This window comes from Janthinobacterium sp. B9-8 (assembly GCF_000969645.2).
In the GTDB taxonomy this organism is placed as follows: Bacteria; Pseudomonadota; Gammaproteobacteria; order Burkholderiales; family Chitinibacteraceae; genus Iodobacter.
Window position 1 is genome coordinate 749,730 of the sequence record NZ_CP014222.1, and the last position, 461,373, is coordinate 1,211,102.

The 461,373-nt window shown below is 48.4% G+C and carries 396 protein-coding genes, 6 tRNA genes, 3 rRNA genes and 7 pseudogenes (1 of these 412 cut by a window edge); 221 read left to right on the forward strand and 191 right to left on the reverse strand.

Annotation, left to right across the window (positions count from 1 at the left end):
- Window positions 1-257, forward strand: partial view of an MFS transporter gene (locus VN23_RS03300; RefSeq protein ID WP_046353229.1) — the 3' portion only. 877 nt of this gene lie to the left of the window's left edge; only the last 257 of its 1,134 coding nucleotides appear in the window; the start codon falls outside the window, past its left edge; the stop codon is at window positions 255-257.
- A gap of 263 nt (window positions 258-520) precedes the next feature.
- On the opposite strand, the gene VN23_RS03305 is transcribed toward VN23_RS03300, so the two are convergent.
- Complete coding sequence (locus tag VN23_RS03305) at window positions 521-1,879, reverse strand: sodium-dependent transporter (protein ID WP_046353228.1); 1,359 nt, start codon at window positions 1,877-1,879, stop codon at window positions 521-523.
- Window positions 1,880-2,016: 137 nt separating this feature from the next.
- Here VN23_RS03305 and cysM point away from each other — a divergent pair, with 137 nt between their 5' ends.
- The 6 genes from cysM to VN23_RS03335 all read left to right on the forward strand — a co-directional run bounded on the left by cysM (window position 2,017) and on the right by VN23_RS03335 (window position 7,059).
- A complete protein-coding gene (gene cysM / locus VN23_RS03310; RefSeq protein WP_062654808.1) occupies window positions 2,017-2,895 on the forward strand; it encodes a cysteine synthase CysM in 879 nt (292 codons plus the stop codon).
- A gap of 261 nt (window positions 2,896-3,156) precedes the next feature.
- Window positions 3,157-4,026, forward strand: coding sequence for a 3',5'-nucleoside bisphosphate phosphatase (locus VN23_RS03315; protein ID WP_046353226.1), 870 nt, complete (start codon window positions 3,157-3,159; stop codon window positions 4,024-4,026).
- Between the two features lie 3 nt (window positions 4,027-4,029).
- Window positions 4,030-4,653, forward strand: a complete 624-nt coding sequence (locus tag VN23_RS03320) for an L-threonylcarbamoyladenylate synthase (RefSeq protein ID WP_046353225.1) — start codon at window positions 4,030-4,032, stop codon at window positions 4,651-4,653.
- 123 nt (window positions 4,654-4,776) lie between these two features.
- Entirely contained in the window at window positions 4,777-5,418 is a 642-nt protein-coding gene (locus VN23_RS03325; RefSeq protein ID WP_046353224.1) for a site-2 protease family protein, read from the forward strand.
- A 56-nt stretch (window positions 5,419-5,474) separates the two neighbouring features.
- Window positions 5,475-6,677 (forward strand): tryptophan--tRNA ligase, encoded by a 1,203-nt coding sequence (locus VN23_RS03330; protein WP_046353223.1) that lies wholly within the window; start codon window positions 5,475-5,477, stop codon window positions 6,675-6,677.
- Between the two features lie 40 nt (window positions 6,678-6,717).
- Entirely contained in the window at window positions 6,718-7,059 is a 342-nt protein-coding gene (locus VN23_RS03335; protein ID WP_046353222.1) for a hypothetical protein, read from the forward strand.
- A gap of 38 nt (window positions 7,060-7,097) precedes the next feature.
- Here the strand turns inward: VN23_RS03335 and VN23_RS03340 are convergent, their stop codons facing one another.
- The gene (locus tag VN23_RS03340; RefSeq protein WP_046353221.1) at window positions 7,098-7,379 is read right to left on the reverse strand and encodes a GIY-YIG nuclease family protein; all 282 of its coding nucleotides are present in this window, start codon (window positions 7,377-7,379) and stop codon (window positions 7,098-7,100) included.
- 6 nt (window positions 7,380-7,385) lie between these two features.
- Here VN23_RS03340 and VN23_RS03345 point away from each other — a divergent pair, with 6 nt between their 5' ends.
- The 3 genes from VN23_RS03345 to VN23_RS03355 all read left to right on the forward strand — a co-directional run bounded on the left by VN23_RS03345 (window position 7,386) and on the right by VN23_RS03355 (window position 8,928).
- Window positions 7,386-8,132 carry a hypothetical protein gene (locus tag VN23_RS03345; RefSeq protein WP_046353220.1) on the forward strand — a complete coding sequence of 249 codons (747 nt, stop codon included), beginning with the start codon at window positions 7,386-7,388 and terminating at the stop codon, window positions 8,130-8,132.
- An 87-nt stretch (window positions 8,133-8,219) separates the two neighbouring features.
- Window positions 8,220-8,450, forward strand: a complete 231-nt coding sequence (locus VN23_RS03350; RefSeq protein ID WP_046353219.1) for an RNA-binding S4 domain-containing protein — start codon at window positions 8,220-8,222, stop codon at window positions 8,448-8,450.
- A gap of 4 nt (window positions 8,451-8,454) precedes the next feature.
- Entirely contained in the window at window positions 8,455-8,928 is a 474-nt protein-coding gene (locus tag VN23_RS03355; RefSeq protein ID WP_046353218.1) for a WbuC family cupin fold metalloprotein, read from the forward strand.
- Window positions 8,929-9,017: 89 nt separating this feature from the next.
- Here VN23_RS03355 and VN23_RS03360 read toward each other — a convergent pair whose 3' ends face one another.
- Complete coding sequence (locus tag VN23_RS03360; protein ID WP_046353217.1) at window positions 9,018-9,713, reverse strand: crotonase/enoyl-CoA hydratase family protein; 696 nt, start codon at window positions 9,711-9,713, stop codon at window positions 9,018-9,020.
- Between the two features lie 794 nt (window positions 9,714-10,507).
- Between VN23_RS03360 and VN23_RS03365 the strand changes: the two genes are divergently transcribed.
- From VN23_RS03365 to VN23_RS03440, 16 genes are all read left to right on the forward strand, one after another.
- Complete coding sequence (locus tag VN23_RS03365) at window positions 10,508-12,982, forward strand: TonB-dependent receptor (protein ID WP_046353216.1); 2,475 nt, start codon at window positions 10,508-10,510, stop codon at window positions 12,980-12,982.
- Between the two features lie 392 nt (window positions 12,983-13,374).
- Window positions 13,375-14,037, forward strand: a complete 663-nt coding sequence (locus VN23_RS03370) for a hypothetical protein (protein WP_197433010.1) — start codon at window positions 13,375-13,377, stop codon at window positions 14,035-14,037.
- Window positions 14,038-14,073: 36 nt separating this feature from the next.
- Window positions 14,074-14,811, forward strand: coding sequence for a MotA/TolQ/ExbB proton channel family protein (locus VN23_RS03375; protein WP_046353214.1), 738 nt, complete (start codon window positions 14,074-14,076; stop codon window positions 14,809-14,811).
- A gap of 5 nt (window positions 14,812-14,816) precedes the next feature.
- On the forward strand, window positions 14,817-15,251 hold the full coding sequence (locus VN23_RS03380; RefSeq protein WP_046353213.1) for an ExbD/TolR family protein: 435 nt from the start codon (window positions 14,817-14,819) through the stop codon (window positions 15,249-15,251).
- 97 nt (window positions 15,252-15,348) lie between these two features.
- Entirely contained in the window at window positions 15,349-15,768 is a 420-nt protein-coding gene (locus tag VN23_RS03385) for an ExbD/TolR family protein (RefSeq protein ID WP_046353212.1), read from the forward strand.
- Window positions 15,769-15,924: 156 nt separating this feature from the next.
- Window positions 15,925-17,925, forward strand: coding sequence for a M3 family metallopeptidase (locus VN23_RS03390; RefSeq protein WP_156455106.1), 2,001 nt, complete (start codon window positions 15,925-15,927; stop codon window positions 17,923-17,925).
- Window positions 17,926-18,024: 99 nt separating this feature from the next.
- Window positions 18,025-19,800 carry an ABC transporter substrate-binding protein gene (locus tag VN23_RS03395; protein WP_046353210.1) on the forward strand — a complete coding sequence of 592 codons (1,776 nt, stop codon included), beginning with the start codon at window positions 18,025-18,027 and terminating at the stop codon, window positions 19,798-19,800.
- 37 nt (window positions 19,801-19,837) lie between these two features.
- Window positions 19,838-20,776 (forward strand): ABC transporter permease, encoded by a 939-nt coding sequence (locus tag VN23_RS03400; protein ID WP_046353209.1) that lies wholly within the window; start codon window positions 19,838-19,840, stop codon window positions 20,774-20,776.
- Between the two features lie 15 nt (window positions 20,777-20,791).
- Window positions 20,792-21,850 (forward strand): ABC transporter permease, encoded by a 1,059-nt coding sequence (locus VN23_RS03405; protein WP_046353208.1) that lies wholly within the window; start codon window positions 20,792-20,794, stop codon window positions 21,848-21,850.
- A 12-nt stretch (window positions 21,851-21,862) separates the two neighbouring features.
- A complete protein-coding gene (locus VN23_RS03410; protein ID WP_046353207.1) occupies window positions 21,863-23,596 on the forward strand; it encodes an ABC transporter ATP-binding protein in 1,734 nt (577 codons plus the stop codon).
- A 149-nt stretch (window positions 23,597-23,745) separates the two neighbouring features.
- Window positions 23,746-24,633, forward strand: a complete 888-nt coding sequence (locus VN23_RS03415) for an ABC transporter substrate-binding protein (RefSeq protein WP_197433011.1) — start codon at window positions 23,746-23,748, stop codon at window positions 24,631-24,633.
- 102 nt (window positions 24,634-24,735) lie between these two features.
- Window positions 24,736-26,973: an alkaline phosphatase D family protein gene (locus VN23_RS03420; protein ID WP_046353206.1), complete on the forward strand. Its 2,238-nt coding sequence runs from the start codon at window positions 24,736-24,738 to the stop codon at window positions 26,971-26,973.
- Between the two features lie 205 nt (window positions 26,974-27,178).
- Window positions 27,179-27,610 carry a c-type cytochrome gene (locus VN23_RS03425; protein ID WP_052746750.1) on the forward strand — a complete coding sequence of 144 codons (432 nt, stop codon included), beginning with the start codon at window positions 27,179-27,181 and terminating at the stop codon, window positions 27,608-27,610.
- Window positions 27,611-27,739: 129 nt separating this feature from the next.
- Window positions 27,740-31,105 carry a response regulator gene (locus VN23_RS03430; RefSeq protein ID WP_052746749.1) on the forward strand — a complete coding sequence of 1,122 codons (3,366 nt, stop codon included), beginning with the start codon at window positions 27,740-27,742 and terminating at the stop codon, window positions 31,103-31,105.
- 189 nt (window positions 31,106-31,294) lie between these two features.
- Entirely contained in the window at window positions 31,295-32,515 is a 1,221-nt protein-coding gene (locus VN23_RS03435) for an MFS transporter (protein ID WP_046353205.1), read from the forward strand.
- A 120-nt stretch (window positions 32,516-32,635) separates the two neighbouring features.
- Window positions 32,636-34,006, forward strand: coding sequence for a class II fumarate hydratase (locus VN23_RS03440; RefSeq protein WP_046353204.1), 1,371 nt, complete (start codon window positions 32,636-32,638; stop codon window positions 34,004-34,006).
- A 373-nt stretch (window positions 34,007-34,379) separates the two neighbouring features.
- Here the strand turns inward: VN23_RS03440 and VN23_RS03445 are convergent, their stop codons facing one another.
- A complete protein-coding gene (locus VN23_RS03445) occupies window positions 34,380-35,510 on the reverse strand; it encodes a GNAT family N-acetyltransferase (protein WP_046353203.1) in 1,131 nt (376 codons plus the stop codon).
- A gap of 229 nt (window positions 35,511-35,739) precedes the next feature.
- On the opposite strand from VN23_RS03445, the gene VN23_RS03450 reads away from it, so the two are divergent.
- The 10 genes from VN23_RS03450 (at window position 35,740) to nagA (ending at window position 45,147) form a co-directional block, all read left to right on the forward strand.
- Complete coding sequence (locus tag VN23_RS03450; protein ID WP_046353202.1) at window positions 35,740-36,792, forward strand: oxidoreductase; 1,053 nt, start codon at window positions 35,740-35,742, stop codon at window positions 36,790-36,792.
- Window positions 36,785-37,249, forward strand: coding sequence for a CreA family protein (locus VN23_RS03455; RefSeq protein WP_046353201.1), 465 nt, complete (start codon window positions 36,785-36,787; stop codon window positions 37,247-37,249). The genes VN23_RS03450 and VN23_RS03455 overlap by 8 nt, the downstream gene beginning before the upstream one ends.
- Before the next feature lie 463 nt (window positions 37,250-37,712).
- Complete coding sequence (gene agaR / locus VN23_RS03460) at window positions 37,713-38,495, forward strand: transcriptional repressor AgaR (RefSeq protein WP_046353200.1); 783 nt, start codon at window positions 37,713-37,715, stop codon at window positions 38,493-38,495.
- Window positions 38,496-38,519: 24 nt separating this feature from the next.
- Window positions 38,520-39,803, forward strand: a complete 1,284-nt coding sequence (locus VN23_RS03465) for a D-tagatose-bisphosphate aldolase, class II, non-catalytic subunit (protein ID WP_046353199.1) — start codon at window positions 38,520-38,522, stop codon at window positions 39,801-39,803.
- A complete protein-coding gene (locus tag VN23_RS03470) occupies window positions 39,800-40,960 on the forward strand; it encodes an SIS domain-containing protein (RefSeq protein WP_046353198.1) in 1,161 nt (386 codons plus the stop codon). The genes VN23_RS03465 and VN23_RS03470 overlap by 4 nt, the downstream gene beginning before the upstream one ends.
- 428 nt (window positions 40,961-41,388) lie before the next feature.
- Complete coding sequence (gene agaV / locus VN23_RS03475) at window positions 41,389-41,868, forward strand: PTS N-acetylgalactosamine transporter subunit IIB (protein ID WP_046353197.1); 480 nt, start codon at window positions 41,389-41,391, stop codon at window positions 41,866-41,868.
- An 11-nt stretch (window positions 41,869-41,879) separates the two neighbouring features.
- Entirely contained in the window at window positions 41,880-42,647 is a 768-nt protein-coding gene (agaW, locus tag VN23_RS03480; protein ID WP_046353196.1) for a PTS N-acetylgalactosamine transporter subunit IIC, read from the forward strand.
- On the forward strand, window positions 42,634-43,530 hold the full coding sequence (locus tag VN23_RS03485) for a PTS system mannose/fructose/sorbose family transporter subunit IID (RefSeq protein ID WP_231743334.1): 897 nt from the start codon (window positions 42,634-42,636) through the stop codon (window positions 43,528-43,530). The genes agaW and VN23_RS03485 overlap by 14 nt, the downstream gene beginning before the upstream one ends.
- Window positions 43,531-43,583: 53 nt before the next feature.
- Window positions 43,584-44,015: a PTS galactosamine/N-acetylgalactosamine transporter subunit IIA gene (agaF, locus tag VN23_RS03490; protein WP_046353194.1), complete on the forward strand. Its 432-nt coding sequence runs from the start codon at window positions 43,584-43,586 to the stop codon at window positions 44,013-44,015.
- A complete protein-coding gene (gene nagA, locus VN23_RS03495; RefSeq protein WP_046353193.1) occupies window positions 44,005-45,147 on the forward strand; it encodes an N-acetylglucosamine-6-phosphate deacetylase in 1,143 nt (380 codons plus the stop codon). Before agaF ends, nagA begins: the two co-directional genes overlap by 11 nt.
- A 594-nt stretch (window positions 45,148-45,741) precedes the next feature.
- Here nagA and VN23_RS03500 read toward each other — a convergent pair.
- From VN23_RS03500 to dapA, 4 genes are all read right to left on the reverse strand, one after another.
- Complete coding sequence (locus VN23_RS03500; protein ID WP_046353192.1) at window positions 45,742-46,722, reverse strand: serine/threonine protein kinase; 981 nt, start codon at window positions 46,720-46,722, stop codon at window positions 45,742-45,744.
- 296 nt (window positions 46,723-47,018) lie between these two features.
- Entirely contained in the window at window positions 47,019-47,234 is a 216-nt protein-coding gene (locus VN23_RS03505) for a Lar family restriction alleviation protein (protein WP_046353191.1), read from the reverse strand.
- Window positions 47,235-47,460: 226 nt separating this feature from the next.
- The gene (gene bamC, locus VN23_RS03510) at window positions 47,461-48,606 is read right to left on the reverse strand and encodes an outer membrane protein assembly factor BamC (RefSeq protein ID WP_082752570.1); all 1,146 of its coding nucleotides are present in this window, start codon (window positions 48,604-48,606) and stop codon (window positions 47,461-47,463) included.
- Between the two features lie 10 nt (window positions 48,607-48,616).
- A complete protein-coding gene (dapA, locus tag VN23_RS03515) occupies window positions 48,617-49,495 on the reverse strand; it encodes a 4-hydroxy-tetrahydrodipicolinate synthase (RefSeq protein ID WP_046353189.1) in 879 nt (292 codons plus the stop codon).
- A 443-nt stretch (window positions 49,496-49,938) separates the two neighbouring features.
- Here dapA and VN23_RS03520 point away from each other — a divergent pair, with 443 nt between their 5' ends.
- Complete coding sequence (locus VN23_RS03520) at window positions 49,939-52,665, forward strand: PAS domain S-box protein (RefSeq protein ID WP_052746748.1); 2,727 nt, start codon at window positions 49,939-49,941, stop codon at window positions 52,663-52,665.
- A 111-nt stretch (window positions 52,666-52,776) separates the two neighbouring features.
- Here VN23_RS03520 and VN23_RS03525 read toward each other — a convergent pair whose 3' ends face one another.
- Window positions 52,777-53,400 carry a LysE/ArgO family amino acid transporter gene (locus VN23_RS03525; protein ID WP_046353496.1) on the reverse strand — a complete coding sequence of 208 codons (624 nt, stop codon included), beginning with the start codon at window positions 53,398-53,400 and terminating at the stop codon, window positions 52,777-52,779.
- Window positions 53,401-53,738: 338 nt separating this feature from the next.
- Between VN23_RS03525 and VN23_RS03530 the strand changes: the two genes are divergently transcribed.
- From VN23_RS03530 to VN23_RS03570, 9 genes and pseudogenes are all read left to right on the forward strand, one after another.
- Entirely contained in the window at window positions 53,739-54,410 is a 672-nt protein-coding gene (locus VN23_RS03530) for an energy transducer TonB (RefSeq protein WP_052746747.1), read from the forward strand.
- A gap of 12 nt (window positions 54,411-54,422) precedes the next feature.
- Complete coding sequence (locus VN23_RS03535; protein ID WP_046353188.1) at window positions 54,423-55,100, forward strand: MotA/TolQ/ExbB proton channel family protein; 678 nt, start codon at window positions 54,423-54,425, stop codon at window positions 55,098-55,100.
- A gap of 2 nt (window positions 55,101-55,102) precedes the next feature.
- The gene (locus VN23_RS03540) at window positions 55,103-55,519 is read left to right on the forward strand and encodes an ExbD/TolR family protein (RefSeq protein WP_046353187.1); all 417 of its coding nucleotides are present in this window, start codon (window positions 55,103-55,105) and stop codon (window positions 55,517-55,519) included.
- Between the two features lie 82 nt (window positions 55,520-55,601).
- The gene (locus VN23_RS03545) at window positions 55,602-57,842 is read left to right on the forward strand and encodes a TonB-dependent receptor (protein WP_156455107.1); all 2,241 of its coding nucleotides are present in this window, start codon (window positions 55,602-55,604) and stop codon (window positions 57,840-57,842) included.
- 122 nt (window positions 57,843-57,964) lie between these two features.
- On the forward strand, window positions 57,965-58,645 hold the full coding sequence (locus VN23_RS03550) for a Fe2+-dependent dioxygenase (RefSeq protein WP_046353186.1): 681 nt from the start codon (window positions 57,965-57,967) through the stop codon (window positions 58,643-58,645).
- Window positions 58,646-58,766: 121 nt separating this feature from the next.
- A pseudogene (locus VN23_RS03555) lies at window positions 58,767-58,964 on the forward strand (FmdB family zinc ribbon protein); the annotation flags it as partial.
- A gap of 29 nt (window positions 58,965-58,993) precedes the next feature.
- Complete coding sequence (locus VN23_RS03560; protein WP_082752892.1) at window positions 58,994-59,638, forward strand: DUF502 domain-containing protein; 645 nt, start codon at window positions 58,994-58,996, stop codon at window positions 59,636-59,638.
- Window positions 59,639-59,805: 167 nt separating this feature from the next.
- Window positions 59,806-61,611: an aspartate--tRNA ligase gene (gene aspS / locus VN23_RS03565; protein ID WP_046353183.1), complete on the forward strand. Its 1,806-nt coding sequence runs from the start codon at window positions 59,806-59,808 to the stop codon at window positions 61,609-61,611.
- Window positions 61,612-61,723: 112 nt separating this feature from the next.
- Complete coding sequence (locus VN23_RS03570; RefSeq protein WP_046353182.1) at window positions 61,724-62,185, forward strand: hypothetical protein; 462 nt, start codon at window positions 61,724-61,726, stop codon at window positions 62,183-62,185.
- Window positions 62,186-62,244: 59 nt separating this feature from the next.
- Here VN23_RS03570 and glnE read toward each other — a convergent pair whose 3' ends face one another.
- Window positions 62,245-64,929: a bifunctional [glutamate--ammonia ligase]-adenylyl-L-tyrosine phosphorylase/[glutamate--ammonia-ligase] adenylyltransferase gene (gene glnE, locus VN23_RS03575; RefSeq protein ID WP_046353493.1), complete on the reverse strand. Its 2,685-nt coding sequence runs from the start codon at window positions 64,927-64,929 to the stop codon at window positions 62,245-62,247.
- A gap of 134 nt (window positions 64,930-65,063) precedes the next feature.
- Between glnE and VN23_RS03580 the strand changes: the two genes are divergently transcribed.
- The 12 genes from VN23_RS03580 (at window position 65,064) to VN23_RS03635 (ending at window position 81,731) form a co-directional block, all read left to right on the forward strand.
- Window positions 65,064-68,852 (forward strand): YhdP family protein, encoded by a 3,789-nt coding sequence (locus VN23_RS03580; protein ID WP_046353181.1) that lies wholly within the window; start codon window positions 65,064-65,066, stop codon window positions 68,850-68,852.
- Between the two features lie 11 nt (window positions 68,853-68,863).
- Window positions 68,864-69,667, forward strand: coding sequence for a carbon-nitrogen hydrolase family protein (locus VN23_RS03585; RefSeq protein ID WP_046353180.1), 804 nt, complete (start codon window positions 68,864-68,866; stop codon window positions 69,665-69,667).
- Window positions 69,668-69,894: 227 nt separating this feature from the next.
- Complete coding sequence (gene tldD, locus VN23_RS03590) at window positions 69,895-71,334, forward strand: metalloprotease TldD (RefSeq protein WP_046353179.1); 1,440 nt, start codon at window positions 69,895-69,897, stop codon at window positions 71,332-71,334.
- Between the two features lie 267 nt (window positions 71,335-71,601).
- Entirely contained in the window at window positions 71,602-72,669 is a 1,068-nt protein-coding gene (locus tag VN23_RS03595) for an enoyl-CoA hydratase/isomerase family protein (RefSeq protein ID WP_046353178.1), read from the forward strand.
- A 68-nt stretch (window positions 72,670-72,737) separates the two neighbouring features.
- Complete coding sequence (locus tag VN23_RS03600; RefSeq protein WP_046353177.1) at window positions 72,738-73,418, forward strand: Bax inhibitor-1/YccA family protein; 681 nt, start codon at window positions 72,738-72,740, stop codon at window positions 73,416-73,418.
- 354 nt (window positions 73,419-73,772) lie between these two features.
- Window positions 73,773-76,043, forward strand: a complete 2,271-nt coding sequence (locus VN23_RS03605) for a PAS domain-containing sensor histidine kinase (RefSeq protein WP_046353176.1) — start codon at window positions 73,773-73,775, stop codon at window positions 76,041-76,043.
- A 112-nt stretch (window positions 76,044-76,155) separates the two neighbouring features.
- The gene (locus VN23_RS03610; protein WP_046353492.1) at window positions 76,156-76,764 is read left to right on the forward strand and encodes a response regulator transcription factor; all 609 of its coding nucleotides are present in this window, start codon (window positions 76,156-76,158) and stop codon (window positions 76,762-76,764) included.
- A gap of 161 nt (window positions 76,765-76,925) precedes the next feature.
- On the forward strand, window positions 76,926-78,170 hold the full coding sequence (locus VN23_RS03615; protein WP_046353175.1) for an ABC transporter substrate-binding protein: 1,245 nt from the start codon (window positions 76,926-76,928) through the stop codon (window positions 78,168-78,170).
- Window positions 78,171-78,342: 172 nt separating this feature from the next.
- Window positions 78,343-79,245 carry a carbohydrate ABC transporter permease gene (locus VN23_RS03620; RefSeq protein ID WP_046353174.1) on the forward strand — a complete coding sequence of 301 codons (903 nt, stop codon included), beginning with the start codon at window positions 78,343-78,345 and terminating at the stop codon, window positions 79,243-79,245.
- Window positions 79,235-80,086, forward strand: coding sequence for a carbohydrate ABC transporter permease (locus tag VN23_RS03625; protein ID WP_046353173.1), 852 nt, complete (start codon window positions 79,235-79,237; stop codon window positions 80,084-80,086). The genes VN23_RS03620 and VN23_RS03625 overlap by 11 nt, the downstream gene beginning before the upstream one ends.
- A 132-nt stretch (window positions 80,087-80,218) precedes the next feature.
- Complete coding sequence (locus tag VN23_RS03630; RefSeq protein ID WP_046353172.1) at window positions 80,219-81,310, forward strand: ABC transporter ATP-binding protein; 1,092 nt, start codon at window positions 80,219-80,221, stop codon at window positions 81,308-81,310.
- A gap of 88 nt (window positions 81,311-81,398) precedes the next feature.
- Window positions 81,399-81,731 (forward strand): DMT family transporter, encoded by a 333-nt coding sequence (locus VN23_RS03635; RefSeq protein WP_046353171.1) that lies wholly within the window; start codon window positions 81,399-81,401, stop codon window positions 81,729-81,731.
- Window positions 81,732-81,946: 215 nt separating this feature from the next.
- Here the strand turns inward: VN23_RS03635 and recR are convergent, their stop codons facing one another.
- The 3 genes from recR to dnaX all read right to left on the reverse strand — a co-directional run bounded on the left by recR (window position 81,947) and on the right by dnaX (window position 84,718).
- Window positions 81,947-82,543 (reverse strand): recombination mediator RecR, encoded by a 597-nt coding sequence (gene recR, locus VN23_RS03640; protein ID WP_046353170.1) that lies wholly within the window; start codon window positions 82,541-82,543, stop codon window positions 81,947-81,949.
- A 119-nt stretch (window positions 82,544-82,662) separates the two neighbouring features.
- Window positions 82,663-82,992, reverse strand: a complete 330-nt coding sequence (locus tag VN23_RS03645) for a YbaB/EbfC family nucleoid-associated protein (RefSeq protein ID WP_046353169.1) — start codon at window positions 82,990-82,992, stop codon at window positions 82,663-82,665.
- A 16-nt stretch (window positions 82,993-83,008) separates the two neighbouring features.
- The gene (dnaX, locus tag VN23_RS03650; RefSeq protein ID WP_046353168.1) at window positions 83,009-84,718 is read right to left on the reverse strand and encodes a DNA polymerase III subunit gamma/tau; all 1,710 of its coding nucleotides are present in this window, start codon (window positions 84,716-84,718) and stop codon (window positions 83,009-83,011) included.
- Between the two features lie 16 nt (window positions 84,719-84,734).
- On the opposite strand from dnaX, the gene VN23_RS03655 reads away from it, so the two are divergent.
- The 4 genes from VN23_RS03655 (at window position 84,735) to VN23_RS03670 (ending at window position 89,742) form a co-directional block, all read left to right on the forward strand.
- Entirely contained in the window at window positions 84,735-84,932 is a 198-nt protein-coding gene (locus VN23_RS03655; RefSeq protein ID WP_052746745.1) for an oxidoreductase-like domain-containing protein, read from the forward strand.
- Complete coding sequence (gene dacB / locus VN23_RS03660) at window positions 84,929-86,347, forward strand: D-alanyl-D-alanine carboxypeptidase/D-alanyl-D-alanine endopeptidase (RefSeq protein WP_052746744.1); 1,419 nt, start codon at window positions 84,929-84,931, stop codon at window positions 86,345-86,347. Before VN23_RS03655 ends, dacB begins: the two co-directional genes overlap by 4 nt.
- Window positions 86,348-86,712: 365 nt before the next feature.
- Entirely contained in the window at window positions 86,713-87,798 is a 1,086-nt protein-coding gene (locus VN23_RS03665) for an extracellular catalytic domain type 2 short-chain-length polyhydroxyalkanoate depolymerase (RefSeq protein WP_046353167.1), read from the forward strand.
- Between the two features lie 369 nt (window positions 87,799-88,167).
- Window positions 88,168-89,742, forward strand: a complete 1,575-nt coding sequence (locus VN23_RS03670) for an oleate hydratase (RefSeq protein ID WP_046353166.1) — start codon at window positions 88,168-88,170, stop codon at window positions 89,740-89,742.
- A gap of 99 nt (window positions 89,743-89,841) precedes the next feature.
- On the opposite strand, the gene VN23_RS03675 is transcribed toward VN23_RS03670, so the two are convergent.
- Window positions 89,842-90,270: a GNAT family N-acetyltransferase gene (locus VN23_RS03675; RefSeq protein WP_046353165.1), complete on the reverse strand. Its 429-nt coding sequence runs from the start codon at window positions 90,268-90,270 to the stop codon at window positions 89,842-89,844.
- A 203-nt stretch (window positions 90,271-90,473) separates the two neighbouring features.
- Here VN23_RS03675 and guaA point away from each other — a divergent pair, with 203 nt between their 5' ends.
- Window positions 90,474-92,051 (forward strand): glutamine-hydrolyzing GMP synthase, encoded by a 1,578-nt coding sequence (gene guaA / locus VN23_RS03680; RefSeq protein ID WP_046353164.1) that lies wholly within the window; start codon window positions 90,474-90,476, stop codon window positions 92,049-92,051.
- Window positions 92,052-92,240: 189 nt separating this feature from the next.
- Here guaA and VN23_RS03685 read toward each other — a convergent pair whose 3' ends face one another.
- From VN23_RS03685 to VN23_RS22355, 4 genes are all read right to left on the reverse strand, one after another.
- Entirely contained in the window at window positions 92,241-93,188 is a 948-nt protein-coding gene (locus VN23_RS03685; protein WP_046353163.1) for a DUF4435 domain-containing protein, read from the reverse strand.
- Window positions 93,188-94,507 carry an AAA family ATPase gene (locus VN23_RS03690; protein ID WP_046353162.1) on the reverse strand — a complete coding sequence of 440 codons (1,320 nt, stop codon included), beginning with the start codon at window positions 94,505-94,507 and terminating at the stop codon, window positions 93,188-93,190. Before VN23_RS03690 ends, VN23_RS03685 begins: the two co-directional genes overlap by 1 nt.
- A gap of 193 nt (window positions 94,508-94,700) precedes the next feature.
- Window positions 94,701-95,654 (reverse strand): Shedu anti-phage system protein SduA domain-containing protein, encoded by a 954-nt coding sequence (locus VN23_RS03695; protein WP_046353161.1) that lies wholly within the window; start codon window positions 95,652-95,654, stop codon window positions 94,701-94,703.
- Between the two features lie 621 nt (window positions 95,655-96,275).
- Window positions 96,276-96,626: a hypothetical protein gene (locus VN23_RS22355; protein ID WP_046353160.1), complete on the reverse strand. Its 351-nt coding sequence runs from the start codon at window positions 96,624-96,626 to the stop codon at window positions 96,276-96,278.
- 74 nt (window positions 96,627-96,700) lie between these two features.
- On the opposite strand from VN23_RS22355, the gene VN23_RS03710 reads away from it, so the two are divergent.
- Window positions 96,701-97,788, forward strand: a protein-coding gene (locus VN23_RS03710; RefSeq protein ID WP_156455110.1) for an IS3 family transposase whose coding sequence is annotated in 2 segments (ribosomal slippage) — window positions 96,701-96,953 and window positions 96,953-97,788 — 1,089 coding nt in all. Because the reading frame shifts where the segments join, the coding sequence is not laid out codon by codon here.
- A 244-nt stretch (window positions 97,789-98,032) separates the two neighbouring features.
- On the opposite strand, the gene VN23_RS03715 is transcribed toward VN23_RS03710, so the two are convergent.
- Window positions 98,033-100,039, reverse strand: coding sequence for an exotoxin A binding domain-containing protein (locus tag VN23_RS03715; protein WP_052746743.1), 2,007 nt, complete (start codon window positions 100,037-100,039; stop codon window positions 98,033-98,035).
- A gap of 1,188 nt (window positions 100,040-101,227) precedes the next feature.
- On the opposite strand from VN23_RS03715, the gene VN23_RS03720 reads away from it, so the two are divergent.
- On the forward strand, window positions 101,228-103,150 hold the full coding sequence (locus VN23_RS03720; RefSeq protein ID WP_052746742.1) for a lamin tail domain-containing protein: 1,923 nt from the start codon (window positions 101,228-101,230) through the stop codon (window positions 103,148-103,150).
- Complete coding sequence (locus tag VN23_RS03725) at window positions 103,140-103,700, forward strand: hypothetical protein (protein ID WP_046353157.1); 561 nt, start codon at window positions 103,140-103,142, stop codon at window positions 103,698-103,700. Before VN23_RS03720 ends, VN23_RS03725 begins: the two co-directional genes overlap by 11 nt.
- A gap of 146 nt (window positions 103,701-103,846) precedes the next feature.
- Here VN23_RS03725 and serB read toward each other — a convergent pair whose 3' ends face one another.
- From serB to mfd, 6 genes are all read right to left on the reverse strand, one after another.
- Window positions 103,847-104,686 carry a phosphoserine phosphatase SerB gene (gene serB / locus VN23_RS03730; protein WP_046353156.1) on the reverse strand — a complete coding sequence of 280 codons (840 nt, stop codon included), beginning with the start codon at window positions 104,684-104,686 and terminating at the stop codon, window positions 103,847-103,849.
- A gap of 98 nt (window positions 104,687-104,784) precedes the next feature.
- Entirely contained in the window at window positions 104,785-105,534 is a 750-nt protein-coding gene (locus tag VN23_RS03735; RefSeq protein WP_046353155.1) for a substrate-binding periplasmic protein, read from the reverse strand.
- Between the two features lie 71 nt (window positions 105,535-105,605).
- On the reverse strand, window positions 105,606-106,301 hold the full coding sequence (locus VN23_RS03740) for a YecA/YgfB family protein (RefSeq protein WP_046353154.1): 696 nt from the start codon (window positions 106,299-106,301) through the stop codon (window positions 105,606-105,608).
- 303 nt (window positions 106,302-106,604) lie between these two features.
- On the reverse strand, window positions 106,605-110,669 hold the full coding sequence (locus VN23_RS03745; RefSeq protein WP_046353153.1) for a DEAD/DEAH box helicase: 4,065 nt from the start codon (window positions 110,667-110,669) through the stop codon (window positions 106,605-106,607).
- Window positions 110,670-110,699: 30 nt separating this feature from the next.
- Entirely contained in the window at window positions 110,700-110,897 is a 198-nt protein-coding gene (locus VN23_RS03750; protein ID WP_046353152.1) for a DUF1737 domain-containing protein, read from the reverse strand.
- A gap of 198 nt (window positions 110,898-111,095) precedes the next feature.
- Window positions 111,096-114,497: a transcription-repair coupling factor gene (gene mfd, locus VN23_RS03755; protein WP_046353487.1), complete on the reverse strand. Its 3,402-nt coding sequence runs from the start codon at window positions 114,495-114,497 to the stop codon at window positions 111,096-111,098.
- Between the two features lie 393 nt (window positions 114,498-114,890).
- Between mfd and VN23_RS03760 the strand changes: the two genes are divergently transcribed.
- From VN23_RS03760 to VN23_RS03775, 5 genes are all read left to right on the forward strand, one after another.
- On the forward strand, window positions 114,891-117,395 hold the full coding sequence (locus VN23_RS03760) for a bifunctional diguanylate cyclase/phosphodiesterase (protein ID WP_062654810.1): 2,505 nt from the start codon (window positions 114,891-114,893) through the stop codon (window positions 117,393-117,395).
- A gap of 82 nt (window positions 117,396-117,477) precedes the next feature.
- Window positions 117,478-118,218 (forward strand): 23S rRNA (guanosine(2251)-2'-O)-methyltransferase RlmB, encoded by a 741-nt coding sequence (rlmB, locus tag VN23_RS03765; RefSeq protein ID WP_046353151.1) that lies wholly within the window; start codon window positions 117,478-117,480, stop codon window positions 118,216-118,218.
- 305 nt (window positions 118,219-118,523) lie between these two features.
- Entirely contained in the window at window positions 118,524-118,694 is a 171-nt protein-coding gene (locus VN23_RS21685) for a hypothetical protein (protein WP_156455111.1), read from the forward strand.
- A gap of 74 nt (window positions 118,695-118,768) precedes the next feature.
- On the forward strand, window positions 118,769-119,035 hold the full coding sequence (locus tag VN23_RS21690; RefSeq protein ID WP_156455112.1) for a hypothetical protein: 267 nt from the start codon (window positions 118,769-118,771) through the stop codon (window positions 119,033-119,035).
- An 89-nt stretch (window positions 119,036-119,124) separates the two neighbouring features.
- Window positions 119,125-119,904, forward strand: a complete 780-nt coding sequence (locus tag VN23_RS03775) for a substrate-binding periplasmic protein (RefSeq protein ID WP_046353149.1) — start codon at window positions 119,125-119,127, stop codon at window positions 119,902-119,904.
- A 165-nt stretch (window positions 119,905-120,069) separates the two neighbouring features.
- On the opposite strand, the gene VN23_RS03780 is transcribed toward VN23_RS03775, so the two are convergent.
- The 8 genes from VN23_RS03780 to VN23_RS03815 all read right to left on the reverse strand — a co-directional run bounded on the left by VN23_RS03780 (window position 120,070) and on the right by VN23_RS03815 (window position 128,762).
- Window positions 120,070-120,870: an amino acid ABC transporter permease gene (locus tag VN23_RS03780; protein WP_082752573.1), complete on the reverse strand. Its 801-nt coding sequence runs from the start codon at window positions 120,868-120,870 to the stop codon at window positions 120,070-120,072.
- Window positions 120,871-120,960: 90 nt separating this feature from the next.
- The gene (locus VN23_RS03785; RefSeq protein WP_082752574.1) at window positions 120,961-121,707 is read right to left on the reverse strand and encodes a basic amino acid ABC transporter substrate-binding protein; all 747 of its coding nucleotides are present in this window, start codon (window positions 121,705-121,707) and stop codon (window positions 120,961-120,963) included.
- A gap of 299 nt (window positions 121,708-122,006) precedes the next feature.
- Window positions 122,007-122,834, reverse strand: coding sequence for an HDOD domain-containing protein (locus VN23_RS03790; protein ID WP_046353148.1), 828 nt, complete (start codon window positions 122,832-122,834; stop codon window positions 122,007-122,009).
- Between the two features lie 149 nt (window positions 122,835-122,983).
- Window positions 122,984-124,192 (reverse strand): branched-chain amino acid ABC transporter substrate-binding protein, encoded by a 1,209-nt coding sequence (locus VN23_RS03795; RefSeq protein ID WP_046353147.1) that lies wholly within the window; start codon window positions 124,190-124,192, stop codon window positions 122,984-122,986.
- Between the two features lie 168 nt (window positions 124,193-124,360).
- Complete coding sequence (locus VN23_RS03800; RefSeq protein WP_052746740.1) at window positions 124,361-125,338, reverse strand: hypothetical protein; 978 nt, start codon at window positions 125,336-125,338, stop codon at window positions 124,361-124,363.
- A 50-nt stretch (window positions 125,339-125,388) separates the two neighbouring features.
- Complete coding sequence (gene radC, locus VN23_RS03805; RefSeq protein ID WP_046353146.1) at window positions 125,389-126,063, reverse strand: RadC family protein; 675 nt, start codon at window positions 126,061-126,063, stop codon at window positions 125,389-125,391.
- A gap of 410 nt (window positions 126,064-126,473) precedes the next feature.
- The gene (locus VN23_RS03810) at window positions 126,474-127,640 is read right to left on the reverse strand and encodes an AlbA family DNA-binding domain-containing protein (protein ID WP_046353145.1); all 1,167 of its coding nucleotides are present in this window, start codon (window positions 127,638-127,640) and stop codon (window positions 126,474-126,476) included.
- A 234-nt stretch (window positions 127,641-127,874) separates the two neighbouring features.
- Window positions 127,875-128,762 (reverse strand): LysR family transcriptional regulator, encoded by an 888-nt coding sequence (locus tag VN23_RS03815; RefSeq protein ID WP_046353144.1) that lies wholly within the window; start codon window positions 128,760-128,762, stop codon window positions 127,875-127,877.
- Between the two features lie 178 nt (window positions 128,763-128,940).
- Here VN23_RS03815 and VN23_RS03820 point away from each other — a divergent pair, with 178 nt between their 5' ends.
- The 3 genes from VN23_RS03820 (at window position 128,941) to dut (ending at window position 131,864) form a co-directional block, all read left to right on the forward strand.
- Window positions 128,941-129,999 (forward strand): agmatine deiminase family protein, encoded by a 1,059-nt coding sequence (locus tag VN23_RS03820; RefSeq protein ID WP_231743336.1) that lies wholly within the window; start codon window positions 128,941-128,943, stop codon window positions 129,997-129,999.
- Window positions 130,000-130,228: 229 nt separating this feature from the next.
- On the forward strand, window positions 130,229-131,410 hold the full coding sequence (gene coaBC, locus VN23_RS03825) for a bifunctional phosphopantothenoylcysteine decarboxylase/phosphopantothenate--cysteine ligase CoaBC (RefSeq protein ID WP_046353142.1): 1,182 nt from the start codon (window positions 130,229-130,231) through the stop codon (window positions 131,408-131,410).
- A 4-nt stretch (window positions 131,411-131,414) separates the two neighbouring features.
- Window positions 131,415-131,864: a dUTP diphosphatase gene (dut, locus tag VN23_RS03830; protein ID WP_046353141.1), complete on the forward strand. Its 450-nt coding sequence runs from the start codon at window positions 131,415-131,417 to the stop codon at window positions 131,862-131,864.
- Window positions 131,865-131,978: 114 nt separating this feature from the next.
- On the opposite strand, the gene bfr (VN23_RS03835) is transcribed toward dut, so the two are convergent.
- Both bfr (VN23_RS03835) and bfr (VN23_RS03840) read right to left on the reverse strand, forming a co-directional pair.
- Window positions 131,979-132,446 (reverse strand): bacterioferritin, encoded by a 468-nt coding sequence (gene bfr, locus VN23_RS03835; RefSeq protein WP_046353140.1) that lies wholly within the window; start codon window positions 132,444-132,446, stop codon window positions 131,979-131,981.
- Window positions 132,447-132,457: 11 nt separating this feature from the next.
- Complete coding sequence (gene bfr / locus VN23_RS03840; protein WP_046353139.1) at window positions 132,458-132,928, reverse strand: bacterioferritin; 471 nt, start codon at window positions 132,926-132,928, stop codon at window positions 132,458-132,460.
- A gap of 347 nt (window positions 132,929-133,275) precedes the next feature.
- Between bfr (VN23_RS03840) and hisN the strand changes: the two genes are divergently transcribed.
- Together hisN and VN23_RS03850 are read left to right on the forward strand one after the other, a co-directional pair.
- Window positions 133,276-134,052 carry a histidinol-phosphatase gene (gene hisN, locus VN23_RS03845; RefSeq protein ID WP_046353138.1) on the forward strand — a complete coding sequence of 259 codons (777 nt, stop codon included), beginning with the start codon at window positions 133,276-133,278 and terminating at the stop codon, window positions 134,050-134,052.
- A 33-nt stretch (window positions 134,053-134,085) separates the two neighbouring features.
- Window positions 134,086-134,283: a DUF3460 family protein gene (locus VN23_RS03850; protein WP_380187020.1), complete on the forward strand. Its 198-nt coding sequence runs from the start codon at window positions 134,086-134,088 to the stop codon at window positions 134,281-134,283.
- Between the two features lie 59 nt (window positions 134,284-134,342).
- Here the strand turns inward: VN23_RS03850 and VN23_RS03855 are convergent, their stop codons facing one another.
- The 3 genes from VN23_RS03855 to purT all read right to left on the reverse strand — a co-directional run bounded on the left by VN23_RS03855 (window position 134,343) and on the right by purT (window position 137,774).
- Window positions 134,343-135,974: a methyl-accepting chemotaxis protein gene (locus VN23_RS03855; protein WP_046353136.1), complete on the reverse strand. Its 1,632-nt coding sequence runs from the start codon at window positions 135,972-135,974 to the stop codon at window positions 134,343-134,345.
- Window positions 135,975-136,184: 210 nt separating this feature from the next.
- Window positions 136,185-136,574 carry a group II truncated hemoglobin gene (locus VN23_RS03860; RefSeq protein ID WP_046353135.1) on the reverse strand — a complete coding sequence of 130 codons (390 nt, stop codon included), beginning with the start codon at window positions 136,572-136,574 and terminating at the stop codon, window positions 136,185-136,187.
- Window positions 136,575-136,577: 3 nt separating this feature from the next.
- Window positions 136,578-137,774, reverse strand: coding sequence for a formate-dependent phosphoribosylglycinamide formyltransferase (purT, locus tag VN23_RS03865; protein ID WP_046353134.1), 1,197 nt, complete (start codon window positions 137,772-137,774; stop codon window positions 136,578-136,580).
- A gap of 485 nt (window positions 137,775-138,259) precedes the next feature.
- Here purT and VN23_RS03870 point away from each other — a divergent pair, with 485 nt between their 5' ends.
- Window positions 138,260-139,057 (forward strand): outer membrane protein OmpK, encoded by a 798-nt coding sequence (locus tag VN23_RS03870; protein ID WP_046353133.1) that lies wholly within the window; start codon window positions 138,260-138,262, stop codon window positions 139,055-139,057.
- 546 nt (window positions 139,058-139,603) lie between these two features.
- Complete coding sequence (locus tag VN23_RS03875) at window positions 139,604-140,023, forward strand: hypothetical protein (protein ID WP_046353132.1); 420 nt, start codon at window positions 139,604-139,606, stop codon at window positions 140,021-140,023.
- Between the two features lie 82 nt (window positions 140,024-140,105).
- Here the strand turns inward: VN23_RS03875 and VN23_RS03880 are convergent, their stop codons facing one another.
- A complete protein-coding gene (locus tag VN23_RS03880) occupies window positions 140,106-140,321 on the reverse strand; it encodes a DUF1653 domain-containing protein (protein ID WP_046353131.1) in 216 nt (71 codons plus the stop codon).
- A gap of 264 nt (window positions 140,322-140,585) precedes the next feature.
- On the opposite strand from VN23_RS03880, the gene leuB reads away from it, so the two are divergent.
- The 15 genes from leuB (at window position 140,586) to VN23_RS03955 (ending at window position 158,461) form a co-directional block, all read left to right on the forward strand.
- Window positions 140,586-141,650: a 3-isopropylmalate dehydrogenase gene (leuB, locus tag VN23_RS03885; protein WP_046353130.1), complete on the forward strand. Its 1,065-nt coding sequence runs from the start codon at window positions 140,586-140,588 to the stop codon at window positions 141,648-141,650.
- Window positions 141,651-141,893: 243 nt separating this feature from the next.
- Window positions 141,894-142,856, forward strand: a complete 963-nt coding sequence (locus VN23_RS03890) for an Asd/ArgC dimerization domain-containing protein (protein ID WP_046353129.1) — start codon at window positions 141,894-141,896, stop codon at window positions 142,854-142,856.
- Window positions 142,857-143,228: 372 nt separating this feature from the next.
- Window positions 143,229-144,762, forward strand: a 16S ribosomal RNA gene (locus VN23_RS03895).
- 83 nt (window positions 144,763-144,845) lie between these two features.
- Window positions 144,846-144,922, forward strand: a tRNA-Ile gene (locus tag VN23_RS03900).
- Window positions 144,923-145,079: 157 nt separating this feature from the next.
- Window positions 145,080-145,155 (forward strand) — tRNA-Ala (locus VN23_RS03905).
- Window positions 145,156-145,470: 315 nt separating this feature from the next.
- Window positions 145,471-148,361, forward strand: a 23S ribosomal RNA gene (locus VN23_RS03910).
- A 131-nt stretch (window positions 148,362-148,492) separates the two neighbouring features.
- Window positions 148,493-148,606, forward strand: a 5S ribosomal RNA gene (gene rrf / locus VN23_RS03915).
- Together the 16S, 23S and 5S rRNA genes with 2 tRNA genes alongside form the textbook arrangement of a ribosomal RNA operon.
- A gap of 274 nt (window positions 148,607-148,880) precedes the next feature.
- Entirely contained in the window at window positions 148,881-149,981 is a 1,101-nt protein-coding gene (gene aroC / locus VN23_RS03920) for a chorismate synthase (protein WP_046349773.1), read from the forward strand.
- A 2-nt stretch (window positions 149,982-149,983) separates the two neighbouring features.
- Complete coding sequence (locus tag VN23_RS03925; RefSeq protein WP_046349774.1) at window positions 149,984-150,616, forward strand: DUF4136 domain-containing protein; 633 nt, start codon at window positions 149,984-149,986, stop codon at window positions 150,614-150,616.
- Window positions 150,617-150,707: 91 nt separating this feature from the next.
- Window positions 150,708-151,544 carry a presqualene diphosphate synthase HpnD gene (gene hpnD / locus VN23_RS03930; protein WP_046349775.1) on the forward strand — a complete coding sequence of 279 codons (837 nt, stop codon included), beginning with the start codon at window positions 150,708-150,710 and terminating at the stop codon, window positions 151,542-151,544.
- On the forward strand, window positions 151,532-152,845 hold the full coding sequence (hpnE, locus tag VN23_RS03935) for a hydroxysqualene dehydroxylase HpnE (RefSeq protein WP_269465460.1): 1,314 nt from the start codon (window positions 151,532-151,534) through the stop codon (window positions 152,843-152,845). The genes hpnD and hpnE overlap by 13 nt, the downstream gene beginning before the upstream one ends.
- A gap of 35 nt (window positions 152,846-152,880) precedes the next feature.
- Window positions 152,881-153,690 carry an SDR family NAD(P)-dependent oxidoreductase gene (locus VN23_RS03940; protein WP_046349777.1) on the forward strand — a complete coding sequence of 270 codons (810 nt, stop codon included), beginning with the start codon at window positions 152,881-152,883 and terminating at the stop codon, window positions 153,688-153,690.
- Between the two features lie 144 nt (window positions 153,691-153,834).
- Window positions 153,835-155,811: an ATP-dependent DNA helicase gene (locus VN23_RS03945; protein WP_046349778.1), complete on the forward strand. Its 1,977-nt coding sequence runs from the start codon at window positions 153,835-153,837 to the stop codon at window positions 155,809-155,811.
- Between the two features lie 201 nt (window positions 155,812-156,012).
- The gene (gene mltG / locus VN23_RS03950; protein WP_046349779.1) at window positions 156,013-157,035 is read left to right on the forward strand and encodes an endolytic transglycosylase MltG; all 1,023 of its coding nucleotides are present in this window, start codon (window positions 156,013-156,015) and stop codon (window positions 157,033-157,035) included.
- 190 nt (window positions 157,036-157,225) lie between these two features.
- Window positions 157,226-158,461 carry a hypothetical protein gene (locus VN23_RS03955; protein ID WP_046349780.1) on the forward strand — a complete coding sequence of 412 codons (1,236 nt, stop codon included), beginning with the start codon at window positions 157,226-157,228 and terminating at the stop codon, window positions 158,459-158,461.
- A 103-nt stretch (window positions 158,462-158,564) separates the two neighbouring features.
- Here the strand turns inward: VN23_RS03955 and VN23_RS03960 are convergent, their stop codons facing one another.
- The 5 genes from VN23_RS03960 to VN23_RS03980 all read right to left on the reverse strand — a co-directional run bounded on the left by VN23_RS03960 (window position 158,565) and on the right by VN23_RS03980 (window position 163,135).
- Window positions 158,565-159,734 carry a porin gene (locus VN23_RS03960; RefSeq protein ID WP_046349781.1) on the reverse strand — a complete coding sequence of 390 codons (1,170 nt, stop codon included), beginning with the start codon at window positions 159,732-159,734 and terminating at the stop codon, window positions 158,565-158,567.
- A 282-nt stretch (window positions 159,735-160,016) separates the two neighbouring features.
- Window positions 160,017-160,832 carry an indole-3-glycerol phosphate synthase TrpC gene (gene trpC / locus VN23_RS03965; RefSeq protein ID WP_046349782.1) on the reverse strand — a complete coding sequence of 272 codons (816 nt, stop codon included), beginning with the start codon at window positions 160,830-160,832 and terminating at the stop codon, window positions 160,017-160,019.
- Window positions 160,833-160,940: 108 nt separating this feature from the next.
- On the reverse strand, window positions 160,941-161,963 hold the full coding sequence (gene trpD, locus VN23_RS03970; protein WP_046349783.1) for an anthranilate phosphoribosyltransferase: 1,023 nt from the start codon (window positions 161,961-161,963) through the stop codon (window positions 160,941-160,943).
- 54 nt (window positions 161,964-162,017) lie between these two features.
- The gene (locus tag VN23_RS03975; RefSeq protein WP_052746332.1) at window positions 162,018-162,413 is read right to left on the reverse strand and encodes a lysozyme inhibitor LprI family protein; all 396 of its coding nucleotides are present in this window, start codon (window positions 162,411-162,413) and stop codon (window positions 162,018-162,020) included.
- Between the two features lie 152 nt (window positions 162,414-162,565).
- Complete coding sequence (locus VN23_RS03980; protein ID WP_046349784.1) at window positions 162,566-163,135, reverse strand: aminodeoxychorismate/anthranilate synthase component II; 570 nt, start codon at window positions 163,133-163,135, stop codon at window positions 162,566-162,568.
- Between the two features lie 261 nt (window positions 163,136-163,396).
- On the opposite strand from VN23_RS03980, the pseudogene VN23_RS22060 reads away from it, so the two are divergent.
- From VN23_RS22060 to VN23_RS03995, 4 genes and pseudogenes are all read left to right on the forward strand, one after another.
- Window positions 163,397-163,514, forward strand: a pseudogene (locus tag VN23_RS22060) (IS3 family transposase); the annotation flags it as partial.
- A 52-nt stretch (window positions 163,515-163,566) separates the two neighbouring features.
- Entirely contained in the window at window positions 163,567-163,968 is a 402-nt protein-coding gene (locus tag VN23_RS03985) for an STY0301 family protein (RefSeq protein WP_046349785.1), read from the forward strand.
- 239 nt (window positions 163,969-164,207) lie between these two features.
- Window positions 164,208-164,429, forward strand: coding sequence for a hypothetical protein (locus VN23_RS03990; RefSeq protein WP_046349786.1), 222 nt, complete (start codon window positions 164,208-164,210; stop codon window positions 164,427-164,429).
- 151 nt (window positions 164,430-164,580) lie between these two features.
- Window positions 164,581-164,829, forward strand: coding sequence for a hypothetical protein (locus tag VN23_RS03995; protein ID WP_156455113.1), 249 nt, complete (start codon window positions 164,581-164,583; stop codon window positions 164,827-164,829).
- Window positions 164,830-164,926: 97 nt separating this feature from the next.
- On the opposite strand, the gene VN23_RS04000 is transcribed toward VN23_RS03995, so the two are convergent.
- The 7 genes from VN23_RS04000 to trpE form a co-directional block, all read right to left on the reverse strand.
- A complete protein-coding gene (locus VN23_RS04000) occupies window positions 164,927-165,709 on the reverse strand; it encodes a substrate-binding periplasmic protein (protein WP_197433012.1) in 783 nt (260 codons plus the stop codon).
- Between the two features lie 307 nt (window positions 165,710-166,016).
- A complete protein-coding gene (locus VN23_RS04005; RefSeq protein ID WP_046349788.1) occupies window positions 166,017-166,571 on the reverse strand; it encodes a hypothetical protein in 555 nt (184 codons plus the stop codon).
- A gap of 74 nt (window positions 166,572-166,645) precedes the next feature.
- A complete protein-coding gene (locus tag VN23_RS22375) occupies window positions 166,646-167,077 on the reverse strand; it encodes a phage integrase central domain-containing protein (protein WP_197433013.1) in 432 nt (143 codons plus the stop codon).
- Window positions 167,078-167,258: 181 nt separating this feature from the next.
- Window positions 167,259-167,942 carry a TIGR02117 family protein gene (locus VN23_RS04015; protein WP_052746334.1) on the reverse strand — a complete coding sequence of 228 codons (684 nt, stop codon included), beginning with the start codon at window positions 167,940-167,942 and terminating at the stop codon, window positions 167,259-167,261.
- 154 nt (window positions 167,943-168,096) lie between these two features.
- Window positions 168,097-168,606 carry a superoxide dismutase family protein gene (sodC, locus tag VN23_RS04020; protein ID WP_046349790.1) on the reverse strand — a complete coding sequence of 170 codons (510 nt, stop codon included), beginning with the start codon at window positions 168,604-168,606 and terminating at the stop codon, window positions 168,097-168,099.
- 134 nt (window positions 168,607-168,740) lie between these two features.
- Window positions 168,741-169,391 carry a glycine-rich domain-containing protein gene (locus VN23_RS04025; protein ID WP_062654811.1) on the reverse strand — a complete coding sequence of 217 codons (651 nt, stop codon included), beginning with the start codon at window positions 169,389-169,391 and terminating at the stop codon, window positions 168,741-168,743.
- Window positions 169,392-169,462: 71 nt separating this feature from the next.
- The gene (trpE, locus tag VN23_RS04030; protein WP_046349791.1) at window positions 169,463-170,932 is read right to left on the reverse strand and encodes an anthranilate synthase component I; all 1,470 of its coding nucleotides are present in this window, start codon (window positions 170,930-170,932) and stop codon (window positions 169,463-169,465) included.
- 432 nt (window positions 170,933-171,364) lie between these two features.
- Here trpE and VN23_RS04035 point away from each other — a divergent pair, with 432 nt between their 5' ends.
- The 15 genes from VN23_RS04035 (at window position 171,365) to VN23_RS04105 (ending at window position 186,335) form a co-directional block, all read left to right on the forward strand.
- Complete coding sequence (locus VN23_RS04035; RefSeq protein WP_046349792.1) at window positions 171,365-172,084, forward strand: ABC transporter ATP-binding protein; 720 nt, start codon at window positions 171,365-171,367, stop codon at window positions 172,082-172,084.
- On the forward strand, window positions 172,081-173,457 hold the full coding sequence (locus VN23_RS04040) for an ABC transporter permease (RefSeq protein ID WP_046349793.1): 1,377 nt from the start codon (window positions 172,081-172,083) through the stop codon (window positions 173,455-173,457). The genes VN23_RS04035 and VN23_RS04040 overlap by 4 nt, the downstream gene beginning before the upstream one ends.
- A gap of 10 nt (window positions 173,458-173,467) precedes the next feature.
- Window positions 173,468-173,836: a DUF2306 domain-containing protein gene (locus VN23_RS04045; protein WP_052746336.1), complete on the forward strand. Its 369-nt coding sequence runs from the start codon at window positions 173,468-173,470 to the stop codon at window positions 173,834-173,836.
- Between the two features lie 15 nt (window positions 173,837-173,851).
- Window positions 173,852-174,607: an outer membrane lipoprotein-sorting protein gene (locus VN23_RS04050; RefSeq protein WP_046349795.1), complete on the forward strand. Its 756-nt coding sequence runs from the start codon at window positions 173,852-173,854 to the stop codon at window positions 174,605-174,607.
- Window positions 174,608-174,610: 3 nt separating this feature from the next.
- A complete protein-coding gene (locus VN23_RS04055) occupies window positions 174,611-175,789 on the forward strand; it encodes a hypothetical protein (RefSeq protein WP_062654813.1) in 1,179 nt (392 codons plus the stop codon).
- A 48-nt stretch (window positions 175,790-175,837) separates the two neighbouring features.
- Entirely contained in the window at window positions 175,838-176,878 is a 1,041-nt protein-coding gene (locus VN23_RS04060) for a sensor histidine kinase (protein WP_046349797.1), read from the forward strand.
- 14 nt (window positions 176,879-176,892) lie between these two features.
- The gene (locus tag VN23_RS04065; protein ID WP_046349798.1) at window positions 176,893-177,621 is read left to right on the forward strand and encodes a LytR/AlgR family response regulator transcription factor; all 729 of its coding nucleotides are present in this window, start codon (window positions 176,893-176,895) and stop codon (window positions 177,619-177,621) included.
- A 345-nt stretch (window positions 177,622-177,966) separates the two neighbouring features.
- Window positions 177,967-179,583, forward strand: coding sequence for a methyl-accepting chemotaxis protein (locus VN23_RS04070; protein WP_052746337.1), 1,617 nt, complete (start codon window positions 177,967-177,969; stop codon window positions 179,581-179,583).
- 69 nt (window positions 179,584-179,652) lie between these two features.
- Entirely contained in the window at window positions 179,653-180,543 is an 891-nt protein-coding gene (locus VN23_RS04075; RefSeq protein WP_197433014.1) for a DMT family transporter, read from the forward strand.
- Window positions 180,544-180,618: 75 nt separating this feature from the next.
- Window positions 180,619-181,362 (forward strand): 5'/3'-nucleotidase SurE, encoded by a 744-nt coding sequence (gene surE / locus VN23_RS04080; RefSeq protein ID WP_046349799.1) that lies wholly within the window; start codon window positions 180,619-180,621, stop codon window positions 181,360-181,362.
- The gene (locus VN23_RS04085) at window positions 181,347-182,018 is read left to right on the forward strand and encodes a protein-L-isoaspartate(D-aspartate) O-methyltransferase (RefSeq protein WP_046349800.1); all 672 of its coding nucleotides are present in this window, start codon (window positions 181,347-181,349) and stop codon (window positions 182,016-182,018) included. The genes surE and VN23_RS04085 overlap by 16 nt, the downstream gene beginning before the upstream one ends.
- A gap of 118 nt (window positions 182,019-182,136) precedes the next feature.
- Window positions 182,137-183,144, forward strand: coding sequence for a peptidoglycan DD-metalloendopeptidase family protein (locus tag VN23_RS04090; RefSeq protein WP_046349801.1), 1,008 nt, complete (start codon window positions 182,137-182,139; stop codon window positions 183,142-183,144).
- The gene (gene rpoS / locus VN23_RS04095; protein ID WP_046349802.1) at window positions 183,141-184,106 is read left to right on the forward strand and encodes an RNA polymerase sigma factor RpoS; all 966 of its coding nucleotides are present in this window, start codon (window positions 183,141-183,143) and stop codon (window positions 184,104-184,106) included. Before VN23_RS04090 ends, rpoS begins: the two co-directional genes overlap by 4 nt.
- A 210-nt stretch (window positions 184,107-184,316) precedes the next feature.
- Entirely contained in the window at window positions 184,317-184,775 is a 459-nt protein-coding gene (locus tag VN23_RS04100) for a cache domain-containing protein (protein ID WP_052746338.1), read from the forward strand.
- A gap of 30 nt (window positions 184,776-184,805) precedes the next feature.
- A complete protein-coding gene (locus tag VN23_RS04105; RefSeq protein WP_046349803.1) occupies window positions 184,806-186,335 on the forward strand; it encodes a methyl-accepting chemotaxis protein in 1,530 nt (509 codons plus the stop codon).
- 113 nt (window positions 186,336-186,448) lie between these two features.
- Here VN23_RS04105 and VN23_RS04110 read toward each other — a convergent pair whose 3' ends face one another.
- The 7 genes from VN23_RS04110 to VN23_RS04140 form a co-directional block, all read right to left on the reverse strand.
- Complete coding sequence (locus VN23_RS04110; protein WP_046349804.1) at window positions 186,449-186,892, reverse strand: GNAT family N-acetyltransferase; 444 nt, start codon at window positions 186,890-186,892, stop codon at window positions 186,449-186,451.
- An 11-nt stretch (window positions 186,893-186,903) separates the two neighbouring features.
- Window positions 186,904-187,374, reverse strand: a complete 471-nt coding sequence (locus VN23_RS04115; RefSeq protein WP_046349805.1) for a GNAT family N-acetyltransferase — start codon at window positions 187,372-187,374, stop codon at window positions 186,904-186,906.
- Between the two features lie 223 nt (window positions 187,375-187,597).
- On the reverse strand, window positions 187,598-188,419 hold the full coding sequence (dapD, locus tag VN23_RS04120) for a 2,3,4,5-tetrahydropyridine-2,6-dicarboxylate N-succinyltransferase (RefSeq protein WP_046349806.1): 822 nt from the start codon (window positions 188,417-188,419) through the stop codon (window positions 187,598-187,600).
- A gap of 195 nt (window positions 188,420-188,614) precedes the next feature.
- Window positions 188,615-189,820, reverse strand: a complete 1,206-nt coding sequence (gene dapC / locus VN23_RS04125) for a succinyldiaminopimelate transaminase (RefSeq protein WP_046349807.1) — start codon at window positions 189,818-189,820, stop codon at window positions 188,615-188,617.
- A gap of 287 nt (window positions 189,821-190,107) precedes the next feature.
- Complete coding sequence (gene msrA, locus VN23_RS04130) at window positions 190,108-190,632, reverse strand: peptide-methionine (S)-S-oxide reductase MsrA (protein ID WP_046349808.1); 525 nt, start codon at window positions 190,630-190,632, stop codon at window positions 190,108-190,110.
- Window positions 190,633-190,780: 148 nt separating this feature from the next.
- Window positions 190,781-191,608, reverse strand: a complete 828-nt coding sequence (gene queF / locus VN23_RS04135) for an NADPH-dependent 7-cyano-7-deazaguanine reductase QueF (protein WP_046349809.1) — start codon at window positions 191,606-191,608, stop codon at window positions 190,781-190,783.
- Between the two features lie 172 nt (window positions 191,609-191,780).
- Window positions 191,781-192,368, reverse strand: coding sequence for a LexA family protein (locus tag VN23_RS04140; protein ID WP_046349810.1), 588 nt, complete (start codon window positions 192,366-192,368; stop codon window positions 191,781-191,783).
- Window positions 192,369-192,559: 191 nt separating this feature from the next.
- Here VN23_RS04140 and VN23_RS04145 point away from each other — a divergent pair, with 191 nt between their 5' ends.
- Complete coding sequence (locus tag VN23_RS04145; protein ID WP_052746339.1) at window positions 192,560-193,504, forward strand: tRNA dihydrouridine synthase; 945 nt, start codon at window positions 192,560-192,562, stop codon at window positions 193,502-193,504.
- Between the two features lie 2 nt (window positions 193,505-193,506).
- Entirely contained in the window at window positions 193,507-194,388 is an 882-nt protein-coding gene (locus VN23_RS04150; RefSeq protein ID WP_052746340.1) for a mechanosensitive ion channel family protein, read from the forward strand.
- 116 nt (window positions 194,389-194,504) lie between these two features.
- Here the strand turns inward: VN23_RS04150 and VN23_RS04155 are convergent, their stop codons facing one another.
- Window positions 194,505-195,275, reverse strand: a complete 771-nt coding sequence (locus VN23_RS04155) for a substrate-binding periplasmic protein (protein WP_046349812.1) — start codon at window positions 195,273-195,275, stop codon at window positions 194,505-194,507.
- A gap of 263 nt (window positions 195,276-195,538) precedes the next feature.
- Between VN23_RS04155 and VN23_RS21695 the strand changes: the two genes are divergently transcribed.
- On the forward strand, window positions 195,539-195,694 hold the full coding sequence (locus VN23_RS21695; protein ID WP_156455114.1) for a hypothetical protein: 156 nt from the start codon (window positions 195,539-195,541) through the stop codon (window positions 195,692-195,694).
- 56 nt (window positions 195,695-195,750) lie between these two features.
- On the opposite strand, the gene VN23_RS04160 is transcribed toward VN23_RS21695, so the two are convergent.
- The 9 genes from VN23_RS04160 to VN23_RS04200 all read right to left on the reverse strand — a co-directional run bounded on the left by VN23_RS04160 (window position 195,751) and on the right by VN23_RS04200 (window position 209,302).
- Window positions 195,751-196,575: a substrate-binding periplasmic protein gene (locus VN23_RS04160; RefSeq protein ID WP_052746341.1), complete on the reverse strand. Its 825-nt coding sequence runs from the start codon at window positions 196,573-196,575 to the stop codon at window positions 195,751-195,753.
- A gap of 174 nt (window positions 196,576-196,749) precedes the next feature.
- The gene (gene lolD / locus VN23_RS04165; protein WP_046349813.1) at window positions 196,750-197,442 is read right to left on the reverse strand and encodes a lipoprotein-releasing ABC transporter ATP-binding protein LolD; all 693 of its coding nucleotides are present in this window, start codon (window positions 197,440-197,442) and stop codon (window positions 196,750-196,752) included.
- Entirely contained in the window at window positions 197,435-198,673 is a 1,239-nt protein-coding gene (locus VN23_RS04170) for a lipoprotein-releasing ABC transporter permease subunit (protein ID WP_046349814.1), read from the reverse strand. Before VN23_RS04170 ends, lolD begins: the two co-directional genes overlap by 8 nt.
- Before the next feature lie 241 nt (window positions 198,674-198,914).
- On the reverse strand, window positions 198,915-199,700 hold the full coding sequence (pflA, locus tag VN23_RS04175; RefSeq protein WP_156455115.1) for a pyruvate formate-lyase-activating protein: 786 nt from the start codon (window positions 199,698-199,700) through the stop codon (window positions 198,915-198,917).
- A gap of 168 nt (window positions 199,701-199,868) precedes the next feature.
- Window positions 199,869-200,120: a glycine radical domain-containing protein gene (locus VN23_RS04180; RefSeq protein ID WP_257722041.1), complete on the reverse strand. Its 252-nt coding sequence runs from the start codon at window positions 200,118-200,120 to the stop codon at window positions 199,869-199,871.
- A gap of 25 nt (window positions 200,121-200,145) precedes the next feature.
- Entirely contained in the window at window positions 200,146-202,458 is a 2,313-nt protein-coding gene (pflB, locus tag VN23_RS04185; RefSeq protein ID WP_046349815.1) for a formate C-acetyltransferase, read from the reverse strand.
- Between the two features lie 258 nt (window positions 202,459-202,716).
- Entirely contained in the window at window positions 202,717-204,306 is a 1,590-nt protein-coding gene (locus tag VN23_RS04190; RefSeq protein WP_046349816.1) for a peptide chain release factor 3, read from the reverse strand.
- A 103-nt stretch (window positions 204,307-204,409) separates the two neighbouring features.
- Entirely contained in the window at window positions 204,410-207,301 is a 2,892-nt protein-coding gene (locus tag VN23_RS04195) for a PAS domain S-box protein (protein WP_052746342.1), read from the reverse strand.
- Between the two features lie 99 nt (window positions 207,302-207,400).
- The gene (locus VN23_RS04200) at window positions 207,401-209,302 is read right to left on the reverse strand and encodes an ATP-binding cassette domain-containing protein (protein WP_046349817.1); all 1,902 of its coding nucleotides are present in this window, start codon (window positions 209,300-209,302) and stop codon (window positions 207,401-207,403) included.
- A 365-nt stretch (window positions 209,303-209,667) separates the two neighbouring features.
- On the opposite strand from VN23_RS04200, the gene VN23_RS04205 reads away from it, so the two are divergent.
- From VN23_RS04205 to VN23_RS04220, 4 genes are all read left to right on the forward strand, one after another.
- Window positions 209,668-211,071: a transglycosylase SLT domain-containing protein gene (locus VN23_RS04205; RefSeq protein WP_082752581.1), complete on the forward strand. Its 1,404-nt coding sequence runs from the start codon at window positions 209,668-209,670 to the stop codon at window positions 211,069-211,071.
- 172 nt (window positions 211,072-211,243) lie between these two features.
- A complete protein-coding gene (locus VN23_RS04210) occupies window positions 211,244-211,675 on the forward strand; it encodes a hypothetical protein (RefSeq protein ID WP_046349819.1) in 432 nt (143 codons plus the stop codon).
- A gap of 40 nt (window positions 211,676-211,715) precedes the next feature.
- A complete protein-coding gene (locus VN23_RS04215) occupies window positions 211,716-212,876 on the forward strand; it encodes a sensor histidine kinase (RefSeq protein ID WP_052746343.1) in 1,161 nt (386 codons plus the stop codon).
- Window positions 212,877-212,915: 39 nt separating this feature from the next.
- On the forward strand, window positions 212,916-213,662 hold the full coding sequence (locus VN23_RS04220; RefSeq protein ID WP_046349820.1) for a LytR/AlgR family response regulator transcription factor: 747 nt from the start codon (window positions 212,916-212,918) through the stop codon (window positions 213,660-213,662).
- Window positions 213,663-213,886: 224 nt separating this feature from the next.
- Here the strand turns inward: VN23_RS04220 and VN23_RS04225 are convergent, their stop codons facing one another.
- The gene (locus VN23_RS04225; RefSeq protein WP_046349821.1) at window positions 213,887-214,429 is read right to left on the reverse strand and encodes a hypothetical protein; all 543 of its coding nucleotides are present in this window, start codon (window positions 214,427-214,429) and stop codon (window positions 213,887-213,889) included.
- A 288-nt stretch (window positions 214,430-214,717) separates the two neighbouring features.
- Between VN23_RS04225 and VN23_RS04230 the strand changes: the two genes are divergently transcribed.
- Both VN23_RS04230 and VN23_RS04235 read left to right on the forward strand, forming a co-directional pair.
- The gene (locus VN23_RS04230; RefSeq protein WP_046349822.1) at window positions 214,718-215,560 is read left to right on the forward strand and encodes a phosphate/phosphite/phosphonate ABC transporter substrate-binding protein; all 843 of its coding nucleotides are present in this window, start codon (window positions 214,718-214,720) and stop codon (window positions 215,558-215,560) included.
- Window positions 215,561-218,989, forward strand: coding sequence for a hybrid sensor histidine kinase/response regulator (locus VN23_RS04235; protein WP_052746344.1), 3,429 nt, complete (start codon window positions 215,561-215,563; stop codon window positions 218,987-218,989).
- Window positions 218,990-219,031: 42 nt separating this feature from the next.
- On the opposite strand, the gene VN23_RS04240 is transcribed toward VN23_RS04235, so the two are convergent.
- The 5 genes from VN23_RS04240 to VN23_RS04260 form a co-directional block, all read right to left on the reverse strand.
- Complete coding sequence (locus VN23_RS04240) at window positions 219,032-221,599, reverse strand: [protein-PII] uridylyltransferase (protein ID WP_046349823.1); 2,568 nt, start codon at window positions 221,597-221,599, stop codon at window positions 219,032-219,034.
- Window positions 221,600-221,929: 330 nt separating this feature from the next.
- Window positions 221,930-223,204, reverse strand: coding sequence for a serine--tRNA ligase (serS, locus tag VN23_RS04245; protein ID WP_046349824.1), 1,275 nt, complete (start codon window positions 223,202-223,204; stop codon window positions 221,930-221,932).
- A 347-nt stretch (window positions 223,205-223,551) separates the two neighbouring features.
- Window positions 223,552-224,862 carry a replication-associated recombination protein A gene (locus VN23_RS04250; RefSeq protein WP_046349825.1) on the reverse strand — a complete coding sequence of 437 codons (1,311 nt, stop codon included), beginning with the start codon at window positions 224,860-224,862 and terminating at the stop codon, window positions 223,552-223,554.
- Between the two features lie 45 nt (window positions 224,863-224,907).
- Window positions 224,908-225,516 (reverse strand): outer membrane lipoprotein chaperone LolA, encoded by a 609-nt coding sequence (gene lolA / locus VN23_RS04255; RefSeq protein ID WP_046349826.1) that lies wholly within the window; start codon window positions 225,514-225,516, stop codon window positions 224,908-224,910.
- A gap of 65 nt (window positions 225,517-225,581) precedes the next feature.
- Complete coding sequence (locus VN23_RS04260; protein ID WP_046349827.1) at window positions 225,582-226,271, reverse strand: OmpA family protein; 690 nt, start codon at window positions 226,269-226,271, stop codon at window positions 225,582-225,584.
- 359 nt (window positions 226,272-226,630) lie between these two features.
- On the opposite strand from VN23_RS04260, the gene gyrA reads away from it, so the two are divergent.
- From gyrA to hisC, 7 genes are all read left to right on the forward strand, one after another.
- On the forward strand, window positions 226,631-229,303 hold the full coding sequence (gene gyrA, locus VN23_RS04265; protein WP_046349828.1) for a DNA gyrase subunit A: 2,673 nt from the start codon (window positions 226,631-226,633) through the stop codon (window positions 229,301-229,303).
- Window positions 229,304-229,423: 120 nt separating this feature from the next.
- The gene (locus VN23_RS04270) at window positions 229,424-229,879 is read left to right on the forward strand and encodes a PaaI family thioesterase (RefSeq protein ID WP_046349829.1); all 456 of its coding nucleotides are present in this window, start codon (window positions 229,424-229,426) and stop codon (window positions 229,877-229,879) included.
- Window positions 229,876-230,292 (forward strand): PaaI family thioesterase, encoded by a 417-nt coding sequence (locus tag VN23_RS04275; RefSeq protein ID WP_046349830.1) that lies wholly within the window; start codon window positions 229,876-229,878, stop codon window positions 230,290-230,292. The genes VN23_RS04270 and VN23_RS04275 overlap by 4 nt, the downstream gene beginning before the upstream one ends.
- Window positions 230,293-230,306: 14 nt before the next feature.
- A complete protein-coding gene (gene serC, locus VN23_RS04280) occupies window positions 230,307-231,389 on the forward strand; it encodes a 3-phosphoserine/phosphohydroxythreonine transaminase (protein ID WP_046349831.1) in 1,083 nt (360 codons plus the stop codon).
- A 202-nt stretch (window positions 231,390-231,591) separates the two neighbouring features.
- Window positions 231,592-232,665 carry a prephenate dehydratase gene (pheA, locus tag VN23_RS04285; protein ID WP_046349832.1) on the forward strand — a complete coding sequence of 358 codons (1,074 nt, stop codon included), beginning with the start codon at window positions 231,592-231,594 and terminating at the stop codon, window positions 232,663-232,665.
- 436 nt (window positions 232,666-233,101) lie between these two features.
- The gene (locus VN23_RS04290) at window positions 233,102-233,674 is read left to right on the forward strand and encodes a TIGR00730 family Rossman fold protein (RefSeq protein ID WP_046349833.1); all 573 of its coding nucleotides are present in this window, start codon (window positions 233,102-233,104) and stop codon (window positions 233,672-233,674) included.
- 141 nt (window positions 233,675-233,815) lie between these two features.
- The gene (hisC, locus tag VN23_RS04295; RefSeq protein WP_046349834.1) at window positions 233,816-234,916 is read left to right on the forward strand and encodes a histidinol-phosphate transaminase; all 1,101 of its coding nucleotides are present in this window, start codon (window positions 233,816-233,818) and stop codon (window positions 234,914-234,916) included.
- A gap of 92 nt (window positions 234,917-235,008) precedes the next feature.
- Here the strand turns inward: hisC and VN23_RS04300 are convergent, their stop codons facing one another.
- The 11 genes from VN23_RS04300 to VN23_RS04355 form a co-directional block, all read right to left on the reverse strand.
- On the reverse strand, window positions 235,009-235,356 hold the full coding sequence (locus VN23_RS04300; protein WP_046349835.1) for a hypothetical protein: 348 nt from the start codon (window positions 235,354-235,356) through the stop codon (window positions 235,009-235,011).
- A gap of 64 nt (window positions 235,357-235,420) precedes the next feature.
- On the reverse strand, window positions 235,421-235,714 hold the full coding sequence (locus VN23_RS04305) for a hypothetical protein (protein WP_046349836.1): 294 nt from the start codon (window positions 235,712-235,714) through the stop codon (window positions 235,421-235,423).
- Between the two features lie 75 nt (window positions 235,715-235,789).
- Entirely contained in the window at window positions 235,790-236,314 is a 525-nt protein-coding gene (locus tag VN23_RS04310; RefSeq protein WP_052746345.1) for a hypothetical protein, read from the reverse strand.
- A gap of 281 nt (window positions 236,315-236,595) precedes the next feature.
- Window positions 236,596-237,027, reverse strand: coding sequence for a hypothetical protein (locus VN23_RS04315; protein WP_046350160.1), 432 nt, complete (start codon window positions 237,025-237,027; stop codon window positions 236,596-236,598).
- A 175-nt stretch (window positions 237,028-237,202) separates the two neighbouring features.
- A complete protein-coding gene (locus tag VN23_RS04320; RefSeq protein WP_046349837.1) occupies window positions 237,203-237,742 on the reverse strand; it encodes a DUF2867 domain-containing protein in 540 nt (179 codons plus the stop codon).
- Window positions 237,743-238,012: 270 nt separating this feature from the next.
- Complete coding sequence (locus tag VN23_RS04325) at window positions 238,013-238,432, reverse strand: DUF3224 domain-containing protein (RefSeq protein WP_046349838.1); 420 nt, start codon at window positions 238,430-238,432, stop codon at window positions 238,013-238,015.
- A gap of 73 nt (window positions 238,433-238,505) precedes the next feature.
- Window positions 238,506-239,375 carry a toll/interleukin-1 receptor domain-containing protein gene (locus VN23_RS04330; protein WP_046349839.1) on the reverse strand — a complete coding sequence of 290 codons (870 nt, stop codon included), beginning with the start codon at window positions 239,373-239,375 and terminating at the stop codon, window positions 238,506-238,508.
- A 219-nt stretch (window positions 239,376-239,594) separates the two neighbouring features.
- Window positions 239,595-240,089, reverse strand: coding sequence for a DUF7000 family protein (locus tag VN23_RS04340; RefSeq protein ID WP_197433016.1), 495 nt, complete (start codon window positions 240,087-240,089; stop codon window positions 239,595-239,597).
- An 820-nt stretch (window positions 240,090-240,909) separates the two neighbouring features.
- Window positions 240,910-241,209: a hypothetical protein gene (locus VN23_RS04345; RefSeq protein ID WP_046349841.1), complete on the reverse strand. Its 300-nt coding sequence runs from the start codon at window positions 241,207-241,209 to the stop codon at window positions 240,910-240,912.
- Between the two features lie 152 nt (window positions 241,210-241,361).
- Window positions 241,362-241,739 carry a hypothetical protein gene (locus VN23_RS04350; RefSeq protein WP_046349842.1) on the reverse strand — a complete coding sequence of 126 codons (378 nt, stop codon included), beginning with the start codon at window positions 241,737-241,739 and terminating at the stop codon, window positions 241,362-241,364.
- 357 nt (window positions 241,740-242,096) lie between these two features.
- Entirely contained in the window at window positions 242,097-243,494 is a 1,398-nt protein-coding gene (locus VN23_RS04355) for a hypothetical protein (protein WP_046349843.1), read from the reverse strand.
- 325 nt (window positions 243,495-243,819) lie between these two features.
- Here VN23_RS04355 and VN23_RS04360 point away from each other — a divergent pair, with 325 nt between their 5' ends.
- Entirely contained in the window at window positions 243,820-244,038 is a 219-nt protein-coding gene (locus VN23_RS04360; protein WP_046349844.1) for a (2Fe-2S)-binding protein, read from the forward strand.
- A gap of 24 nt (window positions 244,039-244,062) precedes the next feature.
- Here VN23_RS04360 and VN23_RS04365 read toward each other — a convergent pair whose 3' ends face one another.
- Window positions 244,063-245,376, reverse strand: coding sequence for an ATP-binding protein (locus tag VN23_RS04365; protein WP_046349845.1), 1,314 nt, complete (start codon window positions 245,374-245,376; stop codon window positions 244,063-244,065).
- Window positions 245,377-245,381: 5 nt separating this feature from the next.
- The gene (locus tag VN23_RS04370; RefSeq protein WP_046349846.1) at window positions 245,382-246,068 is read right to left on the reverse strand and encodes a response regulator; all 687 of its coding nucleotides are present in this window, start codon (window positions 246,066-246,068) and stop codon (window positions 245,382-245,384) included.
- A gap of 183 nt (window positions 246,069-246,251) precedes the next feature.
- Between VN23_RS04370 and VN23_RS04375 the strand changes: the two genes are divergently transcribed.
- The gene (locus VN23_RS04375) at window positions 246,252-247,055 is read left to right on the forward strand and encodes a MipA/OmpV family protein (RefSeq protein ID WP_082752582.1); all 804 of its coding nucleotides are present in this window, start codon (window positions 246,252-246,254) and stop codon (window positions 247,053-247,055) included.
- A gap of 30 nt (window positions 247,056-247,085) precedes the next feature.
- Window positions 247,086-248,150, forward strand: coding sequence for a DUF418 domain-containing protein (locus VN23_RS04380; protein ID WP_046349848.1), 1,065 nt, complete (start codon window positions 247,086-247,088; stop codon window positions 248,148-248,150).
- Window positions 248,151-248,438: 288 nt separating this feature from the next.
- Here VN23_RS04380 and dapE read toward each other — a convergent pair whose 3' ends face one another.
- The 4 genes from dapE to VN23_RS04400 all read right to left on the reverse strand — a co-directional run bounded on the left by dapE (window position 248,439) and on the right by VN23_RS04400 (window position 252,850).
- Window positions 248,439-249,569, reverse strand: coding sequence for a succinyl-diaminopimelate desuccinylase (dapE, locus tag VN23_RS04385; RefSeq protein WP_046349849.1), 1,131 nt, complete (start codon window positions 249,567-249,569; stop codon window positions 248,439-248,441).
- 10 nt (window positions 249,570-249,579) lie between these two features.
- Window positions 249,580-249,927 (reverse strand): ArsC family reductase, encoded by a 348-nt coding sequence (locus VN23_RS04390; protein WP_046349850.1) that lies wholly within the window; start codon window positions 249,925-249,927, stop codon window positions 249,580-249,582.
- A 105-nt stretch (window positions 249,928-250,032) separates the two neighbouring features.
- Window positions 250,033-251,178, reverse strand: coding sequence for a PilT/PilU family type 4a pilus ATPase (locus tag VN23_RS04395; RefSeq protein WP_046349851.1), 1,146 nt, complete (start codon window positions 251,176-251,178; stop codon window positions 250,033-250,035).
- A 7-nt stretch (window positions 251,179-251,185) separates the two neighbouring features.
- Window positions 251,186-252,850: an AMP-binding protein gene (locus VN23_RS04400; RefSeq protein WP_046349852.1), complete on the reverse strand. Its 1,665-nt coding sequence runs from the start codon at window positions 252,848-252,850 to the stop codon at window positions 251,186-251,188.
- A 307-nt stretch (window positions 252,851-253,157) separates the two neighbouring features.
- On the opposite strand from VN23_RS04400, the gene rimP reads away from it, so the two are divergent.
- The 7 genes from rimP (at window position 253,158) to pnp (ending at window position 262,289) form a co-directional block, all read left to right on the forward strand.
- Window positions 253,158-253,592 carry a ribosome maturation factor RimP gene (rimP, locus tag VN23_RS04405; protein WP_046349853.1) on the forward strand — a complete coding sequence of 145 codons (435 nt, stop codon included), beginning with the start codon at window positions 253,158-253,160 and terminating at the stop codon, window positions 253,590-253,592.
- 49 nt (window positions 253,593-253,641) lie between these two features.
- Window positions 253,642-255,114, forward strand: coding sequence for a transcription termination factor NusA (nusA, locus tag VN23_RS04410; protein ID WP_046349854.1), 1,473 nt, complete (start codon window positions 253,642-253,644; stop codon window positions 255,112-255,114).
- A gap of 18 nt (window positions 255,115-255,132) precedes the next feature.
- On the forward strand, window positions 255,133-257,973 hold the full coding sequence (gene infB / locus VN23_RS04415) for a translation initiation factor IF-2 (protein WP_046349855.1): 2,841 nt from the start codon (window positions 255,133-255,135) through the stop codon (window positions 257,971-257,973).
- A gap of 106 nt (window positions 257,974-258,079) precedes the next feature.
- Complete coding sequence (gene rbfA, locus VN23_RS04420; protein ID WP_335339390.1) at window positions 258,080-258,550, forward strand: 30S ribosome-binding factor RbfA; 471 nt, start codon at window positions 258,080-258,082, stop codon at window positions 258,548-258,550.
- Window positions 258,550-259,467: a tRNA pseudouridine(55) synthase TruB gene (gene truB, locus VN23_RS04425; protein WP_046349857.1), complete on the forward strand. Its 918-nt coding sequence runs from the start codon at window positions 258,550-258,552 to the stop codon at window positions 259,465-259,467. The genes rbfA and truB overlap by 1 nt, the downstream gene beginning before the upstream one ends.
- Window positions 259,468-259,588: 121 nt before the next feature.
- Complete coding sequence (gene rpsO / locus VN23_RS04430) at window positions 259,589-259,858, forward strand: 30S ribosomal protein S15 (protein ID WP_046349858.1); 270 nt, start codon at window positions 259,589-259,591, stop codon at window positions 259,856-259,858.
- Window positions 259,859-260,141: 283 nt separating this feature from the next.
- Window positions 260,142-262,289: a polyribonucleotide nucleotidyltransferase gene (gene pnp / locus VN23_RS04435; protein ID WP_046349859.1), complete on the forward strand. Its 2,148-nt coding sequence runs from the start codon at window positions 260,142-260,144 to the stop codon at window positions 262,287-262,289.
- Window positions 262,290-262,391: 102 nt separating this feature from the next.
- Here the strand turns inward: pnp and VN23_RS04440 are convergent, their stop codons facing one another.
- The gene (locus VN23_RS04440) at window positions 262,392-263,033 is read right to left on the reverse strand and encodes a ParA family protein (RefSeq protein ID WP_046349860.1); all 642 of its coding nucleotides are present in this window, start codon (window positions 263,031-263,033) and stop codon (window positions 262,392-262,394) included.
- A gap of 80 nt (window positions 263,034-263,113) precedes the next feature.
- Here VN23_RS04440 and VN23_RS04445 point away from each other — a divergent pair, with 80 nt between their 5' ends.
- The gene (locus tag VN23_RS04445; protein ID WP_052746346.1) at window positions 263,114-263,554 is read left to right on the forward strand and encodes a hypothetical protein; all 441 of its coding nucleotides are present in this window, start codon (window positions 263,114-263,116) and stop codon (window positions 263,552-263,554) included.
- A 138-nt stretch (window positions 263,555-263,692) separates the two neighbouring features.
- Here VN23_RS04445 and VN23_RS04450 read toward each other — a convergent pair whose 3' ends face one another.
- Together VN23_RS04450 and VN23_RS04455 are read right to left on the reverse strand one after the other, a co-directional pair.
- The gene (locus VN23_RS04450; protein WP_046349862.1) at window positions 263,693-264,106 is read right to left on the reverse strand and encodes a hypothetical protein; all 414 of its coding nucleotides are present in this window, start codon (window positions 264,104-264,106) and stop codon (window positions 263,693-263,695) included.
- The gene (locus VN23_RS04455; RefSeq protein WP_046349863.1) at window positions 264,084-264,548 is read right to left on the reverse strand and encodes an acyl-CoA thioesterase; all 465 of its coding nucleotides are present in this window, start codon (window positions 264,546-264,548) and stop codon (window positions 264,084-264,086) included. The genes VN23_RS04450 and VN23_RS04455 overlap by 23 nt, the downstream gene beginning before the upstream one ends.
- A gap of 119 nt (window positions 264,549-264,667) precedes the next feature.
- On the opposite strand from VN23_RS04455, the gene VN23_RS04460 reads away from it, so the two are divergent.
- Together VN23_RS04460 and VN23_RS04465 are read left to right on the forward strand one after the other, a co-directional pair.
- Window positions 264,668-265,123 (forward strand): universal stress protein, encoded by a 456-nt coding sequence (locus VN23_RS04460; protein ID WP_046349864.1) that lies wholly within the window; start codon window positions 264,668-264,670, stop codon window positions 265,121-265,123.
- The gene (locus tag VN23_RS04465; protein WP_046349865.1) at window positions 265,113-265,976 is read left to right on the forward strand and encodes a radical SAM protein; all 864 of its coding nucleotides are present in this window, start codon (window positions 265,113-265,115) and stop codon (window positions 265,974-265,976) included. The genes VN23_RS04460 and VN23_RS04465 overlap by 11 nt, the downstream gene beginning before the upstream one ends.
- Here the strand turns inward: VN23_RS04465 and VN23_RS04470 are convergent.
- Complete coding sequence (locus VN23_RS04470; protein ID WP_046349866.1) at window positions 265,965-266,294, reverse strand: helix-turn-helix domain-containing protein; 330 nt, start codon at window positions 266,292-266,294, stop codon at window positions 265,965-265,967. The genes VN23_RS04465 and VN23_RS04470 overlap by 12 nt on opposite strands.
- A gap of 370 nt (window positions 266,295-266,664) precedes the next feature.
- Here VN23_RS04470 and VN23_RS04475 point away from each other — a divergent pair, with 370 nt between their 5' ends.
- On the forward strand, window positions 266,665-266,892 hold the full coding sequence (locus tag VN23_RS04475; RefSeq protein WP_046349867.1) for a hypothetical protein: 228 nt from the start codon (window positions 266,665-266,667) through the stop codon (window positions 266,890-266,892).
- Between the two features lie 608 nt (window positions 266,893-267,500).
- On the opposite strand, the gene VN23_RS04485 is transcribed toward VN23_RS04475, so the two are convergent.
- Window positions 267,501-268,190 (reverse strand): ComF family protein, encoded by a 690-nt coding sequence (locus tag VN23_RS04485; RefSeq protein ID WP_046350162.1) that lies wholly within the window; start codon window positions 268,188-268,190, stop codon window positions 267,501-267,503.
- 108 nt (window positions 268,191-268,298) lie between these two features.
- Between VN23_RS04485 and bioB the strand changes: the two genes are divergently transcribed.
- On the forward strand, window positions 268,299-269,288 hold the full coding sequence (gene bioB / locus VN23_RS04490; protein ID WP_046350163.1) for a biotin synthase BioB: 990 nt from the start codon (window positions 268,299-268,301) through the stop codon (window positions 269,286-269,288).
- 199 nt (window positions 269,289-269,487) lie between these two features.
- On the opposite strand, the gene ggt is transcribed toward bioB, so the two are convergent.
- From ggt to VN23_RS04510, 4 genes are all read right to left on the reverse strand, one after another.
- Window positions 269,488-271,221, reverse strand: coding sequence for a gamma-glutamyltransferase (gene ggt, locus VN23_RS04495; RefSeq protein ID WP_046349869.1), 1,734 nt, complete (start codon window positions 271,219-271,221; stop codon window positions 269,488-269,490).
- A gap of 175 nt (window positions 271,222-271,396) precedes the next feature.
- Entirely contained in the window at window positions 271,397-271,816 is a 420-nt protein-coding gene (fosX, locus tag VN23_RS04500; RefSeq protein WP_046349870.1) for a FosX/FosE/FosI family fosfomycin resistance hydrolase, read from the reverse strand.
- A 3-nt stretch (window positions 271,817-271,819) separates the two neighbouring features.
- Window positions 271,820-275,665 (reverse strand): EAL domain-containing protein, encoded by a 3,846-nt coding sequence (locus VN23_RS04505; protein ID WP_052746347.1) that lies wholly within the window; start codon window positions 275,663-275,665, stop codon window positions 271,820-271,822.
- Window positions 275,666-276,167: 502 nt separating this feature from the next.
- Window positions 276,168-278,747, reverse strand: coding sequence for a TonB-dependent receptor (locus VN23_RS04510; RefSeq protein ID WP_046349871.1), 2,580 nt, complete (start codon window positions 278,745-278,747; stop codon window positions 276,168-276,170).
- A gap of 487 nt (window positions 278,748-279,234) precedes the next feature.
- Between VN23_RS04510 and VN23_RS04515 the strand changes: the two are divergent.
- Both VN23_RS04515 and VN23_RS04530 read left to right on the forward strand, forming a co-directional pair.
- A pseudogene (locus VN23_RS04515) lies at window positions 279,235-279,651 on the forward strand (phage portal protein); the annotation flags it as partial.
- Between the two features lie 814 nt (window positions 279,652-280,465).
- A pseudogene (locus VN23_RS04530) lies at window positions 280,466-281,394 on the forward strand (IS3 family transposase); the annotation flags it as partial.
- A gap of 692 nt (window positions 281,395-282,086) precedes the next feature.
- On the opposite strand, the gene VN23_RS04535 reads toward VN23_RS04530, so the two are convergent.
- The 7 genes from VN23_RS04535 to VN23_RS22070 all read right to left on the reverse strand — a co-directional run bounded on the left by VN23_RS04535 (window position 282,087) and on the right by VN23_RS22070 (window position 286,816).
- Complete coding sequence (locus VN23_RS04535; protein ID WP_046349875.1) at window positions 282,087-282,476, reverse strand: hypothetical protein; 390 nt, start codon at window positions 282,474-282,476, stop codon at window positions 282,087-282,089.
- A gap of 424 nt (window positions 282,477-282,900) precedes the next feature.
- Entirely contained in the window at window positions 282,901-283,809 is a 909-nt protein-coding gene (locus VN23_RS04540) for a recombination-associated protein RdgC (RefSeq protein ID WP_046349876.1), read from the reverse strand.
- 232 nt (window positions 283,810-284,041) lie between these two features.
- Window positions 284,042-284,860, reverse strand: a complete 819-nt coding sequence (locus tag VN23_RS04545) for an anti-sigma factor family protein (RefSeq protein ID WP_062654815.1) — start codon at window positions 284,858-284,860, stop codon at window positions 284,042-284,044.
- A 7-nt stretch (window positions 284,861-284,867) separates the two neighbouring features.
- Entirely contained in the window at window positions 284,868-285,374 is a 507-nt protein-coding gene (locus VN23_RS04550) for an RNA polymerase sigma factor (RefSeq protein ID WP_046349878.1), read from the reverse strand.
- A 9-nt stretch (window positions 285,375-285,383) separates the two neighbouring features.
- Entirely contained in the window at window positions 285,384-285,803 is a 420-nt protein-coding gene (locus tag VN23_RS04555) for a nuclear transport factor 2 family protein (RefSeq protein WP_046349879.1), read from the reverse strand.
- Between the two features lie 97 nt (window positions 285,804-285,900).
- The gene (locus VN23_RS22065) at window positions 285,901-286,413 is read right to left on the reverse strand and encodes a YncE family protein (RefSeq protein ID WP_231743343.1); all 513 of its coding nucleotides are present in this window, start codon (window positions 286,411-286,413) and stop codon (window positions 285,901-285,903) included.
- The gene (locus VN23_RS22070; protein WP_231743345.1) at window positions 286,337-286,816 is read right to left on the reverse strand and encodes a YncE family protein; all 480 of its coding nucleotides are present in this window, start codon (window positions 286,814-286,816) and stop codon (window positions 286,337-286,339) included. The genes VN23_RS22065 and VN23_RS22070 overlap by 77 nt, the downstream gene beginning before the upstream one ends.
- 488 nt (window positions 286,817-287,304) lie before the next feature.
- On the opposite strand from VN23_RS22070, the gene VN23_RS04570 reads away from it, so the two are divergent.
- The 5 genes from VN23_RS04570 to VN23_RS04590 all read left to right on the forward strand — a co-directional run bounded on the left by VN23_RS04570 (window position 287,305) and on the right by VN23_RS04590 (window position 292,342).
- Window positions 287,305-288,291, forward strand: a complete 987-nt coding sequence (locus VN23_RS04570; protein WP_046349881.1) for an extracellular solute-binding protein — start codon at window positions 287,305-287,307, stop codon at window positions 288,289-288,291.
- A 245-nt stretch (window positions 288,292-288,536) separates the two neighbouring features.
- Window positions 288,537-290,129, forward strand: a complete 1,593-nt coding sequence (locus tag VN23_RS04575) for an ABC transporter permease (RefSeq protein ID WP_046349882.1) — start codon at window positions 288,537-288,539, stop codon at window positions 290,127-290,129.
- A 184-nt stretch (window positions 290,130-290,313) separates the two neighbouring features.
- Window positions 290,314-291,351 carry an ABC transporter ATP-binding protein gene (locus tag VN23_RS04580; protein ID WP_046349883.1) on the forward strand — a complete coding sequence of 346 codons (1,038 nt, stop codon included), beginning with the start codon at window positions 290,314-290,316 and terminating at the stop codon, window positions 291,349-291,351.
- Window positions 291,352-291,595: 244 nt separating this feature from the next.
- The gene (locus VN23_RS04585; protein WP_052746349.1) at window positions 291,596-291,862 is read left to right on the forward strand and encodes a GNAT family N-acetyltransferase; all 267 of its coding nucleotides are present in this window, start codon (window positions 291,596-291,598) and stop codon (window positions 291,860-291,862) included.
- 15 nt (window positions 291,863-291,877) lie between these two features.
- Window positions 291,878-292,342, forward strand: a complete 465-nt coding sequence (locus VN23_RS04590; protein ID WP_046349884.1) for a GNAT family N-acetyltransferase — start codon at window positions 291,878-291,880, stop codon at window positions 292,340-292,342.
- 31 nt (window positions 292,343-292,373) lie between these two features.
- Here VN23_RS04590 and VN23_RS04595 read toward each other — a convergent pair whose 3' ends face one another.
- Together VN23_RS04595 and VN23_RS04600 are read right to left on the reverse strand one after the other, a co-directional pair.
- On the reverse strand, window positions 292,374-292,808 hold the full coding sequence (locus VN23_RS04595; RefSeq protein ID WP_046349885.1) for a GNAT family N-acetyltransferase: 435 nt from the start codon (window positions 292,806-292,808) through the stop codon (window positions 292,374-292,376).
- 23 nt (window positions 292,809-292,831) lie between these two features.
- Window positions 292,832-293,581 carry an SPOR domain-containing protein gene (locus VN23_RS04600; protein ID WP_046349886.1) on the reverse strand — a complete coding sequence of 250 codons (750 nt, stop codon included), beginning with the start codon at window positions 293,579-293,581 and terminating at the stop codon, window positions 292,832-292,834.
- Between the two features lie 526 nt (window positions 293,582-294,107).
- Between VN23_RS04600 and ndk the strand changes: the two genes are divergently transcribed.
- The 22 genes and pseudogenes from ndk (at window position 294,108) to oppF (ending at window position 317,559) form a co-directional block, all read left to right on the forward strand.
- A complete protein-coding gene (gene ndk, locus VN23_RS04605; RefSeq protein WP_046349887.1) occupies window positions 294,108-294,533 on the forward strand; it encodes a nucleoside-diphosphate kinase in 426 nt (141 codons plus the stop codon).
- A gap of 143 nt (window positions 294,534-294,676) precedes the next feature.
- Complete coding sequence (gene rlmN / locus VN23_RS04610) at window positions 294,677-295,837, forward strand: 23S rRNA (adenine(2503)-C(2))-methyltransferase RlmN (RefSeq protein ID WP_046349888.1); 1,161 nt, start codon at window positions 294,677-294,679, stop codon at window positions 295,835-295,837.
- Between the two features lie 17 nt (window positions 295,838-295,854).
- Window positions 295,855-296,571: a type IV pilus biogenesis/stability protein PilW gene (gene pilW / locus VN23_RS04615; protein WP_197433018.1), complete on the forward strand. Its 717-nt coding sequence runs from the start codon at window positions 295,855-295,857 to the stop codon at window positions 296,569-296,571.
- 13 nt (window positions 296,572-296,584) lie between these two features.
- The gene (locus tag VN23_RS04620; RefSeq protein ID WP_046349889.1) at window positions 296,585-297,469 is read left to right on the forward strand and encodes a RodZ domain-containing protein; all 885 of its coding nucleotides are present in this window, start codon (window positions 296,585-296,587) and stop codon (window positions 297,467-297,469) included.
- A 3-nt stretch (window positions 297,470-297,472) separates the two neighbouring features.
- Window positions 297,473-298,750 carry a flavodoxin-dependent (E)-4-hydroxy-3-methylbut-2-enyl-diphosphate synthase gene (gene ispG / locus VN23_RS04625; RefSeq protein WP_046349890.1) on the forward strand — a complete coding sequence of 426 codons (1,278 nt, stop codon included), beginning with the start codon at window positions 297,473-297,475 and terminating at the stop codon, window positions 298,748-298,750.
- Between the two features lie 185 nt (window positions 298,751-298,935).
- Complete coding sequence (gene hisS, locus VN23_RS04630) at window positions 298,936-300,216, forward strand: histidine--tRNA ligase (RefSeq protein WP_046349891.1); 1,281 nt, start codon at window positions 298,936-298,938, stop codon at window positions 300,214-300,216.
- A gap of 4 nt (window positions 300,217-300,220) precedes the next feature.
- Window positions 300,221-300,853, forward strand: a complete 633-nt coding sequence (locus VN23_RS04635) for a YfgM family protein (protein ID WP_046349892.1) — start codon at window positions 300,221-300,223, stop codon at window positions 300,851-300,853.
- Window positions 300,853-301,983, forward strand: a complete 1,131-nt coding sequence (gene bamB, locus VN23_RS04640; RefSeq protein WP_046349893.1) for an outer membrane protein assembly factor BamB — start codon at window positions 300,853-300,855, stop codon at window positions 301,981-301,983. Before VN23_RS04635 ends, bamB begins: the two co-directional genes overlap by 1 nt.
- Window positions 301,984-303,303, forward strand: a pseudogene (gene der / locus VN23_RS04645) (ribosome biogenesis GTPase Der); the annotation flags it as partial.
- A gap of 331 nt (window positions 303,304-303,634) precedes the next feature.
- Complete coding sequence (hfq, locus tag VN23_RS04650; RefSeq protein WP_046349895.1) at window positions 303,635-303,904, forward strand: RNA chaperone Hfq; 270 nt, start codon at window positions 303,635-303,637, stop codon at window positions 303,902-303,904.
- A gap of 140 nt (window positions 303,905-304,044) precedes the next feature.
- Complete coding sequence (gene hflX, locus VN23_RS04655; RefSeq protein WP_046349896.1) at window positions 304,045-305,169, forward strand: GTPase HflX; 1,125 nt, start codon at window positions 304,045-304,047, stop codon at window positions 305,167-305,169.
- Window positions 305,156-306,325: an FtsH protease activity modulator HflK gene (gene hflK / locus VN23_RS04660; protein WP_046349897.1), complete on the forward strand. Its 1,170-nt coding sequence runs from the start codon at window positions 305,156-305,158 to the stop codon at window positions 306,323-306,325. Before hflX ends, hflK begins: the two co-directional genes overlap by 14 nt.
- Before the next feature lie 12 nt (window positions 306,326-306,337).
- Window positions 306,338-307,207, forward strand: coding sequence for a protease modulator HflC (gene hflC, locus VN23_RS04665; RefSeq protein WP_046349898.1), 870 nt, complete (start codon window positions 306,338-306,340; stop codon window positions 307,205-307,207).
- The gene (locus tag VN23_RS04670) at window positions 307,204-307,389 is read left to right on the forward strand and encodes a DUF2065 domain-containing protein (protein ID WP_046349899.1); all 186 of its coding nucleotides are present in this window, start codon (window positions 307,204-307,206) and stop codon (window positions 307,387-307,389) included. The genes hflC and VN23_RS04670 overlap by 4 nt, the downstream gene beginning before the upstream one ends.
- Before the next feature lie 90 nt (window positions 307,390-307,479).
- Window positions 307,480-308,634 (forward strand): ATP phosphoribosyltransferase regulatory subunit, encoded by a 1,155-nt coding sequence (locus tag VN23_RS04675; protein WP_046350167.1) that lies wholly within the window; start codon window positions 307,480-307,482, stop codon window positions 308,632-308,634.
- Between the two features lie 111 nt (window positions 308,635-308,745).
- Window positions 308,746-310,041 (forward strand): adenylosuccinate synthase, encoded by a 1,296-nt coding sequence (locus VN23_RS04680; protein ID WP_046349900.1) that lies wholly within the window; start codon window positions 308,746-308,748, stop codon window positions 310,039-310,041.
- Between the two features lie 809 nt (window positions 310,042-310,850).
- A complete protein-coding gene (locus VN23_RS04685; protein WP_046349901.1) occupies window positions 310,851-311,870 on the forward strand; it encodes a porin in 1,020 nt (339 codons plus the stop codon).
- A gap of 122 nt (window positions 311,871-311,992) precedes the next feature.
- Window positions 311,993-313,600, forward strand: coding sequence for a peptide ABC transporter substrate-binding protein (locus VN23_RS04690; RefSeq protein WP_046349902.1), 1,608 nt, complete (start codon window positions 311,993-311,995; stop codon window positions 313,598-313,600).
- A 134-nt stretch (window positions 313,601-313,734) separates the two neighbouring features.
- Window positions 313,735-314,655, forward strand: a complete 921-nt coding sequence (oppB, locus tag VN23_RS04695; protein WP_046349903.1) for an oligopeptide ABC transporter permease OppB — start codon at window positions 313,735-313,737, stop codon at window positions 314,653-314,655.
- A 14-nt stretch (window positions 314,656-314,669) separates the two neighbouring features.
- Complete coding sequence (locus VN23_RS04700; protein WP_046349904.1) at window positions 314,670-315,569, forward strand: ABC transporter permease subunit; 900 nt, start codon at window positions 314,670-314,672, stop codon at window positions 315,567-315,569.
- Window positions 315,570-315,584: 15 nt separating this feature from the next.
- Complete coding sequence (locus tag VN23_RS04705; protein WP_046349905.1) at window positions 315,585-316,577, forward strand: oligopeptide/dipeptide ABC transporter ATP-binding protein; 993 nt, start codon at window positions 315,585-315,587, stop codon at window positions 316,575-316,577.
- Window positions 316,570-317,559 (forward strand): murein tripeptide/oligopeptide ABC transporter ATP binding protein OppF, encoded by a 990-nt coding sequence (oppF, locus tag VN23_RS04710; RefSeq protein WP_046349906.1) that lies wholly within the window; start codon window positions 316,570-316,572, stop codon window positions 317,557-317,559. Before VN23_RS04705 ends, oppF begins: the two co-directional genes overlap by 8 nt.
- A gap of 141 nt (window positions 317,560-317,700) precedes the next feature.
- On the opposite strand, the gene trmL is transcribed toward oppF, so the two are convergent.
- Window positions 317,701-318,165, reverse strand: a complete 465-nt coding sequence (gene trmL, locus VN23_RS04715; RefSeq protein WP_046350168.1) for a tRNA (uridine(34)/cytosine(34)/5-carboxymethylaminomethyluridine(34)-2'-O)-methyltransferase TrmL — start codon at window positions 318,163-318,165, stop codon at window positions 317,701-317,703.
- A 220-nt stretch (window positions 318,166-318,385) separates the two neighbouring features.
- Between trmL and purU the strand changes: the two genes are divergently transcribed.
- The 9 genes from purU (at window position 318,386) to gspK (ending at window position 324,016) form a co-directional block, all read left to right on the forward strand.
- Window positions 318,386-319,237 (forward strand): formyltetrahydrofolate deformylase, encoded by an 852-nt coding sequence (purU, locus tag VN23_RS04720; protein WP_046349907.1) that lies wholly within the window; start codon window positions 318,386-318,388, stop codon window positions 319,235-319,237.
- Window positions 319,238-319,351: 114 nt separating this feature from the next.
- Entirely contained in the window at window positions 319,352-320,548 is a 1,197-nt protein-coding gene (gene gspF / locus VN23_RS04725) for a type II secretion system inner membrane protein GspF (RefSeq protein ID WP_046349908.1), read from the forward strand.
- Window positions 320,549-320,776: 228 nt separating this feature from the next.
- A complete protein-coding gene (gspG, locus tag VN23_RS04730) occupies window positions 320,777-321,202 on the forward strand; it encodes a type II secretion system major pseudopilin GspG (RefSeq protein WP_046349909.1) in 426 nt (141 codons plus the stop codon).
- 34 nt (window positions 321,203-321,236) lie between these two features.
- Window positions 321,237-321,743, forward strand: coding sequence for a GspH/FimT family pseudopilin (locus tag VN23_RS04735; protein WP_052746353.1), 507 nt, complete (start codon window positions 321,237-321,239; stop codon window positions 321,741-321,743).
- A complete protein-coding gene (gene gspI, locus VN23_RS04740) occupies window positions 321,736-322,107 on the forward strand; it encodes a type II secretion system minor pseudopilin GspI (RefSeq protein WP_046349910.1) in 372 nt (123 codons plus the stop codon). Before VN23_RS04735 ends, gspI begins: the two co-directional genes overlap by 8 nt.
- Complete coding sequence (gene gspJ, locus VN23_RS04745) at window positions 322,094-322,693, forward strand: type II secretion system minor pseudopilin GspJ (protein WP_046349911.1); 600 nt, start codon at window positions 322,094-322,096, stop codon at window positions 322,691-322,693. The genes gspI and gspJ overlap by 14 nt, the downstream gene beginning before the upstream one ends.
- The gene (locus VN23_RS04750) at window positions 322,690-322,896 is read left to right on the forward strand and encodes a hypothetical protein (RefSeq protein ID WP_046349912.1); all 207 of its coding nucleotides are present in this window, start codon (window positions 322,690-322,692) and stop codon (window positions 322,894-322,896) included. The genes gspJ and VN23_RS04750 overlap by 4 nt, the downstream gene beginning before the upstream one ends.
- Complete coding sequence (locus VN23_RS04755; protein ID WP_046349913.1) at window positions 322,893-323,099, forward strand: hypothetical protein; 207 nt, start codon at window positions 322,893-322,895, stop codon at window positions 323,097-323,099. Before VN23_RS04750 ends, VN23_RS04755 begins: the two co-directional genes overlap by 4 nt.
- On the forward strand, window positions 323,096-324,016 hold the full coding sequence (gene gspK, locus VN23_RS04760) for a type II secretion system minor pseudopilin GspK (protein ID WP_052746354.1): 921 nt from the start codon (window positions 323,096-323,098) through the stop codon (window positions 324,014-324,016). The genes VN23_RS04755 and gspK overlap by 4 nt, the downstream gene beginning before the upstream one ends.
- Before the next feature lie 68 nt (window positions 324,017-324,084).
- Here the strand turns inward: gspK and VN23_RS04765 are convergent, their stop codons facing one another.
- The 6 genes from VN23_RS04765 to VN23_RS04790 all read right to left on the reverse strand — a co-directional run bounded on the left by VN23_RS04765 (window position 324,085) and on the right by VN23_RS04790 (window position 331,371).
- Window positions 324,085-325,410 carry a sensor histidine kinase gene (locus VN23_RS04765; protein WP_231743347.1) on the reverse strand — a complete coding sequence of 442 codons (1,326 nt, stop codon included), beginning with the start codon at window positions 325,408-325,410 and terminating at the stop codon, window positions 324,085-324,087.
- Window positions 325,411-325,459: 49 nt separating this feature from the next.
- Window positions 325,460-326,158, reverse strand: coding sequence for a response regulator transcription factor (locus VN23_RS04770; RefSeq protein ID WP_046350171.1), 699 nt, complete (start codon window positions 326,156-326,158; stop codon window positions 325,460-325,462).
- 67 nt (window positions 326,159-326,225) lie between these two features.
- A complete protein-coding gene (gene hemH / locus VN23_RS04775) occupies window positions 326,226-327,371 on the reverse strand; it encodes a ferrochelatase (RefSeq protein ID WP_335339391.1) in 1,146 nt (381 codons plus the stop codon).
- A gap of 70 nt (window positions 327,372-327,441) precedes the next feature.
- Window positions 327,442-329,358 (reverse strand): transglutaminase TgpA family protein, encoded by a 1,917-nt coding sequence (locus tag VN23_RS04780; RefSeq protein ID WP_046349915.1) that lies wholly within the window; start codon window positions 329,356-329,358, stop codon window positions 327,442-327,444.
- 146 nt (window positions 329,359-329,504) lie between these two features.
- The gene (locus VN23_RS04785) at window positions 329,505-330,446 is read right to left on the reverse strand and encodes a DUF58 domain-containing protein (protein WP_052746356.1); all 942 of its coding nucleotides are present in this window, start codon (window positions 330,444-330,446) and stop codon (window positions 329,505-329,507) included.
- A gap of 13 nt (window positions 330,447-330,459) precedes the next feature.
- Window positions 330,460-331,371: an AAA family ATPase gene (locus VN23_RS04790; protein ID WP_046349916.1), complete on the reverse strand. Its 912-nt coding sequence runs from the start codon at window positions 331,369-331,371 to the stop codon at window positions 330,460-330,462.
- Between the two features lie 251 nt (window positions 331,372-331,622).
- Between VN23_RS04790 and VN23_RS04795 the strand changes: the two genes are divergently transcribed.
- Window positions 331,623-332,507 carry a histone deacetylase family protein gene (locus VN23_RS04795; RefSeq protein ID WP_046349917.1) on the forward strand — a complete coding sequence of 295 codons (885 nt, stop codon included), beginning with the start codon at window positions 331,623-331,625 and terminating at the stop codon, window positions 332,505-332,507.
- A 101-nt stretch (window positions 332,508-332,608) separates the two neighbouring features.
- Window positions 332,609-334,639 (forward strand): hypothetical protein, encoded by a 2,031-nt coding sequence (locus VN23_RS04800; protein ID WP_046349918.1) that lies wholly within the window; start codon window positions 332,609-332,611, stop codon window positions 334,637-334,639.
- Between the two features lie 54 nt (window positions 334,640-334,693).
- Here the strand turns inward: VN23_RS04800 and VN23_RS04805 are convergent, their stop codons facing one another.
- Both VN23_RS04805 and VN23_RS04810 read right to left on the reverse strand, forming a co-directional pair.
- Complete coding sequence (locus VN23_RS04805; protein WP_046349919.1) at window positions 334,694-336,160, reverse strand: inorganic phosphate transporter; 1,467 nt, start codon at window positions 336,158-336,160, stop codon at window positions 334,694-334,696.
- Between the two features lie 109 nt (window positions 336,161-336,269).
- The gene (locus tag VN23_RS04810) at window positions 336,270-337,715 is read right to left on the reverse strand and encodes a protein adenylyltransferase SelO (RefSeq protein ID WP_046349920.1); all 1,446 of its coding nucleotides are present in this window, start codon (window positions 337,713-337,715) and stop codon (window positions 336,270-336,272) included.
- Between the two features lie 66 nt (window positions 337,716-337,781).
- Here VN23_RS04810 and ybaK point away from each other — a divergent pair, with 66 nt between their 5' ends.
- Window positions 337,782-338,294: a Cys-tRNA(Pro) deacylase gene (ybaK, locus tag VN23_RS04815; protein ID WP_046349921.1), complete on the forward strand. Its 513-nt coding sequence runs from the start codon at window positions 337,782-337,784 to the stop codon at window positions 338,292-338,294.
- 14 nt (window positions 338,295-338,308) lie between these two features.
- Here the strand turns inward: ybaK and VN23_RS04820 are convergent, their stop codons facing one another.
- The 7 genes from VN23_RS04820 to VN23_RS04850 all read right to left on the reverse strand — a co-directional run bounded on the left by VN23_RS04820 (window position 338,309) and on the right by VN23_RS04850 (window position 344,941).
- A complete protein-coding gene (locus VN23_RS04820; RefSeq protein ID WP_046349922.1) occupies window positions 338,309-339,916 on the reverse strand; it encodes a methyl-accepting chemotaxis protein in 1,608 nt (535 codons plus the stop codon).
- 637 nt (window positions 339,917-340,553) lie between these two features.
- Window positions 340,554-341,822, reverse strand: coding sequence for a trypsin-like serine protease (locus VN23_RS04825; RefSeq protein WP_052746357.1), 1,269 nt, complete (start codon window positions 341,820-341,822; stop codon window positions 340,554-340,556).
- Between the two features lie 587 nt (window positions 341,823-342,409).
- Window positions 342,410-344,068, reverse strand: a complete 1,659-nt coding sequence (locus VN23_RS04830; RefSeq protein WP_046349923.1) for a response regulator — start codon at window positions 344,066-344,068, stop codon at window positions 342,410-342,412.
- A 295-nt stretch (window positions 344,069-344,363) separates the two neighbouring features.
- A tRNA-Leu gene (locus VN23_RS04835) sits at window positions 344,364-344,448 on the reverse strand.
- 77 nt (window positions 344,449-344,525) lie between these two features.
- Window positions 344,526-344,610 (reverse strand) — tRNA-Leu (locus VN23_RS04840).
- Between the two features lie 77 nt (window positions 344,611-344,687).
- Window positions 344,688-344,772: transfer RNA gene (locus VN23_RS04845), tRNA-Leu, on the reverse strand.
- 84 nt (window positions 344,773-344,856) lie between these two features.
- Window positions 344,857-344,941: transfer RNA gene (locus VN23_RS04850), tRNA-Leu, on the reverse strand.
- Window positions 344,942-345,076: 135 nt separating this feature from the next.
- On the opposite strand from VN23_RS04850, the gene rnr reads away from it, so the two are divergent.
- On the forward strand, window positions 345,077-347,842 hold the full coding sequence (gene rnr / locus VN23_RS04855) for a ribonuclease R (protein ID WP_082752593.1): 2,766 nt from the start codon (window positions 345,077-345,079) through the stop codon (window positions 347,840-347,842).
- 72 nt (window positions 347,843-347,914) lie between these two features.
- Here the strand turns inward: rnr and VN23_RS04860 are convergent, their stop codons facing one another.
- On the reverse strand, window positions 347,915-348,250 hold the full coding sequence (locus VN23_RS04860; protein WP_046349924.1) for a hypothetical protein: 336 nt from the start codon (window positions 348,248-348,250) through the stop codon (window positions 347,915-347,917).
- 121 nt (window positions 348,251-348,371) lie between these two features.
- Between VN23_RS04860 and VN23_RS04865 the strand changes: the two genes are divergently transcribed.
- The 5 genes from VN23_RS04865 (at window position 348,372) to VN23_RS04885 (ending at window position 353,654) form a co-directional block, all read left to right on the forward strand.
- Window positions 348,372-348,731 (forward strand): hypothetical protein, encoded by a 360-nt coding sequence (locus VN23_RS04865; protein ID WP_046349925.1) that lies wholly within the window; start codon window positions 348,372-348,374, stop codon window positions 348,729-348,731.
- Between the two features lie 329 nt (window positions 348,732-349,060).
- On the forward strand, window positions 349,061-349,771 hold the full coding sequence (locus tag VN23_RS04870) for an SIMPL domain-containing protein (protein ID WP_046349926.1): 711 nt from the start codon (window positions 349,061-349,063) through the stop codon (window positions 349,769-349,771).
- Window positions 349,768-350,187: a protein YgfX gene (locus VN23_RS04875; protein ID WP_062654824.1), complete on the forward strand. Its 420-nt coding sequence runs from the start codon at window positions 349,768-349,770 to the stop codon at window positions 350,185-350,187. Before VN23_RS04870 ends, VN23_RS04875 begins: the two co-directional genes overlap by 4 nt.
- A gap of 202 nt (window positions 350,188-350,389) precedes the next feature.
- On the forward strand, window positions 350,390-352,387 hold the full coding sequence (locus tag VN23_RS04880) for a TonB-dependent receptor plug domain-containing protein (RefSeq protein ID WP_231743349.1): 1,998 nt from the start codon (window positions 350,390-350,392) through the stop codon (window positions 352,385-352,387).
- A 16-nt stretch (window positions 352,388-352,403) separates the two neighbouring features.
- Window positions 352,404-353,654, forward strand: coding sequence for an HmuY family protein (locus VN23_RS04885; protein ID WP_052746358.1), 1,251 nt, complete (start codon window positions 352,404-352,406; stop codon window positions 353,652-353,654).
- 1,278 nt (window positions 353,655-354,932) lie between these two features.
- Here the strand turns inward: VN23_RS04885 and nadB are convergent.
- Complete coding sequence (gene nadB / locus VN23_RS04895; protein WP_046349929.1) at window positions 354,933-356,516, reverse strand: L-aspartate oxidase; 1,584 nt, start codon at window positions 356,514-356,516, stop codon at window positions 354,933-354,935.
- Entirely contained in the window at window positions 356,503-356,667 is a 165-nt protein-coding gene (locus VN23_RS21700; RefSeq protein WP_156455118.1) for a hypothetical protein, read from the reverse strand. Before VN23_RS21700 ends, nadB begins: the two co-directional genes overlap by 14 nt.
- 5 nt (window positions 356,668-356,672) lie before the next feature.
- On the opposite strand from VN23_RS21700, the gene rpoE reads away from it, so the two are divergent.
- From rpoE to VN23_RS04965, 14 genes are all read left to right on the forward strand, one after another.
- Window positions 356,673-357,281, forward strand: a complete 609-nt coding sequence (gene rpoE, locus VN23_RS04900) for an RNA polymerase sigma factor RpoE (protein WP_046350178.1) — start codon at window positions 356,673-356,675, stop codon at window positions 357,279-357,281.
- Window positions 357,282-357,309: 28 nt separating this feature from the next.
- Window positions 357,310-357,792, forward strand: coding sequence for a sigma-E factor negative regulatory protein (locus VN23_RS04905; RefSeq protein WP_052746359.1), 483 nt, complete (start codon window positions 357,310-357,312; stop codon window positions 357,790-357,792).
- Window positions 357,793-358,767, forward strand: a complete 975-nt coding sequence (locus VN23_RS04910) for a MucB/RseB C-terminal domain-containing protein (protein ID WP_046349930.1) — start codon at window positions 357,793-357,795, stop codon at window positions 358,765-358,767. It abuts the gene before it with no gap.
- Between the two features lie 6 nt (window positions 358,768-358,773).
- A complete protein-coding gene (locus VN23_RS04915; protein ID WP_046349931.1) occupies window positions 358,774-359,253 on the forward strand; it encodes a SoxR reducing system RseC family protein in 480 nt (159 codons plus the stop codon).
- A complete protein-coding gene (locus VN23_RS04920; RefSeq protein ID WP_197433019.1) occupies window positions 359,250-360,653 on the forward strand; it encodes a DegQ family serine endoprotease in 1,404 nt (467 codons plus the stop codon). Before VN23_RS04915 ends, VN23_RS04920 begins: the two co-directional genes overlap by 4 nt.
- Window positions 360,650-360,895, forward strand: coding sequence for a glutaredoxin family protein (locus tag VN23_RS04925; protein ID WP_197433020.1), 246 nt, complete (start codon window positions 360,650-360,652; stop codon window positions 360,893-360,895). The genes VN23_RS04920 and VN23_RS04925 overlap by 4 nt, the downstream gene beginning before the upstream one ends.
- Before the next feature lie 67 nt (window positions 360,896-360,962).
- Complete coding sequence (gene lepA / locus VN23_RS04930) at window positions 360,963-362,756, forward strand: translation elongation factor 4 (RefSeq protein ID WP_046349932.1); 1,794 nt, start codon at window positions 360,963-360,965, stop codon at window positions 362,754-362,756.
- A 189-nt stretch (window positions 362,757-362,945) separates the two neighbouring features.
- Window positions 362,946-363,740: a signal peptidase I gene (gene lepB, locus VN23_RS04935; protein ID WP_442905447.1), complete on the forward strand. Its 795-nt coding sequence runs from the start codon at window positions 362,946-362,948 to the stop codon at window positions 363,738-363,740.
- A gap of 12 nt (window positions 363,741-363,752) precedes the next feature.
- Window positions 363,753-364,127 carry a DUF4845 domain-containing protein gene (locus VN23_RS04940; protein WP_046349933.1) on the forward strand — a complete coding sequence of 125 codons (375 nt, stop codon included), beginning with the start codon at window positions 363,753-363,755 and terminating at the stop codon, window positions 364,125-364,127.
- Between the two features lie 2 nt (window positions 364,128-364,129).
- The gene (rnc, locus tag VN23_RS04945) at window positions 364,130-364,867 is read left to right on the forward strand and encodes a ribonuclease III (protein ID WP_046349934.1); all 738 of its coding nucleotides are present in this window, start codon (window positions 364,130-364,132) and stop codon (window positions 364,865-364,867) included.
- Window positions 364,864-365,790 carry a GTPase Era gene (gene era / locus VN23_RS04950; protein ID WP_046349935.1) on the forward strand — a complete coding sequence of 309 codons (927 nt, stop codon included), beginning with the start codon at window positions 364,864-364,866 and terminating at the stop codon, window positions 365,788-365,790. The genes rnc and era overlap by 4 nt, the downstream gene beginning before the upstream one ends.
- A 5-nt stretch (window positions 365,791-365,795) precedes the next feature.
- Complete coding sequence (recO, locus tag VN23_RS04955; protein ID WP_046349936.1) at window positions 365,796-366,512, forward strand: DNA repair protein RecO; 717 nt, start codon at window positions 365,796-365,798, stop codon at window positions 366,510-366,512.
- A 308-nt stretch (window positions 366,513-366,820) separates the two neighbouring features.
- Window positions 366,821-367,189, forward strand: coding sequence for an STAS/SEC14 domain-containing protein (locus tag VN23_RS04960; RefSeq protein WP_046349937.1), 369 nt, complete (start codon window positions 366,821-366,823; stop codon window positions 367,187-367,189).
- Between the two features lie 18 nt (window positions 367,190-367,207).
- Window positions 367,208-368,914, forward strand: a complete 1,707-nt coding sequence (locus tag VN23_RS04965; RefSeq protein ID WP_046349938.1) for a hypothetical protein — start codon at window positions 367,208-367,210, stop codon at window positions 368,912-368,914.
- Window positions 368,915-368,967: 53 nt separating this feature from the next.
- Here VN23_RS04965 and VN23_RS04970 read toward each other — a convergent pair whose 3' ends face one another.
- The 20 genes from VN23_RS04970 to flgA all read right to left on the reverse strand — a co-directional run bounded on the left by VN23_RS04970 (window position 368,968) and on the right by flgA (window position 393,324).
- A complete protein-coding gene (locus VN23_RS04970; protein WP_046349939.1) occupies window positions 368,968-370,848 on the reverse strand; it encodes an MFS transporter in 1,881 nt (626 codons plus the stop codon).
- Window positions 370,849-371,081: 233 nt separating this feature from the next.
- The gene (locus VN23_RS04975; protein ID WP_257722042.1) at window positions 371,082-372,176 is read right to left on the reverse strand and encodes an anhydro-N-acetylmuramic acid kinase; all 1,095 of its coding nucleotides are present in this window, start codon (window positions 372,174-372,176) and stop codon (window positions 371,082-371,084) included.
- A 46-nt stretch (window positions 372,177-372,222) separates the two neighbouring features.
- Window positions 372,223-373,515, reverse strand: coding sequence for a M23 family metallopeptidase (locus VN23_RS04980; RefSeq protein ID WP_046350184.1), 1,293 nt, complete (start codon window positions 373,513-373,515; stop codon window positions 372,223-372,225).
- Window positions 373,516-373,890: 375 nt separating this feature from the next.
- Window positions 373,891-374,763: a DUF6999 family protein gene (locus VN23_RS04985; RefSeq protein WP_046349940.1), complete on the reverse strand. Its 873-nt coding sequence runs from the start codon at window positions 374,761-374,763 to the stop codon at window positions 373,891-373,893.
- A gap of 410 nt (window positions 374,764-375,173) precedes the next feature.
- Window positions 375,174-377,042 carry a StlD/DarB family beta-ketosynthase gene (locus VN23_RS04990; RefSeq protein WP_046349941.1) on the reverse strand — a complete coding sequence of 623 codons (1,869 nt, stop codon included), beginning with the start codon at window positions 377,040-377,042 and terminating at the stop codon, window positions 375,174-375,176.
- Window positions 377,042-377,911, reverse strand: a complete 870-nt coding sequence (locus VN23_RS04995; protein ID WP_156455119.1) for a fatty acid desaturase — start codon at window positions 377,909-377,911, stop codon at window positions 377,042-377,044. Before VN23_RS04995 ends, VN23_RS04990 begins: the two co-directional genes overlap by 1 nt.
- Window positions 377,904-378,617 (reverse strand): sterol desaturase family protein, encoded by a 714-nt coding sequence (locus VN23_RS05000; RefSeq protein WP_046350185.1) that lies wholly within the window; start codon window positions 378,615-378,617, stop codon window positions 377,904-377,906. The genes VN23_RS04995 and VN23_RS05000 overlap by 8 nt, the downstream gene beginning before the upstream one ends.
- A gap of 186 nt (window positions 378,618-378,803) precedes the next feature.
- Window positions 378,804-379,301, reverse strand: a complete 498-nt coding sequence (locus VN23_RS05005) for a FixH family protein (RefSeq protein WP_046349943.1) — start codon at window positions 379,299-379,301, stop codon at window positions 378,804-378,806.
- Window position 379,302: 1 nt separating this feature from the next.
- Window positions 379,303-380,739: a cytochrome c oxidase accessory protein CcoG gene (gene ccoG, locus VN23_RS05010; protein ID WP_046349944.1), complete on the reverse strand. Its 1,437-nt coding sequence runs from the start codon at window positions 380,737-380,739 to the stop codon at window positions 379,303-379,305.
- Window positions 380,740-380,873: 134 nt separating this feature from the next.
- Window positions 380,874-381,782 carry a cytochrome-c oxidase, cbb3-type subunit III gene (gene ccoP / locus VN23_RS05015; protein WP_046349945.1) on the reverse strand — a complete coding sequence of 303 codons (909 nt, stop codon included), beginning with the start codon at window positions 381,780-381,782 and terminating at the stop codon, window positions 380,874-380,876.
- A gap of 19 nt (window positions 381,783-381,801) precedes the next feature.
- A complete protein-coding gene (locus VN23_RS21260) occupies window positions 381,802-381,969 on the reverse strand; it encodes a cbb3-type cytochrome oxidase subunit 3 (protein ID WP_082752597.1) in 168 nt (55 codons plus the stop codon).
- 6 nt (window positions 381,970-381,975) lie between these two features.
- A complete protein-coding gene (gene ccoO / locus VN23_RS05020; RefSeq protein WP_231743359.1) occupies window positions 381,976-382,602 on the reverse strand; it encodes a cytochrome-c oxidase, cbb3-type subunit II in 627 nt (208 codons plus the stop codon).
- Window positions 382,603-382,620: 18 nt separating this feature from the next.
- Complete coding sequence (ccoN, locus tag VN23_RS05025; RefSeq protein ID WP_046349946.1) at window positions 382,621-384,042, reverse strand: cytochrome-c oxidase, cbb3-type subunit I; 1,422 nt, start codon at window positions 384,040-384,042, stop codon at window positions 382,621-382,623.
- Between the two features lie 209 nt (window positions 384,043-384,251).
- Window positions 384,252-384,458 carry a cbb3-type cytochrome oxidase assembly protein CcoS gene (gene ccoS / locus VN23_RS05030; RefSeq protein WP_046349947.1) on the reverse strand — a complete coding sequence of 69 codons (207 nt, stop codon included), beginning with the start codon at window positions 384,456-384,458 and terminating at the stop codon, window positions 384,252-384,254.
- The gene (locus VN23_RS05035; RefSeq protein ID WP_046349948.1) at window positions 384,459-386,861 is read right to left on the reverse strand and encodes a heavy metal translocating P-type ATPase; all 2,403 of its coding nucleotides are present in this window, start codon (window positions 386,859-386,861) and stop codon (window positions 384,459-384,461) included.
- 236 nt (window positions 386,862-387,097) lie between these two features.
- Window positions 387,098-388,021, reverse strand: a complete 924-nt coding sequence (ispH, locus tag VN23_RS05040) for a 4-hydroxy-3-methylbut-2-enyl diphosphate reductase (RefSeq protein ID WP_197433021.1) — start codon at window positions 388,019-388,021, stop codon at window positions 387,098-387,100.
- Window positions 388,018-388,512, reverse strand: a complete 495-nt coding sequence (gene lspA, locus VN23_RS05045; protein WP_046349949.1) for a signal peptidase II — start codon at window positions 388,510-388,512, stop codon at window positions 388,018-388,020. Before lspA ends, ispH begins: the two co-directional genes overlap by 4 nt.
- The gene (gene ileS / locus VN23_RS05050; RefSeq protein ID WP_046349950.1) at window positions 388,505-391,372 is read right to left on the reverse strand and encodes an isoleucine--tRNA ligase; all 2,868 of its coding nucleotides are present in this window, start codon (window positions 391,370-391,372) and stop codon (window positions 388,505-388,507) included. Before ileS ends, lspA begins: the two co-directional genes overlap by 8 nt.
- A gap of 191 nt (window positions 391,373-391,563) precedes the next feature.
- The gene (locus tag VN23_RS05055) at window positions 391,564-392,484 is read right to left on the reverse strand and encodes a bifunctional riboflavin kinase/FAD synthetase (RefSeq protein ID WP_046349951.1); all 921 of its coding nucleotides are present in this window, start codon (window positions 392,482-392,484) and stop codon (window positions 391,564-391,566) included.
- Window positions 392,485-392,655: 171 nt separating this feature from the next.
- Complete coding sequence (gene flgA / locus VN23_RS05060; RefSeq protein WP_052746363.1) at window positions 392,656-393,324, reverse strand: flagellar basal body P-ring formation chaperone FlgA; 669 nt, start codon at window positions 393,322-393,324, stop codon at window positions 392,656-392,658.
- A gap of 68 nt (window positions 393,325-393,392) precedes the next feature.
- Here flgA and rmuC point away from each other — a divergent pair, with 68 nt between their 5' ends.
- The gene (rmuC, locus tag VN23_RS05065; protein WP_046349952.1) at window positions 393,393-394,865 is read left to right on the forward strand and encodes a DNA recombination protein RmuC; all 1,473 of its coding nucleotides are present in this window, start codon (window positions 393,393-393,395) and stop codon (window positions 394,863-394,865) included.
- Window positions 394,866-394,913: 48 nt separating this feature from the next.
- Here rmuC and VN23_RS05070 read toward each other — a convergent pair whose 3' ends face one another.
- The 9 genes and pseudogenes from VN23_RS05070 to VN23_RS05105 all read right to left on the reverse strand — a co-directional run bounded on the left by VN23_RS05070 (window position 394,914) and on the right by VN23_RS05105 (window position 402,809).
- Entirely contained in the window at window positions 394,914-396,128 is a 1,215-nt protein-coding gene (locus VN23_RS05070) for an EAL domain-containing response regulator (RefSeq protein ID WP_046349953.1), read from the reverse strand.
- Between the two features lie 5 nt (window positions 396,129-396,133).
- A complete protein-coding gene (locus VN23_RS05075) occupies window positions 396,134-397,282 on the reverse strand; it encodes a protein-glutamate methylesterase/protein-glutamine glutaminase (RefSeq protein WP_046349954.1) in 1,149 nt (382 codons plus the stop codon).
- Between the two features lie 133 nt (window positions 397,283-397,415).
- Window positions 397,416-397,895 carry a chemotaxis protein CheD gene (locus VN23_RS05080; RefSeq protein WP_052746364.1) on the reverse strand — a complete coding sequence of 160 codons (480 nt, stop codon included), beginning with the start codon at window positions 397,893-397,895 and terminating at the stop codon, window positions 397,416-397,418.
- Entirely contained in the window at window positions 397,885-398,451 is a 567-nt protein-coding gene (locus VN23_RS05085; RefSeq protein WP_046349955.1) for a chemotaxis protein CheW, read from the reverse strand. The genes VN23_RS05080 and VN23_RS05085 overlap by 11 nt, the downstream gene beginning before the upstream one ends.
- A 41-nt stretch (window positions 398,452-398,492) precedes the next feature.
- Window positions 398,493-399,089: pseudogene (locus VN23_RS22380) on the reverse strand (methyl-accepting chemotaxis protein); the annotation flags it as partial.
- A 438-nt stretch (window positions 399,090-399,527) separates the two neighbouring features.
- Window positions 399,528-400,070 (reverse strand): annotated as a pseudogene (locus tag VN23_RS22385) (MCP four helix bundle domain-containing protein); the annotation flags it as partial.
- A 4-nt stretch (window positions 400,071-400,074) separates the two neighbouring features.
- Window positions 400,075-402,279 carry a chemotaxis protein CheA gene (locus tag VN23_RS05095; protein ID WP_046349957.1) on the reverse strand — a complete coding sequence of 735 codons (2,205 nt, stop codon included), beginning with the start codon at window positions 402,277-402,279 and terminating at the stop codon, window positions 400,075-400,077.
- 9 nt (window positions 402,280-402,288) lie between these two features.
- Window positions 402,289-402,606: an STAS domain-containing protein gene (locus tag VN23_RS05100; RefSeq protein ID WP_046349958.1), complete on the reverse strand. Its 318-nt coding sequence runs from the start codon at window positions 402,604-402,606 to the stop codon at window positions 402,289-402,291.
- Window positions 402,597-402,809, reverse strand: a complete 213-nt coding sequence (locus tag VN23_RS05105; RefSeq protein ID WP_046349959.1) for a hypothetical protein — start codon at window positions 402,807-402,809, stop codon at window positions 402,597-402,599. Before VN23_RS05105 ends, VN23_RS05100 begins: the two co-directional genes overlap by 10 nt.
- 510 nt (window positions 402,810-403,319) lie before the next feature.
- Here VN23_RS05105 and astA point away from each other — a divergent pair.
- From astA to VN23_RS05130, 5 genes are all read left to right on the forward strand, one after another.
- Complete coding sequence (gene astA / locus VN23_RS05110; protein WP_046349960.1) at window positions 403,320-404,339, forward strand: arginine N-succinyltransferase; 1,020 nt, start codon at window positions 403,320-403,322, stop codon at window positions 404,337-404,339.
- A 3-nt stretch (window positions 404,340-404,342) separates the two neighbouring features.
- Window positions 404,343-405,809 carry a succinylglutamate-semialdehyde dehydrogenase gene (astD, locus tag VN23_RS05115; protein ID WP_046349961.1) on the forward strand — a complete coding sequence of 489 codons (1,467 nt, stop codon included), beginning with the start codon at window positions 404,343-404,345 and terminating at the stop codon, window positions 405,807-405,809.
- A 116-nt stretch (window positions 405,810-405,925) separates the two neighbouring features.
- The gene (astB, locus tag VN23_RS05120) at window positions 405,926-407,263 is read left to right on the forward strand and encodes an N-succinylarginine dihydrolase (RefSeq protein WP_046349962.1); all 1,338 of its coding nucleotides are present in this window, start codon (window positions 405,926-405,928) and stop codon (window positions 407,261-407,263) included.
- Between the two features lie 152 nt (window positions 407,264-407,415).
- Window positions 407,416-408,438 carry a succinylglutamate desuccinylase gene (astE, locus tag VN23_RS05125; RefSeq protein WP_046349963.1) on the forward strand — a complete coding sequence of 341 codons (1,023 nt, stop codon included), beginning with the start codon at window positions 407,416-407,418 and terminating at the stop codon, window positions 408,436-408,438.
- 151 nt (window positions 408,439-408,589) lie between these two features.
- A complete protein-coding gene (locus VN23_RS05130; protein WP_082752605.1) occupies window positions 408,590-409,912 on the forward strand; it encodes an SGNH/GDSL hydrolase family protein in 1,323 nt (440 codons plus the stop codon).
- Between the two features lie 452 nt (window positions 409,913-410,364).
- Here the strand turns inward: VN23_RS05130 and VN23_RS05135 are convergent, their stop codons facing one another.
- The 9 genes from VN23_RS05135 to VN23_RS05190 all read right to left on the reverse strand — a co-directional run bounded on the left by VN23_RS05135 (window position 410,365) and on the right by VN23_RS05190 (window position 421,813).
- Complete coding sequence (locus VN23_RS05135) at window positions 410,365-411,225, reverse strand: hypothetical protein (RefSeq protein ID WP_046349964.1); 861 nt, start codon at window positions 411,223-411,225, stop codon at window positions 410,365-410,367.
- Window positions 411,226-411,888: 663 nt separating this feature from the next.
- Window positions 411,889-412,956: a type II asparaginase gene (locus VN23_RS05140; protein ID WP_046349965.1), complete on the reverse strand. Its 1,068-nt coding sequence runs from the start codon at window positions 412,954-412,956 to the stop codon at window positions 411,889-411,891.
- 151 nt (window positions 412,957-413,107) lie between these two features.
- Window positions 413,108-414,040: a dihydroorotate oxidase gene (locus VN23_RS05145; protein ID WP_046349966.1), complete on the reverse strand. Its 933-nt coding sequence runs from the start codon at window positions 414,038-414,040 to the stop codon at window positions 413,108-413,110.
- Window positions 414,041-414,502: 462 nt separating this feature from the next.
- Window positions 414,503-415,576 (reverse strand): diguanylate cyclase domain-containing protein, encoded by a 1,074-nt coding sequence (locus VN23_RS05150; protein ID WP_046349967.1) that lies wholly within the window; start codon window positions 415,574-415,576, stop codon window positions 414,503-414,505.
- 332 nt (window positions 415,577-415,908) lie between these two features.
- Window positions 415,909-416,160 carry a flagellin gene (locus VN23_RS05155; protein WP_046349968.1) on the reverse strand — a complete coding sequence of 84 codons (252 nt, stop codon included), beginning with the start codon at window positions 416,158-416,160 and terminating at the stop codon, window positions 415,909-415,911.
- 188 nt (window positions 416,161-416,348) lie between these two features.
- Window positions 416,349-417,659 (reverse strand): hypothetical protein, encoded by a 1,311-nt coding sequence (locus tag VN23_RS21930; protein ID WP_197433023.1) that lies wholly within the window; start codon window positions 417,657-417,659, stop codon window positions 416,349-416,351.
- Between the two features lie 492 nt (window positions 417,660-418,151).
- Window positions 418,152-419,291, reverse strand: coding sequence for a YbdK family carboxylate-amine ligase (locus VN23_RS05175; RefSeq protein ID WP_046349972.1), 1,140 nt, complete (start codon window positions 419,289-419,291; stop codon window positions 418,152-418,154).
- Window positions 419,292-419,296: 5 nt separating this feature from the next.
- On the reverse strand, window positions 419,297-420,481 hold the full coding sequence (locus VN23_RS05180; RefSeq protein WP_046349973.1) for a cation:proton antiporter: 1,185 nt from the start codon (window positions 420,479-420,481) through the stop codon (window positions 419,297-419,299).
- Between the two features lie 516 nt (window positions 420,482-420,997).
- Window positions 420,998-421,813: an arylamine N-acetyltransferase family protein gene (locus VN23_RS05190; RefSeq protein ID WP_046349975.1), complete on the reverse strand. Its 816-nt coding sequence runs from the start codon at window positions 421,811-421,813 to the stop codon at window positions 420,998-421,000.
- Window positions 421,814-422,176: 363 nt separating this feature from the next.
- Here VN23_RS05190 and VN23_RS05195 point away from each other — a divergent pair, with 363 nt between their 5' ends.
- Window positions 422,177-423,316, forward strand: a complete 1,140-nt coding sequence (locus VN23_RS05195; protein ID WP_046349976.1) for a pyridoxal-phosphate-dependent aminotransferase family protein — start codon at window positions 422,177-422,179, stop codon at window positions 423,314-423,316.
- Between the two features lie 86 nt (window positions 423,317-423,402).
- Here VN23_RS05195 and VN23_RS05200 read toward each other — a convergent pair whose 3' ends face one another.
- The gene (locus VN23_RS05200) at window positions 423,403-424,869 is read right to left on the reverse strand and encodes an alanine/glycine:cation symporter family protein (protein WP_046349977.1); all 1,467 of its coding nucleotides are present in this window, start codon (window positions 424,867-424,869) and stop codon (window positions 423,403-423,405) included.
- A gap of 438 nt (window positions 424,870-425,307) precedes the next feature.
- Here VN23_RS05200 and VN23_RS05205 point away from each other — a divergent pair, with 438 nt between their 5' ends.
- Both VN23_RS05205 and VN23_RS05210 read left to right on the forward strand, forming a co-directional pair.
- Window positions 425,308-426,105: a 2OG-Fe(II) oxygenase gene (locus tag VN23_RS05205; protein WP_046349978.1), complete on the forward strand. Its 798-nt coding sequence runs from the start codon at window positions 425,308-425,310 to the stop codon at window positions 426,103-426,105.
- Between the two features lie 10 nt (window positions 426,106-426,115).
- Entirely contained in the window at window positions 426,116-427,510 is a 1,395-nt protein-coding gene (locus tag VN23_RS05210; RefSeq protein WP_046349979.1) for a pyridoxal phosphate-dependent decarboxylase family protein, read from the forward strand.
- A gap of 33 nt (window positions 427,511-427,543) precedes the next feature.
- On the opposite strand, the gene VN23_RS05215 is transcribed toward VN23_RS05210, so the two are convergent.
- The 4 genes from VN23_RS05215 to VN23_RS05220 all read right to left on the reverse strand — a co-directional run bounded on the left by VN23_RS05215 (window position 427,544) and on the right by VN23_RS05220 (window position 429,799).
- On the reverse strand, window positions 427,544-428,293 hold the full coding sequence (locus VN23_RS05215) for a substrate-binding periplasmic protein (RefSeq protein WP_046349980.1): 750 nt from the start codon (window positions 428,291-428,293) through the stop codon (window positions 427,544-427,546).
- Between the two features lie 320 nt (window positions 428,294-428,613).
- Entirely contained in the window at window positions 428,614-428,736 is a 123-nt protein-coding gene (locus VN23_RS22270) for a hypothetical protein (protein WP_257722043.1), read from the reverse strand.
- Window positions 428,737-428,823: 87 nt separating this feature from the next.
- Complete coding sequence (locus VN23_RS22390; protein WP_442905449.1) at window positions 428,824-428,967, reverse strand: HNH endonuclease; 144 nt, start codon at window positions 428,965-428,967, stop codon at window positions 428,824-428,826.
- A gap of 250 nt (window positions 428,968-429,217) precedes the next feature.
- Window positions 429,218-429,799 (reverse strand): hypothetical protein, encoded by a 582-nt coding sequence (locus tag VN23_RS05220; RefSeq protein ID WP_046349981.1) that lies wholly within the window; start codon window positions 429,797-429,799, stop codon window positions 429,218-429,220.
- 625 nt (window positions 429,800-430,424) lie between these two features.
- Between VN23_RS05220 and VN23_RS05225 the strand changes: the two genes are divergently transcribed.
- Window positions 430,425-431,174: an endonuclease/exonuclease/phosphatase family protein gene (locus VN23_RS05225; protein WP_442905416.1), complete on the forward strand. Its 750-nt coding sequence runs from the start codon at window positions 430,425-430,427 to the stop codon at window positions 431,172-431,174.
- Window positions 431,175-431,503: 329 nt separating this feature from the next.
- Window positions 431,504-432,667 carry a cardiolipin synthase ClsB gene (gene clsB, locus VN23_RS05230; protein WP_046349982.1) on the forward strand — a complete coding sequence of 388 codons (1,164 nt, stop codon included), beginning with the start codon at window positions 431,504-431,506 and terminating at the stop codon, window positions 432,665-432,667.
- Window positions 432,668-432,763: 96 nt separating this feature from the next.
- Here clsB and VN23_RS05235 read toward each other — a convergent pair whose 3' ends face one another.
- Window positions 432,764-432,988 (reverse strand): hypothetical protein, encoded by a 225-nt coding sequence (locus tag VN23_RS05235; protein WP_046349983.1) that lies wholly within the window; start codon window positions 432,986-432,988, stop codon window positions 432,764-432,766.
- Between the two features lie 313 nt (window positions 432,989-433,301).
- Between VN23_RS05235 and cysS the strand changes: the two genes are divergently transcribed.
- The 3 genes from cysS (at window position 433,302) to glsA (ending at window position 436,662) form a co-directional block, all read left to right on the forward strand.
- Window positions 433,302-434,687 carry a cysteine--tRNA ligase gene (cysS, locus tag VN23_RS05240; protein WP_046350192.1) on the forward strand — a complete coding sequence of 462 codons (1,386 nt, stop codon included), beginning with the start codon at window positions 433,302-433,304 and terminating at the stop codon, window positions 434,685-434,687.
- Between the two features lie 179 nt (window positions 434,688-434,866).
- A complete protein-coding gene (locus VN23_RS05245) occupies window positions 434,867-435,355 on the forward strand; it encodes a DUF2726 domain-containing protein (protein ID WP_046349984.1) in 489 nt (162 codons plus the stop codon).
- 293 nt (window positions 435,356-435,648) lie between these two features.
- On the forward strand, window positions 435,649-436,662 hold the full coding sequence (gene glsA / locus VN23_RS05250; RefSeq protein WP_046349985.1) for a glutaminase A: 1,014 nt from the start codon (window positions 435,649-435,651) through the stop codon (window positions 436,660-436,662).
- Window positions 436,663-436,881: 219 nt separating this feature from the next.
- On the opposite strand, the gene VN23_RS05255 is transcribed toward glsA, so the two are convergent.
- The 15 genes from VN23_RS05255 to VN23_RS05325 all read right to left on the reverse strand — a co-directional run bounded on the left by VN23_RS05255 (window position 436,882) and on the right by VN23_RS05325 (window position 453,950).
- A complete protein-coding gene (locus VN23_RS05255; RefSeq protein ID WP_046349986.1) occupies window positions 436,882-437,841 on the reverse strand; it encodes an alpha/beta hydrolase in 960 nt (319 codons plus the stop codon).
- A gap of 48 nt (window positions 437,842-437,889) precedes the next feature.
- A complete protein-coding gene (locus VN23_RS05260) occupies window positions 437,890-438,669 on the reverse strand; it encodes a 3-hydroxybutyrate dehydrogenase (RefSeq protein WP_062654826.1) in 780 nt (259 codons plus the stop codon).
- 50 nt (window positions 438,670-438,719) lie between these two features.
- Window positions 438,720-440,819: a 3-hydroxybutyrate oligomer hydrolase family protein gene (locus VN23_RS05265; RefSeq protein WP_046349988.1), complete on the reverse strand. Its 2,100-nt coding sequence runs from the start codon at window positions 440,817-440,819 to the stop codon at window positions 438,720-438,722.
- 280 nt (window positions 440,820-441,099) lie between these two features.
- Window positions 441,100-442,098: a branched-chain amino acid ABC transporter permease gene (locus VN23_RS05270; RefSeq protein WP_156455120.1), complete on the reverse strand. Its 999-nt coding sequence runs from the start codon at window positions 442,096-442,098 to the stop codon at window positions 441,100-441,102.
- Window positions 442,095-443,000 carry a branched-chain amino acid ABC transporter permease gene (locus tag VN23_RS05275; protein WP_046349989.1) on the reverse strand — a complete coding sequence of 302 codons (906 nt, stop codon included), beginning with the start codon at window positions 442,998-443,000 and terminating at the stop codon, window positions 442,095-442,097. The genes VN23_RS05270 and VN23_RS05275 overlap by 4 nt, the downstream gene beginning before the upstream one ends.
- 192 nt (window positions 443,001-443,192) lie before the next feature.
- Window positions 443,193-444,392, reverse strand: a complete 1,200-nt coding sequence (locus tag VN23_RS05280) for an ABC transporter substrate-binding protein (RefSeq protein ID WP_046349990.1) — start codon at window positions 444,390-444,392, stop codon at window positions 443,193-443,195.
- Between the two features lie 352 nt (window positions 444,393-444,744).
- Window positions 444,745-445,467 (reverse strand): ABC transporter ATP-binding protein, encoded by a 723-nt coding sequence (locus VN23_RS05285; protein ID WP_046349991.1) that lies wholly within the window; start codon window positions 445,465-445,467, stop codon window positions 444,745-444,747.
- Window positions 445,460-446,248: an ABC transporter ATP-binding protein gene (locus VN23_RS05290; RefSeq protein ID WP_046349992.1), complete on the reverse strand. Its 789-nt coding sequence runs from the start codon at window positions 446,246-446,248 to the stop codon at window positions 445,460-445,462. The genes VN23_RS05285 and VN23_RS05290 overlap by 8 nt, the downstream gene beginning before the upstream one ends.
- A 450-nt stretch (window positions 446,249-446,698) precedes the next feature.
- The gene (locus VN23_RS05295) at window positions 446,699-448,105 is read right to left on the reverse strand and encodes a sigma-54 interaction domain-containing protein (protein ID WP_046349993.1); all 1,407 of its coding nucleotides are present in this window, start codon (window positions 448,103-448,105) and stop codon (window positions 446,699-446,701) included.
- A 100-nt stretch (window positions 448,106-448,205) separates the two neighbouring features.
- On the reverse strand, window positions 448,206-448,619 hold the full coding sequence (locus VN23_RS05300; RefSeq protein WP_046349994.1) for a hypothetical protein: 414 nt from the start codon (window positions 448,617-448,619) through the stop codon (window positions 448,206-448,208).
- Window positions 448,616-449,935, reverse strand: a complete 1,320-nt coding sequence (locus VN23_RS05305) for a phosphatase PAP2/dual specificity phosphatase family protein (RefSeq protein WP_046349995.1) — start codon at window positions 449,933-449,935, stop codon at window positions 448,616-448,618. Before VN23_RS05305 ends, VN23_RS05300 begins: the two co-directional genes overlap by 4 nt.
- On the reverse strand, window positions 449,932-451,677 hold the full coding sequence (locus tag VN23_RS05310; RefSeq protein WP_046349996.1) for a bifunctional alpha/beta hydrolase/class I SAM-dependent methyltransferase: 1,746 nt from the start codon (window positions 451,675-451,677) through the stop codon (window positions 449,932-449,934). Before VN23_RS05310 ends, VN23_RS05305 begins: the two co-directional genes overlap by 4 nt.
- Window positions 451,678-451,737: 60 nt before the next feature.
- Entirely contained in the window at window positions 451,738-452,391 is a 654-nt protein-coding gene (locus tag VN23_RS05315) for a lysophospholipid acyltransferase family protein (RefSeq protein ID WP_197433026.1), read from the reverse strand.
- Between the two features lie 12 nt (window positions 452,392-452,403).
- On the reverse strand, window positions 452,404-453,351 hold the full coding sequence (locus VN23_RS05320) for a phosphatidate cytidylyltransferase (protein WP_046349997.1): 948 nt from the start codon (window positions 453,349-453,351) through the stop codon (window positions 452,404-452,406).
- On the reverse strand, window positions 453,348-453,950 hold the full coding sequence (locus VN23_RS05325; RefSeq protein ID WP_046349998.1) for a CDP-alcohol phosphatidyltransferase family protein: 603 nt from the start codon (window positions 453,948-453,950) through the stop codon (window positions 453,348-453,350). Before VN23_RS05325 ends, VN23_RS05320 begins: the two co-directional genes overlap by 4 nt.
- A gap of 406 nt (window positions 453,951-454,356) precedes the next feature.
- Between VN23_RS05325 and VN23_RS05330 the strand changes: the two genes are divergently transcribed.
- The gene (locus VN23_RS05330) at window positions 454,357-456,513 is read left to right on the forward strand and encodes a heavy metal translocating P-type ATPase (protein ID WP_082752614.1); all 2,157 of its coding nucleotides are present in this window, start codon (window positions 454,357-454,359) and stop codon (window positions 456,511-456,513) included.
- A gap of 213 nt (window positions 456,514-456,726) precedes the next feature.
- On the opposite strand, the gene VN23_RS05335 is transcribed toward VN23_RS05330, so the two are convergent.
- Entirely contained in the window at window positions 456,727-457,878 is a 1,152-nt protein-coding gene (locus tag VN23_RS05335; protein WP_046349999.1) for an NAD(P)H-dependent flavin oxidoreductase, read from the reverse strand.
- A gap of 177 nt (window positions 457,879-458,055) precedes the next feature.
- Here VN23_RS05335 and VN23_RS05340 point away from each other — a divergent pair, with 177 nt between their 5' ends.
- Window positions 458,056-458,634, forward strand: coding sequence for an ATP-dependent Clp protease proteolytic subunit (locus VN23_RS05340; protein WP_046350000.1), 579 nt, complete (start codon window positions 458,056-458,058; stop codon window positions 458,632-458,634).
- Window positions 458,635-458,684: 50 nt separating this feature from the next.
- Here VN23_RS05340 and VN23_RS05345 read toward each other — a convergent pair whose 3' ends face one another.
- The gene (locus tag VN23_RS05345; protein ID WP_046350001.1) at window positions 458,685-458,999 is read right to left on the reverse strand and encodes a DUF2325 domain-containing protein; all 315 of its coding nucleotides are present in this window, start codon (window positions 458,997-458,999) and stop codon (window positions 458,685-458,687) included.
- Window positions 459,000-459,191: 192 nt separating this feature from the next.
- Here VN23_RS05345 and VN23_RS05350 point away from each other — a divergent pair, with 192 nt between their 5' ends.
- The gene (locus tag VN23_RS05350; RefSeq protein ID WP_197433027.1) at window positions 459,192-459,674 is read left to right on the forward strand and encodes a GNAT family N-acetyltransferase; all 483 of its coding nucleotides are present in this window, start codon (window positions 459,192-459,194) and stop codon (window positions 459,672-459,674) included.
- 18 nt (window positions 459,675-459,692) lie between these two features.
- Here VN23_RS05350 and VN23_RS05355 read toward each other — a convergent pair whose 3' ends face one another.
- Complete coding sequence (locus VN23_RS05355) at window positions 459,693-460,124, reverse strand: DUF3299 domain-containing protein (RefSeq protein WP_197433028.1); 432 nt, start codon at window positions 460,122-460,124, stop codon at window positions 459,693-459,695.
- A gap of 88 nt (window positions 460,125-460,212) precedes the next feature.
- Window positions 460,213-461,094 (reverse strand): metal ABC transporter solute-binding protein, Zn/Mn family, encoded by an 882-nt coding sequence (locus tag VN23_RS05360; protein WP_046350003.1) that lies wholly within the window; start codon window positions 461,092-461,094, stop codon window positions 460,213-460,215.
- Between the last annotated feature and the right edge of the window lie 279 nt (window positions 461,095-461,373).

The following is a 461,373-nucleotide window of genomic DNA, read 5'->3' on the forward strand; positions in this document are numbered from 1 at the left end:
TTCCCGCGTTGATTGCTTTTGCTTTGGTGGGCTTAGGTGTGGCTGCCGTATCGCCGTGTGTTTATATGGCAGCAGCAAGACAGGGCGCTGTGGCCTTGGCTGCGGTAACGACGATGGGATCGATTGGTGCTTTGATGGGGCCACCGATGATTGGCTTTATCGCACATATCAGCAGCCTGACTTGGGGTTTGGCTTTGGTGGCGCTGGGCGCGCTGATGATTGCTATGTTAGTTAGAAAAATAGCTTGGCCAGCTTAGAAGTATCGTGGGCTTGATTTTAATCCTGTCAACGTAAGGGAATTTATAGGTTGGGTTAGCCGTCTGCGTCTGAGGTTTACCAAGCTCAGATATATCGCGTAACCCAACATCTTTTGCGCCTAAATGTTGGGTTACGCTGGCTTATCCGCCCCAATCGGCGAATAAACCAGCTAACCCAAGCTACAAAAGCATGATGTCCCGCGGATTTTCTTGGGTTGATAGGCTTGGGCAGGATCTGCTCACGATGCTTTTTTGAATGGCGTTTAAATTAAACCAAAGCCATTTAATAAAATAATGCCGATTAAAAGCGGTGCAATATAGCGCAGCAAAACAAACAGTACTTTAATCAGCGTTGGATTATTTATAGTTCCGCCATTAGATAGCGCATCTTTTAGCTTAGGCAATCCATAAGACCAGCCCACAAACAGGCAAATTAAAATACCACCTACCGGCATCAGAATATTTGAGCTGATATAGTCAAATAAATCAAAAGCATTGAGGCCAAATAATTTCCAGTTGGCGGTAAGAGATTGTGATAGCGCAGCAGGCAGGCCAAAGAGAACAATCGTCAACAGGCTGATTGCGGTGGCTTTTTTTCGGCTCCAATTGCAGCGCTCAATCAGCATGGCAACGGGCACTTCTAAAATAGAAAGAATCGCGCCAGTGGCTGCAATGGCCGTTAGGATAAAAAACAGCGCCATAAAGATGCTGCCGCCAGGCATACTGTGAAATACCGCTGGAATCGTAATAAACACGAGCGATGGGCCGGCTGCAGGTTCAAAGCCAAAAGCAAATACAGCAGGGAAAATAGCAATCCCAGCGAGCAATGAAACAGTTAGATCGGCAAACATCACACGAGTGGCGGTGAGTGGAATATTTTGCTCAGCACGGAAATAGCTGCCGTAAGTCAGCATCGTTCCCATGCCGATAGATAGCTTGAAAAAAGCCAGCCCGACTGCGGTCAAAATAACACCCGCATTGATTTTGCTAAAGTCGGGGGTAAATAAAAATTCAAGGCCACGCATTGCACCGGGTAAAGTCAGGCTGCGGATACAAAGCGCAATGAGCAGTAAAAACAATACCGGCATCAGTTTTTTGCTAACGGCCTCAATGCCTTTGGATACGCCACACATAATAATGGCACCGGTAAAGGCCAGTACAATCCATTGCCAAATCAAAGCCGATTGTGGATTGGCAACCAATTCGCCAAATACAGCTTTGGTGTGGGCGGGGTCGGTAGAGCCGAGTTGCCCGGAAAGCGCTTTAAAAATATAGGCAAAAACCCAGCCGGCTACTTCGGTGTAAAAGGCCAGAATAAGCACTGCAGCAGCCACGCCCATATAGCCAATCAATTTCCATGCGCCTTGGCCTTTTGGAGCTAGCTTTTCAAAGGTAGTGATCGCATTAGCTCGGGATGCCCGGCCTAGCATGATTTCTGTAATCATGACGGGTAAGCCAACTAAAAGCGTAGCAATGATATAAACCAATAGAAAGCTCGCACCACCATTCGTGCCTGTCAGGTAAGGAAATTTCCAGATATTACCAAGGCCGACGGCAGAGCCCAAGGTGGCAACCAGCACACCAAAGGTAGAGGTGAAGCCGTCGCGGGATGAACTGCTCATAATATATTTCCTGTTCTTGAAAGCAAATTAACGATGTTTAAGTCTTTAATACGGTCTTAAACGCTCAGCTTAGCTTACTTGTTGAGTGCTAGTCGGGCAGGCACGGGTATAATCGGCCTAAGATTATGGAGCCCTGCATGTTTAAGTATCTAGAAGATTTTGTCGGCCATACGCCTTTAGTGCGTTTGAAACGGATGCCTGGCAACACCAGCAATATTATTTTAGTAAAGCTTGAAGGTAATAACCCCGCTGGATCTGTTAAAGACCGGCCCGCATTATCCATGATTCGGCACGCAGCGCTACGGGGAGATATAAAAACAGGCGATACTTTGATCGAAGCGACTTCGGGAAATACAGGTATTGCCTTGGCGATGGCCGCTGCCGTGATGGGGTATCGAATGGTTTTAATCATGCCTAAGAGTGCCAGTATCGAACGCGTGCAAAGCATGAAAGCCTACGGTGCGGAAGTAATTTTGGAAGAAAGCATGGAAAGCGCGCGTGATTTGGCGCAAACAATGGTGGAAAAAGGGCAGGGCATCGTGCTGGATCAATTTGCCAATAACGATAATCCGCTAGCGCATTTTGAAAGCACAGGGCCAGAAATCTGGCAGGATACTCAGGGTTTGATTACCCACTTTGTTTCCAGCATGGGGACGACCGGTACGATTATGGGTACGGGCCGCTACTTAAAGCAGCAGAATTCAGCCGTGCAAGTGGTGGGTGTGCAGCCTTGCGATGGCGCGCAAATTCCGGGGATTCGCAAATGGCCCGTGGAATATGTTCCTGCTATTTGTGATTTTTCTCAATTAGATCGCATGATGGAAGTTAATCAGGCCATTGCCGAAGAAACCACGCGTCGCCTAGCGAGAGAAGAAGGCATTTTTGCAGGGATTTCATCGGGTGGTGCTTTGGCCGCCGCCTTGCAATTGTCGCAAGAAGTAGAAAACGCAGTGATTGTTTCCATTGTATGTGATCGCGGGGACCGCTATCTTTCGACCGGCGTATTTCCTGCGTGATGGGTTTGCCTTCCCCCGTGCGAGGCTAACGCCTCCTGATCAGTAAGATTATTTAGCCTTGATAGAGAGCTAAACCTTGAACCACAGGGTAAAACGAGGACGCAAAGCTTCACAGAGAAAGGCATTAAATCGTTAGTTTCTTTGTGAAACTCTGTGCTCTCTGTGGTTCGATATTTTGCCCTCTCAGCTTTAAGCTGAAGTATCTTTATAATCAGGAGATACTTTGAAGTCATCATTTAGCTGTATTAGCAAGGAAAAAGCATGACCCCCGTCGATCTACATTGCCATTCAAACCATTCCGATGGCCTGCTTCCTGCGCGTGAAGTGGTGCGTAAAGCATTTGATCGCGGATGCCAATTATTTGCACTCACCGATCATGATGAAACGCGTGGCCTTGCCGAGGCAGAAGACGAAGCCCAGCAATTAGGGATGAAGTTTATTAATGGCGTAGAAATATCAGTGAGCTGGGGCAAGCATATTTTGCATATCGTTGGCCTTGGCTTTGATCGCAATAATGAAGCGCTGTTGGCGGGGCTGGCTAGCGTGCGTTCTGGCCGTGGTGAGCGAGCCGAGCGTATGGCGGCCGAGCTGGATAAGGTGGGCATTCATGGCACCTTAGAAGGCGCTCGTCAGTATGCAGATAATCCAGCAATCCTGAGCCGTGCGCACTTTGCCCGCCATTTAGTTAAAACCGGTGTGTGTAAAGATATGGGCACGGTGTTTAAGCGCTATCTGGTGCGTGGCAAACCCGGCTTTGTTGAGCACGAATGGGCTAGATTGCACGAGGCGATTGAATGGATTACTGGCGCGGGCGGTGTTGCTGTACTGGCCCACCCTGCGCGTTATGAAATGGGTAATGAAACACTCAGAGTGTTGCTCACCGAATATAAACGCCTTGGTGGCGAAGCCATTGAAGTGGTTTCAGGCTGCCACGGCATCCCCGATGCGGCGCGATTTGGCAGATTAGCGCAAGAATTTGGCTTTTTGGCCTCTTGTGGTACGGATTATCACGCAACCGGCGAAGGTGCGCGTGAGCCGGGCCTAAATCCTGATCTGCCTATGGATTGTGCGCCCGTTTGGCATCGCTGGTTACCCCCAGAGACGATGTCCTCTTCAATTTCAGCAGGTTAAATAATGTCTCAGTTTTTTTCTATTCATGCAGAAAACCCGCAAGCACGCTTAATTAAACAAGCGGTGGATATTATTCGTAAGGGCGGCGTGGTGGTTTACCCAACGGATTCCTGTTACGCCATCGGCTGTAAGCTTGATTCCAAAGATGCTTTAGAGCGAATCAAACGTATTCGCCAGCTAGATGACAAGCATCACTTTACCTTGGTTTGTAGCGATTTATCCCAGCTAGGCACTTACGCCAAAGTAGATAACCGCGTTTACCGTATTCTGAAAGCCACTACCCCTGGTAGCTATACTTTCATTCTCGAAGCCACCAAAGAAGTACCACGCCGCATCTGGCATCCTAAAAAATCCACAATTGGTTTGCGTGTGCCCGATCATCCGATTGCTTTAGCAATGCTGGAAGAATTAGGCGAGCCGATTTTATCGTCTACTTTGATTTTGCCAGGTGATGAAGACCCTTTAACTGATGCCTGGGAAATTCGAGATCGCCTAGAACATGATGTTGATCTGGTGATTGAAGGCGGCTATTGCGGTTTGGAGCCAACGACTGTCGTGGATTTATCGGGTGATGAAAGCGAGCTATTACGCACCGGAAAAGGCAGCTTAACCCCCTTGGGTTTATAAAAAGAGTGAGTAAACTTTTTGGCGAGCCATTGGGCATGAATGTGGTTCGATCAAGGACCAAAGTTGCTGTTGATGACGTAAGGCGCATTGCCTTGCAGCATCTCTAATAAATAAGGGCATTTAATGGAATTGAATCTGATTCAAAAAATTGCCGTCATGGCATTGCCGGTTTTGTTTGCGATTACGGCGCATGAAGCGGCGCATGCCTATGCTGCCAAAAGATTAGGCGATCCAACGGCTTATTTATTAGGCCGTGTGACGTTTAATCCTCTAAAGCATATTGATCCAATTGGTACGATCTTACTGCCCTTGATTTTTCTTATGCTGCCAGGTGGTTTTTTGTTTGGTTGGGCCAAACCTGTGCCGGTGGATTTTGGGCGTTTAAACCATCCTAAGCGGGATATGTTGTGGGTGGCTGCTGCAGGGCCTGCTGCTAATTTTATGATGGCGATTATCTGGGGGCTTTTCTTTAAACTGGCAGAAGGTATGGATGGCAGCTCTTTTCAATTGCCCTTAGCCTATATGTCACAAGCAGGGATCAGCATTAATGTGGTGCTGATGGTGCTGAATTTAATCCCTGTGCCACCGCTGGATGGTGGACGCATGTTGATGTCAGTATTGCCTGATCATTTGGCTGCTAAGCTCGCTTTGGTAGAGCCTTATGGCTTATTTGTATTAATTGGCCTGATGGCAACGGGGCTGCTGAACGGCATTATGTCGCCGTTTATTGCTTTGGCTTATCGCCTGATTCATTTTATTGTCTGACTAAGTAAAGTGGATGCGTGTTTATAAACCACCTGCTCTGCGGCTAAGGATTTGCAATGTTTCCCGATCGTGTTCTTTCTGGTATGCGCCCTACAGGCAAGCTGCATCTGGGCCATTATCATGGTGTGTTAAAGAATTGGGTGCAGCTGCAAAGCGAGTACCCATGCTTATTTATGGTGGCTGACTGGCATGCACTGACCACAAATTATGATGATGTGGCGGTGATTGAAAAAAATGTCTGGGATATGGTGATTGATTGGATTGCCGCGGGTGTTGATCCCGCACAAGCCACTATTTTTATTCAAAGTCGCGTGCCAGAACATGCGGAGCTTCAACTTTTATTATCAATGATTACTCCGCTTTCCTGGCTGGAGCGAGCACCCAGTTATAAAGATCAAATTGAAAAGTTAAGTCATAAAGATTTGGATACCTTTGGTTTCTTGGGCTATCCCATGCTGCAAGCGGCAGATATCTTGCTTTACCGCAGTAATTTGGTGCCTGTGGGTGAAGACCAGGTGCCGCATATCGAAATTACGCGGGAAGTGGCGCGCCGCTTTAATCATGTATTTGGCAAAGAATTAGGTTTTGTAGAGAAAGCCGAAGCGGCCGTTAAGAAAATTGGCGGGAAAAAAGGCAAGCTATACGATGGTCTACGTACCCGGTATCAGCAGGATGGCGATGTTGAGGCCTTGGAAGCCGCTCGTTCCCTATTGCAAGAAACGCAAAATCTAAGCCATGGTGACAGAGAGCGCTTATTTGGTTATCTGGAAGGCGGCGGCAAAATGATTTTGCCAGAGGCTCAGCCGTTGCTGACGGATGCACCGCGTTTAGCCGGCTTAGACGGGCAGAAAATGTCTAAATCGTATGGCAACACCATTAATTTGCGTGAAACGGCTGATTCGGTGGTGAAAAAGATTAAGCAAATGCCGACTGATCCGGCTCGCGCCCGCCGTGCTGATGCAGGGGATCCAGAGCGCTGCCCGGTGTGGAAGCTGCATCAGGTTTACTCGGATGCTCCTCTTCAGAAGTGGGTGGTGGAAGGCTGTAAGAGCGCAGGTATCGGCTGCCTTGAATGTAAACAGCCGGTAATTGATGGCATATTGGCAGAACAAAAACCCATGCTGGAGCGTGCCCAGCCTTATTTGGAAGATCTCACATTAGTAAAAAGTATTGTGGCCGATGGCTGTGAGCGCGCCAGAGATTTGGCTCGCGACACGATGCGGGATGTGCGGGAAGCAATGGGCCTGGCGTATAGCTAAGGCGTTGTTAAGTGATGGGCTTAAATAAAGGTTGGGGCTTATGTTGGAAAAAAAACGGAGTGCGGTATTGCCCATTGTTTTAATTGCCATTGGTGGCGGCTGGTTGGTGAACGAGCTGCAGCTGATGCCGCAAATAAGTACTTTGATTATTCTGGGCTTAATTGGGGCAGGGATTGCGGTGCTGGCTGTTGAGGGGCTTAATAAATCAAGCGTGGTGACCGCCCCGATGTTGATTGCTACGGGCTTTGCTATTTATTTGAAAGACTATCATGCTATTGGATTGAAGCTTTCTATCCCTGCGCTGATGGTTTTAGCAGGCATCTTGATGCTGTTAGCCAGATCCCGGCATATTGCGGAGCGGATTGAGCCAGAGCAGGATTAAACAGTAGGGCAAAATCCTAGCTTGTTTGTAAATACAGATTAAACAATAGGATGTTTGCTGGCAAATTCGCGTTTTTGCAATGGTGTCCATTGTTTGATGGTGTATTCGGTGCTGGCTGCGCTTGCGCGGTCGCTAAATTCAATAACGGCTAATAATTTAAGTGGTGGGCGGATTCGCGTATAGCGTGCACCTTTTCCTTTTACATGTGCAGCATAGCGTTTTTCCACATTTACGGTAATGCCTGTATAGATTGAATTATCCTGACATTCGATCAGGTATAAAAACCATAGTTTGTGGGGGCTTGCTCGTTCTTTAGGCATATTGCAATGACCTTTTCTGAATCTCTTGAAAAATCACTCTATCTTACTGTGGAAGATGGCTGTAAATCCTTGCGCTTTGATAGCCATTCAATACAAAGCGCAATGAATTTAGATGATCCCTATTCACTGGCTTTAGGTTATTCACAAACCATGATGGGCTTTTTGTTGTTTAGCCCAGAGCCAAAGCATGTGTTGATTGTGGGGCTGGGCGGGGGATCTTTGCCCAAGTATTGCTATCGCTACCTGCCTGATTGCAAAGTAAGCACATTAGAAATCAATGAAGACGTGATTGCGCTTCGTGATGAGTTTTTAATCCCTCGTGATAATGAACGATTTACAATTATTCAAACCGATGCCGTAGATTATATCACTCAGGGTTTGGCTGAAGCAGATGTGATTATGCTCGATGCTTATGATGAAGAAGGCTTGCCCGCAGTATTGGCCACTGAGTCTTATTACGATCACTGCCGTATGGCTTTATCTGAGCAAGGTGTCTTGGTGATTAATTTGTGGGGTACTGATCCAAAGCTCAATATTTATATAGAGCGATTAAAGCGGGTATTTAATGGCCAAGTATGGTTTTGCCGTGCATTTCATAGCTATAACGTGATTGTATTTGCCAGTAACGATGAAAATTTTAAAATAAACTGGATCAAATTATTGTTTTTAGCTTCTAGGTTAGAATCTCAGCACCATGTGGATTTACAAGGTATTGTGCGGCGTTTACGTGCAGGCTTGCCTTATTCGCTGTAAATCGTCGGGTTATCCGGCTGATTTTTCGCCTTGCCAATAAGCTGGTATGATCCCGCCTTTATTGAAGTATTAACAAGAGATAAAGCAATGCAAGAATTTGAAGTTGAACTCAGTAATGAATTTATCGAGTTGCATAACCTGCTGAAAATTACCCAAGTAGCGACTTCTGGCGGTGAAGGCAAGCAAATTGTGGCCTCAGGTGCTGTGCAGGTGGATGGACAGCAAGAGCTGCGTAAAGCATGCAAGATCCGCGCCGGACAAGTGGTGCAGGTGGGTGATGCGGTGCTGATCCGTGTTGTGGCTGTAGCTGCAGAATAATGATATGAAGCAAATCTCTTCACTTGATATCAAGCAATTAGCAGGGCAGGCCCATACTTCGCCACGCCGCCGTGCAAATTTTAATGTACACGGCGAATTAAGCGATCCGATTCAGCGGCTGGCTATAGCAATGGAGCCGGATACACTGGTTTGTCCACACCGCCATCCGCATACATGGGAGCTGCTTTATCCCTTGGCAGGGCGGTTTGTGGTGCTGAATTTTGATGAAGCAGGCTATGTGATTGAGCGCCGTATCTTGGGAGAAGAGAGCGCCGTGCTGGAAACAGCCGCTGGCGTGTGGCATGCAGTGCTTTCTCTTGATGCAGGCGGGGTGATCTTTGAAGTAAAGCATGGCCCGTATAGGCCGATTGCCGAGGAAGACTTCGCACCATGGGGCCCCCAAGAGGGCGAGGCACGTGTTGCTGATTTACTGGCCTGGTATGCCAATGCTCAAGTGGGTGAGCGCTGGCCTGGTTGATAGGCAATATGGGCTTACAGAAGACCTGCAACAAGATAGTCTGCAGGTCGTGAAGTCTTGTTTCGTAAGCTGTAATGATTAGGCAGGCTTTAATCTAAGCTGAGCGTTGTTTTATCTAGCTCTATCGCTGCATCCAGTGAGGCAAGCAGCTCTTTGCGCACTTTAAGCTTGGTATTTCTGTGCGCTTTCATACTTATTTTTTTGAGTGATTCTGCGACGGCCTGCGCACTGCTGGCCAGAGCTTCCGGTTCTACTAGTAAGTCTAAAAATCCGGCAGCCAAAGCGTTTTCCGGATTAAACATCTCCCCATTGACCACCGAGCGTTGAAATGCCGCCGGGCTTAAGCGATTGCGTGCGATCTCTATGCCCGTGTAAGGCATGGTCATGCCAATTTTCACCTCATTTAATCCAATACTAAACGGCCCTGCTACCCCTATGCGGTAATCCGCAGAGAGCAAAAGAAATGCGCCTTTTGCAATAGCATGGCCCGGGCATGCCACGATCACCGGATAGGGGTGTGACAATAGTCGGCGGCTAAGCGTGGAGCCAGCGGTGACGAGCGGAATAGCATGATCTAAGCCCGAAGTCATTACCTTCAAATCGTAACCTGCAGATAAAACGCCCGCGGCTGCGGTGATTAAAACCACCGCCTGATCTTGCTCGGCCTGATCTAAAGCTTGGTTAAAAGCATCAATAACAGCCATAGAAATAGCATTAACTTTGCCATTGGCCAGCGTTAAAGTGGCAATGCCATCGTTATATTGGTAATTAACAAATGAATTCATAATTTAGCTCTGCAAAAAGGAATGGACTAGACCTTAACGATTCCATCTGAGCCGGTAAAGTAGGGCTAGCCCGCTTGCATCAGCCCATCGTTTGATTTCGGCGTACTTTATGCTGCTGCACAAAGTGATTACCTGAGTATTTCATATTTCTTTTATGGTGCGGTGCACTATGTAAATAGTGTGGTAGATATCACTCATTTGTAATGTTAAGCAGGTAATGGCAGATAAATAAATTGTGGCTGAAAACTACAAATTTTTGAGTATTTTCACCCCGTTTTTATTGGGGAAAACGTATTAATAGTACAAGCTAGAGCATAAAGAAAGCATAAAAATGCTTGTAATTTCTTTCAATTATAGAGCTTCACTCACTTATTGATAAGTGGTTGCTGCTTGTTTTGCTTACAAACAATTTTGATGCAATGCTTAATTGTCATTGGTTTTATGGTGGGTTGATTGCTATCTTGTTGATTTAATTAAAATAAGTATTTTATCTTATTGCTATTTTTCTTGTAAAAAATAGTTCAAAAACGGAAATTTATCTGTAAGCGACTCAAGTTAGGAGTATCCCTAGCTTGCCGATCATTTCTTGATTTGCATCAAAACAGAACAAAAAACCAACATTTAAAACTAAAGCCACCTGCCCCTTGTTTTGGTTACATACCGTTACATTTACAACATTCACCTATGGTAATTTTTACTTAGCGAAAGCCGCGGACACAAAGACAGCGGCAAGCAGAGCGAGGAATCTCACTTTTACGGTGAGTATTTGTAAGTCTAAAAATCAGGGGGCTTTCATGCGGATGAAACAATTAGCGGTTGCGATCGCTTTAATCGGTGCCGGTGCGGCAATCAGTGCTCAGGCAGAAGAAAAAGTTAATAAAGTTGAGCGCGTTGAAGTAACTGGGTCGAGTATTAAGCGGATTAAGAAAGAAGGCTCTACACCAGTTGAAACGGTTTCTCGCAAGCAGATTGAAAAAATCGCGGCGACTTCTGTTAATGAATTACTTAAAAATTTAGCCTCCATGGACATCATGGATCAAGGTGAATTAACCAGTAATGCACCTTCTGCTTCAGGTAGTTCTACGATTAAAATGCGTGGCTTGGGGGCGGGTGATGTCCTTGTTTTGCTGAATGGTCGCCGCCTACCTACAAGCGCTATTGGTGATACATCTTCTCCGTCTGGTGTTGACGTAAATATGATTCCCGTGGCGGCAATTGAGCGTGTGGAAATCTTGAAGGATGGTGGCTCAGCGATTTATGGTGCGGATGCGGTCGGTGGGGTAGTCAACTTTATTACCAAGAAGAACTATCAAGGTGGCGAAATTCGTACAAACTTTGGTCAGTCAAGTCGCGGAGATGGCACTGAAAAAAGTTTTGGTTTGAGTGGGGGTTATGGTGATTTAGGCGAGCAGGGTTTTAATGTGTTTGCTAGTTTTGATGTCTTTAAGCGCGACCCGATTATGCGTAAAGACCGTGATTTGACAAAATCTGCAGATTTCCGCCATTTTGGTGGTGGTGATCAGCGCAGTACCTATGCGCCAACAGGAAATTTAAACGGTAAGCCATACAAGCCGTGCCCTACAACAGATGCTATTAATTCAGCGGGTTCATGTGTTTTTGATTTTAACACTGAGCTTTTAACCGCGTATAACGGTGCGGATCGTAAGACGGGAATGTTGTTGGCGAATATAGCCCTGACAGACGATATTCGAGCTTTTGCTAGTGGTTTTTATTCGAAGAGTGACGATCATTTTGAGGCGCACCCTGCGCCAGGTGTTCTACCTGTTCCTGGAACAAAAGATACTTACAAAGGACGTTTCTTACAGGGCGGTCCACGGATTACAGATCGTGAGGCTTCCCTCTATCAGGTTGTGTTGGGTTTAGATGGTGCTTTCAAAGGATTTGATTGGAGTGTTTCAGCGGGGCATGGCGTAAGTAAACAGACAAACAGTGATAGTAACTATCTTGATATTGAAAAGTTTTATGACGCTTTAAACACTGGCAAGATTGATGGCACATCAACTACAAACGATCAGGCTATTGTTGATTCGCTTAAGGTAACGCCACGTCGCGAAGGAGAGAATACTCTTTCATTTATTGATGCAAAGATTAGCGGTGAAACAGGTATTAGCTTGCCAGGCGGTGCTTTAGCATTCGCGGTAGGCGCGTCTTTTACTCGTGAAGCATTAAAAGATACGCCTGATGCGCTATCGCAAGCTGGCGGCGTATTTGGAAGTATTCAGCAAGCTGCAGTAGATGCGTCCCGTAATGCAAAGGCCGTCTTTGCCGAGTTATCTATTCCGCTGGATAAAACGCTCGAGTTACAAGCTGCGTTACGATACGACAGCTATGATACTGATTCAAAAGCATCGCCTCGTATTGCTGCACGTTACCAGCCAATCCCAGAGCTATTGTTCCGAGGCTCGTATACTGCTAGTTTCCGCATGCCCACCCTTAAGCAATTAAAGGGTGGGGTGGATGAAGGGGCTTACACTGTTAAGCTGAAAGAAGAGTGTAGAGCTTTGAACCTTGGCGATAATTGTAAGGTAGAAGGGTATTACCTTAATGGCAGTAATGCTAAATTAAAGCCTGAAAGTGGCGAATCATTCAATATCGGTGTTGTGGTTGAGAATGGTCCATTTAGTGGCTCAATGGATTGGTGGAAAACTAAAAAAACCGATTTGATTGATGTGCCAACACAGCTGCAAGCCATTCAAAAAGGCGAATATAAGTACGAAACTCGAGGCATTGTTATTAACACTGGCTTGATGAACATGAATGGCTTGACTGTTGAGGGTATTGATACAGAGCTTAAATTCCGTATTCCAACGTCAATTGCCACATTTATTATTGGTAATACCAATTCATTTTATCTAATGAATGAAAAGGTAAATGGCGATAATCAAAAAGAAGATTGGAAAAATATATTTAATAACCCAACTTGGCGGAACACTTTCCGTGTTGAAGCTGAGACAGCGGGTTGGATCGGCGTAGTTTCTGTTAAGACAACGGCAGGATTCGTGAACCGTAAGGATCCAGTGACTAACACTGATCCAGTAACGGATGAGCGTGAAGTGCCAAGCCATTCAGAAACAGACTTAACAGTTAGCTACACTGGTTTTAAGAACTTTAAAATTGATGCTGCTGTGAAGAATGTATTTGATCGCATGCCACCGTTCACGGATGTGGGTACAAGCACTATGGGCTTTGCTGATATATACGGCGTTCGTGGTCGTTTCTTCTCATTAGGTGGTAAGTACTCTTTCTAATATAAGAGTTGCCTGCAGGGTCTGTGGACTCTGCAGGTTTTTATTCGCCAATATATGATTTTTATATGAAGAATAAAGATATAACTTTTCATTTTTTGACTCGTTACTATTTTTGTTTATGATGCGTATGAGTTGTGCTTGTTTGGATGTTTTTCCCAAGAACTCATTTATTTGTGTCTAAAAATTAAAAAGCCAACTGGATGGTTTTTTCTATTCACTAATATTTATTAATTGCCCCATCAAGTATTTATTCTTGCTGGTTTTGCTGAAATTATATTGGTTGAATTAGAGTAAACCCTAGTAAAAAAATTTAAATGACTAGCGTATCTTAGTCATGTAGCCGCTTAATTATTTGATTAAGTCATTTCGTAAATTATTTAAAGGAGAGCATCGTGGAAGCTTTTGGCCAGAACGCACGTGATCGTCGTGCCGTGGGCTTGGCTGGAGTGGCTGCCTTGCATGTGCTCGTAGCCTATGCGCTTCTTACCGGCTTGGGCAAAAACTTGGTAAAAGTCATTCAGCAAAAAGTTGAAGTGGCTGTGATCAGTGAGCCGCCACCACCGCCGCCGCCACCGCCAAAAATTGAAAAAGTGGTGAAGGAAACTGCACCTCCACCGCCACAACAACAGCCTGCTTATGTTCCGCCTCCTATTGTTGCACCGACTACCCAGTCGACAAATACGGTTCAGGCAACTTCGGAAGTTAAAGCACCCTCTGCTCCGGCTGTGCCTCAGCCCGTTGCAACGCCAGCACCAGCGCCTGCAGGCCCAATATCTGCAACAGGGAATTGTTCTAAGTTAGGGCAGCCAGAGTACCCAAGAAAGGCTAATGCTGATCAGATTGGTGGGGACGTTACAGTTTGGTTTAAGGTGAATTCCGAAGGGAAGCTCAGTGATATAACCAATATTAAATACGCGTCTAGTATCCCTCCTACATATCGAAGCCAGTTTCAATCTGCAATTAAGCAGGCTCTGAAAGAGCATGTTTGTAAGGCCGCTTCAAACGAAGCAACTCTTGAGCAAACGTTTGGCTTTACCGCCGGCACTGAAGAATAACTAAGCCCCTCACTTTTTTTATGGAGTATCTAAATCATGGCCAAGTTCTCCCGCCAATTCTTTATGCTTGCAGCCGCGGCTGCAGCATGTGCTCTGCCAGTATTGGCGAATTCCACTGTTGCAGTTGCAAACCCATATGGGCTTGAAGCACTGTGGGCTCAGGGCGACATCGTTGCTAAAGGTACTTTAGTTATTTTGCTGACGATGTCTGCTGCAACTTGGTATGTAGCGATCGTTAAAATTCTGGATCAGCGCCGCCTGATTAAATTAGGCCGTGAGTTGCTCAAAGAGCGCGGTCCTGAGCTGCTGGCAAAAACTAAAGTTTTGAAAGACGATGGTATTTACAGCTCCGTGGCTCATGCTGGCGCTAATGCTGCAAGCGAGCATCACGGTGAATTAAGTAAAAACGTTGATCTGAATACTTGGGTTTCAATGGCAACTTACGATGCGGCTGCTAATGCAAGCAGCCAGATGCAAGCAGGTATGTCGGTGATTGCAACTGTGGGCTCTACTGCACCTTTCGTGGGTCTGTTTGGTACTGTTTGGGGTATTTACCACGCGCTGACAGCGATTGGTATTTCTGGCCAGGCATCGATCGATAAAGTGGCTGGCCCAGTGGGTGAGTCGCTGATTATGACGGCAATTGGTCTGGCTGTAGCTGTACCTGCGGTGCTGGGTTACAACTGGCTGGTGCGTCGTAACAAGTTGGTAGTAGAAATGGTTCACACCGTAGCTGCTCGCTTGCACACCAATTTGCTTAGCACACCTAAGTAATCATTATGAGCTACTTGCGGCCAGGACAAAGGGCATCTAGCCAAGAGGATGATGTGATCTCAGCGATCAATACCACACCATTAGTGGATGTGATGTTGGTTCTGCTTATTATCTTTTTGATCACTATTCCAGTTGTAACGCAAACGATTCAATTAACACTGCCAAAAGAAGTCAATCTTCCGACGCAAACCAAGCCTGAGAATATTATTTTGGGCGTGGATGATAAGAGTAATATTTTTTGGAATATCAGCCAGGTGAAGTCAGATGAAGAATTACTGGCTCGCTTGGTGAAAGTTGCAAAAATGGATCCGCAACCGGAAGTCCATATTCGCGGTGATATGTCTTCTAAATACAGCTCAGTAGGGCGGATTGTTTTGGCAGTACAAAGGGCGGGAATTGTAAAAATCGCTTTTATTACCGAGCCTCCCGCTAGAAATTAATAGCTGTGTGTAAGGGTTGGGCCAGGGTTTATTTCACTGAAATCGCTGGCCCGATTCACTGACTCTTTAGACAGCAAATGCGCTGTGGAGAACGATTATGGGAATGCAAGTTGGTGGTAATGACGATGATATGATGATGGAAATCAATACCACGCCATTGATTGACGTGATGTTGGTTTTGTTGATTATGCTGATTATCACCATCCCAATTCAAACGCATGCCGTAAAATTGGATATGCCTGTTAATTCGCCTTCTAAAGCAACTGAAAAGCCGGAAGTAGTTCAGATTGATATTGGCAGCAATAATGTCATTTCTTGGGCTGGTGCTCCTTTGGCTGATCGTGCTGCATTAGAAAAAAACTTATCTGAGGCTTCACAAAGAGCGGTGCAGCCTGAGTTTCATATTCGCCCTGATAAAGACGCAAATTATGAAGCGGTTGCAATGGTCTTAGCCAGCTCGCAGCGGCTGGGTGTAAAGAAGATCGGTATTGTGGGTCACGAGCAATTTATGCAGTAATTTAAAGCTGGGCGGTTTCGCCCAGCTATCCTGTTTTACTCAAAAAAATAGATAAAACTGAATGGCAGCAGGCGTTTGCGTGTGCCAGTTTTGCTACGTCTGCCGATTAAAAATACTTGCTAATAAACATCCAATTAACCTTTGCTGGGGAATAAATTGAACAAAATAGCCATGAGCCTCGCCGTATTGTTTTCTTCTGCTCCGCTATTTGCAGCGCAGGGTGGCGCATTGCTTTTGCCTGATGCTGCCGATATAGCGCGCCAGTGTCAGCAAACGATTTCCCAAGCAAAAATAAAAATTGCTGCATTAGAAAAATTGCCACTGGCTAAAGTAAATGCAGTAAATACACTGGGTGAATGGAATAGAATTAATCAGGATCTGGATCACTTTGGGGGACCCGCAGGTTTGCTCTCTGAAGTGAGCCCATCTACGCCAGTGCGTACGGCAGCAGATGCATGCAATTTAAAAATGTCTGCACTCATCAGTGATGTTTTGCAAAGCGAAGCTTTGTATAGCCGGTTTAAAGCTTTAAAGCCAAAAGATGCCATTGATGCTGAGGCACGTGCTGATTTACTGAGTAATTTTGAAGATCGCGGTGTTAACTTACCTAAAGAAAAACGTACAGAATTAGCGGCTATTTTTAATAAAATAGAAAAGCTACAACAAGATTTCTCCCGCAATATGCGGGATAACCAAGCCAGAATGAGTTTTACTGCCGCAGAATTAAAAGGCGTTTCTGCTAGCTTTTTAGCCACAGCCAAAAAAGATGCAGCAGGTCTCTATGTGTTGGGATTTGATTATCCCGAAATTGATGCTGTAATGGGCTATGCAGAAAATGAAGTCACGCGTGAGCGCTATTACACCGGTAGAATGAAGATTGGCGGTGCGGCCAATTTGCAAATTTTAAAAGAAGTGGTTGAATTAAGAAAACAAATTGCCCAACTCACCGGCTACCCAAGTTATGCCGCGTTTGCTATTCGCAATAAAATGGCCGCTACGCCAGAAGCAGTCAATACCTTCCTCGCCGATGTGCAAGCCCGTGTTGCCACTTTAGAAAAATCAGATATCGAAGAGCTGCGCCAGGAAAAAGCCCGCTTTACCGGCAAGGCTGATAGCGTGTTAAAGCGCTGGGATGTGCAGTTTTATGAAGAGCAGCTCAAAGCCAGCCGCTATCAACTTGATCAAAAGCAAGTGCGTGAGCAATTCCCTACCGAGCCGACCATTGCCTGGATGATGAATGTCACTGGCACACTCTATGGTGTTGATTTTCGTCCGAATGCCAAATTAAAAACATGGCACAAAGACGTACGCGCTTACGATGTATTTGATCGCACAAGCAAAAAATACCTCTCTAGTTTTTACCTCGATCTTTTCCCGCGTGATGGCAAATACAAGCATGCGGCGGCTTTCCCTGTTAGAGGCGTAAGCACTTTAAGTGGGCAAACACCGGTTAGCGTTTTAGTCACTAATTTTAGCCGCGAAGGTTTTAATCAGGATGAGTTAGAAACGCTCTACCACGAATTTGGCCACATCATGCACGGCGTGTTGTCGAAAACACGTTACACCATGCAGGCGGGTACCTCGGTGAAGCGTGATTTTGTGGAAGCACCGTCGCAAATGTTTGAAGAATGGGCGCGTCGCCCTGAAGCAGGAGCGTTGTTTAACGATACGTGTTCAAGCTGCAAGCCGATTGATCCTAAGCTGGTCGCTAAAATGGATGACGCCCGCCGCTTTGGCCGTGGCCTCAAATACGCCCGTCAAGGCCTGTACTCCGCTTACGATATGGCTTTAGCCGCAGCGGATGCGGGAGACCCTCAGGCAGTATGGCAGACCATGGAAGGTAAAACGCCGCTGGGTTACGTAGCGGGTACAGAATTCCCCGGCACCTTCGGCCATATTGTGGGAGGCTATGCGGCAGGGTATTACGGCTATATGTGGTCTGAAGTCTTAGCGCTGGATATGTTGTCGGCTTACGGTAGTAATGTGATGGATGTAAAGCAGGGCAAGCGTTATCGCGAACTGATTTTAGAAAATGGTGGTCAGCGCCCGGCGATGGAATTAGTTGAAGAATTTATTGGCCGCAAGCCTAATTCCGATGCTTTCTTTCAAGAAATTACTGGTCAGCGTGGCGTACCTACCAAGACGGCTAAGCAATAATATCCATCTGGCTATTTATTTAGATAAGGGTGAATGTTTCTATTCAAAAGATGGATCGATTCGCCATTGTATTGTTAAAGAGATGAAGAGGAGACGGTGATGAAAAAACTATTAAGCATCGCCATAGCGGGGGCGCTATTTAGCCAGCCAGCATTAGCTGCGGATATGAATAAAGTGTTGCGGGTGGCTTTTGTTGCACCTGAGACGGGTTTCGATCCAGCCAAAGTATCAGACGTTTATTCAAGCTCTATTACGGAAAACGTTTACGATCCAATGCTTACCTACGATTTTATGGTAAGGCCGTCAAAGCTTATCCCTAATACCTTAACTGAAATGCCAAAAGTCAGTGTCGATGGTAAGACATTAACTTTTAATGTTAAACCCGGTATTTATTTTTCGCCTGACCCAGTTTTTAAAGGGAAAAAACGTGAATTAACAGCCGCAGACTATGTTTATTCGCTAAAACGTCTTGTTGATCCTATTACCAACTCACCTAATGGTTTTTTAATTAGTGGCAAATTTGTCGGCTTAGATGAGTGGGTTAAATCTGCTAAAAATGGCAAGCTTGATTATGATCAGACGGTTGAAGGCATCAAGGTTATTGATCGTTATACTTTGCAATTAACTTTAATTGAGCCATATCCATCTTTGCAATATGTGCTGGCCATGCCGCATCTGGGGGCTGTTGCCCGTGAAGTGATTGAGGCTTATTCGGACAATACGAATGCGCATCCAGTAGGCACCGGCCCATATATGGTGACTAACTGGAAGCCCGGTACTTCAATATCCTTAGCGGCAAATCCAAATTTTCGTAAAGTCGTTATAAATTATAAGCCAAGTGATAACCCCGCTGATCAGTTGCTGGCTAAACAAATGAATGGAAAAACCATTCCAGAAATTGGCAGGGTAGAAGTTTCCATTATTCAGGAAGATCAGCCAAGATGGCTGTCTTTTAGAAATGGTGATTTAGATTCTCTGGATGGAATTCCTCAGCCACTGGTTCGTGGCTCGCTTATTCTTGATCCAAAAGATCCGTGGCGTGTGGAATTAAAAGCTGATTTAAAGAAAAAAGGGATACAGCTACATCGTGGCTTACAGCAGGAAATTACATACAATACATTTAATATGCAAGATCCTGTGGTGGGTGGTTTTAGTAAGGAAAAAATTGCTTTACGCCGCGCTATTGCTATGTCTTTTAATCGGGCAGAAACTATTTTAAATATTCGCCGAAATCAGGCCATTCAAGTTCAGTATGTGATTCCGCCTGAAGTTGCTGGGCATAATCCCAACTTCAAAGCAGCAGTAGAATATAATCCTGCACTGGCCAATGCGCTGCTTGATGAATTTGGTTATAAAATTGATTCAAATGGTAAGCGAATGCTGCCAAATGGACAGCCTTTAGTTATTGATTTTATTACTGGTACTACAGCAACAGATAAGCAGTGGAATGAGTATTGGCAAAAAACATTTAATACCTTAAAGATTGCAGTGAATTTCCGTTCCATGCAATGGAATGAGCAGATTAAATCTTTACGGACTTGCACATACGGTATGGCAGGTGCGGCATGGCTTGCTGATTACCCAGATGGTGATAATTTCAGCATGTTGCTCTATGGCAAGAACACTGGAAGTTCGAATAATGCGTGCTATAAATCTCCTCGTTTTGATCGTTTGTATGAAACAACTCAAACAATGGTTGATAGCCCAGAAAGAAATGCACTTTATGATCAGATGCATAAAATTGTGATGAGTGACACGCCTTGGGTGATGGGTGATACACGCTTTAAGAATTATGTGGCGCATTCCTGGGTAAAGGGTGTGAAGTCTCATCCACAATTTAATACATTGTGGCGTTATCTGGATCTTAAAAAATGATGTTAACTTTTGACTTTCTTGTGGCCGGGGAAAAATAATGCTCGCTTATTTGGTTCGCCGTATTCTGCAAATGATCCCCACGATGCTGGGGGTGATGTTACTGGTATTTACTTTATTTTCGGTTGTTGGTGGTGATCCAAGCCTGATTTTGGCTGGTAAAAACTTAACCGATGAAGTATTGAATAATATCCGGGAGCAATTGGGTTTAAATAAATCACTGCCCGAGCAATTCTTTATTTTTGTGAAGCAGGTGTTAACACTCAATTTTGGTACTTCATGGTCTACACAGCAGCCCGTATCTGATTTGATTGCCAGCCGTATTGGCCCTTCATTAACACTGACTGGTTCATTGTTAGTGGTTAGTTTGCTGGTATCGATTCCTTTAGCTGCGCTAGTGGCGTATTTCCGTGGTGGGCTCACAGACCGCGTTGTAACTATTGCGTGTACAGTTGCAATGTCGATTAGTGCCTTGGTTTATATTATTGTTGGCCAATTTTATCTGGGCTATGAGCTGGCATTATTTCCGGTTCGGGGTTGGGGGAATTCATTAATTACCAACTTATTAGTTTATGTGCCTTTACCATTATTAATGGGTTTGCTGGTTTCCGTTGGCCCGGATATTCGTTTTTATCGCAGCTTTTTTATTGAAGAAATGAATAATGATTATGTTCGTACTGCGCGAGCTAAAGGCTTGTCCGAGCACAAGATCATGCTCAAGCATGTATTGCGGAATGCCATGATTCCGGTGGTGACCACGGTGATGATGTCGCTGCCATTTTTAATGATGGGTGCGCTGATTCTGGAAAGCTTTTTTGGTATTCCGGGCATGGGTAATGAAGTGTTACTGGCCGTGAATAAAAGTGACTTTCCTGTGATTAAAGCAGTAACAATTTATATTGCTATGGCAACGATGGCTTTTAATTTGTTGGCCGATCTGGTTTACAAATTGATTGATCCACGCGTTCAGCTTAAATAAACCCGGAGTATGGAAATGAATGCAATTGTTGAAGCAATGCCGGGTCTGCAAACAGAAACGGCTTCAAAAAGTTTGTGGGCATTAGGCTGGCAGCGGCTTAAGCGCAATAAAGTAGGCTTTATTGCGCTGTGGGTGGTGGTGGTTTATCTGTTGATCGCCGTAGGTGGCTGGTTAAATGTCGTGGGCGGTCATTGGACCGATGAAGTGGCGGTGTCTTATGCTCCGCCTTCATGGGTAAAGCAGGACTTGGAAGTCCATTTAGCCACCGATAAAAATGCGGCTACTAAAGTAGCGCAGCCCATCCAGACTTTATTACTTTCGGAAGATCCGATTGCTAAAGAGCTGGCTGCAGCTAGCAAAAACACAGCTAAGTACGTTGATAACAGCCCTCCAAAGTTGGCAACTATGCCTTTTGGCGCTGATTTGCGTGGCCGTGATGTGATCGACAAAACCTTGAAAGGGGTTTCTACTTCGATTCTGGTTGGTATTTTAGGCGCGGTGCTGGCATTAACTATTGGCTCTGTGCTGGGTGCGGTGTCCGGGTATTTTGGTGGCAAAGTCGATGATTTCTTAACCTGGTTTTACAGTATCTTTACTTCTGTTCCAGATATGCTTTTGCTGCTGTCGTTTGCTGCGGTTTCTGGTCGTGGGATTAGCACGATTATTATGGTGATGGCATTAACAAGCTGGACAGGAACTTATCGTTTAGTACGCGCCGAGTATATGAAGCTGAAAAACCGCGAGTATGTACAAGCTGCCGATGCGATTGGTGCTTCTCATTCGCGCCGTATGTTTGTGCATATCTTGCCCAATATCAGCCATTTACTGTTGGTGCAGTTCTCTTTAATGACGGTTGCGCTGATTAAGTACGAAGCGATTCTGTCTTTCTTGGGTTTTGGCGTGGGTGTCACTCAAGTTAGTCTTGGGTCGATGCTGGCGGAAGCGCCTGCAGAGTTGGTGCAGGGTTTCTGGTGGCAAATGGTAGCGGTAACGATTGCGATGTCGGTCTTAGTGACGGCGTTTAGCCTGTTGGTGGATGCATTGCGCGATGCGCTTGATCCAAAAGTGAAATAAGGAGAACGCGACATGTCCCAAAATACTGAAACACTGCTATCCGTTCGTAACTTAGTGGTCAATTTCCGTCAGGAAGACGGCGAGCGTTTTAACGCCATCAAAGGCGTGAGCTTCGATATTCCCAAGCATCGCACCGTGGCCCTAGTGGGTGAATCGGGCTCGGGTAAATCTGTGACTTCGATGGCGATTATGCAATTGCTGCCACCGAACAACACCGAAGTGAGCAAAGATAGCCAAATTCTGTTTGAAGGCCGCAATTTGCTGGGCTTAAGCGGCAGTGAATTACGTAAAATGCGCGGTAAAGATATTGCCATGATTTTCCAAGAGCCAATGAGCTCTTTAAACCCTGTGTTTACCGTGGGCGATCAGGTCGCTGAAACTTTGATGCTGCACGCAGGCTTAGGTCGTCGTGATGCCGCCAAACGCGCGGTGGAGTTGCTGACTGAAGTGGGCTTGCCTGATCCAGAGAAAAAAGCGAAAAATTATCCGCATGAATTGTCTGGTGGTCAGCAGCAGCGCGTGATGATCGCTATGGCGATTGCTTGCGAGCCAAAGCTTTTGATTGCGGATGAGCCCACTACGGCGCTGGATGTCACTATCCAAAAGCAAATTTTGCAATTGATTGCCGATTTGCAAAAAAAGCACGGCATGTCGGTGTTGTTTATTACTCATGATTTGGGTTTGGTGGGTGAGTTTGCTCATGATGTGGTGGTGATGCGTCATGGTGAAATCCGCGAAACAGGCACGGTAGAGCAGATTTTCGATTCGCCCCAAGATAGTTATACCAAGGCGCTGCTGGCTTGCCGTCCGCACTTGGATCGCCGTCCAGAACGCCTTGCTGTGATTGACGATTTCCTAAAGCCAGGCGGTTATGCCGAGCCTGCAAATCGTGAGCGTGGCTATAAGGCGGATGACGAGATTGTGCTGGAGGTGAAAGGCCTAGGTAAATCGTTTGAATCGCGTGAAGGCTTGTTTGGTAAGCGCATCTTCCACGCGGCTAAAGATGTGTCGTTTAAATTAGCGCGTGGTAAGACGCTGGGTATTGTGGGCGAGTCGGGATCGGGTAAAACCACGGTAGGTTTAACGCTTGTGCGCTTGCATCAGGCGACTAGCGGCCAGGCGCTTTTTAATGGCAAAGATTTATTTGCCATGAGCCCGCGTGAGTTTAGTGAATATAAACGCCGTATTCAGATTATTTTCCAGAATCCTTATGCATCTTTAAACCCGCGCTTTACTGTTGAGCAAATTCTGACCGAGCCGATGAAATTGCATGGCATTGGTGCAAATGATAGCGAGCGAATTAAGCTAGCGCGTGATCTGCTCAATAAAGTGTGCCTGCCGTGGAATTCACTTGCTAAATATCCGCATGAATTCTCGGGTGGTCAGCGTCAACGAATTGCGATTGCGCGTTGCCTGACTATGAAGCCAGAAATTCTGATTTGTGATGAATCGGTATCGGCCTTGGATGTATCGGTGCAAGCGCAGGTATTGAATCTGCTGCAAGATTTGCAAGATGAATTCAAAATGTCTTACTTGTTTATTTCACATGATTTGGCTGTGGTTAAGCATATTTCAGATCAGGTGATGGTGATGAATAAGGGCGAAGTGGTTGAGCAGGCTGATGCGGATGCTATTTATCTTAATCCTACTGCTGATTACACCCGCAAACTTCTTTCGTCTATTCCGCAAGGTCGTGGCCGTGTTCAGAATCAGCAGTATCTAAATAGTGATTTAGTTACTTTATAAGCTGATTTTTAAGTATCAGCCGTTCAGACATAAAGTCTGGACGGCTTTTTTTTTGCAGAAGGAAGTGGGGCGAGTTGAATAGTGTCATGGGTGAGAGGGCGGATATAGTCTAAGTTAAATAGAGTGCAATTAGCCCTTAGGTGCATGTGATGATACGTATTTTGCTTTGTTGCTGCTTATGGCTGATGCCTGCGTCGGCGCATGCACTGAAAATTGCGATGGTGCTGTGGCGCGGTGAAACGGCCGCGGAGCAGGGGTTTCGGGATGAATTAAAGAAACTGGGTTTAAAACCAGTGATGACGGTTTTTAATGCGAACCAAGATCGCACCGCCTTAGCAACGATGCTGCGTACAAAGTTAGAGCCTCACTTAGCATCGTATGATTATGTGTATAGCTTTGGCACAACGGCGACTTTAATGAGTAAAAGCCTTTTATTAGGGCGCAAGCCATTGATCTTTAATGCGGTGTATGACCCGATTGGAGCGGGTATTGTGTCGGTAAATAAAGAAGACAATAAAATGGTGGCAGGGGTGAGTAATATGGTTTTTCTGCCACTACAGATGAGTAATGCCCGCAAATATTTGCCTAAAGGCAGCAAAATGCTGCTACCGGTTAATCCACGGGAGCGAAATACGCAATTGATTGCTGAACAGTTAAAGTCTGTAGCCGCTGATTATCAATGGGCATTAGAAACATGGCGAATTAATCCTGATAAAGCATTACTTAAAACAGAATTACTGCGTTTACAACAAGATGCTAAAGAGAGTGTGGTTTTTATCCCGGCGGATAGTTATTTAATTTCAGTTGCGCCAGAGTTAATGCGGGCACTTAATGAGGTACGTATTGCAAGTATTTGTAGTATTGAAGCTTTTATTCTTTATCACTGCACCGTAGGCACGGTAAGCGACTATCGTGTGCAAGGTATGCTGGCTGCGCGGATCATTGCAATGCATCAAAAAGGGACGGCATTGCAGGATATACCCGTGCAATATGATCCTAACCCTCGGCTTATTGCTGGGAATGTCAATAGGCCCTAATTGCTTGGGCTTAGTGTTTGCTTAGCAAGTGAAACAATTGTTTTAATTTGTTTGTCATGTTTTTCGGATAAGTTGCCCTCCTTACTCCTTTGGATGCGCAGCATGAATCGTCGTCAGTTTTTAAAGTGGACCGGCTTTGTTACTGTTTCTACTGTAGGCCCCACATTGTTAGTGGGCTGTAATAGTAGCGATGATGATGCTGTCTTAGCACTTACCCCATCGCTTCCTTGTAAATTCCCACAAAGTATTGCCTCAGGTGATCCGGCTGCCAATAGTATTATGCTGTGGACTCGCGTTGTGCCTAGCGATGCCGATGATGTGATCTCGGCTAAGGCTGCGGATATTGCGGTGCGTTTGGTGATTAGTAGCAGCGATCAATCGGGCCTTTTAGGTAGTAATAAGCCATTGGCTGGGGTGATGACGCATGAAGTATTGCTGAGTGCAAAAGCCGATTGGGATCACACAATTCGCCATAAGGTTGAAGGCTTAAACCCTGCAACTACCTATTTCTACCAGTTTATTGCGGGCAATAGCACCAGCCGTGTAGGGCGCTTTAAGACCGCTCCTGCGCTGGATGCCGATGTCAATAAGCTGCGTTTTGCTTACTTATCTTGCCAAGACTGGAGTATTAATCATTGGGCAGGTTTTACCGCATTGGCGAGCGAAGAGTTAGATTTTGTGGTGCATTTGGGTGACTATATTTACGAAACTGTGGGTGAGGATTTCCAGAAAGGTGCAGTAGAGGCCGCTCACACCGCCATCAAATTGCCCGATGGCCCATTTAAAAATGGCAAAGACGGTGCACGCTTTGCCAATACCACTGGCGATTACCGTACCCTTTATAAGCAGTACCGCTCGGATGCTCGCTTGCAAGCGGTGCACGAGCGCTTTGCCATGATCGCCATTTGGGATGATCATGAATTCTCTGATGATTGCTGGGGCGATTCTACCACTTACGATAATGGCAGCTTTGATGCCAAAACGGGCAAGGCCGATAATAAGCACGAAACCGAGCGCCGGCGCAGTGCCAATCAGGCGTGGTTTGAATTTATGCCTGCCGATGTGAAGTTTGATATCACAGACAAAGGTTTCCAGAACATTCGTCTTTACCGAGATTTTCGCTTTGGTAAGTTGCTGCATCTGGTGATGACCGATCAGCGCCTTTACCGCGCCGATCATGTGATTCCTGAAGCCGCAGCGGGCAGCTCGGTGGGATCGCGCTATATGGTGCCAACTGCCGTATTGGCGGGTGCTGAGGCGCAAAAAATGGCCGCAGCTAAGCCATCAGGTGATGAGCTGGCCTTGGTATCTATCCTCGGCAAAACCCAGCGTGATTGGTGGCAAAACACCATGAAGGCCTCGACCGCTACTTGGAAGTTGTGGGGCAATGAAGTCTCGCTGCTTAAAATGTGCGTAAACGGCAAATCACTCACCGCTGCTCCTAAAGATTTCCAGACCGAAATCATCCTGAACGCCGATCAGTGGGATGGCTATAACGCCGAGCGCAAAGCCTTGATGCAGTTTTTGAGCAGCAATCAAATCAAAAACGTGGTGGCGATTACCGGCGATATCCATTCTTTTTACGCTGGGCAAGTCTATGACGATTACGCTAGCGGCAAGCCGGTGATGATCGATTTAGTCACAGCGGGCATCAGCAGCGATTCTTTCTATAGCTACTTTGTAAAAGCCGTAAGTGATAAGAGCTTTGCTGCGGTGCAGCCCTTGGTATTTACATCTGAAGCCGCAGCAGAAGGTATCGCCATTCAAATGATATCGGCAGGCGTGGCGATGCAAGCAGGGATTATTGATTTAACAAATACCGCTGCCATTGCTGCTGCAGTGAAGGGCGCAATTGCGTCGGGCAAATTGCCAGCGGCAGCGGTCACTCCAACGGCGAGCTTGTCAGTGACGGCAGTGAATACCTTTAATGAAACGCTGGCTGGCAATATGGGCACGCTGATTGGTGGACAAATTGCCGCGCTTGCCGCAGCAGGGCGCTCGGTGGCGGCACAAACCTTGTACGGCATGATTGCCCAGCAATTAGCCAGCGCAATGGGTATCACAACGGCGCAAGTGCCTGCTGCTGAAGTGGTGAAGCGCTTGAACCCGTTTTCAAATCAAACCGCAGGCACAGCGCCTGCGGTGAATAATCCTTGGATTAAATACGCTGATACCGATGCACAGGGCTTTACCGTGGTTGAGCTGACATCCGCAGGGATGAAGGCTGAGTTTAGAAAAATCGCGCCATTGCAAGGTAGTGTTGCCCCGCAAAAAGTCGTGAGCAGTATTAAAACAATTACGGTAAAAGCGGGGAGCCTGGATTTAACGATTACGGATTAAAGTTTGGTTTTGTACTAGGGTGTGCAAGCCGATTTGCTTGCGCACCGGTTCTCGGTGCTCAGCGACTTCGCCGTGGTACACCCTACCTATAAAGGCTGGGTTAATTCGTGCAGTTATTTTGAGCCAAATTCTAAGGTGTTTTGTTGAGGGTATCTAAAAAGGGGGCGTATCATGCTCCCCTTTTGCTATTGATGATTTGGCGACTATGCAACGATTTACCCTGATTTTAATCACGTTCTTGGCTTTAACAGCTTGCCAGCGTAGCGATCCTAATTCTCCTGTTTCTCTTAGAAAAGCCACTTTCAAAGAAATGCTTAAATCACGTGAAGCGATTAATGTCATGCTGACGGGGGCAAATTCTTATCAGGCCGATAGCCTGCTGCAAGAGGCGATTAAGCTGCAAGAAAAATCAACAAAACCTTGGGCTTATTTTGCTGAATTTGCCGTAAACAATCAGTCTGATGCAAAGCAAAAATCCGATTCTGCCGATTTTCATGCCGCAGCAGACAATATGCAGCAGCAGAGCAGCGCTTTAAAAGAGGCAGCACAAGCCGGGCAGGAGGATCGGATTCGTGCATCTTACAAAGCAGTAGAAGACGCTTGTATTCGCTGCCATCAGCAGTTTCGGCCGGGCTAGTTTTGCGGGTTTTCGGGTAGGTAAGCCTTTGATCGACGTGGCACTTTTCGTGCTGGCGGTCTACTTTGATAGGGTAACTTAGCGCTTGCCTTGTCAGATACTTTCAAATCTATCCGGAAAAGATTTCAGATGCTGCAACGATTTTTCCAATCCTCTCTGGGAAAGCGCATTGCTATGCAGCTCTGTAGTGTCTTGATTATCTGCATCTTTGGCGCAATCCTTTATTTCGCATCTGATATCACATTGCAAATTTTGTCGGGCTTGCTGATTTTAGCTTTTGCAGCTTTGTTTTTCTTGTTGGCAGAGCAATCGAAATCGGCAAAGAGCGAGCTGCAAGCCGTGATTGATCATGCCCGTCGCGATGCTCAGATTGTTCGCCAGCAAGTGATCGGTATTTCTAATGCGCTGCCGCTGGTGGTTTTTCAAATGCAGACCAGCAGTCAGGGGGTGCATCGCTATAACGTCATTAATGATCGGATTAAAGAGGTATTGGGTGTCAGCGCAGAAGTGCTGCGGCTTGATCCAGAGCAGCGCTGGCGCAATGTGCACCCTGATGATAAAGCGTATGCACAGCAAGCATTGCGTGCGGCATCTATTGCCTTTCGTGAAGGCGGATCATCGCAAGCGGTTGAAATGATTGTTCGCTTTTATTTTGATGATACCTTGCACTGGATATTATTCAGCGGTACGCCGTCTTCTGTTGAGGCCGATGATTCGGTGATCTGGAATGGGTTTTATCAGGATATTAGTGAGCGTAAGCGAGCGGAAGATGAGCTGAGGGATAGTGAAGCTTATAATAAAATGCTATTTCAAGAATCGCATCGCCCTATTGTGATTCATGATCCTGAAGGCGGGGGCTATATTGATTGCAATCCTGCCGCTATTAAAATTAATGGCCTTACTTGCCGTGAAGAATTACTAGGAAAATCACCCATCGATTTTTCTGCGCCATTCCAATACGACGGCACCGATAGTAATACTGCTATTGCACAGCAGGATCATCCTGCATTAGAGCAAGGAATTGAAACCTTTGAATGGCGTTGCCAAAGGGCGAATGGTGAGATTTGGGATGCCATGGTCAATTTAATGCTGTTTAATTATCGTGGAAAAAAACTATTGCAAATTAATTTGGATGATATCACTGAGCGTAAGCGAATTGAGAAGAATAATTTATTTAACCGGTATGTAGTAGAAAATGCTGGCCCGATGATCTGGATGGATACCGAGACGGCAAAAATAACTTATGCCAATAAAGCTGCGCTTGAGCACTTTGGCTATTCATATGAGCAGTGCTTGGGGATGTTTGTCTCTGATTTTGATCCTGATTTCGATATGGAAAACTTTCCGCGCAATTTAAAGTTTTTGCGTGAAACAGGCAAACCGGTTAATTTTGAAAGCCGCCATCGGCGCGCTAATGGTGAAATGCTTAATGTAGATATCACAATCTTTCTGGCAGAGGATGATGAAAGAGTACAAATTATCACTACCGTAAAAGATATCACGGCGCAAAAAATTGCAGAAGCTGAAATGATTCGGGCAAAAGAAATTGCAGAAGACGCGGCCCGGATGAAGTCGGATTTTTTAGCCAATATGAGCCATGAAATCCGCACCCCCATGAATGCCATTCTGGGGTTGAGTTATTTGGCGCTTAAAACAGATTTGGATGACCGGCAAAATGATTATTTGCAAAAAATTCAACAATCTGGCCAGCATTTGCTGGGGATTATTAATGATGTGCTGGATTTTTCTAAAATTGAAGCAGGCAAGCTCAGTGTAGAGAAATGTGAATTTGATTTAGAAGCCTTGCTGGATAATGTGGCTAATCTTATTTCAGAAAAAGCCAGTGGTAAAGGATTAGAGTTAATTTTTGATTCTGGCCTCGATGTACCTAATTACTTGGTGGGTGATTCGCTGCGACTAAGTCAGATTTTGATTAATTACGCCAATAATGCGATTAAATTTACTGAGTATGGCGAAATAGAAGTCATGATTCGCGTGCGTGAGCGCTACGAGACCGAAGCCCTGCTTTATTTTTCGGTACGAGATACGGGAATTGGCCTGAGCCGCGAGCAGATTGGCCGTTTGTTTCAGAGCTTTCAACAGGCGGACACCTCTACTTCACGTAAATATGGCGGTACAGGTTTGGGCCTGGCGATTTCTAAAAAGCTGGCCGAACTGATGGGGGGAGAGGTGGGCGTGGAGAGCGAATATGGCCGTGGCTCAACCTTCTGGTTTACCGCTAAGCTGGGGCTTAGCACGCACACCCGGCCCGCTCATTTGCCCCGTCTTAATTTACGGGGGAGGCATATTTTGGTGGTGGATGATAATCAAAGTGCCCGTATGGTGCTGGCCGAAATGTTATCCAGTATGAGCTTTATTGTTGAGCAAGCCAGCTCTGGCCTAGAAGCGATAGACGCGGTTCAGCAAGCCGCTCATCCTTTTGATGTGGTGCTACTAGATTGGCAAATGCCGGGCATTACCGGCGTTGAAACGGCAAGGCGTATTCAGGCGTTGAAGCTTGTTATCCCGCCTCAGATGGCCATTATTACGGCGTATGGGCGGGATGATGTATTGCCTGAGTGCAAAGAGATTGGGATCGAATATATTCTGAATAAGCCGGTGAATGCTTCCATTATGTTTGATTCCTTAATGCATCTTTTGGGTTCGGCCAAGGCGGAGCTGGCAGCGCGGCCGCTGCGAAACTTTGAAGGCGCAGCTTATCTGCAAGGAGTGAGGGTTTTGCTGGCAGAAGACAACTTGCTCAATCAAATGGTGGCATCAGAAATGTTAAGCGGCCTGGGTTTGAGTGTTGATGTGGCTGACAATGGGCTTTGTGCTTTGGAAATGGCACAGGCTTACCCCTATGAGCTGGTGCTGATGGATATGCAAATGCCAGAAATGGATGGCTTAGAAGCCACTCGCCGTATCCGGGCCTTGCCTTCGCTGGCCCAGTTGCCCATTGTGGCCATGACGGCCAATGCCATGCAGGTTGATAGGGATCGCTGTATGGAAGCCGGCATGGATGATTTTGTGACCAAACCTATTGAGCCAGATGAGCTGTATAAAACTTTATTACGCTGGATTAAACCGCGCGCAGAGGAAGAGGCCGCAGCCCTGTCTATCGTATTGCCTTTGCCAGAAAAAATTACCGGACTAGATCGGGAGAAAGGCTTGCGAAGCGCTGGTGGGGAGGTGTCTCGTTACCTTGCTATGTTGCATGGTTTTTCTAATTATCAAACGGTGGTGGATGAGATTCGCGCTGCGCTGGCGGCAAATGATCAGGCTAAAGCAGCTCGTTTGGCCAATGCCTTCAAGGGCGAGGCCGGCAGTATTGGGGCAAGCAGCTTGCATCGTGTGGCTGTGGCGGTGGAACAGGGTATTCAAACAGCCACGCTGCGAGAAGAAACATTATCGGTATTGCATGCCTCGCTGATCAAGCAAATTGCTGTAATCCACGCCGCCTTGTCGGCTATTCCACATGATGAGCTGCACTGAGCTTGCTACGAAATAGTAGCGTGCTGGTGTTTATGTATTCGTTAAAATCACTCTGTTTAATCAGAGTGCTATTTTTTAGTAAGCATATTTTTGTTTGTTGTAATTTAAGTGCACTATTGTTTTTTTAGGAGAAATTAAATGTGATGAAACGCTAGTTTAGTATCAGCCTTTATCAAAAAGGAAAGAGAAATGAATAAGATCAATAGCTATGAAAATAGATTGGTGATTATTCTTTGTGGTTGCTTTGGCTTGGTTTTTTTTGATCGGCTAGCCATGTCGTTTTTATTTCCTTTTGTGGCCCAAGAGCTTCAGCTTAATAACACCCATTTAGGCCTGTTGTCTTCTACGCTGGCATTAACCTGGGCTTTGTCTGGTATTTTACTGGGCGCATATGCAGATCGTGCGCCCTCTAAAAAAGCACTGCTGATTGTGATGGTGCTGGCGTTTTCTATTTTATCTGCCTTGTCGGGGGCGGTGACTTCATTTATCAGCCTGCTGATTTACCGCGCCTTAATGGGCGTAGCAGAAGGCGCTGTCTTGCCGATTTCTCAATCGCTTTTGGCTGCTGAATCCACGCCGCATCGGCGAGGTTTAAATATGGGCTTGGTGAATGCAACGGCACCGGGTTTATTAGGCTCCGTGATTGCACCTCCCTTGTTGATTGCGATTGCCACCAGCTATGGCTGGCGTAATGCTTTTTATGTGACGATTATCCCCGGGCTGATCATGGCTTTGCTGGTGTGGTTCTATATTAAAAACTGTCCCACGGCCAATATTCCTAAGGCAGAGCGGGTTTATAAAGTGCCTGTGAAATACAAAGATTTACTTAAAAATAGAAATATCCTTATTTGCATGCTGATTTCTTGTTTTTATATTTCATGGTTTATCACCATTATTTCGTTTACCCCTACTTTTTTAATTACAGTAAAGCATTTTCCACCAGAAACCATGGGTAAGGTAATGAGTGTGTTCGGGATTGCCTCTGTGTTCTGGGGCTTTGTGGTGTCGGCTATTTCGGATCAGATTGGCCGCAAGCCTGCTGTGATTTTTTTCTCCATCATTGCCACTTTTTGCCCGCTGACCCTGCTTTATGCCGATACGCCGGAATCAATGATGTTGCTGGTGTTTTTTAGCTATACGGGACTAGGCTGTTTTACCTTATTTATGGCAACAATACCCGCTGAAACCGTAGCTGCTAGCTTGGTGGCCACTTCGCTGGGTCTGATTATGGGAGTGGGGGAGGTGTTTGGTGGTTTTGTTACTCCGACGATTGCCGGGATTGCTGCAGATCGTTATGGCTTGTCGATTGTGATGTGGATTGCGGCAGGCGGATCGCTGATCGCAACAATATTAAGCTGTTTTTTAATTGAAACCGCACCCATAAAGCTTGCTGTGCTCAGAAAGGCCTGAAAGTGCCATGGGGTTGGTTTTAAAGCAGGCTGGCTGACGGCTGTGCTGTGTATTATTGGATATTCGTCTCCGTTTGGCTCACACCGAGCTGCCCCCCCTTTTGCAGTAAGGATTATTGATATGAGCAATCGATTAGAGCGCGATAGTATGGGTGAAATGGCCGTGCCCGCTGATGCTTTATATGGCGCGCAAACTCAGCGTGCCGTGCTTAATTTTCCCGTGAGTGGCCAGCGTCTGCCCGAGGGTTTTATTACCGCCTTGATTATGCTAAAGCAGGCGGCCGCCCGTGCTAATTTGGGCTTGGGATTACTGTCCGCCCCGATTGCTCAAGCCATTGATAAAGCGGCTCAGCAATTGCTGGAAAGTGATTTTATGTCGCATTTTCCATTGGATGTTTTCCAAACAGGATCGGGCACCAGCAGCAATATGAACGCCAATGAAGTGCTGGCTACGCTGGCGAGCCGCAGTGGCGTGGCCGTGAGCGCCAACGATCATGTGAATTATGGCCAGAGTAGCAATGATGCGATCCCCAGCGCGATTCATATTGCGGCCAGCCTTGCCCTGCATCAGCAACTCCTACCCGCTTTAGAGCATTTAACGGCCACGCTGCAAAAGAAAACTGAGCAAGTGGGCCATCATGTCAAAACCGGTCGTACGCATTTAATGGATGCAATGCCAGTGCGATTAGGACAGGTGCTCGATGGCTGGCAAGCACAAATCAGGGCGCAAATTGCCCAGTTGCAAAGTCTGCAGCTACGAATACAGGGCTTGGCGCAGGGCGGCACGGCAGTAGGGACGGGGATTAATGCGCACCCTGATTTCTCGCAGGCTTTTTGTGATGAGCTGAGCGAGCGCTGCAATCTTCGCTTTACACCTGCGCCTGATTTCTTTGCCGCGCTTGGCTCGCAAGATGCGGCTGTGGCGCTGTCGGGTGCTTTACGCGGGCTGGCGATTAGCCTGATGAAAATAGCCAACGACTTACGCTGGATGAATTCTGGCCCCTTAGCCGGCCTTGCCGAGATCGAGCTTGAAGCCTTGCAACCCGGCTCATCCATTATGCCGGGTAAGGTGAATCCGGTGATTCCTGAATCGGTAGCCATGGTGGCGGCGCAGGTGATCGGCAATGATGCCGCCATTACCATTGCCGGGCAGTCAGGTAATTTTGAGCTGAATGTGATGTTGCCGCTGGTGGCGCGCAATTTATTAGAAAGCCTGAGCTTACTCAGCAATGCCAGCCGCTTATTGGCCGATAAAGCCATTGCCAGCTTTAAAGTCAATGAAGATCAGCTACAGCATGCCTTGGCACGTAATCCTATCCTGGTGACCGCGCTTAACCCCTTAATTGGTTATGCCAAAGCTGCTGATATTGCCAAGCAGGCCTACACAGAAAAACGTCCGGTTATTGATGTCGCCATAGAGCAAACCGATTTATCACGCGATGAATTATTGAGCTTGCTTGATCCGGCTAAATTGGCGGATGGCGGCTTGTAGTTGAGGTGAGGCGGGGGTAAAGCTCAATGCAATCAACTTAAGCAAACCCCGCCGGAGTGGTGCTACCGTAGCTTGGATTAGCGGGTTTGTTCTCTGGTTTTTGGAGGAAAAATCAGCGTAATCCAACTGTTAGGTGTTAAATAATGCCCTGCTTAGCAAGCTTCTTCAGTTTGCTTTGTAGAGAGCTAAATCTTGAACCACAGAGAGCACAGAGTTTCACAGAGGAAACGATAGATTCGATTGCTTTCTCTGTGGACTCTGTGTCCTCGTTTTACTCTGTGGTTCAAGATTTAGCTTTCTTGGCTTAAAGCTGAAGCATCTTTAGGGTTACGCGATAAGGCTTGCTAACCCAAGCTACGGCTTCTTTTTTGTCTTAGTTTGGTTTAAACGGCTTATGTTGTTCCAGTTCGCTCTGCCAGTTCGCCACGGCGGCGCGCTCTCTGTTTAAATGCTGATCGATGGCATCACTAAAGCCGGGGTGGGCCAGCCAGTGGGCAGATTGGGTGGCGACGGGCACGAAGCCTCTTGCTAGTTTATGCGCGCCCTGTGCTCCACCTTCAAAAGCATCTAAGCCTGCCTCCAATGCAAATTCGATGCCCTGATAAAAACATAGCTCAAAATGCAGATTGGCCACATAGCCTGCTGGCCCCCAAACCGCGCCCCAATAGCGGCCGTACAAGCGATCTGGGCCGATGATATTGAGTGCTGCGGCAATGGGCCGCCCGTCTTGATAGGCGAGAATGAGCAGGCAGGATTGCGGCATGGCGCTGGCGATTTGTAAAAAGAACGCCAAGCTTAAATAGGGTGTAGAGCGGTGCTCCAGATAAGTATTGCTATAGCAGCGGTAGAAAAACACCCAATCGGCCTCGCTAATCTCGCTGCCCCGCTTACGAATAATGCGTACCCCCGCATCGCTGACCTTACGTCGCTCCTGGCGTAGTTTTTTACGCTTGTCCCGAGTGAGCGCGTCGCTAAAATCGGCGTAATCACGCCAATCGCCGCGTAGCCAATGAAACTGTACATCGTGGCGGCTAAGTAGGCCGCTATCTTGCGCTAAGGTGGCCTCGGTGCCGGGCGGAAATAAAAGGTGAAACGATGAATCGCCTGATTCTTGCGCAATGGCTACGGCAGCGGCCAGTAAGCGTTGGCGCGTGGCGTCTGTTTTAGCCAGTAATCTTGGCCCCGTGATTGGCGTAAAGGGAATCGCGCTAATCAGCTTGGGGTAGTAATCCAGCCCATGGCGCAGGTAAGCCTCTGCCCATGCCCAGTCAAACACATACTCACCATAGGAATGTGTCTTTCGATAGAGCGGCATTGCGCCGATTAACTGATGATTCGCATCTCTGATCGCTAAATGGCAGGGCGTCCAGCCGCTGTGCTCACCTACCGCGCCGGTGTTTTCAAGTGCCGCAAGATAAGCGTGGCGAATAAAAGGCTGAGTGCCTGCGAGCGCATCCCAATCTGCTGCGGCAATGTCATCGATATGCGAGTGAAGGCTGATCATGCGTTTCCATTAGGTTTATGGCTTGCTGGGAGCGGATCATTGTTAATGATTTCTTATGCTCTGTCTCCTCGCTTTACTCTGTGGTTCAGGGTTTAGCTTTCTATCAAGGCAACTAAGCCTCTTTATTATTAGCTAAAGTTATGTGCATATTGTTGTGCCGTCGTGAAAGATTGCATTTTTATTCTGTATTCCTAGGGTAAGCTTAGCCATCGGTTTGGAGGTGAAAAAGATGCAAAAGAATTTAGCGGTCGGTTTGGTGGGGTTTGGTTATGCAGGGCAAACGTTTCATGCACCCTTGATTGCTGCCACGGCAGGTTTGGATTTACGCTTTGTGGCGTCGAGTCAGCCTCAGTTAGTGACAGATCGATATCCAGATGCCGCTGTGCTGCCTAATCCCATGGCGCTGATTAATGATCCTAAGGTCGATTTGGTGGTGCTGGCCACGCCCAATGCCAGCCATTATCCCTTGGCGTGTGAGGCTTTGGATGCAGGCAAACATGTGGTGGTGGATAAGCCGTTCACTTTAACGGCGGCTCAGGCCCAAGAGCTGGCGCTGCGTGCGCAAGCGTCAGGCAAAGTATTGTCTATTTTCCATAATCGCCGCTGGGATGCCGATTTTCTAGGCTTAAAAGCGCTGCTGGCCAGCGGTCGCCTTGGCAAGGTTGCCCAGTTTGAAAGCCAGTTTGATCGCTATCGCCCGCAAACCAGAGATCGCTGGCGTGAAAGTGCTGAGCTTGGCAGCGGACTATGGTTTGATCTGGGCCCGCATTTGATCGATCAAACTTTGCAGCTATTCGGCCCGCCGCAAGCGGTATTTGCCGATTTACAAATGCGCCGCACTGGCGCACAAGCGGTGGATGATTTTCATGTCTTGCTGCGCTACCCAACGATGCGGGTAAAGCTGTCTGCCAGCTGTTTAGTCAGCGGTGGCACGCCGCGCTATGTATTGCACGGCAGCTTGGCAAGCTTTAGCAAGCAGGGTTTGGATGTGCAAGAAACGCAGCTTAAAGCCGGGCTGTTGCCAGATGCAGCAGGCTTTGGTCTTGATCCCGTGCCGGGTTATTTGCATCACAGCGTGAATGATCAAACCCAAAGTGAAGAGATTGTCATGCCGTTGGGGCAATATAAGGCTTATTACGCCGGAGTACGTGATGCGGTGCTGGGCGTTGGCAAAAATCCGGTCACGCCTTTTGAAGGCGTGATGATTATGCAGCTGCTGGAAGCGGCTCAACAGAGTGCCAAAATCGGTACTTGGGTAGAAATGGAGACATTTAATGGGTAAATGGGCGCTGTGTTTTTTAGGCTTAATGATCAGCGGTATAAGCTTGGCCGAAGAAGTGGGCTCGGTAACAACGGCTTTTAAGTTGATAGGCCGCAATCACCGTGTGCAAGTCGATGCCTTTGATGATCCTAAAGTAGCAGGGGTAACTTGCTATATATCGCGGGCTAAAACAGGGGGTGTGAAAGGCTCGCTTGGTTTGGCGGAAGATAAAGCAGAGTTTTCGATTGCTTGTCGCCAGACGGCTAAATTAGTTTTTAAAAATCCTTTGGCTAAGCAAGAAGAAGTGTTTTCTGAATCGGCTTCTATCTTTTTTAAATCGGTGCAAGTGGTGCGTATGGTGGATGTTAAGCGCAATACGCTGATTTACCTGACCTACTCAGACAAGCTGATTGAGGGCAGCCCGCAAAATAGTGTGACAGCGGTGCCAGCAGGGGATGTAAAAATCCCGACGAAGTAAATATTCAGTGCTTCGCTATTTTTAATCTTTGGAAATAAATCAATTTAAACGCGGCCTAGCCGCGTTTTTTTGATTTATTTTTGCAAAAAAGCAGTGTTTTTTTAGCCTTAAACGAAAGTGATTAAAATGTAGTGCTTTCGATTTACTTTCATTGTGATGGTCTGGTTTTTTAGGGCGATGTTTTTGTTTGTTACGTAGTATTATTTCACCGATTGCGGTTTGTACTGTTTAAGCCCAGCAATTTAGGGTTTTTTCTCTGATTTCATATTTATATTTCACGTATTAATACTACATATCCCCATTTTTCATCACTATCGACCAGCGCTTAAGTCGAAAATTTAGCTGTTTTAAGTCGAAAATTAATGCGTTGACACCCTTTGCTCTGTAGGAATAAATTCGAGTCACTTCCTTGTTGTCCTCAGGTTTTTTTACAAGCAGTGAATGAATAAATGCAGAGGTTGCCATGCCTAATAGCCATTTAAAAAACATGCATAAACGGCATGAAAAAATTGTTGATTTATTGCGCCAATATGAAAGTTGTAATGTCAGTGTTTTAGCTCAGGAATTAGGTGTTTCTACCGTCACCATCCGGCATGATTTAGATGAATTAGAGCAAAGCGGTTGTATTCGCCGCTCTTATGGCCGCGCCACGCTTTCGCAAAATTTTTCTTTTGAATTGGAATTCAGAGAAAAAGAAAATATCCGCTCAGAATCAAAACAATTAATTGCCCGTAGGGCTGCAGATTTAGTTGAAAACGGCGATTCAATTATTGTGGATTCAGGCTCTACCGTTGCTTTATTGGCTCGATATATTGCAAGCAATAAAAAAATAACTTTAATGACCAATGCACTTAATTTAGCCAGCGAATTAGTCGCCGATCCGCGCTTTACCGTGATGATGACCGGCGGTACTTTGCGCGCTGATTCTTATTCCCTATGCGGGCCAGAAGCTGAGCAGGCCGTTAGATTACATCATTTTAATAAATTATTTATTGGTGCGGATGGGATTGATTTATTGGCTGGCGTGAGCACCACTAATGCGCAGGATGCTCAGCTTAATCGCGCCATGTTGGCTGCTTGCGATCAGATTATTTTACTGTCTGATTCCAGCAAATTTGGCAAACGCAGTTTTTGTGTAATTTGCAAAATGCCGCAGGTCGATATTCTGGTAACAGATAGCGGAATTAGCGATGAATATCGGCAAGCGTTAACGCAAATGGGCGTAACCGTGATTGTGGCGGAATAAAGTTTTTTAAAGGAGTAAGCCTTTATGTCTTATTTAATAGAAATGATCGCGCAGCATAAAGCAGGGCAAGCTAATGGTATTTATTCAATTTGCTCTGCCCATCCGCTGGTTTTAGAGGCGGCATTGCAGCAGGGCCTGCAAGACGATAGTTATATTTTAATTGAAGCCACTTCTAACCAAGTCAATCAGTTTGGTGGCTATACCGGCATGAAGCCGGCCGATTTTAAAAACTATGTATTTGCAATTGCCGATAAAGTGGGATTTGCAAAGGCGCGCATTATTTTAGGCGGAGATCATTTAGGCCCAAATGCCTGGCAAAAAGAGCCAGCAGCTCAGGCCATGGCCAAGGCCGCCGAAATGGTCAGCGCCTATGTATTGGCAGGCTTTCGCAAAATTCATTTAGATTGCTCGATGTCGTGCGCAGGCGACCCTGTGCCGCTGAGCGATGCCACGGTGGCCAAACGCGCCGCGGCTTTGTGTCAGGTGGCCGAAGGCGCTTGGCATACCGCAGGAGGGGAAGCGCCTGTGTATGTGATCGGCACCGAAGTGCCGGTGCCGGGCGGTGCGCAAGAATCACTGGATGCTGTGGAAGTCACCTCGGCAGAGGCCGCAGCGCAAACCTTGGCCGTGCATCAGCAGGTATTTGCCGAGGCAGGCTGCGCGGCAGCTTGGCCTCGGGTGATTGCGATGGTGGTGCAGCCGGGTGTTGAGTTTGATCATCATAAGGTGGTGCGTTATCAGCGTGATAAGGCCACCGCGCTGAGTGAATTTATTGCCAAAGAAGCTCTGGTGTTTGAGGCGCACTCCACCGATTACCAAACAGAAGCCTCGCTTCGGGCGCTGGTGCAAGATCACTTTGCCATTTTAAAAGTCGGCCCGGGCTTAACGTTTGCCCTGCGTGAGGCGATGTTTGCGCTGGATGCGATTGAGCGTGAAGCCATAGGTGAATTTGCCGCTTCGCATTTAAAAGACACGCTTACTCAGGTGATGAAAGAAGAGCCGGATTACTGGCTGGCTTATTACGATCAGGCCGGGCATCAGCAGTATCTGGATCGCAATTACAGCTTGTCTGACCGGATTCGTTACTACTGGCCGCATCCTGAAGTGAGCGCGGCAGCAGCAAAACTCTTTGATAATTTACGCCGCCAGCCGCCGCTGCCTACCTTAATCAGCCAATACCTGCCTGAGCAGGCCAAAAAGATCAGCGCAGGCCTGTTGCCTGCCGAGCCTGAAGCATGGGTGGTGGATAAAATCATGGAAGTTACCCAGCTCTACGCTCGTGCTTGCGGCATGGAGGCACAATCATGAACTATCTCAACTATGAGCAAAGTGTGCTCGCCGACCGTGGTGCTGTGCATACCGCCCGTGAAATCAGCCAGCAACCCAGGCTTTGGCGCGAGCTGATGACGGGGCTGATCCAGGACAAATTAGCGTGGAAGGCATGGATGCTGGATGTGCTGTCCACGCCTAATTTACGGATTATCCTGTGCGGCGCGGGTACATCTGCCTTTGCGGGGCGCACTTTAGAGCCATGGTTACGTGCCTCTTTTGGCCTTGCTGCAGAAGCGATTTCGACCACTGATATTGTCAGCCAGCCGCTCGCTTATCTAGATCCATCGCGCCCCACCTTGATGGTGTCTTTTGCCCGCTCAGGTAATAGCCCAGAAAGCGTGGCCGCGGTTAATCTGGCCAATCAGCTTTTGCCTTACTGCCGCCATTTAGTGCTGACGTGTAATCCAGAAGGCGAGCTGGCGAAATACAGCCAGGATAATCCCCTTGCCTATTGCGTGCTGATGCCTGAAGGCGCAAACGATCAAAGCTTTGCCATGACGTCCAGCTTTAGCTGCATGTTTGTGGCCGCGGCCATGATGCTGACGCCGGGCATTTTATTAAGCCGGGCCAAAGAGCAGGTTGAGACCGTGGCGGCCTTTTGCGAATCGCAGCTGGAGAGCTGGGCGTCCCAAGCCAAGATGCTGGCAGGCAAGGGCTTTAAACGTGTGATTTATCTGGGCAGTGGCGAAATGGCGGGGCTGGCAGAAGAAGCCGCCTTAAAAATGCTGGAGCTGAGTGCTGGGAAAATCGCCACGCGTTTTGATTCCACCTTGGGTGTGCGCCATGGCCCCAAATTTATGATCGATAGCCAAAGCTGCGTCGTGATGTTTATGGCCGCGGCGGATTCTTATACCCGCAGCTACGACAATGATCTGCAAGCGGAAGTGATCGCCAATGGCATTGCTCAGCAAGTGGTGGCCCTAGGGCCAAAAAGCAGCGCCGCTTTGCCCCTGATTGAAATAGCCATTGAGGGCGTGGATGAGCTGTATTTATCGCTACCTTATCTGCTATTTGCCCAGCTCTTTGCCTTTGAAAGTTCTTTAGCACTGGGCCTAGCTCCCGATAACCCCTGCCCAACTGGCGAAGTAAACCGCGTGGTGCAAGGCGTAAAAATTTATCCCTATTCGGCTTAATTAACTGATGGTATGCCGCGAAAACCTAAATCTTGAACCACAGAGGACACGGAGTTTCACGGAGGAAATCAAGGCTTGAATTGAGTTGTTTTTGAGTTTTTGAATGTTTTCAAGCCTAGTGGTCTCTCGCTTATCTCCACGTGGCATGGGGCTTAAATCTCCCCTTGAAGCACGCCGAAGCGAGGAATAAGCGGGGCGGGGTAGTCGTCAATTCGTGTTTGAGCGAAGCGAGTTGAATTGACGCCGCCTCGATTATCCGCAGTGAGGGGCCTTCGTGCTGGTCGGGGTCGCCTTCTTTGCTTACTTTCTTGGCGAAGCAAGAAAGTGAGTCCCCGCGGGGATGCCGCACTTAAATCAACGTGCCGAAGGCACAGAAAAAAATGGTCGTTGAGTCACTTTAAATTAATTAAAAAAACAAGGAGCACGTCATGGCTGGGCCAAATATTTTACTTACCCGTATCGATAATCGCCTCGTGCATGGTCAGGTGGGTGTGACTTGGGTGGGTAGCCTTGGGGCGAATCTGGTGCTGGTGGCCAATGACGCCGCTGCTGCCGATCCGGTGCAGCAAAACTTAATGGATATGGTGGTCAGCGATGGCGTGCAAACGCGCTATTTCACCCTGCAAAAAACCATCGATGTGATTCATAAAGCGGCGGCGCATCAAAAGATTTTACTGGTGTGCAAAACCCCGCAGGATGTGCTGACGCTGGTGAAAGGTGGCGTGCCGATTCATGCCGTGAATGTGGGCAATATGCATTTTGCCGAAGGAAAGCGGCAAATTCATAAAACAGTGTCGGTGGATGATGCCGATGTGCAAGCTTTTCGCGAGCTGGCTGAACTTAAGGTGGTTTGCGAAATTCGTCGAGTGCCCGATGAATCGGGTGATCTTGTTTCTAAACTGCTGTAAGGATTGAAATCATGCTATTTGAAGCCTTATTGATTGCGCTGTTGGCAGGTGTGGCGGGGGTCGATTTATTTGACGGCCTAACGCATATGCACCGGCCCGTGGTGATTGGCCCTTTGGTAGGGCTGATTTTAGGTGATGTGCAAACCGGCTTGCTGGTGGGCGGCACTTTAGAGCTGGTTTGGATGGGCATGGTGCCGCTGGCTGGGGCGCAGCCGCCCAATGTGGTGATAGGCGGGATTATCGGCACGTCTTTTGCCATTTTGACCAAGGCCGAGCCTACGGTGGCGATTGGCGTAGCGGTGCCGTTTTCGATTGCGGTGCAAGGCTGCATTACCCTGCTCTTTACCGCGTTTTCGCCGATGATGCACAAGTGTGACGAGATGGTGAAGCGAGGTAATTGGCGTGGCATCGAGTGGGTGAATTACCTTGGCATGATCACGCTGTTTGTCTTTTACTTTGTGATGGCTTTTTTGCCTATTTATTTTGGGGCCGAAGCGGCGGGTGCTGCGGTGCAAAAAGCGCCGAAATGGGTGTTGGATGGCTTGAGCGTAGCAGGTGGCATGATGCCGGCGATTGGTTTTGCGCTGCTGATGAAAATCATGCTTAAAACCAATTACATCGCTTATTTCATTATGGGTTTTGTGGCGGTCACTTATCTAAAACTGCCGATTCTAGCAGTGGCATTGGGCGCTTTAGCGATTGCAATGGCCGATTACTTTAATCAAAACCGCGCACAGCCTCAAGCTGCCCGCAATGTGGAGGTGGATGATGGGATTTAATGATACTGAAGCCGCAAATGCGGCCAAAGCCGAGCTGCGTATGCAGCAAGCCCTCGCCACCAGCCATGTTGAGCGCGATGACTATATCGATGCCACGCCCGCCGAACCGCTCACTAAGAGAGACATTAACCGCATGGCTTGGCGCTCTTTAGCACTGCAAGCTTCGTTTAACTATGAGCGGATGCAGGCGGGGGGCTGGTTGTATACGATTTTGCCTGCACTGCGCAAAATCCATAAAAACCCAGAAGACTTAAAAAATTCCGCGCAAATGCATATGGAATTTATTAACGTCCACCCCTTTGATGTGACTTTTCTATCTGGCCTTGTGCTGGCAATGGAGCAGAGCAAGGAAAAAATCTCCACCATACGCGCCGTCAAAGTGGCGCTGATGGGGCCTTTGGGCGGGATTGGCGACGCGATGTTCTGGCTGACTTGGCTGCCGATTTGCGCGGGGATTGGTGCTGCGCTGGCGCTGGAAGGCAGCTTGTTTGGGCCGATTGTGTTTCTGCTGCTATTTAATTCACTGCACTTTGGTCTGCGCTTCGGTTTGGCGCATTATGGCTACAGGGCTGGGCTGGGGGCGATTAGCGCTTTAAAAGCCAATACCAAGAAAATATCGCATGCCGCATCGATTGTGGGGATGACGGTGATTGGTGCGCTGGTGGCGTCTTATGTCAGGCTGTCTACGCCGCTGGAAATTCATGCTGGTAAAGCCAAAATTGCGCTACAGGCCGATGTGCTCGATAAGCTGATGCCTAATCTCTTGCCGCTGCTGTTCACTTTTTTGATGTTTGCCTTGATGAAAAAAGGCTATTCACCAGTGAAGCTGATTGGCGTGACGGTGTTGTTTGGTCTGGCTGGAAAATTATTGGGTTTCTTGTAATCACCGCTGCAGCACGTGTTTTGGCAGGCGCTGTAGCTTTAAAGGATTAAAAAATGATTGCCTTAATTTTGACAGGTCATGGCCGCATCGCCAGCGGCACTTATGAAGCGATTGTGCAGGTGTTTGGTGAGCAGGCGCAGCTGATTGCGGTGGATTTCCCTGAAGGCAACAGCACGGCGGTGCTCGATGCTTCTTTAAGGCAGGCGCTGACCGCGGTGGATCAGGGGGCGGGCGTGGTGTTTGTGTGCGATTTATTGGGCGGATCGCCTTTCAGGATGGCGGCGACCATAGCCCAAGAGCGTAGCGATATTGAAGTGGTGGCAGGGCTGAATTTGCAAATGTTTGCCGAGATGTTGTTCGAGCGTGATGAAGTCAGCGACGTGGCCGAGTTTCGCCAGCGGCTAGTTGCAGCAGGCAAAAGCGGTGTGGTCAGCCTTGCCGAACGCCTTGCCCGCAAGCGTGTGGAGTCTGCTGATGCCTTGTAAACCGCTACGCCTGCGTGCTGCACGGGTCTTGGCGGAGCAGGGCTGGCTGGAGCATGCGGTGGTCGAGATCGATGCTGCAGGCCTGATTGCCGCCATCGTGCCTCAGGGCGAATTTGATCTTGATCTGGGGCCGGTTTGGCTGATGCCTGCTTTGATCGATAGCCATGTGCATGGCGCGGCAGGTTTTGACACCATGGATGCTAGCAGCGAGGCGCTTGATCAGATCTCGATGCACTTTGCCCGCTTTGGCGTAGGGGCTTTTTTAGCCACCACCGTAACCGCGCCGCTGCCTGCGATTGAAGCAGCGCTGCGTGAGGTAAAAGCCAGCCGAGAGCGGGGTTTGCCAGGGGCCGAGTTAATCGGCAGCTATCTGGAAGGCCCGTATTTTACCGCCAAATGCTGCGGCGCACATCCCATTCAGTGGATGCGCCCTTTAGATATCGCCGAGCTGCAGCACTGGCTGGATATTGCAGGGGACTCTTTGCATACCGTGGCGCTTGCGCCTGAGTTAGCAGGCTCAGATGAGGCCATTGCCTGGCTGCGCCGTAAGGGCATCCGCGTGCTGATCGGCCATAGTGATGCGAGCTATGATCAAACGCGGCAAGCCTTGCATGCGGGTGCTCAGGGGATTGTGCATTGCTATAACGGCATGCGCGGTCTGCATCACCGCGATCCGGGCGTGGTGGGAGCCGGGCTAACATCACCATGTGATATCGAAATGATCGCCGACGGCCACCATGTTCATCCTGCCGCTGTGCAAATTGCTTTATCTTGCTGTGGTGAAGAGCGCTTAGTGCTGATCACCGACGCCATGCGCGCAACCGGCATGGCCGATGGCCCTTACGAGCTGGGCGAGATGCATGTGACCATGCAAAACGGCGTGGTGCGCACCGAGGCTGGCGGTTTAGCGGGCAGCACGCTGCATCTGATTGATGCAGTTCGCCACGCAAAAGAATGGCTGGGCCTGCCACTGGAGCGGGCATGGGCGCTCGCCAGTCGTAATCCGGCCAGATCAATGGGATTGACTGATTTAGGCCGTATTGCGATTGGCAAAAAGGCGAGCTTTACGGTGATCACACCCGAGCTGGAAGTGGTGGAAACTTGGGTGAAGGGTGTGAGGATTGTTTGCTAGGGGGGGGGAGGTCTTTATGCAAATTTTAATGGGCTGTTTCGCTGCCGTGATGCGTGGATACATAAAGCAATATGACCTATGTGCATCAAGTTAGGCGGTGAATGTTTTGTAGGGCGGGTGCAACCCGCGAGCAATGCTGAAAAAGACGCGGATTGCATCCTAGATGCGCTAAGCAAAGTCAAAAAGATAGTGCCTTCGGCACGTTGATTTAGGTGCGGGCGTCCCGCTGGACCTTCCTTTCTTGTGTGGCCAAGAAACGAAGCCAAAGAAGGCCACCCCGACCAGCACGAAGGCCCCTCAGCTGCGGACAATCGAGCGGCGGCTGCGGAACTCGCTTCGCTCAAATAGTCCTCGCCGAAATCCCGCCCGCTTGTTCCTCGCTTCGGCGTGCTTCAAGGGGACTTTAAAAAGCCCAGTGCAAAGAGCGTGGTCAATGCGTTTTGCTCTGTTTGCTAATGAAAAAAAATTGGTTAGCGCATATGGGGTGAAACCCGCCGATTTAGTCGGATTTTATGCCGAAGTCCGGCGGGTTTCACCCGCCCTACAAAAGATGCGCTGCCTGCGCATAAAGAATGCACCCGCATTGCAAGGCCTTTAAACCACTAGCGGTGGCTCATCCATTAAGGCGATTTGTTCGCGTAATTCTAAGATGCGGTCTTGCCAGTAATGCTCGGTATTAAACCAGGGGAACGCAGCAGGGAAGGCCGGATCATGCCAGCGGCGGGCCAGCCAGCCTGAGTAGTGAATGAGGCGCAAGGTGCGCAGCGCTTCTATTAAATGCAGCTCACGCGGGTCAAAATCGCAGAAGTCTTCGTAGCCGATCAGCACATCGACTAGCTGGCGGCTCATTTCTTGTCTGTCGCCTGACAGCAGCATCCATAAATCCTGTACGGCAGGCGCGCTGCGGCTGTCGTCAAAGTCTACAAAGTGCGGGCCAGCGTCGGTCCACAGCACATTGCCAATATGGCAATCGCCATGCACCCGGATATGGGCCACATCACCCGCTCGATCAAAGCTGTGGCGCACGCCATCCAACGCAAGGGCAACAGCGCTTTCCCATGCGGGTTTGAGCGAGGCGGGGATAAAGTCATGGCTGAGCAGAAAATCACGCGGGCCGGTGCCAAAGGTTTCGATATTGAGCGCAGGGCGATGAACAAAGGGGGCGAGTGCGCCCACGGCATGAATCCGGCCAATAAAGCGCCCCATCCATTCTAAAGTCGACGCCGATTCCAGCTCGGGTGCGCGGCCACCGTGCTTATTAAAAATCGCAAATTGAAAGCCTTCAAAGCTGTGTAGTGTATTGCCCTGATGAATAATGGGCGGCACAACCGGCAGCTCGCGCTCAAATAGCTCAAGCGTAAAAGCGTGCTCTTCGAGGATGGCTTCACGGCTCCAGCGTTCTGGCCGATAAAACTTAGCCACCAGCGGCGGGCCATCGTCTTGGCCCACTTGATACACACGGTTTTCATAGCTATTAAGCGCAAGCAGCCTGCCGTCGCAAGGCAGGCCAAGGCTGTCGATGGCGTTCATCACGCAATCGGGCGTGAGATTGGCAAATGGAGGGATAGTATTCATGGGGAGATTGTACGGCTAAAGCGGGAGGCGGGGGAGTTTTGGCGGGGTAAAGAAAGGGATGGAAAGGCTGGAGTATGTTGGTTTATGCGATAAGGCTACTTATGCGCATCAAGTTAAGACGAATACATAGCAAAAAGCTGTTTTTCATAGGGTGTGCAAGTTGTTTTTCTTGCGCACCGTTTTCTGCGCTCCGACTGCGTCGTTGTACACCCTATAAAAACCGATTTGCTCCATGATGAAATCTTAACTTGATGCATATAGGGCTACGGGATAGGGCTGCTAACCCAAGCTATTTTTTATTTCAGCTTATTCCACAAAGCAATGGCTTCTTTTTTGGTGGTGCCTTGCTGGGAGATGGCGCTGCAATTGCCGTTTTTGCCAAATTTAGAGCATTGCACCCAGCAGCGGTTTGATCCGGCTTTGGTGACTTCAGGCTTGGAGCCGCACTTTGGGCAAGCTTGAGGATCGCCTTCGGCGGTGGTGATTTTTGGGACGGGTCTTGAATTAAGCATGGCGGGTGTTGCCTTAAGGTAAAGCCAGAAAAAGAAAAATGCCCGCAGTAGCGGGCATTGGTTCAGCGGAGTGAGCAGCCTGTCAGTCAGCTACAAAATCACCTAATCAGCCCATATTTCACCGTATTATTGACCAATAACCTGTTATTGGCACTGTAAATCCGGCGAAAGTGGGGCTCGATTATGCGATTTTTTTCGAGCAGCCTAAGTCCGAGGCTGTTGGGTTTTATTTCAATTCACTCAGTAGGGCAGAAAGAATTTTGCCGTTGTCATCGCTCTTGTTTTTAGAAGTGACGGTTAACTTGGTTTGGTTGATCCCTTCCACCAAGCGCACTTCGTATTCATTGGCTTGTTTTTGTTCTGGTGTGGCGTCTTTTTTCCAGAAAGCCAGTTTGCTGAAGAAGCTGCTATTGTCTTCGCCGCCGATATCAGTATCCGCACGTCGAATCATATAGACGCCCTTGCTGCGATCGCGGTCGTAAACCACATAGCCTGAGCGATCCAGCGCCAAGCCAACACGTCGCCATGCGCGATCAAAATTGTCAGCAATGGTCAGGGCTTTGCCGTTGTCGATCAGGCTAGCGGCGGCTGGAGCCTGATAGGGCTTAGTCACTACCGCTTGTGCCGTGGCTTGATCGAGGCCAAAGCGTTGCAGCAGCAGGGACAACATTTCGACTTCCATTTCCGGATCAGGCTTTTTAGGCGTCCAGATGGTTTTATTATTGTCGCTGTTTTTGCTAAGGCTGGTGGCGGCATCGCTGCTGCCATCCTTGCTATAAACCTCCATCATGCCGCGGTGCGAGATATAGATCTCGCTCGTGCCCGGCTCGCTGCCACGCTCTACGCGGGTGCGGTAGCGATCAAGCTCGCCTGTCGACAAAATGCGATCAGAGATTTTAGAAATCATCCGTGTCATTAAGTCTTTTGGCAGCTTGGCACGGTTTTCCAGCCAGTCTGTTTCCATAATGCCGATGGCTGGATTATCCAGCGTCAGCAAAAAGCCGTTATCCAGCCAGAACTCATGGATTTCCGGCCATAGTTTTTCAGGATCGCCCTTCACGACTAACCAGCGCTGATTACCCGCCTGAACAATCTTGGCGCGGCTGCCAGCGGCTAAAACCGCTTGAGTAGCGCTTGCATTAGCCGGAGCTACGCTGCTGAGTACGGTGCTTTGCTGCACATTAAAGTGATTGTTGCTGGCTGGCGTGGTGAGCTCGGGTGGAAGCTCTAAATTATTTTTGCCGATATTGTCACTGCCGCTACGGTAATCCACTTTTTTTTGCAGCAAGAGTTGATCTGTGGTGCAGCCTGCCATTGCAATACACAGGCCGATGGCGATAAGTCGTGAGGATGTTTTTATCTGGAGCATCATAGGCTTCTTATCAGTGAGTCAGTCCGGCGGCGGTCATGGCTTCAGAAACCACGGCTTGTGCACCTTGTGAAAGAGGAGTGAGGGGCAAGCGAATGCCAGCCTGAATGAAACCAAGCTGCTCTAAAGCCCATTTCACAGGAATAGGATTTGCTTCAATAAATAAATGCTTATGCAAATCTTGCAGCGGATCGTTCATTTCACGCGCACCGGCTGCATCGCCTTCAATGGCTTTTTTGCAGAGCAAATGCATTTGTTTGGGGGCGATATTACCTGTAACTGTAATGACACCGTGGCCGCCAATCAGCATAAAGGCCATGGCCGAGGCATCGTCGCCAGTGTAAAGGGCGAAGTCTTTAGGTGCACGTTTAACTAAATCGGCAGCACGCTCCAGATTGCCGGTCGCATCTTTAATACCGACGATAAAGGGCAATTCTGCGAGACGTAAGGCGGTATCGTTGGATAGATCAGCGACTGTACGGCCGGGCACATTATAAAGAATGGTCGGCAGCTCGCTTTGTTCTGTGATGGCTTTAAAGTGCTGGTACATCCCTTCTTGCGTTGGGCGGTTGTAGTAAGGCACAACGGAAAGACCATAATCTGCACCGGCCGCTTTGGCTCGTAGTGACAGATTAATCGCTTCACGGGTTGAATTAGCCCCTGTACCTGCAATCACCGGTACGCGGCCTGCGGCTTGTTCAACTACAACACGAACAATTTCAATGTGCTCATCTACATCAACCGTTGGCGACTCTCCCGTGGTCCCTACGGCAACAATGCCGTCGGTACCTTGTTCGATATGCCAGTCGACGAGTTTTCTAAGGCTCGCGAAATCGAGGCTTCCGTCCTCGAACATGGGGGTGACAATCGCCACCAGACTACCTGTCAGCATGAGCCTGTAATCCAGTCATAAACACAAAGTCCTATTCTAACCGAACGATGAAGCAGCGGGAAACCTGTGATGGGGAGCTTTATGCCGGATAGCTGAAGCCCCATGGCACCCTTTTGGCGAGAGTAAAGTACACCTTTCCTTAAAATTCAAGGCTTAGCTGCTCATTTTTATCCTTTTTTGCTCCGAATAAAGTCTTGGTTTTTCACACAAAATGCCAGCATTTCAGTGCGGGTTTTATTGGATATGCCTAATGTAAACTCAAAATCTTACAAAAAAACACTTAAAAATGAAGGTAAACACCATGTAAAGCGATTTAGATTTACTTATCTATACTGACTTTAGCCCCTGCTTATGCTGTCTTAATGTGGATGTTTGCTTAAAGTGGTTTGAATAGGTGGCTTTAATCTGATTGCGTCGTATTGGGGTTTCGATAAGGGGGAAGAGTGCCATTTGCTAAGGGCTTTGAATGGATGAGCAGATTGGGGTGGCGAGAAGGTTTGGGATTCCTCGCGCTCTCGCTGCTGCTTGCCTTCAATCAGCTGCAATGGCCGGTTTATCTCTTACTCTGCGTCATGTTTTTTATTTTACGATGGCAAAGAAGGCCTGTTTGTAATACGGCAATGTTTGATTCTTCGCCTTTTGCGGTGTTATTGGCAGATCGCAATGGGCAGTGCTGTTATGTCAATGAAAAATGGTGCTTGTTATTTGGCGTACTGCGGCAGGACGCACTGGGGGATGGCTGGCTGGCGGCGATTCATCCTGAAGATCAAGCCCGTGTGCTTGCCATGCAAGCTGCCGTGCAGCAAGGTCGCCTTGTAGTTTTAGAATACCGCCTGTTACGCAGCGATGGCCTGCTGGTTTGGATTTCTTCTTCGATGGTGCCCATGCCTGCTTACGCGAATGTAGCGTACCAGGAGCAGATTATTGATTTGAGTGATGCCAAGCGTCAGGATGCCGAGCGGGCCACCTTGCTGCTTGAGCAAAAACAGCTGAGAGAAGAGTTAGAAAGTATTTTGGGTAGCTCTAATGATCCGATTGTTGCTATTGATATGGAGTTTCGCTTCAGCGTATTTAATCAAAGCTATGCCAGTCTGTTCTACCTTTTATATGGCGTTGAGGTGGCACGCCGTGATTGTTTATTGCAATACGAATTAAGCTCGGAGGAAGACCGCTCTAATCTGATTACTTTCTGGGGGCGTGTTTTGCAAGGCGAGTCTTTTGTGGTTCGGCGTGCATTGCATGGCTGCGATCAAAGACTACGTGTGTTTGATTTGTCGTTTAGTCCGCAATTAAACTCTGCAGGGGAACAAATTGGCGCAATTAATGTTTTACATGATGTGACACTGTCAGCGCAAACCGAGCATGCTTTACAAAGAAGCGAAGAATTATTTAAAGCGGCTACACAATCTAGTGTGGATGCTATTTATGTTTTAGAAGTGATTAAAGACGAGAGCTGGCATATCAGAGATTTTGAAATTGCTGTAGTTAATCCGAATGGGTTTGATTTTTTGAATTTACATCAGCAGGGTGAGGTTGATTTTCATTTAAGGCAGGCGTTATCAAAGATAAATTGTAGTTACCTTTTTGATATTTGCTACGAAGTTTTTATTACTAAAAATAAATATATTTCTGAAGAAAAATCTTTGAACGCAGATGTAGAAAATGAGTGGCTATTGTTTAGTGTAGTAGCTATCACAAATGGTGTGGTTTTAACTGTGAGTGATATTAGCCAGCGAAAAAAATCGGAGCTGTCTTTGGCGGAATTCAGTGATTTGCAACAGGCTATTCTGGATTCTGCTGGTTCAGCCATTATTGTGACTGATTTATCTAATACAATTCGTTTATTTAACCAAGCGGCAGAAAAAATGTTGGGTTATCAGGCTGATGAACTGATTGCTAAAGAAACGCCTGCGCTTTTCCATCAGGCCGCAGCAGCATCTCATTTAATTAATGAATTTAAAAAAGAAGTAGGCGAGGACGCTTTCGATGATGGCGATGTTTTTACCATGCAAGCCAAGCGGTATATTCAAAGTGACTGGATTTATCAGCACAAAGATGGCCGTGCATTTTCAGTTGAATTAACGATGAATGTAGTGCGTAATCAGCAAGGTGAAATTACCGGTTATATGGGAATTGCTAATGATATTAGCGTGCGTAAACAGGCGGAATTAAAAATACAGCAAAATGAATCACGCACTTCGGCCATATTAAACAGCTTGCATGATTGTGTATTGTCTGTAGGGATGGATGGAGTGATTCTGGAGGCCAATCCAGCGGCTTTAAAAGTATTTGCTTATGAGTGCTTAAGTGGTAAACCATTAAGCATTCTGTTTCCTCATGGGGGTAATGCGCAGTGGCAAGATGGCTCGGCTGAGGCCTTGTTTGCACGTCTGGGAGTTGATACACAGGGCATGCGCGAAGTGGTGGCTATAAATAGCGAGGGGGTAGAGGTTTTAATGGACATGGCGCTGGCGGTGGTTGAGGTGGAGGGTGAGCGCGTTTATATAGCTACCTTGCACGATTTGACTCAGCACAAGCTGGATGAGCAAAAAATGCAGGAAACCATTGAAGAACTGGAGGCGGTGCAAGCGAGTTTAAGCGGCAGCCATGAGCAGCTGTCTTTGGCTAATCAAGAATTATCTAGGCTTGCGCATATGGATGGCTTAACAGGGATTGCTAACCGGCGCTTATTTGATCAAATTCTGGTGCAAGAGTGGGCGCGGGCGGCTCGAAGCGGAGAATGTCTTGCACTGGTGATGCTGGATGTGGATTATTTCAAGCGTTATAACGATTATTTTGGTCATCAGGCTGGCGATGAATGCTTGAAGCGCGTGGCAGCGGCAATTGCATTGGCCTTGCATCGGCCAGGTGATTTTGTGGCGCGCTACGGGGGTGAGGAGTTTGTTCTGGTTTTACCCGGAACCGATCAAGAAGGGGCCGTTCAGGTGGTAGAGATGGTACTAAACAAGGTGCGTGATTTGGCCATCGAGCATCACACCTCCGATGTGGCTTGTGTGGTGACGATGAGTGCGGGCATTGCCGTGATGCTGCCTTTGCAGGGCGTCGATGCCTGTTGTCTGGTACAAGCGGCAGATCAGGCGCTTTATCAGGCTAAAAATCTGGGCAGAAACCGTTATTTTGTGGCGGGTGCAAATCGCCACACAGAATAAGGGGATAGCAAGGTGTGTGAATTGTGGATAAGTCATGTAAGGTCTTGATCTTGCTGCAGACGAACGGCACTGCTTATTTTTTAATCAGCAGCGCCGCCCTTACCTTGTTTTTTAGAAAAACCTTGTCATTTTGATGAGTGAGTAAGCAATCACCATCATCATTAAGCCAATTAAAATATCCAGAATTCGCCAAGCAAGCGGCTTGTTAAATAGATGGCTTAGTTTGCTTGAGCCATAGGCCAATGAAAAAAACCAGATAAATGAAAAGCCTACTGCGCCTATGACAAAAAATGGCCGCTCGGCTGGGGCCTGCTGCGCGCCAATCGAGCCGACCAAAACCACGGTATCCAAGAGAGCGTGCGGATTAAGTAAGGAAAACGCCAGCCCCGCCATAATCACCTTGCTGGGCGTGCCAAAGGCGCGCTCCCGGTGATCTTCACCGAGTACATCAGGGTGAAGCGCTTTTTTAAAGGCGTTGAACCCGTACCAAAGTACAAACACCGTGCCAAAAACAGCCATCCAGCGTTGCAGGTCAGGCATGGTGTTTAAAGCGTGTCCCATACCTGCCACGCCGATGGACATCAAAACTAAATCACAGAGTGAGCAAATGAGCGCAGTTAAAAAGACATGCTGTTTGGTTAGCCCTTGGCGTAAAACAAATGTGTTCTGTGCGCCAATCGCCATGATGAGGCTGGCGGAGAGTGCGGCACCGTTAGCAATGGTTGAAAAAGACATGGGGTAGGGCATTGGAAAAGGCCTAGGAGAGTGCGTAATGTGCTTACTGTAAGGTTTTTGCCATAAAAACACACCTAGTTTAAAACCCTGAGTCCTCATTTTTTGAAGGGAAGTACATCCTGTTTGAAGGCTTATGATCTGAGTGTGTGATGATTCTTTTACCTGATAAATCAAGGGCTATGCAGGTTTTTTTCTAAAGCGATGAAGTTGATTTACCCATTGTTTGCACATGAATGTTGTCGTTTTAATGCGGCTTAATTGTAATTATGACAATTGTACGCTCGGCGCCTTGTCAGATAGTACTTGTAAGAAGAATTGTTCTCGTTTAACCTATGAGAATGATTATCAATAGAATACTCACTGTTGCTGTGGCGCTGCTCGGCCACTCTGCGCTGCTTTACGGTTTGACGACCATGTCGATTCAGCCTGAGAAGCCAAAGCAGGTGGTGATGCTGCTTGCCCCTACCCCAATGCCGATGGGGGAGGAGGTGCCTAAACAGCTGGAAAGCAAGCCTCAGCCTCAGCCTAAACCGGTGCTTAAACCTGTGCCGGTGAAACCCGCTTTGGCTAAGGCGGTGAGTAAAGCACCTGAAACGGCCAAAGTGCCTGAGCAGTCAGCAGAGGGCCAAATGGCTGCTGCTGCGCCGACGGCTGCTCCGGCAGAAGCGGCACCTGCTGCCCCAACGGCAGGAAGCAAGACCAGTAAGCTGGCATCTGATGATGTGCCAGTAGAAACGCTGCCGCTATTTAATACCAGCTACCTTGCTAATCCTCGTCCTCCTTACCCTCCCCAGTCGATGGCTTTAGGTGAGAAAGGCCGCGTGATGCTAAGGGTGAAAGTCAGTGAGTCAGGTTTGCCTCTTGAGGTTGAATTGGCGCGTAGCAGTGGCTATCGCCGCTTGGATGATGCTGCGAAGAGGGCTGTGGAGCGTTGGAAGTTTGTGCCGGGCCGTCGTGGTGATGTGGCGGTTGTGATGAATGCTATGGTGCCGGTTGATTTTGTTATTTAAAAGAGGTTTGTAATGGATTTAGCATTGATTTGGAATTCTGGTGATCCTGTTTTGGTATCGGTGTTTGGCTTGTTGTTGCTGATGTCGGTTGTAAGCTGGTGTTTGATTTTATTACGCAGTAGCTTGTTGCTCAGAATTAAGCGTGGGCAGAAACGCTTTCTGGCTAGTTTCTGGACCGCCTCTGATTGGGATGAGGCGACTGGCCTTGCTGCTCATGCTATTGTACCTGAAGCTAAGCTGGCACGCGCAGGCTGGGAAGGCTTAAGCCATTACCGCAGCAATGCGGGCAAAGGCCTTGGTTTAGCGGTGTCTTTGGATGATTACTTGGTGCGTACTCTACGTACCCGTTTAAGCCAGGAAAATGCCCGCTTAGAGCTGGGTTTGTCTTGGCTAGCCACGGTGGGGTCGATTTCTCCTTTTGTAGGCTTATTCGGCACAGTTTGGGGTATTTATCACGCGCTGGTGGCGATTGCAACTAAGGGTGATGCCTCGCTGGCTACCGTTGCTGGCCCGATTGGTGAGGCTTTGGTGGCGACCGCTGCGGGTTTGGCTGTAGCGATCCCCGCCGTTGTGGCATACAACGCTTTTGTGCGTGCTAATCGCGTGATTGCTCAGGGCTTGGATGGTTTTGCTCATGATTTACATGCACAGCTACTGACCGCTGCTGCCGTAGAAAAAGAAGGTAAATAAGCATGGCTTTTGGTGGTTTTGATCAAAACGATAATGCTCCTATGTCAGAAATCAATACCACACCGTTGGTTGATGTGATGTTGGTGCTGCTGGTGGTGTTTATTGTAACTGCGCCCGTAATGACGCATTCGATTCGTGTTGATTTACCCAAAGCAAAAGCTGAGGTGACACAAATCCCGCCTGCAGTACTGCGCGTTACGCTGACCGCAACAGGGCAGGTTGAGTGGGAAAAGACCCCCATCAAAGTGGAAGAACTGCCGATTCGTTTTGCAACTGCCATGGCTAAAGATGCTCAGACTGAATTGCATTTATTGGCAGATAAAGAAGTTCGCTACGAGTTGATTGCACAAACGATGTCGGCAGCAAGGCAGGCGGGTTTAACTAAAATTGGTTTGCTTACAGATGGAAACGGCAGCTGATCAGGCTGTATAGCTGTTGTTTGTAGTGGGCGGTGGCGAAAGATCACCGCTTTTTTTTGGCTTTAAAAAAAGAAGATATACCATGAGAGAGATACACAAGCCTAAATCGGCGATTCGCCACTTGGCTAAATTGCCTGTTGCTGCGGCACTGTTTGGTGCGATGAATGCAAGCGCTGCACCGGTTGCTGAAGTGAAATTAGCACCGGTTGAAGTAAAAGCAGATGTGCAAAACACCAAAGACACGGATAAAACATACAACGCACCGGTGACCCGCGTAGGACGCACGCCACAGGCGGCGCGTGATATTCCGCAATCCACCACCAGCATTACCAAAATGCTGATGGCCGATCAGGATAGTAACTCTCTGAAAGAAGCGCTGCGTAATGCTGTAGGGATTACTTTTAATGCTTCCGAAGGTGGTAGCAGCGGCGATGGCGTTCGCGTGCGCGGCTTTGGTGCGTCTAACGATCTCTATTTAGATAACTTCCGCGATGCGGCACAATACAACCGCGACACATTTAATACCGATACGGTTGAAGTATTGCGTGGCCCGGCGTCGATGATTTATGGCCGAGGATCAACGGGCGGCATTATCAATCAAGTCAGCAAAACGCCATTTCGTGGCGATTTGAATCAATTTACTGCCAGCGTAGGCACCGCAAATTACTACCGTGCCGAAGCCGATTTAAACCGTAGCTTGGATGATAACGCGGCTTTTCGCGTAAACGTGATGGGCCAAAAAGCCGGTAGTACCCGTGAAGGTGCTGAAATGAATCGCTGGGGTTTTGCGCCATCCGTGGCATTTGGCTTGGGCGAGCAAACAGAAGTGACACTGTCTTATATGCATTACCAAGAAGACAATGTGCCGGATTATGGTGTGCCTTATTACAGGCCTCTTGGTGCTGGTAAGCGTGAAGAGATCAAAGGGATGAAAGGCTATTATCGCGATAGCATTGGCGGTAATAATCTACCTATCTCTCATGCGGATAAGTTTTACGGTTTAAAAGATTTTGATTCAGAGGTCACTAAAACGGATGTATTTAGTTTTAATTTACAACACCGTCTAAATGCCAATATGTTGCTGAAAAATTCAACGCGCATGGGTTTGTATGAGCTAGATCTGCGTGCAAGCGCTCCAAGTTTAGCCTTCTTGGAAAATGAAGTGTTAAATGACAATACGATCATTACTCGTGGTCGTAAATTGCGCATGCGTGAGCAAGCGATTTATTCCAATGTGACTGACCTGTTGTGGGATTTTGAAACCGGCACTGTGCGTCACAATGTTTTAGCTGGAGTAGAGCTAACCCGTGAAAGTTTGTTGGGCACAGGGCGCACTCAGCTTGATGCAAAGGGTGGAAATTGTTTACCGTCCACCACGGTTGGAAATCCTACTTCTGGCAGTCATGCGGCTTGTCTAGCTCCGGTTAAAATTGCTACTGCGGATTCTACAGCGGATACGATGGCATTTTATGCGCAAGATTTGATTGAGCTTACGCCGCAATGGAAGGTGCTGGCTGGTGCTCGTTTTGATCACTTTAAAGCGCAGACAGAGAATAAATCATTCACCGCAGCAACCGCATCTCCTGATGCAGGCCGTACGGACAATATCTGGAGCTGGCGTACAGGTGTGATTTATCAGCCAACAGCTAATCAATCTTATTATGCCTCTTATGGCACTTCATTTAATCCGTCTGCTGAAGCCTATTCAACAGATCCAAAGAATGAAAATCTTGATCCAGAAAAAAACCGCAATATGGAAGTCGGTGCCAAGTGGACATTGCTGGAAGGTGATTTAAGTCTGCGCACAGCGATTTTCCGTACAGAAAAAACCAATGAGCGTCAGACTGATATCGAAGTTGGCGTGAATAAGCCAAATGTATTATCTGGCCGTCGCCATACCGATGGCATTGAGCTTGAAGGTGCAGGGCGCATCACCGCAGATTGGCAAGTTTTTGCTGGCATTGCATTGATGAACCCACGCATTGATGAGGTGACTAAGCCTAAAACCGTAGAAGGCAATTACGCAGAAAATGCGCCGCGTTATACTGGTAATCTGTGGTCCACTTACCAGCTCAATAGCAATTGGAAAGTAGGTGGTGGTTTTAATGCGATGGATAAGCGTTATACCAGCAATACCAATACGGTAAATCTGCCTGCTTATATCCGCTGGGATGCGATGGCTGAATGGCGTCTGCGTGATTACAGCGTGCAGTTGAATGTGAATAATCTGTTTGATACCGATCACTTTGAAAGTCTATATGCAGGCTTTGCTGTGCCAGGTACAGGCCGTACTGCGCGTTTATCAGCGAGCTACCGCTTCTAATTGCTTGATCTGTGTTTTGCAAGCCAGCTCAGGTTGAGGTTTAATCTGAGCTGTTAACAACCGCCACGGTGTATTTGTGGCGGTTTTTTTGCGTTTTATTAAGGTTTAAAGGGGTTGGACTGATGCTATTACATATTCCGCAGCTGCTTGATGCCAAGACACTTGCGTATTGCCGTGAGCGCTTGTCTGCTGCCCAGTGGGAAGATGGCAAAATCACATCGGGTAGTTTGTCGGCATCGATCAAGCGTAATCAGCAGTTGGCGAAAGATAGTCCTGTCGCAAAAGAGCTGGGGGCGATTGTTCTGCAAGCTTTGAATGCCAATGAGATGTTCTTTTCGGCCGCTTTGCCCAGCTATGTCATGCCGCCGCAATTTAATCGCTACGAAAACAGTATGGATTTGGGCAACCATATTGATAATGCGGTGCAGGGTATTTTGGGCACACAAGAGCGCATCCGTGCCGATGTATCCGCAACTTTGTTTTTTGCCGAACCAGAAGAGTATGAAGGCGGAGAGCTGATGATTGAAGACACCTATGGCGTGCATGAAGTGAAGCTGGCGGCAGGCGATTTGATTTTGTACCCATCGACCAGCTTGCACCGGGTAGAGCCGGTTACGCGTGGTGTGCGCCTTGCTTCTTTCTTTTGGGTGCAAAGCATGGTGCGCGATGTGGGCGAGCGTGCGGTGTTGTTTGATCTGGATACCTCGATCCGGCAAATTCGGCAGCAAGCACAATCACATGATATTGCCACCCAGCTGACGGGCACTTACCACAATTTATTACGTCGCTGGGCCGATGTTTAAGGTGCGCAGCTGAGGATGAATCGCATTTGGTGAAAATTTTTATGCCCACACCGTGCATGCGGGTTCGATCAGTTTGCCTATACGCGGTATAATCCATGTTTTTTGTGCGAGCTTACACGTAATGCCTATTTATGCTTATCGCTGTGCTGCTTGCGGTCATTCTGACGAGCATATTCAGAAGATGTCGGATGATGCGCTGAGCGCCTGTCCGGTGTGTCATGCGCCTTCCTATGAAAAGCAGCTCACTGCAGCAGGCTTTCAGTTGAAAGGTAATGGCTGGTATGTGACCGATTTTAAAGGCGGATCCTCAGCCAAATCACCTTCAGGTGACCATTGAACACTATGCTTATGACGCATTTTAAAAAATATTTACTGACAGGTTTATTAGTGTGGGTGCCTTTGGCAATCACCCTGTGGGTCTTGCAGTTGATTATTGGCACGATGGATCAGATCAGTGCTTTGCTGCCCGCGTCCCTGCGCCCTGATTCATGGCTATTACAGGCTTTAGAAGGCCCTTTCCCCTTTTTGGAGGGCTCGCACCGTATTCCGGGCTTTGGGGTTATTCTGACCGTTGTTGTTTTGCTGCTGACGGGTATCTTTGCGACAAATGTGCTTGGCTTACGCTTACTGCTGATTGGTGAGAAAATACTCAATCGAATTCCGATTGTCCGTTCTATCTATAGCAGCGTGAAGCAAGTATCAGACACCTTGTTTTCTGATTCAGGCCAGGCGTTTCGTCAGGCACTACTTGTGCGCTTTCCTCATGGCGATGCGTGGACCATTGCTTTTATGACCGGAACGCCGGGTGGGGAAGTGGCTGCCGTGCTGGAGGGGGATTATGTCAGTGTGTATGTGCCTACTACGCCTAATCCAACCTCGGGTTACTTTATTATGGTTAAAAAGGCCGACGTGATTGAGCTGGATATGAGCGTTGATGAGGCCTTGAAGTATGTTATTTCTATGGGTGTGGTTACACCCGGCAAGATATTGTAAAGCGGCTACGACAAGCCAATGGCAGCATTAAAAAACGGCCGGAACTCTTTATTTACAGTACGTACTTTCTGAGTTTTACCGCTTATTTTCTGCCCTTTGCTTTTCCGCTCTGCTTTTCAATCACTTGTCAGCATCATAAACATTGATTAAATCTAAGAGAAAACTAAATGCGTACAGATTACTGTGGTCTTATTGATAGCCGCTACCTCGGACAAACCGTCACGATCAAAGGTTGGGCGCATCGTCGTCGCGATCACGGTGGGGTAATCTTTATTGATTTGCGCGATCGTGAAGGCTTGGTGCAAGTTGTTATCAATCCAGACACCGCTGAAGCCTTTACTACGGCTGATTCTTCACGTAATGAATACGTATTAGAAATCACCGGTTTGGTGCGTACCCGCCCAGAAGGCGCGGCGAACAAAAACCTGATCTCGGGTGAAATTGAAATTGTCGCGAGCGACATCAAAATTCTGAATACCGCGGTCACACCACCGTTCCAGATCGACGATGAAAATCTCTCTGAAAACGTGCGCCTGCAAAACCGTGTGATTGATTTGCGTCGCCCTGTCATGCAAAAGAATCTGCGTCTGCGTTATCGCATCGCCATGCTGATCCGTAATTACCTCGATGGCTTGGGCTTTATCGACATCGAAACACCAATGTTGACTCGCTCCACACCAGAGGGCGCGCGCGATTACCTTGTGCCTAGCCGTGTGCACGATGGTCAATTCTTTGCCTTGCCACAATCACCACAACTCTTCAAACAATTGTTGATGGTGGCGGGTTTTGATCGTTACTACCAAATCGTTAAGTGCTTCCGTGATGAAGATTTGCGTGCAGATCGTCAGCCGGAATTCACCCAGATCGATATCGAGACATCGTTTCTGAATGAACACGAAATCATGGACATCACCGAATCGATGGCCAAGCATGTGTTTAAAGAAGGGATTAACGTTGAATTAAGCGATTTCCCACGCATGACTTATGCAGATGCGATGCGTTTATACGGTTCAGACAAGCCAGATTTGCGGGTTACTCTGCAATTCGTTGAGCTGACTGACATGATGAAGAACGAAGAATTCAAAGTGTTCCGTGCTGCTGCTGATATGGATAACGGCCGCGTGGTTGCGCTGTGCGTACCGGGTGGCGCTGCGATCAGCCGTAAAGAAATCGACGAATACACCAAGTTTGTTGCGATCTACGGTGCTAAGGGTTTGGCTTACATCAAAGTAAACGATGTCACTAAGCTAACAAACACTGAAGATTCGGGCTTGCAATCGCCAATCGTGAAGCATTTGTCCGAGGCAGGTCTGAAAGAAATCATTGCCCGCACAGGTGCAAAAGACGGCGATCTGATTTTCTTTGGAGCGGACAAAGCCAAGGTGGTGAACGAAGCCATCGGTGCATTGCGTATCAAGATTGGCCACGAGAAGGGCGAGGCGGGTGGTTACTTTGCTCAAGGCTGGAAACCAATGTGGGTGATCGATTTCCCAATGTTCGAGCATGACGAAGAAGCGGATCGCTGGACTGCATGTCATCATCCGTTTACTGCTCCGCAAGATGGTCACGAAGATATGCTCGATACCAACCCGGGTGCATGTATCGCTAAAGCCTACGATATGGTGTTGAACGGCTCTGAAATTGGTGGCGGTTCGATCCGTATTTACCGTGAAGAAATGCAATCCAAAGTATTCCGTGCGTTGAAAATTGATGCGGAAGAAGCACAGAACAAGTTTGGCTTCTTGCTAGAAAACTTACAATTTGGTGCGCCTCCGCATGGTGGTTTAGCGTTTGGTCTGGATCGTTTGGTGACATTAATGGTAGGTGCAGAATCCATCCGTGATGTGATCGCCTTCCCTAAAACACAACGTGCCCAGTGCTTGCTAACTGATGCGCCAAATAGCGTGGATGAAAAACAACTACGTGAGCTGCATATTCGCTTACGTCAGAAGGCTGAGGTAGCGGCTAGTTGATTTCAAGCCAGTCGTAAAAAAAGCACCTGCGAATGTAGGTGCTTTTTTTTTGCCTGAGCGCTAGTATATGACAATAAACCTAAGCTAATAGTATGCAAGGGAAAGGTCGGGGATGGATTCGTATCATAGTTGTGGGCATCAAGTCTTACCCATCGCTGATCTTTATGCGGATGAGAGCGAGTATGCTCCGCGTTCTGGTTTTTTTTGTTCACACTGCATGCAGTCGGTGCAAGCACCGTTTAACACCCGTATTTATGTCAACTTACAGCAGGTTGCGCCAGGAATGGCGGCTTTTGTTTTGGAAGTGAGCGATAGCGGGCCAGAGTTTGCAGATTTTCTTGCCGCACTTGGTTTTGCATTTCGTCAGGCATCGTTAAGCGAGCTGGAGCCGGGGGGGGAGGTGGGCTTGCAGCCGGTATGGCGCAAAGAATTCTGGTTTGACGTGAATATCCAGCCCGCTCATGTGGTTGCGCTGATGGATAGAATTCGCGAAGAAGCACTTTTGCTGGCGGATTACCTGCCCAATGGTGCGGCGGCTGTGAGCTTTGCTGCCTTTCCTGATCCAAACCCCTGAGTTGAAAATGGATTGTCTTAAATACGGGAATGGCCTCGGATGCGAGGCCATTCTTTATTTTATGCGCTTGTTTCTCCGAATAAAGTGTTCCAGAGCAGCTTTACTGCCGCCAGCTGTGGCTGGATAGGCAGGAGCATCTTAGGCGTGAGTTCGGTGCCATTCAGGCGGCTGCTGTGTTGCAGGCGGCGTAATTCTCGGTAGCCGTCGGCGGCAAGATGAGCGGCTTCGGGCGGGATAAGGCCTTGTTGTGCTGCGGTGGCTAAGAGCGCGATATTGCCGCGGTTTAAACAAAATTCCTTATGGGTCTTGGCATGGGCAAGGATAAGGTATTGCATGATAAATTCAATATCAACAATGCCGCCACGCACATGTTTTACATCCTCAGGCCGTGCCGGATGCGTTTCCAGCATGCGCTCGCGCATGGTGCGTACTTCATCTCGCAATTTGGGTAAATCACGTGGCGCGCGCAGGATATCTTCACGAATGGCTTCAAAAGCATTGCCCACGATGCGATCCCCAGCGCAATAGCGGGCACGGGTGAGGGCTTGGTGTTCCCATACCCATGCCGATTCTCGCTGGTATTGGGCGAAGGTGCCGATGCTGGAAACCAGTAAGCCCGATGTGCCATTTGGGCGCAGGCGTAAATCAATATCGTAAAGATGCCCGGCCGGGGTGAGTGCGGTCAGCCAGTTGACGATGCGTTTGGCGTATTTGGCATAGACTTCGGTGGCATTGGGGTGATCGTCGTCAAAGAGATAAACAATATCTAAATCAGAGGCAAAGCCCAGCTCTTTGCCGCCGAGTTTGCCATAGCCAATCACAGCAAATTGTGGATTGCTTCGGTGCTTATTGGGTAAATCTTGCCAGACCTGCTCCAAAGTCACGGTGAGCATTAAATCGGCCAAATCAGATAAATGATCCGATACCGTTTCTAACACCAGTAAGCCGTCTAAATCCTGACAAACCAGTCTAAATACTTGTGCGTGCTGAAAATGGCGCAGGCAATCCATTTTGGCTTCGGTGTCATCGTCTAAATCTTTTAATTCCTGGCGTAAAATTTTGCCGAGCTTAGGCCAATCAGGCAGTTCTTCAAGCAGGCGAAAATCGAGCAGCTCATCTAGTAAAATAGGATGGCGGGTTAAATATTGTGACACCCAGGGGCTGGCGCTATACAGGCTGGCGAGGCGCTTTAAGGTGCGTGGGTGTTCGGCGAGCAGGGCAAGGTAGGATTCGCGGCGGCTAATCGCCTCGAGCAAATCGAGGATGCGGGTGAAAGTAGCGTCAGGATTATGAAAACTAGCAGCGACTTCAATTAAAGGCGGCAGAATACTGTCGATGCGTTTGCGGCAGCGATCGGGCATTTGCTGGTAGCGGCTGCTGCTTTGCATTGAGGACAAGCGGCGGTTGATCTCATTGGGGTTTTCAAAGCCTAGTGCGGCTAGATCAGTGCTGTCGCCATCCTGTGCACTCAGCCAAATAGCCGCTTGTGGGTGGTCTTCACCTTCGTCGGGCGGTAGCACAAACACATGCTCGAAGTGTTGGTTGACTCGGCCTCGGTAAATGGTCAGCTGTTCAGTAAATTGATGCCAGTCAGTAAACCCCATGCTGAGCGCAATGCGGGCTTGGTCTTCATCATTGAGTGGTAACATCTGGGTTTGTGTATCGTCCAGATACATTAAGCGATGCTCGGTATTGCGTAAGAATGAGTAAGCTTCTTGTAGCTCGGCTACGGCAGCGTGAGTCAGGGTGCCTTGCTGGGCTAGCTCATCCAAAATGGCTTGTGTTGGCCGCTGTTGCAGGATTTTATTGCGCCCACCGCGAATCAATTGAAAAACTTGACCGATAAATTCGATCTCACGAATCCCGCCTGGCCCGAGCTTGATGTTGTCGACTTTGTCTTTGCGTGCCACTTCACGGCGAATTTGGCTGTGAAGCTCGCGCATGGATTGATAAGCGCCGTAATCGAGGTATTTACGATAAACAAAGGGCGTGACCATTTGCATCAGCCCCGCTTCATCGCCACAGAGTGCACGGGCTTTGATCCAGGCATAGCGCTCCCATTCGCGGCCTTGCGTGAGCAAATAACCTTCTAGTGCGGCAAAGCTACAAGCTAGCGGCCCCACATCGCCAAAAGGGCGCAGCCGCATATCTACTCTGAATACAAAGCCTTCATCGGTAATTTCACCGATGAGGCTGATGAGTCGTTTACCGATCAGGGCAAAGTATTCGGAGTTGCTGATTTTACGCGGGCCGGTGGTTTGGCCGTCTTCAGGAAAAATAAAAATTAAATCGATATCAGAAGATACATTCAGCTCGCGCCCCCCTAATTTACCCATGCCCACAATAATCAGCTCTTGCACCTGCCCGGATTCTTCGCCTATGGGCTGGCCATAGCGTGCATCTGGCTGGGACACCCATGCTAAAGCCGCAGCCAGAGTGATTTCGGCCAAGTCGCTGATGGTGTGCATGACTTCGGTGAGATCCGATAAACCTGCTAATTCTCTGCTGATTAGCCTCGCCATGACGGCTTGGCGTAAGCGCCGTAAAGACTGTTTTAAGCTGTTGTCATCTAGCACAGGCTGGCTAAGCTGCTGCTCCATATTGGCACGCGAGTAAGGCTGAGAGAGCTGCTCTAGGGTTTCTTGCGCTAAATTGGGATGACGAATAAATAATTGCTGCAGGTATCGGCTATGCGCCAGAGCCGGGGCAAGTAAGGATTTGGAGTTTTGCGTCAGATCAGTCATAGGTGGTGGCTCAAAAACGGTTAAAATCACATATCCCCTAACCTAGGGCGCTGTTTGACACTGGGCTTACCGCCAGAGTGTCGGCAAAGCCTAACACAGCACCGCCTTGTTTTGGCATGCTCGAGCCATACTGAATGCCCGTTTTTTCTAAGCTATTGCAGCGCTGTTCTCTTTTTTTTCGTTGGCACTATCGTGCCTTGCTCCGGCTGCTGGTCGGGCTTTGCTTTGCTTTGTTTGCTGTGATGATGGCCTGGCAGTTTTATGTGCTGCCCCGTCTGGATAGTTATCGTCCCTGGCTGGTGCAAAAGCTGGCCACGGCCACAGCCAGCCAGATCGAGATAGGGCGTTTATCGGGGGGGTGGCGAGGTATTCATCCCTTTGTGCGGGTGGATGATTTTAAGGTACATACGGCTCAGCAACCCGGCTTGCAGCTGGCCTCTGTAGAGGCTGATTTATCATGGTGGACGCTGCTTCGCGGCGAGTTGTTGTTTAGCCGTCTTGCCACGGAAGCGCCTCATTTAACGCTGCGCAGAAATACTGCGGGCGATGTGTTTGTGGCTGGTTTTCAGTTGAAAGCAGGTGCAGATAATAAAGACAATCGTTTTATGAACTGGCTGCTGGCCCAGGGTGAGCTGAATATTCGTGATGGCCAGCTAAGCTGGCTGGATGAGCAAGGCCGTGCGGGCGTGCAGGTTTTTTCTGGTCTGGATGTAGAAATCAAACAGCGCTTTGGCCGGCATCGTTTTGATATCTCGTTTTTACCGCCGCCCGCTTTGGCTGGCGCCGTGGTTTTATCAGGCCATTGGCGGGGTAATGATGTAGGCGAGTGGCGAGCTTGGTCGGGGCAATTAAAGCTGGATTTGCCACGTGTGGATTTAAAACAACTATCCGCCAGTCTGCCGCAAGAGGCGCAATGGTTTACTTATTTAGCGGGTGTGGGGGGCGTGCGAGCCACGCTGAGCTTTGCACAAGCCACCATTCAGAAAGTAGATGCCCAGTTAAAGCTAAGCCAAGTCAGTGCAGTCTGGCCGAATGCGCCGCAGGCTTTGCTCTTGCCTGTGTTTGATGGCGGCTTTATCTGGAAGGATGATCAAGGCCAGCAGTCTTTGCGTTTAAAGGCCGCACGCATTGCAAGCTCGGGCGGGGATTTGTGCCGAGGTTGCCAGGCGGAGTATCAGCGGGATGCCTCAGGCAAACAAAGCCTGGAGGGTAGCGCTTTAAGACTGGATGGACTGGGTGCTTTATCTGCGTGGTTGCCTGCTTCTTTTCAGGATGCGGGGTTTAAGGGGCAGATCGATAAATTCTCTGCCAGCTGGCAAGGGCCTTGGCAAAAGGCCAGCCAGTATAGCTTGCAAATTGCTGCAAAAGATCTTGAGCTGGCTTTACCTCAACTGGGTTTGCCGCAGTTAAGTGGCGTCGATTTGAATGCAAAGCTGAATCAGACTTCGGGCAAAGCTTCGTTTTCCAGCCGTGATTTGTCGCTGACTATTCCCTCGCAGTTTTTAGAGCCGCTGCATTTTAATCGCGCCGCCTTTGCGGCATCGTGGCAGCGGGCAGCTAAGGGCTGGATGGTAGAAATTCCACAGGCAGAGCTGGCGAATGCGGATACTGATTTACGCGCAAAAGCCCAGTATCGCTGGCCGGGGCACGGTTTGGGCTACCTTAATTTAAAAGGGGATATTCGTGAGCTACAAGCCAAACGCGCCTATCTCTATTTGCCTCGTGCTGTGGGCGATGAAACGCTGGCCTGGCTGAAAACGTCGCTACTTAGCGGGAAGGCGATGAAGGGGCAGGCAGAAGTGCGTGGCAACCTTGAGCAGTTTCCTTTCCGCCATCCTAAAGAGGGCTTGTTTAGAATTACGGCAGACGCAAAAGATGTTGCGCTTTTCTACGCTGATGGCTGGCCAAGCATTGAGCATATTGATGCTGCGCTCGATTTTCATGGCGCAGGGATGAATATCCGGGCCAGTAAAGGCAAAATATTTGCTGCAGATTTACGCCAGGTCGATGTATCTATTGCTGATATGGATGTGGCCGCTCCTTTATTAAAAGTGAAGGGCAACGCCGCAGGCGCTACCAGTGACTTTTTGCACTTTATTCGCCAAAGTCCTGTGCGTGAAAGTGCGGCGGGCTTTATTGATGACTTAAGCGCCGAGGGTAAGGGCGATTTGGCTTTGCAGCTGGCTTTGCCGCTTGACGGGCCAGAGAGCAGCAAGCTGGCGGGTGAGTATCATTTTGCCGGCAATAAACTGGATTTTGGCGTTGCTGTGCCTCTGCTGACCAAGGCTGAAGGACGGATTGCGTTTACCGAGCATTCAGTCACGATTAAAGACGCGCAGGCACAGGGGCTGGGCGGGCTGGTTAAGCTCTCTGGTGCAAGCAATGCGCAAGGAATTTTGTCGTTGAATATGAACGGGCAGGCGGAGATGCAAGATGTGGCAGAGCGCTACACGCTGCCATTTAAATCCCGCTTACGCGGCAAAGTGCCTTATCAAGCTACTTTAAATGCGGGGCAGCAGCAGTATACGCTTAGCCTTCAGTCATCTTTGCAGGGGGTAGAGATTGATTTACCTGCGCCTCTGGCAAAAAGCAGCCATGAAATCAGGGTGATGAGATTGCGCTTAAGCGGTGGCTCGCAAATGCCAGCACAGCTGGAATGGGCTTATGAGCGGCTTGTACAAGCTCAGCTGCAGCTGGGGAGTGGGCTACATGGGCAAATTGTGCTGGGGGCAGGGGCTTTGCCGGCGATGCCTAAAGCGGGCTTGAGTGTGACGGGCGGCTTGCCCGAGCTGAATTTGCAAAATTGGCTGGATTTGCGGGATGAGCTCAAAATCAATCAAAGCAATACTTCTGCGACCCCTATGACTATTGATTTGCGCTTCGCCCGTTTGGCGGCCTGGGGCAAGCGGTTGAATGATGTGCGTATTCGTGCGCAAGGGCAAAGTGATAGTCAGTGGAAGGGATCGCTGGATAGCCAGGAGCTTGCAGGGCAGTTTGATTGGCTGGGGCAGGATAAAGGTAAATTAAAAAGCCGACTGAGCAAGCTATGGTTGCCTTTTCAGACCTCTGGCGCCACTGCGCCTAGCTCGCCTTTGCAGTACTTACCTGCACTTGATCTGGAAGTCAGCGATTTTCGCTATAAAAACATTCAGCTGGGTAAGTTAGATGTTGACGCTGTGCAGCAAGGGGATAACTGGCGTTTAAATGGTGTAAATATCAGTAATCCGGATGGTAGGCTCAATATGAACGGTATTTGGGGCAAAGCGCCGGGCCGGATTAGCGGCCATTTTGCCATTGAAACCGAAAACCTTGGCAAATTACTCACTCGCTTGGGAGTGCCGGATACCATGCGCCGAGCGCCCGCCAAGCTCAGTGGTGATGTGGCTTGGGATGGTGAGTTGTTCCCCCCGGACTTATCCACTTTGCAAGGTAAATTGCGTGTTGATGTGGAGGCAGGGCAGTTTGCCAAAATTGATCCGGGCGTCGGGCGTTTATTGTCCATTCTTAGCCTGCAATCCTTGGCGCGCCGTGTGCAGCTTGATTTCAGGGATGTATTTTCTGAAGGTTTTGAGTTTGATTCAATCCGGGGAGACAGCGTGATTGATCGGGGCGTGGCGCGGACCGATAATCTGGTGATTGCAGGGCCTGCCGCACAAGTTTTATTTAGAGGGGATGCTAACTTTATGGCGGCCACACAAAATATGCGCGTACGGATTGTGCCAGTGATCGGCGATAGTGTAGCGGTGGCAACCACCATTATTAATCCTGTGATTGGCGTGGCTACATTTTTATTGCAACGGGTGTTTAAAGACCCGCTTGGCCAGTTAGTGGCTTATGAGTATGACATTACCGGCAGTATGCTCGATCCCCAAATTAAAAGCGTGAGCAGCCCTTTGTCACGTCTGCCCTTTACGAAAAAGTAATCGAGAAGATCATGAATAGTCTGGTTGCAGCAGCGATTCAAATGGTGTCCGGGCCTGAAGTCGCACACAACTTAGCCACCGCCGCACGTCTGGTTAAAGAGGCCGCGATGGCGGGGGCTCAGTTAATTGTATTGCCGGAATACTTTGCCATTATGGGCAAAAATGATAGCGATAAAGTAGCGGTTAAAGAAACGTTTGGTCATGGCCCTATCCAGGATTTTTTGGCCGCCTTGGCCAAAGAGCATGCGGTGTGGCTGGTTGGCGGCACGGTGCCTTTGGTTTGCCCCGATGAAACGCGGGTTAATAATAGCTGCCTTGCTTATTCGCCAGCGGGGGAGTGCGTGGCGCGTTACGACAAAATGCACTTGTTCGGCTTTGATAACGGCGTGGAGTGCTTTAGCGAGGCCAATACCATTTTGGCGGGGCTGCAGCCGGTGGCATTTGATACGCCCTTTGGCCGGGTGGGTTTATCGGTTTGTTACGATCTGCGCTTCCCCGAATTTTTTCGTGCCATGTTGCCGGTTGATTTCATTATTTTGCCTGCTGCGTTTACCCAGACTACCGGCGAGGCACACTGGGAAGTATTGCTTCGCGCTCGCGCGATCGAAAATCAATGCTATGTGATTGCCTCAGGGCAAGGCGGCGAGCACATCACTGGTCGCCATACCTTTGGCCACAGCATGCTGATCGATCCCTGGGGCAAGGTTTTGGCCTGCCAAGCCAGCGGCGAAGGCGTGGTTATGGCCGAATTAAAAGCCAGCCAAATGGACAGAGTAAGACGCATCCTGCCTGCCTTAACGCACCGCTTACTGTAGTGGGCGTGAATGGTTTAAAAAGGTCTGTAGACACAGAGTACTCAGAGATCACGGAGATCACGGAGAAAACCAAAGATAGCTCGAGCATTTCTCTGTGATCTCTGTGTGCTCATTTATCCTCTGTGTCTACAGACCTTTTTGCCTTAAGGGGATTTCTCGCCTTCCCTGTGCCTTAAAGATAGTGTGTAATACCTTTCAATAATCTGATTCACACAAGCGACAAAACAATGACTCATTTAGAAACTGCCCGCCAAACGTTGCTGACACCATTTAATCTTGACGATGCCAAGCTCGATCAAGTGTTTGGGCAGATGCTGACGCACGATATTGATTACGCTGATCTGTATTTTCAATACAGCCGTAGCGAGGCATGGAGTCTGGACGAAGGCATTGTGAAGTCAGGTAGCTTTAATATTGATACCGGCGTTGGAGTTCGTGCTGTGTCGGGCGAGAAAACGGCTTTTGCTTATTCAGATGACATCAGCCTGACGGCGCTGACTCAAGCCGCATCCGCAACGCGGGCGATTGGTCGCCAGGGTGGGCAAAATACCGTGGCTTTAAACCGCGATATTGTTGGCCATTCGCTTTATCAGCCAGTTGATCCGCTGGCTAGCTTAGACGAGCTAGCCAAGGTGGCGTTGTTGGAAAAGCTAGAGCGTACCGCCCGCAGCTTAGATAAGCGCGTGGTGCAAGTGATGGCTAGTCTCGCTTCCGAGTTTGAAGTGGTTTATGTGGCACGTCACGATGGTCATCGGGCCGCAGATGTGCGTCCACTGTGCCGTTTGTCTATCCAAGTGATTGTGGAAGAAAACGGCCTGCGTGAGCAGGGCAGTGCAGGCGGTGGTGGCCGATTTGCTTACGGCTATTTTGATGATGCCGTGGTGCTGGATTACGCGAAAAAAGCCGTGGATCAAGCCGTGCTGAATTTACACGCCCGCCCAGCGCCTGCCGGTGAAATGACCGTAGTGTTGGGCTCGGGCTGGCCGGGTATTTTATTACACGAAGCGATTGGTCATGGTTTAGAAGGTGATTTTAACCGTAAGGGCTCTTCTGCATTCAGTGGAAAAATGGGCCAGCAGGTTGCGGCTAAGGGTGTGACTGTGGTGGATGACGGCACGATTGTTGATCGCCGTGGCTCGCTCAATATTGATGATGAAGGCAATCCAACTCAGCGCACCGTGCTGATCGAAGACGGTATTTTAAAAGGCTATTTGCAAGACAGCCTGAATGCCCGCCTGATGAATATGCCGCTGACTGGCAATGGCCGCCGCGAGAGCTTTGCCCATCTGCCTATGCCACGCATGACCAATACCCTGATGCTGGGTGGTAGCGCGGAGCCTGAAGAAATCATCGGCTCGATCAAGCGTGGCTTGTACGCGGCTAACTTTGGTGGTGGTCAGGTTGATATCACTAGTGGCAAATTTGTATTCTCTGCCGCCGAAGCATGGTGGGTAGAAGACGGCAAATTGATGTATCCGGTAAAAGGCGCAACCCTGATCGGTAACGGCCCCGATGTGCTGACGCGTGTATCGATGATCGGTAATGATATGACGCTTGATCCGGGCGTGGGCACCTGTGGCAAAGAAGGCCAGAGTGTACCCGTTGGCGTGGGCCAGCCTACCTTACGTATTGATGGTGGCCTGACGGTGGGTGGTACGGGAGGCTGACATGTTCTGCAGGGCGTAGTACACCATAATTAGCCTCTAGCCAAAACCCAAATCTTGAAACACAGAGGGCACAGAGAGCACGGAGTTTTACGGAGAAAGCCTTGCTTCCCTATGTTTTTTTTCCGTGACCCTCCGTGTTCTCCTTTTTCTCCGTGGTTTAAGATTTGGGCTTTATGTTTGGGTGGTGTTTTCGCTGTTATGTAACACTCGTCCCTCGTATTAATCAATATTCGCAGCACTCCCCTTGTTTTAAAGAGAGATATAAAGATGGTGCATTTTCAGCAGATTGCGCTGAGTAATGGTTTGTTTTTGGGTGAAATTTTATTAGCCTCCAGCAGGCTAAATGCGCAAAGCTTGCCTATGGTTTTGAAAATTCGTGAGCAAATTGAGGCTTGGCGGCATGAGCCATCGCTGGTGGCGGTGTTAGTGCGTGGAGAGGGTGAGCGGGCTTTTTGTGCGGGCGGTGATATTCGTGCGCTTTACCATGCCATGAGCAAGCCAGAATTCTTGCATGAAGGCGATGATTTTTTTCGTCATGAGTATGATCTGTGCCGGGAATTGCATCGCTATCCCAAGCCGGTGATTGCTTGGGGTAATGGCATTGTAATGGGCGGCGGCTGGGGGATTTTTGCGGCGGCCAGCCATCGAATCGTCACTGAATCCAGTGTGCTCGCTATGCCTGAAGTGAGCATTGGCCTGTTTCCCGATGTAGGGGCCAGCTTTTGGCTGCAACAGCTAGAAGGAAAAATAGGTCGTTTATTGGCACTCACGGGCAGCCGCCTGAATGCGGCAGATGCACTGGCTTTTGGCGCGGCTGAATTTGCTTTATCGGGCAACAGCTTTGAATCCTTGCTCTGTGTGCTGCAAGAGTTACCGTGGAGTGGCATTGGCGTGCGCGATGCGGAGCTGGCCTCTGGCGCATTAGCTGCGCTATCAGCGGCTTGGCCTTGCCCTTTGCCTGAATCGGTGTGGTTGCCTCTGGCGGATGAAGTGGAGGCCATCTGCGCGGGGGATGATCTGCTCGCCATTTGCGAGCGTATTCAAAATTATCAGGGCGATGCGCCTGCTTTGCGTTTGGCGGCGGAGCTGCAAGCGGCGGGCTCGCCGACTTCTATTTACTTAACGTGGGAAATGGCACTGCGGGCTCAGTCGCTTTCTTACGATGAGGTGGTGGAAATGGAATGGCTGGGCGCAAGAAATTGTTTGCGTCATGGTGATTTTCATGAGGGTGTGCGTGCTAAACTCATTGACAGAGACGATCAGCCACGGTGGTCGCCCAAAGAATTAGCCTTAGTAACATTTGCAGATATTGAATGTTTTTTTAAGCCCGCTTGAAACTTTTTTAGATAGCACCCATCTATCTGACATACACGGCAAGTCCGTGAGAATGGAGAGACACGATAATGCAATTAAATACCACAGCTTATGGCAGCTCAGCGCTGTCGACCGAGCGTAATCGCGTATTACGCAACACATACTTTATGTTGGCGCTCACCATGGTGCCAACAGCAATCGGCGCTTTCTTAGGCGTTGCGATGCAGTTCCGCATGTCGCCTTTGATCGGCTTTATTGTCTTTATGGCGATTAGCTTTGGCTCTTTCTATGCCATTGAAAAAACCAAAGAAAGCGCAGCAGGCGTGTTTATTTTGCTGGGCTACACCGGTTTTATGGGCTTGTGGCTGTCACAAATGCTGCAAATGGCTTTAAGCTTTAGCAATGGTGCTGAAATGATCGCGATGGCGGCTATTGGTACCGGGGCGATTTTCTTTACCCTAGCGACCATTGCTACCGTCACAAAGAGAGATTTTTCCTTTATGGGGAAATTCTTGATGATTGGTTTGGTCGTGATTATTTTGGCGGCACTGGCTAATATTTTCTTCCAAATCCCGGCGCTGTCCCTGACGATTTCTGCGGTAGCCGTCATGATCTTTTCGGGCTTTATTTTGTATGATGTAAGCCGTATCGTAAACGGTGGCGAAACCAATTACGTCAGCGCTACGCTTAGCCTTTACCTTAACGTTTACAATTTATTTACTAGCCTGCTGCATTTGATTATGGCTTTTACCGGTAATAGCCGCGATTAATCTTATGATATACGCGTATTATTGTTTTTCTTGTTATGATTAAGTACTTGTTTTAAAAATGAAATATGCAATGTGGACGTTTTTTTAAGTCCGTGTAAATAAAAAATGCCGGAGCGAATCGCTCCGGCATTTTTTTTAATTAGGGTTTTACCATATGTGGAGTAGCCACAATGCACCCTATCCTCCACGCATGAATTGTTTATTAAATACATCGAGCCAGTGGCTCACTATTATTTTTTGATGCACTAAGTTAAGCCAATATGATTACTTTTCAGCTGTATCAAGCTAAGCCTTCTTATTTGTTGTACTAAACTGGCCACCTCTGTGTTTTTTCCTCATGCTCCGCATCGGCCAATGATTACCTCTTCTCTAATGCGTCGAATCGGCCAACATTGGTTATGGTGGCTCGCCTATATCGCGATCAGCCTTGTGCTTTTGGCGCTGACCAGCTTTGTCTGGCTGGATTATCGTCAGGCCCGCAATGCTCAGGATACGGTGCTGTCACAGGATTTACTCTGGCAGGAGCAAGGGCTGCGCTTGCATTTACAGACAAATCAGAATGCCATTGAAAACCTAGCATATGGCATTGCTGCAAATGCCTTGCGTGAAGAAGATTTCAGGGCCAGATCAGATAGCCTGTTACGCGCGTCTCCGGAAATGCTGTCGGTTGATTATGTTAATTCATCGGGCAACCGCGTATGGGGTTTGCCTGCTTATAGCTCGCGCCCGCAAAGCCTGGTGCCGCTGGATGATCCTTTTTTGCTAGAGGTGCTCGATGGCGCGGCAACCTTAGGCTATGTCTTGTATTCCAATGTAATCATGGCGGGTGAGCCTAAAGTAGCGCAGGTTGTTTTGGTTGTGCCTATTTTCAAAGGTACGGTTTATCTGGGCTCGGTGCTGGCCGCTTACGCGCTACCCGCTATTTTGCAGCAGCGGGTGCCTTGGTGGATGGTGCAGCGTTATGATTTATCCCTGCTGGATGGTAAGGGCAATGTGCTGGCACCGCATGATGCCATGCAAAACCCTAGTGGGATCAGCAGGTCGGTTGGGTTCGAGCCACTCGGGCATGGTCTTAAGCTACGCGCCAGTGTGCGGCATGAAAAAACATCGGTCACTCAGCTCTGGCTGCTGGGCGTGGTGTTTGTTTTACTAGTGGCTTTGCTATGGGCTTTAAGCTTGCTGAGAAAGCGTATGCAGCAGCGTCAACATGCAGAAGGCGCGTTACGGGATGAAATGCGCTTTCGCGCCGCAATGGAGGATTCACTGACCACTGGTTTGCTGGCGATCAATACATCAGGCCATTTGATTTACGCTAATTTGGCTTTTTGCAGCATGGTGGGCAGAACACAGGCCGAATTGCTGGGTAAATCCTCTCCTATGCCTTATTGGGCCCCTGAGGAGCTGAGTGTCTGTGCCGCAGCCTGGAATTCGCTGCTGTCAGGAGAATGCCCTGTGAGTGGTTTTGCGCTGCGCTTTATGCGCCGCGACGGTGAGCGTTTCGATGTGCGGCTTTATTCATCGCGCTTAGTCGATGGGCGTGGTGAGCATCGGGGCTGGATGGCGTCTTTATATGATGTGACCGAGCTTAAAAGCGAGCGTGAAGCATTAGCTGAATCGCGTAAGCAGCTGCTCACGGTATTAGAAGGCTTGGATGCTGCTGTTTCTGTGTTTGATGTGGATAACGGTGTGGTGCGCTATCGCAATCGTCATCACAGCTATACTTTTCCCATGCTGGCCGATGGCGAGTGCTGTATGTGGCCGCTCTTACCCTTGGGCGAGGCGACAGTTGAACGGCAGGACCCGATTAGCGGGCGTTGGTTTTTAGTACAGCGTCGCCGTATTCAGTGGGTGGATGGGCATGTGGTTTGGTTAGAGATCGCAGCAGATATCACGGAAAGGCGGCAAAAGGCCGAAGAAGATCGTAGCCGCGAGGCAAAGCTGCAGCATACCGCCAGATTGGTGAGTATGGGCGAGCTGGCTTCCAGCCTTGCACACGAGCTGAATCAGCCACTGGCCGCGATTGCGGGCTATGCTGCAGCGGGCGAGGAGATTTTATCGCGCGATGAAAAAAGCTCGGTAAGGCATATTCTTTCCAAAATGGGCGAACAGGCCCGCCGCGCAGGGCAGATTATCAGCGGGATTCGCAATTTCTCATCCCGCCGGGCATCGCGCAGCGAGCCCTGTGATTTTGCTGAGCTATTGGCTGTGCCGATGCAATTGCTCGAGCCTATGGCCAGAAAATATCAAAGCCGCATTGTGCTGGATTTAGTGCAGCCACTGCCTAAAGTAATGGGGGATGGTGTCATGCTGGAGCAAGTGCTGTTTAACCTGATAAAAAATGGCATGGAAGCAATGATTGATACCCCTGTTGAGCAAAGGGAAATCAAAGTAACGGCATATGAGAGCAAAGATTGTTTAGAAGTGTGTGTGGCCGATCGTGGCTCGGGGATTGAAAATCCTGCTTTATTGTTCCAATCTTTTTATACCAGTAAGCCCGAGGGGATGGGGATAGGTTTGAATATTTGTCGCTCTGTGATTGAACAGCATCAGGGGCATTTAAAAATTCAGGCCAATCCTGAAGGCGGCAGCTGTTTTGTTTTTCGCCTCCCAATTGTTTTATCTTAAATAAGGATTTAGCCATTTAAAGCATACGGATGAAATCATTGCTGCTGTATTGGGAATGAATCACCGTGTTTTCTTTGGCCTCCTGAGTATTACTATCTTGAAAGGTAATTGTATGCGCCCTATCGCTGTAATTGATGATGACTCCGCTGTTCGTGATGCCCTGCAAATTTTGTTTGAAGCGCATCAATGGCCGGTATTTGGCTTTGAATCGGCAGAACATTTTTTAAAAGAATCCGATGCCGCAGAGTATAGCTGCCTGATTATTGATGTTCGTATGACGGGCATGAGTGGTTTAGAGCTTTATGCTGAATTAAAAACATCTTTTTATTTGCCGCCGGTTATTTTCTTAACGGGGCACGCCGATGTGCCAATGGCCGTTGCTGCAGTTAAAGATGGCGTGATGGATTTCTTAGAAAAACCATGCGATTACGGCCTGCTGGTTTCCAGAATTGAAGCTTGCCTTGCCCGGGATGAAGAAGCGCGTAGCGCGTGGACAGCCCGCCAGTCCCTAGACGAGCGCTTGGAAAGTCTGACCCCGCGTGAGCGTGAAGTGCTGCGTGAATTACTCACTGGCCGCTTAAATAAGCAAATTGCGGATGAATTAGATATCAGTATTAAAACCGTAGAAGTGCACCGGGCACGTATTTACACCAAATTAAAAGTGCGCTCTGCCGGTGGTTTGGCTGCATCTTTGAAAGGAGTGCAAATCTCGGAAATTTAATTGAAAAGCCAATTCGTATTCCTTTGTTTGGTTGCTAGGGTATTTACCTTAGGGTAATGGCCCGATCGTGTTTTGCCTCATTTAAATGGCGATGTCATCAAACTAAAGTCATTGCAGCACGCTTAGTTGGCAATGTGCGTTCCCACACAAGGAATACGATCATGCAGAAACTGAAGGTGAGTTTGTTGGCAGCTAGTTTTTCGATTGCGTTTTCTGTGCATGCTGCGGATGTTGAGGTATTACATTGGTGGACTTCTGGTGGAGAGGCAAAAGCGGCTGTAGAGCTTAAAAAAATGCTGGAAGCCAAAGGCCATAAGTGGAAAGATTTTGCCGTGGCAGGTGGGGCGGGCGATAACGCGATGACGGCGCTTAAAACCCGTGTGGTCTCTGGCCAACCCCCTGCTGCCGCTCAAATCAAAGGGCCATCTATTCAGGAGTGGGGTAATGAAGGTGTTTTGGCTTCTTTAGACGATGTGGCTAAAAAAGAAGGCTGGGACAAATTACTACCCCCTGTTGTTGCCAATGTTATGAAATACAAAGGCAGCTATGTGGCGGCTCCTGTAAATGTGCATCGTGTCAATTGGCTATGGGTGAATCCTGATTTACTCAAAAAAGCCAATGCCAAAGTACCCACTACTTGGGATGAGTTTTTTATTACTGCGGCAGCTTTACAAAAAGCCGGAATTCAACCCTTGGCCTATGGTGGCCAGCCTTGGCAAGATGCCACGGTTTTTGAAGCAGTGGCCCTTGGTGTGGGCGGCAGCGATTTCTATAAAAAAGCGTTTATTCAGCTCGACCCTACCACGCTGAGCAGTGCCAATATGATTAAGGCGCTGACTACCTATAAAAAACTCAAACCTTACACAGATAAAAATGCACCGGGGCGCGAGTGGAACTTAGCCACATCGATGGTGATTAATGGCAAGGCCGCCATGCAAATCATGGGCGACTGGGCTAAGGGTGAATTCCTTGCGGCTGGCAAAGTGCCGGGTAAAGATTTCCTCTGTGTGGCAGCGCCTGGCACAGCAGCTGCTTACACCTTTAATATCGATAGTTTTGCCATGTTTAAACTGCCAAATAAAGACGCGGAAAAAGGGCAAAAAGACTTAGCAGTCACCTTGATGAGCCCTGCATTCCAAGAAATATTTAATCTGAATAAAGGTTCTATTCCAGTGCGGCAAGGCATGGATATGAGCAAGTTTGATGATTGCGGCAAAAAATCAGCCGAAGATTTTAAAGCCACCTCGGCCAAAGGATCACTATTGCCATCATGGGCGCACGGAATGGCGATGCGCTCGGCCACCCAAGGTGCTGTGGCTGATGTGATCTCGCAATTCTGGAATGATGATTCAATGACTGCTCAGCAGGCGAGCGTGAAGCTGGCTGCAGCAGCAAAAGTTAAATAAATGCAGTAATCAACGGGGCTGGCAGCCAGCTGGCTTTTTTGCTGTAGATCAATCTTAAAGCCGACAGATTGCCAGTGCCCCGTTTTACTTGCCAGCCTCTCTCATAAGAAGCGAATTTTTCTTATGCCTTGGTCTTTCCCGCTTGCGGGATGAAGAAGCTCTGGAGAAAATAATGTCTACATCCGCTCAGGAAGCACAATATGGCTTCGCGGAGCGCTGGCTGCCGCGCCTCGTATTAGCGCCATCCTTTTTACTTACGCTGTTTTTTTTATATGGTTTTATTCTTTGGAATGGGTATTTATCATTTACCGTTTCAAGACTCATGCCTAATTTAGAATGGACAGGTTTGGCACAATATCAAATATTGTTTGAAAATGAGCGCTGGTGGGTAGCGGTAAAAAATTTGTTTATTTTTGCAGGTTTATTTATTGGCAGCGGGATGGCGATTGGCATTGGGCTGGCTATTTTTTTAGATCAGAAAATCCGTGGCGAAGGCGTATTACGCACAATTTATCTTTACCCGATGGCACTCTCTTTTGTGGTGACGGGTACGGCATGGAAATGGATGTTAAATCCCGGATTAGGTTTAGAAAAACTAATGCACGATTGGGGCTTTACGCAGTTTACTTTCGATTGGCTGGTTAATTCTGAAATGTCGATTTATACCGTGGTGATTGCTGGCGTATGGCAATCATCGGGATTTGTCATGGCTTTGTTTCTAGCGGGTTTGCGCGGTGTTGATGATTCCATATTAAAGGCCGCGCAAATTGATGGTGCTTCTTTACCTAGAATATATTGGAAAATCATTCTTCCCGCATTAAGACCGGTGTTTTTTTCTACCCTGATGATTTTGTCGCATATCGCCATTAAGAGTTTTGATTTAGTGATGGCCTTAACGGGAGGAGGGCCAGGGTTTTCTTCTGATGTGCCTGCCACCTTTATGTACGCCATGGCATTTACGCGAGGGCAAATGGGCGTAGGGGCAGCTAGCTCAATGATGATGCTGGCCACTGTTGCTGCGCTGGTAGTGCCTTATCTTTATTCGGAATTAAGGGGCAAGAAAAATGGCGAATAAAATGGGCCGAGCCCTGCTATATACCTTGCTGTGTTTGGCTGCTTTTTATTATCTATTGCCGCTGTATGTGATGTTTATTACCTCGGTTAAAGATTTGGATGAAATTAGGAGTGGCAATTTACTTTCATTTCCTACTTCCATATCGTTCGATGCTTGGAGTAAAGCATGGTCATCTGCCTGTACAGGGGTAGAGTGCCATGGCTTATCTTCCTATTTTTTTAATTCAGTCAAAATGGTGATTCCTGGTGTATTAATCTCGACCACGCTGGGTGCGATTAATGGTTATGTATTGGCGAAATGGCGTTTTAAAGGGTCAGAAATCGTCTTTGCCATGATTTTATTTGGCGTGTTTATGCCCTTTCAAGTATTGCTCTTGCCTATGGCGCAAACATTGGGCTGGTTAGGAATTGCCAGTTCTACAACCGGTCTTGTATTTGTTCACGTAGTTTGCGGTCTGGCATCCACCACCTTATTTTTCAGAAACTATTATGTGGGTATTCCGGATGAGCTAATTAAAGCAGCAAGGCTGGATGGTGCAGGATTCTGGCGTATCTTTTTTAAGATTATTTTACCGATGTCGACGCCGATTATTATGGTGACGCTGATTTGGCAATTTACCAATATCTGGAATGATTTCTTATTTGGCGTGGTGTTTTCAGCCGGGGATAGCCAGCCGATTACGGTAGGGTTAAATAATCTGGCGAATACCTCAACATCAGTTAAAGAATACAACGTCGATATGGCCGCAGCCATTATCGCGGCCTTGCCAACTATCTTGGTGTATGTGTTTGCCGGTAAATATTTTGTGCGTGGATTAACGGCAGGCGCGGTGAAGGGTTAAAAAACCTGTAGACACAGAGTTCAATGAGAACACAGAGAAATACGTTTAGTCTTTTATAGAAAACGCTGTCGTTGATCTATTGTGTTGGATGTGTTTTTTGGTGATAAATGCTGAAATATTAAGGAATAAACAATGGGCGCACTGGCAATTAAAAATATCATCAAAAGCTTTGGTGATACAGATATCCTAAAAGGCATTGATATTGCCATTGAAGCAGGTGAATTTCTGATTTTGGTTGGGCCATCTGGCTGTGGTAAATCGACTTTAATGAATATTATTGCAGGTCTTGATGCGCCAACGAGTGGCGAGATTTATATCGGCGGGCGCAAGGTAAATGATGTGCCGCCTAAAGATCGAGATATCGCAATGGTGTTTCAAAGCTATGCGCTTTATCCCACCATGAGCGTTCGGCAAAATATTGCTTTTGGTTTGGAAACGCGTGGCGTGCCAAAAAAAGAGCAGGAAGAGATTATTGAACGCGTTTCTAAAATGCTGCAAATTACGCCCTTATTAAATAGAAAGCCGGCTGAATTATCCGGTGGGCAGCGCCAGCGTGTGGCAATGGGGCGAGCTTTAGCGCGTAATCCAACTTTATTCCTATTTGATGAGCCGCTATCTAATTTAGATGCCAAATTGCGCGTTGAAATGCGTACTGAAATTAAGCAATTGCATCAACGTTTAAAAACTACCATTGTTTATGTCACCCATGATCAAATTGAGGCGATGACGCTGGGGGACAAAATTGCGGTTATGAAAGACGGGATTATTCAGCAATTTGGTAGCCCGCAAGATATTTATGAAAAGCCCTCTAATTTATTTGTGGCTGGTTTTATAGGTTCGCCGTCAATGAACTTTATTCCCTGTCATTTGGCTGAGCAAGATGGGCTGCTTGGAGTGAGCTTGCAATCCGATGGTGAAATTCAGTTTTTAGCGGTGCAGCAGAGTGAGGCGCTTAAACAACGAGTGGGGCAGAAAGTGTTTTTGGGTATTCGGCCAGAGCAACTGGATGTGGCGGATGATGAACTGGGTGGCTTGGGCTGCCTTGTGCAACTGACCGAGCCCACTGGCCCTGATACCATGATCTTCACAGAAATAAATCACACTCCTGTTGTAGCGCGGATTCACCCAAGGGCGGCTAAAGGGCCGGGAGAAACACTGCGCTTATCTCTCGATATGACTAAGGTGGTCATGTTTGATCCGGAAAGCACCTTAAGAATTGAGTAATTATTTTGTTGTTCTAGTCATTATTTCCCCGTCTTTCCTTGCCCGCTTATCGTAAGATAGCGGGCTTGTTTTTGTAGGTTGTGGATTGATGAATGCTTATTTTTTATTAGCGGTGGCTATTGTGGCCGAAGTGATCGCTACATCGGCTCTAAAAGCCACTGAAGGCTTCAGCCGTCTGATGCCCAGCATGGTCGTAGTTGTGGGCTATGGCGTGGCGTTCTGGATGCTTTCTTTGGTATTAAAAAGTATGCCGGTTGGTATGGCTTATGCGATCTGGTCGGGTATGGGTATTGTGCTGGTGACCATCGTGGCGATGTTGTTTTACGGCCAGAAACCAGATTGGCCCGCTATTATCGGCTTGGGCCTGATTGTGAGCGGGGTGGTGGTGTTACAGCTGTTTTCTAAGATGTCGGCGCATTAGGTATGTGATAACAATGTAAGAGACCAAGTGCGAACTTTGGATAAGACGCAGCTGATTAAAAAATGGGTGAAGTGAGTGTCGACACGTTGACCTCTACATTAGAAACGCTGCAAGAGGTTTTTGCGGAGTAGTGATGGTGGTTTTAATCGGAGGCCTTTACTCTGCCTACACAAAGCCCCCTAGTCAGACTGGCCAGCCGGAAAATAAGCGAGAAATCAAACACTGCGTCGCTCAAGCATGGCTTGCGCCAGCGTGCCTGCATCGACGTGCTCTAGTTCGCCGCCTACCGGCATGCCCCGAGCGATGCGGCTAACTTTTAGGCCGCGGGCTCGCAGCATTTCGGCCAGATAATGCGCAGTGGCTTCGCCTTCGGTGGTGAAGTTGGTGGCTAAGATGACTTCTTCCACAATGCCGTCGCTGGCACGCTCCAAGAGCCTTTCTAAGGCGATATCTTTGGGGCCGATGCCGTCCAAAGGACTAAGCCTGCCCATCAAGACAAAATACAGACCATGAAAAGCCAGTGTTTGCTCCAACATCATCAGATCGGTCGGCATTTCCACCACGCAGAGTAGATTGTGCTGGCGTTTTTCATCGCTGCACACATCGCATAAATCCACTTCGGCAAAGGTATTGCACAGGCTGCAATGCTTGAGCTTGATCAGGGCGTTATTCAGCGCGGTGGCTAAATCGGCCGCGCCTTTTTGATCACGCTGCATCAAATGAAAGGCCATTCTTTGTGCGGATTTCGGGCCAATGCTGGGCAGGGTTTTGAGTGCGGCGATCAGTGCATGCAGGGATGGCGGTGTGGACATGGGGTGCTCTGGCGTAAAAAAGGGGCAGATTGCCCCTTTTTGATAGGCTTGTATCAATCACTGTAGGGCGGGTAAAGCCGGTGGGTTTCACCCGCGTAGATTGACACAAGTCGTCTCAATTAAAACGGCATTTTAAAGCCAGGTGGTAATTGCATGCCTGCCGAGAAGCCAGCCATTTTTGCTTCTGATGTGGCCGCTGCTTTACGTACTGCATCGTTAAATGCCGCAGCAATCAAGTCTTCCAGCATGTCTTTATCGTCGGTCATCAGGCTGTCGTCGATGGCGACGCGCTTCACTACATTGGCGCAGGTCATCACCACCTTCACCATGCCAGCACCCGCCTGACCTTCTACTTCTACGGTTGCCAATTCGTCTTGGGCTTTTTTCATGTTTTCTTGCATTTGTTGGGCTTGTTTCATCAGATTGCCCATGCCGGCTTTACCAAACATTGTCGTTGCTCCTTGGTTAATTGAGTGGTTTGATTGAATCAGGAATCACTGTGGCACCAAAATCGCGTACCACGGATTGTACAAAAGGATCGTTTTGAATTGATTGCGTTGCAGTTGCAAGGCGAGCCAATTTTTCTCTTAAGGCAATCGCCGCTGGCGTGTCACCGCTGGCCGAACCTAGGGTAATCGTCAGCAAAATATCATGGCCAAAGTGATTGCTGAGCGCTTCGCGCAGCTTTTCCTGGTAGGCGCGGCTGGCGACGGCGGTGTGTTCTTCGCCCACTAATAACTCGATAGAGTTCGCGGTATAGCCAAGCAATTCGGCGTTTTGCGCCAACATACCTGCGGCACCCAGCTTGAGCTGCAAAATCAGCGCGCGCCAGTCGCCATTAAACGGGCCTTTTGTGACGGGCGCTGAAGGAGTAGCAGGGGCCGCAGGGGCAGGTGGCGCAGCACGTTCTTCCTCGTGCCAGGGCGGCGCATCGTAATGAGCGGGTTCATCGCTGATTGGCGGACGCGGCGCGGCTTGCTGCTGTACCGGTGGATTGGGCGCAGGAGCAGGCGTAGGCACGGCTTGAATCGCTGGTGTTGCCGTTAAGGTCGGACTAGCTGCCTGCGATGGTAGATTAATTTGGCTGGCTTCTGCGGGAGCGAACGCTAACATCCGCAGTAGTGTCATGCTAAATCCAGCGTATTCATCCGGAGCCAGCGGCAGATCGCGGCGGCCATGCAGGGCAATTTGATAATAAAGCTGGGTGTCTTCTGGGCTCATGGCCTCCGCAAGAGCGGCAATTTGTGCTCGCTGCGGCAAATCGTCGGCTAAGGCTTTGGGTACGGCTTGCGCTACGGCCACTTGGTGCAGCAAATGCGCCAGCTCGTGCAAGGCTGATTCGTAAGACAAGCCACGGCCCGCAATGGCGTCGGCGGTGGCTAAGACGGCGTTGCCATCGCCCGCAATCAGCGCTTGCAGAATATCAAATAAATAACTCTGATCCACCGCACCCAGCATGGCACGTACGGCTAGCTCGCCTACATCGCCACCGCCATAGGCAATGGCCTGATCCAAGAGGCTGAGCGCATCGCGCATCGAGCCATTGGCGGCGTGGCCAAGGATATTAAGCGCGCCTTGCTCGAAATTGATTTCTTCGGCCTGCAATACTTGCGCCAAGTGGCCGGAGACTTGCTGCGGTGTCATTTGGCGTAAGGAGAACTGCAGACAGCGGCTCAGTACCGTAATCGGCACTTTTTGCGGATCGGTGGTGGCTAAAATAAATTTAACGTGCGCAGGCGGCTCTTCCAGCGTTTTAAGCATGGCGTTAAAAGCACTTTTTGACAGCATGTGTACTTCGTCGATAATGTACACTTTGTACCGCCCGGCGGTTGGCGAATACTGCGCGTTGTCGAGCACTTCGCGAATATTGTCGATACCGGTGTTCGATGCCGCGTCGATCTCTAAGAGATCAACAAAGCGCCCTGCGTCAATCTGCGTACACGCCGAGCACACGCCACACGGTGTGGCGGTGACGCCGGTTTCGCAGTTCAGCGCTTTTGCCATAATCCGCGCGATGGTGGTTTTACCCACACCGCGTGTGCCGGTCAGCAGATAGGCGTGGTGTAAACGATCATTTGCGAAGGCATTTGCCAGCGCTTTGATCACATGTTCTTGCCCAACGAGTTGGGCGAATGATTTGGGCCGCCATTTGCGTGCCAGTACTTGATAAGCCATAGATGAATTCTACCAGATGCTGCCACTAGATAATCAGTTCGAAAACGATCCGCCTCCGGAAGCGCCAATAGAGCCAGAGTTTGAATCCTGCTGCGGAAGCGGCTGTGGGGATAGCTGTGTCTTTGATATTTATTATGTTTTACGCGCCCAGTACCTTGCGGATTACGCCGCTTGGCAGGCGCGTCAGGCTGCTCAAAAAGAGAAACCTCTTTGAAAAATACCCATCATTTCTTGAAAAAAATAGTATTAGTTTGTGCCTTCGCTTGGGCTCCGGCCTTTGCCGCCGAGCTGCCTGCCGAGATTGTAAGCGCTTTAAAGGCTGCAAAACTGCCGAGTGATTCGCTTAGCTTGGCGATTGTACCGCTGCAATCGTCTCTGCCTGCGCTCTATTTTCAGGGCGATAAGCCAAGCAGCCCAGCATCCACCATGAAGCTGGTGACCACCTATGCCGGATTGTCGCTTTTAGGCCCAACGTATCAATGGACCACTGAAATCTCGTCCACGGTTAAGCCCGTGAATAGCATTTTAAACGGTGATCTTTACATTAAGGGCTACGGCGATCCAAAACTGAATCTGGAACGATTCTGGCTGATGTTGCGCGATTTAAAAGCCGCTGGCGTCAGAGAGATTCGCGGTGATTTAGTGCTGGATCGTAGTTTTTTTAGCTCAAGCGACGAAAGCGCCAGCTATGACGACGATGGCGATGATCCATATCGGCCCTTTTTAGTTTCCCCTGACAGCCTACTGAGCAATTTAAAAAGCCTGCGTTTAACGCTTAGGGCCGAGGCCAGTGGCGTGGTTGCCTCGCTGGAGCCTAATTTGGCGACGGTATTAATTGACAATCGCCTGATTAGCAGCCCCACAGCCAATTGCGCAACAAACAAGCTCCGCCTGGCCATCGATAATCAGGGAAGTAGCGCCAAAATATCATTGAGTGGCAGCATGCCTTCGGGCTGCACGAGCGAGCGTTATTTGGCGTTGCTGGATCACCCCAGCTATACCGCCAGCCTGTTTCGCAGCCTGTGGGCGGAGCAGGGCGGGGTGATTATGGGGGTGAATCGTACGGGGCTGGTGCCGAGCGAAGCGCAAGTTTTGCTGACCACACGCTCGCCTGATCTGGCGAATGTGATTCGTGATATTAATAAATTCAGCAATAACACGATGGCGCGGCAGCTTTACTTAAGCCTTGGCTCCACTGAAGCGGGCAAAGATTCCTCTACTAAATCCTTTGCGGCGGTGCGCCGCTGGCTTGCTGGCCGAGGCAAAAATTTTGACGAGTTAAAAATGGAAAATGGCTCGGGCCTATCAAGGCAGGAGCAAATTAGCGCGCGTCATCTGGCCGATTTATTGATTGATGCATGGCAAAGCCCTTACGCCGCAGAGTTTATCTCGTCTTTGCCGCTGGTGGCGCTCGATGGCACGATGAAAAAGCGCCTTGGCAGCATGGCGGGCGAAGCACATATCAAAACCGGCACCTTGCGTGATGTACGCGCCGCAGCGGGCTATGTGCGCGATATTAACGGTCAAACTTCGGTGGTAGTGGCGATGATTAATCACCCGCAGGCTGTGGCGGCCTTGCCTGTGCTGGATGAAATTTTACGTTTTGTGCATCACAGAGTGGCGAAGTAGCTTGATGGGCAGGAGTGGCTTTATCCGTGAATGCCTCAGTATTGCTTGAGTCTTACGATAAAGAGGCTTCAGCTTAAAGCTAAGATCCCTCAAGCCCACAGAGAGCACAGCGTTTCACAGAAAACCTCAACGATTTGATGGTTTTCTCTGTGTTCTCGTTTTACTTTGTGGGTCAAGATTTAGTTCGCTATCAAGGCAAACTGAAGCATCTTTATAATCAGAAATGTTCCTGAGTTTTAAAGCGCCCAAAGACACACTGCTCAAATGTCATAAAAAATTCAAGAGCGGATGTATTATTTCTCGTTGAAGATTACTAAGTTTAATGAAAGTTAATTTTAAACTGGTGTCTTAATTGGGAAAACATCATGAAAGCAAAGTCAATAAAGTATCTTCGTCATTTAGCCGGGGCTGCTATATTTTTAAGCGTGTTCGCCGATATTGCGCTTGCAGATAAAGCAGCAAAACTACCCGCTTACAAAGTGGATTTAAGCCAGACTTCTGTCTCTGGCTTGTCTTCCGGCGCGTTTATGGCCGCGCAATTTCATACTGCGTTTTCTGGCACGCTGGTCGGCGCAGGCATTGTGGCTGGTGGGCCATTTTATTGTTCTGGCTCGGCTTACCCTATGCCGCCGTCTGTTACGGTGGCCCAAACGGCCTGCATGAACCCCTCTCTGAGTGCTTACGGCCCGCCTGATCCTCAGCTGCTCCTGCGGTTGGCAAAGGGCTTTGAGCAGTCTGGTACCATCGATCAACTCGATTTATTAAAGAGTCAGAAAGTTTATCTGTTTAGCGGCAAGGCCGATAAAACCGTGGCTACGGCGGTGGTGGATCAAGCCACTGCGTTTTACCAATTAGCAGGCGTGCCAGCGCAAAATATTAAGTATGTACAGAGCGTGAATGCCGGGCACGCCATCATTACGAATAATGCAAAAGATGTGGTTTGCGCGGATACGCAAGCGCCTTATATCAATGATTGCGATTTTATTCAGTCGCAAGATATTTTGAAGCATATTTACGGCGATCTGCAGCCTGCGCTGCCCGCGCTTAGCGGCAAGATTGTTCAATTTGATCAAAGTGAATTTATCAAGTCTGGCTACACCAGCATGAGTGATGATGCTTATCTGTACGTGCCTAAGGCTTGTGAGGCAGAAACCTGCAAAGTGCACGTTGCCTTTCATGGCTGCGAGCAGGGGGCAGAGAAAATCGGCAATCTGTTTTATGGCACCACAGGTTATAACGAGCTGGCCGACGCTAATAAAATCATCGTGCTTTACCCACAAGCAAAGGCTAGCTACGGATTTTTTACCCCGCTTAACCCCAAGGGCTGCTGGGATTTTTGGGGCTATTCCGATCCACTTAACCCTTTAGCACCTAATTTCTACAGCAAAACGTCACCGCAGATGTCTGCAGTGAAAGCCATGCTTGATCGCTTGGGGCAGAGTAAAAACTAATTTAGTGAAGGGCGGTTGAAAATCCATCTGTTTGTGGGATTAGCGGATGGGTTTTTCGCCCTTGTTTTAAGCCTGATCGATTACAAGCAGGTTGTTTTCCATAAAGCCTTCAGCATGGGCCTCGCTCATTAAAACCAAACTAGCGGTAGCGCGAATGTGCATCCTTGGCGCTTAGCCCCCACGGCGAACATGCTGAAAATGCTGAGCTTTTTTCGCTTCAGTACAACAGAGAAGCAAATTAGAGCGACTGCACACCTTCTGCCAGATCTTGATTCATATCAATTTTCTCCCCTTGGCATCGTGACACCCTGTACTTCAAGCGTTATTAAATTGAATCGCGGATTTGTGATGACGCATTCGGAGAAAATAATGGGAACAACACTCAAAGCTACCCTGATCGGTGGCGGAATTGGTTCTTTAGCTGCCGCTGCCTTTATGATTCGTGATGGTGGTATTCCTGCACAAAACATCAGCATTCTGGAATCGCTGCCGCGATTAGGTGGCAGTTTGGACGCCGATGGTGATGGCAGGATGGGCTATTCCTTGCGCGGCGGGCGCATGCTCACCACCGATAATTACGAATGCACTTGGGATTTATTTAAAACAATCCCTTCTTTGATTGCCCCAGAAAAAACGGTATTTCAAGAAACCATTGAATTTAATGAAATATTCAAATCGCATGCAATGGCGCGATTGGTTGATTGCCGGCGCGCCAAAGTTCACGTCAGCTCCATGGGTTTCTCCATGCAGGATCGCTTGGAATTACTCAAGTTAAGCAGTGCCGATGAAGCTGAGCTCGGTGTCAGTTGCATCACCGATTGGCTATCACCCGCATTTTTTGAGACTGAATTCTGGTTTATGTGGGTCACCACCTTTGCTTTTCAACCATGGCACAGCGCGGTTGAATTTAAGCGCTATCTGCATCGTTTTATGATGGAATTCTCACGCATTGAAACTTTGGGTGGCGTTAAACGCACCATCTACAATCAATATGATTCCTTGGTGCTGCCGCTGCAACGCTGGTTGCAAGAGCAAGGCGTGCATTTTGAAATGAATTGCACCGTTACCGATATGGATATTCAAACGGAGCAAGGCGCTCATACCGTCACTGGCCTGCATTACAAAAGGGACGATGGTGCTACCGGATTTATTGATATTGCCGCAGGCGATTTGGTGTTTTTCCAAAATGCGTCCATGACCGATGCATCTAGCCTTGGCTCAATGCAAAGCTCACCTGAAAAACGCAATAAAGCGCATAGCGGAGGCTGGGATTTGTGGGAAAAAATTGCTACTGGTCGGCCAGAATTCGGTAATCCTTCTACGTTTAATAGCCGTATCGCTCAATCGCTATGGGAATCGTTTACCGTCACACTGAGCGACCCTGCTTTTTTCAATCAAATGATCGCGTTCAGCGGCAATCAGCCGGGTACGGGTGGCTTGGTCACGTTTAAGGATTCCAACTGGTTGATGTCTGTCGTTCTGCCGCATCAACCGCACTTCGCCAATCAGCCTGAAGATGTGCAAGTGTTCTGGGGCTATGCGCTATCCCCTGATCGGGTCGGCAATTTTGTTGCCAAACCGATGGCAGATTGCAATGGCGAAGAAATCCTGCGTGAATTATGCGGGCACTTGCGTTTTGATCTAGATACGGTGCAAACCGCCAATTGCATTCCCTGCCGCATGCCCTATATCACCAGCATGTTTATGCCGCGCCAGCTGGGTGATCGGCCACTGCCTGTGCCAGCAGAATCCAAAAATCTGGCCTTCATCAGCCAGTTTGTGGAAATTCCTGAAGATGTGGTGTTTACCGTGGAATATTCCGTGCGGGTGGCGCAATTGGCGGTGTATCAATTACTACAAATAGATCGCGAGGTGCCACCGATTACAGCGCATGATAAATCGGTAAAAGTTCAGTTTGAAGCGCTGCTGAAGGCGCTGAAATAAGCTTAGCCAGACTAGCATCAATGCTAGTCTGGCTAAAACACGGCCCGCGCAACCCGCAGGCGAGTATCTATCCGGCTAAATAGACTGGCTTACACAAAACTAAGCCTGATACACGCTCGGACTATGGATCTCCATAAAACGTGAGGAATTCGCCAGCTCAGTAAAACCAAATTGGGTGTACAGCGAGTGCGCGTCCTTGGTTGCCAGCATAAAGCGCCGAATCATTTGCAAATCAGGGTGGGCCTGAATGGTGGCGATTAAATACTTGGCCAAGCCTTGGCCGCGATGCGCATCCAAAATATACACATCGGCCAAATAAGCAAAGCTGGCCCTATCGGTAATCACCCGTGCAAAGCCGATTTGCTGATCCCCCAAGAACACGCCAAACGCCAAGGAATTTTGCGTAGCTTTCGCCACCGTATCGCGTGAAATACCCGGTGACCAATACGCTTGGCTAAGAAAAGCATGAATGGCATCCAGATCAAAGCGTTGCTGATCGGTGCTGATATGGTAATCGCTGATAGGCATGGCGGCGCTCCTTGGCGTAGATCTTACAAGTTTATCCCTTCGGCATTTTTTGCGCTTGCTTTGCGGGAAAGAAAATGCACCGCTATTGCTGTAATAAGCAAACTTCTAGCGCTGTAGCCCTTGTTTGCTGAATACGTGCTAGCCGCAATGGGCTGAGCAAGGTAAAATTCGGCGATTATTTAAACATCAAAGATTTTGACAGCATGGATAAAATTCTGATTTTGGACTTTGGCTCGCAAGTGACTCAGCTGATTGCCCGCCGTGTTCGCGAAGCGCATGTGTATTCTGAGCTGCATTCTTTTGATGTATCGATTGATTTTATTCGTGAATTTAAACCGACCGGTATCATCCTTTCTGGTGGCCCAAACTCGGTTTACGAGAGCGATTACCAAGCCGATCCTAAATTGTTTGAGCTAGGCGTGCCGGTACTCGGTATTTGCTACGGCATGCAATGGATGGCCGAATCGCTAGGCGGCAAGGTAGAAGCAGGCACGGTGCGCGAGTTTGGCTTTGCCGAAATTGGCGCGCAAGCAAGCAGCAAATTATTCGGCGGCCTTGAAGATCGCAAAAATAGCGCAGGCCAAAGCGTATTAGAAGTTTGGATGAGCCACGGTGACAAAGTCACCGCGCTGCCAGCCGGCTTCTCCGTCATCGCCAGCAACGAAGCTTGCCCGATTGCCGCTATTTCTGATGAAGCACGTGGTTTTTACGCCGTGCAATTCCACCCAGAAGTGACTCACACCCTAAAAGGGCGTGAAATGATTAACCGCTTTGTGCTCGATATTTGCGGCGCAAAGCCAAGCTGGACCATGCCTAACTACATCGACGTAGCAGTTGCCAAAATCCGCGAACAAGTCGGTACAGATGAAGTGATCTTGGGCCTATCTGGCGGCGTGGACTCCTCCGTTGCCGCAGCCCTGATCCACCGTGCGATTGGCGACCAACTGACTTGCGTGTTTGTAGACAACGGTCTCTTGCGCCTGAACGAAGGCAAGCAAGTGATGGACACCTTTGCCGAGCACCTTGGCGTAAAAGTGATCCACGTTGACGCCGCCGCGCAATTTATGGGCCACCTTGCCGGTATTACCGACCCAGAAGCCAAGCGCAAAATCATTGGCCGCGAATTCGTAGAAGTATTCCAAGCCGAATCCGCTAAATTGCCAAGCGCAAAATGGCTAGCCCAAGGCACCATCTACCCTGATGTAATCGAATCTGCTGGCGCAAAAACCGGCAAAGCGCACACCATCAAGAGCCACCACAATGTAGGCGGCCTGCCAGAAACCATGAAGCTGAGTTTGCTGGAGCCACTGCGCGAATTATTTAAAGACGAAGTGCGCGAACTAGGCGTAGCGCTCGGCCTAGCCCCAGAGCTAGTCTACCGCCACCCATTCCCAGGCCCAGGCCTAGGCGTGCGTATCCTTGGTGAAGTAAAGCAAGAATTCGCTGATCTTCTCCGCTTTGCCGACGCCATCTTTATCGAAGAGCTACGCGCTACAGTCGATGAAAAAACCGGCAAAAACTGGTACGAACTCACCAGCCAAGCCTTCGTCGTCTTCCTGCCAGTGAAATCCGTCGGCGTAATGGGCGATGGCCGCACCTACGACTACGTAGTAGCACTACGTGCCGTAGTCACTAGCGACTTCATGACCGCCAAATGGGCCGAACTGCCTTACGACTTACTCGGCAAAGTGTCTAATAGGATCATCAACGAAGTGAAAGGTATTAACCGCGTTGTTTATGATGTGTCAGGAAAACCACCTGCTACGATTGAGTGGGAGTAATCCTGCTTTAGTTTTTAGCGGTTGTTGAGTATCACAAACAACAACAAAACCTCAGCCAATGGCTGGGGTTTTGTTGTTTTTGGGTTAATGGTAAATGTTTGTAAATTTCGTGATGGGATTCAGTAATATTTTGGTTTGTTTGGTTGTATATTTTTGCTTAACTAAGGTCTGAATCTAGTTTTCTTCAAGTTAGTGTTCTTTAGTGGGAGGAGCAAAGTTTTGAAGAAATGAAAATAAACACTCTGGCGTGTCGGCGTATTGACTTAACTCGGACAAGCTATTTCCTTTTGTCAGTTGTAGCTTAACACTGCCCTTGTCTTTAAATAAAACTCGGTTGTTTTTTTTGCAGCGATCCTCTTTTAAGAGGGCAATATAGTTCCTAAAAAATTCAAGGTTTTGTTTGCCTCTGAACCACATCTCTTTGTTTAAGGGTAGAAAATGGCTCTTAGATAGGGACTTGTCAATATTTATAGTTTCAGTAAGGTCAGGGAATAATTCGTGCTCTTTGTTTTTAGAATACCTTGCCTCACAATGCTTTAGATCAAATTTAACAAGATCTTTAAACTCTACGTTATTAAGATTCAATCTTCCTGTAACAGCACCTGCTTTTTCTAGTAGTCTATAAGATCGTATCCAATAATTAAAATCTGCGATGCAATCAATATACTGACTCTTGCAGTGCTCGAAAAATTCAATTGAATTTTCATAACAGTTTGAACTGTCACAATTTTCTGAAATACCAAATTCTGAATTTAAAATTAGCTTAAAAGTTGATATGGATGTATATAAATTCTCAATTGAGTAGCATGGCGTAATGTACGTGTCTGGATATGTGCAGATATTTGAATTGTCATCAAAATCTGAATCTACAAAAAATAAACATTTTGATTTTGCATAATCACTATGTTCCCTTATTTTTTTTCTCATTAAAATTACATTTGTTTTTCCACCACAAATAATCCCTGACCAGTGCAAATCAGGTCTTATTGTATTAATCCTAATGGAGTAGTATTTTTCATCCTCTCCTTCAAAAAAAACAGCTGTTTTTCCTTTCGGGGAGGAGTTGATGCGTGTAAATTCTAAAAATTTAACGGACAATGAATCTCTTGCTTTTGAAAGACTCTCTACCCTTGACATCAAAGTTCCTTAATGTACATGGCAAGATCGACGGTAACTCTCTCCAATTCATTTTCGAAAATAAATGGTGAATGAGTAGTGCAAAATAAGAACTTGCATTTGCCAGAATCAACAATGTCAGGGAGTAGTGTTTTCTGCCATTCTATAGAAAGTGACAATTCAGGTTCATCAAAAAATATTGCTAAGTCATTTTTTTTCTGTAAATACAGTAGTGCAAATAATGAAATAATTTGTTTTTCACCTGACGAAAGACTTTCAATGTCTACGGGGCGCCTATTTTTCTTTCTTACAATTTCTATTGTTACATTACTTTCATTATAAACAACCTCCTTGTCATTAAGATATTTGTTGCTAACTTTGGTGAATGATTGAATGGCTTGATCATTTTCTTGTTGTTGTTCATATACAGACAATAAATTAGCGACAAAATATACCAATGGGTCGTGATCTTTTAAAATCTCACCACTTCTCACTAAATTGAGTATTTGTTCTTTATGGGATATTGATATATTTTTCCCTATGCGTTCTAGTACGATTTCAACAGACCTTGGTTCGGAAATTGAGTTTTTCATTTCATCTGTAACTTCAAATCCATTTACCAGTTGAGATAACATCTGGCCATTTATTTTTGAGAACCATTCGACTGAAGAGCTTAAAATTTCTGAAGTAATGCTCTTTATGCTTTTATTTACATCACTCATACCAAAATTTATTGATGAGTGGCCATCTGTCTCATCGTCAGATATTGCGCCAAATGCTCGAATGTCTTCTTCAACTCTTCTGTAAGTTGGCAAATATAGAGATTTATATGGAAACTTGGCTTTTAGGGTGGTTAGTTTGGCTTTAGTTTTTGAATTTATATTTTTTCTGTCTTTATTCAATCTAAAGTCAGATAAATATTCTCTAAGGATTCGAGTTGGATAGTCTAAAGCTTTGCTAGCACGTCTAAATAGTGGCGAAGATTCAATCATTGAAGGTGGAAATCTTCTAATATCATCAAGTAGCTCAAGTATAAAGTCACGTCCTAATTTAGATTCTAAGTGGGAGAACAATGGATGGCCTTTAATAGACTCTAAATCAGCATCAAAATCTGACTTTTCAAAAGATATATCTACACCATCTTCAAATTTAATTCCTATTTTTTTAAATCCAATTTTCCTTAATTTTGATATGTCCCCAGATAATAGTGCATAAAATGAATTTAGGATGGTTGTTTTTCCATAGCCATTTTTTGCCACTATTATTTTATACTCACCATTAAAAGGTATCTTTACATCCCGTTCGTCATAGAGACCATCAATGTAAAATTCTTTAATCATCTAAGATTCCTTTTTTAAAAATTTGTGCTAAGTTATTATTAATTAAATAAATTTACACATAGTCTAATAAATAAATATGCAATAACAATTGGGGTCAGGTCTTACATTTTGCAAAAAATAACATTTATCGTGGTTTGTAAGGCTGGTTAAATTAATTTCTTCATGTCAAATGTAAGACTCGACCCCATAGGTTTTAATTTTGTCCAAGAATTCGTTTTGCTCTTTCTAATACATGATCAAAGGTCATAATCGTCAAATTGTGGTAGCTGGAGTTTAAAATCCTAAACGCTTCTTGCTGTTCAGAATTCCAACTATTAGAACGCCCATATATAAGCGTGCATCTAGGTTTTATTGTCCTGACACCGCCAACGCGTTCAAAGAACTTATGGCTATCAGCCTCTCGTTCAACTTCATAAATATAAATCGAAGCTTGAGTTATCGCTTTAATTAAATCAGAGTGAGGGATATAGTTGCCATGATCTAAGGATGACTGCCAAAATTTAAGTCCTCCTTCTGGGCGTTTTATTTCTACAATATCAAGAAAACCATCATAGCTCTGCATAAGAAAATCAGAAATATTCGCAGTGTCTATTGTTCGCTCATCAAGGACCTTCACAAAGTCAGTCCCCAAAACCCAAGAATTTATTTCAAACCATTTTTGCCAATTATGCTCAGCAAGATCCAACTCAAGCATTGCATTAAATTCATCAATTGCTCTTGAGCGTTTTGCGTGTGCTAAGCCAATTTCAAGATCTCTGGGTATAACGTCATTCTTTATTAAAAAATCTAACATTCTTTGACGATCATCTAGGTTCAATAACTGCCGTATTTGATCGGCAACACTAATATCATATGGATTATCTAATGGTATAAATGCTTTAGTGCCACTTTTGAAAGGTTCATAATTCTCTTGAATGAAGCTGATTAGATTAGAGAATTCCTCGCCAGTTAAAGTAAGCTCGCTTTTGGGATCGTCAAGTTCAGCTACTTCCGTACTTGTCCAGTCTTTGGGTTTGTTGTAACGCCCTAGCTCCAAATATATTTCATCATCACTAGTGTTGTGGGGCACTTTCCATAAGCCTGCTCGGGTAACGACAGTTTTTTTATCTTTTAAAACTGTAAATTTCTGACCGCTGACTTTTGCCACAGAAACCTCCGTGTGATTAAAACTGCTAACGATATGTAAACACCTTAAAATGGCATAAAAATCATCACCTTGGGTGTATAAGAACGCTGAGTCCCATGAAGTGCCTTGCTGAGTTTAGTCTGACGTACGTATGGTGCCATATTACACCAAGTTGACTAGATATTTGCATTGCGTTCGTGATCTTGATCAGGTTTGCGATCGGTAATGTAGGTAATTGGGTAATGTAGAAAATGGGGACAGACCACAGTTAAGTCAGGCTATTTTTTTTGATGACGAATATCCTGCCCTCTTTATGTTGAGATGGTTTTTCCGATTTCACTCTGTACTGCCTGCGGGGGTAGTGTATGGATATTGTAAGTGAGCGCTAGCTATTGATAGTCGATCTCCGCGATAGAATCGATTCCTTCGCAGTAAAAACAGTTATAAATTGAAGCTTTTTAATAAAAACGATTATGGCTGATGGGGTTAGGGCTACTGGGTTTTGTTGGTTTGATTGTGAGGGCGGGTTACGCCTTTGGCTAACCTGCCCTACATCGAAAAACCAATGGGGTCAGGGGGCAGGTCTTACATTTTGCATCAGATAAAACTTATGCGAGTAGACGGGGCAGTCCTTGCCTTTTGCTAAATTCTATCCTGCTGGCTGAGTTGATTAGTTCCTTTTGTTGTAAATAGATAAATTGCAAAAGACAAGGAGGCATATTTACGCATCAAACGGTGTGAAAAACGCTCAAGCACTTTGTCGTAGGCGGCGCGTGCCTGCGTACTGTCTGCAATGGTGGCCGATATGGGTAGAATAATTGGAGCGGGAACGAGGCCATCACGTCGCAATATATCGTTGATTAAAAAGCGCGAAATTCGGCCATTGCCATTCGCCATCTGGCGAATATAGACAAAGCCGAAAGGCGCCACTGCGGCGCGCACATGCGCCTTAGCTGCGTTCAAGAAAGTGCGGCTAGCCGGAAAGCAGGGCATTCGTTTGGTAATCCCCCCACAAAACCAGCTCATTTTTAAGTAGAATTTTCTCGTAGTCTTTGAGGAGCTTCTACATGAAAGCAGCACGTTATTCCGACAGCCAGATTATGGCGATTTTGAAGCAAGCCGAAGCGGGTTCGACCGTCTCCGATCTGTGCCGCGAGCACGGTATGAGCGCCGCATCTTTCTATAAGTGGCGCGCTAAGTTTGGCGGCATGGACGTCTCGATGATGACGCGCATGAAAGAGCTGGAGGACGAAAATAAGCGCCTCAAGAAGATGTATATCGAAGCCCAGATGCAAGCGGATATCATCAAGGAGGCCATGTCAAAAAAGTGGTGAAGCCATCTCAGCGTCGTGAGATGGCTCGCTGGGCCGTTGAAACCAAGGCCGTGTCCATTCGTGCGGCATGCGCCAGCTTTTCAATTAGTACGACTTGCTATCGCTATATTCGTAAGTTGGATGCCGAAAACGCCAAAATCGCCGATTCTCTAGTTCAGCTCACAGAGGAACACAAAAGCTGGGGCTTCGGCCTCTGCTTTTTACATCTGCGCAACGTCAAGAAAAAGCGCTGGAATCATAAACGGGTCTACTGGATTTACTGTAATTTAGAGTTAAATCTGCGGATTAAGTCTAAAAAGCGCTTAGAACGCGAAACGCCAGAGCCATTAGCAGTGCCAGAGACAAAAAATGAAACGTGGTCGATGGATTTTATGCACGATCAATTGGCCGATGGCCGCAGCATTCGCTTATTCAATGTGATTGATGATTTTAATCGGGAAGGATTGGGCATTGAAGTCGACTTCTCTTTGCCAGCAGAACGCGTAATACGCAGCTTGAATCAAATCATTGAATGGCGCAGCAAGCCCAAGCGAATTAGGTCCGATAATGGCCCTGAATATATTAGCCATCTGCTAAAGAATTGGGCGGAACAACAATCGATTGAATTAGCTTACATTCAGCCAGGTAATCCGCAGCAAAACGCATATATTGAGCGCTATAATCGCACCGTGCGTTATGAATGGCTGGCCTGTGATGAATTTGAAAGCCTTGCTGAAGTGCAAGAAACAGCAACGCAATGGCTTTGGATTTACAATAACGAGCGCCCGCATATGGGATTGGGCGGCATCACCCCGAAACAAAAACTGGCATTGCATGCCTGACCTCTACTTTTAAGTGAGCTTAAAAATGGGGGGATTACCGTTTGTTCTCAGTGCGGAGCGATGTAATCAACAAGGGCTTGATAGTGAGCTGAATACTCACCGTAAACAGGGAAGCGGCGCAGGCCGTAGCATGGCTTTCATGTAGAGCGCCTCAAAGACGGCGAGAAAACTCTACTTAAGAAAGAGCTGGGGGATTACCAGCAGGCTCTCCGCCCTCATGGGCGGCGAGCCTGCTGGCAGCGTGTCAGCGCTTGGTGACGTAGTTGGGCAGTGGGCTGATCTTTTTCTCGTAGTCCGGCACATTGAGTTGTGAGCCGTTATTGCCCCGAATCATTGACGGAATTACCACCGCATGTTCCGCCAGATCCCAACCCAAGATGGTTTCATCCGGGTCGCCGGGATCTTGCGGCCCGGTGATCGATTCATATCCCAAGGTATCTGCAAGCGTAATATTTCGGCCGAGCAAGCGACCAATTTCTCTGAGCGCTGCGGCCTCGTCGCTCAGTGCCTGGTTGGTGCGGAATAACCGGGAGAGAGCGGTGCCGGGTACATAGACGCGCATCATGGTGCCCGTTGCGCCGGTATTGTTATCCAGGGCGTAGCCGTAGGCGACTTCCGGATCGCTGGCGATGTAGAGGCCGCGCCAGATTGGCTGCAGGTCCTGAGACCGGCGAGTGATGCCGCCGGTCACAATGCTTCTGGCGGCAGCGATCGAACCGCCGTGATAGCCGGCGAAGACATAGCCCAGATCCAATAGCCGCTGATGGGTGGCCAGCAGGCGGTCCTGGCTCCAGTTGCGGGTGGTGCCATTAGGGAGGAATTCCACTGGCTCGCCCGGTGCAAAATAGTCTGTGCCGGGGTGGTACTCGCGGTTGACGTGCGCGCCGGCGGCATCGGGTGCGTTGCAAGGTGCGCTGTCGGCCGGGCAAGTTAAGGACAGCACGTCCGCTCTTTGCGCGTCATCGGCACTGCTGCCCGGGTGGTTGGCGCGGTAGGCGTTCAAGCGGGCTTCTGCCTCGGCCAACCCTTCGCGGGCCAGTTCCGGCGTTTCACGCACTACGCTTCCCAATTGCTCCAGCGCCACGGGGTCTTGAGCACCGCTGACTGGGCGGGAATGGATCAAATCCTCGACCACCTGGCGGAAGCGATCGAAAGACAGCCGGGTAGCAATGTACAGGCCGACGATGTTTTCCACCCGGAAGCCGCAGGCAGATAGCTCTTCCCAACCCCTGGGTTGGCGACTGCGGGCTAGCGATTCCAGCGGGATGCCGCAGACACGGTGCGCGGATAGCGCGCCGAGTGCGTTTTCCTTGCTGAAGTGCACCCGGTGCTGGATCGGCGCTTTGGCTACCGGCTTGAATTCATTGATCTGGGGATTGCCAGCCACCACCTTGTATAGCGAGCCCTCCCAAGTATTTTTCAGTTGACAGCGATTTTGGGTGACGTAGTTGTAGATGGCGTCTAGCGGGTCCAGCCAGCACAGCAGGATGCCGCTATGCCATTCGCTCCAGCGCTTTTGCCGGCTGTGCTGGGTCGGCGCGGCGGTATAGCCCACGCCCGGCCAAGACAGGATGATGTCGTTCATGGCATTGGCGGAGCTGAACGCCAGCTTAGCCTTGGCTGGCCAGCGCGCTAGGGCGGCATCGTCCAAGTCCACGCTGTATAGCGGCGAGTGATCGACAATCTTTTTATTGCTGTCGATGTCCATGATAAATAACTTGATGCTGGTGGGCGCGTCTTTGCCAATCGGCACGGCCCAATTCAGGGTGAACCATTCGGTGCGGCGTTTATGAGTAAATTTTTTGACCTGGCCATCGGGTGTGGCTAATTCGATGGTTAAACTGCCCGGCGCGGAGCCGGTGTCGTAACCATCGTTGATCCGAATCTTGGCGAAGTCGTCAATTTTGATGGTGGCGCTATTATTGGCGGCGGAGGCGAAACGGTCTTGTACAAACATCGAATAATATAAAACGCCCTCATCCGGTGATGGGGTGATTTGCACCGGTAGCGAGGTGCTGATGAACTTGCCGGGTTCGGAGGGGGAGAGTATGCAGCTGTCGGCGCATTGCTTGAATATTTCGAAATCGGTCTTGATGATGGAGCTTGCTGCCTGTTGGAAACCGGCGGCAGCCACTGTATTAGATGGACGAACCTCCTCGGTTGCAGATGGACGGACCTCCTCGGTTACGCATCCGGACAATAATGGAATGAGCCCCGCAGCAATGGCAAACCCTTTATAAAGTCTCATCATATAGTGCTCCTTGCGATTGAATAAAAATGAGGTGGCCTGACAATCAGCTCCATTTGTCTACCAGACCGGGGGTAGTAGGGGGCATGATTATTGGACTTAGTTCGGGAGTCCCTCTGCATAACTTCTTTTAAGATGTTCGGCCAGCAGCTGTTTCACGATGTTGACGATCGATAAATTCTGGAGCACCCGCGAAGTTTGGCGGTATCTATAAAGTGCAAAAGCGGCTCTACTGCTATGCGTACTTTGCAAAGCTCCCGCAACGCGCAATCGCGTCTCTATTGGCATCTGATATTGCCAATACCACCGGCAAGCCTAATGGCGATTTGAGTTCTAAGGCACTATCTGGAGAAAGACAGGCAATTGCATAGCAATAGGCTGGTTCTCTCGCTGCCCGTTACGTGTTGCGGAGCTGTTCACCTCATGCAGCGGCGTCGTCAGGCTGAAGAGAGATAAGCCGCTGATCCTGATTAGAAGCTGTGGTGAATGAGGCAAATAGATCAAATGTCATAAAAACCAATGGCTTACGGCAGTAACAATATGTTACATGAAGCTTTGTATTTCTCGCACTATGTTTTCAGCACTTGTATGGTGTGATTATGCACAAAAAAGTATTTGTAAGGTAAATGCCGTACGGGGACCATTAATGCAGCATCTGGCAAATCGTGAAGTCGTGTAGGGCGGCTTAGTTTTATCAACCTACGCTGATTACCCGTTGTTATGTTGGAATCAGATTGGCGATGATACCTTCGGCTAATCGGCCCTACATCGTAGGTGTATTTGATTTAAGCTCTTTATTTACAACGCTTTGCTGGCAATATATCGACATTTATTTGCATCTGGGGCGAAAACTTAAGAGTGCTTTTAGGGGAAGGTCTTTCGTTTGACATGAAGCAATCCACTTAACTAACTTTGCAAGTATCTGTAAGACTTTCCTTGTATGAAATGTAAGGTGTGGTTTCTTTGCTATAAGCTGGTTTTTTTGCGTTTGGTGTTGGCGGGCATAATTTATCTTCGGAAGTCTGCAATTAGTCAGTGTTTAGTAATTAAACCTAAGAAAATGTTTGGTATGGTATTGGCATTCGTGTAGGCTGCGTAAGTATTAGAAGACTCTTAATTTATAGCGATGTTGTGGTCTGTATTAGGATGGCATAGCGCGTTTTTTACCAAGCAATTCTCTTGAGATAGTAAATGAATAACGATCGTTTGCAGCAATATGGTGTGGGTTTGGCTGGTTTAAGTTTGAGCTTGATTTTAACTGCGTGCGGAGGTGGCGGAGGGGATGCTGAGCCTGCCAGCGTAACGCCAACTGCGCCTCCATCTGTCATTGTTCCCACCTTAACGCCAACTCTGGTGCCTGATACCGGTGTAACTTCTCTGCCTCCTACGCCAACGCCTGTGCCCGCATCTGGCCCTGTTTTGCCGGGCGCTTTATTAATTAGTGAAGTTTCAAGTAATTATTTAGACCAAACAGGCGCATGGCTGGAAATTTACAATAGCAGCGCTCAGGATTTGTCTTTGAATGGCGTTAGTTTGCGAACAGCAGGGTCTGGATGGCGAGGCGCGTCGGAATCATTTCTCTTGCCTGCCAATACACAGGTTAAGGCGGGCGGCTATTTGCTAGTGGCGGCAAAGATGGCTCAGAAAAGACAAAATACCGATCAGATTGTGTATGTTAGCGATTTTCAAAGCACGCCGTATTGGGATGAAAATGGCGCAGTTGAGCTGGTTAAGGATGGCGTAACGCTTGATTTTGTCCGCTTTGGTAATAGCACGGCTATGCCAGTTTCTGCTGGCGCATGGCTGGGTAGTAATGTGGCGGCGATGCCTGTGACTTATGGCCAATCCTTGGTGCGTTTGGGCGATATGAAGGTCAATTCGCGCAGTAAGCAGGATTGGGCTTTAGTTCCTTTTGCTACGCCTGGCGGGCTTAATGATGTTGCGGCGGCAGCGGTCGATCGGGATCATGATGGTATTCCCGATAGCGCAGAAGTGCCAGGTGGAACATTTGCAGGGATTGATTATTATGCAATGGGCGCAAGAGTAGGTCAGCCTGATGTTTTTATTCAAATTGATCATATGAAGTCTAATGATCTGGGAATCATTCCTGCTAAAGAAGCCATGCAAAAAGTGGTAGATGCATTTAAATTGCGTAATATTGCTGTGCATTTTGATTCAGGCACTTTATATAGTAATGAATTTAGCCCCGCCAAATTTAATTTGGGTGGTAGCCGTGTGAGTAGACATAATGAAGTGGCTTATCACCAATGCCTTGGTATGAGTGAAAAATTCAATTGTGCTTCGATCTATGATTATAAAGATCAGAGTATGGATATTCGTCGTAAGCAGGTATTTCACTACCTGATGATGGCTAATTCACAGAAAGAAGATGGCACGGCAGGCTCGTCTGGATATGCAGAAGTTATTGGTAACGATATTATCGTTACTTTGGGTGATTGGAATTTAAATACTTCAAGTGCGAATGAAATCAATAAATTAATCAATTTTCAAGCCGCAACAATAATGCACGAGCTAGGACATAACCTGGGTTTGGATCATGGCGGGGACGAGGGAGTTAATAATAAGCCTAATTATTATAGCGTCATGAATTATCTTTACCAATTAATGGGCTTGGGTAGTAATGCTCAATCGGCTTCTGCAATTGATCGTTATTTCTTTGCCAAGCAGGCTAATGGTTTGGGCTGGAATTCCTTGTGTAAATTGGATGCAGGCCCGTGCAGCAGGGATTTTAGAATAGATTATTCGGATGGATCGGGTAGCAGGCTGGATGAAAATAATCTTAACGAATCAGCCATGATAGGCAGAGGCTCGTTTGGGGCTTATGCGGATTGGAATCTGGATCAGCAATTTAATCGCTCAAATTATGCTTTAGATTTGAATGATGATGGCAATAAAGCGTATTTGTACGACTACAATGACTGGGGTAATCTTACTTTGGCTTTTGCGCGTGTCGCCAGTGGTAATAGCGGGGCGTCGATGAAACGGAGTGCAAGCGTGGCTGCAATTAATCCTATCTTGAATGATAAACAGCGCTGGTCGGTCGAAACAGCACCTTCTGCAAGCTTTATGGCAGCGGTGCGTCGTGCGCACTAAGTGGCTGCTTCTGGTGCTTGCTCTGAGCAGCTTTGCTCAGGCTGCTGAGCTGCGGATTAGTGGCGCCAGCATGATGAAGCCGCTTGAGGGCGAGGTGCAATCGGCAAGGCTGAAAGCGGGCGCAGCGCACTTTGTGCTGGCTGAGGGCGAGGCGGTGGTATCGCCTTGGCCGCTGGCTTGGCGTGCCTTAGCTAAAGGTACGTTGCTGGCCGCAGAGCGTGCGCCACACCCCGCCGGGCCGGTGAGCCGCTTGCGATTACTTGCGGGTGATCAGCCTTTCTTGGAGTTAATTGTGGGAGGCTACGCAGGGACGACGGTGCAGGATGGCTGGCGGCTGGGTTTTAAAGACGGCAAGGCGCTGCTCGTACAGGGAGATGAAAGCCAGCCATTTTTGCGCAAAATGCGAATGAAAGATCAGGCAGGGGCGCGTTGGTGTTTACGCCTACTTGCAACGCATGATGTGCCTAAAGTGGCTTCTGGCATGGCACAAGAAGCGCAAATCAAGGCAGATTGGCTACGCTACTTACCGCGCAAGGGGCGGTGTGAGTGATGCGTGTTGATTGGAAATCAATGATGTAGGGTGGGCACGATTTTGTGCCCACGCATCGTTGCTCATTTTGGGGCATTGTCAGCATGGGCAAGGTAAAACGTTTTGCCCACCCTACATGTTTCAATATTTGGATTTGGTCGGTCACTTTAAATAAAGTAATTCAACACGCCATCTAACCCCACCTGATTAATACAATATGGTGCTTCGCGTTGCACGAGTGGTTTGGCGTGGCAGGCAACGCCAAAGCCTGCTTCTTTGAGCATCGGTAAATCGTTAGCCCCATCTCCCATCGCCACAACTTGATCGGCACGCAAGCCTAGCTCGGTCCGGTATTTGATGAGTTCAGATTTTTTGCGTTCAGCATCAACAATATCGCCAATCACTTTGCCGGTAAGCTTGCCGTTTTCAATTTCTAATACATTGGCGATGGTGCGAGTGAGGCCTAGTTTTGCTTGTAGTTTCTCGGTAAAGAAAGTAAATCCACCCGAAATAAGCAGTGTTTTTGCCCCCGCATCATGAAAACCTTTAAGCATGGCTTCGGCACCTGCCATGAGCTTAAGGCGCTCGGTGTAAACGCGCTCTAGCGCGCTTTCATCTAAGCCTGCTAATAGCGCTACGCGGCGTGTGAGGCTTTCTTGAAAGTCGATTTCGCCGCGCATGGCGCTGGCGGTAATGGCCGATACTTCTGCTTTAATGCCCTGCATATCAGCGATTTCATCGATGCATTCGATAGTAATCAATGTGGAATCCATATCCATCACCACGAGGCCAATATCTTGCACCTTGGTGTCTTCAGGAATAAAAGCGAAATCAAGCTGATTGGATTCGCAAAAATCGGCGACGGCTTCTTCGTTGCTTATCTCAGCGCCTTGTAAACGAAACGCCTGCTGATGAATTGCTTCAATACTGTGTGCGCCTGAAAGGCGGGCAAGTTGCTTTAAGTTTTGCGTGGCAATTTCTGGCGCTTGGATAACAAGACGGAACATATGAATTCTCTGCAGGGCTTTATCTAAGGGCTTGATTGTAACTGTTGATCAGCACTAAACATACCGCTTGCCGCGATAATGAGAGCGTGTTTGCTGCTTTATTCTTGTGTGGTGTTTTTAAATTGGCTGGATTCACGCACCTGGCTGATATCTTGCCAAATGGTTTGGCTCAATTTGGATTTTTTGCTTTGAAATGAATGAGAAAAAGCCAGAAATAGATCGCTGATTAAAAAAGGCTGGGGGAGCTTTTCTATTTGCTGCGCGTATTCGGGGTGAGTTTTAAGCGAGCGATCACCTTGGCGCTCTTCTGCAATAGCAATTTGGATGAGGCCCATACTGAGCTTTCTGAATAGATCATCTACCGATTGCGAGCTGTCTTCGCTGGGAATTTGCCTTTGTTTTAATACGCTGGCGGCCATATAGCCTGCTTGTACTCCAACCGCGCCAGTGAGGGGGGAGAATTGCTTGCCATTCCAAAAGTTGGTGCTGTCTTTGCGCCGATAAACTGAGCGTGTGGTGGTGAGCAGGCGCTGCTCGTGCAAAGGTTCTGCCTGACTATTGAGCGGATAGGCTGCAATGGTTCGCCGCTCGGGTAAATAGGCAATGCCAATCACGCCATCGTAGCTGCCTGCCTGGACTTCTTTCAGGCAGCGTTTCCAGGGCAAGGGGTGATAAATAAAGTTTAAATCGAGGCGCCCGGCCACAATATTGAGCAGGAAAAAGCTAAGCCCAGTGCCATTTTTTAAGGTGCTGGGGTAGGCATCTTCATTATCAAAACAAAGTTTTACGGTTTCTTTTGCCGTACAGGGCAGGGCCAGCAGGCAAGCAAGGAGGAGGAGGCGTTTCATTGTGCTAACTCACTAAAAGCTATCTTTAGCATAGTGTGCCTCTGCCTCTTTGCTGGTTTATTCTGTGCTAATTATGCACCGCAACATTTTTTGAATTTCTTGCCGCTGCCACAGCTGCAAGGATCGTTACGGCCAATTTTGGGGCCGTCATTCACAATGGTTTCTACCTTGCCAAATTGCTTGTTCAGCCACCAGTGCAGCACGTCTTCAATCAGCCAAGGCAGCTCGTCAATCAGCGCATCACGGGCCTTGATGCTCAGCACCAGTTCTTCGTCATCTGGATGATGGCCAAGCTCGAGGGTCAGAATCTTGGCAACGATTTCGTAGAGGTCTTCGTTCTCATCCAGCGTATCTTGCCAAAGGTCTTCACGCAGTAAAACACCGGCTCTAAAGCCTGAGGCCCAGTAAGCGCCCAGCGTTTCACGCCATTTCTCATCAATGCCTTCGTCTTGCAAAACGATAGGCACGTACAAAGGCTCTTCAGTTTCTTTATTGCGAGATTTGAGCGAGAACGCAGCTTGAATGGCGGCGTGATGGCGGCGGATTAATTCGATAATCTCGTCTTTTTCTGCCGCATCTTTAAATTCTGGTGCTTGGCCTTCAAAAATATGCGGCAACCATTCTTCTTCGGGCGCTTGCTCCGGGCTGATCGCTAGTGCAACAAAGAAACCATCGATCATTTCCAGATCCATGGTCTCTGCGCCTGTGGCATCAGACATTAAAAACGCATCAAGGCGTTCAAGTTCGGCTTGCTTTAGTGCTGACATACTGTATTTCCAATAAGTGTAAAACGGTGAATCAAAAATTTTTACAAAGTTCCGTAGGGTGTGGAACGGTTTCTTGTTCCGCAGCACACACGGTGTGCAAGAAAAACGACTTGCACACCCTTTGACGTTTCATAGGGTGTACAACGACGCAGTCGTTGCGCACCGAGGAAGCTAAATCTTGAACCACTGAGGACACAGAGAGCACAAAGAAGTTCTAAACCAGAGGGTAGGTTTTCTCTGTGGCACTCTGTGTCCTCCTTTTACTCTGTGGTTCAAGATTTGGGTTTGTTTCATTCCATACGTTTAATTCCCACCTCGCAGCAATCCCAACAGCGCTGCCGTGTCCATCTTGCCTGTGGCATCTCCGCCTTCGAGCAGGCTGTCGGCGAGGTCGCGTTTTTCTGCGTGCAGGGCCAAAATTTGCTCTTCGATGGTGTCTTGCGCCACGAGGCGGTAAATTGTCACCGGTCTTTGCTGCCCCATGCGGTGTGCTCGATCGGACGCTTGGTCTTCAACGGCGGGGTTCCACCATGGGTCAAGGTGGATCACATAATCGGCTGCGGTCAGGTTTAATCCTGTGCCACCGGCTTTTAGGCTGATTAAAAACACATCGCCTATCCCGGCTTGAAAAGCATCGACGCGTTTTTTGCGCTCCATAATCGGCGTACTGCCATCCAGATATTGGTAGCTGATGCCTTTTTCTTCCAGCCATTCACGCACAATCGCCAGATGATCGACAAACTGGCTAAACACCAGTGCCTTGTGATTGTTTTCTAGCAGCTCTTCAGTGATTTCGCCAAAGGCGGCGAGTTTACTGCCTTCTAGGGTTGAATTGGGAAGCGTGAGCTTAGGATTGCAGCAAAAGCGCCGCAAACGGGTGATTTCGGCCAGTACACGCATGGCGCGGTTTTCATCTGCGCCTGCGGCATCTAGTTTTTCTACCGCTTCCTGGCGCAGTGCTTCATATAAATGGCGCTCGTCTTTGGATAATTCGACTTTAAGCGTGATCTCGGTACGCGGCGGTAATTCGCTCAGCACTTGGGTCTTGGTTCGGCGCAGGATAAACGGTTGGATCAGTTTTTTCAAATGCTGTTTGGCGGTTTTGTCCCCGCGCTCAATCGGGCCACTAAATTTGGCGGCAAAACGCTCTTTTGACCCGAGCAGGCCGGGGTTGATAAAGCGGAACAGATTCCAGAGCTCGCCAAGGTGATTTTCCACCGGTGTGCCGCTGGCAATCACTTTGAAATCGGCATTGAGCGCCATCGCAGCCTGGCTGCGTTTGGTGGCGGAATTCTTAATCGCCTGCGCCTCATCCAATACTACGGTGTGCCAGTGCTGGGCGGCAAAGGCTTCGCTGTCTTGCTGCAACATGCCGTAGCTGGCGACCACCAAATCAAAAGGCCCAAGATCGGTTAGCGCACGATTATTGTGATAAGTCTGCACTTTAAGCGTAGGCGCAAAGCGCAGCGCTTCAGCCTGCCAGTTTAGCGCTACCGATAGCGGGGCAATCACCAGCGCAGGGCCTTGCGGCGCGCGAGTGAGCAGCAGCGCCAGTGCTTGCACGGTTTTGCCCAAGCCCATATCGTCGGCCAGACACGCCCCTACGCCCCAACGTGCTAGGCGGGATAACCATTGAAAACCTTCCAATTGATAATCGCGCAGCGTGGCTTGCAGGGTGGATGGCACTTTGGGCTGAAAATCGGCCAGTGAATCCAGCTTGGCCACTTGCTCCTGCCAAGCTGCATCGCTTTGCAAATCACCCACTTCGCTCGCTAGCTCGGCCAGCAGCGGCGCGGTCAGGGCGCTGATGCGTAGGCCGTCTTTGTTGACTTCGGCCAGCACGCGCAATTCGTCGAGGCGTTTTTTAAAGGCAGCGGTGAGCGCTAAATAATCGCCATCGCCCAGCGGCAAGAAGCGGCCTTCGGCTTTGTCCATCATTTGCAAAAGCTCGCGCAGCGCCAGTACACGGCCGTCATCCAGCGTTAGCTCGCCACCGGCTACAAACCACTCGCCTTGTTTTTTGACGGTGAGCGACATTTGCGCGAGGCCGCGTGTGCTGTTTAAGCGGAAACGCTCGCCCTCGGGCCAGACCAGTTGCAGGGTGTCTTCGCCAAAGGTTCGCAGCTCGGCCAGCAGCTCTAAGCAAAGCTCGGGGTGGAATAGCTCCCACTCAATGCCATTTTGCTCGGCTTGGCTGAGGGTCGGCGAGCCATCCACTACACGCTTCAAACGTTTCTTTTCTGCGGCTAAATCGCGGACGGCTTGCACGGCCTTGCCGTCAATCTCGCCCAGCACATTTACGCTGCCCTTGGCGGGCGTCATCCAGCTGCCACCCGCTAGCGGGCGCACCAGTAGCTGCATCCGCAGGCCTTCTTGCAGCGGTAAAAGATGCGCATAAAGAGTGGCATCCGCTGGCACGCTATCCACATGGGCGGCCAGCTCGGGCAGGTCAGAGTGAATGGCAATATGCGGCGCAATCGCGGTAATCACATCCACTAGCTGTGCTTTAGCGGCCACTGGCACGGCCAGCCCTGTGCCCAAAATACCTGCGATTTGTTTGATTTCAGGGCTGGAGCTGTAGATCACGAGCCGGGTTGGGGTTTCTTTTTTCCAGATCAGCGCTGCATTGCTATCCATCTCGGGATCGAGTTGCAGGGTGATCTGGCCTTGTTTTTCTTTAAGCAGCAGTGCCACTTCGCCCTTGGCAATGTCGATGCGCACATCGGGCGCATCAAACCAAAATAGCGCGGGGTGGCCAATTAAATGCCCGATAGCCGCTTCGGCCTCCAGCTCGTAATCGCTGCCGCCGTAATAATTGTTGTACGATTTTCTGATACAGCTGGCGACGCGTTTGTCCTGATCCGTCATGCCCGGCAGGGTGTCTTGCTCTTGCAGCATACGGCGTAGCGCCACGGCACGGCCCTTGCTCCAGATTCCTTTTGTGCTTTTCTTTTGCTCACGTGGGTCGATCCGGATATCGCCGTGATTTGTTTCGATCAGCCAAGCGATACGCACATCACTGGTGTTTGCAGGGGCGCCTGCTTTGAGTTGGCTCAGTGCCATAAGTGCACGCTGCCAGCCTTCTTCCCGCTTAATGGCCGAAATCAAAGGGGTAAGTTGCTGCTGGGCATGCCAGCCGGGGTAGAGCAGCGGCTTGCCAAATTGCTGGAAGAGCACTACATCCAGCTCGGCAGCAATCCATTGATAGCCATGCTTGCTGGCCTTGGCTCTGGCGGTAATGAGCTTTTGGCACCAGCTATCGTCTACATCGGCGTCTTGCCAGAAAAAGGCCAGCGCTTCAAATAGGCCATCGCAATCACTCGGCTGATGAATATAGCCGGGGCGGGCGCTGATCAGCGGCGTACCTTGTGCCAGATGATCGACTAAGGGATGGAGCGCAAAATAGCTATAAGCGTGTTTTTGTTTTTGGCCTTCATCAACTTGCGCCTTGGCAAGCTTGAGGCTGGCAGGGGTATTTAGCCCCAAGAGCGCCACGGTATAGAGCAGGCCGTTGCTATCACTTAGAAAGTACTTACGCTTGCCACTTCCCTGTTTAAGCGCCTTAAGCAGCGCGTCGTAAATCTCGATTGCAATGCCATATTCACCGCGCAAGGTGGCGAGTGCGGCTAGGTTTTCGGCTAAGAATTGCGCAGGTGTTTTTTTCTGGATCAGCTTGAGCTGGGCAAAGTCACCACGTAGCAGGGCATGGGCGGCGAGTTGCGCAGACAGTAGCGGCCATTCGTAAAAGCTTTGCTCAAACAGGCTGAGGGTGTACTGATAAATTGCGCTGCAATCGGCAAGATTCCATGCGCTGCTTTGTAAAGCATCTTGCAGAAGCTGGCTTTGGATATCGTCATCGAGCAGGCTAAATAAAAGTTGGCCGCTGTCGCTCTCAAAAAAATGTAAGGCAAGGCTATCGGCCATGCCCATACGCTGCCGCCATTCATTGACGATTTCAATTTGCCCGCAAAAAGCAGAGAACATCACTTCACGTCGGCAAAAGTCTTCTGGATAGTTTTTCCATGGAGAGTATTCATGCTGCTGTGTGAGTAAATCACGGGCCGAGCCCACCCAGCTAGGTAGCCAGCCGCTTTGTTTAAGCTTAAGTAAAGCGGGGAAAATATATTCATCTTCTATTGCATAGCCCATGCCTGCATGCAAGGTGACCATCTTTTTTAGCATCAAGCGAGCAATGCAGGTTTTGATTATGGGCTGATCATAAGCATCGCCACTGGCCATTTTTTCTTTACGCAGCTGCATCAGCGTGATCAGCCGAACTTGTGGCATTGGCTCTTGAAGCAGCGCCATGGCATAGATCAGCGGTAGATCATCGGGATGAAGTTCAGAGAGTTTGTGGGTCAGGGGCATAGTGGCTTGTTGGGTAATGTGAGCATTAATTTAAAGTGAAGGCCAGAGTATGGCTTGGGCCACGATGACATTCTGTCCGTTGAAAGTGGCCGCAGGTGAGCCATAAAGTTGATAGCCCAGAGCCAGTGCTTCACTGATGCGATGGCAGAATGCCGCATCATCGGGGCCGGTGATTAAGCGATAGCGGGGCAAATTATTGGGTGGTGTTGACTTGGGTTCTGAGTTCATTTGTGCTTTATATGCTTTTGTAGGCGCTATCGTAGGGCGAGTTAGGCCGCATCTTGATGCTGATTGGGGCTGATCTCTTTCGGCCGTAACCCACCATGGCGCTGTGGTGGGTTACGGCCAGCAAACTGTTGCCTCTTTCTTTGGTATTTTTAATTGGCCTAACCCACCTTAAGGATAACCCGAGGGTATATCAACGCCTCAATGGCTTAACTCATGCAACAGCTCTTTCACTCTCACCACCCGCAGGGTGCTTTCCGGCCAATTGCCTTCTACGCGCAATTTATCCTGGCCGCTCATTTTGTAGTTCTTTTTGTTCTGGATGAGCTTAATGATTTTCATCGGCTCGATCACGGTATTAGTGGTAAAGCTGATCACGATGGCATTGTCGGCCGCATCGATTTTAGCAATGCCCAGCGTGCCTGCAATCATGCGCAGGCGGTGACAATCGAGCAGCACTTTGGCAGGCGCAGGCAAGAGGCCAAAGCGATCGATCAGCTCTTGCATTAGATCATCCAGATCCTCATTGCTTTCACAATGGGCAAGGCGCTTGTAGAGGCTGAGCCGCTCGTTTACATCCGGGCAGTATTCGGCGGGCAGCAATGCAGGGGCACGTAGATTGATTTCGGTGGTCACCCCGAGCGGCTGCGATAAATCAGGCTCAATGCCTTTTTTGAGTGATTTAACCGCTTCTTTGAGCATCTGGCTGTAGAGCGAGAAGCCGATTTCCTGCATTTCACCCGATTGTGAATCGCCCAGTACTTCACCCGCGCCACGGATTTCCAGATCGTGCATCGCTAAATAAAACCCTGCACCCAATTCATCCATCATTTGAATGGCTTCGAGGCGCTTTTTGGCATCGCCCGTCAAGGCTTCCGGCTCGGGTACAAGTAGGTAGGCGTAAGCCTGGTGATGGCTTCGGCCCACGCGGCCGCGCATTTGGTGCAATTGCGCCAAGCCAAATTTATCGGCACGGTTCATCAAAATGGTATTGGCGTTGGGAATGTCGATCCCGGTTTCGATAATGGTGGTGCAGAGCAGAATATTAAAACGCTGCTGGGCGAAGTCTCTCATTACATGCTCAAGGTCACGTTCCCTCATCTGGCCGTGTGCCACGCCAACGCGGGCTTCGGGCAGGAGGGTGCTGAGTTTTTCGCGCATATTGTCGATCGTGTCGACTTCATTATGTAAAAAGAACACCTGTCCGCCGCGCTTGAGCTCGCGCAGTACCGCTTCGCGGATAATGCCGTCGCTAAATTTGGCGAGAAAGGTTTTAACGGCAAGGCGTTTATTGGGCGCGGTGGCAATTACGGAAAAGTCACGCAAGCCTTCCAGACTCATCGCCAGCGTGCGCGGAATTGGCGTGGCGGTGAGGGTGAGCACGTCCACATCGGCGCGCAGCGCTTTAAGCTGTTCTTTTTGCCGCACACCAAAGCGGTGTTCTTCGTCGATAATCACGAGGCCCAGCTTACTGAATTCCACATCCGGCTGCACCAGTTTATGCGTGCCGATCACGATATCGACCGTGCCTTCCGCCATGCCTTTCATCGTTGCGGCTGCTTCTTTAGCGCTTCTGAAGCGTGAGATTTCCGCTACTTTAATCGGCCAGTCAGAAAAGCGATCGCTAAAGGTCTGGAAATGTTGCTCGGCCAGTAGGGTGGTGGGCACGAGCACGGCCACTTGCTTGCCACCTGCCACGGCGGCAAAGGCGGCGCGCAGTGCTACTTCGGTTTTACCAAAGCCCACATCACCGCACACCAGCCTGTCCATCGGTTTATCTATGCGCATATCGACCAACACCGCTTCGATGGCGGCGGCTTGATCGGCGGTTTCTTCAAAGCCAAAGCCAGCGCTAAAGGCCGCGTAATCGTGGAAATCCCATTCAAAGGCGTGGCCCTTACGTGCGGCGCGGCGGGCGTAAAGATTAAGCAGTTCGGCGGCAGTGTCCCTGACTTGCTCGGCGGCCTTACGTTTGGATTTATCCCAGCTACCGCTACCTAGTTTATGCAGAGGGGCTGCATCTGCGCTGCCACCAGAATAACGGCTGATGACGTGTAGCTGGCTAACGGGTACATAAAGCTTGTCGTTGCCCGCGTATTCAATCACCACTAGTTCGGTTTCACCCTCACCCAAATCCATGCTGGTCAGGCCAGAATAGCGGCCAATGCCGTGGCCTTCGTGCACCACCGCATCGCCAATTTTTAGCTCGGATAAATCACGCAGCATGGCATCGGTATTGCTGCGCTTTTGCTGACGCTTGCCACGGCTTTGCGCCACCATTTCGTAAAGATTGGCTTCGGTGATAATGGCTAAAGCGCCATCATTTAAGATAAAGCCGTTATAAAACGGTGCGGCGGTCAGCAGCACTTTGCTGGTTTTGTTTTCTTGAATGGCGGCCCAGCTTTCGATTAGCTCAGGCTTTAGGTCATATTCGGCAAAAAACTGCGCCATGGTTTCACGGCGGCCCAGACTTTCGGCGCAGAGCAAAATTTGCCCGTTATAGCTGGCGATAAAATCGGTGAGCTTGCTGATTGGGTTGTCGCTGCGTCGGTCCACATTGAGAGCGGGCAGGGCGGCAGTAAAGGCCGAGTCACCCGCAATAAATTCGATGCGGCGATGTTTGTTTAAACCGCTAAACAGCGCATCTGGGGTGAGGTAGAGATCTTTGGGCGCAAGAATGGGGCGTTCTTTATCGCCAGATAGATTGCGGTAACGATCGCTCGTTTCTGCCCAGAACTGCTCGGCGGCTTGCAATAGCTCGCCGTGCTGCGCCAAAACAGCGTCTTTGGGTAGGTAATCAAACAGCGTGGCGGTTTGTTCAAAAAACAGCGGCAGATAGTATTCAATCCCCGCTGGGGTGCTGCCGTTGCCAATCTCTTTATAAATACGTGCTTTGCTTGGGTCGCCTTCAAAGACTTCCCTAAAGCGCTGCCTGAATTGAGTGCGGCCCTTTTCATCCAGCGGAAACTCGCGTGCGGGCAGCAGGCGGATTTCGGGCACAGGGTAAAGGCTGCGCTGGGTATCCACATCAAAGGTGCGGATGGTTTCGATGGTGTCGCCGAATAGATCAAGGCGAAACGGCAGGGTAGAGCCCATTGGGAATAAATCAATCAGCCCGCCACGAATCGAAAACTCACCCGGCCCGTATACCTGTGTTACATGGCTATAGCCAGCAAAGGCCATATCGGCGCGCAACTGATCTGCATCTAGCTGCTCGCCCTTTTTGATAAAAAAGGTGTAAGCCGCCAGATACTCTACAGGGGGCAAAACACCCATGGCGGTTTGCACTGGCACAATGACAACATCCGCTTGATTCTGACGAATTTGCCAGAGCGCTGCCAGGCGCTCTGAAATTAAATCGTGGTGCGGGCTGAAGTGATCGTAAGCCAGTGTCTCCCAATCGGGGAAAAGGACGATGTTTTTTTGTGGCGCTAAAAAGGCGAGCTCTTCTTTTAAGCGACTGGCCACCTGCGCATTGGACGTAAACACCACTAGGGGATGGGCCATATTGGCGTAATGGCTTAAGGCCCAAGCATCACCCGAGCCATGTAAGGCATGGATTTGGGTGCGTTGACCGTTAAGAGGGAGTGCAGGTAGCGTCATGGCAGATGGCATTCTTAGAAAGCGTAGTGGCGGATTATACCCGTCCTGCCTGTTCTGTTTGAGAAAGCTGGGGCTTGATTTTTTTGAGCAACTATCTAATGATGCTTACCAAATATTAGATTAGCGTGTAATACACTCTGCGTAGATTTGTTTCGTATTTGTGCCGGATCGTTGTGATCACTGGCCACAATAGGGGCAAGAAAGGCATCGCTACTGGAAAGATATCAAGGCGAAAGGGCAGGTTGCCCGTCTTGATGCTCAGGTGAAATAAGCCGCTTGAAGAGCAGATCCTGCTTGTGCGGCTATTTGTTTTACGAGCCAATGCCGCTATGAAATGAGTGTCGATAGTACATAGCAGTTATAAAAAAGATTCGCTCAGGGAGAGCAATATTAATGCGTAGGCCATGGCTACAGCAGCTTCTTATTGCTTCGGTATATAGCCTGTCTAGTTTGCTTAGCTGGAAGTTATCATCGGGACAACACTTATTTAATGTACACACAGGTGTCGGTGTGGCGGCTTTATTACTCTGTGGCCCCCGTACCTTACTGACCCTTGCATCTGTTTCTTGGTTGCTGCCCATTTTGCAATCTTACCCTTTTTGGGGAGTGGTACAGCTCTCTTTACTTGATGTACTTCAGCCCTTACTGGTCGTTTCTTTATTGCCACGGTTTGCGTTGGATGGTGAGCTAAGGGTGAAAGATAGCTTACGTTTGATCCTGGCAGGGCCCTTGGTTGGGGCTTTTGTTGGAGCAAGCTGTGGTGTACTTATCCAAAGTGCTTTCTTTCCTGCCCCTTCAATGGTGCTATTTTTCGACTGGGTTTCCTGGTGGCTGGGCGATGCCTTATTTATCCTGATTATTGTTCCCCTGTGCTTGGGCTTATTGCATCAGCGCGCCATGATCTGGCCTGCCCGCTTGCCAGAAATGCTGCTGATTGTGACGATTGCAGGTTTGGGTGCCATTTTGCTTACTCAGCTTAATGGTTATCAGGAGCTGATGTTTTTGCTATTCCCTCTGATGATTTGGTCTGCCTTACGCCTAGGCCATGTGGGCAATGGCGTGCTTGGAGTCATCGTCGCTTTATTAGCGGTGTTTTTCCATTCTGGCACGGCTTGGTCAGGCGGGCTTTTATCGAGCTTATTGCTGCTGCTGTCAGTGGTGGTGACGGGGGTGGTGCTGGCCGCTTCAAATCAAGAAGAATTTCTTGCCGCCAAAAGTACGCGCCTTGCGGCTCAGGTGTTTGGTAATGCCAGCGAGGGAATTTTAATTACCGATGCCGATGCCCGCATTGTGGCGGTGAACCCTGCTTTTAGCCGTATTACCGGCTTTGATTCTACAGAGGTAATTGGCCGTGTTTCGAGGATGTTTAATTATCGTGGCTATGGGCGGGCCGTGAATGGTGCCATGCTTGCCGAGCTGAATACCTATGGGCATTGGCAGGGAGAGATGGAAGACAGGCGTAAAAATGGTGAAATCTACCCAGCGTGGTTATCTATAAGTTCGGTGCGTGATGAGCAAGGCAAAATGAGTAATTATGTGGGTGTTTTTTCTGATTACACCCATAGAAAAGAAGCAGAGCAAAGGTTGTTTTATCTGGCTAATCATGATCCGCTCACGGGCTTATATAACAGGATGGCGCTGCAAGATCAGCTCAATAGTGCGGTACAAAAAGCCAAAGATGGCCAATTTGCTGTGCTGTTTATTGATTTGGATCGTTTTAAAACCATTAACGACACCTTAGGGCATGAAGTGGGCGATGCCTTACTGATTATTATGGCAGAGCGCCTACAAAATAGTTTGGGTGTTAAAGATGTATTGGCGCGTATTGGTGGCGATGAGTTCACTGTTCTGCTTGAAAACGCAGTATGCCTTGAGCAAGTGGGGCAAGTGGCCGAAGGGCTGCGCCAAGCATTAATCCAGCCCTGCCTGATAAATGGACAGGAGTTGTTTGTAAGCTGTTCTATTGGCGTGAGTGTTTACCCTTGCGATGGTAAAACGCCGGCATCGCTGCTTAAAAACGCCGATGTTGCGATGTATCGTGCCAAAGAAACCGGCAAAAACAATGTGCAATTTTTTGCCGCGAATATGAATGAAATGGCGTTTGAGCATCTGATGATGGAAAACGGCCTGCGTCATGCTTTAGAGCGTAAGCAGTTTTGCCTGCATTACCAGCCTAAAATTGATTTAGTCAGCGGCCGCTTAAGTGGCTTAGAAAGCTTAATCCGCTGGAATCACCCCAGCTTAGGCTTAGTGCCCCCTGTGAGCTTTATTCCATTAGCTGAAGAAAATGGTTTGATTGTAGCCATTGGTGAGTGGGTTTTGTTTGAAGCATGTAGGCAAATGAGAGCTTGGCTTGATGCTGGTTTTGATATTCCCCATGTGGCGGTTAATTTATCGCCCCGACAGTTTCAAAAAGCGAATCTGGTTCAGCAGGTGCAAGCTGCGCTGGCTAAAACGGGGATTTCTGCCGCGCGGCTAGAGCTGGAAATTACCGAAAGCATGATTATGCAAGATCCGCAGCGCGCCGTGCAGACGCTGAACGAGCTTAAGGCCATGGGCGTAATGCTGGCGATTGATGATTTTGGTACGGGTTATTCATCGCTATCTAATCTGAAACACTTCCCCATTGATAGTCTGAAAATTGATCGCTCTTTTGTTGAAGGCTTGCCGGATGATTCGGATAATGCGGCAATTACCGAGGCAATTATTGCCATGGCGCGTAAATTACGCCTTTCTGTAGTGGGTGAAGGCGTAGAAACGTCTCAACAAATGGTATTCTTGCGCAAAAGCGGCTGCCATAGTGTGCAGGGGTATTTATATTCCTGTGCATTGTCGGCTGACGATCTCGAGCTTTACTTGGCCCGGCAAGGGCTAGTCACAGCCGATTCCACTTTATAAAGCACCGCATAAAATCATCTTTAAGTTGATTGGTGTGGGTGATCTATAAAGAGGATCGGCGTTTTATTTAGGTAATAAAAAGATGCAAAAAAAATTAATTCATGGCTTTCATGCCGTCGCTTCACGCATTAAGCGTTTTCCAGACAGCGTATTAGAGCTGTTTTTTAACGGTAGCCGCAGCGATCCGCGCGCTAAAGAGCTGCTGAAATTAGCAGAGCAGCAGGGCGTGCACGTGATTATGGTCGATGCCGCACGCTTGGATGGCATGACTGGCCACGCTCGCCACCAAGGTGTAGCCGCTATGATCGATGCGGGCAAATCCTATGTGGTGCTGGAAGATGTGCTGGAAGATTTGAACGAGCCACCGTTCTTGCTGATTCTGGATGGCATCACCGACCCGCATAATCTGGGCGCTTGCCTGCGTGTGGCCGATGCGATGGGTGTGCATGCTGTGATTGCACCTAAAGATAAATCAGTGAGCATTAACGCCACCGTTTCTAAAGTGGCTTGCGGCGCTGCTGAAGTTATTCCTTACATTATGGTGACTAATTTGGCGCGTACTTTACGTGACTTAAAAGACCAGAGTGTTTGGATTGTGGGTACAGATGCGGATGCTAAAACTGATTTGCATCACTTTAACCAAACCGGCCCGCTGGCTTGGGTATTGGGTAACGAAGGCGAAGGCATGCGCCGCCTGACACGTGAATCGTGCGATACCTTGGTGTCGATCCCGATGTTTGGTTCGGTAGAAAGCCTGAATGTATCGGTTGCCAGCGGGATTATCCTTGCTGAGAGCCGTCGTCAGCGTGAAATGAGTAAGTAATTGTAACGACTCAGGTAGGCGAATAAAACCCAAATCTTGAACCACAAGAGCACGGAGGACACAGCGTTTCACAGAGAAAATCATGAGAAGTGATCTGTTTTTCGTGCCTTTTGTACTTACTGGTATTTGCTTTAGCGCGCCTGAGTTTTACAAAAAATAATTATGAGTCATTGCGGTTAGCGCGTGGGTGTTTCTGCTCACGCGTTGACTTGCCGATTACGCCAAACTATCAATATCATTGTGTTAATGAATTAGATCTGTAATTGTCTTCGTTTTATCATGGTTTTCTTTGACTAAAGATCGCCATGCCATCCGCTGATCTGCATTCCCTCTCTTTAGAAAAACTTCTTCCTTTTGCGCTCTTGGCCGTTGCCGAAGTGGAAGACCCTCATCGGGTGAAAGCCGCTCTAGCGCTCAATGCCTTGCGGTTGCGTTTTCCACAATGGACGATATATAGCATGCTATGGGGTCGCTGAGGATTGCTCAGTGAGCACACAGTGATTTGATTTTGCCAGCGTATTAAAGTTAAGCGCACGGTTTCTAGGGTTTTTTGCTCATCACTGCGCTGGCTTGGTTGTATAAAGCCAGAATAGGGCTGAATGCGGATGAAATACAGCAGGCTTACCAATCTATTATGAGCACGGTATTTGTTCAGTACGGGAAAACAGATGATCATTTACTGGCCTCACTGCCTTGGCGAGAATGCTCTGATGCTGACTGGTCTCAGCATCTATTGCAGTTTGCTTTACAGCTGCGCAGTAATTATCCATATAGCCACTCTGGCCGAGGCGTTATCTGTACTTTGGTATGTCAGTGATTTAGCGGGGCGGAGCGAGCTTTTAAATGCGATGGATCGCTTGCTGAATACATAGTGGTCTACACTGGCGTAGCGGCTATGGAGGTTTTATGCACTTCCTTTTTTATTCTCTGTTTTTGGTTTTGTGGCTTGCTCCTGTGCAGGCAGCAGGCCCCGTGATTAAAATTTGTGATGATGCTGCAGAATGGCCACCTTATACTTACTATGCACGGCAAGGTAAAATAAAGACAAATAAGCTCAGTGGTTTTTCTATTGATGTGATTGCAGCTGTTTTTGCAAAGCATAAAATAAACTATGAAATTGATTTATTGCCTTGGAAACGCTGCTTGTTTGAGGTGGAAAAGGGCGAAAAATATCAAATGATATTAAATGCCACAAAAAACCCTGAACGAGAGCAACTGTATTATTTTTCGGATTCATTCTATCAAACACATTATTACTATTTCTATTCTAAAAAAGCATATCCTGCTGGATTGAACATTAAATCACCCGCCGATTTAAATCATTATAAAATGGGCGGAATTAGCGGTTATGCTTATTCTGCGCTGACTTCAGTGAATAAAAATAATATAAGCAGAACGGTAAACTATCTGGCTTTAATTAAAATGCTATATGCTGGGCGGATTGATGTGTTTGCTGAGGATATTGAAGCGATTGTGGGGATGGGTGAAGTTGGTATTTATGATTTTATGGGTGATACGCAGCTTGGAATGGTTTTATTGCCCGGTGTGGAAGAAAATAAATTTTATATGATGTTTACAAAAAAAAGTGTGGCTGGTGAAATGTTAAGAGATTTGCTTAATAAAGAGCTGGCATCTATGAAAAAATCAGGCGAGTTACGTCGTTTGTTAGATCGCTATGTAAAATGATGGCGATTGAGAGCCGCAGCTTATAAACCAGTAAATGCGAAGCATTGCAAGTATTGGGAAGTCAATATGGCCGGATCAGGTTAAAAAAAGGGCGGGGTTCTGTATGCACAGATCCCCGCCCTTTTGACTGCCTAGCGTGCCCGATTTTATTGGGGCTGGCGTGATTTAGTGAATGCCGCCGCTGGCTTGATAATGTTTCTCTAGCTTATTGACGCCTGCAGCCATTAACAGGGTCAGAATTAAGTAGAGGAAGGAAATCGTAAGGTAAGGCTCCCAGTAGCGGGAGTAGGCGCCCGCCACAGTTCTGGCGGCGTAAGCCAGCTCAGCCAGACCAATAGCGGATACCAGCGAGCTGTCTTTGAGCAGCATAATAGCTTCATTGCCCAGTGGAGGCAGCATGCGGCGGAAGGCTTGCGGGATAATCACAAAGCGCATGGTTTGCCAGTAATTCATCCCTAGGGAGCGTGATGCTTCAAACTGGCCCTTGGCAATGGACTGAATACCCGCACGGAAAATCTCGGTGATATAAGCGCCCGCATTAAGGGTAAGTGCCACAAGGCCCGACATAAATGCGCCGTAATCCTGGCGAAGGGTTGAGGCCAGATCACCGCTGATCAACAAGCCATCTGTTGGATGGACCAGCATGGGCATGACGGCAAAGTGGGTGAGCAAAATTTGCACAAATAAAGGCGTGCCGCGGAAAAAGGTGACGTAGGCAGATGAAGGCCAGCGGATGAGGAGGAGTACAGGGTATTTCCAGAGGCCGTGCTTTACATCAGCAAGGCGTGCCATCCCTGCAAATAAACCGATTAAAGTACCAAATACCACGGCAATCAGGGTGATGCCGATGGTCATCTGCATGCCATCGATAAAGAGTGAACGATATTCCCAGACAATCTGTAATTGAAAGTTAGAAAGGAGGGGAACGGCGGTTTGCATCTGTTGCCAAAAGGTAATGAAATCCATTGTCATGCCATATTCAGATTGCGGAATAAAAAAGCGCAAGCCAGCAGGTTTGCGCTTATGAAGAGTTAAGCCGATTTTAAATGATTAAGCTTAGTTACCGAAGTATTTCTTGTGGATTTTATCGTAAGTACCATCGGCTTTAATTGCGGCGATGCCTTTGTTTAGTTTTTCTAAGAGTTCTTTATTACCTTTCTTTACAGCAAAGCCGTAGAATTCTTTTGCGAAAGTTGCATCATCAATGGTTTTCAAATTGGATGCTTTGTTGTTGCTGATGAAATTGACCACTACGCCATTGTCAGCAACAACGGCATCAACGCCGCCATTTTGCAGCTCTTTAATGGCTAAAGGTGTGGATTCGAAGCGCTTGATATTTGGGCTGGTTTTGCCTAGCAGCTTTTGAACGATTTCATCACCGGTTGTGCCGGTTTGTACGCCCACCTTCTTACCTTTCAGTGCTGTAAAGTTGCTGATGTTGCTTTTCTTGGCGACAGCAATCAGTTGTTTGGCTTCAAAGTAAGGATCGGAGAAGTCCATGCTGAGCTTGCGCTCTGGGGTAATGGTTACGGCAGAGGCGACTAAATCGCGATCGCCAGAGCTAAGCGTCGCAAAAATACCTTCCCAAGGGGTGTTGTGCAGCTGAACTTCCATGCCTGCTTTGAGTGCAACAGCTTTAATAACATCCATATCGAAGCCGACGATTTCTTTTTTTTCATTTACGGATTCAAATGGAGCATATGCGGCATCGGTTGCGACTTGATAAACCTTGGCGGCATATACAGGAGTAGTAAACAACGAGGCACTGGCGAGCAATAGAATTATATTTTTTTTGCTGAACATTGTTAAATCTCCGCATTGGGTGGTTTGCCGATTCTTTGCTATGAGGCATCCGGCAAGACAAGACTAAGTGTTGACCTCTGATTTGAATATCAGGCTAATCCCGCATTTTAAACGCTATTTTTTTGCATTGTAGGCGTCTGAGATGGTTGTGTTTTACTAGCTCAGACATTAATGCGTATTGAGTATTATTTTGGGTCGGTTTTCATTGCCTGCACATCAAAAAACCGGCCATGCTGCCGGTTTTTTGTGAGGCGGGTGTATTGTTTTTAGCCCGCAGCAGGGCACGGTTTGGCAAATAATTAGCCGATCATTTCTTCCATGCCGGAGGCAAGTTCTTTGGTCTCTGCAAGGTGGATACTTAAAGCATCCACATCAAGGGCAAGCGCATCAAGCGAGGATGCCGGCAAGCTATTGGCTAATGCCTGCTCATTTTCGCTTGTGGTTTCATGGTGGGCAATGTGGAGCGCCAGATGCAAAATATGGCTGAGTTTTGAGCTTGGATCCTGCTCGCTGGGCATGTTCTGATATTTAACAGCCATTTGGATTTCTACCGGAAAATTCCAGCGACGGGCAAGCTCTTCCCCCACCATGACATAATCAAAACCAATATTGTTGGTTTCTAAGGCCACCCGGTCAGCTGCGCCGTTTTCTACATACTGATCAATTTTTGCGGCAAGCTCAGGCGCCACAATATGAATCAGCATTTCACCAATGCTGTGAATCATGCCGGTGGTAAAGGCAATTTCGCCATTGTATTTGGTTTGTTTGGATAGCCATTTAGCCAGTGTTGCAACGCGCAGGCTGTGTTTCCAGAAGCGCTTGCGATCGAAGCCCGGTGTAGTGATAAATGCGCCGGTAACGCCCGATGCAACGACTAAGGTGCGTACGGTGTTAAAACCAAGGACAACGACGGCCTCATTCACTGAGGCAATTTGCCTGGATGAACCAAAGTGCGCAGAATTAGCCAAGCGCAGCACTTTAGCGGTAATGACTTGATCGAGTGCGATTTTCTTGGCAATGGTCTCGATATCAATATCATCTTTGCTAAAGCTGTCTATCAGCTCCTGAACCACTTTGGGTATGGTTGGCAGTTTATGCGTTTGTTCAAAGACTTCTTCAAGTTTCATGGTCTCGCTCTCCCGTATTGCGTGCATTTTTATTTGAATGCCGTTTTATCCTAGATCAAGGCCAAGCTATTCGCTAGCGAATCCAAGTCTGCTATTTTAAAAAAAAGGCGACACAAGGGTCGCCTTTTTTAATGACGTTTTAATGAAGCTTACTTTGCTTCACCTGCTACCACTTCGATGACTTCCCACTTACCACCTTTTACTTGGTAAACGGTGATTGGGCCATTTTTAATATCGCCTTTCTCATCAAAGCTAATGACGCCAGTAACGCCTTTGTATTCGATTTTTTGTAGCTCAGGCAGGTACTTGGCAGGATCCACCGAGCCTGCTTTCTTCATGGCTTCAATCATGACTTTGGTGGCGTCATAGTTGTAAGGCGCATAGAGATTAACATCCACGCCAAACTTGGTTTTGAATTTTGTTAAGAATTCAGCGCCACCGGGCATGCTTTCTTTTGACTGGCCAGGGCTTGAAGACACCATGCCTTCAGAATCAGCGCCCGCTAGTTTAATAAATTCAGGGGTTTGTGTGCCATCGCCGCCCATAATCTTTGCGACAATGCCCAGTTTTTTAGCTTGTTTTTTAAGCGGTGCGGCTTGCGCATCCATACCACCATAAAACACCAGATCAGGCTTTGCGCCCTTAATGCTGGTTAAAATGGCGTTGAAGTCGGTTTCCTGATTGGTGGTGAATTCACGCTTAACCACTTCAGCACCCGCTGCTTTGGCTGCTTTTTCAAACTCATCCGCCAAGCCTTGGCCATAAGCTGTACGGTCATCAATAATGGCTACTTTTTTGGCAGCTAGTTTTTTAACTGCAAAATCACCTAGTACTTTACCTTGCTGAGCATCATTGCTCATCACGCGGAAAGTAGATTTAAAGCCTTGTGCTGTGTAAGCAACGGCAGTTGCTGATGGGGAAATTTGTGGAATCCCAGCGTCAGCATAAATTTTGGATGCGGGAATGGATGTACCAGAATTCATATGACCAATAATGCCAGCGACTTTCATATCGACAAAGCGTTGGGCCACGGTGGTTGCGGTTTTAGGATCGGCTTGATCGTCTTCAGAAACCAGTTCAAATTTTACTTTTTTACCGCCAATATCCGCGCCGCCTTCAGCATTGACTTCGTCAATGGCCATGCGTGTGCCATTTTCGTTGTCTTTACCGAAGTGAGCGTTATTGCCAGTAAGCGGGGCTGAGTGAGCGATTTTTACTGTGTCGCCGCTGCTGCTTGCAGCAGGCTGAGCTGTTTCAGCAGCCGCTTGGCTGGCCACATCTTTGGGGGCTTCTTGTTTGCCACAAGCGCCGAGAGTCAGGATGGCAGCCGCGATAAGGCTGTAACGTGCAATAGTCATATCTCTATTCCTTGGTGTGAATTATTGCTTCAGCAGGCCGATGCCTGCCTTATTAGAGGCTATTCACTATTGCAGTCGCAATCGAATTACAGGAAATAGCAGAGAGCTGTATCTAAGGCGCAACACACCCCTCGGGTATGGTATTTTTACCTGCTTTTATTATGCAATTCAGATTGTAAGGTCAATTTGCTGCATGCTGCCGCCACTGCCATCTTCCCTTAAATAAATACCCGACGCACGTATCTGGCCCAGTTGTTCATTATGCTGATTGTTTAGATCAAAATTCGCTTTCGCATGGCCAAGAAAGAGGGCGCCTATGCCTTTATCGCTGAGGCTAAGTAGCTGTTCATTGTTGCTATCATCTTTGATCCATAGCTTTAACTGGGCAAAGATGCTGTCTTCTTCGTCGATCCAACCATTTTTGTCTTCATCATATTGCGTTAAATCAGCAAAGCCATTGCCGCTTTGTGTGCCAAATAGCTCGCTGCCCTGACTTATTTTGCCATCCTCATTTTTATCCAGAGCAAGAAAGCCGCTGCCAGATTTGAGTAAGCTTACTTTTTGTTGCGAGCCATCGCTTGCGAGATCAAAACTGAATTTTTTGTCTGACAAAAGGGCGGCAGGAGCGGCGTAATTGATAACTAGCGGGTCTTTTTTTGGTTTTTCCAGATTGCCGGAATAAACACCTGTTTGTGTGGAAAACTGGTAGCTGCGGCTTAAAGACAGCTCGGCTGCAAATTGAATTTCCCGGCCATCAGACGTCTGTATTTTGCCTTTTGCCTGAAACTGAGTGCTTTCTGTTTCTGAGTAGTGATTTGCCGATTCAATAGAAAAGCCACCTTGCGCTGACGGTGGAGGGTTTTGTTCGGCTTGCTCGGGCGCTGGCTCTGCGGGCGCCTCTTCATCAAAGCCCCAGAATTTGATTTCATAACCCAGAATACTTTCCAGCAAGCTTTTAATCAGTGAAACACGCTGATCAAGCGTACTTAAAGAAAATTGATTGCGTGCCGCTGAGGAAATTTCTACTTCAGTATCAGGTAGAGAAGGGCTGTTGGCGGCTTGTAGATTGATGTGGAATGATTGTGTTTGTTCGGAATGAAAATAACGCTCAGCAACAAGGCTGACCTGGCTGTGTGTGATACGCATGATGGCGGCTCCGGAGTATCTCTCTCCTATCGACGTTGACACTGGCTTATTTAGAGCAGGCCGAGTTCTGCCATCGAGATGACCTGATGTGCGGCAACAATGCAGTGGTCAAGTAAGCGTACATCAATTATTTCTAGGGTATTTCGTAATTGTTGGGTGATATGCAGATCTGCATCAGAGGGTTGCGGGCTGCCCGATGGGTGATTATGCGCCACGATGACAGCGGCCGCATTCAGGGTTAAAGCGCGCCTTGCAACCTCACGTGGGTAAATGCGGGTTTCAGAGAGCGAGCCTTTAAATAGTGTTTCGGCGCTGATGAGCTGGTGGGCGGTATTTAGAAACAGGGCGTGGAATTCTTCGTGATCCAAGCCGCGCAGCCGTAGTTTTAAAAACGCTTTAACCGATGCAGGCGAGGTAAACGCATCATTGCTGCGCAGCTCTTCACTGAGCGCGCGTTTGGACATTTCGAGGACGGCTTGTAGCTGGCAGTACTTGGCCGAACCCATGCCATGAATCTGGCACAGTGCATTGTGTGGCGCGTGGAATAGTTTTTCTAAAGAGCCAAAGTAAAGCAGCAGATCACGGGCTAAATCGACCGCGCTTTTACCCTTTACGCCGACGCGTAAAAACAGCGCGAGCAGCTCAGCATCGCTCAGGCTTTCTGCGCCGTGGGCCAGTAGCTTCTCTCTGGGGCGCTCGTCTTCGGGCCAGTCGGTGATTGCCATAGGAAAATACCGTTGAGTCGATATTTTTAGTGTAGGTCGTTTGTGGTGCTGGTTTTGCACGCACGATGGGTGGTACAGGGGCCCTGTTCGTAGCAGCTTTTAGAGCTTGTAGCTCTGGCTGTTGCTGAGTGCACATCAACGTTAGTTCGCACAGCCGTGTGGCGGAGTTAATCGAATTATTATGATCAGATGCCGCTTGTATGATCTCGCTGGAGCAAATGGCTTTGCCGTAGGGCAGTTATGTCACCACCTTGCAAAGAGAATTTTGAGTCCTGCTGGTGGGCTATGCAATCTCGCCAACTTTGCGACCGCGTTTAAGCGCGAATTTGGTTTTACGCCAAGGCAGTTAGGGCGAGGGGGTATTTAGTCTTGCCTGCACTGTTTGGAAAAATCAAAGCCTTGCTAAGGATTTATTTGGGACGAAGGCGGAAATCTCCTGTGCTGGGATCAAAATCCAAGCAACGCTCTTCACCAAAAGCTTGCCATAAGATATCCAGCATCGGGCGTAGAACAATATCTATCTTTGTAGTTTCGATATTTTCTAGCCAAACAGGTGGAATAATAAGGTGGGGCCTGTCAACGATGGTATGGCTATCTTGAATGAATGGATCCTTTCCTATTCTAAGTTTGCATCCATCGACATTAAGAACAGCAATGCTTAGTACTGCGGGACCAGTAAAATCCCAGTCTGCGGCCTGTTTAATAAGCAAGTTGGACATATCATGGAAGAACTTTGACATGGCCCGTGAAAAAACGACGCCTTTACCTCCGTAACCGGCACTTTCTATCGCCCCAGTCCGAAATATATGGCTATAACCACAGCATTCAAATTCAATGCTTCTGTCAAAAATAAAGAGGCCATCTAAATTAAAGGCTCGGTCAGGAGTACTCCAGTTAGACCCTTTAAATTTAGAATATTCATGTAAATAAAGAGCATTCAGGTCCACCGTTTTTTTGCCAGTAAACCCTAAAATAGGAACAAGATGCACCACAAGTAGGGATCCAAATTTAAGTGGCTTTGGTGTGTTTTTGTCGATGATAAGTTGAAGGCGACCGCTAATAAATCGTCGGGCTTGTTCTGCCAGTGATGCGGTCCGGTCGAAGGCTGTGCGAAGTTGATCGTAGTTTAAATCACTGGTGCTGGTGCCATTTCGCATAACGAACCTTCGTTGCTTATTAATGTTATAGATGCAGTGAGGGCCATCAAAAGAGGCAGGTACTCGAATAACTAGTACATATCCGTTCGCTACAGTAATTTCTTGAAGTCTAATGCCTTGCACCCTTGGCTCTAAGCCATCAAGCACTTGTGAAATTCTTCGCTTCACTGCATCTGCAGCTTCATTGGTAATGGCTATAAGCTCAGATGCAGCGCCATTAATCTCCGCAATACCATAGACAAGGTCACCACCATCCGCGTTCGCTAGAGCACATACATCTTTTAGTAGCTCATTCTTTTCTCCTTCACCATTTCTGGGGAGCTCACGCTTAAAATCAAGGGTGCTCGATTCAGGGCAATGATCATCACATAATTTACGTAAGAAATTTTCGTCAAGGTTACTGAGGCTTTCGTTTAGCAAGCGGGTTCCTTTGGCCGCCTATGGCAGCGATTTAAGGGGTTAGGTTGGTAGAAGCATAGGATGATTACCGCCTAAAAAAGGATATTTAATCGCGGTTTCTTCTGCCTTTAATGCTTAATCAGCGTTTTCCACTCAACAAGGTACATACGGCTGCTGGCCGTGCGGCGATTGGCTTATTTCTGCCTGTTCCACTTATCGTGCTTGGACCTAAGAATTTGCCATATAATGTGCAGCTTAATGCCCTGCTTGCCGCAATAACCAATCAAACACCTGCTGCACAATCTCTGCCCGCGGCTGGCCTGCTACCTTGGATATCCACCAGCTTGGCCCGCTGAGGCGTGGGTAATCGGCCAGCATCACGAGGCGGCCTTGGTCTAAATCATCCGTGGCGAGTAAGCGGGGAATGCAGGCGATTCCCCAGCCACGCAGCACGGCGTCGAGCAGCAGGCGGGAGTCGTCATAAATGGTTTGTTTACGAAATGGGCCAAGTTGCTCCTGAAATAGCTTGGCAGTGTGATCATTAGTCAGCATGGCTTCTAAACACAGTAAGCCCGTGTGCAAATGGTGTTGCTCCTGCGGCAGCGGTGCCAGCTTATGGGCGAGCGTGCCCGAGCAAACGGTGATCCATTCATCTTGCAAAAAAGGGCGCTCTAATAAGCCTGCTTCTTGAATTGGCCGATTGCCAATTGCGATATCCACATCCACTTCATCAATAAAACGCGCAGTTTCATCGGTAGAGAGCACAAGGCAAAGATCGGGCAAGGCAGTTTGCAAGAGATTCAGTTTGGGCTGTAGCCAGCCATGCAGCAGGGCGGCTGGGCAAACGATGCTCACTAAGCCAGAGTCGAGATAAGTGGCGATGTTGTTTAAGCCGTTTTGTAGCATGTCGATTGATTGCCGCACGCTGCGCTGCAGCACTTCACCGGCTACGGTGAGCTCCACGCCACGGCCAACTCGATGAAAAAGCGGCTGGCCAAGTTGTTTTTCTAAATCACTGATCTGATGGCTAATTGCTGATTGCGATAGGCAAAGCTCGTCTGCCGCTCGCGAAAAATGCCCGAGGCGGGCGGCGGCTTCAAAGCCGATAAGGAGTTTGAGCGAAGGAATGCGCTGGGCCGACATATGAGAAAACCTAATTAGTTATGGCAAAAAACATCAGTATTCATCAGGTATGTCATGGATGCACAATACTTTTTTGCCGAGAGCATGTGCAATCCTTTTTTTAGAATGGAATAAATTCAATATGACAACACGACGTAATTTTTTAAAGCAGAGCTTGCTAGGATCCGGCGCTCTTTTGATGGCTGGAACGGTAGCTAGCCCATTGAATAATCTTGCTTTTGCCGCACCGGACGAGAGTGGCTGGCGCATGCCTGAGGAAGGCGAGCCACATGTTGCAACTTGGATGGGTTTTGCTCCTAGTGCAGGATTCTTGGACAGGCGTTTACAAGTAGGGGCGCATGATAATTTAGCGACGATTGCCGCTACGATTGCGGCTTTTGAATCCGTTAATATGCTGGTGTGTGAAGAAGACTATGCGCTTGCTGCTAAAAAATGCGGGGCAGGGGTTAAGCTGATCGTGCAGCCGATTGATGATTTATGGCTGAGGGATACGGGGGCGGTGTTTGTAAAAAATACGCAAGGCCAGCGTGCTGCGGTGAATTTTAATTTTAACGGTTGGGGTAATAAGCAGGTGCATGGGGACGATGCAAAAGTGGCAGGTTTTATGGGCCAGTCTTTAAAGCAAAAAATCCTGACTACTTCGCTGGTATTGGAGGGCGGAGGGATTGAGGTGGATGGCGAAGGCACTGCCATCATCACAGAAAGCTGCGTACTGAATGCCAATCGCAACCCTCGCGTAAGCAAGGCGCAGTGCGAGGCGGAGCTAAAACGGCTGCTCGGTGTCAGCAAAATCATCTGGCTACCCGGCATTGCAGGGCGCGATATTACCGATGGGCATACTGATTTTTACGCCCGCTTTACCCGCCCCGGTGTAGTGGTGGCAGGCTTTGATAGCGATCCTGCTTCTTATGATCATGCCGTAACCAAGCGTCACCTGGAAATACTGCGCAAAGCCACCGATGCCAAGGGGCGTAAATTAAATGTGGTGGTGCTGCAAGGGCCATCGTCTGTGCGCAAGAAGTATAAAAACAATGACTTTGCTGCAGGATATATCAATTTTTATCTGTGCAACCACGCCGTCATCGCCCCCGAATTTGGCGATGTGAAGGCAGACCGCAATACTCGGGATATTCTGCGTGATCTGTTCCCCGAGCGCGAAGTGGTGCAGCTGAATATCGACGCCATTGCCGCATGCGGTGGCGGTATTCATTGCACGACTCAGCAGCAGCCGGCTTAGGCTATGGACGCGTGGGCATAAAAACAGGCCCACCCTACATTTTGTTCCGTGTAGAGCGGTTGAACTAAGTATGTAAAAAATGGACTGGTTTTGCTCGTGCTACGCATACGTCAGTAAGGCTCAGTGCCTTTTCCTCAAATGCCTTGCTCCGGCTTACTCCTATCCAACAGTACTTATGGTCTATCCTCAGTTAAACTATCGTCTGTGTCTTATTTAAGAGAGCTTAGCCATGAGCCAAAAACGCATCGTACTTGGGGTCACCGGTGGCGTTGCCGCGTATAAAGCTGTTGAACTGGTGCGCTTACTCACGAAAGCGTCTTATGAAGTTCAAGTGGTGATGACCGAGGCCGCAACCAGGTTTGTTGGGCCGGTTACCTTTCAAGCGGTATCTGGCCGCCCAGTGTTCGTTGATCTGTGGGATGGCCGCGCGCCTAATAATATGGCGCATATTGATTTAACCCGCGGTGCTCACGCCATTGTTGTCGCCCCAGCTACGGCTGATTTTATGGCGAAAGTGGCCAATGGTTTTGCGGATGATTTGCTGTCGACCTTAGTGGCCGCGCGCGATTGTCCGCTGTTATTAGCGCCCGCCATGAATCGGCAAATGTGGGAAAACCCGCCGAATCAGCGCAATGTGGCACAGCTGATTTCTGATGGAGTGCATATTCTGGGGCCGGGTGAGGGCGAGCAGGCCTGCGGTGAAATAGGTCTTGGCCGGATGCTAGAGCCTGAAGCGCTGTTGCAGCATATCGATGCATTTTTTCAGCTGAAATTACTGGCGGGTAAACGGGTGTTGATTACGGCGGGGCCTACTTTCGAGCGCATCGACGCCGTGCGCGGCATTACTAATAGCAGCTCAGGCAAAATGGGCTACGCCATTGCCCGTGCGGCTTGGGAGTCTGGCGCTGATGTGGTGCTGGTGTCCGGTGAAACCGCCTTGCCAGAGCCGCTAGGTTGCCGCCGCATTGATGTGGTTAGCGCCGAGGAAATGTTACAAGCCGTGAATGCCGAAATAGAAGAAGCCGATATCTTTATCAGCGTGGCCGCCGTTTCTGATTACTATGTGCTTAATCCTTCTGAGCAAAAAATCAAAAAAGACGCGCACATCCTTACCCTTGAGCTAGGTCCTAATCCGGATATTCTGGCCAATATCACGGCGCGGGATAATCCGCCATTCTGCGTGGGCTTTGCCGCCGAATCTGAAAATCTGCTGGAATACGCAGAAGCCAAGCGTAAGCGCAAAAAACTACCGCTGCTGGCGGCTAATTTAGTGCAAAACGCGATGGGCTCTGATGAAAATGAAATTATTTTGCTTGATGATGATGGTGAAACCCGATTAACTCGCGCCCCCAAGCTCGATGTAGCACGCCGTTTGATTGCGCATATCGCGCGGCTTTATCAAAAAAGGTAAGAAAATGTCTCAGATTGATGTAAAGATTTTAGATGGCCGGTTGAAAGAAAATCTGCCGCAATACGCCACCAAAGGTTCGGCAGGCCTTGATTTACGTGCCTGCCTTGATGTGCCGATGGAGCTGGCACCGGGAGCCACTCAGCTGGTGCCAACCGGCATGGCACTGCATCTGGATGATCCGGGCCTTGCCGCCATGATTCTGCCGCGCTCCGGTCTTGGTCATAAGCACGGGATTGTGTTGGGTAATTTAGTGGGTTTGATCGATTCTGATTACCAAGGGCAGATTTTTGTCTCGGTATGGAATCGTAGCCAAGTGCCGTTCACCATCCAGCCTATGGAGCGCATCGCCCAGCTGGTGATTGTGCCCGTGGTGCAGGTGGAATTTAATCTGGTCGATGAATTTGCCGATTCAGATCGTGGTGAAGGTGGTTTTGGCAGTACGGGTAAGCATTGATTCTGCCAATCAATCGCTAAGTAGTTGATTGAGCTGGCACGAAAAAGCCGCGTCTTCCGTATGCAGAAAGACGCGGCTTTTTTATGGAGCAAGGCCTTGGCTACAAAGCCTCTTTTACATTTGGGTCTGCAAGTAATTAGGCAGGCCAACGGCTTTAATCAGGCCGAGTTGTTGCTCTAGCCAATGCGCATGATCTTGCTCGGTATCGTCTAAAAGCTTAATCAGCATATTACGGCTGACGTAGTCTTGCTCTTGCTCACAAACCGCGATAACGCGTTTGAGGGCGGTGGCTACATCGTATTCGGTGAGCAGATCGTTGTGCAGCATGGCAGGTACATCGGCACCAATACGAAGTGCATCACGGCCTGCTACATCGGGGATGCCACCGAGAAATAGAATACGGGCAATCAAAAGGGTGGAATGGCCAATTTCATCTTGGCGCTCGTGATCGATGCGCTCATAGAGCTTACTATAGCCCCAGTTGTGATACATCTGACTATGCACAAAGTATTGGTCGACGGAGGTGAGTTCGGTAACCAGCAGCTCTTTTAAGCCTGCGATTACATTTTGTTTACCTTGCATGATGATCTTCCTTAGGCGTCGATTTGTGATTGGAGATAATTTGCTAGGCCGAGTGAAACTTGTAGTTCGGCTTGGGTTTCTAGCCAATCAACGTATTCTTCTTCGTCTTCGAGCAGGTCTTCCAGAATATCGCGTGAAACGTAGTCTTGCTCCAGCTCACAGGTTTCAATTGCTTGGCGCAAAGTGGTGAGATGGCTGCTGACCAGTTTTAGATCACATTCCAGCATTTCAGGCGTATTTTCACCGATATATAATTTGCCGAGCTGTTGTAAATTAGGCAGGCCTTCAAGCATCAGAATGCGGGTGATCAGCTTGTCTGCCCGTTTCATGGCATCAATTGATTCGTGATATACGGCGTCGTTCAGCTTTTTTAAGCCCCAGTTACGGTACATACGCGCGTGTAAGAAGAATTGATTGATTGCAATTAATTCATTGCCTAGTACGCTATTGAGCGAGCTAAGGACGAGTTTGCTACCTTGCATTTTGTATTCTCCAGTGGCCAGCGCTTATTTATGATTAATAAGCTGCGGGTAATTTTGGGATTTGCTCCCTAATGAGAACTAATTGCATTAAATCTGTTTTAATATCTCAGCGCTCATTTTATTCTTTTTTATGGCTATTGCCACTGTTTATTGTGCCATTTTACATTTATTCGTTTTTATTAAGAATGGTTCTTTTTTATATTATGTATTTTTTGTTGAAAAATAAATGAGGATTAATTTCAATTGCTTAAATGTTTACAATAATATTATTCAATGAATAAAAACCATTATTATTTAACTGTGGTTTATGCTACTTTTGCCTCCCTATATTCTGCTTCGGAGTTCAAATGCGATTGCCCGATGAAATGATTGCACTTGCGGCGCAACTGGCGGACGCCAGCGCTGCAGCGATACGTCCTTATTTTCGTAGCCCTCTGGCGATTGATGATAAAAATGATCACAGCCCAGTGACCATTGCAGATCGTGAGGCGGAGCGTGTCATGCGCGAGCTGATCCAAAAAATCCGTCCGCAAGATGGCATCATCGGCGAAGAATTTGGCCGCGAGAGAGAAGATGCCGAGTGGGTATGGGTGCTCGACCCGATTGATGGCACCAAGTCGTTTACCGTGGGTAGGGCCTTGTTTGTAACGCTGATAGGCCTCTTGCATCACGGCAAGCCGGTATTGGGCATTATTAATCAGCCGATCCAGAATGAGCGCTGGCTGGGTATTACCGGGCAGGGGGCTTGGTTCAATGGCGAGCCGGTGGTGGCCAATCAAATCGAGCAGCTGCAAGCGGCAAGATTAGGCACAACAGGGCCGCAGTACCTAGATGCGGGCGCGGCTGGCTTTGCGCGTTTGTCAGAGCAGTGTCGCTTTAATACCTATGGTGGCGATGGCTACTTATATGCACAGGTGGCGAGCGGCTGGCTGGAGCTGGTGGTGGAAGAAGGCTTAAAACTACATGACTTTGCGGCGCTTGCCCCTGTGGTGAACGGTGCAGGTGGGTGTATGACCGATTGGCAGGGCAAAGCGCTTGATATGCATAGTGAAGGGCGGGTTTTGGCTGCTGCGAACCCAATATTACATGCGGCAGCGCTGCCATTTCTGCTGAACGCGGTATAATGCATTTATTCGTCACATCTAACGTGGATGGCCATGTTTAAGAACACACAATACGTTTCAGAATTCACCCAGTTTATGCGTGGCTATTTGGGGGATAATCCTGAAGTGGCTGAAGGTCAGCTTGAAGGCCGTGCACTGCTTTGGGATAAAGCGCCGTTGGATTTAGACGAGCGTGCCCGCACGGTAGCATCACAGATTCAGCAAAAGCCTTACCCTTATCAGGCTGATTAAGTATCTAGGCATAAAAAACACCGCCGTTTGAAACGGCGGTGTTTTTACGTGGGCGTTATTTAAGTGCGGTATTGGCTGATCAGGGTATTAAGTGTTGAAGCAATTCCGCGTAGCTCTTCAGAAAGATCGCTGGTGCTGCTGGCGGTAGCATGGTTTTCTTCACTTGCTTGGGCGATTTTTTCAATATTGTTGGCAATATCCTGGCTGGCCGAACTTTGCTCGCCAATGGCATCGGCCATTTGGGCGATGTCGTTCACGGTGTTTTTGGATTGCTGCTCCAGATTGGCCAGTGATTCAGCCACGCTTTGTGTGTTTCTAACGCCGCTTTCTACCATGCGGCTGGCGTGCTGCATCCCTTCTGAGGCGGTGCTGGTGTCTCTTTGCACGGCTTCAATTTTGCTGGTGATTTCGGTGGTGGCTTGGGTGGTGCGTTCAGCCAGTTTTCTGACTTCATCAGCAACGACGGCAAAGCCACGGCCTAAATCGCCTGCCCGGGCCGCTTCAATTGCGGCATTGAGCGCTAGCAAGTTGGTTTGATCGGCAATGTCTTTAATGACCATTACAATGCTGCCAATTTCACCAGAACGCTGATTCAGCTGATCGATCACTGCGGCAGAGCTGTTGATGTTTTCTGCAATCTGGCGGATTTCATTTGCAGTGCGGTTGGCAGAGAGTGCGCCTTCGGCGGCGGTCGATGCACCACGCCGTGCTTCTGCGTTTAGCCCTTCTGCGCTGGTGGAGATCATATTGACACTGACGGAAAGCTCTTCGACTGCGGCAGCGGTGGCACTGGATGCTGACGATTGAATTTCGGATGAGTCCGTCATCTGCCGCGCAGCAGAAGAGAGCGTTTCTGATGAAATTAATAGCTGGCTGGAGTTTTTGCGTGATTCGCTGATCACTTTACTCATGCTGGTCAACAGGCGATTAATCACAGCAGAAGATTGACTGATTTCGTCATGACCTGATTGATCTAATCTCAGGGCTAAATTACCGGTGTTATCTATTTCTGTAATGGTTTCCTGCAGTGCAGCAAGAGGGCGGCGGATGCTGCGAATAATCATCAAGGCGCTGGTTATGCCAATTAAAATGGCAAAAAACATCAGGGTAATAGAGATGCTGATGGTGGCTGCAGTTAGTGTGCTGAGTGTTTCGTCCATCCCTTTGGCAAGGCTGATGGCATCATCCGCCAGCTTGGTCAGGCCTTCTTGCATGGCACGAACTGGTTCTTTAAATTTAGAAAAGTCGGTGTTGATTTCGCTGGCTTTTTGGTATTTTCCGGATTGGATTTCTTTAAATACGCTTTTAAATCCTTCGGCGTAGCTTTTTAGATTCTGACTTAGTTCGTTGATTTTTTGCAAATCGCTTGCTTCAGCGTTACTTTCGCTACTTTTGATTGCAGCTTGGGTTTTATCCAGTGCTTGATCCCATTTTATTTTGTACTCAGTTATTTTTGTTGGGTTTTCAAAATTAAGAAAAATATCTTTTTCAAAGCGGCGTAAATCGGTGATTTGATGGCGCGCTTCAATTAAATCGAGTGAGTAGCCTAAGTTATGTTCCAGCATATTGTTGCTTAGGCTTTCTTGGCGATTAAGCCCCCAAAGACCGATTGCGCCCACGCTGATGAGTAAAAAAAGCAGCAGGGCAAACCCACCAGCCAGCCTTGCGGCAATTGTAAATTTAGATAGCATGGAGTTCTCCAAAGGGAAGCAGTTGTTATAGATTGTAGAGTTGATTGACCGTATTGCCAGTAGAAAGCGCAATGGATTGAATAATATTTAAAGGAAGGGATTTAATCGGTATGTTGAGCTAAAAAAATACCGCATTCAATTGAATGAATACGGTATTAGCAGAACGATGAGGGGTCAATCAGGTATTAATTGCAGTACATTAAGTGGATATTATTTATTACGCATAAAGTCAGCTGTGCGGAAAAATGCGTCTTCTAAATGATCACGTAATGAGCTTTCCATCGGAATCTCTTTCATGGCCTGAAACATACACATCAACCATTGATCGCGCTCATCTTCTCCAATGGAAAAAGGCATGTGGCGTGCACGCAGCATAGGGTGGCCGTATTTCTCAATAAAGTACTGTGGCCCGCCTAGCCAACCCGATAAAAAATCAAAAAATTTATCGCGAATCAGCGTGCTGTCTGCATGGTGCATGGCGCGAATACCGCTGGCGCGCGGGTCGCTATACATAATGTCGTAAAAGCGATCGACCAATTGACGCAATACGGCATCGCCACCCAAGAGTTGGTAAGGTGTCATTTCTGCTACATCTTGCATTGCTTATTCCTTAACGGGCTTAACTAAGCTGGCTGCCAGCTTGGCGCGGCTGCGTGCTTCATCGGTGCTTGTGCCTGCTGCGAGCGCTACGCCCATGCGGCGGCGAGTAAAGCTTTCTGGTTTACCAAATAGTCGCAGATCGGCACGCGGTACGGCCAGCGCTTGCTCCAAGCCTTCAAAGGCAATCGCTGTTTCTTCCATGCCGCCGTAAATCACGGCGCTGGCAGCGGGTTCGCGCAACGTGGCATCAATCGGCAGCATTAAAATAGCGCGGGCGTGCAACTCGAACTCTGAAAAACGCTGGCTGGCTAGGGTCACCAAGCCGGTGTCGTGCGGGCGGGGGCTGACTTCAGAGAACCAGACATCGTCGCCTTTAACGAATAGCTCCACACCAAACAAGCCTCGGCCACCTAGATCTTGGGTTATTTTCTGGGCAATATCACGGGCGCGTTCTAAGGCCAGCGGGCGCATCGCTTGGGGTTGCCAGCTTTCCACATAATCGCCATTTTTTTGAATATGGCCGATGGGGTCGCAGAAAAAGGTTTCAATCTCGCCCGACTGGCCTAGTGCACGGATGGTAAGTAGGGTGATTTCGTACTCAAAATCCACAAAGCCTTCCACAATCACCCGGCCTTGATTAACACGGCTACCGCTGGCTGCATAATCCCAAGCGGCGTCGATTTCGGCGGCATCACGAATAAACGACTGCCCTTTGCCGGAAGACGACATCACTGGTTTAATCAGGCACGGCAGCCCAATGATATCAATAGCACTGCGCATTTCAGCGAGAGACGAGGCGAACTGGTAGCTAGAAGTCGGCAAGCCCAGCTCTTCGGCAGCTAAGCGGCGTATGCCTTCACGATTCATGGTGAGATGAGTGGCGCGCGCGCTAGGAATCACTCTAGCAAGGCCATCTGCCTCAATCTCTAAAAGGGCAGAAGTTGCAATTGCTTCGATTTCCGGCACGATTAAATGCGGACGCTCCAGCTCGACCAAGGCACGCAGCGCAATGGGGTCGGCCATATTAATTACATGGCTGCGATGCGCCACTTGCATGCCGGGCGCGTCGGCATAGCGATCTACCGCAATCACTTCAACGCCCAGCCTTTGCAAGGCGATGATGACTTCTTTACCTAGCTCGCCGCTTCCTAGCAGCATCACTTTGGTGGCGGAGGCAGAAAGAGGCGTGCCGATACGCATAGTTTTTTCCGGGGCAAGAGACTTGAAGGAGGCGGATTTTAACATGCAGCTGCGTGATTGGCTTGCTGCCAACGCGAGGTGAATCAATCAAACTGTCTCTTGAAAAGAAACAGACTTAAGATGCTTAGAGCTGCAGTGTTTATTGTAGTGCTTTGTTTTTTAAATGGATTTAATCCAATCGAGCTGAAATGTGTGTTTGTTAGTGTGAATAAAAATGGATTATTGTAAGTGTATTGATTTATTGCTGATTTTTTATTTATAAGTTTTATTGGTTTTTATTCCAATGGCATTGTATGTGTATGGTAATAGTTAGCTTTTCTTATGTTTTATCAAGAATATTCGCAGCAAAATCCATTAATCTGTTTTTTAAACGTATTTTATTTACTGGCGTAAATAAACTCGTTATGCTGCGCTCCCCTGTATCGGTTGGGGGCTGCGTGTTTACAGATTTCTACCGAATTAAATAATAAAATGATGAGCTTAATATGAAACTCCGCAATATTTTAGTCGCAGCCAGCATCCTGGCTACTCCTGCTGCATTTGCTGCTAATGATTGGTCATTCAAGAATGTGAGTGTTAATTGGCTGGACTGGTCTAATGGCACCGAAGATCGCACAAATGCAGGCGCATTTGCCGGTAAAAAAGACTTTGCCTTTTTAGAAGTAGAGGGTGGCTTTGGTGGTGACTGGGGCGAAGCATACGGTTTCTTTGATGTTGAAAATCCAACGAAAGCGAAGAGCGAGCCAGATTCCCGCGAAAATCGTCGCTACGTTGTTAAAGCCGTTGCTCGCTTTAATATTGTTCAGGCCGGTCCAGTGCCTGTACAAGCTTATGTACATGTTTATGATTTACGCGACACAGGTACAAATTTCTTCTCGCAGAACCGAGTTTTAGGTTTGGGTACAAGTCTTTCTAGCGGTAATTTCTGGATCAAACCGTTTGTGGGGGCACATCAGCAGCTGGACCAAAATATCGGCGCACACGCTAATGGCGTGATGGCGGGTTATGTGGCTGGTTATAGCTTCCAAATGTTTGGCCAATCCTTTATGGCAACCCAATGGCACGAAACAGAATTTAATCGTGACGATAAATTCTTAACTATGGGCAGCCCAGCGGGTGGCGTGACTAAGGGTGATTCAACAGGTCAAAATGGCGCAGTATCACTCTGGTGGAATGTCAGCAAAGAATTCACCACGGGCTTGCAATATCGCTATGCAGATCAAAAATTAGGCTCTGCTTCATATCAGAATGCTATGATTTATACGGCTAAATATAATTTCTAATTGATTATTTAATCTTGGTATAAAAACCCGCTGCGGCGGGTTTTTTTGCGTGCAGATTCAGGTGGCGGGCGCGCTGGGTTTTAAGAAAGAATCACAAGCTGAGATCTGATCTTTGCACGATGTTTTTTAAGCTTACTTAATATACTTACACTGTGTATCTGGGCGAGATTTATTTTTGGTGGCTTAAAAAATGCCGCTTTGTATTTCAGCAACAATATTTTTAAGTGTCAGTATCTTTATTTTTCTTTTGTAGTTCAATGTAAAACTTACATTAAAATCAGGGCAAATCCTTTGTTTTAGCCATTATTTTTATGACTTTCTCAGGTGGTTTGTAGTGCTTAGGTATTAGTTTCTAATGCTACATAAACGTAGTCACAACGCGGTATTTAAAGCTTCTCCTCGTTTGAGTCAAACTTTGATATTCTTTTGCTGTGAAGTAGTGTCGTTATTGTTTAAAAAATAAAGCTTTCATAGTGAGCAGGGCACAAGTAAACGCGATCACTTGGGAGCTTTCCTTGTCTTTCTTATCTATCAAAAGGTATAAAAATGAAAAAAATGCTACCTCTTTTATCGCTATGCCTGTTGCTTGGTTGTGCTAATCCTGTGCGGGATGGAATTAATAATTTGCGTACTTCCGTGCGTAATGGGTTTCAAGATATGAAAGTTGAAGTCACTCCTGAAGTCTCTAAAATTGCGACTTTAGAAGAGGTGAAGTTGGAAGCTACATTAGACGATCGATTCGATTTAAACGGTTATATTACGTATGCAAAATCGTGCAATCAATTTTTAACAATGGATGTTCGATTTTATAGTGCGGGTGGTTCATCGCTTGGCAATAGCATTGCAATGTCAAAAGCTTATAAATCAGGAGAGCGAGCAAAGTTTAAAGCGTCATTTAAGCAAATTGCAAAAGATCGTAGTGAGTTGATTAGTAAAGTGGTTGTGAGTAATTTAAAGTGCTCATAGTCGGTTGGGCAATGTCCTGAAATGTGAATATAAAAAAGGAAGCCAGGCGGCTTCCTTTTTTGCATCTGATAAGGGCGTCTTTTTATTTGGAATGCCAACGAAAGCGCGGCATCGTTTCGCCTTTGTAAGTAATCTCTTCAATAAACATCGCCAGTGGCCGCACCCAAAGATCAAATTTACCGTAAAGGCAGCGATAAACCACCATTTCTTCCTCGGTTTCACTGTGTTTGGCTAGGCCAATCACTTGATAAAGTGGGCCTTTGTAGTGTTGGTAGATGCCGTTTTTAATGACGCTCATTTTTTCTTTTCTTTATAAGGAGGTGGAATGAATCGCCTGTAAGCGACTTCTTGGCGTGTTTGGCGATAGCAGGTAAGATCCAAGGCGAATCTTTACGCGCATTGTATTTAATCGTAAGCACTTATGAAAAAGTTTTCCAGCAAGGCGTGACGACGCAGACAGTATGGAGCGTACGGCAAGGAGGAATAATGCAGCTGGGGAATTTTTACGCAAGCGCTTGTTGCGCTTGTAATCCATTTAAAGACTAGCAAAAGGTTGATCGGTATGAAGATTGCAGTATTGCCAGGCGATGGCATTGGCCCAGAAATTATCAGAGAAGCCCGCAAAGTATTGGAAGTGCTGCAAAAAGAAGGCCTAGCGATCACGCTTGAAGAAGCGCCTTTGGGGGGGGCTGCTTACGATCAGTACGGCTCGCCTTATCCAGAAGTCACGCAAAAATTAGCGCGTGAGGCCGATGCGGTTTTGCTGGGGGCGGTGGGTGGCCCTGCTTACGATAATCTGGATCGCCCGCTACGCCCAGAGCGTGGTTTATTGGCGATTCGTAAAGATTTAAGCCTATTTGCTAATTTACGCCCTGCCATTCTTTACCCTGAGCTGGCGAATGCTTCCACGCTCAAGCCAGAAGTGGTTAGCGGACTAGATATTATGATTGTGCGCGAGCTGACGGGGGATATTTATTTTGGTCAGCCACGCGGTATTCGCATCAATGCAGCAGGCGAGCGTGAAGGCTTTAACACCATGCTTTACGCCGAATCAGAAGTGCGCCGCATTGCCCATGTAGCTTTCGGTATCGCGATGAAGCGTAATAAAAAATTGTGTTCGGTAGATAAAGCCAATGTGCTGGAAGCCACTGAGTTTTGGAAAGAAATTATGATCGACGTGGCTAGGGAATATCCTGAAGTTGCGCTCAGCCATATGTATGTGGATAACGCGGCCATGCAATTGGTGCGTAATCCTAAGCAATTTGATGTGATGGTCACCGGCAATATCTTTGGCGATATTTTGAGTGATGAGGCGTCGATGTTGACCGGCTCGATCGGCATGCTGCCATCTGCATCCTTGGATGCCAATAATAAAGGCTTGTATGAGCCTAGCCACGGCTCGGCTCCCGATATTGCAGGCAAAAATCTAGCTAATCCATTGGCGACGATTCTGTCGGTGGCGATGATGATGCGTTACAGCTTTAATTTAGAAACGGTCGCGCAGCGGATTGAAAGCGCGGTGAAAAAAGTGCTGGCCGATGGTTTGCGCACTGCAGATATTTTTGAGGAAGGCACCCGCAAAGTAAGCTGCTCAGAAATGGGCGATGCGGTGGTCGCGGCCTTGTAAAAGAGTTGGCTGGACACATCTTATAAGCAGGGCGCATATTGCGCCCTGCTTGTTTTATAACAGTACGGCTTTTAGTTTGCGAAAAACACGCAAGACGTGAGCAAAGCCAGATAGGTCGCGTCATTCTTGTAGTGGATGGATGTAATGCCTAAGGTTTTCTCCGTGTTCTGTTGTTAACTCTGTGCGCTCTGTGTCTACAGATTTTAAGGTTTTGGTGTGTTTATATTTTCAAAGGATTTGATCATGGCTGTAAAACCGCTTTCTTTAGCTGTCGTTGGGGCAAATAGCACTTCGGGCGAGACATTATTAGAAGTGTTGGGTGCTACATCGCAGTCGTTCTCCACCTTTTTTCCTTTGGCGGTGACAGATGAAGGCGAGATGGTCGAGTTTCGCGGGCAAGATTTCCCCATCATGGGCGTGGAAGAGTTCAATTGGGAAGTGCCGGATTTAGTGGTGTTCTGCGGTGAAGATCCGGCTTGTGCGGCTCGCTATGCCAGGATCGCTGCAGATGCGGGTGCGGCCGTTGTGGATTTAAGTGGTGGTGCAGACGTGCCTCTGGCCGAACCTGATGCTCGTCTAAAACGTGGTGGTGTAGCGCGTATGCCGCATGAAGTGACAACTATTTTGTTGCCGGTGCTGAAAGCCTTAGCAAAAGCAGCGCCTTTTTCTGGCTTAACCGTAACGGCGATGCTGTCGGTTTCGCAAGACGGCAAGCGGGCGATTGACGAGCTATCTGAGCAAACGCGTGCCTTGTTTGCGCAGAGCGAAGTGCAAATCGAGCATTACGCAAAACGCATGGCGTTTAATTTGCACCCTTCCATTGGTGTAATTGATGAGTTCGGTGCCAGTGCTGAAGAAACACGCATCATTGCCGAAGTGGCTAGCGTTTGTGTGGATGTGCCGATGTCGCTGACGTGTACTCGAGTACCGATGTTTTTTGGCCATGGCATTAGCTTAAATGTACGCTTTGCGGACGATGTGACTTTAAATACCCTAAAGGCAGCGTTAACAGATGCAGAAGGTGTTTATTTGTTAGAGGCACAAGGCGCGGCAGGCTTGGTTACACCACAGGACGTGATTGGTGGCGATAAAGTCTGGGTAAGCCGTGTACGCGCCAGTGGTCAGGGTGTGTCGCTTTGGCTGACTGGGGACAATACCCGCTTGGGCGCAATGGCAGTACTGCGCTTATTAGGTGCGGCGGCTTAAGGTTTATCATGAAGTCCACCTGTCGGTGGGCTATTCCTATGCCAGAGCAAGTGTTTGAGTTGGCTTTTTATTTGCCGGGGGGGGGGGGTGATTGATTTTTCTGGTGCAGTTTAATCAACGACTTAGCGACTTGCTCGGTTTTATCTTAGTAATGGGGTTGACCGAATAGGGTGTCGCCGGTATAGTTCGGCCTCTCGCTGCAGTACACACAGCAACACGGTGATGTCGCAGTGGCGAAACGATCTTTAAAAAAATACAGTCGATGAGTGTGAGTGCTTGATTCGGAAGCGAAACAAGTGCTTGCATTAATAAGGAGTAACCAGCGATGGTTGCTCTGAATAAAGTAAGCCAGTAAGTACTAGCATAGAGATTAAACTAAAGAGTTTGATCCTGGCTCAGATTGAACGCTGGCGGCATGCTTTACACATGCAAGTCGAACGGTAACAGGGTGCTTGCACCGCTGACGAGTGGCGAACGGGTGAGTAATATATCGGAACGTACCTAGTAATGGGGGATAACTATCCGAAAGGATAGCTAATACCGCATACGCCCTGAGGGGGAAAGAGGGGGATCGCAAGACCTCTCGTTATTAGAGCGGCCGATATCAGATTAGCTAGTTGGTGAGGTAAAGGCTCACCAAGGCAACGATCTGTAGCGGGTCTTAGAGGACGATCCGCCACACTGGAACTGAGACACGGTCCAGACTCCTACGGGAGGCAGCAGTGGGGAATCTTGGACAATGGGCGCAAGCCTGATCCAGCAATGCCGCGTGCGTGAAGAAGGCCTTCGGGTTGTAAAGCGCTTTTGTTCGGGAGGAAATCCTAGTGGCTAATATCCATTGGGGATGACAGTACCGGAAGAATAAGGACCGGCTAACTACGTGCCAGCAGCCGCGGTAATACGTAGGGTCCAAGCGTTAATCGGAATTACTGGGCGTAAAGGGTGCGCAGGTGGTTGATTAAGTGTGATGTGAAAGCCCCGGGCTCAACCTGGGAATTGCATTGCAAACTGTTCAACTAGAGTATGGCAGAGGGGGGTGGAATTCCGCGTGTAGCAGTGAAATGCGTAGAGATGCGGAGGAACACCGATGGCGAAGGCAACCCCCTGGGCTAATACTGACACTCATGCACGAAAGCGTGGGGAGCAAACAGGATTAGATACCCTGGTAGTCCACGCCCTAAACGATGTCTACTAGTTGTTGGGGAATTCGTTCCTTAGTAACGCAGCTAACGCGTGAAGTAGACCGCCTGGGGAGTACGGCCGCAAGGCTAAAACTCAAAGGAATTGACGGGGGCCCGCACAAGCGGTGGATGATGTGGATTAATTCGATGCAACGCGAAAAACCTTACCTAGCCTTGACATGTCAAGAATCCTTTAGAGATAGAGGAGTGCCGCAAGGAACTTGAACACAGGTGCTGCATGGCTGTCGTCAGCTCGTGTCGTGAGATGTTGGGTTAAGTCCCGCAACGAGCGCAACCCTTGTCCTTAGTTGCTACCATTTAGTTGGGCACTTTAAGGAGACTGCCGGTGACAAACCGGAGGAAGGTGGGGATGACGTCAAGTCCTCATGGCCCTTATGGCTAGGGCTTCACACGTCATACAATGGTCGGTACAGAGGGTTGCCAAGCCGCGAGGTGGAGCTAATCTCATAAAACCGATCGTAGTCCGGATTGGAGTCTGCAACTCGACTCCATGAAGTCGGAATCGCTAGTAATCGCGGATCAGCATGTCGCGGTGAATACGTTCCCGGGCCTTGTACACACCGCCCGTCACACCATGGGAATGGGTTTCACCAGAAGTAGGTAGGCTAACCGTAAGGAGGCCGCTTACCACGGTGGGATTCATGACTGGGGTGAAGTCGTAACAAGGTAGCCGTAGGGGAACCTGCGGCTGGATCACCTCCTTTCAAGAGAAAGTCTTTTGGATTGAGTACTCACACTCATCGACTGTAGAAAAGAAGATACGAGAAGTTTTCGTGAAAATCACATTGGGTCAGTAGCTCAGTCGGTTAGAGCATCGTCTTGATAAGGCGGGGGTCACAGGTTCGATTCCTGTCTGACCCACCATTCATTCCTTGGAGTGCATGGTTGGAAAGCTCTGTCAAAGAGCGACCAGTTTGGTTTTGAATTGCAGAAAAGTAATTGCAAGCGAGGCGAGAAATGAAATCTCGACGTTTACTAAAGTAAACGAGAGATTGAATGACGAAGCATCGCGAAGTAATTTGGGGGCTTAGCTCATCTGGTAGAGCACCTGCTTTGCAAGCAGGGGGTGAACGGTTCGAGTCCGTTAGCCTCCACCATTCTCTTGGAGTGGTGGAATAAACTTAATAGAAACAAGAAATAAAATACTGTCTCAGGTTCAGTTTAGGCTTGGGACGATGCTTTATTTCTGATTTCTAAAATCAGCAAGACGTATCTTTGATCTTTAAAAAAATAGAAGAAGTAATACTCAAATTTAGAAATAAATAAGGGTAGATTGTATCAAAATCGATTATTCGAAGTCAGAACTGAATGATCGATGTCGCAAACAAAGCGAAATCAGATACTTTAAGGATGTGAATCGCTTTGCTCGTCTTCATTGACGAATAGAGTGCAACACGTGTTTGAGGTTATAGGATCAAGCGACTAAGTGCATCTGGTGGATGCCTTGGCGATGATAGGCGAAGAAGGACGCGTTAGCCTGCGAAAAGCTACGGGGAGCTGGCAAATAAGCATTGATCCGTAGATATCCGAATGGGGAAACCCGGCCCTTTTGGGTCACTCACTGCTGAATACATAGGCAGTGTAGAGCGAACTCGGCGAACTGAAACATCTAAGTAGCCGAAGGAAAAGAAATCAACCGAGATTCCCAAAGTAGTGGCGAGCGAAATGGGAAGAGCCTGCATGTGATAAATCAAACTTTAGTGGAACAGTCTGGAAAGTCTGGCGACAGTGGGTGATAGCCCCGTACACGAAAAAGATTGGTTGGTACTAAGCATGCGACAAGTAGGGCGGGACACGAGAAATCCTGTTTGAAGATGGGGGGACCATCCTCCAAGGCTAAATACTCATCATCGACCGATAGTGAACCAGTACCGTGAGGGAAAGGCGAAAAGAACCCCGGGAGGGGAGTGAAATAGAACCTGAAACCGGATGCATACAAACAGTGGGAGCCCTTGAAAAATGGGGTGACTGCGTACCTTTTGTATAATGGGTCAGCGACTTACGTTCAGTAGCAAGCTTAACCGAGTAGGGGAGGCGTAGGGAAACCGAGTCCGAATAGGGCGCATAGTTGCTGGGCGTAGACCCGAAACCAAGTGATCTATCCATGGCCAGGATGAAGGTGCGGTAACACGCACTGGAGGTCCGAACCCACTAATGTTGCAAAATTAGGGGATGAGCTGTGGATAGGGGTGAAAGGCTAAACAAACTTGGAAATAGCTGGTTCTCCTCGAAAACTATTTAGGTAGTGCCTCATGTATCACTGACGGGGGTAAAGCACTGTTATGGCTAGGGGGTCATCGCGACTTACCAAACCATGGCAAACTCTGAATACCGTCAAGTGCGAGCATGGGAGACAGACTGTGGGTGCTAACGTCCATGGTCAAGAGGGAAACAACCCAGATCGCCGTCTAAGGTCCCAAATAATCAGTTAAGTGGAAAACGAGGTGGGAAGGCATAGACAGCCAGGATGTTGGCTTAGAAGCAGCCATCATTTAAAGAAAGCGTAATAGCTCACTGGTCGAGTCGTCCTGCGCGGAAGATGTAACGGGGCTCAAACTGATAACCGAAGACGCGAATATGCACGATGTGCATATGGTAGAGGAGCGTTCCGTAGGCCTGCGAAGGTGTCTTGAGAAGGATGCTGGAGGTATCGGAAGTGCGAATGCTGACATGAGTAGCGATAATGCGGGTGAAAAGCCCGCACACCGAAAACCCAAGGTTTCCTGCGCAACGTTCATCGGCGCAGGGTGAGTCGGCCCCTAAGGCGAGGCAGAAATGCGTAGTCGATGGACAACGGGTTAATATTCCCGTACCGATGTAAAGTGCGATGGGGGGACGGAGAAAGGTAGGTCAGCCATCTGTTGGAATAGGTGGTTTAAGCGAGTAGGCGTGTGGCTTAGGCAAATCCGGGCTGCTTTAACGCTGAGACGTGACGACGAAGTCTTCGGACTGAAGTGATTGATCCTATGCTTCCAAGAAAAGCCTCTAAGCTTCAGCTTTATATTGACCGTACCGCAAACCGACACAGGTGGGTAGGAAGAGAATTCTAAGGTGCTTGAGAGAACTCAGGAGAAGGAACTCGGCAAATTATCACCGTAACTTCGGGAGAAGGTGAGCCCAGAGTATGTGAAGGCCCTTGCGGCTGGAGCAGAAATGGGTCGCAGAGAAATGGGGGCTGCGACTGTTTATCAAAAACACAGCACTCTGCAAAGTCGAAAGACGACGTATAGGGTGTGACGCCTGCCCGGTGCTGGAAGATTAAATGATGGGGTGCAAGCTCTTGACTGAAGTCCCAGTAAACGGCGGCCGTAACTATAACGGTCCTAAGGTAGCGAAATTCCTTGTCGGGTAAGTTCCGACCCGCACGAATGGCGTAACGATGGCCCTACTGTCTCCTCCTGAGACTCAGCGAAGTTGAAATGTTTGTGAAGATGCAATCTCCCCGCTGCTAGACGGAAAGACCCCGTGAACCTTTACTGTAGCTTTGCATTGGACTTTGAAGTGGTTTGTGTAGGATAGGTGGGAGACATTGAAGCATGGACGCTAGTCTGTGTGGAGTCGTCCTTGAAATACCACCCTGACCCCTTTGAGGTTCTAACCTTGGTCCGTTATCCGGATCGGGGACCGTGCATGGTAGGCAGTTTGACTGGGGCGGTCTCCTCCCAAATTGTAACGGAGGAGCTCGAAGGTCGCCTAGGTACGGTCGGACATCGTACTGATAGTGTAATGGCATAAGGCGGCTTAACTGCGAGACAGACAAGTCGAGCAGGTGCGAAAGCAGGACATAGTGATCCGGTGGTTCTGAATGGAAGGGCCATCGCTCAACGGATAAAAGGTACTCCGGGGATAACAGGCTGATTCCGCCCAAGAGTTCACATCGACGGCGGAGTTTGGCACCTCGATGTCGGCTCATCACATCCTGGGGCTGTAGCCGGTCCCAAGGGTATGGCTGTTCGCCATTTAAAGTGGTACGTGAGCTGGGTTCAAAACGTCGTGAGACAGTTTGGTCCCTATCTGCAGTGGGCGTTGGAAATTTGAGGGGGGCTGCTCCTAGTACGAGAGGACCGGAGTGGACAGATCTCTGGTGTACCGGTTGTCACGCCAGTGGCATCGCCGGGTAGCTAAATCTGGAAGAGATAAGCGCTGAAAGCATCTAAGCGCGAAACTCGCCTCAAGATGAGATTTCCCCAAGGCTTTAAGCCTTTTAAAGGGTCGTTCGAGACCAGGACGTTGATAGGTCGGGTGTGGAAGCGCAGTAATGTGTTAAGCTAACCGATACTAATTGCCCGTAAGGCTTGATCCTATAACCTGAGACGCGTGTGCGCGACGGTATAATCTACCCAGATTAAGAGTTAAGTTTGAGTATTGAATTACTTCTTCTATTGAACTGAATGCGTTGTGGAGCAATAAGCACAACGTGTTAACCCGTTAAAGTCTGGCGACCATAGCGAGGTGGTCCCACTCCTTCCCATCCCGAACAGGACAGTGAAACACCTTAGCGCCGATGATAGTGCAGATTACCTGTGTGAAAGTAGGTCATTGCCAGACACCTTATGCAGTAAACAGAACCCCCGTACTCGAAAGAGGCGGGGGTTTTGCTTTGCGCGGAAGAAGGCAGCTGCAGCGTAACTGCACAACCATCTGTGGTTTGCTTGTCGGGTTACGCGGTAAGTCCGCTAACCCGACCTACGATGCTATACGTTATGGGTTAGGTGGTGTCAGTAAAAAATACTCGAACTGATGTTTGTTTGTAAGCCTAGATCGATGGCTGTCCATGTTAGAATTCAGACTATCTGTCTGCCACTGGCTCTGAGGATTTGGAATGTCTGGAAACACGCTGGGTTTATTGTTTACGGTAACTTCATTTGGTGAAAGCCATGGGGCAGGGATAGGTTGCGTGGTGGATGGCTGTCCTCCCGGGATGGATCTGAGTGTTGAAGATATTCAGGCTGAGTTAGATCGGCGTAAACCAGGCACCTCACGCCATGTCACGCAGCGTAAAGAGCCGGATACGGTAGAAATTTTGTCTGGGATTTACGAGGGAAAAACCACGGGTACGCCGATTGCGCTGCTGATTCGTAATCAAGATCATCGTAGCCAGGATTACGGCAAGATTGTTGAAACTTTTCGCCCAGGGCATGCCGATTACACCTATTGGCATAAATATGGCATTCGCGATCCGCGTGGTGGCGGGCGTTCGTCCGCGCGTGAAACGGCGGTGCGTGTGGCGGCTGGGGCGATTGCTAAAAAATGGCTGCGTGAGAAATATGGGATTCAGATCCGCGGCTATATGAGCCAGCTAGGTGAAATTGTGATTCCATTTAAGAGCTGGGATGAAGTGAGCGGTAATGCCTTTTTTGCACCCAACGCCGAAATCGTGCCGCAGCTTGAAGATTATATGGATGTGATTCGTAAAGAGCGCGATTCGGTTGGCGCGCAAATTACCGTAGTGGCAGAAAATGTGCCGGTTGGCTTGGGCGAGCCTGTGTATGATCGCTTAGATGCAGAAATTGCTTATGCAATGATGAATATTAATGCGGTGAAGGGCGTTGAGATTGGTGCTGGCTTTGAAAGCATTTCGCAAAAAGGCTCGGTACATTGCGATGAGCTTACGCCAACAGGTTTTGCGAGCAATCACGCAGGCGGTATCTTGGGCGGGATTTCTACCGGGCAGGATATTGTGGTGAATTTAGCGGTCAAACCCACTTCCAGTATCGCGCAAGAGCGCCATTCGATTGATAAAGAAGGCAATCCCGTGCTGATGGCCACCACCGGCCGTCATGATCCTTGTGTAGGAATTCGGGCCACGCCGATTGCTGAAGCGATGCTGGCTTTAGTATTGATTGATCACGCTCTGCGCCATCGTGCCCAGTGCGGTGACGTTAAAGTAGATACACCGCGTATTCCAGGGAAAAGGATTTAATCATGCTTAAGCTGATGGTACTTGCTGCTGTATTTTTAACAGGCTGCGCTGCGCCACAATTTGCAGCAATAGTAAGCGTAAGGCATAACCTGGCAAGTAGCCCTGCAGCTCAGCGTTTTACGTTTGAGCGCAATGCATCACAAGTGCAAAGCTTGGCTCAGCGTGATTTTGAAGAAGATGTAAGCGCCGAGCTGATGCGTAAAGGCTATGTTTACGAGCCCAATATGAGCGCTGCAGACTGGCTGGTGAGATTGCAGTATCAAGTGGATGGCGGCAAAACAATTACAACGCAGGAGCCTATCTGGGGGACCGTGGGTTTTAGCACCTACTACCGCCGGGTTTCTACTGCAAATGGGGTTGTGTTAGTGCCGTACACTCGAACAGAAAACGGTATTGTAGGTAGTCGCCCTGTGAGCGATACGGTTTATAACCGTCAGCTCAGCTTAGATATTTTGGATAGAAAAGATTTGGCAGCGGGGCGTTTTGCTAAGTTATTTGAAGGTAAAGCGGTTAATCGCAGCTCGGATGATGCGATTGAGCCGGCCGTGCCTTGGCTGATTCGCGCCATTTTTGAGCAGTTCCCCGGTATTTCTGGCTCTACGCGGGAAGTGAAAATTATCTTGCCTGAGCAATGATGATGGCTGAGGGCTGGCTCTTCTTTATTGAAAAGATAAATAGCGATGCCTTCAGTGTCGTTTTACGCTAATTATTTAAACGGAAACCCCCGTGACCCCTGAGCAATATTGTGAAGAGAAAGCTGCCAAAAGCGGCTCCAGTTTTTATTATAGTTTTCGTTTTTTGCCTTTAGAGCAAAGAAAAGCGATTACTGCCTTATATGCATTTTGTCGTGAAGTTGATGATGTGGTGGATGAATGCCATGAAGAAAGTGTGGCAAGAACTAAATTAGCTTGGTGGCGCAGCGAAATTGATCAGCTATTTGCGGGCTCGCCTCAGCATCCGGTCACTCAAGCTTTATTGCCTGCGCTTAAAAAATACGATTTACAACGCGAGTTATTTATAGAGATCATCGACGGCATGGAGATGGATCTAGATATGGCTCGTTATAATAGCTTTAAAGATTTGCAATTGTATTGCTATCGGGTGGCGTCTGTCGTTGGGCAAATGGCAGCACAGATTTTTGGATTCACTGATCGCGGTACGCTTAAATATGCGCATGATTTGGGATTGGCATTTCAATTAACCAATATTATTCGTGACGTGGGTGAGGATGCCCGCCGTGGTCGGATTTATTTACCGGTAACTGAATTACAGCAATTTAATGTACCTGCCGCAGATATTCTGGCTTGCCGTGAAACAGCAGAATTTCGAGCATTAATGGATTTTCAAATTGAGCGTGCAGAGCAATATTATGCACAAGCCATTGCAGCATTGCCTGCTATAGATAAAAAACAGCAGCGGACAGGCTTGGTGATGGCGGCGATTTATCGGGCGACATTAAAAGAAATTAAAAAAGATGGCGTAGGCAAAGTGTTAAATCAACGGATTTCTTTAACCCCTATTCGTAAATTATGGCTAGCGTGGAAAACGTGGTGGCTGTGCTAAATAACTATTCGGTTGCTGTACTAGGTGGTGGCTATGCCGGAATCACTGCTGCGGCGGAGTTAGCTGCCGCTGGCGTTAAAGTCAGCGTATTTGAGGCGGGTAAAGTCTTGGGTGGCCGTGCCAGGAAGGTCTGGCTGGAAGGCAAGTCGCTGGATAACGGTCAGCATCTTGTGATTGGGGCCTATACCGAGCTGCTTGGCATGATGGCCAAGGTGGGCGTAGATAGCAAAGCGGTCTTTTTGCGCCGCCCAATGGAGCTGGTGGTGGAGCCGGGTTTCAGACTAGCTTGTCCTTCTGTTCCTGCTCCATTGCACTTGGCTTTGGGGCTGCTGTTTGCTCAGGGCTTATCCTGGTCTGAGCGATTTGCCCTCGTGCGCACGATTCGTGCTGCGCAAGCTGCCAAATGGCAACTTGCACAGGATGTAACAGTCAGTTGCTGGCTTAAAGATCAGCGCCAGCAGGATGGTTTAATCAGCCGTTTTTGGCAGCCGCTGACGGTGGCTGCATTAAACACCCCGCTTGAATATGCATCCGCTCAGGTGTTGCTGAATGTATTGCGAGATAGCTTAGGGGGCGTGCGAGCTGCATCTGATCTGCTGCTGCCCCGTCTTGATTTTTCAGCCTTGTACCCAGATACAGCAGCTCAGTTTATTGAGCAAAACGGGGGGCAGATTTACCGCTCCAGACGTATCAGGCGTGTTGAAAAAACTCAGCAAGGCTGGCAGCTTAATGGCGAGCCTGAGGTTTTTGATGCGGTGATCTGTGCTTTGCCACCGCATGGCTTGCCTGCTTTGCAAGTGTCCGAGCCCGATGTATTGCCCGGACAGTTGAATAGCTGGACTTATCAGCCGATTGTAACGGTGTATTTGCAATATGATCCCGCCGTGAAGCTGGCTAAACCTATGCTGGGTCTGAGTGACTCTTTAGCACAATGGGTGTTTGATCGCGGGCTTACCCATCAAACAGATGGCTTGATGGCTGTTGTGATCTCTGCTGAGGGGCAGCATCAGGCTTTCACTCAGGACGAGCTGGCAGAGGCGGTTGTGCTGGAGCTTCATCAGCGCTTGGGTTTGCCGATGGATATCAGCTGGCAACGTGTAATTACTGAAAAACGCGCCACTTTTGCTTGCACACCTGGCCTTGAGCGCCCTGCGAATCAAACGAGTGAAGCCGGGTTTTGGCTGGCAGGGGATTACACCGCAGGCTTGGCGGGTAAGGGGGATTATCCGGCGACCTTGGAGGGAGCAGTCAGAAGTGGCATGGCAGCTGCGCAAGGTGTGCTGGAAGAGCTGGATCAATAAATTGGATCAATAAGTTCAGATAAAAGGAATAAAAAATGAACGAAGTAATCGGTGATTGGAAAAACTATCAAGCGCCTGCTGGCGCGTTTCGTAGCCGCGTGATTTTAGTCACGGGTGCGGGGCAGGGAATAGGCGAAGCGGCTGCGATGGCCTTGGCTGAGCATGGCGCAACCGTGATTTTGTTGGGCCGTAATGAGAAAAAACTCGCCAAAGTATATGATGCGATTGAAGCAGCGGGCTATCCGCAGCCGGCAGCGATTCCTTTTGATTTAGCAAAATCCGGCGAGGCAGAGATTGCCCAGATGGCTGTGCTGATTCAAAAAGAATTTGGTCGTTTAGATGGTATTTTGCATTGTGCCAATGGCTTTACTCATTTATCCCCACTTGCTAATCAGAAAATGGACGAATGGGTGGAGATGTTCAAAGTGAATGTTGCCGCGCCCTTTGTGCTTAACCGTGCCTTATTTCCACTTTTAAAAGAAGCACCAGACGCCAGTATCTTGCTCTTGGGCGAGCACCATGCTTTTGCGCCCAATGCCTATTGGGGTGGCTATAGCGTGACAAAAGTAGGGCAAAAGAATTTAGTTGAGATTGCTGCGGCTGAGTGGGAAAACATGGAGCATCTACGGATTAATCTCTTAGTGCCAGGCCCAATTCAATCGCCATTTCGCTTGAAAACGCACCCAGGTGAAACGCGGGAAAGCCTGCCGCCAACCAGCGCAATTGTGCCGGCCATTTTGTACTGGATGGGTGACGCCAGCCGTGGGCAGAGTGGTAAAACATTAGTAGCTGACATTGCTGTAAATAAAATTGAAGCTGAGGGGAACTTGTCGGCCGTGGGCTAATCCTAGCTAGAGTGCTAATGAGTGTTAGTGCTTGCTTCGTCCCCTTATGGCCCCACCGCTGGTGGGGCTTTTTTTATGTATTTTATTTAGAGAGAAGCGCCTCCATCTTGTTACAATCCTGTCTTTGCTTTTTGGCCTACGTTTATGACACTTGATGCAGTTTTTGCCGACGACGGCCCCTTTGCCGATGCGTTTCCTGGCTATAAATTGCGCGTGCAGCAATTAGAAATGGCGCAAGCCGTTGAAGCTGCCATCAAGAACCAAGGCCAGCTGATTGCCGAAGCGGGCACGGGCACGGGTAAAACCTTTGCCTATCTTGTGCCTGCCCTCTTATCTGGTGGCAAAGTGATTGTTTCGACGGGGACTAAAACGCTGCAAGATCAGCTGTTTGCCCGCGATATTCCAACGGTGCGCAAAGTATTGCAGGTGCCAGTGACGGTGGCACTGCTTAAGGGCCGCTCAAATTATGTTTGCCATTATCATTTGGCACGCACCGAGCAAGAAGGGCGCTTTATGCGCAAAGAAGACGTCGCTGATTTGGTGAAAGTGCAGCGTTACGCTAAAACAACGATTTCAGGGGATAAAGCCGCCTGCCCCGGCGTGCCGGAAAACGCACCGATCTGGGGGCAAGTCACCTCGACTCGGGATAATTGCCTTGGTCAGGACTGCCCAAGTCACCAAGATTGCTTTGTGCTAAAAGCGCGTAAAGATGCGCAGGATGCCGATGTGGTGGTGGTAAACCATCATTTATTTTTTGCGGATGTCTGGCTGAGAGACGAAGGTGCGGGGGAGCTATTGCCCGCCTGTAATACCGTTATTTTTGATGAGGCGCATCAGCTGCCCGAAGTGGCCAGCTTGTTCTTTGGTGAAACACTCACCTCTGGGCAGCTGATTGATTTGGCACATGATTCGCGGGCCGAAGCGCTGGTTGTAGCCAAAGACTTTATTATGTTGCCTGCTGCTGCCGAGGCATTGGAAAAAGCCGTAAAAGATTTGCGGCTGGTGTTTAAATCGGATGCAACGCGTTTTCCGCTGCATCAGCTTGAGCAGCAGAATCCAGAGTTTATTCCTGCGCTGGATGTGGTGGCCGAAAAGCTGGCTACGCTCTGCGATTTACTCGGCAAGCAGGCAGAGCGGGCGGAAGCCTTAGAGAATTGCCAGGTTCGCGCGCTGAAATGCGTGGATATTTTGAAGCGCTGGAAAGCCGGCGACGATGAAGAAAGCGTGCATTGGGTTGATGTGTTATCGCACGGGCTGATTTTGCACGCTACGCCGCTCAATATCGCCCAGCTGTTTCAAAAGCAATTAAAATCGCACCCGCGCGCTTGGGTGTTTGCCTCGGCCACCTTGGCGGTGAACGGGCATTTCAACCATTTTAAGCATGAGCTGGGCCTGTGGGATGCGGTTGAAGCGACTTGGGAAAGCCCTTTCGATTACAAGCAACAGGCGGCGCTGTATGTGCCACAAGATATGCCCGAACCCAATGCGCCAGATTTCACCAAGCAAGTGATAGAAAAAGCCTGGCCCCTGCTGCAAACCACGCAAGGCCATGCATTTTTGTTGTTTACTAGCTTGCGCGCGATGCGTGAAGCGCATGAATTGGTGCAGGAAAAGCTCAAAGCTGCGGGGCTGGAATGGCCGGTGTTTCTGCAAGGCCAAGGCTCGCGCACCGAGCTATTAGATAAATTTCGCCAGGCACCGAATGCCATCCTCGTTGCTAGTCAAACCTTCTGGGAAGGGATTGATGTGAAAGGCGAGCAGCTATCTTTGGTGGTGATCGATAAGCTGCCCTTTAGCCCGCCGGATGATCCGGTATTGTCGGCGCGTATCGAGCAGATTAATAAATCGGGCCGCAGTGCGTTTATGGATTACCAAGTGCCGCATGCAGCAATTACCTTAAAGCAGGGCGCGGGGCGTTTGATTCGGGATGAAACCGATATCGGTATTTTGATGATCGCCGATAAGCGGCTGGTAGAAAAACAATACGGCAAAATGATCTGGAAAAGCCTGCCACCGATGTTTAGATCAAGAGAGCTTGCCACGGTACAACGCTTTTTTGAAGTGAAAAGGCAGAAGCAGCAAGATGCCAATGCTGTGCCAGATCCAGCCATCATTGAGTAGGGTGAGTACGTTTTGTATTTATGCGCATCTACTTAAGACAAAAACATAGCAAAAAAGTAGGTTTTCATAGGGTGTGTAAGTTGTTTTTCTTGCGCACCGGCCTTCTGTGCTCCAACTTCGTCGTTGTACACCCTATGAAATCTACCTCTGACTTGGCAAATGGTTTGAAATTTTAACGATAATTGAAGGTAATTAGCCAGCATGGCTGTAAAGAAAAAACCACAAAACCAATCTACATTTGGGCGCACGCTTGGGCGCGTATTTTTACTGCTTATCGTCTTGGCTGGCGCGTTAGCGATCTGGCTTTATCAATATGCCAGCACACCTCTGGAGCATAGGGTACAAGATTTTGTAGTGGAATCAGGAGGCGTTAAGAAAGTGGCTGATCAGCTGGTCAAACAGGGCGTGGTTGATCAGGCCCTGCCTTTTTTACTGCTGGCGCGCGTCACGGGTAAAGATAAATTATTGAAGGCAGGCAGCTATACCATCAACTCGCCGCTTAGCCCTTGGCAGTTATTAGAAAAACTGAGCAATGGCGACACCGCTACGCTGACGTTTACTTTGATTGAGGGCTGGAGATGGACTGATTTTCGTAAAGCTTTAAATAGCAATCCTCATTTACGTCACGATAGCGCCTTGATGTCGGATGCCGAGCTATTGGCTGAGCTGGGCATCAGTGCACTGAGCCCGGAAGGTTTGTTTTTTCCGGATACTTATCATGTGGATAAGGGCAGCTCTGATTTAAAGCTACTGGCTAGAGCCAATCAGCGGATGCAAAGCAAGCTGGATAAAGCATGGGCAGGGCGTTCGCAAAATGTGCAATTAAAAACGCCTTATGAAGCGTTAATTTTGGCTTCTTTAGTTGAAAAAGAAACGGGCCGTGCAGCTGATCGCCCCTTGATTTCAGGGGTGTTTGCAAATCGCTTACGGATTGGTATGCGCTTACAAACAGATCCTGCTGTGATGTATGGGGTGGGAGAATCTCTGGATGGGCGCTTGCGTAAAATCGATTTGCTCACTGATACGCCATATAACACCTATACCCGCAGCGGCTTACCCCCTACGCCGATTGCTATGGTAGGCGATGCTGCACTAAAAGCGGCGCTCCATCCTGCCTCGACCACGGCTTTATATTTTGTGGCAAAGGGCGATGGTAGCTCGGTATTTTCAAATAATCTGGATGAGCACAACAGCGCTGTGCGCCAGTATATCTTACAAAAATAAATGGTTTGTTGTATTGAATACGTACAATGAATGCCGAACTCGGTATAAAGCAGATGAATAAGAAGCAAGGATAAGCTTTCTTATTCGAGTAAGATTCTTACTGTTCTCTCTGTCTAGTCTTATGCAGGTGATGGCTTGATTTTTGCGGCGCAGCATCTAAAACGGTTACATATTGTTTTGGAGCGCTGCAATGTTAATTTCAACTCGTCTTATTTGCTGTGGTATTTGCTCTGCATGGCTGGCCAGCAGCCATGCGGGTAACTTTGATTTTAGCGCCACCATGAATGGCCAAGTGGGGCAAGGCAGCTTTGATACCGCTGAAGAGGCGGCGAATACCTATTACGAAGATAAATTAAAAACTATTTTTCCGACGTATAGCGGTATTGAAGCGATTAATAGCGTGCTTAATTTTCGCGGCATGCCGATTCAATTGGCGTTTCCTCAGCAGGGATCGACCCAGCTTACTTTTCAAATTCCCATCTTAGAAATCAATGAATCATTTACGGGTGCAACCCGGAATGACAGCCGTGATTTATTAAAAGAGTATTTAAAAAACCGCACCGATTTATTAGAAAAAATGGCTCGCCATCTGGTTGCGGTTTCTCCGGTAGATCCTATTGCAGGTAATCCAAATAGCTTAATGTCGCGCGCCGTATCTAATGATGCGAAAGTGCTGTGGCTAGGGGCAAGAAGCAATACCTCTACTGTTGCTACAAGCCGTGATGGCAGCCATCGTTTTGGAATCGGTGCTAATTATAAACATATGAAAAGCGATGCCGTGGGTGGCGCTAAAGAGATGGAAAGTGATAGCTATAATTTTCCGCTTTCCTATTCATATCAATTTCCTGAAGCCAATCACGAGCTGATTGTCGATGTGCCGCTTGGCTATACCTCTAGCGATGGTGCGAAGGGCTACGATGGTAGTTTGGGGGTGTTTTATCGGCGGCCTATTTTTGAAAATTGGGTTGTGAGTATCACAGCAGCTGGCCGGGGAACATATTCCAGAGATCTGGCAGGTGCCGCCGCAATGGGCTCGGGCGCAATTGCATCGAGCTATGTATGGCGTGGCGATGCTTATTCAATTACTTTAGGCAATATGCTGGGCTATTACAAAGCGCTGCGTTTAACCGTGGATGGTAAATCTTTTGATCCGGGGATTGCGAATACGGTGTTTCATAATGGCTTACTTTATGCACGGGAAAGCCCTTGGAAAATGGGGGCTGATCCTTTGACATGGGAGGCGTATATCGTCGATAGCCGTTATTCCGGTACCGATTTATTTAATAATTATCAAACAGAAGTGGGCTTTACTCTAGGTACACTGCGCGCGGCGCATTCTAAAGATGCGGATTTAAGATTTGGTTTAAGCTTTACTAAAGGCGAGAATGCCCAAGGCTGGCAGGCCAATTTTGGCGCTTGGTTTTAGCGGGAGCTGAGATCATTTAATATCTTGAATGACTTAAAAAAAGGCCTCCCGTAATGGGAGGCCTTTCAATTATCAGCTAGCTAGGAGGCTAGGAAATTAAAGCTTAGAACTTACCAACCAAGCCCAGCGCGAACTGGTTCATGCCGTTACCTGCATCCAGCGTAAAGCCTGAAGCAGAAGTAAAGGTTGATTTGCTTTGGTTATGTACTTTCGTGAAAGAAGCAACAGCTTGTACGTATTTATGGAACTGGTAACCGACTGCAACGCTGGCTTGTTGACCACCAGTGCCAGAGCCCGTTGTACCAACAGCGCCATCTACTTCATTTGCTTTAGCATATTGAACTTGTACTTCTAAAGCATCTTTCTTGTAGCCACCGATCAAGCCGAATACATTTTGTGTTTGATCGAAGTTACCTGCTTTAAGACCGGTGTAGCTGGATGATGTGCGCTCGAAAACAGCACCTGCACTGAAATCCATATAATTAAACTGAGCACCTAACTGCCATGCATTCAGTTTTTGTGTGCCTTGTGCTGCACCTGCGGTTGTTGTATTCAGGTTTTTTGCGTTTGATTTGGAGCTTTTAGTCAAATCCCAAGCCGCATTATCAACTGTAGTGTAGCCAAAGCCTACATTAACCAGCTTGTTCTTGTAAGCCACGCCCAAAGCAACTTGTGGGGTTAGATCTTCTTTACCTGCGGTTGAGTCTTTACCGAAGTTGTAGCTTAAATTGCCGCTGAAACCTGCGATTTCAGGTGATTCATAAGCCATTACATCAGTTTGACGTGCACCCAGACGATTCAGAATTTGACCAGAACCGTAAGTTGCTGAAGCATCGTTCATATTGCCGTACAGAGTAGGAACGATTTGTTTGAGCGACAGTTTGTAAGCATTGTCGTAACGGCCCAGACGCAATGTACCTACTTGCTTACCGCCTACACCAACGAATGTATTGCGGCTGCCGATTTCTGCTTTGTTGTCAGTTGCATCGCTATTGTTACCAAGGTAGAAGCGGCTTTCAACTTGAGCAAGAGCGAAGAAATCATTGCCCAGATCGTATTTTGCTTTGAAACCCAGCTTGGAAGTTTGGTCCATCAGGCGGGTTTGGCTGTCTTTTGTGCTAACAAGTGGTTTGCCGGTATTGTTTTCTACTGAGATAATTTCAACAGCAGTTGCAGCTGCGCCGTAGATGCTGAATGGTCCGAGCTCTACATCTGCGAAAGCGGCTGGAGTAACAAAAGCAGCGCTGATAGCAAGGGCGATAATTTTCTTCATGTGTTTACAACTCCAAAAAGACGTATGGTAGAAATTACAAAATTATTCGTAATTTCCGCAAGCTAGACAGTTCACGGCAACTTCTAAAAAAGACGCCATTTATAGTTATTGTGGAGGTCGGTGTTGAGGGCTTTATTTAATTTGTAAGCAAATTTAAAATAGCCTTCCAACACCTTATCCGTGCTCAAAGAAAACAGTCAGTGCATTGATGCAACATAACTGCTTTCGAACCATGCGAAGTTTAGGGGAGTTTTATTAAAAATATATGACAAAAATATAAGTTTAAGCCCGTATAAAATCTTTGTAAGCAGGGCCAAATGTAGCATTTATGCAGCTTCCAGGAGATTCTGCCCGCATAAAGGTTTCGCCAACCAGAAAGTTGTTGACGTGATTTTGTTGCATTAGAGCAACATCATCAGGTGTGACAATCCCGCTTTCTGTGATCACGATACGATCGCTATCGATCAGTGGAAGCAGCTTTAGAGTGTTTTGTAGCGAAACTTCAAAGCTGCGTAAATCACGGTTGTTAATTCCTAGTAAGGGAGTCTTGAGGTGTAGTGCAAGCTCTAGCTCAGCTTCGTTATGTACTTCTACCAGCACTGCCATACCTAAGCCTGCTGCAATGGCTTCAAAATCTTGCAACTGGCTCAAGTTCAGCTCGGCAGCAATCAGCAAAATACAATCTGCGCTCCATGCGCGCGCTTCAAATAGCTGGTACTCATCCACCATGAAATCTTTACGTAGCACCGGCAAATGGCAAGCCGCACGCGCTGCTTTTAAGTAATCTAAATGGCCTTGAAAGTAAGGCACATCCGTTAATACGGAAAGGCAGGCTGCGCCATGCGCTGCGTAATCCTGCGCATGTGCAGCGGGCTGAAAATCAGCGCGAATTACGCCTTTGGATGGGCTGGCTTTTTTGATTTCCGCAATAATGCCCGGATGGCCGACTGCATTTTTGCTGCGCAAAGCAGCAACAAAATCACGTAAATCAGTGTTGGCTTCGGCCTGGCTGCGAATTTCACTTAATGGGATTAACTTGCTGGCTGCGGCCACTTCTTCGTACTTAGTGGCCCAGATTTTTTTTAAGATGTCGGACATGGTTGGCTCTTTTATCAAGGCATTGGCAAGAATGTGCATTGTCAGTGATCTGCTCGTTGCCACTTTAAAAATGGCGGGTTGCACCCGCCCTACATTGTATTTTGCTGCTTAAATGCTTTGCGTAAATTGCACCAAGGCATCGAGCTTGGCGCGGGCGCTGCCATGTGCCAGCACTTGGCCTGCTTGCTCAATTCCTGCCGCCAGTGTTTCTGCCTTGCCTGCGGCATAAATGGCGGCACCTGCGTTAAGTTGCACAATATCGCGGCAGGGGCTGGCCTGGTTAGCAAGAACTTGCTCGATGATTTGCCTGGATTGCTGCGCATCGTTTGCGTGCAGCGTTTTAATGTCGGCCAGTTCAAAACCAAAATCGCGCGGATCGATTTCAAATTCGTTAATCTGGCCGTTTTTAAGCTCGGCGACTAAGGTAGGGCCAGAGATTGAAATCTCATCCATCCCATCTTTGCCGTGCACAATCAGTACATGCTTACTGCCTAATTGTTTGAGTACCCGCGCTTGAATCCCGACCAGATCAGGGTGAAAAACACCCATCAGCTGATGATCTGCGCCAGCAGGGTTAGTCAGTGGCCCTAAAATATTGAAGATGGTGCGCACCCCCAGCTCCCGGCGGATCGGGGCGACGTATTTCATTGCGCTGTGATGATTAGGGGCGAACATAAAGCCAAGGCCGATTTCATCAATAGAGCGGCCCACCTGTTCGGCGCTCAGATTTAGATTAATGCCAAAAGCTTCCAAAACATCGGCAGAGCCTGAGCTGGATGAGACAGATCGTCCGCCGTGTTTGGCGACCTTTGCACCGGCCGCGGCCACCACAAACGCGGCGCAAGTTGAGATATTAAAGGTGTGCGCGCCATCGCCGCCTGTGCCGCAGGTATCAATTAAATGGCTGCGATCTTGCACTGCCACCCGCGTTGATAACTCGCGCATAACGGTTGCTGAAGCGGCGATTTCTGAAACGCTTTCAACTTTAGTGCGCAAGCCAATAAGTAGGGCAGCGGTTTGCACCGGTGTCATTTCCCCTGTCATGATTTGCCGCATCAGATACAGCATTTCATCGTAAAACAACTCGTTATTATCGATCAGGCGATTGAGTGCAGCTTGTACGGTAATCATGAATACTCCTTGGCTGGGGGAGGTGGGTTTGCTTTGAGAACAGCTTACGTGGGGCTAGTGCACATAAAAGCGTGATAGTTCTTCGGCACGGGCACGATCTAAATCAATACGGCAAGCTTGTTCGGCAATGCCTGCTCCGCTGCCACCTGCAAAGCTTTTGCCTATCCATGCACAGTGTGCCTGGCGGTAGCCGCGATAGGCCTTGCTTGCCCGCTCAAATGCAGGCAGTGCTTCGTGACGGGTGGTGGCGCGATCTAAATTCTTCATCATGGCTCGCGCAGCGGTTTCTGCGTTTAAGCGATCTTGCTCCGCTTGAGGAGCGAGTTTAGCCAAGCAAGTTTTAACCAGTACCTGATTGGCAGCGTCACATTCAGTTTGAGCAGGAGGTGATGGCTCTGCTTGTGCATGGGCAACAATTAAGGCGCAAGCGAGGGTAAAGATAAAGCGCATGATTTATCCTTTTGCTACTAAAAGCAGCAGATTGGCAGGCTGAGCGCTTGGCAGATTTGGCAAGCATTGAGCTGCCCTGAACGGATGGGCAGCTGCATCATATATTTTGTTTATTGTGTTTTCAGGGCAATCGCTGTGCGGGCAGCTGTGAATTACGCCCATTCTTTAAGGAAGTGATCCAGCATGGCGTGGCCATGTTCGGTAAGGATGGATTCAGGGTGAAACTGCACCCCTTCAATAGGTAGTGTTTTATGCCGCACACCCATGATTTCGCCGTCTGCTGTCCATGCTGTGACTTCCAGGCAATCGGGCAGGCTGGCGCGCTCGATGGCGAGCGAATGGTAGCGTGTCACGGTAAAAGGCGAAGGTAGACCGGTAAAAACGCCTATATTTTTGTGCTCGATAGCAGACACTTTGCCGTGCATTAGGGTTTGGGCGTGCACCACTTTGCCACCAAATGCCTGCCCGATGGCCTGATGCCCAAGACAGACACCTAAAATAGGCAGCTTGCCAGCAAAGTGATGGATCGCCGCTAGGGAAATGCCTGCTTCAGAAGGAGAACAAGGCCCCGGTGATACCACTAGATACTTAGGTTTGAGTGCTTCGATTTCTTCAATGGTGATTTCATCATTGCGATGCACCACCACTTCTTGGCCTAATTCGCCAAAATACTGAACAATGTTATAAGTAAAAGAATCGTAATTATCTAGCATAAGCAGCATGATTTGTCTAAGTCCTTGATTTTATAGGGTTGGATGTGGGTGCTGCTTATCTGTGATCCGGTATCTTATCCGGTTATTTTTTGTCGTTAGCGCTTAGACCGCTATAAACGACCTTGTCCTGTAAATTATCGCAGTACAGGAGCAGGGCGTCTAGCGCATAGGAAAATAGACTTATTTTATTGAGCCAGTATTACGCAGGGCATTGACCTGCTTGTAAATGCAATCTGTAATTTCACTTTCTGGCTGGCTTGTGATAATTTTGAAAGCATTGCTGAAGTGCAAGAAACCGCTACGCAATGGCTTTGGAGTTACAATAACGAGCGCCGCATATGGGATTGGGGGCATTACCCCAAAACAAGAACTGGCATTACATGCCTAGCCTCTACTTTTAAGTGAGCTTAAAAATGGGGGGGATTACCGAGGCTTGAAATATGATGATGTTGTCTGGTGTCGAACGAAAACAGCTTGTAGTTAAAACACTATTTGCTCTTTCTACTTTGCTGGTATTGGGGTGCTCTGCACATGCGGCAGTAAAACCAGAGATATTTTCATGCCCAAGGCTAACAAATGAATCGGGGCATTTAGAGAGAGCGTCAGGAATTGATCTCTTCAGCGGCCCGCCTTCTGAGCTTGCGCAGTTAAAACCTGACAATGCAGAGACTGCCAATCGAGGCCCGCTATTTTGGACGATGGGGCCGTCTCAGTATGATTACTGGTATGTGTGTATTTATAAGCGTAGCAATACGAAACAGGAATTTAAGCTTCCTAAAGTTTACGAGCGCTGTACAAACATCAGCTCAGGAAAGGGCTTTGACCGGCTGAAATGCAAATAGGATTTTGATTGAAGCATAAAAAACGGCGACCATTTGGTCGCCGTTTTTTATGTTAATTCAATGTTTTGAAAGAAACCATTATCGTTGGCTGGGGGGCAGGTGATCCAGTTTAAATCGTATTCAGTAACCGCTAATTCTGTGGCTTCTTGAGTATTAAAAAGCCAGTTCTACACTTTATTGAAAAGGATGAAATAGTAGCGCTAATTGGTCTTATTGCGGATGATTTTTAAGGAGGATTTATGGCTGAAATGGTAGAGGTTCTTAGTTTTACTCGTCCAGAAATCACAGATGAAAATGCGTATATTGTTTCTGCGGCAAAAGGCACAAGAGAAAATATTGCACGTATTGGAGGAGTGCCTGTTGAGGGTACAGAAGAAATGATTGATGATTCTTTACTTAGCCCCATTGATTGGGCAGGGCCTAAAACTGGTGGTTTATATAATGAAAAGCATTATAGGTAGGTAACTATTGCTTTTTAAGCTAGAAATACCCAGCCCGCAGTAGCGGGTTTTTTGTCTGAATTTTGGGGGAAACTTGCCGTCAGAACTAGGCGCGCGTCTTCGTGACCCCGCCACGCCAGCCCACTTAACTCACTATTTTTTATGCACCTGCATGATGAAGGCTCAAGCCTCGCCAGATATGGCCCTAAACGGTAAAAAATGCCCCTACAAAAGCTTGCATAATTTGCGTATTGCTTCCCTGTTATTGCAAGGTACGCAATATTTCCTATCAGGGGGGCGTAATTCTACTTTTACCCATGATTATTTTGAGGGAGGATTACCGACCAAGCTTTGGGCTTACTCTGTTGTCGGTATTTTATTCTTTTATTTAGTACGTACTATATATTCATATTTTGCTTAACCAACTACATCAGTAACCAGGCATTCTTTTTATACTGCCAAGGAATAACTAACCCCATAAGCGTAAAAATGAAATAAACAGCATAAACCAGTAATTATCAATCAAACTGTTCAGCAATTGTTTTAAATTCTGCAGATTCTCTTGTTTTTTCAAGAGTCATCCAGATATCATTGGATAACTGAATATTATTTTTATAAAATCCTTGCGATAACACCAAATAATAACTTTTCTCAATCAATGCTGGTGTTACCTTCTCTATTTTCTTTGCCAACTCAGGAATCAAATCAAGCGTCCTGTCACCCTCCTGCGTCTGCAATGCAATAGCAACAACTCTATCTGTGGCCAGTTTTTTAAGGTTAATTTCAGCGCTGCGCGTTTGGTCATCAACACGAGCACCAAGCTCTTTAATTTGAGAAATGATGCTAAACCCCGTTTGCACACCAACAATACCACCTTTAATATTTAATAATTCTTTTCCATTCCAGCCTACTGTACTATCTTTCCTTTTATAAAGACTATAACTATCAGAATGAAGCCTTTGCGCCTTATTAGCTATACCTCCTTGCATTGGATAACGTGCTATAGCCAACCTATCAGAACTAAAGCTCATTTTAAATGCGCCATCAACATAACCTTCTTTTAAATCATGCAAACACCTAACCCAGGGTAATGATTTCATTTTAAATACAAGATCTAATTTTTTACCGACCATTTCTAATAAAATAATATCTAATCCTTTCTTGTCTTTTAAAATCCATGGATAAGAGCTTTCATCTTCATGGCAAAGTGTAATATTTACAATACGATTTTCTGCATAAATATCTTGAGCATTAAAAATCACCCCCAAAAACATCAAGCTCATTTGAGTTATATACTTCATGACAAGCTCTTGCTGTTGTGTTATATACAGCATAGAACCTACAAGTCATAGTGGCAACACGATAAAGCAATGGGGTCAGGTCTTACATTTTGCATGAGATAAAATTTATAGTGGTTTGCAGGGCTGGTTAAATTAATTACTTCATGTCAAATGCAAGGTTTAACCCTATAAAAAAGCCCCATATTTGTTCGCTATTTCACAATGTCAATAAATTCAGGTGCGGGCTTCCCTGTCGTTAGGACTCATCGGCGGGTGAGCTAAAATGCCTAGTGTTCTGCTACTGGTTCGCCATAATTTATTAGAGTATTTATTTGCCGCCATAAAGACGGTATGCGACGAATATATTGAAATTCAAATTATTAAATTTAGGGTTATCTTTAAGAACTTCCACTTCTGCACGAAAAAAGCCAGGGGTTTTTCGATCAATTGATGCCAGATAATAATTATTATTAGCAAACAAATAACCATAGGCTGTCACTTCACTAGAGCCATTTGCTACTTTAATTTTATCTAAAGAAGGGGCATTAGGGTCCATGCTAAAGCATTCAAAATGCACACCTTCGTCAACTGAGGCACCATCCAATCGTTTTACTTTTATTTTTACGATGGGGGTGGTTTTCCTAAGAATATCAGTGTCAAAATTTGTATCTTTCCCAGCAAACTCGACTCCAAGCATTAGTATGTTTTTTTCGTGGCTATCTTCCGGAGTTGACCAGAAATCAATGGTGACTTTTTGGCCTGTTTTATCAAGTTTAATGGGCGTAGATAATGGTGGTTTTGGTTCTGGACTAGGTGCTTTACAACCGCTAATAATAAAAATAAATGCGCTGAAAATAAATAAAAATATCTGTCTTAAATTCATAAAAATAATCCTATATTTTAAGAATAACCCTGCTGAGTAACTGGGGTCAGAGCAAACTTAAATCCCGCTATGTTTCACACCCTCAGAGCCGAAGGAAGCAGGTTTGACTTTACTCTGACGCCAGTTATTTCAATTCTTAGCGTAACGATGGCGTATCGGCAAATTTGGCCGATCCATAAGCGGATAAGCGCTGCCACGGAAGGAGCGCCACGTTCTTCTACTTTGCGGATAAGTTTTAATAGATAGGCTGCTTTGAGACTCCTAATTGGGATAGCCCCAATTTGCGGCAGGATGTCTCTGTTCAGGTAGTTTTCAGTTTGTTTTAAATATCCTGCCGACCAGGTATTGCGATTGTGCTCAATCCATTCTTGGCTGACTATTGATTGAATTGAATTTATTTCGCAAAAAAGAAAAAGGTTAGTGGCTTTATTTAGATTAACGCCATCGACAAAATAGGCATAAACACAGTGCAAAATACAGAGGAGAAAACAGGCTACACATTCCAAAACTATCAGGGCGGTATCGACGAGCGTTCATTATACGGATAGACGGCAGGACGTTCAGATTTGGGGTAGAAATTGCACCAAGTGCTGAAGATGTAAAAATAAAGCGGTATCTTGTTTGATTTAATTTTGAGTAAGTAGGCGGTTTTTGTGGGAAAACGCCTGCTTAATACTTTAAATTAAGTTAATGGATGGGGATTTCCGGAAGCACCTCTACTGCACAGCCTGAGGGAAGTTTACTCAGCGCATCCATTACACTGCTGGCTGTCAGCTTTAAAAAAGCGCTGATCTCAAGGCCTGCACTTTGAAGGCTTTGGGCTGTCCAGCTATTGCAGGTATTGAATAAATGGTAGGAGCCAACTGCCTCGTAAAACTGGCTGTCCCCATAAATACCTGCTTGGCCTGCAATGATATTTTTGTTGTTGTTTTGGTAAAAGCTGGCGGCAATAAATTGATTAAGCGCGCTGAGCTGTTGGGGTTTAAGGCAAAAGGCACGCGGGTTTTGCCGGGCAAAATGCTGTTCAGGCGATTGAGGTATGGCAACCACATGGATAATTGAGCCAGATAAACCAAATATTGCGCGTAATGCCACTTTTACGGTGACATCCGGTGTTTGATAAAAGCCTTTATCCCCCCAGCCAATTTCTAGGTAGGCTGCATTGGCAAAGCGTTGTTTTAATTCAGGAAATAAATCCTGTAATGGTTGGGCAGGCACCACTAATCCGGTATGCCAGCCATTATTAACGACGTAGATTTTATTGAATTTTGAAGGAGCAGCAGAGGCGCGTTCTGGGGTGTTTTCAGCTAGGGAAAATAGAGAAATAAAGCAGAGTAAAACAGCAGCAGATTGAAATAAGCGAGGCATCATTTAAAAGTAGATTGAAATTAAAAATGGGATGGGATTGAGTAAAATAAAAGGAGATAAGTATCGGGCCGCAGTTGCTAATTAAATATTGGGATGAATAATGGCCGGATATAAAAGGCCATTTTAAAGGCAAACCCGGCCCGGTTTTGTTAAAGGCTTAGCTTGGTATCACGCCACAAGCAAGCCGCATGCCGCCTCCACCTAATGGAGAAGGGTGATCCGCGTGATTATCGCCGCCCAGATGAATCATCAAGCTGCGACCTTTTAAATCGCCCATTTTTAAACGGGGGGCAAGGAGGGGGTGAGTATATTTGCCATCTTCACCCACAATCATCGCGGGTAAATCGCCTAAATGGCCATCGCCCCAAGGCGAGCTGTGGCGTTTCGTGCTGCGTGGATCATAATGCCCACCGGCTGATAAGGCAGGCACCATTTTGCCATTTTGCTCCTTAGGTGCGCAGCTGCCGTTCTCATGCATATGAAAGCCGTGTATGCCTGCACTTAAACCTTCAATGGCAGGTGTAAAGACGAGGCCGTAGGCTGATTCTGAAACGATGATATGGCCGATGGATTTAACGCTGCCTTTGTCATCGACTAAATCCATAGGGACCGTGATATCGGCATGGGCGCTCAGAGCAAGGAAGATCGATAAACTGGCGATTTTCATAGCGTATCCTTTATGTAATTAAAAGTGATAGGCAGGAAAGGCAGGATGCTTTCGATGCGTTTCAGCAGTATAGGCCTGTGGTTCCAGGCAGCACGGGCAAATAATACGGTATCTGCCGAAGATCGCTGCCTTAGCTAATCACCCCCTCCGCCGCCCCCACCACACCCTCCGCTGCCCCCGCCACTACAGCCACTGCTGTCACTACTATCGCTGCTACTGCCGCCGCTATCGCTGGTAAAAAAATCGGCACCACAATGCACAGTTCCATTGCCTGTTTGTTGCCTGCAGTTAGGCGCATAGTAAAAGCCATCGGCCAGATTCCATTTTGCATCTAAGGCAAAGAGTAAAGGTAGGCGGGTAGGATGTTTGGGGTTGATATTTTCTTCAAGGCAGGCGTAGTGCCACACTTTGCGTAAGCCTTCATTATTATTAGCGCCCATGGCGCTGGCGGGGGTGTGGTGCAAATAGCGGCCAAAGGCTTTCTGGCAAAAGGTCTGATAGTTTTTGGTGTAAAGAATAAATTCATGCCATAAATCGTCGACCACTTGCGAGGGCATGGCAATCTGGTGATGCCTACTCTTGTGATAAACCAAGAAAAACTGTCTTAAGGCATGGGCTACCAGCTGCCTGTCTTTAAGGCTTAGCTCAGGGCGTGTTTTCTGGAGCTTGTCGAGTAAGCCCACGGGAAACATATAGCTGCGAATAAACTCCGCCCTGGCCGCTTTTCTAAGCTGCAGCCACATGATGATAAGGACGACGCAAAGGGCAAGAATAAGAAAAGGCATGTCAGCTCTTGTTTGAAAGTGCTATTGGTTGGGGCTTCCGGGCGCATTGAAATACGCCCGGAAGTGGCCTATCAAGCGTCTAAACCATCTTGCACTAACTCCGCTGCGCGTAAGACTGCGCGGGCTTTGTTCAGGGTTTCTTGCCATTCACTTTCGGGGACGGAGTCGGCTACGATGCCGGCCCCTGCTTGCATATAAAGGGTTTTATTTTTGATGACGGCGGTGCGCAGCGCAATGGCCACATCCATATCGCCGTTAAAGCCCAGATAGCCGACTGCACCCGAGTAAATGCCCCGTTTTACTGGCTCGAGCTCGGCAATGATTTCCATGGCCCGCACTTTAGGTGCGCCCGAAACCGTACCGGCAGGGAAGGTGGCTTTGAGCACGTCGATATTACTCATACCCGCTTGAAGCTTGGCTTCCACACTAGACACAATATGCATCACATGTGAGTAACGCTCGATCACCATTTTATCGGTTACCGCTACGCTGCCGGTTTGCGCTACGCGACCCGCATCGTTGCGGCCCAGATCCATCAGCATAATATGCTCGGCAATTTCCTTCGGGTCGGCCAAGAGTTCGGCGGCGAGTGCTTCGTCTTCAATACGGGTTTTGCCGCGAGGGCGCGTGCCAGCAATCGGGCGCACGGTAACGGTGTCGTTTTCAAGACGCACCAGAATCTCTGGTGATGCACCCACAATATGAAAGTCACCAAAATGGTAGAAGAACATATACGGCGATGGATTTAAGGAGCGCAGCGCGCGGTAAAGCGAGAGCGGCGACTCTTCAAAGGGCAGGCTCATGCGCTGTGAAAGCACCACCTGCATGATGTCGCCATCAATAATGTAATCCTTGGCTTTGAGTACAGCGGCTTTAAAGGCTTCTTCGCCAAAGCCCGATGTCATCTGGCTTTGGCTGGGGGCTTTGCCTTGCAGTGGGATTTTTGCAGGTTCGCGCAATGCCATGCGCAGGGTGTGTATGCGGTCGGCGGCAATTTGGTAAGCGTTGTTTTGCTCGGCATTGGCGTACACCACCATAAACAGCTTGCCGGATAAATTATCAACTACCACTAATTCTTCAGATAGCAGTAGCTGAATATCGGGTGCGCCAATTTCATCAGGCTTTTGTGTGCTAGCGAGTTTCTTCTCGATATAGCTGATGGTTTCGTAGCCAAAATAGCCGACTAAACCACCCAAGAAACGCGGCAGCATTTTATTGGCTGGGGCGCGATAGCGCTGCTGAAAGCTTTCAATAAAATCGAGAGGATTGCCTTGATGCGTTTCGATCACTTCATCATTACAAATCACTTCGGTGTGATTTCCAACCACTTTTAAACGCGTGCGGGCCGGCAGCCCGATAAAGGAGTAGCGGCCGAAACGCTCCCCACCTACCACCGATTCTAAAAGATAGGTGTAAGGCTGATTGGCGAGCTTCAGATAAACAGATAGCGGGGTATCTAAATCGGCAAACAGCTCTAGTGTCAGCGGAATGCGGTTATAGCCTTGGCTTTTAAGGGCGTTGAATTCATCAATCGATAACATGGGCGTACTCCAAAGTTTGTCTTTGCGTTAAGGCAGTGACAGCTAGGCAAGAAAGGCGGGGCAGAGAAATCAGGAGCGACGCCATCGTGGTTTATTGGAGTAAAAGTCCATAGTGCTCTGAAAAGTGAGGCGTTAACCCTGATTTTTGCCGATCTTGACTGAAATGGTCAACCTTATTGATGTGTTCAGTTTGAAAATAGCCGGATTAAGGCCTCGTCAGCTGCGCCATTGTGCATAAAGCGCATATCGCTTGCGCTTTAAATTCGCCTCATCTCGCAAGGTGGCGTTCAAAGCACGTTGAGTACCTTATTGCCCGAGTATTTCATCCTTATTTTTTACGCTTTATTTCTCTTGGTGGCGCTTTATCACATTGGCTGAAAGCGAGCAGAAAGGCCGCATATATTGATGGCATTCCCTTAATGAGGACTGCTCATGTACCCCGTTATCTTAAAACAGGTTAGTAAGCACTATCGCCTAGGCTCGGTGGATGTGCCCGCTTTGCAAGAGGTCAATCTCGTTATTTACCCCAACCGCTTTACGGTGATTGCTGGTCAGTCCGGCAGTGGTAAAAGCACGTTACTGAATTTGATCGGCTGCATTGATCGCGCCGATCAGGGGGATGTGATTGTGGCGGGGCAATATATAGCACAGCTACCTGATGATGCATTGGCTGATTTTAGAGCGCGACATCTGGGTTTTATTTTTCAGAATTTCAATTTATTAGCGGTGTTGTCTGCGTTTGAAAATGTGGAATACCCGCTGCGCATGCTGAATATTCCGGCAGCCAAACGCAGAACCCGTGTGATGGATTTACTGGATGCGGTGGGGTTGGCTGATAAAGCACATCATCGCCCAGGGCAGCTTTCCGGCGGACAAAGACAAAGAGTAGCCATTGCACGAGCACTGGCCCCAGCGCCGCAATTGGTGCTGGCCGACGAGCCAACGGCCAATCTGGATAGCCAGACCGGCAAGGCGATTTTGCAATTGATGCGCCGTATGCAGCTGGAGCATCAGGTGAGCTTTGTTTTTTCTTCGCATGATCCGCAGGTATTGGCCGAGGCTGATGATGCCGTTTTGATTCGCGACGGGCGAATTGTGTCTGTAGAGCAGCGTGACCGGTCTGCAGTGAAAAAGCAGGAGGTGCTGGTGTGAATATCTTCTCTTTAGCGTTGCGTAATCTTTTACGCAATTATCGCCGCTCGCTGGCCACGCTGCTGGCGATGCTGGTGGGGGCGGTCACCATCTTATTATTCGGTGGATATAGCCAGGATCTAAATCTGGGCTTGCAAACTGGCTTTGTACAAAGCAGTGGCCATTTGCAAATTCAGCATAAAGATTACTTTCTGTATGGCAACGGCAATCCGGCGGCTTACGGAATTGCCCATTACCCGGCGCTGCTCAGTGTGCTGAAAAAAGACCCTGTGCTAGCACCCATGTTGAATGTCATTACGCCCACTCTGAGCTTGGGCGGTATTGCAGGGAATTATTCGGCGGGTGTTTCACGCACCGTGCTTGGGCGCGGGGTGGTGGTGGAAGATCAGAACAAGCTAGGGCTTTGGAATGATTATGATTTTCCTATTACGCCCAAGCAATCAGCGCTGACGGGCACATCAGAAGATTCGGTGGTAATAGGTACGGGTGTGGCGCGGGTATTGGCTTTGTGCGGCGCTTTGCACGTTAAAAATTGCCCGCAGCCTGCCGCTGAAGCAAACAGTGGCTCGGATGCGCCTGCTGATGTGATGGCTCTGTCGGAAGGGACGGGCAGTAAAGCCGCTACGGGGCGTATTGAAATGTTGGCGGCTAATTCGCATGGCGCGCCCAATGTGGCGGCTTTAACGGTGGTGAAGGCAGAAACCATTGGCGTGAAAGAGCTGGACGATATGTTTGTGGGCCTGCATTTATCACAGGCCCAAAAGTTGATTTATGGCGCGGGCACGCCGCAGGTGACGGCGATTGTATTGCAGCTTAAGCACAGCAGCCAAATGGCGGCAGCCAGAGCGCGCTTGGCGGTACTAATGGCTGGGCCGCTTAAAGCGCAGCCGCTAGAGGTGCTGGATTACACCGTGATTAATCCGCAATATGGGCAAATTACGGGCATGTTTGCCGCCATCTTTGGCTTTATCGCCTTACTGATAGGCTCGATTGTGCTGTTTACCGTGAGCAATACCATGAGCATGGCCGTGGTGGAGCGGACGGTAGAAATTGGCACTTTACGCGCCATCGGGCTGCGTCAGTCTGGCATTCGCCGCTTATTTGTCTGTGAGGGCGTGCTCCTTGGGGCGATGGGGGCCATTACCGGTGTGCTTGCCGCTCTCGTTTTAGCCTGGCTGGTGAATCACAGTGGCTTGACTTGGACGCCGCCGGGCAATGTTGATCCAATTCCTTTGACAGTGCGGGTTTGGGGCGAGAGCAAGATGCTGTTTACTACCGCGTTTGGGCTAGTGGGGGTGGCTTTATTATCGGCATGGTGGCCAGCCAGACGCGCCGCTCAGCTTAATATTGTGGATGCCTTACGGCACGCATAGGGGTCAAGAGATGAGCCTCTTATATTTACATATTGTGTTTGCCTTGGCTGCCCTGCTGATGGGGGCGGCGGTGTTATGCCTGCCTAAGGGCTCGCCTCGGCACCGATTGATGGGCAGAACGTGGATGGCCTTGATGGGCGTCACGGCGATTTCCTCTTTTGGCTTGTCGGGTCTGTGGGCTGGCTATCGTTTTAGCCCGATACATTTATTGTCGGTATGGGTGTTGATTTGCATTGTGGTGGCGATTCGCGCCGCTAGAGCTGGGCAAATTAAGCGGCATCGGAGATTTGTTTTGGGTAGCTATCTGGGCTTGTTGGGGGCAGGGGCTGCGACTTTGCTGCCGGGTCGGTTGATTTATACGTTTTTGTTTGCTGCTTAGACGGAAGGGATTGTGATGAAATTATTGATTGTTTTAGGCCTTTTAATCAGCAGCGCTAGTTTTGCCGCCGTGGATGCTCAGGCTTTGCTGGCGGCTAGCGATGCGATTCGTAATCCGACTCAGTCTTTTGGCCTGAGTTCTACGCTGATCGAATATCGAAAAGGCAAAGAAACCGATAGAAATACGCTGGCGATTTATTCACGGCCGGATGGCGGGCGCTTTCGTAACTTGATTCGCTTTGTGGCACCTATTCGCGATACCGGCAAATTGATGCTTAAAGATGGCAATGATCTGTGGTTTTATGATCCGGCCAGCAAAGCCAGCGTGAGGATTTCACCCCAGCAACGTTTACTGGGGCAGGCGGCGAATGGCGATGTGCTGACGGTTAATTTGGCGCTCGATTACCGTGCAGAGCTAGTGGGGGAGGAGGAAATACAGGATGGGGACCGTAAAAAGCGGGCTTGTTACAAGCTGAAACTTAAAGCGATTTCACCGGATCTTACTTATCACTCGATTGAAATGTGGCTGGATAAAACCAGTAAGCAGCCGGTTAAATCCTTATTTTATACAGAGAGCGGGCGCTTATTAAAAACGGCTTATTTCCGCCGCTATCAGCCTCAGCTGGGGGCTGAGCGCCCGAGTGAAACGGTGATTATTGATGGTTTGGACCCAGCTTGGGTCACGGTGATTAAAAACAGCGATTATGCTTGGCGCGATGTACCAGAAAGCTGGTTGCAGCGAGATTATCTACCCCGCTTTAAGCCGGAGTAAGCGATGAAATGGCTTATTGGCTTGCTGTGTTCAGCAGCATTCGCCAGCGATCAGGACGCTTTGCTGCTGGCGGATCAGACTTCGGCAGCGCCTGTGGAAAGCAGCGATTGGCTGCTGTCGGTGGAAGGCGCGTGGGGAAGGGCGCGTTTGGAGCATGGGTATGAAAATACACAGCGCCGGTCTTTGGATTTTCGCCTGGATACCCGGCTGGCCGCCGATTGGCGCGTGGTGCTGGCGGATCGGCTCGATGGTTTCGGGCCAGGCTGGCAAGATCCGAAAAGCAAGGTAAATACTTTAAAAGAAGCGTATGTAAGCTGGCAGCCGGTGGACGATATGATCCTGGATTTTGGCCGTATCAATACCCGCTACGGCGTGGGGCTGGGCTATAACCCGAGCGATTATTTTAAAGAAGGAGCGGTCAGGTCGGTGGTTTCGGTGGCCCCTGCCAGCTTGCGGGAAAATCGCCAGGGTAGTGTGATGTTGCGTGGGCAAAAGCTCTGGGCAGGCGGGGCGTTCACCGCGTTGATTTCGCCGAAATTGGCGAATTATGCAGATCGTGATGCATTTAGCCTTGATGGGGGGGCAAGCAACCCGCGCAATCGTTATTTGCTGGCACTGAGTCAGAATGGGGCGATTTCTTCACAATTCTTAATCTTTGGCGACGCGGATTCGCAGCCACAGCTCGGGCTTAATTTAACCGGCTTACTTAATGATGCAACGGTGCTGCATGCCGAGCTTAGTACGGCCAAAGAAGGTGGGCGCGTTTATCGTCTGGTGAGCGGGCTGACTTGGACATCTGAATCCAAGCTTTCGCTTAGCTTGGAATATCAGTACGATGGCGGAGCTAAAAACGCAGCAGAGTGGCAGGCTTTGCAAGGGAGGCCATTGCAAGACTATTGGCGTTATCGCAGCGAGGTGCAGTCACGTCAGTCTATGCTCACTCGGCAAGCCACCATGGCTCAGGCTCGTTGGCCGGATTTAATGCCCCAGCTGGAGCTGGCGGCGATGTGGCGGCATGATTTAATTGATAGTAGTGATATGGCGTGGTTTGAGGCGCGTTATCACTTTAAAACGGTTGATGTGGCTTGGGAATGGCAGCTTAATCGCGGGAATGCGCTCAGTCAGTACGGCGCTTTGCCCGAGAGGCGATCAAGCAGTTTGTCATTAAAGTATTTCTTTTAGCGGTGTCTGACGCTTTTTACCTGATCTTTTTAAACAGTAGCCACAACCATGATTAATTTTCCACTGTTACTGGCGCGCTGGTGGCGTGATTTACCCGTTTTATTGGTGGTGAACACCCTGATTGCCGTTTTATGCACTTTATCGAGTAAGCCCGAATATTTTCTGGATAACTTACTGATTTCGCATTCAATCGGTTTTAGTATTTCTGCGCTGAATACGCTCGCTTTTTGCTCGGGTGGTGGCATGGGCGGGCATCGTTTATGGCGCTTGATTGTGGTGCTGCCACTGGGCTTATTCTGTGGTTTTAAGCTGGCCTATTTTTTAGGTGCGCCCGATGTTATTAGTTATTTTTGGCTCAATCCGCAGTATCAATGGCGCTGGATTGCCTTGGCTTTTCTGGTGTCGGTGGCCGCAACGGGTTTTTTCTTCGTGCTTTATCGCTCGCAAACGTATCGCGCCCAGCTGGCGACAGAGCAGCAGCAGCTGGCAGAAGTGCGGCAATCTGAAATCGCCGCGCAATTGGCCATGCTGCAAGCGCAAATCGAGCCGCATTTCTTATTTAATACTTTGGCGAATATGCGTAGCCTGATTACCCGCGATGCGGCGCTTGCACAAACCATGCTCGATCATTTAAATGATTATTTGCGAGCCAGCTTAAGCCGCACACGTAAAAAGCAAGTCACGCTGGCTGAAGAGCTGGATTTAGTCAGTGCTTTGCTGGCCATCACAAAAATCCGCCTTGGCGATCGTTTGCAATACCAGATCGATGTGCCTGTCGATTTACAAGCTGCGCTCTTGCCGCCGCTGCTTTTGCAGCCTTTAGTAGAAAATGCTTTAGAGCATGGCATTGAGCCTGCAATCGCGGGTGGCGAGCTGCATATTGTGGCGGATGTCTTTGAAAAACTACTGCGCTTACGGGTCTATGATACGGGCTTGGGTTTGCAAACGGCCGGGGAAGAGGGCGTGGGCCTGCCGAATGTACGTAAGCGCTTAGAAAACTTATATGGCAAGCAGGGGCGTTTGGCGCTTTATCCCAATGTACCCTGTGGTGTGATTGCTGAATTAACCCTGCCTTTGAATAAAATTTGAGCGAAGGAAACCCCATGCCCACCGCTTTAATCGCCGACGATGAGCCGTTGCTTGCCAGCAGCCTTGCAGAGCGCTTGCAAGTGCTTTGGCCGGATTTAAATATTGTGGCCGTGGTAAAGAACGGGCTGGAAGCGGTGAGTGAGCTTAATCGTCTCTCGCCTGATTTTGCTTTTTTAGATATCCGCATGCCTGGCCTAAGCGGCTTGCAGGTGGCCAGCACTTTGCGTGATACGCGGGTGGTGTTTGTTACCGCATTTGATGAATATGCGATTTCAGCGTTTGATAATTCGGCGCTTGATTACCTGTTAAAGCCGGTGAGTGATGACCGGCTTTTGCAATGCGTGACTCGTTTGCAAAGGGAGCGTAAGCCGCAGTTTGATTTCAATGCTCTATTGAGCAGCATACAAAAAGAAGCGGCTCCGCTGGCATGGCTGACTGTGGGTCTGGGAGATGTGACGCGCTTGGTGGCGGTGGATGAGGTGCTGTTTTTTCAATCGGCGGATAAATACACCGAGGTGGTAACTGCGCATGAGCGGCATTTAATCCGGACTTCTTTAAAAGATTTATTGCCGCAATTACAAGCTAAAAGTTTTGCTCAAGTGCATCGGGCTTATATCGTGAATTTGCATGTGGTTGCGCGTATTGAGCGGGATATTCTTGGGCGGCAGCGTATTGAGCTTAAAAATAGTCAACACACCTTACCTTTAAGCCGTAGTTTTGCGGCGCAATTCAGGCAAATGTAGTTTTGTTAATCCATTGAGTAATAAGTAAGTGTCGTTGTGACGCTTGAATGCCTCTGCGGATGTTGCGTTTTTATTGAGTTTTAAAGTTATTTTTTTCAAAACAGCAAATTCTTATGTACCCCGCTAAGGCTGTTCTAGCTTAGAATCTCAGCTCTGATAAAAATATTGAGTTTTTTTGCTGCTTGTCGAACGTTATGTTCGTCATGAGTAAAGGCCTGATTTAAGCGTAATCAATATTTTGTGGTGAGTAGCCGTTTATTTACTCCGCAAAGCATGGAATAGAGCCCAATCTGGTTTTTGCACAGCAAAACAATCTTAAGTCTGATCGCTGCCAGGGGTTTGATAATGAATATTTCACAACGTTTAACTGCGTTAATCGCAGTTGCGTTACTTTCTTTGCTGTCAGTTATGCTGCTGGGCGTATCCAAGCTGAATGATCAGGCTGCGCGTTTAAAGTATATTTCTGAACACTCAATGCAAAGCGCTTTATTGGCTAATCGAATTGCTAATGATCTGAATCAAAATCGTATTGTTTTATTTGTGCATATTTTGTCTTCTAAAGATCAGGAAAAAGCAGAAATTGTTAAATTTGTCTCGGCGAATCGTGATTTGCTGACGAAAAATATCAATGCCTATAGCCAGCTGGTATCCGAGCAAGAGGATGGTGCGCTCTATAAGCAATTACAAGCGGCATACCATGATTACGATCAGCTTTATATGAATGCGATTAAATTATCAGATGATCGCGATTTTACGGCTGCATTTGAGCTGGCGAATGCCACAGGGTTTTCTAAATTTACCGCGGTGATTGAGCCGGTAAAAGGCTTGGTTAAATTTAATGAAGACCATGCTAAAAAGCTGATTATTGAGGCTGAATCAGCTAATTCTAAATCAGTGGTATTGTTTTTGATGATTTCTGGTTTGGGTGTGGTCTTGGTTTCCTTTATTGGCGCATTGATTTACCGGGCAATTAAAAAGCCAATGACAGAGAGCCTGGCGGCATTGTCTTATATTGAAAAAAATCTTGATTTTACTGGCCGTATTCCCGTTAGTGGTCATGATGAAATTAGCCAGTTGGTTAAAGCGGTTAATCATATTTTAGAAACGGTACAAAAAAGTTTTGTGAGCATCGAGCAATCAATTAAAAAAATGTCAGGCTCGGCGATTGAAGTGTCGGCAAATACCCGGCAGCTTACAAAAATTTCTGCAGTATCAAGTGAATCAGCTGCGCATATGGCCGCAACAGTTGAAGAAGTTACAGTAAGTATTAATCATGTGGCCGAGCGCGCTAGAGACACCAAGGCGCACACTCAGGATTCCGGTCGTTTAGCCAGCGATGGTGAGCGCGTAATTAATACAACGGTGACAGAAATTGATGCGATCGCGGGCACGGTGCGTGAAGCTTCGGCAGAAATGAGCGATTTGCAGCTTAAAAGCAATCAGATCCGCACCGTAGTGAATGAAATTAAAGAAATTGCCGATCAGACCAATTTATTGGCCTTGAATGCAGCAATTGAGGCGGCAAGGGCAGGAGAGCTGGGGCGCGGCTTTGCCGTGGTAGCCGATGAGGTGCGTAAATTAGCCGAGCGTACCAGTCGCTCTACTCAGGAAATTGCTAATACGGTGAGCGCTATTCAGGAGGGCTCGGACAGAGCGGTGGCGCGGATGCGGCAAGTGGTGTTGCAGGTTGAAGAAGGCGTGGCCCATGCGCGGGATGCAGGCTCGGCCATTGCTAATATCCGTGTGGCTTCAAATTTAGTGGTTAATTACGTCGTGGATATTTCTGAAGCTTTGGTTGAGCAGAGTAGTGCCAGCACGGCAATGGCACAGCAGGTTGAAAAAATTGCACATATGTCTGAGCAAACAAATGATGCGGCTGTGCAATCAGCGATATCGGCAGATCAGTTGCAGCAATTAATTGAAACGGTACAAAAAACGATTTCTGGCTACCGACTTTATTAATAAACAGGCGATTGTATGCAATAAGCCCCGTTCAAATGGGGCTTATTGCTATTTAATTTTGGAGGGTTAATGTTGCAGCGGCTAAAACAATCGAGTTCTTTCTGGATGATTCTGGCTTGTTTTTGCTTTGGAATCATGGGTGTTTTTGTGAAAATGGGCAGTGTGCAGTTTTCTATTTCGGAGCTGGTTTTTTATCGCTGTATTGCAGGGTTTATTGGTATTTTATTTGTGGTGATGTTGCAAGGTAATACATTAAAAGTAAGCTTGCCTATGCTGAAATTGCATATGTCCCGTTGTGTGGCTGGTTTTGTTGCATTATTGTTTTATTTTTATGCGATTGCTCATCTTGCCTTGCCTACAGCGGTGACGCTCAGCTATACCTCGCCCTTATTCTTAACGTTAATTACCATCTTTTATCTAAAGCAAAAACCGCAAAGCGGCCAGATTCTCGCCATAATGATTGGTTTTGTGGGGGTGGTGCTCTTGCTAAAGCCTACCTTTGAAAGCGCGCAATGGCAGGCAGGTTTACTGGGTTTGCTCTCTGGCCTGCTGTCCGGAGTGGCTTATTTTAATGTGAATAAATTGGGTCAGGCGGGTGAGCCTGCATGGCGTACGGTTTTTTACTTTTCTCTGGTTTCATCTTTAGGTGCGGCTGTATTAATGGGGCTGCAAGATGAGCCTTTAACTATGCTGGACAGTCGAAATATTTGGATTGTGCTTGGTTTGGGGGTTTCTGCCACTGTTGCACAGTTGGCGATGACGCGCGCATATAGCCGGGGCAAGACGCTGGCAGTGGCAAGCCTCGCTTATCTGACGGTGCTGTTTGCTACCCTATTTGCTGTATTGCTATGGGATGAGCAGCTTCATTTGTCCAGTTATATCGCCATGGCTTTGATTGCGGCATGTGGCATATTATCAAGCGCCTTGAAAATGAATAAAAGTGTTAGCCTGAGCCCCTGACAGGGGGCTTTATAAAAAATGTATTGCCCGCTGGCTTGCTGTCGTTGATGACGTGCGGCGTTTAAGGAGAAATTCATGCGATTTTTGTTGTCGAATGACGATGGTTATTTTGCCCCTGGTATTGTTGCACTTGCAGATGCTTTACGTGAAGAAGGTGAGGTGATTGTCTGCGCGCCAGAGAGGGATCGCAGCGGGGCGAGTAATTCACTGACTTTGGATCGCCCCTTAAGCGTTCGTAAAGCACCGAGTGGTTTTTTATATGTAAACGGTACGCCAACCGATTGTGTTCATCTGGCCGCAACGGGCCTGATGGAATCTTTGCCTGATATGGTCGTTTCAGGGATTAATCATGGCGCGAATATGGGTGATGATACGATTTACTCCGGCACGGTGGCCGCGGCTACAGAAGGGCATCTATTAGGCGTGCCTGCGATGGCGATTTCTTTGGCGTCGCGTAACCCGCAGCACTTTGCTACGGCCGCTCAGGTTGCCAGAGATTTAGTGCAGCGCTTTATCGCATCCCCATTTGCCTCGCCCGTTTTATTAAATGTGAATGTACCGGATATCCCTTACGCAGAATTAAAAGGGGTGTTAATGACGCGTTTGGGGCGTCGACATAAATCCTCCGGCGTGATTCAATCCAAAAATCCGCGCGGCGAAACCATTTGGTGGGTAGGGCCGGTGGGGGAAGTGTCCCATGCGGGTGAAGGGACTGATTTTTATGCTGTAGCCCATGGCTATGTCTCTGTGACTCCTTTGTCGGTTGATTTAACCGCTAAATCTCAACTTGATCTTGTCTCTACATGGCTATCCGATTAAATATTGCCGCCTTAGGCGGTGCAGGCATGACCTCTGCTCGAACCCGTGCGAGGCTGGTTGAGCGTTTAAAAGCGCAGGGTATCAGCCATCCTGCGGTGCTTGCTGCGATGGCCGAAGTGCCCCGTCACGGTTTTATGGATGAGGCGCTGGCGCATAAAGCCTATGACGATGTGTCATTGCCAATTGGCTTTGGCCAGACTATCTCACAACCCTATATTGTGGCTCGTATGACCGAGCTGGCGATGGCTGCGGCTCAGCACGATAAAGTGCTGGAAATCGGCACGGGTTGCGGCTACCAAACAACTGTTCTGGCTTTATTGTTCAAAACGGTTTATTCCATAGAGCGGATCGGGGGCTTGCATAAAGCCACGCGTGAACGCTTGAGTAAGCTAGGGGTGCATAACGCGCGCCTGCGCCATGGAGACGGCAGCAAGGGGCTTGCTGAAGCCGCCCCCTATGATGTCATTATTATTACTGCCGCCGCGCCTATTTTGCCGGAAGATATGCTCCCCCAGCTGAAAGTAGGGGGGCGTTTGATTTTTCCGGTTGGCGAGGCCGAGCAAGAGTTGCGTCAGATTGAGCGTACAGAAGAAGGCTTTGTAGAAACGCGTTTAGAAAAAGTTCATTTTGTGCCGCTACTACCCGGTGTTGTGTAAATCTTTTTGATCAATGATCTGTGCATGACGGGCGCGATTTGCTTGCGCCCGTTGCGCTTGCGAGCTTGAGTGCTGTGAGTGGCAGTTTTGATTAATTTATAGGTAAGGAGATGAATCTGTGAATTGGCAACGTCTGTGTGCCCCTTTGGCTTTACTGCTTGGCGCGTGCGCCAGCCAACCTAGCCCCCCCGCCCCGATTGTTGATCGCAATAGCCAGCAAGCGGTAACGCCAGCCCCTCGTGTTAATGCGCCGCTTGTGCCTGCTGCAAATGCGGATCCGCGCCCGGCAGCTTACATCGTTAAAAAAGGCGATACTCTCTATCGTATCGCGCTTGATCATGGTTTGGCCTATCGTGATTTAGCGGCGTGGAATAATTTAAGCGATGTGAACGGAATCAAAATCGATCAATCCTTACGCTTAACAGCGCCCGATGGCGGCGTTGAAGTCCGGCCTTTAAAAACGGATGATGTGCAAAAAACAGACACAAAAACAGAGCTTAAGGTAGAGAATAAAAACTACCCCAAAGTAGTGAAAGTTCCCTACGGCGCACAATCAGCCAGTGCCGTGGCTGCACTCTCTGAAGGCCCTGTTGTTGCGCCAAAATTACAATCTGACAACACAAAACTACCGTCTGTCGCCGCTTCTGCCGGATCAGTGGCGCTAGGGGCTGCTGAGGTGCGGGTGGCCTCAGCTGTGAAAACAGCAGAAAAACCAAGTGTTAATGCCTCTTCTGCACCAAATAATGCCGATGAAAAGCAGGGTGATTGGGTTTGGCCTACAGCAGGAAAAGCAGTAAAAGGTTTTTCTGAGGAAAATCGCGGTATTGATATCTCTGGAAAAATAGGCCAGTCTGTAATTGCTTCAGCTAAGGGTAAGGTTGTTTACGCAGGGGCAGGTTTACGTGGCTATGGGAAAATGATTATCCTTAAGCATAATCAAGAATTCCTGACGGCATATGCAAATAACAGTAAACTTCTAGTCAAGGAAGGGGATGAGGTAAGAAAGGGGGATAAAATTGCTGAGATGGGTAATAGCGATAGTGATCAGGTCAAACTGCACTTTGAAATGCGCAGATTTGGGAAGCCGGTAGACCCTGCAAAATACATCCAAGCGGAAAAAAAATGAACGATCAGCTTGATATTCTGGAAGAGGAATTACTCGAGGAAGCCGACGATCTCGAGAAGGCCGAGCAAGAAGAGGGGGCGGAAATTGAAACCGAACCCGCTGCAGATGAAGCCGAAGCACATGTTCATGAAAGTACCGGCGACGTCACGCAGATTTATCTGAATGAAATTGGCCAAAGCAAATTACTCACCCCTGATGAAGAGCGCGCCTTATCCCGGCGCGTGGTTCAGGGAGATTTTCAGGCCCGACAAAAAATGATTGAGCACAATTTGCGCTTAGTCGTTAATATCGCCAAGCATTATATTAATCGCGGCATGACCCTGCTTGATTTAATTGAAGAAGGGAATATCGGATTAATGCACGCATTAGAAAAATTCGACCCTGAGCGGGGCTTTCGCTTTTCTACTTATGCCACGTGGTGGATCAGGCAAAGTGTAGAGCGCGCAATTATGAATCAATCACGCACTATTCGATTGCCGGTGCATGTGATTAAAGAATTAAATGTCTATTTGCGTGCTCAGCGGCATTTGGAAGCGCAATTGGGGCATGAGCCCGTGATTGAAGATATTGCGCATTTGGTGGGCAAATCAGTAGAAGATGTGCGCCGGGTAATGAGTTTAAATGAAAGAGTCGCGTCTTTAGATGCGCCTCTGGATATTGACCCGATGCTCACCATTGGTGAGTCCATTCCTGATGATCAGCACGATGGTCCTGAAGCCATATTGCAAAATGCCGAAGTAGAGCGTTATGTGCGTGAATGGTTAAAGCAGCTTAATGAAAAACAAAGAATTGTAATAGAACGCCGCTATGGCTTGAATGGTTATGAAGTCTGTACTTTAGAAGACTTGGCCGCCAATTTAAATTTAACACGCGAGCGTGTGCGGCAAATTCAGATTGAAGCATTAGAACAATTACGCCGTATCTTACGCCGGTATGGCGTAACGAGTGATGTCTTGCTCTGATCGAGAAGTACCTCTTGATTATAAAAAACCAGTGCGATCCACTGGTTTTTTTTATTGCCTGATTTCTTGAAAATGATTGCAAATGCTTATTTTCACTTAAGCAAGGGTGAAGGTAAAACCGTGCCGCTTGCGATGACATAGATTTGAAGGCAGAGATCAGCTATACCGTGATTCATCCTCCTGCTATTTTTTATCAATAGGGAAATAGAGATGAAAGTCATGATAGGGCTGGTTTTGCTGTTGATGATGATGCCCGCTATCGCGAAAGAGGATGAACGAGGCGGGCGGGCGGATGCAGAAAACATGGTTAAAAAAGCCATTGCCTATCTCAATGTAAATGGTCCGGTGAAAAGTTTTGCGGCCTTTACTGCACCCAGCCAGGCTTTTGTGGATAAAGATATTTATATTGCCGTCTATGATCGGCAGGGTGTTTGCCGTGCGCATGGGCAAACAGCAAAAATGGTAGGGAAAAATTTCATGAATATCGTGGATATCAGTGGCAAAGAATATATAAAAGAAAGAATTAAATTAGCAGCTAGTCAGCAGGAATTCTGGCATCAATATAAGTTTACTGATCCTATTAGCAAAAAAATATTAAAAAAAGATATGTTCTGTAAAAATAACAATGAGTTTATATTGTGTGCGGGCATTTATTTTCCGGATAAATAATTAAATCAGGGAAGGCCAAGGTTTTGAGTGATGAAAATATCCATTAAATATAAAGTAATGCTCCCCGCTTTATTATCTATTGGCCTCTTGCTCGGCATCGCCACGGTGGCTTATTTATGGGTGGGCCGTCAAGTGCAGGCAACTGAGCTGCTTTATGATACAAACTATAAAAAGAGCCATGCCCTGAATAGAATTGCCAATGATGCTTATATGATCAGGGGCGATGTTTATCAGCTATTGGCGAGTATCAGATCTAATAATGATCAGGCCCGCAGCCGGGTGCTTGGCAAGGCGCTGATTAGCAAACTGGATGATGCTATTGAAAAAATAGGGCAGGTGGGGGTGGATGAATTAGGCGCAGATCGGGTTAGCCAGCTAAAAAATGCCTTATACAAGTATAGAATGCTGCTGATTGATGCCTTTGATATGTTTGGCAATGATGATAATTTGGCTGGAATGATTGTACTTTCGGCAGACCCCAGCTTTGTTGCATTTAATGTTTTGCTGCGTCAGGAGCTGGAATTGCAAAACAAAAACATGGCTGAGCAGCAAGAAAAAAATACCCAGCACAGAGAGCAATCCAGCCGTCGTTTTATTTTATTATCGGTGGCTGCACTTTGTTTTTCCTTACTGAGTGCATGGTTTCTGGGGGGGCGTCTTTCCGCCATGATTATTCATTTCTCTGAAAATATCCGCCATTGTGCTCAAGGTGATCTGAGCCATGAAATGATTAAAAAGAGTGATGATGAAATTGGCGCTGCGATTGAATCATTTGAATATATGCGGAAAAATTTAATTGGCTTGATTGCTGCGATACAGGATCAGGCGGATAGAGTGGGGGATTTAGTGGCACAAATTAATTTAAGTTGTGATGAAACGTTGCAACAAAGCCATCACCAATCGCAAATGATGAGTAATAATTTTGGCACATTAGAAGCCCTGTCAGGCAGCATTAGTCTGGTGGGGAATATAGGCAATGACGCAGCACACAAATTTAATGAAATGCAGCAAAGAACGCTAGGCATATTAAATACCAGTGGTAAGCAGCTTGATCGCTCTCTGGAAATTAAAAAAATTGTTTTCCTGATTGAAAAAATAGCAGAGAAAACAAATTTGCTTGCTTTAAATGCTGCAATAGAAGCGGCAAGAGCCGGAGAAAAGGGCAGGGGATTTGGCGTGGTGGCGGCAGAAGTAAGACGGCTTGCGGAACAAACGGCCGTGGCGACCTTAGAAATTGGAAAGCTTATCCACGATGATGGGATCAGTGCAGATGCTGCTGAAGCCAATAACGAAGCTGGAAAAGGCCAGTTGAAAATTGAGCAAATTATTCAGCAAATTAATCACGAGGCTGATCAGTTTAAAGCAGATTTAAATGAATTAAACCTAGCGATGGATCAGCAAATTAAATCGGTGCAGAGTGTTTCCGAAACGATGGCTCTTTTTTTGCAGCAAACGCGATCAACACAAAATATCACTACCTTAACGGCTGAACACGCCAAAGCACTAAAAGCCAGCGCAGAGCCATTATTAAACGCAATTGGGCGTTTCTCTGTGCATTAGCTGCTTTACTAAAGAGCGTAAACCCCGCCTCGTGGACCCTTCTGCTTTTACTCAATTACTAGTGCCCTATTTATTGTTATGGAGCAGGTGACTAGTACTTTAGGGGCTTGTGTTTATAAGAGCCCATACAGCACATCAGGACAGCTTTCTTCATTGTTTGAGCCATCGCTAAACTCAAGGGCAAGAAAGCCATATCGCTCGTAAAAGCGCCGTGCGCCGGCATTGGCTTGAAAGGTATATAAATAAACGGGGTGTGGCATTTGGGCCAGAGCATATTCAAGTAAGGCAGAGCCGATGCCTAAGCCGGTGTGCTTTGGATGGATATAGGGATGATTAATCCATTGCTTATCCTCATCGCTTGCCGTGGCGATAAAGCCATAAATCACGCCTTCTTTTGATGCAGCAATGATGTGATCTGTTTTAATGAGCACCTCAGCCACCCAGCTACAAATGGCTTCGTCCCTATGCGCCAATGGCGCATAGGGCAGGCATGCTTTACGCGAGGCAAGATAAAGGGCGGCAATTGCCTTGCTATCCGTACATGGGCCTAATTGCATGGGGTTTATTTCTAAAGCTTTTTGAGCATATTGATTCCGGTTACTTCGTAGCCCAAGTGTTTGTATAAAGCTTGTGCAGCTAAATTTTGGCCGAACACATGCAGACCAATGCGAGTCAGCCCCAGATCATTTACAAGTGCTTCTATTGCTTTGAAAGCGCGCTTGGCATATCCCTGACGGCGATGGGCTGCTTTAATGGCTAAATCATAAACAAAGGCAATGCGTACCCCTTTCTCCAAGGTAACTGCAAACCAGATAAAGCCGACGGTAGTCAGGTTATCTTTGCCTATGATTTCAAATAAGTATTGATCGGGTGTGTCTGTACCTTGCGGTAGTAATGTGTGAAATTCATTGCGAGATTGCTCAATCGCATCTTCTTCGCGCCAGCGGCCGGACAAAATATTATCTTCTGCATAGCTCAGAATGGAAGATTCGAGGTAAGACTCGTAAGTCTCTGCACGCATAGGCAATAGGGTGGTCATTAGCTTGAAGTGCCTAGAATGTAAGGTGGGCAGCGCTCAATTTACCCGGAGTTAGAAAGAGAATTTAGTAATGCGTTTGACATGAGTAGAGGGGATTATCTACTGGCAGGGTTATGCTGACAACAGTTAGCCGTCAGAAACAGCAATATTATGGATGGCTTATTTAAGGCAGAGTGGCGTGGTTTCAATCCCCATCCTGAGTAGGATGGGGCGGTTTTATTGATTAAATACCGCGTAGCAAATCGTTGATGCTGGTTTTTGCGCGGGTTTTTGCATCAACTTTTTTAACAATCACAGCGCAGTACAAGCTGTATTTACCGTCAGCCGATGGCAAGTTGCCTGATACCACCACCGAGCCTGCCGGGATGCGGCCATACGTGACTTCACCGGTTTCACGGTCGTAAATCTTGGTGCTTTGGCCGATATAAACGCCCATTGATATCACCGAGCCTTCTTCAACAATTACGCCTTCAACGACTTCGGAGCGCGCGCCGATAAAGCAGTTGTCTTCGATAATGGTTGGGTTGGCTTGCAGTGGTTCGAGTACGCCACCAATGCCTACGCCGCCGGATAAATGCACGTTTTTACCGATTTGTGCGCAGCTGCCTACGGTGGCCCAAGTGTCGACCATGGTGCCTTCGTCTACATAGGCACCGATATTCACGTAAGAAGGCATCAACACCACGTTTTTACCGATAAAGGAGCCGCGACGCGCCATGGCATTAGGCACAACGCGGAAACCGCCTTCACGGAAATCGTTTTCGCTGTAATCGGCAAACTTAGACGGTACTTTGTCGAAATACTGTGTGCAGCCGCCATCCATAGGCACGTTGTCGTTAATGCGGAAAGACAGCAGCACGGCTTTTTTAAGCCATTGATGGGTATGCCACTCACCATCAATTTTTTCCGCAACGCGGTATTCACCCTTGTCCAGACCCAAAATCACGCTATTAATTGTGTCGCGCAGCTCGGATGGCACATTGGCGGGGGTGATCTCTGCACGGTTTTCAAAAGCAGTTTCGATGATTTGCTGAAGTTGGCTCATGGTGCTTCCTTGGTTAGGTCATTCGATAGAAAGGGAGTAACGCAGTATTGGTACTTGGCGGGGGTTGCCCAGGCCTATTGCTTAGCTATACGTCATGGATTGCCGCACAATGACAAATGTTGAATCATTGTAGGGCGGGTACAAGTTGCGTACTTTTCAGCATTGCTCGCGGCTTGCACCCACCCTACTTGTTAATTAAAAAGTGGTATCAAGATGGCGCTGGCAAAAACGAGCGATACGCTCGGCTGCCGCAATACAATCATTTAACGGTGCAACTAAGGCAATACGGACGTAGCCCTCACCAGGGTTGATGCCGTGGGCACTGCGGGCCAGATAGCTGCCGGGTAAAACGGTGACGTGTTCTTCTTCAAATAGTTGCAGGGCAAAGGCGGCATCGTCTCCTTTGATTTTTGCCCACAGATAGAAAGCGGCATCGGGCATGCTGACGTTTAAAACGTTCTGTAGCAAGGGGGTGACGGCGGCAAATTTCTGGCTATAGAGCGAACGATTCTCTACCACATGCGCTTCATCATTCCATGCTGCCGCACTCGCGGCCTGTACCATCGGGCTCATCGCACAGCCATGATAGGTACGGTAGAGCAAAAACTGCGCTAAAAGTTTCGCATCCCCTGCTACAAAGCCAGAGCGTAAGCCAGGGACATTCGAGCGCTTCGAGAGGGACGAGAAAATCACCAGATTATGGTAATCACGTCCTAGCTGAGCAGCCGCTTCGAGCGCGCCCAGTGGCTTTTCTTCGCCAAAGTAAATTTCTGAATAACATTCATCAGACGCAATCACAAAGCCGTATTGATCCGATAGGGCAAACAGTTTTTGCCAGTCGGCGAGTGAGGCGACTGCGCCCGTCGGGTTGCCGGGTGAGCAGGCAAAAACCAACTGGGTGCGTTGCCAGATCGCATGCGGCACAGCATCCCAATCGGGCTGAAAGCGGTTTTCTGCATTGCAGTTTACAAAATAAGGCTCCGCACCTGCTAAGAGCGCTGCGCCTTCGTAAATTTGGTAAAAGGGATTGGGTGAGAGCACCACGGGCTGCTCTTTAAGGCTGCTGTCAATCATGGTTTGGGCAAAAGCAAATAGCGCTTCACGGCTACCATTGACGGGGATGACTTCGGTCGCGGGGTTAGGCGCAGCAATGCCGTAACGTTTGGCCAGCCAGCTGCTGATGCATTGTCTGAGCTCATCAGAACCTAAGGTGGCCGGATAGGCGGACAGGCCATCAAAGTGTGCGATCAGCGCATCGGTTATCAGTTTGGGCGTGGCGTGTTTGGGCTCGCCGATAGATAAATTGATATGGGCCAATGCTGGATTGGGGCTAAGACCCGCAAAAAGCTGCTTAAGTTTTTGAAACGGATAGGGCTGAAGCAAGGAAAGTTGCGGCGTCATGGCGTTCCGAAGCACTGGGGAAAACCCCGATTATAGCGGCAGAGTGCCGTCAGGTCTTGTGTGTGAGGATATAGCTAGCACATATAGGCACGGGAACTATACGCATCAATTTAAGCCAATGTTATCCATGAGTGCTCAGTGTAGTGCGGGTGTAATCCGTGAGCCATGCGGAAAAATACACGGGTTGCACCCGCACTATGAATGGTGCAATTTTTGCAAGTAAGCTGTATGACATTAGCTAGTTTGATACGCATAGTGGGGCTCAGTCATCAAACAATGCACAGTTGTTACTTAAGTAAATCGCCATATTCCTGAATAAGCTTACGTACTTTTCCTGCGACGACGGCGGAGCAGTAAGGCTGCTGCGGGTTTTGGTCGAAGTAATCTTGATGGTAAGTTTCAGCAGGCCAAAATGTGACTGCAGGTGTGACTTCCGTGACGATTGGATCGTTGTACTGGCTGGCTAATTCAGCAATCATTTTTTTTGCGTCAAGCGCTTGCGCTTCGCTGTGGAAAAACAGGCTGGAGCGATATTGCGTACCCACATCGCCTCCTTGGCGATTGAGTGTGGTGGGGTTGTGCAGTGCAAAAAATAATTTAAGCAGGGTGTTGTAGCTGATAATGGCAGGATCAAAAGTCAGCTGGATGACTTCGGCGTGGCCGGTGTCGCCAGTGCATACCGCTTTATACGTGGGGGCTTCAATTTGGCCACCCATATAGCCGCAATCAACTTGTGATACACCACGCAGACGGGCAAAAGTGGCGTCGAGGCACCAGAAGCAGCCGCCGGCTAAGGTTGCGATTTCGCTCATAATTTATTTCCCTGTTATTTATTGGTATGGGCTAATGGTTTAGGTTTTGCGAATCTAGCATATTGGTGTTTTCTGGCGTACTACGCGCTTACTGGGTGACATAAACGTCGCTCAGTAAGCACTTCGAGTACGCCCTACCTCGGTATAATTATTGCCGCGCACTACGTAGATTGCTGGGTAGCGGGCCACTGAAATTACAGCGGTAGGGGTTGATATCCAAGCCGCCACGGCGGGTGTAGCGAGCATAAACGGCAAGCTTCATGGGGGCGCAGTCACGCATGATGTCGACAAAAATACGCTCCACGCATTGCTCGTGAAATTCATTGTGATTGCGAAATGAAATTAAATAACGCAATAGTGATTCGCGATTAATCGGCTTGCCGGTATAGCTGATTTGAATGCTGGCCCAATCGGGCTGACCTGTTACAAGGCAGTTAGACTTCAGCAAATTGGATGTTAAAGACTCGGTGATGGTGCTGTCCCCGCTATCGCACTTTAATAAGCCGGCTTGCGGGGCGTATTGATCGACTTCGATATCCAGATTATCAATGCAATAGCCATCTAACTCAGCAAGGCGTTGCTGGTGAAATTGCTCCGGGCCAATGAGCTGCACGCCGATGCTTGCGCCTGCCGCTCTTGATAAGTCGGCTTGTAGCAGAGTTTGTAAGGCTTCGCGAGTTTCTAATTTAGTTTGATTAAAGCTATTTAAATAAAGCTTAAATGATTTAGATTCGATGATATTCGGGCTGCTGGCAGGAATATTAAACACAGCAATGGCGACCTGTGGCTTGCCACGGGCATTGAGCCAAGATAGCTCGTAGCCATTCCAGATATCCATGCCCATAAAAGGCAGGGTTTCGCCGAGGCCAATTTCCTGGCGCTTGCCCGTGCGCGAAATAGGGAAGAGCAGGCTAGGCTCGTATTCAGTGATATAGCTGACTGTTTTGCCCAGAGGGGAGTGTTCAACGTCGCTCACGAGCGCTCCTTAAAGTGGATTGGATCAGATAAGTACTTATACAAAAAATTTCCAGTAGCGTTATGCCTTGCTGGAATACTTTGTATAAGCACTTAGACACGATTAAGCCGCATCTTCTGATCATTTACGCCGTATTTTATCTTTAACGCTGGGCTCTGGGGCGAAATAAGCTTTATTTATACTTTCGGATCAGCCCTACCATCACGCCAAAAATTTCTAAACCTTCTTTGGGGCGAATGGGTTCGTAAGCGGGGTTGTGCGGCATCAGTACATAGCCTTGTTTATCACGGCTAAGCGTTTTAAGCGTGTATTCACCATCGACAATGGCAACGACCACATCGCCTAAATTGGCGCTATGGCGTTTTTCTACCACGGCGATATCACCATCGTGAATGCCAGCATCAATCATGGAGTCGCCTTTAACTTTGACCATTACCGATGCAGAGGGGCGCTCGATCAGGTAATCGTCGATGCTAATGGCTTCGCTCATGGCATCGTTCGCAGCGGCGGGCAGGCCGGCCGGCACGGGAAAATCAGCCAGCTCGCGTTCGAAGAAGCGTTTGGTGGGAGCAAGGCGTTTGTCGGGCGTGGTATCCACATAGCCTGCGAGCATCAGACGCTTTACCAACGCTGATACGGCGGATTTGGAAGCCAGCCCGAGTAGATCGCCGATCACCGAATAGGATGGCAGATTGCGGTAGTCAGCGTAGTAGTCTTGCAGCTTGCCAAGGTATTCGGCGTCGCGATTGGGGTGTGCCATGAGATTTGACCTGTGCAGAACAAACGTTCTACTCTAGCGTAGTGAACGTTCGTTCTGTTGTCAAGTGTGGGAGATGTGCTTGTTGTATTGGCGTGGATGGATCTTATTAAGCAAGTTCGGACTTTTACCACACGTCATACAGTGAGCTGTTTTACAATGACCGCCTTTCTGCATTGCTTTGGCCGTATATCTTGAAGATTTTACTTGCCCCGATGGAGGGGTTGCTTGATTTTGTACTGCGCGATGTGCTGACTAGAGTGGGTGGCATTGATATGTGTGTCACCGAGTTTATTCGGGTCAGCGGTTCTTTATTGCCGAATAAAACCTTTTTACGTATTGCACCAGAGCTGTTGAACGGCAGTAAAACCGTAGCGGGTGTGCCGGTAAGCGTGCAGCTGCTGGGTTCTGATCCTGTGTGCATGGGCGAAAACGCCGCGCGCCTGGCTGAACTGGGCCCTTATGAAATCGATTTAAATTTTGGCTGCCCGGCTAAAAGTGTGAACCGCCATCGTGGCGGTGCAGTACTGTTGCAAGAGCCTGAGTTAATTCACGAGATTGTGGGCGCTGTGCGCCGTGCTGTGCCTCTGCACATCCCTGTAACAGCCAAGATGCGCCTTGGCTACAACGATAGCAGCCAGACCATTGAATGCGCGCAAGCGATGGCCAGTGCCGGTGCGGCGCGCGTGGTGGTGCATGCGCGTACCAAACTTGATGGTTATAAGCCACCCGCCTATTGGGAACTCATCCCTGCTGTGCGCGAGGCCTTGGCCGTGCCGGTGGTGGCCAATGGTGAAATCTGGACGGTGGAAGAGTTTCATCGCTGTGCGGCGGTTTCGGGTTGCGATCAGATTATGCTGGGGCGCGGGATTGTCTCTAATCCGGGCCTTGCGCTGATGGCTAAAAATGGCCAGCAGCAATTGCCGTGGGCAGATTTGCAACCGCTGTTTATTTGTTTCTGGCAGCTGATTCAAGCTCAGCACATTATGCCTAAGCACCGCGCTGGGCGGATGAAGCAGTGGCTTACTTATTTGCGCCGTACTTATCCTGAGGCCGAGGCTTTGTTTGCGCAGGTTCGTACTTTAACTGAGCCAGATGATGTGGCTGCCGTGTTGTTAGGAAGTAGCCTGGAAGGATAGTTATGCAAGGGTATTACGAAAGATTGGCGGCAGCTTTGCTGCCGATGCTGGCAGATAGGGCATTGATTCGTGATGCGATTATTTGTGCGGTATTTATTTTTTCTTTAATGGTTTCTCGCTCCCTGATCCGCCGCGCGATTTTACGTCGGCATGATTTAGGGCCAGAGGTTCGCCGCCGTTGGGTGGTTTATTTACGTAACTGCTCTTTAGGCGTATTTACCCTCGGGATGATTTTTATCTGGGGGCATGAGATTCAAACCTTCGCCGTATCGTTGGTGGCGATTGCTGCAGCGATTGTGCTGGCAACCAAAGAAATGATTCTTTGCATGCTGGGGTCTATTTTTAGGAGTAGTAGCAACGCTTTCGCGGTGGGAGATCGGGTAGAGATTGGCGGGATACGTGGGCAGGTGATTGATATGAATTTGGTTTCTACCACGCTGATGGAGTCGAGCCATGCTTCACATCGTCAAGGAACAGTTGGCCGTGGTGTGACCGTGCCTAATTCATTGCTGCTGAGCCAGCCTGTATTTAATGAAAGCATGTTGGGCGATTATGTATTGCAAACTATCCACGTGGCCATTTTGCGCAATGATAATTGGGAAAAAGCTGAGCGGGTATTGATGGAGGCTGGAGGGGTGATTGCTGCTGAATACGCGCATGACTTATCTCGTCATGCGCGTGAGCTGGAGCGTCGCTATGCGCTGGAGTCTCCCATGATGGAGCCCAGAGTGCGGATTTTCCTCGATCATTACGAGGAAATCGGCTTGCAGTTGCAGATTGCGGTGCCGCTTGGGCATCGTGCCAAAATTGAGCAGCGAGTATTAAGATTGTTCTTGCAGGGTATGAGTGCTAATAAGTCATTAGCAAAAAGTGATATGAAGTGATGGCCTTAGAATAGCGTCACATCGATTGCCGAATGCTTTTGTGGAGGCTTTAGTGTAGCTGCAGTACTTAAGGCAAGTATTGTGCTGCAAGAATGAAATTCTAGATGCGTGTTGTTTTAGTGATCCTGCAGGGGCCTTAATACATTCACTTCCATGGGCGGCGCTTCATTAGGGAGCCATTTTCGGTGTATTTTCTGAAAGTGGCCTTCTTTTTTGAGCCAGCTCAGTGCCTCTTCCCATTCTTTAATAGTGCGGGCAGGCGTTTGGCTAGAAAACGCTAAATAGAGCTCTAAGCTATCCAGCGTCATGACTTTTTCAACCTCATTAGCAGAGTGGCCGATTTCTTTTAAAACGGATGCTACCACTACGCTGCCATCAACCCATAGATCAAATCGTTTGGCCATGAGTTTTGTTGCTGTTATTTGTGGTGTAGGGGCTAAGTCAATGTTGCTAAAGCCTTTCTTTGCGGCGGTATCCGCAAATATGCTGCCTCTGTAGCCGCCAATAGCTTGCTTGTAAATGCCATCGCCTAATGCCAATAGACGCTCAGCATTGCCTTTACGGGTGTAAACACTGGTACTGCTGATGGCAATGGGGCCAAGCATAATCATTAATTTCTCACGCTCGCTTGAGCGCCCCACGCTAAATAGCATGACATCCGGCCCATCAAGTAGTGCCTTATAGCCGCGTACCCATGGGACGAGCTGAATTGGGTCTTTGTTTTCCAGCTTGCGTTGTAATGCTTGTACTATTTCAACCCCCATTCCCGTTAATTTATTGTCTGCCATATAACTAATGGGGGGCCAGCTCTCGGTATAAATCGTGAGCGCATGGCTTGGGACGCTTACAAAGCAAAAAGCAAGCAGGGTGATGGCTTGCTTGAGCATGTAGGCTGTTAGAGAAGGAGAATGTGCTGGCCGCAACATGGATTAGTGTCGAAAGTTAAAATCTTCAATTACGGTATAGCATGTTTTAAGCGGGAGTCGTTTGGGCTTAGCCTAATGGCCTTAATCTATCCTTTTTCTTCAGTTTGATTCCATGGTGTGTTGGCTTGATCAGCCTTAAGTTTGGGAGTTGGCGCTTAGTTAGTCCGTATTTGGACTGGCTTTTGATAGTTTATGCACTCAAGTCGCCGATGATGGAGCCAAGGGTGAGTATTTTGCTCGATCACAACGAAGAAATCGGCTTGCAGCTGCAAATTGCGGCACCGCTGGGGCATCGCGCCAAAATTGAGTCGCGGGTATTCAGATTGTTTCTGTGGGGTATGAGTGCCAATAAGCCATTAGCAAAGAGCGATGTGAAGTGAGGGGGCGGGCGTTTTTCTGAACGTTTTATCAGGGACGGAGTTGCTGAGGGCAGGCACTAAGGGTATGAGGGCGGTCGATCTTGCTGAGGCCTTAATACATTCACTTCCATGGGCGGCGCTTCATTGGGGAGCCATTTTCGGTGTATTTTCTGAAAGTGGCCTTCTTTTTTGAGCCAAATCAGCGCTTCTTCCCAGTCTTTAATAGTGCGGGCAGACGTTTGGCTAGAAAACGCTAAATAGAGCTCTAAGCTATCCAGTGTCATGACTTTTTCGACTTCATCGGCTGAGTGGCCAATTTCTTTCAAAATAGCAGGAACGGCTACGCTGCCATCGATCCAGAGATCAAATCGTTTGCCCATGAGCTTGGCTGCAGTCATTTGCGGGGTGGCGGCTAAGTCTATCCGAGTAAAGCCTTTTTTTGCGGCGGTATCCACAAAGATGCTGCCACGATAGGTGCCAATGGGTAGGGTGTAGATGGTGTCGCCCAAGGCCAATAAGCGTGCTGAGTTGCCTTTACGGGTGTAGACATTGGTGCTGCTGATGGCAATGGGGCCAAGCATAATCATTAACTTCTCACGCTCGCTGGAGCGCCCCAAGCTAAACAGCATCACATCAGGCCCCTCAAGCAGCGCCTTGTAGCCTCGCACCCAAGGCACCAGCTGAATAGGGTCTTTATTTCCTAGCTTGCTTTGTAATGCCTGTACTATTTCAACAGCCATTCCAGCGACTTTATTGTCTGCCATGTAATTGACGGGCGGCCAATTCTCGGTATATATCGTGAGCCCATAGGCTAAAGTGCTGACGCTGCAAAAAACAAGCAGCGCGAGGACTTGCTTGAGCATGCAAATTGATAGAGAAAAGTAAGATTCTGGCCGTTTCATAGACTACCTAGCTGCGACTATCATTTAAATCTTCAATGACGGTATAGCACGCTTTAGCTTGGCTTGATTATGAGGAAGATTGCAGAGGAAGGTGCTTATCCTCGCCACTTTAAGCAAGCCCGTGGGTGCATTGGGCTTGCGTGGTTTAAATGGCAAGGATGGCGCAGTAGATATTTAGCTCGCAGCTAGACCGGTTTTAGATAATCTGAGCATGCGCCCACATTTGGCGGCAAGCTCTGGGTCGTGCGTCACAATCACAAAGCCTGTGCCTGATTCCTTGGCTAATTCCAGCATTAATTCAAACACGCCACTGGCCGTTTCGCGGTCCAGATTGCCTGTTGGCTCATCGGCTAATACGCAGGCAGGGCGAGTGACCAGCGCGCGGGCGATGGCGGTGCGCTGGCGCTCGCCGCCGGATAATTCGCTTGGTTTATGGTGGCTGCGATCAGCGAGGCCAACCCGGGCGAGGATCGCTTCGGCTTCTTTCATGGCGCTGGCTTTATCCATGCGGCGGATAAGAAGCGGCATGGCGACGTTTTCTGCAGCAGTAAATTCGGGCAATAAATGATGGAACTGATAAACAAAGCCCAGATGCAGATTGCGCATCAGGCCGCGCTCGGTTTCATTTAGAGCCAGCGGATCTTTTCCCATGAGCTGTATTTGCCCGCTGCTGGGCGCATCGAGCGCGCCAAGGCAGTGCAGCAGTGTTGATTTACCAGAGCCAGATGCGCCCACAATTGCTACCGTTTCACCGCGATGCAATTCAAAATCAATATGCGCCAGTACCTGGGTTTCCAGCTTGCCGGTTTTGTAGCTTTTGCTTAAATTTTGCGCCGCGAGTACAGGCGCTTGATCGGTATTACTCATAACGTAAAGCCTCGGCTGGGTTGACGCGAGAGGCACGCCAGCTAGGGTAGAGGGTAGCAACAAGTGCAAGCACCAGCGAAATACTACCGATGCTGCTGACATCACTCCATAGCACGCGCGATGGTAGTTCGGAAATCAGATAAACATCCGGAGACAAAATAGTCGTGCCTAGCATGCGTTCAATAAATGGCACAATCACATCCAGATTTTTAGAAATAAACACACCGGCCAGTACGCCAGAGCCAGTGCCGATCAAGCCAGATAAAGCGCCTTGAATCACAAATATTTTCATGATCGAGCTGGGGGCCGCGCCTAGGGTACGCAAAATGGCGATATCAGCTTGCTTGTCAGTGACGACCATGACTAGCGTAGAAACCAGATTAAACGCGGCTACCGCTACAATCAGTGTCAGAATGATAAACATCATGCGTTTTTCGATTTCAACGGCACGGAAATAAGTGGGGTTTTCTTGTGTCCAATCGCCGATCAATAAATTGGGCATTTCTTGATTTAACTCGCGAGCCACACGGCGGGCCAGATTTAGATCATCCAGCTTTAGCCTCAGGCCGGAAACGGCATCCCCCGTTCGGAATAATTTTTGCGCGTCACTCAGATGAATCATGGCCACACCCGCATCGTAAGGTGCGTAATCGGCTTTAAATATACCGGTGACGGTGAATTGCTTATACCTTGGGGTAAACCCCGCAATGGTGACCTGGCCTTGTGGTGTAATCAGGGTGACACGATCACCGGTGCGAACACCCAGCTCGTTGGCAAGGGAAATGCCGAGGATCACGCCAAATTGATCCGCGCGTAAAGACTGGAGCTCGCCACTGACCAGCTTGCCCGCAACCTCATTCACGGCGGCTTCCTGCTGGGGGTCAATTCCGCGAATCAGTACGCCTTTCACTTGCTCGCCCCCATTGGTTAATAGGCCTTGCCCTAGCACATAGGGCGCAGTGGCCAGCACATGTGGGTTCTTTTTGGCGGTATTGGCGGCAGATTGCCAGTCTGTCAACTGATTGCTGACGCCGCTGATTTGCACATGCGCGGCCATGCCAAGAATGCGATTACGCACTTCTTCCTGAAAGCCATTCATCACGGATAGCACAATAATCAGCGCCGCTACGCCGAGCGCAATGCCGATCACAGAAACAAGAGAAATAAACGAGATAAAGCCATTACGACGGCTGGCACGCGTATAGCGCAGGCCGATCAGAAGTTCATACATGAGGGGCGAAATCTAACAGGGCGAGAAAGGCGGCTAGTTTAGCATGCTTAGATGATTGTATTTGCTTGCGGATGGGGTAAATATGGAGGTCGTACTGGTTTTCTTTAGCGTGAAATGAGTGTTATTTCTTGTGAATGATGGCGTGGGCACAAAGGTGTGCCCACCCTACATTACGGCTTTTCTCCGTGAAACTCTGTGTCCTCCGTAGTTCAGGATTTGGGTTTTGTTGCAGGGGTATCCGTTAACAGGTAAACAAGCCTCGTTGGCGGAATTGTTCACGCACCCGCTCGACCAGCTCCATGCTTGGGCTTTGGGTGTCGGTCAGCTCGTACTTCATGCCCAGCTCGGCCCATTTGTTTTCGCCCATTTTATGGAAGGGCAGCACTTCAACGCGTTCGATGTTTTTCATGGGCTTTAGATAATCGGCTAGTTTTTCTACATCGCTAAAGTCGTCGCTGATGCCGGGTATCAGTACATAACGAACCCAAACCGGCTTGCCCATTTTTTGTAAGCGTTCGGCAAAGTCGAGCGTGGGTTGCAATGGTTTGCTGGTAAGGGCTTCGTATTTGACTGGATCACTGTGCTTGATGTCGAGCAGCACTAAATCCACATTGTCAAACCATGCGTCATCGAGGTGGGCAGCTAAAAAGCCTTGGGTGTCGAGAGCGGTATGCAGCTTGAGATCTTGCTTGGCGCGGCGGAAAATTTCGCCTACAAAGTGCGCTTGCATCAAAGGCTCGCCGCCAGAAATCGTGAGTCCGCCTGCGATACGCAAAAAGCTGGCATATTTTTTAAGCTCGCTCATCACCGCTTCAATGGTATAGCTTTTGCCGTTATGTAGCTTCCACGTATCAGGGTTATGGCAATAGAGGCAGCGGAACTGACAGCCACTTACAAAAAGCGCAAAGCGCATGCCGGGGCCATCGACGGCCGCACCGGTTTCTATTGAATGCACAAAGCCTTGTTGGTGGTGCTCGGTATCAAAAGAGATCGGGATGATTTCGCCCAGAGGTTTATTGGGTTTCATGTTTTTTTCCAGTGATTATTTTAATTTTTTTGTAATTGCATTGTGGGTTCAAGGTTTAGCGCTATTCAATTAGCCGTGTTTTTTTACGTTAAAACGGATCATTAAGCCTGCGCTTAATGATCCGTTTTGGGTAGTTCTACTTTTCTTTTGTACTACTGCACAACAAGCTTACGTTTTTTCGTGGAAGGTGCGGCTAATCACATCCATTTGCTGCTCACGGGTGAGCTTGACGAAATTAACGGCATAGCCAGAAACACGCACGGTGAGCTGTGGGTAGTTGTCTGGGTTTTCCATTGCGTCAACCAAGGTGTCTCGGTTTAACACATTCATATTGAGGTGAAATAGTTGTGCCATGGGCTGCTCCTTGGGTGAGTGTGCTCTGTAAGTTTTAGCTTGATTGGCCAGCTGTGGGCTGACCAATCTACTAAAAGCTAAACGATGCTTCTTAACACTTGCCGTGGAAGGTGCGGCTGATCACGTCCATTTGCTGTTCGCGAGTCAACTTCACAAAGTTCACTGCATAACCAGAAACACGCACGGTCAGTTGTGGGTAGTTTTCTGGGTGCTCCATCGCGTCGAGCAGGGTGTCACGGTTCAATACATTCATGTTTAGATGGAAGAGTTGATCCATCGTTTCATCAACGGCATCTTTATCTAAGCAAGTAGAGCATTCTTCGCCGTGTGGCCCAAACAGGCCATCGATAGAAGCAGCTAGGGTTTTAACGCGATCTGCTGCGTTGTGGCCCAGTGCGTCAGGGGTCATGGATGCAGTCCAAGACACACCATCCAAAGCGGCTTCGTAAGGGATCTTCGATACAGAGAAGCCCGCAGCGATAAAGCCATTGGTGTCACGGCCATTCATTGGGTTAGCACCTGGAGAGAACGGAGTGCCTGAGCGACGGCCGTCTGGGGTGTTACCTGTCTTTTTGCCGTAAACCACATTAGAGGTAATAGTCAGTACCGATTGAGTAGGCATCGAGTCACGATAGAACACAGGCTGAGCCTTGATCTTATTCATGAATGTTTCTGTTAGCCACACTGCAATATCATCCACGCGATCATCGTTGTTACCGTAAGCAGGGTAATCGCCTTCGATTTTGTAATCGACAGCAATGCCTTTTTCGTTACGGATCACAGACACTTTTGCGTGTTTGATGGCTGAAAGTGAATCGGCAGCAACTGCCAGACCCGCAATACCGCAAGCCATGGTGCGCAGAATATCGCGATCATGCAGCGCCATTTCGATGCGTTCGTACGAGTACTTATCGTGCATATAATGGATGGAGTTCAGCGCAGTCACGTATGTTTTTGCCAACCAATCTAGCATCACATCGTATTTAGCCATCACTTCATCGTAATTGAGCACATCGCCTTTGAGTGGTTCAAAACCATTGGCCACTACTTTGCCGGTTTTTTCGTCCACACCACCGTTGATCGCATAGAGCATGGCTTTGGCAAGGTTGACCCGTGCGCCAAAGAATTGCATTTGCTTACCGACCGCCATGGCTGAAACACAACATGCGATGGCGTAATCGTCACCCCATTTTGGGTTCATCAAGTCATCGTTTTCGTACTGGATGGCTGAGGTATCAATCGAAACTTTCGCGCAGAATTCTTTAAAGCCTTGCGGGAAAGAAGTCGACCACAATACAGTCAAATTAGGCTCTGGAGCCGGTCCAAGGTTGTACAGGGTGTGCAGAACACGGAAGCTAGATTTAGTCACCAGTGTGCGGCCGTCAAGACCTGTACCACCGATCGATTCTGTGACCCATGTTGGGTCGCCAGAGAATAAATCATCGTATTCTGGTGTGCGCAAGAAGCGAATAATGCGCAATTTCATGACCATATGGTCAATCAATTCTTGGGCTTGTGATTCGTTAATACGGCCTTCGTCCAAATCGCGTTGGATATACACGTCAAGGAAGGTTGAAGTACGGCCAATCGACATCGCCGCGCCATTTTGCTCTTTTGTTGCAGCAAGGTAGCCAAAGTACAGCCATTGGATGGCTTCTTGTGCAGTAGTGGCTGGCTTGGAAATATCAAAGCCGTAAGACTTAGCCATTTGCTTGAGTTCGCCCAGCGCTTTGATTTGCTCGGACAATTCTTCACGCAGACGGATCACTGATTCAGTAAACGGAACATCATTGAGTTCGGTTTTTTCGCGTTTTTTGTCAACGATCAGGAAATCAACGCCGTAAAGTGCGACACGACGATAGTCACCAATAATACGACCACGGCCGTATGAATCTGGTAAACCGGTAATCACACCTGAGCTACGGCAAGCCATAATTTCTGGTGTGTAAGCATCAAACACACCCATATTGTGATCTTTACGATATTTGGTAAAGATATCTACAATTTCTGGGTTCATTTCAAAGTGGTAGGCTTCAAGGCCGTTTTGCACCATGCGTAAACCGCCGTTCGGCATAATGGCGCGACGCAGTGGTTTGTCGGTTTGAACGCCGACGATGGTTTCTAAATCTTTATTAATATAGCCAGGGCCGTGCGCAGTAATCGATGCGCCAACATGGGTAGATACTTCTAATACGCCACGTTTACGCTCTTCTTTAAGCTGAGCAGATAGCTCGGTCCAAAGTTGAGTGGTGCGTTCTGTCGGGCCAGCAAGGAAGCTATCATCATCCAAGTAAGGCGTGTAGTTGAGTTGGATAAAACCACGAGTGTCTACTTTATCTTGCCACTCGCCTGTTTTAAATCCACGCCAAGCGTCAAGTTGCAGATGATTTTCTGGTGCGTTCATAGCTGATGCTCCTATAGGCCTCAAGACCCTGTTGCCGTGCATGTCTTATAAGGACACGCTTTAAGTTTGATCTGTTTGAAAGCGATTTTGTCGTTTCCAATGCATTCATCCTAGTCCGATGTTTGAAGCAAAAACTTAATATAAATCAACTTCTTGGTTTTGTAGCTTGTATATAGTTGACTACTTTTGTTCGGGGAAAGTGGAGCATAAAAAGCAAAAAAAAACAGCGCCATATTGTGGCGCTGTTGGGTTGAATATTTACAAGGTAACTGCGTGTTCTCTGGTTGCATGAAACACAATTTTAGGCCAGCGCTCCTGAGTGAGCTGCAAGTTCACTCGGCTTGTTGCGAGGTAAGCTAGGCTGTTTGCGGCGTCCCGCCCCAGATTGTTGACCAGCTGATCTTCAAAATCTTCCAGTATTTTTGCATCATCACAGCTCACCCAACGTGCGGTGAAAATGGTGGTGGATTCAAATACTGCTTCTACGCCATATTCATTGGCAAGGCGGGAAGCAACGACTTCAAATTGCAACACCCCCACCGCACCCAAGATCAGATCCGAGCCATTGAGCGGCTTAAATACCTGCACTGCACCTTCTTCACCCAGCTGTTGCAAGCCCTTATGCAATTGCTTGATCTTCAGTGGGTTTTTGATGCGCACAATACGGAACATCTCGGGGGCAAAGTAAGGAATGCCGGTAAAGGCCAGCAATTCGCCCTCAGAGAATGAGTCGCCAATTTGAATATTGCCGTGATTGGGCAGGCCGATAATATCGCCAGCGTAAGCTTCTTCAACTTGCTCGCGGCCTTGCGCCATAAAGGTGACTACCGAGTTGGCGGCAATTTCACGGTTAAGTCGCAAATGCTTGAATTTCATGCCACGGGTAAATTCGCCTGAGCACACGCGCAAGAAAGCAATCCGGTCGCGGTGCTTGGGGTCCATATTGGCTTGAATCTTAAATACAAAGGCCGAGAATTTTTCTTCGGTAGGACTTATCGTGCGCACGGTGGCATGCGCTTCGCCTGGGGACGGTGCCCAATCGACCAGCGCGTTTAAGATTTCACGAATGCCGAAGTTATTAATCGCCGAGCCAAAGAAGACCGGCGTTAAATCACCCGATAAAAATTCTTCCAGCACAAAGGGGTGCGAAGCGCCGCGTACGAGTTCTAGCTCCATACGGGTGTTTTCGATTTCCAGCGGAAATAATTCATCGAGGCGCGGGTTGTTCAAGCCTTCAATGACTTCCACTTCATCTAGCGGGCCTTTGCCGGGGGTAAACAGCAGTACAGTGTCGGTAAGGATGCTGTACACGCCACGGAAGGTTTTACCCATGCCGATCGGCCAGGTAATCGGTGCGCAGCGGATTTCCAGCACGCTTTCTACTTCGTCTAATAGCTCAAGCGAATCACGTACTTCGCGGTCGAGCTTATTCATCAGCGTAATAATCGGCGTATTGCGCAGGCGGCAGACATTCAAGAGCTTGATGGTTTGCGTTTCCACACCCTTAGCCGCATCAATCACCATCAAGGCGCTGTCTACGGCAGTGAGTACGCGGTAAGTGTCTTCAGAGAAGTCCTGGTGGCCCGGTGTGTCGAGCAGATTCACAACGTGATCGCGGTAATCAAACTGCATCACACTGGATGCAACCGAAATACCCCGTTGTTTTTCGATATCCATCCAGTCGGACGTGGCGAACTTGCCGCCTTTTTTACCTTTAACCGTACCGGCGTTTTGAATCGCTCCCGAGAAATAAAGTAGCTTTTCGGTGAGCGTCGTTTTCCCCGCATCAGGGTGGGAGATAATGGCGAAGGTGCGGCGACGGCCTACTTCGCGTACTAAATCAGTCATTGTAAGGGCTACAAAAAAGCAAAAGAGCGATTTTACGTTAATTACGGGTGATAAGCACGGATCGCGACGTTTGCGCTACCTGATAGCGCAGGGGAATGTGCTACTACGCTCTTTCCGGCGGCTCAACAGGCAGCAGAATGCTGATGATGGCGCCGCCGCCTTCGGCATTGCGGGCGTAAATCTCACCAGCGTGGTCGGTCATAATCTGGCGGCTAATGGCTAGCCCCAGACCCGTGCCGCTTGCATGGCCGTGCAGGCGGCTGCTTTGAATAAACTTATCGAAGATTAAATCAAGCTCGGCTTCCGGAATGCCGGGGCCTTGATCACTGACGCTTAATCCCATAGCGGCACGGCCATCGCTTAATTGAGCTTCTTTGATAAAGTGAATATTAATTTCTTTGCCTTCAGGGCTGAATTTAATGGCATTAGAGAGCAAATTAATAATTACTTGGGTAATTCGGGCTTTATCAAAGTAGAGCAGCAGGGCGGGCGTTTTAGTATCCAGGCTAAAGTGAATGTTTTTGCTGGCAAGTAGTGTACCCAGCTCGTTTGAGGCATGCTTAGCAATGTGCCTTAGGTCGTAAATCATTTTGGTGTAGCGCATTTTATTGGCTTCAAGGCGCGACATATCTAAAAGATCATTTAGCAAGATAAGCAGGCGATTGCCACTGGAATGAATCCGTTCAAAATAGCGAATTAAATTGCTGTTATCAGTGCTGCCGACTTTTGATTGGCCAATCTCAGAAAAAGATAAGATGGCGTGCATGGGGGTGCGTAATTCATGCGACATATTGGCTAGAAAGATTGATTTGGCCATATTGGCGGCTTCCGCCGCTTCTTTGGCTTCCAGTAAGTGATGTTCAACTTCTTTCAGCTTGGAAATATTGGTCAGAAAAGCAAAAGCGTATTCTAAATGCTGATGCTCGTCGTAAATACAGGCAGAGTTGACTAAAAATGGCCGTGTTTTGCCATCCGCAGAGCTGAGGGTTACCTCGCCTACATGATTCGAGCGCACTTGCTGGCTGGATAAATTATCTGGAAAAATCGCACGGGCATGATCTGGCCAAAGCTGGTCAGGTTGCTGGCCAATGAGTGTTTCACGGCTTAAGCCTAAATGATGGCAAAAGGCTTGGTTGATATCAACAATGCGGCTTTTACTATCAATCAGTATAAATCCGTCTGCCGTGCCTTCAATAATGGTGCGCTTAAGCCGCTCTGATTGCCTGAGTGCTTGCGCGGCGATTCTGGCTGCGCTGACGTCTTCAATCACGCAAATTAAGCCCTTGCTCAGATCTCCGGTTACCATTTCTTTGGCGTAAACCATGGCCCAGAAGCTGGATGTATCTCGGCGGTAGAGTTCCATTTCACCGCGGAAGATGCCTTTGTCTTTGATTGCTTCACGAATGGGCTTGTTATAAGCCGTAAAGTGCTGTGCAGAAGCGTGCAGTACATCGGTTGGCATATCGGTGATTTCGGCGGTGCTATAGCCAAATAGCGTTTCAAAAGCAGGGTTGACTAAGCGGATCGTGCCTTTTACTGAGAGCATGATGGCAAGCGGGCTGGCGTCGAGCACCGAGCGAATTTCAGCCGTGCGCTCTAAGACTAAATCTTGCAGATGATCACGGTGGCGGCGTAGCTCCCGTTCGCTGTTTTGCTGCTCTGAAATATCACGCACGGTGGCACAAAGATAGGCCGCATCGGCAAAAGTGATATGGCTGAAGGTGATTTCAACGGGCAGCTGCGCATGCTGGAAATTAATTTGATGTGTGGTGAAGAGCAGCCGTTTTTCTACCGAAAGAGTGTCCCAGAAGCCTTGCCACTGGGCCTGATCAATTTGCGGGAAAATATCAAAAAAACGCAATTTAAGCAGCTCATCCGGGGTATAGCCGGTGCTGATTGAGGTGGCGCGGTTGGCATAGCAAATCTGGCCATAGATATTGGCCCATAGAATAATGTCGGGGGCTTCATCCACTGTAAACTGGGTTAAATGCAGGCGCTCTTCAATCTCTTCGACCCGCCGTATTTGTTTTAGTAGTAAGTAAAGCAGGCAAGAAATAATCAGTACAAAACTTAAGCCCGCAATAGCGCGCGTGATGAGGTCATTGGTAAAGCGGTGCAGCAGGGTATTGCGATCGGTTGAAATCAGAATAATCAGCGGTAGCGCGCTTTGGCTGGTATGAAATGCAGTGAGCAGCTGGATGTCTTTATCGGTACTTGGGTAAACGCTGGAGCCTTGCAGACGGCGCTGCTCAAATAAGAGCGGATCAATATCGCGTAAATTACGGCCAATTTGCTTTTCGTCAAAAGGGTAGCTGAGCAAAATTACCCCATCGCTGCGTAGTAAGTGCACATGGCTGCCTGCCGCTAATTTAAGCGAGCGATAAAACTGCAGAAAATATTGCGGCTCTACACCGGCCAAAATGACGCCGCCAAACTCATCTTTGTTTTTTTTGATGCGCTGGGTAACGGGGATAAGCCATTTACCATCGGTGCGGCTAAGCAGAGGATTGCCAATCAGCGGGCGGAAATCCTGAAATTGACGGTGATACTGAAAATAACTGCGATCCGCTAAATTAACGCGGCGGGTTGGGTACTCCAGGCCGTGGCTCTGGATGAGTCCCTTGCTATCGATGGTAATGATGCCGCGCACTTGAGGCGTTAGCTTTACTTTATCTTGTAAAACCTGGTGGGTTTGTAACTCATTTGCTTGATCAACACCCCCAAATTGATTGAGGTTTTCCACGATGTTTTGCATGGATTGCTCAACAGACACAAAAGTGCGTGCGGCGTGCTCATCAAGAGAGCGAGCTAAGGATAGGCTACTGCGTTCTGCTTCTTTGATGGTGGCCTGGTAGTCGTAAACCGACATGAGGGCCAGGGCTAGGGCAGTGACGATTGCTAAGATGGCATACAGCAGAATCAGGCCGCCACGCAGCAGCTTGAGAGAAGAGGCCGAGCCCGTAGGGCGCAGTGATCGGGTAAAAAACCGGTTCATAGCTTAGGAGTTTGGCGTCGTAATCAGTGGTAATCAGGCTAGGCGCAGATTGCAAAGCACTCAGTGTGTTTGCAATCTGCACTTAAAAAGGGCTCAGTCTTAAGACTTAGCGTCCAGTTCTTCCCAACGGCTTAGCTTTTCTAGTACAAGTGTGTCAATTTCTTCAATGCGTAGCTGCATTTCCCTTGCGAGCTTTGGCCCATTACGGTAGATGCTGGCATCGAGCAATTGTTGCTCGATATCGGTTTTTTCTGCTTCAAGCGCACTGATTTGTAAAGGTAATTGCTCTAAAAGGCGAGCGTCATTAAAGGAAAGCTTTTTCTTAGCCTTAGCAGATTCGGCTTGTTTTGCCGGTGCTGAGACGTTGGCTTTGGGCGCAGCTGCCGGTGCAGCGGGGGCGCTGCTGGCCATCCGTGCTTTGGCTTCCATCCAGTCTGCGTAACCACCGGCGTTTTCAATCAGGACACCATCGCCTTCAAATGCAATCACCTGAGTCACTACATTGTCGAGGAAGGCACGATCATGGCTCACTAAGAACACTGTGCCAGAATAGCCAGACAGTAATTCTTCGAGTAGCTCTAAGGTGTCAATGTCCAGATCGTTGGTCGGCTCATCCAATACCAGCACATTGGCAGGGCGGGTAAACAGACGTGCCAGTAGCAAACGGTTGCGCTCGCCGCCGGATAAAGAGCTCACCGGGCTGCGGGCGCGGGCTGGGGCAAAAAGGAATTCTTCAAGATAGCTGATTACGTGCTTACGCTGATTGCCAATCTCGATAAAGTCATTACCCTGACTGATGGTATCGATGACAGTTGCGTTTTCGTCAAGTTGCTCACGGAATTGATCAAAGTAAGCAACTTGCAGATTGGTGCCTAGCTTCACCTCACCGCTATCGGGCTGTAATTCACCCAGAATCATTTTTAATAAGGTGGTTTTGCCTGCGCCGTTCGGGCCAACCAGACCAATACGATCGCCACGAATCAGGCGAGTGCTGTAGTTGCCGACTAACGTGCGGCCGTTATAGCCTTTGGTGACGTTTTCTAGCTCAGCGACCAGCTTGCCGGATTTATCGCCTGCATCCACATTAAAGCTAACATTGCCCACGCGTTCACGGCGCTGGCTGCGCTCGATGCGCAAGGCTTCTAGGCGGCGAACACGGCCTTCATTACGGGTGCGGCGGGCTTTAATTCCTTGGCGAATCCATACTTCTTCTTGGGCTAATGCTTTATCGAACTTCTTATTGGTGAATTCTTCTTGCTCGATTAATTCTTGTTTTTTTGCTTCATAGGCTTTGAAATTGCCGGGGAAGCTTGTCAGAGTGCCACGATCCAGCTCAATAATGCGGGTGGAGATATTGTCCAGGAAGCGCCTGTCGTGGGTAATAAACAACACGCTGCCTGCAAAGTTTTTAAGCAGCTCTTCCAGCCATTCAATGGCACTGACATCCAAGTGGTTGGTTGGCTCATCAAGCAGTAATAGCTGAGGCTCCGAAACCAGCGCGCGTGCCAGTGCTACGCGTTTTTTCCAGCCGCCGGACAAAGCGCCGATTTTTGTTTCAGCCGGCAAATCAAGGTGCGACATAATCGAAGCAATTAGCGAGTCGAGTCGCCAGCCGTCTTGGGATTCCAGCTCGTGCTGTAGATCCATCAGGCGCGTCAGGCTTTCTTCGCTGTCATCGAGTGTGAGTAGTGCTGCGTGGTAATCAATCAGTACTTGACGTACGCCGCCCAAGCCCTCTGCCACCGCCTCGTAAACGGTGTGCTCCATATCAAATACCGGCTCTTGCGAAACAAAAGCCATTTTTGCGCCGGTTTCGAGGCGAATTACGCCATCGTCTAGCTTGGTGACGCCCGCGATCGTTTTGAGCATGGAAGACTTGCCCGCACCATTGCGACCGATCAGACCAACGCGCTCGCCTGGCTCAAGAATAAAGCTGGCTCCATCTAAGAGCGGGACATGGCCGTAGGCGAGGTGAGCGTTTTCTACAATTAAAATGGGCATTTGATACCTTGAAGCAGGGGTTTTGCTTGTTATTGAGTGTTTAATATACAGGGCATATCTAGCGTGTCTGTTTCTGCCTATTGCGGCCAGGCAGGCGGCGCGTGATGATATTGCCAAGAAAAATCTTAGTGGCGATTATACGGCCTGACGGCTTTAGCCGATACCTGCAGTGTTGGAACTATTGCTTTCTATCATTAGAATAAGTCGCTGCTGGCGTTTGTTTTGCACCGGTTTTGCCTTGTTATTCCTTGATATCGCCATCCATATTGATCGCATAATGCCCTGATTCGCACTAAAAAACGGATTACGCGATCATAAAACAAACGCTTATCGCACGTGATGCACAGCAAACTCGGAAACCGCGAATGATACGATTCTTGATGCTCTGTTTGTTTCTGGTAGGCCCGCTTTGGGCAAAGCCTGTAGCCAGTGCAAAAAGCACGCATCCAACCTTGGCAAAGCCTTCTCAGCTGGCTGCGGCGGGCACAGATTTTGATGCGAATTCTCCGCCAGAGCGGCTGCGCGTGCTTGTGGCGCTGGGGCCTTCGACCTTTTTTATTAAAAATGGTCGTCAGTACGGTGTGGAATACAGCATGCTCACCGAGTTTGAAAAATTCTTAAATCAAGGTCGGGGCAAGGGTGTGCCTCCGCTGCGCCTGCAATTTATTCCTGTAGATGCGGGTGAGTTAATTCCCGGATTAAGATCGGGTCGTGGCGATATTGCCGCTGGTCTGATGCCGGTGACTGAAGGCGCAAAGCAGCTCGTGGCCTTCTCTGCGCCCTATTTGCAAGATCGCTGGTGTACGGTAGCAGGGGCAGATAAAGAAGAAAAACACCTGTTAAGTATTCCCGCCAGCGGTTATGCCCAGCGTTTATTGGGTGATTTTAATGATGCAAGGCGTAAAGCAGGTTTTTTTGAATTTGAAGTGGAGCACGCTGCGCCGGGCGTAAATAGCGAAATGTTGCTGGCAGAAATCAATAAAGGTGCAGATAAAACGACCTTGGTGAGTGAGACTATGCTGGGCCTATGGGATAAAACGCTACCTAAATTAAAAAAAATCAGCTGTGCCGATGAGCGTGTTTCTGTCGCGTGGGCCGTACGTAAAGAAGACAGCAGCTTATTAGCAACGTTGAATCGCTTTGCAGAAAAAACCGGTGTGCTGGATAAGGCGGTAAGCACCACACGGCGCTTTTTAGTGGCTGATGGCAAAGTGCAAAGCGCAGAAAAACTAAGCTCCTTAGATAAACTGGCTTTTTTTGCACCGGTTTTTCAAATTGTGGCCGCAGCTAATAATTTAGATTGGCTCCTGCTGGCTGCGATTGGTCAAAAGGAAACGGGTTTAAAATCGGTTGTTCGAAAAAATGGCCCAACCGGTGTGATGCAAATTAATCCAAGCACCGCCCGCAATATGGGCGTTAAAAACCCGCACGATGCAGAGGGCAATGTTACGGCGGCGGCTCGCTATCTGGGTTATCTGCGCAACTTTTTTAATAATCCCGGTATTAATGATGAGGATCAGTTGTATTTTATGATTGCTGCTTATAACGCGGGCGAGGGCCGGGTGCAGCAATTGCGTAATCAGGCTGCAGCACAGGGGCTGGATCGCAACCGCTGGTTGGGAAATGTAGAAAAAGTGGCTTTAAAGTCGGTAAGCAAAGGAATGGTGGATTATGTATCGAGTGTCAGTCGCTATTACATTGCTTATCAGGCGGCTGAAAAAGCACGCAAAAAGCATGAAGGTGCTTCTGCGGTGAGTGAGGCTAAATAGGCGCAGTAAAGCTTAAGGAGTGGGGCGGGCGAATTTCCCGGCGGCTTGCTGCGCATTCTGGCATGGTTTTTTTGCAGTCTGATCCTTCCTTTTTGCATTTGATCGCAAGGCGGTTTAAGGATAGAAATGGCTTGGTTAAAGTGGCATTACTTCCACTTTGCAAGAGAATGTCATGAAAACTTTATTAATCTCGATTGCTTTGATTGCCTCCACCTCTGTATTTGCAGCGCCGATTGAAAAAGCGCCAGTGATTATTAAATTGCCAAGAATAGAAGTGGTAGCTAAACGGACTCACGCACTTAAACCTTTACCAGTTATGGTTGCTTCGAACACGGCAATCGCTAAAAACACGCCCATTATCAAATTGCCAAGAATAGAGGTGGTCGCTAAGCGTACTCATTTGCTTAAATCTGCATCAACTATAGTGGCTGCGGATGCAAAGATTATCAAATTGCCAAGAATTGAAGTGATAGGCAAAAAAGATTGTGTGCCAGAGCGTGTGGCACAAATGGCAGAGCAAGAAAATATGCTGTTCTTTAAGGCCGCTTATCCATCGCTTATTGTGGCAAAAAAAATCAATCCTTTTATGCCTTATGGGGTGTAATTAACGGTTTAGCTATATCAACTCAAGCCATGGGCTGGGCATGAAGAAGAAAAATTTGGAAATAATCAAGGCACAACTTAATGAACTTTTTGAATTTTCAAAAATAGTTTTTGACCGGCTGGCTGTATGGGTGATTCAACTGAGCTGGGGTAAGTTTATATTTTTTGTAATTTTCTTACTTATTTTGGGAAGCGCGATTGAGGATGGCATTAATGGCGTTAAAAAAGCAGAATACCCTGTCACTCCGCCGGAAATTCCTGCAGCAGGAACCTCTCTTCCACATGATGCTGCTGAAAAAAAATCAGAAAAACTTAAGGTTTTACACGATAAAATTAGGGCATTAGAAGTTATTCAATACAGTGAGTTATCTCAAGAGGACAAAGACGAGCTTGCTGACGCCGTGTATGAAGTGCTCAGTAATTTTGATACGGTATCAAGCCCAAAGCCTTTGATGGTGACTCATTTAGAGGTCAATGATTTTGTGTTTATTTTTATTTTGATGCTGCTTGGCATTAAAGTATTAATGGGGGGAAAAAAGCGCGCTGAAGCGCTAGCCAGAGAAGCACAAAAAGAATCAGAAAGAGAATCTTTATTAAGGCAGGTTGCAGAAGCTAAAATACAAATGATGCAAGCGCAGATTGAGCCGCATTTCTTGTTTAATACTTTAGCTTCCGTTGAATATTTAATTGAAACCGATCCGCCGCGTGCTTCAGCAATGCAGCGCAGCCTGATTCAGTATTTACGCCAGGTTTTGCCGCAGATTCGTGACCATGCCACAAGCAATCATCTGGGCCGTGAAGCCGATATGGTGGCGGCGTATTTAGAACTCTTAAAGATGCGGATGGAAGAGCGTTTAGAGTTTAATATCCATATTCCTGAAGGCCTGCGTTCTGCCGCTTTTCCACCCATGATTTTACAAACCTTGGTTGAAAATGCAATTAAGCATGGGTTAGAGCCAAAAACAGAAGGTGGCAGCCTGAGCGTGCATGCAGAAATTGCGCATCAGAAATTGCGAATTAGCGTGGTTGATAATGGCTTAGGGTTTGGTATGGCAAAAAGCGGTGGCACGGGTTTGGGTTTGCAAAACATTCGTGAGCGGCTGGCCTTGCTTTATAAAGGAAATAGCTTGTTTTCAATTACAGAGAATCAACCCTCAGGGGTGTGTATTACGATTGAAGTGCCTTATACTTTGGCTGCATAATTATTTATAAATAGCGGTATAATTCTTTGAGGTTTTGCAATGCCAACTGCACTGATTGCCGATGATGAACGCTTAATGCGTGATCAATTAAAGCTGCGTTTGGCGCAAGTATGGCCAGAATTAGAAATTATTGCCGAAGCCAAAAATGGTGAAGAAGCGATTAACCTGACATTAGCGCATCAGCCTGATTTTGCATTTTTAGATATCCGTATGCCCGGTATTACCGGACTGGAAGCCGCACAAGCCGTTTCGCAATCCACTCATGTGGTCTTTGTAACCGCTTATGATCAATATGCGGTAGAGGCTTTTGAGCATGGTGCAATTGATTATGTATTAAAACCTGCCGATCCTGAACGCTTATCTTTAACCGTCGAGCGTTTAAAAAAACGTTTAGCAAGCCCGCCTAATGATATGCAGGCTTTAATTGCCCAAATTGCTAAGCAGGTCATCAATAAGCCGGTATATCTGCAATGGATACAGGCGTCGATGGGGCAGGAATTACGTTTAATTCCGGTTGAAGAGGTCTTGTTTTTTCAATCGGATGAAAAATATACGCGGGTGCAAACTAAAAATTACGAAGCATTAATCAGAAAACCCGTGCGTGATTTATTAGAAGAATTAAATCCAGATCTATTCTGGCAAATTCACCGCGCCACGCTTGTGAATAGTAAGGCGATTGAAGGCGTGGTGAAGGATATTCGTGGGCGTTTACTGGTGAAGGTGAATGGCTTAAGCGAAAAGCTGGAAGTAAGCCGTAGCTTTACCCATTTGTTTAAGCAAATGTAAGCGTCCCGCAAAAGCATCCCCGCCGACCTATCCCAATTCGATCAACTCAAAGGCACGTATCGTAGGAGCGGCTATTGTCGCGAATATTTGTATGCACAGCGCTTTCGCGGCGAAAACTGCACCTATGAAAAACACGCTTTCTGTTATTTTTACTTAAGTTGATAGGGTAAGGGCCTCCTCTGGTTTAGCCCTTAGCCGCTGTTTTGCTCGCATCTTGAAGGAAATCACCATGCGCAACCCGTATCCGTGAGCGCATCATAAAGTAAAGGCACGGCAGCGAGCGGCCCCATGGCTGAGTAAGCATTTTTGCAATCGGGCTTGACGGCCTTATCTAAAGATTTTGCCATTTTAGAGCGTGCAGCTTCAGGCTGCGGGTTTAAGCCGGGTGGTTTTTGCTTTTCGCGGCTTTCTTCAGGCTTGATAGAAAGATCAAGCTTGGGGGTGATGACGCTGTCAATGGCGTTGCCTAAATCGCTGATTGGGGGCAGCTCAATGATCGGTTCGGGGGCGGCGCTTGGCGGCAAAGAGCGGCTGATGGTTTGTGCTGCTGGGCGATTATTTTTTGGCGCGCGGGCTGGCGTCTGAGGGCTTGCAGCTTGTTCTGGCGAAGTGATCATTTTGTGTGTGTTCACCTTTGTTTGAAGTAAAACCTGCATTCGCGGCTTATCTGCTAAAAAGGGCGCTGCCGGATAAAGCACAAAAACACTGAGGTGGACCAGCAGCGCAAGCCCAAGGCAGAGATATAAATCGCGAGTATGTGGAGTCATATTTAATGAAAAGTCGGTGGCAAAAAATGGCGTAACGTTTTTTGAGTCTACGCGACTCAGCTATTTTCCTTTATGCACTTATTTCCCTTTTTGTTTGGTCTGTTTTTTGTATTGATATTTCGTCGTTGGCATACATTTGCGATGTTTTGCTTAATCTTTGTTTTTCTTTTTCAAAGTGCGCTTGTGGATCACCTTCTTTCGGAAAATAATCGATCGCTTTCTGACTATGCGATCAATTGCACACTATCCTGATACTAGCTGGTATTGCTTTTAGAATTAGGAATAGGAATGCATACGTTGTTGCTGCAGGGCCTGGGGGGATTTTGTGTTGCGCTGACGCTCACGACGAGTAGCTGGGCGGGCTCGCCAGTGAAGTACACCATTTCGGTGGTTCCTCAGTTTAGCCCTGCTCGATTGCATCAGGAGTGGATACCTCTTGTGCAACGTATTTCACGCGATACAGGGATAGAGCTAGAGCTTAAGCTCCTGGCCTCTTTCGCTAAATTCGAGGCGGAGCTCATGAAAGGCACGGCCGACTTTGCCTATGTGAATCCCTATCATGTGGTGATGACTAAATCAAGGCAAGGCTATATACCGCTGCTGCGGGACAGTCAGCCCTTGGTGGGGGTGTTATTGGTCAGGCGGGAAAGCGTATTTAAATCGGTTTATGATTTAAACGGGCAAACGATTGCGTTTCCTGCGCCCAATGCGTTTGGTGCTTCGCTTTATTTACGCGCTTTGCTTGTAGAGAAGCAGGGGCTTAAATTTACGCCGCGCTACTTAGGCACACATCCTAATGTATTCAGGCATTTGGCTCGTAATGATGTCGCCGCAGGGGGCAGTGTAGTTTCTGCTTTTAATGATGAGACGCCTGAAGTTCGCGAGCAACTGCGCATCATTTACAAAACGCCTGAAGTAGCCTCGCATCCTATTGTGGCCCATCCGCGCGTGCCCTCAAAAGTACGTGATGCGATATCCCAAGCATTTCTGGCTTTAGCAAAAGATGCGGCAGGGCGTGCGTTGTTAAAAGATATTCGCTTTCCAGACCCTGTACTGACGGCTTATGAAAAAGATTATTTGCCTTTGGAAACGTTAAAACTTCAAAAATATGATGTGCCAGAGAAAAACTAGATGAGCACGCCTAAGCCCATTATTTCTTTAGCGAGAGTGTGGCAAGCAGTATATGCGGCCTTTCCCCACAGTTTGGCCAGCCAGATTTTGTTGTTAACGTCGGTGTGCCTTGTGGTGTCTTTATTGGGCTATGGTGCATACACCGCAAAAAAACAAACAGATCTGTTACGCACCACCATCATGACCAATATGGCGGCATTGGCGCAAAACTTGGCGACGGTGAATGCTCAGTTTTTACTGGTCGATGATTTGGTCAGCATAGAAGCCATCTCTATGCAAACAGCGGCAATGCCGGCTGTGTTGCTGGTTCAGATCAGCGATGCACAAGGGAAGCTGCTCAGTGAAGTGGCGCATGAGAAAGGCCGCGCGGTGCCTCGGTTTAGTCATACGAAATTACTTGTCCCTAAGGAGGCTCAGCCTTTTTTTCAGCGAGAGCCGCAAGCTCAGTCTGCGGCAAATGGTGCCGATCAATCTGAAGTCATGTCGGTTTGGCAGCCAATTACTGCGGGCACTGTTGTGGGCTGGGTGCGGCTGAGTTACAAATTAGATCGTGTCAATCAGGCCGCCATTACCATTTGGATGCATGCTTTATTAATTATTGTACTGGCGATATTGGCAACACTGGGTTTGCTGAAATTATTGTTACGCCCACCAATTAGCGCTTTGCAGCGGGCAACGCAATTTGCAACTGATTTAGATCATTCGCTGGGAGCTAGAGTGGATGTTTCTAATGAGACTACGGAAATTCAAGCGCTGGGGAATGCGCTTAATCAGGTTTCTGCTCGCTTGTTTACTCAAAACAGCGAGCTGAGTAATCAGAAGTTTGCCCTTGATCAGCATGCGATTGTCAGTATTACTGATCTGAGCGGTACTATTTTGTATACAAATAATTTATTTTGCCAAATTACCGGCTATTCAAGAGAAGAGTTGCTGGGTAAAAATCATCGGATTATCAATTCAGGGTTTCATTCGGCTGAATTTTTTGCTGTGCTTTGGGCTACTATTTCTAGCGGCCAAGTGTGGCATGGCGAAATTAAAAATCACAGAAAAAATGGCCAGCACTATTGGGTGGATTCGACTATCGTGCCGCTTTTGGGCGTAGATGGAATCCCTGAGCAATATATTGCAATACGTACCGATATTACTGAAATTAAAAATTATGAATTGTCATTGCAGGCGGCCAAAGCTACGGCAGAAGCCGCCACTGTGGCTAAAAGCCAGTTTCTGGCCACAATGAGCCATGAAATTCGTACGCCAATGAATGCCATTCTGGGCATGCTGAAGCTGTTGCAAAATACCGACCTTAGCCCCCGCCAATTGGATTACACCAGCAAAACCGAGGGTGCGGCACAATCATTGCTGGGTTTGCTGAACGATATTCTGGATTTCTCCAAAATCGAGGCCGGTAAAATGGAGCTGGATCCACAGCCTTTTCGCTTAGATAGGTTGTTAAGGGATCTGTCGGTGATTTTATCGGCTAATGTAGGTACAAAACCGCTGGAAGTATTATTTGATATTGATCCGGCCATGCCTAAAGGCTTGATCGGCGATGCATTACGTTTGAGGCAGGTGCTGATTAATCTGGCAGGAAATGCGATTAAATTCACGGATAAAGGCGAAGTCGTCATTCAATTTAAGGTGCTGGCACAGGAGGGTGTGAATACCCGTTTATATATCTCGGTGAGAGATAGCGGCATTGGTATTGCACAGGAAAACCAGCTGCATATTTTTGATGGCTTTTCGCAGGCAGAAGTGTCTACAACAAGACGCTTTGGAGGCACGGGGCTGGGCTTATCTATTTGTAAGCGGCTGGTTGATATGATGGGTGGGCAACTGATGCTCGATAGTGCTGTAGGCCAAGGCAGTATGTTTCATTTTACCTTGAGCCTGCCTGTGGCGGATGAGCTGCCTAAGGAGGTGGATCGCTCTGATGCGAGGGAATCACTCGCTCATTTAAAGGTTTTGGTGGTGGATGATAGTGCCACTGCCCGCAATATTATGGTGGATATGGCGCGTTCCTGGGGCTGGCAAGTCGATGTGGCAAAAGGGGGACTGGAGGCGGTGGCGATGGTGGAAGCACGTGCTCGTACTGCACAGGCGAGCTATCAGGCCATTTTTGTTGACTGGCAAATGCCAGATATTGATGGCTGGGAAACCAGCTTACGCATTCGAAATATAATGCCAGCATTAGATGCGCCCATTATTGTGATGGTGACAACCCACGGTCGGGAGCTCCTTTCCCAAAGAACAAATGAAGAGCAAGTTGCAGTTAATTGTTTTCTAGTGAAGCCCGTAACGGCATCGATGTTATTTGATGCCGTGGCCGATGCCAGAGCAGGCTTGGGTAATTTGCGCGCAAGGCCAAGAACGGCAGGGCTGAAGCCTTGTCGCTTGATGGGTTTGCATTTACTGGTGGTTGAAGACAATTTAATGAACCAGCAAGTGGCACAGGAATTACTCAGTGCAGAGGGCGCTTTGGTTGAGCTGGCGGCGAATGGGCAATTAGCTATTGATGTCATCACCAAAGCCCAGCGCCCCTTTGACGCGGTGTTAATGGATGTGCAGATGCCGGTGATGGATGGCTATACCACCACGCATATTATTCGCCACGGATTAGGCTTGAGTACCTTGCCGGTGATTGCGATGACGGCAAATGCGATGGATTCTGATCGGGAAGCATGCTTGGCAGCGGGCATGAATGATCATATCGGCAAGCCCTTTGATCTGATGCATCTTATCCACGTTGTGCAGAGCCAGGTGAGGCTAGCCAGCCGCCAGCCAGCGGAAGAGACCCCGGCTGCCCATACGATGATCTCCCCAGAAGCGCTGCCAGATAAAGAAGAGCTTGATACAGCGGGAGCACTTGAGCGTTTGGGGAATAATAAGGCGTTATATGAGCGGGTTTTGCAGTCTTTTTTGGTAGAAGTCAGCGATATACCCAAGCAGCTAGATGTGTTATTGCAAGCGGGCAATCTACTCGATGCAGGCCGGCTTATGCATACCTTAAAAGGATTGTCTGCAACGGTGGGGGCCAGCTACCTGACTGCCGTGGCTAAAAATGCAGAAAACATGCTGAAAAATGCGGATGTATATGGGGTGGACAGCCAATTAAGCGAGCAGCTCAGGGATGCAGTGGTTAGCACGAGCCGTATCATTCGGCCATTATTAGCTCAAGTGCCGCTGGCTACAGAGATGAATGCAATGGCGCTGGATACCAGACAGTATTTGGCAGATATACAAGAGCTGCATAAGCTATTGTGTGGATCAGATTTGCTGGCTTTTGATGTTCATTCCCGCTTGCAGAAAAACCATGCCCGTACATCCGCTGGTGAGCTTAAACCTTTGTATGATGCGATGGGAGCATTTGATTTTATGCGTGGCCAGAAGCAATGCGAAACCCTGCTGCAAAAATATAATGCGCCGTACTAATTCGCAGGCAGGGCTTTAGTAGCTGCTTTTTTTTAGTAAAACTTAATGTGCATGAATCGCCTGTAATAGCTCGGCTTCTAATGCCCTTGTGGCGTGTTGATCTTTGAGTAAATTACCGCTGATTAAGAAATTATCTTCTGCCCGCTCACCTAAAGTCATAATCTTTGCCGATTGAATTTCAATGCGGTTATTTGCCAATACACGGGCAATTGTTGATAACAACCCTGTTCTGTCGCCTGCCGCAATGGATAAAACATGGTATTTGCCACGCTCATCCGGGCGAATCATCACATGCGGCTGAATAGGGAAATGCTTAAGCTGGCGTGAGATGCGTGTTTTATGCACCGAGCCCAGTGGCAGATCTTTTTCTAATTGCTGGCTAAGCTCAAACTCAATATAAGCAATTAAATCGCGATAATTCTCTACCCGATTGTCAGGGATATACACATAGAAACTATCCAGAGCATAGCCATTTTGCGTGGTATGAATATGCGCATCAAAAATGGTATAGCCAGAGCGTTCAAAGAAGTTGCAAATTTGTGCGAATAAATCATTTTTATCCACGCTATACACCATCACTTGCAAGCCTTCGCCTGATTCTGAAAGCCGAGCTCGCACAATCGGTTTAAGTGTATTGACACGAGAAAATAGCATGCGGGTGTGCCAAGCAATTTCTTTGGCGTCATGGCGCAAAAAATACACGGTATCGAGCACTTTCCAGAATTCTTCATGTGCTTCCTGGCGCAAACCATGCAGGCGGATCAGCCGCAGCGCTTCATCTTGCCTTTCCTCTAGCCAGGAGCGGTCGCTATTGGTATTGCTTAACAGGCGCTGGGTGGCTTTAAACAAATCTTCAAGCAATTTGGCTTTCCACGCATTCCATACCTTGGGGCTGGTGCCGCGAATATCGGCAACAGTCAGCAGGTAAATGGCGGTGAGCTTGCGCTGATCCCCCACCCAGGTGGCAAAGGCTTGAATTGTTTCAGGGTCGTACACGTCTTGCTTTTGCGCTACGGACGACATGGTCAGGTGATGCTCAACCAGCCAGGTAATCAACTGGGCATCCTCAGTAGGCAATGGCATGCTTTGGCACCATCTGGCAGCGATTTCTTTACCAAGCGCCGAATGATCGCCACCACGCCCCTTGCCAATATCGTGAAACAGCGCGGCCAGATATAAAACTTCGGGCCGGTCGAATTCGGCCAGCAGGCGTGAGCACATTGGGTATTCGTGGGTAAAGGCATTGGCGGCAAAGCGCCGCACATTGCGCAATACCATCAGGGTGTGCTCATCCACGGTATAAACATGAAATAAATCATGCTGCATACGGCCCACAATTTGCCCAAACTCTGGAATAAAACGGCCTAATACGCCGTATTGATTCATGCGGCGCAATACGCGGGTCAGGCCGCGCGGCTCGCGGAAAATATCAATAAAAAATTGTTGATTAACAGGATCACTGCGGAAATCGTCGTCAATGCTGGATCGGGCATGCCAAAGTGCCCTGAGCGTGGCGGGGCTGATATCCCGGGCATCCCTTAAACGCTCTAATTGCCAGAATAATTCTAATATGGCCGAAGGCTGGCGTTGAAACACATCAGGCGCAGTGATTTCTAAGGATGAACCGCGTAATTGAAATGATTCATTAATCGGGCGAATCCCAATACCAATTTGTGAAAAAATGCGTGCCCTGAGTGCTTCTAATAATAAAGGGGCGAGTTGGCTAATAATACGGGCAGAGCGGTAATAGGTGGCCATGAGGGCTTCACTGGCCCGCAGGCGTATTGAGCCTTTTTCGCTGTCTTCAAATTTAAAATCGCTGGCGAGGGTGTGTTGGTAATCAAAAAGAATGCGGTCTTCACGGCGCCTGGCTCGCCAGTGCAATTGAATGCGATAGGCACGTAATACGCGCTCGGCGTTTTCTAACTTAATAATCTCTTCATCGGTCAGCATTTTAAGCTGGGCCAAAGCGTGCCAATCCCGCCCTAAACCCTGGCTGGCGGCAATCCAGCCAATTAAATGCAAATCGCGCAGGCCACCCGGAGCTTCTTTGATATTAGGTTCAAGATTATAGGTGGCGTTTTGAAAGCGGCCATAACGTGCTTGCTGCTCTAATAATTTGGCTTCAAAGAATTCCTTGGTATCGATATAGCGATGCACTGTGTCATAAAATTCTTTAAAGCGTTCAGGATCCCCCACCAAGAGCCGCGCTTCTAAAATGGTGGTTTGCACCGTGATATCTTTCTCTGCCTCGTGCATACAGTCGGCCGTGGTTCGGACCGAATGCCCCACTTCCAAGCCAATATCCCACAGCTCGCCAACAAAGACTTCCAGCTTTTCTAAGAGCGCAGGTGAGGGCAAATCGGGCAATAAAATCAATAAATCCACATCAGAATAAGGGAATAACTCCCCCCGCCCATAGCCCCCAACGGCCACCAGCAGCACCTCGTCAATAAACTGATGCCTGCCCCATAGTTCGCTTAAAGTGCGATCTGTCAGCTGTGCCAGCTCACCCAAGAGCGGTAAGGCTTCACTCGGGGTGTTAAAACGTTGGTGTAAGGCGGCTTTGTCAGCAGCATAAGAAGCTCGGATGGCACTAACAGGGCGCATAGCTCAGCCAAATTGTAAGGTGGTGCTGTAGTTTATATGAGAAAGGGGCAGGGCGTGGCAGCGGCGCTGTGTGATAGGGCTGATGGAGCCATTTGTATTGAGTGTATCTAGAAGGCGGGGAGGCTGTTTTTTATCAGTTGTCAGATCGATTTTATAACCCGTCTTGCTGCTGACATCGGGCTGTACTTAATGGAATGAATACGATTTCAAAGCAAATGGTATTCTTTATGTGCACTTTTTTGAAAGGTTGAAGTAATTTTTGTTTTTGATTGCTGGTGCAATAAAAAAGCCGCTACCTAAGGTAGCGGCTTTTGAACGTGCTAAATATTTTTACTTCAATACTTCCAATCCCCCCATATAAGGGCGCAATACGGCAGGAACGGTGATGCTGCCATCTGCATTCTGGTAGTTTTCCAGTACGGCAACCAAGGTGCGGCCTACGGCTAGGCCCGAGCCGTTCAGGGTGTGTACAAGCTCGTTTTTACCTTGCTCATTCTTAAAGCGGGCTTGCATGCGGCGGGCTTGGAAGGCGCCCATGCTGGAGCAGCTGGATATCTCGCGGTAAGTGTTTTGCGCGGGTAGCCATACTTCTAAGTCATAGGTTTTTTGTGAGCCAAAGCCCATATCGCCCGTGCACAGGTTCACTTTCCGGTAAGGTAATTCCAGCTTTTGCAAGATGGCTTCAGCATGGCCGGTTAGAATTTCTAATGTTTTGAGCGATTCATCTGGGTGAACAATTTGCACCAGCTCTACTTTCTCAAATTGATGCTGACGAATCAAGCCACGCACATCACGGCCATAGGCACCGGCTTCGGAGCGGAAACACGGGGTATGAGCGGTGAACTTCATCGGCAAATCTTCAAGCTTCACGATGCTGTCGCGAACAAAGTTGGTGACTGGCACTTCGGCCGTAGGAATCAGATAGAGTGGCTCGGCATCTGGGCGGTTTACTTTGAATAAATCTTCTTCAAATTTTGGCAGCTGTCCTGTGCCCATCATGCTGGCGGCGTTCACCAAATACGGGGTGTAAACCTCTTCGTAGCCATGCTCGAGCGTATGGGTATTGAGCATAAATTGCGCTAATGCGCGGTGCATGCGGGCAATGCCGCCACGAAGCGCGGTAAAGCGTGCACCAGATAATTTAGTGCCGGTTTCAAAGTCAAGGCCCAGCGGGCCGCCTAGATCAACGTGATCTTTGATTTCAAAATCAAATACGCGGGGAGTGCCCCAGCGCAGCACTTCTTCGTTTTCGGTTTCATCCTTACCTACGGGCACAGATTCGTGCGGCAGATTAGGCATAGAGAGCAACATATCGTTGATTTTTTCTTGCAGCACAGCCAGCGCGGTTTCGGCAGCTTTGAGCTCCTCACCCAGATGGGCCACATCGGACATAATGACCGATACATCTTCGCCTTTCGCCTTGGCTTGACCAATCAGCTTGGAGCTGGCATTGCGCTTGGCTTGTAAGTCTTGGGTACGTGTTTGCAGCGATTTGCGCTCGTTTTCCAGTGCAGAAAACGCGTTCACATCAAGAATAAACTTGCGGCTAGCAAGGCGTGCAGCCACGTTTTCCAAGTCGGTACGGAGTAAGTTGATATCGAGCATAATCGTTGTCTTTTTGTTTCGGAATAGTTGATAGTTTACACGGCTGGCAAGCTCTTAAAAACCTAAAATCTTAAGCCAAATCTATAAAGCTAAATCTAGACCTTAAATCTGTAGACACAGAGAGCATGGAGAAAGGCAAAAACGAGAAAAAGGAGAAACCCCAAATGAGTGTTGTGAACCCCTGTTTTTTATGAAAAACAGAGTGGTTCGAACAATAGCTGATTTTTTATGGATCAAGGCCTTGGCTGTTTTGATGTAATGGCTTGGTTTTCTCCGTGAAACTCCGTGTTCTCTGTGCGCTCCGTGGTTCAAGATTTGGGTTTTGTACGAGCAAGGTTTGACTGAGTTTATTGATTCTGTTTTAACCACGCCGCATCCAGCTCGGCAAGATGGCGTAATTTTTCGGTAATTTTCCCTTCTAGCCCGCGAGGGGTTGGCTCGTAAAAGTGCATGCCTTCCAGACCTTCGGGTAAATAACTTTCGCCTGCGGCATAGGCTTCTGGCTCGTCGTGGGCGTAGCGGTAGCGTTTGCCATAGCCCAGCTCTTTCATGAGTTTGGTGGGTGCATTGCGTAAATGTATAGGGACTTCGCGGCTTTTGTCGCTGCTGATAAAGGCTTTGGCGGTTTTGTAGGCCATATAGCCCGCATTGGATTTAGGCGCGATGGCAAGATAAATCACCGCTTGTGCCAGCGCCAGCTCGCCTTCGGGGCTGCCTAAACGCTCAAAAGTGCTGGCGGCATCATTGCAAATTTGCATGGCGCGTGGGTCGGCAAGGCCGATGTCTTCCCAAGCCATGCGAACAATGCGGCGGGATAAATAGCGGGCATCTGCGCCACCATCCAGCATGCGGGTCAGCCAGTAGAGTGCACCATCGGGGTTGGAGCCGCGCACCGATTTATGCAAGGCAGAAATCTGGTCGTAAAATGAGTCGCCGCCTTTGTCAAAACGGCGGGCATTGAGCGTGAGTGTTTCGCTTAAAAAATCGCTATCAATGTGTGTGCGTTTGGCCGCCAAGGCGGCGGTGGCCGATTGTTCGATCAGATTAAGCAGGCGTCTAGCATCACCATCTGCAAAGCCGGTGAGCGTATCAATGGCGGAAGATTCAAACGTCAGCTCGGGCAGGCACTCGTGGCAGGCTCGTTGTAGGAGTTCTGTCAGCTCGGTTTCTGATAAGGCATTTAAAACGTAAACCTGGGCGCGGGAAAGCAGAGCAGAATTGACTTCGAAAGAAGGATTTTCGGTGGTTGCACCAATAAAAGTGACAAGCCCCGATTCAACAAAGGGTAAGAATGCATCCTGCTGTGCTTTATTGAATCGGTGTACTTCATCGACAAAGAGCAGGGTGTGTCGGCCCATGCTGCGATGGTTTTCCGCTTCTTCCATCGCGGTACGTATATCTTTTACGCCAGAAAATACGGCAGAAAGCGCAATAAATTCCACATCAAAGGCGCTGGAAAGCAGGCGGGCAAGAGTCGTTTTGCCGACCCCCGGTGGCCCCCATAGAATCATAGAGTGTAGCTTGCCACCTGAAATGGCGGCGGCTAATGGCTTGCCGGGGGCGAGTAAATGCCTTTGGCCCACGACTTCGGCGATGGTTTTGGGGCGTAATTGTTCGGCCAAGGGAATATGGCCGGGCTTTGCAAATAAATCACTCACGCAGGGGTCCGTATTGGGAGTTGTAATTTTTAAGTTGTTTAGTGTTTATTCACGAATCACATCCGCGTCTTTAGGCGGGGTAAAGCGGAATTGGCCAGCATCAATTTTAGGATTTATTTTGAGTGCGCTAAAGTAGATGCGCGTGGTTTGCCCAAAGTTGTCGTGTAGCTCCATTTGCATGAGCTGACCTTGGCTAAAGCCTAGTTTGACCGAATTAAAAGATTGATCTGCTTGCTTGGGCGTGGCCTCTAGCCAGTCGATTCCTTCACGGCTAGGTAGCGGGCGTAATGTGTAATTGCGTTCAAATTGATTATTACCCGCAAGTAGTGCAGCAGGGCTACTTTCTAATGCCTTGCCCATGGCTTTAACTGTGGCCTGTTTTAAGTCAGGATCGTACAGCCAGACCTGTTTTCCGTCGGCAATAATCAGTTGCTCAAATGGCTTTTGATAAATCCAGCGAAATAAACCCGGTCTTTGAATGGAGAGTGTGCCGCTACTATTCTGGATTTTGCCTTGCTGGCTGGTGACGGTTTGTTTGAAGTTGGCTTGTAAAGACTGAGTGCTGCTTAGATAGTTTTTTAAATCGCTGACTGCATCGGCCCAAGTGGTTTGGCTCGTCACCGCAACTAAAATTATGAGAGCAAGTTTGCGCATTGGATTTCCCGAGTAAATAGTAAAAAAGCCCCGCACTGGCGGGGCTTTTTGTGCGAAGTAGTAAATTACTTCTTAGCTGGAGTTACCACTTCTTTTGTGCCTTTGATGTCGATTTCAACACGACGATCAGGAGACAGACATTCGATCAACTTAGCGCGTTTTTTGATCTTACCGCAAGTGTCGCCAGTAACTGGCTCAGCTTTACCACGGCCTTCAAACTTAACTTTACCTTCTGGAGCGCCCTTAGAAACAAGGTAGTCAGCTACAGATTTAGCGCGTTTTTCTGACAGTGGCTGATTGTACTTGTCTGAACCGATACGGTCAGTGTAACCAATTACGTGTGCTTCACCGTCTTTAGGGTCCATCATTTTAACTTCTTCGTACAGCTTGTCTAAAGCGTCTTTACCAGCTGGCTTCAGAGATGCTTTGTTGAAGTCAAACAGAACGTCTGATTTCAGTGTGAAGTGCTTAGTGTTGATCACTGGAGCAGCAACAACTGGAGCAACAACAGGAGCTACAACAACAGGAGCTACTTTTGCTACTGGCTTAACGTAACCATCACAACCTTCAACAGTTGCAGCTTCTTTAGTCCAAGTACCTGTACGCCAGCATTCGCCGATACCGTTTTTAACAACAGTGCCTGGGGTGTTTGCGTTTTGTGTGTAAGCTTCAACGCCAGCAAATGCAGCAGTGCTCATTGCACCTAAAGCAGTTACAACGGCAAGGCGTGTCAGGGATTGCTTGATCGACAGCATAGTTTTTATCTCCTAGAAAATCATTTAGCAAGCTGATATTTATATTGCTTGTAGGTTCTGGATAAGCCTCGCCTGAGGAACCGTCAAGGCTTTTTTTCCATACACGTGCTGCATTCTAATGGTTTCACAATGCTTGCGGCAAATAGTAAGGCTGTAATTTTTGCCGCAGAGGCTGATTCTGTTGTGGGGAGGCACTGTTGAGGGTAGCCCAATTGGAGCATCTTCGCCCCCGTGGTACACTTAGGGATCGAACGCGCGTGCTGCAACGAATGTGTTGTGGCATTGCAACGGCACCACCGTAATTGATTTGCTTGTTTACGCGTGGTGCGTATTACATGACGCCCCGGCCCCTATCTAAGATGCTCGAAAACTTTGCCAAAGAAACAATCCCGGTAAGTCTCGAAGAGGAAATGCGACGCTCCTACCTCGATTACGCGATGAGTGTAATTGTAGGGCGCGCTTTGCCCGATGTTCGTGATGGCTTAAAGCCGGTACACCGCCGCATTCTGTTTGCAATGCATGAAAGCAATAATGTCTGGAATCGCTCCTATGTGAAGTGTGCCCGCGTTATTGGTGACGTGCTCGGTAAGTATCATCCGCACGGCGACACCGCCGCCTACGAGGCCTTGGTGCGGATGGCGCAGGATTTCTCCCTGAGATACCCACTTATTGATGGCCAAGGTAACTTTGGTTCGATCGATGGTGATTCTGCTGCTGCCTATCGTTATACAGAATGTCGTTTAGAAAAAATCTCTTCCGAGTTGCTGGCTGATATCGATAAAGAAACGGTCGATTTCACACCTAACTACGACGAAAAAGAGCTCGAACCCACTGTTCTGCCTACTCGCGTGCCTAATCTATTGATTAATGGCTCGTCGGGGATCGCAGTCGGGATGGCGACCAATATCCCGCCGCATAATCTTACTGAAGTGATCGATGCCTGTTTAGCTTTGTTAGCTAATCCAGAGCTGACCATCGATGAGATTATCGACATCATCCCTGCGCCCGATTTCCCTACCGCTGGTATCATTTATGGTATTCACGGCGTGCGTGAAGGTTATCGCACCGGCCGTGGCCGTGTGATTATGCGGGCGCGCACTCACTTTGAGGATGTAAGCCGCGATAAGCAGGCCATCATCGTCGATGAGCTGCCTTACCAGGTTAACAAGGCGCGCCTTCTGGAGCGCATTGCCGAGCTGGTTCGCGAGAAAACCATCGAAGGCATTACCGAAATCCGTGATGAATCGGATAAATCCGGTATGCGCGTGGTGATCGAGCTTAAACGCAGCGAAGTGGCTGAGGTTATTCTTAATAATCTCTATAAGCACACTCAGCTGCAAGACAGCTTTGGTATCAATATGGTGGCACTGGTCGATGGCCAGCCGCGTCTATTGAATATCAAGCAGGTGCTGGAATGCTTCTTGCGCCATCGCCGTGAAGTGGTGACTCGTCGTACGGTGTTTGAGCTGCGTAAAGCACGCGAGCGTGGCCATATTCTGGAAGGCTTGGCAGTGGCTTTATCCAATGTCGATGAAATCATCGCCTTGATTAAAGCGGCTCCAACGCCGGCAGAAGCTAAAATCAGCCTGATGGGCCGTACTTGGCGCTCGGCACTGGTTGAAGACATGCTCAGTCGTACCGATGTGAGCGCATCGCGCCCGGATGGTTTGGGGATGGAGTTTGGCTTTAGCCTGACTGATGGCTATCGCCTGTCTGAAGTACAGACTCAGGCGATTCTTGAGCTACGTCTGCAGCGCCTGACCGGCCTTGAGCAAGACAAAATCGTTAGCGAATACCGCGATGTAATGGAAAAGATCCTCGATTTACTCGATATCTTGGCACGTGAAGAGCGTGTTTCCGAAATCATCGTGACCGAGCTGAACGAAGTTAAAACTGTATTTGGCGATGTGCGTAAGTCTGAAATCATTGCCTATGGCGAAGATCTCAGCTTAGAAGACCTGATCACGCCGCAAGATATGGTAGTGACGCTGACGCATAGTGGTTATATGAAAGCCACGCCAGCTGATGAATATCGCTCACAACGCCGTGGTGGCCGTGGTAAACAAGCCGCTGCGACCAAGGAAGACGATTTCATCGACAAGCTGTTTGTGGCCAACACTCATGATTACGTCTTGTGCTTCTCATCGCATGGCCGTGTGTACTGGTTGAAAGTGTATAACGTGCCACAGGGCGGTCGTAATAGCCGTGGTAAGCCGATTGTAAACCTCTTGCCATTGCAAGAAGGCGAGAAGATCAGCGCGATTCTGCCAGTGAAAGAATTTACCGAAGATCAGTTTGTCTTTATGGCGACGGCGATGGGTACAGTGAAAAAGACCTCACTCGTGCATTTCTCGCGTCCGATGAAGAAAGGCATTATCGCGGTTGGTCTGGATATGGATGACTACCTCGTTGGCGTTGAGCTGACGCATGGTGGCGATCAGATCATGATGTTCTCTGACGCAGGTAAATCAGTTCGCTTCCACGAAGGTGACGTGCGTGCCATGGGCCGTACGGCAACGGGCGTGCGCGGCATGATGCTGCAAGAAGGTCAGAAAGTGATCTCCTTGCTGGTGGCCGAGCGCGACGATCAGCAGGTGTTGGCGGCAACCGAAAACGGTTATGGCAAACGCACGCCGGTTGGCGATTACCGCCTGACTAGCCGTGGTACGCAAGGTGTGATCGCAATTGATACTGGCGATCGTAACGGTAAGCTCGTTGCGGCCACGCTGGTCGAAGATTCCGATGACGTGATGCTGATTACCACCGGCGGCGTGCTGATTCGTACCAAAGTCGCTGAAATCCGTGAAACAGGCCGTGCTGCACAAGGCGTGCGCTTGATTAATCTGGATGAAGGCGAGCATTTGTCAGGTCTGGAAAAAGTGTGTGAAACGGATTCGGATGACGAACTGCTGGAAGATGACGAGTTACTTGCTGAAGGCGAAGTGCCTGCCGCAGAAGCGGCTTCTACAGAGGGTGATACGCCCGCTGTAGAGGGTGATGCTGTTGAGGGTGACGAGCCTGCTGCGGAGTAAGTGTTTCTTCGCGAAATAACAACACTGGCCTGCACGACAGGCCAGTGTTGTGTGTGGAGTATGCGCAGCCTGGTGTTTGTTTAAAACGCGAAGGCTGTGCTTTAAAAAAAGGGATGGTCTATGAGCGTAGCGCCTGTTGCATCACCTGTATTATTTAAGCAAATTTCAGATTGGTTTATGACCTTACCGCATTGCCAGGTGCTGGGCTTTAAATTTGGCGAAGCGCATTACGGCAGCATGACCGTTTGCCTGCCCTTTAAAGACGAGCTGATCGGCAATCCTGCAACGCGGGTGATTCATGGGGGAGTAGTGACATCCTTGGTTGATTCAACCAGTGCCGGGGCGATTTACACCATGCTGACCGAGCTGGAGGCGATTGCTACTTTGGATTTACGCCTCGATTATCTTCGCCCAGCCAAGCCAGATTTCCCCATTTATTGCACCGCAGAATGCTATAAACTCACTAAGCAAATTGCTTTTACCCGTGCCACGGCATATCAGGATGATATTAATGATCCTGTGGCTTACAGCGTGGGTACTTTTATGCGCAATTCCGCACGTGAGGTGGCAGCATGAGCCCGCCGATTACCAGCTTTGATTCCTTATCTACTGCTATTGATGCCGTGCCTTATGCCAAATTATTGGGTATTCAAAGCCGCGAAGAAAATGGCCAGCCCTTGTTTTTCTTGCCGTTTCACACGCACAACATTGGCAATACGATTTTGCCTGCGCTGCATGGCGGCGTTATTGGCGGTTTTTTAGAAAACGCGGCTATTTTGCATGTGATGTGGGCATCAGAAATATGCAGCGTGCCCAAGATTATTGATTTTTCTATCGATTTTTTACGCACGGGTCGTCCGGTTGAGTTGTACGGCCAGTGTGAGATTATTCGCCAGGGCAAGCGCGTCGCCAATGTGCTGATGACCGCCTGGCAGGATGATCGCAGCAAGCCGGTGGCGGTTGCCCGCGCCCATTTTCTACTTGCCTAAGGGATAAGCTCGCCATGACTCAGATTTACAATTTTTCTGCTGGCCCCGCTGTATTGCCTCGTGAAGTCTTGCTGACCGTACAGCAAGAGCTGACTGATTGGCATGGCTCTGGCATGTGTGTGATGGAAATGAGCCATCGCGGTAAAGAATTTACGCAGATTATCCATGAGGCCGAGGCGGATCTCAGAAAGCTTTTGGGTATTCCGGCTAATTATAAAGTGTTGTTTTTGCAAGGCGGTGCGCATCTGCATTTCTCGATGATCCCGCTGAATTTGCTGCCTGAGCATGGCACGATTGATGTGGTGAACACCGGCCACTGGTCCAAAATTGCCATTAAAGAAATGAAACGTTTTGCCAAAGTGAATGTGATTGCCAGTAGTGAAGATCGCAACTTTAGCTATGTGCCGGCCGAATCAACATGGCAGCGCTCTAAAGAAGCGTCGCTACTACATTACTGTGCCAATGAAACTATTGGCGGCGTTGAGTTTGCGGATATCCCAAAGAGCGAAGTGCCGCTGATTTGCGATATGTCATCAACGATTTTATCGCGGCCGGTTGATGTGTCTAAATTTGGCCTGATTTACGCGGGCGCACAAAAAAATATCGGCCCGTCTGGCCTTTGTATCGCGATTATCCGTGAAGATTTGCTTGGCAAATCGCGCGTTAACACGCCAACCATGATGGATTACAGCGTGCATGCCGATGCCGAGTCGATGTACAACACGCCACCTACTTTTGGTATTTATGTGGCTGGGCTGGTGTTTAAATGGCTGCTCAATCAAGGTGGTTTAGTGGCGATTGAGCAAAAAAATATCGAAAAAGCATCCCTGCTGTATGAAACCATTGAATCATCCAATGGCTTTTATCATTGCCCGGTCGATAAGCCTTTCCGCTCGCGTATGAATGTGCCGTTTAATTTGAAAAATGAAAAATTAGACGATGATTTTTTGGCAGGGGCCAAGGCGGCAGGCCTGTTGCAATTAAAAGGTCATCGCTCTGTAGGCGGCATGCGCGCATCGATTTACAACGCCATGCCCATCGAAGGCGTGCGTGTGCTGTGTGAATATATGCGTACCTTTGCAAAAAGCCACGGCTAAATAGGATGAAAGTTTGGCCTTCGTAGGGCGGGTGAAACCCGCCCTACGAAAAATATTCCGCTTAAGTTGATCGGGTTGGGGTTTAAACCCGCATTTGCGACGGCCTGATCTATCCTCATCAAGTGTCTGTTTGGTGGCTGTGTTTGCGCTTAAGCGTTTCGTGTGCAGAGCAGCCCACCGCCTATTTAAATTCGAGAAATCAATGAGTGAAGAACAATTAAGCCAACATCGTGATGCCATTGATGCCATCGACGAACAAATTATTCAGCTATTAAATCAGCGCGCCAGCCATGCTCGCAAGATTGGTGAAATTAAAGGCAGCGGCATTGTGTATCGCCCCGAGCGTGAAGCGCAGGTTTTATCAAGGGTAAAATCCTTAAACCGCGGGCCTTTAAGCGGTGAAACCATGGCTAAGCTGTTCCGTGAAATTATGTCGGCCTGCCTTGCTCTGGAACGCCCTCTAACGATTGCCTATCTGGGGCCTGAAGGTACGTTTAGCCAGGCCGCAGCAATTAAACAATTTGGCCATGCGGCGCATACGATGGCCTGTAGCTCAATTGACGAAGCATTTCGGGTGGTAGAAGCCAAAACCGCCGATTATGTCGTTGCGCCGGTTGAAAACTCGACCGAAGGGGCTGTGGGCCGCACGCTGGATTTGATGGTGAATACACCCTTAAAAATCTGTGGTGAAGTAGTGCTGCGCATTCATCACCATTTGCTGCGTAAGGTGGAAGGCAAAGCGGGCTTGCAACGCGTGTACTCCCATGCGCAAAGCCTGTCGCAATGCCATGAATGGTTGAATAAAAACCTGCCTGTTGAAGTGCAACGGGTCTCGGTTTCCAGTAATGCAGAAGCTGCACGTTTAGCCAGCCTTGATGAATCATCCGCGGCGATTGCTGGGGATGCAGCGGCAGAAAATTACGCCTTGCTGCGCCTTGCTGAAAATATCGAAGACGAGCCTAACAACACCACTCGTTTTCTGGTGCTGGGCATGCAGGAAGTCGGCCCGAGCGGCCGGGATAAAACCTCTTTGGTGATCTCTGCACCGAATCGCCCCGGCGCGCTGCATACTCTGGTTGAGCCTCTGGCCAGAAATGGCGTATCAATGGATAAATTCGAATCCCGCCCTAGCCGTGCGGGCCTGTGGGAGTACGTGTTCTTTGTGGATGTAGAAGGGCATGTGAGCGGCGCGGCGCTGCAAGCCGCCTTGGCCGAGCTGGCTGATACAACTGCTTTTGTAAAGGTGTTGGGGTCTTACCCTGTGGCGGTGATTTAAATCTTTCGCCCCTAAAGGTAATGCCGCTCTTACGGGAGCGGCATTGTTTTGTCAGCCATGCAATTGTTTGGTGGATAAAACCCAAATTTTGAACCACAGAGAGCACTTCGGCCCCAGAGTTTCACAGAGAAAACCAAAAGCAATACTTGCTTTGTGTTTCTTATGTTTTTCAAGAGGCGGCTCCAGTAATCCTATCAACTTAAGCAAAACCCGCAGGGTTTGATGGTGTTGTAGCTTGGGTTAGCTGGTTTATTAGCCATGTAGGGCGGATAAACCAGCGTAACCCAACATTTATGTGCAAAAGAATGTTGGGTTACGCGATATATCTGAACTTGGTAAACCTGCGCACGCAGACTGCTAACCTAAGCTACAAATTCCCTTAAGTTGATAGGATTGGGGGCCCCAGTGGTGAAGTTGAAAATTAAAAGGGTAAAAAATGAAATCAGTTGCCGTTTTTTGTGGTGCGAAGCACGGCGTTCAGCCTGAGTTTACTGCTGCGGCGCGGGAGCTGGGTGTGGTTTTGGCTGAGCGCGAGATCACGCTGGTCTATGGCGGCGGACATGTTGGCTTGATGGGTGAGGTGGCCACTGCGTGTCTGGATGCGGGTGGCAAGGTCATCGGAGTGATCCCGGAGTTTATGGCGGTGCGCGAGCTGGCTTTAGAGGCCTGTACCGAGCTAGTTATTGTAGATTCAATGCACAGCCGTAAGGCCAAAATGGCCGAGCTGGCAGGGGGCTTTATTGCTATGCCGGGCGGCTTTGGTACGCTGGATGAGTTGTTTGAAATACTCACCTGGTCGCAAATTGGCTTACACAGCAAGCCGGTTGGCTTGCTTAATACCGGTAATTATTACAATTTACTCACAAAATTCCTTGAAGAAACGGTGGCTGCGGGCTTTTTAGAGGCGGCAGAATACAGTAAATTGCAACTTGCAGCCGATCCACGCAATTTATTGGATATTCTGGCCAATATGCCGGGATCAATAGAAGGTCAGTGGTGGAAAGCTTAGCATATTACGTATTTAGAAAGCATCTGCGCCGGATTTGCTTTATCGGTGGTGTTTAAGGCTGCAGTTTAATTAATCAATCGCGCTACAGTGTGCGGTGTTTCCTCTATACCCGATTCATCGGATAGCAAAAAGGATTTTCAAATGAGTTTGCAAGATCTAGCCCCGGAATATGTTCGCTCCATTGCACCTTATCAGCCCGGCAAGCCGGTTTCTGAATTGGCGCGTGAAATGGGATTAAATCCTGACCATATCGTGAAATTGGCATCAAATGAAAATCCACTCGGTATGGGGAGCAAAGCCAGAGCGGCGATTGAAAAAGAACTGGCCGAATTAGCCCGTTATCCGGATGGCAATGGTTTTGATTTAAAAAGCAAAATAGCTCAAAAACATGGCGTAAAAACGGAACAAATTATTTTAGGCAATGGCTCCAACGATGTACTGGATTTAATTGCCCATGCTTTCTTAGCGGCGGGTGACTCGGCCGTTTATTCGCAATATGCGTTTGCTGTTTATCCTCTGGCTACTCAAGCCGTTGGCGCAAAAGGCATTCAAGTGAATGCGCTGGATTATGGTCACGATTTAGACGCCATGCTGGCCGCGATTGAACCAAGCACCAAGGTGGTTTGGATTGCAAACCCAAATAATCCAACGGGCACCATGGCTAGACCGGGCGATTTGCTTGAGTTCTTACAAAACTGCCCAAAAAATGTACTGGTGGTGCTGGATGAGGCCTACACCGAGTTCTTTACCCCGGAAAAGCGCCCTGATTCAATTGCTTGGTTGAAAGACTTCCCCAATCTAATCGTGGTGCGTACTTTCTCTAAAGCCTTCGGTCTGGCTGGTTTGCGCGTGGGTATGGCGCTCACTTCACCGGAAGTGGCCGATATGATCAACCGCGTGCGCCAGCCGTTTAATGTTAATAGCCTTGCGCAAGCCGCAGCTACAGCAGCGCTGGATGATGAAGAATTCTTAAAAGAAACCCTGCGCGTAAATAGCGAGGGTATGGCCCAATTAACGGCAGCCTTTGTGCGATTAGGTGTGAGTTTTATTCCAAGCCAAGCTAATTTCATCGCCTTTCATTGTGGCGATGCAGCAGCGCTTAATCTATTTATGCTGCAGCGCGGCGTAATTATCCGCCCATTAGCCCCATACGGCCTGACCAACACCTTGCGTGTTTCTATCGGCTTGTCAGCAGAAAACGCCCGCTTTATTGAGGTATTAGAAGAAGCGTTGGCAGATTAAATAGCCATCACATCGTTTCAATAAAGCCCCGGTAGAAATATGATCGGGGCTTTTTTATTGCTTGCGTAAAAAATGCTGATTTAAGTGCATTGCTAGCAGCCTCGCCAGAGCAATGCTTCAACTTCATCATATTTATCCGCAATTTTTAGGAAGGCCTCTGACCAGCCGCTGCAGAGACTAATCTCCTGCAGCGGCCCGGTTGGGGCAAATAGAACTGCGATTTTTACTCTGTCTGGCAATGCTCCATTTTTTATAATGGAGATTAAATTGAGTATTTCTTGCTTTGCTTCTTGTTCATTACTCCAGGATGACCAGAGAAAGTCATTATCCGGGATGGAAATTAACTCAATTGTAGATTCCAGGACCTGAATGAGGCTTTCCGTTGGGTTGTCACGGTTAACCCCTTCGTGAATTAGGTTTTTGGTACGGTTCAAGTTCATGTGCTAACTCGCTTTCGAATGAATGGAAGCCTAAAGCAAGCCTTTGCGTAAAGGGCAAGGCCCATCATGTTCCCGCCACAGCCCGATATGACCAGTGGCGCGCTTCCACACGCAATACGTCACCAGACTGCAGTTCAACCTCGAATATTCCTGGTTTGCTCTCTTGAACAGTGTTGATGGAGCATGATCTTCCCCAGTGTTTTTTATTGGGAAGCGCCAGGTTGGTAAAGCTCTCAAAAACAAGCAAGTGTGCCTCCCCACCAACCGGCGAAACCCGGAAGTCGCATCGATCCGCTTCCCAGCAGATGTTGATGCCGGATAGCACTGCATCATGTAGCGGAAGTGAGGTGATATTCATTGATCTTTCCTAACGCAGCAGATAAGAGGCGCCACGGCTTGCCGAGAGAAGTCTGCCCGGTTAAAAATTTAGTGCTTACTGGACAAGCAGCACGTATTCGATGTCTTGAACCATACTGCCATAGCCAGCGGATTCTCGGTTGTACTTGCCGCCAAATTTCAGAGTATGTTGGCCGGTAGGTAAGGGCTTTAACAATAGCCAGAACCCGTCCGTAGCCGATGGAAATGCCTTATATGGCTGCATTGAGGCAGGTTGCCGGGCGAATGCATCAAAGCATGTTTTGGACGAGATACGATATTGCTTGGGGTTGCTAACTGGATTGCCATCGAGTTCGGCAAACAGATCAAGAGCGGTATCATTGTTTAGCGCGGCAGCGGCTTTTGTATCTTCGCATGAAATCGATTTACCCCCCCTTGCTGGCATGTACACCATATTGATCAGAGGAAAGAATAAGGTCTTGCCCGCAGGAATGGTACAAGTTCTGCGAATCTTTGATGAGCCAAACCCACCAGCCAGAAACCAGGTGTTTCCACGTTGATTTTTTGAGCAGTTCGTACCAGTTAGATCTGCAACAGGGTTGTCGTCTCGGGCCGTTGACATTGCCCACTGCCACCACTCTGCCGCAAGCTTTGGCGTTCCTGGCCCTGCAACCGGGTTGCCCGCGGAGCAAGAAGTCACGGGGTCAGGTCTTACATTTCACATAAGATAAAATATACAGTGGTTTGCAAAGCAGCTTAAATTGATTAATCCATGTCAAATGCAAGACCTGACCCTAGGTTCTATTAGGTTCTATTATAGGTTCTATTATTAGGTTCTATTATTAGGTTCTATTATAGGTTCTATTAGGTTCTATTAGGTTCTATAGGTTAGGGGGCCGCCGCTTAAAATACACCTGCTTCCTCTCGGTCAAATGCAGCTTTCCACTGTCGGTAACCGGTCAATTCGCTTTCCTCGACGACCTTATGACTGACAACTACTTGCCCTTCCTGTGCGCCAGGTGAGCGATTGGGGGCATGCGCAATTGAAATGTGCCAAGTTCCCGCCCTAGCTGCGGCCTTCGCTTCCTCAAGTGAAGCAAACTCGGGTTTCCCGTACGCACAACTTACTATCAACAAGAAGTCATCTTCTGGCGCAACGAACACTTTGCCCTGGATGTTGATCGATGCTCCCTTCTTGACTTTGACTCGATCAATCTTGAGAATTTTTGAAACGGAGAATTTGCCGTCGCGGCTTTGACTGCTTAGAAGGTCGCCTTCTTTGAACGGAAACGACTTGTACTCAGGCGGAAAGAAGTTTCCTGCAATAGCGGACATAGCGAACCCAACAAGGAAAAGAGTGGTGATGAATTTGAGACAGGTACCGAGCATACTTGGCTCCCTAACGTTTGACATGAGCGGCGGCTAGAAGCGGGCGAAGCTCGCTGAAAGACGTCCGCTCGATGGAAGGGTTAGACCCCAGTTGGCCATGCATGATGATTTGGACTTTGGCTTACGCCTCCGACGGCCAACCGATCCGTGCCGCACTACGAAGATTGGATTGAACGACTAAGCGATGAAACGGGGCAATGAGAAAAATATAGAGACGACCTAAGCGATTGTGGCAGTGGACAACGGTCGACAGAACTACGTGACGTTTAGCTCCCGGCAACGACTGGCCGGAACACAGAATAGAGAGTCTGAAGTCCAGGTGCTTGTCGTCCTCTCCAAGAACAACTTCAGTTGGACTTGTGCTGTAGATCTTAAAGATGCTGAGTCGGCCCGCTCCGCTTTCCGCATCCAGTGATGCGAGATGCTTAGCTGTTTTGAGGCCGAAACCGGCTACGAGCGCGTCTCGAACCGCCATGAGGCGGCCGACCCAAGGCGCTTGGTGAGCGAAGATGAACCTCGCCAACAGTTCGGGATTGCTCGACGCTCCGGCTGGAAGCTCGATCGAGTAGGCATCTGCGAGATTCGTCGATGCGTAGGCTTTAGCAATCGCCGACTCCTGAGGAAGTGACACAGATGTTGCGTGATGGTGTTCGGTTGACATGTAGGCGCCCAATGGTTTGTTTCTGAGGTTTAAAAAGAAGTAACGCGGTCAGGTCTTTTACATAAGATAAAATTTACAGGGGTTTGCAATGCAGCTTAAATGTAGCTTGATTAATTCATGTCAAATGCAAGACTTGGCCCTATAGGTTCGATCCCGGAGTCAAAGAAGTCTTGCGATGATGGAGCATCGACTATCACGGTGATGAAGTCCTTTGTGGTCGCTAACGATCATACTAAGGGGCCGCGGCACGCGGTCCCAGTGAGCGCCTTGTTAGGCTACATGCTCAAGCTCAAGAAAATATTCGCCGCCGTGTTCACCCGTTTGGGCCGTAATTTTGCCTTTGCCACGAATGCTCGAAAAATCATTAGTACCACTACCGCTGACAATTTCAATGTTTCCACTCACACCTGCTGTGGGCGAGAAAATGCCATTATGTTTTATTATGAAACTGCCATTAAGGGAGCCAATGCTTCCAATAATTCGCTCATAGCCAATAAAAGGAACTTCAGTTCCTTGTGTGTTTGGATACGCCAGCAAATATTCAAGAATACCTTCAGCCACCAACTCGCCGGAGATGGTATTAATGATATTGGCGCGGCTAAGCGCCCCAGCATTTTCCATTTCATGGAACGGCGATTCAGCCCAGCTTTTGGCAATAAACTGGCATTGAATTGTTTTAGGTAAATTCATATGTTCCTACCATATTGTTATGGGGGCCTAACGCCAAGCTCACGGGTGCGAAGCATCCCGTTCAGCATTTTTGTTAGCCATTTGACTTTAATACTCTAGCTAATTTATCAATTGAACTATCGAATTGATCACTGTCAATTTCTAGTTTAATAATAACTCTTGATCTTATTTGATCTGCGATATCTGGTCTCTTTGGTGCCCAGTCGCCATACACATAATCGTCAAGTGTGACGGGAATAAGTATTTCAGATCCGCCTTCTTTAGCCTCTCGCTCAAGAACCCTTTCAATTTCATTCTGAACACCATGCCTCGTTAGTGATACTTTAGAGCAAACCAACAAAACATGATCATGGTTATTGACGCCCTCATGCATCATTCTGTGTAGCTTATCTCCTGGATTAGCATCGTCTGGAAAAAACCATGTTTTAATGCCTTTAGATTTTATCCTTTTATTTATCTCTGCTACGGTGCTCTCATCAGGCCCTCCGTAAGATACAAAAAGTGTTTTATACATTTCATTCTCATCTACGATATCAATCAAAGCATTTACAGAGTTGAAGGCCTGAATAACCCTTTCTGAGGGTATGCAGAGTTTATTTGTGTAAAGAATAACCCTTGGTGCAAAAACCATTTGATTCGTATCTATTTCATGGCCAGTCGGCTTCAAGCTATTTCTGATTTTTACATAAACGGATGAATTTAGTTCTAAAAAAATCTTATCCATAGATTGGGCAACGGCATAGATTTCATCTTTACTTCCTAAGTTTTCAATTGCTATTGCCCTTTGCTTCATTCCTGACCGAGAGTCCTGAGCAATCATTGGCCAGATTTTAAATGCTTCATTGTCATGTATATCTCTAAAAACATTTTCATGATTAAGTACTGGTGCGACAGGAAATCTATTTTGTAGAAAGGCCACCGCATTTTTATATAAATCTGACATATGACTCTTTTCTCGATTGATGCTAACGTCAAAATTAAGCAGCTGGCCTACGCTGCAATTGGATAAAAAAGCCGCACGTTCCGGCCAGTCTGCTTGAGTGCCATGTTAGGCGTATTGCCACTGCAAAAAACAATGCCCACGTTTTCCGTAATGCAACAGCAATACGAAAACACAAGCGCAGCTTGCGGCCGTCCCGCTCGACTGCCATGTTATGTGGCATTACTCGTATGCCGCCAGCGTATTGAAAACTTCCTGGGACAGAGTTTCAAATTGCGTGTGAATGGACTCCGATAGCTTTGTTGAACTATCAAAGTCTGGGGCCAAAAGTAGAGGAGCTTCGAAAATTGAATACTCTGGCATTGCCTCCTCATTGACCCACTTCACTTCTCTTAGTTTTCTCCAATAGAGAATCTGTACGTCCTTTGTTTGCCCAAGAAGCCACAGCTCAAAGTTTGCATTTTTGTGGTTAAAGACAATCGCAAGCTTTAGCTTTTTCTTCCTGAGATAGTCATTTTGCAAATAGAAGTACGTGAAATCTATATAGCCATGTAACACATTCGCAATCGAGAATTCACTTTTGTATTTCTTTGAGAATTCAGTTCTTAGATTTTGAACAATGCCAACTAGATCTTGATAGGTCTTTTGGAGTTCTCCACTGGAGAATGCGGCTTTATAAGCTGGTATACGTGAAACTAGACTTTTGCTCGGCATCATCCATTCCCTCCAAAATCAGCTGACACATAACAATATGTAGACACCCTTGAAACGGCAGAAAAACCACCACCATGGGTGCATAAAAACGCTAAGCGCCTTGTAATTCCTTGCTGTGCGCAGCCTGAAGTATTTTATGCTGAGATACTGCACCCGATTGAACGGGGATTTCTACCATGTCCGTGCTGTTGAAGCAGGCTCACATCTGACTGCTTGCTTTGTCGTTAAGTAGACTAGGGTTCAGCAGTGTAGTCAATTTGTCTGTGTTGGCTGTCGTATTATTGACCATAACCGTCATTTTTTTAATGTAGCTTGCGCAGTGATTGATTTTGTAGTCTGAAAACACGATGCAGCAGCATGGCTAATGCAGTGCATCAGCCCTCCGGCTGGGCTTTGGGGGTGATTTCCTCCAGCCGCGTTTCAATAAACTGATAATAAGCCGTTTGCATCACTAGGCGCGGAAAGTAACGGGGTCAGGTCTTGTATTTTGCATAATTATAAAATGTACAGTGGTTTGCAAAGCAGCTTAAATTGATTAATTCATGTCAAATGCAAGACCTGACCCCATAGGTTCCTCAACCACATGCTTGGCAGTCAGCAAATACTGTCGATCTGCAACGTCGACAGTGAAGGCTGTACCGGACTCGCCATTGTGAGAGGTGTGAAACGTTCGCTGTAGAATGTTACTCGGGACCATTATGAAATCCTGTTTAGCGCCTAACGTTCGAGGTAAGGGGCCTGCCGCAGGCAGGTCCCCTTCGAGGGGTTAGGTCTCAGCGTGGGAACCAACCCGCGCATTGCCATGAATCCGCTCTGAGCGCACTCAGAAGTACTGGATGCCTTCATTGACGATGGCCAGAATTTGCTCTAAGAATGCGTGAATCTCCGTGAATCGGAGCTCGGAAGTCGCCAGCCCCATTGTCGGGACGTGAGTTGGGGCTTCTGGCGGCCAGCGTCTTGCGTCCACTGTGGGCATCGCTTCTTTCGCGAGAGACAGGAGATTGTTGTAGTTGTCGGAAAAGGTACGAGACGGCTTGGTTTCGCGCTCCTTTGCTGGCAATTTTTCTAACGCCTTGATGGCGCCAGCAACTTGCGTATGAATTTGGTTCGGTGTGACTGACATACGAACTCCCTGTTGAAGTTACTGCGATGTTGCCTTCGGAGGACTCCACTGGCGGGGAACGCATTCTGAGCTCTCAACGTAGAGCTAACCGGCGCTACGCGACTTTATCGCGCAGCGACCAGCGACCGGAGGGAGCGAGGTTGAGCGCCGGGTTAGGCGCAATCATTGCCAATGGGTTGAGGTGCGCCACAAAAAGGCCCTATGTCATTACCTGTTGAGACTAAGTTCATAACCTGCTGAACTGACCATTCCAGCTCATCTTGATTACAACGATATTGCTCTATTGTTCCGTATGTCTTGTAGTTTGAACGGTTGAAGCCATCTTCAATATCGTTGAACCAGATTACCATTTCGCCAAATATTGCCACAACCCAAAAGCCGCCGCCTAAATCTCCGAAAGTGTGCTGCGACCATTTTTCAGGAGTAATCCGGATGACTTCCCAAAGTTTCAATTGGTCGGCATCCATCCGAGCGCAAGCAGAATTGATCTTGTCCCATAAAGCATCTGACGAAATTGGCTGCCATTCCATAGTGGTTGCGCCCAACAATATGTAGACACCCTTGAAACGGCAGAAAAACCACCGCCTTGGGTGTATAAAAACGCTGAGCCCCTTGTAAAACGCTTGCTGGGCGCAGCCTGAAGTGTTTTATGCCGAGATACTACACCCGATTGAGCGGGGATTTCTACCATGTCCGTGCTGTTGAAGCAGGCTCACATCTGACTGCTTGCTTTGTCGTTAAGTAGACTAGGGTTCAGCAGTGTAGTTAATTTGTCTGTGTTGGCTGTCGTATTATTGACCATAACCGTCATTTTTTTAATGTAGCTTGCGTAGTGATTGATTTTGTAGTCTGAAAACACGATGCAGCAGCATGGTTAATGCAGTGCATCAGCCCTCCGGCTGGGCTTTGGGGGTGATTTCCTCCAGCCACGTTTCAATAAACTGATAATAAGCCGTTTGCATCACTAGGCGCGTGGCCCGCACTTTGCAGATGCCGCGTGAATCGTGCACGGTGAACATGCGCATGGCTTGGTATTGCTTGCCTGCCAAAATTAGCATGCCGTTGTGGCCGCGGCGGCTATCCGCAGCGAGGCTCAGGGCAGGGGTGAGGGGGTCTTCACCTAGGCTGGTGATTGGTGCGATATGCACGGCTTCTGGCGAGCGGCCGATTAGCTCGATGCCGCATTCACTGGATAAGCCCTCGCCACGTAAGCTTAACCAGCGTACCAGCCCAAGTTGCCAGTGTTGATCGCCGCGCCGCAGCATCAGGATTTCGCCTGCTTGCAGGGGCTGGTTGAGTGATTCGCCTTGCAGTAGCAGGCCGGATGCGCTGATATTGCAAATATTAAGCTTGGCAGGCTCGGGTGCGGCGTCATCAATACGCCCGGCAGCAATATCCCAGCAGCGTGGCCACAGGCTGATTAGTTGGATTTGTTCGCCATTCTTGCGCCGCAGGCGAAAGTGTTGCCGCCGTGGCGGGGCGGCCCATTCTTGTAATAAGCGTCCGATCAGCTGGATTTCAACATGCCGATCTTCGCTCTGGGTCAGTAAACGCTGCAGCTTGCTGCTTAGCCGTTTGAGCAGTCTCTGCGTGTCTATCATCCACCAGACACTTTGTTCTTTGTGAGGAAGCTCATGAGCAAAATGAGGCGCGTCGTCGCTGTTTGTCTGGTAAATAAATGTGCCTTGTTCGCCTAAAGCTTGATCAAGCTGTATCAGATCCAGATAACGCGCTTCGTCTTCTACAATTTTGAACAGGAGTGCCATTTTTTGTGGCTCGAGGCGATTACTCGCGCTGATGCCCAGCAACATCAGCTGGCGATAAAGTGAGCCTAAGCTACTGCCATTTTTCAGACTGCGTGTAGACCATCCAAGCTCGAGTATTTCAGCAAATAATTGATGGCACCCAAGCCAAAAGCCAATGGGAAGCGGTGTGAGGGTGCGCGAATACAGACAAGCAAGTTGCCACGCGCTTTCTAGTGCCATGCCAAAGGCTTCAAGGCGGGGACGATTAGTGCTAAAGAGGCCGGTTTCATTGCTCCGTAGCTGGGCCAGCCGGATAAAGCTTTGATGCAGTGTTCTGAGCAAACCTTGTGCTTGCTGTGCGGCTAATCGCGAGCGTGTTTGTGTTTGGGCATCGTTTAAATCTAATTTTTCAAGCCGGGGTAAGAGAGCCAAAGTGCGTTCGTAGCCGTCCAGCAAGAGGGGGTTGAGTCGTGCTGGATTGGCTTCATGGCTTAATTGATGGAGTTGCTCTTGTAGGCTTAATGCAATTTGCTCTGGCATGGGGTGTATTGGGCTGGTTTGGAGTAGGGCGCTGCAAGGGCTGGCGCAAGCTTGGGAGGTATTTTAAATTAGTGCATATTAGAACATCATCATAAGGTTGTTGTGTTTTTACCTAGGCTTGCACACAGTGGAATTATTACCATTCGCGCCCAGCAGGGTGGATTGGCGTGCTGGTGGCTATTTGCTTTCATAAGTCTGAGGTGAATGAGGGTGATGCGGTTAGCCCATTTTTTTTTCGTGTTTTTTTGAGAATGGGTGTTATTTGCCACTTGGCAATCTTCTGGTTTCAATTATAATGAGAACAGTTATCAGTCTGAGAGCAGCCATGTACGTTTGCATCTGTAATAGTGTTACTGACAAAGCCATCCACAAGGCAGTGGCTGGCGGCGTGCGCACATTTGCTGAGTTACAAGAGCAAACCTTGGTGTCTACCTGTTGCGGGCAGTGCAACAGCTGTGCCAGACAAGTGATGGCTGATGCGTTGAGCGCACAGCCTGTGCCACAAACCGTGCGCTGGATGCCACAGCGCCTAGCAACAGCATAGGCCGCAGATAGCGCTTGTCGTGCGCTATCCCCGCGCCAGACTAATTGTGAAGCGCGCGCCACCTAGCGTCGATTGATCCACCCAAATCTTCCCCTGATGTAATGTCACTGCTTTTTTGGCAATCGCCAAACCTAAGCCAAACCCTCCGCTTGCTCGGTCTCTGCTTCTGTCCAGCCGATAAAAAGGCTCAAAGATATGCTCGCGCTCGTTTTCGGGCACGCCGGGGCCATCGTCTTCAATAGTGATATCAATACCACCGCTTCGGTTGCTCATTGTGGAAATTTTGATGTGCTGATTGGCATATTTGGCGGCATTGCGTAAGAGATTACTCAGCGCTCGACCTAATAACTTAGGATCACCTAAGATCGTGTTGGTTTGTGAATGCAGCGCATGGCTTATTTCTTTGTTTTGTAATACATGATCGAGTGAATTTAAAATCAGATGCAAGGTTTCTGCCATATTGATACTTTGCATGGGGAGTGCGTGCTGCTGCTCTATTTTTGCCAGGCTAAGCAGCTCGCTCACTAAATCATTTAATTCGTGTAAGTCGTTTTCCATTGAGATAAAACGCGGCTCAAGTTGCTTGTTTTTGGCATCATTTTTAAGCAGGGCAAGGCCAAATTCCAACCGTGCAATCGGTGTGCGTAATTCATGAGAAACAGAATGCAATAGCTCTCGCTGCGAATCTATTAAACGCTGAATTTTTTCGGCCATTAAATTCATACACTGGGCGAGTGGATAAACGCTGGCGCTTTTTCTCACCTTTGCACGGCTGGATAATAAGCCTGAGCCAAAATCATTCGCTGTTTTAGAGAGCGATTGCAATTCTCTCCAGTGCAGATAAGACCAGATTCCACAAGGGATGAGCAATAATAAAAAGATAATGGTGTATTGGAATCTTTTTATTCTAGTAATTAATGGATCGTTATCTTCTTTGTCTGAGGCATAGATTACTTGATTGGCACTGCCCGGGAATGTTGAATTATCCGCATCTACCCGGCGGAAATAAGCGTTACTTTGAATATCGACCACCACTTTTCTCTCAAGCAGCCTTTGCCGGTTATGCGGGGCAATCATGGCTATTGTGCGATCAAGCGTGATAAGGTCGTAGCTATGATTGGCTTTTTGTTGCAAAGTTTTAAAGCGATCTAACCAGAGTTGCCCGCGGGCATGATCTAAATATTGCTCAACCAGAAAAATTTGCGCATCCGCATCTTTAACTGCAAATTGTTCAAGCTGCTCTGCATAAAACTGATTAGTCATATAGCTGAGCACTTGCGTTAAAGAAATGGTGACTACGGAGATTAATATAAAAATACGTAAATAAATTCGCCACATTGCTTTTATTCCCAAGCGGATGGGCTGAATAAATAGCCTTCACCCCAGATAGTTTTAATTTTCTCAGAATCATGATCATTAAATTTGCGGCGCAAGCGCGAGATACTGTTATCGATACTTCTGTCCATGCCATCAAATTCAATGCCGCGCATTGATTTTAAAATATCATCGCGTGATAAAACACGGCCCGCTGATTCGGCAAGTAATAGTAATAGTTTGAACTCTGAATTACTTAAAGCAGAGGTTTCGTTTTTCCAGCGCACACTTCGATCTGTTTTGGATATTTCTAAATCACCAAAAGTGAGTGCCGATTGAGTGCTCTTGTTTCTGCTTGTGCCACGCCTTAATAGAGCACGTAAACGAGCCAGTAAAATACGGGGCTGGATAGGCTTATTAACGTAATCATCTGCACCTTGCTCTAGTCCCGAAACCTCATCGAACATATCCTCACGCGCAGTGAGAATTAAAATAGGCACGCTGCTGATTTCACGGATTTGCCGGCAAACCACCATGCCATCTAGGCCTGGCAGCATTAAATCCAGCACAATAATGTCGGGTTCAGTGGCTTTGTAGTGGGCGAGGGCAATATCGCCACGGCTAATGATCTCTACATTAAATTCATAGCTACTGAGGTACTCCTGAATGAGTGCCGCCAGCTTGGTGTCATCCTCTACGAGCATCAATCTGAACATTATTTTCTCTAACGTGGTATGCAAACGACATTGTACAAGCGCTTGCTGGCTATGGCTTGGGGAAAGACACTTCATTGCATCGCGCTACACTTTTTATACATTTGTTTGTGGCTTTGCTTATCTACAATTTAGCGACAAATTACAGACAGTTTGGGTGTGATATTTTAATCTCCTCTCTTTAAGATGGCTTACTTCTTAAAAAAGAGAGTAGCTATTATGCGTCATATTATTGCTTTGTTTGCTTCGCTGATGGTTGTTCCCCTCTATGCGGCAGAAGAGCCCAAAGATGAATCAAAGATTACCCTTGGAGTGGGTATTGGCTATGGCCCGGAGTTTGTCGGGGGTAAAAAAAATAAAGTATCTCCGATTCTTTATGTGGATTATCAAGCGGCAAACGGCTTTTTTGCCGGTGTGCGCGGGATTGGCTTTCAGGCAGAAAAAGGTATTTTCGACGGCAGTATTGCTTTGGCTTATGGTGGCAGCCGGGGGGATGATGTTGCCAATTTTTCAGACACGAAAAGTAAATTTAAGGGCATGGGAGATATTAAAAACTCAGCGTTATTAAATTTAGAAGGTGGCGTTAATTTATGGGATGTTGCGCATTTATCGTTGGGTGCAGAATTAAAACTGAATCATCGTGAAAATGGCAATGCCTATCATGTCACGCTTTCCGCTCCTATTTACACTACAGAGGCTGATCAATTATCTATCAGTGCCTTTGCGCATTATGCAGACGCCAAATATGCGCAAACTTATTATGGTGTGACGGCAGCACAAAGCCTTGCTTCATCTTATGCGATTTATTCGCCTAAGGCGGGTTTTGATACGGGCAGTTTAACTGTGACCTGGAATCATCTTTTTGATAAAAACTGGGGGGTTTCTTCGTCTTTAGGTGTAAAACGTTTATTTAAAAATGCGGAGAATAGCCCTTTAACAGAATCAAAAACGAACCCTGCTGCCTCGCTTATTCTGGGCTATTCATTTTAAATAGGGCGGCTATGATGCATGGGGTGTGAAATGAAACAACGAATCCTTGGTTTCGATTTGGCCCGTGCACTGGCCATTTTTGGAATGGTGATTGTTAACTTTAAGATTGTGATGCACGCCAATTCCAGTGAGAATATGGCTTGGCTAAAAATAGTAAATATCATTGATGGTCGTGCTTCTGCATTATTTGTGATATTGGCAGGAGTGGGTTTGTCTTTGTTGACCCGGCAATCAAGATTATCTGGAGATTTACAGTCGCTGGCTGTAGAGCGGAAGGCATTATTTAAGCGGGCTGGATTTTTATTTATATTAGGACTTTTGTATATAGAAATCTGGCCTGCTGATATTTTACATTATTACGGTATATACATTTCAATAGGCGCTTTATGCCTTATGTTGCCAAGCCGTTATATCATGGTTCTGGTCTTGTTATTGTTGATTGCATCGTCTTTTTTATTTGGAATGCTTAATTATAGTACGGCTTGGGATTGGCAGACTTTAGCCTATGCTGATTTATGGACGATTAAGGGTTTTGCTCGTAATTTAATCTTTAATGGTTTTCATCCGGTACTGCCTTGGCTAGGGTTTCTATTATTGGGCATGGTTATTGGGCGGCAAAACCTAGGGCAGGTTGCTATGCGTGAGCGTTTGTTTTTATTGGGTTTATTTGCTGCGGCGCTGGCTGAGTTGATTGTTTTATTCTTACCCTATGCTCGCTTGATGGGAATGCCTTTGGCTTATGAAGTTTTTTTTAGTACCCAGCCTATGCCGCCTTTGCCTGTGTATTTTATTGGGGCTGCAGGAAGTGCCACGGTGATCATTACACTCTGTGTGGCTTTGGGAGAAAAGTATGGGAAAAAAGCTTGGCTAATGCCTTTTGTTTATACCGGCCAATTAGGGCTCACTTTTTATTTGGCGCATGTCATTTTGGGAATGGGGCTGCTGGAGTCTTTAGGCCTGCTTGAGAATCAGTCTTTGGTTTTTTCGGTCATGAGTGCGCTATCATTTTGCGTGTTTGCCGTGATTTTTGCGAGTTGCTGGCGTAAGTTTTACCGCTTAGGGCCTTTGGAAAGCGTATTGCGGCGCTTGACTTAGGGGGGGTAAAAGCGAAATTTATTTATGGCTAATGCGGCTTTTAATTTAATAATTAAAAGAGTGCTTGAAATAAGCGGGGGCAATCTTTGGGGCTTGCTCCCGCTATGTATTTCCTGATTATGCCTCTTACTCAAACTCATTATAAATATTGTAGGGCGGGTGAAACCCGCGTATTTATTCAGCATTGCTCGCGGTTTTCATCCGCCCTACAAATTCAAAAACCAAGCCCGGTACTTAAGCAATTCATTTATATAGAGTCTATTGAGGAAGATGCATAATCAAGTTTAATTAAGCGATGAGCTTTTCTAATGCTTTTTCATAAATTGCAGCAAGCTTAGGTAAATCTTCAACCGCTACGCATTCATTGAGCTTATGAATGGTTTTGTTGATCGGGCCAAACTCAACCACTTCGGGGCAGTATTTTGCAATAAAGCGCCCGTCTGATGTACCACCCACGGTATTGAGAGCAGGTGTTTGGCCACAAACTTCGCTTACCACATCGCGCATGGCGTCGATCAGCTGGCCGTGGTCGGTTAGGAAAGGCTCGCCCGACAGTGCCCAATCAATTTCATATTCAAGCTGATGTTTGTCCAGAATGGCGTGTACGGCGGCTTTGAGCGAGTCAGCCGTGCTGGCTGTGCTAAATCTGAAATTAAATAAGGCATCTACGGTGCCGGGGATGATGTTGGTTGCGCCCGTGCCGCTATTAATATTGGATACCTGCCATGTGGTGGGCGGGAAGTATTCATTGCCGCTATCCCACACGGTGCTGGCCAGCTCTGCCAGAGCAGGAGCGAGCAGGTGGATGGGGTTTTTAGCGAGGTGCGGGTAAGCAATATGGCCTTGCACGCCGTGCACAATTAAATGCCCCGACAGCGAGCCACGACGGCCATTTTTAATGGTGTCGCCAAAGACTTCGGCTGAAGTGGGTTCACCCACAATGCAGTAATCAATTTTCTCGCCACGCGCTTTGAGCGCTTCAACCACTTTAACCGTGCCGTGATGTGCCGGACCTTCTTCGTCTGAAGTAATCAGAAAGGCGATCGAGCCTTTAGGATTTGGGTTTTTAGCCAAAAACTGCTCACAAGCGACCACAAAAGCGGCAAGGGACGCTTTCATGTCCGCTGAGCCACGGCCAAATAAATGGCCGTCCCGAATGGTCGGGGCGAAAGGATCTGAATGCCAGCGATCCAGCGGGCCGGTAGGTACGACATCAGTGTGGCCAGCAAAAACCAGTACAGGGCCGGTGTCGCCAAAGCGTGCCCAGAGATTATCTACATCTTCAAAGCGCATATGCTCAATACGAAAGCCAATGGCAGAGAGCCGTGCAGCCAGCATGTTCTGGCAGTTGGCGTCATCCGGCGTAACAGATGCCTGGCGTAATAATTGTTGGGTTAGTGCAAGTGTGGGGTCGTTCATTGCGGTGTCGTCAGTCTCTAAAAAGTGTTGCGTAGACTTCGGGTTTGAAGCCGACCGTGATCGTACCATTGTTGTCGAGCACTGGGCGCTTGATGATTGAGGTTTGCATTATCATTAAGGCGATTGCAGCATCTTTGTTGTCAATTGAGGCCTTTGTTGCCTCGTCTAATTTGCGCCATGTCGTGCCTTGGCGGTTGAGCAGGGCTTCCCAGCCGACTTGTGCTGCCCATTGCTCTAGCAGCTCGGCGCTGATCCCTGATTTTTTATAATCATGCCATTCAAAATTGTGGCCTTGCTCGCTGAGCCATGTTTTTGCTTTTTTAATGGTGTCGCAGTTGGGGATGCCATAGAGCTTCATAGGGAATCTTTTCTGTGTTGAAGAAGGGGGAGGCTGGTGCTGTTTGAAGCGGTGCACTTAAACGAGCGGCTGATGGCCGTGCTCGTTTAAGCAGTTTGATGCGGCTTAGTGCAATGAAATATCGAATGCCATATCAGGAGCGTCGTTAGGGCCTTTCTTTTCGTCGGGCTTGCGGCTTTCAGCCTCTGTGAGTGGCTGCGCATTATTGACCAGCCAGGAGAGGTTGGTCGCTGAGTCGGCGCTTTTAAGTGCTTCGTCTAGCTCAACTTCGCCATTGCGGTAAAGCTTATACAGAGCTTGCTCGAAAGTTTGCGAGCCTTCAGAGAGGCTTTGCTCCATCGCTTGTTTGATGTCGCTCAGCTGACCGGCGCGAATTAATTCTGCAATACGCGGCGTATTCAGTAGCACTTCAACTGCCGCAACCAGCTTGCCTTCTTTGTTTTTGATTAAGCGCTGCGAAACAATGGCTTTTAATGAGGACGATAAATCGTAAAGCAGTGCATCGCGCGATTCTTGCGGGTAAAAGTTAACGATGCGCGAGAGCGAGTGGTAGCTGTTATTGGCATGCAAGGTGGAGATACACAAGTGCCCCGCTTGTGCGTATTGCATGGCGTGCGTCATGGTGTCGCGATCCCGGATTTCACCAATCATCAAGACATTCGGTGCTTCACGCATCGCGTTTTTAAGTGCCTCGTGATAGCTCTTGGTGTCGATACCGATTTCGCGCTGATTCACCAGCGATTTCTTGTGCTTATGCAAGAATTCGATCGGGTCTTCCATGGTTAAAATATGCCCCGCATGGTTCTCGTTGCGGTGATTAAGCATGGCGGCCATGGTGGAGGATTTACCCGAGCCTGTCGCTCCCACCACCAGAATAATGCCGTGCTTTTCCATGATGAGCTCTTTTAATACCTCAGGAACACGGAGCTCATCAAAAGAAGGGATATTGCTGCGAATATAACGCGCCACCATCGAGATCGAGCCACGTGCTTTGAAAATATTAACGCGAAAACTACCTACCCCAACTACGGGGTAGGCAAAGTTCATTTCCAGCGTGTTTTCAAATTCGGCAATCCGCTCTGGTGTCATCAACTGATAGACCAATTGCTTGACATGCTCTGGGGCTAAAACTTGATTGTTGACCGGATAACACAGGCCATCAATTTTAATCACGATGGGTGATTGAGCGGCAAGAAAAAGGTCGGAAGCATTACGCTCCGCCATCAGTTTAAAAAACGGCAACAGGTTCATGAAAAGCTCATTTGTTAGGGCGCAACTCGCGTCTTAGTATTTTACCTACGTTTGACTTGGGCAGGCTGTCTCGGAATTCCACTTGTCGTGGAATTTTATAGTTGGTTAGGTTCTTACGGCAATGCGCAATCAAGTCTTCCTGAGTGAGTTTGGGGTCTTTTTTAACCACAAAAATCTTCACTGCTTCGCCTGACTTGTCGTCATCGACACCAATGCAAGCCACTTCAAGCACGCCCGGATGGCTCGCTACCACGTCTTCAATTTCGTTCGGGTAAACATTAAAACCTGATACGAGGATCATGTCTTTTTTGCGATCAACTAAGCGGAAAAACCCGCTTGGCGACATGATGGCGACGTCCCCTGTGCTGACAAAGCCGTCTTTACCTAGCACTTTGGCGGTTTCGTCAGGGCGCTGCCAGTAGCCTGCCATTACTTGCGGGCCATGAATAAATAGCTCGCCTGCTTCGCCAGGTGGCAGAGCTTTGCCTTCTTCGTTGCGTATTTCGCCAATCGTAGAGGGTACAGGCAAGCCAATCATGCCGTTGAATTCGGGTAAATTCATCGGGTTCATCATTGCCGCTGGTGATGTTTCGGTGAGGCCATAGGCTTCAATCAAACGCACGCCTGTGGTTTTTACCCAGCGATCTGCTACTGCGTGCTGTACGGCCATGCCGCCGCCAAGGGCAAGCTTCCATTTGCTGAAATCAAGTTTGGAAAATTCAGCATTATTGAGTAGCGCATTGAATAGTGTGTTGACGCCGGTCATGCAGGTCACCGGGTATTTGCCGATTTCTTTAATAAAACCGGGGATATCACGCGGGTTGGTGATCAGCAAATTGGTGGCACCAATTTTGGAGAAAACCATGCAGTTGGCCGTGAGTGAAAAGATATGATAGAGCGGCAGGGCCGTGACAATCATTTCTGTCCCTTCGTTGACGAGAGGGGCGATCCAAGCATGTGCTTGTTGCATATTTGCAACAATATTGCCGTGAGTGAGGATGGCACCCTTGGCAACGCCGGTGGTTCCACCTGTGTATTGTAAGAAAGCAATATCGCTGTGGTTTAAGTCGACGGGAGTGGCTTTGTGCGTGTCGCCAGTGATCAGTGCATCATTAAAACGAACGTGCCCTGGTAAGTTAAAGGCGGGCACCATTTTTTTAATGTGCTTGACCACCGCATTTACAATTTGCCGCTTAGGAAAATTCAGCCGGTCGCCGATTTCAGTCAGCAATACATGTTTAACGTCACTGCTACTGATAATTTCTTCAAGCGTGTGGGCAAAGTTGGCCAGAATGACAATGGCGACTGAGCCAGAGTCTTTTAATTGGTGGCTGAGCTCGCGCGGGGTATAGAGCGGATTAACGTTAACCACCACCATGCCTGCACGCAAAATGCCGAAAATAGCGATGGGGTATTGCAATAGATTAGGCAGCATGACAGCAACACGTGAGCCGCGTGGCAGTTTTAGCTCGTGTTGCAAATAGGCGGCAAAGGCGGACGACTGTTGATCCAGCTCGCTGTAGCTGATTGATTTTCCCATGTTTAGGAAAGCGGGTCGTTCTCCGAATCGTGCTACAGAGCGGGCGAGTACCGCAGGTATTGCGGCAAATTCATTGATATCAATTTCCCGGGGAACGCCCAGTTGATAACTTGCCCACCATGCTTGTTCCATCTATCTTTCCTCGGTTTGTATTACATGTAAATTTCACTACTCTAGTGTGCAAGTGTCAAACTCACAAGTATCTATGTTCCCTGTTTCGTCAAACGATAGTTTCTGTTACAATCCCGCCTTCTTCGGTTAAAAGGCCGAAGAAGTGGTAAAGAAATGGGCGCAGTTTTGCAGCCCATTTTTTGTTTGTGGCGATCGCGTATCGTGTTCGGAATGCTTGCTCGCGGTATTGCAGCAGCATTCGCTGGTTGAGTTGTTCGTGGTTATTTATAGCTCATGGGGCTCAATCAGATAAGTGGCAAAGGAATGTATGGCAGCAAATATGCAGGACGTGCTGGAAACCACCCTGCCAGGTCTCGGGTATGAACTCGTTGATCTGGAGCTTGCGCGAAATGGGTTGGTTCGGGTCTTTATTGATAAGGAAGGCGGCATTAATGTGACTGACTGCGTAACCGTAAGTCATCACCTTGAGCGGCTTTTTATTGTTGAAGGCGTGAATTACGAGCGTTTGGAGGTTTCATCTCCCGGGCTGGATCGTCCCATTGTAAAGGCGGCTGATTTTGTTCGCTTTGCCGGGCAGGTCGTGAAAGTAAAGTTGCGCTTACCGTTGCCGGATAAACGTAAGAAGCTCGTCGGTGTATTGATTGGGCTGGAAAATGATGTGGTGCGCGTAGAAGTCGATGGACAAGAGCTATCCCTGCCGCAATCACAAATCGACAAGGTGCGGCTAGAGCCGCAGTTTTAAGAACTAATCAGCCTAGAATGTTCGGGTTGTTTGCCGGAGGGGTAGTGAGATGAGCCGGGAAATTCTGTTGCTGGTCGACGCGCTGGCGCGTGAAAAGAACGTAGAAAAAGATGTCGTGTTTGGTGCCTTAGAAATGGCACTGGCTTCGGCGACCAAAAAACGCTACGAGGAAGACGTGGATATCCAAGTGGATATCGACCGTGATAGCGGTGATTATCGTAGTTTCCGCTGCTGGACCGTGGTTGAAGATAATGACCACGAAGAGCCTTCCCGTCAGATCGCCATGACTGATGTGCCGGATTACGATCCAGAGCTGAAAGTAGGCGAAACGTGGATGGTTGAGCTTGAGGCGATTGAATTTGGTCGCATCGGTGCACAAACCGCCAAGCAAGTGATTTTGCAAAAAATCCGTGATGCAGAGCGCGAACAAAATCTGAATGATTTTCTGCAACGCAGTGAGTTTATTGTTTCAGGCAATATCAAGCGTATTGAGCGTGGCAGTGCCATTCTTGAGCTGGGTAAGCTGGAAGCCGTATTACCGCGTGACCAAATGATCCCTAAGGAAAACTTGCGCGTAGGCGATCGTGTTAAAGCATTTTTGCTACGAGTGGATCGCTTGGGTCGTGGCCCGCAACTGGTGCTGTCGCGTATTTCCAGTGATTTCATGACCAAGCTCTTCGAAATGGAAGTGCCTGAGATTGAGAATCAGCTAATCGAAATCAAGGCTGTCGCTCGTGATCCGGGTGCACGTGCCAAGGTGGCGGTAAAATCGAACGACGCGCGCGTTGACCCTCAGGGAACTTGTATTGGCGTGCGTGGTACGCGTGTTAATGCAGTGACCAATGAGCTGGCAGGCGAGCGGGTTGATATTGTGTTGTGGTCGCAAGATCCGGCGCAATTTGTGATTAACGCCCTGTCTCCGGCTGAAGTGAACTCCATCATGCTTGATGAAGAAACACACAGCATGGATGTGGTGGTCGATGAAGACAACCTGGCCATGGCTATTGGCCGTGGTGGTCAAAACGTGAAATTGGCAGCTGAGCTTACTGGCTGGAAAATCAATATCATGACCGTTGATCAAGCACAGCAAAAACATCAGGAAGAGTTCGCCAATGTGCGTCAGCTCTTTATTGATGTGCTGGGGGTTGACGAAGAAGTGGCGGACGTTCTTGTAGAAGAAGGGTTCTCCACGCTGGAAGAAGTGGCTTATGTGCCGATTGCTGAAATGCTGGAAATTGAGGCCTTCGATGAAGACGCCGTCAATGAGCTGCGTACTCGCGCCCGTGATGCTTTGCTAACGCAAGCCATTGCTCGTGAAGAAAAGCTTGAGCATCAAGCAGAAGACCTTAAAAGCCTTCAGGGGATGACACCAGAACTTGCTGCCTTACTGGCCGATAAAGAGGTTCATACCCGAGACGAACTCGCCGAACTAGCCGTCGACGAGCTGATAGAAATGACCGGAATTGATGAAGAAGCTGCTAAGCAACTGATCATGAAGGCGCGCGAGCACTGGTTCGCCTAACGCTCGGGAGAGAAATGCATGAGTGAACTCAATGTCAACCAATTTGCGGTAGAGCTAAAGATGCCACCGCAAGAGCTGCTGGAACAATTCCGCGCAGCAGGTGTGAATAAATCGAGTGAAGTAGATGTGGTTACCGCGACTGATAAGGCGTGTCTGCTCGATCACCTGAAAAAGAAGCACGGTAGCGATGGTGATAAAAAAATCGTTGTGAACCGTAAGCAAAATACTGAAATCCGTAAAACAGATTCAACAGGTAAAGCGAAGTCGATTCCAGTAGAAGTACGTAAAAAGCGTGTGGTTGAAGTGTCTGCTGTGGCAGAAGCTGCAGCGCCACGTGCTGCCGAGCCTGCTGCACCTGCATCAGCACAGGTGATTGATGAGGCAGAACGCACCTCTCGCGAAGCGCAAGCGCGTCGCCAGAATGAGTTGTTTGCCCGTCAAGCCGCAGAAATGCGTGCTAAGCAAGGTGGTAAAGCGCCAGCTGAAGTGGCCGCTCCTGCGGCAGTTGTTTCTGTTGCAGCGCCCGTTGCTCCTGCACCAGTTGCAGCTCCTGCACCGACACCGGCTCCAGTTGCCGCGCCTGCAGCAAAACCAGCTCAAGTTGCACCCGCTACGCCAGTTGCAGCGAAGCCGGCTCAGCCTGCGCCTGTTGCCGCCAAGCCAGTGGCCGTTGCGCCTGCTGCAACTCGTCCTTCACCGGGCGCGTCGCAAGCTAGCCATCCGGATCGTCCGCGTGTAGGTATGCGTGTTGAGTTGCGTAAACCACGCAATGAGCCAATGAAAGCGCCAGAGCCAGTTGCACCGGCTCCGGTGGCCGCCCCTGCGCCAGCACCGGCTCCAGTTGCAGCCCCTGCACCCGCGAGTCGTCCAAAACCAGCGGCGACACCAAGCACTGCTTCTCCTGCGGCAAAACCTGGCGATAAAAAGCCAGCAGCCGCACCGGGTAAGAAAGAGCCTTGGAGCGATGGTCGTGGTAAGAAAGGCATTCGCAGTCGTGGTGGCGATGCCGGTAATGATTGGAAGAGCAAGAAGGGTGGCAAGGGCCGTCAGGCTGCAGCTAACCCGGATAACGCACACGGCTTCCAAGCCCCTACTGACAAAGTAGTGCACGAAGTGATGGTTCCAGAAACAATTTCTGTAACTGATCTTGCGCACAAAATGGCCGTGAAGGGCGTTGAAGTCGTTAAAGCCCTGATGAAGATGGGCATGATGGTTACCATCAACCAAGTGCTGGACCAAGAAACCGCGATGATTATCGTCGAGGATATGGGCCATACCCCAATGGCGGCCAAGCTGGATGATCCGGAAATCTATCTGGGTGAAGGCGAAGTTGCAGTTGAGCATGTGTTATTACCGCGCGCACCGGTTGTGACTGTAATGGGTCACGTTGACCACGGTAAAACATCGTTGCTGGATTACATCCGTACCGCCAAAGTGGCGTCGGGTGAAGCGGGTGGTATTACCCAGCATATCGGCGCGTACCATGTACAAACCGAAAAAGGCATGATTACCTTCCTTGATACTCCGGGTCACGAAGCGTTTACCGCGATGCGTGCGCGTGGTGCCAAGCTGACCGATATTGTGGTCTTGGTGGTTGCTGCTGACGATGGCGTGATGCCACAAACCATCGAAGCGATCGCTCACGCGAAAGCCGCCGGTGTGCCGATTGTGGTTGCCGTGAATAAGATTGATAAGCCTGAAGCAAATCCAGAGCGCATCCGTCAAGAACTGGTTACACACGAAGTTGTGCCAGAAGATTGGGGTGGTGACGCGATGTTTGTGGATGTCTCGGCCAAGAAAGGCTTGGGTATCGATGAATTGCTAACAGCGATCTTGCTGCAAGCCGAAGTGCTTGAGCTGACTGCTGCCGAAGATGCTCCTGCGAAAGGGATTATTATTGAAGCACGTCTGGACAAGGGTCGTGGTCCGGTTGCTTCTATGCTGATTCAATCAGGTACATTGCGCAAAGGCGACGTGATTCTTGCTGGCCAGGTATCGGGCCGTGTTCGTGCGATTATCGACGAGCATGGTAAGTCGATCACTGAAGCAGGTCCTTCAATTCCGGTTGAGATTTTGGGTCTGTCTGAAGTGCCGGCTGCTGGTGAAGATGCCATGGTCTTGTCTGATGAGAAGAAAGCGCGTGAAATTGCGTTGTTCCGTCAAGGTAAGTTCCGTGATGTGAAACTGGCTCGTCAACAAGCATCCAAGCTAGAAAACATGATGGCGCAAATGACAGAAGGCGAAGTTCGCAATCTGCCTATCATCATCAAGGCCGACGTACAAGGTTCTGCCGAAGCGTTGTCACAAAGCTTGCAAAAACTGTCTACCGACGAAGTACGCGTGCAAATTCTGCACAGTGCTGTGGGTGGTATCAGTGAGTCTGATATTAACTTGGCACTGGCGTCGAAAGCCGTGGTGGTGGGGTTCAACTCCCGTGCAGATGCAGCGGCGCGTAAGCTTGCCGAGGCCGAAGGCGTGGATATCCGTTACTACAACATCATTTACGATGTAGTTGATGACGTGAAACTGGCTCTGTCAGGCATGCTGGCTCCGGAAAAACGTGAACAAATCATTGGTATGGTTGAGATCCGTCAGGTCTTTACTGTTTCCAAGGTGGGCACGATTGCAGGTTGCTTGGTGATGGAAGGCTTGATCCGCAGTCATGCGGGTGTTCGCTTGCTGCGTAATAACGTGGTTGTTCACCAAGGTACGCTCGATAGCTTGAAGCGCTACAAAGACGATGCCAAGGAAGTGAAGGCTGGCTTTGAATGTGGTCTAAGCTTGAAGAACTACAATGACTTGCAACTGGGCGACCAGTTGGAAATCTTCGAAATTATCGAAGTTGCTCGCTCCCTCTAAAATGCATGCCATTTTTTCTGCTTAAGAAAAAGTGGCTGCACGTAGAAAGTGAGTTGAATACGGCAAAGGCGGGCAACCGCCTTTCGCCTTTTTAAAGTAGCTATAAGTGTTTGCGCCAAAGGCCCTAGAGCAAGCGCAAAGCTTTGGCTGGACTCTAGAGGCATATATGGCCAAGCAATTTACTCGTGCCGATCGCGTGGCACAACAAATTCAACGTGATTTAGCCACCGTGATTCGTGCGGAGCTGGATCATCCACAAGCATCTTTGATTACAATTACTGACGTAGAAGTTACGCGTGATTACTCGCATGCCAATGTATTTTATACTTTCCTCGGCACAGAAGAGCAGGGTAAAGACATTGCATCTTTGATCGAGCGTGCTAAGGGCTTTTTGCGCAGCCAGCTGGCGCGTGGTATTTCTTTATACAAAATGCCGGAATTGCATTTTGAATACGATCATTCGGTTGAGCACGGTATGAATTTATCCCGCTTGATCGATCAAGCCACTAGCTTGCCAAAAGCGCCTGAAGACGATGAATTGGGTGCGGATGATGAAAAAACGGCTGGCAAGGAATAATGGCTAAACGAAAGATTGACGGTGTTTTATTGCTGGATAAGCCTTTTGGTATTTCCAGTAATAACGCTTTGCAAAAAGCGCGTTGGTTGTTGCAGGCAGAAAAAGGCGGCCACACTGGCGTGTTAGATCCATTTGCAACCGGTTTATTGCCTCTGTGTTTTGGTGAAGCCACTAAATTTGCCCAGCGAATGTTAGAGGCCGATAAAGGCTACCGCGCAACCATCAAGCTGGGCGAAGTTTCAACCACGCTGGATGGCGAAGGTGAAATCACCAAGAGTGGCGATGCACCGAGCGATGAGGCTTTGATTCGTGCGGCAGTTAACACGTTTGTCGGGCCGATTGTCCAAACTCCGCCGATGTATTCCGCGCTTAAAGTTCAAGGCAAGGCCTTGTACGAGTACGCTCGTGAAGGCGTGGTGCTCGAGCGCCAGTCGCGGCAGATTACCATCTACAGTATCGATATTATTTCGATTGAAGGTGATGTGTTAGTGATTGATGTTAGCTGTTCAAAAGGCACATATATTCGAGTGCTGGCGGAAGATATCGGTAAGGCTCTGGGGTGTGGGGCTTACTTAACGGGCCTGCGCCGTACCAGAACAGCAGGTTTTTTGTTGGAAAGCTCGGTCAATTTGGACGATTACAATCATGTGCCGGTTGAAGAACGTGATGGCTTTTTATTGCCCGCAGATTGCCTGTTGCTTGATTTGCCTGCCTTGTTTTTTGATGCGGCTGAGTTTGAAAAAATTCGCCATGGCATGACGGTAGAGCGTTCAGGTTTGCTGCCCGGCGAGTATCGTCTTTACGCCGAGGGGGAAAGCAGGGATAATGCACGGTTCATCGGTTTGGGCGAAGTGGCAGCAAGCGATGAGAATCCGCATGCGTGGCTGCGGCCTAAACGACTTCTATCTGGTTTGTAAAAATCAGCTGGATTAAAGGGAGCTTAATTGGGTTTGAGCATTCGTCAGAATGAAAGGCTCGGTTTGGCTCGACGGCTCTTTATAATGTGTAAAGAAGCCTTATCTCACTGGAGCAGTAAGCATGTCCGTAACAGTTACTCAAAAAGCAGATATCGTTAAGAAGTTCCAACGCGCTGAAGGCGATACTGGTAGTCCTGAAGTTCAAGTTGCATTGTTGACAGCACGTATCAATGACTTGACACCTCACTTTAAAGCCAACAAGAAAGATCACCACTCACGTCGTGGTTTGCTCAAGATGGTTAGCACACGTCGTCGCCTGCTGGATTACTTCAAGCGTGTTAACTCTGAAGGTTACCGCGCCCTGATCGCTGAACTCGGTCTGCGTAAGTAATAAGAAAAGTCGTAGTCGCAAGACTGCGACTTTTTTGTTGTTGGTATTCTTTAGAAAAGCGCCACGGACTTCCTTGTCACTATTACGCAAGAAACCGTGGCACTTTTTTAAGCAAGAACCTTCAAACCTGTCAAACAGCGGTTTCGGCGGCGGGTTGAAGAAGTCTCGGTGTGTATTTGCTGAGCCTATTGGTTGTGCCGAAGCCGGCAGCAGTTCAGTCAAGCTGCAGCGGAAACCGATCACGCCTTGGACTGGAGGCGTTAGTGTGAAAAAAGGAAAGTCAGTGTTCAATAAAATTGTGAAATCATTCCAGTACGGTAAGCATAATGTCACCATGGAAACGGGTGAAATTGCCCGTCAGGCGAGTGGTGCCGTTCTGATTAATATGGACGATACCGTTGTTCTCGTGACGGTTGTAGCCGCGCGTGACGTTAAGCCAGGTCAGGATTTCTTTCCGCTGACCGTTGATTACCAAGAGCGTACTTACGCTGCTGGTCGTATCCCAGGTGGTTTCTTTAAACGTGAAGGCCGTCCTTCCGAAAAAGAAATTTTAACTTGCCGCCTGATTGATCGTCCGATTCGTCCCCTGTTCCCTGAAGGTTTTTACAACGACATCCAGATTATTGCGACAGTGATGTCGGTTAATCCTGAAGTCGATCCAGACATCGTTGCGATGCTGGGTGCTTCTGCTGCCTTGTCGATCTCTGGTGTGCCTTTTGATGGCCCGATCGGCGCTGCACGCGTTGCCTATATCAATGGTGAATACGTACTTTGCCCAACCTTGTCTGAGCTGAAAACCAGCCAGATGGATCTGGTGGTTGCGGGTACTTCACAAGCTGTTCTGATGGTTGAATCTGAAGCAGATGAATTGTCTGAATCCATCATGCTGGGCGCGGTTGTGTTTGGTCACGAGCAAATGCAAGTGGCGATCAATGCAATCAATGAGCTGGCTGATGAAGCAAATCCGGAATTGTTTGCATGGGATGCACCTGTTGCCAATGAAGCGCTGGTTGCACAAGTTCGCGCAGTAGCGGCGGCTGGCTTATCAGATGCATTTAAATTGCGTCAAAAGCAATTACGCACCATCAAGATCAATGAAACTTGGGCTTTGGTTAAAGCGGCGTTGATTACAGAAGAAACCGGTACTCTGGCTGCCAACGAAATCAAAGGCATCTTTAAAGGTCTGGAAGCTGAAATCGTTCGCGGTCAGATTCTGGATGGCTACCCGCGTATTGATGGCCGTGATACACGCACGGTTCGCCCTATCACCATCCGTTCTGGCGTGTTGCCACGCACGCATGGCTCGGTGCTATTTACTCGCGGTGAAACACAAGCGATCGCAGTGGCGACCTTGGGTACTAAGCTTGATGAGCAAAAAATTGATGCATTGGCAGGTGCTTACACAGATCGCTTTATGCTGCATTACAACTTCCCTCCGTACTCGACCGGTGAAACAGGTCGTGTAGGTACACCGAAGCGTCGTGAAATTGGTCACGGTCGTTTGGCTAAGCGTGCACTGGCTGCAATGCTGCCTTCGGTTGAAGACTTTGGTTATTCGATGCGCGTTGTTTCGGAAATTACCGAATCAAACGGTTCAAGCTCGATGGCTTCAGTTTGTGGTGGTTGTCTGGCCTTGATGGATGCGGGCGTTCCGATGAAAAACCACGTGGCCGGTATCGCCATGGGCTTGATCAAAGAAGGCAATCGCTTTGCAGTATTGTCCGATATCTTGGGTGATGAAGATCATTTGGGCGATATGGACTTTAAAGTGGCGGGTACTGAAAACGGTATCACCGCACTGCAAATGGACATCAAGATCAACGGCATCACTAAAGAAATCATGAAAGTGGCTCTGGATCAGGCACAAGAAGGCCGTGCGCATATCCTTGCCATCATGAAAGGCACAATGGAAGGCGCGCGCACTGAAGTGAGCGAGCATGCCCCACGCCTTTACACCATGAAAATCAATCCGGAAAAAATCCGTGATGTGATCGGTAAGGGTGGTTCGGTGATTCGTGCGCTGACCGAAGAAACCGGCACACAGATTGATATCCAGGAAGATGGCACGATCACCATCGCTTCGGTCTCGGCTGAAGGTGCGGATGAAGCTAAGCGTCGCATTGCAGACATCACGGCTGAAGTTGAAATCGGCAAGATCTACGAAGGTCCAGTTGTTAAGATTCTGGACAACAACGTCGGCGCGATTGTATCGATCATGCCGGGTAAAGATGGTTTGGTTCATATCAGCCAGATTGCTAACGAGCGCATCAAAAACGTGGGCGACTACCTGAAAGAAGGCCAGATTGTTCGCGTTAAAGTGATCGAGCAAGACGAGCGTGGCCGTATCCGTTTGTCGATTAAAGCGGTAACAAATGAAGAGTCGCCAGTGGCTGCTGAAGCTGTTGTTGCACCGGTTGAAGCCGCAGAGTAATTGCTGCGCTTTACCAAATAAAAATGCCGACCTGAATGGGTCGGCATTTTTTTGTCTGCTAAAAAGGCGAGGGGCTAGGCTTACCACCTTATATGGGAAAGCTTAGCGCAATTGGCGTTTGTTGCTCACCAGCCAGTCCAGCAGAGGTTGCCACTGCACACGGTCTTGCTTGGTGCGGGATGTCGGCAAATCGAATAATGTCAGGCCCCGTTGTATGCTTTGTACATAAAGCTGGGTTTCCCGAATGCAAGTCAGCAGGGGGAGATCAAATTGCTTTAGAAAATCACTAAGCTGCTGGGCGGATTGGGTACGTGGATTAACACGCATTCCTACCACGGCCACCGAGATTTCTTCCCGGCGGATGGCTTTAACTTCTGCAAGCTCCTCAAAAAATGCCGCGCTGGCCCACATATCGAAGGCAGAGGGCAGAACGGGGATCACTACATGATCAACCCGCATTAGTGCTTGTTTTAAGCGCTTGCCGTGTAAGCCTGCTGGGGAGTCCAGTACGGCAATGCCCGTGCCTTTGGGCGGTCTTGCTTTTTGCTCTTCATCTAAATCCCAGCCACGAATCTGCGGAGATTCGCTGGGGCGTAATGACAGCCAGTGGCGGCTGGATTGCTGGCTATCAATATCACCCAGCATCACGGCTTCTTCCTGCCATGCAAACCATGCTGCCAAATGAGTTGAGAGGGTGGATTTTCCACTTCCACCTTTGGGATTTGCAATAAGTATGCTGCGCATAATGGCCTGAGAAGTGAATAGAGCGGTTTATATCATTTATATAGTTTATACTGTTTTTACCTTATATGGGAGAGCGTGTTATGGCCTCAAGTAAAGCTAGAGAAATAAAAGAAGAAGTTGTTGTTGAGGAAAAGAAGCCTGCCGTAAGAAGTACGGCAGCAAGCCGGCGCAGAGCAGCAAAGCCTGCGCCTGTTCTAGAGCTCTCTGTACAAGCTGTTGCCGAATTGCCTGATGTGATCGCTGTAGATGAGGTGCTTCAGGTGGTGGGAAAAAAAGCAAAAGTAGCTAAACCCAAAAAACCTAAGTTGGTTCGTGATAGTTTTACGATTCCAGAGCTGGAATATATTCAGCTGGCGGCATTAAAACAACGTTGTCTGGATGCAGGTCTGGCCGTTAAAAAAAGTGAACTATTAAGGGCAGGTTTGCAGGCCTTGGTGGCGATGCCGAGCGATGCTTTAATTAAACAGTTTGATTCGCTTGAAAAGCTAAAAACCGGACGCCCATCTGCCCGTGCTGAATAGAAGTTTTATTTGCGTGGATGTGGTACTGAATGAAGAGCCGTCTTAAAAAGACAAAGCCTGAAGAAGTGAAGGCTTCTTCAGGTTGTTTTTTGCTGCCTTTATCCGGGAAGTAAGCGATAAAGATTCTGAGATGTCAGCTTATGATTCAAATGCAGATTGCAGTGCATCAAGGGTAAGGTGCCAGTGGTTGAGCATATGGCCAAATACAGCCAGCTCAGCATCATTGATGATTTGATCCGATTTGGATAAATCAAGTGCCATAGCGGCAACATGCAGACGTTTTTTTGGGTCGCTCACACTATCTAGAATAAGATCAATTCGCTCGCGATTAATGAGGCTGATTTGGCCATTTTCATCGGCTTCGTCGGAAATATCATTACAATAATCTTGTAAAACTTGAATAAAACCTTTGCGGCTAATGCCGATGGCTTCATAAACATGTAAATGTTCTAATTCTTCTAGCTCTTCAGGATTGAAGTTGCCATCACAAACCATCTGCATGACTAAAATGCGTGCCATTGCTTCCGGGCTATTGTTTACGTATTTTTTCATTTTTATTCCTTAATGCTTGGAGCGCTTGTTCAAATGAAGCAGGCGCAGGGGCTCGTTTGTGTGTGGTGTGGTAATCAAAAAAAACAATAGATGTTTTTGCGACTGCAATTTCCATTTGATCAATGACCCGATCTACCCGGTAATACAAATCAAAACCAATTCGGCTTAGCTGATCTATCACTAGTGTGATATTAAGCTGATCGCCTAAAAATGCTTCATGCCGGAATTGAATCTCTGCATCAGCCAATATGATGCCAGAGGTCGTGGCATTACCCAATTCTGTGTGGTTTAAATGTGCTAAAAAACGGACTCTGGCTTCGTGCAGCATACCAAGTAATGCTTGATTTGCAAGATGATTGCCATAGTTTAGATCAGTAATGCGCACATCGAGCTGCGTGATAAAATCTGCACCGGCAGGAAATGCGAGTTTAAGTCTGGGCATTATTGAATCGGCGGTTAAACATATGCTAACGAGTGTATGCTGAAGCTTTATACAAGGCAACAGTCGCTTGCTGTTAAACTAATCGTCTATATCCCTATCTTTAAATAAGGAGACTTATCATGTATCAGCGCATATTAGTGCCCGTGGATAATAGTGATACCAGTGCCGCCGCTATTGTTGAAGGACGGCGTTTTGCAGGAGATCAAAGGGCAAAAGTAAAATTGATCCATGTGGTTGATTTGGCTCAATTTGCCTGGAGCGCGAACGAATTCTTAGATGTGCCGCAATTGCAAAATGCATTACGTCAATCGGGTGAAAAATTATTAGCAGAGCTGGCTGAGGGATTAAGAGCGGATGGTCTGGATGTTGAAACCAGCTTGCTTGAATCTTGGGGTGGCAATTTAGCTTTGGCTATTGTTAAAGAAGCAGAAAGCTGGTCTGCTGATTTAATTGTAATGGGTACGCATGGCTATGGTGGCTTAACTCATTTATTAATGGGTAGTGTGGCAGAAGGGGTGGTGCATGCCACGCCGGTTCCTGTGTTATTGGTGAGAGCAAAGGCGAATGACAAGTAAGACGACACAGATTTTGCAAGTAGTCGATCACAGCCGGGATAGTGCCGGCTGTGTTTACGTCTATCCCGTGGTATCACGGCGTGCGGGGGGGGTGTCTGTGGGGATTAACCTTAATCCTAACAATGCCTGCAACTGGCGCTGCGTCTATTGTCAAGTGCCTGATTTAATTCGCGGTGGTGCACCGCAGCTTGATTTAGAGTTAATGCAATCTGAATTGCGCCATTTATTGCACGATATTGTGCATGGCGATTTTATGCAAACGCGTGTGCCGCCCGAAGCGCGCCGCTTAAATGATGTGGCTTTTTCTGGTAATGGTGAGCCAACTAGCAGCGTGCAATTTTTAGCCTGTGTAGAGGGGGTTGCTGCCGTACTACAAGAGTTTGAACTGGTCGGAAAAATCAAACTGGTGCTGATTACCAATGGCAGCCAGCTGGATCGCGAGCAGGTACAAACCGCATTGGGCATCATGCGCGATTTGGGCGGAGAAGTGTGGTTCAAGCTGGATCGTGCACCGCTGGATGGCTTCTCGGTGGTAAATCAGATCCAGCATAAGCAAACGCAAGTTGCGCGGCGTTTAATGCTGGCGGCACAGCATTGCCCTACATGGATTCAAACATGCATGTTTGAAATGGACGGGGCATTGCCGGATGAGGAGCAAGTAACCGCTTATTTGGATTTTCTGCAGGAAAGAATCGCAGCGGGTGTGCAGCTGGAGGGCGTGTTGCTTTATGGTCTGGCACGGCCTTCGATGCAGGCAGAGGCAAGCAGACTGCTTGCAGCCCCATCAGAATGGATGCAAAAGCTAGCCCAGCGTATCGCTGGGCTTGGGCTTGAAGTAAAACTAAGCTTGTAGCTGATTACTGCTCTTGGCTGGCTGAAACGGTTTGTCGTCAGCGTGGGCATGTGCCGCAGCACGTAGCGTGTTGTACAGCTCAACGCGTTCTTCGCGAAGATGCTGAATAATTTGGTAGTCTTCGCGATTAATGCGTTCCAGGTCGATTTGCTCAACATGAACAACGCGGAGTAATTCGCGAACTGGGCGTGGCATATTGCGGCCGCTTTCGTAGCGGGAGCCGCCACTTTGTGTTACACCGATGCGGCTCCAAAACTCTTGCTGGTTTAAGCCGAGTTGCTGACGAACTTCACGTGGGTTGATGGTCTGGTTTTGCATGGTTTTTCCTCTTTGTGACGCATGTGCTGATAAGACATGTTCAGCAGGCTCATGCCATCTGAATGTTGCCGTCATTTTAGCGATCTAAACCACAATACACATGTCACTATTACACGATTAATCCTGTAATAATTTACGCAAATGCTTGGGAACTTATTGTGTGAAATTTAAAAACTGAAGGATCGAATGAGGGTGTTTATGAATAAATAAAGATCAATTAAATGAGGCTATTTGTCTCTCGCTTGCTCGATAGCGGTTATGCTTTGGCCTGCTATGATTTTAAGCCGTGATTTTACGAGCAAGATATAAGGGAAATAGATTAGATTTTTTGCGCATAATCGTTCGGCGCACAGGAATATATGGTTATATCTTGCAAGATAAAGGAAATGATTTAAATAAAATTACGTGTGGTTATGTTTTTTATTTTTTATATGCGGAATATGATGCTAATGAAGCTCATCGTTATAATATTGGCCGCTTTTTTCCTGCATGTGCAGCATCAATGCCTGCAAAGATTTGCGGTGGCGATAGCCATTGGCCGCTAATGTCTTACCAGATCAGCACCAGTGAAGGGGGGGTATTTCTGTTGCAATATTAAAAGAAGTTTTTAAACGACCCGAATCGCCCCATATTGCGCTTATTCCCTTGGTACGTTGTGTGAATGAGGCTGAATCTTATCGTGGTTTTGATGTGGCAATGTCTATGTTTAAAACGCCAGAGCGTGAACAGAAATTTATTTTCTAAAAAAGTTATCATAGCCTCACGCCTTCTTATTTATATGCCAGCGCACGTTATGCAAATCCACCGGTAAAAACGCAGGCAGATTTAGCACATTTAAAAGTTTACGCTGTACATGGCGGGGCAACCCCTTATGCGTAATTGCCGGAGAATAAAATAGATCGTGGTGCATATACTTATTTAAGCTTACTGAAAAAAAATAGACCAGCATCGTTGTGATGTAGTTGTAGATATGCGTGAAATTTCCCTAGGGCTTTCAAAACTAGGATTGTTTGTTTTAGAAAGTAATGTCTACCAGATTTAGCCATTACCCGGGGTGCAAAAAGATCCGATTTCTTTTGGTGTGAGCAAAAAGCATCTTGGTGCCAGGCAATTAATTCAGAGGATAGACAGGGGGCTGCTTGAATTAATGAGCAATGGCAAAATGGCGGGTATTATCCGGCGTTATCAGCAATAGTGATTTGTTTTTTAAATGGCTCGCGCTAATACCCAAGCATCTACGCGTAATGCGCCAGCTTCTTTTAAGCAAGCCGCTGCGGCATGCAGGCTGGAGCCTGATGTCATCACATCGTCCACAATGACGATATGCTTTCCCGCCAGATTTTGCTGGGTGTAAAAAGCGTTGCGCATATTTTTGTGACGCTCTGCCTGAGAGAGCCGGGCCTGATGCTCGGTATTGATGCGGCGCTTCAGTGTATTGAGCTGAATTGGAATATGTAGCTGTCGGGCACTTATTTGGGCTAGCTCAAAGGCTTGATTGTAACCCCGCTCTTTTAAACGGGCGGGGTGCAATGGTAAGGGAATAATGAAATCGGGCCGGGGTGAACGGCTTACGGTGGCTAAGAGTAATTGCCCCAGCGTGGGCAGCAATGACCATTGTCCGGAAAACTTAGCTGCAATGATTAGCTCCTTGATCGGAGCGGTATAGATAAAAGCTGCATAGCTAAAATCAAATGCGGGCGGGCGATTTAAACAGGCCGCGCACAGGCCGCCATCATAGGTGGGCAGGGCGCATTTGGGGCAAAGGGCTTGGCTTAAATAAGGCAAATGACGGAGGCAGGCAGGGCAAAGCGCGCTGTTTTTGCAGCTGGCCGCACAGAGCACACAGCGGCAGGGTGGCGCACAGTTGTCCAAAAAATTAACGATAAAATTTGACAACTCGGTGCTCGATTCAGACAATCACCCCTTGATTATGCGTTTTACCTTGGAAAATACCAGCGGCTTTCGCTGAGCCAAGGCCCAATTTGGATGTCTATGCCCATGACGATGACTCAACATCAAGCCCAAACGATTGAATTTAAACGCCTGACACCTCATCCGGAAAGTGGTGCTTACTCGCTGGATGCAGTGGCTGAGTTGTTTGAATTGCCTTTTAATGATTTGGTATTCCGTGCCCAGACCGTGCATCGCCAGCATTTTGACGCCAATAAAGTACAGCTTTCAACTTTGCTGTCAGTAAAAACGGGTGGCTGCTCAGAAGACTGTGGCTATTGCTCGCAATCAGCCCGATACGATACCGGCCTGGAAAAAGAAATATTGATGAACGCCGATGAAGTGATCGACGTGGCACGCATTGCAAAAGAAAACGGCGCATCGCGTTTCTGTATGGGCGCAGCATGGCGCGGCCCTAAGACCAAAGATTTAGTTGAAGTCAAAAAAATGATTGCGGGCGTGAAAGCGCTGGGCTTAGAAACGTGCGCTACTTTTGGAATGCTGAAAGAAGGGCAAGCTGAAGAGCTGCGTGATTCAGGCTTGGATTATTACAACCATAACCTTGATACCTCGCCAGAAAATTACGCCAATATCGTGACCAGCCACAGCTATCAGGATCGCCTAGATACCTTGGGCAAGGTGCGCAAAGCAGGCCTGAATGTCTGTAGCGGCGGGATTGTGGGTTTGGGTGAAACAAGGTTAGATCGCGTTGGCCTGATCGCTCAGCTGGCTAATTTAGAGCCGCAGCCTGATTCGGTGCCGATTAATAATCTGGTGAAGATCGAAGGTACGCCGCTAGAAGAAGGCGAGGCGATTGATTGGACAGAATTCGTGCGTATGATCGCCGTGGCCCGAATCACCATGCCCAAATCCTTTGTACGCCTTTCCGCTGGCCGCCAGCAAATGCCAGAAGCCATGCAAGCTTTGTGTTTTATGGCAGGGGCGAATTCGATTTTCTACGGCGATAAATTGCTGACTACTGGCAACCCCGATGTGAGCCGCGATCGTAATCTATTTGCTAAGTTGAATATTCAGCCATTGTAGGGTGGGTATTAGCTTAAAAAGTGGCTTCAGCCTACCTTGGTAGAGAGCTACACCTTGAACCACAGAGTAAAATGAGAGCACAGAGATCACAGAGAAAACCAGCAAATCTCTTGTTTCCTCTGTGAAGCTCTGTGCTCTCCGTGTTCTCTGTGGTTCGAGATTTTGCACCCTTAGTTTTAAGCTGAAGTGTCTATTTAAATCACTGCGGCCTTTGCATCATGGCGCTGCCGCCGCCGTGGCGTAATGGCTCGCTCACCGCCGTAGTGCTGCCGTCGTGATTAAACTGCAGGCCGTTGGCGGCACCAATCTCGTCGGTTTCAGTCCATTGATGTCCATATTGCTCCAGCGCTTTGGCTTGCGGGCTACCTACAAATTTCAATAGCGTTTCAACCTGGGTTTTGTCGCCATTTCTTTGACTAAGGCGTGGTGCAGCCAGCGCGTCGGCAAGGGGCATGCCTAAATCAATATGGTTGACGATGGTTTGCAATACGGTAGTGATAATGGTTGAGCCACCTGGCGAGCCGATGCTAAATAGCGGAGTGCCATTTTTAAAGGCGAGGGTAGGTGACATGCTGGAGCGCGGGCGTTTACCTGCTTCGGGAATATTCGGGTGTGGGCCGCTAAATTCAAAATCGGTCATTTCATTGTTCAGCAAAAAGCCCCTGCCCGGTACCACAATGCCGCTGCCACCCCAATCTTCGATGGTAAAGGTATAGGCAACGATATTGCCTTCCTTATCGCTTACTGTAAGGTGGGTGGTGTGCGCTGGCTCGGTATTTAAGCTGACTTTGGGGCGTAGTGGACGGGATTGATCGTCTTGGAATAAAAAGGGATCGCCAGCATTGGCCTTGCCGTGACTTTGTTTTAGATCGATCAGCTTGGCGCGCTCTGCCGCATAGGCCTTGGATAACAGGCCGGTTTTGGGTACATCGGTATATTCCCCGTCGGCCACATAAGCGTTGCGATCGGCAAAGGCGAGCTTGGCGGCTTCCATATATAGATGCTCGACTTGCTCTCGTGGCATGGTTTTAAGATCAAAGCCTTCCAGTATATTCAACGCTTCTGCAATGGCAATCCCGCCGGATGAAGGCATGGCCATGCCGTAGAGATCAAGTCCTCGGTAAGTGGAATGAATCGGCTGGCGTAGGCGTGCTTCGTAATCTTTTAAATCGGCGAGTGTCATTTTGCCAGTCAGCACAGCAACGCCTGCCGCTACCGGGGGCGCGTTGACAGTGTCTACAATCCGTTTGGCCAGTTGCCCTTCGTAAAAGGCTTTTACACCGCCCTTGCTGATTACACGATAAGTGGCGGCCAAATCAGGGTTGCGAAAGCTCGTGCCAAGGGGTAGGGCTTTGCCGTCTTTTAAATACAATGCGGATGTTGAGCTAAAGCGGGCGAATTTGGCTTCGTTAATTTGATTGATGCGGTAGAAATTGGGGCTGATTTTAAAGCCAGTTTCAGCGACTTGAATGGCAGGTTGCAATACCCGCGCCATGTCCATGGTGCCATAACGTGCCAATGCCTCATGCCAGCCGCGTACTGTGCCGGGCACGCCGACCGAGATGCCAGTGGGCACTACATCATCCCATTCCATTTCCTTGCCCTCTTTTTGATAGATTTGCGGGCTAAAGTAGGCAGGAGCGGTTTCGCGGGAATCGATGTTGATGATTTTTTTATCTTTGGCCGAATAAATCAGCATAAAGCCGCCGCCGCCAATGCCGCAGCTAAAAGGATCGGTTACGCCAAGTGTGGCTGCGGCGGCAATGGCCGCATCTACGGCATTGCCTCCCGCATTTAAAATGCGCATGGCGGCCTGGCTGGCAGGTTCAGAAATGGTGGCTACTGCGCCACCATAGCCCGTGGCTACGGGCTGTTTGGCCCATGCGGGGGTGATCAGTAAGATGATGAGTGTGGCGATGAATGGCTTATTCATTGAGTCAACTCCAGCTTTAGGAGTCCCCATGCTACACAAGCCGCAATGAGTGGCGTAGTGGGGTGTTGTCGCAAGGGGAGCGTTGCTCGCGGTGCACTAAATTAGCCGTAGGTGTCACGCATCACCGTGCGCAACAATGTGCACACCCTATAAAACCAAGCTTTGCCCTATTAAGTTAATAGGGCTCCGTATCCTTGTTATAACGCGCTAGCCTTTGCGTCAGCGTACCCGTGTGAAGCTCAAACAGGTGGTTGTCAAAGTCATAGAAGTAGAGCGATTGTCCTTCGCCCTTTACTCTGGGGCGGGGAGGTTTGATTTCTACACCGAGGGCTTCGAGTCTTGCCTGATAGCCGGCTAGTTCGTGCTCTTCTACTTTAAACGCGACATGCTGATAGCTGCGTTCAGTGGGTGGATCGCCCTGCATGGCGGCGAGCCATAGGCTTCCTAGGCTAAAAAATTTCTCATGCGAGAGCGAAAAGCGCTGCGCCTGGCTGTCGTAAATCTCCACAGCGCCCAAGCCTTCGCACAAAAAGCACGCCATACGCTCGAGGTCTTTGACGATAAAAGTGAGATGGCTGAGATGCTGGATGGGCATGGCTTAGCTGATTAATCCGGAGAGGGCGTAGGCTTCAAATTCGTGCAGCGGTAGTGGCCGGCTAAATAAATAGCCTTGGTAGGATTGACAGCCTTGGCTGGCAAGAAAATCACGCTGGGCTTGGGTTTCTACGCCTTCGGCTATCACGATGAGGCCTAAGCTGTCTGCTAGTACGATCACCATTTTGGCAATCGCTGCATCGTTGCTATCGCTTAGGATATCTTTGATAAAGCTTTGATCAATTTTAAGCTGGTCGAGTGGCAGCCGTTTTAAATAGGAGAGCGAAGAGTAGCCTGTGCCAAAGTCATCAATCGAGAAGCCCACGCCCTGCTGTTTCAGGATACTCATTTTAAGGATCACGTCTTCTACATTGGCGATGAGCACGCTTTCGGTCAGCTCCAGCTTAAGCTGATGTGCGGATGCGCCTGTGCGAGTCAGAATAGCGAGTACTTGTTCGACAAAATCGGGTTGGTGAAATTGCCGTGGGCTCACATTCACCGCCATGGTGAGATGGCTCATTTCCGGGGAAATAGCCCAACGGGCAAGTTGCTTGCACGCGGCTTCTAATACCCAGTGACCCAGAGCCAAGATAAGCCCGCACTCTTCGGCGAGCGGGATAAATTCAGCAGGAGAAACCATGCCGCGCAAGGGGTGATGCCAGCGCACCAAGGCTTCTACGCCGGTAAGCTGACCTGCTCCTTTAACCTGTGCCTGGTAGTAGAGCGTAAATTGCTGGTTTTCTAATGCTTCTCGTAAGCCTGTTTCAAGCGCCACGCGCTGGGTCACATCGGCTTGCATTTGCGGATCAAAAAACCGTAAGGTATTGCGCCCGGCAGCTTTGGCTTGATACATGGCAAGATCGGCGCGTTTTAAAGGCTCATCTAAGCTTTCTGCCTGCTCGCCAAAGAGCGTGATCCCCACGCTGGGCGTGCTGTGATGGGCATAATCGGCAAGCTGGTAAGTCTGATTAAGCGTGCTGAGTATTTTCTCGCCTACGGCCTCGGCTTCGGTGGCCGCTTCCAGCGAGTTGACACTCAGGTCTTCCAGCATCACCACAAATTCGTCACCACCCAGTCTGGCCACGGTGTCTCCCTGTCGGGTGCTGGCAGAGAGCCGCTTGGCAACTTCGATCAGTAAAAGATCGCCTTTATCGTGGCCTAACGTGTCGTTCAGAATTTTAAAATTGTCTAAGTCGATAAATAGCAGTGCGCCTTTACTGTCGTGCCGGGCACCAAGGGTCATGGCTTGGGCCAGTCTATCCATTAATAGTCGGCGATTAGGCAGGGCGGTCAGCGGATCATAAAAAGCGAGGCTCTGGATTTGATCTTCAGCCGCTTTGCGTGAGGTAATGTCGGTGAGTGTGGCCACATAGTGGGTGACTTCGCCATTATCGGCTTTGACTTCGGTGAGGATGAGCCACGCAGGGAAAATCTCGCCATTTTTGCGCCTGTTCCAGATTTCGCCCTGCCACATTCCTTTGTGGCGAATGCGATCGGTCATTTCGCTATAAAAAGCGGAGTTATGCCGCAAGGAGGTGAGCATAATTGGCGTTTGCCCCAGCGCTTCTTGTGCGGTGTAGCCGGTGATGCTGCTAAAGGCCTGATTTACACGCAGGATGATCCAGTTTACATCGGTGACAAACATGGCTTCTTGCGATTGAAAGGCAATTGCGGCAATGCGCAGCTCGGCTTCTGCCTCTTTGCGCTGGGTAATATCCCTGGTAATGCCGTAATAGCCTTTGATATGGCCTTCTGCATCCCGCTCAGGGGTGGAGAGGACTTCTGTCCAGATTAAGTGATCATCTTTGCAACACTGCTGTAATTCCAGTGTGTACGATCCGGTTTGAATGCCTTGCTGTTCATCGTGGCTTCTTTGAGCGTGTTTTTGTTTAGTGACTGCGATGCTTTCGGCTGTTAAGTGCTCAAAAGCAGAGTGGCCGACCACTTCATGGGCGGGATAACCACGCAGTACTTCATCGGCCGGGCTGATATAGGTGAAATGATGGTTACTATCTTGCTTCCAAACCACATCGGATACATTTTCGGTTAGCAGCCGGTAATGCGCCTCGCTGTCCCTGAGTTTTTCAGCCACGATATTTCTTTCGATGGCAATGCTGGCCAAGTGTGCCGATTGCTCGATCATCGTGATATCCGTCGTGCTGGGGGTATGCGCTGTAGGGTGGTAGATGGCAAATGTGCCGAGCACCTGGCCTGCCATGCTGAGGATGGGGTGCGAGTAGCATGCGCCAAGGCCAGCGCTTGCCGCCAGCGCTTGGTAGGGCGGCTGCCAATAGGGGTGAGTGGCTAGATCTTCAGCAATCACTTGCTCCCCCGTAAACGCGGCAGTGCCACAGGAGCCTGCCCCGATGCCGATTGCGAGGCCGTTGATGGCGGTATTATAAAAATCAGGCAAGCTGGGAGCTGCACCGTGCTTTAGATGTTTGCCTTGCTTATCTAATAATAAAATACTGCACCGCATGCCGGGGTAAAGCTGCTCTACACCAAGCACAATCGCTTCAAGTTGTTGGGAGAGTAATTCGCCGCAGGCTAATACTTCCAGAATACGGCTGCGAAATTGCTCGTATTGATCGGCTTGTTTGCGCTGTGTGATATCTCGAATCAGCGCGTGAATCGCCGGTTGGCCATCTAGCGTGATTAAGGTGCTCTGTACTTCTGCATCAATTACGCTGCCATCCAGTTTGATGAGCTTTAGCTCAATCATGGGCTCGGCGATTCCGCTCGTCATTATGGTTTGGGTGCGATGGAGTACATTTTGATAAAAATCGGGGTGGACTAAATCAAGCAGTGACTGGCCGGTTAATTCCTGTGCTGTGCTTGCGCCTGCGAGCTTTACCGCCGCGGGGTTGACGTAAATTAATTTACCCTCGCGATGAACCGCAATGGCTTCTGGTGACCACTCGACCAGTGTGCGATGGCGCTGATTGCTTTCTTGAGCCAGCGCTTCAGCCTGTTTGCGCTCCTTAATCAGCAGTGCCAGTAAGGCGGCAAGTAAATTGAGCACCATGCAGTAGAGCCATAGCTTGATGTTAGGTGTGTTCTCTGCTGCAAAAATGCCTACGCCATGAGTGGCCCCGAGCAGTGCCTGGAGCGTGCTCATTGCGGCAATCAGTAGGCTGCCGTGAAGGCCAAAGCGAGTGGCCGCCCAAAGTACAAATAAAAAAGCCCAGTAGGAGTGGGCAAGCAAGCTTAGTGATGCTTGCCACCAGCCTAGAAAAGCAATTTGCCCTAGTAAAAAGGTGAGACCAAAGCAAAGTATGGCCTCCATTTTGCGGCTGGCAATTTGCCTGGGGTATTGCTGCCACACCAAAATCAAGGGGCAGATTGCGGCGATGCCTAGTAGGTTGCCTATCCACCAATTTAATATATGGCCGATCAGAAGGGGGCTTTCGATTACGCCACTTAGCCAAAGCGCAGTGGCTCCGCTGGCCGCACCGAATAATGCCGTGGGCGTGGTAAGCAGTAATAAAAATAAATAATCATGGGTATGGCTAAATGCGGGATTAAACGATTTGTCGTGGATACTTAGGCGGCGTAATAGCGTATAGCTGAGCAGGGTTTCTAACGCAATCGTGGTGGCAACAATGATTGAAGCAAAAGGGCTGCCTCGGTATAAATCACAGAAAAAAGCGCTTAAGAAAATAGTGGGCCAATATTTTGGCCCTTTAATTAAGAGGATAGCTAGGCCTAAGCCACTGGGAATCCAGAAGATTGAAGTATTGCCATCAGCGCTTAAATAGCTGAGGGTAAGTTGAATCGATAAGACGAGCAGCAGAGTCATCCCGGCAAGGCGAGGCAAATCTGACCAACGATAAATAAAAAATTTATTCAAAATTTGCTCGATGATTCGTGAAAGATCATTGTTTTTATTAAATTATCTAGGTTTGTCGATTAAAAAATTACAAAATTAATACGACTTAATTATAAAAAAATAGATTTTTATTACATTTTTTCGTGAGTCTTAATAAAATATTTTTTGGCAATAAGGTAACGGGTGTATTACGTTTATGATGTATCGGATGTTTTATAAAAAAATAAATAAGGCATAAAAATTAGGCGATTTCAGAGGAGGCTCATCCGGCTTGCAAGCAAAGCTTGGTGTGCTTTGTATTGGCTTAAGATAAGTTGGGGGTGATTCTATATGAATCTGGCTATTTGAGTAACATCGTGTTTCTATTGTGCACAAATAGCGGCAAAAATACGTCAGATCGTAACAAGGTATTTAAATGATTGTTTTATGAACATTAATTTTAACAATGCCTAATAAAAAACCCCGCAAATAGGCGGGGTTTGAGGGTTTATCCGAAAATCTTGGGTGGATTGAGAGGGCGGCTTTAAAATTTGTAAGTGAGCTTGGCCGAGGCAAAGCGGCCACGCGGGTCAGCTTGCGTGTGATCAAAGAAATCGGTTGAAGAATCCCACGGTGGGCGGGTATTGCTCAGATTTAATACTTTGGCCGTGAGGGTGGTGTCTTTGGCGAGCTTCCAGCTGGCGGTCAGATCAAAAGTGTTGAATGAATCAACGTATTTCACCGTATCATTTTCGCTCGGATTGGCTTGATCATAGCCGCCTATATAGTTCCACGTGAGGGTGGTTGACCATGCACCAATCTCCCAAGTTGCATCGCTCACTGCCCGCCATTTTGGAATCGAACCAAATTGATTGCTGCCTGCACCCTCGGAGAGCGGTTTGCCCGTGGCGAGCGGCTCGGCAAACCTTAAAACATGGCTGATTTGACTGCCGAGCTTTAAGTTGCCGTAGTTTTTGCTTTTGAAGCGCTGACGTAAATCCAGATCAATCCCCGATGTTTCACGATCGCCCATATTGCTGTACTGGCGGTAAAGCGTGCTGATTCGGCCTTTATCATCGCGCACAATTTTGCTTGGATCACGGCTTTCGTTGGCAATAATATCGGCACTACTTTGTGTGCCGATCAGGCCGCTTTGCCTGATATTGTAGTAATCAAGGCCAATGCTGCTGTCGCTGGTGGGCGAGAGCACAAAGCCCAAATTAAAGTTATCCGAGCGCTCTGGCTGTAGATTGCTATTGGCCGCAATAATACTGGTCACACCGCGTGATTTAGTGGGTGAGATCGGATCGCGCGGATCAGTCACCAATCCATAGCTGACTGCCGAGCTTTGAGTGATTTCAGGCAGGGAAGGCGCTCGAAAGCCTCGAGAAGCTGTACCACGCAGCAGCAGCCAATCGGCCGCTTGGTAGCGAACACTGGCTTTGGGTGAAAAAGCATTGCCAAAATCGCTGTAATGATCCGCTCGTGCGGCGAGATTCACGTTTAAATCTTTAATCACGGGGATGTTGAGTTCGGCAAAAAGCGCCGTAACCTTGCGCTCGCCTTTAATAATATTAATGGCTGGTCGCAGCTCGGTGCCAGAAAGCACCGCGTCGGAGGTGCGCGAATCCATTTTTTCCTGTCGGAACTGCGCGCCCGCTGCAAAGCCCACACTGCCTGCAGGTAGCTCAAATAGCTCGCCAGAGGATGCGTTAATATCGGCGGTGATTAAGCTTGATTTTGCCGGGCGCAGTGTGGACAGGCGCAGGCGGTTGCGGACTTCTTCGCTATTTTTAGATTGATCCGCAAAATTGTAGCTGCCGTCTTTTAGTACTTTTTCGTATTCATAGCGGTTTACAAAATTTTGCACGGTTTCTTCCAGCGTGCTTTGTGAGTAGGCAAGCGAAGCATCCCAATCCCAGCCAAAGGCAGTGCCTTTTACACCGGATAAAATACGATGCAGGGTGACTTCATCGGTTTTGAGGCGTTTACCTAAATCAAATAGCGTGGCGGTAAAATCGAGTGGCGTGGTGCCGGGGTTGTTGGGGTGGCCTACCGGCAATTTATTATCGATGGTATCTAAAGCTTGTTTTTGATTATTCCAAGCGCGTAAAGAGCTGCTGACGGTGAGCGGAGCGGCAAAGGTCAGATTGGCGCGTGAGAAGCCATATAAATACTCTGCATAGGCTTGCGTATCATCGTTAATCCGCAAATTGGCGCGTGCAAAGGCGTGGTAGCGCTCTACTTCTGGGATCAAGGTGCTATAGGGCGCGTCGTTATAGGCTAAAACCTGGCCAGCTTTGCCGTCGGTAATGCTGCCGTAATCCGTAAGCTTGAGCGGGCCTTGGGGGCCACCAATGAGTCTGGTTGGATCGCCCTCGTAGTAATTGGTGATGGTGCGATTCAGGCTGCCGCCTGATTGATTTCTGAAGTCGCCTTCTTTTAGCCAGCTCACATCGCTTTGGTCGAGCTGATCACGCTTTTGCCCGTCTAAAGAAAACACGACATTGAAATTATCTTCATTAAAATCACCAAAGCCGGTCTTGATAGAGAAATTCTTTTCAGTTTGCCCCGTGCCTTCGGTGGATGAACCGAGCTCGGCGCTGAGCTCGGTGCCTTTAAACTCTGAATATAAAATAATATTGACTACGCCCGCGACGGCATCCGAGCCGTAAACAGACGATGCGCCGTCTTTTAAGATCTCAATTCTTTGCACAGCCGCCATGGGTAAGCTATTCAGATCAACAAAGGTTTCTTGTAAGTTTTGTGCGGTGGCATAGCTGCTGATGCGTTTTCCATTAATTAGCACTAAGGTGTTTTTTTGGCCCAGCCCGCGTAAGGAAACGCCCGAGGTGCCTGCTGAAAAGCTGGCGGTAAATTGCTCGTTATAGCTATTGCCGCTATTTGCAGAAATTGAGCGGATCACTTCGGAGACGCTGGTTTTGCCGCTGTCTGCAATTTCTTTAGCGCTAATCACTTGCACGGCGGTTGCACCTGCTTTTTGGCTGACGCGAATATTGGAGCCGGTAACGGTGATGCGCTCTACTTTATTGGGAGCGGTTTCTGCTGCAATGGCGGGAAAGGCAGCGCTAATGGCCAGCGCAATGGCTAATGGTTTAAACATGACTATCCTCGGTACCTATCTGTGGTGCTGGAAAAAAGGCAAAGTGAGTCCCTGCGCCTTGTCTTGGCAAGGAGCGGTTTTATGTAGGGATATGGTTTAAAGGGAGCGGCGGCAGCAGTGGCTGTTGGGCAGGGCTATCAGAGGGAAGAGATTTGCTTGCATGGCATTGCTTTCTTGGTAAGGTTGAAACACTATAACGAGTGTTTTAAATTACCAAAAAGAATATAAAATTTAATGCATATATCTATTTGGAATATAAGGTATGGGGAATGGTGTAAGATGGGCGAAAAATAGCTAGAAAGTGGAGTGGATGGGGTGAAATATGCTTAAGCACTTGATTTTTTTGATTGGGGATCAAGAGCTTGCCTGATGGTGCTTTAGCTTAAGGCGGTGCTCGTAAGGCCTTGAATCCTTGATTCGACAGGGGGTGTCGTGTTTTACAAAGGAATTCATAGGTTCGACGGCTCTGTGATCCGTGGCCTCATTTTCTCTCGCCGGTTTTATCCTGTACATGACCGACGCCATGCAAAACGAAAGCTATATCGATGATCTGCGCACCGCACTACAAGGCAGCAAAGGCCTAGGGGATTTTAAAAACTTAATGGTGTACGCGCCTGGCGGCAAGAAGGACGGCAGGCAGATCTTGCCGATCTCAGAAGTGGCGGCTAAGGGTGACTTTTGGAATATTAAGAACGTAAGCCGCGACGACCAGCTGAGCGCCCATCGCGTACCGGCACAACTGATGGGCATCATCCCCAACAACACCAGTGGCTTGGGCGATGTAGAGAAGGCCGCCACGGTGTTTGCTTATAACGAGATTGAACCCTTGCAGGAGCGCATGAAAGAGTTAAACGACTGGCTGGGGGTGGAGGTGATCCGCTTCAAGCCTTACGTGGTGGCGTAAACAAACCCAAGCAAACAGCAAGCCTGCAAGCGCGGGCTTTTTTACGCCTGTATTTTGAGAAGAATCTGCCTCAGCCCCCATCGCGCGCCCTCGCGACCCCGCCACGCCTGCCCACTTAACACACTATTTTTTATGCACCTGCATGAGGATGGCTTAAGCCGCGCCAAATATGGCTCTAAATGGTAAAGAATGCCTCTATAAAAGCTTGCATAATTTGCGGACTTATTGCCGATTGTTGCATTGTGCGCAATACCCATTATCAGGCGGTGCTGCGTACTGAAACTTGGTAGTAAAACCTCAAAAATTGGAGCTTAATTTGTAAGTCCCATATTTTTTCATTATTCATCAGTACCAATAAATCTAGAGGTGGGCTTTCCAGTCTTTTGGATTCATCGAAAGACAGGGTGCTCTCGTTTTGCTTCGCAGAGTGCTTGCTGTGGGGAAGCATCTGGTGCTATTAGCAGCAAGCATTTCACCCTCTTTAGTGATTCCTCGTCGTAAAAATCTGGATTTACTACATAGTCGTCTTCGAGGGCCGTCTCTATCTCTGGTGGAAAAGTGTAGTTCCAAGATAGGTTAACGTAATCTATTCTCAAATCGGTTGTTGTATTCATTTCAAATTTAAGACCTGAACCTGTAAGTTAGTTGGCCCGTCCCAGTGAGCGGTTTGAATCAGTTTTTAGATGGCTATTACGCCGAACCATTTGTTTTCACAAGTGCATAATCTTGTTTTTTGTCGTTCCACTGGTAATCCCCCCACAAAACCAGCTCATTTTTAAGTAGAATTTTCTCGCAGTCTTTGAGGAGCTTCTACATGAAAGCAGTACGTTATTCTGACAGCCAGATTATGGCGATTTTAAAGCAGGCCGAAGCCGGTTCGACCGTCCCCGATCTGTGCCGCGAGCACGGCATGAGTTCGGCCTCTTTTTATAAATGGCGCGCTAAGTTTGGCGGCATGGACGTCTCGATGATGACGCGGATGAAAGAGCTGGAGGACGAAAATAAGCGCCTTAAAAAGATGTATATCGAAGCCCAAATGCAGGCGGATATCATCAAGGAGGCCATGTCAAAAAAGTGGTAAAGCCATCTCAGCGTCGCGAGATGGCTCGCTGGGCCGTTGAAACCAAGGCCGTGTCCATTCGTGCGGCTTGCGCCAGTTTTGTAATCAGCACGACATGCTATCGTTACGTGGCCAAGCTGGATGCAGAAAATGCTCAAATCGCTGATTCATTGCTCCAGCTCACGGAAACTCATCGCAACTGGGGCTTTGGCCTTTGTTTTTTACATCTGCGCAACGTCAAGAAAAAACACTGGAACCATAAACGCGTCTACAGGATTTACTGTGATTTAGAGTTAAATCTGCGGATTAAGCCTAAAAAGCGCTTAGAACGCGAAACGCCAGAGCCATTAGCAGTACCGGCAGCAAAAAATGAAACGTGGTCGATGGATTTTATGCACGATCAATTGGCCGATGGCCGCAGCATTCGCTTATTTAACGTGATTGATGATTTTAATCGGGAAGGATTAGGTATTGAAGTCGATTTCTCTTTGCCAGCAGAACGCGTAATACGCAGCCTGAATCAAATCATTGAATGGCGCGGCAAGCCTAAGCGAATTCGATCAGATAATGGGCCTGAATATATTAGCCACATATTAAAGAATTGGGCGGAACAACAATCAATTGAATTCGCCTATATTCAGCCTAGTAACCCGCAGCAGAATGCGTATATTGAGCGCTATAATATATGGACAATCTGCACGCGTAGCGCGTTTGGAATCTCTAAATATTGATAGACATCCGGCATCTCGCCCCGTAGTTTTTTCTGCCGCTTTGAAAAGATGTCAAAAATCGCCACGGATTCTTATCCTATGCATAACAAGATGTAGACACCCTAAAACGGCAGAAAAACCACGACCTTGGGTGTATAAAAACGCTGCGTCCCCTTTAAAGCCCTTGTGAGACGGGGCCTGAAGTGTTTTATGCAATTGTAATATGTTCGATTGAGCGAGAATTTCAACCTTTACCTCGCTATTGAGTCAGGTTGGCGATTGATTGCATGGAGTGCAGTGTAAGATTTTGTCTTTATATAGCATAAAAATATATATCTTAGCTGTCTTATTAATTAATTTTCCTGCGGGATTTTTGCGGGGCAGGAGGCTTATCTGTTGCGATTTGTGGTGATCCCCTGTAATGCGCCTTAATGCTAAGTGTTTGATTTTATGTGTTGTATTTTCACCCCTCACACATGGGGTGCAAGGCTGGATAACAGAACTAGTTATTATTATTTTTAATAATTAGTTATTCATATTTTGGTTTGTGTTTGTTCTTATGTTTATTTTGGTGGATTTGTTGAAGTGCATAGTGAAAAATAATAGGGGGTAGGTTTTATGCTTTATGCAAACTAATAAGACCTGACCCGCATATCTTTGGTAAATTATTTTTTCTTTGCTGTTGAGCCAACCACATGTTTTGCCCCAACATCGATAGCTATCCTCACATTAAACTCTTCATCGTCTTTAATTTCACGGATCATAGCTCCTTTTATAGTAAAGCCTGGCATATTGTTTTCAATGATTAAGTCTTTATTCATTAGGCAAGTTGATATACAAGTAGCCTCCAGTTCTTCTTTTTCATTTGTTTTATTAATAAAAATCTGCTTAATTTCAAAATCCCTAGTAGATTTTATGATTAATATCCTCCTGTTTTTTATAGTGTAATAAGATTCAACATCTGGCTCTAATTCTTCTTTTTCATAATCAAATTTTTTTTCACATCCACTAAGAAAAAAAATAGAAGATAAAAATAAAAAACGTAATGTGTCCAATTACATCACTCCTACTTGCGTGGGTAAATTAATTTTATTGGCTGGGTCGTTCAAAAAATCAACCATTCTTGAATGAAGTAATGCTTGAATGAAGTAATGGGGTCAGGTCTTACATTTCACATAAAATTTACAGTGTGTTTGCAAAGTAATAATTCCCTGCTTCTCAATTGGGGATATAAAACGAAGCATGTTTTTAAAACAAATCATGGCATTAAAAAAGCCCCGCAATATTTTTGCGGGGCTTGAAAAGAGCGCTAAGCCAAAAAAAGGGGAATCTTTAGAGTTTGTAAGTCAGCTTGGCCGAGGCAAAGCGGCCGCGTGGGTCTGCTTGCGTGTAGTTAAAAAGGCCAGTTGAAGAATTTTGCTGTGCCTGTAACTATTTTTCTAGCTGAGACGCCTATTGCAGCCTGTAACGGGAGAAGCCTTAGCTAGCTAGCTCTTCACCCAGCGCAGTGATCAGCTCAGGAATAAATTGGCGTAATTCACCGGTGGCTAGTGCAAAGCTGGATTCAAACATCGCGTCTTGCGTGTCCACATCGGCGTCTTTTAGTTCGTCTTGCAATACATCCAGCATGCTCATGCGCTTGATTTCTAGCTTTTCAGTCAGCTGAAAAGCAATCCGCTCATTCCACGCCATGCCCATTTTGCTGACTAGCTTACCGGTGGCTAAGTGCTGTTTAACTTCTTCGCTGTGCAAATCTTGGCGTACAAAGCGGGCAATCGCGCCATCGTCGCCGGGGAATTTTAATTCGCAATCGGCATCTAGCTCAAAGGGCACCGGTACTTCGTTTTCCAGCCAGCTGGTCATGGCGGTTTGTGGGGTGATTTGTGTCTGAATTAATCGCGTTGGCAAGCTACCCAGCGCGTCTCTCAGGCTAACCAGCAGATTTTCTGCTCTGGCTGCTGCGGCGCTATCCACCAGAATCAAGTTTTGTTTTAAATCGATCAGGGCGCGGTGGGTGCTGACACGGGTAAAGGCGCGCGGGCGCAATTCTTCCGCTACACGTTCACGAATATCTTTGGCTTCTTTACGGCCTACTTTGCGTGCTTCTTCTTTCTCAATATGACGGATACGCTCTTCTGCTTCTTGTTTGACTACCACAGCAGGCAGGATTTTTTCTTCAGTTTTTAAGCAAACCAAAACCATATCTTGGCGAGCAAAAATAAACTCGTCCGGTACGTGAGGCGCTGGAGGAATCCAGCCTTGCGACATCAGGTCATGGCTGCCGCAGGGGAAAAAAGGCTTTTTAATTAAGCATTCGGCAATCGATTCGGCCGAAAGGGCATGTTCGGGGCTAAGACGGTAGAGCTGAATATTACGAAACCAGAGCATGGCGGAGACTCGATTAAAGGCAGGATGGGGATGTGTTACTTGCTGAGCATACGGGCTCAGACAGAAAGTAGCTGATCTTAATTTTCGATAAATTAAGCGTTACGACCGTGATTGTCCAGCCAAAAATTTGCCCATAGCATGGCCGCTAAAATGGTGCAGCGTTTTTTGATCCGAACGCCTGTACTTAAGTGCTGTCACAGGCAGGATCAGGGTATTTTTTTGTCTGCCGGGCTTAGATCATTATTTTTTGCTGGTGAACAAACTGGGCAACGCGCAGTAAATCCGGTTGAGCCGTGCCGCTTGAAATCGCATAACCCATGTTTTTATCCACCCAGTAAAACACATTGACCGGCCCGTCCTGGCCAAACTGAAAGGCGGATGTGGTTTGGGCTTGAGGCGTGATTTCTTGGGTGACATAAAGCGTAAGCCGCTGGCCGGATACATCGTGATACATCAGCTGGGCGACCGGCCCGCGCTCGCCCGGCAGGAGTCGGCCGCCGATCAGGGTATAGCCGACTGATTGCAAGCTGGGCGGCTTGATCGGGGCGCCTAAGCGGTGCGATAGCCACTTCTCCAGCTGTTGTGCCTGATCCGCGCCAACTTCAACAGGACGGCGTTTGTCCGGGCTGTATACCACATGGGCCACGGCGGCCCGCTGGGCAAAACCGGCCAGTTTAGGGGGGGCGTAATTGGCGTAAGAAGACTGGGTAGAGGCGGTTTGGAGTGTGTTTTCATCGACCAGCCCCCTTGCAACCCATGCCGATCCGGCGCTACTGATTGCGATGACGATGCCAGCGGCAATCCTTTGTAAATGCCATGGCCTTGATGGCCTGGCTGCATATTGCAGGCGGGTGGGCAGTTTTTCATTGAGTACGGGATTATATAAATCACGCAAAGCTTGTTTTTGCGCCTGATAGCTTTGCATGCGCTGCGCTTCTTCGGGGTGGGATATCAGATAAGCTTCAACTTCCTGCTGTCTGGCCGGGGCAAGCTGGCCATCAATACTGGCGTGGAGCTCTGCTTCAGTCACCGTGTGCGTCGAATTCTTCATGGTGTGCTCATTTGACGATTTTTAAACGGACAGGTTCGGCTTGTGTTTCCAGCACAATGCGCAAGCGCTCACGACCTCTGGATAGCCGGGACATGACAGTGCTCATAGGGATATTCAATGTCGTAGCAATATCTGCGTAAGCCATTTCTTCCAGTGCCACCAGTAATAAGATTTCTCTTTGCTCATCAGGTAGTTGATTGAGTGCCGCTTGTAAATCACGCATCGCCAGCTGTTCTCCTTGCCGGGCGGCAATAGGTATTTCCGGGGTATTGTCATCCAGCTCAACCGTGTGAATGCGCGGGCGGCGTACACCATCTGCGTGCAGATTATGCATGATGCTGAACAGCCAGGCGCGCATATCGGACACCCCTCGCCACAGGCTGGATTTCAGCCATGCGCGTTCCAGCGTGTCTTGCACCAGATCATCGGCTTCCTCTTTATGCCGCACCAGCGCCCGCGCATATCTGCGCAGGCGAGGTAGCATATTCAGCAGTTCGTGTTCGTCGCACCGCATGGAACGCGCTTAGTTAAAGTTTAATTGTGGATCAATTTGCCATGTTTCATTGATGATTTTTCCTTCACGCCAGGTCAGCACATAGCGCACCTTGATCTTGGCTTTACCATCAAAGAAGACATTGGCGGTGACGGTGGCCCCTTTGGGGTTGAGTGATTCTTCCAGTTTGTCGATGCTCACCTTTTGCGTGCCCTGTGCTTGGGTGAATTTGCTCCATACCGTGTTGATGGCTGTTTTGCCGGCATAGTGGCCATCAATAGGGCCGCCTATCCAGTTGAACTGGGCTTGCTCGGCGTAGTTTTGCATCAGTTGTGCAACATTCCCTGAGGCGATGCTTTGAAAGTGAGCGCGGCTGTCTTCTGCGGGTGAGGCAAAAACATGAGCACTTAGCAAAATGAGGGCTGCGGGTAAAAGAGTGAATTTAAACATGGCTGATTAATCCTTTGTGTTGTCGGTCGGGGAAAACAGTAGGCTGGGCGGAATAAATCCCGCGTCGCTTTATCTATCTAAAGGGAGGCTGACTTTTTTAAGGGGCCGTGATTTGCTGCACAATTTTTTGGGTATCCCGGTCAACTTTGGCAATGCTTAAATCTTCATTCAGTACATAGGCCCATTTGCCGTCGCGGGTAAATGCAATGGCTTGACGGGGCTGCTTAAAGCCGGTGATGGTGGCAACCACCTGCAGAGTGCCAACATCAATCACCGAAACGGTCTGATCTGCCAGATTGCCCGTATAAATAAAACGGCCATCTGGCGATAGCGCTGCGCCGTAAGGCTCTCGGCCAACAGAGACAAGGTTTTGGATTTCCCGCTTGGCAATATCTGCCACTGCAATGGTGTGCGTGCCGCTATTGGCTGCAAACAGGGTCTTGCCGTCTGCGCTGATTGAAATTGCGCGAATCTTGCTGAAGTCTTTGATCTCGCCCTCAATTTTGTCGGTTTGGGTGTCAACAATAGTGACGTTATCGCCTAAAAAATTGGTGACATAGAGCTTGCTGCCATCGGGGCTTAGCCGTACACCCTTGGCGTGGCTGAGCAAAGCCGGTGATTACACTGCGAGCCCGCCCGCTACGGGTATCAAAGCGGGTGACTGTGTTTGAGGCTTGGTTGTTCAGATATAAATTTTGGCCATCTTTGCTGATGGCCGTGCCAAAGGCGCCGGGGCCGGTGGCAATCCGCGATTGGGTTTGAAGTGTGGCGGTATCCGTTTTTATGATCTCACCCAGGCTACTGTCGGAAACATAAAACGATTTTCCATCCGGTGCGAAAACAATATTTCTTGGCGTGATATAGCCTTGTAATGTCTGGCGAAGCTCGCCTTTTTTAAGATCATAAACAAGCAGCTCTGAGCGCTCGCTATAAGACACCACGGCAGTGCTTTCATCTGGGCTTAGGGCCAGCGAATTGTTACGGATCTGGCCGTCAAATTTTACGGGGCTCATGTCCGCTGCCCATAAACCAGTGCTGCAAGTTAGGGATAATAGTGCGGTACATAGCTGCACTGTGCTTGCACGAAAAGGGAGCGTCATATTGATCCTGTCTAATGAAAAGGGCTGTGCGGTATGCAAAGCGATCCTTATTAGGGTGGACGTACGGCCCCGAGGCTTTATTCCATTACTGAATGAATTTTTTGCTGAGCGGGTGCCAGACAGGACGGCTGCCCCCGGGCAAGCAGGGCGTGATTTATTTTTTAGGGTGCTGAGCTTCAAAAAGATAGGGCGCTATCCTTGATCCATTGCAGTGGGCGTTTTTAGGCCTCTCAGGATTAAAGCCTATGGTCGGAATGCAGAATTGCTTGGCGCGATAATGGATAGGGTTTAGGGCTCTATTTGTGGCTTTCTTTCTTGGACTGTCTGTGTCATTCTTATATGCTATTGAGAATAGTTTCCAATCTCCGTGGCGTTTGTTTAAATTAATATAAGGAATTCCTGTGAAGCGTCTTGTTCTTGCCTCTCTGCTTGCTGCCACCTCTTTTGCCCACGCTGAAAGTGTGACTTTGTATTCGGCGCGAAATGAGCAGTTGTTAAAGCCTTTGCTGGATGCGTTTACTAAAGAAACCGGCGTTGAAGTAAAGCTTCTGACTGATAAAGAAGGGCCTTTGCTTGAGCGCCTGCGTGCTGAGGCACAAAACACGTCAGCCGATGCGCTGATCACGGTGGATGCAGGTAATTTGTGGCAGGCATCGCATATGGGACTGCTGAAATCGATCAAATCAAATACTTTAAATGAAAATATCCCGGCCCATTTGCGTGATCCAAAAGGTGAATGGTATGGCCTGTCGGTGCGTGCACGGACAATGTTTTTTAATAAAAATAAAGTAAAAGCCGCCGATTTATCCAGCTATGAAGATTTGGCCAATCCAAAGTGGAAAGGCAAGCTGTGTCTGCGTACTTCCAAAAAAGTGTACAACCAGTCTTTGGTTGGCATGATGATTGCCCAGTATGGCGAGCCTAAAACTGAAAAAATCGTCCGTGGCTGGGTGGACAACCTAGCAACCGACGTATTCCAAGACGATACCGCCATGCTGAAAGCGATTGCAGCAGGGCAGTGCGAAGTGGGAATTGCGAATACTTACTACTTTGGCCGTCTGATTGAAGCGCAGCCTACCTTGCCGGTTAGTGTTTTCTGGGCGAATCAGCAGGCAGAAGGCGTGCATGTGAATGTGTCTGGCGCGGGTGTGACACGTTACGCCAAAAATCCAGAGGGTGCGGTGAAGCTGCTGGAATGGTTGTCGTCAGAAAAAGCGCAAAATCTTTATGCAGATAAAGATATGGAATTCCCTGCAAATCCTAAAATTAAGGCCTCCCCTCTGGTTACGAGCTGGGGCCCGTTTAAATCAAACGTAATTAATGTATCTAAGGCCGGTGAGTTGCAATCGACTGCAGTGCGTTTAATGGATAGAGCGGGCTATCGTTAATCAGTAGCCGTCTGTTGAACTCAAGTTGGACGTTTTTTCGTTTAGAGCTCAGGTCCAACGGGTCGCTAGTGCAAGCGTTATAATTAAATGACGCCAGACTCGCGCATAAGGGTTGCTCCTTGTAAGCGATGGTGTCTCGTTTCATAATACGGTACGGGCAAGCAGATTTTCTGTCTTGCCCGTTTCTCTTTGGCTTTGTTTGGTTGTCCCCGTGAGCGGGATTGAAAAGTACTTTGGGCTTTACGATGCAAAAATTGTTTTCTAAAGGATCGCTGTACGCGCTGCCGATTGCCTTACTGACGTTGATTCCCCTGTTGGTTGTGCTGTCTTCCTTCTTGCATCCACAGCCAGAAATCTGGCAGCACCTGTCTGAATATGTCTTACCCCGAGTGCTTAAAAACACGGCTATTTTAATGCTGGGCGTATCGGCGGGCGTGCTGCTGCTCGGTGTTTCACTCGCATGGCTGACGGCTGTTTGTGATTTCCCCTTGCGGCGATTTTTTGCCTGGAGTTTGATGCTACCGCTAGCCATGCCCGCCTATGTGCTGGCTTTTGTACAAGTGGGCTTGCTTGATTTTACTGGCCCGGTGCAAACCCTGATCCGGGAATGGACAGGCGATTCATCTTGGTTCCCGCGCATTCGCTCGACGGGCGGGGTGATTCTGGTGCTCACCTTGGCGTTTTATCCCTATGTCTATTTGCTAGCGAGAAACGCGTTTCTAACTCAGGGTAAGCGCGGCATCGAGGCCGCACAGATGCTGGGTATGTCCCGGCGCATGGCATTTTTTCGCGTTGTTTTGCCGATGGCCCGGCCTTGGCTGATGGGTGGTGTGTTGTTGGTGCTCATGGAAACGCTGGCCGATTTCGGCACGGTTTCCATTTTTAATTACGACACCTTTACTACAGCCATTTATCAGTCGTGGTTCTCCTTATTTAATTTGCCAGCCGCATCACAGCTGGCTTCAATCCTGGTGCTGTTTGTGTTGGCGCTGGCTGTGGCCGAGCAATGGGGGCGTGGCCGCAGGCATTACGCCGTACGCGGTGGATCGGCTGAGCGGATTGTTTTGCGCGGCGCTGGGCGCTATCTGGCACTGGCCTGGTGCAGTGTGGTGCTGCTTGTCGCGTTTGTGATCCCTTTTATCCAGCTCTTGGTGTGGGTGAAAAGTGTGTGGGTGCTTGATTTTGACGAGCGCTATCCGTGGTTTATTTTGCGATCAATTGCGATTGCCGGGATGGCGGCACTACTGGTGACGGGCTTGGGCTTGATTCTGGTTTATGCGCAGCGCCGCTATAAAGATACGCGCTGGCTGGTGCGCCTTGCCACATTGGGCTACGCCGTGCCGGGAACGGTGCTTGCTGTGGGGGTGTTTATCCCGATTGCTTGGCTGGATAATCTGCTGATCCCCGTTTTGGCTTACTTTGGTGTTGCTACTACGCAAGTTCTAAAAGGCACTTTGCTTGTGATGTTGCTGGCGCTGGCGGCACGCTTTATGGCCGTGGCCTTTGCACCCATTGATGCGGCTATGCAGCGAATTACCCGCAATCAGGAAGATGCCGCCAGATCGCTGGGCCTGTCATCTAGGCAAGTGCTCAGACGTGTGCATTTGCCGCTATTGCGTGGTGGGCTGCTGACTGCTCTATTGATTGCTTTTGTGGATGTCATGAAAGAAATGCCCATTACGCTGATGACCCGGCCCTTTGGCTGGGACACCTTGGCCGTACGGGTATTTGAAATGACCTCCGAAGGCATGTGGGAACGCGCAGCCCTGCCAAGTTTCTTTATCGTATTGATGGGCTTAATTCCGGTCATTCTGCTGGTCAGAAAAACCGAGGACTGATGTGTAAAAGGTCAAAAAGATCTGTAGACACAGAGAAAAACAAAGAACACAAAGCACATGAAGAAAACCAAAAGGCTGAATGCTTTTTATATAAGTCGAGGTCTTTCTCTTCGTGTCCTCTCTTTTTAAACTCTGTGTTCTCCGTGTCTACAGAACTTAGGTTTGGTTTGTTTTGAGGATATATATGCTGCAACTCTCTGATCTTGCGATTCGCCTTGGCGATCGTACTGTGGTTGAAAATTTATCACTGCATTTGCAGGAGGGCGAAATTGGCTGCCTGTTGGGGGCGTCTGGCTGTGGTAAAACCACGGTTTTGCGAGCGATTGCAGGTTTTGAAAAGCCTGCTGGCGGTGAGATTGTACTAGCAGGGAGCCAGGTCAGTAGCGCTGCCAGAATGCTGCCGCCAGAGCAGCGTCAGATTGGGATGGTGTTTCAGGATTACGCACTTTTCCCCCATCTTACCGTGGCGGGTAATATTGCTTTTGGTTTGCGTGGCGAGAGCAAAGCCGCGCAAGCCGAACGCGTGGCCGATGCTTTGCAATTGGTTGGTTTAGGCCATGTTGAGCATCGCTACCCGCATGAATTATCGGGGGGGCAGCAGCAGCGCGTTGCTTTGGCCAGAGCGCTGGCACCGCGCCCACAGCTGTTATTGATGGACGAGCCTTTTTCTAATCTGGATGTAGAGCTGCGTGAAAGGCTGGGGCAGGAAGTGCACGCCATCTTAAAGGCGGCGGGCATGACGGCGATTTTAGTCACCCACGATCAAAGAGAAGCCTTTGCCGTGGCCGATAAAGTGGGCGTGATGGCCGAAGGGCAAATCCGCCAATGGGCCACGCCTTACGATTTATATCACCAGCCGCTGGATCGTTTTGTGGCCGATTTTGTCGGCGAAGGTGTTTTGCTGCCGGGTATTGTCGCGGCATCGGGCCGGGTTGAGATGGAGCTGGGTATCGTGCACGGCAAAATCCCTGCCGATTGCAGCATGGGCTGCAACGCCGATGTATTGGTTAGGCCTGATGATGTGCTGCACGATGATGCGAGCAGTATGAAGGCCAGAGTGCTGGCTAAAGCCTTTCGCGGGGCGCAGTTTCTTTACACCTTAGCTCTGCCATCCGGTCAGAAAGTGCTATCCCTCGTGCCTAGCCACCACAATCATGCTGTGGGTGAGGATATTGGCATTCGCTTGGAAATTGATCATGTGATTGCGTTTAAGAGGGGCTGACAGAGCAAAACCAAGCCTCGGTAAGGCTGCGGCTCTCAGAGTGGTACGGCCAGAGGCGGTACAAAATTCGCTAGCTTCTTTTATGCTAAATGGTGAAGGCGAGGCAGAATCATTGAAAGTTTTTCGGTAGTTGCTGAGTGATTCACAAGGTGCCATTTGTGGCGTTTTTATGGGGCAGAGCTAATTGCGATTGCAGGATTAAGGAAAAGTTGCGCTGCAAAATTAAAGCATAAGGCGAATATATTTGGCGTTTATACCCAAGCAAGCGCCGCGAAAAAAAGGCATTGCCCGCTGCTTATTAACGCTGCTTGATGATGCTTATTCAGGTCCGCATATTGTGCAAATAACCTTGAGCGTGAATACAGAAAATAAGAGTGCAAAAGCGCTGTATTACGCTTTGGGCTTTGAGCGTTATGGTTTTGAGAAAAACGCCATGTTGGTCGAGGGCGTATTTATTCATGAAGAGCATTTAGTGCTGTATGTGCTTGATCGGATAGAACTACCTAATTAAAGAAAGGGAGGGGCAATGCAGCTACAAGCCATATCCATTGTCGACTTACACGCATGTGCTCAGGCAGATGCTGATGGCTTGCTCCCTTCCTTTGTTGCCGAACGTGCTATTCAGATGCTGCATGCTGGGGTAGCAGAGCATTGGGCAAGGCCGTTTTATATATTGCGCCGCTTTGACCAAGTGGTGCTTGGAAGTTGTGGTTTTAAGCATCCACCTATCAATGGGCGCATAGAGCTTGGCTATGGCGTTTTGCCTCTTTATCAGCGCCAAGGCTTTGCAACGGTGGCGGTGGGCGAGCTGCTTCATCGCGCATTTTTAAGTGCTGAGGTCAATGAGGTCTTGGCGCAAATCAACCCAGGTAATGCTGCTTCAATCAAGGTGGTGCAAAGATTGGGGTTTGAGCGTGGTGAGTGCCTTACTGACGAGGACGGCGAGCCACTGCAGCAGTGGGTCGCTGCCCGTAAGCACTTTAAGGCATAGTTCGGGTTGTTGGTGGTAAGTTTTTTGCAGATTACTTTGTGCTGATAAGTTGTTTTTGCATAAAAAAGCGAGCGAACCCCTTGGGGTAGTCTGCTAGCTCACCAAAGCAGCTATAGCCAAGTTGCTCATAAAAGCCTCTTGCTTGAAATTCAAATGTATCGAGCCATGCGCCGTGGCAACCCCGCAAGATCGCTTCTTGTTCGGCTTGTTGGATCAGGGCTGTGCCAATGCCTTGGCCGCGAAGTGATTCTGGTACCACTAATAACTCTGTAAACAACCAGTCAAAGTGGGTGTGGCCCCATAGGCCGCCAATCACCTGATCATCTTTATCCCTTATCGCAATCACAAGGGGCCGGTGCTTGCTGGGGGCCGCTTGGCTTTGGTTGTACGCACGTAGTGGTGCAATGATTCCTTGATGGATCAGTTTGTCGTCTTGATCGCTGAGGCTAAGTGAGTATTGCTGCATATCTATCCTTGTGAAGGGGAAGTTTAATTGCCACGCACAATGGGGTTAATACCCATTGATTTGAGCTTTGCTGCTGCCGCATCGGCGCTGGCTTTGTCTTTAAACGGGCCAATTTGCACACGGGTTTCGGTGTAAGCGGGAACGCCCGCTGCTTTGAGTTGGCTGAGTAACTTCTCTGCGTTTTGTGCTTGCAAGAAAACGCCCGCTTGTACTGTGTAGCCATTGGGGGTGTGTGCCGCCGGGTAGGCAGGTGTCTGTGCAACAGGCGTTGCTGTGGTGGCTTGCGGTGTGGCTATGCCAGGTTTAAGGGGGGCTTCAGTCATTGGCGAGTTGATGGTGGGGAGGCTTGTGGCTGGTGCCGGTTTGCTGCCGGGTATTGGCGCGATGGGCTCTAACTTCAAAGTGGGCTTGTTGATAGGGGTGTTTGTTGGCGTGGGCAGGCTTTTGTGTGCTGCGCCAGCAATCAACCCAGATGCCGAGCTCGATGCAATGGGCGTGCTAATGCTTAAGGTGCTGCTGGCTTCTATCGCTGCACTGGCTGTGGGCGGAGCGCTGGGAATGGGGAGCGCTTCGGGTGTTGGCTCTGCGGTGGGTACTGCAATGGGGGTCGGGGTGTTGATCGCGCTTGGGGCGTCTTTCTGGCGATCAAGCCAGTTGATGCCAAATAGCGCCAGCACAATTAATGTGGCAGCAATACCCAGTCGCCATGCGAGTTGAACTTTCAGTTTGCGCTGAGCTTCTTGTTGAAGAATGGGGTCTAGGGCGTCGTTCATTGGCCTGCTTCACTTAAGTTGGTTAGGAGCGCTTGCTAACGGGGTGGCTGGCGCATGAAGGGGTTGATCGTTAATTTGCCCGCTTTACTTGGATTTATTGTTATTGCCCGCTGTTGTTTTTAATTGCGCTTGTGTTGATAAGACCAGTTCATCTGCTGGTTTTACTTGAATTTTTTATGAGTGCCCGTTGCTGATGCAAATGGCGGTTTATGATAGAAGACCAGTTCATTCGCCGGTTTTACTTGAATTTGCTATGAGTGTCCGTTGCTGATGCAAATGGCGCTTTATTGATAGAAGACCAGTTCATCAGCCGGTTTCACTTGAATTTGTTATAATGTTCGGCTAATCCAATTTTTGCGGGCTAAAAAAGGGTTGTTGAAACACTATTTTTGCCTGTTGCCAATTGAATTTACGTATAAAAAATAGATCTAATCCCCGTGTAGCTTGCATGATTTGCAAGCAGGCTAGCCGAGTTTTTTATACGCTGCAAATATTTTGCTTATAAAACCACCCTCTGGAGAATTACATGACTATCGAACGCACACTTTCTATCGTTAAGCCTGATGCAGTAGCTAAAAACGTAATTGGTAAGATTTACGATCGTTTTGAATCAGCAGGCCTTAAGGTTGTTGCTGCTAAGATGAAGCAACTGTCCCGCGCTGAAGCTGAAGGCTTCTACGCTGTGCACGCTGCCCGTCCTTTCTTTAATGATCTGGTGAACTTTATGATCTCTGGCCCGGTCATGATTCAAGCATTGGAAGGCGAAGGCGCAATCTTGAAAAACCGCGACCTGATGGGCGCAACGAATCCTAAAGAAGCAGCGGCTGGCACTATCCGTGCTGATTTCGCTGATTCTATCGATGCAAATGCGGTACACGGTTCTGATTCTGCTGAAAATGCAGCGATCGAAATCGCTTACTTCTTTGCATCATCCGAAGTTTACAGCCGCTAATCATGAAGCGGGCTGGGTGCCTTGCATCTGGCCGCTTTATTGAGTTGTGAGTAATGTGCTGGGCCGTAAGCTGCATAGTAAATTGCTTGGCACATCTTGCAGCTGTAGTTGCTGAGTAGTGATTTTTATAGTGGGTAGAGTTAATGTCAGTTAATTTGTTGGATTATGATGCGGCGGGTTTGGCCGGCTTGATGGCGCAATATGGCGAGAAGCCGTTTCGCGCCAAGCAGTTGATGAAGTGGATTCATCAGCGTGGCGAGCCAGATTTTGATGCGATGACCGATATCGCCAAATCGTTTCGGCAAAAACTGGCCTTGGATGCTGCGGTTACACCGCCAGCCTTGATGGCCGAACAAATTGCCAAAGACGGCACGCGCAAGTGGCTGCTGGATGTGGGTACGGGCAATGGTGTTGAAGCGGTATTTATTCCCGAAGACGATCGCGGTACGCTTTGCGTATCCAGTCAGGTGGGTTGTGCGCTTGATTGTGGCTTTTGCTCAACGGCGCGTCAGGGTTTTAACCGGAATTTAAGCACGGCTGAAATTATTGGCCAGCTGTGGTGGGCCAATCGCCGCATGTCACTGGATGCTTCGCGTCTGGGAGATGCGGGCTTGGTGGATAATAGAAATGGCGATACCCGCATTGTGTCTAATGTGGTGATGATGGGGATGGGCGAGCCGCTGGCGAACTACGATAATGTGGTGGCTGCCATGAAGCTGATGCTCGATGACAATGCTTACGGTTTATCCCGCCGCCGAGTGACGCTGTCTACCTCGGGGATTGTTCCTGCGATTGATCGTTTGCGTGAAGATTGCCCGGTGGCATTAGCGGTGTCCTTACACGCGCCTAATGATAGAATCCGTGATGATATTGTGCCGATCAATAAAAAATATCCGCTGCACCAGTTATTAGCAGCGTGTACGCGTTATTTAGAAAAAGCGCCGCGTGATTTCATTACTTTTGAATATGTAATGCTCGATGGTATTAATGACAGCGTAGAAAACGCGCGTGAACTCGTCGCCTTGGTGCGTGATGTGCCATGTAAATTTAATTTAATTCCGTTTAATCCCTTCCCTAATTCGGGCTATAAGCGCTCGCAACGGGATGCCATTATGCGGTTTCGTGATATTTTGATTAACGCTGGCTATATCGCCACGGTGCGTAAGACCCGCGGTGATGATATTGATGCCGCCTGTGGCCAATTAGCCGGGCAAGTATTAGATAAAACCCGCCGCGTTGAGAAGCGCTTGGCGGGTGATGCACAAGCAATTATTTTTCATCCTCAGAGTGGCGATACCCAATGAAATTAAGTGCGTTCGTAATGATGGCAGTCTTATTTTCTACTCCCTTAGCAGGTGCTGCAGAAGGGGAGGAAGACAGGGCCTCTTTGCGAACGCAATTGGGTGCTGAGTATTTAAAGCGCGGGCAATATGCGGTAGCGATTGAAGAAGTGAATAAAGCCCTTGCTGTGAATTCCTCTTATGCACCCGCGCATAATATTATGGCCTTGATTCATGCTGAGTTAGGCGAGGAAGAAGCCGCCAGGCAGTCATTTTTACGTGCCGTGCAGTTGTCCCCGAATGATGCAGATATCAATCATAACTATGGCTGGTATCTGTGCCAGAAAGGGCAGTATCAGGAAGGTATTCAATTCCTATTAGCCACGCAAAAAAATGCGCTTTATAGTACGCCCGATAAATCACTATTAGCCGCAGGGCAATGCGCATTAAAAAGTGGTGATGAAGCCAGTGCCCGCACTTATTTTGAACGGGCCTTGCGTATTCGACCGGATAATTTAGCGGCAAGGGCAAAGCTGGTTGAGTACGGTATGCGTAATAAAGATACGGGCTTGGCTAAACGTTATTACGCAGAATTGCAGCGATTAGCGCCTGCGAGTGCCGAGTTACTTTGGTTAGGCATTCAGTTAGAGCACCAGATTGGCAATAAAGAGTCAGAAAACAAGCTGGCAGAGCAATTACGCAAGAAATTCCCCGATTCGCAAGAAATGGCCCGCTTATTAAGCGGTTCGTATGATTGATTAACGGATGAGTATGACCGAAATAATTGATTCCTCTTCAGAGCCGCAAAATGCTGTTTTATCTGCGGGTGCAACGTTAAAAGCGCGTCGGATAGAGCTGGGCTATACGCTCGACAAGGTGTCGGCTCAGTTGAAACTTACGCCACGCCAAATTGATGCGATCGAAAATGAGCGCTTTGATGAATTGCCCGGCAATACGTTCGTGCGCGGATTTGTTCGTAATTATGCTCGCTTCCTCGATTTGCCAATGGCTCCCTTACTGGCGCATTTGGAATCGTGCTTGCCGCAAGAGCGGCAGCAGGCTGCTCTACCCCGTGTGAATGAAGATGCTTCTGTGCTGCTGGGGTCAGGGGGGGGGAGGACAAATTCAATTTTATTGGCCTTTGTGGTACTGGTGGCTTTTGCTGCAGGTGTGGGTGGCGTGGTTTGGTATTTGCAACAACCGGCTCAGCCCGAATTAGTAGCTTCATCAACCACAACGCTTCCGCAGGTGGTGGTGCTTGAGGCGGCAAGTGAAGCGGCAGTGGCAGAGAATCATGCCAGTGCCGTGCCTGCCGAGGTCGCTAGCGTGGCAAGTGCAGCAAGTGTTGTGGCCGCAAAGCCTATTGCAGCGAGTGTGCCTGTACTTAAAGCGAGTGAAGTTGCGGCAGTGCTGCCTTCGCAGGGTGAACTGAGTATTTCTGTGCTGCAAGATTCCTGGGTGCAGGTGCAAGACGCAACCGGTGCAAAATTAGTGAGCGAATTGCTCAAGCCCGGCATGGCTAAAAGTGTGGCTGGTGTTGCGCCTTATCGCTTGAAAATTGGTAATGCCCCCCAGACCAAGCTTGTTTTCCGTAATCAAATCGTGGATTTGACCACTTACACCCGCGGCTATGTAGCCACTTTCGAGCTGAAGTAGACCATGACAACCATTTCAATTCCCCGCCGCAAAACACGCCAGGTTCAGGTTGGCAATGTATGGGTGGGCAGCGATCACCCCGTGGTGGTGCAGTCCATGACCAATACCGATACGGCGGATGCCGCCGCTACCACGCAGCAGGTGTATGAGCTGTGGAAAGCAGGCTCTGAGCTGGTTCGTATTACCGTAAATAGCCCGGAAGCGGCTGCGCAAGTGGCAACGATTCGCGCAAACTTGGATGCGATGGGTTGCGATGTACCTTTGGTGGGCGATTTTCACTTTAATGGTGATCGCTTGCTGAGAGATTACCCGGAGTGCGCGCAGGCTCTGGCTAAATATCGCATTAACCCGGGCAATGTGGGTAAGGGTAGTAAGCGTGATGAAAAATACGCGTTTATGATTGAGCAGGCGATTAAGTACAAAAAGCCAGTACGGATCGGGGTGAACTGGGGCTCACTTGATCAAGCCGTTGTAGTCAAGCTGATGGATGCGAATGCCAAGCTTGCACAGCCTTTGCCTGCTGATGCGGTCATGCGTGAAGCGTTGATTGTTTCGGCGTTGGAATCGGCTGATCAGGCTATTAGCTGGGGCTTAGACCCGAATCAAATTTTACTTTCTTGTAAAGTATCGCATGTGCAAGATCTGATCTCGGTTTACCGATCCTTGGCTGCACGTTGCGATTACCCTCTGCATTTGGGCTTGACCGAAGCGGGTATGGGATCGAAAGGAATTGTGGCTTCAACAGCGGCATTGTCCGTGCTTCTGCAAGAAGGGATTGGCGACACGATTCGTATTTCGCTGACGCCGGAGCCGGGCGGGGATCGTCGTACTGAAATTATTGTGGCGCAAGAAATTCTACAAACGATGGGTTTACGCTCATTTACGCCTTTAGTAACCGCATGCCCTGGCTGTGGCCGTACTTCTTCAACGGTGTTTCAGGAATTAGCATCCAGCATTCAATCGTTTCTGCGAGAGCAAATGCCTATTTGGCGTTTGCAATATCCGGGCGTGGCCGACATGACTGTTGCGGTCATGGGCTGTGTGGTGAATGGCCCTGGTGAATCCAAATTAGCTGATGTCGGGATTTCTCTGCCGGGTACTGGCGAGATTCCTGTTTGCCCGGTCTATGTGGACGGCGAAAAAACCGTTACCCTGAAAGGCGATCAAATCAGTGAGTCTTTCCAGGCCATTGTGCTGGATTATGTGCAGACCCGTTATGGCGAAGGCGGCATCAAGCGCCAGGAAGTGCGCCCTAAGGTGATTGCGCTGAAAGTAATCTAGATCTTGAATCTCTGTGCGTGTGGGTATCAGCCTTGCCCAACTCGCAGATCTGAATCTTTAAAATAAATGCCTGATGAGTACAAGGTATTTGCGGTATGAGCAATGCTCTGCCGGGTACGCCAGATGGCTTTGAGTCGTTTTGGCCGAGAAGATTTCAAGTAAACTAAAAACTAAGAAAAAAATAAATGTCTAATCAAATTCAAGGTATCCGCGGCATGAACGATGTTCTGCCCGATGCGTCACCTGTCTGGCTCTATTTTGAGCAGGTAACCCGCGACTGGCTGGCCGCTTACGGCTATAAAAATATTCGTATGCCGATTGTAGAATCGACCCATCTGTTTATTCGTGGTGTTGGGGAACACACCGATATTGTAGAAAAGGAAATGTATTCCTTTGAAGACAAGCTCAATGGTGAAAAGTTGACCTTGCGCCCTGAAGGCACGGCAGGCTGCGTGCGTGCCTGCATTGAGCATGGCCTGCTTTACAATCAAACCCAGCGTCTTTGGTATATGGGGCAGATGTACCGTCACGAGCGTCCGCAAAAGGGGCGCTATCGCCAGTTTCACCAAATTGGTGTTGAGGCGTTTGGTATGGCAACGCCCGATGTGGATGCGGAAATCGTCTTGATGCTGGCCGATCTATGGCAGCGTTTGGGCTTAAAAAATGTCAGCTTAGAAATTAACTCTCTAGGCGATAAGGAAGAGCGTGCCGCGCATCGTGATGCACTTATTGCCTACTTAGAGCAGTTTGTTGATATTTTGGATGAGGATGGCAAGCGTCGTCTTTATACCAATCCATTACGCGTTCTGGATACTAAAAATCCAGCCTTGCAAGAAATGGCTGAAAATGCACCTAAATTGAGCGATTTTCTGGGTGAAGAATCCAGCCAGCATTTCGAAGGCTTGAAGGCTTTACTTGATGTAGCCGGGATTACTTATAAAGTGAATTCGCGTCTGGTGCGTGGCTTGGATTATTACAACCGCACGGTGTTTGAGTGGGTGACCAGCGATCTGGGTTCGCAAGGCACGATTGCGGGCGGTGGTCGTTATGACACTCTGGTGGAGATGCTTGGCGGCAAGCCTTGCCCTGCAGTTGGTTTTGGTCTGGGCATTGAACGTATTTTACTGCTGATTGAAGCACAGGCGCTTGCTGTGCCACTTGCCGCACCTGATGCGTATATTGTTCATCTTGGCGATGCCGCTGGGCGCCTGGCTTTTGCCACGGCTCAGCAACTGCGCGCTAAGGGTCTGAAAGTGGTTTTACACTGTGGTGGTGGTAGCTTTAAATCTCAGTTTAAAAAAGCCGATGCCAGTCAGGCGCGGTTTGCGGTGGTGATTGGCGAGGCAGAAGCAGAAACGCAATCTGCAAACCTTAAAACACTCAATGGTGAAGGCGCGGGTGAACAACGCACGGTTGCCTTGGCTGAACTTGCAATGATGATTTCCAACGCTTACGAAGGGAAGTAAAGACATGGCTTTCGATCTACAAGAACAAGAACAAATTGCTGAATTCAAAGCATGGTGGGATGGTTGGGGCAAGTTGATTGCCGTGGGCTTGCTTGCTGTTCTAGTGGCTTATGCAGGGTGGAAAGGCTGGAATGCGCATTTAGAATCCCAGTCTGCTAAGGCGGGTGTGCTGTATGCAGAGCTGGATAAGCTGGCTGAGGCAAAAGATGTGGCCAAAATGAAAGTTGCGGTTGAATCTTTGAAGAAAGACTACGCCAGCTCGGCGTATGCACCCCGCGCGGCCTTACTGCTAGCTAAAGCCAGTGTTGAAGCCAATGATGTAGCGGCCGCAAGCGCTCAGTTGCAATGGGTTATCAGTCATGCCAAAGAAGCAGGCTTGCGTGATATTGCCCGTTTACGTTTGGCGGTGGTGCAATTGGATCAGAAAAAATTTGACGATGCTTTGGCTACCCTAAAATCGAATGAAGAAACCAGCTTTGCGGGTTTATTCTTTGAAGCCAAGGGCGATGTATTGCTCATCAAAGGTGATAAAACAGCTGCGCGTGAAGCCTATAAGCAAGCCGTGGCTAAACTGCCAAAAGACGCACCTAACGTGAAGTTTGTGGAAGTGAAACTGGAAGCACTGGGGAACTCTTAATGCAAGATCTTTATCGCTTAGCTATTGCAGTGTCTTTATTGGGTTTATCTGCGTGCAGTACCGTCAGCAATGCACCAGAACCATCGCCTTTGCCGCAGATATCACAAAGCTTGCCGGTTTCCAGTCAATGGCGTGCCTCGGTAGGGGATAAAACCTTATTCCGTTTTGTGCCTGCGGTGGATGGTGAGTTGGTGGTGGTGGCAGGCTCGCCTGATAAACTACAGGCTTTGGATGCGTTGAGCGGTCAAAGCCGCTGGCAAATCAAAACAGAGCAAGCAATTGCAGGCGGTGTGGGTTTGGGCGCTGATGTGATTGCGGTGGGCTCAATTAAAGGTGTGGTGCTGGCATATGACCGCGCAGGTAAGTTTCTTTGGCGTGCGCAGGCATCCAGTGAAATTATGGCACCTCCTGCAGTAAACAAAGGGGTTGTCGTGGTTAAAACCGGCGATGGCCGTGTGAGTGCCTATGCCGCTGCGGATGGTAAACAGCTGTGGCAATATCAAAAGCAATTGCCTTCTTTGATTTTACGTAATTATGCAGCGGTCACTATTTCTGGCAATGTGGTTTATGCTGGTTTGTCGGGAGGGCGTTTAGTCGCACTCTCCTTGCAAGATGGCCGTGTGCTGTGGGATAGCCCCGTGGCGATTCCTCGTGGAGCCACCGAGCTTGAGCGGGTCACTGATGTGGTTGCGCCTCCTGTGGTTGATGGGCGCTTAGTATGTGCTGTTGCTTATCAGGGCCGTATTGCCTGCTTTGATGCAAGTACAGGGTCGGCAGCTTGGACTCGTGAATTATCGAGTTGGTCTGGTTTGGCGATGGATTATCGCTATGTTTATGCGGCAGATGCAGCGGGTAATGTGAGCGCCTTTGAGCGTGAAAGTGGCCGCAGTGTTTGGCGTCAGGATAAACTGGCCGCTCGCTCGGTGACCGCTCCGGCGGTGCTGGGTAAGTATCTGGTGGTGGCTGATTTTGCAGGCTACACCCATTTTTTAAATACAGAAGACGGCAGTTTTGTCGCACAGCTGGCTACAGATGGTGCGCGCATCGCGGTGAGTCCTTTAGTGGTTGGAGAGCATTTGCTGGTGCAAACGCTATCCGGCAATGTTTTTTCAATAGGCTTAAGTAAATAAATGAAACCTACAATTGCGCTGGTCGGTCGTCCCAACGTCGGAAAGTCCACGCTATTTAACCGGCTGACCAAATCGCGCGACGCACTTGTTCACGATATCCCTGGTCTGACGCGTGACCGTCACTACGGGCACGGTCTGGTCGGCGAGAAGCCTTACCTTGTGGTTGATACGGGTGGTTTTGAACCCGTGGTTGATGAAGGCATCATGTTCGAAATGGCCAAGCAAACCTTGCAGGCCGTCGACGAAGCCGATGTTATCGTTTTTATTGTGGATGGTCGTAACGGCATTACCCCGCAAGATAAAATTATTGCCAATCGCTTGCGCCAGTCCACCCGCCCAGTCTGGGTTGCGGTGAACAAGGTTGAGGGGATGAATGCCTCGGTCGTTTGCGCGGATTTCTTTGAGTTAGGTCTTGGCCATCCTGTGGCGATCTCTGCATCGCACGGTGAGGGTGTACGGCTATTAATGAATGAAATTCTCGAAGACTTTCCTGAGCCAGAAGAAGAAGAAGAAGCAGATCACCCCATCTTCGCCATTATTGGTCGCCCAAATGTGGGGAAATCCACTTTGGTGAATGCCATTTTGGGTGAAGAGCGAGTGATTGCTTTCGATCAGCCGGGTACTACACGCGATTCGATTTATATCGAGTTTGATCGCAATGATCGTAACTACACCATTATTGATACTGCTGGTGTGCGTAAGCGAGGCAAGGTTACTGATGTGATCGAGAAATTCTCGGTGATTAAAACCATGCAAGCGGTTGAAGACGCGAATGTGGCAGTGCTGGTGCTGGATGCAACTCAGGAAGTTTCTGACCAAGATGCGCGGATTGCTAGCTTTGTACTGGAAACCGGCCGTGCTTTAGTGGTTGCAATCAATAAGTGGGAAGCGGCGGATCAGTTTCAGAAAGATATGATCAAGCGGGAAATTACTCGTAAGCTGGGCTTTTTAGAGTTCGCTAAATTCCATTATATTTCTGCCTTACAAGGGCAGGGCGTGGGTGAGTTATTTGGTTCGATCGATCAGGCTTACGCTGCTGCGATGATTAAAATTCCAACGCCTAAGCTTACTCGTGGCTTGGAAATTGCGATCGAGCGTCAGCAGCCGCCTATTGCCGGTAAGGTTCGTCCGAAAATGCGTTATTGCCATCAGGGTGGTACTAATCCGCCGGTGGTGATTGTGCACGGTAATGCTTTGGAAAAAGTGCCAGACTCTTACTGGCGTTACCTTGAACATCACTTTATGAAGATGTTCAATTTGCAAGGCACGCCTTTACGTGTTCAGTTTAAAAAGAACGTCAATCCGTTTGAACACAAAAAGCAAGTGAGTGGTGGTAAAGCAATGCCAATGGTTCACTTGAAAGGCGCGAAACCAAAAAAATACGGTAAACGCTGATAAAGCTTGAAAGTATTTCGCAATTTTCACGCTTGGCATAGAATGTGTTTTGTACTATAACAGTCCGTTGAAAAGCGTGGTGGTTAGTGAAGAGCTAGATAAAAATGGCGAAACAACTGGTTTTATGTAAAAGTAAATAAAAGTTTTTTCAAGTTTAGTCTGATTTATAAGCTAATTTGCTGGTTTTCATCGGGCTGACAAGCGTAAGACCCATCTGTCTCTATCAAGATATAACAAGAATTTGGAGAAAAAAATAATGAGCACTAAGGGGCAAATGTTGCAAGACCCATTCTTGAATGTACTGCGTAAAGAGCATGTGCCTGTTTACATTTATCTTGTGAATGGGATTAAGTTGCAGGGGCAAATTGAGTCTTTTGATCAATACGTGGTTTTACTAAGGAATAATGTGACGCAGATGGTATATAAGCACGCCATTTCAACGGTCGTTCCTTCACGTCCGGTATCTATTCCGCATGAGCACGCAGGCCAGTTGCCGCCTGTAAGTGATGTTGTGGTTGATGCCTAATCGCGTTATTGATCTTATTTCTTTGTTAGGCTTCAATCAAAGCTGTATGGTTTAAAAACCCCGATGGACAGGGTCTTTCGGGGTTTTTTGTGTAAGGCCGAAATGGCTTTATACGGTATTTGTTAATTAAAAGGTCATGCATGTTTGAACGCCATAAGGGTGGAGACAGGGCCATCTTGGTTTGCCTTGATTTTGGTGAGCTTGATTATCAGGATGGTGTTGAAGAATTCGTTCAGCTGGTAGAAAGTGCAGGTGCAAATATTCTTGCTACTGTGGAAGGTAAGCGCAGCAGGCCAGATCGCGCTTATTTTGCGGGCACAGGGAAGGTGCAGGAAATTGCTGAAATTGTTCGCGCACATGAAGCGGAATTGGTGATTTTTAATCATCAGCTTTCTCCCTCGCAAGAGCGTAATTTAGAGAAAGTATTGCAGTGTCGTGTGGTTGATCGCACGACCTTGATTTTAGATATTTTTGCCCAGCGCGCTCGTACGGCTGAGGGCAAGTTGCAGGTGGAGTTAGCGCAGCTGTCGCATATTTCCACACGGCTTATTCGTGGCTGGACTCACCTTGAAAGGCAGAAAGGCGGGATTGGTATGCGCGGGCCGGGTGAATCTCAGCTGGAAACCGACCGCCGCTTGCTGGGGACTCGGGTTAAGCGTTTAAAAGATCAACTGGCAACGGTGCAAAAGCAGCGAGCGACTCAACGCCGTTCACGTGAGCGCAATCGGCAATTTAGTGTTGCGATTGTGGGCTATACCAATGCAGGCAAATCATCCTTATTTAATGCATTAACTAAATCGAAAATTTATGTTGCAGATCAATTGTTTGCAACATTAGATACCACGTCAAGGAAACTATATCTTGATCCGGAAAACTCGATTGTATTGTCAGATACGGTGGGATTTATTCGCCAATTGCCGCATACTTTAGTGGCTGCATTTCATGCTACTTTAGAAGAAACGATTCAAGCCGATTTGCTTTTACATGTAGTGGATATCAATCACCCATTGCGTGATATGCAAATAATTGAGGTGAATAAGGTATTAAGTGAGATTGGTGCGGAACGTATTCCACAATTAATGGTCAATAATAAAATTGATCTGCGCGATATGCCTGCAAGTGTTGATCACGATGAGTATGGTAGAATTTGCGCTGTGCGTTTGAGTGCAACCCAAGGTATTGGTCTGGATGCACTTCGCGCCGCGCTGCTTGAGGCTTTAAGCCATCCACTAAAAACAGCTGAGTTAACTAATGAGTCAAAATGACCCGCAATGGGGTGGTCGCCGTAATGGCCCACCTGATCTGGATGAAATTATTCGCAATATCACAAGCAAAATATCCCGTCTCTTAGGCGGTGATGGCGCGCCCCAGTCTGGTGGCAATGGGCGCGGTGCGGGTGCTGCTGTGGTGGTCGCGGTTGCTGTCGCTGTGCTTTGGGCGGCCTCCGGATTTTACGTGGTAGACGAGCGGGAAAACGCAGTGATTATGCGCTTTGGCCGTTATGTAGAAACGGTAGAGAAGCCAGGTCTGCATTGGCATTTGCCGTGGCCGGTTGAATCACGCGAAATTGTCAATATGACAGAAATTCGCAGCTTAGAAGTAGGAACCCCAGGGGGCGAAGGCCGTGCAGGGGACGAGTCTATGATGCTGACCGGGGATCAAAATATCCTCGAAGTGCGTCTGGAAGTGCAATACAACTTGAAATCTGCTCATGATTTTGTGTTCTTTAATCGCACAACAGATCGTGATGCTAAAGATTTGGTGAAACAAATTGCACAAACTGCAATTCGTGAAGTGGTAGGTAAGAATAAAGTTGATTACGTACTGAATGAAGGCCGCGGTAAAATTGGTGAAGATACCAAGGAAATCGTGCAAAGCCTGCTTGATCGCTATGGCGTAGGTGTTGCTGTTTCTCGTGTGAACATCTCCGATGTGCAGCCGCCCGATCAGGTGCAAGCGGCATTCTCTGATGCGGTCAAAGCGCGTCAGGATAAAGCGCGGTTGATTAACGAAGGTACGGCTTATGCAAATGATGTGATTCCTAAGGCGGGCGGTATGGCTGCACGTCTTTCAGAAGAATCTGAAGGTTATCGCTCACGCGTTGTTTCTCAAGCAGAAGGTGATGCATCTCGCTTTAAGCAGGTTGCCACTGAATATGCAAAAGCACCACAAGTGACGCGGGACCGGATGTACTTCGATACCATGCAGCAGGTCTTCCAAAACACGACCAAATTGCTGATCGATCAAAAATCGAATGGCAATCTGCTCTACTTGCCTTTGGATAAATTGATGCAAATGAGCGTACCTGCTGCATCTGCCGCACCTGCTGCCACGGATGCAGTTAAAGCCGCTGAAGCAGCCGTAGCAACGGATGCCGCTGTTAATCGTAATGTTCGCGCCACCGTGCGCGACGGCCGCTAAGGGGAGAGCAGCATGAATCGAATCCTTCCTACTTTAGCCTTGGTGTTATTGGCTTTGTTTGTTTTTTCAACATCGTTTTTTACTGTAGATCAGCGCCAATACGCGGTGGTTTTCCAGTTTTCTGAAGCGGTGCGTGTGATTAAAAATCCGGGCATTAACTTTAAAGTGCCTTTGCTACAAGAAGTTCGCTACTTTGATAAGCGTATTTTAACGATTGATGAAGAAACGCCTGCGCGTATCCAAACGATTGAAAAAATGAACGTTAAGGTTGATAGCTTTATTAAGTGGAAAATCGTCGATGTAGAGAAATACTACAAGGCCGTGGGTGTGGACCAACGTAAGGCGGTAGAGCGTTTACGTAATACGGTAAACAATATGCTGCGTGATGAGTTTGGTAAGCGCACAGTGCAAGACGTGATTTCAGGCAAGCGCGATGAAGTGATGGATACGGTACGTAAAGTGGCCGATTCTGATGCGGCACGGATTGGTGTGCAAGTGATTGATGTGCGGATCAAGCGCGTTGAGCTGGAAGACGCTACGCTCAATTCTGTGTACGAGCGTATGCAGTCCGAACGTAAAGCTGTGGCCAACCAAATGCGTGCTGAAGGCTCGGCCGAAGCTGAAAAAATTAAAGCCGATGCAGATCGTCAGCGCGAAGTCACTTTGGCAAATGCTTATAATAAAGCTCAGCAAATTAAGGGTGAGGGCGATGCAAAAGCCGCTGCCATTTATGGCGAAGCGTATGGCCGCAACCCAGAGTTCTATGCTTTCTATAAGAGTATGGATGCCTATAAGCAAAGCTTTGCTAAGAAGAGCGATGTGATGGTGGTTGATCCTAGCTCGGAATTCTTTAAATACATGAAGAACCCGAAAGCGAAGTGATTGATTCATTAATTTTAGCTTTTGCATTGATGCTTATTTTTGAAGGAATCATGCCATTTGCCTTTCCTTCTGTGTGGCGTAGTACAATGCAAAAAATAGCAGACTTAGATGATTTTAAAATTCGTCTCATTGGTCTGGGGTGTTTGCTAGCAGGTTTGGTGTTTGCGCTGTTTGCTCGCTAGACTATCTCTTTAAGAAGTGTGTGCCCGCGCTGTACTGTATGTACAGGCGGGCCTTTGTTTGAAGGGCTTTATTTTTTAAAGCAAATGACTATGCGCAACTGGATCCTTCCCGAGTATATTTCCGACGTTTTGCCTTCCGAAGCGCGTCAAATTGAGGCTTTGCGGCGTAAAGTACTCGACCTCTTTGCCTGCTATGGCTATGAGCAAGTTGCGCCGCCCCTGATCGAGTACGTAGAGTCTTTATTTACCACTGATGATAGTGCTTTAGATTTAAAGACATTCAAGCTGGTTGATGAGCTAACCGGTCGGCAAATGGGTTTGCGGGCTGATATTACGCCTCAGGTGGCCAGAATTGATGCACATATTTTAAATCGTCAGGGTGTTACCCGGCTTTGCTACGCAGGCTCAGTCGTCAATACCCGGCCTGATGGTGTGTTGGCGACACGTGAGCCGCGCCAGATTGGTGCAGAGATTTATGGCTGTGCCGGTGTAGCCGCTGATGTGGAGGCGGTGGAGTTGATGTTTGAGAGCCTGGCGCTGGCAGGCTTAAAATCACCGCGCTTAGATGTTGGTCATATTGGTTTATTTCATGCGTTGGCGGATGAGGCAGGCTTAAAGGGAAATCATCGCGCTGAAGTCTTTGCAGCTTTACAGCAAAAAGATTTATCGACGATTACCGAAGTCACTGCCGCTATTGCTCCTGAACTACAAGCTGCTTTATTACTGCTGCCCTCTTTTTATGGTGGGCATGAGGTGCTTGCAAAGGCGAGGGCTAAGCTGCCACCTCTGGCCGGTGTGCTGGCTGCCCTCGATAGTCTTGATCAGCTGACCGCTGCTTTGCAATTGCGTGGCATTGTTGTGCACTTTGATTTGGCCGAATTACGCAGCAGTTACTATCATACGGGTCTGGTTTTTGCTGCCTACGCACATGGGTTTACTAATGCGGTAGCACGTGGTGGGCGTTATGATAGCGTAGGCGAAAAATTTGGCCGATCCCGCCCGGCGACTGGTTTTAGTATGGATTTACGCGAGTTTTCATCGCTGCCATTCCCGTCTTTACGCTCGGGTGTTCTGGCTCCGGGCGGAGATGATGTCGCCTTATTGGCGGCCATTCGTGCATTGCGCAGTGCAGGCGATATTGTTGTGGTCGATCTGGGTGTGCTTGCATCTGAGGTCAGTGTTGATCGTGAGCTTAAACGGGTAGATGGTCAGTGGCAGGTATTGCCGCTGGCCGCTACTTGTTAATTATTAGTTTCTCTGGTGTGTTGCCTCGATTGGGGTATGCCGCTTAGTGCATTACGCGATATGTAGATATCGCGTGTTTTGGTTACGTTGGTTTTAATAGTGAGGTTTGGCATGAGCAGAAATGTGGTCGTGATTGGTACCCAGTGGGGTGACGAAGGTAAAGGCAAGATCGTTGACTGGTTAACCGATCACGCACAAGGCGTGGTTCGTTTTCAGGGCGGTCACAATGCCGGTCATACACTGTGGGTGGGCGGTAAAAAAACCGTTCTGCGTTTAATTCCTTCAGGCATTTTGCATGCGGGTAAGGCTTGTTTTATCGGCAATGGTGTAGTGATTTCTCCTGAAGCCTTGCTGAAAGAAATTGATGAGCTGGAAGCTGCCGGGATTGATGTTGCTAGCCGATTACGTATTTCAGAAGCTTGTCCGCTGATTTTGCCGTATCACATTGCCATCGATCAGGCGCGTGAAGCTGCAAAAGGTGAGATGAAGATCGGTACCACCGGCCGTGGTATTGGCCCTGCGTACGAAGATAAAGTCGCTCGTCGCTCAATTCGTTTGCAAGATCTGTATCACCCAGAGCGTTTTGCCGCCAAGTTGAAAGAAAACCTCGACTGGTACAACTTTGCCCTGAAAAACTATTTCAAGGCTGAAGAAGTTGATTTCCAGAAGGTTTACGACGAAGCTCTGGTTTACGCTGAGCGTATCAAGCCGATGTTGGGTGACGTGTCACGTACGCTTTACGATATGAATAAAGCGGGTCAGCCGCTGTTATTTGAAGGCGCGCAAGGTACCTTGCTTGATGTCGATCACGGCACGTACCCTTACGTTACTTCTAGTAATTGTGTGGCCGGTGCGGCTTCTGCGGGGGCGGGTGTTGCGCCACAAATGTTGCAATACGTATTAGGCATTGTGAAGGCTTACACCACGCGTGTGGGCTCGGGTCCTTTCCCTACTGAATTGTTTGATGATGTAGGCGCTGGCCTTGCGTCACGGGGCCATGAGTTTGGCTCGGTAACGGGTCGTGCGCGTCGCTGTGGCTGGTTTGATGCTGCAGCCTTGAAGCGCTCTATCCAGATTAATGGTGTATCAGGATTGTGTGTCACCAAGCTGGATGTGATGGATAGCATTGAAACGATCAGCATTTGTACTGGCTACAAGCTTGATGGTGAAGTGATCGACATCTTGCCAATTGGTGCTGAGCAAATTGCGCGTTGCGAGCCTATTTACGAGCAAATGCCAGGTTGGTCTGAATCTACCTTTGGTGTTAAAAAACTAGAAGATCTGCCTGCTAATGCGCGTGCTTATCTGAAGCGCATTGAAGAGATCTGCGAAGCGCCGGTAGATATTATTTCTACAGGTCCTGAACGTACAGAAACCATCGTATTACGCCATCCATATAACGGCTAATATTTTGTTTTCTGCTTAAAAAAAACCCGCCTAGTGCGGGTTTTTTTACGGGTATTGTTTGGCGTTTTGTATGTACTAAAGTGATTAACAGGTGGTTATGGCTGAGTTTTTTCTCATGCATATATTTCTTCATCATCTTGTGCTTGTTTTTTGCTGCTAAATTTAGGGATGTTTTTGGTTTTATATGATGAGTGGTTGATGATTTTGTGGTATTTTGCACCTTGATTTTGTTTTTAATTTAGGGTTTATATTTTTTGTTGTAAAAAAGAAACATGCCATTACTTAGGGTTTTTTGGTATTTTTTGTGTCATTTTTACTGTTTTTTTAGTTTGGACTACCGACAAGTGGTAAGGCAAAGTCGCTGTTCGGTACATAAGAGGTGTTGTTTTTTTGTTTTTTGGTAAAAAACACTAAATGGTATGCAGCGTTTTTAGGGCGAAGTAAATTCGGAAAAATAACCGTGCTCTATTTTGGTGCGTCTCTTAAAAGTTAATGCATTACATCTATGATATTCGTAAGTGCTTGGTAATGTGAAAATTCCCGTTACTGCTCTGGGGGAGAGTAAGTGCCCTCTCCTTTTTAGATATTAAGAAGCCTTCCAGTTTGCACCAATATAGTGCGTATTTTCTTGTGATAGATTTATTGATCTTAAAAAGGGGAGCATTGCAATTAGTGTTTTCATTTTGAGTTGGCACGATTCTGCTCAAGCTAAAAAACACGGTATGACCCCAGTAGGCAGCTAGAAGGAAAAAAGCATATCTTCTTAGCGTAGGTAAAAGCAGGTCTTATTCGATCCTAAGGAGAACTAAATGACTTTTAAGAAAATTTTGGCAACGGCCATTGCAAGTTTATGTGTTGTTTCTTATGCGCAAGCAGATGTAACGCTTTATGGTATTGCACAGAAGTCGATTGATTTTGGTAATACCACAGGTGATGTAAACAAATTTTCTCTAGAGGATATTGGTAGCCGCGTAGGGTTTAAGGGCTCTGATAAGTTGGATAACGGTTCTAATCTGCTATGGAAAATTGAGTCCGGCTTAAGCACATTTGGTAGCCGTGAAGCGTGGATTGGCATTGAAACTAAAGATCTGGGTACTGTGCGTTTTGGTAAAAGCAAAGGTGCATACGATCTATTGGTTGAAACGTTTGATTTGTTTGAAAGCAATACGACTTTGGCAAGTACATTTCAAGATGCTACTTATAGCACTCGTCATGAAAATGCAGCGTTTTACACAACACCAACTTGGGGTGGTTTTTCGGCTACTGTGAATGCGGTTATTGATAGCACTGCAGGGAAAGGAAGTAGCCAAAAGGGTTACGATGCGACTGTAAGCTTTACTCAGCCTAAATTTGCAGTTTATGCGGGTACAAATAGCTTGAAAAATCTTGCTCGCGAAACTATTACGGGTGGTTTGGTTGAGAAGTCAGATTCAAAAGTAACTTCGTATTTGCTGGGTGCTAAAGTATTCCCGGTTGAAGGCCTTCAGATTGGTGCGCTATACCAAAATACTAAGCAAGATGCTGCATTTGCTGGTGGTGAGTTTAAGCGCGATAGCGCAATTGTCATGGCGCAATATGAAGTAGGTAAGTGGGTGCCTCGTATTGGTTATGTATACCAAGGTGAAGGTAAGCAGGGTGATAAGAAAGTAGTTGCTAAAGCTGGCCAATTTCAATTGGGCACCGATTACAACCTTACTAAATCATCTTTGTTGTATGTTGAAGGTGCTTTGATTCAGAATAAAGACGAAAACACTTTCTCTACCAGCGTAAGTAAGGGTTTGAAATCAAATGCTAAGGTAATTAGCACCGGCATGATTCTGTTGTTCTAAGTTTTAGTTTTTTATGCGGTGCTGCGTAAGCAGTGTATCGTAAGGTAAATCACTTCTTCTTGATTGAAGAAGTGATTTATTCAAACCAATCACAAACGGGTATCGCCCTTTAAGGAGACACAATGAGCTGGACTATGAAATCAGTGACATTCGCGCTTGCATTTGCATTAGGCGGAGCGGCATTTGCAGCGACAGTGCCTGCTGGTGTTAAGCTTAGCGATAAGCAAGAAATGATTCGGAATAATGGATCTGAAGTGGAAACACTGGATCCTCATTTGGCTGAATCTGTTGGGGCGAATAATATTACCCGTGATTTGTTTGAAGGCTTAACGACTTCCGATAACGAAGGTCGTTTACACCCCGGCGTGGCAACGAGCTGGAAGCAGACAGACCCAACGACTTGGGTGTTTAGTTTGCGTAAAGATGCTAAATTCTCTAATGGTGATCCTATTACGGCTGCTGATTTTGTTTACGGCTGGCAACGTTTTCTTGACCCTAAGCTCGCCTCACAGTACGGCACAGCTTATGGTATTTTTGTATTAAATGGTCTGGAAATTGCTGAAGGTAAAAAAGCACCTTCAACTCTAGGTATTAAAGCAATTGATAAATACACGCTTGAAGTAAAAACACCGAACCCTATTTCCTACTTGCCAAGTGTCTTATCTAATTCACAATTTGCGCCTGTGCATAAGGCAACCATTGATAAATTCGGTAAAGATTGGACTAAGCCAGGCAATATGGTTGGCAATGGTGCATATGCACTGAAAGACTGGAAAGTAAATAGCAAAATTGTGATTGAAAAGAATCCCCAGTATTGGGATGCAAAAAACACGGTATTAACTCGTGTGACCTATCTGCCTGTAGAGGCGGGTAACGCTGAATTAAAGCTGTATCAGTCTGGTGATAATGATTTTATCTATCAATTGCCAGCAGGGCAGTATGAGAAGCTGAAAAAAGATTTCCCGCAAGAAATCAAAAATGGCCCTATTCTTGGCCTGCGTTATTACTCATTAAATAATAAAGATCCAATGATGAAAGACGTGCGCGTGCGTAAGGCGCTGTCTATGGTATTGGATCGCGATATTCTGGCGCAAAAAGTAACCGTAGATGGTCAGATTCCTGCATATGGCGTAACGGTTAAAGGGCTAGAAGGCGCTGACGTAACGACCTACGATTGGGTTAAGTGGCCAATGGCAAAACGTGTTGAAGAAGCCAAGAAATTATTGGCTGAAGCAGGTGTTAAGCCGGGTGCAAAAATTAAATTTACCTATAACACCGATGATTACCATAAAAAAATGGCCCTGTTTGCTTCTTCTGAATGGAAAAACAAACTGGGCTTAGAAACTGAATTAGACAGCCTTGAATTTAAAGTATTATTGAAAAAACGTCACGATGGCGATTTCCAAATTGCGCGTAATGGCTGGTTGGCTGACTATAATGATGCCACCACTTTCCTGACTTTGGTTCAGTGTGGCTCATCACAAAATGATAACTTTAACTGCAATAAAAAAGCAGAAGAACTTATTAAACAAGGTAATGAACAGCAAGATGTTGCTAAGCGCAAAGCATTGCTTACGCAAGCCGCAAAATTGGTTATGGATGATTATCCAATGATTCCATTGCTGCAATACACCCTGCCACGTTTAGTTAAGTCTTATGTGGGTGGCTATTCCACTAAGAACCCGGTTGATCGTTATCTAAGCAAAGAGTTTTATATTATTAAGCATTAAGACTTAAAGTAGTAAAGTACTGCCGCTTTGGGCTTTTAGCTCAAAGCGGCGTTGTTTCGTATGCGTATGGCTACCAATAGAGTAGCGCGGGTATGAAGTATTTGTGGAAAATAATAAATAAGGAGGGGATCCCGATGTGGGCTTATACATTCCGTCGAATTTTGGCGACGATTCCTACAATGCTGGCCGTTATTACGGTCTGCTATCTATTGCTGCATTTAACGCCAGGTGGCCCGTTTGATTCAGAGCGCAAAGTATCTGAAGCGGTACTGGCCAATTTGCAAGCTAAATACCATTTGGATTTGCCGCTTTGGCAGCAATATTTATACTATTTAAAAGGTTTATTGCAGGGTGATTTAGGTGCTTCTTTTCGCTATGCAGATTGGAGTGTGAATGATCTTGTGGCCGCTGCGCTGCCGGTGTCGCTCACTATTGGTGGCGGTGCGATTTTACTTTCGGTTATTATTGGCGTAGGGCTGGGTATTACTGCTGCGTTAAAACAAAATAGTTTTATTGATTATTTTGTGATGCTGATCGGCAATATTGGCAGCACGATTCCTTCTTTTGTTTTAGGGCCAGTGTTGATTTTAGTTTTTGCGATTTGGATCCCTGTGTTGCCAGCCGGTGGCTGGGATGAATTCAATGTGCGTTTTATTATTTTGCCTCTTTCCCTGCTGACGTTTATTAATGTATCAACGATTGCCCGTGTGATGCGTGGCAGTTTAATTGAAGTTATGAGCAGTAATTTTATCCGTACAGCTCGAGCAAAAGGTCTGCCTTTAAAAACGATTGTATTTCGCCATGCTTTAAAGCCTGCCTTATTGCCGGTGGTTTCGGTATTAGGCCCACTGGCTATTTCCTCTATCACGGCTGCCGTGGTAACTGAATCGGTATTTTCTTTGCCAGGGATTGGTAAATTAATCGTGAATGGCGCAAGCAATCGGGATTACACCCTTGTATTGGGCCTGGTTGTGCTTGTTACTGTGGTTGCGGTATTACTTAATTTATTGGTCGATTTAGCCTATGCGCTACTTGATCCTAAAATTCGTTATTAATAGGCGGGGTTGTCATGCTATTTAGAAACAAAAAACTCGCCGCAACGCTGGAAAATTTGCCAGTAGAAGGACGTAGCCCTTGGGCGGATGCGCGTCGCCGCTTTTTTAAAAATAAAGCAGCAGTCATCAGCGCTATTATTTTAATGATCATTACAGTGGCCTGTATTTTAGGGCCGTATCTATTGCCAAATTCTTATGAAGATACTGATTTTGGTGCAATGGGCTTGGCTCCTACTTTAGATAACTGGCATTTGTTTGGCACAGATGAATTAGGCCGTGATCTATTAGTACGTAGCTTAATTGGTGGCCGTATTTCTCTGATGATCGGCGTGCTGGCTACCTTAACCTCAGTGGCAATCGGCGTAATATGGGGTGCAACAGCTGGCTTTTTAGGCGGTAAAGTCGACGCAGTGATGATGCGTATTGTCGATATGATGTATGCCATTCCTTATTTATTGATTGCTATTTTGATGGTGACTTTATTAGGGCGTGAATTTTATTTGGTCGTGCTAACGATTACGGTATTTGGCTGGATGGATATGGCTCGTGTTGTGCGTGGGCAGACTCTAGCGATTAAATCGAAAGAATATATTGAAGCGGCTCACGCAATTGGTGTGCCGACATGGAAAATCATTTTTCGTCATGTGGTGCCTAATTTATTGGGTATTGTGGTGATTTATACCACCGTGACCGTGCCGGGTGTGATTTTGACTGAGTCTGTCTTGTCATTCTTGGGTTTGGGTATTCAAGAGCCGATGACTAGCTGGGGAGTGTTGATTCATGATGGTGCGAGCGTCATGGAAACCACCTCGTGGCTGTTGCTATTCCCCGCGGCCATGCTGTCTGCCACCTTGTACTGTGCCAATTATATCGGTGACGGCATGCGCGATGCGCTTGACCCGAAAGATCGTTAAGCGGAGCCGAAGAATATGAGTTTATTATCTGTAAAAGATCTCGGTGTGCAATTTGCCACCAATGATGGTGCAGTTAGCGCCGTGAATGGCGTTTCTTTCGAGTTAAATCGCGGTGAAACACTGGGTATTGTGGGCGAATCAGGCTCAGGTAAAAGCCAGACTGTTTTGGCTTTAATGGGTTTGCTGGCTAAAAACGGCAAGACACAAGGTAGTGCTTTGTTTGATGGGCAAGATTTATTGTCTATGCCAGCTCATCAGCTTAATAAGATTCGTGGCAATCGAGTGGCGATGATTTTTCAGGACCCGATGACGTCCTTGAATCCTTATCTCACTGTAGAGCGTCAAATGACCGAAGTGCTGGAGCTGCACAAGGGCATGAGTCGCCGGGATGCAAAAAAGCGCTCTATCGAGCTGCTTGATGCCGTAAAAATCCCTGAAGCGGCCCGCCGCGTAATGATGTATCCGCATGAGTTTTCGGGCGGTATGCGTCAGCGTGTCATGATTGCAATGGCGCTGTTGTGTGAACCTGAATTACTGATCGCCGATGAGCCAACCACCGCGCTGGATGTCACTGTGCAGGCGCAAATTATTGCGTTGTTAAAAGATCTGCAGCGTGATTTTGGCACGGGCATTGTGATGATTACCCATGATTTGGGCGTGGTTGCCGGTCTTTGTGAAAAAGTCTTGGTGATGTATGGCGGCCGTGTGATGGAGCAGGGAAACGCCAGCGATATTTTCTATCATGCAACGCACCCTTACACGATTGGTTTGCTGGGCGCATTGCCTCGCCTCGATCACGATGATTCGACAAGCCTGATTTCTATCCCGGGTAATCCACCCAATATGGCGCATATGCCGCCGGGCTGTCCGTTTAGCGAGCGCTGCGTGCATGCGCTGCCACGCTGCCATAGCGAATTGCCTTTGCTACTGCCTGTGGGAGCGGGTGGTGTATTGCGTGCTTGCCATAAGCCGCTAGAAGAAACCAAGTTGGAGGTGGCTCATGTCTGATACACGTCAACCTATTTTGTCTATTCGTGATTTAAAAGTACATTTTGCTGTGCGTCAGGGCGTGAAATGGCCGTGGCAGGCGAGCAAGCAGCTGAAAGCCGTGGATGGCGTGTCACTGGATTTATACGCGGGCGAAACACTGGGCGTAGTGGGTGAATCGGGCTGTGGCAAATCAACGCTGGCGCGTGCGGTGCTGAATTTAATTCCGGCTACCAGTGGCAGTATCGTCTGGATGGGCAAAGAGATGCACGGCGCAAGCAGCGCTCAGTGGCTGAATGCACGTAAAGATATCCAAATGATTTTCCAAGACCCGCTGGCGTCTTTAAACCCGCGCATGACCGTCGCACAGATTATTGCCGAACCCTTAAAAACGCATTATCCGGATATCTCTGAAGCCGATGTGATGGCGCAGGTAAAAGCCATTATGGTGCGAGTGGGCTTGCGGGAGCAGCAAATTAATCGCTATCCGCATGAGTTTTCTGGCGGCCAGTGCCAGCGTATCGGTATTGCGCGGGCGCTGATTATGAAGCCTAAGCTGATTGTGTGTGATGAGCCGGTTTCGGCGCTGGATGTATCGATTCAAGCGCAGATTGTGAACTTGCTTAAAGAATTGCAGCGTGAAATGGGCATGGCGCTGATCTTTATTGCTCACGATCTGGCGGTGGTGAAGCATATCAGCGATCGTATTTTAGTGATGTATTTGGGCCATGAAATGGAGCTGGCCAAAAAAGCCGCGCTCTATTCGCACCCCAGCCATCCTTATACACAGGCGCTTTTGTCGGCGATTCCGCTTCCTGATCCGGATCGTGAAAAAAACAAGGTGATTCAAATCTTGCAAGGTGATTTGCCCAGCCCAATTAACCCGCCATCAGGCTGCGTATTCAGAACGCGTTGCCCTAAGGCAGAAGCGCAGTGCACTCAGCACATCCCCAAGCTGCGCGAGCTGAGCAAGGAAACACAAGCGGCGTGCTTGTTGGCGTAGGTTTCAAGCCTGTAGATACAGAGCGCACCGAGGTAAAAGGAGTACACCGAGAAACCCCAAGAGCGAATATCTCTTGGGATTTTCTTATGTTTTTCTCTGTGTGCTTTGTGTTTTTACCGTGCTTTGTGCCTACAGAACTTTTTACAAAGCCCCAGCAAAATCCATCTGTCGCCACGCCTCAAACACCGTGATTGCCACCGCATTGGATAAATTCAAGCTGCGATTATCCGGCATCATGGGTAAACGAATGCGGCGATCCGCCGCGAATTCATCACGAATTTCCTCAGGTAGGCCACGTGTTTCAGGGCCGAACACAAAAACGTCACCTGTCTGATAGATAATGCGGTCGTGCCTTGTTGAGCCTTTGGTGGTCATGGCAAAAAAGCGCTGTCCTGCTAAAGCGGCTTGGCAATCTGCCCACGATTCATGAATTTTCATGGTAGAAAATTCGTGATAATCAAGGCCAGCACGGCGCATGCGTTTGTCTTCTAGTTCAAAACCAAGTGGTTTGACCAAGTGCAAGCTGCAGCCGGTATTGGCAGCAAGGCGAATCACATTGCCGGTATTGGGTGGGATTTCGGGCTGGAATAATACGATATGGAACATAATGTATGCGTGCTTTGAGGGCAGGGCCCAGAGTTGGCGTGTGATGCGCAGGTTAATCGGGCGTTTGCCGTATTTTAAAAGAATATTCAAAAAAATGCCTGCTCCATTCCCTTTTTTATAGGCGGACTTTGGCAAAATTAGGCTGAGATTGCATTGCATTGCTGCTGTATGCGGGCGTTGCTGCTAGAATTGGCAACGGATTTTAGAGCTGAGTAAACGAATGAATACCGCAACACTACTGATTAGTTGTCCAGATCGAAAAGGTTTATCTGCTGCGATTGCCAATTTTCTGTATACCTATAACGCCAATATTGTTCACGCTGATCAGCACCAGGACGAGACAGAAAACCTGTTTCTGATGCGGATTGAGTGGGATGTCACCGATTTCACTTTGGATATGAGTGCATTTTCTTCGGCTTTTCAGCCGATTGCGGATCGCTTCCAAATGACATGGTCGGTGGCGCTCTCTGCCTGCCGCCCTAAGGTGGCTGTTTTTGTTTCTAAATACGATCATTGCTTGGTTGATTTATTGCATCGGCATAAAAGTGGCGAGTTGCGCTGCGATATTCCCTTGATTATTTCTAATCATGAAGATTGCCGTGGTTTAGCGGATTACTATGGTATTCCTTATCATGTTATTGCCGTCACAAAAGACAATAAGGCTGAATCAGAACAAGCCCAGCGTGCATTACTGGAAGCCAATCAGATTGATTTAATTGTGCTGGCGCGATATATGCAGGTATTAAGTCACGAATTTACGGCGTCTTATCCGCAGCGGGTGATTAATATCCATCATTCATTCCTGCCTGCCTTTGAAGGGGCCAAGCCTTATCACCGTGCTTTTGCGCGCGGAGTTAAATTAATTGGCGCAACCAGCCATTACGTTACAGAAGTATTGGACGACGGCCCTATTATCGAACAAGATGTCATGCGTATTTCACATCGTGATGATATTGATATGCTGATTCAGAAAGGCCGTGATTTAGAAAGAATGGTGCTTTCCCGTGCTGTGCGTGCTCATCTTGAACATCGTATTTTGGTTTATGCAAAAAAAACGGTGATCTTCTCTTAACAGCAAATTGAAAAACAATATGGCCGAGTTTTTCAATACGCTTAGAAAAAAATAATAAAGAATGATAACTCCCGCTTTATATGATTCAGCAATTGGGCTGTTTGGAGCCCAAGCATGACGGCTTTTCGTTATCGTGCAGTTAACGAGAGCGGCAAAGCGGCGCGTGGCGTGGTCGAGGCGGAAACGTCGCGCTTAGCCAAGGGCCTGCTGCGATCGCAGGGCTTGTGGGTTTCTGAGCTGGAAGAAATTGCCGCTACCGGGGCTAAGGGTGAGCGTGGCCTGGGCACGGCCAAGCTCTCTTTGCTGACGCGTCAGCTGGCGACTTTGCTTGATGCAGGTTTGCCGATAGAGCAGGCTTTATCGGTGCTGATTGAGCAAAGCGAAGTCGAGCGGGAAAAACAACTGGTTGCGGCATTGCGCAGTGAAATTTTAGCCGGGTCATCTTTTTCTCAAGCGCTCACGCGCCATCCTCGTGTGTTTCCAGAGCTTTATCGCACCATTGTCAGCGCGGGTGAAGAATCTGGCAAAGCTGCTGCCGTGATGCAGCGGCTGGCGGATTACTTAGAATCGCGCGCTTCTTTGGCCTCTAAAGTTGGCTTGGCCTTTATTTACCCTGCGGTGGTGATGTTTGTTTCGGCTTTGGTGATTGTTGGGCTATTGACTTGGGTTGTGCCGCAGATGGTGACGGTGTTTCAAAGCGCCAAACAAACGCTGCCGCTGCTCACCCGATTATTGCTCTGGGCCAGCCAGTTTGTGCGTGATTGGGGGCTGATTTTCTTTGTGCTGTTGGTGATTGCCTCGGCGGCAGGCTGGCATGCACTTAAAAAACAAGCGGTGAGACGGCAGTTTGATGCCTGGCGTTTAAAGCTACCTTTAATTGGTCGCTTTGAGCGCACTGCGAATACGGCGCAGCTAGCGTCTACTTTGGCGATTTTAGTAGGCAGTGGTGTGCCACTCCTGAGTGCTTTGCAGGCCGTAAGTGGGGTATTGGGCAGCTTGCCCTTGCGCGATGCGGTGGCAGAGGCTGCCAAGCAAGTGCGTGAAGGGATGACGCTGTCACGGGCATTGGCGGTGAGTAAAATGTTTCCACCGGTGCTGATTCATCTGATTGGCAGTGGCGAGGCGACAGGGCGCTTGGAGCATATGCTGGAAAAAGCCGCTGCTCAGCAAACACAAGAATTAGAAAATAGAGTCTCTACCTTTACCGGCCTGCTTGGCCCCCTGATGGTGTTATTAATGGGAGGGGTAGTGCTGGTGATTGTATTGGCGATTCTATTACCTGTTTTTGAAATGAATCAGTTAGTTAAATAAAAGGCTGATTTTACCTCTTATTTAATAATGGCTATTTAGTTAGGTTTATTGAGAACTGCGCTCTGTTTTTGAATTTGTGGGGCGGGTGAAACCAGCGGGCAATACTGACTAAAGATGCGGGTTTCACCCCCCCTTGTGATATTTATAATGAGTTTGAATAAGAGGCATAGCCCGGTAAAAGGCTGTTTACAAACGAAACATAATGGCTTTAATAAAAGGGAGTATTAAATGAAACGCAAGCAAGGCGGTTTTACGCTGATTGAAATTTTGGTGGTGATTACTATTCTGGCTATTTTGGGCGCTTTGGTCGTGCCTAAAATTATGAATCGCCCGAATGAGGCGCGCGTTGTGGCGGCCAAGCAGGATATTCGCTCTGTGGTGCAGGCATTAAAACTATATAAGCTTGATAACGGCCGCTACCCAAGCACCGAGCAGGGCTTAAAAGCACTGGTAGAAAAGCCAAGTGCAGCGCCTGTGCCTAATAACTGGAAAACGGGCGGTTACTTAGAAAAGCTGCCCAAAGACCCTTGGGGTAGTGATTATCTTTACCTTAGCCCTGGCATTAAAGGTGAAATTGACGTGATGAGCTACGGAGCAGATGGCCAGCAGGGTGGTGAAGAGACGGATGCAGATATTGGTTCTTGGGATATCTAATGCAGCATATTCAGCTCACACCTAGCGCCTGCCGATGAAAGCGATGCGCCAGTTTGGTTTTACCCTGATCGAAATCCTAGTGGTGCTCTCTATTATTGGCATCATTATGGGCTTGGCTGTGGTACGTCTGGATTTATCGGATGGGCAAAGGGTGGAGCGTGAAGCCAGCCGCTTGGCTGCATTGTTTGAATCGGCGAGAGATGAGGCCATTACGGGCGGGCAGGCGATTGCCTGGTCATCTGATGGCCTTGGTTATCAGTTTTGGTTACAAGATGCACAAAATAACTGGCAATCGATTGCCACTCACGATTTACTCAATCCCCGTGTGCTGGAAGAAGTGCGTGTTGAGGGCTTTTCTGTGAATTTGCGTGAGCGCCGTATGGGTGAGCGCTTGGTGTTTGAGCCTTCAGGGGTGAATGCGCCATTTAGCTTGCAATTACGCTTAAATAACAGTCGTTTAGAATTGGCGGGCGATGTGATGGGGCGAGTAGAAGTGCGCCAACCCAATGCATCGGCCCCGGCGGTGTTACCTCATGAGTAAAGCTAAGGGTTTTACTCTGATTGAAGTGCTGGTGGCGCTGGCTGTGATTGCCATCGCGATGGGGGCGGCGATGAAAGCCACCTTGGCGAGTACCAATAACGCCATCGAGCTTAAAAGTCGTACTGCCGCAGGCTGGGTGGCGCAAAACCGTTTGAATGAGCTGGCTGCACTTGGTGCGTGGCCCGACATTGGCACGACAAGTGGCGCTGAGTCGCAAGCGGGCATGGATTTTGTGTGGCGTGTGGAAACCGGAGGTTCGCCAAACCGCAGCTTTCGCCGTATCGAAATAAAGGTTTTTTCTGCTGGCGAGAGTCAACACGCGGCGGCTACTTTGGTTAGTTATCTTGCTCATGTTCCCCATTAAAATGCTCAGGCCCAAACAAGTAGGCTTTACCCTGCTGGAAATCTTAATTGCGCTGGCCGTGTTTAGCGTGGTCACGCTGATTTCTTATAAGGGGCTGGAGTCAGTTGCGCAAACACGCACGGCTTTGGATGCTGAAGCCAAACGTTGGCGGGATTTATCTCTCGTGTTTGATCGCATGGAAGAAGATGTAAGTCAAACAGTGGATCGGCCTTGGCGCGATCAGGGTGGGGTAGAGCAGGCCGCGATGCGTGGCACCAATAAACCTGAGCGCAGGGACGATCAGCCGCTAGAGTTGATCCGTTTGGATCGTAATCGGGATGCTTTTCATGTGGCGTATCGCTTAAATAATGGCAGCTTAGAACTCCTGCTCTGGAATGCACTCGATCTGGGGCCGCGTGAAGAGCCGCAGGTGCATGTTTTGCTTGAAAATATTCGTGGTTTTGAGGTTTCTTTCCTGGATACGGCGAGTCAGTGGCAAGCCAGCTGGCCTCCGGCTGGCAATAATAAAGTGCCACCGCGTGGCGTAAAAATAAAACTCACCCTCGCCGATGACACCACCGTACAAAGGATTTACACCCTGCCATGATGCGCAAACAAAGAGGCGTTGCGATCATTACTGCCGTGCTAACCGCTGCCTTGGTAACTACCCTTGCGGTGGCAATTAATTGGCTGCGGCAGTCGCTATGGTTGCGGCAGTTAGAAAATCAATTTAAAGCGCCACAGGATGGAAGAGTAAAACTTACACTAGCCCACTACGCCACCGTACAAAGGATTTACACCCTGCCATGATGCGCAAACAAAGAGGCGTTGCGATCATTACTGCCGTGCTAACCGCTGCCTTGGTGACTACCCTTGCGGTGGCAATTAATTGGCTGCGGCAGTCGCTATGGTTGCGACAGTTAGAAAATCAATTTAAAGCGCCACAGGATGGAAGAGTAAAACTTACACTAGCCCACGACGCCACCGTACAAAGGATTTACACCCTGCCATGATGCGCAAACAAAGAGGCGTTGCCATCATTACTGCTGTGCTAACCGCTGCCTTGGTGACTACTCTTGCGGTGGCCATTGCTTGGCGGCAGCAGCTGTGGTTTCGGCAATTAGAAAATCAATTTGATCTGGCCGAAGCACGCGGCATTGCCCGTGCCTCCATTAATCTCGCGCGGCTCACCTTGCGTGATGACGCACGCAATAATCAGATCGATCATCAGCTCGAGCCGTGGAATATTCCTATTCCGGCGATTCCTGTAGAAACAGGGCGGGTTGGCGGGCGTTTATTAGAGCAGCAAGGGCGCTTTAATTTAAATAATGTGGTGCAAAATGGCACTTTAAATGAGGCAGGGTTTGCTGCATTTCAGCGTCTATTGCAAACTTTGGGCTTGCCGCTGGATATCGCCAATGCGCTGGTCGATTGGCAAGATGCAGATAGCCTGACGCGCTATCCTGGTGGTGCAGAAGATGTAGAGTATTTAGCGATGCCTGAGGCCTATCGAGCGGCCAATCGCTCCTTGTTGGATATTCAAGGCTTATCGCGAATTCGTGGCTTTACGCCGGAAGTGATTGCAAAGTTAGAGCCGCTGGTCAGCGTATTGCCGCAATCGACGCCTGTGAATGTGAATTTTGCTGGCCCTGAAGTGCTATCAGCCATTATTCCCGGCTTGTCGGTCTCTGCAGCGCAAGGTGTGGTTGCAAAACGCGCTGGCAAGTATTTTAAAAGCGTCGAAGAATTTAAACTTGCTTTGCCTCAGCAGTTGCAAGCTAGGGTTTCTTTGGAGGCGATTTCAATTCAGAGCCGTTACTTTATCAGCGAAGTAGATGCGCATTTTGGTCGGGTGAATATGAGTTTTCAAGCGCTGCTGGAGCGTAAAAATGATCAGATTCCACGCATTGTTTGGTTGAGAAGGCGTTAGGTGTGCATTGTAGGCTGGGTGGATGAGCCGTTTGTTTATCGTTTAAAAGACTGCGTCATCCTGAAAAATTAGCCCGTTTTAATTGGCAGCATCACCCGCACAATCAGCCCATGTGGTTTGGCATCGAGTAATTGAATGCTGCCACGATGTCTTTCGGTGATTTCCTTGACGATGGCCATGCCTAGGCCGCAGCCGTTGCCGGTTTGTTCGCGGCGGTAGAAGCGCTCGAATACGCGTTCTTTATCCGAATCCGGAATCCCCGCGCCATCGTCTTCTACTTCCACTACGTAGTGCTCGCCTTCGATGCTGAGGCGGACGGTAATATTACAGCCGCGCGGGATGTATTTAATGGCGTTTTCGACCAGATTGGTAAAGAGCTCGCGCAGTAGGGCGGAATTGCCATTCATTGGCGCTTCAGAAACGTCGGTGTCGCAGCCCAGATCCATGCCCGCTGCCAGAGCACGGGGCACACATTCTGCGGTTAGCTCTCGGATGAGTTTGGCTAAATCTAAAGCAACGCGTGGCATGCCTTTGGCACTATCTGGCTCTGATCTTGCCAGTGTGAGTAATTGATTCACCAAGTGGATGCTGCGATTGGCGCTGGTATGCACCATAGAGAGCCGATTGCTCAGCCCTTCCGGTGTGGTTTCGCGCATGGCCAGCTCGGTTTGCGATTTTAATCCGGCTAGCGGGGTTCTGAGCTGATGCGCGGCATCGGCAATAAAGCGGCGCTGTCTGGCGACACTTTCATTGGTGCTACTTAATAAATGATTAAGCGCCGAGGTGAGCGCGCCGACTTCTTCTGGCTCGTTATCGAGTTGCAGCGGGGAAGGGTCTTGGCCGGAGTGTTCTTCTACCCGGCGTTGCAAGCGGGCTAAGGGCAGCAGGCCGCGGTTGATCCCCCACCAAACCAGAAAGCTCATGGCAAAAATTAGTAGGGCTAAAGGCGCGGCGATAGCAATTAAAATTTCTTTGGATAATTGGCTGCGTGCTTCGGTGCTTTTACCAACCTGTACATGCATCCATTTCTTTTGCTGGGTAATTTCAACTGGGAAATACAGCGAAACAATGCGCAGTGATTCGTTCTGAACCATTGCATCATAAAAAACAATGCGGCTGTCGGGCTGTAAATGTGAGGGAAGCGAGGGCAGCTCGCTATTACTAAAAATAACGCCGCCTGAATTGAGCGACACCATATAAAACAGGCGCTCGTCGTAATCGTCTTCAAGTAAAAGCTGGAGTGCGCGTGGAAAATCAATAATCAGTCCGTTGTCCTGCGGCTTGATTTGTCGCCCGATGGCGCGTGCGGTTTGTAGCAGGCTATTATCAATAGCAGTGTTGGTGTAGTGCTTGGCTACGTTGTAGCTTAAGAACGCACCGGCAAGCCAAAGCACCCCCTGCGGTATAAGTAACCACAGGAGGAGCTGTCGCTTTATTGAGAATTTACCCCTCAACATCCTGCGCTTGAGCTGGTTGCTTCTCGAGTAAATAGCCAAGACCACGGATAGTACGGATCACTACGCCGCAAGGATCAAGCTTCTTGCGTAAGCGGTGTACGTAGACTTCGATTGCGTTCAGGCCCACTTCGGCATTTTCTGAACCTAATTCGCCCACGATCTGCTCTTTGGTCACCACACGATCAATATTGGACATTAAAATTTCCAATACGGTGAGCTCACGGGCAGAAAGATCCAGTGGCGTGTCATTACACCAAGCGCGTTGACCAGCGCGATCTAAACGCAGATTGCCCAATTGCTGTACGGACTGCGGCAAGATTTTGCTGCGACGGAGCAAGGCACGCAACCGCGCTTCAAGTTCTGTGAACTCAAATGGCTTGGCAAGGTAATCATCGGCACCTGCATCTAAACCGGCTACGCGATCTTCCAAACCATCAAGAGCCGTCAGGATCAGGATAGGTAAAGAAGGTTTGTGCTGACGAACGTTTTTTAAAACTTGCAAGCCATCCATGTTTGGCAGGCCAACGTCCAACACCACAACTTCGTAGTCGTTGTGCAGTAAAATTTGTAAGGCAAGAGCGCCATCGTTAACACAATCAACTTGAAAGTCAGCCTGAGACAGGCTGGTTTTCAGAGCATCAGCGAGAATTAGGTCGTCTTCAGCGAGAAAGAGCTTTGTGCTCATGTTCTGAACCTCGTTTTGTAAGAATAAGCTTACCGGCAGTTTAACTGTAATTTCTTTAATACCCAAGTTAATTTTGCGCACCTAAAGCCTGGGCCCTGCTTAATGTGCATTGTTGTGTATTGTCTATAGCAGTGTTGTCAGTAAGTAGCCAGCCAGAAAGCTCTTTTTTTGTCAGCGCGGTTAAAGCATCTATCCAAAGAGGTGAATCATTAAGGCAGGGAATGAAGTGGTAGTCCTTACCACCTGCCTGTAAATAGTCTTGCTTTCCTTCGATAGCAATTTCTTCCAGTGTTTCTAAGCAGTCAGCAATAAAGCCAGGACAGACCACATCCAGCCGACCCGTAGCTGCCTTGCCTAGTTTTTTTAGAGTGGCGGTCACATAAGGTTGCAGCCATTCGGCACGGCCAAAGCGGGATTGAAACGCCACGGTGTATTCAGATTCGGCTAAGTCTAGCTCTTCAGCTAATAAGCGGCCGGTTTTACGGCAGTAGCAGTGATAAGGATCGCCCTTATCCAAGGTGTAGCGCGGTACGCCGTGAAAACTCATTAATAAATGATCTCCCCTGCCTTTGGCTTGCCAGTATTCACGAACGCGGCCTGCCAGCGCTTTGATATAGCCTTCATCATCATGAAAGCTGCGCACAGTACGGATGGCGGGCTGATTGCGATAGGTGGCGAGCACCCGTCCTACTTCATCAATCACGGTGGCACTGGTGCTGGCCGAATATTGTGGGTAGAGAGGCAGGATGAGTAATTTTTCACAGCCTGCAGCTTTCAGCTTATCCATCTGCGCTGCAATCGAAGGCTGGCCATAGCGCATGGCATATTCAACTAAAACCTCGCTGTGGCCTTGCTCACCCAGCCAGCCTTTTAAAAGCTTACTCTGCTTTATTGTCCAGACTTTTAACGGGGAACCTTCGCTCATCCATACACTTGCATACTTAGCTGCGGTTTTATTCGGGCGAAAGGGCAGAATAAAAGCGTTGAGAATCACCCACCAAACGGCTCTTGGGATTTCTACCACACGTGGGTCAGATAAAAACTGGCGCAGATAAGGACGAATGGCTGCGGGATTAGGCGCGGCAGGCGTGCCTAGATTAACCAGTAAAACGCCGATACGGCTGGCTTGATCGTGACGAAAAGGCGGTTCAGGTAAAAAAGTGGGCATGGTGGCGGGCTCAAATGGATTGTCCAGGGTCTGTTGACGATTCATTCACAATTGCGCCGAGCCGTGAATGAAACGTCAACAGACCCTCGATCATAACAGGCAAAGCACGGTTAAATTACATGTGAAAATGACGCACTGCTTTCTGCAGCTTTAAAAGCGCAGTGTCATCCTTTCCATAACGGCTAGCGATGTAGAGCTGGGTAATGTAATAAATGGCGTCATTGTACTGAGGTAATTGCAAGCCAGCACGCTGGCCAAACGTAAGCGGGCCTTCATTGGGCTGCAGGGTGCATCCTTTGCGGGCCAGTCTGCGAGCAAAGCGTTGCCAAGCTCGGTGGGCGGGATCGGGTTTGGGGGCGTTGTTTCGGGTGGCGAGTAAAAACAGGGCGGCAAGAATAAGGCTGCTGGTCAGCAGCATACGCAGTATAAATTCGCTGGATAGAACATCCGGAATGCCTAGTTTTTTGAAGAGCTGGCTTTGCTTGCGTGAATCGTAGCCCATTACCCATTGATTCCAGCCGTTAATCAAATTGTCCCAGTTTAAGCGCAGCTCATGGATCCATGCGGGCGGTGCGCCATCCATAAAGGGCAGTGCGTCGGTCTGATTAAGCCCGATGTTTAAGCCATCATTGATCCGGGAAGGGGCGATCACGGCGGTGGGGTCGACCCTTTGCCAGCCGCTTTGAGCCAGCCAGACTTCGGTCCAGGCATGGGCATTGGCCTGGCGCACGATCAGGTATTTGCCGCTGCGATTCCATTCTCCTCCCTGATAGCCACCTACCACGCGGCTGGGTATGCCTGCGGCCCGCATTAAAAAGGTGAAGCTGCTGGCGTAGTGTTCGCAAAAGCCCTGTTTATGGATAAATAGAAAATCGTCGATGCCATTAGCCCCTTGATTAAGAGGGGGCTGCAGGGTGTAGCTAAAGCCACCCTGACGTAAAAATTGCAGCCCTTTATTAATGCGCTCCATGGGTGGAAGTGCTTGCCAGCTGCGGGCGAGCTGTCTGGCCTTTGGGTTGCCTGATTTGGGTAGTTGTAATGCGCTAGTGAGCGTGTCATCGCTATGGGTGCGCCAAACCAAGGCGCTGCTTAAACGATAGCGCTGCCGTTGGGTGATCGGGTTGCTATTGACGGCTTGCAAGCGGTTGCTGATGAGCGCGGTGTCTGGTAGCTCGGTTGGCATATCCAGTGCGAGCAACCAGTTTCGGTTATGCGGCTCCATGGTGATGGTGTAGCTGATGATGGGGCCTCGTTTTTCGATAGCTGGGCCGCCTGCCTGGCTGATTGGGGCTTGCAACCAGGCTTCCCCGTCAAAAATATCGAACACCGGCCCGCGCCAATACCTTGTGGCGGCTTTAGGTATGCTGCCTTCAAACTCTACCCTGAAGGCAACCGACTCATCGCGCGCTAATTTACTGAAATTGCCGGGGCGCATTTCATCGCCTAGGCCAGTGCGTGCGCCGGGTTGTTCGTCGGGCATGCTCCAAAGAGGCGGCAGGCGCGGGAAAAAAACAAATAAGAACACCGCAAACGGTAGCGCTTCACACAGCATATAAAACACCTGCTTTCCAAGTGCCTGCCAGGATTGCGCACTTTGCCATTGCATCAGTTGCCCCGTGATGGCCAGCATAGAGAGCGTGGCCCAAGGGAAAATCCATACCGAGGACACACTAAGAAAACCGGCCCCCAGTAAAAAATAAGCGAGCAAGCTGATGACTTTAACGTCACGCTGGGTACGGGTTTCAAACAGCTTAATGGTTGCAAGGCTGGCCAGCGAGGCCACGCCCCCTTGCCTGCCGATTAAGGTGCGGTATTCCAGCCAAATCAGCAAAAATAATCCGACGGCCAGTAAGAGGCTGAACAATGTGGGTGGCAGTGCTTTCCCGCTATAGGCAATCCAGCTTCGCCAGAGCAGAAGCAGGGCAAGACTGAGGGTGTGCCAAGCGCTAAATTGCAGGCAAAGCGGCGCGAGTACCAGTGCAAATGTGGCGATCAGATATTGCAGCGGCATTCGGGCGAGTGGCGTGTGCATAAATAAAGATTAAGTGTCCAGATTGTTGGGCTTGGGAATACTCAAAAACGAAAAAAATGGCTTTATATAAAGTTTGTTTTTTTTGGGTGAAACACCGTGTTCTCTGTGCCACCGTGTCTCAAGATTTGGGTTTTGCTGCGTAATTATCAGTGATTAAATAAGGCCAATGCATTGAGGCAGTTTATTTGATGGGCCTCGCCCAGAGCGGGCTCGATAGATTGAGTAGGAAGCGATAAACCATAGGGCGTGCCGAGCTGTTGCGCTGCTAAAATCCATGCCGCCAATCTGGATAAACGCGCTTCGCTATCTAACCCGGAGAGTTGATTCCAGCTAAACACCTGAGCAGATGCGCCTTGTGAGTCAAAAAACTTAACGGGCAGAGATTCACTATGTGCTGCATGTTTCCATGCGATTCTGCGTAATGAATCGCCCTGCTGATAGGGGCGGATGCCGGCGAAGTCTTCCTCCCCCCGCCCGATGGTATTGCCCTGATCGTGATCAATTTGCCAAGGGGGAGGATCGTTTTCTGGGCAAGGCCAGATTAAGCAACGTGCTGGGCTGTTTAAATAGCTCCAGGCATGACACCAGCCCACGGGGTAACGGCTTGATAAATGCAAGGTGGGTGCATTTAGCCAGCCGCGCTGCTGGCTGAGCAAAGGAACGGCAAGCTCAACCTCGTGTTCAATCAGGTTGGCACTCACGGTGGGCTGGTTTTTAAACTGAAATAAAATAGCGTGCCGGATCAGCTTGCTGCCATGGCTGATATGGAGCGGAAAAGAAGCGATTTCTCCGGCAAATACGGCAGGCGCATCAAAAAGCTGCAAGCGAAGTTTTAATAAATTTCTAAAAGTGCGCAGCAGCACAGCATGGCCTAAGCCCAGCAGACTAAAGGCAAATAAATAAGCCAAGCTGAGCTGGTAATTAATCGCACCAATTAAAATCAGCAGGGCGGTAAAGCAGAAGGCATAGCCAAAGCCGCTAGGTAAGATATAAATGCGATCGTATTTGAGCGTCATCACGCTGCTCTGGGTGGGGTGCCGCTTAGCAAACCAGTGTTGGAGCCAGCGTTGCTTGAGTTGATTGAGCATTGCAGCCCCAAACTTAAGGAATCGGTGTTTCTAAAATCAGCGCCTTTACCATCTCGACAGCGGCTTTACCGCTGCTGGGCATCACTAGCCGGTGCTGGGTGACAGGCACAAACACCGCTTGAATATCTTCAGGTAGAACTAACTCTCTGCCATCCAGCCATGCCCATGCTTGTGCGGCATGCAGTAAGCCTAAGGCTGCGCGCGGTGATAAGCCGCACATAAACCGCCCTGGCTGGCGTGATGCGGCAATCAGTGCTTGCACATAATCGAGTAAGGCGGGGGCAATATGTACATTGCGGACGGCTTTCTGGCTTGCTTGTAAGTCACTGCTGTCAATAGCTTCTGCCAGTGTTTCAATTAAATGGCGTCTATCTGTTCCTGCCAGCATGGCTCGCTCAGCATGCGTATCCGGGTAGCCCAGCTCAATGCGCATTAAAAAACGATCAAGTTGCGATTCGGGTAGCAGAAAGGTGCCTATCTGATGCGATGGATTCTGCGTGGCAATCACAAAGAAAGGCTCGGGTAACGGCCAAGTGGTGCCATCTGCCGTGACCTGACCCTCTTCCATGGCTTCAAGCAGGGCGGATTGGGTTTTGGGCGAGGCACGGTTAATTTCATCGGCTAGCAAAAGTTGCGTGAATAGCGGGCCATGATGAAATTGAAAGCGCTGATTGTCCCGGTCAAAAATCGATACCCCCGTGAGGTCTGCAGGGAGCAGGTCGCTGGTGAATTGAACGCGTTGGAACTTTAGCCCCAGCGTGCGGGCTAAAGCATGGGCCAGCGTGGTTTTGCCTACACCGGGCAAGTCTTCGATCAGCAAATGGCCTTGTGCAAGCAGGCAAGAGAGGGCCTGACGAATTTGCACTGGCTTGCCGAGAATGATGGCTTCAAGTTGCTTAAGAACCGCAGGCAGGCGTGGTGCCATGGTATGGCTTCCTGTTTATTTATCACTTCAGTGTTGACCATGAAAGGCAAACTGTCTATTCGCTTTCGTTGCCAGTGCATTTGCCAAGGGCGTAAACTAGTCGTCAGAATAGCTTGTGCTTAGGGCTGAGGCAGCCTATTGCTGGCTGAATAAAAATGGATTTAAACAGGCGGCGATGGCGGCTTGTCTTCAGAGGGGTAGTGCCGGTGAGTAGTGGTCCAAGCGCTTATATTAGTCACCCCGCCTGTGCCATGCACAATATGGGCAAGGGGCATCCTGAGTGCGCGGAGCGCTTGGAGGCGATTAAAGATCGCTTGATGGCGGCAGGGATTTGGGATTTTTTGCTGCATATGGATGCACCCGCGGCGACGCGGGAGCAACTGGCGCGCGTGCACGGTATGGCGTATTTAGACAGGCTGGCCATGATTTCACCCACGCATGGCTTTGTGCATGCTGATCCTGATACCGCCATGAACCCGTTTACTTTGCGGGCGGCGTATCACGCTGCAGGGGCGGGGATTGCTGCGGTGGATGCGGTGATGCAGGGCAAAGCCGCTAATGCTTTTTGCGGGGTGCGCCCGCCGGGCCACCATGCAGAAAAAAACAATGCTATGGGTTTTTGTTTTTTTAATAATGTGGCCGTCGCAGCGCGGCATGCGATCGAGCAATACGGATTGGAAAGAGTGGTGATTGTTGATTTTGATGTTCACCACGGTAATGGCACCGAAGATATTTTTTGCGAAGACCCTCGTGTGATGATGGTGAGTTTTTTTCAGCATCCTTTTTTTCCTTATTCGGGCGATATCCCACGCGGCGCGAATATGCGTAATTTTCCTATGCCGCGCGGTACTACTGGCGCGCAGTTCCGTGACCTGGTGATTGAGCAGTGGTTGCCGGTATTAAATGAATTTGCGCCGCAGTTTGTTTTTATCTCGGCGGGATTTGATGCTCATTTAGAAGACGAAATGTCGACGATGGGTTTGGTCGAGGCTGATTATGCATGGGTGACTAAACAGCTGATGCAGATCGCCGATCAGTATGCCGAGGGCCGGATTGTATCGTTTTTAGAAGGCGGCTACGATCTTTCGGCCTTGGGGCGGAGTGTGGCGGCGCATATCAAGGCCTTGTCTGATTAGGCAGGCATCTGACATTTATTAAATCTTGCGACCATCTGACAAGCTTCTGTGCCTTACCTTTGCTATAAATGCCACTGGGATGACAATAAGTGAGCAGGGCGATGCGGGGCATTTTTTTACTTCTGCTGTTTAGTGTGCTTGCTGCCTGCGGTGGTGGTGCAAGTGATGTAACAAGTGGTGCGGCAAGCGCCGTTGCGGTGGCCAGCGGTGCGGCCCAGCTTTCGCTTACTTTGCAGAATGAGGCTGGGCAGGTTTCTACTACGGTTTATGCCAACTCGATTGCTCCGCTTATTGTGCATTTAAGTGATGCAAAAGGTTTGCCGCTGAGTAATCGAGTGGTCAAGCTGGGCGTTACCACTTCTTCCCTCGGTAAAATTAGCCCTGATACAGTGCTGACCGACGCCTCCGGGCGGGCGCAGTCGCAGCTGATCACTAATGACAGCACAGGGGCTGATGCCATCAATGCCAGTATTGAGATTGAGGGTAAATCGTATAGCACCGCTTTTAATTACAGCGTCAGATCGCTTAATTTTGCCCTGAGTGCCTTAAAGCTGGATTTAACGACGTTGTCTGCGGGAGGAAGCGCGGGGGTGTCGCTTACGCTGAGTAATAGCGAAACAGGGCAGGCATTAGAAATGCCGGTGAGTGTGAGCTTTAGCTCGCCCTGCGCTGAGGCGGGCAAAGCACTGCTGTCTTCCCCTGTTCTGGCGATTATTAATACGGTCAATGGAGTCAAAACCGCTACGGCGTCAACGACTTATCAGGATAAATCTTGCGCTGGATCTGATGAAATTACCGCCACGGCCACCTTGGGCGGGGTGAGCCGTTCAACAAAAGCCAGCTTAAGCGTGCTTGCCGCAGCAGCAGGCAATATTGAATTTGTAAGTGCGGTTCCTGATCTGATTTCTTTGCCCGGCATAGGCGGCAATACCAGTGCGGTGCTGCTGTTTAAAGTGAAAGATCTGCAAGGCGCAGCGCTGGGCGGGCAGTGGGTTGATTTTGCTTTGAATACCAATGTTGGTGGGATTTCTTTGGTGCAAAGTGCGGGCCAGAGCCAGCCCGGCACAGGGCTCGTGCAGGCGGTGGTGAATGCGGGCTCAGTCAGCACGGTGGTACGGGTAACCGCAACGCTACGCGGCACATCGCCCCTGATTAGTAGCCAGTCTAATGCGTTAACGATTTCTACGGGTTTGCCGCATCAAAATGGCTTTAGCCTATCGGCAGATGTGTCTAATCCCGAGTTTTATAGTGTGGATGGCAATAGCATTGTATTAACTGCTCGGGCATCAGATCGCTTTGGTAATCCGGTGCCCGATGGCTCTGCTGTCAGTTTTATGACCGAGAGCGGTATCGGAACCATCACACCACGTTGCACGATGGTGAGCGGGGCTTGCAGTGTGACGCTGCTGAGCTCAGGCAATCGGCAGAAGCTGGTCGGAGCAGGGCGGATGACGGTGCTGGCGCAAATGGTGGGTGAGGAAAGTTTTAATGATCTCAATGGCAATGGTGTATTTGATACAGGAGAGAGCTGGTCGGATCAGGGAGAGGCCTTTTTAAATGCCGATGAAACCGCCCATGCCGCGCCGCTGGCCTTGCTGGCGGTGGATGGCAGTGCGTATGTTGAGCCCTTTGTCGATTTTAACGGTGATGGGGTATACAACGCGCCGGATGGGCAATACAACGGTGTGCTGCGTGCTGCAAGCATCCCTGCTTCTGTGGCCAAAACAATCAATGTATCGAGCCGTGGTCTGATCGTCTGGTCGGGCAGTTCCCTAGGTAGCAATGTGCTGACTTACCCCATGAGCCCCAGCAAATTATGTGCGGCGGGTAGCCTGATCAGCCAGTTTGCCTTTGCAACAAGAGATGGCAATGGCAATGTGCTGCCGGCTAAAACGCAGGTTGACTTAGAAATCACACAAACTGTGCTGGTGGATATCTTGGGCAATGCCATTAATAATCCCGCGCAATTATCCGGGCTGACAAGCTTTGCAATCCCAAGCACGATAGTCGCTTCACAGTTTAATGGCACGGTATCTGCCGTGGCCTGCCCGATTCCGGCTGATGCGCAGCTGGTAGTAAAAGTGAAGTTTCCAAGCGGGGTGGAAACCTCACAAAGCGTGCCGTTGAACTGAGTGCCCCAATAAAAAAGGCCATGTCGATCAACATGGCCTTTAAGTGTTTACTCTTTATTTAATCCAATAGCTGGCGGCAATAAATAAGCCGCCGGACAGTGCCATTGATACCGGCAGTGTCAGTACCCACGCCAGCAAGATATTTTTCACTGTCTGGCTTTGCAGGCCGCTGCGATTGGCCACCATGGTTCCTGCTACAGCAGAGGATAAGACATGGGTAGTGGAAACCGGCATGCCGGTGAGGCTGGCAATGCCGATGGCCGACGCTGCGGTAATTTGAGCGGCCATCCCCTGGCTGTATGTCATGCCCTTATTGCCAATTTTCTCGCCAACCGTTAGTACAATCCGCTTCCAGCCAATCATGGTGCCAAGGCCCAGCGCAAGGGCTATTGCCACAATCACCCACTGTGGAGCGTATTCGGTGGTGGCGGATAGATCTTTACGCAGGCGATCTAAATCGGCTTTTTCTGCTGAAGTAATGCTTGGTAATTTGCTGACTTTTTTGGCGGTATCGTCAAGGCAAAGCAGCAAGCGACGTACACGGATGCGCTCTACTTCAGGCAGCTGATCATAATTATGAATACCCGCTAGCTTAGTGACCAACTCATTGCTTGCTGGCATGGTTTGCTGTGTGTCACATTTGAATTGTGGTGGCAAAGGCGTGTGCGCATCCGGGTCGATATAGCTATTGAGCCGGTAGCTGTTACGGCTGTAAAACTGCTGCAAATGCAGGGCCGCATCGTGAGTGCGCTCAATTTGATAAGTGGTGCTGGCCATATCTACTACAAACTTCCCCGGCACAATGCCGATCAATACCAGCATCAGTAAGCCAATACCTTTTTGCCCGTCATTGGAGCCATGCGCAAAGCTGATCCCCATTGCTGACAGAATCAGCGCAACACGCGTCCAGAAAGGGGGATGTTTTTTGCCATCTAAGGCTTTGCGCTCATCCGGGGTGTTGTGCATGCGGGAATCGGCTTTGAATTTTTTTAGTAGCAGCAGCAATCCTCCGGCAACAAGAAAACCGACGGTGGGCGAAATAAGCAGTGACAGCATAATATCGATGGCTTTTTGGGTATTGATCCCTTCAAGCAGGGGGATGTTTGTCATCCATGCATTGGCAATGCCTACGCCCAGAATGGAGCCAATCAGGGTATGCGAGCTAGAAGCCGGTAAACCCAGGTACCAGGTGCCTAGGTTCCAGATAATCGCGGCAGCCAGCAGGGCAAAGACCATAACCAGCCCTTGCCCTGAGCCTACATTGAGCAGCAGTTCAACGGGCAGTAAATGAACGATGGCATAAGCCACACCCAGCCCGCTCAGCAGTACACCAAAGAAATTACAGATGCCAGATGCAACCACAGCAAGGTGGGGTGGCATGGCTTTGGTGTAGATGACGGTGGCAACGGCATTGGCCGTATCGTGAAAGCCGTTAATAAATTCGTAGGTAAGTACAAAGCCAAGGGCCAGGACCAGGCTGATGGCAACGCCGTAGTCAAGGCCACTAAAAATATCGGGCATGGTAGGGGAAGGTGAGTGATAACGGCGCGATTATGCCCCAAAACCGCCATACCCTGTTTTGATTTCAGCCGTATTGCAGAAAATAATCTCTAGAAATTATTTACTGTTTTTAGGACGAGCAAGAAACGCCAATTTGTGCCGCCCACTCTGGAGGGAGCGCAGCATAATGATCAAAGTGGGGCTGCTCATCAAAGGGATGCATCAGGCATTGCTGTAAGGCTTTGATTTCTTTGAAATCACCCTCGTCTCTTGCTTTGCGAATGGCGATTTCTGCCAGATGATTGCGTAAGATATATTTAGGGTTAACGCGATTCATTGCCACTTGTCGCTCAGTAGGATCATGTATTTCAGAGCCTAGCCGGATCTGATAATCGGCAAACCAAATATCAAAAGCGCCTCGGTCTTGGAAGTGATCACGTAGCTTTGCACCTAGCTGGGGTAGATTGCGCCAGAAGTAGGTCCAATCGCAATGGCTGGCGTGCAGTAGCTCAAAAAGTGTGGTGATTAAGCGCCAGTCGCTATCTTGCCAGTGGAGTAGTCCCAGTTTTTGACGGAGTAAATCGGCAAAGTGGTTTTCAAATTGCCCCTGGTACTGCTGCAAGGCATGCAGGGCGGATGCTTTATCCATGAGGGGCAGCAGGGCTTGCGCCAGGATGTGTAGATTCCACAGGCCGATCTCTGGCTGCTGCTGGTAAGCGTAGCGGCCGCTGTCGTCAGAGTGGTTGCAGATATGCCCCGCATCAAAACCGTCCATAAAACCAAAGGGGCCATAATCAAGCGTGAGGCCCAATATACTCATATTGTCAGAATTCATGACGCCATGACAAAAGCCGACAGCCTGCCATTGGGCAATCATCAGTGCGGTGCGCTCTACCACGTTTGCAAGTAAGGCTACATAAGGATTGCTGGCGGCAGCACAATCCGGGTAATGATATTGAATCACCCAATCGGCGAGCGTGCGTAGTGAATCAAGATCATGGCGATAATGCTCAAAATGACCAAAGCGTACAAAGCTGGGGGCCGTACGTAAAACCACTGCAGCGGTTTCCAGGCTTTCTCGCCACACCCCTTGTGCTGATCCGGCCATGCCGAGTGCCCGCGTGGTGGCAATGCCAAGGCCGTGCATGGCTTCAGAACATAAGTATTCACGAATCGATGATCTGAGTACCGCACGGCCATCGGCACGGCGGGAGTAAGGCGTGGGCCCTGCGCCTTTGAGCTGCATTTCCCAGTGCTGCCCATTGGGGGCGAGATACTCGGCAACCAGAATGGCCCGCCCATCGCCAAGCTGGCCTGCGTTGACGCCGAACTGATGCCCGGAATACACACTGGCAATGGGCTCGCTGCCCTGTGGTAAGCGATTGCCGCAGAGGTAATCGGCGAGCAAAGGGTGCTGCTCTGCTTCGCTGGCTAGCCCCATCTCACTGGCTAATTCCGTATTCCACGCAATCAGGTAGGGCGAGGGAAGCGAGCTGGGCTGGATACGCGAGTAAAAATGTCCGGGTAGACGGCCAAAGCGTGGTGTGAGTAAGATCTGATCAAAAGTAGGCTTCATTGCGATATAAACCAGAGTGATTTAGTCGGGTATTGTAACCCTGTCAGCGTCATTGTGAGGTAGTAAATGAGTGAAAAAACACCCGTGACTCAAGCGATTCGTACCCTGCGCCAGCATGACGTGGCTTATGTGGAGTGCTTGTATGCTTATGAAGAAAAAGGCGGCACGGCGGTCTCTGCTCAAGCGTTAGGCGTGAGCGAGCATCAGGTGATTAAAACCCTGATTATGGAAGACGAAAAAAAACAGCCGATGATTGTGCTGATGCACGGGGATTGTGAGGTGTCGACCAAGAATCTGGCTCGCCACCTTAAAGTAAAACATATTGTGCCTTGCCAGCCGGAGGTGGCTAACCGGCATTCAGGCTATATGGTTGGGGGCACATCACCCTTTGGCACCAAGCGGGCCATGCCCGTATATATGCAGGAAAGCATTGCACATCTGGGGCTGATTTATATCAATGGAGGTAAACGGGGGTTTTTAGTGCGTCTGGAGGCCAAAGAAGCCGTTCGGGTGCTTCAACCTGTTCTGCTGGATATGGCTAATCCGCATGAGATGGCTAAAAGCACGGGCAGCGATTAGGCCACCCGGTTTGCTTATAGATTAAATTTGGCAACAACCGCTTTTAAGCTAAACGCCTGATTGTCTAGCTGCTGAGCCGTATCCGTGTTGGCTTGTACTGCTTGGTTGTTTTCTTCGCTTGCCTGCGCGATCCGTTCGATATTTTGGCTGATCAAATTACAAACTTGGCGCTGTTCGCGTAGTGAATCCACAATGGCATGGATTGCTGTGTGCACAGATTGTGCGGCATTGTGGCTGCTCTGGACGGAATCTGCAGCTGCGCCAGCATGCTGCACGCCTTGTTGCACCTCGCTCAGCGCTTGATTCATGATGGTGGCCGCTTCGGTGGTGCTGGTTTGAATCGCGTTGATTGTTTCGTTGATTTCAAGTGTGGATTGAGTGGTGCGTTCAGCCAGTTTTCTGACTTCGTCAGCGACCACGGCAAAGCCTCGGCCCATATCGCCCGCGCGCGCAGCTTCGATCGCCGCATTGAGTGCCAGTAAATTGGTCTGATCGGCAATATCACGAATGACTCTGGCGATTTGCCCAACAGCATTCGAGCGATCTTGCAATTGCAAAATATGTTGGGTGGCTGATCCGATAGTGCCGCTCATTTGTGAAAGCGATGCCTGGGTGGCTTGGATGACTTGGCTGCTGGTATGCGTTGCAGCCAGAGCGAGATCGGTTGAGGTGCTGACATCTTCTGAGTTGTCGGTAATGATCGAAACGCTGACGGTCATTTCTTCTACTGAGGAAGCAAGTGAAGCAGAGGCTTGGTTTTGTAAATCGATGGCTGCTGATGTTTGCTGGCTTCCCTTACTGAGCTCATTAGATGCACTGCCAATGGCGTGCGAGCTGTTTGCGATTTCCTGCACTGCGCTTCGCAGGCTGGTTTGCATATCGCCCAGTGTGTCAATCAGTGTGCCTAATTCATCTTTTCCAGAAACGGGCTTGGCTTTGCTTAAATCGCCCGAGGCGATAATGCTGGCAAATTGAGTGGTGCTGAGTACCGCGCGGCTAATGTCTCTGATTAGCCAGGTGGAGAAGGCAATTAATATCAGCGCAATAAAAATAAGCAACCCAAGATTATAGGAGCGGGTTGCGATATAGGCTTGCTCAGAAGCACTGTGTTCTTGCTTGGCTACATCAAGTTGCAGGGTGATCAGCTCTGAGATTTTGTCAGCAACCGGCTCAATGGCAGGGTACATTTCATTGATAACCAGTTGATCAAGCGCTGCGCTATCGTTATTTTGCATGGCTTGTTTTAATTTGGCGCTCATTTGGTTAGCCAGCTTCATGCGTTGTTCGTTTTCTTTTGCCAGCGAGCTTTCTTTATCGTCCATTTTGCTGGCCATATAGTTGCCCCAATCACGGGTAATACCTTCTTCTGCTGATTTAATCGAGGCAATGCCTTTTTCTGCGCTCAGGCTGCCGTTGCGCACTTTATGGCTGGTGTCGACAATGTTGACCGCATAGAGATCGGCTACATTTTTCAGGTCACGCAAGGGAACGACACGATCTTGGTAAATACTGTTCATGGTCTGGTTGGCGTTATAGATGCCATTTAGCCCAATTAAGCTCGTTATCAAAACAGCAATAATGCCCAGGGCACTCATGATAATTAAACGTAAACGTAATGACATATTCGTCCCCGGTTGTGTGATCAATAAATGATAGGTTTATTCTTGAATAGATCCAGCATTCATGCCATTGTTTTTTTGATGGCATGAAAAATTCATAATACATATATGCTGTTTTAACAATTCATGTTTTTTTATTTGCAGATAGAGCGGAGTGGGGGAATAGGGAGCTAGAAAGCTTGCAAGTAAGGAACGGTGCTCTATATGGGGTGGTTCTTTGAAGTTTTTTTATTTGTTGTTGCCTAATATGCTTTAAAAATTATGTATATTGTTTTTTTATTGCCGTATTGGTGGTCTGTTTGTTGTTTTATTGTGTAAAAGTAGTAAGAATGGTTTTCTTCCGGTTTTTTTGGATTGTGCGTTTTAAATGAGATTAAATGATTGTTTTATTTTGTTTTGTAAGTTTTTTGTTTCAGATGAAAGTAGTGTCGGGCGAGATGCTTATGATTGATTTTTTTCATTTGCCTGATGTATTTATACAAATAGCTGTTCTGGTTTTAGTTGGTTTTTAAAATAGTCGCTTTTCAAATGAGCATGGCGGCTCAGATTGAGTACGCTATTGGGCTATGGCAGATCGTTAAATGGCTCAATCCACGGCTTGATTCCCGTGGATTGAGCTGCTATGGCGCTTTAATAACGCTTATTTACACAAGCCAATTTGAGTCCAGACATTGCTATAGATATCAGGGCGTGCGGCAATCGACCACCAGCTCGCTTGATACTTAATATTCTGGTAGCTCACGATATCGCGGATTGCATACTGAGTGGCCGCGCTCCATGGGGTGATGCCACTGCATGTGTTATCTACATTGCCAACCTTAATGAGTTGTGAAGTAGAGTTGCTTTGTTGTGCGCTATCACTCACGGTCAGTGTGACGGTATAGCTGCCTGCATTGGCGTAGCTATGGTTTGGAGATTTTTGCGATGAAGTCTTGCCATTACCAAAATCCCATTGCCATTTGCTAATGCCTTTGTCGTCAGTTGATGCATCGCTAAAGTTAGCGCTAAGGCCTGTCACGCTGGCGGTGAATCGTGCGACAGGAATTTGATCGCTAGGCAGGTTGCCATCAGGTGTGAGGCCTGTTTTTTGCTTGATCCAGTCAAGGTAGCTGCTGGTGCGGGTAAAGGCGGTGGCTCCTGAGCAGCTATTGCCCCAGCTGACGGTACCAATGCTGTAAAACTTGCCATTCGTGCTGGCTACAAATGGGCCGCCGCTATCGCCATTGCAAGCCGAAACACCGCCTGCGCCACCGCCGCAAATCACAGAACCCGGCAAGCTAAATTGCAGCTCGCTGCTACATGCCTGATTGCTGATTACAGGCAAGCTGACTTCACGTAGTACATCGCTGGCGCTGCCGTTATAGCGTGTATTGCCCCAACCAGAAACAACCACGCCTTGCCCTACACCGGCAATCTGGCTCTCTAAAGCCGGAGTAACCAACTTTGCTGGCTGAATGGATAGGCTGGCAGGCGTGGCTAATTTTAAAACAGCTATATCCCAGCCTGATCGGACACCCTGTGCGCCACGCCAGTTTTCATGTGTGATGATCTGGCTGACACGGATATTCTGTCCGTCACGGCGGCTCATGCTATGCGCGCCGACTTGAACCGTTAATGAGCTGGTGGATGCACCATCTAAGCAGTGTGCGGCGGTTAAAACCCAGTCAGGGCTAATTAATGTGCCGCCGCAACCCTGGCGGCCATTCATTAATAAGGCCACTTGATAAGGTCTTGAATTGGGGCTGGTTTCAAAGCCGCCAACAATTTGTGGTGAAACAGGTGTTTTTAAATTGCTATTGAGATGGCTGCTTGCAGCCATACTGACTAATGGTGCTGCTAGCATTAATAGTGCAAAGGCTTTTATCTTTGCAGGTACGCCACTTACCGTAAGGTGTGTTTGCTTTTTCAATTGAAGTCTCCTATCCATTTTTATGGGATTTAATTTCTTTATCATGATTTACTTCTATTACACGCGATACTCGCGTAATACAGGTGAATGCCTTTAAAACTTGGCAATTTATCCTGCATTGATTTGAGTATTACATGCTGGAAAAACAAAAAAAATAGCGCATTGTCATTTGTTTCATTCTAATAAATTTTATTTTTTTATTTATTCTGGCAATTTTTGAATATTTGCTGGGTGATGGTGTTTTTTTAAAAAATGCCGAGGGTGGCTAAGTGTTTTTTTTGATAAAAATAGTATTTTTGGCAGGATCTGCTTTTCGTCTAAAAGGGCGGTTTTTGTTGTTTGTTGTTAAATGACTACATGAGTTCTTGTCAGTGTGCGTCAGTTTTTTATTGGAAACTGTTTTTTGCTGTGTAAGGATAAGGGCTTGTTTAAAACAGTTAGAGTTAGCCGCCGCGAGAGAATCTGCGGATAAGAGCGCGCTAAGCGACGCTTAGGGTGAGGGGCTGGATACATTCATAGGGGCTGATGTATTTCGTAACATGAATGGCGCAAACCTAGCTTGTTAAAGCCGTTCTCTGCCCTTGTATTTAAGCGGGTAAAGAGGAGGGGGGACTGGGTGTTACGCTTGGCGGAGCGATGAGCTCATCCAGGTCATTTTTTAGACTAAGTAAAATACTTTCGTCGATATTTCCGTGCAGGCGACTAATCAGATCACTTGCTGTATTAAGCAGCGATAAGCGAGTTGGATTGTCTTCAATACCGGCTTTTAAATATTTGATGCTGGCATGGGCAGCAGAAAGGGTGAGCCTTGAGTTGCGTGTGCTTTGTGCCTCGGGCACCAAAAGAGCTACGGCTTCTTCGAGGCGGGATTTCAGCATAAGCTGCACGCCGTTATTATTAATATCGGTTATTTCTTGTCCTGTTTGTTGAATAAACTGCCGCCAGACAGGGCGTTGGTTGGCGGTGCTTTCTAAAATACCCGACATATTTTTTGTGGTGACAAAACGCTTTGCCAGAATGGCCAACCAGCGATAAGGCGCGGCGGATGGATTAGGGGTTTCTTGATCGTTGCAGGGAGGGGAAATTAAATTAGCGGTCATAATAAAGCTGATGCCCAGCTCCATCGTAAAATCATCATGCGTCATGGCTTCTTCGATATGGGCTAGCTCATCGCTTTTACCACTATAAATGGCTGCGGCTAATTGGGCGGATATTCTGTTCTGGATGATGTCATCTTTGCGCGCCAGCTCTTGCACCATTTTCAAGTATTTTTCGGCATCACCTAAATCGCCTTCTTGCTTGGCTGCTAAAGCGAGCTGTAATACGGTATTGCTTGATAAGAGCGATGAGTTTCCGCCGCAGTTAACTGCTCTGCTTAATAATTGTTTGGCTTTGGCGCTATCCCCTAGCATGTTGGCCAAATTGCCTGCTTTTTGCAGACGATTAATATTATTGGGCGTAATGGTCAGGCATTTATCAAAAACCACCATCGCTTCATCTAAACGTCCTTCATTCATATACATATTGGCCAATTCTTCGTAGGCATCTACATATTGGCTGTGCTGCACAATGGATGATTGCAGAAGCTGGTCGGCCTTGGTCTTATTGCCTTGCTTGTTGTAAACCTTGGCAAGGCCAAGCTTGGCCCAGGGCACTAAACGGCTGGCCAGGATTTCTTCAAAGAGCGCTCGTGCTTCTTCAAGCTGGTTGCTCTCTAATAATAGTGTGGAGAGGAGCCGTAAAAGATCAGATTTATAAGGCACATCTGGCTTTGCAAGTAAGCCACGCGCGGCTTCAATGGCACCCTGTGCATTGTCTTGTGCAATGCAATCGTAAATGACCTGTAGTGCTTTCTTTTTTTTCCACGCTACGCTGAGTCTGTCGATCAGTTGGGAGCCAGAAAAAGGTTTGATCAGGTAATCATCCGGGCCCACTTCAGCAACAGCAACGACTTTTTCGTAGGATGCTTCGGCGGTAATCATAAACCACACCGTGCTGAGCGGTAATTCGCCGTTTCTGCGAATTTCCTCAAGCAGCTCTTGTCCGTTCATGCCTTCACCAAAATCGTAATCGCATAGAATAACGTCGTACTCCGCATTGCGAAGCCTGCGGCGGGTTTCGCCAATGCTGCTCGAGGTATCTACTCGGGTGATGCCAACCTGAGCGAGAGTCATGCGCAAGGATTGGCGAACTGTTGGCGCATCATCGGCAATGAGTGCGCGGGCATTGTTTATCAGATCGGTCATTGTGCTTGGGCGCTAGGAAGTTGACAGGTGTATTAACTATCAACTGATTATGGAGAAAGCGTAGCGCTAATTGCTGTAAAGAAATGATTTTGAGCGCTGTTTGGTCGGTTTGCCTGGCGCGCGGGTGGGTAGGCATAAGTTACAGACGTAAAAAAACCCAGTGTATGCTGGGTTGTTTTTTCTGGATATGTGATATTTTTTGATTAAATCTACGGGTGCCGGAAGAAGTCTCGAACTTTTTTTCCTGAAATGCCAGAGCTTTTGGCAATTATAAGCACATCTAATTATTTTTTGCTGGTGCCCAGAAGAGGACTCGAACCTCCACACCCGAAGGCACATGGACCTGAACCATGCGCGTCTACCAATTCCGCCATCTGGGCAATACGTCTAGCATTTAAAATCTATTGCAAACTTACTTTTTTGTAGCAACTTTTTTGAAGTCAAGCTTCATCTACTATGGTACCCAGAAGAGGACTCGAACCTCCACACCCGAAGGCACATGGACCTGAACCATGCGCGTCTACCAATTCCGCCATCTGGGCAATACGCCAACCATTTAAAATCTATTGCAAACTTACTTTTTTGTAGCTGACTTTTTGAGGTCAAGCTTCATTTACTATGGTACCCAGAAGAGGACTCGAACCTCCACACCCGAAGGCACATGGACCTGAACCATGCGCGTCTACCAATTCCGCCATCTGGGCAATGCAATTACATATTTCAAAAGTGGCTAATTCAAACTTCGTTTACTGCTTTTGCTGCAAATCATTAAAGCAACTTTTAGAACGTGGTGCCCAGGAGAGGACTCGAACCTCCACACCCGAAGGCACATGGACCTGAACCATGCGCGTCTACCAATTCCGCCACCTGGGCGCTCTAAAAGCGTTAGAATGTTGCTGCGCCTCACTTAAGAGGAGGCGATTATTGTTAAAAGCAGACACCATGTCAAGAAATATACCGAAGAAATCTTTAAGAATTTCCACTATTCCAAATCAGGAGGCCTCGACAATGAGCGGCCGTTCCAAAAAAATCAAAGGCATACGCGCGTCAGACCCATTTCTTGAGCGCGAACGCGAACGTTACGAATTTCCACTTCCTTCCCGAGAATTTGTGCTGCAAGTGCTGAGTGAGCACGGCGCACCGATTTTTGTTGATGAATTAATGAGCACCCTGGCCATTTTGCCCGAGGAAGAAACACAGTTTCATCGCCGCATGGCCGCGATGGAGCGTGAAGGGCAGGTGATGATTAATCGCAAAGGCGCATTATGCCTGCCTGATAAGCTCGATCTTTTACCTGGACGGGTGCAAGGCCATACCGATGGATTTGGCTTTTTGGTGCCGGATGATGGCAGTAGCGATCTCTACCTTGGCCCTAAGGAAATGAATAAAGTTTTGCATGGCGATCGTGTGCTGGTGCGCCCGATGGGACTGGATCGCCGTGGTCGTCGTGAAGGCAGCATTGTTGAAGTGTTGGTGAGGGCGACGAGTAAGTTAGTGGGCCGCTTGCATGGTGAGCACGGTGTTTACACCGTTACCGCAGAAGATAAACGGATTAGTCACGAAATCCTGCTGGAGCCAAACGGCACTATGGGGGCGGAATCAGGGCAGGTGGTGATGGTTGAACTGGTCAGCCAGCCTTCACGTTATTCACAGCCTGTAGGCAGGGTGATTCAGGTGCTGGGTAATTATGCCGATCCGGGCATGGAAATTGAGATTGCCCTGCGTAAGCACAATTTACCCCATGAATTTTCTGAAGCAGCGATTTTGCAAGGGGAAGAAACCCCCTCTAAAGTGCGCAAAAAAGATTGGAAGAAAGTGCTGGGCACGGTAGAGCGTGAAGATTTACGCGATTTGCCGCTAGTGACCATCGACGGTGAAACGGCTAAAGATTTTGATGATGCCGTTTATGCAGAGAAAAAAGGCAAAGGCTGGCGCTTAATCGTGGCGATTGCCGATGTAAGCCATTATGTCTTGCCGGGTGATGCGCTGGATGTGGGGGCGATTGAGCGTGGTAATTCGGTTTATTTTCCGCGCCGGGTGATCCCGATGTTGCCAGAAGCATTATCTAATGGCATTTGCTCTTTAATGCCGGATGTAGAGCGCCTGTGTATGGTGTGCGATATGCAAATTACGGCCAAGGGCGAGATTAAAAAATATCGTTTCTATCCGGCTGTGATGCATTCAAAAGCGCGCCTGACTTACACCAAAGTATGGGATATGGTGCAGCATCCTGAGGGTGAAATCGCTCAGCAATATCAGCATGTATTGCCGCAGATCGACACGCTTTATGCTTTGTTTAAAGCATTTTCTGCTGCCCGTGCGCTGCGCGGTGCGATTGATTTTGAAACCATTGAAACTGAAATGCGTTTTGACGGAAAAGGCAAAATCAGCGAAATCGTGCCGGTTGTTCGTAATGATGCGCATAAGCTGATTGAAGAATGCATGCTGGCCGCCAATGTGTGTGCTGCAGATATTCTACTGAAAAAAGAACATGAGTGTGTTTACCGGGTACATGAAGGCCCTACACCAGAAAAACTAGAGAATTTGCGTACTTATATTAAGAGCGTGGGTTTATCTCTCGATGGAGATGATGAGCCAACGGCGGGCGATTATGCGGTTCTGCTGGAGAAAATCAAGCTGCGGGACGATGCGCCACTCTTGCAAACCATGCTGCTCAGATCGCTTTCGCAAGCCGTTTATAGTCCCGATAATAAAGGGCATTTCGGTTTGTCTTACGATGCTTATACCCACTTTACTTCGCCTATTCGCCGCTACCCGGATTTATTGGTGCATCGCGCCATTAAGGCGATTCTGGCTGGGCAAAAGTATACGCCAGAAATGAAATGGGAAGCCTTGGGCACGCAGTGTTCAATGACGGAACGCCGTGCGGACGATGCCAGCCGTGATGTGCAAAACTGGCTGAAGTGTTATTACATGCAAGATAAGGTGGGTGAAGAATTCGAAGGCGTTATTTCTGCAGTCACTGGTTTTGGTATTTTTGTATTGCTGGATAATGTGTTTGTAGAAGGCTTGGTGCATATTTCTGAGTTGGGAGCGGATTACTTCCACTTTGATGAGGTGCGTAAAGAGCTGAAAGGCGAGCGTACAGGTCAGGTTTATCGGATGACTGGCCGGGTTAAAATCAAAGTGGCACGCGTTTCTTTAGAAACCAGCAAAATTGATTTTATGCTGGTTGAAGAAAAAGCCACTTGGGGCGATCAAGTGGCAACGCCGCCGGGCCGTCGTAATGCGCCTCCGCGCAGCCCTGCGCCGCGTGGTGGCCAAGCCAAGACACATGCCAAGCCACGTGTGACTGAAGTTGCTCCGGTTGCGCCTGCCAAACCTAAGCCGCCTAGCCCAAGAAAGCGCACTGCTGCTGTTAAAAAACCAGATGCAGTACTTCCTCAGTCAGCTGCCGAGAGTGTAAAGAAAGCCGTGCTTCCCAAGGTGGCTAAGCCTAAGGCTGTAGTGGCTGATCAGCCCCGGGTCGTTGATGCTGTGGCAAAGCGCACGGTAAAAAAACCGCGTGCACCTGCCGTTAAGCCTGTTGCAGCAGCCAATGCTGCTAAACCAGTGGTGAATAAGCCAGCGGCTAAACCGCGTGTTGCAGCGGCCAAGCCAATTGCGGAGCAAGCGGCTTCTGCCACAGCAAGCCCTGCTGCAAGAAAACCGCGTGCAGCCAAGGTTAAACCCACGGCTGCCGTGGTTAAGGTGATAACCCCTACAGGGCTTGATGTTGTGGATCGCAAGAAGAGCGGCAAAAAGCCGCTATAAGGTAGACAGATCAAGCTGCGATGAGCAGCTTGATCGTTTTCCGGGGTGCGCCCAAGTGCTGGCCGTATTTGTTTAGTTGGTTTTGAGTGCTTTCATCAGGTTTTCACGCTGCGTTGCGTTTATTTCTTTAATTTGCACAATATGGCGGAACATGCTGATTTGGCCGATAAGGGAAGTGCAACTGATATTGCCTGTAAAATCAACGTATTGCTTGACTAAAGAGCCGGGGATATCGAGGTAGATATGGCAAGTCATGCCCGCTTTGACTTCTTTGTCTGCCAGTATAATCAGCTTGTTTTCCGCTACTTCAATGGCAATGCCATAGATGGGCGAGGCGCTTGGGGATGCCACAATCGCGGCACGCCAGCTTACTTTCTTACGGGGACGGGGATCAGATGTTTGATTCATGATACTTATCAAAATGGGCAGAATATTTGCCGTTGAAAATACAGCGTAGCACTCGCCGTGCTAACCTTGTGCCTAAATGCCGCACTGCGGTAAAGATATACTTTTAACCAAGGAGTTCTGCATGTTTATCGTCGATCGCTCGGTTGCTATTATTAAGCCACGGCAACCTTTTCTCGATTGGCTCAATAAGTTGCCAGGAAATGACATCCAGCTGACTTTGGATGAAGTTCGTTGTGACTGTACCTCTATTCTGATTCCAGAGGCGAATGAAACTGAGGATGGCATCGCTTTTATTGATGAAATTGCTGAAAAATTATTCGAAATGGAGCTTGCCTCTTGGGTGGCTGAAGAGCAGCACTGGCCAGAAAAACGCAATCTCAAAACATTTTGGGAATGGTTTGATGTTGAAGTGCATTTAGGCGTCATGGACGCGGTTGCGGAAGATATCCACAACACACCTACTGATCATGGCTATCACTAGTATCTAGGTACTTTAACGTACTCGGTTCAATAAAGGGGCGGATTATCGCCCTTTTATTTTGCAATTGTATTTAAAATGACAATAATTTCTGCTGATCTAGCCAGAAATAGCGCACTGCGAGTAGATCAGATGATGAAAAATGAAAGAAGTTCGTGGATTTTTTGTAATTTAGTGTGCTTAACTCGCTAGAAATATCATCATGAAAAGTTTGATTTTGCGCTGTGGCAGGCATGAACAAGTGGTACTTTTTACTTATAGCTTTCGTGTTTATTTTAATTAAACTATTGTCAAAAGATTATTTTCGTAAGCCGTGATTATAAGGATGTGTGATGAAATATCTTCTTTCAGCGGTCATGATGACTGCCATGACGTCAGCAATGGCAGCCAGCGATACCCCGATGTTTAATGTGGTGAATCTGGAAGCCAGCGCTTCACGTGAAGTGGCGAATGATCTAGCGAGTGCTGTTTTGTTTGTTGAGCTGACCGATACCGATCCTGCGCGTCTGAGCGATAAAATCAATCAAACGCTTGCTGCCGCGATTAAGCTAGTGAAAGCCCAAGCTGCAGTACAAAATGGCGGCACGGGTTATGCAACCTATCCGCTGTATGGCAAAACGAATAAGCAAGAAGGCTGGCGCAGCCGGGGCGAATTGCGTGTGTCCTCGCGCGATTTTGCGGTACTGTCTAAATTGCTGGCTCAGCTGCAACAGCCAATTGCGGGTGGCTTACCAATGCAATTGGCAAATGTCAGCTATGGTGTTTCAGAAGGCGCGCGCTCTAAAGCTGAAGAGGTTTTGATTGAAGAAGGCTTACAAGACTTTAAACGCCGTGCCGCGCTGATCCAAAAAGGCTTTGCGGGCAAGGGTTGGAAAATGATTAATGTGAATGTCAATACGGCAGGTGGTTATCGTCCGCAACCTATCATGATGATGAAAAGTAGTGGTGCAATGGAGATGGGCAGGGCTGCTGATGCGCCGATTGAATCAGGCGAAAGCCGTTTAACGGTTAATGTATCAGGCAGTATTCAAATCACCGAATGAGCCCCGCGCCGCTGGTGCTTGCACCCTCTTTATGGGAGAGGCGCTGGCTGTATTTAAGCCATGCCTGCGCGGCGTTTGCTTGTCTGTTTAGCCCTTGGCTTTGGGTCATCACACTTGTGGTGGCCTTTTCTTTGTACCGTAGCGTATACCTGAAACCGCCTGTGCCATCTTATGTGATGGCCTTGGCGGATGGATCAATCAGGTTGACGTTTGCTGATGGCAAAGAAATTGATCTGGCTTTATTGCCCTCTAGTAGGGTGATAGGCGGCTTGATTGTGCTGCATCTGATCGGCGATGCCCGGCCCATTGATTTAGTGATCTGGCCAGATAGCGCACCTGCCGAAAGCTTGCGCCAGTGGCGGGGTTGGCTGCTTTGGCAATGGCCGGCACTGCAGTCGCGACAGACGCAAGATTAGTTGGGGCGCAATACGCTGCTTGTATTTTGGGCTTATCCGTAGATTAAAAAAGAGCAAGGCATCGTTGGATGGCTTGCTCTTTTTTATTGGTTTTTTCATATTTGTTAGCGTGTTTTTACTTGATTAATTAAATGGCATTGACAATAAATACAGATGAGTATGATAATGATTATCATTAATACATTCCCATGTAATGGACGCCGTGTCTTACTCTTCGCTTGTTACCCAGCCGCCTTATCACATTAAAAAAACGGCACTATTATTGCTGCTGACCTCCTCGTTTGCTATGGCCGATGTCACGCTGGATACCGTTGTGGTGACCGCAACGCGCAGCGAAAGGCGGGTGGACGATACGCCGGTGCGCACCGAGGTGATCAGCCGTGCAGAAATAGAAAAAACCCACGCCCGCACTTTAAAAGATGCGATCGAAAATATCCCCGGCTTGCAGCTCAGAGAAGTGCACGGTAAATCGGGCTATGAGCTGTCTTTACAAGGCTTAAGCAGCGATCAGGTTCTGGTGTTGATTGATGGTCTGCCAATTGCCGCCAGCACTAGCTCTACGGTGAATTTAAGCCAGTATTTGCTTTCAGAAGTCGACCATATCGAAGTGATTAAGGGAGCGGCATCGGCGCAATACGGCAGCTCGGCGATGGGTGGAGTGATTAATGTGATTACGCGCCGGGTAAAGCCCGGTTTTTCTGGCAGCGCTGACGCCAGCTTGGGTAGCTATGGTGCGCAAAATGATTCTGGAAAATTCTGGGATGCGGGCCTCAAGCACGGTCAGTTTCAGCTAGAAGGCGGCAGCGAGCACTGGCGGGCGCGTTTGAGTGGCGATGTGCTGGATGATGCCGGCTTTGGGGCTAAACCAGAAAACTGGTCTCGTCAGGGCGATGCCTCTAAACGCCAGCAATATGGGGCAAAACTAAGCTGGCTGCCTCAGGCGGGTGATGAGCTATGGGTAGAAGGAAGCCACTATCGTGAAGACGATGTGCAGCGCTATCAGCGCTATGTGCCACCCAGATTGCTCGCACAAGAAAAAACCGAAGGCATTGCCCGTGATCGCTTTGTGGCCGGGGCTAAAACAAGCTTCGCTAATGGCATGCGGGTGCAGGCGCAGCTGCTTGATGAAGTTTATGACAGCGAAGGAAAAGAATATTCTCTGGGTGATTTGATGTCGGTGCGCCGTTTCGAGCAGCATTTAAATCATCTGACGGCACAGGTCGATTTGCCTGCCTGGTATAGCCAGCTTTGGCAGTTTGGGGTGGATTGGCGCAAAGAGAATGTTAGCCAAAGCGTGAATGGCGTATCTGAGTTTTTAGGCTCAAAAAAGGTAAGTAAAGAAAGCCGCGAGCTGTTTGTGCAGAACGATATTTTTTTCGGAGATGATTGGGAAGTTGTGCTGGGCTTACGCGTGCAAGATGATTCTGATTTTGGCATGCATGCCGCGCCTAAAATTGCGCTACGCGGCAATGTATGGGAAAGCGGCGATTGGAAGGGAGTGCTGCGTGGCAGCTTTGGTCAAGGCTATCGCGTTCCTAATTTAAAAGAGCGACATTTCCTATTTGATCATAGCTCGCTGGGCTATATGGTATTGGGCAATCCGAATTTAAAACCAGAATCCTCCAATAGCTGGCAATTGGGTGGCAATCTTGCTTTATCCAGAAAAGTTTCACTGGATATCAATGCCTATTTCAATCAGGTTAAAGACTTAATCCAGGTTGATGAAATAAATGCAGTAACAAGTAATGGTGTTTCGAAGTTTACTTATAAGAATATAGCGCGTACTGAAACACGCGGTATAGAAACAGCATTGGATTGGCGTGTATCAGATCAATTAAATATAAATACTTCTTATACCTATAGTCTGAGCAAAGATCTGGATAGTGGCAAAGCGCTTACTCGTCGCCCGGAAAACATGGCGCGCTTTGGTTTGGATTGGGAAGTGTTAGCAGGAAGCACCTTTACTTTACGCAGCCGTTATCAAAGCGCTGAATTAATCGACTCTGCAAAGAATGCTCATTCTGATGCATGGATGACGACCGATATTAAATTTAATCAAAAAATTAATAAAAACATAACAGCATATATCGGTATTGATAATGTGCAAGATACGCAGCGTGATTTCAGTAATCCAAATGATTTTGGTCCCATTTCAGGGCGTTTTATTTATATGGGCAGCCGTTTTGCCTGGGGCAGTTAATAGAGGAGTTTAAAAAATGATGATGAAGCCATCTTTAGTATTAAGCGGTAGTTTATTTGCCATGACTTTATTGCTGAGCGCATGCGGGGGCAGTGATGATGCAACCGTTGCGCCAACGCCGGCTCCAACACCCACTCCAGCGCCAACTCCTGTTTCTGGATTTACTAAAACCGCAACATGGGATGTGGCATTTGAGGCTAAAGCAGGCGGAGAGTTGTGTTTTGATATCGATACTCAAAAAGCGGCAGATTGTACAAGCGATACTTGGGACGTTAAAGCAAAAGATGATGGGCGTATTCCCAGTTTCTTTACTAATAGCGGCACTAGTGGTGCAGGTAAAGGTGGCGCTGTGGCTAGCCCTCTTGACGCCAAATGGGTCGATTTAAAAAAATGGCTGAATGGAATGGCTGATCCTGTCAGCGGCGCTCTGGATGCAAATTCCTATATCAAAGACTTTGCCGAAGGGGTATTTACCGGCACAAACCCGATTAAATCGGCTGCTTTTGAATATGATTTAGCCGGGGATCATAAGCTGAGCCCTAACTTTAAAGTGTTCCTGATTTCTGAAGACACCACCAACCCGGCGGCTAAACAGTTTGCTTTGCAAGTGACAGGCTATTACGGCGGCACAGGCGGTGCGGTTTCTGGTTTTCCTTCGATTCGCTGGGTAGATCGCACAAGCAATAATGAATTAAGCGCAACGCTAGATGCATCTAAAGGCTGGGTGTATTTTGATTTAGCAAAAAATGCAGTGTCAACAGAAACCGGTACATGGCATATCGCATTTAATCGCAATAGCATGAAGCTAAATAGCAGCGTAGCAGGCAAACCGCTGGGCGGCTTATTGGCTAAAACACCGGACGGCTTTTATACCGCAGAGGGCAAAGCCATTGCTGCTAAATTTGCCGATACAAATAATCTGGCACAAACCCGTGCACTATTAACGGCAACAGATTTATTACCAGCAAAGCCAAAATGGCTGAGCGATAAAAATGCATCCCCCCTTAGTCCGTCCGCTAAAGGCAATTACCCTGTTTTAGATTATGGTTGGTATACCTATTACGGCAATGATGCTGAGGCCACTAAAGCCGGCTTGGCAGCGGCACATATGTTAAAAGCCAACTCGGATGCAGCAACCATGATTCGCTCCGCAGAAGGCAACAGCTTTGCTCGTATGCATTTAAAAGAGGTTCAATACGCCGATCCAAAAAATGCCAGCAGCAAGAAAACACTGAAATTTGAATTTGATATTCAACCAAAGTCTTAAGTTTGCTGAGTATTGGATGAAAAAAACCCCGCTAATGCGGGGTTTTTTAGTTTAAGGCTGGGGTAATTAGGTATGTCAAAAAATATAAAGGTGTTTTTTATATTTATATTGGTGTTTTTTATATTTATATTGGTGTTGTTTCATAAACTTTCTTATAGTCTTTTGTCTGAGAGATGGTTATTTATAATTAATTATTACAGGATTACCATGTATGGAGGTTACCCTCATGATTCTGTTTTTGGTTTTCATGAAAAACGTCTCTTTTGAGGTGGTGCCCGATGGGAAATTAGGGCTGATTTATCAGGTTAAAATTACATTAAAAGTATAAACTGAATATTGACAGTAAATCGTTAAAGCTGCCGCTGGGCATGGCGATCACTGTGTGAATTAAAACAGGGTAGTGCAAGATTATTGAATACATTTTGGTACGGTTAATGGATAATGTTTCGTAAAATTAGTGGGAAAGGTGAAGGTTGTATTTTCAATGATATGTGGAAGTATGAAAATTTGATGGTATATATTATGTGGGTTTGTATATGATTAAAACTAAAATATCAGTTGTATTACTATTTGTTTTTTTTGTTGGTAAGCTATAAACATTTTGATGAATAAAAAGAATAATTTATGCAAAGTTTTAAAAGAGACTCTGCGCTCCGCTGACGGCTGTGCATGGCTGTTAACTTGTGTTTTTTCTTTCTTATGTTTTATTGATGTTTGGAGCTCTACCAACATATTTCCACTGAGAGAGTCGTTAGATGTAGGTAAGTCTATGGTGTTGTTGCTGTTTTCTCCTTTGTTGGTTTTTTTAGTTATGGTTAGATTGCGTCAACTGCCATTTTCTAGATATTTAATCTCTAGCTGGCTTAGGGCTTTATTTTGTATTTTTATATTTTTAATAATTAATTTTTAATTTGGAGCTTGTTGTGAGTATTCTTGTGTTGTTAAGTGGACTGGACATATTGAGGGAATGGCTGGTGCTCATGGGGCAATAACAAACTTATAGATGCAGATGATTTTGTGTGTGAGGTGGCGGGATGCGCATCGGATTGTGGCGATGGATAGAGGGCAGATTGTAGAGGAGGGGCCGCATCACGAGTTATTGCAAAAACCGGATGGTTATTATGCGCGATTGCATGCGATGCAGGCTGGGTGATGGGCTAGAGTGGAGCGCTTAAAAAGTAGTTGTTTGTCGTTTACTTAAGGTCAATAGATCATCTACTCGCTAGGAGCCCAAAACCCCGCAGCTTGCGGGGTTTTGAGTTCTTTAAATCAGTACATTTAATCGGGGCTAAGGATGGTGCTTTTGGCTTCGCTTAACATGCCAGGGTAATCTCGGCTGTAGTGCAGGCCGCGGCTTTCTTTTCTATCCATGGCGCAGCGCACGATGAGCTCGGCAGATTGCACTAGATTACGCAGCTCAATTAAGTCGTTAGAGACGCGGAAGTTGCTGTAGTAATCGTCGATTTCATGTTGCAGCAATTCGATGCGGTGCAGGGCGCGCTCCAGGCGTTTGTTGGTGCGCACAATGCCGACGTAATCCCACATAAAGCGGCGTAATTCATCCCAGTTGTGCGAGATCACTACTTCTTCGTCGGGGTCGGTGACTTGGCTTTCGTCCCATTCGGGGATGTTGGGGCGATCGCTTGCGGGGGTTTGTAAGATGTCAGTGGCGGCGGCTTTGCCGAGCACCATGCATTCCAGTAAGGAGTTGGATGCCAGCCGATTGGCACCGTGCAGGCCGGTGCAGGCGACTTCGCCTACGGCATAGAGGCTGGCAACGTCGGTGCGGCCCGCCATATCGCTGACTACGCCGCCGCAGGTGTAGTGCGCAGCCGGTACAACGGGGATGGGTTCTTTGGTGATGTCGATGCCTAGCTCCAGGCAGCGCAGGTAGATATTGGGGAAGTGTTCTTTAATAAAGGCGGCGGGTTTATAGGAGATATCCAGATAAACGCAGTCAAAGCCACCTTTTTTCATTTCAAAGTCGATGGCGCGGGCCACGATATCGCGCGGGGCCAGCTCGGCACGTTCGTCGTGCTGGGGCATAAAGCGGGTGCCGTCAGGCAATCTTAATATGCCGCCTTCGCCGCGCACGGCTTCGGTAATTAAAAATGATTTAGCGTGCGGATGGTAAAGGCAGGTGGGGTGAAATTGGATGAATTCCATATTGGCTACGCGGCAACCTGCACGCCAGCCCATAGCAATGCCGTCGCCAGTCGCTACATCGGGGTTGGTGGTGTAAAGATAGACCTTGCCTGCGCCGCCACTGGCGAGCACGGTGGATTTGGCCACGATGGTTTCTACGCGGTCGGTTTCTTTATCATAAACATAGGCGCCGTAGCAGTGTTTCCCTTCGCGGCCTAGCTTTTGGTCGGTGATTAAATCAACGGCAATATGCGATTCAAGCACGGTGATATTGGGGTGGGCTGCTACTTTATGCGCCAGCGTGTCGATTACCGCTGCGCCGGTGGCATCGGCAGCATGGATAATGCGCCGGTGGCTGTGTCCGCCTTCGCGGGTGAGATGGTAGCCCTGATAAGCGCTGTCGCCTTCGGTGTCTTTAGTGAAAGGCACGCCCATTTGAATCAGCCAGTCGATCGCTTCTTTGGAGTGCTCTACAATAAAGCGCGTGCTGTCGTGATCGCACAGGCCAGCACCTGCAACATGGGTGTCACGAATATGCAGCTCTACACTATCGGTGCCATCCAGTACTGCGGCAATGCCGCCCTGTGCCCAGCCGCTGCCGCCGTCCCGCAGCTCGCGTTTGGTAATGAGGCCCACTTGGATATGGTCAGCTAAGTGCAAGGCCATGGTCATTCCGCCAAGGCCACTGCCAATGATTAGTGCATCAAATTCCCGCATCGCCGGTGTTCCATTGCCATAAAAATGGAATATTAACAGACGCCAGAGCGTCTTCGCCGTGTATAAAGCCAAATCTGTCAGCTTTTGTATGGGCTGACTTGATAAAAATCATGGGCAACCCCATGTAAGGGTAAATATCTTTTGGAGACATCTTTGATTCAGCGAAGCGATCGTGATATCGATCAGGAGCTTGTTCTACGGGCTCAGGCGGGAGATAAGCGAGCCTTTGAACTGTTGGTGGTAAAATACCAGCGGCGTGTCGCACGTCTTTTGTCGCGGCTGATTCGCGATCAGTCCGAGATCGAGGACGTGTCTCAAGAGTCGTTTATCAAGGCTTATCGTGCCTTGCCATCTTTTCGTGGCGAAAGTGCTTTTTATACTTGGCTTTATCGCATTGCGATTAATACGGCTAAAAACCACCTGGCGACTTTGGGTCGCCGTCCTCAGCTTGCCAGCATTTATGAAGATGAAGAAGGTGAGTCGCTGGATGCGGCTGCACAAATACCGGATTACCACACGCCTGAAACTGAACTCTCTAACCGCCAGATTGTCTCTACAGTGAATGCAGTGGTTGATGAGCTGCCCTCCGAATTACGGACCGCGATTACGCTGCGTGAAATGGATGGTTTAAGTTATGAAGATATTGCCGCAGTGATGAATTGCCCAATAGGTACGGTGCGTTCTCGGATTTTCCGCGCTCGTGAGGCCATTGCAAACAAGCTCAGGCCCATATTAGATGTCGTTGGAAAAGATAAGCGCTGGTAAGCTTCAAAGGATATGAGAGGGTAATGTGATGAAAGAAAAACTTTCCGCCTTCATGGATGGCGAGCTTGATGTGGCTGATGTTGATGCCTTGCTTGCTGAAATGAAACGAGTGCCTGCACTCAATAATGATTGGTATGATTGGCATCAGGTGAGTGATCACTTGCAAGAGCATCCCCTGTTGTCCCCTCAGTTTATGCAGCGTTTTTCTGCGCGGCTGGCGGCTGAGCCTACGGTGGTGGCCCCACAGCGTCTTAAACGTAGCTCAGTCATGAAAAAACTGCTGATTCCTTTGACTGCAGCCGCATCAATTGCCTTTGTGGGCGTGGCAGCATGGCAATCTAATACAACGTTTAATACTGCACCGGCTATGGTTGCGGTGCAAAACGTGAAGTCGCTTGATAAGCCGCCAGCTGTGCGTGCTTATCTGGCTGCGCATAGCCAGGAATCTGGCAATGTTCTGGCTGAGCGCGATATTGTCTATGCAGATTTTGCCACGGAGAATACGCGCTAAATGGGCGACTTGCGGGATAGATTAAAGCCTTTTGTGCTGTGCATGAGTTTGTTTTTGCCGGTAGGCGCTTTGGCGGCTTCAGAGATGAACAACGCCGATGCCGCTATTGTGTTAAACCGGATGTCGGCAGCGGCAAAACAGAATGATTTTCAGGGTTTATTTACTCACCAGCATGGCGATTCAACGGAAACATTCCGGATTGTGCATGTGGGGAGTGAAAACGTAGAAATTGAGCGACGAGAATCGCTGGACGGCCCTCGTCGTGAGTATTTTCGCAAGGGCGCTCAAGTTAGTATTTACCTGCCTTCTAAGCGTCCCATTTCTTTAGACCGGCGCTTTAGCTCTAAATTATTTCCGCAGCATTTGCCAGAAAACGCGGATTCGGTACTCCTTAATTACAAGCTTAAAAAAGTAGGAATGGAGCGGGTTGCAGGTTTAAACGCACAGATGTACGAGCTTGAGCCCAGAGACGTTTATCGCTTTCCCTTGCGCTTATGGATGCATACAGACAGTGGCTTAATATTGAAGTCTGAGCGCCTTGGGCCTTCTTCATTGCCGGGCGAGCTGTTTGTGTTTTCTGCGCTGGTCTTTGGCAAGGTTGATCGGGCTTTATTAACGCCGGTTAATCCGCTGCGTGCTGTGGTGATTGAATCTAATCAGGGAGTGGCAAGCGCGCCGATTGAGCCTGCATGGAAAATTGAGCATTTGCCTCGTGGTTTTCGCTTTATGAAGAGCGTGCAACGCACTTTGATTGGCAAAGAAATGCCGGTGGTGCAGCATCTTTATAGTGATGGCTTAGTGACGGTATCGGTCTTTTTAGAGCCCTCTGTCGCCGAGTCCAGAGAGGGTGCGTCTCATCAAGGCGCGATGCATATGTATGTGCGACAAGTTCAAGGCAAAATGGTGACGGTTTTAGGTGAAGTGCCTGCCGAAACAGTTAAAACATTTGCCCATGCTTTTAATCCCCGTTCGTGACCCCAAATGATTGAAACTCAAGCTCAGGTTGTGCAGCTGGATGGTAAACACGCATGGGTAAAAATCAAACCCCATACGCCTTGTGGCCAGTGTGATCCTGAAACAGGTTGCAAGGCGGCAGCAGTCAGCCGCTTATTTGCACAGGCGCAAGAAGGGTTTCGGGTTCAAAGCCCTTTGTCCTCTCAGGTTGGGGACTGGGTTACCGTATCGGTGGAAGAACATATGCTGTTAAAAAGTGCGGTATGGGCTTATGGTGTGCCGCTCCTTTTGCTGATTGCAGGGGCCGCTTTAGGCCAGTGGTTTGCACCACAAAATGCTGAGTATTCCGTATTGGGCGGTTTTTTAGGCTTTGTAATGGGTTTTGTGCTGCTGAAACAGCAGCACCAGCTGGCGGCATCTGCCGAACCAGTCATTGTGGCGAGTCAGGCTTCTGCTTCTAAAGACTCGCCGTTTCTTAGTCCTTGTCAGATGAAACGTAAACCATGATGAAAAAATTACTGATATGTTTAACTTTGGGCTTTGTTTCCGCCTCTGTTTCGGCCGCTTCAAATTTGCCTGATTTTACCCAGCTGGTCGAAAAAGAAGGCCGGGCGGTAGTGAATATTTCTACCACCTCCACCATCAAAGAGCAGCCGCAGCAAATGGGCGACGAAGATGGCATGGATATTTTTCGCCGCTTTGGTTTCCCTGTGCCGCGGATGTTGCCGCGTAACGGCCAGCAGCCGCGAGAGCGCCAGGCGCAGTCGCTCGGTTCAGGCTTTATCATGGCATCGGATGGCTATATTCTGACCAATGCGCATGTGATTGCTCAGGCCGATGAAATTACCGTTAAGTTAACGGATAAGCGCACTTTTAAAGCCAAGGTGATTGGTGTAGATGCCCGCACTGATGTGGCCTTACTCAAAATTGAAGCCACTGGCCTGCCTAAAGTTGCGCTAGGGGATGCGAATAAGCTGAAAGTGGGTGAGTGGGTGGTGGCGATTGGTTCACCTTTTGGCTTTGAAAATACGGTGACTGCCGGGATTGTTTCAGCGAAGGGTCGCAGTCTGCCCGATGAAACCTTTGTGCCCTTTATTCAAACTGATGTAGCGATTAACCCCGGTAATTCAGGCGGTCCATTGTTTAATATGGCTGGTGAAGTGGTAGGGATTAACTCGCAAATTTATAGCCGCTCGGGTGGCTTTATGGGCTTATCGTTCTCGATACCGGTTGATGTGGTGATGAAGGTTGCAGATGAGCTGAAAGCCACTGGCAAAGTCACACGGGGCCGTATTGGTGTGGCGATTCAAGAGTTGAATGACGATCTGGCCAAGAGCTTTGGCCTGAGCAAAATTAATGGCACCTTGCTGGCTAGTGTAGAGAAAGACGGCCCCGCAGATAAGGCGGGTCTGAAGCCGGGGGATGTGATTCTTAAATTTAATGGTCAGGCTATTAGCACTGCTAGCGATTTGCCTAAGTTTGTGGCATCAGTGCGCCCGGGCACTAAAGTCCCCGTGCAAATCTGGCGTGATAAAACTTTGCGTGATGTGAGTGTAACAATCGGCGTGCTTGAGCAATCTGATCGCACTACAGCAGAGCGCGAGTATCGTGGTAATCAAAATGATGAAGGGGGCCGCTTCGGTTTGTCCTTGCAGGCGGTCGATGCCGCACAGCTGAAAGCGATGGGCTTGAAGTTTGCTGTGCTGGTGCAGGCAGCGCGTGGCTCGGCTGCTAAAGCAGGTTTACAAGGCGGTGATTTGATTGTGGGCGTCGCCAATCAGGAACTAGCCAGCTTAAATCAGCTCAAGCAAGCGCTGACCTCATTAAAGCCCAATGAAGCAACGGCTTTGCGCGTGATTCGAGGGGATGCCTCAATGTTCCTTACTTTGCGTGCACCTGCTAAATGATTCAGCTTAAGCTATACGGTAGGGAATATTGCGGTTTGTGCCTGGTGATGCGAGATCTTCTGCAGCAGCAGGCGCAGGCTGCGGGTTTTGAGTTGGAGTGGATTGATATCGAAGATATCGACCATTTAGAAGAAAAATATGGTGAGTGGGTGCCCGTTTTAGCTGGCTCGGACGGGGTAGAAATTTGCCATTACCACCTCGATCAAGCGGCTCTTGATGCCTATATTGCTAATTTCCGTTAAAATCAGTCAAAATTAATATTTGGGGTACGATCGCGTACCCCTTTTTCGTGAAATATCTGGCAGGCCAATGGATCATATTCGTAATTTCTCGATCATCGCTCACATCGATCACGGCAAAAGCACGCTGGCTGATCGCTTTATCCAATTCTGCGGCGGCTTAGAGCTGCGCGAGATGAGCGCGCAAGTGCTCGACTCGATGGATATCGAAAAAGAGCGTGGTATCACGATTAAGGCGCAGACTGCTGCGCTAAGCTACAAAGCCCGTAATGGTGAGATTTATAATCTTAATCTGATCGACACCCCCGGACACGTTGACTTCTCGTATGAAGTCAGCCGTTCCTTGGCTGCCTGCGAAGGTGCGCTGCTGGTGGTTGATGCCTCGCAAGGTGTTGAAGCGCAAACGGTGGCTAACTGCTATACCGCGCTGGAGCAAGGTGTGGAGGTGGTGGCGGTTTTAAATAAAATCGACTTGCCTGCGGCCGATCCTGAGCGTGTAATTCAAGAAATTGAAGACATCATCGGGATTGAAGCGACAGATGCAGTGCATGCTTCTGCCAAAAGCGGCATTGGTATTGAAGATATTCTGGAATCGCTGATTGTTAAGGTGCCGCCGCCTAAAGGTAATCCAACGGGGCCGCTAAAAGCCCTGATCATTGACTCGTGGTTTGATAACTACGTTGGCGTGGTGATGTTGGTGCGTGTGGTCGATGGCCAGATTAGCCCGAAAGAAAAAATCATGTTTATGTCGAATAAGTCGCAGCATCTTTGCGAACAAGTCGGTGTATTCACGCCTAAAACAGTGCAAAGAACCGTGCTGAAAGCGGGTGAAGTGGGCTTTATTATTGCGGGGATTAAAGAAATCTCCAATGCAAAGGTTGGGGATACCATTACCACGGCCAAAGAGCCTGCTACTGAGCCTTTGCCTGGTTTTAAAGAAGTAAAATCACAGGTGTTCGCGGGTTTATACCCGATCGAAGGCCATGATTACGAAAAGCTGCGTGATGCTTTAGAAAAACTGAAGCTAAACGATGCGTCTTTGCATTACGAGCCTGAAGTTTCGCAAGCGCTAGGTTTTGGTTTTCGTTGTGGCTTCTTAGGCTTATTGCACTTAGAAATCGTGCAAGAGCGCTTAGAGCGCGAATTTGATATGGATCTGATTACCACTGCGCCGACGGTGGTGTATGAGTTGCTACTCAAATCGGGCGAAGTGGTGCATGTAGAAAATCCGTCTAAACTGCCGGATCCTTCAAAGTACGAAGAAATTCGTGAGCCGATTATTACCGCCACCATCTTAGTGCCGCATGATTATGTGGGCGCGGTGATGACGCTGTGTAATCAAAAGCGCGGTAATCAACGCAATATGCAATATATGGGCCGTCAGGTGATGCTGAGCTACGATCTGCCGATGGCAGAAGTGGTGATGGATTTCTTTGATCGTTTGAAGTCAGTTAGCCGTGGCTATGCGTCCTTGGATTACGATTTTAAAGAATTCCAAGTGGCCGATTTGATTAAGCTCGATGTCTTGGTCAATAGCGAGCGAGTAGATGCTTTAAGCTTGATTATTCACCGCAGCAGTAGCCAGTATCGCGGCCGTGAGCTGGTCGCTAAAATGCGCGAGCTGATTCCGCGTCAAATGTATGACGTGGCGATTCAAGCTGCGATTGGTAGCCAGATTGTGGCGCGTGAAACGGTCAAAGCCACGCGTAAAGATGTATTGGCAAAATGTTATGGTGGCGACGTTTCGCGTAAGCGTAAACTGCTCGACAAGCAAAAAGCGGGTAAGAAGCGCATGAAGCAAGTCGGCAACGTTGAAATCCCACAAGAAGCCTTCCTTGCGATCTTGCAAGTGAGCGATAAGTAATACGTATTTTAAAAAGGAAAACGGATGAACTGGTTGTTTCTCGGAATTGTTTTCGTCATTTTAGGGCCGGTGCTGGTGGCAATAGGTGCCAAGCATGAACGTAAAGGCAGTGAGCCACCTTCTTTAGTGCAGTACGGCTATCTTTGTGTGGTGATGGGGCTATTTATTGTCTTGGTGCAATATTGTTCTATCTCTGCGGCAATGCTGATTTTTGTATTGGTGACGGGAGTGATCTGGGGTCTGGATCGGTTTGTCTGGGGAAAGAAGCGCGGCGAAAAGCCAGTGGCGGATTGGGTTGAATATGGCCGTGGTTTCTTTCCTGTTCTGTTGGCTGTTTTTGTATTGCGCTCATTCCTTGTAGAGCCATTTCAAATCCCATCTAGCTCAATGCGCCCTGGTCTAGTGGTTGGCGATTTTATTCTGGTGAATAAATTCGCTTATGGTTTGCGCACGCCCGTTATTAATAATGTGATGATTCCCGTGGGCAAGCCAGAGCACGGCGATGTGATGGTATTTAATTACCCGGAAAACCCATCGCTTAATTATATTAAGCGAGTGATTGGTTTGCCGGGGGACACCGTTGAATATCGTAATAAGAAATTAACTGTGAATGGCCAGGCTGTACCCACGACTGATATGCCGGATCATGAATACGTTGAGCAGGGCACTTACCTGATTAACAATAAGCAATACAATGAAAAGTTGGGCAAGCACGATTATTCAACTTTAGCGATGGCCGATGTGCCTTCGGTTAATTTGGGTGAAGTACGCGATTTTCCATATAGAGAAAATTGCCGCTATGATGAAGAAGGCTTTAGCTGCAAAGTGCCAGAAGGCAATTTCTTTATGATGGGTGATAATCGCGATCATAGTGCTGATGGGCGTTATTGGGGCTTTGTTCCGGATAAATATGTAGTGGGTAAAGCTTTTCTTGTATGGCTTAATTTTAAGGATTTGGGGCGCGTTGGCACCTCAATTCGCTAAAGGAAATCAATAATGCTTAATCGCCAGCGTGGTTTGTCTTTCGGTACGTTTTTAATGCTCTCTATTGTTTTAGTGGTTGCTGCAATTACAGTGCTTAAAGTCGTTCCTACTTATGTGGAATATTTTACAGTTAAAAAAGCAATTGAGCGCACTGTGAAAGAGTATGGCGCGCAGCCACCTGCTGCAATTAAAGAAGGTTTTATGCGGCAGGCGTCGGTTGATAATATTCGTGATATCAGTGCTTCTGAATTGCAAGTGACTCAAGTAAGCAGTGGTACGACGATCAGTTTAAGCTACGAGCGGGTTGTTCCGGTTGTGGGAAATATGAGTCTGTTGTTCGCTTTTGAAATCCAAAAATCGAATACGCAGCAAGCTGCGGGTAATTAGTCGTGAGTGTTGTTCTTCCCCCAGAGCGCCTTTTAAGGGTGCTCTCTTATTCTTTTAAAGAGCCCAAACTCTTTAAGCAGGCTTTAACGCATCGTAGTTTTTCATCTACACATAATGAGCGTTTAGAGTTTATTGGCGATGGCATTTTAAATTCGCTGATTGCACGTGCTTTGTATCAAACTTTCCCTAAATTACCCGAGGGCGACTTATCACGCTTAAGGGCCAGCTTAGTGCGGCAAGAGGCTTTGGCCAGCATTGCCACTGAGCTTAATTTAGGTGATTTTATCTGGCTGGGTGAGGGTGAGCTTAAAAGCGGGGGGCATCGCCGCCCCTCTATTTTAGCCGACGCACTAGAGGCTATTTTGGGTGCTATCTGGTTAGATGGTGGTTTTGATGCAGTGGCTGCTGTGGTTGAAGCTCTATTTGCCTCCAGAATCGCTGCCATTGATCCGCTGCTTGGTGCAAAAGATGCCAAGACCAGCTTGCAAGAGTGGTTGCAAGCCCGCCGCTATACGCTGCCGGCGTACACTATTCTTAGGCAGGATGGCGAATCACCCGATCAAATTTTTGAAGTGAGCTGTTGCATTGTAGAAGTTAAATTACTCACCAAAGGCGTTGGCACAAGTCGCCGCGCTGCTGAGCAACTAGCTGCTGAATCAGCTCTCACCATTTTGCAGGATAAATTCCCGCTAAAAAGTAAACACGCTGCACTATTAGCAGCTAAAGGTAAACGCTCATGAGCGAGATAGAACTTCAAAACGAAGCAAACGATTTTCGTTGTGGCTTTGTGGCCATTGTGGGCCGCCCGAATGTGGGTAAATCAACGCTGCTGAATCAATTGATTGGGCAAAAGATCAGCATTACATCGCGTAAAGCACAGACGACGCGTCACCGCATTACCGGTGTGCATAGTTCTGAAACTGCGCAATTTGTATTTGTAGATACGCCCGGCTTTCAAACCAAGTATCAGAATGCTTTAAATCAAGCCATGAACCGTAGCGTGACCAGCACGCTGGCTGATGTGGATGTGATTTTATACGTGATTGAAGCAGGTTATTTTAGCGCGGCAGACGAGGAAGTCTTAAAGCTGCTGCCGGATAATCGCCCTGTGCTTTTAGTGCTCAATAAAATTGACGAGCTAAAAGATAAAAATGAAATGTTCCCCTTTATCGAAGCGATGAATGAGCGTTTTAAATTTCACGCTATCGTGCCGATTTCTGCACAAAAAAACCTCAGCGTTGATGTTCTGCTGAAAGTGGTAGAGCCACTTTTGCCAAAATCTGTACCTTTATACGATGTAGATCAAGTGACCGATCGCAATGAGCGTTTTTTGGCTGCAGAAATCATTCGTGAAAAGATTTTCCGCCTGATGGGTGAAGAGTTGCCTTATTCGATGACGGTAGAAATCGAGAAGTTCGAAGATGGCGAAACCAGAGATGGCCGCGAGTTGCGCCGCATTCATGCCGCTGTATTGGTGGATAGGGATGGGCAAAAAGCCATGCTGATCGGCCAGAATGGTGAAAAGCTAAAACGTATCGCCACCGAAGCACGGCAGGATATGGAAAAACTCTTTGACGCCAAAGTGTTTTTAGAAGTTTGGGTTAAAGTAAAAAGCGGCTGGGCGGATGATACTCGTCTCGTTCGCCAGTACGGCTACGAATAAAATCCGTGGCAAGACCTAAGCAACGCATTGATATTCAGGCGGCCTTTGTACTGCATCAGTACCCTTACAAAGAAACCAGCCGCCTGCTTGATGTGTTTAGCCGGGATCATGGCCGAGTCATGATGGTGGCCCGGGGTGCTCAACGCCCCGGCTCGCAGCTTCGTAGTATTTTACTGAGCTTTCAGCCTGTGCTTTTATCCTGGTTCGGTGTGGGGGAGCTCAAAACTCTGCACTCTGCAGATTGGCAGGGAGGAATTCCACAGCTCACTGGTTTGCCTCTGCTCTGCGGCTTTTATCTTAATGAGCTTCTCCTGCGTCTTTTACCCCGTGATGAACCGCATGCCATGCTTTTTGCCAGTTATTTTGAGGCAATCAGAGCGTTATCGCACTTGCCTGCCGATGGTGCAGGTGTAGAGCCTGTCTTGCGTGAGTTTGAGCGTATTTTGCTGGATGAAATGGGCTATGGCGCAGATTGGCGGTATTGTGCGGATCGGCCTGTAGAAGCAGCGCAGCGCTATAGTTTTGACCCGACGATGGGCGTTATCCCTGTGCAGGCGCATTTGCCTCAATACGATGGCAAAGCCTTACTTGCGTTTGCAGAAGGGGATTATGCCAGTGTGGCTGTGCAAGGAAAGCTACTGATGAGACAAGCGTTTGCTGCTATTTTAGGCGATAGCCCTTTACATACCCGTCAGTTACTGATTGATTTGCAAAAGCTATAAATAGGATGATGGCTTAAAGCGCATTATTTTTACTTGTATTATCGAATTCTGATAATGAATATTATAAATTGCCTATACTAAAATCAGCCTAATTTGGCGTGTAACTATTTAATAGCGTGTTCGAGAAAAACACAGTGCGTTTGTGTATAAAATAAATGTGAAGCGCAAGCATGTATGCGAATAGATGGTATAAATTATTAAAATAGATGTAATCCTTGTCGGGGTAGGTGAAAGCTCAGTAAACTAAGAGGAAGAAATTGTTTTAGGTTTGCTCTGTATTCGTAAGTTTACCTATAAGGGAGTTCGTGATGATTAGCATTTCACATGAAAATGATTATATCCAGACTGCAGTTTTTGGTGAATTTACCTTGCAGGATTATCGCGAATTTGAACAGGCTGTTCTTTATCAGTCTGAATTTCATGGTCCTGTGGCATTGCTATTTGATTTACACGAAATGCTGAGCTATACGCTTGACATGGCTTTAGAAGAAATTAAGTTTGTCCGTGCACACGGGAAAATATTCCAGCGTGTGGCCGTCGTGAGTTCTGATCAATGGGTGACTTGGTCTGCATGGATTAGTCGTCTATTTACAGATGCAGAAATTGGCATGTTTACGGATGCTGATGATGCTAAAACCTGGCTTGCTCAAGAATCTGCCCCTGATGGGTCGAACTAATGCCTGATAGGCGATTTTATGCGTAATTTTCTGACTGCCATTTTTTCTAAGGATAAATCGCCATTTGTAAATGCGAAAGCGGCTACAGCATGGTGCAAACGTCTGCAAGAAATTGATATGCAATCCCAGCATTTAAAAATTCATGCTGCCGTAACTGCTTTTGTGAGCGAGGAAAGGCCGACTACTTTGGATAGCCTTTCTGCTCTGCTATTGATTGATGATGCAGCTCAGCCATCGTATGAAGCCGTGTGTTATCAATATATTGCTAATCCACGCATGTCTAAAGATATTGAAAGCCGCTTGTGGAAGCAAATTACTAGTTTTGCTGTGGATATGGCTGGAATTTATCAGCGGTTTGTGCAGTCTGAAACGGAAAGTGGCAAAAAAGCTGAATTTGCATTGCTTATGCCAAAAGTATTGGCACGCAGCCTGCACTATTTATCAATTCAAGCTAAATGGCATTATTTTCGCTTTGAAAAGGTGCCGTCTAAATTATGGACATTATCTCATCAGCTCTATCGCCTTTCCGAAATAGAAGGCTGTGACAGTAATCCTTTCCCTCTTTATACCTCTCATGCTCAAGAGGTGACGTCTTGCGCAGATGAATATATTCAAATGCTGATGCTGGGGTCTTTATCCAATAATAATTTATCTGTACGGCAAATTGATTGGGTCGATCAATGGCTGAATCAATGGTCTAAATTAATTCAAATGTCACGCAAGTTTCAGGAAGGCCGCTACCACTTATGTGTGAATTTGCAAGCGCCTGAGGGCGTGCAAAAAATTCAGGCTGAAAGTGAAGGCGAGCCGTTCCGGTATTGGGGCTTGCATGATTTGATGCATGAATTAGAAGAGACTTTACGTCGTTTAGAAAATGGCGCGACGCCGCGCGATTTAGGTATGGGCAAAGAATGCCCAGCACCCTTGGCTGTTGAGCTATTAAAGCATCTTGATATTTTTTGGTTAATGAGTATTCGTAATAGCGTCGTGCAAAGAAGTGAACGCAAGAAAGTCGCTAAAATTGCCGATATTATCAGCGGCTTAGATTCGATTATTGGCCACGTGCGCCTAGATAATGATAAAAATGTCAGAAAAGCTTCGGCAGATGGGCGCGGGCAGGTTGATTATGATGAAATCATGGATATGCGCCTCTATGGTTTTGTTTCAACACGAACCAAAGAAAAAACCACGCCTAATAAAATAGTTGAAAATAAACAAAACGATTGGCATGTTTGGAATATTGAGAATGAAAGCGTGGGTGGCTATGGCGCTGTTGTTCATCTTTCTGAAAATGAATGGGTCAGGCCCGGGCTTTTAGTGGCAAACCGGCTTGGTCGGCAGGAAAACTGGCATTTAGGCGTGATCCGGCGTTTAAATCGCCTTGGCGATGACGAAGTTTATGTCGGGATTCAGTCGCTGGCGCTCTCTCCCATTGCTGTTAGTTTATATATGGAAAAAGAAGAGCGTAAAGAGCAAATTTCTCTCGCGGAAGATTCTACTTTAGGTGTGGCGGATTTACCCAATATCCGCACGGCGCTCTATTTGCCGCATCAAATTGATGGCAAAAATGTAAATACCCTGATTTTGCATTCTGCTGATTACGGCACGGATAAAATATACCGGGTGCAGGCGCGTGAGCGTGTATTTATGGTGCGATTAGGGTCGGTGATAGAAAAGGGCGTAGATTGGATTTGGGTCACTGTATTTGTAATTAGCCAGGAATAGGGCTTATCTCTTTAAAGCAAAAACCAGCCAGAGCATTGCTCTGGCTGGTTTTTTTATTGCCGGTCGGCTCGCAATATTCTCACTTGCTGCTCCAGATATTGGCGGTTTGCCAATTCAGCCGGAACAGGCTCGCCCACAATAAAGCCAATTTTTGCCCAGATACTACTCGGCATCTTCATCATGGCTGCGCCGTCTTTACGGCTAAAGAAACTACCCCACAAGCCTTGCAAGGCAATGGGAATAACCGGTACAGGCGTGCGTTTAATAATCTCATCAATGCCGGGTTTAAATGTATTAATTTCACCGGTATGCGTGATTTTTCCTTCAGGAAAAATACAAATGATTTCGCCGTCATTTAAATATTGAGCCACTTTATCAAAGGCCTGCTCCTTCATATTCGGGTCTTCGCGCATTGGGGCAATCGGGATCGTGCCTGCCGTGCGGAAAATGAAATTGAGGATTGGGATTTTAAAAATGCGGTGATCCATCACAAAGCGTACAGGGCGTCGCACTGCACCTGCAATAATCATGGCATCCATAAAGCTCACATGATTGCAAACCAGCACGCAAGGGCCTTCATCGGGGATATTATCTAGGCCTTGATGGCGCACCCGATAGAGTGTGTGGGTCATAATCCACACTAAAAAGCGCATCATAAATTCTGGAATTAAAGTGTAGATATAAATAGACACGCCAATATTCATCAGCGCCACAATCAGTAACAGACCACGGATAGATACACCGCTGCTTAATAGCGCAATACTCATCCCCGCCGCTATGACCATAAACAGCGAATTCATAATGTTATTGGCCGCAATTGCGCGTGAGGTAAATTCTTTTTCTGTACGAATTTGCACGAGTGCATAAAGTGGCACAATAAATAAACCACCAAACACACCCATCAGGCCAATATCAGCCATGATGCGCCAATGGGATGCCAGGCTAATAAATTCGGTTAGTGTGTAATGAGTATTTGTTGGTTGGCCAATGGCAAAAAAGAGATCAATGCCAAAGAAAGAGAGGCCTAAAGAGCCAAAGGGGACTAAACCTAGTTCAATTTTGCGGCCAGAGAGTTGCTCGCAAAGCACCGAGCCCAGGCCTACGCCAATTGAAAAAAGCGCAACCAGCAGGGTATAGACTGAAGCATCGCCTCCAAGAATATTCTTAGATAAGCTGGGTAGTTGGGTTAAATACACCGCACCAAAAAACCAGAACCATGAAATCCCTAATAGGCTGTTAAATACGGTTTTATTTTGTTTTACATGTTTAATAATTTGCCATGTTTCAACAAATACATTCCAGTTTATTTTAAGGTCTTTAACGGGGGCAGGAGCAGCGGGCATGCTGCGGCTGCTCAGCCAGCCTAAAACAGCCACACCTAGGCAGGCCCAGATAATTAAAGATTCCCCATGCGGTTGATGTTGGATAATCATGGTGCCGGCAATTTGCCCTAAAAGAATGGCGACAAAAGTGCCCATTTCAATCAGGCCATTGCCGCCCAGTAGTTCTTTGTCTTTTAAATATTGCGGCAAAATGGAGTATTTTAATGGGCCAAAAAGGGCTGAGTGCACGCCCATCATAAATAAGCAGCTCATTAAAATGGTTGCGTCTTTTAGCCAGAAGCCAATGCCTGCAGCCAGCATAATACCGATTTCCATCATTTTCACCCATTGGGCGACGCGGGCTTTATCGTATTTCTCCGCTAATTGCCCCGCAAAAGATGAAAACAGGAAAAAAGGCAGAATAAAAATACCCGCTGCGGCATTCACGAGTGCGCTGGCGCTGAGCCCCGCAGTAGACAGGCCGTGAAAGGTGATCATTACCAATAAGGCATTTTTAAATAAATTATCATTAAATGCCCCGAGCGACTGCGTAATAAACAGGGGCAAGAAACGACGGGATTTAAGGAGGTCGAACTGGTTTGTTTGGTGCATAAAATCTTATCCGCAGGGAACTGCGCCCAAGTCTAACTGAGAAGGGGGTGTTATAGAACGGCTTTTTGCGCGCTTTGTTTGAATATTATGTTTCGTTGGGGTTCTTGGGCTAGTGCCGTGCGGGTATTTATTTAGAGAGATGGTTGTTTTGCTTGGCGAGGAATGGCAGGGCTTGTTTTTCTATTTCTGTAAGTCTTTTTGGGAGCTTCTTATTGAAGCTGCCCCCTTGGTTTTTATGCGGGCCAAATTGCCCCAAGGATACGTTGCCCCTCTGCTCCCGTTACTTCCGGCAGATTGGCGGGGCTGCGATCAATGCAGCATTTTGCTAGCCAGGCAAAGGCGTAGGTTTCCATCCAGTCTGGCGCAACACCCAGAGCCTCGGTGGTGGTGATTTTGGTTTGCGGTAACTCTAGTGCGAGCATGCGCATTAAGCGTTGGTTGTGCGCGCCACCGCCACAAACATAAAGCGTATCGATCTGTTGATCCCGTAGTGTATCGGCAATGCTGCGGGCGCTCAGGGCGCAGAGTGTGGCTTGCACATCGGCGGGCGTGTCGCTGCGATGGGCCAGCTGGGTACTCAGCCAGTCTTGATGAAACAAATCGCGGCCGGTGCTTTTAGGGGCTTTAAGAGCGAAGTAGGGGGCTTGTAAACATTGGGCTAATAAATCAGGCAAGACATGCCCGGTTGCGGCCCATGCACCGTCTTTATCGTAACGTAGCCCCTGATGCTGGCTAATCCATAAATCCATCAGCACATTGCCCGGCCCCGTATCAAAGCCGCAGGTAGGTTGATGAGGAATAAGCAGCGAGATATTGGCAATACCCCCGATATTGACCAGAGCGCGTCTTTGCTCAGGGCTAGCAAACAGCGCCTGATGAAACGCAGGCACCAGCGGCGCGCCTTGCCCGCCAGCGGCTACATCGCGTGATCTGAAATCACCCACCACACTGATACCCGTTTTTTCGGCAAGGCGGGCGTGATTGCCTATTTGCAGGGTATAGCCGCATTCTGGCCGGTGGCGGATAGTTTGGCCGTGATTGCCGATGGCTTCAATATCGCTGGCAGCATAGCCTGCCTCTGCCAGCAGGGCATGGATGGCATCGGCGCAGGCATCAGAGTGCGCGTTGGCGGCCAATTGGGCCAGATGCAGCTCGTTGGGCTGAGGGGACTGCAAGGCGAGCAACTGGCCGCGCAGATCATCGCTTAATGGGGTGCCTTGGGCCGCAATCAAGCGGGGTGGCGTGCTGGAAAAATCCACCAGGGCGGCGTCAATGCCATCCAAGCTGGTGCCCGTCATTAAACCTAAAAACAGCCGTTGCCCGTTCAATTGATGATCTCTCTGTGGGTGTATCTCAAATCCATACTGAATCTGCTTATTGCGCGCGTGCCTGCTCGATTCCTTGCAAGAATGCCAGCTGGTTTTTAGTCTGCTCGGCAAACGGTTTGAAGTGTGCCAGATAGCGGCTTTCAATCGGCTTGGCTGTTGGCAGATTGAGTGCGATTGGATCGACCTGCTGGCCGTTTACTTTAAATTCGTAATGTAAATGCGGGCCCGTGACGCGTCCCGTTGCGCCAACAAGGCCAATGACATCGCCTTGCTTTACTCTGGAGCCTTGTTTTAAGCCTGTAGTAAAGGCTGACATATGTGCGTAGAGCGTACTGTATTTGCCATCATGGCTGATTTCAATATGCTTGCCGTAGCCGCTATTGTCTTCGGTGATTTTGCTGATTATGCCATCGGCGGTGGACATAATCTTGGTGCCGGTGGAGGCCGCAAAGTCGATGCCCTTATGTTGCCGCCATGATTTTAGCACGGGATGAAAGCGCATCTGAAAGCCTGAGCTCACGCGGGAGAATTCAACAGGGTTTTTCAAGAAAGATTGTTTTAAGCTGTCGCCATTGGGGGTGTAATAAGCGCCTTCATCACTGCCGGGCGGGGTATACCACATGGCTTGTAGTGTTTTATCTTTATCGCTGAACTCGGCGGCAAGCACTTTGCCGGTTTTAATTTCCAACCCTTCGTGAGTAAAGCTTTCGTAAACCACACTAAAGCGATCGCCTTTTTTTAAGCCACGGTGAAAATCGATCTGGCCAGAAAAAATCTCGATCAGTTGTTTTGTTACATCGTCAGGAATATCCAGCTGATCGGTGCTGGCGTAAAACGAGCTATTAATCGTGCCTGATTTCACAACTGTATGTTGCTGGGTCGTGGCTTCTTCGATAGAAGAAACAAACTCATTGCCTTCACGGATAAGCTTTAGCTCTTGGTTTTTGTTATTTAGATAGTGCAGCTCCAGCAGCATGCCGGAGCGATCTGTTTTTGCCCTCAGGCTGCGGCCGGGGTGCAGCTCAAACAGCATTTTAGCTTTAGGATCGCTGCGAATAAATTGACTGGCTTGCTTGTCATCGACATTCAGTCGGCTTAGCACGGCAGAGAGCGTGTCCCCTGCTCGGATGATGTTTTCATGCCAGATTGGGCTGTTATCCGTGGCAAATATTAAGGGTGGCGTGGCGATAGATTCGGTTTGAGTATTGAGAGTGAGCTCTTCCTTTGGTCCGAATTCGGCTACACCATAGGCGGTGAGGGTGAAAAAAGAGGGCAGCAGCACAATCAGCCAACTGCGGGAAATAAAATGCGGAGGGATACTAACAGAATGATTGCTCATTCTTTTTATCAATTTTTGAAAAATACGTGGCATAAGGATAACCGAGTGGAGTGAGCTGGCCGCCTGTGGGGCCTAAGCTTCCGTTTGCAGGGAGAATGTCGGTTTAATCCCGATTTCATGCGTTTATTAAGGCGAATCGCTGTTTTGACGAAAAAGCAGGCCATGCAGGCCTCATCTGATTTTTACGACGGAACAGTCTGAAGTTCGAGCGAGAGCTAGAGTAACAGATAGTTTTTTTTCGTCAAACTCCCTTATTTAACATTGGCTTAGCGAAATAGTTACGCTGTAGCGGCGGAACTCCGCGGTATTGCTGAATCCAGGGGCTTAATCGCCTTATGTCGGTGCGGTTAAAATTATTTATGAAGAATGATTTTTTTAGGCTGTGGCCTGAGCTTGTTTCATCTGGCTAAGCAAGCAATGCAGCATTTCGGTGGATAGCCCATGCAACACCAGCCGATGACCTGCATGCAGGGTAGAGAGCGGGACCAGCGGGTGTTTATTATTGAGAAGAAGCAGATGTTGCGGTGTATTGAGCAAGGTAGCCACATAAACACCCATGGTTTCATCCATTTGCAGCGAGTTAGCCGCACGCCAGAAATCATTATCAGTGAGAAAAAGCTGGTAAACCGGCGTAAATATTTCAATCGCGGTTTGCACATCAATCCAGTTTAAGCGCCCTTGCGGCATGGATGTGAGCGCCAGTGGTGGCTCGCTCATCATGCTGAAGTCAACGTTTTCAACTGCGGTAAGCATTTTGCCTTCGTTACGCAAACCCTGCCCCAGCCGGATGATAAAGTTAAACAGATTTAAATCATGTTTCAGAAACAACTCGTCGGCCAGGTCATCAATGGTCAGCGGGCGTAGCGATGAAAGCGGCACGCTGATGGGGGCGTTGCGCTCGATAAATTCGATAATCTGTGCGCCTAAATGAAAGTGCCGCAAGATGAGCCAGTTGGCTTCTGGCGACACAAAGCCCTTTAGCCCCCACACCAGAATACGGTGCAGCATTTTCGAGGCAGACCAGCGTTTGGGAAGAAGGACTTTTAAAATTTGAATCAGAATCATGCAAAGCCGAGCAATAGGCCGCACAAATGGCAGCAGATACTGGCGCGAAGGCGAGGCCAGCTCGCTTAGCCAAGCGCGTTTTACATGATCGGGCAGCGGGGTGCTTTGATCTAGATACATGGCAAGCCAAGGATTGGGATCGCGCGGGTCGTGTGTTTCTTGTAAGAAATCGTCTTTAGGCATGGGGTGCTCAATATGTTGATGAAACTACGATTTTTAGTGCCTTCGGCACGTTGATTTTGGTGCGGGATCCCCGCGAAGTATTTGATTTCTGAACGGCCAGAAAATCCTAGTACGCAAAGAAGGCCGCCCTAGCCAGCACGAACCCCCTTACTGCGGACAATCGAGCAGCGGCGGCGGAACTCGCTTCGCTCAGACAGGCATCAAAGAAATCCCGCCCGCTTGTTCCTCGTTTCGGCGTGCTTCAAGGGGAGATTTAAGCCCCATGCTACTAGCCGTGATTAAAGTCTAGCTGAGCTTCAAAAGTCCTTAAAACCCAATGGAAAACGCCTTAATTCAAAGTCTGTTTTTCTCCGTGAAACTCTGTGTCCTCCGTGGTTCAAGACTTGGGTTTGGCGGCATAACATCATTTTTTAAATATGCTCAAACTGCATTAAATAAAGCTGCGCGCAGCGTTTGGCGGTGTTGAGTATGGCTGTAGCTGCCTTGGGATCGATAGCGAGGGTGATTTCTACTGCGGCCAGCCAGCGGGCCAGATGGTGTTCGTCGTTGGCTCCGTGGTATTCCAAGAATTTAAAGGCTTGCGGCGGGAGGGCCACTTGCTGGCGCAGCATGGGCAAAAGGGCAGGTACGATACGCTGACCTGTACCTTCGATAATATAAATTGCGCCCAATAGACCGATCGGGTTGGGGGTTGCGGCGAGTGCATGCAGATAACTATTGAGCGCTTCGCCACCGGGGTTACGCTTAAGTGCGGTCAGCGGCAGCTCGCCGCCAGCGGCTTTGTAGTCTTGATATAAGATTTCAAAATCGTGTTGTTCGTCATTAGCGTGCAGCTCGATCAGGCTGGCGAGCGGAGCAAAATCGCCACTTAGCGATGCGGCCGCTTCTCTCATCCACAAGCTGCCTTCGCGAACTTGCGGTACCCAAGCTGCAGTCCAGTTGCGGTAGCTTGCCACATCAAAACGCTGGCTCACCAGTTGCGAGATCACAGGGCTGCGCCAGACTTGCGAGCGATAATCTTGCCATAGGCTGGCTAGCTGAGTCAGCAGCGGTTGCAGCGCAAGTGGGGCATTCTCAGGCTGATGCGGCGCTGGGATATTGGGCTCGAAGGCGTCAGTGGGGGCGGCGGCGATGACTGGAGCGATAGGCGGGCTGCTGGTGTCCCCATCGACTACTTCAAACAACATATACGCTGCGCTAATCCGCCCTGATTCTGGAATAAAACAGAAAATCTTTTCACCAGCCTTAAGCGGCTTGGTCTGTAAAAAATCGGCCAGCATAATAAAGATAGATGCAGCACCGGTGTTGCCGCGCGTTTCCAGATTGCTATACCAGCGCTCTGGCGGGATGCTCAGCCCCGCTTTGGCGAGCAGCTCTTCCACCACCGGCATAAATTTAGCCGATGAATAATGGCAAAGAAAATGGTCGATGTCGGTCGATTTAATCCAGCCTTTATTAACCAGCTTTACGTATTCATGAATGCACACATCAAACAGCTGCGGCAACATGCGGATATCCTGGCGCAGCGACATTGCGCCAGCCGCTTCGGCCTCGCTAGAAGAAGCAAAATCTAGGAAAGATTGGTTACGATCTGTCGTCAGCCCCAGCTGCATACACACTGGATAATCGCCAGAAAAGCTCTTTTGATGAATCCATTTAAGCTTGATATTCAGCCCTGTCTTGGGCTGGCGGCTGAGTAGCAGCGCACCGGCACCATCGGATAGCATCCAGCGCAAAAAGTGCGCGTCAAAATCACTTTGATAGCCGCGCGGGGCAAAGCGGCTTTTTTTGAACATGCGTGATGGCATTTCGGCGGCCACAGCCAGCGCTTGTTGGTGCGAACCAAGCTCAATGGCTTGCGCGGCAAATTCAATGGCGCTGACGCCTGCTGCACATACGCCTTGGCAGGAAACAGTTTGCATGGGCGGCGCTGCGAGCTCGCCCTGAATCATATTGGCAAAGCCCGGCATGAGCGCGTCGCCCCCTGATGAGCCAACGGCTAATAAAGTCACGTCGCTGAGAGAGGTCTGTGCTCGATCTAAACACTGATGGACTGCGGCAGCGGCTATCTGGGCATGGTTTTCAATGGTTTGGCCCTGTGCATCAATGCCGTAATGCCGTGTTTGGATACCATTTTCAGCCAAAATCCGGCTTTTTATTCGCATAGAAATGCGGTTGATGGGAGCAATAAAGGCATCCATCTCTTCATTGTTGATAGCTGGCCCGGGTAGATGGAGGCCCGCTGCGTTAAGGTAAACGTGTTCAAACTGAATAGGCATCAGGATTCCTTGGTATGGCTCATCAAGCTCTGACTGCGCCAGCGTGGCCAGATCAGGCTTAGAAAATAGCTGCGGCACATATACCAGAGCAAAGGGCCAGCGTTGAGGCGCGGATCGATTTGTTCGCGGTATTGTGGGTGGAGGTGGCTTAGCTCTGACCAGTGCGCGCGCGGGTGGAGATGGTGCGCGGTATGCAGGCCGATATTAAATAGCAGCGGGTTGACCCAGCCTTCAAAGTTGCGGGCAAAATTAATGTTTGAGTTGCCATCGGCATGGGCATGTTGCAGGTAATTGGTGGCCAGTAGCCAGTGCAGGCCATGGAGCTGGGGTAGTAAGACAAAGATAAGAAATTTTTGCCAGTTCAGCCAGGCCAGAACGCCCCATAGCAAGAGCACGGTGGCGTATTGACACAGGCAGTAATAAAACACGCCAGCATGCCACCGCTTTAAGCTCAGTAGCCAGTTTACAAAGAGCGGATAGAGTACGACTGTGGCTTGCAGGGGGTGCAAAAGATAGCCGGTCAGATCGTTACTGTCGCGACCAAAGCGATAAGTGCGTGCTACATCTTTAGGGCCGTGGCGGTGGCGGTGATGATTGCGGATATGCGCCGGATAAAACACAAAAGTGGGGTGGCCTTGCAAGAGCGTGATCCAAAAATCGCTGATTCGATTGAGCGATTTACTGCGCCACATTCGTAAATGGGCGTGATTGTGGTGAATTACGCCAATGCCGAGGGTAAGAAACAGCATGATGGCAAAGAGAATCTGATTGATCAGGGAGGCTAGCCCAGTGCGCCATAGCCAAATGACCAGCAGCGGCTGCAGGATGAGATAGAGCAGGCTTTGCCAATCGCGTTTACTCCTAAGCATTGCGCTCGATCTGCTTATTGGCGGCATCTGCGGGTAGAGCGGTGTTTAACAGGCGATCCATAAACGGAAACATAAAGCCGTAATTGCCGTGATAACAGGCGTGGTGTAGATGATGGCGGCGCGCGCCATTGAGCCACCAGCGATCATGATTGGCATCGGGTAAAAAATCGTAATTGGAATGACCGATATTATTAAAAATAATACTAAAAACGGGAACGGCAGCGAGCGAGTAAATCGAGAAATCATGCATTAGCATCGGTAGCATAATCACATTGCCTAGCATGATGGCTTCAACAGGGTGAAAGCTATAAGTAGACCAAGGTGTGGTCACTATCGAGCGATGGTGAGGCAAATGAAAGCGCTTTAGCCAGCGGGTGTGCAGTAAGCGGTGGTTGAGATAAAAATGGATTTCATTCCAGATCACTAAGACGAAGATCTCGGTGGCTATCTGCATGCCTGAAGCATGAAGGGCGAGCTGCGCCCAGCCTAGCTGCAGCATGCCCCAAGGGAAAATCATCCCTGTGCCAAATAAAATAATGGTGAGTATTGATTGGCTTAGCTCGCGAGTGAGCTGCTGTGGGCCTTGTGGCCGGGGGTCTAGTGCATGGCCATAGGCAATTCTAGGCAAAAGCTGATGGCTTAAAAACCAGGTGAGTGCGCCAAAGCCAAAATACAGGGCGGCAAAAAATAGCACGCCAACGCCCATAATTTCATGCCACTGAGTATTGAGAATAAATTCGCGCACAGAGCTTGGTCCAAAGACAATGGCCAATTGTATGACATTTAATAGCCTGTTTGCATAGTTTGTCGGCGAGCAAGGAGAATGTGTAATGGCTTAGTCAGGTGGTGGCAAAAAAATAGCCCGCGGTGCAGGCGGGCTATGGGGTGATGCCTACAAAGTAGGGGTGAGCGCCAGGGCTTCGGCATCGCTAATGGTCCATTCGGCTTTTAAGCGCCAATGCTTTTGCGTATCCGCCAGCTCTACTTGCCAGCGCGGCTGGGTGAGGGCATTTTCTAGCTTGCCCACATAAAACTGCGGCGCTTCTTTGCTCAGGATAATGGTTTGATCTTTTCCTGCACGGGTGGGGTGCATCAGTTTGAGCACCAGATTGTCGTTGACCGCTTTATTCAGATGAATACGGATCGATTTACCATCAGCGCCCAGCATCAGCTGGCCGCTTAGGCCCAGCGCGGCTGCCTTACTATCCCGATGAATCTGGCTGTTGATTTCCTGGCCTTCTTTGTAGTAATCATCGCTGACTAAGCCGTCGTCACTTTGTACCGCCTGAAAAAACAAGTTGATCCCGCCGATGACGGCCACCGCAGGAAAAAGAATCAGCAGCCATACATGACGGTGCTTATACCAAGGTTCAATTGTTTCTACTTGCATTTTATCTTCCTATAAAACTGGATTTTTCTCGTGCCGTGATCGCTGGGTTATCCGTTGCGGTAATAATGAAGTGCATTTCATGCCCGCCGGGGCCTGCTTTGCCTGGCTCTACTTGTACGCGCACGCCAATATCCTGGCTGGCTGTGGCTTCAACAAAGATCTGACCGCTGCCTTCCACAATGGTTCTTGAGTTGGGTAAGCCATCGGTGGTGATGATATAGCTATGGGCTTTTTCATCGGCATTTTGAATTTGTAAGCGATAGCTATTTTCCAGCCAGCCATCGTCAGCTTCTCGCACCATGGCGACCCGGTCACGAGAGATATTCACTTTGATCGGCTTACGCATGGCTAAAGAGCCAACGGTAATGCCCAGAATGATAATCAGCACCAGCACATACATCATCACCCGTGGACGAGTGATTTTTTTGATGATGTCGCGTTCCGGGTATTTATGCTCTAGTGCGTTTTCGGTGGTGTAGCGTATCAGCCCGCGTGGATATTGCATTTTATCCATAATTTCATCACAGGCATCAATACAGGCGGCACAGCCGATGCACTCGTATTGTAAGCCATCGCGGATATCAATCCCCACAGGGCAAACCTGTACGCACACCGTGCAATCGATGCAGTCGCCAAGGCCGGCGGCTTTGTAATCGGTCCCTTTCTTACGGCTGCCGCGAGGGTCGCCGCGTTCGGCATCGTAAGAAATAATCAGGGTATCTGCATCAAACATCGTGCTTTGAAAGCGCGCATAGGGGCACATATATTTACAGACTTGCTCACGCATCCAACCGGCATTGCCATAAGTGGCGAAGCCATAAAAGCAAACCCAGAAGGTTTCCCACGCGCTGAGATTAAACCGGCTTGCTTCTGCCCACAGATCCACAATCGGCGTGAAATAACCAACAAAAGTGAAACCTGTCCAGAGCGATAGCAAAATCCAGATGCTGTGTTTGCTTACTTTTAAACGGATTTTCCTTGCGCTGAGTGGTGCGGTATCAAGTTTGATGCGGGCCATTCGATCGCCTTCCACCCATTTTTCTATCCAGAGAAAAATCTCGGTGTAGACGGTTTGCGGACAGGCGTAGCCACACCAAAGCCGTCCGCCTGCGGTGGTCCAGGCAAAAAGACCAATGGCACTGGCTAAGAGCAGGGCGGTGAGGTAGATGAAGTCTTGTGGCAGAAATACAAAGCCATAGATGTAAAAAATGTGTTCGTTCAAATTAAATAGCAGCGCCTGACGGCCATTCATTTGAATCCAGGGCATGCCATAAAAGAACAGTTGAGTGATGACAACAAATAGAATACGCCAGCGATTAAACAAACCGTTTACCCAGCGGGGGTAGATTTTTTTATGCTTGCTGTAGAGGTGGATTTCTTCGTATTCACCATCGTCCTGGATCACGGTGACGGGAATATCTCGTAATTTTTTACTCATTTTCACTACTCCAAGCAAAATGGCTTGCGGCAGCGTAACGCTCGCGCAAAGCATTTCGATCAAGGAAAACGGGCGGGATAAGCCCGCCCGTTTAAAGCACTAGGGGGGCACACCTGCCCACCCTATATGTTTTCCTACTTCGCTTTTTCCTTGTTGGAAAGACCGTAAACATAGCCAGCCAGTAAATGCACTTTGGCATCGCCCAGGAATTCTTTCCAGGCAGGCATCACATTGCTGCGACCATTGGTGATGGTCTCAATAATGACCGCTTCAGAGCCACCATACAGCCAGTTGTTGTCAGTCAGATTAGGCGCCCCTAAATCCTGATTGCCTTTGCCTTCCACGCCATGACATGCCACACAGACTTGTTTGAACGTCTCTGCGCCACGGCTGGCACGCAATTCATTACGTGGCTTGCCTGCCAGCTGTAATACATAGTTGGCCGCGTCTTTTACTTTTTCTTCACCAAAAACGGCACCAAACGCAGGCATTTGTCCGTGACGGCCATTGGCAATGGTTTCCAGGATTTTTTCTGGTGTGCCACCGTGCAGCCATTCGCCATCGGTCAGGTTAGGAAAACCTTTTGCACCTCGCGCATCTGCACCATGACACTGGATACAGTATGTAAGGTACAGGCGTTTACCCATATCCATTGCATCCTGATTTTTTGAAATGCTAGCAATCGGCATTTTGGAGTACTTATCGTACAAGAGCTGATATTTAGAATCGGCTTGTACAACCTCTTTACCGTACTGATTGCTAGAAGTCCATTTCCAGACGCCACCCCAGATACCCGGGTAGAGTACAAGGTAAACCACGCTAAAAACAATGGTCATATAGAACATCATGACCCACCAGCCTGGTAGCGGATTGTTGTATTCCTCTAGATCGCCATCCCATTTGTGGCCGGTTACATCGGCGTTTTCACCTTTTTTAAGCTTAACAACGCCTTGGCTCATCAGGAGCAAAGTCATCGCTACAATACCGCCGATCACAATGATCGCGATCCAATAATTCCAAAAGATACTTTGAAAATCTGTCATTTTTTATATCCTCTAGAAATCAGGAGGTCTTGTTTGATGAGGGCAGATCATCATCAAGGAACGGCTGATTGGCCGCTTCATCAAAGGATGCTTTGCTATTTTTGCTGCAGGCCCAAATGATGATGCCAACAAAGCAGATAAAACTGGCTACGGTAGAAAGCACGCGCAGATCGTTTAGTATTTCCATGATGAATTACCTCTTGTTCTTGAGTGCAAGACCCAAGCCTTGTAGGTAGAAAATCACTGCTTCCATTTCTGTTTTGCCTTCCGTTGCGGCGATCGAACCTTTGATATCCGCGTCGGTGTAAGGATCGCCCAGCTTACGCAGTGCAGCCATTTTGGCGGGGAGAGCTGCCGAATCCACTTTGTTTGCAGCCAGCCATGGGAAGGCAGGCATATTGGATTCGGGCACTACATCACGCGGGTTCATCAAGTGTGCACGATGCCATTCATCAGAGTAGCGAGCGCCAACACGTGCCAGATCCGGCCCGGTGCGTTTCGAACCCCATTGGAACGGACGATCGTAAACCGATTCACCTGCTACCGAGTAATGGCCATAGCGTTCTGTTTCTGCACGGAAAGGGCGAATCATTTGTGAGTGGCAGTTGTAACAGCCTTCACGCACATAGATATCGCGCCCAGCCAGAGCCAGTGCGGTGTAAGGCTTTACCCCGGCAATCGGTTTGGTGGTGGAGTTGCTAAACATCAGCGGTAAAATTTCTACCAGCATGGCAACGCTGAGCGTCAGCAACGTTAGAATAATCAAATAAGCAACGTTTTGTTCAACCCGCGATTGCAGCTGGTTCATAAAGTTTTTCATGGTTTTCTCTCCCCTCGATCAGGCGTGTTGGGCGATGGCCGGAATTTTGGCATCGACGGCTTGGCCCGAAAAAGCGGTACGCAGCACGTTGTAAAGCATTAAGAACATGCCCGACAAGAAGCACAGGCCACCTAAGAAACGGATAAAGTAATACGGGTACGATGCTTTAACTGAATCAATAAACGCATAAGTTAAAGTGCCGTCTGTATTGACTGCGCGCCACATCAGGCCTTGTGTTACACCGGCAATCCACATGGAAGAGATGTAGAGCACCACACCGATGGTTGCAATCCAGAAGTGGGTATCGATCAGCTTCACCGAATACATTTCTTCTTTATTAAATAAGCGCGGAATCAGGTAGTAAATCGAGCCGATGGTAATCATCGCTACCCAGCCTAAAGCGCCGGAATGAACGTGACCAATGGTCCAATCTGTGTAGTGCGAGAGTGCATTGACTGTTTTGATGGCCATCATTGGGCCTTCAAAAGTAGACATACCGTAGAACGACAACGCAGTAACGAGGAATTTCAGGATTGGATCGGTACGCAGCTTATGCCATGCACCTGATAGCGTCATAATCCCGTTGATCATCCCGCCCCAGCTTGGTGCCAGCAGAATCAAAGAGAACACCATACCCAGTGATTGAGTCCAGTCAGGCAGTGCGGTGTAGTGCAGATGGTGAGGGCCAGCCCACATATAGGTGAACGACAGCGCCCAGAAGTGCACAACAGACAGGCGATAGGAGTAAACCGGACGACCCGCTTGCTTTGGCACAAAGTAATACATCATGCCCAAGAAGCCTGCAGTCAGGAAGAAACCGACCGCATTGTGGCCATACCACCATTGCACCATGGCATCAACCGCACCCGAATAAACCGAGTAGGACTTGGTGGCAGAAACAGGAATCGCTAAGCCGTTAATAATATGCAGCAGGGCAACGGCCAGAATGAACGCACCATAAAACCAGTTAGCCACATAGATATGCTTTACTTTGCGCTTGGCAATCGTGCCAAAAAACACAATCGCGTAAGCAACCCAGATCACAGCGATCAGCCATGTAATCGGCCATTCCAGCTCGGCATACTCTTTACCACGGGTATAACCCATGGGTAAGGTGATTGCGGCTAGGACGATCACTAGCTGCCAGCCCCAGAAATGGAAGGCAGCCAGCTTGTCGGAGATCAAGCGCACATTACAGGTGCGTTGAACTACGTAATACGAGGTCGCGAATAAACCGCTGCCACCAAACGCAAAAATAACCGCATTAGTATGCAATGGGCGCAAGCGGCCAAAATGAAAGTAAGGGCCAAAATTAAGTTCCGGCCAGTACATCTGGGCGGCGATGATCACGCCAACCAGCATCCCGACAATCCCCCAAATGACGGTCATGATGGCAAATTGCCGCACCACTTTGTAGTTGTATGTACCTAGGTGTTCCATGCGAGCTCCGATTGATCTCCAACAGCTTGGACTTTGAAATGTGTGACTTGAAAAATGAACAACCTGTCTGCATTTAACTAGCTGTAAGGAAAAACTAGTTTTTTGCTGGTCGTGAATATTTCTTATGTAATTATGCCAACTGAACTTTATCTGCTTCAGTCCGCATTCTTATTGACGAACATCAATGCCTTTCATCAGATCGCGGCATTTTACACTCCGTCGGACTTAAATTCCTTGTTTTTTCTTTCGTCAGTGGAACTTTCCTCTGCGAGCATGCTGTCATCATCTTGCAAAATCTGCCAGCCTGGCCCCTCCATATCATCAAATTGCCCCCCTTTTACTGACCACCAGAAAATAATGCCGATAAAAAACACCAGTAAGACAGAAAGCGGAATTAGTAAATAAAGGCTTTCCATCTAGAACTTCCCTTTAAGGCGCAACGCATTAAGCACCACTAGCAGCGAGCTGCACGCCATGCCTAAGCTGGCCAGCCACGGAGTAATCTGGCCGGTAACGGCCAGCGGCAATGCGGCAAGATTGTAAGCAATGGCCCAAATTAAATTCTGACGAATAATATTGCGTGTCTTTTTGGCTAAAGCCAGCGCTTTGGGGAGGCGATCCAGCTGATTATTAAGCAGCACCATATCGCCTGCTGCATGGGCGACATCGACACCCGCCCCCATGGCCATGGATACATCGGCTTTCGCTAAAACGGGGGCATCGTTGACACCATCCCCAATCATCAAAACTCGGCGCCCTTGCTGTTGCAGGGTGTTGATGTAAGCCAACTTATCGCCGGGTGTTGCTCTGCCGACAGCGTTTTCAATATGCATGTTCAAAGCCAAAGCTTGCACGGTAGCGTTGCTATCGCCCGATACAAGGTGCAAACGTAAGCCTGCATCACGTAGCGCTTGAATTGAAGCTGCTGCATCGTCTCGTAATGTGTCTGCCACAATAAACGCGCCCAGCCATGTGCGGGTGCTGGCTAGTGCAATTAAGCTGCCTTCTGCTTGCCGGATGGCCTCTGGCATTAGCATGGCACATTGGCGATTTACAAAATCAGGGTGGCCAATAAAATACAGCTCGTCATTTACAAGGCCGCTTAAGCCACCACCGGGATAGGTTTGCATTTTTTGTGCGAGAGGCGAGTCTGGCATGAGAAAGGCGCGGGCTAAGGGGTGAGCCGAGGCCGCTTCCAGCGATGCGGCAATGGCGCGTGCGTTTTCTTCTGAAGCATGGCTGGCGATGTATCGCTGGATACGGGGCTCGCCGTGGGTGAGTGTGCCGGTTTTGTCGAGCATCACATCGCTGATTTGCGCCAGCGTCTCTAAGGCGGGGCTACGCGCCACCATGAGCCCGAGCTGAGCTAAGTGTCCTGTGGCGGCAGTCAGGGCTACAGGCGTAGCCAGAGCCAGTGCACAGGGGCAGGAGATCACAAGTACCGACACCATAATGGGCAGGGCGTGGATCGGGTCGTGCCAGTGCCAGTACAACCAAGCCAGTGCGGCGGTGATCAGCAAGATGCTGACAAACCAGCCAGATACCTGTTCGGCCAGCAGGGCAAGACGCGGTTTTTGTGCGAGGGCCTGATCGAGCAAACGCACAATGGCTGCAAGACGGGTGTTTTCGCCAACCTGGCTGACTTCGATATGCAGAGGGGAGGCTAAATTAAGCGTGCCCCCCGTGACTTGCATGCCTGCAGATTTGCGGATGGCAAGGCTTTCACCGGTAAGCAGTGCTTCACTGACCTCCCCCGAGCCTTGCCGAATAATGCCATCGACCGGAATCGTTTCGCCGGATTTAACTAAAATCTGTTCGCCAATTTGCAGGCTGTTTACAGTGACTTCAATCGTGCCTTGCGCGTCTATTTTGTGGGCAAAAGCAGGGATCAGCTTAACTAGCTGCTCGGTTGCCGCGCCTGCTTTGCGCCTTGCGCTCATTTCCAGATAGCGGCCTGTCAGCAGTAAAAAGACAAACATCGATACCGAATCAAAATAGATTTCGCCGTGGTTTGTGATAAGCGAATAGCTGCTGGCGATAAATGTGGCGAGCACGCCTATAGCAATCGGTAAATCCATGCCGGTACGGCGGCGTTTTAAATCGCGCCAGCTGGAAATATAAAAAGGGGTGGCGGAGTAAAGAACCACGGGCAGAGTAAGGATTAAACTCGCCCAGTGCATCAGATACAGCCACTCTGGCGCAATTTCACCCGCTTTCGACATATAAATCGGCACAGAAAACATCATGACTTGCATCATGGATAGCCCTGCTACCCAAAGCCGGAAGAGCGCACTTTTACGCTGCTTCTGCCAGCCTTCTTCTTGTCTTGCCTGATCGTAAGGCTGAGCGCGGTAGCCGATGGCGGCAACGGCTTGCAAAATGGTGGAGAGCTGGATTTTTCGATCATCCCATCGTACTCGGGCGCGGTGGGTGCTGTAGTTTATGCTGGCGGACAGCACGCCCGGTAATCGCTGGATATGGCGTTCATTCAGCCAGATGCAGGCGGCGCAGCTAATGCCCTCGATGATGAGTGATGCTTCACGAATATCGGCATCTACATTGAGTACAAAGCTGGCTTGCAAGCTAGCATCATCGAAGAGGTGTAGCTGAGCGAGTAGCTCGTCAGGCAGTGGCTTGGCACGATCTGCAGGTTGATCTCGCTGGCTGTAGTAGCTCTCCAGCCCGCTTTGAATAATGGTATTGGCAACCGCCTGACATCCGGCGCAGCAAGTGGGCTGCTCGATATTGCGATAAATAATCGGGAAGGATTCTGGGCTAAGTGTTTCGCCACAGTGGAAGCAGTCGGTGCGAGAGGTCATGCGGCGTGGGAGGCCTTAGAAATGATAAAAACATTAACCCTAAGGTCTGTAGACACGCAGATAAAGTAAGGACACAGAGAAATGAGGGGTACGTCTTGCCGCGTACCAAAAAAGATCGCAGCTAAAAGCATGGACACGATCAATCTTAAGTTTTTTCTCTGTGCGCTCTGTGTTCTTATTTAGCGCTGTGTCTACAGATCTTTTTTGATGAGTGTAAGCTCTAAGCTGCAGTTGGCTTACACTAGGCCCTTAGGTAGCGAGAAGATGACGTTTTCTTCGATGCCGTCCATTTGGCGGATATGGCCTGCGCCAAATTGTTCTACCTGTGCAATCACTTGCTGTACCAAGATATCCGGGGCAGAAGCACCAGCGGTCACGCCGACATTTTGCTTGCCTGTAAACCACTCGGCTTTCAGCTCGCTGGCGTTGTCGACCATATAGGAATCAATTCCCAGATTGGCGGCGACTTCTCGTAGGCGGTTGGAATTAGAGCTATTTGGCGAGCCAACGACAACGACCACATCGACTTCTTTGGCTAAATGCTTGACGGCATCCTGACGGTTTTGCGTGGCGTAGCAGATATCGTCTTTCTTTGGGCCAACGATGCTTGGGAATTTTGCGCGTAAGGCATCAATTACGATTTGCGCATCATCAACTGATAGCGTGGTTTGGGTGACGTAGGCCAGCTTTTCGCTGGACACTTGTAAAGTGGCTACATCACTGACTTCTTCTACCAGATACATGCCGCCCTGAGCCTGGCCCATCGTGCCTTCCACTTCAGGATGGCCTTTATGGCCAATCATCACGATTTCAAAGCCTTGCTCGCGCATGCGTTTGACTTCGAGGTGCACCTTGGTGACCAGCGGGCAAGTGGCATCAAAAATAGACAGCCCACGCTCAGCCGCTTCGGCGCGTACCGCCTGTGAAACGCCGTGTGCCGAGAAAATCAGCGTATTGCCAGCAGGCACATCGGCCAGATCTTCAACAAAAATAGCACCTTTTTTCTTGAGGTCTTCAATCACAAATTTATTGTGAACCACTTCGTGGCGTACATAAATCGGCGCGCCGAATTTCTCTAAGGCTTTTTCAACGATGGCAATGGCACGGTCTACCCCTGCACAAAAACCACGTGGTTGAGCCAAAATAATTTGCATCGTCATACTGTTTTCTCCGATGGCGTTTCACGGCGGAATGAATCGATCACCATTAATACTGCACCAATACAAATCGCTGAATCCGCAATATTAAAGGCTGGGTAGTACCAGCGTTGCTGATAATGAACCTGAATAAAATCGATCACATGGCCCAACAGCATTCTATCAATGGCATTGCCGAGCGCGCCGCCCAGAATCAGCGACATGGCGAGGGCGTAGCGTGTTTCTGCGTGGTGTTTTTTAAGTAAAAACACAATAAACACCGACACGCCCAGCGCTAGCGCCGTAAAGAAATAACGCTGCCAGCCGCCCGCATCTGCCAGAAAACTAAACGCTGCACCCGGGTTATAAGCTAGTGTCAGGTTAAAGAATCCCGGAATAATGGCGCGCTGCTCGCCAAACTGAAACAGCGCCTCTATCGTATGTTTGCTGGCCTGATCGAGGATCAGCACCAGAAGGGCGATGGCAAGCCAGCGCCCTAAGCCGCTTTTAAGCATGGGCTCGAACCTCGCCTTGCTTGAACAGATTGTCATTGCAACGGCTACACAGCGTGCTGTGCTCGGCGTGCGTGCCTACGCTGGCGGTGTAATGCCAGCAGCGATCACATTTAGCCGCAGTAGACGCGCTGACGCTGATTTGGGTGGCGTTACCCTTCACTAAGCGGGCTTGCGAAGTAATCAGCACAAATTTCAGCTCGTCGCCTAAATCTGCCAATGCGGTGTAAGTGTCGCCTGCGGCGGTGATTTCAACTTCAGCCTGTAGGCTGGAGCCTAGTTTGCCGTCCGCTCGTTGGAGTTCGATTTCTTTTTGTGCCGCGGCGCGAACTTCGCGAACTAGCACAAAGCGTGCGTTCAGTTGCTCTGCGTCACTGACCGCAGGCACGGTGTGCCAGGCCGATAAAAACACGTTTTCTTCGTTCTTGAGCGCGCCCCATGCTTCATGTGCGGTGAAAGACAAAATCGGTGCAAGCAGGCGAACCAGTGCCTGGCTGATATGCCAGAGCGCAGTTTGCGCAGAGCGACGGCCACGGCTATCCGCGCCCATGGTGTAGAGGCGGTCTTTGATAATATCGAGGTAGAAAGAGCCCAAGCCTTCCGAGCAGTAAGCGTGGATTTCTTGCACCGCAAGGTGGAACTCGTATTTATCGTACAGCGCGGTGATTTTTTGCTGGAAGGCGGCCAGCTCAACCAAGGCGTAGCGATCAAGTTGCAGCAGTTCTTCGGCGGGCAGCAGGTTTTCGGCGCCAAAATCAGAAATATTTGCCAGCAAGAAGCGCAGGGTGTTACGGATGCGGCGATAGGAATCAGCAGTGCGTTTCAGAATCTCGTCAGAAATGGTTAGTTCCCCCGAGTAATCGGTTGACGCTACCCAGAGGCGCAACATATCTGCGCCCAGCTGGTTAATTACGGTTTGCGGAGCAATCACATTGCCTTTGGATTTGGACATCTTTAAGCCTTTGCCATCCACGACAAAGCCGTGGGTGAGCAATTGCTTGTAAGGCGCACGGCCTTCCGTTGCGCAACCCGTGAGCAAGGATGACTGGAACCAGCCACGGTGCTGATCAGAGCCTTCCAGATACAAATCAGCAGGCCAGCTCAGCTCCGGCCGCTGACGCAGTACGGCATAGTGGGTAGAGCCAGAATCAAACCATACATCCAGCGTGTCTTTGAGCTTGTCGTAATAAACCGCGTCTTTGCCGAGCAATTCAGTGGCATCAAGTCTGAACCATGCTTCGATTCCCTCTTGCTCGATGCGTTTGGCAACAATCTCGAGCAGCTCGCCCGAATTAGGGTGCAATTCGCCGGTTTCTTTGTGCACAAAGAAAGTCATTGGCACGCCCCAGTTACGTTGGCGTGAAACACACCAGTCCGGGCGGTTTTTAATCATGGCTTCTAAGCGTGCACGGCCCCAGGCCGGAAAGAATTCAGTTGTATCAACGGCTGCATTAGCTTGCGATCTGAGGGTTTTTCCCTCAACGCCTGCGGTTTCCATGCCGATAAACCATTGGCTGGTGGCGCGGAAAATGATCGGGGTTTTATGGCGCCAGCAGTGTGGATAGCTGTGTTCCAGTTTTTTGCTGGCAAACAGCGCGCCACGCTCTTCCAGTAGTGCAAGCACCAGCGGATTGGCTTCCCAGACTGTTTTACCTGCAAAGAATTCAATATTGCTATAAAAACGACCATCGTTGCCAACAGGGTTGTCCGTTGGGATTTTATACTTACAACCCACTACATAGTCTTCCAAACCGTGTGCGGGCGCAGTATGTACGAGGCCTGTACCGGCATCCGTGGTGACATGATCACCGCAAATAATCGGCACCACGCGCTCTAGGAAAGGGTGTTGCAATTGCAGGAATTCCAGCGCAGCACCCTTAGCTTGGGCGATCACTTCGGTGGTTTCGATGTCGTAGCGTTTGATGGTCGCTTCGGCCAAGTCACGCGCTAAAATCAACAGGCCTTTAGGCGTGGCGATTAAATCGTAAACCAGCTCGGGGTGGACCGATACGGCTTGGTTGGCAGGTAGAGTCCACGGGGTGGTGGTCCAGATCAGCGCGAAAGCGGGTGTATCGCCAACGGTAACGCCGCCAAAGGCAAGGGACAGGGCCGTGTTATCTACAACACGGAAGCCCACATCAATGGCTGGGGATACTTTATCTTCGTATTCCACTTCGGCTTCAGCCAGTGCCGAGGCACAGTCCACACACCAGTGAACGGGCTTCTGGCCGCGGATCAGATAGCCATTGGCGTGCACTTTACCTAAGGTGCGAACAATATCGGCCTCGGTTTTGAAATCCATCGTGCGGTAAGGGTTATTCCAGTCACCTAAAACGCCTAGGCGAATAAAGTCGGCTTTTTGGCGCTCGATCTGGATGGCTGCGTAATCGCGGCATAGCTCACGGGTAAATGCCGCAGGCAGACGTGTTTCCTTAGGATCAAGGCCGTTGGCTTTACGATATTCTTGTACACGCTCAAAAATACTCGGATTGGCAGCCAGTGCTTGCTTGTCAAATTTAACGATTTTTTCGATCTGATGTTCAATCGGCAGGCCGTGGCAATCCCAGCCCGGCACATAAGGCGCGTCAAAGCCATCAAGCGTTTTGGCTTTGATAATGATGTCTTTCAGAATTTTATTAACGGCGTGGCCAATATGAATATCGCCATTGGCATACGGCGGGCCGTCGTGCAGCATAAACTGAGGGCGGTTTTCTTTTTTTGCCTTACTGCGAATAGCTTGGTAGAGCTCATTGTCTTGCCAGTCTTTTAAAAAGCCCGGTTCGCGTTTAGCCAGATCGCCACGCATAGGAAATGGGGTGTCGAGTAAGTTGACAGGGTACTTGTTAACTGGTTTTTCTGACATGGTGATCTCTCAATGTGAGGTAGTTGCAAAGCGACTGCGAGTGCCGATTACTGCTAGCTATGCACTAGCTACGCGTCGAAAAAATGGCTCAAAATCCTCATTTACGACGTGTAAACTGCGGGTTTTCGCCATTTTTTGCCTTGTCCTCGGGCTTCTCGCTATGCTTTGCAACTACCTCTGGTTTTTTTTGGCTATCTATTTACCGCAAACCATTCTTTGGCTGCGATACAATCTTTTTCGATTTGTGCGACTAAAGTCGGTAAATCAATATATTTTTCTTCATCGCGCAGCTTATGCAGGAAGTCTACACGTAGATGCTGACGGTATACCTGTCGATTGAAATCAAACAAATGCGCTTCTAATTTGGGGTAGTGATCGCCGCCATGGATGGTGGGGCGAAATCCCAAGCTGGCTACGCCTTGATATGGCTTTTCAAGCCCGTGGATTTCAACTACAAAAATGCCAAATAAAGGCGGGCGGTTATGTTTGATCTGAATATTGGCGGTAGGAAAGCCAAGCGTTCTGCCAATTTTATCGCCATCCACCACGCGGCCAGCAATGGAATACGGCCGTCCTAAGTAATGTGTGGCTAAATCCATATTGCCCGCGGCTAAAGCATTGCGTACGGCAGTAGAAGAAATCCGCAAATTGCCGTCCGCAACGGTGGCAAGGCTACAGGTGCTAAAGTCTGTGCTGTCTTGCAGTAGCGCAAAATCTCCTGCGCGTTTGGCGCCAAAGCAAAAATCATCCCCCACAATCACATGCCGTGCATTTAAATCTTTAGCCAGAATCTGGTCTCTAAAATCCAGTGCGCTTAAGGATGAAAATTTGCGATCAAAACGCTGCACAATTACGTAATCAATCTCTCTTGCGGCCAGCAGCTCCAGCTTTTCGCGCAGGCTGGTGAGGCGGGCGGGCGCAGCGTCTGGCGCAAAAAATTCGCGTGGGTGCGGCTCGAATGTCAGCACACAGGTTTTTAGCCCGTGCAGTGCCGCTGCCGACTTTAATTCGGACAACATCGCTTCGTGGCCGGCGTGCAGCCCATCAAAATTACCGATGGTGATGGCTGTAGGGGGAAGGTGAGCGTTGGAAACGCTTCTGAAAACTTGCATGCTTAAGCGCTTGGGCGGACTTTACAAAGCCGTAAATTGTAGCGGCAAGCGAGCGATTTGTCAGTTCGCTTGTGAATATGGCTGATATTTGCTGTTGTTTCAGGCGGTTTTATTGCTGCATATGCTGCCGCCGCCTGTGTAGGAAAAGGCCACACCATGAGGAAGGGCGGCTTAATTACTCACATCCACACTGCCTGTGGAGGTGGCAAGACCTTGGATTATTTGCCTTGTACCCACTCGCACGCGCACAGATTGCCCTTCGGCTGCATTATTCATGGCAATGCCTTCATTGGCGACTTCGATACCATTATCGCGATAAATAATGCGTACCTTTTGATTTTGCTGAATCACTATTGCTGCCCTGAGCATTTCGCTGCGCAGGGGCTTGCCTGCGGCAACCGCGGTATTTAGAGTGCGTCCTACTGCTTGGACGGGGTCCAGAATGACGCTGCCAGGCAGGGTACCCAGATCGCCTTGCTGGGCGCTTAAATCACCCGCGCCGACTTCCTGATTGCCTGATAAGGGGCGTGCTGCTACATAGTAAGTGACAAGTAAAGAAACTTTTACGGGCAGATTAATACCCCAGCTGGCCCCATCCACACATTGCACTCTGAGCATGGTATTGCCTAAGAGCCGGTAGCCGCTGGGCAGGCCTACATCGTATTGCTTACAGGGGGCTAGCTGGATGCGGCTATCTATTTTACTAAGCTGATAGCTGGGTACACCGTTGCTGTTGGCGAGGGATTGATCCAGCCATTGTTGTGCCGCACGTTGAATGGCGGCGGTATCTGTGGCGTGGGCGGCGCTGGCAAATAGCGCAATAAATAGCAGTGATCTCATACAATGGATTATAGGCGTATTGCCATACATCGCCTACAATCGTGACGTCGCAGGTTAAGTGGAAAGTTATGTTAGATCTATTGTTTGGAATTACAACGCTGGTGGTTTTGCTGGCGGGTGCTTTGGTGGTTGCGCGTTTGCAGCAGCTTGCTCAGTCGCAAAGAGACGTCTTAGATACGCTGACGCAAGACCTAGAGGCCAAGCACAGAGAGATGCTCTCTGACCTGCATCAGGGTTTAAGCCGGCAAACAGAAAGCACTCATGCAGCCTTAACTCAGCAAGGTGCTCAGCTTTCTGATGCGGTAACGCGATCGGGCGAGCGTCTGCGCGACACCATGACCGAGGCTTTTGAGCGGGTACGTAGCGGCGTAGGGCATGAGCTAAAAGAAACGCGTGAATCATTGACTCGTTTGCAAACAGCGCAAACCGAATCGCTATCGACTATGCGGCTGTCTTTAACTACCACCTTGTCTGAAACGCGAGAGTTGGTGCTCAAGCAACTTGGTGATATTTCCAGCCAGCTTTCAGGCAAGCAAGATGCCTTGCGGGAAGAAATCTTATTAAAACTCTCGCAAATGCTGGCCGAGCAATCGGTGCGTGAAATGGAGCAAATCCAAAACGCTTTAGCACTGACCACCACGCAGCTGACGGCTACGGTGGGAGAACTGACCAAAACGGCTGACGCTAAGCTGGGCGAGATTTCTGGCAAAGTCACCGAACGCTTAGATGAAGGGTTTAAAAAGACCAATGAAACCTTTGCCAATGTGATGGCGCGTTTGGCAACGATTGATGAAGCACAGAAGAAAATTGATGGTTTAACCACCAATGTGGTGAGCTTGCAAGAATTGCTTGGCGATAAACGTAGCCGTGGTGCGTTTGGTGAGGTGCAGCTAGAGCATCTGATTCGTAATGTGCTGCCCAATCAGGTGTATGAGTTCCAATCGACTTTAAGTAACGGCACACGCGCCGATTGCATCTTGCGCCTGCCCGAGCCTACGGGCACGGTGGCTGTGGATGCCAAGTTTCCGCTTGAAAACTACCATCGTATGTTTGATGGCACGATTGATAGAGCGGTGGCCTCTAAAGCATTTAGAGGCGATATTAAAAAGCATATCGACGATATTTCTAGTAAATATATTATTCCGAATGAAACGGCAGATGGTGCGGTGATGTTTATTCCTGCCGAAGCGGTGTTTGCCGAAATCCACGCGTATCACCCCGAGCTGGTGCAGCACGCCATGACCAAGCGCGTCTGGATTGTGTCGCCAACTACCTTGATGGCGGTGCTCAATACAGCCAGAGCGGTGATTAAAGACGTAGAAACACGCAAGCAAGTGCATATTATCAAAGAGGCGCTGGGTAAGCTGGGGCAGGAATTCACTCGTTTTGATGACAGGATGAAAAAGCTGGCTACACATATCCGGCAGGTGAACGACGATGTGCAGCAGGTGAGCATTACCAGCGATAAAATTTCCCGTCGCTTTGTAGAGATCGAACAAGTGAAGTTGGAAGGAGATCCTGAACCGCTTTTGGTGGAGTAACAACAATAAACGCCACCCGAAAAAGGTGGCGTATGGGGTATTTGTGGCTTAAGAGGCGGGTTTACACAGCTCTCTTAGCCGTTGGTTATTGCTTTTGAGCCAAGGGACCACTTCATCGCCCGGCATGGGTTTGGCGGTGAGGTAGCCTTGCACAATATCGCAGCCTAATTCTTGTAGAACCACAAGATCTTCTACGGATTCAACGCCTTCTGCCACGCTTCTGAGCTCTAGTTTTTTGGCGATTTCAATGGCGCTGGCCAAAATAGCCCGCAGGTGAGGCTTGGCATGCGCACCATCGACAAAAGAGCGATCAAGTTTTAGCTCGGTAAAGGGGATGCGGGAAAGTTGCTGCATCGAGGAAAACCCCGTGCCGTAATCGTCAATCGATAAGCCAAAGCCTTTAAGCCTTAGCCTTGCCAGTGTGCCAAGTGCATTGCCCACATCACCCATAACGGCGGTTTCGGTGATTTCCAGCACAATAAAGCTGGGGTCAATTGCGTAGCTGGCTACTTTTTGGGCGATATGCTCGGCAAAAGTCGAGTTGGATAAAGACAGCATGGATAAATTAATCGCCACGGTGATTTTTAATCCACGCTCGTGCCAGTGCCGGCATTGTTGCAGCGCTAAATCTAAAATCTCCATGGTTAATTCATTAATCAAGCCATATTCTTCGGCAATAGAAATAAATTGCGAAGGCATCACTAGGCCTTTTTCCGGGTGCTGCCAGCGAATGAGCGTTTCAACTCCTTTAATAACCCCTGTTTTAATTGAGATTTTGGGCTGAAAATAGGCAACAAACTGATGTTCGATCAGTGCTTTGGTGATTTCAGATGCGGCCATAACGACTTCTGGTCGCGTTTGTAGGTTTTCTTTGGTAATGGGCTTGAAGTGATCGAGAGCTTTGCTGAGCAGTGGCAGTGTCAGAGGCTTTTTGATTGCGCCAAGAACGGGTAGTCCATATGCTTTTAGCATGGTTTCTACCGATGAAATCAAAGCATCTTCTTTGGCGCTGGAAACGATGACAGAAACAGGTATCGCCCTGTGTGCTAGTTCTTGAATCAGCTCAATACCGTCCATGCCCGGCATTTCTAAATCAATCAGCATGACATCGGGCAAGGGAGAGTTTTGCAATAACAGCAGGGCCTCATTGCCATCTGAAGCTTCACCCATGACATGCAGCCCCAGCTCAGTGCAAATGGCTGCGGCATGCATTCTTTGGATCAGGCTGTCTTCAACAATAAAAACATTGAGTTCGAATGGCATAAGATTCACCGATTAGAAAGTTTGGCAATGACATCCGGGATGCGTTCAAGGGCAATGATTTCATCATTGGCGTCAAGCTTAATCGCTTCTTTAGGCATGCCAAAAACCACGCAGCTGGCCTCGTCCTGCGCGTAAGTTCGGGCGCCGGTGTCGTGGAGCTCTTTTAAGCCTCTGGCACCATCATCCCCCATGCCAGTCAGAATAAATCCAATGGCATTACGCCCCGCTGAATTGGCAACCGATCGGAATAAAACATCTACAGAGGGGCGATGGCGGCTGACCATAGGGCCGTCAATTACATCCACGTGATATTGAGTGCCATTGCGTTTAACCAGCATATGTTTGCCTCCCGGAGCAATCAGCGCCAGCCCCGGCAGAATACGATCATTACTCTTGGCTTCCCGGACTTCAATTTGCGACAGACTATTAAGACGAGCCGCAAAGGTGGCTGTGAATTTCTCTGGCATATGCTGAACAATCACGATGCCCGGCGATGTTTTAGGTAGCTCTGGCAAGATGGATTCCAGTGCCTGAGTCCCTCCTGTTGATGTGCCAATGGCAATGATTTTTTGTGTGGTTTGAATCGTGCCCTGGCCTGCGGTGGCTTGCAGAATGGCATCGGCTGATAATTTGGGAGAGCTCATCCTTTCCTGCATGATGCTGGTGGCGGAGCCGTTGCCCGTTGAGGTGTGGTTTGCAATGGGCAGTGGTGATGCCGGTGATGTGGGTGTGGTGCTGGTGCGCAGCCTTTGTAGTCTGGCCATCGAGGCGGCCCGAATGGCGTGTAGTAAGTCTGCCGAGCTATCTTGAATAAAGTCCCGAACCCCTAAGGAAGGCTTGGTGATAATCGCGAGCGCCCCTGCGGACAGGGCCTGCATGGTGATTTCGGCTCCTTTTTCCGTAAGTGATGAGCAGATTACAACCGGTGTTGGGCGTTCGGCCATGATTTTTTTTAGAAAAGTGAGGCCATCCATGCGGGGCATTTCGATATCCAGCACAATCACATCCGGCCATTCTTTTTCCATCTTTTCGCGGGCAAAAATGGGGTCGGGTGCAGAGCCGATAACGACGATATCGCTGGCCTTGGAGAGCGTGTCGAGCATGACTTGCCGCACTACCGCAGAATCATCAACGATCATAACTTTAATGGCCATGGTTTAACCTTGCTAAGTGGACATAATCTTAGTTATAGGGGGTTAATAATGATTATGCTTTTGGTGTTTCTTTTTTTTGAGGGTAAATATATTAGAGAGGTTTTATTTTAAAAAAAGAGTAATTCGATTGGGCTTAACGCAGAAATCGCTTCACGCCTATTTTGCCGGTGCTTAAATCAAGAATCACTTTGCGGGAGTAACCGCCACCCGTGTCTTCGTATTCAATATTAAGTGAGGCATTCAGCAATAGTTGCTTGGCCGCTTTGATATTTCTGCTGCCAATTGAGGATTCTTTGCTATTAGGTTGCAAAATCTGGCTGCCACCATAAATTTGATAGTGGTATTGATTGGGAGCGGAGGCATGCTGCTGCATTAGTTGGCAAAGGAGTTCAAAGGCGTCGCTGCCATAGCGCCCATCTGGGGCAGAAGGCCGGTGTGCTTGGGGTAAGAGAAAGTGGCACATGCCGCCAAGCTGGCGTTGAGGGTGCCATGCGGTGATGGCAAGGCAGGAGCCTAGCAGTGTGCAGAGCTGATCGGGCGCTTGAGCAAAGCGAACATCTCCGGGGAGTAAGATAATGCGTTTGCCTGCCATGGTCAGGCGTTTATTGCTCATGCATATCATGAGTAGGGTAGTGCTCCAGCGATAACTTTAATGGCTCATCAACCAGCTCGGCCATTTCACCCAAAGAAAGCGCATGGTTTACATCGAGGATAATGACGAATTTTTCATTGATGCTACCAATGCCCGCTATAAATTCACTGCGCATTTTGGCGCCAAATTCGGGGGGAGATTCTATTTTTGCCGCAGCAATTTCGATTACTTCGTTAACGGAATCAACCAATACACCAATATCATGATATTCATTGGCAAAAAAGACCTCCAGAATCACAACACAAGAGCGTCGCCCAATCTGGCTGCTCCCCTTGCCTAGGCGCACAGCCAGATCAATGACCGGCACAACCGCACCGCGCATATTGATTACGCCATGTATAAAGCGCGGCATAAGCGGCACTTCGGTAACGCCTGCATACTCAATAATTTCTTTGATATTGTGAATCACCACTGCAAACAGCTCTTGATTTAATGTAAATGTAAGGTACTGTTTTTCTTCTGCCGGTGCCGCGGCCAAATGACTTTCCTTGTTTTTCCTCAGGCTACGAATATCCATGACGAGTTTCCTTAAATAATATTCAGCAAATCAGCCCGTATCTAAGACGGGAAGCGGGCTGAGACGCTCGCTGCGGGGTGTTTAGGGTTATTTCTTGATGCTTTTTCTGTCTGAAAAAACCCAATCATTTCTTGCAGGCGTGAAGCATGAATAGAGAGCTCTTCGGCTGTTGAGTTGAGCTGCTCTGCTGCTGCTGCATTGCCTTGGGTTGCTTGGGAAATTTGGCTCATTGCAGTGTTGATTTGCTCAATGCCACTGGATTGCTCTTGAGATGCGGCCGAGATTTCCTCAACCAAGTCGGCTGTTTTTTTAATTAAAGGCACAATTTCACCTAGCCTTTCCCCCGCACTGGCCGCCTGGCTCACACTACTCCCTGCCAGCTCGCTGATTTCTTGTGCTGCAATTTGGCTGCGCTCGGCAAGCTTACGTACTTCTGCCGCAACAACAGCAAAGCCTTTGCCATGCTCGCCCGCGCGTGCGGCCTCAATGGCCGCATTAAGGGCCAACAGATTGGTTTGATAGGCAATATCATCAATGATTTTAATTTTTCCGGCGATTTGCTGCATGGCGAGGATGGTGGCTTTGACCGCTATGCCGCCTTCAGTAGCCTTATGCGATGCCTTGCTGGCGATGCTTTCGGTGACTTTTGCGTTTTCACTGTTTTGTGAAACCGTTGCGGTGATTTCTTCAAGGGATGAGCTGGTTTCTTCAATGCTGGCTGCTTGCTCGGAAGCATTTTGAGACAGGTTTTGTGATGAAGCGTTGACTTGTTCAGAGGAGCTGGCCAGCGAGTTGGATGTGGAGTAGATATCACTCATTACCTGATTGAGGGTGTGCGCCATTCTTTGTAATGAAAAAATAATGCTTGATTCATCGCCTTTCATTAATAAAGCATTAATAGTTAAATCGCCTGAGGCCACTTTGTTTGCAATATTGACGGCAAGGCTGGGTTCTCCGCCGATTTGCCGGGTAATTTGCCGGGTAATGAAAAATGCGATGAAAATGGACAAAATAAATGAAACAAAAATAATAAATGACATAAGAGCAATAATTTGTGATGACATGTTGTTTGCGTGTTCAAATGATTTTTTACTGCTGGCTTCTTTGATGTCGAGCAGTGCGCTGAGCGCATCGTCAAATCTTTGAAATGTAGGGCGGACCTCGTTGATAATAATTAATTTTGAAACTTCAGTTTCTTTTTCCTGATCTACGGAATCAATAAGGTTTTTCTTGGCGATAGTAAAATCCTGCCAGTAACTTGGTAATTCTTTTATTATTTTTATTGCTTCTTCTGTTTGTTGGGTGTCGTTAAATTTTCCAATAAGATCGAGCATCTTTTTTTCATAGCCATTCATCTCGTCAATAATCTCTTTATGCATTTTTTTATCATTAGCAAATACGTAAAAACTGAGTCGTCTTGTAAGATAAATCGCCTGCATATTGGCATTGGCATTATCCCTGATCGGTACTAGCTGATCGTTATACATTTCTTTTAAAAGAGAATTGAGCTGGTTGATTTTGCTGATGCTCAGTACGCCAATTAAAAGTGTAAAACTCGCAATAATGATAAATGAAAAAAATAACTTACTACCCACCTTTGAATTTTTAATCCAGTCCATTATTCTATCCCCCGAGGGTGTTGCTTGTTATTGCTGAAATAGAAGCAGAAGGAGGAAGCGCTGCTTTAAAAATGCTGTTTCCTTTATATAAAGGATCTGTTTTTTTGTATGCATATTGGATAAGCTGGCCCACGTCTAAAATTAAAGCAACCTGCCCGGTTCCTAATATGGTTGAGCCGCTAATTCCTTTTAAATCTTTAAATAAAGGGCCCAGCGGTTTAATCACCGCTTGAAACTCTCCAATCAGCTTATCAACAACCAGCCCTGCCCGGTTTTGCCCGTATTGGATGACAACAATATTTTCTTTGCTGCTGCTGTGCTCAGGAAAATCAAACAAGCTGCGCAAGCGAACAAAAGGTAATACCTTGCCACGAAGATTAACAAAACTATGTTGTTCATCGTCCGAAGTAAGCTCGGTGCATTCGAGGACCAGATCAAGAGGAATCACAAAAGTAGAATCGGCCACCATGACTTGAAAGCCATCAATAATAGCCATGGTGAGCGGGAGCCTAATTCTAAAAATACTGCCAGTGCCTTCTTCTGATATCACCTCCACTTCGCCGCGTAAATGCTCGATATTGCGTTTTACAACATCCATGCCAACGCCCCGACCAGATAAATGGGTAACTTTTTCTGCTGTTGAAAAACCGGCCTCAAAAATAAGCTGGTATATTTCATATTCACTTAGTATGGCATCTGGGCTAATCAGGCTTCTTTCTATGGCTTTATTTATAATACGCTCTTTATTTAAGCCTGCGCCATCGTCACTGATTTCTATTACTACGCTGCCAGAATCATGAAAAGCATTCAATATAATCTCGCCCTGGGCAGGCTTTCCTTTGGCTATTCTATCTTGTGGTGCTTCAATGCCGTGGTCAATTGCATTGCGTACAATGTGCATTAAGGGGTCACTTAGTTTTTCTATCATGCTTTTATCTAGTTCGGTTTCTGTTCCTATCAGCTTAAGGTTTATTTTTTTGTTTAAATCTTTAGTTGCATCGCGTATCACGCGAGGAAAACGCTCAAACACCTCTTTGATTTGCACCATTCTTAAGTTAAGTGCGCTATCTCTGATTTGTTCTACCAGATCAGAGAGCGTGGCGCATGCTTCACTCATGCTAGGGTCACTATTTCTTTTGGAAATTAAATTGGCCGCAGCACCCGCAATGACAAGCTCGCCTACCATATTAATTAAGGTATCCAGTTTGCCGGCTTCTACTTTTATAAATTTGAGTTCATTATTTTTTTTGTCTTCGCTTTGTTTCTGTTTTTTGAGGGCCGCCGCTACAACGGGGGCCGCCACTACTTTTTCTTCTACAAAAATACTGCCGAGTTGCCGGCTGGGGTCTGCTTTTTGAATATTTAATATTTCTTTTAGCTCTAAAGCCGTGATTGATCCGCCTTTTAAAAGAATTTCGCCTAATAGTTGAGGTGGCTCAGGCAGGGAGTTAATAAGATCTATATATTCTTGAATTTTAGCGTGCGGCGGTAAAATGCGTATGGTGCTGTCTTGGCGAATAAAGTCGAAAGCGCTTTCTATTGCTTCTTTATCTTGGGATGATTCTAAATCAATTTCAAAACCTAAATAGCATTGTTCGGTCTCGATTTCATCCAGAGGCGGTATTTTGTCGGTTATGGTATAGATATAGCTTATTTCACCCAGCGTACTTAAATAGCGGATAAACTCAAAGGGATCCATGCCATTGATTAAATTATTTTTATTAAAGCGCAAAGATAAGTGCCAGTGGGTGTCGCCATGATGTTTTTTTTCGTCTTTTTCAATTCGGTCACTTGAGGCAATTGTTTGCACTTCGGTTGATTTTAATAAGTATTCGTCAAGCAGACCAAGCAGGCGTGCACGATTGGGTTCATCCGGGTCTATATTTTCTGTTCTGTTTTCTACTGAATTAATTAATAAACTGAGATAATCTTTACAATCGAGCAGCGTAGAAATCATTTTTTCATTGATCTCAATTTCTCTGCTTCTGACTAAATCAAGCAAGCTTTCCATGCTATGGGTAAAGATAACAATATAATCGAGTGAAAACAGTGCTGCGGAGCCCTTAATGGTGTGTGCTACACGGAAAAGCGCATCAATCTCCTCGCTACTGGCGTTATTGCCTTCAATCGTGAGCAGGGCAGATTCCATCGAATTGAGTAAATCACGGGCTTCTTCGATGAGGGCTCCTCTGGCGCTGTCTAAATCCATGCTTTACTCCTAACGCTGGGTGAGCACTAAGGGGTCACCGAGTTCGGCGGCAATATTGTAAAGATCAATCACATCCAGTACGCACTGGCTATGCCCATGAAATTGCAGTGCAATGTCTTTTGCATAGGCATATTTTTTTAAACTGATTAAAAGCTGAATGCCTGCGCTATCAATTTCATGCACTTCTGATAAATCGAGGTTAATTTTCTTTTCAGATTGAAGCAGCTCTAGCAGCGCTTCCTGAGTTAATTTTGCCGTATAAAGCGATATTTCCCCGCTGATCGAGATGGTGCAAAGCTCATTATTTATGCTGTGTGTTATGGGCATTGCTTGCATCCTGTGGTGGAGAAGGGGGTATCAAAGGCGAATGCTGACAAGATAGTCAGCCATGATGCGGCAGACGCAGGCATTGAAGGGCTAGCTATGAAAACGTGCATGTAAATGCTAAGGCTAAAGCCGCTGGCTGTTTGATTGCTGGGGATGGCGGCTTGTGCGGTATTGCCATTGCGTTTTATGGGCATGCGCTTCATTTTGAAGTCTTTAATTTACGAAAACGGTGACTTATTCATAGTCAATATTGAGCAAACTTGAAAGCGAGATACTAAATTTGCGACTGTTTACAAGGGCATATCTAACAGTTGGGGCTTGTCCCGATGTAATGAAGCGTTGGCTTTGTTAGATTGAATTATGGTATTTGAATGAATAAATACACGCTGCCGGCTGGAGCTAGGCTTAAAAGTAGCGTTTAAGCAGCGTTAATCTGGAATCCACCTGATGGGTTTCTCTACAGGGTGTACGGCAAGGCGCTTGGGCGGATAGTCTGCTGCGCCTTTATTTAAATTGAAAAGCGTTTGATTTGCCTATGCCTTGTCAAAGTTGTTTTAGCAGCTTGTTTTTCTTGAATGTCCCTGAGATGAAAGCCTCGTTTAAGGCGCTGGCAGGCGTTTCCGTAAGAGCCGCCAGAACACAGTGCACGCCTTACTTATCTCACTTATCGTTTTAAGCGCGGCAGGCTGTCAGATTAAAAAGGAGTTTTTTAAATGTTGATTCGCCCCATTGAGACAGAAGATTTACCCGAGCTACTGGCTTTAGCCAAGGAAGCGGGGGTGGGGGTAACCACCTTGCAGGCTAACCCTGAGCGCTTGTCTGCACGCATTCTGGCGAGCGAGACTTCGCTTAATGCGGCTGAGCCTGACGCGGCGGATGCAAGCTATGTGTTTGTGCTGGAAGACGAGCAGACCGGAAAAATTGTGGGCACTTCGGCCATTGAAGCTGCAGTGGGTATGCACGAGACTTGGTACAACTATCGCGTCGGTATTAATGTGCACGCGTCCCGTGAGCTGGGTATTTATAAGCAGCTGGAAACATTATTTTTAAATAGTGATATGACCGGCTCGAGCGAGTTGTGTTCTTTGTTTTTGCTGCCGATCTACCGCAAAGAGGGCAATGGCAGCTTGTTGTCTAAGGCGCGTTTCTTATTTATGGCTGAGCATAGTGCGCGATTCTCGCACCGCATTATTGCGGAAATGCGCGGGATTTCGGATGAAGACGGCCGCTCGCCATTTTGGGAGAGCTTGGGCCGTCATTTTTTCCGTATGGATTTTGCGCGTGCCGATTTCCTGTCCTATGTGGGTAGCAAATCCTTTATTGCCGAGCTGATGCCTCAGCACCCGATTTATACCTGTTTCCTGCCCGAGGAAGCTCGTGTGGCGATTGGCGAAGTGCACGCGGCAACTCGCCCGGCGCGCGCCATGCTGGAGGCCGAGGGCTTTCATTACCAGGGCTATGTCGATATTTTTGACGCGGGCCCCACGCTGGAGTGCGAGCTGGATCAGGTGCGTGCTGTTCGGGCCAGCGGCTGCTATCAGGCCGAATTAGTGACGGCTGAGGCGGGGGTTCCATGGCTGGTATCTAATCGCCGTTTGGTAGGCTTTCGCTGTGTGCTGGCCATTGCGCAAAAAACAGAAAATGGCTTGCAGCTTACGCAAGGTATTTTAGACCAGCTTGGGATTGCTGATGGCGATAGCGTGCGCGCTGTGCCCTTATCTGCCAAGGAGTAAAACATGCAGTTAATCGATGGGCGCTGGTCTGTTGGCAAGGGGAAGGCGTGGACATCACGTAATCCGGTTAGCCAGCAGGCGGTTTGGGTGGGCAATGCGGCAACGGCTTCAGAGGTTGATGCGGCGGTTGCGGCCGCACGAACGGCGTTTCCATTGTGGCGGGACACCGAGCTCAGCAATCGCATTGCGGTGCTGCGTTGTTTCGCCGATTTACTGAAGGCTAATTTGGAAGAGCTGGCAGCGACCATTGGCATGGAGACCGGCAAGCCGCGCTGGGAAGCAACAATGGAAGTCGCCAGCATGGTAGCTAAGGTTGATATCTCTATCCGCGCCTTTGAGGAACGTACTTCCCGTAAGGAATCGACTCAGGGCGATGCCAGCGTGGTATTGCGCCACCGGCCGCATGGCGTGGTAGCGGTATTGGGGCCGTATAACTTCCCTGGGCATTTACCTAATGGCCATATTGTCCCGGCTTTGCTGGCAGGCAATGTGGTGGTATTTAAGCCTTCTGAGCTGACGCCGATGGCAGCCCAAAAAACAGTTGAGCTTTGGCTGGCAGCAGGCCTGCCGGCTGGGGTGATTAATCTGCTGCAAGGCAGTGCTGCAACCGGTGCTTTGCTTGCGGCCCATCAGGATTTAGACGGTGTTTTTTTTACCGGCAGCTCGGCTTCTGGTTACGCCGTGCATCAGCAGTTTTCCGGGCGTCCGGATAAAATATTAGCTTTGGAAATGAGCGGCAATAACGCTTTGATTGTGGATGAGGTGCAAGATGTAGCAGCCGCAATTCATCATGTTATTCAGTCTTCTTTTATCTCTGCGGGGCAGCGCTGCTCCTGTGCCAGACGCTTATTTGTGCCAAGAGGAGAATGGGGCGATTTGTTTTTGGATCGCTTAAGGCGGGTGAGTGCGGAGCTAAGAGTGGGCGCATGGGATGACGAGCCAGCGCCGTTTATGGGGGCGATGATATCGATCGAAGCCGCTCATAAAATGCTGGCGGTACAAGCGGCACTGATTGCTGCGGGGGCAAAAGTTTTATTGGAAATGCGCCGCTTAAATTGCGCCAATGCCATGCTTACGGCGGGGTTGCTTGATGTGAGCGAAGTACAAAATTTGCCGGATGAAGAATATTTTGGCCCCTTACTGCAAGTGCAGCGCTATGGTGAATTTGACGAGGCGATTCGCTTAGCCAATTGCAGCCGCTTTGGCTTGGCAGCGGGTTTATTATCAGATAGTGCAGAGCACTATAAAACGTTCTGGCGCGAATCACGCGCAGGGATTGTGAACTGGAATAAACCCCTGACGGGCGCATCCAGTGCCGGGCCGTTTGGAGGGATTGGTGCCAGCGGCAATCACCGGCCAAGCGCTTATTACGCAGCAGATTATTGTGCATATCCTGTTGCTTCTTTAGAGTCCGAAATATTATCCATGCCCGAGCATTTGCCGCCAGGGATGGTGATTGCTCTGGATTAACCTGAAAAGAAGTATTTTTTAAAGTTTGCAGAGGCTGGGATTTATAGGCGGTATGGCGAGTTTTATTGTTGATTGCCGTGATTTCTGCAGATGTTTTGTCATATTAAGGAAGAAAAATGTCGACCAGTTTTGAAGCTAATTTTGATGGTTTAGTTGGGCCTACTCACCATTATGGCGGCCATTCTTTTGGTAATGTGGCCTCCACATCCAACGCCAATAAAGCCGCCAACCCGCGTGAAGCGGCTAAGCAAGGCCTTGCCAAAATGAAAGCGCTGGCCGATATGGGCTACAAGCAGGGCGTGTTTGTGCCACAAGAGCGCCCGGCCATTGGCCTGCTGCGCGATTTAGGTTTTAGCGGCGATGATGCCAGCGTGCTGGCTGCGGTGGCTAAAGCCTCGCCGGGGCTGCTGGCTAATGTGTCATCCGCTTCCAGTATGTGGACAGCCAATGCCGCCACGGTGAGCCCTTCAGCAGATACGGTTGATGGCCGCGTGCACTTTACTGCTGCTAATTTGCAAAATAAATTTCACCGCGCCATTGAGCATGCTCAAACCACCCGCTCGCTTAAAGCGATGTTTAATAATGATGCGGTCTTTGCACATCACGATGCGTTGCCGATGCAAGCTGTATTTGGCGACGAAGGCGCGGCGAATCACACCCGGTTTTGTCACGATTATGGCCAGCTTGGGGTTGAATTCTTTGTTTATGGTCGCCAGCATTGGGGCGGCGGCGTTGAGCCGCAAAAATTCCCAGCCCGGCAAACGCGTGAAGCCGGTGAGGCGATTGCTCGTTTACATGGCTTAAGCGCCGATCACATGGTGTTTGCTCAGCAAAACCCAGCGGTGATTGACGCCGGCGTGTTTCACAATGATGTGATTTCGGTCGGCAATCAAAATGTGTTGTTTAGCCATGAAACGGCCTTTTTGCGCCAGGCTGCAGTCTATGCCGAGCTGGACGCTAAGCTCGGTGGTGGTTTGCAAGTGATTGAAGTGCCACTGGCCCAAGTCAGCGTGGCCGATGCGGTGAAGTCCTATCTGTTTAACAGCCAGCTATTAGCGCGTGCCGATGGTCGCCAGAATCTGGTTGTGCCGGATGAATGCCGCGCCACGCCCGCGGTTTGGGATTATCTGCAAGGCATGCTGGCCAGCAATGGCCCGATTGCCGAGCTGATGGTGTTTGATTTGAAGCAAAGCATGCAAAATGGCGGTGGCCCGGCTTGTTTACGCTTACGCGTAGCTTTGAAAGAAAAAGAACTGGCGGCGGTGAATCCGCATATCTGGATGAACGACGCGCTGTTTGCCAAGCTAAATACATGGGTAGACCAGCATTATCGTGATCGCCTTACCGAAGCAGATTTGGCCGATCCTAAGCTGATTATTGAAGTGCGCACTGCGCTGGATGAGCTGACACAGATTTTACATCTTGGCTCGATTTATCCTTGCCAGCTTGCTTGATAGAAAGTGGGGCGCGTGATGCGCCCTTTTTTGTTTCTGGCTTTGCTTACGTAGAGCTTTGATTTGAACGACAGAATGCGTGGGCATTTATCGGCGGCATGCCCACCGCAACCATCTGCTAGACTGATAAGCCGCCCAAAAGATCTCGCAAAATGAGTAACTCTTGTTTAGAACAATCTTTTTTAGCACAAGCCTTGGCTGGCAAGACTTGTATTTCCTTGCCTTACTGCCTGCCCAACGGTACGCATGTGCAGGTGATGGACGAAGGGGTGATTCGCTTCGAGCCTAAAGATCCAAGTGACAGGCAGCTGGATGTGGTGTTGAGCTGCGGTATTCATGGTAATGAAACTGCACCGATTGAGTTGCTTGATCAGATTATTAGCCAGATTCTGGAAGGCCAGCTTAGAGTGCGCGCGCGGGTGTTGTGTGTATTTGGCAATGTGGAGGCGATGCGCCAGGGGGTGCGTTGCCTTGATCAGGATATGAACCGCCTGTTTTGTCGCTTGCCTGATGTAGGCGATGGCTTTGAGGCCCGCCGTGCGGCGATGCTGGAAATGCAGCTGATGCGGTTTTTTTCCAGATCGATTCAAGATGGTAAGCCACGCCTGCATTATGATTTGCACACGGCGATTCATGGCTCCCTCATTGAAAAATTTGCTATTTATCCTCTGCCACCGCATGGCCGCGATTTTGATCCCTTGCAAGTCGCCCGCTTAGCTTGCGCCGGTGTGGATGCGGTGCTTTTGCAATCCACTACTTCCACGACTTTCTCGTTTTTCTCCAGCCAGCATTGCGGTGCAGCGGCCTTTACGGTGGAGCTGGGCCGCGCCATGCCTTTTGGTCAGAACACTGCGGTTGATTTAAGCAAAATGAAGGCATACTTAGAAGGCTTGATTAGTGGTGAGCTGCCTGATTGCGATGTCGTGCCTGCCCATGTCAGCTTGTTTAAAGTTTCGCGTGAGATCGTTAAGCAAAGCGAAGACTTTGTTTTGCGCATTGATGCCCAAATGGATAATTTTGCACCGCTAGCGATCGGCACCCTTCTTGCGGAGGAGGGCGATGTGCAGTATGTGGTGGATGAAGCCAATGCACGGCTTATTTTTCCTAATCCTCATATAGACGTAGGGCAGCGGGCGGCGTTAGTGGTTGTGCCAACGCAAGGCTACTCGCGTTAAATAGATCAGGCATTGCAAAAAGGCGAAAAGCGGCATGCTTTTCGCCTTTTTTGTGGGTGCTAAACAGGGGTTGGTGTTTTGGCTTACTGGCTGCTTTGGTTTGATTGTCTTAGCATAAGCAAATGTTAATATTCAAGAGGCGTTGCCAGCTATGCGTTTACTTCTCTCTATTAGCTTGCTGATTAGCACATCGGTATGGGCGGCTCCTGTGCTTGAAGCGCAGAGCCCTGATCCACAATTAGGTAGCGTACTCTCTGCACAAAAGCCGCTGAGTGCTGCGGAGCTGCTTAAAGCACCCAAGGTGGCTGGAATGTCCCGACTGGGGGGCTACACCTACACCTATTTGCGCTGCTATTACCGCCTCGAAAACAATAGTGCAAAGCCCGCAACCAGCTATGCATGGGCAATCGATCCCAGTAGTGGTGCTTATTACAAGCTGTATGGCAACTGGTGGGCCGATGGTCAATTTCAGTGGAAAAACATGTTTTACACCGATGTAGCGCAAGCTACGATGAGTAGCGTATGCCGTAAAACACTGGATCAGCAGGGCGTTAAAACGCCACTTGCTTTAGTTGCAGCGGCTAATAACGCCTTATCGTTTAATGCCACGGTGTGGACCAACGATCAGGCCACGCAAAGCCACACAATTAGCAAAGTGATTGCCTTTGGCGATAGCCTGTCTGATACGCAAAATATGTATAACGCATCCATGTGGAAACTACCCAATTCAAAAGCATGGTTTATTGGCCGCTTTAGTAATGACAAGGTTTGGGTGGAATACCTAGCCGAAAGTCTGAAATTGCCTTTATATAACTGGGCGATTGGAGGCTCTGCAGCCGATACTCATTTAGTGGTGCCGGGATTAATTCAGCAGGTGCAATCGTGGACAGAATATATGTCGCAAGCACCAGCCTATCGCCCGGAAAATACGCTATTTACCATGTTGATTGGTGGCAATGATTTATTAAACTATGGCCGCACGGTGGATCAGCTGATTGCAGGGCAAACCACGGCGCTTGATCAATTGATTGCGGCAGGCGGGCGTAATATTCTGCTGCTTAATCTGCCCAATATATCGCGCGTGCCCGTCTTTAAAATGCGTAATGACGCCGATAAAGTCGCGGCACAAGTGGTGGAATATAACCAGCGTTTAACGATGCTAGTGGCCGCATTACGCATGAAACATGGTAATCGTTTAAATATTCAACTCTTTGATACCGGCGCTATGTTTACCGATTTATTAGATCATCCGGCTAAATATAATGTTAAAAACACCACAAGCTCTTGCTTGGATATTAATTCCACCGCCAGTACCGTTTATCTACAAGCCCAAAAGCCCCGTAAAGAATGCACCAATCCCGATGAATTTGTTTTTTGGGACAATATGCACCCTACCACCAATACCCACCGCCTATTGGGCAAATTTACCGGTGATTTTGCAAAGCAGTACTTTGTGAATTTACCCGTCAATTAATGATTTTTAGGTGCTATTTAAAACCGCCACATTATCGTGGCGGTTTTTTTATGCGCTGAGATTGTTGAATAAGAGGTGTGCTAACAGTACTTGGCTGCTCTGCATTACATAAAGAATACGCTGTGTTCTTTATGTAGGGCAGGGTGTACTCCAATCCTATCAATTTAATCTGAATTCGTAGATTGGGTTAGCAGGCCTTATTGTGTAAGCCATCATTCTTTTGTGCCTAAATGTTGGGTTGTGCGGGTTTGTCCGCTAAAAATTGGCGAACAATCCCGCTAACCTAACCTACGGGAGCATCGCTCAGGCGGCTATTGCTTAAGTTGTTAGGATTGGGGTAAAAACCCGCCAATAGTGAAATAAAGGCGTCTGGTACGCTGAAAACAGCCCAAAAATGATTGATGCTAGAAAATTAGATACAATTTTTTTGCTGAATGATAAAGGAGCGGACATTATGGAATTGCAATATTTGTTTGAGAGTTTTTATCAAAGGCTTCGAGTTTGTTAAGGAATGCGTAAATTCCATCTTTTCTCCGAGAAAAACATTCTGCTAATGGTAGGTCCAAACCTGCATTTGCAATTCTGTGCTTCATTCTCTGGACTCGTTGCTCCCAAGCACCATCGAGAAGAACAAAATCACAACAGTTAATTGGTATCATTGCATGAAGTAAGTCAATTATGTCGTTGTTTGTAATTGGAGCTGTTAGGTCTAAGTAGTAGCCGCGTAATAACTCATCAAGAATAATAATAGTACGAGGGAGATTGTTATCTGGCTTGTTGTTTTTAGCTTGTTTAATTGAGGATGGAGAAGATCGGCACATTTCAATTTTTTCTTTTATTTGTAGGACAAGTGCACGTTGTTCTTCCAATATTTCATCTCTATAGATATGGGCTAGCGTGATAAAGCCACTGAAGGTGAGTTTATTATGAGGTGAATTTTGAATTAGAAAGATGAGTTGTGGGAGATCTGCGGGTGGCCAAAAACGTTTGATATTATTTGTTTCAGCTCGCTCCCTATCAATGATTTTATTTAGTGCGAAGTCTGTTAGAAAAATGTTAGGCAATAAACGTTCAATAAAACTTTCCGCATCAATTGCGTGTCGAGAGTTATTTGACGACGAAAACTCACTTAATGAAAACGTTGAGATAAGCAGGGTGCCTTTTTTGTTGTTTAATGCACTTACAAATCGATTTTGTAGTGCGATGTCTTCTGAAAACAAACGAATTGCCCAGTGGTCAAGATACACGGTTGGAGAGATAAAAGACTGTTGTACATGCAGAACAGAGGATTTGATATGTATTTCGATGGGCATGTTGTTCCCACTTTTGATGAGCACCTTCTGTGCAGTATTTATGAGCGGAGCTTCCGCATCGGCTTATTTCCTTGAATGGCTCAGAAAACAATCCAAAAGGTAGTTCAAAAATATGAAAGTGCTACGTAATTAGTCTGGGTAGTTGGTCGCTTAATTTTAATAGTGTTTGAAAATCATTTAACAAGACGATAGCAGCTTTGAGATATATATTTCAGTTCTACAAGTTGATAGCAGTGTGCGCAGCTCATCGAGGTAGGGCTATTTTCAAAATCCATTTTTGGTGAGTTTTGTCGATGTGTAATGGTTGTACCCTGATATTCAGTGCCATTAAAAAGTGTTTTTCCACAAAAAGGACAAGGCGTTGCATCTGAGGTTTGCATGTGGCTCTCTTGCTTGTTATGTTGTGCCAGTTTTATATATAACCTAAAATTACTTTTTATTTATTTTATTACATGCCCCTCAGTACTCTATAACTCCCTAAAAAATTTTCTCAGTAAATAATAAGTTAATTACTCTCCACTATTAAAGCTAAGAAGTTGTGTGCTAGTGTTGATCTCACCCTTTCACCCAACAAAAATGCGGCCTTAAAGGCCGCATTTTTATACTAAAGAATTAAAACAAACATCAACCACTGTGTTAACTGCAGCGGCCGAGTTTGTTTGCTTAGTAGGTGTAGAACATGCGTTGAATTTCTTTGCTGTCTTTAGTTTTAGTCAGTGCCAGCATCAGCAGAATGCGGGCTTTTTGTGGGGTAAGGGTGTCGGATACGGTGAAGTCGGTTTTGTCATCGTCATTTTCGCCGCCACGTACTGTTGGGCCATTGCCGGTGCGGGATGAGCGATTAATGTGGATGCCTTGTTGGCGTAATTCGGTAAGGCGGGCGCGAACCGGTGCGGCCAAGCTGCCGTCCCCCGTACCTGCATAAACAATGCCCACATCGCCAGCAGCAGCAAAGGCATCAATGGCAAGGGTGTTGGCATTGGCCGAGCCGTAAGCAATATCTACAGCAGGTAGAGTTTCCAGGCGGCTTACATCAAATTCGGTTTCGCTGGTGTGTTTGCGGGTGCTGCTGCGATAAAACTTAGCCTGGCCCGATACCATATAACCTAGGCTGCCCAGCTCTGGTGCTCTGAAGGTGTGACCCGTAATGGTGTTGGTTTTAGTCACATCACGCGCGCCTTGGATTTCGTCATTCAAGGATACTAAGACACCTTGGCCAACGGCTTCTTTGCTGCCTGCCAGTGCGACTGCATTGTAAAGATTGATCGGGCCGTCTGCGCTAATGGCGGTGGCCGGGCGCATTGCGCCAACGATAACCACTGGCTTTTTGCTTTTCACAACCAGATTTAGAAAATAGGCGGTTTCTTCGATGGTATCGGTGCCGTGGGTAATCACTACGCCGTCTACATCGGATTTTTTCAGTACTTCATTGACGCGTTTGGCAAGTTTTAGCCAGTGCTCATTGCTCATGTTTTCGCTGGCAATCTGGAATACTTGCTCGCCTTTAACCTGTGCTACTTTTTGTAATTCTGGCACGGCTTCAATCAGGCGTTCTACGCCAATTTTGGCGGCAGTATAGCCAACGGTGGTGGTACTGGTGGCGCCAGTGCCTGCGATAGTGCCACCTGTTGCAAGAATCATTACATTGGGGAGTTTATCTGCTGCATTGGCTGCGAAGGCTGCACAAATGAGAGTAAGGGTAAGACCCGTCTTAACACATTGAGTAAACATGCTTTTCCTCCAAATTGGGGCGTAGTTTAATTAAACTGTGCTGGCCCGTGATAAAAAAACTGCAATGTACAGAAGCAGATGATCTTGCTCTGGGCAATAACAGGAGTATATGGATGGAATACCTAATGGGGAAATATATTATGCAGATTGTTTAAATTGTTTTTAATTTGCCTTGAAATTCCCGAATTGTTTTATACCCTTTTTCTTTCATGATCTTGGCTAACTCTATGTTTAAGCGAACAAAAATCTCTGGGCCTTCTTCATAAAGCGCTGTGCCTACTTGTACAATGCCTGCGCCTGCTAATAAATGCATAAAGACATGTTCGCCGGTACTGACCCCGCCGCAGCCAATAATGGATTTTTTAGGGCAGCGTTGATGAAATGCATTGACATTGGCCAATGCAGTTGGTAGTACGTAATCGCCGCCAATTCCTCCAAAGCCCTCTTTGGGTTTGATCAGTACCGTTTCGCTATTAATATCAATCATCAGGCCATTGCCTATTGAATTAATGCAGGTAATAAAACTGACTTTTTCGTAGCGGTTTAATATCTCAGCCACTTCATCAAAATGGGCGATATCAAAATAGGGTGGTAGTTTAATACCAAAGGGGCGGGAATAAGCTGCGCTTATTTCGGCAAGGATGACATCAAGCGCTTCAAAATCATAAGCAATTTGCGCTTTACCCGGCACATTGGGACAGGATAAATTAAGCTCTAGAATAGCCGGAGTATAAGCATCCTGGATTTGCGCCACCATGGTTAAATTATCGTCTAGCGTTAATCCGGCAATAGAAAAAAATAAGGGCTTATTTTCATAATCATGCCGCTCTGCATAATCCAAATAATATTGGTGGCCTTCATTAGGCAGGCCCATTGAATTAATACTGCCCATTGCCAGCGTGTGATAGCGGGGCTCAGGGTTGCCATCCCGGCGTAATAGGGTGCAGCTTTTGGTTACCATTGCGCCCGCTTTACTTTCTGCAAGGGCATTGAGCTGATTGTTGACGTTGCACCAAACGCCGGAAGCGTTCATCAACGGCGATGTCAGGGGGCGCCCAAGGAAAAATGTTGAGAGGTCGAGCATGGTCGGCTTCCGCAGGAGTTTATGTCAGGGCCATCATAAAATAGTTGCTCAATACAGAGTGTGCGCGATATCAAGAAATGTGGCGAAGCAGGGGAGGTAAAAATGAAATTTGGAGGTATTGATAATATCTTTGTGAATTGTTAAATAAAATACTAAATGATGATGCCTTCATTGAAAACAGAGCGATAGGCAGACGTATGAGTCCCTTATTTTGGCGGTGTTTTTTTTAGGGCTCTGCTAATTGATGTAATTACGATCTGTGTTTTGTTGTTTATGACATGCGGGATTATGCGGAGGGGTTAATTTACATCTTTATCCGTAAGAATGAAGTGTAAGAAAAAATAATTGCGTTTATAAATGCGGCAATTTTGCGAGAATAAATCACTTTATTCAGGCATTTAAACGGCGCGAAGGCTTAATGTTTAGCTTGCTTATTTAAGTGTTAGAGCCGAGGTTATCCACTTATAAAGAGTGTTGCGTTTTAAACTCTTTTTTGGCCAGATACATTCTCTCATCCGCCATACGAATCAGCATCTCTGGCTCTTCATAAGAAGCGGGGCCCGTTTGGATGATGCCTGCGCTGAGGGTGATTTTTCCTAAGCGCTGAGTGATTTCACTATTTAAACGGTGGATATAAATATCGGAAGCTTGTTGTAACAAGCAGTTGGGCAAGATCAAGCAAAATTCATCCCCGCCATAACGAAAACAGCAGTCTTCCATCCGAGCTAGGCTGATGATGATATGGCCAACGGTGCGTAAAATTTCATCGCCAAACTGATGTCCTTTGTTGTCGTTGATGAGCTTGAAATCGTTGATATCCAGATAAACAATCGATACGGGTTCGGCGCGGCGTTGGGCGGAGCGCAGGGTGCGGGTCAGGGTTTCAATCAGCCCGCGTACATTCTGCAATCCAGTTAGCGGATCAATGCGGGTCATTTCTTCTAGTTGACAAGTACGATCTCTGACTTTTTCTTCCAGAATGCAGGCGTAATTTTCTGATTTCTCTCTGGAAATTTCTATTTCAGAAACCAAGCTGCGGATATATGTTTCAAAAACCAAGGTGATATCAAATAGAAATAATTTATCTAATGATGAAAGTAAGGCTCGCCTATCTTCTTCGTTACTCAGTGATTCATAAATAACATCGTGCAGCAGCGTTTGAAGCGTGCTAATTGCAGATAGATAAAGCTTAGGCTCTACGCCAATTCGTTTATGCACTAAGCCAATGCGTAAACGGTTATTTACATATTCTAAATCATAAAGACCACTGAATAAATCCAGTACATAGCGGCGTTGTGCATTACGCAGGCGGCCCAAAGTATCCGCGTCGCCAATTAATAAGGAAATCTCTGCCACATTAGTCTGCAGCTGGTAAAACTGATCCACCAAGGTGTCGATTATGCTTTCAATAGTAGGCCGGAAGTTTTGTAGTAGCTTAAAGTCTTCTTCATTTAGAGAGAGCAAAATTTTACGATTTGCAATATCAAAATCGGTGATCCGCATTTGTTCAAGTAGAGTTTGTTCTGTTTGCTTCATGGCATTTCCCTTCTAAAGCCGCGCAGACTTTGCTGCAATACCGCAGCATGAACAATGCATGGAAATAATAGCTGAATTGGTTCATTTATTTTAGCTGTAATCAACTTCGATCATAGTCGTTTATTTGTGTTTTTCTGATTTTTAAGAAATTTAATTGTCAGGCGGTTATAGGTTTTTTTGTAAAAATGCCAATTTAAAACTTACATTTATACAAGGTTAGCCTGCTGACTACTTGGTTTGCTCGTCGTTTTGTTAGGAAGCCATGCCGCGTTTTTGGGCTCCCGCCATCTGGTATGACGATATAGTGCCTCCTTTTTTCGCATGTGTACGCGTTACAAACCTTTTAATAAACTCAGCACTAAATGAGGCATGGCATTGGCGGCAGCAAGCATGGCGTGGCCAATTTGCAGCAGGATTTGCGAGCGGGCTAGCGCCGCCATTTCTGCCGCCATATCGGCGTCCAGAATGCGGCTGCGGGCTGCGCTGGTGGTTTCGATACTGTTATCGATATAGGCGATAGTAAAGTTGATTCTGCTCTGGAATGCGCCAAGGCTGGATCGTTGCTGATTGAGCGTGTCGTGCATGCTCACGTGGGGCCGTATGCGGTTTACCCTCCCGTAAGCTACTTTGCTAAGTGATTTCACTAAAATTAGGGTGTCGAAGGGGCTGAAAAATGACTTTCGCATGCGTATGGCGGTCGCCCATCAAAATAAGGGGGCAAGACTATAAATTGCCTTTGCTCCCCTTCTATTAGGCTACCTGTTCCCTGTTGTCACTTGCATTGAGTACATCCCAATTGTTGCTTCAATGCATCGATTGCTGTTTTGTTGAAGTGTAATTGCGGATCAATAATCTCGGTTTCCTTGTCGAAGTAAAGCGAGATAATCTGGTCGTGCGCTATAAGGTTTGAAACGCGGAGGGCCAGCCGTGCATTGGCTTTTTGATAAGTGGGGCTTAACAGTTGGCGCTCTACTTCCCCGGCTGAGCTGAAATTAAAGAGATAAGTTTTTGTAGTAATTCCTAGTGAACTTGTCTGCTCAACACTTTTGAAAGTGCCACTTGCCAGTTTTGCACCCGTATTCTTACACTCATTGTCTACGCTGAATGCTTCAACCGTGTTGCGCCCCAGTTTTAGTGCTACACCTTCTTTTGCCATCGCATCAGGATAGATGCAGTGCATATCCTTGCTCCCTTCCTTGGCCACTAGGTTGCCCACTTGTAGTAATTTATTGGCGGGCAATAAGAGACGGGTACGTAAGCCGACCGAACCAGATGGGAATTTAGCATCGCCTAAACTATCCCTGAGCTTGGCATGACTGACAGGCAACAGGCCGTTCTTTGCTTCAGCAGTGCTAAAGACTAGGTTGTTTTTCATCAATGCTTGATTTAGATCGATTTCTTCAAGGTGGAAGTGATAGGTCGCCCGATCTTTATCTGAATTATGGGTAAGCCAGTCAGGTTTGCTCCATTGATTGAATCGATTAGTCAGCGTTGCATCATCTAGACTATCCAGTGCTCCTCCTCCCAATGTGTGATCAAGAAAATCTGCCACGTAATTAGGGTGGGCAGACAGTGCTTGGTGCAGAAAGACGGGTGAACTAAATGAGAGGCGGTTTGGTTGATGATTGTCTGTGATGACGCCTTGAGCGCTCATTTGCGTTTGGAGTGTACTGATTTCGCCTAGGGTGCCTTGCGTGGTTTCCACATGCAGGCTGTACATGTCCCCTTCTTGTAAGCGTTTGACGGTGCTACTTGGCACCTCTTTGGGGGGGAGTGCAGTTGTGTTTACTGTGGGTGTGGTTGGTGTACTTACTATTGGAGGTGATGTATTTGTTACCGACGGTGTGGAGGATGGGCTCGGTGTATTATCTCCGCCCCCTCCGCCACAGGCGGTTAATCCAAAACATAAAGAGAAGCTAGTTATTACAAAAAAATTTTTATTCAAAATATAACCTTTCAATCTTAAATTAATGCAATTAGCATGTTCAGTATTTAAAAATAACACTCCACCTTTGTAAGTAGTGATGCAGGTAGAGTAATAGTCATGAATTGTAATGTGATGGAAATAAATTACGGCCGTCATAATACAAGAACATGTTTCGAAAGATATATAGTGTCCCTGTGGTTTTATTTTTTGCGGGCGTACCTAGTTCTACGTATTGTTTTTATTGAAACAGCATGTTTTTTGGTTTTATCTATTTTCGTATTTTAATTTTACTGATCTTTGCCATCTTTCATTCCGGCATTTCACGAGGCTTTTGGGTAAGCCATCGATTGATGTTTTATGTCAATGACATTCTGGTGATGTCTTTCAGTGTTTATTTGGTAGGAAATCAGGATAACGGCAAGTACGGCTTAATTTATACCTAAGCGCTTATGGTTATTAATTAGCAACTATTTTGATCGTGATTTGTTTAGAGCTCTCTTATATGGTATTTGTTTTTTATCCCATTGTTATTGGTGCGATTAGCCGTGCGCGGTAAAGGTGTTTTGCATAAAAATACCGAGCGGTTAGATCGCTGACGTGAAGCATGTTTTAGATGCACGCTCAGTGTGCAATGCTCGCAGCTGGCTTTTATTTGTTTGGACAAGCGCCACTGCCATAGCGAAAACGTTGTATCGACGCATCGACCATGCCTGCCACATTGTTGCGCTTTTCGTATTCATTACGCAGAAAAGTGGCGTCATCCCCTTTGATGATTAACTGATGAATATGATCTAAAGCCGCTGTGCTATTTAATGCGGCGGCATGGGGCTGGATGCGGTTTAAGGTGTTGCTGATATCCTCCCGCAAGCTACTTTGCTGGTAGGTTTTAGGGTGAACTATCGTGCCATCTAGGCCAAAGCGGCAGGCCTGAAAGCGGTTGTAGTTGTAAACAAGATAATCGTCTTCCTCCGGCGGCGCTTCGTATTGCTCAAGCAAATAGCGACAAAGTGCTTGCAAGTAACACGCAAGGGCGGCCGCCCGTTCTACGGAAAGTGGCGTATCGCAAACGCGTAGTTCTATCGTGCCAAATTCGGGTTTGGGACGAATATCCCAGTAAAAATCTTTCATGCTTTTGATTACACCGGTTAACTCCATTTTTGCAAAATATTTTTGCTCAAAGTCTTCCCAGCGCAGCAAGAAGGGCGCGCGGCCACTTAAAGGAAAGGCAAATACAGAATTAAGCCGAGCCGAGTGAAACAGCGTGTCGTAGCCCTGCACAAAGGGGGATGAGGCCGATAAGGCAATAAAGTGCGGTACATAGCGGTTGAGTGCATGCAGCAGAAACATCGCCTCGTCACCGCTGGTGCAGCCCACATGCACATGTTGCCCAAAAATAGTGAATTGCTTAGTCAGATAGCCGTAAAGCTCGGAAACCTCATTAAAGCGAGGTTTGTTGAATATGCGCCGATCAGACCAAAGTTGAAAAGGGTGCGTGCCGCCGCCGCATACACCGATATTGAGCTTATCGCCTGCTTTCACCAGTGCATCACGCATATTTTGCAGCTGTAAGAGCAGCTTTGGGTATTCTGTTTGAATATCGGTGGAAATCTCGATCATGCTTTCTGTGATTTCTGGCGTGACATTGCCGGGAAAAGGCTGTCGGCTTAATAGCTCCAGTAAGTCCGGGCTGGATGCGGTTAAATCAAAATCACTGAGGCTGACCAGTTGTAATTCAAGCTCAACCCCAAGGCTGAGCGATTGCGAGGTACTAAAGGCTTCGAGTGGCATGGCGATTATTCCTTGTTTTTCGGGACTTCATGTGACCAGATCAAGGCCTGCTTGGTGATGATGGGGCCGAAGATTTCTAAAATCAGCGCCGCGGAGGCGAGTGGAATCAACTGATCGGCCAGATGAATGCCAAGGTGGCGGGTTTGCTCTAGCATCAGAATCACAAAGGCCGACATGGGGGTCATGGCGATGCCAAGCAGCATGCCTTTACGCCAAGTAATTCCGCTAATACGCGCAAAGACGCTGATGCCGCACACCTTAGTCAGCATACGGGTGGCAATGATGGCCAAACCTAAACCCATGCCCGAGATCACATGCTGCCATTGCAAGGTAGAGGCAATAAAGACAAACAACAGCACAGAAAGCAAATCACCTAATGCCCCAAAGCCGCGTTGCAAAGGGTGAAATTCTAGGCGGCGATGGCGCACCACCAAACCAAAGGTCAGCGTGGCCAGTACGGCAGAAAGCTTCAGGCTTTCGCTGAGCGCTACCAGCAGTACAAGGGCAATCACAAAAGCTAGTGTGTTGTCTTGATTTCGGCATTTAATGCCCCTCAGCAGGATGGGCACAATCAGCCCTAAGCATCCCCCTAGCAAAGCTGACGCAGCTAAAACCAGCAAGCTGCTGGATGCGGCGTGCCAGAGATTACCAGTGGTTTCAAACACTAGCAGCCCAACGATAATCTTAAAAACAAACACCGCCAGCACACAATTAAGAGCAGAAAGATGCAATAAGCGCTCGCTGACTTGCCCGGCACTACGCTGCTCGTTAATCACCCGCACAATGGCCGCGGGAGAAGTTGCCATAGAGAGCGATGCCAGCAGAAGGGCGTTGGTCGACGCCACGCCAAAGCCACTGGCTACTGCATAAACCGCAGCAAAAGTGAGGGTGGCTTCGGTCAGGCAAGTGACGCCTATCCACGGGTTGTGAATAAGCCAGCGCAAATTAATCCGATATCCTGCCTCAAATAAAATCAAGCCAAACGCTACATTGCTCAGCAAGAGCACGCTGGTGGATTGCCCGATGGGTAGCAGGCCCGCTTGTGATGAGGCGAGTAAAAACCCGACAATGGCGTAGCTGCTGATGCGGGGTATTTTTGCCCAGCGATAGCCATATTCGCCTGCAAACCAGGCAATGAGTAAGCTGATCGGCCATGCTAGCTCAGATGAAATTACCGTTAGATCAAACATAGATAGGTCCTGTTTTTGCCGAAAGACTACGTAAAAAGAAGATCTTTACGATCAAGCGGCATTCGATGTTTAGTAACCGTAAAGTGAAGATGTGAGCTGATCGGGAAAATTTTTCAGCGTGCGTTGAAGACCGCTCAAGTGGGCCACGGGAGAAATGGCTGGCTAGTCGTGGAGGGGTGGTGCGTTAAATTGTATTGCTGTCAGTTAATTATGTGTTTATTGTCAGGCTGGGCTTCTAATCTACATCAATCAATCCTGGGTGGATAGATGCTGTTCCCCTTTTTGGGCTTGTTTCATAAGGGTAAAAAGTCATGTTTCTTTAATTTGAAAATAGGCTTGTTGCTTGTTTTTGAAATGGGGCTGATCGCGTGCAGGAGCATTCTGAGCTGTGCAATATGGCTGAAGGGGGGCTATATCGCATCAAAGATTGATGCTGTTTGCCTGATATTTTAGGGGGTGTTGACGTTTGATTCACGGCGGTGCTGGCTGCAATTGTGAATCAAACGTTAACAGGCCCTAAGTATTGACTTGGCTAAGGGTCTTTTTTTCAGGCAAGAGTGCCGCAATACGGGCGTTTTCCGGGAGTGAAATTTGAAAATACTGCTGCAAAAGCTGGCGGTATTCTGCGTTGTTATTGATATGGTGAATTGTGCGGCGGCCATTTTTTGTTTGAATCACACAGCCATTTGAAATGGTATTGCGCCCCTCTGGCGTTGCGATTGAGCAAACCGATTTTTGTGTGAAATGAGAAGCAGGAGATGTTTGCTGGTAAACGCACATCTCTGCAAAAGCACTAATGCCATAAGCATTTAGGGTGAATTGATATTGCGGCTTATATTCTTGATTGCTCTTTTTTTGCATCACAGTATAAAAATCATCGCTTTGCATAATTTGGTAGCTGGTATTTTCATTTTTTAGGCTATGGATGGCTAAGGGCGTTTGAAATGAATCGCCAAAACCGACATCGGCAATAAATTGTTGATGATCCAGAGTAATGAGTAGTAATAAATGATCGAATTCCGGCCCATAGTTTTTGCCATTGAATACTTTGGCTGAGATAAGTTGAGCGCTGAAACCAAGAGATGAAAGCAGCACAGAAAACAAGTAATTCAGCTCATAACAAAAGCCACCGCGCTTTTCCAGAATTACTTTTTTAAAAAGTGCGGGGGGAGTAAGCACAATAGGAGTGCTTAAGTGAATATCTAAATTTTCAAAAGGAATATGCCGCATATGGGCTTGATGCAAGGCGGTGAGCGTGGCTAGATCTACGGCGATGCTGCCGGAATAATTGATTCGTCCCAGATATTGCTCGATTTCTTTATCGCTTAGCATCCGCTTATCCTTAGTTTGATTCTCTATTAAAAAATGCAGCTATGCCTCTTGCTAAATGACGTCTATGTCGATGGGTTTCTTGAGGGCCGCGTTTGGTTTTTGAATGTGTAGGGCGAGCAATGCTAAAAAGTACGCGGGTAAGCCCTTTCCTAGGATATTTATAATGTGCTTGTACAAGAGGGAACATCAGTAAATACAGTGTAAGTGTACGCCCGCTGGATGACATTCTGCTTAAAATTTGACTTAAAAAGGGGAAGGCAACAGATGGTTTTTTGCACTGCAGCAACATAAGTGTTTTCCGCTGCCGTAAGATGGGCTAAAAAGTCTGATAATGTCACGACCCACCTTCAGACGGAGATTTCAATGCTTACGCCACCGATGATTATGCCTTTCTTCCCACCTCATCGTATTTTGATGGGGCCTGGGCCGTCCGATATTTATCCTTCTGTGTTGGCCGCGTTATCTAAGCCGACGGTGGGCCATTTAGACCCACTGTTTGTGGGGATGATGGACGAGATTAAAACGCTGTTGCAATACGCGTTTCAGACCAAAAATTCAGTCACGATGGCGGTATCAGCACCTGGCTCGGCAGGGATGGAAGCGTGTTTTGTGAATCTGGTTGAGCCGGGTGAAACCGTCATTGTTTGCCGCAACGGCGTATTTGGTGAGCGTATGCGCCAAAATGTCGAGCGCCTTGGCGCAATGGCCGTGCTGGTGGACAATGCCTGGGGCGAGCCGGTTAATCCGAATCAGGTTGAGGACGCACTTAAAGCGCATCCAGAAGCCAAGTTTCTTGCCTTTGTACACGCAGAAACTTCGACAGGCGCTGTGTCTGACGCCAAAACCCTCTGTGCGCTAGCTAAAAAATACGATTGTCTAACGATCGTGGATGCGGTGACTTCCCTTGGCGGCGTTGAGCTGCGTGTGGACGATTGGGGCATTGATGCGGTGTATTCGGGCAGCCAGAAGTGTTTATCCTGCGTGCCGGGCCTGTCGCCATTGTCTTTTTCTGATGCGGCCGTGGCTAAATTAAAAGCGCGCAAAACACCGGTGCAAAGCTGGTTTTTAGATCAAAGCTTAGTGATGGGCTATTGGGGTGATGCCACTGGCGGCGCAAAGCGTAGCTATCACCACACTGCGCCTGTGAATACGCTGTATGCTTTGCATGAATCTTTGCGCTTGCTGGCGAATGAAGGCTTAGAAAAAGCATGGCAGCGCCACCGTGATATGCATCAGCTGCTGCGCTATGGTCTGGAATCTTTGGGGCTGGAGTTTGTGGTGGATACCGCCTACCGCCTGCCTCAGCTCAATACCGTACACATTCCCGCAGGGATTGACGATGCAGCGGTGCGTAAGGTGCTACTGGAAGATTACAACTTAGAAATCGGCGCAGGTTTGGGTGTGTTTGCGGGTAAAGCATGGCGAGTTGGCCTGATGGGCTACGGCGCACGGCGCGAAAATATTGCTCTGTGTGTGCATGCTTTGACGACGGTGCTGCGCTAAGGATTGAATGAGGTGCGCGGGGTGGGGTTTGCCCCGGCTATAAAAAACAATGCCGGCCCTATGCATAGGGTCGGCATTGTTTATGACTAAGCTTTTGGTGCTTCTGGCACTGCTTCAGATTCTAAATGCTTAGCATGCCAATGTTTGGCTACATTCAGCCCCAAGGCTTTAGGGTTGAATATCGGATCCTGCTTAAGGCTGAGCTGTTGTTCATAGTCTTTTAGCATCGCTAAGGCTGGTTTTTGCAGCGCTAAAATGGCGATGATATTAAGCCAGGCCATCAGCCCAACGCCCATATCACCCAATCCCCAAGCCAGCTCTGCCGTGCGAATGCAGCCGTAGAACGACACGGCAAGAATGGCTAGTTTTAAAACAAAAAATAGTCCGGCAGAAGGAATTTTGCGGGCTAAAAAGGCGATATTGGTTTCGGCAATATAGTAGTAAGCCAAAATTGTGGTGAAGGCGAAAAAGAATAGGGCGATGCCGACAAACATGGAGCCAAAGCCGGGCAGGGCTTGCTCTACCGCTGCCTGAGTAAAATCACTCCCTGCCGTCATGCCTGCTAGTCCCGTGAAAATAGTCTGCCCATCGGGAGCCACCACATTGTATTTGCCGGTAATTAAAATCATAAAGGCGGTGGCAGAGCATACAAAGAGTGTGTCGATATACACCGAAAATGCTTGCACCAAGCCTTGTTGGGCTGGGTGTTTGACTTCGGCCGCAGCGGCTGCATGCGGCCCTGTGCCTTGGCCTGCTTCATTTGAATAAATACCGCGTTTTACACCCCATTGGATCGCTAAGCCCAGCATGGCACCCATACCCGCTTCAGTACCAAAGGCAGAACGGATAATCAGCATAAATACATCGGGCAATTGTTGGATATTGAGCAAAATCACCACAAAAGCAATCAGGATATAGCCCAGAGCCATAAAGGGCACTACCACTTGCGCCACTTTGGCAATACGTTTTACACCGCCAAAAATAATCATCCCAAGTAACAACACCACGATTGCGCCTGTGACTTCTGGGTTAAGGCCAAAGGCCGTTTTTAAGCCGGCGGCAATCCCATTGGCTTGCACGCCCGGCATCAGTACTCCGCAAGCAATGACGGTGACACAGGCAAACAGCATGGAATACCATTTCCAGCCTAAGCCTTTTTCAATATAAAAAGCGGGGCCGCCTCTGTACTGGCCCTCGTGTTTTTCGTGATAAATTTGTCCGAGTACCGATTCGACGTAAGCGGTGCTTGCGCCTAAGAAAGCCACGACCCACATCCAGAAAATAGCGCCCGGCCCGCCAAAAGAGATGGCCGTGGCAACCCCAGCAATATTCCCGGTCCCCACACGGCCAGAAAGAGATAAAGAGAGTGCTTGAAACGATGAAACACCCGCAGCAGACGCTTTACCATCGAACATCAGGCGAATCATTTCACGGATATGGCGAATTTGCATAAAGCGGGTACGGATTGAAAAATACAGCCCTACACCCAGGCATAAGTAAATAAGAGCAGGGCTCCAGACCCAGCTATTAATCGCATTAACCCATTCTTGCATGTGTTCTCCTGACGCATTTTGAATGCGAAATATGTCAAAGGGAGAACCATTGTTAAGCAGAATGTGACATTTTTATTACTAGGATCTTCCCTTAGGTAGCTAGCTATACGCGATGGATACTCATACGTCATTAAAAGAGGTCTGCTGCTTTGAAAGCGGCTGATTGACACACTCTAGGTGGTTTTTGTCACAAACTTAGGCTTAAATAGTAATAATTCTTATTACTATTTAAGCCTGTGCATGGTAATCTCAGAAAGCTTTATGATGCATTGATATTCGGCATGAAGTGGGTGATATTAGGGTGATATGAGTATGTATATTTGCTTAATCTTACTTTTATTGGCATGAAACACCCTAAAGTGGTAAATCTCATTCCCGCTACCAAACACAAATCTTATTAGGTCGACTTAGTATTTTAACGCATGGGAGTATTGTCTTATGGGTCAAAGAATAGTCAGAATCGCTAAAAAATTATCGCCTGATTTAATCAGTGATCTTATTCATGATGAGATTGCTGCAGTGGTAATAGAAGCCTATTACCCCGCACATTTATGCGATTTATTAAGTAATAATATATTACGCAGCCAGGATATCGATCCCTATACCCACGAAGTGGTTGAGGATGACGCGCTGCTGCAAAAGTATTTTGGTGTGGATCGGATCGGTATTCCTTTTAATAGCACTTATAACGCGGCTAATCCTGAAAAAATAAATGAATACTACCGCGAAGCCAGCGTGCAAATTGAGCGCTTGCGTGCGTATTGCGAGCACTTTTTATCACCCATTGATAAATTGCGCCTGGAATTAGATGAATTATTTATTCCAGGCGCAACGGTCGCTCATTTTCAGAATAAAAAAATGCTGGCGGGTATTGTGAGAATTAGCAAGGCGGAGCAATCTTATTTAAGCGCTTTAGAGCCACATTTTGATGCATTGCCGCCTAAATATGCCGAATTAGATGCCCAGCTTGCTGCTAATATTTATTTAAAAGTACCGGATGTGGGCGGGGAATTAGAAATATGGGATATCCCTGCACTGACACCTTTTACTCAAGCTCCGGAGCAATGGCGGGCTCAATTACCTGTTCCTATTAAAATAAAACCCAAACAAGGCGATCTGGTGATTTTTAACTGCCGTAAACCGCATGCAATTTGCGCGTTTTTGGGGGAAGACAGAATCACCACACAAATGTTTATGGGCTATCAGCTGGAAAAACCACTCTTGCTTTGGAATTAGGAGGGATACGATGCAGCAAGACTTTGAACGGGCCTTGGCCGAAGTCAGCGAATGGATGAATGATTATCAGCAGAATGTCGCTGATTATCCGGTGATTGCCGCATTAAAAGGCGGTGATATTTTGCAGCAGATTCCCGATTTTGCGCCCAAAGATGCCGAGCATTTCTCTGGAATTTTTGCCGATTTTAAAAAGATTATTGTGCCGGGCGTTAGCCATTGGCAGCATCCGCAATTTTTTGGGTATTTCCCTTCCAATACCAGCCCGCCTTCGGTACTAGCTGAAATGCTGGTGGCCAGCCTTGGCGTGCAATGCATGAGCTGGCTAACATCGCCTGCCGCGACAGAATTAGAAATCAGAATGATGGAGTGGCTGCGCGATTTATGGGGCTTGCCTGAGGCATTTTCGGGGGTGATTCAGGATTCCGCATCAAGCTCCACTCTGATTGCGCTTTTGGTAGCAAGGGAGAAAGCGACGCAGTTTGAAATTAATCAAACGGGTGTGGCAGGGCATAAATTAAGTGCCTACTGCTCATCCGAAGCGCATACCTCGATTGAAAAAGCGATCAAGATTGCCGGTGTAGGGCAGCAAAATCTAAGAAAAATCCCTGTTGATGAGCATCAGTCGATACGGATTGATCTCTTGCAAAAAGCCATTGCAGAGGATATCGAGCAAGGCTTTACGCCGTTTTTCATGGTGGGTGCATTGGGCACAACAGGCAGCACGGCCGTTGATGATTTATCCGCGATGGCTAAAATCGCCAAAGCGCAGCAGATCTGGTTTCATATCGACGCCGCCTACGCCGGATCGGCGCTGATGTTGCCCGAGGTGCGGCAATTGGCGGCAGGGTATACCGAGGCCGATAGCATGGTGGTGAATCCGCATAAATGGCTGCTATGCAATTTTGATTGTTCGGCGTTTTTTATTCGCGATAAAGAAAGCCTGCTCAAAACATTTACGCTGGGCCTGATTCCTGAATATTTAAAATCCCCCAATAGCACCGATCAAACTAATTTTATGAATTGGGGCGTGGGTCTTGGGCGGCGATTCAGGGCATTGAAGCTTTGGTTTGTGATACGTTGGTATGGCACAAATGGCTTAAGGGATTTGATTACTCATCATCTTGATTTAAGCGCCGAGCTAGAGCGCTGGATAAGGCAAGACCCACATTTTGAAGTTGTTGCCCAGCGGCACTTTAATCTGCTCTGCTTTCGCTTAAAAGCCAGTGACGACGTCAATATGGAGCTGCTGCGCCGTATCAATGCCAGCGGTAAAGTGTTTATGACTCATACCAAAATCAACCATCAATTGGCCCTCAGGATGGTGACTGGCCAAACGGAAGTCAATCAGCAGCATGTATTAGAGGCTTGGCAGTTGATTCAAAGCCAAGCAAAATATTTAATGTAAATAGAAAAGAGGCTTTGTCTAGAACAAAGCCTCTTATTGTTTTTTTGCTTCTTGCATAATGCGTTGATATTCGCCATTTTGTTTGATTTTTTTAAGGCCTTTATTGAATTTATCGGCAATTTCTGCACCATTCGGTGTTTTTTTAGAAATCAATAAGTAAACTGGTTCTTCTGCGAAATTTTTTGGAAAGAAGGTGATCTTGTCTGCTTCCTCAGGGGAGAGTGTGGTGAAAATAAGGTATTGCCCAAGTATTTTATCTGCGGTAAATAAATCAATACGCTTTGCGATTAATTTTCTGATGTTGATCTCATCGCTTGGCGCTTCATCATATATAAATTGCTGTTTTTTTCTTGCCGTATCAAAGGCAAAACCATAGCTATAGCCTAAGCTCACACCCACTTTATATTTGTTTAAGTTACTAAAATTGAGTTGTGTAATTTTATTTTCTTTTAAATGGAAAAAACCATACTGCACAATGTCAATCGGGTCGCTTAAAATAAATAGCTGCTCGCGCTCCGGTGTTTTAACCCAATAAGGTGTGAGGTCTGCTTCACCTTTTTTTACCATATCGTACGATCTTTTCCATGGGTAATAAGCGATAGAAACCATCACGTTTTCCTGCTTAAAAGCCGCTCTGATTATTTTGCTAATAAACCCTTCGTTTTGTAGGGATTTTGATAGATAGGGTTGGAACTCCCCACTGGCAATGCGAACGCGCAGCTCAGCTGATTGCGCGCTGATGCCAGAGATCATAAGTAGTAAAAAGGCGATAAAATTATGCACAGCTAGCTCCTTTTTTTAAAACAATATAGCAGTAATTTTTAGCTATAATAAGTTGTTTAAGCGCCAAGCAGAATGGGCCAAGAAAGTCATAGCAAGGGCGTAAAAATAAGGTACTTATCCACCTTTAACTTTTAATACTATAAAAAGTAAAACGTAAAATTTGGGGGAATAAGGAATTTTATTAAATGTAATTAGATGGATTAGGTAGAAGTAAAACACCTAATGCTTGATTCCCACGCATTGCATGCGGGGCTAACATAGCAAGTATAAATAAAAGATGACTTTCATCATCTTTTATTTTGAGCATTTAATCATTGAGCTTAATGACGTTTACCTAATTGATTCGTTACCAAAATTGCCGCATACACGGCATCGGCATCCACCTCAAACGGCATATTATGTATGGTTTTGCCTTTATCACAAGCTGCTCTGGCGACGGTCAAAAGGCCTTCTTAGACATCGGCTGTACCTATGGCAAGGCAAGTTGGTAGGCCAGCACTGTGGCATAAGGCCAATATTTGATTGGTTTTTTATAATGGCGCGTTTTCTAGGGCCAATTGCACGAGCGTACCAAACGCTACTTTCTCACCGTGAAATAAATGATGGCATTCGCTGAGCAAAGTCAGCCCGTTATGCACGTCCGCTAATCCGCCGCTTTTAAAGCCAACCCCGATGCCTAATTTTAAGTGAGTTTAAAAAGGGGATTACCCCCAGTCCTATCAACTTAAGCAAATTCAACAGGAAATGGTGTTCTTGTAGATCGGGTTAGCTGGTTTATTCGCCTATTTTAAGGACGGATAAACCAGCGTAACCCAACATTTAAGCGTAAATAGAATGTTGGGTTACGCGATAAAGCCCGCTAACCCAACCTACTAATCCCACTTAAGTTGATAGGATTGGGGTTATCTCCTCCATTTACATCAATTATTGCGATCTAAAACCTGCTGGGACTCCCCAGATGTATTTAAGTATGACCCCCTTTTTATTCATATTTGCCGTATTAAGAGCAACTTGATGGTACAAAATATATAGGGCTATAGGATAAGCTAAAATATTTGGAATGAAATTACCGATAAAATCACTCATCATTCCAACACTACTGTTATTTATGAAACTATTTAAGAGGTTAACAGAGGCAGCATTGAGGTAAAGTTGATGTCCCCACCAATGCCAAGTGATTTTATTTACGTTACCAGCGGCCTGTGAAATGGCGCTTTCTGAAAAGACGATTGTGTTTTCGCCAACAAAAGTAACCGTTTTTTCTTCCCCTAAAGAATCAGTAGGGGGATTGGTTAATACGTGGTCTCTGTATTTTTGTGTAATTGAAACATTTCTATCTTGGTCAATAATAAGATAACCGGCTTCAACAAGATCCAACATTTCCTGAGGGATTTCTCCATCTTCAGGAATTTCTATATCGTCTGTCGATTGGGCGTTTAAATCCGTATTACCTGGAGTGCTGTTCGATTGTGCCAATACATGCACGCTGTCTACATATTTTTCCATTTTTTTCTCTATTTAATTAAAAATTAAATCTGATTATTGCCATGCTTATGCATTTGCAGCGAATTGGTGCACCCCTGCTTTTTATATTTGAGTCGTTTGCATTAAGCGGTTAATTCTAAAATGAAGTGTTTGCTTCTTTAACCTCCTTTAATTATTAAAGTCTAAAATACGAGTGTAACGGCATCCTGTCATAGTGTGAAATTATCGTGTTGGTATTCTGTAATTGTGTGGTTTATTGGGCTTTACCGCGCGCATGCAACTTGGTGGAAACTAAAGTGCGGCGCTTCAAACTGATGGGTGGGGGCCGTGGTGTACGTGACTTTGATCGTCAAAGGAGGGGGCTATAAATGCGTGCAGACGCATAAGCTAATGGTTGTGTGTTTAGGGTAAGTCCACTTGTGGTTTCGTGTTACTTGGCCTTGAGCAGACTTGTGCCACAAAACGTGAATACAGTCCGACATATTGGGCCGTAAATCCGTAGAATCAGTGAGGAGTTAATAAAAAAGAGTGAAAATCATCCGAAATGCGGATATAAGGCTTTGATTGATTGCCCGGATATCGAATGTTTTTTTATGTATTTTGGTCTCTATATTTTGACGGTAACGCATTGATTAATAATAATTTTTTGATAAAGGTTGCAACTTACAACATTCACAAGGGATTGTCGCTCTTTAATCAGCGTTTGGTGGTGCATGATGTGCGCGAGGCCTTACAAGCTTTGTCGCCCGATTTGATTTTTTTACAGGAAGTGCAGGGCGAGCATAGCCAGCGGATACAGCGGTTTTCTAATTGGCCGGTTGTGCCGCAGCATGAGTATTTAGCTGGGAATTTACACACCGCTTATGGCTTAAATGCCCGTTATAAGCTGGGGCATCATGGTAATGCCTTGTTGTCGCGCTTTCCTATTTTGCGCTGGCATAATCATGACTTAACTTTGCATCGCTTTGAGCAGCGCGGGGTTTTGCATTGTGAGCTAGCCGTGCCGGGCTGGCGTCAGCCTTTGCATGCCCTCTGTGTGCACCTTAATTTGCGTGCAATGGATAGGCGTAAGCAGGTGAAAATGCTGATCGAGCGGGTATTAAATGATGTGCCTGAAGACGCGCCCCTCGTGCTTGCTGGAGATTTTAATGATTGGCGAGGCGAAGCCACGATACAGTTTGCGCGTGAGCTGGGCCTGATTGAGGCGTTTAATACTTTGCATGGTGCATCTGCTAAAAGCTTTCCTGTGCAATTGCCTATTTTGTCTTTAGATCGGGTGTATTTGCGGGGGTTTTCCGTGCAAGTGGCAAATGTATTGGGGGGCATGCCTTGGTCGCGTTTATCGGATCATGCTCCGCTGTATGCAGTTTTACACCGCAATGAAGGGGCAGCGTAAGTTGTTAAGCCTATGTGCTGAGCTGTAAATGCTTGCCTTGGTCAGAATTACTTCCGTATCCTTGCCGCCTTGAAAAACGCGAACAAAACACGTGTAGGGTGGGCACACGCTTTATCGTGACATGTTGGTGTTGATTTAAGTTTTTGTCATAAGGTGGCTCGGTTTTTATAAGTGTGTACAGCGAAGAAGTCGGAGCGCCGCTGTGCAACGACTTGCACGCCCAATGTAAAAATTATTTTTTCAAGATTTGATTTTTTTAATGAGCATGCGCAATACCGGTAAATCATTTAAAACGCAAACGTCGTGCCAACGGCAGATGAGGCTGACTTATGTATGTGGCGGGAAATCGCTTTAAATTACTTTTTAATGGGCAGGATTATTTTCCGGCTTTGATTGATGCGATTGACTTGGCGCAGCAGGAAGTTTTTTTAGAAAGCTATTTATTTGAGGCGGATGAAATTGGTGTTGCGGTGATGCAGGCCTTAATGGCTGCGGCTTTGCGTGGTGTGCGGGTTAATTTGCAACTTGATGGTTTTGGTGCTGGAAACTTACCCGTGCTTTGGCGTAAGAGGCTGGCTGAAGCGGGTGTGCGCTTATTATTTTTTAGGCCGGAAGTGAAAGTATTGTCGCTAGATAGGCAGCGCTTGCGCCGCTTACACCGCAAGTTGGCCGTGATCGATGGCAGTGTTGGGTTTATTGGCGGTATTAATATTTTGTCAGATTTTGAGCCCAATCAGCCAGAGTGCGCACCGCGTTATGATTATGCAGTGCGTATGGTTGGCCCGCTGGTGGCTCAGTTGCATGAATCAGCGGATCGCGTGTGGCGGCATACCGCATGGGTGCAGCTTAAAAAGAACTGGGCAAAAAAAAGCCTGCTCAAGCCCTCCCTCAGCGTTGCAGGGCGCGTACGCGGGCGCTTTGTTTATCGGGATAATTTGCGCCATCGACGAGATATCGAGCATGAATACTTGCAGGCAATATGGTACGCCAAAAATGAAATTATTCTAGCCAATGCTTACTTTTTACCTGGCTATCGCTTACGTCATGCCCTGATTCATGCGGCTAAGCGTGGGGTGAGTGTGATTCTGCTGGTGCAAGGCCGAGTGGATCAAGCCTTACTGCATTACGCCAGCCGTGGTTTTTATCATCAGTTTTTAAGTGCAGGCATCGAGATTTACGAATACCAAAAAGGCTTTATGCACGCCAAAGTCGCTGTGATTGACAGTATATGGGCGACGGTAGGCTCGAGCAATATTGATCCCCTTAGCCTGCTTCTGGCGCGTGAAGCCAATGTATTTGTGCGCGAAAAACAATTTGCCGGCGAGCTGCGCGCTGATTTAAAACGTGCTCTGGAGCATGACGCCACCCAAATCAAAAAAAGTGATATTGAGCGTGATCGCTGGGTCTACCGCGCACTACCTTGGCTTTGCCACGCGGTAGTTCGATTGATGATGGGGATTAGCGGCTACGGTGGGCGGCGCTATTTGGAGTAACCGTGATGCGGAGGATCGTGTTTTTCAAGCGTATTGCGCCACAGTTGCCATCGGCTGTCGCAATACGCAAGTCTTGCTTATAACGGCTGCCAAGTATTAATTGGTATTCGGCGAAATAGCAGGGCGGTCTTGTAGCTCACGTAGCAACTCTTTGTCATACACTTTAACTGTGCTGCCGCCACGATCTTTGCGCGGAATATTGCTGCCGGTTACATATTCTTTTTCTTCCATTTCTGCATACTGCTTATTGTTTGCAGGCACGCTGCTGCATGCGCTGGCGAGTAAGCTGAGGGCGATCATTGCAATGTTTTTCTTACGCATGCGGCATATTCCATTGTCGTATTTATAAAGACTCTTATATTGCGGGTGTGATTTTCTGTCAATGGGGGTAAGTGGAATTTGTTGTTTTAAACTTTGTGGCGCGTAATGCGCCGGGCGGTTTTTAAGCGCATTCGCTTGCATAGGTGAGAGGAATATCGGCAATGAAGTCGCTTCAGGCGGCAGAGCGTCGCAAGCAGAGTTTAGGGATGCTCTGCATTTATCTAGCGTCTTTTTATCTCTTAGCGCCCGCTTATGGAGCGCACTATTGACAGCTTTGGTAGAATCGCTCTTTTACGTTAACGAAACAGCACCCATGTTAAATATCTACAACACACTGGCCCGCGAAAAACAGCGTTTTCAGCCGATTACCGACGGCAAGGTGAATATGTATGTCTGCGGCATGACCGTGTATGACTACTGTCATCTGGGGCACGCCCGCATGGTGGTGGTGTTTGATATGGTGTCACGTTGGTTGCGAGCTTCCGGCTATCAGCTCACCCATGTACGCAATATCACCGATATTGACGACAAAATCATTAAACGCGCTTTAGAAAACGGCGAAGCCATCAATGTGTTGACTGGCCGCTTTATTACCGCAATGAATGAAGATTTCGATGCGCTTGGCGTGATTCGCCCAGATCACGAGCCACGCGCGACTGAACACGTACAAGGCATGCACGATTTAATCGCCAAGCTGATCGCAAATGGTTTGGCCTACCCAGCACCTAATGGCGATGTGTATTATGCCGTGCGTAAGTTTGAAGGCTATGGCAAATTATCGGGTAAGTCGCTCGATGATTTGCGTGCTGGCGAGCGGGTGGATGTGGATGTCAATAAACAAGATCCGCTGGATTTTGTGCTCTGGAAGGCGGCTAAAGCCGACGAGCCGCAAGATGCCAAATGGGCGTCCCCATGGGGGATTGGGCGGCCTGGCTGGCATATCGAATGCTCGGCCATGAGTTGCCATCATCTGGGCAGCCATTTTGATATTCATGCCGGCGGCTCAGATTTGCAATTTCCGCATCACGAAAACGAAATCGCCCAATCCGAAGGCGCACACGGCAATACCTATGTGAATTACTGGATGCATAACGGCTTTATTCGTGTTGATAACGAGAAAATGTCCAAGAGTTTGGGTAATTTCTTTACCATCCGCGAAGTGCTAGAAAAGTACGATGCTGAAGTAGTGCGCTTTTTTATCTTGCGTGCGCACTACCGCAGCCAACTCAATTACAGCGATGCTCATTTAGATGACGCGAAAGGCGCATTGAACCGCTTTTACACCACGCTGAAAAACGTGCCTGCTGTTGAATCAGAAATCGATTGGAACAGCAGCTACGCTCTGCGCTTTAAAGCCGCAATGGATGATGATTTCAATACCGTTGAGGCCGTTGCAGTGTTGTTTGAGCTGGCGCTGGAAGTGAATAAACAGCAATCCGGTGAGCTGGCAGGGCAGTTAAAAGCCTTGGGCGCAATCTTGGGCCTGTTGCAGCGCGAGCCGCAAGCTTACTTGCAAGCCAGTATTGGCGAGGAAGAGGGCGAATATAGCGCGGCAGCGATTGAAGCTTTGATCGAAGGCCGTAAAGCTGCCCGCGCAGCTAAAAACTTTGCCGAATCTGATCGTATTCGAGATGAATTGATTGCTGCTGGTATTGTTCTGGAAGACAGTGCGCAGGGTACGACCTGGCGTCGTGGCTAGGTTTGTAGGGCGGGTGTAAGCTCGCTTATGCAGAGAACCCAAATTTTGAATTACGAAAGGCCCCAGAGAATACGGAGTTTCACGGCGAAAAACAGGCTTGAGTTAGGCCTGTTTTTTTTGAGTTTTGAGTATTTTTAAATCCTGTTTCTTGCTGCTTAATACGTTTTGATGGAGATGAAATGAAATTTATTGTGCTCTTATTGTTGATTGGCGCTGTTTTTGTACTTATTTCTATTCTTAAAGCAAAAACGCAGGGCGCTGCAGAGGGTGGGGCTTGGCCGTTCTATGCTAAAAATCCGCTCACTCCCCCTGAGCAAGTGCTGTATTTCCGGCTACTGAAGGCCATGCCTGAGCATATTGTGCTGGCGCAGGTGCAGCTTTCTTGCCTGCTGGGAGTAAAGAAGGGCAATAATTATCGCTCCTGGCTGAATCGGATTAACCGCATGAGCGCCGATTTTGTGGTGTGTAATAAAGACTCCAGCATTGTGGCGGTGATCGAGCTGGATGATGCTACGCATCAGCGGCCGGATCGCCAATTGGCAGATGCTAAAAAGGATAAAGCATTAAGCTCGGCCGGGATTCGTGTGATCCGCTGGCAGGCTAAAGCGATGCCGGATGAGGCGGAAATCAGAGCGGCGCTTAGGCCGGTAATCACAATAGACGCTTAGTTGTAAGCCTGGCGTTAGTAAATGGCACTCCATGCGAGTGCTTTTTTTTATTGGTTTAAATCGGGCTAGCTCGTTTTTCTCCATCATTAGGCTGGGTTTTTAGGTATTAATACGTACAACAAAAGGTAAATTTTTGTGTTAATTGGCGTTTGAAATTATGCCGTCATTGCATCTTACATGCCTTTCTTACGGTGATTATGCAACTGACTTTGTGCAGCTTCTCCTCTGTTTTTATTTGGTATATTTTCGTCTAGCGCGTTCCGACTAAAGGCGCGTTAACGAGGAGCTTTACAATGAAACAACGCAGCATGTTAGCTGTTGTATTGGTACTGGCTTTAAGTGGTGCCGCACAAGCAAAAGACTTATTTAAAAAGAGCGAAGTAGAAGCAGCACTGACGGCTGCTTACGATAATTACAAAGGTTTGCAAGAAGGCAAAAATGCCGATTACATCCCTGCGCTGGCTAAAGTCGATCCAAAAGTATTCGGGATTGTGCTGGTCACTGCCGATGGCAAGGTTTACACCAAGGGTGATGTCACGACGGAAATTTCGATTCAGTCTATCTCCAAAGTTTTTACGATGGCTAAGGTGATTGATGAATCTGGTACTGACGCTATCCTGAATAATCAGGGTGTAGATGCAACCGGCCAGGCGTTTAACTCCATCGTAGCGATTGAGCAAAATCGCGGCGCAGAAATGAATGCAATGGTAAACCCCGGTGCGATTACGGCTACCAGCATGGTGAAGGGTGCAAATTACGATGAAATCTGGAGCAAGATTCTGGGTTACTACAATGATTTCGCGGGCCGTCACCTTACTGTGCTGGATGAGGTATATCAATCTGAAGCCGCCAGCAATCAGCGCAATCAGGCCATTGGTCGTTTGATGTACGCCTACGGTAAGATTAAAGCTGATCCGGATCGCGCAACAGATATCTATACCCGTCAATGCTCGGTAGGTGTGAATGCCAAGGATCTGGCGATGATGGCCGCAACGCTGGCTAATGGCGGCAAGAACCCGGTTACTGGCAAGCAAGCGCTTAAAGTAGAAAACGTGCCTGAAGTGCTGGCCGTTATGGCAACCGCAGGTCTTTACGATGATTCCGGCAAGTGGCTGTACAAAACCGGCCTGCCTGCTAAGAGCGGCGTAGGCGGCGGGATTATCGCAGTTTCACCGGGTAAATTCGGTATTGCTGTGATTTCGCCTCCTCTGGATGGCGCAGGCAATAGCGTACGTGCTCAAAAAGCCATTGCAGATATTTCTAATGCATTGGGTGGCAATCCTTTAGCACCGCAGCCTTTGAAGTAATCAGTAAATCGTTTTAAAAGTATAAAAAATGGCCCAGCTAAATGCTGGGCCATTTTTTATATCTGATGTTAGCGACGATATAAATCTGGACTGCTTTATTTTTAAAATACTCAAAAGCGCACAGCAAACAGCCTCTTTAAAAAATGCTTTTCTCCGTGAAACTCCGTGTTCTCCGTGTTCTCCGTGGTTAAAGGTTTGGGTTCTTTTGTGTAGCTTCCGTTATTCATTTTCTGCTTTGTTTTTTCTTAAATTCAACCACGCCCCCATGCTTTGATAAGCATGCTGGCATTCTTCTTTGATTAAATTTTCCAAGTTTAAAAAAGCATGGGGTAAATCAGCAAAGTGCAAATGATCCGATGCCACGCCTGCTTTTTTTAGCCTTGCTAAATAGGCAATCCCTTCGTCTCTGAGCGGGCAGAATTCTGCACTAATCACAAGGGTGGGGGGCAACTTGGCGCTGAATTCTGCAAAGAGTGGCGAGGCTGCTTTCCTGTCTTCATTATACTGAAAGTAGTTATTAAAGTACCAAGTCACTTTTTCTTTGCTTAATAAATAGCCGGTGCCATTTTCGTTTAGCGATGGGGCGCTCAGTGTGTAATCCAGGCTGGGATAAACTAATACCTGAGCGTGGATATCCAAAGCAGGGTCAAATTGCGCGATGCTGGCCACGGTGGCAGAAAGCGCGCCACCTGCCGAATCGCCACCAATAGAAAGCTGTCGCTGGTATTGCAATTGACGCTGATCTAAAACAGACCAGATGTTTTTTACTACGTGGTAAGCGTCTTCTGTTCCCGCGGGGTAGGGGCATTCGGGGGCTAGCCGGTAATCTACAGATACCACGATATGTTGTGCAGCAGTGGCGATCTTGCGGCAAATGGCATCATAAACGGTGATGCTGCCAGCCATATGGCCGCCACCATGAAAATAAACCAATACAGGCAGGGCTTTGTCTGGCTGGGGGTGATAAATCCTTACCGGCACTTTATATCGGGAAGAGGGCACCAGATCATCTTGCACCCAGGTCATTGTGGGGATATCTGTTACAAACACCGCCGTTAAATAAGCCAGCCCCTCGCGAATATTGGTGCAAGTGGGCTTGTAACCATTGGCTTGCATGATTTCCACCTGCTGATTAAAGCCAGTAAGCCAAGGGCTGATTTTAGGGCTGAGCTGTCGCATTGCTGATTCCTGTGAAATTAAAGCTGAATAGAGGATGCTGTGGGTTTCTTATTGTGCAATCCAGCCGCCGTCAATATTCCATGCGGCTCCGCGTACTTCTTGTGCGGCATCGCTGCATAAAAACAGCAGTAAGGCGCCAATTTGCTCTGGCGTAACAAAAACGCCCGAGGGTTGTTTCTCTAGTAAAAGCTGAGATTGGGCTTCGGCAAGGCTGATGCCCTGTTGTTGTGCTTTATTAGCAATTTGCTGCTCTACTAGGGGGGTGAGCACCCAGCCGGGGCAAATGGCATTGCAGGTGATGCCGGTTTGGGCCAGCTCTAAAGCCACGCCTTTGGTTAGCCCTATCATGCCGTGTTTGGCCGCCACATACGCCGATTTATTTGTGGATGCCACTAAGCCATGTACGGAAACAATATTAATAATGCGGCCCCAGTTTTTCTTTTTCATGGCGGGCACAGCAAGGCGGGGGGTGTGAAATCCTGCGGATAAATTAAGCGCAAGAATACTGTTCCAGCGCTCCACCGAGAAATCTTCTACTGGCGCTAAATGCTGAATGCCTGCGTTATTTACTAAAATATCAATGCTGCCAAATTCTTTTTCTGCATAGCGCATTAAGTCGGTAATTTGCTCGGGCTGGCTTAAATCTGCACCGTGATAAGCCACCTTGCCACCCGCCCGCTCAACTAGCTGCCTTGCCGCTAAAACATCGCCAAAGCCGTTCAGTACCACATTTGCGCCCGCATCAGAGAGCGCACGGGCAATGCCCAGCCCAATGCCGCTGGTGGAGCCGGTAATTAAGGCGCTTTTTCCTGATAAGGTTTTAATCATCGCCATTTCCTTGTGTTGTTTGGTGAGCGATCAGCCCGCCCGTGGTATGGCTATTGAGCAATAGAAAGTGTGGTATTGCTAAAACGAATCGCATCGCTGGCGGGCACTGCGGCAAAAGCAGGCAGGGCGCTGGCGTTTAGATTATCGGTAGCGGAGGTGCGTGGCGTGGTGCGTACCACTTGGCTATCGGGCAGTGCCGTGCCGTTGTTAAGGTGCGCCCACATTGCATCCAGCGCGCGGCCAGCGTAAACATGCAGCGGAATAAAGCGCGTTGGAAAGCCGCTTAACGCAAGGAATGCATCAAAGTGCTGGCCGTTAGTCACTTCGATATAGCGCAGCTTAGAGCCACTTCCTTCTTGTGCTTGGTTGAGCGCGTAATAGGCGCGGGCGGCGTGGTTTACGGGGATCAGTGCGTCAGAGCGCCCCGCCACAATAATGGCGGGTTTGCCATTGAGCCGCGCATTGCGCTGCGCTTCTTTTATGCCGATGGCCACGCGATCGGCCTGCAATTTTTCATTGCCGGTGAGCGTTGCGCCTGTGAGTGGATTAAGCCCCGTGGCAAGTTTGCGTAGGCAAATTGCCCCATCTAGATTGTAATCGGCGGTATTAGTCGAGGCCGAAATCGACATGGCATCGGCTTTAGCCCCGCCCACGGATAAATTATTGACGATGGATATGCCCGATGTAGGCGGCACGCCGTTGCCACTGCCAAAAACACCCGCCAGATTGTTACCGATAGGGGCAATCACATCACCCGTGGTGTTGGTGAAGGCGTAGCTATAGCCGCAGATATTGTCTTTGACTGAAAATCTGCCATAGGCGTTAACGTAAGCAAGTGCTACACCCAGCGTGGCATTTAATCCGTAATGGCTGGCGTGTAAAGCATCGCTCTCAACGAGCCAGCCCGCAGAAATCAGCTTGTTATAGGCTTCGTTGGCTTGCGCTTCGAGCGTGCTGCCACTTAAAAATCCTTTGGCCGCCAGCGATGCGCAACGTGCGCTGCCAAGTAGCGGTGAAACCGCTGTGCCAAAAGCTGAGTTTGCCCCACTTAAACGTGCTGATTGCACCGCGCAGGGCTGGTAGAGATTAGCAAGGGTGAAGTAATCGATCAGTGGCGAGCCTATGGCGGGCATTAGATTGCCACCTTGCAGAATGCTTAAGCCAACTACAGAGGCGGGTTGTACCTGTGGCTCGCTGACGGCCACGCCATCGATCAGTCCTCTTGTATCTTGCTCGGCGGCGGCTAGTGCAGCCCCTCCGCCGTTGGATGCACTTGCAGCAATCACCGTGACGGTGGCAGGGGTGGCGTAATCGGCTTTACGAAGACCGACCTGAGCACTGGCGTATTTTTCGTTCAGCAACCAGAAAGCAAATTCCACAGCGCGTAAAGTGTCTCTGCCCCAGTCTTTTTCAGGATTTTGTTGCGAGTGGGCGTGTTTTGATGCGATGCGATTAGGGAATTGCGCATTAAAATCGGCAAGCTCGCTGCCCGATAAGCCCGCATCAAAATTGCCCCCGCCAAAGCTGCGATTGGCGCGCGTGCCGTCGATTAGATTAACCGTATCACTGCTTAAATCATGAATGCCCGTGCCGCTGCCCTTATCGGCATAAGCCACCGCGCAGCCGTGTTTTAGCCCCCATTCGCCTGCCGCAGACACCGCGCCATAAACCCCGCGAGATCCGGATGAAGTGGCCGTCACCACGCAAGGCTTGCTTTGATTAAAACTGGCAGGGATCTGCACCATTAGCGTGACGTTTTGCCTGCCCGTGCCATCATCCGCATAGGCGAGGTATTCCTCCCCGGCAATTTTCCCTTCGCCCAGCGTGTCGTTGCCGCTGATATCAATATTGGGGCCGTACAGCCTGCCGTAACCACCGCTGCTACTGATATCAACAAGAGCGCGATAATTATTATAAATAGCCGCGCGGCGTAGCTCGGTGGGTGTGGGTTTGGCTGGATCGGCGTGGGCAGGCAGGGCAAGTGCCAGGCCGCTTTTGCCTAAGCCCGCGGTGAGTAAATCATTGCTCACGCCATCCAGATTGTTCTGGCTAACATTACCTAGCCAGGCGGGGCGGGTATTGCTGCTGAAAATATCATTGCTATTGCAGGCCGATAATAAAACGACCATGCCAGTCAGGAGTAATCGCATTTCCTACCTCTTTGCACGGGGCTTTTTAAAGTCCCCTTGAAGCCGCGACACGAGGAACAAGCGGGCGGGGTTTCTTTGATGCCTGTCTGAGCGAGCTTGCGAACGAGTTCCGCAGCCGCCGCTCGATTGTCCGCAGATGAGGGGCCTTTTTTGGCTTCGTTTCTTGGCCAAGCAAGCAAGAAAGGAAGGTCCAGCGGGACGCCCGCACCTAAATTAACGTGCCGAAGGCACTAAAAAGATATTTTTGACTTTGCTTAGCGCACTTAGGGGATCACTCATCCTACAAATCCCGTTTCAATCGATAAGCAATCTCACCCACGATGCCGCGCCTAAATGCCATGACGCAGACGACAAACACCACGCCGATGGTGACGGTGACCCATGATCCAAACGAGGCGAGTTCGTGATGCAGCGTGCCCACCGTTACTGCACCCACTACCGGCCCAAGTAGTGTTCCCATGCCGCCCAGTAAGGTCATCAGTACCACTTCACCCGACATATGCCAGGACACATCGCTGAGCGAGGCGAGGCCAACGACTAGCGCTTTTGTTGCACCAGCAAGGCCCGCCAAGGCGGCAGAGAGTACGAAGGTGGCGAGTTTGTAGCGATTGACTTGATAGCCTAGAGAGAGCGCGCGTGGCTCGTTTTCTTTGATGGCTTTCAGTACCATGCCAAAGGGCGAATGCACGGTGCGCCAGATCAGCCAATAGCCACCAAAGGTAATGGCCAGCACAAAGAAATACAGTGCTAGCGGCAATTGTTGCTGGCCTACGCTGACGGTGCTGGATAAATCAATTAAGCCAAACAGATGGCCTTTAGGTATGCCCTGTAAGCCATCTTCGCCGCCGGTAAAAGGCATTTGCAAGCATAAGAAAAACACAATCTGCGCGAGCGCCAAGGTGACCATGGCAAAGTAAATGCCTTGGCGGCGAATGGCGATGCTACCAATAGCCAGCCCCATTAAGGCGGCGCCGAAAGTGGCGAATAAAATACCCAGCTCTGGGCTTAGCCCCCAGTTTTTAATGGCATGGCCGCATAGATAAGCCGCGCTGCCAAAAAATGCGGCGTGGCCAAAGCTGAGTAAGCCGCCAAAGCCCAAGAGTAAATTAAAGGCGCAGGCAAATAGCGCAAAACACATCAGCTCCATAGCAAAAATGGGGTAGACCACAAATGGGGCAATGGCGGCAAACACCAGTGCAGCAATCCACGGCGTGTAATTGGTTTTTTTCCTGAGCAGCGCAGCCGCAGGGGTGAGTTGAACAATCGGAGCGTTCATCATGCTTCCTTACCAAAGAGGCCAGACGGGCGCCAGAGTAAGACCAGAGCCATTACGATAAAGATGACGGTGTTTGCCAGTGGCGGGTAAAACACTTTCACCAAGCCTTCTAAAAGCCCTAGCGCAATGCCCGTTACAATCGCCCCCATAATTGAGCCCATGCCGCCAATTACCACTACGGCGAACACGATAATGATTAAGTCAGAGCCCATCTTGGGGCTGACTGAATAAATAGGTGCAGCCACCACTCCTGCCAGCCCGGCCAAAGCCACACCAAGGAAATAAGTCAGCGTGCGCAAAGACGGCACATCAATGCCAAAGGCGCGGGTGACATCGGGGTTTTCTGTGCCTGCCCGTAGATGCGAGCCTAGCTTGGTTTTTTCGATTAAATACCAAACAGCAAAGCAAACCGAAAGCGATAGCACAATTGAGAATAGCCGGTACTTAGGAAACACCATAAAGCCCAGATTGACCGCGCCTTCGAGAATTTCTGGCTTGGCGTTGTAAGGCTCACCGGCCACATTAAAGTAATTGGTTAGTACGCCTTCAAAAATCAGCGCCAGCCCAAAAGTGAGTAGCAGGCCATAAAGATGATCAACTTTATAAAGACGGCTGAGCATGGTTTTTTCGATAAATACGCCGAGCAAACCCACCACAATTGGTCCGACAATCAGCGCCGCCCAGAATGACATTCGGATGCTTTCATCGCCCAAGATTCGCCCTAGCTGGTCGTAGCCCAACAGCGCCACAAAAGCGCCCAGCATATAAAAAGCGCCGTGAGCAAAGTTGACCACATTGAGCATGCCAAAAATCACGGCAAGGCCAAGGCTGAGTAAGGCATAAAAAGCACCATTGTTTAAGCCGAGTAAGGCTTGCGACAAGATGGCTTGCAAGGGAATGTCCATTTAAACCTCGATGCGATTTTTGATCTGTGAGCTGATAAAAAATGCGGGGCTAGACCTTAAACCACAGAGGGCACAGAGAACACAGAGGTTCACAGAGAAAAGCAGGACTAATGAGTCGAGCGCTTGGGTGTTCTCTGTGTAGCTCTGTGCCCCTCTGTGTTCTCTGTGGTTCAAGATTTAGCTAACTTACCGTTATTTCTTAATCAAAGGGCATTCGCTGGCAGATAGCGGCTTGAAGGCCACGTCACCTGGGATGGTGGCAACGAGTTTGAGCTGGTCCCATGCGCCTTTGGATTCGCTCGGTTTAAGCACTTCTACCAGATACATATCGTGCACCATGCGGCCGTCTTCGCGGATGACGCCGTTTTTAGCGAAGAAGTCATTCACCTTGGTTTCACGCATTTTTTTCATTACGGTATCGGCGTCATCGGTGCCTGTGGCTTTGATGGCGTTTAGATAATGCAGGGTGCTGGAGTAAACACCAGCGTGATCCATCGTTGGCATAAAGCCTGCCTTGGCAAAGAATTTCTTACCAAAGGCTTCCATTTCAGGGCTCAATTCCCATGAATAGGCCGTGGTAAATTTCATGCCTTGCGCGGCATTCAGGCCTAGCGCTTTAACATCGCTATCAAACACCAACAGCCCTGCGATGGTTTGCTTTAGGCCAAATTCTTTGGCTTGCTTCACCGCATTAACAAAATCGGCACCCGCATTGGCAAGGCCAACCACCTTGGCTTTGGAGTCTTGTGCTTGCAGCAGATAAGAGGAGAAATCGGTAGAGGAGAGTGGATGTTTGACCGTGCCAAGTACCTTGCCACCCGTGGCCGCCACAATCTTGCTGGCGTCGCCTTGCAGTGCTGCACCGAAGGCGTAGTCAGCTTGCAGGAAGTACCAGCTATCTAAACCTTGCTTCATCAGCGCGGTGGCGGTGCCCTTAGCCAGCGCATAGGTGTCATAAGCGTAATGGATGCCGTAAGGGCTGCATTCCTTGCCGGTCAGCGCGGTAGAGCCTGCGCCGTTGTTAATGGTAATGCGTTTTTTCTCTGCTCCTAGTTTTTGTACCGCAATGCCAACGCCAGAATTCAGCAGGTCATTCACCATATCCACGCCTTGGGTATCAAACCACTCGCGTGCCTTGCCTACGCCAATGTCGGCTTTGTTCTGGTGATCTGCGCTTACCAGTTCGATTGGTTTATCTAGCACTTTGCCACCAAAATCGTTAATTGCCATTTGCGCCGCAATCACCGAGCCTTTTCCGCCCACACTGGCATAAACGCCCGACATATCCGTCAAAATGCCGATCTTGACCATGTCGCCGGATAAAGGGCCAGCAAAAGAAGTGGCAGGCAAGGCAAGCGCTAAAGCAAGAACAAGAGGTTTACAGCTTTGCATGGGTGTATCTCCGTTTGGGGTAGATCTTGCGGGGACTGCGGGAAGTTTGTGTTTTTTTCTAATCATCAAAATGGTTGTCGTAGGGGGGTGAAACTTGCGAACGATGTTGAATAAATACGCGGGTTTCACTCGCCCTACAGCATGTCGTTGGCGTAAGTGTGCACAAATCCCAAGATGATGATTCAGCAAAGCTTTCGCGGCTAAAGCCGCTCCTATGAAAAGCATTTGTAGGGTGTACAACGACGCAGTCGTTGCGCACCAAGGGCCGGTGCGCAAGAAGAACGACTTGCACGCCCTATGAAAAATCGATTGTTTTAACTTGATGCCTATTGGGTGAAATCCACCCTATAACTCAAACCCCAAGATAATGATTTAGCCTGCCAGCGCTGGCGGATAGCTCATCTGCGCTGACTGAATCTACTACCTGGCCGTGCTCAATCACGTAATGCCGATCGGCGATGCCTGCTGCAAAGTGAAAGTTTTGCTCGACCAGCACAATGGTGTAGCCGCGGGCTTTTAGCAGCTCTACCGTTTCGCCTAGTTTTTTCACAATCACAGGCGCCAAGCCTTCGGTGATTTCATCCAGCAGCAAGAGGCGTGCGCCGGTGCGTAAAATTCGCGCCATGGCCAGCATTTGTTGCTCGCCACCTGATAATCGTGTGCCTTGGCTTTTGCGGCGCTCCCACAGATTTGGGAATAGGGTGTAAATCTCTTCCAGACTCATGCCGTCGCTGCGCACTTTTGGTGGTAGGTTGAGGTTTTCTTCCACATTTAGGCTAGAAAAAATCGCCCGCTCTTCGGGGCACCAGCCCACGCCAAGGTGGGCTATTTTGTGCGTGGCCATGCGGATCACTTCGCGGCCATTGACCATGATCGATCCGGCGCGCTGGCCGGTTAGGCCCAGAATCGCTTTCAGCGTGGTGCTACGGCCTGCGCCATTTCTGCCGAGTAGGGTAATCAGCTCGCCACGGCGCACGCCAAAATCAATGCCGTGCAAAATATGTGATTCGCCGTAAAAAGCGTGTAAGCCACTCACGCGCAACATTTCACCGCTATGATCTTGGCTGTTAAGCATGGAGTGTTTCCTGTGGGCTGGCGGGAATAGCCGGGCTTACGCCCAGATAAGCTTCCATCACGCGCGGGTCGGCCGAAACGGTGGCGTAATCGCCTTCGGATAAATGCTGGCCACGGGCTAGTACGGTGATCTTATCGGCTAGGGTAGAAACCACTTTTAGGTTGTGCTCCACCATCAAAATGGTGCGCCCAACGGACGCGCGGCGAATCAGCGCGGTTACGCGCTCTACATCCTCAATGCCCATGCCCTGTGTGGGCTCGTCCAGCAGCATCAGCTTGGGTTTAAGCGCTAAAGTGGTGGCGATTTCTAAAGCGCGCTTTCTGCCGTAAGCCAGTTCGCCCGCTAAGACATGCGAAAACTCGGCAAGGCCCACTTCTTCCAGCAAGGCCATGGCGGTATCAGTGAAAGCGTTGAGCTCCTGCTTCGATCGCCAAAAGCGATGCGCGCCGCCATTAATCCGCAGCAGCGCCACACGGATATTGTCGAGCGCGCTCATATTGGGAAACACGGCTGAAATCTGGAAAGAGCGAATCAGCCCTTTAGTGGCCACTTCGGCAGGTTGCGCTGCCGTGATGTCAACGCCATCAAAAATGACTTGGCCAGCAGTGGGTGCCAGAAACTTGGTCAGCAAATTAAAGACCGTGGTTTTGCCTGCACCATTGGGGCCAATTAAGGCATGGATGCTGCCACGGGCCACTTCAAGATTAATATCGCTGACTGCTGCAAAGCCTTTAAATTCTTTACAAAGGCCGTGCGTTTGCAAAATAGGATCTGAGTTCATTGTATCCGTCCGTCAGGCTGTGCGTTGCTCGAGGGCTATGCAATGCACGGGTGCATGCTACTTTGCCAGAGTCAATCTTTCTTTGGTAGAAAGTTATGGTGTTTTTGTTGGAAAAACACAACTCGGTATTTTTGCCATTATTCTGTCTAACTAGTAAGCAGGATGTGTGCCAGCGTTCAGAAACGAATGAAATCGCGGCTTTGAGCCGTTTGAAAAAAGTGGAAGTCTACAAAGTGAGACAAGTAGAGCTGTCGTGGTGCATAAAATGTAATAAAAGGAGGGGTTGGCTTGCTTTACGGTTCGTCTACAAAACGAGACGACTTTCTCAATATGGAGACATCTTTTAGTCCGACAGGCTGCTAGGCAATAAAGATGATGTTGTAGGGCGTTAATAAGCGCAGCGCATTACGCCGCTTGGGCGTGGTGCAATGCACTGCGTTTATTGGCACCCTAAGCGCTCTGTTTAAATCCCGCAATTTTCTTATAAAGCGTAGCTCGCGCCAGGCCGAGTTGGCTGGCGGCGGTGGGGATGTGGCCTTTGCAGTTTTTAATGGCTTCGTTGATCAGCTGCTGCTCAAAAGCTTGCATGGATTCGGCGTGGGTTTTTGTGTTGCTGCTGCTGGGTTGAACGCCGGGGTAAAGCAGCGGGGCAAGGTCTTCGGCTTCTAACAGTGCTTTATCGCTCAGCATTAGTGCGCGTTCCAGAATATTGTGCAGCTCGCGCACATTGCCCGGCCAAGAGTATTGGCTTAAAAGTGCGATGGCCGAAGGCGATAGGCGATGCTGGCCAAGGCCGCTGGCGGCTAGCTTATTCATGATGGATGTCGCTAATAGACCCAAATCGGCCAGCCTAGCGCGTAGTGGTGGCAGCTCGATGGTCAGCACATTTAGGCGGTAAAATAAATCTGCTCTGAATTGCCCCTCGGCGATGAGCTTGGCTAGCGGCGCAGAAGTGGCGGCGATGATGCGCACATCGGAGCGCTGCACTTGATTAGAGCCCAGTGCTTCAAATTCCTTATCTTGTAAGACGCGCAATAATTTGACTTGCAGCGCGGGCGGCATATCGCCGATTTCATCGAGGAACAGCGTGCCGCCGTGGGCGAGTTGAAATTTACCGATGCGGCCCTTTTTATCGGCGCCGGTATAAGCACCTGCGCTTGCGCCAAATAGCTCGGCCTCGAGCAGCGTTTCAGGAATGGCCGCCATATTGAGCGTGACCAGTGGCTTGTGGGCGCGGGGCGATGCGGCATGAATGGCATGGGCCAATACCTCTTTACCTGTGCCGGTTTCGCCTAGCAATAAAATCGGCGCATCCCTCTGCGCGGCGCGGTGGGCTTGGCGCTTTAGCTCGAGCACTGCATCACATTCACCAATAAAATGGCCAAAAGAATATTTGGCGCGGCGTGCCTGGGCGAGTGATTCATGCGCCACGGCTAGCTCTTTTTGCAAACTGGAAAATTTAGCCACTAAGGGCGCAAGGGATTGAATTTCATCAAATAGGGCAAAGCCAATTGCGCCAATTAGCTTGCCTTGCGGATCTTTCAGCGGTAAACGGGTGACGACCAGCGTTCTATCAGGCGCATCCATTAAATCTAATAAAATAGGCTGGCCGGTTTTAAGCACTTCCCTAAGCTGGCTTTGGGGAATGACTTCTTCTACTTCCTTGCCGATTGCATTGGCGGGGTCTTTAAAACCAAAGCGATCGGCATAGCGAGCATTAATCCAGACGATTTTGCATTGCTCATCCACAATCACCGTGCCTTCAGAGTTGTCTTCTAAAGTACGAAATAAAGATTGCAAAGCCAATTGCCGCTCATTATGGCCATCTGTTAATTGACTGGGGAAAAGATCAGACATGGCCCGTAATCCGTGGCTTGCAGGGGATTTGCTACCATAACATGGAGGCGGCGTATCTGTTTAATTACTGTACTTGGCTGGGATGATCTGTTGTACGGAATTAGCTGATTAATAGCCCCAATAAAATAAACCAGCCTAGCCATGAGCAAAAGGTGCTGATTAAAAAATGCCGTATCAGTTTTTTAATGCCCAGCATGCGTAATGCCAAGGCACGAGGCGGGGTGTTTCGGTCAAATAGGCTGTTTAATACTTGATCAAGCTGGAGAAAATCAGTTTCGCTTTGCAGCTGATTTAATAGTTTTTCATCTAATGTGATGCGCCAGTAGAAATAATATTGAATTGCAGTGGCTAGGCTGCTCGCCATAAGGAGCCCTATTTCTACTTTGTCGAGCATGTGGCTAGCAGCTAGCCAATAGCTGATTAAAAATAAAAATGGCGTGGGCCATATTAGGGTTTTGCAAGAGGCGAGCGTAGCCACACTTAATTTAAAAAATAGCGATTCTTCATTTTTCATGTTATGTCATCGCAAAGCAGGGCTAATTGATTTAATTGCACCTTACTTAATATAAATTTGCTGCGTTTTTTTTGTAAGATTGCCAGTGCTTCATTTATGTCTTTTGTTTGCTGGCTCACGACCAGCCAAGCCAATACCACGGCTGCGCTTCGAGTTAAGCCAAGCGCGCAGTGAACCAATACAGGCTGCGGCATGGATTGCAGCGTGCGCACACAGTGCTGCAAAGTTTGCTGATCGGGTAGTTGTAAATCTAAAAGCGGGCAGGAGTGATAAATAACCGTTGCTGGCGCTTGCCTGTCGTATTCCGCAGCAAGATCAAGCACGGATTTAAAGCGTGGATCTGTCGCTGCGCTGATGGGGCCCAGCCACACACCACGGCTGATTTCTTCAGCGCCGGGTAGTGATTTTAATAAATAGCGGTGCACTAGTTGCGTCACAAAAGAGTAGGGCCAAAGTAAGGCTTGCGCTGCAAAGCGCCTTTGCCCGCTATCTTTTTGCATGACCTCCGGCCCTAGCCCTAGGTAGGCAGCGGCGAGGATCAGCAAGGAAGTGATTGGCCAAAGCAGTAGCCAAGCCCAGCCTTGCAGATAGGCAATGCTTAAGGATAAAAGCAGCGCACCCGTGAAATAGCGCAAGGCCAGTTTGGGCGTGCTTTGTCGTGGCTTATTGAGCGCCGCAAACAAACTTACGCCAGGCGTTGGTAATAAATAACAAACTACAAAGCCGAGTAAAAACCCACTAGGCACATCCCAAAAATGATGTTGCCATGTGGTCAGCACGGATAGGCCAATCAGGGCAAACCAGACATGCAGCAAAGGCTGCCAGCGTGCAGGAACATGGGCGTAATAACGCAGCCATAACACGGTAAGCAGGCCGATATGCAGCGATGGCGCTTGATTAAAGGGCTTGTCAAAACCCATTAAGAGCGTAAACAGCTGGCCGAAAACACCCTCGAGTGCAGGGCGCTCAAAGCTAAAGCGCAGCGGAAACAACACAAAAAATAAGCAAGAGAGCAGCGATGTGGCTAAGAGGCGCTTGGCGTGGGTATTAAGCTCGCTACGGCTGGTGCATATAAATAGAGAAATGCCATAGAGCAGATCGATGCTCCAGTAAGGCACGATGGTCCAAGGCCAGAGCGGGATCTGCCGCTCCCAAGCCATGGCGATATTTCTAACGCCAGCCAGAGGCAAGGACGCGGCGTAGTGATTGGCTGCGCCATAAAAAATAAAAAAACCTGGTCCGAGCAGCATCAGCCACAAGAGGGCGAGCCGCCACGGGCGCGGCTCTTTTGCCTGAGTGTTTAAATCTGAACTCATGTGCTTTTAATCCGGCGTGCCAGGCTAACGGTGAAGATGCCCCATTCATCAATGCGCTGGGTGATTTTTTCAAAGCCGGCTTGCTCAACTAACTGATCCATTTCGTATTGAGTACGGCGGCGCATAATCCAATCGGCCCCGCTTCGATGGCTGGTCAGCGTGCGAGCAATCAGCTCAAGTTGCGGGTGCCAAGGTTGGTTGGTGTAAACCAGAAAACCGCCTTCTGGCACGGCTTCGGCAAGGCCTGCCAGCGAGGCTTTGATGGGGGCGTTGTCAGGGAACAACTCATAAAGGCCGGATACCACGGCCAGCGTGGGTGCTGGGGATAGGCTGGCTAAACTGGCTTGATCAAAAGCATCGCCCTGCTGAAAATCAGCTAGATGCGCTAAGCCTTTTTCTTTGATCAGCGCTTTGCCCGCCTCTACATTGATAGTGCTGTAATCACGTAATAAAACGCGGTCGATTTTATGGTCAGCAACGGCATCCAGAATGTAGCGGCCATGCCCTGCGGCGATATCCACAATCTTTACGCTTTGCTTGCTTTCTGTGAGCGATTTAATGGCAAGGCCAATGAGCTCTTCGAGGTTTATTTTGCGCTGGCGTATGCCTTTCCAGCCTACGCTGTCCAGATAAGTGCGATCGCCAAACCGGCCCAGCGGGGTGCGTCCGGAGGTTTGGTTCTTGTAGACATAATCTAAGGTGCTACCCGAGTCAAAGCCGGTTTCCCATCCTAGCCGAATTCCATCAGATAGCTTGCCTACGGTGGCAAGGGATAAGCGGGTAAGGGCAAAGTGCCAGTGTTTTAGGGTAAAAGGTGAGCCAACTTGCTGCAGCTGTTGATATTCATTGGCGGTATAGCCGCTTTTATCTGCGTGGCTTAGATCGACTTTGGGCACGCCCGCTTCCACTTTCTGAATAAAGCTGCGGATCAGCGTAAATGCTTTGGCGCGATCTTTTTCGCCCAGCGTATCGTGATAAAACCCCTCCAATGTGTGCATTTCTTTGCATGGACTGCCAAGGTGTTCAAAGAATGTGCGCTGCGGAGCCTGATGTACCACAAAATCTGCACCTGAGATCAAAAGCTGGGTTGGGGTTTGGATGGCGCCTGCATCGGCAATAATGCGCTCGGCCGTGTCGTAGAGGCCCAGCAGGATATTGACTGAAATAGGGCGGGCAATCAGCGGGTCGGCATTATAAGAGGCAATGCGCTCCGGGTCATGCGTCAGAAACTTGGCTTTTACATAAGAATTAACATAAAAATTGCCGCGCAGTTTTTCCATAAGGCGCAGGCTAGGCCTTGCCAAAGGCACGTAAAGCTTCACTTTAAATGCGGGGGAAGCCAAGATTAGCGCGCGGATTCTGGGGGCGTAATCGTGCACCCAAGTCGATGCCAATACCGCGCCTACGCTTTGCGCAATCACGATGACTTCTTCCATGGCGTAGCCATAAGTTTGGCAAAGATAATGAATAAAAGTATCTAGATCGCGCACGGTAGTACCCAAACTCGGGCTGTAGCCGCGCGGCCCGCTATTCTTGCCGTGGCCGCGGGCATCCCATGCAAATAGCGCGGTATCAGGCATTTGTAATTCGTCCGCAATATGCTGTAAGCGCCCAGAGTGCTCGTGCCCACGGTGGAGCAGCACAATGACGCGGCGCGCGGCGGTGTCGACGGCTGGCCAGTGGCGATAAAACAGCTTGCTACCATCAAAGCTACTAAATAATTTCTCTTGTGGCGTGCGCATTTGGATATTCCTTATTTAAGTTTATTGCCGCAGGCACAGGCCCAGCATCGCCGCAGTGTGCTATTGCGGGCCGGGAAGGGAGAGCAAGGTTTTTTGTTTTAAATTAAGCAGCGCATCTTTGATTGATGCCCGAAAAGCCGCTTTTTCTGTCAGCCAAGGCAGGGGGCGGCCAATGGCAATATCAACAAAAAAGGGAATGGGGAACCACCGGCCTTTGCCCATCGCTCGGCCTAGGCCGTTTAAATACACGGGAATAACTGGAATATTGGGGAAATCTCGGTACAGATACCAGATGCCAGATTTAATCTCTGAAAGCGTTTCTGGCTCGCCCCGTGTGCCCTCCGGAAACAAGATAAGAATACGCCCCTGCTTAAGTGCTTCTTTGCAATCTGCCAGTGGATCAAAACCGGCTGCCGCTCCACCACGTATTACGGGGATAATGCCTACCACTTGCGTTGCAAACCACGCAAATAAGCGGTTGGTCAGAAAGTAATCTGCGGCAGCGGCGGGTTGAATGTTGGGAATCAGGGCTAGGGGAAACAAACTGTAGATGGCCAGAATATCCAGATGACTATTGTGATTGGCCAGCACAATGGCCGGCCCTTTTAAAGGAAGGCGATCTTGATGCCTGACGGTGACGCCAAACCAGAGCCGGACTAATGGCCTTGCCAGCAATAATACAAATAGGATTCTTAAATAACGGTTCATAGGCATTGGTGATATGCCTTAATAATATAAATAATGGGTGTAATGAAAAAACAAGGGAGCCGTATAAGTTAAAGAATCGAGCCGGTCTAAAATGCCGCCGTGCCCCGGTAGTAAGCGGCCAGAATCTTTTACGCCAATATCGCGTTTCACTGCAGAAATCACAATATCGCCAATAAAGCCCATTACGCCGATTAATAAACCAGCCAATGCCGCGTGTAAGGGTGAAAAAGGTGTGAGCAAAGGCCCGAGCAGCCAGCCCAGCAGGCTGGTGGTGAGCGCGCCGCCCAAAAATCCTTCCAGCGTTTTATTGGGGCTGACCTTGGGAGACACTTTGCGGCGGCCAAATGACTTGCCCCATAAGTATTGGGCCACATCATTTAATTGAGTTAATGCGACTAAATAAAACAGCAGCATCGGGCCATGCTCTGCTTTGCCTATGCCGGTTAAAAGAGGAAGGGCGAGAACCGCTCCCATATGGCTTAAACAAAACACGCAAATCATCAGCCCCCATTGCAAGGAGGCGGCAGCCTTCAGAAAACCCTGAGTTTCGCCCACTAAAACCATGCGCATAGGAACAAACAAAAACACATAAACGGGGATAAAAATAATAAACATCCCGTACCAGTGAATGCCCAACCAATAATATTGCAGCGGAATACATAAATAGGCCCAGAACAGCACCACATGGTCGGCTGTGCGAGTGGAGCAGAGCGTTAAGTATTCCTTGAGCGCCAAAAAGCTAACGAGGCCAAGCACGACAAGGGCAATCGTCATATTGCCCAGTAGCGTCAAAGAAAAACACGCCACAATCCACCACCAAGTGCGAATGCGTAGCTTTAGCTCTAACCAGTTTTTTTGAGGATAGCGCTTACCTAAAATAAACAGGGTGAGGCTGGCGGTGATCAGTAGGGCGAAAACGCCTTCCAGTGCAGTGATCAGCGCAGGGGGTAAAAGTAAGTTAATCATGATTGATTGGCCAATATCCCTTTAGCGCGATTGATGCAGGTCCACAGCATCAGCCCAGCGGTGATGGCAAAGAGTGTGCTGGTCCATACGGCGATCTCTGGGAAAAACCCAAGCAGCAGCGCAAAGCCGCCGTAAACAAAAGCCCTATCACTTTTACCCATTGGCCCGTCGTAGCGCCGCGCAGCCCCTAATGTGGGGCCAAGCACTCCCATAAATTCGGTTAAACACGCCAGAAAAACCGCCATGATGACCCAGGCGGGTTGCGTGCTGACAAGGCAAAAAGGCAAGTAGAGGGCCGCATCAGAAACCACATCGCTCACCTCATTTAAAATGCCACCCAATGCAGATTGTTGATTGAATTCACGCGCCATCATGCCGTCAATGGCGTTGAGTGCCATCCGCAGCAGCAAAAAAAGAGGTAGGACTAACCAAGGTAAACGGGAATCAGGTTGTAGATAGAGCCAAATACCCATCAGGGTAGAGCTCAGCATGGCAATGAGTGTGACTTGATTGGCGGTAATGCCAGAGCGGGCCATTAAAGTACAAAGCGGCCGTAATATGGATTGGAATCTAGATTTTAATTGGTAGATGCTGGGCATTTTGTTTTGTTTTTTGAGTGCATTTAGAGAAAACGTGAATTGCTTATTTGTAAGTTTTGTGTATTTTTTGAGTAGTTTGAATGTAAATTATTCCATGTGCAACTGTTTTTTATGAATGCATTCAAGGCTTAATTGAAGGGTGTCTTTGGTAGATCTAGCAATAAGATGTTCCTTGTACTGATGCCCCTGTTGCTTAGGTTTGCCAGAGTGTTCGTGAAGTTCACGCATGGTTGTTGATCGGGTATCGTTTTTTGAGGGGCTGTAATGGAGCAATATTGGATGCAGGGTGTGTTGTGTGGGGCGGGATAAAGGGCCGTGCGTCATTTAAATTATTTTTGCATCAAAGCTTGACCCTGAAGTGGCTTCAGGCTGTGTAATGGTCTAAAGCTTATTAGGAGTACGCATCATGTCTAGCTGTTGCAATCATTCTTCCCCTGCCAAATCCCGCTATCGCACCGTCGGATCGCCCCCACCGCCTTTGCCACAAGGTGATGGCGCAGGGGTGTTGAGTAAAATTCATATCCAGCAGATGGATTGCCCAACCGAGGAAGGGCTGATTCGTAAAAAACTGGGGGCGATGGCGGATGTGAGTGGTTTGCAGTTTAATTTGCTGCAACGTGTGCTGACCGTATCGCATAGCCAGGAGGCACTGCCTGCGATTCTCGCCGCAATTGTTGAGCTGGGTTTTACGCCGCGTGTGGACGATGGAAGTAAAGCAGCTGTTGCTGAGGTTGCAAAGCCTTGGTGGCCTTTGGCGCTGGCGGGCGTGTTGGCGGTGGGAGCCGAGGCGGCTGATTGGCTGGTGATGCCGGTGTGGTTGACGGCGGTGCTTGCGATTGCGGCGGTGCTAGTTTGTGGGTTGACTACTTATAAGAAAGGTTGGATTGCGGTTTCTAATGGCGATTTAAATATCAATGCGCTGATGAGTATTGCGGTGACGGGCGCTTTGCTGATCGGGCAGTGGCCGGAAGCGGCGATGGTGATGGTGTTGTTTACCCTTGCCGAGTTGATCGAAGCCAAATCTTTGGGCCGCGCCAGAAATGCGATCAGTGGCTTATTGCAGCTGACGCCAGAGCGTGCCACGGTGCAGCAGGCGGATGGTAGCTGGCAAGAGCAAGCGGCAGCCGATATTGCGCTCGACAGTATTTTGCGGGTACGGCCTGGCGAGCGGATTGCGCTGGATGGCGAGGTGATCTCCGGGCAATCGTTTATTAATCAAGCGGCCATTACCGGCGAGAGCTTGCCGGTTGAAAAGAATATCGGCGATACGGTGTTTGCCAGCACGATCAATCAAACTGGCTCGTTTGAATATCGGGTAACGGCGGTGGCGGGCAACACCATGCTGGCGCGGATTATCCACGCAGTGGAGGCAGCACAAGGCGTGCGTGCGCCAACGCAGCGTTTTGTTGATCGCTTTTCTAAAATTTACACCCCTGTGGTTTGCGCGCTGGCGCTGGCCGTGGCGGTGATTCCGCCGCTGCTCTTGGGCGGCGCGTGGCAGGAGTGGATTTATCGTGCGCTGGCCATGCTGGTGATTGCCTGCCCCTGTGCCTTGGTGATTTCTACACCTGTGACGATTGTCAGCGGCTTGGCCCGCGCCGCGCGGCTGGGTATCTTAATTAAAGGCGGCGTGTATTTAGAAGAGGGGCGCAAGCTAAAAAGCCTGGCGCTGGATAAAACCGGCACGCTGACGTTTGGTAAGCCGGTGCAGACCGATGCGGTGGCCTTGGCGGATGTGTCGTCCGACGTTTGCCAGCGTATCGCCGCTAGCCTTGGTGCGCGCTCGGATCACCCTGTTTCTAAAGCGATTGTCGCACAAAGCAATGATTATCTTGAAGTCAGTGATGTGAAAGCGTTACTCGGGCGCGGCATCAGCGGCCAGATTGAGGGTATATCTTATGCGATGGGTAATCATCGCCTAATCGAAGAGCTAGGCCTTTGCTCGCCAGCGCTGGAAGAAAAGCTGCAAGTGCTGGAAATGCAGGGTAAGTCGGTGGTGGTATTGGCCTCCGATCGCGTGCTGGCGCTATTTGCCGTGGCGGACACGGTAAGGCCAAGCAGCCGCGAAGCGATTGCCCAGCTGCAAGCCTTAGGCGTAGAAACGATCGTGTTGTCAGGGGATAACGAGCACACCGTGGCGGCGATAGCTAGCGATCTGGGAATTGCCCAAGCGCACGGCAATTTGCTGCCAGAAGACAAGCTGCGCATTGTGGAAGGCATGTCCGCATCGTCTGGCATGGTCGGTGATGGCATCAACGATGCGCCCGCCTTAGCCCTCGCCGATATTGGCTTTGCCATGGGCGCGGCAGGCACAGACACCGCCATCGAAACCGCCGATGTGGCGCTAATGGACGATGATCTGCGCAAAATACCCGAATTCATCCGCCTATCACAAGCCACACATCGCATCCTAGTGCAAAACATCACGCTGGCGCTGCTGGTGAAAGCGGTGTTTCTAGCGCTCACACTGGCAGGCCACGGCACGCTATGGATGGCTGTATTTGCCGATATGGGTGTGAGTTTGTTGGTGGTATTGAATGGTTTGAGGTTGTTGAGGAAGTGAGGATGGCGTTGCGGTGGGTAGGGCTTAGATGATGCGGTGTTCATATTTAGCATATTGGCAGCCTAACCCACCCTACGGATCTGCATGGGCTGAGGTTCTTGAGAAAATGATGAATTTCGTAGGGTGTGCAAGTGGTTTTCTTGCGCACCATGCCATGGTGCGTAACGACTTCGTCGTTTCTCACCCTACAAAAATTAATAAATTCATTGGAGTCTAAACCGCAGCCATTCTGCCATTCATCAAATAATCAATCAGCTCGCGCACAGGGCGGATGGCGTCCCCAAAGGGGAGGTTGCCGTTGCCCCTGAAGAATAAGCCTTTGTCGACTTCGCCATGCATGGCGGAGGCCAGTTTCAGGTCGATGCAGAATTGGCCAACTTTGCTCAGGCCATCGCGCAGGCCACAGTGACTTAGGCAGTCCATACGCTGGGTGCAGCGGCGTGGGTCGGCTTTGGCAATGGCTTGCAGATGGCTTTCTCGGCGTAAGTATTGTTTTAGCCAAGGCGTAGCAACGGCTCGGGCGGGTAGACCAGCCACGCTGACAAACTCTGCCAGATCGCTGGCTTTGGCGTTGATTAAGGTTTGTTTGAAGTTGATATGCGCATCGCCTTCTTCGCATACCGCAAAGGCAGTGCCTAGCTGTACGGCATCGGCCCCATTATTCAGCCAGTGGCTGACTTTTTCGTGGCTGTTTATGCCACCCGCTACGATCAATTTAGGTGCATCGCGGCCTAAGCCGAGCTCGGTAAACAGGGCGTGGCAATCGGCCAGTACTTTGGCAAAATCGAAACGTACATCGTGAATGTCGCTGATACGGGCCGCGCCCAAGTGGCCGCCTGCATGGCCGGGATGTTCGATCACAATGGCGTCAGCTCGGCGGCCTTTTTTGAGCCATTTTTTTAAAATAATAGCCACGCCACGCGCGTCAGACAAAATGGGGATGAGCGCCACTTTGGGGTGATCCGCCGTCATTTCGGGCAAATCAATCGGCAGGCCCGCGCCCATTACAATGGCGTCTGCGCCGCTTTCACAGGCTTGTTTTACTAGCGCCACATGGTCTCGAACGGCTTTCATTACATTAACAGCAATCATGCCGCAGCCATTGGCGATTTCTTTGGCGGCGCGAATTTCTCTGTCTAGTGCGCATAGATTGGTTTTGTCGATCAGATCTGCATCAAGGCAGCGATGCGTTGCCGCGAGTAAATCGGGATGGTGTTGGCGTAAATCCACACTGGCAATGGTGCCAAGGGCATTTTCTTTGGCCACGGCTCCGGCAAGTTTATGCGCTGAAATACCCACGCCCATGCCGCCTTGCACAATAGGTAAGAGGCTGCGCCCTGCAATCTGAAGTGGTTTAAAACTCATTATTTTTATCCTTACGTAGGTAAGGGTAAGCATAGGCTTACTAATGATTCGCGTATTGTTCAGTGTCAAGTGTGCACTCATGTGCAAGTACTGAGATGTGGATAAATCGCCCATTTTTGGACGTTTCTATTATGATTGCTGTTGATTTTTGTAAGTTTAACCACCTAGGGGCATAAGATGGCTGAAGAAGCAGCGGTAGCAGGGGGCTCGCAAGATGCTTTTCTGGAAGAAAAATCGTTCGAATCCCGTTTTGTTTTTATTATCGGCACCATTAATGATGTGCTGGCTAAAGATACGGCCCGGCGCTTGATTGCTTTGGCGACCGAATCGGCTAAGCCGATCAACGTGTTGATCTCGTCCCCTGGTGGACATGTGGAATCGGGCGATGTCATTCACGACATCATCAAATTTATTCGTGCGCCGGTAAATATGATTGGTAGCGGCTGGGTAGCGAGTGCAGGTGCGCATATTTTTCTTGCTGTGCCAAAGGATCGAAGGGTGTGCCTGCCAAATACGCGCTTTTTAATTCACCAGCCCAGTGGCGGCATGGGGGGGTCGGCTTCTGATGTAGAAATCCAAGTGAAAGAAATTATCCGTATGCGTGAGCGGATTGCGGCGGTGATTGCGAAAGAAACCGGCCAAAGCTTAGAAAAAGTGCTGAATGATATTGAGCGGGATTTCTGGATGAACCCACAGGAGGCGATTGAATACGGTCTTGTATCAAGGGTGATTCAAAGCCACGCTGATTTGGAGTAAACGCAAATCGCCATCAACAGCCATCAGCGATTACTGATGGCTGTTGTTTTTTATGCGTGGTCAGAAAATACCGTCTGGCTCAATGCAGGGCAGTTTTGTAAGGATTGCTGTAGTGCCGTTTGTGATCTGCGGCAGGCCACAATATGCATACGATTGGCAGCGGCTGCGGCACGATAGTTTTTCATCACGTTATGACCTAGAAAATCGGTAAATAAAATCATGATATCCATATCCTTTAAGCCGCTGGGTTTACGCTGATGGGATGGATTTCGGCCAGTAATATGCTCGCCTATGGTGATGCCATACAGGGCGAGTAATTTTGGAATATGGCCAAGATGGTCTGCGCCAACAATATACGCTTGCATAGCTGCCCTTTATTTGAAAGGTATACGATCAGCGTAGCAGTTCTTTATAGGCCCATTAAGAATATTAAATTAAATCAATATTCTTTTTTTGTTTTTTTTGTGCATCTTGCTGTGTTTAGGCTTTTAGCACAGGCTTTTTGCAGGCAGGTGCAAAAGGGTTTGCATATACTGGATTTAGCTTGGAGGAAGCCTATGTCTTATCTGCATATCCGCCGTTATCAGCCTGAAGATGCACTTGAATTGCATGATTTATATTACACAAGCATTCATCAGGGCTGCCAGAATGATTACAGTGCCGAACAGCTAGCGGGCTGGGCCCCCAAAGCGTTTAACGTTGAGCACTGGGGAAAATTACTTGGCAAATTAAACCCTAGGGTGGTGGAGTACAAAGGCAAGCTGGTGGCGTACGCTGATTTGCAAAGTAATGGTTTGATTAACCATTTTTTTGTGCATGGCGATTGGCAGGGCAAGGGTGTTGGGAAGGGGTTACTGAGGCATTTAGAAGACCGGGCCCTTGAAATGAAGCTATCTGATGTTTTTTGCTTTATCAGCATCAGTGGGCAGGCTTTTTTTATTTCCCATGGCTTTATCGTAGATTACAGCCTATCTACCGAAGTACATGGGCAGTGGATAGAAAACGCTTTAATGCGTAAGCATCTTACGCGGCCTGAATAGCTCAGCCTAAGACGCGGCTTAGCTCCCATTTACAAGGGCATGATTAAGCTGATAAAGCAGCCCCATCTGTGGTGCAATTTTAAATTGCCCTTTTACTTGTACTCGCTCGGTGCTGATTTTAACCGGCTGCTGGCTATTCACCAGCACCATGGCCTCTGCGCCACCAGGCATGCAGGTGGCGCACGTGGGCTGCTTGGCTGATAAAATAAAGCGCCGCACCTTCTCTCCCGATTGCAGGGGAAACATAAATCCAGCCAGCTTGATGTCTTTTTGCTCCAGCGTTTGAATGGCCGGATCAAAAGTGGTTTCTACCTCGCCAAACAAGCCTTGTTTTACTTGCCCCTTGGCGAGCAGTGACCAGCTCACCAGATTGTCTTCGGCATTAAAAGCTAAAGATGCGAGCAAGCCTGCCAAGGCGAGAAGACTAAGGGGGAGGATGAGTTTTTGCATGGTTGGGAGGCTGTTGTTTTGGGTGGGCATAGCTGGGTTGCTGCATTCGTAGGGCGGGCGAAACCCGCCGTACGGGAATAGGGCCAGCTTATTTCAAAGCATCCAGAATCGCCTGTGTATTGTGGCTGAACATAGCCAGCCAGCTGGGGGCTTTTTTAGATAGGGCGTCGGTATAGAGCGGCGGGCCGACTTTGGCTTGGGTTTCGCGGGCGATTTGTTCAATCAGCTTGGGGTTGCTGATGTTCTCGGCAAACACCGCGCGAATATTGTTTTTGCGGATTTCACGAATCAGCGTAGCCATCTGGCGGGCGCTGGGCTCGGCTTCGGTAGAAATACTCTGCAAAGGCAGTAATTGCAGCTGATAGCGTGCACCTAAATAGCCGAGCGCATCGTGCGAAGTCACCACCTTGCGATTCGCTGCCGGGATTGCGGCAAAGGCTGCGCTTGCTTTTTGATCAAGCTGCTTAATTTGCGTGGTAAAACGCACGGCATTTTGCGCGTATTCTGCTGCACCTGCCGGATCGGCCTTGCTTAAAGCCAGCTTGATTTCTTCAACCATAGACACCACGGCGCGTGGATCATGCCATGCATGCGGATCGGTATGACCATGCTGATGGCATTTGTGTCCGTGATCATTGTCGGCCATTTCGCGTGGCTTGATGTTTTTACTGACGGTAATCACTTGCCCTTTATAGGCCGAAGCCTGCTCGACCCGTTTTAACCAGCCTTCAAAGCCCAAACCATTGACAAAAAACAGCGAGGTGGCGGAGAGTTTTTTTAAGTCCGCAGGCTTGGCTTGCCAGATATGTGCATCTTCATCCATGCCCACGAGGCTACTGACCTCCACCCGCTTGCCGCCCACTTCTTGAACCAAATTAGATAGCACGCTAAAGCTAGCCGCAACTTTAAGCGGAGCCGCTTGGGCAAGGCTGCTGGCAGCCAGTAGCAGGGCGAGTAAGTGTTTATGCATGGGGGGAGTCCTTCTTTCTGTGGGTTGTTTTTTTAAGTGCCTTTGGCACGTTGATTTTGGTGCGGGATTCCCCGCGTGGGACTCACTTTCTTGAACGGCCAGAAATCCTAGCACGCAAAGAAGGCCGCCCCGACCAGCACGAAGGCCCCTCACTGCGGATAATCGGCTCGGCGGAAAAGGCTGCTCAAGAGCAAGCCCGCTACCCCTTTTCCGAAACCCCGATCCGCTTATTCCTCGTTTCGGCGTGCTTCAAGGGGAGGGTAAAAGCCCTATGCAATG

Coding starts and splice junctions, on each gene's coding strand:
- VN23_RS03305 (WP_046353228.1), bottom strand. CDS start 1,879: ATGAGCAGTTCATCCCGCGACGGCTTCACCTCTACCTTTGGTGTGCTG.
- cysM (WP_062654808.1), top strand. CDS start 2,017: ATGTTTAAGTATCTAGAAGATTTTGTCGGCCATACGCCTTTAGTGCGT.
- VN23_RS03315 (WP_046353226.1), top strand. CDS start 3,157: ATGACCCCCGTCGATCTACATTGCCATTCAAACCATTCCGATGGCCTG.
- VN23_RS03320 (WP_046353225.1), top strand. CDS start 4,030: ATGTCTCAGTTTTTTTCTATTCATGCAGAAAACCCGCAAGCACGCTTA.
- VN23_RS03325 (WP_046353224.1), top strand. CDS start 4,777: ATGGAATTGAATCTGATTCAAAAAATTGCCGTCATGGCATTGCCGGTT.
- VN23_RS03330 (WP_046353223.1), top strand. CDS start 5,475: ATGTTTCCCGATCGTGTTCTTTCTGGTATGCGCCCTACAGGCAAGCTG.
- VN23_RS03335 (WP_046353222.1), top strand. CDS start 6,718: ATGTTGGAAAAAAAACGGAGTGCGGTATTGCCCATTGTTTTAATTGCC.
- VN23_RS03340 (WP_046353221.1), bottom strand. CDS start 7,379: ATGCCTAAAGAACGAGCAAGCCCCCACAAACTATGGTTTTTATACCTG.
- VN23_RS03345 (WP_046353220.1), top strand. CDS start 7,386: ATGACCTTTTCTGAATCTCTTGAAAAATCACTCTATCTTACTGTGGAA.
- VN23_RS03350 (WP_046353219.1), top strand. CDS start 8,220: ATGCAAGAATTTGAAGTTGAACTCAGTAATGAATTTATCGAGTTGCAT.
- VN23_RS03355 (WP_046353218.1), top strand. CDS start 8,455: ATGAAGCAAATCTCTTCACTTGATATCAAGCAATTAGCAGGGCAGGCC.
- VN23_RS03360 (WP_046353217.1), bottom strand. CDS start 9,713: ATGAATTCATTTGTTAATTACCAATATAACGATGGCATTGCCACTTTA.
- VN23_RS03365 (WP_046353216.1), top strand. CDS start 10,508: ATGCGGATGAAACAATTAGCGGTTGCGATCGCTTTAATCGGTGCCGGT.
- VN23_RS03375 (WP_046353214.1), top strand. CDS start 14,074: ATGGCCAAGTTCTCCCGCCAATTCTTTATGCTTGCAGCCGCGGCTGCA.
- VN23_RS03380 (WP_046353213.1), top strand. CDS start 14,817: ATGAGCTACTTGCGGCCAGGACAAAGGGCATCTAGCCAAGAGGATGAT.
- VN23_RS03385 (WP_046353212.1), top strand. CDS start 15,349: ATGGGAATGCAAGTTGGTGGTAATGACGATGATATGATGATGGAAATC.
- VN23_RS03395 (WP_046353210.1), top strand. CDS start 18,025: ATGAAAAAACTATTAAGCATCGCCATAGCGGGGGCGCTATTTAGCCAG.
- VN23_RS03400 (WP_046353209.1), top strand. CDS start 19,838: ATGCTCGCTTATTTGGTTCGCCGTATTCTGCAAATGATCCCCACGATG.
- VN23_RS03405 (WP_046353208.1), top strand. CDS start 20,792: ATGAATGCAATTGTTGAAGCAATGCCGGGTCTGCAAACAGAAACGGCT.
- VN23_RS03410 (WP_046353207.1), top strand. CDS start 21,863: ATGTCCCAAAATACTGAAACACTGCTATCCGTTCGTAACTTAGTGGTC.
- VN23_RS03415 (WP_197433011.1), top strand. CDS start 23,746: ATGATACGTATTTTGCTTTGTTGCTGCTTATGGCTGATGCCTGCGTCG.
- VN23_RS03420 (WP_046353206.1), top strand. CDS start 24,736: ATGAATCGTCGTCAGTTTTTAAAGTGGACCGGCTTTGTTACTGTTTCT.
- VN23_RS03425 (WP_052746750.1), top strand. CDS start 27,179: ATGCAACGATTTACCCTGATTTTAATCACGTTCTTGGCTTTAACAGCT.
- VN23_RS03430 (WP_052746749.1), top strand. CDS start 27,740: ATGCTGCAACGATTTTTCCAATCCTCTCTGGGAAAGCGCATTGCTATG.
- VN23_RS03435 (WP_046353205.1), top strand. CDS start 31,295: ATGAATAAGATCAATAGCTATGAAAATAGATTGGTGATTATTCTTTGT.
- VN23_RS03440 (WP_046353204.1), top strand. CDS start 32,636: ATGAGCAATCGATTAGAGCGCGATAGTATGGGTGAAATGGCCGTGCCC.
- VN23_RS03445 (WP_046353203.1), bottom strand. CDS start 35,510: ATGATCAGCCTTCACTCGCATATCGATGACATTGCCGCAGCAGATTGG.
- VN23_RS03450 (WP_046353202.1), top strand. CDS start 35,740: ATGCAAAAGAATTTAGCGGTCGGTTTGGTGGGGTTTGGTTATGCAGGG.
- VN23_RS03455 (WP_046353201.1), top strand. CDS start 36,785: ATGGGTAAATGGGCGCTGTGTTTTTTAGGCTTAATGATCAGCGGTATA.
- agaR (WP_046353200.1), top strand. CDS start 37,713: ATGCCTAATAGCCATTTAAAAAACATGCATAAACGGCATGAAAAAATT.
- VN23_RS03465 (WP_046353199.1), top strand. CDS start 38,520: ATGTCTTATTTAATAGAAATGATCGCGCAGCATAAAGCAGGGCAAGCT.
- VN23_RS03470 (WP_046353198.1), top strand. CDS start 39,800: ATGAACTATCTCAACTATGAGCAAAGTGTGCTCGCCGACCGTGGTGCT.
- agaV (WP_046353197.1), top strand. CDS start 41,389: ATGGCTGGGCCAAATATTTTACTTACCCGTATCGATAATCGCCTCGTG.
- agaW (WP_046353196.1), top strand. CDS start 41,880: ATGCTATTTGAAGCCTTATTGATTGCGCTGTTGGCAGGTGTGGCGGGG.
- VN23_RS03485 (WP_231743334.1), top strand. CDS start 42,634: ATGATGGGATTTAATGATACTGAAGCCGCAAATGCGGCCAAAGCCGAG.
- agaF (WP_046353194.1), top strand. CDS start 43,584: ATGATTGCCTTAATTTTGACAGGTCATGGCCGCATCGCCAGCGGCACT.
- nagA (WP_046353193.1), top strand. CDS start 44,005: ATGCCTTGTAAACCGCTACGCCTGCGTGCTGCACGGGTCTTGGCGGAG.
- VN23_RS03500 (WP_046353192.1), bottom strand. CDS start 46,722: ATGAATACTATCCCTCCATTTGCCAATCTCACGCCCGATTGCGTGATG.
- VN23_RS03505 (WP_046353191.1), bottom strand. CDS start 47,234: ATGCTTAATTCAAGACCCGTCCCAAAAATCACCACCGCCGAAGGCGAT.
- bamC (WP_082752570.1), bottom strand. CDS start 48,606: ATGATGCTCCAGATAAAAACATCCTCACGACTTATCGCCATCGGCCTG.
- dapA (WP_046353189.1), bottom strand. CDS start 49,495: ATGCTGACAGGTAGTCTGGTGGCGATTGTCACCCCCATGTTCGAGGAC.
- VN23_RS03525 (WP_046353496.1), bottom strand. CDS start 53,400: ATGTCTTTTTCAACCATTGCTAACGGTGCCGCACTCTCCGCCAGCCTC.
- VN23_RS03530 (WP_052746747.1), top strand. CDS start 53,739: ATGATTATCAATAGAATACTCACTGTTGCTGTGGCGCTGCTCGGCCAC.
- VN23_RS03535 (WP_046353188.1), top strand. CDS start 54,423: ATGGATTTAGCATTGATTTGGAATTCTGGTGATCCTGTTTTGGTATCG.
- VN23_RS03540 (WP_046353187.1), top strand. CDS start 55,103: ATGGCTTTTGGTGGTTTTGATCAAAACGATAATGCTCCTATGTCAGAA.
- VN23_RS03545 (WP_156455107.1), top strand. CDS start 55,602: ATGAGAGAGATACACAAGCCTAAATCGGCGATTCGCCACTTGGCTAAA.
- VN23_RS03550 (WP_046353186.1), top strand. CDS start 57,965: ATGCTATTACATATTCCGCAGCTGCTTGATGCCAAGACACTTGCGTAT.
- VN23_RS03560 (WP_082752892.1), top strand. CDS start 58,994: ATGACGCATTTTAAAAAATATTTACTGACAGGTTTATTAGTGTGGGTG.
- aspS (WP_046353183.1), top strand. CDS start 59,806: ATGCGTACAGATTACTGTGGTCTTATTGATAGCCGCTACCTCGGACAA.
- VN23_RS03570 (WP_046353182.1), top strand. CDS start 61,724: ATGGATTCGTATCATAGTTGTGGGCATCAAGTCTTACCCATCGCTGAT.
- glnE (WP_046353493.1), bottom strand. CDS start 64,929: ATGACTGATCTGACGCAAAACTCCAAATCCTTACTTGCCCCGGCTCTG.
- VN23_RS03580 (WP_046353181.1), top strand. CDS start 65,064: ATGCCCGTTTTTTCTAAGCTATTGCAGCGCTGTTCTCTTTTTTTTCGT.
- VN23_RS03585 (WP_046353180.1), top strand. CDS start 68,864: ATGAATAGTCTGGTTGCAGCAGCGATTCAAATGGTGTCCGGGCCTGAA.
- tldD (WP_046353179.1), top strand. CDS start 69,895: ATGACTCATTTAGAAACTGCCCGCCAAACGTTGCTGACACCATTTAAT.
- VN23_RS03595 (WP_046353178.1), top strand. CDS start 71,602: ATGGTGCATTTTCAGCAGATTGCGCTGAGTAATGGTTTGTTTTTGGGT.
- VN23_RS03600 (WP_046353177.1), top strand. CDS start 72,738: ATGCAATTAAATACCACAGCTTATGGCAGCTCAGCGCTGTCGACCGAG.
- VN23_RS03605 (WP_046353176.1), top strand. CDS start 73,773: ATGATTACCTCTTCTCTAATGCGTCGAATCGGCCAACATTGGTTATGG.
- VN23_RS03610 (WP_046353492.1), top strand. CDS start 76,156: ATGCGCCCTATCGCTGTAATTGATGATGACTCCGCTGTTCGTGATGCC.
- VN23_RS03615 (WP_046353175.1), top strand. CDS start 76,926: ATGCAGAAACTGAAGGTGAGTTTGTTGGCAGCTAGTTTTTCGATTGCG.
- VN23_RS03620 (WP_046353174.1), top strand. CDS start 78,343: ATGTCTACATCCGCTCAGGAAGCACAATATGGCTTCGCGGAGCGCTGG.
- VN23_RS03625 (WP_046353173.1), top strand. CDS start 79,235: ATGGCGAATAAAATGGGCCGAGCCCTGCTATATACCTTGCTGTGTTTG.
- VN23_RS03630 (WP_046353172.1), top strand. CDS start 80,219: ATGGGCGCACTGGCAATTAAAAATATCATCAAAAGCTTTGGTGATACA.
- VN23_RS03635 (WP_046353171.1), top strand. CDS start 81,399: ATGAATGCTTATTTTTTATTAGCGGTGGCTATTGTGGCCGAAGTGATC.
- recR (WP_046353170.1), bottom strand. CDS start 82,543: ATGTCCACACCGCCATCCCTGCATGCACTGATCGCCGCACTCAAAACC.
- VN23_RS03645 (WP_046353169.1), bottom strand. CDS start 82,992: ATGTTTGGTAAAGCCGGCATGGGCAATCTGATGAAACAAGCCCAACAA.
- dnaX (WP_046353168.1), bottom strand. CDS start 84,718: ATGGCTTATCAAGTACTGGCACGCAAATGGCGGCCCAAATCATTCGCC.
- VN23_RS03655 (WP_052746745.1), top strand. CDS start 84,735: ATGCTGCCACTAGATAATCAGTTCGAAAACGATCCGCCTCCGGAAGCG.
- VN23_RS03665 (WP_046353167.1), top strand. CDS start 86,713: ATGAAAGCAAAGTCAATAAAGTATCTTCGTCATTTAGCCGGGGCTGCT.
- VN23_RS03670 (WP_046353166.1), top strand. CDS start 88,168: ATGGGAACAACACTCAAAGCTACCCTGATCGGTGGCGGAATTGGTTCT.
- VN23_RS03675 (WP_046353165.1), bottom strand. CDS start 90,270: ATGCCTATCAGCGATTACCATATCAGCACCGATCAGCAACGCTTTGAT.
- guaA (WP_046353164.1), top strand. CDS start 90,474: ATGGATAAAATTCTGATTTTGGACTTTGGCTCGCAAGTGACTCAGCTG.
- VN23_RS03685 (WP_046353163.1), bottom strand. CDS start 93,188: ATGTCAAGGGTAGAGAGTCTTTCAAAAGCAAGAGATTCATTGTCCGTT.
- VN23_RS03690 (WP_046353162.1), bottom strand. CDS start 94,507: ATGATTAAAGAATTTTACATTGATGGTCTCTATGACGAACGGGATGTA.
- VN23_RS22355 (WP_046353160.1), bottom strand. CDS start 96,626: ATGCCCTGCTTTCCGGCTAGCCGCACTTTCTTGAACGCAGCTAAGGCG.
- VN23_RS03715 (WP_052746743.1), bottom strand. CDS start 100,039: ATGATGAGACTTTATAAAGGGTTTGCCATTGCTGCGGGGCTCATTCCA.
- VN23_RS03720 (WP_052746742.1), top strand. CDS start 101,228: ATGAATAACGATCGTTTGCAGCAATATGGTGTGGGTTTGGCTGGTTTA.
- serB (WP_046353156.1), bottom strand. CDS start 104,686: ATGTTCCGTCTTGTTATCCAAGCGCCAGAAATTGCCACGCAAAACTTA.
- VN23_RS03735 (WP_046353155.1), bottom strand. CDS start 105,534: ATGAAACGCCTCCTCCTCCTTGCTTGCCTGCTGGCCCTGCCCTGTACG.
- VN23_RS03740 (WP_046353154.1), bottom strand. CDS start 106,301: ATGTCAGCACTAAAGCAAGCCGAACTTGAACGCCTTGATGCGTTTTTA.
- VN23_RS03745 (WP_046353153.1), bottom strand. CDS start 110,669: ATGCCCCTGACCCACAAACTCTCTGAACTTCATCCCGATGATCTACCG.
- VN23_RS03750 (WP_046353152.1), bottom strand. CDS start 110,897: ATGAACTCAGAACCCAAGTCAACACCACCCAATAATTTGCCCCGCTAT.
- mfd (WP_046353487.1), bottom strand. CDS start 114,497: ATGACGCTACCTGCACTCCCTCTTAACGGTCAACGCACCCAAATCCAT.
- VN23_RS03760 (WP_062654810.1), top strand. CDS start 114,891: ATGCGTAGGCCATGGCTACAGCAGCTTCTTATTGCTTCGGTATATAGC.
- rlmB (WP_046353151.1), top strand. CDS start 117,478: ATGCAAAAAAAATTAATTCATGGCTTTCATGCCGTCGCTTCACGCATT.
- VN23_RS21685 (WP_156455111.1), top strand. CDS start 118,524: ATGCCATCCGCTGATCTGCATTCCCTCTCTTTAGAAAAACTTCTTCCT.
- VN23_RS03775 (WP_046353149.1), top strand. CDS start 119,125: ATGCACTTCCTTTTTTATTCTCTGTTTTTGGTTTTGTGGCTTGCTCCT.
- VN23_RS03780 (WP_082752573.1), bottom strand. CDS start 120,870: ATGGATTTCATTACCTTTTGGCAACAGATGCAAACCGCCGTTCCCCTC.
- VN23_RS03785 (WP_082752574.1), bottom strand. CDS start 121,707: ATGTTCAGCAAAAAAAATATAATTCTATTGCTCGCCAGTGCCTCGTTG.
- VN23_RS03790 (WP_046353148.1), bottom strand. CDS start 122,834: ATGAAACTTGAAGAAGTCTTTGAACAAACGCATAAACTGCCAACCATA.
- VN23_RS03795 (WP_046353147.1), bottom strand. CDS start 124,192: ATGACTATTGCACGTTACAGCCTTATCGCGGCTGCCATCCTGACTCTC.
- VN23_RS03800 (WP_052746740.1), bottom strand. CDS start 125,338: ATGCGTATCACACACAGCCAGGTCAGCCTTGTTGCTGAGCGTTATTTT.
- radC (WP_046353146.1), bottom strand. CDS start 126,063: ATGGCAATCACCGACTGGCCCGAAGACGAGCGCCCCAGAGAGAAGCTA.
- VN23_RS03815 (WP_046353144.1), bottom strand. CDS start 128,762: ATGTCGGCCCAGCGCATTCCTTCGCTCAAACTCCTTATCGGCTTTGAA.
- VN23_RS03820 (WP_231743336.1), top strand. CDS start 128,941: ATGGCTGGAACGGTAGCTAGCCCATTGAATAATCTTGCTTTTGCCGCA.
- coaBC (WP_046353142.1), top strand. CDS start 130,229: ATGAGCCAAAAACGCATCGTACTTGGGGTCACCGGTGGCGTTGCCGCG.
- dut (WP_046353141.1), top strand. CDS start 131,415: ATGTCTCAGATTGATGTAAAGATTTTAGATGGCCGGTTGAAAGAAAAT.
- bfr (WP_046353140.1), bottom strand. CDS start 132,446: ATGCAAGGTAAACAAAATGTAATCGCAGGCTTAAAAGAGCTGCTGGTT.
- bfr (WP_046353139.1), bottom strand. CDS start 132,928: ATGCAAGGTAGCAAACTCGTCCTTAGCTCGCTCAATAGCGTACTAGGC.
- hisN (WP_046353138.1), top strand. CDS start 133,276: ATGCGATTGCCCGATGAAATGATTGCACTTGCGGCGCAACTGGCGGAC.
- VN23_RS03850 (WP_380187020.1), top strand. CDS start 134,086: ATGTTTAAGAACACACAATACGTTTCAGAATTCACCCAGTTTATGCGT.
- VN23_RS03855 (WP_046353136.1), bottom strand. CDS start 135,974: ATGCTATCTAAATTTACAATTGCCGCAAGGCTGGCTGGTGGGTTTGCC.
- VN23_RS03860 (WP_046353135.1), bottom strand. CDS start 136,574: ATGCAAGATGTAGCAGAAATGACACCTTACCAACTCTTGGGTGGCGAT.
- purT (WP_046353134.1), bottom strand. CDS start 137,774: ATGCGTATCGGCACGCCTCTTTCTGCCTCCGCCACCAAAGTGATGCTG.
- VN23_RS03870 (WP_046353133.1), top strand. CDS start 138,260: ATGAAACTCCGCAATATTTTAGTCGCAGCCAGCATCCTGGCTACTCCT.
- VN23_RS03875 (WP_046353132.1), top strand. CDS start 139,604: ATGAAAAAAATGCTACCTCTTTTATCGCTATGCCTGTTGCTTGGTTGT.
- VN23_RS03880 (WP_046353131.1), bottom strand. CDS start 140,321: ATGAGCGTCATTAAAAACGGCATCTACCAACACTACAAAGGCCCACTT.
- leuB (WP_046353130.1), top strand. CDS start 140,586: ATGAAGATTGCAGTATTGCCAGGCGATGGCATTGGCCCAGAAATTATC.
- VN23_RS03890 (WP_046353129.1), top strand. CDS start 141,894: ATGGCTGTAAAACCGCTTTCTTTAGCTGTCGTTGGGGCAAATAGCACT.
- aroC (WP_046349773.1), top strand. CDS start 148,881: ATGTCTGGAAACACGCTGGGTTTATTGTTTACGGTAACTTCATTTGGT.
- VN23_RS03925 (WP_046349774.1), top strand. CDS start 149,984: ATGCTTAAGCTGATGGTACTTGCTGCTGTATTTTTAACAGGCTGCGCT.
- VN23_RS03940 (WP_046349777.1), top strand. CDS start 152,881: ATGAACGAAGTAATCGGTGATTGGAAAAACTATCAAGCGCCTGCTGGC.
- VN23_RS03945 (WP_046349778.1), top strand. CDS start 153,835: ATGACACTTGATGCAGTTTTTGCCGACGACGGCCCCTTTGCCGATGCG.
- mltG (WP_046349779.1), top strand. CDS start 156,013: ATGGCTGTAAAGAAAAAACCACAAAACCAATCTACATTTGGGCGCACG.
- VN23_RS03955 (WP_046349780.1), top strand. CDS start 157,226: ATGTTAATTTCAACTCGTCTTATTTGCTGTGGTATTTGCTCTGCATGG.
- VN23_RS03960 (WP_046349781.1), bottom strand. CDS start 159,734: ATGAAGAAAATTATCGCCCTTGCTATCAGCGCTGCTTTTGTTACTCCA.
- trpC (WP_046349782.1), bottom strand. CDS start 160,832: ATGTCCGACATCTTAAAAAAAATCTGGGCCACTAAGTACGAAGAAGTG.
- trpD (WP_046349783.1), bottom strand. CDS start 161,963: ATGATTACCGTACAAGCTGCACTCAATCGCCTGATCGATAATAACGAG.
- VN23_RS03975 (WP_052746332.1), bottom strand. CDS start 162,413: ATGCGCTTTATCTTTACCCTCGCTTGCGCCTTAATTGTTGCCCATGCA.
- VN23_RS03980 (WP_046349784.1), bottom strand. CDS start 163,135: ATGCTGCTTATGCTAGATAATTACGATTCTTTTACTTATAACATTGTT.
- VN23_RS03985 (WP_046349785.1), top strand. CDS start 163,567: ATGATGATGTTGTCTGGTGTCGAACGAAAACAGCTTGTAGTTAAAACA.
- VN23_RS03990 (WP_046349786.1), top strand. CDS start 164,208: ATGGCTGAAATGGTAGAGGTTCTTAGTTTTACTCGTCCAGAAATCACA.
- VN23_RS03995 (WP_156455113.1), top strand. CDS start 164,581: ATGATGAAGGCTCAAGCCTCGCCAGATATGGCCCTAAACGGTAAAAAA.
- VN23_RS04000 (WP_197433012.1), bottom strand. CDS start 165,709: ATGAAGTATATAACTCAAATGAGCTTGATGTTTTTGGGGGTGATTTTT.
- VN23_RS04005 (WP_046349788.1), bottom strand. CDS start 166,571: ATGAATTTAAGACAGATATTTTTATTTATTTTCAGCGCATTTATTTTT.
- VN23_RS04015 (WP_052746334.1), bottom strand. CDS start 167,942: ATGATGCCTCGCTTATTTCAATCTGCTGCTGTTTTACTCTGCTTTATT.
- sodC (WP_046349790.1), bottom strand. CDS start 168,606: ATGAAAATCGCCAGTTTATCGATCTTCCTTGCTCTGAGCGCCCATGCC.
- VN23_RS04025 (WP_062654811.1), bottom strand. CDS start 169,391: ATGCCTTTTCTTATTCTTGCCCTTTGCGTCGTCCTTATCATCATGTGG.
- trpE (WP_046349791.1), bottom strand. CDS start 170,932: ATGTTATCGATTGATGAATTCAACGCCCTTAAAAGCCAAGGCTATAAC.
- VN23_RS04035 (WP_046349792.1), top strand. CDS start 171,365: ATGTACCCCGTTATCTTAAAACAGGTTAGTAAGCACTATCGCCTAGGC.
- VN23_RS04045 (WP_052746336.1), top strand. CDS start 173,468: ATGAGCCTCTTATATTTACATATTGTGTTTGCCTTGGCTGCCCTGCTG.
- VN23_RS04050 (WP_046349795.1), top strand. CDS start 173,852: ATGAAATTATTGATTGTTTTAGGCCTTTTAATCAGCAGCGCTAGTTTT.
- VN23_RS04055 (WP_062654813.1), top strand. CDS start 174,611: ATGAAATGGCTTATTGGCTTGCTGTGTTCAGCAGCATTCGCCAGCGAT.
- VN23_RS04060 (WP_046349797.1), top strand. CDS start 175,838: ATGATTAATTTTCCACTGTTACTGGCGCGCTGGTGGCGTGATTTACCC.
- VN23_RS04065 (WP_046349798.1), top strand. CDS start 176,893: ATGCCCACCGCTTTAATCGCCGACGATGAGCCGTTGCTTGCCAGCAGC.
- VN23_RS04070 (WP_052746337.1), top strand. CDS start 177,967: ATGAATATTTCACAACGTTTAACTGCGTTAATCGCAGTTGCGTTACTT.
- VN23_RS04075 (WP_197433014.1), top strand. CDS start 179,653: ATGTTGCAGCGGCTAAAACAATCGAGTTCTTTCTGGATGATTCTGGCT.
- surE (WP_046349799.1), top strand. CDS start 180,619: ATGCGATTTTTGTTGTCGAATGACGATGGTTATTTTGCCCCTGGTATT.
- VN23_RS04085 (WP_046349800.1), top strand. CDS start 181,347: ATGGCTATCCGATTAAATATTGCCGCCTTAGGCGGTGCAGGCATGACC.
- rpoS (WP_046349802.1), top strand. CDS start 183,141: ATGAACGATCAGCTTGATATTCTGGAAGAGGAATTACTCGAGGAAGCC.
- VN23_RS04100 (WP_052746338.1), top strand. CDS start 184,317: ATGAAAGTCATGATAGGGCTGGTTTTGCTGTTGATGATGATGCCCGCT.
- VN23_RS04105 (WP_046349803.1), top strand. CDS start 184,806: ATGAAAATATCCATTAAATATAAAGTAATGCTCCCCGCTTTATTATCT.
- VN23_RS04110 (WP_046349804.1), bottom strand. CDS start 186,892: ATGCAATTAGGCCCATGTACGGATAGCAAGGCAATTGCCGCCCTTTAT.
- VN23_RS04115 (WP_046349805.1), bottom strand. CDS start 187,374: ATGACCACCCTATTGCCTATGCGTGCAGAGACTTACGAGTCTTACCTC.
- dapD (WP_046349806.1), bottom strand. CDS start 188,419: ATGAGCCAACTTCAGCAAATCATCGAAACTGCTTTTGAAAACCGTGCA.
- dapC (WP_046349807.1), bottom strand. CDS start 189,820: ATGACGCCGCAACTTTCCTTGCTTCAGCCCTATCCGTTTCAAAAACTT.
- msrA (WP_046349808.1), bottom strand. CDS start 190,632: ATGAGCGAAATCGCAACCTTAGCCGGCGGCTGCTTCTGGTGCCTCGAC.
- VN23_RS04140 (WP_046349810.1), bottom strand. CDS start 192,368: ATGGCACACCCCAATCGCGACGCCGAATACCTTGGCAAGCTGCAAGAC.
- VN23_RS04150 (WP_052746340.1), top strand. CDS start 193,507: ATGCAAGGGTATTACGAAAGATTGGCGGCAGCTTTGCTGCCGATGCTG.
- VN23_RS04155 (WP_046349812.1), bottom strand. CDS start 195,275: ATGCTCAAGCAAGCCATCACCCTGCTTGCTTTTTGCTTTGTAAGCGTC.
- VN23_RS04160 (WP_052746341.1), bottom strand. CDS start 196,575: ATGAAACGGCCAGAATCTTACTTTTCTCTATCAATTTGCATGCTCAAG.
- lolD (WP_046349813.1), bottom strand. CDS start 197,442: ATGAGTAATACCGATCAAGCGCCTGTACTCGCGGCGCAAAATTTAAGC.
- VN23_RS04170 (WP_046349814.1), bottom strand. CDS start 198,673: ATGTATGAACTTCTGATCGGCCTGCGCTATACGCGTGCCAGCCGTCGT.
- pflA (WP_156455115.1), bottom strand. CDS start 199,700: ATGAAACCCAATAAACCTCTGGGCGAAATCATCCCGATCTCTTTTGAT.
- pflB (WP_046349815.1), bottom strand. CDS start 202,458: ATGAACGCACCAGAAAATCATCTGCAACTTGACGCTTGGCGTGGATTT.
- VN23_RS04190 (WP_046349816.1), bottom strand. CDS start 204,306: ATGACTGATTTAGTACGCGAAGTAGGCCGTCGCCGCACCTTCGCCATT.
- VN23_RS04195 (WP_052746342.1), bottom strand. CDS start 207,301: ATGAACCGGTTTTTTACCCGATCACTGCGCCCTACGGGCTCGGCCTCT.
- VN23_RS04200 (WP_046349817.1), bottom strand. CDS start 209,302: ATGCCCATTTTAATTGTAGAAAACGCTCACCTCGCCTACGGCCATGTC.
- VN23_RS04205 (WP_082752581.1), top strand. CDS start 209,668: ATGATACGATTCTTGATGCTCTGTTTGTTTCTGGTAGGCCCGCTTTGG.
- VN23_RS04210 (WP_046349819.1), top strand. CDS start 211,244: ATGAAAACTTTATTAATCTCGATTGCTTTGATTGCCTCCACCTCTGTA.
- VN23_RS04215 (WP_052746343.1), top strand. CDS start 211,716: ATGAAGAAGAAAAATTTGGAAATAATCAAGGCACAACTTAATGAACTT.
- VN23_RS04220 (WP_046349820.1), top strand. CDS start 212,916: ATGCCAACTGCACTGATTGCCGATGATGAACGCTTAATGCGTGATCAA.
- VN23_RS04225 (WP_046349821.1), bottom strand. CDS start 214,429: ATGACTCCACATACTCGCGATTTATATCTCTGCCTTGGGCTTGCGCTG.
- VN23_RS04230 (WP_046349822.1), top strand. CDS start 214,718: ATGCATACGTTGTTGCTGCAGGGCCTGGGGGGATTTTGTGTTGCGCTG.
- VN23_RS04235 (WP_052746344.1), top strand. CDS start 215,561: ATGAGCACGCCTAAGCCCATTATTTCTTTAGCGAGAGTGTGGCAAGCA.
- VN23_RS04240 (WP_046349823.1), bottom strand. CDS start 221,599: ATGCGCCCTGTTAGTGCCATCCGAGCTTCTTATGCTGCTGACAAAGCC.
- serS (WP_046349824.1), bottom strand. CDS start 223,204: ATGCTCGATATCAACTTACTCCGTACCGACTTGGAAAACGTGGCTGCA.
- lolA (WP_046349826.1), bottom strand. CDS start 225,516: ATGCGCAAACTTGCTCTCATAATTTTAGTTGCGGTGACGAGCCAAACC.
- VN23_RS04260 (WP_046349827.1), bottom strand. CDS start 226,271: ATGCTGTCGATCAAGCAATCCCTGACACGCCTTGCCGTTGTAACTGCT.
- gyrA (WP_046349828.1), top strand. CDS start 226,631: ATGCTCGAAAACTTTGCCAAAGAAACAATCCCGGTAAGTCTCGAAGAG.
- VN23_RS04270 (WP_046349829.1), top strand. CDS start 229,424: ATGAGCGTAGCGCCTGTTGCATCACCTGTATTATTTAAGCAAATTTCA.
- VN23_RS04275 (WP_046349830.1), top strand. CDS start 229,876: ATGAGCCCGCCGATTACCAGCTTTGATTCCTTATCTACTGCTATTGAT.
- serC (WP_046349831.1), top strand. CDS start 230,307: ATGACTCAGATTTACAATTTTTCTGCTGGCCCCGCTGTATTGCCTCGT.
- pheA (WP_046349832.1), top strand. CDS start 231,592: ATGAGTGAAGAACAATTAAGCCAACATCGTGATGCCATTGATGCCATC.
- VN23_RS04290 (WP_046349833.1), top strand. CDS start 233,102: ATGAAATCAGTTGCCGTTTTTTGTGGTGCGAAGCACGGCGTTCAGCCT.
- hisC (WP_046349834.1), top strand. CDS start 233,816: ATGAGTTTGCAAGATCTAGCCCCGGAATATGTTCGCTCCATTGCACCT.
- VN23_RS04300 (WP_046349835.1), bottom strand. CDS start 235,356: ATGAACTTGAACCGTACCAAAAACCTAATTCACGAAGGGGTTAACCGT.
- VN23_RS04305 (WP_046349836.1), bottom strand. CDS start 235,714: ATGAATATCACCTCACTTCCGCTACATGATGCAGTGCTATCCGGCATC.
- VN23_RS04310 (WP_052746345.1), bottom strand. CDS start 236,314: ATGTCAACGGCCCGAGACGACAACCCTGTTGCAGATCTAACTGGTACG.
- VN23_RS04315 (WP_046350160.1), bottom strand. CDS start 237,027: ATGTCCGCTATTGCAGGAAACTTCTTTCCGCCTGAGTACAAGTCGTTT.
- VN23_RS04320 (WP_046349837.1), bottom strand. CDS start 237,742: ATGTCAACCGAACACCATCACGCAACATCTGTGTCACTTCCTCAGGAG.
- VN23_RS04325 (WP_046349838.1), bottom strand. CDS start 238,432: ATGAATTTACCTAAAACAATTCAATGCCAGTTTATTGCCAAAAGCTGG.
- VN23_RS04330 (WP_046349839.1), bottom strand. CDS start 239,375: ATGTCAGATTTATATAAAAATGCGGTGGCCTTTCTACAAAATAGATTT.
- VN23_RS04340 (WP_197433016.1), bottom strand. CDS start 240,089: ATGATGCCGAGCAAAAGTCTAGTTTCACGTATACCAGCTTATAAAGCC.
- VN23_RS04345 (WP_046349841.1), bottom strand. CDS start 241,209: ATGTCAGTCACACCGAACCAAATTCATACGCAAGTTGCTGGCGCCATC.
- VN23_RS04350 (WP_046349842.1), bottom strand. CDS start 241,739: ATGGAATGGCAGCCAATTTCGTCAGATGCTTTATGGGACAAGATCAAT.
- VN23_RS04355 (WP_046349843.1), bottom strand. CDS start 243,494: ATGCCAGAGCAAATTGCATTAAGCCTACAAGAGCAACTCCATCAATTA.
- VN23_RS04360 (WP_046349844.1), top strand. CDS start 243,820: ATGTACGTTTGCATCTGTAATAGTGTTACTGACAAAGCCATCCACAAG.
- VN23_RS04365 (WP_046349845.1), bottom strand. CDS start 245,376: ATGTGGCGAATTTATTTACGTATTTTTATATTAATCTCCGTAGTCACC.
- VN23_RS04370 (WP_046349846.1), bottom strand. CDS start 246,068: ATGTTCAGATTGATGCTCGTAGAGGATGACACCAAGCTGGCGGCACTC.
- VN23_RS04375 (WP_082752582.1), top strand. CDS start 246,252: ATGGCTTACTTCTTAAAAAAGAGAGTAGCTATTATGCGTCATATTATT.
- VN23_RS04380 (WP_046349848.1), top strand. CDS start 247,086: ATGAAACAACGAATCCTTGGTTTCGATTTGGCCCGTGCACTGGCCATT.
- dapE (WP_046349849.1), bottom strand. CDS start 249,569: ATGAACGACCCCACACTTGCACTAACCCAACAATTATTACGCCAGGCA.
- VN23_RS04390 (WP_046349850.1), bottom strand. CDS start 249,927: ATGAAGCTCTATGGCATCCCCAACTGCGACACCATTAAAAAAGCAAAA.
- VN23_RS04395 (WP_046349851.1), bottom strand. CDS start 251,178: ATGAACCTGTTGCCGTTTTTTAAACTGATGGCGGAGCGTAATGCTTCC.
- VN23_RS04400 (WP_046349852.1), bottom strand. CDS start 252,850: ATGGAACAAGCATGGTGGGCAAGTTATCAACTGGGCGTTCCCCGGGAA.
- rimP (WP_046349853.1), top strand. CDS start 253,158: ATGGCAGCAAATATGCAGGACGTGCTGGAAACCACCCTGCCAGGTCTC.
- nusA (WP_046349854.1), top strand. CDS start 253,642: ATGAGCCGGGAAATTCTGTTGCTGGTCGACGCGCTGGCGCGTGAAAAG.
- infB (WP_046349855.1), top strand. CDS start 255,133: ATGAGTGAACTCAATGTCAACCAATTTGCGGTAGAGCTAAAGATGCCA.
- truB (WP_046349857.1), top strand. CDS start 258,550: ATGGCTAAACGAAAGATTGACGGTGTTTTATTGCTGGATAAGCCTTTT.
- rpsO (WP_046349858.1), top strand. CDS start 259,589: ATGTCCGTAACAGTTACTCAAAAAGCAGATATCGTTAAGAAGTTCCAA.
- VN23_RS04440 (WP_046349860.1), bottom strand. CDS start 263,033: ATGCGCAGCATACTTATTGCAAATCCCAAAGGTGGAAGTGGAAAATCC.
- VN23_RS04445 (WP_052746346.1), top strand. CDS start 263,114: ATGGCCTCAAGTAAAGCTAGAGAAATAAAAGAAGAAGTTGTTGTTGAG.
- VN23_RS04450 (WP_046349862.1), bottom strand. CDS start 264,106: ATGAAAAAATACGTAAACAATAGCCCGGAAGCAATGGCACGCATTTTA.
- VN23_RS04455 (WP_046349863.1), bottom strand. CDS start 264,548: ATGCCCAGACTTAAACTCGCATTTCCTGCCGGTGCAGATTTTATCACG.
- VN23_RS04460 (WP_046349864.1), top strand. CDS start 264,668: ATGTATCAGCGCATATTAGTGCCCGTGGATAATAGTGATACCAGTGCC.
- VN23_RS04465 (WP_046349865.1), top strand. CDS start 265,113: ATGACAAGTAAGACGACACAGATTTTGCAAGTAGTCGATCACAGCCGG.
- VN23_RS04470 (WP_046349866.1), bottom strand. CDS start 266,294: ATGCAAAACCAGACCATCAACCCACGTGAAGTTCGTCAGCAACTCGGC.
- bioB (WP_046350163.1), top strand. CDS start 268,299: ATGACTCAACATCAAGCCCAAACGATTGAATTTAAACGCCTGACACCT.
- ggt (WP_046349869.1), bottom strand. CDS start 271,221: ATGAATAAGCCATTCATCGCCACACTCATCATCTTACTGATCACCCCC.
- fosX (WP_046349870.1), bottom strand. CDS start 271,816: ATGCCCATCCAGCATCTCAGCCATCTCACTTTTATCGTCAAAGACCTC.
- VN23_RS04510 (WP_046349871.1), bottom strand. CDS start 278,747: ATGTTTAAACCATTAGCCATTGCGCTGGCCATTAGCGCTGCCTTTCCC.
- VN23_RS04540 (WP_046349876.1), bottom strand. CDS start 283,809: ATGCTCTGGTTTCGTAATATTCAGCTCTACCGTCTTAGCCCCGAACAT.
- VN23_RS04545 (WP_062654815.1), bottom strand. CDS start 284,860: ATGAAGAATTCGACGCACACGGTGACTGAAGCAGAGCTCCACGCCAGT.
- VN23_RS04550 (WP_046349878.1), bottom strand. CDS start 285,374: ATGCGGTGCGACGAACACGAACTGCTGAATATGCTACCTCGCCTGCGC.
- VN23_RS04555 (WP_046349879.1), bottom strand. CDS start 285,803: ATGTTTAAATTCACTCTTTTACCCGCAGCCCTCATTTTGCTAAGTGCT.
- VN23_RS22070 (WP_231743345.1), bottom strand. CDS start 286,816: ATGAGCCCCGTAAAATTTGACGGCCAGATCCGTAACAATTCGCTGGCC.
- VN23_RS04575 (WP_046349882.1), top strand. CDS start 288,537: ATGCAAAAATTGTTTTCTAAAGGATCGCTGTACGCGCTGCCGATTGCC.
- VN23_RS04580 (WP_046349883.1), top strand. CDS start 290,314: ATGCTGCAACTCTCTGATCTTGCGATTCGCCTTGGCGATCGTACTGTG.
- VN23_RS04590 (WP_046349884.1), top strand. CDS start 291,878: ATGCAGCTACAAGCCATATCCATTGTCGACTTACACGCATGTGCTCAG.
- VN23_RS04595 (WP_046349885.1), bottom strand. CDS start 292,808: ATGCAGCAATACTCACTTAGCCTCAGCGATCAAGACGACAAACTGATC.
- VN23_RS04600 (WP_046349886.1), bottom strand. CDS start 293,581: ATGAACGACGCCCTAGACCCCATTCTTCAACAAGAAGCTCAGCGCAAA.
- ndk (WP_046349887.1), top strand. CDS start 294,108: ATGACTATCGAACGCACACTTTCTATCGTTAAGCCTGATGCAGTAGCT.
- rlmN (WP_046349888.1), top strand. CDS start 294,677: ATGTCAGTTAATTTGTTGGATTATGATGCGGCGGGTTTGGCCGGCTTG.
- pilW (WP_197433018.1), top strand. CDS start 295,855: ATGATGGCAGTCTTATTTTCTACTCCCTTAGCAGGTGCTGCAGAAGGG.
- VN23_RS04620 (WP_046349889.1), top strand. CDS start 296,585: ATGACCGAAATAATTGATTCCTCTTCAGAGCCGCAAAATGCTGTTTTA.
- ispG (WP_046349890.1), top strand. CDS start 297,473: ATGACAACCATTTCAATTCCCCGCCGCAAAACACGCCAGGTTCAGGTT.
- hisS (WP_046349891.1), top strand. CDS start 298,936: ATGTCTAATCAAATTCAAGGTATCCGCGGCATGAACGATGTTCTGCCC.
- VN23_RS04635 (WP_046349892.1), top strand. CDS start 300,221: ATGGCTTTCGATCTACAAGAACAAGAACAAATTGCTGAATTCAAAGCA.
- bamB (WP_046349893.1), top strand. CDS start 300,853: ATGCAAGATCTTTATCGCTTAGCTATTGCAGTGTCTTTATTGGGTTTA.
- hfq (WP_046349895.1), top strand. CDS start 303,635: ATGAGCACTAAGGGGCAAATGTTGCAAGACCCATTCTTGAATGTACTG.
- hflX (WP_046349896.1), top strand. CDS start 304,045: ATGTTTGAACGCCATAAGGGTGGAGACAGGGCCATCTTGGTTTGCCTT.
- hflK (WP_046349897.1), top strand. CDS start 305,156: ATGAGTCAAAATGACCCGCAATGGGGTGGTCGCCGTAATGGCCCACCT.
- hflC (WP_046349898.1), top strand. CDS start 306,338: ATGAATCGAATCCTTCCTACTTTAGCCTTGGTGTTATTGGCTTTGTTT.
- VN23_RS04675 (WP_046350167.1), top strand. CDS start 307,480: ATGCGCAACTGGATCCTTCCCGAGTATATTTCCGACGTTTTGCCTTCC.
- VN23_RS04680 (WP_046349900.1), top strand. CDS start 308,746: ATGAGCAGAAATGTGGTCGTGATTGGTACCCAGTGGGGTGACGAAGGT.
- VN23_RS04685 (WP_046349901.1), top strand. CDS start 310,851: ATGACTTTTAAGAAAATTTTGGCAACGGCCATTGCAAGTTTATGTGTT.
- VN23_RS04690 (WP_046349902.1), top strand. CDS start 311,993: ATGAGCTGGACTATGAAATCAGTGACATTCGCGCTTGCATTTGCATTA.
- oppB (WP_046349903.1), top strand. CDS start 313,735: ATGTGGGCTTATACATTCCGTCGAATTTTGGCGACGATTCCTACAATG.
- VN23_RS04700 (WP_046349904.1), top strand. CDS start 314,670: ATGCTATTTAGAAACAAAAAACTCGCCGCAACGCTGGAAAATTTGCCA.
- VN23_RS04705 (WP_046349905.1), top strand. CDS start 315,585: ATGAGTTTATTATCTGTAAAAGATCTCGGTGTGCAATTTGCCACCAAT.
- oppF (WP_046349906.1), top strand. CDS start 316,570: ATGTCTGATACACGTCAACCTATTTTGTCTATTCGTGATTTAAAAGTA.
- trmL (WP_046350168.1), bottom strand. CDS start 318,165: ATGTTCCATATCGTATTATTCCAGCCCGAAATCCCACCCAATACCGGC.
- purU (WP_046349907.1), top strand. CDS start 318,386: ATGAATACCGCAACACTACTGATTAGTTGTCCAGATCGAAAAGGTTTA.
- gspF (WP_046349908.1), top strand. CDS start 319,352: ATGACGGCTTTTCGTTATCGTGCAGTTAACGAGAGCGGCAAAGCGGCG.
- gspG (WP_046349909.1), top strand. CDS start 320,777: ATGAAACGCAAGCAAGGCGGTTTTACGCTGATTGAAATTTTGGTGGTG.
- VN23_RS04735 (WP_052746353.1), top strand. CDS start 321,237: ATGAAAGCGATGCGCCAGTTTGGTTTTACCCTGATCGAAATCCTAGTG.
- gspI (WP_046349910.1), top strand. CDS start 321,736: ATGAGTAAAGCTAAGGGTTTTACTCTGATTGAAGTGCTGGTGGCGCTG.
- gspJ (WP_046349911.1), top strand. CDS start 322,094: ATGTTCCCCATTAAAATGCTCAGGCCCAAACAAGTAGGCTTTACCCTG.
- VN23_RS04750 (WP_046349912.1), top strand. CDS start 322,690: ATGATGCGCAAACAAAGAGGCGTTGCGATCATTACTGCCGTGCTAACC.
- VN23_RS04755 (WP_046349913.1), top strand. CDS start 322,893: ATGATGCGCAAACAAAGAGGCGTTGCGATCATTACTGCCGTGCTAACC.
- gspK (WP_052746354.1), top strand. CDS start 323,096: ATGATGCGCAAACAAAGAGGCGTTGCCATCATTACTGCTGTGCTAACC.
- VN23_RS04770 (WP_046350171.1), bottom strand. CDS start 326,158: ATGAGCACAAAGCTCTTTCTCGCTGAAGACGACCTAATTCTCGCTGAT.
- hemH (WP_335339391.1), bottom strand. CDS start 327,371: ATGAATCGTCAACAGACCCTGGACAATCCATTTGAGCCCGCCACCATG.
- VN23_RS04780 (WP_046349915.1), bottom strand. CDS start 329,358: ATGCACACGCCACTCGCCCGAATGCCGCTGCAATATCTGATCGCCACA.
- VN23_RS04785 (WP_052746356.1), bottom strand. CDS start 330,446: ATGCTCAATCAACTCAAGCAACGCTGGCTCCAACACTGGTTTGCTAAG.
- VN23_RS04790 (WP_046349916.1), bottom strand. CDS start 331,371: ATGGCACCACGCCTGCCTGCGGTTCTTAAGCAACTTGAAGCCATCATT.
- VN23_RS04795 (WP_046349917.1), top strand. CDS start 331,623: ATGCACAATATGGGCAAGGGGCATCCTGAGTGCGCGGAGCGCTTGGAG.
- VN23_RS04800 (WP_046349918.1), top strand. CDS start 332,609: ATGCGGGGCATTTTTTTACTTCTGCTGTTTAGTGTGCTTGCTGCCTGC.
- VN23_RS04805 (WP_046349919.1), bottom strand. CDS start 336,160: ATGCCCGATATTTTTAGTGGCCTTGACTACGGCGTTGCCATCAGCCTG.
- VN23_RS04810 (WP_046349920.1), bottom strand. CDS start 337,715: ATGAAGCCTACTTTTGATCAGATCTTACTCACACCACGCTTTGGCCGT.
- ybaK (WP_046349921.1), top strand. CDS start 337,782: ATGAGTGAAAAAACACCCGTGACTCAAGCGATTCGTACCCTGCGCCAG.
- VN23_RS04820 (WP_046349922.1), bottom strand. CDS start 339,916: ATGTCATTACGTTTACGTTTAATTATCATGAGTGCCCTGGGCATTATT.
- VN23_RS04830 (WP_046349923.1), bottom strand. CDS start 344,068: ATGACCGATCTGATAAACAATGCCCGCGCACTCATTGCCGATGATGCG.
- rnr (WP_082752593.1), top strand. CDS start 345,077: ATGAGCGGCCGTTCCAAAAAAATCAAAGGCATACGCGCGTCAGACCCA.
- VN23_RS04860 (WP_046349924.1), bottom strand. CDS start 348,250: ATGAATCAAACATCTGATCCCCGTCCCCGTAAGAAAGTAAGCTGGCGT.
- VN23_RS04865 (WP_046349925.1), top strand. CDS start 348,372: ATGTTTATCGTCGATCGCTCGGTTGCTATTATTAAGCCACGGCAACCT.
- VN23_RS04870 (WP_046349926.1), top strand. CDS start 349,061: ATGAAATATCTTCTTTCAGCGGTCATGATGACTGCCATGACGTCAGCA.
- VN23_RS04875 (WP_062654824.1), top strand. CDS start 349,768: ATGAGCCCCGCGCCGCTGGTGCTTGCACCCTCTTTATGGGAGAGGCGC.
- VN23_RS04885 (WP_052746358.1), top strand. CDS start 352,404: ATGATGATGAAGCCATCTTTAGTATTAAGCGGTAGTTTATTTGCCATG.
- nadB (WP_046349929.1), bottom strand. CDS start 356,516: ATGCGGGAATTTGATGCACTAATCATTGGCAGTGGCCTTGGCGGAATG.
- VN23_RS21700 (WP_156455118.1), bottom strand. CDS start 356,667: ATGTCTCCAAAAGATATTTACCCTTACATGGGGTTGCCCATGATTTTT.
- VN23_RS04905 (WP_052746359.1), top strand. CDS start 357,310: ATGAAAGAAAAACTTTCCGCCTTCATGGATGGCGAGCTTGATGTGGCT.
- VN23_RS04910 (WP_046349930.1), top strand. CDS start 357,793: ATGGGCGACTTGCGGGATAGATTAAAGCCTTTTGTGCTGTGCATGAGT.
- VN23_RS04915 (WP_046349931.1), top strand. CDS start 358,774: ATGATTGAAACTCAAGCTCAGGTTGTGCAGCTGGATGGTAAACACGCA.
- VN23_RS04920 (WP_197433019.1), top strand. CDS start 359,250: ATGATGAAAAAATTACTGATATGTTTAACTTTGGGCTTTGTTTCCGCC.
- VN23_RS04925 (WP_197433020.1), top strand. CDS start 360,650: ATGATTCAGCTTAAGCTATACGGTAGGGAATATTGCGGTTTGTGCCTG.
- lepA (WP_046349932.1), top strand. CDS start 360,963: ATGGATCATATTCGTAATTTCTCGATCATCGCTCACATCGATCACGGC.
- VN23_RS04940 (WP_046349933.1), top strand. CDS start 363,753: ATGCTTAATCGCCAGCGTGGTTTGTCTTTCGGTACGTTTTTAATGCTC.
- era (WP_046349935.1), top strand. CDS start 364,864: ATGAGCGAGATAGAACTTCAAAACGAAGCAAACGATTTTCGTTGTGGC.
- VN23_RS04960 (WP_046349937.1), top strand. CDS start 366,821: ATGATTAGCATTTCACATGAAAATGATTATATCCAGACTGCAGTTTTT.
- VN23_RS04965 (WP_046349938.1), top strand. CDS start 367,208: ATGCGTAATTTTCTGACTGCCATTTTTTCTAAGGATAAATCGCCATTT.
- VN23_RS04970 (WP_046349939.1), bottom strand. CDS start 370,848: ATGCACCAAACAAACCAGTTCGACCTCCTTAAATCCCGTCGTTTCTTG.
- VN23_RS04980 (WP_046350184.1), bottom strand. CDS start 373,515: ATGAGCAATCATTCTGTTAGTATCCCTCCGCATTTTATTTCCCGCAGT.
- VN23_RS04985 (WP_046349940.1), bottom strand. CDS start 374,763: ATGCCTAAAGACGATTTCTTACAAGAAACACACGACCCGCGCGATCCC.
- VN23_RS04990 (WP_046349941.1), bottom strand. CDS start 377,042: ATGCCTATTCAGTTTGAACACGTTTACCTTAACGCAGCGGGCCTCCAT.
- VN23_RS04995 (WP_156455119.1), bottom strand. CDS start 377,911: ATGCTTAGGAGTAAACGCGATTGGCAAAGCCTGCTCTATCTCATCCTG.
- VN23_RS05000 (WP_046350185.1), bottom strand. CDS start 378,617: ATGGGCGTTGGCGTGCTATTTTTTGCCGCCCTGTATTTTGGCTTTGGC.
- VN23_RS05005 (WP_046349943.1), bottom strand. CDS start 379,301: ATGCAAGTAGAAACAATTGAACCTTGGTATAAGCACCGTCATGTATGG.
- ccoG (WP_046349944.1), bottom strand. CDS start 380,739: ATGAGTAAAAAATTACGAGATATTCCCGTCACCGTGATCCAGGACGAT.
- ccoP (WP_046349945.1), bottom strand. CDS start 381,782: ATGACAGATTTTCAAAGTATCTTTTGGAATTATTGGATCGCGATCATT.
- VN23_RS21260 (WP_082752597.1), bottom strand. CDS start 381,969: ATGGAAATACTAAACGATCTGCGCGTGCTTTCTACCGTAGCCAGTTTT.
- ccoO (WP_231743359.1), bottom strand. CDS start 382,602: ATGAAAAACTTTATGAACCAGCTGCAATCGCGGGTTGAACAAAACGTT.
- ccoN (WP_046349946.1), bottom strand. CDS start 384,042: ATGGAACACCTAGGTACATACAACTACAAAGTGGTGCGGCAATTTGCC.
- ccoS (WP_046349947.1), bottom strand. CDS start 384,458: ATGGAAAGCCTTTATTTACTAATTCCGCTTTCTGTCTTACTGGTGTTT.
- VN23_RS05035 (WP_046349948.1), bottom strand. CDS start 386,861: ATGACCTCTCGCACCGACTGCTTCCACTGTGGCGAAACACTTAGCCCA.
- ispH (WP_197433021.1), bottom strand. CDS start 388,021: ATGACGATGCAAATTATTTTGGCTCAACCACGTGGTTTTTGTGCAGGG.
- lspA (WP_046349949.1), bottom strand. CDS start 388,512: ATGCTTAAAAGCGGCTTAGGGCGCTGGCTTGCCATCGCCCTTCTGGTG.
- ileS (WP_046349950.1), bottom strand. CDS start 391,372: ATGTCAGAAAAACCAGTTAACAAGTACCCTGTCAACTTACTCGACACC.
- VN23_RS05055 (WP_046349951.1), bottom strand. CDS start 392,484: ATGCAAGTTTTCAGAAGCGTTTCCAACGCTCACCTTCCCCCTACAGCC.
- flgA (WP_052746363.1), bottom strand. CDS start 393,324: ATGAGATCACTGCTATTTATTGCGCTATTTGCCAGCGCCGCCCACGCC.
- rmuC (WP_046349952.1), top strand. CDS start 393,393: ATGTTAGATCTATTGTTTGGAATTACAACGCTGGTGGTTTTGCTGGCG.
- VN23_RS05070 (WP_046349953.1), bottom strand. CDS start 396,128: ATGCCATTCGAACTCAATGTTTTTATTGTTGAAGACAGCCTGATCCAA.
- VN23_RS05075 (WP_046349954.1), bottom strand. CDS start 397,282: ATGGCCATTAAAGTTATGATCGTTGATGATTCTGCGGTAGTGCGGCAA.
- VN23_RS05080 (WP_052746364.1), bottom strand. CDS start 397,895: ATGAGCAATAAACGCCTGACCATGGCAGGCAAACGCATTATCTTACTC.
- VN23_RS05085 (WP_046349955.1), bottom strand. CDS start 398,451: ATGGATATTCGTAGCCTGAGGAAAAACAAGGAAAGTCATTTGGCCGCG.
- VN23_RS05095 (WP_046349957.1), bottom strand. CDS start 402,279: ATGGATTTAGACAGCGCCAGAGGAGCCCTCATCGAAGAAGCCCGTGAT.
- VN23_RS05100 (WP_046349958.1), bottom strand. CDS start 402,606: ATGCCCATAACACACAGCATAAATAATGAGCTTTGCACCATCTCGATC.
- VN23_RS05105 (WP_046349959.1), bottom strand. CDS start 402,809: ATGAAGCGCATGCCCATAAAACGCAATGGCAATACCGCACAAGCCGCC.
- astA (WP_046349960.1), top strand. CDS start 403,320: ATGTTGATTCGCCCCATTGAGACAGAAGATTTACCCGAGCTACTGGCT.
- astD (WP_046349961.1), top strand. CDS start 404,343: ATGCAGTTAATCGATGGGCGCTGGTCTGTTGGCAAGGGGAAGGCGTGG.
- astB (WP_046349962.1), top strand. CDS start 405,926: ATGTCGACCAGTTTTGAAGCTAATTTTGATGGTTTAGTTGGGCCTACT.
- astE (WP_046349963.1), top strand. CDS start 407,416: ATGAGTAACTCTTGTTTAGAACAATCTTTTTTAGCACAAGCCTTGGCT.
- VN23_RS05130 (WP_082752605.1), top strand. CDS start 408,590: ATGCGTTTACTTCTCTCTATTAGCTTGCTGATTAGCACATCGGTATGG.
- VN23_RS05135 (WP_046349964.1), bottom strand. CDS start 411,225: ATGCCCATCGAAATACATATCAAATCCTCTGTTCTGCATGTACAACAG.
- VN23_RS05140 (WP_046349965.1), bottom strand. CDS start 412,956: ATGTTTACTCAATGTGTTAAGACGGGTCTTACCCTTACTCTCATTTGT.
- VN23_RS05145 (WP_046349966.1), bottom strand. CDS start 414,040: ATGCTCGACCTCTCAACATTTTTCCTTGGGCGCCCCCTGACATCGCCG.
- VN23_RS05150 (WP_046349967.1), bottom strand. CDS start 415,576: ATGAAGCAAACAGAACAAACTCTACTTGAACAAATGCGGATCACCGAT.
- VN23_RS05155 (WP_046349968.1), bottom strand. CDS start 416,160: ATGCACGACACGCTCAATCAGCAACGATCCAGCCTTGGCGCATTCCAG.
- VN23_RS21930 (WP_197433023.1), bottom strand. CDS start 417,659: ATGACGGCCGTAATTTATTTCCATCACATTACAATTCATGACTATTAC.
- VN23_RS05175 (WP_046349972.1), bottom strand. CDS start 419,291: ATGCCACTCGAAGCCTTTAGTACCTCGCAATCGCTCAGCCTTGGGGTT.
- VN23_RS05180 (WP_046349973.1), bottom strand. CDS start 420,481: ATGTTTGATCTAACGGTAATTTCATCTGAGCTAGCATGGCCGATCAGC.
- VN23_RS05190 (WP_046349975.1), bottom strand. CDS start 421,813: ATGCTAAGCGATAAAGAAATCGAGCAATATCTGGGACGAATCAATTAT.
- VN23_RS05195 (WP_046349976.1), top strand. CDS start 422,177: ATGCTTACGCCACCGATGATTATGCCTTTCTTCCCACCTCATCGTATT.
- VN23_RS05200 (WP_046349977.1), bottom strand. CDS start 424,869: ATGCAAGAATGGGTTAATGCGATTAATAGCTGGGTCTGGAGCCCTGCT.
- VN23_RS05205 (WP_046349978.1), top strand. CDS start 425,308: ATGGGTCAAAGAATAGTCAGAATCGCTAAAAAATTATCGCCTGATTTA.
- VN23_RS05210 (WP_046349979.1), top strand. CDS start 426,116: ATGCAGCAAGACTTTGAACGGGCCTTGGCCGAAGTCAGCGAATGGATG.
- VN23_RS05220 (WP_046349981.1), bottom strand. CDS start 429,799: ATGGAAAAATATGTAGACAGCGTGCATGTATTGGCACAATCGAACAGC.
- clsB (WP_046349982.1), top strand. CDS start 431,504: ATGTATGTGGCGGGAAATCGCTTTAAATTACTTTTTAATGGGCAGGAT.
- VN23_RS05235 (WP_046349983.1), bottom strand. CDS start 432,988: ATGCGTAAGAAAAACATTGCAATGATCGCCCTCAGCTTACTCGCCAGC.
- cysS (WP_046350192.1), top strand. CDS start 433,302: ATGTTAAATATCTACAACACACTGGCCCGCGAAAAACAGCGTTTTCAG.
- VN23_RS05245 (WP_046349984.1), top strand. CDS start 434,867: ATGAAATTTATTGTGCTCTTATTGTTGATTGGCGCTGTTTTTGTACTT.
- glsA (WP_046349985.1), top strand. CDS start 435,649: ATGAAACAACGCAGCATGTTAGCTGTTGTATTGGTACTGGCTTTAAGT.
- VN23_RS05255 (WP_046349986.1), bottom strand. CDS start 437,841: ATGCGACAGCTCAGCCCTAAAATCAGCCCTTGGCTTACTGGCTTTAAT.
- VN23_RS05260 (WP_062654826.1), bottom strand. CDS start 438,669: ATGATTAAAACCTTATCAGGAAAAAGCGCCTTAATTACCGGCTCCACC.
- VN23_RS05265 (WP_046349988.1), bottom strand. CDS start 440,819: ATGCGATTACTCCTGACTGGCATGGTCGTTTTATTATCGGCCTGCAAT.
- VN23_RS05270 (WP_156455120.1), bottom strand. CDS start 442,098: ATGATGAACGCTCCGATTGTTCAACTCACCCCTGCGGCTGCGCTGCTC.
- VN23_RS05275 (WP_046349989.1), bottom strand. CDS start 443,000: ATGGACATTCCCTTGCAAGCCATCTTGTCGCAAGCCTTACTCGGCTTA.
- VN23_RS05280 (WP_046349990.1), bottom strand. CDS start 444,392: ATGCAAAGCTGTAAACCTCTTGTTCTTGCTTTAGCGCTTGCCTTGCCT.
- VN23_RS05285 (WP_046349991.1), bottom strand. CDS start 445,467: ATGCTTAACAGCCAAGATCATAGCGGTGAAATGTTGCGCGTGAGTGGC.
- VN23_RS05290 (WP_046349992.1), bottom strand. CDS start 446,248: ATGAACTCAGATCCTATTTTGCAAACGCACGGCCTTTGTAAAGAATTT.
- VN23_RS05295 (WP_046349993.1), bottom strand. CDS start 448,105: ATGTCTGATCTTTTCCCCAGTCAATTAACAGATGGCCATAATGAGCGG.
- VN23_RS05300 (WP_046349994.1), bottom strand. CDS start 448,619: ATGAAAAATGAAGAATCGCTATTTTTTAAATTAAGTGTGGCTACGCTC.
- VN23_RS05305 (WP_046349995.1), bottom strand. CDS start 449,935: ATGAGTTCAGATTTAAACACTCAGGCAAAAGAGCCGCGCCCGTGGCGG.
- VN23_RS05310 (WP_046349996.1), bottom strand. CDS start 451,677: ATGCGCACGCCACAAGAGAAATTATTTAGTAGCTTTGATGGTAGCAAG.
- VN23_RS05315 (WP_197433026.1), bottom strand. CDS start 452,391: ATGCCTATGAACCGTTATTTAAGAATCCTATTTGTATTATTGCTGGCA.
- VN23_RS05320 (WP_046349997.1), bottom strand. CDS start 453,351: ATGATTAACTTACTTTTACCCCCTGCGCTGATCACTGCACTGGAAGGC.
- VN23_RS05325 (WP_046349998.1), bottom strand. CDS start 453,950: ATGCCCAGCATCTACCAATTAAAATCTAGATTCCAATCCATATTACGG.
- VN23_RS05330 (WP_082752614.1), top strand. CDS start 454,357: ATGTCTAGCTGTTGCAATCATTCTTCCCCTGCCAAATCCCGCTATCGC.
- VN23_RS05335 (WP_046349999.1), bottom strand. CDS start 457,878: ATGAGTTTTAAACCACTTCAGATTGCAGGGCGCAGCCTCTTACCTATT.
- VN23_RS05340 (WP_046350000.1), top strand. CDS start 458,056: ATGGCTGAAGAAGCAGCGGTAGCAGGGGGCTCGCAAGATGCTTTTCTG.
- VN23_RS05345 (WP_046350001.1), bottom strand. CDS start 458,999: ATGCAAGCGTATATTGTTGGCGCAGACCATCTTGGCCATATTCCAAAA.
- VN23_RS05350 (WP_197433027.1), top strand. CDS start 459,192: ATGTCTTATCTGCATATCCGCCGTTATCAGCCTGAAGATGCACTTGAA.
- VN23_RS05355 (WP_197433028.1), bottom strand. CDS start 460,124: ATGCAAAAACTCATCCTCCCCCTTAGTCTTCTCGCCTTGGCAGGCTTG.
- VN23_RS05360 (WP_046350003.1), bottom strand. CDS start 461,094: ATGCATAAACACTTACTCGCCCTGCTACTGGCTGCCAGCAGCCTTGCC.